The sequence below is a fragment of the Rhodococcus sp. P4_E4 genome, from assembly GCF_056401575.1.
In genome coordinates, this window is the sequence record NZ_JBFUJB010000003.1 from 1 (window position 1) to 347055 (window position 347055).

The 347055-nt window shown below is 61.8% G+C and carries 326 protein-coding genes, 1 tRNA gene, 7 pseudogenes and 2 riboswitches; of the genes and pseudogenes, 171 read left to right on the forward strand and 163 right to left on the reverse strand.

From position 1 onward, the window contains the following. On the reverse strand, positions 1–614 hold a 614-nt coding region (locus AC1DVN_RS04415), incomplete at its 3' end, for a DUF222 domain-containing protein (protein WP_477993521.1). Positions 615–814: 200 nt separating this feature from the next. On the opposite strand from AC1DVN_RS04415, the gene AC1DVN_RS04420 reads away from it, so the two are divergent. Further along, the gene (locus AC1DVN_RS04420; protein WP_223257917.1) at positions 815–1063 is read left to right on the forward strand and encodes a hypothetical protein; all 249 of its coding nucleotides are present in this window, start codon (positions 815–817) and stop codon (positions 1061–1063) included. Positions 1064–1322: 259 nt separating this feature from the next. Here the strand turns inward: AC1DVN_RS04420 and AC1DVN_RS04425 are convergent, their stop codons facing one another. The 5 genes from AC1DVN_RS04425 to AC1DVN_RS04445 are packed head-to-tail and all read right to left on the reverse strand — an operon-like array spanning position 1323 to position 6353. After that, positions 1323–1970 (reverse strand): ABC transporter ATP-binding protein, encoded by a 648-nt coding sequence (locus tag AC1DVN_RS04425; RefSeq protein WP_477993523.1) that lies wholly within the window; start codon positions 1968–1970, stop codon positions 1323–1325. A 1-nt stretch (position 1971) separates the two neighbouring features. After that, the gene (locus tag AC1DVN_RS04430) at positions 1972–2889 is read right to left on the reverse strand and encodes an oligopeptide/dipeptide ABC transporter ATP-binding protein (protein WP_283309480.1); all 918 of its coding nucleotides are present in this window, start codon (positions 2887–2889) and stop codon (positions 1972–1974) included. Then, positions 2886–3707, reverse strand: a complete 822-nt coding sequence (locus AC1DVN_RS04435) for an ABC transporter permease (protein WP_020906350.1) — start codon at positions 3705–3707, stop codon at positions 2886–2888. Before AC1DVN_RS04435 ends, AC1DVN_RS04430 begins: the two co-directional genes overlap by 4 nt. Beyond that, a complete protein-coding gene (locus AC1DVN_RS04440) occupies positions 3700–4734 on the reverse strand; it encodes an ABC transporter permease (RefSeq protein ID WP_195791582.1) in 1035 nt (344 codons plus the stop codon). Before AC1DVN_RS04440 ends, AC1DVN_RS04435 begins: the two co-directional genes overlap by 8 nt. Beyond that, positions 4731–6353 (reverse strand): ABC transporter substrate-binding protein, encoded by a 1623-nt coding sequence (locus AC1DVN_RS04445; protein WP_477993526.1) that lies wholly within the window; start codon positions 6351–6353, stop codon positions 4731–4733. The genes AC1DVN_RS04440 and AC1DVN_RS04445 overlap by 4 nt, the downstream gene beginning before the upstream one ends. 171 nt (positions 6354–6524) lie before the next feature. Here AC1DVN_RS04445 and purD point away from each other — a divergent pair, with 171 nt between their 5' ends. The 4 genes from purD (at position 6525) to AC1DVN_RS04465 (ending at position 11670) form a co-directional block, all read left to right on the forward strand. Then, the gene (gene purD, locus AC1DVN_RS04450; protein WP_021333105.1) at positions 6525–7781 is read left to right on the forward strand and encodes a phosphoribosylamine--glycine ligase; all 1257 of its coding nucleotides are present in this window, start codon (positions 6525–6527) and stop codon (positions 7779–7781) included. Positions 7782–7933: 152 nt separating this feature from the next. Beyond that, on the forward strand, positions 7934–9592 hold the full coding sequence (locus AC1DVN_RS04455; protein WP_019747046.1) for a GMC oxidoreductase: 1659 nt from the start codon (positions 7934–7936) through the stop codon (positions 9590–9592). A 111-nt stretch (positions 9593–9703) separates the two neighbouring features. Beyond that, positions 9704–10537, forward strand: a complete 834-nt coding sequence (locus AC1DVN_RS04460; protein ID WP_031332880.1) for a helix-turn-helix domain-containing protein — start codon at positions 9704–9706, stop codon at positions 10535–10537. Between the two features lie 191 nt (positions 10538–10728). Next, positions 10729–11670 (forward strand): substrate-binding domain-containing protein, encoded by a 942-nt coding sequence (locus AC1DVN_RS04465; protein ID WP_264613938.1) that lies wholly within the window; start codon positions 10729–10731, stop codon positions 11668–11670. Positions 11671–11676: 6 nt separating this feature from the next. On the opposite strand, the gene AC1DVN_RS04470 is transcribed toward AC1DVN_RS04465, so the two are convergent. Next, positions 11677–12132 carry a MarR family winged helix-turn-helix transcriptional regulator gene (locus AC1DVN_RS04470; protein ID WP_113682173.1) on the reverse strand — a complete coding sequence of 152 codons (456 nt, stop codon included), beginning with the start codon at positions 12130–12132 and terminating at the stop codon, positions 11677–11679. Between the two features lie 99 nt (positions 12133–12231). Here AC1DVN_RS04470 and AC1DVN_RS04475 point away from each other — a divergent pair, with 99 nt between their 5' ends. After that, on the forward strand, positions 12232–13311 hold the full coding sequence (locus tag AC1DVN_RS04475) for an ABC transporter substrate-binding protein (RefSeq protein WP_230091086.1): 1080 nt from the start codon (positions 12232–12234) through the stop codon (positions 13309–13311). Here the strand turns inward: AC1DVN_RS04475 and AC1DVN_RS04480 are convergent. Beyond that, positions 13247–14080 carry a phosphatase PAP2 family protein gene (locus tag AC1DVN_RS04480; protein WP_477993530.1) on the reverse strand — a complete coding sequence of 278 codons (834 nt, stop codon included), beginning with the start codon at positions 14078–14080 and terminating at the stop codon, positions 13247–13249. The two genes, AC1DVN_RS04475 and AC1DVN_RS04480, sit on opposite strands and share 65 nt — an antisense overlap. Before the next feature lie 117 nt (positions 14081–14197). On the opposite strand from AC1DVN_RS04480, the gene AC1DVN_RS04485 reads away from it, so the two are divergent. Next, positions 14198–14872 (forward strand): response regulator transcription factor, encoded by a 675-nt coding sequence (locus AC1DVN_RS04485; RefSeq protein ID WP_030534675.1) that lies wholly within the window; start codon positions 14198–14200, stop codon positions 14870–14872. Positions 14873–14875: 3 nt separating this feature from the next. Here AC1DVN_RS04485 and AC1DVN_RS04490 read toward each other — a convergent pair whose 3' ends face one another. The 4 genes from AC1DVN_RS04490 to AC1DVN_RS04505 form a co-directional block, all read right to left on the reverse strand. Further along, the gene (locus AC1DVN_RS04490; protein ID WP_030534674.1) at positions 14876–16264 is read right to left on the reverse strand and encodes a sensor histidine kinase; all 1389 of its coding nucleotides are present in this window, start codon (positions 16262–16264) and stop codon (positions 14876–14878) included. 106 nt (positions 16265–16370) lie between these two features. Then, positions 16371–17768, reverse strand: a complete 1398-nt coding sequence (locus AC1DVN_RS04495; RefSeq protein WP_019747054.1) for a serine hydrolase domain-containing protein — start codon at positions 17766–17768, stop codon at positions 16371–16373. A gap of 20 nt (positions 17769–17788) precedes the next feature. Then, positions 17789–21157, reverse strand: a complete 3369-nt coding sequence (locus AC1DVN_RS04500; RefSeq protein ID WP_477993533.1) for a serine hydrolase — start codon at positions 21155–21157, stop codon at positions 17789–17791. 54 nt (positions 21158–21211) lie between these two features. Then, positions 21212–22822, reverse strand: coding sequence for an ABC transporter substrate-binding protein (locus tag AC1DVN_RS04505; RefSeq protein WP_477993535.1), 1611 nt, complete (start codon positions 22820–22822; stop codon positions 21212–21214). A 207-nt stretch (positions 22823–23029) separates the two neighbouring features. Here AC1DVN_RS04505 and AC1DVN_RS04510 point away from each other — a divergent pair, with 207 nt between their 5' ends. The 4 genes from AC1DVN_RS04510 (at position 23030) to AC1DVN_RS04525 (ending at position 26811) form a co-directional block, all read left to right on the forward strand. After that, entirely contained in the window at positions 23030–24145 is a 1116-nt protein-coding gene (locus tag AC1DVN_RS04510; protein ID WP_181447623.1) for a pyridoxal phosphate-dependent aminotransferase, read from the forward strand. A 64-nt stretch (positions 24146–24209) separates the two neighbouring features. Next, positions 24210–24818, forward strand: a complete 609-nt coding sequence (locus tag AC1DVN_RS04515; RefSeq protein ID WP_024487531.1) for a TetR/AcrR family transcriptional regulator — start codon at positions 24210–24212, stop codon at positions 24816–24818. A gap of 91 nt (positions 24819–24909) precedes the next feature. Further along, on the forward strand, positions 24910–26331 hold the full coding sequence (purB, locus tag AC1DVN_RS04520; protein WP_019747059.1) for an adenylosuccinate lyase: 1422 nt from the start codon (positions 24910–24912) through the stop codon (positions 26329–26331). 66 nt (positions 26332–26397) lie between these two features. Next, entirely contained in the window at positions 26398–26811 is a 414-nt protein-coding gene (locus AC1DVN_RS04525) for an HIT family protein (RefSeq protein WP_070386306.1), read from the forward strand. A 15-nt stretch (positions 26812–26826) separates the two neighbouring features. On the opposite strand, the gene fes is transcribed toward AC1DVN_RS04525, so the two are convergent. Continuing rightward, positions 26827–28062 (reverse strand): enterochelin esterase, encoded by a 1236-nt coding sequence (fes, locus tag AC1DVN_RS04530; RefSeq protein WP_070386333.1) that lies wholly within the window; start codon positions 28060–28062, stop codon positions 26827–26829. 66 nt (positions 28063–28128) lie between these two features. On the opposite strand from fes, the gene fepB reads away from it, so the two are divergent. From fepB to AC1DVN_RS04545, 3 genes are all read left to right on the forward strand, one after another. Then, entirely contained in the window at positions 28129–29124 is a 996-nt protein-coding gene (gene fepB / locus AC1DVN_RS04535) for a Fe2+-enterobactin ABC transporter substrate-binding protein (RefSeq protein WP_024487532.1), read from the forward strand. A 147-nt stretch (positions 29125–29271) separates the two neighbouring features. Then, positions 29272–30549, forward strand: a complete 1278-nt coding sequence (locus AC1DVN_RS04540; RefSeq protein ID WP_477993539.1) for a sensor histidine kinase — start codon at positions 29272–29274, stop codon at positions 30547–30549. Continuing rightward, a complete protein-coding gene (locus tag AC1DVN_RS04545; protein ID WP_019747064.1) occupies positions 30546–31208 on the forward strand; it encodes a response regulator transcription factor in 663 nt (220 codons plus the stop codon). Before AC1DVN_RS04540 ends, AC1DVN_RS04545 begins: the two co-directional genes overlap by 4 nt. A gap of 96 nt (positions 31209–31304) precedes the next feature. Here AC1DVN_RS04545 and AC1DVN_RS04550 read toward each other — a convergent pair whose 3' ends face one another. Continuing rightward, positions 31305–32237: a tyrosine-protein phosphatase gene (locus AC1DVN_RS04550; protein WP_477993541.1), complete on the reverse strand. Its 933-nt coding sequence runs from the start codon at positions 32235–32237 to the stop codon at positions 31305–31307. Positions 32238–32487: 250 nt separating this feature from the next. Between AC1DVN_RS04550 and AC1DVN_RS04555 the strand changes: the two genes are divergently transcribed. The 3 genes from AC1DVN_RS04555 to AC1DVN_RS04565 all read left to right on the forward strand — a co-directional run bounded on the left by AC1DVN_RS04555 (position 32488) and on the right by AC1DVN_RS04565 (position 36682). Next, positions 32488–33522, forward strand: a complete 1035-nt coding sequence (locus AC1DVN_RS04555) for an ABC transporter substrate-binding protein (protein ID WP_020906369.1) — start codon at positions 32488–32490, stop codon at positions 33520–33522. A 155-nt stretch (positions 33523–33677) separates the two neighbouring features. Next, positions 33678–34571, forward strand: coding sequence for a phosphoribosylaminoimidazolesuccinocarboxamide synthase (locus AC1DVN_RS04560; protein WP_019747067.1), 894 nt, complete (start codon positions 33678–33680; stop codon positions 34569–34571). Beyond that, on the forward strand, positions 34568–36682 hold the full coding sequence (locus AC1DVN_RS04565) for a S9 family peptidase (protein ID WP_269577651.1): 2115 nt from the start codon (positions 34568–34570) through the stop codon (positions 36680–36682). Before AC1DVN_RS04560 ends, AC1DVN_RS04565 begins: the two co-directional genes overlap by 4 nt. Positions 36683–36694: 12 nt before the next feature. On the opposite strand, the gene AC1DVN_RS04570 is transcribed toward AC1DVN_RS04565, so the two are convergent. Then, entirely contained in the window at positions 36695–37384 is a 690-nt protein-coding gene (locus AC1DVN_RS04570) for a response regulator (protein ID WP_003945570.1), read from the reverse strand. Beyond that, positions 37381–38967, reverse strand: a complete 1587-nt coding sequence (locus AC1DVN_RS04575) for a sensor histidine kinase (RefSeq protein ID WP_019747069.1) — start codon at positions 38965–38967, stop codon at positions 37381–37383. The genes AC1DVN_RS04570 and AC1DVN_RS04575 overlap by 4 nt, the downstream gene beginning before the upstream one ends. A 119-nt stretch (positions 38968–39086) precedes the next feature. Here AC1DVN_RS04575 and AC1DVN_RS04580 point away from each other — a divergent pair, with 119 nt between their 5' ends. Beyond that, a complete protein-coding gene (locus AC1DVN_RS04580; protein WP_003945501.1) occupies positions 39087–40499 on the forward strand; it encodes a C4-dicarboxylate transporter DctA in 1413 nt (470 codons plus the stop codon). A 131-nt stretch (positions 40500–40630) separates the two neighbouring features. Here the strand turns inward: AC1DVN_RS04580 and AC1DVN_RS04585 are convergent, their stop codons facing one another. The 3 genes from AC1DVN_RS04585 to AC1DVN_RS04595 all read right to left on the reverse strand — a co-directional run bounded on the left by AC1DVN_RS04585 (position 40631) and on the right by AC1DVN_RS04595 (position 44240). Continuing rightward, complete coding sequence (locus tag AC1DVN_RS04585) at positions 40631–41854, reverse strand: acyl-CoA dehydrogenase family protein (protein WP_019747070.1); 1224 nt, start codon at positions 41852–41854, stop codon at positions 40631–40633. Then, positions 41851–43128 carry an acyl-CoA dehydrogenase family protein gene (locus tag AC1DVN_RS04590; RefSeq protein WP_477993544.1) on the reverse strand — a complete coding sequence of 426 codons (1278 nt, stop codon included), beginning with the start codon at positions 43126–43128 and terminating at the stop codon, positions 41851–41853. The genes AC1DVN_RS04585 and AC1DVN_RS04590 overlap by 4 nt, the downstream gene beginning before the upstream one ends. A 125-nt stretch (positions 43129–43253) precedes the next feature. Next, positions 43254–44240, reverse strand: coding sequence for a sucrase ferredoxin (locus AC1DVN_RS04595; RefSeq protein ID WP_019747072.1), 987 nt, complete (start codon positions 44238–44240; stop codon positions 43254–43256). Positions 44241–44362: 122 nt separating this feature from the next. Between AC1DVN_RS04595 and AC1DVN_RS04600 the strand changes: the two genes are divergently transcribed. From AC1DVN_RS04600 to AC1DVN_RS04615, 4 genes are all read left to right on the forward strand, one after another. Beyond that, complete coding sequence (locus AC1DVN_RS04600) at positions 44363–45301, forward strand: ABC transporter substrate-binding protein (protein ID WP_020906375.1); 939 nt, start codon at positions 44363–44365, stop codon at positions 45299–45301. A gap of 80 nt (positions 45302–45381) precedes the next feature. Continuing rightward, positions 45382–45879 carry a glutathione peroxidase gene (locus tag AC1DVN_RS04605; RefSeq protein WP_003945816.1) on the forward strand — a complete coding sequence of 166 codons (498 nt, stop codon included), beginning with the start codon at positions 45382–45384 and terminating at the stop codon, positions 45877–45879. A 100-nt stretch (positions 45880–45979) separates the two neighbouring features. Further along, positions 45980–46684, forward strand: coding sequence for a DUF2334 domain-containing protein (locus AC1DVN_RS04610; protein ID WP_477993547.1), 705 nt, complete (start codon positions 45980–45982; stop codon positions 46682–46684). A gap of 226 nt (positions 46685–46910) precedes the next feature. Continuing rightward, on the forward strand, positions 46911–48272 hold the full coding sequence (locus tag AC1DVN_RS04615; protein ID WP_308372000.1) for an Ig-like domain-containing protein: 1362 nt from the start codon (positions 46911–46913) through the stop codon (positions 48270–48272). Between the two features lie 8 nt (positions 48273–48280). On the opposite strand, the gene AC1DVN_RS04620 is transcribed toward AC1DVN_RS04615, so the two are convergent. After that, positions 48281–48928, reverse strand: a complete 648-nt coding sequence (locus AC1DVN_RS04620; RefSeq protein ID WP_029254557.1) for an MBL fold metallo-hydrolase — start codon at positions 48926–48928, stop codon at positions 48281–48283. 165 nt (positions 48929–49093) lie between these two features. Between AC1DVN_RS04620 and purS the strand changes: the two genes are divergently transcribed. Together purS and purQ are read left to right on the forward strand one after the other, a co-directional pair. Continuing rightward, positions 49094–49333, forward strand: a complete 240-nt coding sequence (gene purS / locus AC1DVN_RS04625) for a phosphoribosylformylglycinamidine synthase subunit PurS (protein WP_003945817.1) — start codon at positions 49094–49096, stop codon at positions 49331–49333. After that, entirely contained in the window at positions 49330–50007 is a 678-nt protein-coding gene (gene purQ, locus AC1DVN_RS04630; RefSeq protein ID WP_019747077.1) for a phosphoribosylformylglycinamidine synthase subunit PurQ, read from the forward strand. The genes purS and purQ overlap by 4 nt, the downstream gene beginning before the upstream one ends. Before the next feature lie 83 nt (positions 50008–50090). Here purQ and AC1DVN_RS04635 read toward each other — a convergent pair whose 3' ends face one another. Further along, positions 50091–51311, reverse strand: a complete 1221-nt coding sequence (locus AC1DVN_RS04635) for a pyridoxal phosphate-dependent aminotransferase (RefSeq protein ID WP_019747078.1) — start codon at positions 51309–51311, stop codon at positions 50091–50093. Positions 51312–51449: 138 nt separating this feature from the next. Between AC1DVN_RS04635 and AC1DVN_RS04640 the strand changes: the two genes are divergently transcribed. Both AC1DVN_RS04640 and AC1DVN_RS04645 read left to right on the forward strand, forming a co-directional pair. After that, a complete protein-coding gene (locus tag AC1DVN_RS04640; protein WP_166501890.1) occupies positions 51450–52856 on the forward strand; it encodes an aminotransferase-like domain-containing protein in 1407 nt (468 codons plus the stop codon). A 57-nt stretch (positions 52857–52913) separates the two neighbouring features. Beyond that, complete coding sequence (locus tag AC1DVN_RS04645) at positions 52914–53360, forward strand: hypothetical protein (RefSeq protein WP_166501891.1); 447 nt, start codon at positions 52914–52916, stop codon at positions 53358–53360. A gap of 6 nt (positions 53361–53366) precedes the next feature. Here the strand turns inward: AC1DVN_RS04645 and AC1DVN_RS04650 are convergent, their stop codons facing one another. Then, positions 53367–54575 carry a macrolide family glycosyltransferase gene (locus tag AC1DVN_RS04650; RefSeq protein ID WP_166501892.1) on the reverse strand — a complete coding sequence of 403 codons (1209 nt, stop codon included), beginning with the start codon at positions 54573–54575 and terminating at the stop codon, positions 53367–53369. Positions 54576–54755: 180 nt separating this feature from the next. Between AC1DVN_RS04650 and AC1DVN_RS04655 the strand changes: the two genes are divergently transcribed. Beyond that, on the forward strand, positions 54756–55046 hold the full coding sequence (locus AC1DVN_RS04655; protein ID WP_003945505.1) for a YiaA/YiaB family inner membrane protein: 291 nt from the start codon (positions 54756–54758) through the stop codon (positions 55044–55046). On the opposite strand, the gene AC1DVN_RS04660 is transcribed toward AC1DVN_RS04655, so the two are convergent. Together AC1DVN_RS04660 and AC1DVN_RS04665 are read right to left on the reverse strand one after the other, a co-directional pair. Next, positions 55030–56136, reverse strand: a complete 1107-nt coding sequence (locus tag AC1DVN_RS04660; RefSeq protein WP_416314900.1) for a sensor histidine kinase — start codon at positions 56134–56136, stop codon at positions 55030–55032. The genes AC1DVN_RS04655 and AC1DVN_RS04660 overlap by 17 nt on opposite strands. Further along, the gene (locus AC1DVN_RS04665) at positions 56133–56846 is read right to left on the reverse strand and encodes a response regulator transcription factor (protein WP_019747082.1); all 714 of its coding nucleotides are present in this window, start codon (positions 56844–56846) and stop codon (positions 56133–56135) included. The genes AC1DVN_RS04660 and AC1DVN_RS04665 overlap by 4 nt, the downstream gene beginning before the upstream one ends. Before the next feature lie 215 nt (positions 56847–57061). Between AC1DVN_RS04665 and AC1DVN_RS04670 the strand changes: the two genes are divergently transcribed. Then, positions 57062–57712: a DUF305 domain-containing protein gene (locus tag AC1DVN_RS04670; protein ID WP_029254561.1), complete on the forward strand. Its 651-nt coding sequence runs from the start codon at positions 57062–57064 to the stop codon at positions 57710–57712. 112 nt (positions 57713–57824) lie between these two features. Beyond that, the gene (locus AC1DVN_RS04675) at positions 57825–59903 is read left to right on the forward strand and encodes a heavy metal translocating P-type ATPase (protein ID WP_400822676.1); all 2079 of its coding nucleotides are present in this window, start codon (positions 57825–57827) and stop codon (positions 59901–59903) included. An 18-nt stretch (positions 59904–59921) separates the two neighbouring features. On the opposite strand, the gene AC1DVN_RS04680 is transcribed toward AC1DVN_RS04675, so the two are convergent. The 4 genes from AC1DVN_RS04680 to AC1DVN_RS04695 form a co-directional block, all read right to left on the reverse strand. Beyond that, the gene (locus AC1DVN_RS04680; RefSeq protein ID WP_477993620.1) at positions 59922–60692 is read right to left on the reverse strand and encodes an alpha/beta fold hydrolase; all 771 of its coding nucleotides are present in this window, start codon (positions 60690–60692) and stop codon (positions 59922–59924) included. 143 nt (positions 60693–60835) lie between these two features. Continuing rightward, positions 60836–61375 carry a hypothetical protein gene (locus AC1DVN_RS04685; protein WP_020906386.1) on the reverse strand — a complete coding sequence of 180 codons (540 nt, stop codon included), beginning with the start codon at positions 61373–61375 and terminating at the stop codon, positions 60836–60838. Between the two features lie 51 nt (positions 61376–61426). Continuing rightward, on the reverse strand, positions 61427–63028 hold the full coding sequence (locus tag AC1DVN_RS04690; RefSeq protein ID WP_020968570.1) for an ABC-F family ATP-binding cassette domain-containing protein: 1602 nt from the start codon (positions 63026–63028) through the stop codon (positions 61427–61429). A 218-nt stretch (positions 63029–63246) separates the two neighbouring features. Next, the gene (locus AC1DVN_RS04695; protein WP_020968571.1) at positions 63247–63801 is read right to left on the reverse strand and encodes a hypothetical protein; all 555 of its coding nucleotides are present in this window, start codon (positions 63799–63801) and stop codon (positions 63247–63249) included. A 96-nt stretch (positions 63802–63897) separates the two neighbouring features. Here AC1DVN_RS04695 and AC1DVN_RS04700 point away from each other — a divergent pair, with 96 nt between their 5' ends. The 3 genes from AC1DVN_RS04700 to AC1DVN_RS04710 all read left to right on the forward strand — a co-directional run bounded on the left by AC1DVN_RS04700 (position 63898) and on the right by AC1DVN_RS04710 (position 68270). After that, the gene (locus tag AC1DVN_RS04700; protein ID WP_408989154.1) at positions 63898–65715 is read left to right on the forward strand and encodes a penicillin-binding transpeptidase domain-containing protein; all 1818 of its coding nucleotides are present in this window, start codon (positions 63898–63900) and stop codon (positions 65713–65715) included. Positions 65716–65822: 107 nt separating this feature from the next. Further along, positions 65823–67502 carry an NTF2-like N-terminal transpeptidase domain-containing protein gene (locus AC1DVN_RS04705; RefSeq protein ID WP_020968573.1) on the forward strand — a complete coding sequence of 560 codons (1680 nt, stop codon included), beginning with the start codon at positions 65823–65825 and terminating at the stop codon, positions 67500–67502. A 30-nt stretch (positions 67503–67532) separates the two neighbouring features. Next, complete coding sequence (locus tag AC1DVN_RS04710) at positions 67533–68270, forward strand: sulfite exporter TauE/SafE family protein (protein WP_021333125.1); 738 nt, start codon at positions 67533–67535, stop codon at positions 68268–68270. 6 nt (positions 68271–68276) lie between these two features. On the opposite strand, the gene AC1DVN_RS04715 is transcribed toward AC1DVN_RS04710, so the two are convergent. The 4 genes from AC1DVN_RS04715 to AC1DVN_RS04730 all read right to left on the reverse strand — a co-directional run bounded on the left by AC1DVN_RS04715 (position 68277) and on the right by AC1DVN_RS04730 (position 72612). Then, entirely contained in the window at positions 68277–69749 is a 1473-nt protein-coding gene (locus AC1DVN_RS04715) for a peptide MFS transporter (RefSeq protein ID WP_019747095.1), read from the reverse strand. A 57-nt stretch (positions 69750–69806) separates the two neighbouring features. Continuing rightward, the gene (locus AC1DVN_RS04720) at positions 69807–70184 is read right to left on the reverse strand and encodes a DUF3054 domain-containing protein (RefSeq protein ID WP_029537615.1); all 378 of its coding nucleotides are present in this window, start codon (positions 70182–70184) and stop codon (positions 69807–69809) included. A gap of 64 nt (positions 70185–70248) precedes the next feature. Continuing rightward, on the reverse strand, positions 70249–70797 hold the full coding sequence (locus AC1DVN_RS04725) for a YceI family protein (protein ID WP_019747097.1): 549 nt from the start codon (positions 70795–70797) through the stop codon (positions 70249–70251). Between the two features lie 78 nt (positions 70798–70875). Further along, a complete protein-coding gene (locus tag AC1DVN_RS04730; RefSeq protein WP_030534654.1) occupies positions 70876–72612 on the reverse strand; it encodes a 2-isopropylmalate synthase in 1737 nt (578 codons plus the stop codon). Between the two features lie 163 nt (positions 72613–72775). On the opposite strand from AC1DVN_RS04730, the gene AC1DVN_RS04735 reads away from it, so the two are divergent. Beyond that, positions 72776–73456 (forward strand): FadR/GntR family transcriptional regulator, encoded by a 681-nt coding sequence (locus tag AC1DVN_RS04735; protein ID WP_021333127.1) that lies wholly within the window; start codon positions 72776–72778, stop codon positions 73454–73456. Here the strand turns inward: AC1DVN_RS04735 and AC1DVN_RS04740 are convergent. Continuing rightward, a complete protein-coding gene (locus AC1DVN_RS04740) occupies positions 73453–74529 on the reverse strand; it encodes a lysylphosphatidylglycerol synthase transmembrane domain-containing protein (RefSeq protein WP_456308179.1) in 1077 nt (358 codons plus the stop codon). The genes AC1DVN_RS04735 and AC1DVN_RS04740 overlap by 4 nt on opposite strands. Before the next feature lie 39 nt (positions 74530–74568). Next, positions 74569–76047: an adenylate/guanylate cyclase domain-containing protein gene (locus AC1DVN_RS04745; protein ID WP_003945952.1), complete on the reverse strand. Its 1479-nt coding sequence runs from the start codon at positions 76045–76047 to the stop codon at positions 74569–74571. Between the two features lie 192 nt (positions 76048–76239). Between AC1DVN_RS04745 and AC1DVN_RS04750 the strand changes: the two genes are divergently transcribed. The 4 genes from AC1DVN_RS04750 to AC1DVN_RS04765 are packed head-to-tail and all read left to right on the forward strand — an operon-like array spanning position 76240 to position 80032. Next, on the forward strand, positions 76240–77418 hold the full coding sequence (locus AC1DVN_RS04750) for an AI-2E family transporter (protein ID WP_019747101.1): 1179 nt from the start codon (positions 76240–76242) through the stop codon (positions 77416–77418). Continuing rightward, positions 77411–78634: a MacS family sensor histidine kinase gene (gene macS, locus AC1DVN_RS04755; protein ID WP_020906401.1), complete on the forward strand. Its 1224-nt coding sequence runs from the start codon at positions 77411–77413 to the stop codon at positions 78632–78634. Before AC1DVN_RS04750 ends, macS begins: the two co-directional genes overlap by 8 nt. A gap of 28 nt (positions 78635–78662) precedes the next feature. Beyond that, positions 78663–79295 carry a response regulator gene (locus AC1DVN_RS04760; protein ID WP_047269712.1) on the forward strand — a complete coding sequence of 211 codons (633 nt, stop codon included), beginning with the start codon at positions 78663–78665 and terminating at the stop codon, positions 79293–79295. Between the two features lie 17 nt (positions 79296–79312). Next, complete coding sequence (locus tag AC1DVN_RS04765) at positions 79313–80032, forward strand: DUF1707 SHOCT-like domain-containing protein (RefSeq protein ID WP_021333130.1); 720 nt, start codon at positions 79313–79315, stop codon at positions 80030–80032. Between the two features lie 4 nt (positions 80033–80036). Here the strand turns inward: AC1DVN_RS04765 and AC1DVN_RS04770 are convergent, their stop codons facing one another. Then, positions 80037–80489: a MaoC family dehydratase gene (locus tag AC1DVN_RS04770; protein WP_021333131.1), complete on the reverse strand. Its 453-nt coding sequence runs from the start codon at positions 80487–80489 to the stop codon at positions 80037–80039. Positions 80490–80524: 35 nt separating this feature from the next. Then, positions 80525–81052, reverse strand: coding sequence for a cupin domain-containing protein (locus AC1DVN_RS04775; RefSeq protein ID WP_021333132.1), 528 nt, complete (start codon positions 81050–81052; stop codon positions 80525–80527). A 150-nt stretch (positions 81053–81202) separates the two neighbouring features. Between AC1DVN_RS04775 and AC1DVN_RS04780 the strand changes: the two genes are divergently transcribed. Next, a complete protein-coding gene (locus AC1DVN_RS04780) occupies positions 81203–81775 on the forward strand; it encodes a TetR/AcrR family transcriptional regulator (protein WP_021333133.1) in 573 nt (190 codons plus the stop codon). A gap of 137 nt (positions 81776–81912) precedes the next feature. Next, positions 81913–83757 carry a DUF2339 domain-containing protein gene (locus AC1DVN_RS04785; protein WP_021333134.1) on the forward strand — a complete coding sequence of 615 codons (1845 nt, stop codon included), beginning with the start codon at positions 81913–81915 and terminating at the stop codon, positions 83755–83757. Position 83758: 1 nt separating this feature from the next. Here the strand turns inward: AC1DVN_RS04785 and AC1DVN_RS04790 are convergent, their stop codons facing one another. Genes AC1DVN_RS04790 through trmB form a run of 3 tightly spaced genes read right to left on the reverse strand, consistent with a single transcriptional unit; the run spans position 83759 to position 88153 of the window. Further along, positions 83759–86680 carry an MMPL family transporter gene (locus tag AC1DVN_RS04790; RefSeq protein WP_477993556.1) on the reverse strand — a complete coding sequence of 974 codons (2922 nt, stop codon included), beginning with the start codon at positions 86678–86680 and terminating at the stop codon, positions 83759–83761. Between the two features lie 10 nt (positions 86681–86690). Next, positions 86691–87398 (reverse strand): NYN domain-containing protein, encoded by a 708-nt coding sequence (locus tag AC1DVN_RS04795; protein ID WP_003945733.1) that lies wholly within the window; start codon positions 87396–87398, stop codon positions 86691–86693. Continuing rightward, positions 87395–88153: a tRNA (guanosine(46)-N7)-methyltransferase TrmB gene (trmB, locus tag AC1DVN_RS04800; protein ID WP_019747110.1), complete on the reverse strand. Its 759-nt coding sequence runs from the start codon at positions 88151–88153 to the stop codon at positions 87395–87397. Before trmB ends, AC1DVN_RS04795 begins: the two co-directional genes overlap by 4 nt. Before the next feature lie 163 nt (positions 88154–88316). Between trmB and AC1DVN_RS04805 the strand changes: the two genes are divergently transcribed. From AC1DVN_RS04805 to epsC, 6 genes are all read left to right on the forward strand, one after another. After that, complete coding sequence (locus AC1DVN_RS04805; protein WP_252858557.1) at positions 88317–89249, forward strand: P-loop NTPase family protein; 933 nt, start codon at positions 88317–88319, stop codon at positions 89247–89249. Between the two features lie 181 nt (positions 89250–89430). Further along, positions 89431–90582 (forward strand): hypothetical protein, encoded by a 1152-nt coding sequence (locus AC1DVN_RS04810; RefSeq protein ID WP_257207274.1) that lies wholly within the window; start codon positions 89431–89433, stop codon positions 90580–90582. Positions 90583–90715: 133 nt separating this feature from the next. Continuing rightward, positions 90716–91054: a DUF6802 family protein gene (locus AC1DVN_RS04815; RefSeq protein WP_021333139.1), complete on the forward strand. Its 339-nt coding sequence runs from the start codon at positions 90716–90718 to the stop codon at positions 91052–91054. A gap of 277 nt (positions 91055–91331) precedes the next feature. Then, positions 91332–93161 (forward strand): phosphoenolpyruvate carboxykinase (GTP), encoded by a 1830-nt coding sequence (locus tag AC1DVN_RS04820; RefSeq protein ID WP_029254577.1) that lies wholly within the window; start codon positions 91332–91334, stop codon positions 93159–93161. Between the two features lie 181 nt (positions 93162–93342). After that, entirely contained in the window at positions 93343–94278 is a 936-nt protein-coding gene (cysK, locus tag AC1DVN_RS04825; RefSeq protein ID WP_003945916.1) for a cysteine synthase A, read from the forward strand. A gap of 5 nt (positions 94279–94283) precedes the next feature. Beyond that, positions 94284–94862: a serine O-acetyltransferase EpsC gene (gene epsC, locus AC1DVN_RS04830; protein ID WP_003945907.1), complete on the forward strand. Its 579-nt coding sequence runs from the start codon at positions 94284–94286 to the stop codon at positions 94860–94862. A gap of 58 nt (positions 94863–94920) precedes the next feature. On the opposite strand, the gene AC1DVN_RS04835 is transcribed toward epsC, so the two are convergent. The 3 genes from AC1DVN_RS04835 to AC1DVN_RS04845 are packed head-to-tail and all read right to left on the reverse strand — an operon-like array spanning position 94921 to position 97163. Continuing rightward, complete coding sequence (locus AC1DVN_RS04835) at positions 94921–95226, reverse strand: hypothetical protein (RefSeq protein WP_070796311.1); 306 nt, start codon at positions 95224–95226, stop codon at positions 94921–94923. Positions 95227–95254: 28 nt separating this feature from the next. Next, the gene (locus AC1DVN_RS04840; protein ID WP_019747118.1) at positions 95255–96214 is read right to left on the reverse strand and encodes a cation diffusion facilitator family transporter; all 960 of its coding nucleotides are present in this window, start codon (positions 96212–96214) and stop codon (positions 95255–95257) included. Positions 96215–96224: 10 nt separating this feature from the next. Next, the gene (locus AC1DVN_RS04845) at positions 96225–97163 is read right to left on the reverse strand and encodes an alpha/beta hydrolase (protein ID WP_030534647.1); all 939 of its coding nucleotides are present in this window, start codon (positions 97161–97163) and stop codon (positions 96225–96227) included. Between the two features lie 148 nt (positions 97164–97311). On the opposite strand from AC1DVN_RS04845, the gene AC1DVN_RS04850 reads away from it, so the two are divergent. The 5 genes from AC1DVN_RS04850 to AC1DVN_RS04870 all read left to right on the forward strand — a co-directional run bounded on the left by AC1DVN_RS04850 (position 97312) and on the right by AC1DVN_RS04870 (position 101672). Then, entirely contained in the window at positions 97312–97824 is a 513-nt protein-coding gene (locus AC1DVN_RS04850; protein WP_477993561.1) for a TetR/AcrR family transcriptional regulator, read from the forward strand. A gap of 16 nt (positions 97825–97840) precedes the next feature. Then, a riboswitch (cobalamin riboswitch) is annotated at positions 97841–97976 on the forward strand. 117 nt (positions 97977–98093) lie between these two features. Continuing rightward, a complete protein-coding gene (locus tag AC1DVN_RS04855; RefSeq protein WP_477993621.1) occupies positions 98094–99101 on the forward strand; it encodes a FecCD family ABC transporter permease in 1008 nt (335 codons plus the stop codon). Further along, positions 99098–99916 carry an ABC transporter ATP-binding protein gene (locus tag AC1DVN_RS04860; protein WP_477993563.1) on the forward strand — a complete coding sequence of 273 codons (819 nt, stop codon included), beginning with the start codon at positions 99098–99100 and terminating at the stop codon, positions 99914–99916. Before AC1DVN_RS04855 ends, AC1DVN_RS04860 begins: the two co-directional genes overlap by 4 nt. Then, complete coding sequence (locus AC1DVN_RS04865; protein WP_477993565.1) at positions 99913–100974, forward strand: ABC transporter substrate-binding protein; 1062 nt, start codon at positions 99913–99915, stop codon at positions 100972–100974. Before AC1DVN_RS04860 ends, AC1DVN_RS04865 begins: the two co-directional genes overlap by 4 nt. Further along, complete coding sequence (locus tag AC1DVN_RS04870; protein ID WP_069147055.1) at positions 100971–101672, forward strand: (2Fe-2S) ferredoxin domain-containing protein; 702 nt, start codon at positions 100971–100973, stop codon at positions 101670–101672. The genes AC1DVN_RS04865 and AC1DVN_RS04870 overlap by 4 nt, the downstream gene beginning before the upstream one ends. A gap of 1142 nt (positions 101673–102814) precedes the next feature. On the opposite strand, the gene AC1DVN_RS04875 is transcribed toward AC1DVN_RS04870, so the two are convergent. The 5 genes from AC1DVN_RS04875 to AC1DVN_RS04895 form a co-directional block, all read right to left on the reverse strand. Beyond that, a complete protein-coding gene (locus AC1DVN_RS04875) occupies positions 102815–104260 on the reverse strand; it encodes an aldehyde dehydrogenase (protein ID WP_003945530.1) in 1446 nt (481 codons plus the stop codon). A 4-nt stretch (positions 104261–104264) separates the two neighbouring features. Further along, positions 104265–105434, reverse strand: coding sequence for an Rv3169 family protein (locus AC1DVN_RS04880; protein WP_021333147.1), 1170 nt, complete (start codon positions 105432–105434; stop codon positions 104265–104267). Between the two features lies 1 nt (position 105435). Next, positions 105436–106623, reverse strand: coding sequence for a phosphotransferase family protein (locus tag AC1DVN_RS04885; RefSeq protein ID WP_029537623.1), 1188 nt, complete (start codon positions 106621–106623; stop codon positions 105436–105438). A 139-nt stretch (positions 106624–106762) separates the two neighbouring features. Next, positions 106763–107650: an ROK family protein gene (locus tag AC1DVN_RS04890; protein WP_477993569.1), complete on the reverse strand. Its 888-nt coding sequence runs from the start codon at positions 107648–107650 to the stop codon at positions 106763–106765. Positions 107651–107654: 4 nt separating this feature from the next. Continuing rightward, complete coding sequence (locus AC1DVN_RS04895; RefSeq protein WP_003945692.1) at positions 107655–108425, reverse strand: class I SAM-dependent methyltransferase; 771 nt, start codon at positions 108423–108425, stop codon at positions 107655–107657. Between the two features lie 173 nt (positions 108426–108598). Here AC1DVN_RS04895 and AC1DVN_RS04900 point away from each other — a divergent pair, with 173 nt between their 5' ends. Beyond that, a complete protein-coding gene (locus AC1DVN_RS04900) occupies positions 108599–109813 on the forward strand; it encodes a glycosyltransferase family 4 protein (protein WP_019747129.1) in 1215 nt (404 codons plus the stop codon). Here the strand turns inward: AC1DVN_RS04900 and AC1DVN_RS04905 are convergent. Then, on the reverse strand, positions 109760–111499 hold the full coding sequence (locus tag AC1DVN_RS04905; protein WP_092765071.1) for an MmpA family trehalose lipid delivery protein: 1740 nt from the start codon (positions 111497–111499) through the stop codon (positions 109760–109762). The two genes, AC1DVN_RS04900 and AC1DVN_RS04905, sit on opposite strands and share 54 nt — an antisense overlap. A gap of 33 nt (positions 111500–111532) precedes the next feature. Between AC1DVN_RS04905 and AC1DVN_RS04910 the strand changes: the two genes are divergently transcribed. Then, positions 111533–112759 carry a lipopolysaccharide biosynthesis protein gene (locus AC1DVN_RS04910; RefSeq protein ID WP_031331334.1) on the forward strand — a complete coding sequence of 409 codons (1227 nt, stop codon included), beginning with the start codon at positions 111533–111535 and terminating at the stop codon, positions 112757–112759. Here the strand turns inward: AC1DVN_RS04910 and AC1DVN_RS04915 are convergent. Both AC1DVN_RS04915 and pgfA read right to left on the reverse strand, forming a co-directional pair. Then, the gene (locus tag AC1DVN_RS04915) at positions 112740–113696 is read right to left on the reverse strand and encodes an ABC transporter substrate-binding protein (RefSeq protein WP_020906427.1); all 957 of its coding nucleotides are present in this window, start codon (positions 113694–113696) and stop codon (positions 112740–112742) included. The two genes, AC1DVN_RS04910 and AC1DVN_RS04915, sit on opposite strands and share 20 nt — an antisense overlap. A 164-nt stretch (positions 113697–113860) precedes the next feature. After that, entirely contained in the window at positions 113861–114994 is a 1134-nt protein-coding gene (gene pgfA, locus AC1DVN_RS04920) for a cell envelope lipid trafficking protein PgfA (protein ID WP_019747133.1), read from the reverse strand. 216 nt (positions 114995–115210) lie between these two features. Here pgfA and AC1DVN_RS04925 point away from each other — a divergent pair. Beyond that, positions 115211–116260 (forward strand): annotated as a pseudogene (locus tag AC1DVN_RS04925) (acyltransferase family protein); the annotation flags it as partial. Positions 116261–116283: 23 nt separating this feature from the next. On the opposite strand, the gene AC1DVN_RS04930 reads toward AC1DVN_RS04925, so the two are convergent. The 4 genes from AC1DVN_RS04930 to AC1DVN_RS04945 all read right to left on the reverse strand — a co-directional run bounded on the left by AC1DVN_RS04930 (position 116284) and on the right by AC1DVN_RS04945 (position 122566). Further along, positions 116284–120618, reverse strand: coding sequence for an alpha-(1->3)-arabinofuranosyltransferase (locus AC1DVN_RS04930; RefSeq protein WP_477993622.1), 4335 nt, complete (start codon positions 120616–120618; stop codon positions 116284–116286). A gap of 43 nt (positions 120619–120661) precedes the next feature. Then, positions 120662–120835 carry a DUF2613 domain-containing protein gene (locus AC1DVN_RS04935; protein WP_003945488.1) on the reverse strand — a complete coding sequence of 58 codons (174 nt, stop codon included), beginning with the start codon at positions 120833–120835 and terminating at the stop codon, positions 120662–120664. 129 nt (positions 120836–120964) lie between these two features. Continuing rightward, positions 120965–122053, reverse strand: coding sequence for an isochorismate synthase (locus AC1DVN_RS04940; RefSeq protein WP_477993573.1), 1089 nt, complete (start codon positions 122051–122053; stop codon positions 120965–120967). A 45-nt stretch (positions 122054–122098) separates the two neighbouring features. Then, complete coding sequence (locus AC1DVN_RS04945) at positions 122099–122566, reverse strand: universal stress protein (RefSeq protein ID WP_003945900.1); 468 nt, start codon at positions 122564–122566, stop codon at positions 122099–122101. 101 nt (positions 122567–122667) lie between these two features. On the opposite strand from AC1DVN_RS04945, the gene AC1DVN_RS04950 reads away from it, so the two are divergent. Both AC1DVN_RS04950 and AC1DVN_RS04955 read left to right on the forward strand, forming a co-directional pair. Continuing rightward, a complete protein-coding gene (locus tag AC1DVN_RS04950; protein WP_477993575.1) occupies positions 122668–123846 on the forward strand; it encodes a glycoside hydrolase family 3 N-terminal domain-containing protein in 1179 nt (392 codons plus the stop codon). A 72-nt stretch (positions 123847–123918) separates the two neighbouring features. Beyond that, positions 123919–124518, forward strand: coding sequence for a TetR/AcrR family transcriptional regulator (locus AC1DVN_RS04955; protein WP_003945885.1), 600 nt, complete (start codon positions 123919–123921; stop codon positions 124516–124518). Positions 124519–124618: 100 nt separating this feature from the next. Here AC1DVN_RS04955 and AC1DVN_RS04960 read toward each other — a convergent pair whose 3' ends face one another. Both AC1DVN_RS04960 and AC1DVN_RS04965 read right to left on the reverse strand, forming a co-directional pair. Then, complete coding sequence (locus tag AC1DVN_RS04960; RefSeq protein ID WP_021343063.1) at positions 124619–125482, reverse strand: MaoC/PaaZ C-terminal domain-containing protein; 864 nt, start codon at positions 125480–125482, stop codon at positions 124619–124621. Beyond that, positions 125482–126828 (reverse strand): 3-oxoacyl-ACP reductase, encoded by a 1347-nt coding sequence (locus AC1DVN_RS04965; protein ID WP_003945596.1) that lies wholly within the window; start codon positions 126826–126828, stop codon positions 125482–125484. The genes AC1DVN_RS04960 and AC1DVN_RS04965 overlap by 1 nt, the downstream gene beginning before the upstream one ends. A 130-nt stretch (positions 126829–126958) precedes the next feature. Here AC1DVN_RS04965 and AC1DVN_RS04970 point away from each other — a divergent pair, with 130 nt between their 5' ends. After that, entirely contained in the window at positions 126959–128314 is a 1356-nt protein-coding gene (locus AC1DVN_RS04970) for an acetyl-CoA C-acetyltransferase (RefSeq protein ID WP_019747140.1), read from the forward strand. A 294-nt stretch (positions 128315–128608) separates the two neighbouring features. Next, positions 128609–130945 carry a VanW family protein gene (locus AC1DVN_RS04975; RefSeq protein WP_477993577.1) on the forward strand — a complete coding sequence of 779 codons (2337 nt, stop codon included), beginning with the start codon at positions 128609–128611 and terminating at the stop codon, positions 130943–130945. 4 nt (positions 130946–130949) lie between these two features. Here the strand turns inward: AC1DVN_RS04975 and AC1DVN_RS04980 are convergent, their stop codons facing one another. From AC1DVN_RS04980 to AC1DVN_RS04990, 3 genes are all read right to left on the reverse strand, one after another. Beyond that, the gene (locus tag AC1DVN_RS04980) at positions 130950–131933 is read right to left on the reverse strand and encodes an LLM class F420-dependent oxidoreductase (protein WP_024487540.1); all 984 of its coding nucleotides are present in this window, start codon (positions 131931–131933) and stop codon (positions 130950–130952) included. 85 nt (positions 131934–132018) lie between these two features. After that, on the reverse strand, positions 132019–132507 hold the full coding sequence (locus AC1DVN_RS04985) for a hypothetical protein (RefSeq protein WP_477993580.1): 489 nt from the start codon (positions 132505–132507) through the stop codon (positions 132019–132021). After that, on the reverse strand, positions 132504–132749 hold the full coding sequence (locus AC1DVN_RS04990; protein WP_019747144.1) for a helix-turn-helix transcriptional regulator: 246 nt from the start codon (positions 132747–132749) through the stop codon (positions 132504–132506). The genes AC1DVN_RS04985 and AC1DVN_RS04990 overlap by 4 nt, the downstream gene beginning before the upstream one ends. Before the next feature lie 65 nt (positions 132750–132814). On the opposite strand from AC1DVN_RS04990, the gene AC1DVN_RS04995 reads away from it, so the two are divergent. Further along, positions 132815–133393 carry a nucleotidyltransferase family protein gene (locus tag AC1DVN_RS04995; protein ID WP_477993582.1) on the forward strand — a complete coding sequence of 193 codons (579 nt, stop codon included), beginning with the start codon at positions 132815–132817 and terminating at the stop codon, positions 133391–133393. Here AC1DVN_RS04995 and AC1DVN_RS05000 read toward each other — a convergent pair. Then, positions 133390–135402 carry a YhgE/Pip family protein gene (locus AC1DVN_RS05000; RefSeq protein ID WP_477993584.1) on the reverse strand — a complete coding sequence of 671 codons (2013 nt, stop codon included), beginning with the start codon at positions 135400–135402 and terminating at the stop codon, positions 133390–133392. The genes AC1DVN_RS04995 and AC1DVN_RS05000 overlap by 4 nt on opposite strands. Before the next feature lie 5 nt (positions 135403–135407). Further along, the gene (locus AC1DVN_RS05005; RefSeq protein ID WP_019747147.1) at positions 135408–136130 is read right to left on the reverse strand and encodes an ATP-binding cassette domain-containing protein; all 723 of its coding nucleotides are present in this window, start codon (positions 136128–136130) and stop codon (positions 135408–135410) included. 179 nt (positions 136131–136309) lie between these two features. Here AC1DVN_RS05005 and AC1DVN_RS05010 point away from each other — a divergent pair, with 179 nt between their 5' ends. Next, positions 136310–136939, forward strand: coding sequence for a hypothetical protein (locus AC1DVN_RS05010; protein ID WP_223257928.1), 630 nt, complete (start codon positions 136310–136312; stop codon positions 136937–136939). A gap of 85 nt (positions 136940–137024) precedes the next feature. On the opposite strand, the gene AC1DVN_RS05015 is transcribed toward AC1DVN_RS05010, so the two are convergent. The 4 genes from AC1DVN_RS05015 to AC1DVN_RS05030 all read right to left on the reverse strand — a co-directional run bounded on the left by AC1DVN_RS05015 (position 137025) and on the right by AC1DVN_RS05030 (position 142869). Then, the gene (locus AC1DVN_RS05015) at positions 137025–138860 is read right to left on the reverse strand and encodes an acyl-CoA dehydrogenase (RefSeq protein ID WP_020906438.1); all 1836 of its coding nucleotides are present in this window, start codon (positions 138858–138860) and stop codon (positions 137025–137027) included. 89 nt (positions 138861–138949) lie between these two features. Next, positions 138950–139582: a class I SAM-dependent methyltransferase gene (locus AC1DVN_RS05020; protein WP_477993586.1), complete on the reverse strand. Its 633-nt coding sequence runs from the start codon at positions 139580–139582 to the stop codon at positions 138950–138952. 21 nt (positions 139583–139603) lie between these two features. Further along, positions 139604–142087: an FtsX-like permease family protein gene (locus AC1DVN_RS05025; protein WP_070796301.1), complete on the reverse strand. Its 2484-nt coding sequence runs from the start codon at positions 142085–142087 to the stop codon at positions 139604–139606. Further along, positions 142087–142869 (reverse strand): ABC transporter ATP-binding protein, encoded by a 783-nt coding sequence (locus AC1DVN_RS05030; RefSeq protein WP_019747152.1) that lies wholly within the window; start codon positions 142867–142869, stop codon positions 142087–142089. Before AC1DVN_RS05030 ends, AC1DVN_RS05025 begins: the two co-directional genes overlap by 1 nt. Before the next feature lie 109 nt (positions 142870–142978). On the opposite strand from AC1DVN_RS05030, the gene AC1DVN_RS05035 reads away from it, so the two are divergent. The 4 genes from AC1DVN_RS05035 (at position 142979) to murJ (ending at position 147750) form a co-directional block, all read left to right on the forward strand. Further along, positions 142979–144217, forward strand: coding sequence for a sensor histidine kinase (locus AC1DVN_RS05035; protein WP_021343074.1), 1239 nt, complete (start codon positions 142979–142981; stop codon positions 144215–144217). Beyond that, a complete protein-coding gene (locus AC1DVN_RS05040; RefSeq protein ID WP_003945784.1) occupies positions 144205–144846 on the forward strand; it encodes a response regulator transcription factor in 642 nt (213 codons plus the stop codon). Before AC1DVN_RS05035 ends, AC1DVN_RS05040 begins: the two co-directional genes overlap by 13 nt. Before the next feature lie 161 nt (positions 144847–145007). After that, a complete protein-coding gene (locus tag AC1DVN_RS05045; RefSeq protein WP_003945837.1) occupies positions 145008–146036 on the forward strand; it encodes a beta-ketoacyl-ACP synthase III in 1029 nt (342 codons plus the stop codon). Between the two features lie 97 nt (positions 146037–146133). Further along, positions 146134–147750, forward strand: coding sequence for a murein biosynthesis integral membrane protein MurJ (gene murJ / locus AC1DVN_RS05050; protein ID WP_477993589.1), 1617 nt, complete (start codon positions 146134–146136; stop codon positions 147748–147750). Here murJ and AC1DVN_RS05055 read toward each other — a convergent pair. The 3 genes from AC1DVN_RS05055 to AC1DVN_RS05065 form a co-directional block, all read right to left on the reverse strand. Beyond that, positions 147736–148890 (reverse strand): alkaline phosphatase family protein, encoded by a 1155-nt coding sequence (locus AC1DVN_RS05055; RefSeq protein WP_021333167.1) that lies wholly within the window; start codon positions 148888–148890, stop codon positions 147736–147738. The two genes, murJ and AC1DVN_RS05055, sit on opposite strands and share 15 nt — an antisense overlap. 135 nt (positions 148891–149025) lie before the next feature. After that, a complete protein-coding gene (locus AC1DVN_RS05060) occupies positions 149026–149799 on the reverse strand; it encodes a VOC family protein (RefSeq protein WP_019747156.1) in 774 nt (257 codons plus the stop codon). Between the two features lie 261 nt (positions 149800–150060). Further along, positions 150061–151017 carry an alpha/beta fold hydrolase gene (locus AC1DVN_RS05065; protein WP_477993592.1) on the reverse strand — a complete coding sequence of 319 codons (957 nt, stop codon included), beginning with the start codon at positions 151015–151017 and terminating at the stop codon, positions 150061–150063. 144 nt (positions 151018–151161) lie between these two features. Here AC1DVN_RS05065 and AC1DVN_RS05070 point away from each other — a divergent pair, with 144 nt between their 5' ends. Beyond that, complete coding sequence (locus tag AC1DVN_RS05070; RefSeq protein ID WP_228118235.1) at positions 151162–151374, forward strand: hypothetical protein; 213 nt, start codon at positions 151162–151164, stop codon at positions 151372–151374. Here AC1DVN_RS05070 and AC1DVN_RS05075 read toward each other — a convergent pair. Next, the gene (locus AC1DVN_RS05075) at positions 151356–152117 is read right to left on the reverse strand and encodes an SDR family NAD(P)-dependent oxidoreductase (protein WP_020723638.1); all 762 of its coding nucleotides are present in this window, start codon (positions 152115–152117) and stop codon (positions 151356–151358) included. The two genes, AC1DVN_RS05070 and AC1DVN_RS05075, sit on opposite strands and share 19 nt — an antisense overlap. A gap of 205 nt (positions 152118–152322) precedes the next feature. On the opposite strand from AC1DVN_RS05075, the gene AC1DVN_RS05080 reads away from it, so the two are divergent. Further along, a complete protein-coding gene (locus AC1DVN_RS05080; RefSeq protein ID WP_019747160.1) occupies positions 152323–152481 on the forward strand; it encodes a hypothetical protein in 159 nt (52 codons plus the stop codon). Between the two features lie 113 nt (positions 152482–152594). On the opposite strand, the gene AC1DVN_RS05085 is transcribed toward AC1DVN_RS05080, so the two are convergent. Beyond that, on the reverse strand, positions 152595–153440 hold the full coding sequence (locus AC1DVN_RS05085; protein ID WP_477993593.1) for a glycosyltransferase family 92 protein: 846 nt from the start codon (positions 153438–153440) through the stop codon (positions 152595–152597). Positions 153441–153546: 106 nt separating this feature from the next. Here AC1DVN_RS05085 and AC1DVN_RS05090 point away from each other — a divergent pair, with 106 nt between their 5' ends. The 3 genes from AC1DVN_RS05090 to AC1DVN_RS05100 are packed head-to-tail and all read left to right on the forward strand — an operon-like array spanning position 153547 to position 157354. Then, positions 153547–154782, forward strand: a complete 1236-nt coding sequence (locus AC1DVN_RS05090) for a cytochrome P450 (RefSeq protein WP_046378038.1) — start codon at positions 153547–153549, stop codon at positions 154780–154782. Further along, positions 154779–155342, forward strand: coding sequence for a TetR/AcrR family transcriptional regulator (locus AC1DVN_RS05095; RefSeq protein WP_046378039.1), 564 nt, complete (start codon positions 154779–154781; stop codon positions 155340–155342). Before AC1DVN_RS05090 ends, AC1DVN_RS05095 begins: the two co-directional genes overlap by 4 nt. A 44-nt stretch (positions 155343–155386) precedes the next feature. Next, entirely contained in the window at positions 155387–157354 is a 1968-nt protein-coding gene (locus AC1DVN_RS05100; RefSeq protein WP_477993594.1) for an alkyl/aryl-sulfatase, read from the forward strand. A gap of 36 nt (positions 157355–157390) precedes the next feature. Here AC1DVN_RS05100 and AC1DVN_RS05105 read toward each other — a convergent pair whose 3' ends face one another. From AC1DVN_RS05105 to AC1DVN_RS05115, 3 genes are read right to left on the reverse strand one after another with little or no spacing between them, the layout of a single operon-like run. Beyond that, positions 157391–158011, reverse strand: a complete 621-nt coding sequence (locus AC1DVN_RS05105) for an L-threonylcarbamoyladenylate synthase (protein ID WP_019747165.1) — start codon at positions 158009–158011, stop codon at positions 157391–157393. A gap of 26 nt (positions 158012–158037) precedes the next feature. After that, positions 158038–158463 (reverse strand): MerR family transcriptional regulator, encoded by a 426-nt coding sequence (locus AC1DVN_RS05110; protein ID WP_019747166.1) that lies wholly within the window; start codon positions 158461–158463, stop codon positions 158038–158040. 35 nt (positions 158464–158498) lie between these two features. Further along, a complete protein-coding gene (locus AC1DVN_RS05115) occupies positions 158499–159998 on the reverse strand; it encodes a SulP family inorganic anion transporter (RefSeq protein ID WP_172932344.1) in 1500 nt (499 codons plus the stop codon). 297 nt (positions 159999–160295) lie between these two features. Here AC1DVN_RS05115 and AC1DVN_RS05120 point away from each other — a divergent pair, with 297 nt between their 5' ends. The 4 genes from AC1DVN_RS05120 (at position 160296) to AC1DVN_RS05135 (ending at position 163866) form a co-directional block, all read left to right on the forward strand. Continuing rightward, on the forward strand, positions 160296–161510 hold the full coding sequence (locus AC1DVN_RS05120) for an Ig-like domain-containing protein (protein WP_477993595.1): 1215 nt from the start codon (positions 160296–160298) through the stop codon (positions 161508–161510). Between the two features lie 55 nt (positions 161511–161565). Further along, complete coding sequence (locus tag AC1DVN_RS05125) at positions 161566–162684, forward strand: Ig-like domain-containing protein (protein ID WP_113682210.1); 1119 nt, start codon at positions 161566–161568, stop codon at positions 162682–162684. 288 nt (positions 162685–162972) lie between these two features. After that, positions 162973–163341 (forward strand): hypothetical protein, encoded by a 369-nt coding sequence (locus AC1DVN_RS05130; protein ID WP_477993596.1) that lies wholly within the window; start codon positions 162973–162975, stop codon positions 163339–163341. A gap of 354 nt (positions 163342–163695) precedes the next feature. Beyond that, positions 163696–163866 (forward strand): hypothetical protein, encoded by a 171-nt coding sequence (locus tag AC1DVN_RS05135; protein ID WP_020906453.1) that lies wholly within the window; start codon positions 163696–163698, stop codon positions 163864–163866. Between the two features lie 72 nt (positions 163867–163938). On the opposite strand, the pseudogene AC1DVN_RS05140 reads toward AC1DVN_RS05135, so the two are convergent. From AC1DVN_RS05140 to AC1DVN_RS05150, 3 genes and pseudogenes are all read right to left on the reverse strand, one after another. After that, a pseudogene (locus tag AC1DVN_RS05140) lies at positions 163939–164682 on the reverse strand (HNH endonuclease family protein); the annotation flags it as partial. Positions 164683–164760: 78 nt separating this feature from the next. Beyond that, positions 164761–165126, reverse strand: a complete 366-nt coding sequence (locus tag AC1DVN_RS05145) for a pyridoxamine 5'-phosphate oxidase family protein (protein WP_279219660.1) — start codon at positions 165124–165126, stop codon at positions 164761–164763. A 112-nt stretch (positions 165127–165238) separates the two neighbouring features. Beyond that, positions 165239–165607: a roadblock/LC7 domain-containing protein gene (locus tag AC1DVN_RS05150; RefSeq protein ID WP_020906454.1), complete on the reverse strand. Its 369-nt coding sequence runs from the start codon at positions 165605–165607 to the stop codon at positions 165239–165241. A gap of 704 nt (positions 165608–166311) precedes the next feature. Here AC1DVN_RS05150 and AC1DVN_RS05155 point away from each other — a divergent pair. Then, a complete protein-coding gene (locus tag AC1DVN_RS05155; RefSeq protein WP_019747175.1) occupies positions 166312–166782 on the forward strand; it encodes a hypothetical protein in 471 nt (156 codons plus the stop codon). 7 nt (positions 166783–166789) lie between these two features. Here the strand turns inward: AC1DVN_RS05155 and AC1DVN_RS05160 are convergent, their stop codons facing one another. The 3 genes from AC1DVN_RS05160 to AC1DVN_RS05170 all read right to left on the reverse strand — a co-directional run bounded on the left by AC1DVN_RS05160 (position 166790) and on the right by AC1DVN_RS05170 (position 169995). After that, positions 166790–167713, reverse strand: a complete 924-nt coding sequence (locus AC1DVN_RS05160; RefSeq protein ID WP_477993597.1) for a DUF2797 domain-containing protein — start codon at positions 167711–167713, stop codon at positions 166790–166792. A gap of 63 nt (positions 167714–167776) precedes the next feature. Beyond that, positions 167777–168433: a DUF305 domain-containing protein gene (locus AC1DVN_RS05165; protein ID WP_477993598.1), complete on the reverse strand. Its 657-nt coding sequence runs from the start codon at positions 168431–168433 to the stop codon at positions 167777–167779. Continuing rightward, complete coding sequence (locus AC1DVN_RS05170; RefSeq protein WP_477993599.1) at positions 168430–169995, reverse strand: LVIVD repeat-containing protein; 1566 nt, start codon at positions 169993–169995, stop codon at positions 168430–168432. The genes AC1DVN_RS05165 and AC1DVN_RS05170 overlap by 4 nt, the downstream gene beginning before the upstream one ends. A 178-nt stretch (positions 169996–170173) precedes the next feature. On the opposite strand from AC1DVN_RS05170, the gene AC1DVN_RS05175 reads away from it, so the two are divergent. Together AC1DVN_RS05175 and AC1DVN_RS05180 are read left to right on the forward strand one after the other, a co-directional pair. After that, complete coding sequence (locus AC1DVN_RS05175; RefSeq protein WP_225320295.1) at positions 170174–170761, forward strand: TetR/AcrR family transcriptional regulator; 588 nt, start codon at positions 170174–170176, stop codon at positions 170759–170761. A 45-nt stretch (positions 170762–170806) separates the two neighbouring features. Next, entirely contained in the window at positions 170807–171943 is a 1137-nt protein-coding gene (locus AC1DVN_RS05180) for a GIY-YIG nuclease family protein (RefSeq protein WP_021343094.1), read from the forward strand. Positions 171944–172027: 84 nt separating this feature from the next. Here the strand turns inward: AC1DVN_RS05180 and AC1DVN_RS05185 are convergent, their stop codons facing one another. Genes AC1DVN_RS05185 through AC1DVN_RS05195 form a run of 3 tightly spaced genes read right to left on the reverse strand, consistent with a single transcriptional unit; the run spans position 172028 to position 175194 of the window. Further along, positions 172028–173245: a Dyp-type peroxidase gene (locus AC1DVN_RS05185; protein WP_477993600.1), complete on the reverse strand. Its 1218-nt coding sequence runs from the start codon at positions 173243–173245 to the stop codon at positions 172028–172030. After that, positions 173238–173738, reverse strand: a complete 501-nt coding sequence (locus AC1DVN_RS05190; RefSeq protein ID WP_019747182.1) for a copper chaperone PCu(A)C — start codon at positions 173736–173738, stop codon at positions 173238–173240. The genes AC1DVN_RS05185 and AC1DVN_RS05190 overlap by 8 nt, the downstream gene beginning before the upstream one ends. A gap of 25 nt (positions 173739–173763) precedes the next feature. Further along, complete coding sequence (locus AC1DVN_RS05195; RefSeq protein ID WP_477993601.1) at positions 173764–175194, reverse strand: PepSY-associated TM helix domain-containing protein; 1431 nt, start codon at positions 175192–175194, stop codon at positions 173764–173766. A gap of 701 nt (positions 175195–175895) precedes the next feature. Here AC1DVN_RS05195 and AC1DVN_RS05200 point away from each other — a divergent pair. Continuing rightward, on the forward strand, positions 175896–176240 hold the full coding sequence (locus AC1DVN_RS05200; protein ID WP_029254616.1) for a hypothetical protein: 345 nt from the start codon (positions 175896–175898) through the stop codon (positions 176238–176240). A gap of 385 nt (positions 176241–176625) precedes the next feature. Continuing rightward, positions 176626–177792, forward strand: coding sequence for a MinD/ParA family ATP-binding protein (locus AC1DVN_RS05205; RefSeq protein WP_020906466.1), 1167 nt, complete (start codon positions 176626–176628; stop codon positions 177790–177792). A gap of 37 nt (positions 177793–177829) precedes the next feature. On the opposite strand, the gene AC1DVN_RS05210 is transcribed toward AC1DVN_RS05205, so the two are convergent. From AC1DVN_RS05210 to AC1DVN_RS05220, 3 genes are all read right to left on the reverse strand, one after another. Continuing rightward, the gene (locus AC1DVN_RS05210; protein WP_477993602.1) at positions 177830–178864 is read right to left on the reverse strand and encodes a baeRF2 domain-containing protein; all 1035 of its coding nucleotides are present in this window, start codon (positions 178862–178864) and stop codon (positions 177830–177832) included. A 201-nt stretch (positions 178865–179065) separates the two neighbouring features. Further along, on the reverse strand, positions 179066–180148 hold the full coding sequence (locus AC1DVN_RS05215) for a M48 family metallopeptidase (RefSeq protein ID WP_019747189.1): 1083 nt from the start codon (positions 180146–180148) through the stop codon (positions 179066–179068). A gap of 77 nt (positions 180149–180225) precedes the next feature. After that, complete coding sequence (locus AC1DVN_RS05220; RefSeq protein ID WP_003945456.1) at positions 180226–180429, reverse strand: hypothetical protein; 204 nt, start codon at positions 180427–180429, stop codon at positions 180226–180228. Positions 180430–180574: 145 nt separating this feature from the next. On the opposite strand from AC1DVN_RS05220, the gene AC1DVN_RS05225 reads away from it, so the two are divergent. Then, a complete protein-coding gene (locus tag AC1DVN_RS05225; RefSeq protein ID WP_003945912.1) occupies positions 180575–180730 on the forward strand; it encodes a DUF6131 family protein in 156 nt (51 codons plus the stop codon). Here the strand turns inward: AC1DVN_RS05225 and AC1DVN_RS05230 are convergent, their stop codons facing one another. The 4 genes from AC1DVN_RS05230 to AC1DVN_RS05245 form a co-directional block, all read right to left on the reverse strand. Then, positions 180731–181894 (reverse strand): carboxylate-amine ligase, encoded by a 1164-nt coding sequence (locus tag AC1DVN_RS05230; protein ID WP_047889156.1) that lies wholly within the window; start codon positions 181892–181894, stop codon positions 180731–180733. A 517-nt stretch (positions 181895–182411) separates the two neighbouring features. Then, positions 182412–182798, reverse strand: coding sequence for a hypothetical protein (locus tag AC1DVN_RS05235; protein ID WP_141752498.1), 387 nt, complete (start codon positions 182796–182798; stop codon positions 182412–182414). 257 nt (positions 182799–183055) lie between these two features. Continuing rightward, on the reverse strand, positions 183056–184462 hold the full coding sequence (locus AC1DVN_RS05240) for a serine hydrolase (RefSeq protein ID WP_070387163.1): 1407 nt from the start codon (positions 184460–184462) through the stop codon (positions 183056–183058). 184 nt (positions 184463–184646) lie between these two features. Next, the gene (locus tag AC1DVN_RS05245) at positions 184647–185534 is read right to left on the reverse strand and encodes an SAM-dependent methyltransferase (protein WP_020968642.1); all 888 of its coding nucleotides are present in this window, start codon (positions 185532–185534) and stop codon (positions 184647–184649) included. A 285-nt stretch (positions 185535–185819) separates the two neighbouring features. Here AC1DVN_RS05245 and AC1DVN_RS05250 point away from each other — a divergent pair, with 285 nt between their 5' ends. Next, positions 185820–186158 carry a hypothetical protein gene (locus tag AC1DVN_RS05250; protein WP_021333190.1) on the forward strand — a complete coding sequence of 113 codons (339 nt, stop codon included), beginning with the start codon at positions 185820–185822 and terminating at the stop codon, positions 186156–186158. Positions 186159–186205: 47 nt separating this feature from the next. Further along, positions 186206–186691 carry an RNA polymerase subunit sigma gene (locus tag AC1DVN_RS05255; RefSeq protein ID WP_070387164.1) on the forward strand — a complete coding sequence of 162 codons (486 nt, stop codon included), beginning with the start codon at positions 186206–186208 and terminating at the stop codon, positions 186689–186691. A gap of 44 nt (positions 186692–186735) precedes the next feature. Here the strand turns inward: AC1DVN_RS05255 and AC1DVN_RS05260 are convergent, their stop codons facing one another. The 4 genes from AC1DVN_RS05260 to AC1DVN_RS05275 are packed head-to-tail and all read right to left on the reverse strand — an operon-like array spanning position 186736 to position 189907. Continuing rightward, positions 186736–187506 carry a glucose 1-dehydrogenase gene (locus tag AC1DVN_RS05260; protein WP_070387165.1) on the reverse strand — a complete coding sequence of 257 codons (771 nt, stop codon included), beginning with the start codon at positions 187504–187506 and terminating at the stop codon, positions 186736–186738. Positions 187507–187514: 8 nt separating this feature from the next. Continuing rightward, complete coding sequence (locus AC1DVN_RS05265; RefSeq protein WP_477993603.1) at positions 187515–188090, reverse strand: TetR/AcrR family transcriptional regulator; 576 nt, start codon at positions 188088–188090, stop codon at positions 187515–187517. Between the two features lie 51 nt (positions 188091–188141). Then, positions 188142–188669: an SRPBCC family protein gene (locus tag AC1DVN_RS05270; RefSeq protein ID WP_020906471.1), complete on the reverse strand. Its 528-nt coding sequence runs from the start codon at positions 188667–188669 to the stop codon at positions 188142–188144. A 50-nt stretch (positions 188670–188719) separates the two neighbouring features. Further along, a complete protein-coding gene (locus AC1DVN_RS05275; protein ID WP_019747201.1) occupies positions 188720–189907 on the reverse strand; it encodes a zinc-dependent alcohol dehydrogenase in 1188 nt (395 codons plus the stop codon). Positions 189908–190092: 185 nt separating this feature from the next. On the opposite strand from AC1DVN_RS05275, the gene AC1DVN_RS05280 reads away from it, so the two are divergent. Beyond that, a complete protein-coding gene (locus AC1DVN_RS05280; protein WP_019747202.1) occupies positions 190093–190239 on the forward strand; it encodes a hypothetical protein in 147 nt (48 codons plus the stop codon). A 150-nt stretch (positions 190240–190389) separates the two neighbouring features. Here AC1DVN_RS05280 and AC1DVN_RS05285 read toward each other — a convergent pair whose 3' ends face one another. Continuing rightward, a complete protein-coding gene (locus tag AC1DVN_RS05285) occupies positions 190390–191028 on the reverse strand; it encodes a PAS and ANTAR domain-containing protein (RefSeq protein ID WP_477993604.1) in 639 nt (212 codons plus the stop codon). Positions 191029–191196: 168 nt separating this feature from the next. After that, positions 191197–192072, reverse strand: coding sequence for a haloalkane dehalogenase (locus AC1DVN_RS05290; protein WP_060938310.1), 876 nt, complete (start codon positions 192070–192072; stop codon positions 191197–191199). 62 nt (positions 192073–192134) lie between these two features. Between AC1DVN_RS05290 and AC1DVN_RS05295 the strand changes: the two genes are divergently transcribed. Continuing rightward, the gene (locus tag AC1DVN_RS05295; RefSeq protein WP_020906474.1) at positions 192135–192593 is read left to right on the forward strand and encodes a MarR family winged helix-turn-helix transcriptional regulator; all 459 of its coding nucleotides are present in this window, start codon (positions 192135–192137) and stop codon (positions 192591–192593) included. Positions 192594–192605: 12 nt separating this feature from the next. Here the strand turns inward: AC1DVN_RS05295 and AC1DVN_RS05300 are convergent, their stop codons facing one another. Beyond that, entirely contained in the window at positions 192606–193478 is an 873-nt protein-coding gene (locus tag AC1DVN_RS05300; RefSeq protein WP_042950976.1) for a hypothetical protein, read from the reverse strand. A 368-nt stretch (positions 193479–193846) separates the two neighbouring features. On the opposite strand from AC1DVN_RS05300, the gene AC1DVN_RS05305 reads away from it, so the two are divergent. Beyond that, positions 193847–195223, forward strand: a complete 1377-nt coding sequence (locus AC1DVN_RS05305; protein WP_046378056.1) for a WS/DGAT/MGAT family O-acyltransferase — start codon at positions 193847–193849, stop codon at positions 195221–195223. A gap of 18 nt (positions 195224–195241) precedes the next feature. On the opposite strand, the gene AC1DVN_RS05310 is transcribed toward AC1DVN_RS05305, so the two are convergent. From AC1DVN_RS05310 to AC1DVN_RS05320, 3 genes are read right to left on the reverse strand one after another with little or no spacing between them, the layout of a single operon-like run. Then, entirely contained in the window at positions 195242–195655 is a 414-nt protein-coding gene (locus tag AC1DVN_RS05310) for a PPOX class F420-dependent oxidoreductase (protein ID WP_019747211.1), read from the reverse strand. Positions 195656–195710: 55 nt separating this feature from the next. Then, positions 195711–196577: a hypothetical protein gene (locus AC1DVN_RS05315; RefSeq protein WP_477993605.1), complete on the reverse strand. Its 867-nt coding sequence runs from the start codon at positions 196575–196577 to the stop codon at positions 195711–195713. Positions 196578–196589: 12 nt separating this feature from the next. Continuing rightward, on the reverse strand, positions 196590–197567 hold the full coding sequence (locus tag AC1DVN_RS05320) for an HAD family hydrolase (RefSeq protein WP_046379794.1): 978 nt from the start codon (positions 197565–197567) through the stop codon (positions 196590–196592). Positions 197568–197744: 177 nt separating this feature from the next. Between AC1DVN_RS05320 and AC1DVN_RS05325 the strand changes: the two genes are divergently transcribed. Next, positions 197745–200105 (forward strand): arylsulfatase, encoded by a 2361-nt coding sequence (locus AC1DVN_RS05325; RefSeq protein ID WP_153213218.1) that lies wholly within the window; start codon positions 197745–197747, stop codon positions 200103–200105. A gap of 15 nt (positions 200106–200120) precedes the next feature. On the opposite strand, the gene AC1DVN_RS05330 is transcribed toward AC1DVN_RS05325, so the two are convergent. The 5 genes from AC1DVN_RS05330 to AC1DVN_RS05350 form a co-directional block, all read right to left on the reverse strand. Beyond that, on the reverse strand, positions 200121–200894 hold the full coding sequence (locus AC1DVN_RS05330; protein ID WP_019747215.1) for an ABC transporter ATP-binding protein: 774 nt from the start codon (positions 200892–200894) through the stop codon (positions 200121–200123). Further along, a complete protein-coding gene (locus AC1DVN_RS05335) occupies positions 200891–201931 on the reverse strand; it encodes a FecCD family ABC transporter permease (protein WP_020906481.1) in 1041 nt (346 codons plus the stop codon). Before AC1DVN_RS05335 ends, AC1DVN_RS05330 begins: the two co-directional genes overlap by 4 nt. Further along, a complete protein-coding gene (locus AC1DVN_RS05340; RefSeq protein ID WP_020906482.1) occupies positions 201928–202680 on the reverse strand; it encodes a class I SAM-dependent methyltransferase in 753 nt (250 codons plus the stop codon). The genes AC1DVN_RS05335 and AC1DVN_RS05340 overlap by 4 nt, the downstream gene beginning before the upstream one ends. Then, a complete protein-coding gene (locus AC1DVN_RS05345) occupies positions 202681–203694 on the reverse strand; it encodes an ABC transporter substrate-binding protein (protein ID WP_477993606.1) in 1014 nt (337 codons plus the stop codon). Between the two features lie 58 nt (positions 203695–203752). Beyond that, a riboswitch (cobalamin riboswitch) is annotated at positions 203753–203933 on the reverse strand. A gap of 40 nt (positions 203934–203973) precedes the next feature. Then, positions 203974–204831, reverse strand: coding sequence for a siderophore-interacting protein (locus AC1DVN_RS05350; protein WP_477993607.1), 858 nt, complete (start codon positions 204829–204831; stop codon positions 203974–203976). A 482-nt stretch (positions 204832–205313) separates the two neighbouring features. Here AC1DVN_RS05350 and AC1DVN_RS05355 point away from each other — a divergent pair, with 482 nt between their 5' ends. After that, a complete protein-coding gene (locus AC1DVN_RS05355; RefSeq protein ID WP_020906486.1) occupies positions 205314–206105 on the forward strand; it encodes an SDR family NAD(P)-dependent oxidoreductase in 792 nt (263 codons plus the stop codon). Between the two features lie 52 nt (positions 206106–206157). Here the strand turns inward: AC1DVN_RS05355 and AC1DVN_RS05360 are convergent, their stop codons facing one another. After that, positions 206158–207495, reverse strand: coding sequence for a DUF1254 domain-containing protein (locus tag AC1DVN_RS05360; RefSeq protein ID WP_477993608.1), 1338 nt, complete (start codon positions 207493–207495; stop codon positions 206158–206160). 99 nt (positions 207496–207594) lie between these two features. Between AC1DVN_RS05360 and AC1DVN_RS05365 the strand changes: the two genes are divergently transcribed. From AC1DVN_RS05365 to AC1DVN_RS05380, 4 genes are all read left to right on the forward strand, one after another. Continuing rightward, positions 207595–207996, forward strand: coding sequence for a nuclear transport factor 2 family protein (locus AC1DVN_RS05365; RefSeq protein WP_029537656.1), 402 nt, complete (start codon positions 207595–207597; stop codon positions 207994–207996). 164 nt (positions 207997–208160) lie between these two features. After that, positions 208161–208316 carry a DUF6131 family protein gene (locus AC1DVN_RS05370; RefSeq protein WP_003945564.1) on the forward strand — a complete coding sequence of 52 codons (156 nt, stop codon included), beginning with the start codon at positions 208161–208163 and terminating at the stop codon, positions 208314–208316. Between the two features lie 136 nt (positions 208317–208452). Next, positions 208453–208929 (forward strand): hypothetical protein, encoded by a 477-nt coding sequence (locus AC1DVN_RS05375; RefSeq protein ID WP_019747223.1) that lies wholly within the window; start codon positions 208453–208455, stop codon positions 208927–208929. 64 nt (positions 208930–208993) lie between these two features. Further along, the gene (locus tag AC1DVN_RS05380) at positions 208994–210151 is read left to right on the forward strand and encodes an AI-2E family transporter (RefSeq protein WP_019747224.1); all 1158 of its coding nucleotides are present in this window, start codon (positions 208994–208996) and stop codon (positions 210149–210151) included. Between the two features lie 7 nt (positions 210152–210158). Here AC1DVN_RS05380 and AC1DVN_RS05385 read toward each other — a convergent pair whose 3' ends face one another. Continuing rightward, on the reverse strand, positions 210159–210374 hold the full coding sequence (locus tag AC1DVN_RS05385; RefSeq protein ID WP_019747225.1) for a hypothetical protein: 216 nt from the start codon (positions 210372–210374) through the stop codon (positions 210159–210161). 187 nt (positions 210375–210561) lie between these two features. On the opposite strand from AC1DVN_RS05385, the gene AC1DVN_RS05390 reads away from it, so the two are divergent. Continuing rightward, positions 210562–210831 (forward strand): DUF4235 domain-containing protein, encoded by a 270-nt coding sequence (locus AC1DVN_RS05390; protein ID WP_007734706.1) that lies wholly within the window; start codon positions 210562–210564, stop codon positions 210829–210831. Positions 210832–210853: 22 nt separating this feature from the next. Here AC1DVN_RS05390 and AC1DVN_RS05395 read toward each other — a convergent pair whose 3' ends face one another. Continuing rightward, positions 210854–211261 carry a RidA family protein gene (locus tag AC1DVN_RS05395; protein WP_019747226.1) on the reverse strand — a complete coding sequence of 136 codons (408 nt, stop codon included), beginning with the start codon at positions 211259–211261 and terminating at the stop codon, positions 210854–210856. Between the two features lie 111 nt (positions 211262–211372). Between AC1DVN_RS05395 and AC1DVN_RS05400 the strand changes: the two genes are divergently transcribed. Continuing rightward, positions 211373–211588, forward strand: coding sequence for a BldC family transcriptional regulator (locus tag AC1DVN_RS05400; RefSeq protein WP_021333209.1), 216 nt, complete (start codon positions 211373–211375; stop codon positions 211586–211588). 72 nt (positions 211589–211660) lie between these two features. Here the strand turns inward: AC1DVN_RS05400 and AC1DVN_RS05405 are convergent, their stop codons facing one another. The 3 genes and pseudogenes from AC1DVN_RS05405 to AC1DVN_RS05415 all read right to left on the reverse strand — a co-directional run bounded on the left by AC1DVN_RS05405 (position 211661) and on the right by AC1DVN_RS05415 (position 214201). Next, the gene (locus AC1DVN_RS05405) at positions 211661–212815 is read right to left on the reverse strand and encodes an acetyl-CoA C-acetyltransferase (RefSeq protein ID WP_477993623.1); all 1155 of its coding nucleotides are present in this window, start codon (positions 212813–212815) and stop codon (positions 211661–211663) included. 28 nt (positions 212816–212843) lie between these two features. Next, positions 212844–213437 (reverse strand): annotated as a pseudogene (locus AC1DVN_RS05410) (3-oxoacid CoA-transferase subunit B); the annotation flags it as partial. Beyond that, positions 213434–214201 (reverse strand): CoA transferase subunit A, encoded by a 768-nt coding sequence (locus tag AC1DVN_RS05415; RefSeq protein WP_153211317.1) that lies wholly within the window; start codon positions 214199–214201, stop codon positions 213434–213436. The pseudogene AC1DVN_RS05410 and the gene AC1DVN_RS05415, both read right to left, overlap by 4 nt. Before the next feature lie 167 nt (positions 214202–214368). Here AC1DVN_RS05415 and AC1DVN_RS05420 point away from each other — a divergent pair, with 167 nt between their 5' ends. Then, positions 214369–215148 carry an IclR family transcriptional regulator gene (locus tag AC1DVN_RS05420; RefSeq protein ID WP_019747538.1) on the forward strand — a complete coding sequence of 260 codons (780 nt, stop codon included), beginning with the start codon at positions 214369–214371 and terminating at the stop codon, positions 215146–215148. On the opposite strand, the gene AC1DVN_RS05425 is transcribed toward AC1DVN_RS05420, so the two are convergent. Next, on the reverse strand, positions 215145–215747 hold the full coding sequence (locus tag AC1DVN_RS05425; protein ID WP_019747537.1) for a helix-turn-helix domain-containing protein: 603 nt from the start codon (positions 215745–215747) through the stop codon (positions 215145–215147). The two genes, AC1DVN_RS05420 and AC1DVN_RS05425, sit on opposite strands and share 4 nt — an antisense overlap. Before the next feature lie 110 nt (positions 215748–215857). On the opposite strand from AC1DVN_RS05425, the gene AC1DVN_RS05430 reads away from it, so the two are divergent. The 10 genes from AC1DVN_RS05430 to AC1DVN_RS05475 all read left to right on the forward strand — a co-directional run bounded on the left by AC1DVN_RS05430 (position 215858) and on the right by AC1DVN_RS05475 (position 229473). Next, positions 215858–217264 (forward strand): MFS transporter, encoded by a 1407-nt coding sequence (locus tag AC1DVN_RS05430; RefSeq protein ID WP_477993609.1) that lies wholly within the window; start codon positions 215858–215860, stop codon positions 217262–217264. Between the two features lie 96 nt (positions 217265–217360). Continuing rightward, on the forward strand, positions 217361–219268 hold the full coding sequence (locus tag AC1DVN_RS05435; protein WP_020968666.1) for an alkyl/aryl-sulfatase: 1908 nt from the start codon (positions 217361–217363) through the stop codon (positions 219266–219268). A 17-nt stretch (positions 219269–219285) separates the two neighbouring features. Then, entirely contained in the window at positions 219286–220266 is a 981-nt protein-coding gene (locus AC1DVN_RS05440; protein WP_029254644.1) for a linear amide C-N hydrolase, read from the forward strand. Between the two features lie 105 nt (positions 220267–220371). After that, the gene (locus AC1DVN_RS05445) at positions 220372–221703 is read left to right on the forward strand and encodes an MFS transporter (RefSeq protein WP_029254645.1); all 1332 of its coding nucleotides are present in this window, start codon (positions 220372–220374) and stop codon (positions 221701–221703) included. 46 nt (positions 221704–221749) lie between these two features. Next, a complete protein-coding gene (locus tag AC1DVN_RS05450) occupies positions 221750–222943 on the forward strand; it encodes an anhydro-N-acetylmuramic acid kinase (protein WP_020906499.1) in 1194 nt (397 codons plus the stop codon). Beyond that, positions 222940–223815 carry a MurR/RpiR family transcriptional regulator gene (locus AC1DVN_RS05455; protein WP_042950990.1) on the forward strand — a complete coding sequence of 292 codons (876 nt, stop codon included), beginning with the start codon at positions 222940–222942 and terminating at the stop codon, positions 223813–223815. Before AC1DVN_RS05450 ends, AC1DVN_RS05455 begins: the two co-directional genes overlap by 4 nt. 71 nt (positions 223816–223886) lie before the next feature. Next, positions 223887–224804: an N-acetylmuramic acid 6-phosphate etherase gene (gene murQ, locus AC1DVN_RS05460; RefSeq protein WP_020968668.1), complete on the forward strand. Its 918-nt coding sequence runs from the start codon at positions 223887–223889 to the stop codon at positions 224802–224804. Beyond that, on the forward strand, positions 224805–225584 hold the full coding sequence (gene nagB / locus AC1DVN_RS05465; RefSeq protein ID WP_020968669.1) for a glucosamine-6-phosphate deaminase: 780 nt from the start codon (positions 224805–224807) through the stop codon (positions 225582–225584). A gap of 91 nt (positions 225585–225675) precedes the next feature. Then, complete coding sequence (locus AC1DVN_RS05470) at positions 225676–227091, forward strand: FAD-dependent oxidoreductase (RefSeq protein ID WP_477993610.1); 1416 nt, start codon at positions 225676–225678, stop codon at positions 227089–227091. Positions 227092–227175: 84 nt separating this feature from the next. Beyond that, positions 227176–229473 (forward strand): serine/threonine-protein kinase, encoded by a 2298-nt coding sequence (locus AC1DVN_RS05475; protein WP_153211322.1) that lies wholly within the window; start codon positions 227176–227178, stop codon positions 229471–229473. A 27-nt stretch (positions 229474–229500) separates the two neighbouring features. On the opposite strand, the gene AC1DVN_RS05480 is transcribed toward AC1DVN_RS05475, so the two are convergent. Beyond that, positions 229501–229809: an amphi-Trp domain-containing protein gene (locus AC1DVN_RS05480; RefSeq protein ID WP_024487387.1), complete on the reverse strand. Its 309-nt coding sequence runs from the start codon at positions 229807–229809 to the stop codon at positions 229501–229503. A 73-nt stretch (positions 229810–229882) separates the two neighbouring features. On the opposite strand from AC1DVN_RS05480, the gene AC1DVN_RS05485 reads away from it, so the two are divergent. From AC1DVN_RS05485 to AC1DVN_RS05500, 4 genes are all read left to right on the forward strand, one after another. Continuing rightward, positions 229883–230215, forward strand: a complete 333-nt coding sequence (locus AC1DVN_RS05485; RefSeq protein WP_037119238.1) for a hypothetical protein — start codon at positions 229883–229885, stop codon at positions 230213–230215. A 116-nt stretch (positions 230216–230331) separates the two neighbouring features. Then, positions 230332–230775 (forward strand): Fur family transcriptional regulator, encoded by a 444-nt coding sequence (locus tag AC1DVN_RS05490; RefSeq protein WP_020906505.1) that lies wholly within the window; start codon positions 230332–230334, stop codon positions 230773–230775. A 36-nt stretch (positions 230776–230811) separates the two neighbouring features. Next, positions 230812–233034, forward strand: coding sequence for a catalase/peroxidase HPI (katG, locus tag AC1DVN_RS05495; RefSeq protein WP_378666042.1), 2223 nt, complete (start codon positions 230812–230814; stop codon positions 233032–233034). Between the two features lie 79 nt (positions 233035–233113). Continuing rightward, entirely contained in the window at positions 233114–233551 is a 438-nt protein-coding gene (locus AC1DVN_RS05500) for an NUDIX domain-containing protein (RefSeq protein WP_477993624.1), read from the forward strand. A 17-nt stretch (positions 233552–233568) separates the two neighbouring features. Here the strand turns inward: AC1DVN_RS05500 and AC1DVN_RS05505 are convergent, their stop codons facing one another. Next, entirely contained in the window at positions 233569–234420 is an 852-nt protein-coding gene (locus tag AC1DVN_RS05505; protein WP_142005990.1) for a universal stress protein, read from the reverse strand. 233 nt (positions 234421–234653) lie between these two features. After that, positions 234654–236396: an aa3-type cytochrome oxidase subunit I gene (gene ctaD / locus AC1DVN_RS05510; protein ID WP_020906509.1), complete on the reverse strand. Its 1743-nt coding sequence runs from the start codon at positions 236394–236396 to the stop codon at positions 234654–234656. Between the two features lie 198 nt (positions 236397–236594). Between ctaD and AC1DVN_RS05515 the strand changes: the two genes are divergently transcribed. After that, entirely contained in the window at positions 236595–236975 is a 381-nt protein-coding gene (locus AC1DVN_RS05515) for a VOC family protein (protein WP_020906510.1), read from the forward strand. 3 nt (positions 236976–236978) lie between these two features. Here the strand turns inward: AC1DVN_RS05515 and AC1DVN_RS05520 are convergent, their stop codons facing one another. The 3 genes from AC1DVN_RS05520 to AC1DVN_RS05530 all read right to left on the reverse strand — a co-directional run bounded on the left by AC1DVN_RS05520 (position 236979) and on the right by AC1DVN_RS05530 (position 239979). Continuing rightward, positions 236979–238679 (reverse strand): sensor histidine kinase, encoded by a 1701-nt coding sequence (locus AC1DVN_RS05520; RefSeq protein WP_029254652.1) that lies wholly within the window; start codon positions 238677–238679, stop codon positions 236979–236981. After that, positions 238669–239400, reverse strand: coding sequence for a response regulator transcription factor (locus AC1DVN_RS05525; protein ID WP_037120143.1), 732 nt, complete (start codon positions 239398–239400; stop codon positions 238669–238671). The genes AC1DVN_RS05520 and AC1DVN_RS05525 overlap by 11 nt, the downstream gene beginning before the upstream one ends. A gap of 234 nt (positions 239401–239634) precedes the next feature. Beyond that, a complete protein-coding gene (locus tag AC1DVN_RS05530; RefSeq protein WP_019747516.1) occupies positions 239635–239979 on the reverse strand; it encodes a PNPOx family protein in 345 nt (114 codons plus the stop codon). Positions 239980–240217: 238 nt separating this feature from the next. Here AC1DVN_RS05530 and AC1DVN_RS05535 point away from each other — a divergent pair, with 238 nt between their 5' ends. Next, complete coding sequence (locus AC1DVN_RS05535; protein WP_019747515.1) at positions 240218–240439, forward strand: RGCVC family protein; 222 nt, start codon at positions 240218–240220, stop codon at positions 240437–240439. 108 nt (positions 240440–240547) lie between these two features. Here the strand turns inward: AC1DVN_RS05535 and AC1DVN_RS05540 are convergent, their stop codons facing one another. Together AC1DVN_RS05540 and AC1DVN_RS05545 are read right to left on the reverse strand one after the other, a co-directional pair. Further along, positions 240548–241150: a hypothetical protein gene (locus AC1DVN_RS05540; protein ID WP_020906513.1), complete on the reverse strand. Its 603-nt coding sequence runs from the start codon at positions 241148–241150 to the stop codon at positions 240548–240550. Positions 241151–241173: 23 nt separating this feature from the next. Further along, on the reverse strand, positions 241174–241623 hold the full coding sequence (locus AC1DVN_RS05545) for a winged helix-turn-helix transcriptional regulator (RefSeq protein WP_092765000.1): 450 nt from the start codon (positions 241621–241623) through the stop codon (positions 241174–241176). 127 nt (positions 241624–241750) lie between these two features. Here AC1DVN_RS05545 and AC1DVN_RS05550 point away from each other — a divergent pair. Continuing rightward, positions 241751–242734 (forward strand): annotated as a pseudogene (locus tag AC1DVN_RS05550) (MFS transporter); the annotation flags it as partial. 180 nt (positions 242735–242914) lie between these two features. Here AC1DVN_RS05550 and AC1DVN_RS05555 read toward each other — a convergent pair. From AC1DVN_RS05555 to AC1DVN_RS05575, 5 genes are all read right to left on the reverse strand, one after another. Further along, positions 242915–244165: an amidohydrolase gene (locus tag AC1DVN_RS05555; RefSeq protein WP_092764893.1), complete on the reverse strand. Its 1251-nt coding sequence runs from the start codon at positions 244163–244165 to the stop codon at positions 242915–242917. 98 nt (positions 244166–244263) lie between these two features. Continuing rightward, the gene (locus tag AC1DVN_RS05560; RefSeq protein WP_029537826.1) at positions 244264–244686 is read right to left on the reverse strand and encodes a hypothetical protein; all 423 of its coding nucleotides are present in this window, start codon (positions 244684–244686) and stop codon (positions 244264–244266) included. A gap of 164 nt (positions 244687–244850) precedes the next feature. Beyond that, complete coding sequence (locus tag AC1DVN_RS05565) at positions 244851–246245, reverse strand: FAD-binding oxidoreductase (RefSeq protein ID WP_021343156.1); 1395 nt, start codon at positions 246243–246245, stop codon at positions 244851–244853. A gap of 122 nt (positions 246246–246367) precedes the next feature. Continuing rightward, positions 246368–246916: a hypothetical protein gene (locus AC1DVN_RS05570; protein WP_092764895.1), complete on the reverse strand. Its 549-nt coding sequence runs from the start codon at positions 246914–246916 to the stop codon at positions 246368–246370. A gap of 15 nt (positions 246917–246931) precedes the next feature. Beyond that, positions 246932–247144, reverse strand: coding sequence for a hypothetical protein (locus AC1DVN_RS05575; protein WP_092764897.1), 213 nt, complete (start codon positions 247142–247144; stop codon positions 246932–246934). A gap of 233 nt (positions 247145–247377) precedes the next feature. On the opposite strand from AC1DVN_RS05575, the gene AC1DVN_RS05580 reads away from it, so the two are divergent. The 4 genes from AC1DVN_RS05580 to AC1DVN_RS05595 all read left to right on the forward strand — a co-directional run bounded on the left by AC1DVN_RS05580 (position 247378) and on the right by AC1DVN_RS05595 (position 252015). Beyond that, positions 247378–249075: a 3-ketosteroid-delta-1-dehydrogenase gene (locus AC1DVN_RS05580; protein WP_020906521.1), complete on the forward strand. Its 1698-nt coding sequence runs from the start codon at positions 247378–247380 to the stop codon at positions 249073–249075. A gap of 698 nt (positions 249076–249773) precedes the next feature. Further along, positions 249774–250580 carry a peptidoglycan DD-metalloendopeptidase family protein gene (locus tag AC1DVN_RS05585; protein WP_020906522.1) on the forward strand — a complete coding sequence of 269 codons (807 nt, stop codon included), beginning with the start codon at positions 249774–249776 and terminating at the stop codon, positions 250578–250580. Between the two features lie 243 nt (positions 250581–250823). Further along, positions 250824–251585: a pentapeptide repeat-containing protein gene (locus AC1DVN_RS05590; RefSeq protein WP_019747504.1), complete on the forward strand. Its 762-nt coding sequence runs from the start codon at positions 250824–250826 to the stop codon at positions 251583–251585. 13 nt (positions 251586–251598) lie between these two features. After that, on the forward strand, positions 251599–252015 hold the full coding sequence (locus AC1DVN_RS05595) for a hypothetical protein (RefSeq protein WP_092764900.1): 417 nt from the start codon (positions 251599–251601) through the stop codon (positions 252013–252015). Positions 252016–252390: 375 nt separating this feature from the next. On the opposite strand, the gene AC1DVN_RS05600 is transcribed toward AC1DVN_RS05595, so the two are convergent. The 4 genes from AC1DVN_RS05600 to AC1DVN_RS05615 all read right to left on the reverse strand — a co-directional run bounded on the left by AC1DVN_RS05600 (position 252391) and on the right by AC1DVN_RS05615 (position 256323). Further along, positions 252391–252534 carry a hypothetical protein gene (locus tag AC1DVN_RS05600; RefSeq protein ID WP_019747498.1) on the reverse strand — a complete coding sequence of 48 codons (144 nt, stop codon included), beginning with the start codon at positions 252532–252534 and terminating at the stop codon, positions 252391–252393. A gap of 58 nt (positions 252535–252592) precedes the next feature. Then, on the reverse strand, positions 252593–253054 hold the full coding sequence (locus AC1DVN_RS05605; protein WP_031331751.1) for an Hsp20/alpha crystallin family protein: 462 nt from the start codon (positions 253052–253054) through the stop codon (positions 252593–252595). 280 nt (positions 253055–253334) lie between these two features. After that, positions 253335–254612, reverse strand: coding sequence for a wax ester/triacylglycerol synthase domain-containing protein (locus AC1DVN_RS05610; protein WP_092764901.1), 1278 nt, complete (start codon positions 254610–254612; stop codon positions 253335–253337). A 46-nt stretch (positions 254613–254658) separates the two neighbouring features. Then, the gene (locus tag AC1DVN_RS05615) at positions 254659–256323 is read right to left on the reverse strand and encodes a hypothetical protein (RefSeq protein WP_258955588.1); all 1665 of its coding nucleotides are present in this window, start codon (positions 256321–256323) and stop codon (positions 254659–254661) included. A gap of 182 nt (positions 256324–256505) precedes the next feature. Between AC1DVN_RS05615 and AC1DVN_RS05620 the strand changes: the two genes are divergently transcribed. Beyond that, on the forward strand, positions 256506–257123 hold the full coding sequence (locus tag AC1DVN_RS05620; RefSeq protein WP_477993611.1) for a DUF1109 domain-containing protein: 618 nt from the start codon (positions 256506–256508) through the stop codon (positions 257121–257123). 225 nt (positions 257124–257348) lie between these two features. Beyond that, on the forward strand, positions 257349–257840 hold the full coding sequence (locus tag AC1DVN_RS05625; protein ID WP_020968707.1) for an FBP domain-containing protein: 492 nt from the start codon (positions 257349–257351) through the stop codon (positions 257838–257840). Between the two features lie 142 nt (positions 257841–257982). Here the strand turns inward: AC1DVN_RS05625 and AC1DVN_RS05630 are convergent, their stop codons facing one another. The 3 genes from AC1DVN_RS05630 to AC1DVN_RS05640 are packed head-to-tail and all read right to left on the reverse strand — an operon-like array spanning position 257983 to position 260014. Continuing rightward, the gene (locus tag AC1DVN_RS05630; protein ID WP_021333871.1) at positions 257983–258723 is read right to left on the reverse strand and encodes a hypothetical protein; all 741 of its coding nucleotides are present in this window, start codon (positions 258721–258723) and stop codon (positions 257983–257985) included. Continuing rightward, on the reverse strand, positions 258720–259655 hold the full coding sequence (locus tag AC1DVN_RS05635; RefSeq protein ID WP_092764903.1) for an ABC transporter ATP-binding protein: 936 nt from the start codon (positions 259653–259655) through the stop codon (positions 258720–258722). Before AC1DVN_RS05635 ends, AC1DVN_RS05630 begins: the two co-directional genes overlap by 4 nt. Then, the gene (locus AC1DVN_RS05640) at positions 259652–260014 is read right to left on the reverse strand and encodes a GntR family transcriptional regulator (protein ID WP_019747490.1); all 363 of its coding nucleotides are present in this window, start codon (positions 260012–260014) and stop codon (positions 259652–259654) included. Before AC1DVN_RS05640 ends, AC1DVN_RS05635 begins: the two co-directional genes overlap by 4 nt. A 2166-nt stretch (positions 260015–262180) precedes the next feature. Here AC1DVN_RS05640 and AC1DVN_RS05645 point away from each other — a divergent pair. Continuing rightward, positions 262181–263133: pseudogene (locus AC1DVN_RS05645) on the forward strand (IS1380 family transposase); the annotation flags it as partial. 260 nt (positions 263134–263393) lie between these two features. On the opposite strand, the gene AC1DVN_RS05650 reads toward AC1DVN_RS05645, so the two are convergent. After that, positions 263394–263467, reverse strand: a tRNA-Gly gene (locus AC1DVN_RS05650). A gap of 306 nt (positions 263468–263773) precedes the next feature. Here AC1DVN_RS05650 and dcd point away from each other — a divergent pair. From dcd to AC1DVN_RS05670, 4 genes are all read left to right on the forward strand, one after another. Continuing rightward, the gene (gene dcd / locus AC1DVN_RS05655; protein ID WP_019747488.1) at positions 263774–264343 is read left to right on the forward strand and encodes a dCTP deaminase; all 570 of its coding nucleotides are present in this window, start codon (positions 263774–263776) and stop codon (positions 264341–264343) included. Between the two features lie 25 nt (positions 264344–264368). Beyond that, entirely contained in the window at positions 264369–264653 is a 285-nt protein-coding gene (locus AC1DVN_RS05660; RefSeq protein WP_019747487.1) for a hypothetical protein, read from the forward strand. 91 nt (positions 264654–264744) lie between these two features. Then, on the forward strand, positions 264745–264951 hold the full coding sequence (locus AC1DVN_RS05665) for a hypothetical protein (RefSeq protein ID WP_019747486.1): 207 nt from the start codon (positions 264745–264747) through the stop codon (positions 264949–264951). 29 nt (positions 264952–264980) lie between these two features. Further along, complete coding sequence (locus tag AC1DVN_RS05670) at positions 264981–266504, forward strand: hypothetical protein (RefSeq protein ID WP_092764909.1); 1524 nt, start codon at positions 264981–264983, stop codon at positions 266502–266504. A gap of 3 nt (positions 266505–266507) precedes the next feature. Here AC1DVN_RS05670 and AC1DVN_RS05675 read toward each other — a convergent pair whose 3' ends face one another. Both AC1DVN_RS05675 and AC1DVN_RS05680 read right to left on the reverse strand, forming a co-directional pair. After that, complete coding sequence (locus tag AC1DVN_RS05675) at positions 266508–267260, reverse strand: IclR family transcriptional regulator (protein WP_070797277.1); 753 nt, start codon at positions 267258–267260, stop codon at positions 266508–266510. Next, positions 267260–268771 carry an APC family permease gene (locus AC1DVN_RS05680; protein WP_020968712.1) on the reverse strand — a complete coding sequence of 504 codons (1512 nt, stop codon included), beginning with the start codon at positions 268769–268771 and terminating at the stop codon, positions 267260–267262. The genes AC1DVN_RS05675 and AC1DVN_RS05680 overlap by 1 nt, the downstream gene beginning before the upstream one ends. Before the next feature lie 238 nt (positions 268772–269009). Here AC1DVN_RS05680 and AC1DVN_RS05685 point away from each other — a divergent pair, with 238 nt between their 5' ends. From AC1DVN_RS05685 to tatA, 3 genes are read left to right on the forward strand one after another with little or no spacing between them, the layout of a single operon-like run. After that, positions 269010–270590, forward strand: a complete 1581-nt coding sequence (locus tag AC1DVN_RS05685) for an FAD-dependent oxidoreductase (RefSeq protein ID WP_092764911.1) — start codon at positions 269010–269012, stop codon at positions 270588–270590. Positions 270591–270629: 39 nt separating this feature from the next. Beyond that, positions 270630–271301, forward strand: coding sequence for a Rid family hydrolase (locus tag AC1DVN_RS05690; RefSeq protein WP_020968713.1), 672 nt, complete (start codon positions 270630–270632; stop codon positions 271299–271301). Beyond that, on the forward strand, positions 271301–271477 hold the full coding sequence (gene tatA / locus AC1DVN_RS05695; RefSeq protein WP_019747480.1) for a Sec-independent protein translocase subunit TatA: 177 nt from the start codon (positions 271301–271303) through the stop codon (positions 271475–271477). Before AC1DVN_RS05690 ends, tatA begins: the two co-directional genes overlap by 1 nt. 33 nt (positions 271478–271510) lie before the next feature. Here tatA and AC1DVN_RS05700 read toward each other — a convergent pair whose 3' ends face one another. From AC1DVN_RS05700 to AC1DVN_RS05720, 5 genes are all read right to left on the reverse strand, one after another. Then, the gene (locus AC1DVN_RS05700; RefSeq protein WP_477993612.1) at positions 271511–271948 is read right to left on the reverse strand and encodes a class I SAM-dependent methyltransferase; all 438 of its coding nucleotides are present in this window, start codon (positions 271946–271948) and stop codon (positions 271511–271513) included. Beyond that, the gene (locus AC1DVN_RS05705) at positions 271945–272703 is read right to left on the reverse strand and encodes a PIG-L deacetylase family protein (RefSeq protein ID WP_092764912.1); all 759 of its coding nucleotides are present in this window, start codon (positions 272701–272703) and stop codon (positions 271945–271947) included. Before AC1DVN_RS05705 ends, AC1DVN_RS05700 begins: the two co-directional genes overlap by 4 nt. Beyond that, a complete protein-coding gene (locus AC1DVN_RS05710) occupies positions 272697–273635 on the reverse strand; it encodes an acyl-CoA dehydrogenase family protein (RefSeq protein WP_092764914.1) in 939 nt (312 codons plus the stop codon). Before AC1DVN_RS05710 ends, AC1DVN_RS05705 begins: the two co-directional genes overlap by 7 nt. Further along, positions 273632–274336: a glycosyltransferase family 2 protein gene (locus tag AC1DVN_RS05715; RefSeq protein ID WP_019747476.1), complete on the reverse strand. Its 705-nt coding sequence runs from the start codon at positions 274334–274336 to the stop codon at positions 273632–273634. Before AC1DVN_RS05715 ends, AC1DVN_RS05710 begins: the two co-directional genes overlap by 4 nt. 233 nt (positions 274337–274569) lie before the next feature. Then, positions 274570–275337, reverse strand: coding sequence for a GAF and ANTAR domain-containing protein (locus AC1DVN_RS05720; protein WP_092764916.1), 768 nt, complete (start codon positions 275335–275337; stop codon positions 274570–274572). A 110-nt stretch (positions 275338–275447) separates the two neighbouring features. Here AC1DVN_RS05720 and AC1DVN_RS05725 point away from each other — a divergent pair, with 110 nt between their 5' ends. Next, complete coding sequence (locus AC1DVN_RS05725) at positions 275448–276146, forward strand: HemK2/MTQ2 family protein methyltransferase (RefSeq protein ID WP_019747474.1); 699 nt, start codon at positions 275448–275450, stop codon at positions 276144–276146. Here the strand turns inward: AC1DVN_RS05725 and AC1DVN_RS05730 are convergent. Then, complete coding sequence (locus tag AC1DVN_RS05730; protein ID WP_029254686.1) at positions 276103–277152, reverse strand: iron-containing redox enzyme family protein; 1050 nt, start codon at positions 277150–277152, stop codon at positions 276103–276105. The two genes, AC1DVN_RS05725 and AC1DVN_RS05730, sit on opposite strands and share 44 nt — an antisense overlap. Here AC1DVN_RS05730 and AC1DVN_RS05735 point away from each other — a divergent pair, their 5' ends adjacent. After that, a complete protein-coding gene (locus AC1DVN_RS05735) occupies positions 277153–277392 on the forward strand; it encodes a CDGSH iron-sulfur domain-containing protein (protein ID WP_019747472.1) in 240 nt (79 codons plus the stop codon). A 128-nt stretch (positions 277393–277520) separates the two neighbouring features. Here AC1DVN_RS05735 and AC1DVN_RS05740 read toward each other — a convergent pair whose 3' ends face one another. The 3 genes from AC1DVN_RS05740 to AC1DVN_RS05750 all read right to left on the reverse strand — a co-directional run bounded on the left by AC1DVN_RS05740 (position 277521) and on the right by AC1DVN_RS05750 (position 279542). Continuing rightward, the gene (locus AC1DVN_RS05740) at positions 277521–277724 is read right to left on the reverse strand and encodes a cold-shock protein (protein ID WP_003943666.1); all 204 of its coding nucleotides are present in this window, start codon (positions 277722–277724) and stop codon (positions 277521–277523) included. A gap of 316 nt (positions 277725–278040) precedes the next feature. After that, the gene (locus AC1DVN_RS05745) at positions 278041–279018 is read right to left on the reverse strand and encodes a YihY/virulence factor BrkB family protein (RefSeq protein WP_003943713.1); all 978 of its coding nucleotides are present in this window, start codon (positions 279016–279018) and stop codon (positions 278041–278043) included. A gap of 86 nt (positions 279019–279104) precedes the next feature. Beyond that, positions 279105–279542: an STAS domain-containing protein gene (locus AC1DVN_RS05750; protein WP_019747471.1), complete on the reverse strand. Its 438-nt coding sequence runs from the start codon at positions 279540–279542 to the stop codon at positions 279105–279107. A gap of 317 nt (positions 279543–279859) precedes the next feature. On the opposite strand from AC1DVN_RS05750, the gene AC1DVN_RS05755 reads away from it, so the two are divergent. After that, positions 279860–280108 (forward strand): hypothetical protein, encoded by a 249-nt coding sequence (locus tag AC1DVN_RS05755; protein ID WP_020968722.1) that lies wholly within the window; start codon positions 279860–279862, stop codon positions 280106–280108. Positions 280109–280123: 15 nt separating this feature from the next. Here the strand turns inward: AC1DVN_RS05755 and AC1DVN_RS05760 are convergent, their stop codons facing one another. Together AC1DVN_RS05760 and AC1DVN_RS05765 are read right to left on the reverse strand one after the other, a co-directional pair. After that, a complete protein-coding gene (locus AC1DVN_RS05760) occupies positions 280124–280843 on the reverse strand; it encodes a SigB/SigF/SigG family RNA polymerase sigma factor (RefSeq protein WP_223258034.1) in 720 nt (239 codons plus the stop codon). A gap of 131 nt (positions 280844–280974) precedes the next feature. Continuing rightward, positions 280975–281409 (reverse strand): ATP-binding protein, encoded by a 435-nt coding sequence (locus tag AC1DVN_RS05765; protein WP_019747468.1) that lies wholly within the window; start codon positions 281407–281409, stop codon positions 280975–280977. Between the two features lie 236 nt (positions 281410–281645). Here AC1DVN_RS05765 and AC1DVN_RS05770 point away from each other — a divergent pair, with 236 nt between their 5' ends. Then, positions 281646–282083 (forward strand): hypothetical protein, encoded by a 438-nt coding sequence (locus AC1DVN_RS05770; RefSeq protein WP_029537813.1) that lies wholly within the window; start codon positions 281646–281648, stop codon positions 282081–282083. A gap of 9 nt (positions 282084–282092) precedes the next feature. Here AC1DVN_RS05770 and AC1DVN_RS05775 read toward each other — a convergent pair whose 3' ends face one another. From AC1DVN_RS05775 to AC1DVN_RS05790, 4 genes and pseudogenes are all read right to left on the reverse strand, one after another. Further along, complete coding sequence (locus AC1DVN_RS05775; RefSeq protein WP_020906545.1) at positions 282093–282410, reverse strand: WhiB family transcriptional regulator; 318 nt, start codon at positions 282408–282410, stop codon at positions 282093–282095. A 184-nt stretch (positions 282411–282594) separates the two neighbouring features. Next, entirely contained in the window at positions 282595–283266 is a 672-nt protein-coding gene (locus AC1DVN_RS05780) for an ANTAR domain-containing protein (protein WP_020968724.1), read from the reverse strand. Positions 283267–283497: 231 nt separating this feature from the next. Continuing rightward, positions 283498–284034: pseudogene (locus AC1DVN_RS05785) on the reverse strand (Dps family protein); the annotation flags it as partial. A gap of 84 nt (positions 284035–284118) precedes the next feature. Beyond that, a complete protein-coding gene (locus AC1DVN_RS05790) occupies positions 284119–284277 on the reverse strand; it encodes a hypothetical protein (RefSeq protein ID WP_003943664.1) in 159 nt (52 codons plus the stop codon). Positions 284278–284635: 358 nt separating this feature from the next. Here AC1DVN_RS05790 and AC1DVN_RS05795 point away from each other — a divergent pair, with 358 nt between their 5' ends. After that, on the forward strand, positions 284636–284938 hold the full coding sequence (locus AC1DVN_RS05795; protein WP_003943719.1) for a MerR family transcriptional regulator: 303 nt from the start codon (positions 284636–284638) through the stop codon (positions 284936–284938). A gap of 24 nt (positions 284939–284962) precedes the next feature. On the opposite strand, the gene AC1DVN_RS05800 is transcribed toward AC1DVN_RS05795, so the two are convergent. From AC1DVN_RS05800 to AC1DVN_RS05815, 4 genes are all read right to left on the reverse strand, one after another. Continuing rightward, positions 284963–285340, reverse strand: coding sequence for a hypothetical protein (locus AC1DVN_RS05800; protein ID WP_019747463.1), 378 nt, complete (start codon positions 285338–285340; stop codon positions 284963–284965). Between the two features lie 136 nt (positions 285341–285476). Continuing rightward, on the reverse strand, positions 285477–286964 hold the full coding sequence (locus AC1DVN_RS05805) for an alpha,alpha-trehalose-phosphate synthase (UDP-forming) (RefSeq protein WP_019747461.1): 1488 nt from the start codon (positions 286962–286964) through the stop codon (positions 285477–285479). Continuing rightward, positions 286961–287380, reverse strand: coding sequence for an STAS domain-containing protein (locus AC1DVN_RS05810; RefSeq protein ID WP_019747460.1), 420 nt, complete (start codon positions 287378–287380; stop codon positions 286961–286963). The genes AC1DVN_RS05805 and AC1DVN_RS05810 overlap by 4 nt, the downstream gene beginning before the upstream one ends. Before the next feature lie 259 nt (positions 287381–287639). After that, positions 287640–287828, reverse strand: a complete 189-nt coding sequence (locus AC1DVN_RS05815) for a PI-type proteinase (protein ID WP_228117918.1) — start codon at positions 287826–287828, stop codon at positions 287640–287642. A 165-nt stretch (positions 287829–287993) separates the two neighbouring features. Between AC1DVN_RS05815 and AC1DVN_RS05820 the strand changes: the two genes are divergently transcribed. Then, on the forward strand, positions 287994–288242 hold the full coding sequence (locus tag AC1DVN_RS05820; RefSeq protein ID WP_019747457.1) for a hypothetical protein: 249 nt from the start codon (positions 287994–287996) through the stop codon (positions 288240–288242). A gap of 220 nt (positions 288243–288462) precedes the next feature. Here the strand turns inward: AC1DVN_RS05820 and AC1DVN_RS05825 are convergent, their stop codons facing one another. Together AC1DVN_RS05825 and AC1DVN_RS05830 are read right to left on the reverse strand one after the other, a co-directional pair. Then, on the reverse strand, positions 288463–288954 hold the full coding sequence (locus AC1DVN_RS05825; RefSeq protein ID WP_225989303.1) for a hypothetical protein: 492 nt from the start codon (positions 288952–288954) through the stop codon (positions 288463–288465). Beyond that, a complete protein-coding gene (locus tag AC1DVN_RS05830; RefSeq protein WP_020968728.1) occupies positions 288951–289529 on the reverse strand; it encodes an RNA polymerase sigma factor in 579 nt (192 codons plus the stop codon). The genes AC1DVN_RS05825 and AC1DVN_RS05830 overlap by 4 nt, the downstream gene beginning before the upstream one ends. A gap of 186 nt (positions 289530–289715) precedes the next feature. On the opposite strand from AC1DVN_RS05830, the gene AC1DVN_RS05835 reads away from it, so the two are divergent. The 13 genes from AC1DVN_RS05835 (at position 289716) to AC1DVN_RS05895 (ending at position 300705) form a co-directional block, all read left to right on the forward strand. Next, on the forward strand, positions 289716–290180 hold the full coding sequence (locus tag AC1DVN_RS05835) for an Asp23/Gls24 family envelope stress response protein (protein WP_003943699.1): 465 nt from the start codon (positions 289716–289718) through the stop codon (positions 290178–290180). Further along, positions 290177–290461 carry an Asp23/Gls24 family envelope stress response protein gene (locus AC1DVN_RS05840; RefSeq protein ID WP_021343181.1) on the forward strand — a complete coding sequence of 95 codons (285 nt, stop codon included), beginning with the start codon at positions 290177–290179 and terminating at the stop codon, positions 290459–290461. The genes AC1DVN_RS05835 and AC1DVN_RS05840 overlap by 4 nt, the downstream gene beginning before the upstream one ends. A 70-nt stretch (positions 290462–290531) precedes the next feature. Then, complete coding sequence (locus AC1DVN_RS05845) at positions 290532–290720, forward strand: hypothetical protein (RefSeq protein ID WP_223258031.1); 189 nt, start codon at positions 290532–290534, stop codon at positions 290718–290720. Between the two features lie 38 nt (positions 290721–290758). Further along, positions 290759–290938, forward strand: a complete 180-nt coding sequence (locus AC1DVN_RS05850) for a hypothetical protein (RefSeq protein ID WP_003943629.1) — start codon at positions 290759–290761, stop codon at positions 290936–290938. Next, entirely contained in the window at positions 290931–291323 is a 393-nt protein-coding gene (locus tag AC1DVN_RS05855) for an Asp23/Gls24 family envelope stress response protein (protein ID WP_019747452.1), read from the forward strand. Before AC1DVN_RS05850 ends, AC1DVN_RS05855 begins: the two co-directional genes overlap by 8 nt. Continuing rightward, positions 291320–291889 carry a DUF6286 domain-containing protein gene (locus tag AC1DVN_RS05860; protein ID WP_020968731.1) on the forward strand — a complete coding sequence of 190 codons (570 nt, stop codon included), beginning with the start codon at positions 291320–291322 and terminating at the stop codon, positions 291887–291889. Before AC1DVN_RS05855 ends, AC1DVN_RS05860 begins: the two co-directional genes overlap by 4 nt. Next, a complete protein-coding gene (locus tag AC1DVN_RS05865; RefSeq protein WP_020968732.1) occupies positions 291886–292470 on the forward strand; it encodes a hypothetical protein in 585 nt (194 codons plus the stop codon). Before AC1DVN_RS05860 ends, AC1DVN_RS05865 begins: the two co-directional genes overlap by 4 nt. Before the next feature lie 409 nt (positions 292471–292879). Continuing rightward, positions 292880–293143 carry a GlsB/YeaQ/YmgE family stress response membrane protein gene (locus tag AC1DVN_RS05870; protein ID WP_003943661.1) on the forward strand — a complete coding sequence of 88 codons (264 nt, stop codon included), beginning with the start codon at positions 292880–292882 and terminating at the stop codon, positions 293141–293143. Between the two features lie 100 nt (positions 293144–293243). After that, positions 293244–293441 (forward strand): CsbD family protein, encoded by a 198-nt coding sequence (locus AC1DVN_RS05875; protein ID WP_019747449.1) that lies wholly within the window; start codon positions 293244–293246, stop codon positions 293439–293441. A gap of 882 nt (positions 293442–294323) precedes the next feature. After that, positions 294324–296285 (forward strand): hypothetical protein, encoded by a 1962-nt coding sequence (locus AC1DVN_RS05880; protein ID WP_477993613.1) that lies wholly within the window; start codon positions 294324–294326, stop codon positions 296283–296285. Next, a complete protein-coding gene (locus AC1DVN_RS05885; protein ID WP_021343189.1) occupies positions 296282–298015 on the forward strand; it encodes a glycosyltransferase family 39 protein in 1734 nt (577 codons plus the stop codon). The genes AC1DVN_RS05880 and AC1DVN_RS05885 overlap by 4 nt, the downstream gene beginning before the upstream one ends. A 46-nt stretch (positions 298016–298061) precedes the next feature. Then, a complete protein-coding gene (locus tag AC1DVN_RS05890; RefSeq protein ID WP_020968736.1) occupies positions 298062–299210 on the forward strand; it encodes a hypothetical protein in 1149 nt (382 codons plus the stop codon). A 571-nt stretch (positions 299211–299781) separates the two neighbouring features. Next, complete coding sequence (locus tag AC1DVN_RS05895) at positions 299782–300705, forward strand: UTP--glucose-1-phosphate uridylyltransferase (protein ID WP_020968737.1); 924 nt, start codon at positions 299782–299784, stop codon at positions 300703–300705. 99 nt (positions 300706–300804) lie between these two features. Here the strand turns inward: AC1DVN_RS05895 and AC1DVN_RS05900 are convergent, their stop codons facing one another. Further along, positions 300805–301128: a helix-turn-helix domain-containing protein gene (locus AC1DVN_RS05900; RefSeq protein ID WP_020968738.1), complete on the reverse strand. Its 324-nt coding sequence runs from the start codon at positions 301126–301128 to the stop codon at positions 300805–300807. 348 nt (positions 301129–301476) lie between these two features. Here AC1DVN_RS05900 and AC1DVN_RS05905 point away from each other — a divergent pair, with 348 nt between their 5' ends. Next, positions 301477–302652: an O-antigen ligase family protein gene (locus AC1DVN_RS05905; RefSeq protein ID WP_051636457.1), complete on the forward strand. Its 1176-nt coding sequence runs from the start codon at positions 301477–301479 to the stop codon at positions 302650–302652. Between the two features lie 2 nt (positions 302653–302654). On the opposite strand, the gene AC1DVN_RS05910 is transcribed toward AC1DVN_RS05905, so the two are convergent. Together AC1DVN_RS05910 and AC1DVN_RS05915 are read right to left on the reverse strand one after the other, a co-directional pair. Beyond that, entirely contained in the window at positions 302655–304106 is a 1452-nt protein-coding gene (locus AC1DVN_RS05910) for a glycosyltransferase (protein ID WP_477993614.1), read from the reverse strand. Beyond that, a complete protein-coding gene (locus tag AC1DVN_RS05915; protein ID WP_232816784.1) occupies positions 304100–305566 on the reverse strand; it encodes a hypothetical protein in 1467 nt (488 codons plus the stop codon). Before AC1DVN_RS05915 ends, AC1DVN_RS05910 begins: the two co-directional genes overlap by 7 nt. Before the next feature lie 850 nt (positions 305567–306416). Between AC1DVN_RS05915 and AC1DVN_RS05920 the strand changes: the two genes are divergently transcribed. From AC1DVN_RS05920 to AC1DVN_RS06030, 23 genes are all read left to right on the forward strand, one after another. After that, positions 306417–307937, forward strand: coding sequence for a sugar transferase (locus tag AC1DVN_RS05920; RefSeq protein ID WP_029254699.1), 1521 nt, complete (start codon positions 306417–306419; stop codon positions 307935–307937). A gap of 110 nt (positions 307938–308047) precedes the next feature. Continuing rightward, positions 308048–309205: a glycosyltransferase gene (locus tag AC1DVN_RS05925; protein ID WP_157920623.1), complete on the forward strand. Its 1158-nt coding sequence runs from the start codon at positions 308048–308050 to the stop codon at positions 309203–309205. A gap of 215 nt (positions 309206–309420) precedes the next feature. Beyond that, positions 309421–309759 (forward strand): DapH/DapD/GlmU-related protein, encoded by a 339-nt coding sequence (locus tag AC1DVN_RS05930; protein WP_024487404.1) that lies wholly within the window; start codon positions 309421–309423, stop codon positions 309757–309759. 26 nt (positions 309760–309785) lie between these two features. After that, positions 309786–311066, forward strand: coding sequence for a glycosyltransferase (locus AC1DVN_RS05935; RefSeq protein ID WP_232816938.1), 1281 nt, complete (start codon positions 309786–309788; stop codon positions 311064–311066). Further along, the gene (locus AC1DVN_RS05940) at positions 311063–311602 is read left to right on the forward strand and encodes a DapH/DapD/GlmU-related protein (RefSeq protein ID WP_080910161.1); all 540 of its coding nucleotides are present in this window, start codon (positions 311063–311065) and stop codon (positions 311600–311602) included. The genes AC1DVN_RS05935 and AC1DVN_RS05940 overlap by 4 nt, the downstream gene beginning before the upstream one ends. A gap of 70 nt (positions 311603–311672) precedes the next feature. After that, complete coding sequence (locus AC1DVN_RS05945; protein ID WP_158510647.1) at positions 311673–312884, forward strand: lipopolysaccharide biosynthesis protein; 1212 nt, start codon at positions 311673–311675, stop codon at positions 312882–312884. Next, positions 312877–313941, forward strand: coding sequence for a polysaccharide pyruvyl transferase family protein (locus tag AC1DVN_RS05950; protein ID WP_020968748.1), 1065 nt, complete (start codon positions 312877–312879; stop codon positions 313939–313941). The genes AC1DVN_RS05945 and AC1DVN_RS05950 overlap by 8 nt, the downstream gene beginning before the upstream one ends. Positions 313942–314041: 100 nt before the next feature. Continuing rightward, positions 314042–315073 (forward strand): GDP-mannose 4,6-dehydratase, encoded by a 1032-nt coding sequence (gene gmd, locus AC1DVN_RS05955; protein ID WP_020968749.1) that lies wholly within the window; start codon positions 314042–314044, stop codon positions 315071–315073. Then, a complete protein-coding gene (locus AC1DVN_RS05960) occupies positions 315070–316038 on the forward strand; it encodes a GDP-L-fucose synthase family protein (protein WP_019747431.1) in 969 nt (322 codons plus the stop codon). Before gmd (AC1DVN_RS05955) ends, AC1DVN_RS05960 begins: the two co-directional genes overlap by 4 nt. A gap of 52 nt (positions 316039–316090) precedes the next feature. Further along, on the forward strand, positions 316091–317416 hold the full coding sequence (locus AC1DVN_RS05965) for a UDP-glucose dehydrogenase family protein (protein ID WP_019747430.1): 1326 nt from the start codon (positions 316091–316093) through the stop codon (positions 317414–317416). 682 nt (positions 317417–318098) lie between these two features. Continuing rightward, on the forward strand, positions 318099–319544 hold the full coding sequence (locus tag AC1DVN_RS05970; protein ID WP_477993615.1) for a tyrosine-protein kinase domain-containing protein: 1446 nt from the start codon (positions 318099–318101) through the stop codon (positions 319542–319544). Positions 319545–319961: 417 nt separating this feature from the next. Then, the gene (locus AC1DVN_RS05975; RefSeq protein ID WP_338051104.1) at positions 319962–320426 is read left to right on the forward strand and encodes a GNAT family N-acetyltransferase; all 465 of its coding nucleotides are present in this window, start codon (positions 319962–319964) and stop codon (positions 320424–320426) included. Between the two features lie 740 nt (positions 320427–321166). Further along, positions 321167–322690, forward strand: coding sequence for a sugar transferase (locus AC1DVN_RS05980; RefSeq protein WP_477993616.1), 1524 nt, complete (start codon positions 321167–321169; stop codon positions 322688–322690). After that, entirely contained in the window at positions 322677–323987 is a 1311-nt protein-coding gene (locus tag AC1DVN_RS05985; protein WP_021343202.1) for an O-antigen ligase family protein, read from the forward strand. The genes AC1DVN_RS05980 and AC1DVN_RS05985 overlap by 14 nt, the downstream gene beginning before the upstream one ends. 1 nt (position 323988) lies before the next feature. Next, entirely contained in the window at positions 323989–325200 is a 1212-nt protein-coding gene (locus AC1DVN_RS05990) for a glycosyltransferase family 4 protein (protein WP_197940788.1), read from the forward strand. Next, positions 325197–326408, forward strand: a complete 1212-nt coding sequence (locus tag AC1DVN_RS05995) for an MATE family efflux transporter (protein ID WP_084325748.1) — start codon at positions 325197–325199, stop codon at positions 326406–326408. Before AC1DVN_RS05990 ends, AC1DVN_RS05995 begins: the two co-directional genes overlap by 4 nt. Further along, positions 326405–327301 carry a glycosyltransferase family 2 protein gene (locus tag AC1DVN_RS06000; RefSeq protein WP_070797264.1) on the forward strand — a complete coding sequence of 299 codons (897 nt, stop codon included), beginning with the start codon at positions 326405–326407 and terminating at the stop codon, positions 327299–327301. The genes AC1DVN_RS05995 and AC1DVN_RS06000 overlap by 4 nt, the downstream gene beginning before the upstream one ends. Then, positions 327298–328464, forward strand: coding sequence for a glycosyltransferase family 4 protein (locus AC1DVN_RS06005; protein ID WP_197940786.1), 1167 nt, complete (start codon positions 327298–327300; stop codon positions 328462–328464). Before AC1DVN_RS06000 ends, AC1DVN_RS06005 begins: the two co-directional genes overlap by 4 nt. A 5-nt stretch (positions 328465–328469) precedes the next feature. Then, entirely contained in the window at positions 328470–329267 is a 798-nt protein-coding gene (locus AC1DVN_RS06010) for a WecB/TagA/CpsF family glycosyltransferase (RefSeq protein ID WP_019747422.1), read from the forward strand. Positions 329268–329364: 97 nt separating this feature from the next. Further along, complete coding sequence (gene gmd / locus AC1DVN_RS06015) at positions 329365–330396, forward strand: GDP-mannose 4,6-dehydratase (protein WP_019747421.1); 1032 nt, start codon at positions 329365–329367, stop codon at positions 330394–330396. Then, complete coding sequence (locus AC1DVN_RS06020) at positions 330393–331361, forward strand: GDP-L-fucose synthase family protein (protein WP_477993617.1); 969 nt, start codon at positions 330393–330395, stop codon at positions 331359–331361. Before gmd (AC1DVN_RS06015) ends, AC1DVN_RS06020 begins: the two co-directional genes overlap by 4 nt. A 53-nt stretch (positions 331362–331414) precedes the next feature. Continuing rightward, a complete protein-coding gene (locus tag AC1DVN_RS06025) occupies positions 331415–332740 on the forward strand; it encodes a UDP-glucose dehydrogenase family protein (RefSeq protein ID WP_269577927.1) in 1326 nt (441 codons plus the stop codon). Between the two features lie 130 nt (positions 332741–332870). Next, positions 332871–334295, forward strand: coding sequence for a tyrosine-protein kinase domain-containing protein (locus tag AC1DVN_RS06030; RefSeq protein WP_445387314.1), 1425 nt, complete (start codon positions 332871–332873; stop codon positions 334293–334295). Here AC1DVN_RS06030 and AC1DVN_RS06035 read toward each other — a convergent pair. Further along, on the reverse strand, positions 334267–334791 hold the full coding sequence (locus tag AC1DVN_RS06035) for an arsenate reductase/protein-tyrosine-phosphatase family protein (protein WP_020906582.1): 525 nt from the start codon (positions 334789–334791) through the stop codon (positions 334267–334269). The genes AC1DVN_RS06030 and AC1DVN_RS06035 overlap by 29 nt on opposite strands. 108 nt (positions 334792–334899) lie before the next feature. On the opposite strand from AC1DVN_RS06035, the gene AC1DVN_RS06040 reads away from it, so the two are divergent. Together AC1DVN_RS06040 and AC1DVN_RS06045 are read left to right on the forward strand one after the other, a co-directional pair. Further along, positions 334900–336219: a UDP-glucose dehydrogenase family protein gene (locus AC1DVN_RS06040; RefSeq protein WP_080910172.1), complete on the forward strand. Its 1320-nt coding sequence runs from the start codon at positions 334900–334902 to the stop codon at positions 336217–336219. 149 nt (positions 336220–336368) lie between these two features. Then, positions 336369–338045, forward strand: a complete 1677-nt coding sequence (locus tag AC1DVN_RS06045; protein WP_477993618.1) for a DUF7159 family protein — start codon at positions 336369–336371, stop codon at positions 338043–338045. 9 nt (positions 338046–338054) lie between these two features. On the opposite strand, the gene AC1DVN_RS06050 is transcribed toward AC1DVN_RS06045, so the two are convergent. Together AC1DVN_RS06050 and AC1DVN_RS06055 are read right to left on the reverse strand one after the other, a co-directional pair. Further along, entirely contained in the window at positions 338055–339317 is a 1263-nt protein-coding gene (locus AC1DVN_RS06050; protein ID WP_019747414.1) for a YibE/F family protein, read from the reverse strand. Positions 339318–339805: 488 nt separating this feature from the next. Further along, entirely contained in the window at positions 339806–341059 is a 1254-nt protein-coding gene (locus tag AC1DVN_RS06055; RefSeq protein ID WP_019747413.1) for a pyridoxal phosphate-dependent aminotransferase, read from the reverse strand. Positions 341060–341135: 76 nt separating this feature from the next. Here AC1DVN_RS06055 and AC1DVN_RS06060 point away from each other — a divergent pair, with 76 nt between their 5' ends. Then, the gene (locus tag AC1DVN_RS06060; protein ID WP_477845748.1) at positions 341136–343076 is read left to right on the forward strand and encodes a S9 family peptidase; all 1941 of its coding nucleotides are present in this window, start codon (positions 341136–341138) and stop codon (positions 343074–343076) included. Here AC1DVN_RS06060 and AC1DVN_RS06065 read toward each other — a convergent pair. Then, a complete protein-coding gene (locus AC1DVN_RS06065) occupies positions 343066–343998 on the reverse strand; it encodes a hypothetical protein (RefSeq protein WP_477993619.1) in 933 nt (310 codons plus the stop codon). The genes AC1DVN_RS06060 and AC1DVN_RS06065 overlap by 11 nt on opposite strands. A gap of 245 nt (positions 343999–344243) precedes the next feature. Between AC1DVN_RS06065 and AC1DVN_RS06070 the strand changes: the two genes are divergently transcribed. Both AC1DVN_RS06070 and AC1DVN_RS06075 read left to right on the forward strand, forming a co-directional pair. Beyond that, the gene (locus AC1DVN_RS06070; RefSeq protein ID WP_477845750.1) at positions 344244–345521 is read left to right on the forward strand and encodes a DUF6745 domain-containing protein; all 1278 of its coding nucleotides are present in this window, start codon (positions 344244–344246) and stop codon (positions 345519–345521) included. Positions 345522–345596: 75 nt separating this feature from the next. Continuing rightward, positions 345597–346052, forward strand: coding sequence for a hypothetical protein (locus AC1DVN_RS06075; RefSeq protein ID WP_428691272.1), 456 nt, complete (start codon positions 345597–345599; stop codon positions 346050–346052). A 177-nt stretch (positions 346053–346229) separates the two neighbouring features. On the opposite strand, the pseudogene AC1DVN_RS06080 reads toward AC1DVN_RS06075, so the two are convergent. Continuing rightward, positions 346230–347055 (reverse strand): annotated as a pseudogene (locus AC1DVN_RS06080) (Fe-S oxidoreductase); the annotation flags it as partial.

The following is a 347055-nucleotide window of genomic DNA, read 5'->3' on the forward strand; positions in this document are numbered from 1 at the left end:
GACAGCAACATTTCCCCGGTGAGAGCATCGAAATCCCCGCGCACCACCACCCGACCATTCAACGTCGACGCGATCCGCAACTCATTCCGATCCACATCTTCGGCGGGCGGAATCTCATCCGATTCGAAGATTCGCTCCAAGGTCGCGATCACGTTACGCACCTTCGTGGTCGTGGCCTCCACTCCGGAAGCGGCAGCCAACAACAAATCGATGCACTTCGGTAGCGCTTCCTCCGGCATGCCCTTCGGCGGGGATTCGCAGAACGCCACGATCAACACCGCGTGCTCGAACGAGCAGTCCCCGTCATCGAACCGAGCTGCCACCGCGGGAAACGGGCGTAGCGCTGCACCGAGGGCGGCGATCTTCTTCCCGTCCCGAACCTGCAGCATCGTGTTTGCCGCCAACCAGCAACCCACCCCGCGGCTCGCAATCACCTGATCATCGGGACGCAACGACAACTCGTCCACCACCGCCACACGAACAGCCTCGAGACGAAGAATCTCCGCACTCGCCTCGATAGCGGCAGCACGCAACTCAGAAGCAGACAGCTGCCACAGGCGTCCGCGCAACCCCACCGCAGAACCCGAAACCACGTCCGACAGATAGACACTCATTGAATCCCCCGATCCCCACCCAAAACAATACTCGAACACGCGTTCGAGTCAAGGGTCAATTTTGTTGGGCTGGGGTGTGTTGCTCGAGGTGGCAGATGAGACTGGTATGGCCGTGCGTTCTCGGGTCGATGAGAGAATGAAGCGTGCCTGATCGACCTGAGATTGTCTGTATTTGCGGCTCTGTGCGATTCGCTGAAGAGATGCGGGAGGCGAACCGCGACCTGACGTTCGCAGGCGTGATCGTCGTCGCGCCGGGTGAAGCAGACGAGGCGATCTCTATCGAGCAGAAAACGCTGCTCGACGCGCTTCACCTGCGCAAGATCGACCTGGCTGATCGGGTGCTGGTCGTCAACCCACGCGGATACATTGGCGAGTCCACGCGCCGAGAGATCGCGTACGCGCGCGCCACCGGCAAACCAGTGTCGTTCACGGCGCCGTTTGATCAGTAAGCGCCTCGTTGGTGCAGGCGGCAAGGAAGATCCCAGGCAGAGTTGCGAGTGTTGCAGGAGAGTCGGTGGAGCGCGCTCCCGTCCGGAACCGCCACGCAGTCGGTTCGAACACCGTGCGCCGATCTACGGGCGGTTGACCGGTCGCCTTCACCTTCGGGAGCAACGGACCGATCACCTCCACCGCCTCATCCGAAATCGCATCACGCAAAACGCATAAACACTCGCCCGTGAACTACCGGATCAGGATTGGCAACACGCTCTAAGCGCGAATGCCGTCTAGGTCGTGGACCACGTCGCAGCAGGCGTCGAGTAATTCGCGATCATGGCTGATCAGTAATACGCCGACGCCGGTTTCGGAGGCGCGACTCTCGATCAACCGAATGAGCGCGGCCGTCGTGGCGGCGTCGAGCATCGCCGTCGCCTCGTCGCAGATGAGGTATTTCGGTTGTTGCGCCAGCGATCTCGCTAGACAGGCGCGCTGCAGTTGGCCGTCGCTCACCTGGTGGGGTCTACGGGACAAGAGATCGGGAGTGAGGCCCACTTCTGCTGCCAGTGCGACCACATCGATTGTCCTACCGGCAATATCGCCGGGTTGACCGATGACCGAGGCGAGCGTCTGCCGAGGGTCGGTTGATGCGCGAGGTGACTGAAACAGCATGGACACCGTCCCGCGCAGTGCCGCGGATACCGAGAATTTGGTACCCACGACGGGTGATCCGTCGATTCGCACCTCGCCTGACCACGGTGCATCCAACGAGGCGAGAATCCTTGCAAGTGTTGATTTTCCGGTGCCAGAAGGCCCGGTCAGGCCGATCAGCCTTCCCGGCGGAATTTCGAGCGAGACGTTCTCGAGCACCGGTCGGTTCCGGTGGTAACCGCTGGTAATTCCCAGAGCTTGCAAACTCATGTCAGCCCACCTTCCGCAGTGTTCGGTACGTGCGGTCACCGAGTGTGACCAGTTCGGTCGGGCCACCGGATTGTTTCGACTCCGGGCGTCGTAAGTGGTAGACGCAGTCATCGGGGAGATCGGTGAGTTGCGGTGGTGATCCGGGCATGGGAGTCAAGCCTCGGGATGGCAAGGCGTCGAGCAGGTCTCGGGTGTAGTCGTGAAGCGGATCTTGGAACACCAGAGCCGCCGGACCGGTTTCCATGATGCGTGATGCGTACATGACGGCAAGTCGATCCGCGACATCGCTGCGGGTGAGTGATGCAAGGTCATGGGTGATGAGCAGGACAGCCGCCCCGGAGTCAGCGCACTCTCGAAGTAATCCCATGACGCGGTCGGTGAGTTCGCGATCGAGGTTGGCGGTGGGTTCGTCTGCGACGATCACCGATGGATTACCGGCCAGCGCACCGGCAATGGCAACGCGTTGCGCCATGCCGCCCGACAGCTCGTGCGGGTAACAGTCCAGGGCCGACGGTTCGAGTCCGACGCGAAGTGCCAAGGCGTCGCAAGTGTGATCGCTGCCGAGTGCGTCGATCGTCTCCTGTAGCTGCGATCGCGCAGTCCGGACGGGGGTGAGATGTGTTGCGGCGGATTGTGGAACGAGAGCCACGTGCCGCCCACGGAACGCGGTGCCGGAGAAGACGTCGATCTCGAGGTCCGCTGTATCGACGGTGACCGTTCCGGTTCGAGAAGCATTCGGCGGCAACATGTTCATGACCGAGGTGGCGATGATCGACTTGCCACACCCGGATTCCCCGACAAGTGCGGTCACCGTGCCGGCTGGAACGTCGAGGTCGATGTCGCTCGCAGCGTGGACTACGGATCCTCCGGGCAAAGGGATCCTGACGGTGAGGGATTTGATGCGTAGGCCGCGTTTCACAGTCGTAGCTCCGAAGGTCGAGGGGGCGTGAGCATCGACCGCAGGGCCGAACCGGCAACTGCAACAGCGACGGTGGCGATCACGAGGACTGCGGCGGGGAATGCAAGAGTCCACCAACCGCCGAGGAGCAGAGAACTGCGTGCCTCTTCGAGAAGCGTCCCGAGACTGGGTTTGTGCGGGGGCAGACCGAAACCAAGGAAGGACAACGTCGATTCGTGCCAGACGGCGTGGGGCAGCAGGAGAACGACTGCGATCAAAGCCTGTGGCGCCGTCGCCGGCACGAGGTGGCGCATGATCACGTGACGTCGACTTGCTCCCGCGAGAATGGCGGCGTCGATGTAGGGACGCTCGCGCAGACTCAAGATCTCTGAGCGGATGATCCGGGCCACTTGGGTCCAGTGGGTCAGTGCGATCGAAAGCACGATGGCGGCAATGCTTCCACGGAACATCGCGACGATGACGATGCCGAGCAACAGGTGGGGGAGTGCGTTGACGGCATCGGTGCCGCGCATGACGAACCTGTCCACCCAGCCGCCGACCAGTCCGGCCGTAGTGCCGACGGCGACGCCGATCACCGTGGCGAGCAGCGCGCAGGCGAGTGCGATCAGAAGTGAGGTTCTGATGCCTGCAGCTATGCGCACGAATAGATCTCGGCCCGCCGAGTCAGTTCCGAACGGGTGATCGAACGACGGAGCCAGGCGAGCCGCCGAGAAGTCTGTGACTCGGTCGTCGACGTCGGCCAACCATGGGACCAACGCCGCGTACAGCGCAACGAGGATCAGCACGCCGAGGGCGATCTTGAAGCGTCGTTCAGCCATCGGTACTCACTCTCGGGTCGAGGACTGCAACGAGGACGTCGGCAAGCAGTGAGCCGAGCATGACCGTCAATGTCGTACCGACGGTGAGGAACGCGAGCAGTGCCATGTCGAGGTCACGGGCTGACGAGACGATGGCGCCGGCGATCCCCGGCCAACTGAACACCTCTTCCACCAGCACTGCCCCGACTATCAGCTCGGGCAACCGCACGCCGACGATGTTGACGAAAGGTGCCAGTGATGTGGGCAGTATGTGGCGCTTCGTGATGGTCGGCGTCGGGATACCGCGTGCTACCGCGCCGGCGACAAATCCCTCACTTTTCGAACCCACGACGGACTCTCGGACCGCAAGTAGGAGCCACGGCATTTGCGAAATGGCGAGCACCGTCACCGGTAGGACCAAGTGCCGGATCACCTGTCCCGGTGTGGGATCGGCGCCCCCGTCGGTCAGTCCGGCGACCGGGAGCCAGCCGAGAGTCAACGCGAAGAGCGCGATGGCACCCAGCGACAAGACAAACGGCGGAAGTCCTTGGACCACGACGCTCAGCCCGGACACGGTCTTGTCCAGGAATCCTCCACTGCGGATTCCGGCGAGAACACCGAGTGTCAGCGAGGCGAGAATCGCGATGAGGAGTGAGATACCGACCAGCAGCAGGGTCCATGGCAGGCGTTCGGAGATGACTTGGGAAACAGGCTGATTGAACGATCTGGAGATCCCGAGATCGCCGGTGAACACACCCTGGACCCAATTCCAGTACGTGCTGTACCAGGGGTTGTCGAAACCCATCTGATCGGCGATCAACGCTTTGTCCGCGTCGCTTGTCGTCATGTATCGCGTGCCGAGGTAGCCGACCAGTGGATCGAACGGTGAGATCGCGGCGGCTGCAAAGAGTCCCGCGGACACCACGGCGATGACCGGCACGATGAACAACACCCGCCGACCGACCATCGTGAGGATGGCCTTTCGGCGGGAGTTGTCACGGTGGCCCCGTGTCGGCCCCGCGTCTGGCCGAACGTCGACCGCTGTCATTGCCCTCGGGCCCACGTCTGCAGTGACCACCATGGACCCCAGGTCACACCGTGTGAGTGTGGTTCGAGTACCGGTCCGGACATCTGCCAGTCGGAATCCTTCGACACGTACGTATGGTCGAGGAACACGAGGATGACAAATCCGGGATCTTCGATGTACGCCTGCTGTACGTCGCGATACGCGGCATCACGCGTTGCCTGATCCAGGCTGCGGCGTCCTACTTCCAAGCCGGCGTCGACTGCTGGATTGGAGTAGTCACTGGCGTTGTCGTAGATGCTGCCGACCCCGGGCGCGATGTACTTCGAGTTCAGCGCGTCGTACGCCTGTGTGTCGGGGTCGAAAGGTTCGTCGCCGCCACCGAGAAGCGTCGAATCCTGGTTGATGCGAGGGTCTATACGGTCCCAGGAGAGTGCTTCGAGGTCCACCTCGATGCCGACAGCGAGAGCGTCGGAGGCAAATGCCTGAGCGAGATCGCGTCGAACGGTGTCGACAGAGTTGTACATGATCGTGAACTGTGCCCGCTGACCGTCTTTCGAACGGATTCCGTCGGCACCTTCGATCCAGCCCGCTTCGGTGAGTATTCGCTCGGCCTGGGTCGGGTCGTAGGCGAAGGTTGCGTTCGGGTTGTACGAATCGCCGTAGACCTCGGGGATCGGAGTGGCGGCGACGCGGCCGTGTCCGCCAAGGACGTTGTCGATCATCGACTGGCGATTGGCGGCGAGGTTGAGCGCCATCCGCACGGCTTTGTCGCCTGCCACGGGATTGTTCGTCGGGAGTGAGAGTCCGCGCCAGTCTGCTGACTGATGGGCCGTCACGGACATGTTGTCCTTGCCTGAGAACGTATTGGCAAGCAGTGGAGGGAGATTGGTTCCGTCGATCTCGCCGGACGCCATACGTTGGGCGCGGGTGTTGTCGTCAGGAACATAGAGGAGAGTGAGCTTCTTGATCTCCGGCGCACCGTCCCAGTAGTTCTTGTTCGCCTCGAAGACCGCTCGATCCGGTGAGAGGTCGACGAGTGTGTACGGACCCGTACCAACCGGTGCGGTGTTCAACGGCGATTCGGCGGCAAGCCCGGGTGTCGCGAGGGACTCCGACGGAACCATGCCGATCAGCATCTTCGTCAGCAGTGGGGCATACGAGTAGGCGAGGCGGAACTCGACTGTGCTGTCGTCGACGGCCACGACGTCGCTGATCATGTCGTACGACGACCGCGCTTCGGAGGCGGACGCTGGATCGAGGATCGCCTTGTACGTGGCAACCACGTCGGCGGCGTCGAAGGTCGATCCGTCGGAGAAGGTGACCCCGTCGCGGAGTTTGACCGTCCAGACTGTCGCGTCGGCGTTGGCAGTGGGCATCTCCGCGGCCAGAGACGGCTCGAATCCCGGCATACCGGTGCCTCCGGTGAGCCGGACGAGACCGTCGTACATCTTGGCCTCACCGGCAGCGCCGAACCCTGCGACCGGGTTGTAGCCGCCCAGTTCGTAGCCGTCGGCCAAGACCAGGCCGTCGTTGTTGCCCGAGGAGTCGGTGCCAGTCGGGCTACTGCACGACGTGATCAGAAGTGCGCCGATTGCGGCGGTTGCGGTGAGCGTCAGAACGCCTGGTTTGTGGAGTTTCACGGGTGTCCTTTCCTTGGTGGACAGGTGTCCGAAAACATCTGTTCACCTATTCAGGTATTCATATGATCTCATCTCGAAACGGATATTTCGCACAAAGGTCGAACGCTGGGACCTTGGCCCCGTCGGTGGCACTCCGAGAGCGCTGTTATCGCAGGCCGTAGTCTGTTCCCCGTGCGCGTACTAGTAATCGGCTCCGGAGCCCGTGAACATGCCCTCCTTCTCTCTCTTGCTCGCGATCCAGGTGTCACGGCCCTGATCTGCGCGCCTGGCAATGCCGGGATCGCAAAAATCGCCGAGCAGCACCCCGTCGACGTAGCTTCTGGTGACGCGGTTACCGCGCTGGCCCAGAAGGTCGAAGCCGACCTCGTCGTCATCGGACCCGAGGTTCCGCTGGTCCTCGGCGTCGCAGACGCGGTGCGCGCAGCAGGTATTGCCTGCTTCGGGCCTTCGGCCGACGCCGCCCGCATCGAGGGATCGAAGGCTTTCGCCAAGGACGTGATGGCTGTCGCCGGCGTCAAGACCGCTCACAGCGAGATCGTCGACAATCCGGCCAAGCTCGACGAAGCACTCGACCGCTTCGGTCCCAACTGGGTGGTCAAGGATGACGGGCTGGCCGCGGGCAAGGGCGTAGTCGTCACGACGGATCGTCTCGCCGCGCGCGATCATGCCGCTGAACTGCTCGAGACCGGGCACCCGGTTCTTCTCGAATCCTTCCTCGACGGTCCGGAAGTTTCGCTCTTCTGTCTCGTCGACGGTGAAACCGTGATCCCACTGCTCCCGGCTCAGGACCACAAGCGCGTCGGCGACGGAGACTCCGGACCCAACACCGGCGGCATGGGCGCGTACACCCCCTTGCCGTGGCTGCCCGACGAGATGGTCACGCAGATCGTCGACGACGTCGTCAAGCCCGTCGCTGCCGAGTTGGTCGCACGCGGTAGCAGTTTCTCCGGCCTTCTCTATGCGGGTCTCGCGATCGGTGTCGACGGCCCGGCCGTCGTCGAATTCAACTGCCGATTCGGTGACCCCGAAACTCAGGCCGTGCTTGCTCTCCTCGAAACGCCGCTGGGCGGTCTACTCAATGCGGCATCGACTGGAACACTCGATTCGGTCGGTCCGTTGCAGTGGCGCGACGGTTCCGCTGTCACGGTCGTGATTGCTGCCGAGAACTACCCGGCGACCCCCCGCACCGGCGACGTGATCACCGGAGCCGACGCCGACGGAGTCCTGCATGCCGGCACCAAAAAGCGTGAAGACGGAGCCGTCGTCTCGGCCGGCGGGCGTGTGCTGAGTGTTGTCGGAGTGGGCAAGGATCTGACCGAAGCGCGTGACGACGCCTACGCAAAGATCGCCGACGTCAAGCTTCCCGGCGGTCATTTCCGCACGGACATCGGACTCGGCGCCGTCGAAGGGCGCATCTCTCTTCCCTGACTCGTTCTTTCGGAGGGCCGGTGAACTTTCTGTTCATCGGCCCTTTTCATGGAAAATCAACGGTTCCTCGAAGTTACCCACGAGTATGGACTTCTCGTTCGGTTTCTCCCGGTATATCTCAGCGCGGGGGTCACGGAAAGAGAAGGGCACACTTGAGCATTCGCGCTGGATCCAACGAACGGCACGCACGTACCAATTCCACGCTCTCGCGTAGAAACTTCTTGGCAGCAACAGGATTAGCTGTGGGCGCCGCTGCGCTCTCGTCCTCGTGGACTACGGCCGCCGCTGCGCCCAGGCGAGCATTGAGCGACGGAGACCGTGTCCCTGCGCTCGTGATCGGCAGCGGATACGGCGGAGCCGTTGCGGCTCTTCGGCTGACGCAGGCCGGCATCGACACACACATGGTCGAGATGGGGAAGTCGTGGACCACACCGGGGTCCGACGGCAAGGTCTTCTGCCCGATGCTCTCACCGGACGGACGTTCCTTCTGGCTCAGAGACCGTACAGTTCAACCGGTTTCACACTTCTCCGGCGGCTCGGTGGACAAGAACATCAGCCGCTACGTCGGCGTTCTCGACGCCGAGGACTTCGGCGGGATCAAGGTCTACCAAGGCCGAGGGGTCGGCGGCGGGTCGCTGGTCAACGGCGGCATGGCCGTCACACCCAAGCGCAACTACTTCGAAGAGATCCTGCCCGGGGTCGATTCCAACGAGATGTACTCGACGTACTTCCCGCGGGCCAACGCTGCGCTCGGAGTCAACAACATCGACCCGGCCTGGTTCGAGTCGACCGAGTACTACAAGTTTGCACGAACCGGGCGAAAGACCGCTGAGAGATCCGGTTACACAACAACATTCGTGCCGAATGTTTACGACTTCAACTACATGAAGCAGGAAGCTGCTGGTCAGGTCACCAAATCTGCCCTGGTGAGTGAGGTCATCTACGGCAACAACGCGGGAAAGAAGTCTCTGGACAAGACGTACCTCGCTGCGGCATCCGCCACCGGCAAGCTCACGATCTCGGCGCTGCACGTCGTGACCTCGGTTGCGCCGGCCGCGACCGGTGGTGGATATCAAGTGGTGATGAACCAGATCAACGAGCAGGGCAACACCGTCGGCACCAAGACGGTGACCGCGGACAAGGTCTTCTTCGCGGCCGGCAGTATCGGTACCAGTAAGCTCCTGGTCGCGATGAAAGCACAAGGGCAGCTGGCGAATTTGCCGGGTGCGGTTGGGCAGGAATGGGGGCACAACGGCAACGTGATGGTGGGTCGCGCCAATCACATGTGGGACGCCACCGGCGCGAAGCAGTCGGCGATCCCCGTGATGGGTATCGACAACTGGGCTGACACATCCGCTCCTGTGTTCGCGGAAATCGCGCCCTTCCCAGCCGGTACCGAACTGTGGGTCAGCCTGTACTTGGCGATTGCCAAGAATCCGCAACGTGCTCAGTTCCAATTCAACTCGGCAACAGGCAAAGTCGGTTTGAATTGGCAGCGCTCGCAGAACCAGCCGTCGATCGACATGGCGAAGAAACTCTTCGACAAGATCAACAAGAAGGAAGGCACGATCTACCGGACCGACCTCTTCGGTCCGGTGCAGACGTGGGGCGACCAGTTGACGTACCACCCCCTCGGCGGTTGTGTGCTTGGCAAGGCGACCGACGGCTACGGTCGTCTGCCGGAGTACCCGGGACTGTATGTCATGGACGGATCCCTCGTTCCGGGCAATGTCGGAGTCAATCCGTTTGTCACCATCACCGCTCTGGCCGAACGGAATATCGAGAACATCATTGCGAACGACATGAACTAGAGCGGCGACTCGGGGTCAGGTGCGGTGGGATCAACTTCCTGCCGCACCTGCTCTGCGTGGGTAGCGGTTACAGTCACCTGGACAGACGACGGTCGATCCAGGGATGTAGACGTGAGGCGGACAAAATCCGAGGTTGACGGTGATTGGCTCCGGTGGGGCGTGCCGTCGAGCGACGAGCTGGTGGTATCCGAACACGAATTAGACGACGAGCCCGAAGATTTGGTTCTGTGGGGTGGTGCGTCGAGTGCTGATCAACCGGTGACATGGGAAACCCACGCGCACCGATCGAACGAGATTCTGTTCCCGCGTTCCGGCATTGTGGTTGTTCGCTCGGGCGCCCAGATGTGGACATTGTTGCCGGGACGAGGGCTGTGGATACCGGCACTGCATCGACACTCGGTGCGCGTTGCCGCGGGTGCGCAGTTCCTGACGGTGTATTGCGCTGTAGGGCAGGGGCCTTCGCTCGGTGATCGCCCGGTTGCGGTACACGGCACGCCGCTACTCTACGAGTTGTTTCTGCATCTGAGTGCTCGCGAGATGTCGGACGACGCGAGGCGCCGCGCCGAGCGAGTGTTCTTCGACCTCGTTGTTCCCGGCGACGAGCGCGGAGCGATGAAGATCCCCGATTCGGGCCCGGTCGGGCGGATTGCACGCGACCTGTTGTCCCATCCGGAGGACCCACGCAGTTTCGGAGACTGGGCGAACGAGATCGGCGTCAGCACCAGCACTTTGGCTCGTCGATTCAAGGTGGACACCGGCGTGAGTTTCGGTCAGTGGCGAGTACTGCTTCGGATGAACGTGGCGATGTCCCTACTCGGCCAAGGTGTTGCGGTCGCCGACGTGGCAGAGCAGATCGGATACTCGACGCCCAGTAGTTTCGTCGCCGCTTTCAAACAGTCCACCGGTGTCACGCCGATGGCATTTCGAAAGAACGCGGATCGTTGATCCGATTTCGACATTCTTTGACAAAACTCCGCGATTGCGTCATCCCCTGATCCGCTCTACCGTTAGCCATGTAGGCGAGGCTTACTTTACTTTCCGGGTTCGGGAGTTTCCCGAAACTCGCTCGACAGCATGGGGCAGAAGTGATCGATTTTGTTGCGCCGCGTTCGAAACGCGGTAGCAGGGCCATCTTCATGGCTGTGGCAGTGGCACTTTCGACGGCGCTGGCAGCATGTGGCACCTCGACGACCGACGCGAAGTCCGACGGTGATGCGTGGACGTATGTCGATGCGCGTGGTCAGCAGATTTCGCTCGACAAGATCCCCGAGCGCATTGTGGCGACGGCGGACACCGCGCCGGTGCTACTCGAATACGGGGTCGTTCCAGTCGGTATCATCGGCTTTTCCAGGCTCGACGAATTCACGTTGAATGCATTCGACTTCAGTGGAATTGCCCATGTCAGCGAGACCGACACAGATATCAGTGCCGAGAAACTCCTGGCAGTGGACCCGGATCTGGTCATCGACATCTGGAGTTCGTACAACGGCGGAAACTTCGGCAGCATCTGGGGCGACGATATCGCTCGCGTCGAAGAGGTTGCTCCCATTGCAGGTGTCGAGATCACCGACGGGGCGCAAGCGGCGTTGGACAGCTTCAGTTCGTTGGTTCAGGGTATCGGCGGCACCGACACCTCGCCGGTCTACGCGGCAAAACGGGAAGAGTTGAGTGCGCTCGGTGACCGGGTGCGTGAATTGGCCACATCGCGAACGAATATCTCTGTTGCATACGCGATTCCGTTGGAGTCGAGCCTTGACTACGCGGTGCCGGGATGGACTCCGCTCGGAAGTATTCTCGAAACGATGGGCGTCGAATTCGCGAAGCTGGACAGCGAGGACGGTTTCTGGGCATCAGCGAGTTGGGAAGAGCCGGGCGTCTTTCCGGCCGATCTCCTCCTGATTCCGCCGACGTGGTCTGACGCGCCGGAGCTCAATTCGCCGACGTTCACCAGGCTTCCGGCTGTGGTTTCGGGCCAGGTTGCCTCGGTAGAACTGCGTACGGGGTACAGCCTGACGGGCATCACGGAGCAGATGAGGCGTTTTGCCGACGTCTACGAGAAGAGTGGGAAAGTCACCTGAGTGGCATCATCGCGGTGCGTGAACTCGCAGTGATCGATTGACTCGGTCGAGGATGCCGATGGCAGCGGTCAATGTGTCGAGGTCACCTTCGTCGAGGGCTGTCAGTTCTTGGGCCAGGACACCGATGCGTAGTTCGGACCGACGGTCCCGGCGCGCGCTTCGCTCGTCCTTCACGAAAAGCGTGCTCACCCGGCCGTCTGTGGGATCGGGTCGCCGCTCGATCAGGTCCTTGTCGGAGAGGATGCGCACCAGCGTGCTGACGGTGTTCGGGCGTCTGGAGAGGCGATCGGCCACGGCCCCGATGCGAGTGCCGGGATGGTGCGCGACATCGTGAAGTACCTCGGATTGTGCCTCTGGCAAAGTCGCGTCGGTACCCGACGTATCCATGTATTCACGCAGCGCTCGACGCAATTCGAACGCCGCAGCGATGAGCGATCTCGATGCTTCTTCCGCAGTGGGCACGCGATCAGAGTAGCGATCGACCTCGTGTGATCCACGCCCCAAAACTGTATCTGACACAGATATAGTTTACAGTTCCTCAAAGGGTAGGGTCACCTAACCATGACGGTAGATGAAGCTGTCATGCTTCACGACGTACGGGACACGATCATGAATTTTGGACAGAAGTCACGCAGTGTAATGCTGATCGGCGCACTGACATTGGTGGCAGCTCTCAGTGGCTGCTCGAGCGACGCCTCGCCCACAGACACTGACATCAGTGCGTCGACTCCGGCGGACTCTGCGTTTGTCGCTCCGCGAGAAGTCCCGGCTGGAATGGGGAGCGGAAAGTCGGACGGCGAATTCCCTCGTACCGTTTCACACTTCAAAGGGGACACCACGATCGAATCGCAGCCCGAAAAGGTTGTCGTCATTTCTACCGGGCAAGCAGATGCGCTTTTATCTCTCGGTGTCGTTCCTGCGGCTTCGACTCGTGGTGACGGTGCGGACCTGGTGCCGCCGTACCTGTTGGCCGCATACCCCGAATTCCGCGCCCAGCTAGGTGATGTCGTCGACGCAGGTGGGCGCTTCACACCGAACTTCGAAGCGATCGTCAAGCTCGATCCTGACCTGATCTTGATGAATGTTGCAGGGAAGGATGCTGATTCGCTGTACGACCAGCTTTCGGCAATTGCGCCCACCGTGGCAACGCAGGGGACCGGCGTCAACTGGAAGCAGGACTTCCTGCTGGTTGCCGACGGGGTAGGTAAGACGCAGCAGGCGACGGCACTGCTGGATACGTTCAACGCCGACGCCGCGGCCTTGGGTTCGTCCCTTTCGTCGCCGACGACAGTGTCGTTCACCCGCCAGAACGGAAATCGCTTGCGCATCTTCGGTATTCCTTCGTTCACCGGAAGTATCGCCCAGGATGCCGGCCTGACGCGTCCGGAGTCGCAGCAATTCGACGACACCTCCCGAGACATCAGTGAGGAAGAGCTGAACGTGGCGGACGCTGATTGGATCTTCTACGGAGTGCAAGGCGGGGACCCGGCGACGTTGACCAACGCGCCGTTGTGGGCGCAGTTACGTGGAGTGATTGCCAACCATGCCGTTGCTGTCGACGACGACGTCTTCTACCTCAATACCGGGCCGACTGCGGCTCGTGAAGTGCTGAAGGTTCTGCAGAGCGCACTGCAGCAGTAGTTGATTCGGACTGGTTGTGCGTGCCGACGAACCGGAAGACAGCGCCACCCACAGTGACGGCAAGCGTTGCGAGAACAGCTCCGGCAACGACGTCGGTGAGCCAGTGAGCTCCCAAGTAGAGGCGAGTGAGCGCGACGACAACGGTGACCGTCACGGCGAGCAGCATCAGAAGGCGTTTGACGGACGGTGTTCGGTCGACGCTCACAACGAGAACCGCAATGCCGAACAGCGCTGCTGTGCCGGTGACGTGACCGGACGGGAACGAGTGGCCGGTCTCGAGAAGAACCTGGATGTTGGTCGGCGGACGTTCGCGACCGACGAGCGCTTTGATTACCGTACTGGCGACTGCCGCACCGCCAACGGTTCCGATCACGATCAAGCCCGGAACAACCGAACGCGCTCGCCACGATATGAGCACTCCGCAGGTGATCCCGAGCAGCGCGGTGGCGACCGGGCTACCGAGATCTGTGACGGCGACCGCGATCTGGTTGAGGGCGCCGCTCCGATGATCGACCATCCAGTCGGTCACCAGCCCGTCGAAGCTCGTCAACCACCCGTTTCGATATACCTGGATCGAGAGCGTCACCAGGGCGAGGGCGAGCCCGGACGCGCGGAGCGCTGTTGACCGAACGCTGGAGGCCCGGTAGATCGAACCGAATGCGAACAGCGCGGCTGCCACCACGATTGCGGCAACCGCAATTTCTGCGGTGGTGCTCTCGGTCAAGACTTCGGTGACCACGTTTCGCACGGTCGACACAGTTGCTGGCATGAATGCAGTGTGACGATCAGAAGCTGAAGAAACGCTGAACGTAACTCGGTCATGGGCCCACCGTCTGCTCTACTGGGTGCATCCGAACAACTGCGTGTCGACGAAACGGGGCCGGTGGTGCGAGTACTGGTTGTCGAAGACGAAGTACGCCTGGCCGAGACGATCCGGCGGGGATTGGTAGCCGAGGGATTCGTGACCGCCGTGGAACTCAACGGGGACGACGGATTCGCGACTGCCTGCAGCGACGAATTCGACGTGATCGTTCTCGACATCATGTTGCCGGGCAAACACGGATACGACATCGTGCGGGACCTACGCGCCCGGGAGGTGTGGACGCCGATCCTCATGCTCTCGGCGAAGGACGGCGAATACGACCTCGCTGATGCTTTCGATCTCGGTGCCGACGACTACCTGGTCAAGCCCTTCTCGTTTGTAGTATTCCTCGCGCGGCTTCGCGCACTGGTGCGGCGGGGCGCTCCCCAGCGTCCATCGATACTCACCGTGGGAGACCTGTCCCTCGACCCCGCCAAACATCAGGTGATCAGAGCGGGAATCGAATTGACGCTGACGCCACGTGAGTACAGCGTTCTCGAGTTCCTGATGCGCAACAACGGAGTTGTGGTCACGAAGACCGAGATCGTTCGCTCGGTCTGGGACACCAACTACGAAGGTGACGAGAACATCGTCGAGGTCTACATCGGTTACCTACGTAAGAAGGTCGACCTCCCGTTCGGAACCCACAGCATCGAAACCATTCGAGGCATCGGGTACCGCTTTGTCGGCACTGCCTGATCTTCAATCGGTCGGTAGCGGAATTGTCACCTCGAATCGACTTCCACCGCCTACCCTCTCGCTGACGGAAATGGTTCCGTGATGCGCCGCAACGATTTCCGACGCGATGGCGAGTCCGAGTCCGGAGCCACCTCCCTGCCTCGACCGCGGCTGGTCTAGGCGGACGAAGCGTCCGAAGATTCGTTCGCGTTCTGCTGCAGGGATTCCGGGCCCGTCGTCCTCGATCACGATATGGGCTTCGTGGCCGGCTTCGGAACACTCGAGATGCACGAGGGTCTCGGCGTGCCGTACTGCGTTGTCGACCAGGTTTCGCACCATGCGCGCCAACGCCCTCGGGTCTCCGGACACGCGAACCGGAGCAACGGTGGCGGTGACCGCGATCTCGGAGATACCGTCGATCCGCTTCTGCTCGGCGAACAGAATGTCGTCGAGGTCGACGTCGACGACGGTACCGATGGATTCGAGTTCGCTTTCGTCCGAGCGCGCGAGAATCAACAGATCCTCGATCAACTGCCGCATCCGTCGCGCCTCGGGAAGTAGCGCGTCTTCGATCAGTGCGTCGTCGAGGAGATCCGGGCGTCGGTGTGCCAGTTCGAGAGCCGTCGTGATCGTGGACAGTGGACTACGTAATTCGTGGGAGGCGTCGCTGACGAATCGTTGTTGAGCAAGTGCGCCTTCGTCGAGGCGCGCCAGCATGTCGTTCATTGTTGTTGCCAGTCGGGCTATCTCGTCGTTCCCGGACGGGACGGGCACTCGTTCACCTTGACGGCCACTCGAAATCGAGGCAACCCGAGCGCGGATGCGTTCCACGGGAGCGAGAGCCGAACCCACCAGGCGGTAAGTGGCAAACGCGGCCAGTCCAAGAACCAGGGGCCCGGCGATGGCGAGCAGAACGGCAACGGTGGTCACCACGGTTTCAACCGGTTCACGGTCGGCGCCGACGAAGACGGTGACCGGTCCGGCCGGCGTCTGAGCGCCTTGTCCGATCAGCCAGTAGTCCTCGTCGTCGGACTTCTTGACCCTTCCATAGGTGTCCGATTCGTCAGGGCCGAGAATGCGTTCGGACAGTAGGTCGCTGTCAGTTCCAGGCGATTGGGCGACTATTCGGTGATCGGCGTCGACGATCTGCACGATTCCGATCTGGCTGTCGGTGGACAGAAGCGAAGGGTCGAGATCGGCTGGGCTCTTCCCGGTGAGTTGCTGGACCAACTGTGTGGCACGGGCCTCGGAGCTGTTCAGTGCGGACAGGTGCAGGGAGTTCGCCAGTACGAAAACCAGTGCAAGCCCGGCGATCACCAAGCAGAAGGCGATCACGAGGGTCGATGCCACGGTCGTCCGGGCGCGCACGCTCCACCGGGACGGGTGCAGAATCGACTCGCCGATGACGTTCATGGCGTCCAGTCTGTACCTTCGCGGCTGTGCATATATACAAAGGCTGTGCATATACAAAGACGGGTGACGCGGCTTCGTAATCGGACCGCGTCACCCGTCTAGAGGATCAAGCCACTCGCTTGGCGGTTCGGCCGCCGAATTCGAGCATCACGGCGCGTCCGGTGTCATCGGTGACGAAGCGCCCCAGCGTCCGCGTGGTGTCGGCGCGAGCAGCGAAGTCGAGATCGTTGACGAAGGCGATCGGGATCGCCGGCGGCCAGACGATGTCCTCGTATTCGCCGAGGTCCTGCGCGCTGCCCATGCGGACGCCGATTCCCTCGTCACCGGGGGCGACGGTCATGGTCAGGTTGCCGGCCTGGTACTTGCCCAGGACGGCGTCGACGGCAGAGGGTTCGGGCTCGACCACGTCGAGAGATGCCGGCGCGGGCAACTCTGCGAGGTTGGCCATGCACCAGTCGACGATCTTCTTGCCGATTCCGCCGCCGAGTGCGTTGGTCAGCACGGTGACGGCGAAGTTCTTCTCAGGCACGGTCAAGAACTCGGAGACCTGGAGGTTGCTGACGTTTCCGCCGTGCCGCACTACCTGGGTGGTTCCGTATCGAGTCAGCAGCCAGCCGATGCCGACTTCCTCGAACATCATCGCGGCGGGACGCTGCGGCTTCTGCATCAGCAACCGGGTGGACTCGTCGAGCGGCTGTCCCTCACCCGGGTGTTCGCCCGACAGTGCGTAGCGTGCCCAGACGAGCTGATCGCGCACCGAGGACCACATTCCACCGCAGGGCGTCATACCGCGGTCCAGTCCGGTCTCGTTGGACACGAACGGCTCACCCTCGCGGATGTAGTGGCCGAGTGCAAACCGGTGGGTCATCACGTCCCAGGGCAGGAACGCCGAGTTCTTCATCTCGAGTGGGTCCAGAACGCGCTGCTTGACCAGCTCTTCGAAGGTCAGTCCACTGATCTTGGCTACGACGTATCCGGCGAGAACGAATCCGGAGTTGCTGTAGGAGAAGACCTCTCCGACGGGAAATTCCTGTCGTAGTTCTTTCAGCCGTGAAATCGATCGACCCAGGGCGTCTTCACCCCAGCCGGCCGAGAGGCTGGCGTCGCCGGTGAATCCGCCGGTGTGCGTCAGAAGATGACGCATCGTGACTGTGCGGGTGGCTTCGTCGTCGGCGAGGGTCAGTTCGGGGACGTACTCGACCAGTGGGGTGTCGAGATCGAGTAGGCCGTCCTCGACGAGTGCCATCGCGGCTGTTGCAGCAAAAACCTTTGTGGTGGAGCCGATCATGAACATCGTCTTGTCGGTGACCGGGAGCTGGGTTTCGACGCTCTCGATGCCGCTGGTGACGACGATGTCCTTGTCGCCGTGCACGATACCGACCGAGACGCCGGGGATGTTCGCCTCGACCCTCCACTGGTCGACGAGTTCCTGAAGCTGTTCTTGCATCTTTGATTCCTCGAGTTCGCTGGCGTTCTGTGTTTCGGCGTTCGGTGTTTCCGTCATCGTATGTGTATCGGTCGTCGTCACGCGTTAACCCGTGGTAGGAAGCGGAATCCGACGTACACGCCGTCGCGGTGCGGCCGTACCGTCGTCCAACCGGCGGCCCCGGGTTGACGGGTGGTCCAGGTCCCCGGGATCTGCGACGGTACGAGAGTGGCTACCGCTGCAGGCTTCTTCGGAGCTGTTTCGTCTTCCTCGGGATTCGGGATGACGTCGCCGATGACGGTGATCACAGCCTCGTCAGCGGACTCTCCACGACGGAACTCGATTGCTATTCCGCCCGAGCTGTACTTACCCAGAACCGAATCCGGAATCGACTCCACACTCGCGGGGTTCGGGGCGAGGGCTTGCGGAGGTTCGAGTCCGACCAATGCGGCTGCGGCTTCGGTGAAGAGATCACGATAGAGGCCGTCTGCTTTGCCGCCGCTGGTCAGCAGCGCGATCGCGACATTGTGGCGGGGGAAGATGCGCAGATATGCGTGCTGCCCGATGGTGCTGCCGTCGTGGCCGAAAATTTCTTCGCCCGACCAGGTTTCGTGGAACCAACCCAGACCCCAGCCCGACTTGTCCGGGAACAGTTCGCTGATGTCGATTTCGGGTGTACGCATCGCGGCGGCTGATTTTTCCGACACGATCCGCACACCGTCGACGCTCTGACCTTCGAGAAGGCCGAGTTCCGCGAACGTGAGCAGATCTCCGATGCTGGCAGTGATGCAGCCGGCCGGCCCCATCGAGCGCGTGATCGGCCAGACGGGCATCACGACGGAGTTCCCTGTATGGCCCGCTGCCACAGAGTATCTCGGAGTATCTCCGGTCAACGTGAGTGTGTGCGCGAGGCCGAGTGGATCGATGATCCGCTCCTTGAGGATGTCGTCCCAGATACCGCCGCGAAGAACCTCGACGATACGAGCTGCAAGGACGTACGCGGAATTCGAGTACGCGAAGCCGTCCTCGAGTGGATGAACCTGACGGAAGTCACGCAGGCCCTCGACGTAGCGTTCGACGACGTCGTCTCCGCGACCCTTGTCGATGAAGAGGTCACCGTCGATTCCGTTGCGATGGTTCAGAAGTGCGCGAACCGTGATGCGGGCGGCTGTTTCCTCGTCCTGCAGTGCGAAGTCGGGCAGGATCGACCGGACGGTCGCGTCCAGGTCGAGCAAGCCTTCGTCGACCAGCTGCATGACCAGCATCGCGGTCCATACCTTGGTGATGGATCCGATCTGGAACAGGGAGTCGGTGGATACCTCGACCCCGGTGTCTGCATTGATCACGCCGGAAGCCACCGTCGTACGGGTGATTTCCTTGCCGCTGGAATCGAGTGTGAGAATACCGAATTGAGCACCGGTGACGCCGTAACGCTCACACAGTACGTCCAGTGAGCGCTTCCACGCGTCGGCGCCGGCAGATGCGTTGGCCAGGCCGGTCTTGGGCAGCTTCGCGGAGGTGTATCGCTTGACCCACTCGATGAGCCGTGTGCTGTAGTCGATTCGGTGCGAGATCGAGCCGTTGACGAGGAAACCGTGGCTTGCACCGGGATACGCCACCAGTCGGGTGGGTACATGCAGCTGGCGAAGTGCGGCGAACCAGGCCTCGGCTTGACCCAGCGGGCACCGCTCGTCCGACTTTCCGTGCAGGATCAGCGTCGGAGTCACCACGTTCTTCACGGCGGCGAGCGGTGAGGCTGCCAGGAGCCCCGCGGAGTTCTCGGGAACAGTGGTGCCCGTGGCGAGCGACGCGAGGTGCGGACCGAAATCGCAGACTCCGGCCATAGCGTTGAAATCGCAGATCAGCCCACCGGCCACCGCCGCGGCAAAGCGATCGGTCTGCGAGGTGAGGTGGCAGGTGCTGTATCCGCCGTAGCTGTACCCGGTGATCGCCAGGCGGTCCCCGTCGACAAGTCCCTCGGCGACAAGCGCGTCGATCGGCTCGAGGAAGTCGGCTTGGTCCGAGGTACCCCAGGCGCCGTTGACGGCGTACATGAAGTCTGCGCCGTACCCGTCCGATCCACGTGGATTGAGGGTCAGGATGCGCCAGCCCTGCGCTGCGAGAACCTGGTGGGCGGGGTGATAAGTATCGGCAACGCCGGTCCACGCGTTGTGCGGTCCACCGTGAATGTCGAGCAGAAGGGGTGCAGCGCCATCAGTTTCGGGATCGGACAGCAACCAGCCATGCACGGTAAGGCCGTCGGAGATGGTGAATTCGCGCTCCTCGGCGGCAAACAGGGTCACCTCGGGGAGTGCTTCTGCGGTGAATTTTGTCAGCGTGGTGACAGCGCCGCTGTCGAGATCGACGAGTGCGACCTCGCCGAAGGACTGCTGTGTGGTGACGATGACGGAGGCGACGCGGGCGTCACGGGCAACGGAGAGCGCCGAGACGACCTCGTTGGGATTGGCGACGAGGGAGCGAGAGGTTCCGGTTTCGATGTCGGCTGCATACAGATGCGTCCATCCGCGATCGCGGAGGCAGAACACGATTTCGTCGCGAGTATTCGACAGTGCCGGTGTGCCACCGGGGTAACCGGGCGCGCCGGGCATCACGTTGCGATCGAGATGAGCTGTGAGGGTGACGTCGACCGGTGTCTCAGTTGGGCCGGGGACGGACAGACGGATCAGGTCGGCAGTTCCGACACGGACCTCGGGGGTGCCGATGGCGACGACCGAATCTCCTTGCGGGTGCCACAGTGTGGAGCCCTGCACCCCGGTGGCGTGACCGAGTCGCTGCGGCGGAACTGACAGATCGTCGACGAGGATTCGGTAAGCGCTGAACGTGAGGTTCAGATCGCTGTCCGGTTCGAGATTCGCGGTGAAGGCAAGAGCCGTGCCGTCGGGCGACCAGGACGGTACGTCCGCATTCCAATCACCGTCGGTGAGGCGTCGTACTGCCTTCGTCTCCAGATCGACGGTGTGCAGGTGGCGACGGAAGGTGCCGAGCCAACCGGCGCCGTCCACCTTGTATCCGAGTCGGTCGGTGACGATGGGCGCATTCGGATCGGTGGAGTCCGAACGTGAGATCACAGCGGCGAATGCAATGGCATTTCCGTCCGGGCTCCAGACCGGTGCGCCGGCACCGAGGGGGAGTGATGCTGCTGTGGTGAGGGTTTCGGCCTCGCCGCCGGCGAGCGGGATCAGGTGCAGCTGCGCGGAGTCGCCGACCTTGCGGAGGAAGGCAATCGAAGTTCCGTCCGGAGAGAACCGAGGTGCCGAATCGGCGGGCCCCGCAGTGAGGCGGCGAGCCTGGGAATCGCGGGACACTGCCCAGAGAGATGTAGTTGCCTTTCCGGCAACAATTTCCGAGCGAACGAAGACGACCACGGTGCCGTCGGGCGAGATTGCGGTTTCAGTGGGTGTGACCACGCGGTGGAGGTCGTCGAGAACAAATGGACGGTCAGTCATGTAGATCCTTCGAATCGGAGAAATAGATGCAGACGTAAAGCTTTGTCTTCCGGCTTATTTCAGAACTCGGATGCCTGGGCCCGCCAGGGTTCCACCAATCGGCGCGTACAGGGACGTCGCACCGTTGAAGAACATGAAGTTCGGCGATGTGGATACCGGAACGACGTCAGAAGAGGTGAACAGCGCCTGTTCCGCTTCCTTCCACACCGAGCAGGATTCCTGGCCGGGCAGAACAGATGCCTTCGCAGCCAGTTCGGTGTACTCGGGATTGTCGATCGATGTGAAGTTGACGCCCGCCGGCGGGATCGGGCCGGAGAAGTACGGAACGAAGATGCTGGGAGTGTCACTCTGGACGGTCAGACCGATCGAGATCGACCAGGATGTCAGGTCCTTTGCCGCGAACGTATTGGAGATGATGAAATTGTTGTCACCACCGCGAAGCTCTACCTTCGCGCCGAGTTCCTGCCACTGCTTCATCGCGTATTCTGCTGCTGCAGAAGTGGTATCGCGGTAGTTGGCAAAGATGACCGTCAATTGCAGCGATTGACCGTCCTTGGTCAGAACGCCGTCGGATCCGGGCTTCCAGCCGGCGTCGGCGAGGGTCTTCTTCGCCGCAGCCATGTCGAACTTCGGAACTACACCGGTGACACTGTCGTAGTCACATGCCCGCGGATCGACAACGGCCAATGCCGTAGCGCGCGAACCCTTGCCACCGGTGTTGATGTCCGTGTAGTCGTCGAGATCGATTGCCTGCACGAGCGCGCTGCGCACCGCTTCGTCCTTGGTGGGAAGAGCAGCATTGTGGTTGAAGATGAACTGCCCGCTCAAGGTGTTCGACGTCATCGATTCCAGGCCGGACGCTTCCACACGTTCGATATCCGCACCGGCCACCGGTGCTGCGTTCACCGTTCCGGTGAGGACCAGGTTCGCCGTCGTCGCCGCGTCGGTCACGATCTTGATCGTGACGGCCTTGGGCACTCCGAGGGTGTCCGATGTGGTTTCGCCGTTCGGTCCCCAGTTGTATCCGTCGCGGCGTTCGAGCGTCACGTGATCGTTTGCCACTACTTCGGTGATCTTGAACAGGCCGGTTCCGTTGCTGCTGCCGCGAACACTGGCGGGGTCGTCGAGTGCTGCCTGGCATGCCAGTTTGAGAGCACCGATGCGCTCGAGCAGGAAGGGCGCAGGTTCCGCCGTCTTGATCGTGAGCTCGTCGCCATCGGCGGTTGCTACTGCAGTTTCGGGTACCGACGCTCCCAGCCACGGCGAGCCGTTCGTCTTGTCGACGACCCAGTTGATGTTGTTCGCGGCTGTCTGGGCAGTGAACGTCGTGCCGTCTTCACACGTGATCCCTTTTTTGAGGGTGAAGTTCAGCGAAGTTCCGTTCTCGCTCCATTTTTCGGCCAGATACGAGCCCGCTGCACGGGTTTTGGGGTCGATGGCCAACAACGAGTCGTTGGTATAGCTGTTGATTGCCTGCGTGGCAGTCAGGTTGGTGATCAGGGGATGAAGGTTGCCGGGGTCGGTGTTCACGATCGTCGTGAAACTCCCGTCCTTGGCGTAGTCCCCGGAGGTACCGCCGCCAGGATCAGAGGTGCTTCCGCACGAGGCAACCGTGAGAACGCCGATCGTGACCAGAGCCGCGGTGGGCACTGAGCGAGCTTTCATCTGATGCACCTTTTGATCGAAGGATGTCGTTGATCAATGCTGCGCGAGGGACGTGGCCCAGGTCTCGTTGAATCGACTCATGCTGAGCACCTGAATCTGTCGGATCGTCACAATGGATGGTCGTCGTTTCTCACAGAAGTGTGGTTCGGCTACCGTCGGGGTGTGCGCTCAGAATCTCGTCGATCAGATATCCAGACCTTCCATGTCATGGATGTATGGAAGGCCGCGACCGAACGTCAGCGGACGCACGGTGACGTTCTGACGTTGGCTGCCGGTCAACCGTCGACCCCCGCGCCGGCACCGGTGCTACGTGCGACGCGCGAGATCCTCGGCACCGAACTACTCGGGTATACCGAGACTTTCGGGATCCTGCCGCTACGCGAAGCTATTGCGCGCTACCACAGCGAGCGATCGGGAATAGCCGTCGACGCCGAAGACGTGGTGGTGACGACAGGTTCGTCCGGGGCGTTCACCTTGCTTTTCCTGGCCGCGTTCGACGAGGGCGACACCGTGGTGGTCGCTCGCCCCGGATATCCCGCCTACCGCAACACCCTTGCCGCTCTCGGCTGCAACGTCGTCGAAGTCGACTGCGGGCCGGCAACCCGATACCAGCCGACGGTGGACATGCTCGAGGCCTTGCCGTCGCCGCCTGCCGGTCTGATCGTCGCCAGCCCGGCAAATCCGACGGGCACGGTGATCTCGCCCGAGGAGCTCGCTGCGTTGGCGACGTGGTGCGAGCAGCACGGCACCCTTCTGATCTCGGACGAGATCTACCACGGCATCGGATACGGCGATCAGCACACGTCGAGCGCCTGGGAGACCTCACGCGAATCCGTAGTGATCGGCTCGGTGTCCAAGTACTTCTCGATGACGGGTTGGCGGCTCGGGTGGATGTTGGTGCCGACGTACTTGCGGCGCCCGCTGCAGAGACTCGCGTCGAACATGACGGTGTGTCCACCCGCGATCTCTCAGTACGCCGCCATCGAGGCGTTCTCGGACGAGGCGAAGGTCGAGTTGGACGGGCACGTTCAGCGGTACGCCGTCAATCGTGAACTGCTGTTGACCGGGTTGCCGAAACTGGGCATCACCGAACTGGCTCCCGCCGACGGTGCGTTCTACGTCTACGCGGATATCGGCCATCTGTGTGGCGACGAGGGCGCCACCGCGTGGTGTGCCCGGTTGCTGACAGATACCGGGGTCGCGTTGGCACCCGGAATCGATTTCGACACCGTCCACGGAAACCGGATGGTCAGACTTTCGTTCGCGGGCGCGACAGCCGACATCCAGGAGGCGCTGACCCGCCTCGAGAAGTGGCTCGGGTAACAAACAGCAGGGTCTTCGAGCTGTTTCGCCATGCGGAGGTGCCCTCTGCTGGCACGATGTCGTGGTGTCTTCTGCAGCTACGCCCAAGGGTGAACGACGTCGCCAAGCTCTGGTGGCGTCCGCTGCTGAACTTTTGCTGGAGGGCGGGTTCGACGCCGTTCGTCACCGAGCGGTGGCAACCAGGGCCGACCTTCCTCTGGCTTCGACGACCTATTACTTCGACTCACTCGACGATCTGATCGCGTGTGCCGTCGAGCTCAACGGCAACGCCGACATGGAAGCGATGCGCGCCAGAGTGGCTGCGGTGACCCAACGTCGGCGGGGCGCGGAATCAACCGTCGAACTTTTGGTCGAGCTGCTGCTCGGAGACGAAGAGAAGCGGCCGGAGAGCCGCGAACGATTGATCTCGCGCTACGAACGATTTGTGGCGTGTGCCCGTCATCCCGCGCTTCGTGACGTGCAGTTGCGCCTACGCGCCCAGCTCGACGACCTGTTGACCGATGCGCTTCGACGCTCGGGCCGAACGGCTCCCGAGGGGCAATTGCGCCGTCTTGTCGCGATGGTCGACGGCGCGATGATCACGGCGCTCGGGGAGTACGACCCGGATCCACGCGGGTTGGCCAGAGGAATGCTCTTGGAATCGATCGACGTGATGGCGCCGCCGGTCGTCTAGCTCGGGGGTGACAGCTGCTCTAGCTCGGGGGTGACAGCTGCTCTAGCTCGGGGGTAACAGCACTGCTCGGCCACCGTTAGACTGAGGCCTCGTGAGCCGCATCCCGAATGTCCTTGCCAACCGATACGCCAGCCCTGAGCTTGTTGCTCTGTGGTCTCCCGAGTACAAGATCGTGCTCGAGCGTCAATTGTGGGTGGCGGTGTTGCGTGCGCAGGCAGAGCTGGGCATCGACATTCCGGCCGACGCCATCGACGACTACGAGCGCGTCATCGACAACGTCGACCTGGCGTCCATCGCGGACCGCGAGCGGGTCACCCGCCACGATGTGAAGGCACGCATCGAGGAATTCAATGCACTCGCCGGACACGAGCAGGTCCACAAGGGCATGACCAGCCGTGACCTCACCGAGAACGTCGAGCAGCTGCAGATCGTGCGTTCTCTCGAACACGTCTACAACCACGGCATCGCCGTCGCCGCCCGTCTGGGTGAGCGCGCTGCCGAGTACTCGTCCATCGTGATGGCCGGCCGCTCGCACAACGTCGCAGCTCAGGCCACCACCTTGGGCAAGCGTTTCGCTTCTGCGGCCGACGAGCTTCTCGTTGCACTGACGCGTCTGCGTCAGCTGATCGACCGCTACCCGCTGCGTGGGATCAAGGGCCCGATGGGTACCGCTCAGGACATGCTCGACCTCCTCGACGGCGATGCGGCCAAGCTCGAGCAGCTCGAAGCGAAGGTCGCGGAGCACCTCGGATTCGCTCACGTACTGACCAGCGTCGGCCAGGTGTACCCGCGTTCCCTCGACCACGACGTCATCTCCGCGCTCGTCCAGGTCGGCGCGGGCCCGTCGTCGTTTGCACACACGATCCGCCTGATGGCCGGCCATGAGCTGGTCACCGAAGGCTTCCAGCCCGGCCAGGTCGGCAGCTCGGCGATGCCGCACAAGATGAACACCCGCTCGTGCGAGCGAGTCAACGGACTTCAGGTGATCCTGCGCGGCTACGGCTCCATGGCAGCCGAGCTCGCGGGTGCACAGTGGAACGAAGGCGACGTCTTCTGCTCCGTCGTGCGCCGCGTCGCTCTCCCGGATGCGTTCTTCGCGATCGACGGCATGTTCGAGACCTTCCTGACCGTGCTGATCGAGATGGGCGCGTACCCGGCCGTCATCGAGAAGGAACTGACGCGCTACCTGCCGTTCCTCGCCACGACCCGCGTTCTCATGGCAGCGGTGCGCGCGGGCGTCGGACGCGAGACCGCGCACGAGGCGATCAAGGAGAACGCCGTCGCAGTTGCGCTGGCGATGCGTGAGGAAGGCAAGGAGCCCGACCTGCTCGATCGCCTTGCCGCCGACGACCGTTTGCCGCTCGACCGCGCCGCACTCGACGAGGCTCTGGCCGACAAGGCGGCCTTTGTCGGCGCCGCGTCTGCTCAGGTCGACGCCGTTGTCGCCGAGGTGCAGAAGCTTGTCGACGCCAACCCCGAAGCTGCGGCGTATGCGCCGTCGCCGATTCTGTAAGGGCTACGCCCCCGTGCGCCTTTTCGGTAGTCACCACCACCGAAAAGGCGCACAGGGTCGAAGAGCATGAACTGCATCTTCTGTTCCATCATCGCCGGTGAGGCCGAGGCCAGCGTCGTCTACGACGACGCGAATGTCCTTGCCTTCATGGATATTCGGCCGTTCACATCCGGCCATCTCCTGGTCGTGCCGAAGCGCCACGCCAGTGGATTGTCCACGCTCGATTCCGGCGACGGTGCCAGGATCTTTTCCGTCGCACAGAAGATCGCCGCAGCGATGCGTACCGGACCTCTCCCCATCGACGGAGTGAATCTGCATCTCTCCGACGGAGCTGTTGCGGGGCAGGAAGTCTTCCATGTTCATCTGCACGTCATTCCGCGAAATCGCGGCGACGGCTTCGGCCTGCGTGCGCTACCTCGCACGCCCAATCGGGCAATTCTCGACAGCACGGCTGCCGTCATTCGCGGTGCACTGAACTAGCGGCACCGGCCACTTTCATGGACTGCCGATCAGTTCGACAACGGAGTCCAGAAGGACACTGCGCCAGCACAGCCAGTCGTGGCCGCCGTCGAAGATCCGATACGACACTTGCGCTCCGGCAGCCTCCAACGCCTGTGCGACCGCTGCGCTGTGCCCGACCATGTCGGACTCGTGCCTACCTACTTCGAGGACAACGCGTAAACCGTCCGGCACGCCATCGCGCTCGATGCGTGCGGCGATGTCTCCACCCGGCGGACCGTCCTCGCCGCGCTTCAAGCCTGTCGGCCACCAGAATGAACCGGACCCGCTGGCGACCAGCGCGAAGTGTTCGGGGAATTCGAGTGCTGCGAACATCGAGGCCAGGCCGCCGAAACTCTGCCCTGACACCACCGTTCGCGTTCGATCAGACGAGAAGGGTGCGACGGCGCGCACCTGCGGAAGTAGTTCGTCGACGACTGCACTCCAGTAGTCGCGGTTGCACGGCAATTCCTTCGAACGACGTTGATTGTCAACGGAATCAATGGCCAGCAGAACGCAGGACTTCAGTTTGCCGGTCTGGACTGCACGATCGAAGGCGGCACCTGCTGGCATGACCTCGGCCCAGTGCCGCCCGTCGAGAAGTATCACGAGCGGCCGTTCTTCGAGCGGTGTCAATCCGTCGTCCACGGTCTCGTAGATCCACACCGGCCGCTCGACGTCCAACGTCGAACTGGCCCAGGTGAGCTGTATCGACTTCCTGAAAACTGGAGCATCCCAACCGAACTGGACCGGCGCCGAGGGCATCTCGGCGACGGAACGCCTTGTGTCCACGCCTGCGGAGAGCGGATTGAGTGGGTCGGCAATTCGGTGTTCGAGCAACCCCAACCAGCGGGTGCGGCGGGTCGTGTCTTCCTTGCCTGCTCCCGGATAGTCGAATTCGTCGACTACGGACTTCGGCGCCGGGATGATGCTGTAACTGCTGCGCCAGGTGTTCGAGACTTCGGCGGCGTAGAACCACACCGGACTCTCGCCGATCCGTTGCATCACGCTGAGTTGTTCCGCGTGATGGTCGGTCAACGAGTTTGCGTCGAGGTAGACGCGGTCGACTTCCGTCTCCTCGGGCTGTCGCCAGAGGAAAGTTACTCGAACAGTATGTGTGTCAACACTTTCGATGATCGGCGTGCCTTGTTGCACTATCCGGTTCCAGAAGGTGTCGATGTCGGGCGAGGCCGCGAGGGAAGCGGACAATTCTGTCACCGCCTGAGTTAGCATGAGCACAGCCTAACCTAATTTCATGGGCTTTTGAATTCGAGGAGTGGTCCGCCAGTGGGCGTCACAATGAAAAAATCGCGCGCCTTGAAGGTGCTCTCCGCAGTCTTGGTGGCAGGGTTCGCTCTCGCCGGATGTAGTTCTGCGGATGCCGATTCCGGTGCTGATTCGGCTGCATCGCAGGGTAATTGGCCCCGCACGGTGGAAACGCCGAAGGGGCCGGTGGAGATCACGTCGAAGCCGGAGAGGATCGTCTCGACCAGTGTGACGCTGACGGGCACGCTGTTGTCGATCGACGCTCCGGTGGTGGCTACCGCATCGACGGGACCGAACACCGACGTATCGGATGCGCAGGGGTTGTTCACACAGTGGGGCGACATCGCTCGAGAACGTGGACTCGCAGTGCTGCCGATGGGCGGAGCGAACGCAGAATCCGTTCTGGCCCAGAACCCGGACCTCATCGTCGTCTCGGCGACGGGAGGTGACTCCGTCGTCGATCTGTACGAACAGTTCACGGCCATCGCTCCGACAATCGTGGTGGACTACGGCGGAAGTAGTTGGCAGGAAGTGGCCGCCGTGCTGGGTGAAGCGACAGGTCTCGAAGACAACGCAGCGGCCACGGTCGCGAAATTCGACAGCGCAGTAGAGGCAGCGAAGGCCAAGATCACACTTCCCCCGCAGCCGACCACCGCGCTCGTCTACTACGAGGACGGCAGCGGCGCCAATATCTGGACGCACGAGTCCGGGCAGGCGAAGTTGCTCACGGCGATGGGTTTCACGGTCGCCGACATTCCCGAGTCTGCGAAGAGCAGTGAATCCATGGGTAAGCGCAAGGACATCATTCAGGTCTCGGCCGAGAACCTCTACGACGGTATCGCGGGCAACACCCTGATCTTGGTCAGCGCCGACGACGGTGCGGTGAAAGCGGTCGAGGCACTTCCCCTGTTGGCGCAGCATCCGGCAATTCGTGATCACCATGTCTATGCCGTGGGGCTCGATACCTTCCGTCTCGACTACTACAGCGCAACCAACATGGTGAACCGGTTGGTCGAGCAGTTCGGCTGATCCATAAGTACTAGTGCTTTCACCCCGAACTAGTCCTTTGGTTGTAGCCGAGAATCGAACATTCCCTTCACGTTCGTCGAATGTGGGACCAAGTGGTGCGCGCATGCCACCATGAACGTCAATCATCGGATGCGGAATGGGGAGTGGATGTTCGACTCGGCTGGTCAGAATGTCTCGGGGCAAGCCCTGGCATCGCGAGGGTGGGGACGTTTCAACCTGAACAACCCGGCCACGGCGGCCGTGATCGTCGGCCTGCTGAGTGTGCCGTGGGTGTTCGGTCTCGCCAGTCTCAAGACTGAACCCGAGACGAGCAATCGAGTGCTGAGCGATCCGGGAACCGTCGTCGGCATCATGGGTTTCCTGACGGTGTTGACCGTTGTGGCGTGTGCGCGCCGGCGGTACCCGATCGCGTACTACCTCCTGACGTTGGCAGGATCCGGCGGATTGATGCTCTTCCTCGGGAGTCGATCGCTGGGGGCCACGCCGCTTTTCTGGTTCGCGATCATGGCAGTGTCCATCCGGGTGAGCGGCATGCGCCTGGTCGGACTGCTGGTCCTCGGAATGGCGCTGGACGTGATCTTGGCGATGTATCTCACCGAGCGGGACGGGCTGACGGTCGCAGAGGTTCAGGTGGGGGAGTTGCCCCACCTGTTCCTCGAGCCGGCGGCAAACACCGTCACGAGTTTTCTGGTCGTCGCAGCCATGGGAAAGATCGTCGCGCGTCTGCGAAAGCAAGCAATGGAGAACAGTCAGGCGGTAGCGGATCTGCACCGGGACCGCGAACGGAAGATCGCGAATGCCGTTGTCGCCGAACGGCAGGACATGGCACGTGAGTTGCACGACGTCGCGGCTCACCACATGACCGGCATGATCATCCAGGCCCGTGCCGCCGACAAGTTCTTCTCGAGCAATCCCGAACAAGCGCAAGCCCTCCTGGGCGGCGTCATCGAGCAGGGGCAGCGGGCCCTCAACAGCTTGCGGCAGATCGTGGGGATCCTCCGTCTGGGTGAGGAAGACCCCGATTTCCCGACGCCTATGGTCTCCGACATCGACGAGTTGGTGGACGACTGCAGGCGCACCATCTCGTCGATCTCGCTCGAGAAGGTCGGCCGCTTCGACGACCTGGACAGCGGAGTCCAGTTGACGTGCTACCGCATCGTCCAGGAGGCGTTGTCGAACGTCCTTCGCCATGCGCCGGGTAGCGAGTCCAAGGTATGTCTGAGCCGAGAAGCCGGTGCGGTGAGAGTCCGGGTGATCAATACGCTCGGGAATGCTCGTCCGTCCTCCGACGGGCAAAACCTCGGAATTGTGGGAATGCGCGAACGCGCGACACTCATGGGTGGTCAATTGGACGCCGGACCGAATTCGGAAGGTGAGTGGGCTGTGCAGGCACTGGTGCCGGTGAACGGGAGGATCAACGCATGATCGACGTCCTTATTGCAGACGACCAGCAGGTGGTACGGCAGGGGTTCGAACTGTTTCTCTCCGGCCACCCCGAGATTCGCGTCGTCGGGCATGCCAAGACGGGAGTCGAGGCGTACGAGCAGGTGCGTGCACTGCGTCCGGACGTCGTACTGATGGATATCCGAATGCCTCACGGTGACGGGTTGACCGCGACCAGGGAGGTCCTTGCCGAGTTTCCGGCGACCCGCGTCGTCGTGATCACCACGTTCGATCTCGACGAGTACGTTTTCGAGGCGCTCGACAGTGGCGCCGCAGGGTTCCTGCTCAAAGACGCCGATCCCGAGGAGCTCTCGTCGGCAGTGCTGACCGTGGCCGAGGGTGGCTCGGTGCTCTCTCCGAGATTGACGTCGAGACTGATCGTGGAGTTCGCGAGGCGCAAGCCGGCACCGATGTCCACAGCGCGCTCCGGATCGGATCACGGTCTCAGCGCGCGTGAAATGGATGTGGTGCAGTTGCTGTCACAAGGCTTGGGAAACAACGACATCGCAGATTCTCTCAGCCTCGAGCAGAGCACGGTGAAGTCGCACATCAGCAACATCTGCAAGAAGCTGCAGGTGCGCACCCGTGTGCAGATCGTCATCTGGGCGTACCGAAACAACGTGATCGCCGTATCGCGCTGACGCACGGGACGCTGCGGCGCATCCGGCACGGCACGGGCAGAGAAAGTCCACGTGCCCGGGTTCGACCCCTCGTCGAACCCGGGGCAGCTGGATCGCTCAGCCCAGCAGTTTGGCTTTGAGCGTCATGACGGTCGCCGGACTCAGACCCAAGCCCTCGGTCAGGTAACGATCGACCGACCCGTAGGTCAGGTCCAACTGGGCGAGGCCAGCATCGAGATAGCTTGCCTCGACACCCAACAGGGGCTCCATGTTGACGGCCATCTGTTCGCCCAGGCTCGCCGCGATACCCGCACGCGTGGCCTTCATGCCTTCGGCTGTGTATTCGTTGGTCAGCAAGTAGTCATTCATGATCACTGAGCGGTCGACACCGGCGATGCTCAGCAGCAGAAAGGACGTCCAGCCGGTGCGGTCTTTACCTGCAGTGCAATGGAAGACCTGTGCGCCTTCGGTTTCCGCGAGGCCCGTGAGCAACTGTGCGAACCCGGCTCGCTCCGTCGCTCCGGTGACGAAGGCGCGGTTCATGTCCTGCATCATCGATCGTGAGTCATCGGGGGACTTGATCTTCGCGACCATCTCGGCGATGTTCCCGGACAGGATCGGAATGTTCTCGTACGCAACCCCGTTGGGCAGGACATCCGGCTTGCTGGCGATCTCGGGTTCCGTGCGCAGATCGTAAACCTTTGTCAGTCCCAGCTTTTCGAGAATGCTCATGTCATCGCCCTTGGGCGTGATCGCGTTCGCGCGGTAGAAGACTCCCTTGTTCACGGGCAGACCGAGAGTTCCCGAGTATCCGGCGCCGGTGCCTGCGACGTCGCGGAAATTGTCGATCCCGGTCAGCCGCGGAGCATCTGGGGTTTGCTCGGCACTGCCGAAGTTGCTGGATCCGAAATCCAGTGAGCCGAACTGTGGAGCCGAGGGGGCAGGTCCGGCGTGCGCGATCGAGGCGCCGAAACCGGTGATGAGAAAGCTGCTGGTCAACGCAATGGCCGCGGCAGACCGTAGCGAGCACGTGCGCGTGGATCGGGACATGTGTGAGCCCTTCGTCGAGCGGAGAGAGTGGCTGGTCGATGAGGTATCGCGAAGGCAAGGTAGCGAGTTCACGTGTCCGATTCGAGAGGAATCTTGCTTTGCTCCCTCTCAGTGGGAGGCGTGCTGCTGTGAGCGTGAGTGACTCGGGAGGCGCAGTTCATTCCTCGAGACCTGTGTTTGTGTAAAGGTCCAGTGCCCTGATATTGGTTAGCCTCACCAAATCAATTCCGGAGCAGTCCGGTGCGTTCAGATGGAGTTCAACATGCGGGTTCAAGGTCTGTCGTGGTTTCGCCGCGCAGTGGTGATCGGCGCAGCAGCTGCGCTGGCGGTCGGCGTCGCCGGCTGCAGCAACTCCGAGGAGGCGTCGTCCGAATCGTCGACGACAGCCGCGAGCTCGCAGACCCGTGTCTTCGAGGCACAGAACGGATCCATCGAGATCCCGAGCGACCCGCAGCGGATCGTGGCCTGCGGATACGCAGTTCTGCCGCTGATTCAGGCGGGAGCGAACCTGGCAGCAGTATGTGAGTGGACCCGTGAACTCGGCAACATGGACGACAAGACCAAGGCCGCTTACGAAGCTCTGCCGAAGGTCGCGCCCGACGGCAACGTCTCCCAGCTCAACTACGAGGGAATCGTCGCTGCCGAGCCCGATCTGATCATCATGGGTGTTCCCGCTCGTGTCGAAAGCCAGCTGGACATGGCGCAGCTCAAGGCGGCCGCTCCCGTCGTCTTCCTGGGACCGACGGTTCCTGCTGATTGGCGAGTGCTGGGCGAGCAGTTCGCCGATGCCGCGAATGTCTCCGACACCTACGGCGAGTTCAAGGACGACTACGACGCCAAAACCGCCGAACTGGCCGCGAAGTACAAGGACAAGCTCGGCTCGCTGACCTTCGGCGGCGTGTGCAACGTCTGCAAGCCCGAGGCCGGAACCTTCTCACGCGAGTACGCGTCTTCGTACACGACCAATCTCTTCGACGGACTCGGACTGCAGTTCCCCGGCACCCCCGCAGACCCCGCCGACATCCACGTCGAACAGGTATCCATCGAGAAGATCGGCGAAAATCTCGGAAATGTCGACGTGATCGTCTACGGCCTCAACGCCGATGGCTCGATGTCTCCGCAGTTGCAGGAGCTGGTCAATTCCGAGCTGTGGAAGGAATTGCCCGCAGTGAAGGCCGGCAACGTCGTCCAGGTCCAGCATTCGTTGGCCGCGACCTATCAGACGGCTCTTCTGACGCTGGATTCGATCGACGAGGGCCTGTCGAAGCTGCCCGCAAACCAGTAATTCATCGACTGTGACGGTGGCCTCTCGCCTGCTGGCGAGGGGCCACCTGCATATCCGGATGAGCAGGGCGGACAGCTCTCCGAACGGCGAGGACGCTTACCTGTACCGGCTACCGGGGTTCTGTACGAACTGCGAACGCCCGATAGGGTGACCGGGTGCGTCCTACACTTGATTCCTACACTCATCTGGCCGGTGGCAAGGTCCGTGACCTTTACACGATCGACGACGAGCATCTGCTGCTTGTCGCGAGTGATCGGATCTCGGCCTACGACCACGTGCTCAGCACGCCGATCCCCGACAAGGGTCGCGTGCTCACCGCGATGAGCGTGTTCTTCTTCAACGTCCTCGGTGGCACCAACCACCTGGCCGGCGAGCCCGACGACGATCGCATCCCGGAAGAGGTTCTCGGCCGCGCGCTCGTAGTGCGCTCCCTCGACATGGTTCCCGTCGAATGCGTCGTTCGTGGCTTCCTCACCGGCTCCGGCCTGGTCGACTACAACAACACCGGCGCAGTGTGCGGCGTCGCGTTGCCCGAGGGCCTCGTCGAGGCGTCGCGGCTGCCCGACCCCATCTTCACCCCGGCGTCCAAGGCAGCTCTCGGGGATCACGACGAGAACATCAGCTTCGATCAGGTAGTGGAGAAGGTCGGCCAGAAGCTGGCAGTGCAGCTTCGCGAGGACACTCTCGACGTTTATGCCCGCGCCTCCAACTTCGCGGCCGATCGCGGAATCATCCTTGCGGACACCAAGCTCGAATTCGGTCTCGACTCCGGTGGAAACCTCGTGCTCGCCGACGAGGTGCTCACCCCCGACTCGTCGCGCTACTGGCCTCTCGAAGGCTACGAAGCGGGCAAGGTGCAGCCCAGTTTCGACAAGCAGTTCGTGCGCGACTGGCTCACGAGCCCCGAATCCGGCTGGGACCGTAGCTCGGACACGACACCGCCGCCGTTGCCGCAGGAGATCGTCGACGCGACTCGGGCACGCTACATCGAGGCGTACGAGCGCATTTCCGGTCTGTCCTTCGACGATTGGGTCGGTCCCAGCGCATGAGCCTGATCCCGCCGGTCGCAAAGAAGGTCCCCGCCGAACGTACCCATCACGGACACACGTTCGTCGATGACTACGAGTGGCTGCGGGACAAGGACAACGCCGAGGTAGTCGCATACCTCGAAGCCGAAAACGCGTACACCGACGAGCAGACGGCCGCGCTCGAGCCGTTGCGCGAGAAGATCTTCCAGGAGATCAAGTCGCGGACGCAGGAAACCGACATGTCGGTGCCCACTCGCATGGGTAAGTGGTGGTACTACTCGCGCAGCGTGGAAGGCAAGTCGTACACCGTCCAGTGCCGGTGCCCCATCGCCGGTGAAGACGACTGGACTCCGCCCAACCTGACGCCCGGCGTCGAGCTGGCGGGCGAGCAGATCCTCATGGACGGCAACGTCGAAGCCGAAGGGCACGAGTTCTTTTCGCTCGGCGCGTTCTCCATCAGCGAGGACGGCACGTTGCTCGCGTACTCGGTGGACATCGTCGGCGACGAGCGGTACACCTTGCGGTTCAAGAACCTCGAGACCGATGAGATGCTCGCCGACGAGATTCCCGATACCGCGCCTGGCGCCACCTGGGCGATCGACCACAGTCACGTCTTCTACATGACGGTCGACGATTCCTGGCGTCCGGACACCGTGTGGCGTCACAAGCTGGGAACGCCGCAGAGTCAAGATGTTTCGGTGTTCCACGAGCCCGACGAACGGTACTGGGTTTCGGTGGGGTCTACCCGCAGTGAGAAGTACCTGATGATCTGGGTCGGTTCCAAGGTGACCAGCGAAGGCTGGATGCTGGAATCGGCGAACCCGGAAGGCGACTTCCGCGTCATCATCCCGCGTCGCGAGGGCGTCGAGTACGGCGCTGAACACGCAGTGATCGGGGGAGAGGACCGCTTCCTGATCCTCCACAACGACGTCGTGGACGGAGTCAAGGCGGAGAACTTCGTGTTGGTGGAAGCTCCCGTGTCGGATCCGACGAACATGACGACGCTGATCGAGCACAGCGCAGAGGTTCGTCTGGAAGAAGCCGAAGCCTTTGCCGGACACCTCGTCCTGAGCTACCGCCGCGAGGCGCTCACTCGGGTTGCCGTGTGGCCGTTGACGGATGACGGCTACGGCGAGCGTCACGAAATCGACTTCGACGAAGAACTCTTCAGCATCGGTATGGGGTCCAACCCGGAATGGGCGCAGCCCACCATCCGACTCGGCTTCACGTCGTTCATCACTCCCGGGCAGGTGTACGACTACTACGTCGCCAGTGGTGAACTGGCACTGCGTAAGTCGCAGCCTGTTCTCGGTGACTTCGATGCGAGTAATTACGAGCAGCGTCGCGACTGGGCAGTGGCCGACGACGGAACCCGCATTCCGCTCTCGATCGTGAGGCGCGTAGGTGCGCCGGAAGGTCCCGCGCCGCTGCTGTTGTACGGCTACGGTTCCTACGAGGCGAGCATCGACCCGTCGTTCTCGGTTGCCCGCTTGTCGTTGCTCGATCGCGGCGTCGTCTTCGTGGTCGCACACGTGCGCGGCGGCGGCGAGATGGGTCGTCACTGGTACGAAAACGGCAAGACGCTCACGAAGAAGAACACCTTCACCGATTTTGTCTCGTGCGCAAAGCATTTGATCGACACCGGTGTCACGGCGGCCGATCGGATGGTTGCCGACGGCGGTAGTGCGGGTGGATTGCTGATGGGGGCTGTCGCCAATCTCGCTCCGGAACTGTTTGCCGGCATTCTCGCCAATGTTCCGTTTGTCGACCCGCTGACGTCGATTCTCGATCCGTCGCTGCCGTTGACGGTCATCGAGTGGGACGAATGGGGAGATCCGCTGCACAACAAGGACGTCTACGACTACATGCGCTCGTACAGCCCGTACGAGAACGTGGAAGCCAAGGACTATCCCGCCATTCTTGCGATCACGAGCATCAACGACACCCGCGTTCTGTACGTGGAGCCGGCCAAGTGGGTCGCGAAACTGCGCGCCACGAAGACCGGTGATGCTCCGCTACTTCTCAAGACCGAGATGAGCGCCGGACACGGCGGTGTCAGCGGTCGGTACGAGAAGTGGAAAGAGGTCGCATTCGAGTTCGCCTGGGTTCTCGACACGGTCGGCGCAAACTAGCTTCTGTGTCAATCAGGTTCTGCGGTAACGAACCTGAGGGCGCCCAGCGCGCCCGTACTCGGTCTCCCGGGTGAGCATGCCGTCGTCTGCCAGCTTTTCCAGGTAGCGCCAGGCTGTCACCCGGGACACGCCGACCGATGCTGCCACCTCTGCAGCGGTCACGGGTCCCTCAGAATCCCGGACAGACGCTGCGACGAGCCCGAGTGTTTGAGACGCAAAGCCTTTCGGTGCCGCTGCTCGATCGTCGGACGTTCGTAGCGCGGACATCGCGCGGTCGATGTCGTGTTGACTGACCGCAGACTCTCCAGCGGGAAGTGCTGCACGATATTCGAGGTAGCGCTCGAGCTTGTCGCGGAATGCTGCGAAAGTGAACGGCTTGAGAAGATAGAGGACGATCCCGCGAGCCACGGCGCTTCGGACCACCTCCAGATCGCGCGCCGAGGTAACCGCGATGATGTCCGGACTGGGCCGCAACCCGCCCAGGGCGGAGGCCACGTCGAGACCGCTGGCGTCGGGCAACCCGATGTCGAGCAGGACCAGGTCGATGGGCTGGTCGGTGGCATTGGCCGCCGTAACTGCACGCACGGCGGCGTTCCCGGAATGAACCACGCCGTGGACCACGAATTCCGGCACACGCTCGACGTAGGAACGGTGTGCCTGCGCGATCAACGGTTCGTCGTCGACTATCAGTACACGGATCATCTCGGTGCTTCCGCCTCGCGCAGCGGGATACGGACAACCAGCATTGAGCCCATCGCCGGCTCGCTGGTGAGCGTGCCGCCATGCCGTTTCACGACTTGAGAGACCAGTGCGAGACCGAGTCCGCGAGAGCCGGATTTTGTGGAGTAGCCACGGCCCTTGGCCTTTTCGAGTGCTTCGGGTGTCATTCCCGGGCCGCTGTCGGCGACGGCAACAACCATCATCGAATCCTCTTCCATTACCGTCACTTCCACCCACGGAGACTCGCTCGCGCGCGATGCGTCAATAGCATTGTCCACGAGATTGCCGACCAGCGTGACCAACTCGCGTGCATTGAGCGAAGGAACCGGACCGAGCGCGGTGTCTTCCGTGATGGTCAGGTCGACCCCGCGTTCGGTCGCTTCGCTCATTTTCCCGAGCAGTAGTGCGGCCAGCGCCGGCTCGTGGACCGCATTCATCAGACGATCGATCAGCTGTTGGGACACCCGCAATTCGTTGGTGGCGAAGGCCACTGCGTCCTCGTTTCGCCCCAACTCGACCATCGTGATGATCGTGTGCAGACGATTTGCGCTCTCGTGGGCTTGCGATCGAAGCGACTCGGCAAAACTTCGTACCGAATCCAATTCCCCGAGTACGTTCTGAAGTTCGGTGTGATCGCGAATTGTCAGCACGGTGCCAATTCTGTTGCCCTCCCACTCAACCGGGTGTTGGTTGACCACCAGCACACGCTTGTCGGTGAGGTGCACTTGATCCTTCGCGGGAGAGGCGTCGTCGACCCGCATGGTCTCGGGGATGGATGAAAGTGGCACGGGCCCGTCCGGTAGATCGAGGAGGCGACGTGCTTCGTCGTTGACGATGTCCACTCTCGCGTCTTTGCTTCGGCCTTGCCCGATCACCACCAAACCCTCACCGATGCTGTGCAGTACGGCGTCGTGGTGCTCGTACATGGTGCGCAGTTCGTCCGGAGCCATTCCCAGGGTCTGTCGCCTGATGCGTCGGCTCACCAGAAGTGAACTCAGGAGGGCGGCAAGAAGACCGCCGCCGGCAACGAACAGGATGACCGGAACACTTTGGGCGAACTGCTTGCTGATCTGCTCGCGGGTGACACCGGCAGAAACCAGACCGACCAGGGTTCCGCCGGAATCGTAGACAGGAGTGACTGCGCGGATCGACGGCCCCAGCGACCCGGCGTACGTCTCCGTGAAGGTCACGCCGGCGAGTGCGCGGTCAATGTTTCCGTTGAACAGTTGACCGATCAGCTCCGGGCTCGTGTGGGTGAATCGAGTGCGATCCGGCGCCATCACCACGATGAAATCGACGCCGGTTGCCTGTCGTATTTTCTCGGTCTGTGGTTGCAGAATCGCGGTCGGGTCCGGGCTCGTCAGGGCTGCCGCCGTCGAATCCGACAGGGCGAGAGTCTGCGCTATCGAGCTCACCTGCCTGCGGATCGCGTCGTCGCTGTCTCGGCGTTCGTCGACAACTGCGAGCGCGGCCCCCACGCCGATGACCAGCGCCAACAACGCCAATTGCAGGAGCAGGATCTGCCTGGCGACGCTCATACGTCGGCCGGTCTTTCGTTCGACCATCGAGCGCCTCCTGAACGTAATGAACACAAACTTCCGGGCCCACCTGTTTGCAACAAGAATTCTCCACGACTCGAAGTGATCCCGATCACTTCACAGATATCCGATCCAAAGGACACCCCATGAGCAGCACGGCAACAGGGACAGTAGACGGTTCCCCACAGCCCGAGGGCACCAAGGCAAAGCGCGACAAGACGCATTGGCTCTACATGAGCGTCATCGTCGCGGTTATCGGCGGCATCCTCGTCGGTTGGCTCGCACCCGAGTTCGGTAAGTCCGTCGGTGTACTCGGCACGTTGTTCGTCAGCCTGATCAAGATGATGATCAGCCCGGTCATCTTCTGCACCATCGTGCTCGGCATCGGCTCGGTTCGAGCTGCGGCCAAGGTCGGCAAGGTCGGCGGCCTCGCACTCGCCTACTTCATCGGGATGTCCACCATCGCACTCGCGATCGGCCTGGGCGTCGGCAACCTGCTCAACCCGGGCAGCGGCCTGAACATCACGCCCAACGCGGCCTCCGTGGCCAAGCTTGCAGATCAGGCCCACAGCGCGGGCGGTACCTGGGACTTCATCGCGTCCATCATTCCGACGTCGATGCTGTCCTCCCTCACCGCCGGCAGCGTGCTGCAGACTCTGTTCGTCGCCCTTCTGGTCGGCTTCGCGATCCAGTCGCTCGGCAAGTCGGGTGAGCCGATTCTCAAGGCCGTCGGATACATCCAGAAGCTCGTGTTCAAGATCCTGACGATGATTCTCTGGCTCGCCCCGATCGGTGCTTTCGGCGCCATCGCCAGCGTCGTCGGCCAGACCGGTTTGAACGCCGTCGTCCAGCTCGGAACCCTGATGATCGGCTTCTACCTGACCTGCCTGATCTTCGTCTTCGGTGTTCTCGGAACGCTGCTGCGCGCCGTCACCGGATTCAACATCTTCAAGCTGGTCAAGTACTTGGCCCGTGAGTACCTGCTCATCTTCGCCACGTCGTCCTCCGAATCGGCACTGCCGCGTCTGATCGCCAAGATGGAGCACGTCGGCGTCGAGCGCACCACGGTGGGCATCGTCGTTCCCACCGGCTACTCGTTCAACCTCGACGGCACCGCGATCTACCTGACGATGGCCTCGATCTTCATCGCCGACGCCATGGGACAGCCGCTCGCCTTCGGTGAACAGCTCTCGCTGCTGGTGTTCATGATCATCGCCTCCAAGGGCGCTGCGGGAGTCAGCGGCGCCGGTCTGGCCACGCTGGCCGGTGGACTGCAGAGCCATCGCCCCGAGCTTCTCGACGGCGTCGGACTCATCGTCGGAATCGACCGCTTCATGTCGGAAGCGCGAGCGATCACCAACTTCTCGGGCAATGCGGTCGCGACTCTCCTGGTCGGCGCGTGGACCAAGACGATCGACAAGGAACGCGTCATCGAGGTGCTCGACGGGAAGATTCCGTTCAACGAAGCCACGATGCTCGACGACGAGGACGAAGAAGAGCAGCACAAACTCGAAACGGCTCCGACCGGCACCAAGCAGTCATTTGTGAGCCATCACTAGATACTTCCGCTCTGCTGAACGTTTGACCGCACAGCAGGCGCGGAACCCGATCTACGATCAGTGATCCTGGTCGTAACGATGAAAGAGACCGCCGCACTAACCGTGCGACGGTCTCTTTCTGTTCGTGGGTGCTATGTGTACCAGGTGGGTTCGGGAATCTCGCCGGTCAGAAAACGACTACCGACTTCACGGCGCTTGTACGCGAGCGGATCGTGAAGGGTATGCGTCCGGATGTTGCGCCAGTAGATATCCAGGCCGACATCGTTGGACGTGGCTCTGGCACCGGTCAGTTCGAAGATCTTGTTGCTGATCTCCAAGGAGACGTCGGCGGCGCGAAGTTTTGCGGCCGCAATGCGTACGGCGAGGTCGCCGCGAGCCTGCTCGGTGAGGTTTTCGCGAGCGTCGTGGAGCACGGCGTCGGCCTCACGGCTGACCTGATCCACGAAGGCCTCCGCCGCCCACAGCTTCGATTGCAAGTCGCCGTAGCCCTCACGGAGGTACCACTCGTCGGTTGCGATTTCGCGGTTGTCACCGCCGTACGGCCATGGACGCGTACGGGTTCGGGTGTACTCGGCCGCAGTATCCAGTGCGCCACGGGCGATCCCGAGGTAGAAGTTCGCGAACACGATCTCGATCGCGGGGAAGTTCAGGGTGTTGTAGACCAGAGGTTGGAATTCCTTGTCGACAAAGCCTGCCGCACTTGCCCAGTCGACCTCGACGTCGTTGATCTCGACACTGCCCGAATCGGTGAGGCGCTGCCCGAGGTTGTCCCAATCGCCGCGAAAGACTATGCCGTCCTGAGCAGTCGGCACGATAGCGAACACATGCGTCGCAGTTCCGTCGATGATTCCTTCGAGCACCGTGAGGTCGGTGACTCGTCCGCCGGTGGAAAACGACTTCACACCGTTGAATACCAGGGTGTCTCCGCGATCCACGACGGTGAGGTCGGTGTCTCGAGGGTTCACCGCGCCGCCGAAGAAGAATCGGTTGCTCGTGTACAGCTCCTCGACAGCGGAGATCTGCGGATCGGTTCCGACCAATCTGGCTGCCCATGCCCACAGGTAGTGATACCCGAGCAGTTGCCCGATCGAGCCGTCGGCGCGCGCGATCTCCCGAACCACCTTGTAGGCGGTCTCCCATCGCTGCCCACCGCCGCCGAACTCGATCGGACCCAGCAGTGTCACCAGACCACTGTCCTTGAGCAGCTGGACTTCTCGGAACGGTGGTTCGCCGGCTCGGTCGCGGGCGAGCGCGTCGACGGCAAGGACGTTGCTCACCTCGCGAGCGCGGTCGATCCAGCCTTCGGATGTGTCGGGAACGCCGACGAAGACTTCGGTTTCACTGGTCACGGTCATGCCTGTACATCCTTTTCGGTCGGTGCAGTCCCGATGGCCCACACGTAAATCGGTTCGGTTCCGTTGATTTCGTAGTCGCCGACAACTCTGGATTTGAAGACGACCGGATTATGACTGGCCACGGTGCGCGCGTTGCGCCAGAACCGATCGAGATCGAGGTCGCGACTCACTCCGGAAGCGCCGAGTGCGTCGAAGATCTTGGCCGTGGCTGGAACGACGAGTCCGATCGAGGCGACTTGCCCTCGCCCCGAATCGATTTCGGCTGCGATGTTGGCGGCTTTCTCTTCCTCCGGCGAGCCGGAGAATGCGGCTTCGTATGCCCATTGGGACGACTGTGCTGCGTGCAGCGCCACGGCCTCGGCTGCAAAGGCAGCCGAGGACACCTCGCCGACAACTTGCTGGATCTGCGAATCCTGCGCGTATCTCGGAGCGTTGCCGTGACTGAAGGTTCGAGTACGAGAGGCGACTCGACGAGAGATCTCGGTTGTCGCAGCCTTGGCGATGCCGGCGAGAGTGGCGAGATGGAACAGTTGGTAGAACGCGGTCTGGTATTTGAATCGCATCGAGAAATCGAAGATGTTCTCCGGCTGGACTATTGCGTTCTCGTAGACGGACGAGCCGGAGCCAGTCGTCTGCTGGCCGAACCCGTTCCAGTCGTCACTGTGTGTGACACCGGGTTGTCTCGCTTCGACTGCGGCGATCACGAATGCGCCGGTGTCGGTGCGCTGCGAGTACAGGTCGATCCAGTCGGCGAAAATGGAACCCGTGCTGTAGAACTTTGCCCCGTTCGCCAGGAAATGGTCGGCATCGGGTGCGGGCGAGACCTTGGTGTTGGCTTCGCCCAATGCAACGTCGCCGATTTCGGTCCACGCGTTGCCGACCAACTGTCCCTCCGCGAAGCGTCGGAGCCAGGTGTCACGCTCAGGCCCGGGGTCGGCGACCAGTCGGTCTTCGACAAACGCGAAATGACCGCGCAGTGCCTGGGTGATGTTGGAATCGGCGCTCGACAACTCGACTAGTAACCGGATCAATTGCGGGATGCTCGCGCCGGATCCACCGTGTGTTGTCGGCACCCGAACGGCGCCGAAGCCTGCTTTCTTGAGTGCGTCGATCTGTTGGAAGGGAAGCACGTGATCGCGTTCGCGTTCGACGACGGCTTGTGCGATGTCCGCGAAGATCGGACGGAATTTTGCTGCCAGTGTTTCGTAGTCGACCTCACTCTTGATCGGATCTGCAGACCGGGAAACGGCATTCGGCGTCAGTGCGGTGGTCATGGGAAGAATGCAAGCTGTAATCACCAGGGGCGTCGATCCTTCATCGCGACCTGATTCGAAGTGTTGTCAGTCCGCGCAAATCTCGGTTCGATGGCCTGCCGGGCAGTTCTACCGGAATCGAGTGGTCAGTGCGATTGCTCGTGAAGGTGTTCTACGATCCATCCGTTCCATTCGACAGTTCCTCCGGAACCGCAATCGTGTCGGAACGGCTGCCCTGGAGAGCCGGGTCGAACGACCACGCGAAAGTCTCTCGCCTCCAATCGAAGATCGACAGTCGTATGTTCTCCGTCGACGCTCTCGGTGACGCTCTCGAGTGCGTCCGTCCCGACGATGCCGGTAACGCGTCGGACTGCGTGTTCGGCGGCCTGAGCGGCCTGTGACAGTGCCGCTCGGCCGCGCAGGTGCAGCAGCTCCAATTCTCCGGCTTGGTATTTTTCGGCTGCATCGATCGCGGAGTTGCCGTCCAGTCGGCTGAAATAGACTGCGGCGGGCCACGCAATCATGTTGGCCGCGAATCGATCTCCGCCGATGTGACTGCATTCCCACACATCTGCGATCTGTGCCGCGTTCAGCGCCGACACGACCGGGCGACCGAGTTCCGCGCAGCACGCATCCTTCTTTCCATGTGTGCAGACTGCGAAGAGCGGTTCCGTGCGGGAGCGGCCGAAGTCGGGTTCCACACCGGTGGCCATCGATTCGAACGGCAGTACCGACAGGTCCTCGTATCGGTCGACCGACCCTTCCCGCATCCACTGACGTGTGCCGTCCGTCCAGGCGAGTACGCACATCGGGGTGAGGACTCGGCGGTTGCGGGGCCGCCGGATCACCACGAGGCGGATACGACCCTGCGCTGCGTAGATTTTTTCGGTGAGTGCGACTGGGAGAACGTCGTCAGGAGCGGACGCCGGCCAGGGGCCTGGGTGCTCGATCAACACCCACAGATGTGTCATTCCGGCGCGACCGACCATCGGTTCGCCGGCGGTCGACGACTGCCGTGTACAGGCGTGAGGGCGTCGACTGGTTTGCGGATTGGCGACAAATTCCGGAAAGCACTGCATAGATGCCTTCCCCAGGACACCGTCGCTGCAGGTGTGGCAGGGAAGGGAAGACATGATGAGGCTCCAGTCTCGTAGGTTAGGCTCACCAGACTATTGGATGGTGAATCCTTTGCTCAGCCGTGGTGAATGCGCGTGGCTGTGACGGTCGAAAGCAGTCGGTAACAGGAGTGTTGGGAATGAAACGCAGTAACTCGCGGGCGAAGTACGTGCTGGGTGGTTTTGTCCTCGCCGCCATCGTGGCAACGACAACGGCGTGTGGCAGTGACGACAAGACGGATACCGACAGTCAGTCCGCCGACACCGTGCACGCGGTCACCCATGCCCGCGGAACCACGGACGTACCGATGGATCCGCAGAGAGTTGTCGTGCTCGAGCCGGTTCAGCTCGACACATCGGTGGCACTGGGCGTGATTCCCGTGGGCACCGCGGTCCTCAGCGAGACGACCGGTGTTCCGGCGTACCTCGGTGAGAAGGCCGCGGAGATCGAGATGGTCGGCACCGTCGCGGCGCCGAACCTCGAGAAGATCGTCGCACTGAGCCCGGACCTGATCATCGGAACGGAATCGCGGCACGGTGATCTGTACGAGCAGCTCGCTGCCATCGCGCCGACCGTCTACATGGCGACCCAGACCGATCCGTGGCAGGACAACGTCCAGTTCGTCGCAGAGGCGTTGAACAAGACCGATCAGGCAGGCGAACTGCTCGGTGATTACACGGCACGCTGCGAGGAAGTGGCGAGCAAGCACAGCACCGAGGGCAAGACCGCTCAGCTCATCCGCCCACGCGACGACGTTCTGACGCTGTACGGACCAACGTCGTTTGCCGGAAGCACTCTCGAATGCGCGGGACTCACGATTCCCGCACGCGACTGGGAGAACTCGATCTCCGTCGACCTCTCCCCGGAATTCGTCTCCGGAGCCAACGCCGACCTCATCCTGGTCACCTCCGCGAAGCCGGCAGATGCCAGCACGATGCCGAAGGCCGTGGCGGACAACGCCGGATTCTTCCCGAACCCACATCTGGTCGACATGTCCTACTGGATCACGGGCGTCGGACCGCTCGGCGGCCTCACCGTTCTGGACGACCTCGATCGCATTCTCGGAGCATCGAAGTAGCAGTAGGTGAGAACAAGCAGTAGGTGAGAACAAGTAGTGGGCGAGAACTGGCAGTCGGCAAGAGTCGCTAAGTTGGACCTATGACAACTCCAGTACAGAACATCGCGATCAACACCCTCGGTGGCGTGCCCACCTCGTTGGGTGAATACGACGGCCGTGCCGTGCTCGTGGTCAACGTGGCATCCAAGTGTGGACTGACCCCGCAGTACTCGGCGCTCGAGAAGCTGGCCAGCGAGTACGCCGATCGCGGTCTGACCGTGATCGGCATCCCGTGCAACCAGTTCATGGGGCAGGAACCGGGTACCGCCGAAGAGATCGAGACGTTCTGCTCCACTACCTACGGCGTCACGTTCCCGCTCCTCGAGAAGATCGAGGTGAACGGCGAGAACCAGCATCCGCTGTACGCCGAACTCACCAAGGCTGCCGACGCCGAAGGCGCTGCGGGCGACATCCAGTGGAACTTCGAGAAGTTCTTGATCGGACCGGACGGCACCGTCGTCAACCGCTTCCGTCCGCGGACCGAACCTGACGCTCCCGAGGTTGTCGCCGCCATCGAAGCCGCGCTTCCCAAGAATTAGTAGCCGCGCTTCTCAAGAACTAGTAGCTGTGCTGAAAACTGCCGCCGGATGATCATCCGGCGGCAGTGTGCTGTTCACCCACAGCTGCCACTATCGGAGTATGTCCGCAGAACTGATCGTGTCGGTATCCGGAATCAGAGACGAGACATGTTATCTCGCTGCCGGATTCGCAGACGAGATGGACGCTCGAGGTGTCCGCCTGTCGCTCCTGGTGGCGCCGCGACTGAAGGACAAATATCGACTGGCCGACGACGCGGTGACGATGGCCTGGCTGCGTGAGCGTCGTGAGCACGGCGACGCCATCGTTCTGCACGGCTACGACCAGGCCGCGACCAAGCGTCGTCGAGCCGAGTTCGCCACTCTGTCGAAGCACGAAGCAAAACTGCGACTACTCGCTGCGGATCGGGTTCTCGAGCATGCAGGCCTTCGGACCCGGGTGTTCGCACCGCCGCGCTGGGTGGCGTCGCCTGGTGCCATGTCGGTGTTGCCGGAGACCGGCTTTCGGACGATGGCAGGCCTCGGCGCAGTACACGATCTGACCCGTGGAACCTTGCAGCGGGGAAGGGTTTTCGGTATCGGCGAGGGCTTCAAGGCCGAGCCGTGGTGGTGTCGCGCATTGGTTCTCGGAGCCGGGCGCGCCGCCAAGCGTGGGGGACTGGTCAGATTGTCGATTACTGCCAAGCAGTTGGGAAACGAGGGCCCACGTCAGGCTGTTCTCGACGCTGTGGACCTCGCGCTTTTTCATGAGGCCACCTCGCAGGTATACCGATGGAACTCCCCGTCGCAGGAACTCGGCGCTGCCTGAATTCGGTCATTGGCAACTATTCGATAGCTGCGAGATGGTGTCGTGTGTCCGGGTTGCCCGAGCAGGCAGAGTCTTCGCATTTATCCCGTTCCTTGCAGGCAGTAGGGCCGATTAGGTCAAAGTCGCATAAAGTGGACGTTGAATTCGAGTATGGCGTCGCCCAACCTTTTCGCTGCTACAGTGCGTGCAGTTAATCTGCCGCTAGTAGACGAAGTTGAGGTTCACCATGCGCGCACGAGGGTTCTCCAAGTCGGCCGAGGGTCTTGTCGCTCTGGCTGTGGGCGCAGTCGTCTGTGCTGCAATCGTCCCGGCAGTTGCGTCTGCCGCTCCGACCGGCGTGGTTCACACGCTGCCGACAGGCGGTGTCGACGGCGGTGCGAGCGAAGGCACCCGCACCGCAACTGTCGACGACGAAGGTGAGCAACTCACACTGCGGCTTCACAAGATGAATCTGCGGGGATCCGACTTCTCGATGGCCGTACAGGAAAGCGGCGGCGAGCTGACCGATGTGGTGATCCCGGCGCCCCGTTCGTACATCGGCAGTGTGGAAGGGCATCCGGACGCAATCGTCTCGGCCATCGTCGACTCCGCCGGAACACTGCGCGGGCAGGTGATTTTCGATCGTGGTGCTTCGATCGAGTTCGTGGGATCCGACGTGGTCGGTCGCAGCACGGCGCCGATCGACGCAAAACCCAAGTGGCCGACCGCCTCTATCGCGTCGGCCTCGGCCGCAAGCGTCGGCAAGACGGTGAAGCAGTTCGTGGTGGGATTGGATCTCAGTGGCGAGTGGTACTCCGCGCACGGCGCAGGCAGTCCCGCCGTCGCTCTGGATCGGGCCGAGGAATCAATGGCCCGAACCGCTGCCATCTGGATCAGAGACGTCGGAATTCGACCGAGCCTGGGTCGGGTTGTCCTTCGCGCCGATGCCGCGAGTGACCCGTATTCGAGCAGTTGTGAAAACCTCGACCAGTTGGAAGGTCTGTGGTCCGATCAGGTCGGGACGAGCGTCGACCAGGCGACTGTCGTCTGCGCTTCCGGTGGCGGAAATGCCTACTACTCGAGGTTCGAACTCGATCACAGCTATGCGCAGGTCGGTGCCGAGCCCGATGGCAACTTCAGCCGCGTCCTCCGCCACGAGTTGGGCCACAACTTCTACGCCGACGACTATCACGGCGGCGGCGCCGAGGGATCGACCATCATGAACGGCAACGACCTCTCGCGCTTCGACGGCACCGAATTTGCTGCCATCGTCGATGCCGCGGACGTGGCCTCGGATCGACTCGACGACGTCGGTCGGTACACGGCAAGCCCGATCCCGCCGTACGCCGCACTCGACACCGCGCAGGTCCGCTCAGGTGGCACAGTCACCGTCGACGCCGTCGCGAATGATCATGACAGCAACGGAGATTCGATCAAGGTAACCGGGGTCGAGGCGACGTCACTTCTCGGTGGCACCGTAAAGCTCGAAAACGGCGAAGTGGTGTTCGAGGCCGGAACGAAGACAGGCACCGACAGGATTCTCTACACACTCACCGACGCAGCCGGTGGGACGAGCACCGGCTGGATCATCGTCGATGTGAGTGCGTGAGGACTGAATCAGGCGACTTCGACGCTCGACTCCTCACCGAGAACTCGGAACTCGGTACCGTCGGCAGCCATTTCCGAGTAGCGACCGTAGAAGATGCCTGTGGCTTCGTCGCGGATGATCGCTTGATGGATGGGAACCGCGACGCGCGGCGCTACCGCGCGGAGGTAGTCGATGGCCTCCGAGATCTTGAGCCACGGTGCGGCGGCGGGAAGGGCAAGAACGTCGACCTTCTGTTCGGGGACGTAGAGGGAATCGCCGGGATGCATGAACTGCGCCGGGTTGGTGGCGTCGCCGAGGAGGAACGCGGTGTTGTCGATCATCGGTAGGTCCGGATGGATGATCGCGTGCTCTCCGCCGGTCCCGGTCACCTCGACGTCGCCGATGCTGAACCGGTCGCCCGGCCGGACTCCCGTCCAGCGGCCACCGAGCTTCTCAGCCGTCTGCGGATCGCTGTACAGCACCGCGTCGGGGTTTGCTTCGGCCAGTTCGGGCAGCCGCGCCGGGTCGGCGTGATCGGGGTGTTGATGTGTCACGAGGATGGCGTCGAGGCCGGTGATGCCTTCGAATCCGTGCGAGAAGTTGCCGGGATCGAAGAGGATTTTCGATCCGTTCAACTCCACGAGCACACAGGAATGGCCAAAATGTGTCAGTCGCATGATTTCGAGTATGCGCCGCCCTGGAGTGACTCGCAGGCGGGTTTCGCGGGTGTTGGCCGTCACGCCCCGATCACTCGATGCGAACCATCTCGGGTGCGCCCGGTAAACTGGCCATCACCCGAGCGTTTCACTCCGGGTTCGCGCACTAGTACCGAGGAGCAGCACGTGGCCCGTGTCGTCGTCGAAGTCATGCCCAAGGCCGAGATTCTCGACCCCCAGGGACAGGCAATTGTCGGGGCACTGTCTCGCCTGGGCTTTGCAGGAGTATCCGATGTCCGTCAGGGCAAGCGGTTCGAGTTGGAGATCGACGGCAGTGTCGAAGACGCCGAACTCGAGAAGATCGCCGAAGGCCTGCTGGCCAACACGGTGATCGAGGATTGGACCGTCAGGCGAGTCGAGGCATGAGCGCACGTATCGGGGTTATCACGTTCCCGGGCACGCTCGACGACATCGATGCTGCTCGGGCCATCAACCTGGCCGGCGGTGAAGCTGTCGAACTCTGGCACGGCGACGCAGACCTCAAGGGTGTCGACGCGGTTGTCGTTCCCGGCGGATTCTCCTACGGCGACTACCTTCGTTGCGGCGCGATCGCACGTTTTGCTCCCGCGATGGGCAAGGTTGTCGAAGCAGCCAAGGGCGGCATGCCGGTCCTGGGCATCTGCAACGGTTTCCAGATCCTCTGCGAAGCGGGTTTGCTCCCCGGTGCCCTGACCCGTAACCAGGGTCTGCACTTCATCTGCCGCGACGAGTGGTTGACGGTCGAAGCCAACAACACGGCTTGGTCCTCGCGTTACGAGGCCGGCGCCCAGATCCTCATCCCGCTCAAGTCGGGTGAAGGTCGCTTCCAGGCTTCCGAGAATGTTCTCGACGAACTCGAGGGTGAAGGCCGCGTCGTCTTCCGCTACTCGGAGGAGAACCCCAACGGTTCGCAGCGTCGTATCGCCGGTATCTCTTCGGCCAACGGCCGCGTCGTCGGTTTGATGCCGCACCCCGAGCACGCCACCGAGGCTCTCACCGGACCGAGCGACGACGGACTCGGCTTGTTCTACTCGGCACTCGACGCGATCGTCACTGCCTGATCGCCTGCTGATTTTCACCACTGAACGCCGACCGGAAATCCGGTCGGCGTTCAGTCGTTTGTGGGGGCGTCCCGGTTCTCGGGTTACTGGCTGTAGGAACTGAGGAAGTTGCCGAGACGCTCGAGGGCGGTCGCGAGGTCGTCGGTGTTCGGCAGAGTCACCAGTCGGAAGTGGTCGGGTTCGATCCAGTTGAACGCGCGGCCGTGACTGACCAGAATCTTTTCCGATTCCAGTAGATCGAGAACGAACCTCTCGTCGTCGACGATGCCGAACTTGTCGACGTCGAGCTTCGGGAACAGGTACAGCGCGCCGTCGGCCTGCTGACAGCTGATCCCGTCGATGCTGTTGAGCGTGCTGTGCGCGAGATCGCGCTGTGCTGTCAGTCGACCTTGCGGGAGCAGGAGGTCCTCGATGGACTGGCGTCCGCCGAGTGCGGTCTGGATCGCGTGCTGCGCCGGCACATTGGCACACATTCGCATGTTGGCCAGCAGTTTGATGCCTTCGATGAAACTCGACGCCCGCTCGAGTGGTCCGGTGATGGCCAGCCATCCGGCTCGGAACCCGCAGACGCGGTAGGCCTTGGACAGCCCCGAGTACGTCAGACACAAAACGTCTCGCCCGGTCATCGACGCAAGGTTTGTCATGGATCGGCCGTCGTAGACGATCTTCTCGTAGATCTCGTCGGCGAAGAGCATCAGGTCATGCTTGCGGGCAATGTCGACGAAGCGTTGCAGCACCTCCGTCGAGTAGACGGCGCCCGTCGGATTGTTGGGATTGATGACGACAATCCCTCGGGTGCGCGGAGAGATCCGGGCTTCCAGATCGTCGAAGTCCGGTGCCCAGCCCTGGCTTTCATCGGTGAGGTAGTGAACCGGCGTGCCGCCGGCAAGTGAAACCGAAGCCGTCCACAAGGGGTAGTCGGGAGCGGGAATCAGGATCTCGTCCTCGGGATTGCAGAGCGCCTGCATCGTCAGCGTGATCAGTTCGGAGACGCCGTTTCCGAGATAGATCTCGTCGACGGTGACGTCGGTGATACCCCGCGTCTGGTAGTACTGGACCACCGCGGTGCGCGCCGAATACAGTCCGCGAGAATCGCAATATCCCTGGGCGGTAGGGAGATTGCGGATCATGGCCATCATGATTTCGTCCGGTGCTTCGAATCCAAAGGGGGCCGGATTGCCGACGTTGAGTCGCAGGATCGTGTGTCCCTGATCCTCGAGTTCTTCGGTCTTGTCGAGAATTCGCCCTCTGATGTCGTACCTGACATTCTCGAGCTTGCGGGCCTGATCGATGGGTGTGTTCACGCGGTTACGTACCTCTCCGGTTCGGGTGGGCGAGTTGTGTTTCAGATGAGAAGGGCGCCTCAGTGTTCGGTCTGGAAACGGACATTGATTCGCGATAGCGCTAGCGGCGAGAGGGGAGTAGCGCTACTATGATTCGACATGTCCAATGATAGCAGTTCGAGGATTGTCGCAGCCTTGCGCGAATGGATCGCGACGGCACCTCCAGGCGCGAAGCTTCCGTCCACTCGGTCGCTCGTGAGCCTGCACGGGGCGAGCCCGGTCACCGTGCAGAAGGCGCTGCGAACGCTGGTATCTCAGGGGGTGGTGGAGGCTCGTCCCGGTGTGGGAACCTTCGTACGCGCCGCACGCGTCGTGCGACCCAACGATTACGGGTGGCAGACCGCGGCGCTCGGATCGCCGAACTATCGTCTGCAGCTGCCTATTGCGCTGCAGTCCACCTCCAACGACGTGATCGCACTGCATTCCGGCTATCCGGCCCGAGAGCTGTTGCCCGAAGGGCTGGTTCGTGCAGCATTCACCAGGGCGACGCGAACCGACGCCGTGTTCAATCGGCCCCTCGCTGCCGGGCTTCCGGAACTGCAGTCCTGGTTTGCCTCCGAATTGGGTTCCGCAACTCCTGCCGGCATCACTCCGCCGGGGCCGAACGACGTGGTTGTACTTCCCGGCAGTCAGGGTGGGCTTGCGACGTCCTTCCGCGCGTTGGTGGGGGAGGGGCGTCCGTTGCTCATGGAATCGCCGACCTACTGGGGTGCGATCCTGGCTGCCGCCCAGGCCGGAGTCACGGTCATTCCGATCTCCAGTGGCGCCAACGGTCCTGATCCCGAAGAGCTTTCGCGTGCATTCGAACAGACCGGTGCCCGTGCGTTCTACGCACAACCGAGCTTCGCGAGCCCGACGGGAGCGCTGTGGTCGCCGTCGTTGGCTGACAAGGTTCTCGACACCGTCCGTCGCCACGGCGCCTTCCTCATCGAGGACAGTTCGGCGCTCGACTTCGGAATCACCGCAGATCCCAGCCCCATCGCTGCACGCGACGACAGCGGACACGTCGTCTACCTTCGTGCACTGACCAAGAGCGTGTCGCCGTCGGTGCGAGTTGCCGGATTGATCGCCCGAGGCCCGGCCTACGAGCGGATTCTTGCTGATACACAGGCGGATTCGATGTATGTCAGTGGGATGCTGCAAGCGGTAGCGCTCGACGTCGTGACCCAACCGGCCTGGCGTACGCACTTGCGCCGGCTTCGTCAGCAACTCGAGGCCAGACGCGACCTCCTCGTGTCGAGTCTGCGCGAGCATGCGCCGGACGCTCACCTCGACGCTGTCCCGCAAGGCGGACTCAACCTCTGGCTTCGGCTCCCGGACACCACGAATCTCGAACGTGTCGTGCAGGACTGCCGCTCGGCCGGCGTCATCGTCGGGGCCGGTGACGATTGGTTCCCGGCAGAACCGACCGGAAAGTTTTTGCGGCTCAACTACGCCGGACCGAACCCGGGTGAGTTCCCCGACGCCGCCCGCATCATCGGCCGAGCAATCACACAACATATGTAGAACTTCACCTCGCTGGTGGTTGACCTGAACTTCCGTTGAGGTTTTATCGTCGTGTCCATGAACAAACAAGCGATGCAGCCACCGGCCAATCAGCCGATCGGATTCTGGACAGCGCGTGCCGGTGAAGCGATTCGCGCGCGCACGCGCGGAGCGCTCGAAGCAATCGGCGTGACCCAGCCGGGGTGGTGGGTCCTGCACCAACTTTCGCTGCACCCTGAAGGGGTGGAGCGAGCTGTCCTCCTGCGAACGATCGGTCCGAACGAATCAACCGACGTGATCGACGCGGCCGTCGACTCTGCTCTCGACCTGGGCTGGGCGCGTGAAGTCGAGTCTGTCCTTCTCCCTACTGATGCGGGCTCCCAGCAGTTCGATCGCGCCGCGCGGGTACAGCAGATGCTGCAGGAAGAGCGGATGAAGGGAATCAGCGAAGAAGAATTCGTCACCACCATCACGGTTCTGCAGCGAACCATCAAGAACGTGGGCGGCGACGCCTGGCACTGGTAGCCACCACTACCGCCGCCCGCTGTCTGGCAGGGCGGCCTCGATCAACTCGACGGCACGAGATACACCGCCCGCCGCTGCGAGTTCTTTTGCCAACTCTGCACTGCGTCGGCGGAACTCGTCCGAGGTCACCCGAGTCAGCGCCTCACGAAGCTCTACTGCCGTGACGGTGGCGCCGTCGACGCGTACTGCGACACCGGCGTCGACGAGCGAGTCGGCGTTGCCGAACTGATCGACGGCTTGCGGCACCGCGATCATGGGTGTGCCGGTCACGAGCCCCTCGCTGGATCCGCCCATACCCGCGTGGGTCACGAATATGTCGGCCTGCTGCAGAATCGCGAACTGCGGTACCCAGCGGTGTATTTCGACGTTGTCGGGTAGTGGTCCGAGATCCGAGATCTGCACCTGCTTTCCGATCTGGAGGACGACGTGCCAGCCGTCCATCGGGCCGAAAGCCTCGACGCAGGTGCGATAGAAATCCGGATGATCGGTGAAGGCTGAACCCAGCGAAATCAACACAAGCTTGCGTTCGGGATCCGGGTTCACCCAGGGTTGATTGCTCGGTTCGAGTGCGGGGCCGACAAACGTGTAGACGTCGCGGTTCACGCGATCGGCGTTGGGCTGCATCGATTCTGCGATCAGCACGATTGCACGGGGTGGGCGTCCGGTGAACTCACGCGGATCGACCTCGACGCCTTCGGCGCGGAAGAACCGGGCCTCGCGATCGAGTAGGTCGACGCCTCTCGGATCGGAACGAATCTCGTCGTACATCGGTGCGGCGTCGTCTTCGTAGCCGTCCCAGGCAACATACGTCGGCGACAACTGGATGATGGGAACGTTCCACTGCTGAGCCAGTATTCGCGCGGGGATCCCGGCGATGTCGTAGAGAAAGAGGTCGGGACGGTCGTCGTCGTAGATTTGGCGCAGCTGCGGCAGCATCGCCTCGTAGTCGTCCTGGAAAATCGTCAACTGATCGATCAGATCCCCATCCCAACTCTTCTCCGGTTCGGCGCCGTCAGGGGAAGGAACGAGGCTGGGCAGCGTGGAGACGTACGGTGCGAATTCGGCCCCGGTCGCCTCGATGACCTCGCGCATCGACTCGTCGTTGGCGTAGGTGACGCGGTGACCGGCGGCGACGAGACGCGCGATGATCGCCAGGCTTGGATTGACGTGGCCAGGTGCCGGAATGCTCACCATGGCGATATGTCTGCGGGTCATCGATCACTCCTGCCGTCTGACTGTTGTCGAACAACAACTGTTCTGGAACAACTCCGGATACCGGACCGAGACTATCCACCAGGATGGGTAACGGCATCTGATTTTTGCCGGGGAAGTACCGTGCGCACTCGAGTAGGACTACGCATCCGAGTGCCGGGATGGGCGAGCAGACTTCGAAGCATGAGCACACCGACAACACCTTCGAAGACCACTGCAGCCTTCTATCTGCAGGCCGGAATAGCCTTTGCCGTCAGTTTTGTCGGCACCCTCCTCGGAATTGCGTATCTTCCGATCGATGCGTGGCAACGCGGATTTCTCGGAATGTCCTTGCTGTTCTTGGTCACCAGTACGTTCACGTTGGCCAAGGTGATTCGTGATCAGCAGGAGGCGTCTACCGTCAGGGTTCGAGTGGACGAGGCTCGACTCGAGAAGTTGATCGCCGAGCACGATCCGTTCAAGGCAGCTGCCTGAGTCCCATCGGCACAGTGAGGACGAGCGTGCTGCCGAGCGGCTGCTCGTTGCGACGGGCCGTCAGGTTGCCGCCATGCGCCAGCGCGAGGCTCCTCGCAATGGTCAGTCCCAAACCGGAGCCGTCGGATCGATCACCGCGATGGAAACGGTCGAAGACGGATTCGAGTTGGTCTGCGGGAATTCCGTCACCGGTATCGGTGACGGACACCGTGAGGTGATCACCTTCCCGTGCGAGTGTCACCGTCACCGAACCTCCGGTTGGAGTGTGCCGCAACGCGTTTTCGAGCAGGTTGGCGAGGATCTGTTCGATTCGTTGGCGATCGACCTCGGCCGTGATCGGTTGCGGAGGTAGGGCGGTTGTCAATTCGACTCCACGATCGGCAAAACGTGGCCCCGCTGCTGCCGTTGCGCTGCAGACGATGTCGTCGAGATTCTCGGTCCGGCGATCGAGTACGAGAGCGTGTTCGTCGGCAGCGGAGACGTCCGCCAGATCGCACGACAGCCGACGCAGACGTTCGAGTTGATCGCGCATCACCGACCACGACGAAGGATCTGCCGGCACAACTCCGTCCTCGATGCCGTCCACGTACGCAGCCAAAGTCGATACCGGAGTGCGCAATTCGTGGGCAAGGTCGGCAAGCAGTCGTTTGCGGACCCGATCCGAATGATCAAGGCGTGCAGCCATGTCGGCGAATGCCGTTTCGAGACGCGTGAAATCGGCATCTACGTCGGACCTGCCGATAGTCACGTCGAAGTTCCCGTCGGCGACGCTTTGCGCCGCCTCTGCCAGCATGGTGATCGGTGCCGTGACGCGTCGGACGATGTAGACCGCGGCGATGCCTGCGCCCACCAGCGCGACCACGATCCCGCACAACAGTGCAATGGTCATGGTCTGAGCGAATGCTTCTTCGGTGTGGGTGCGGACATTCGAGTCTTCGATGCCGGCCATCATGAGGTGGTTGTGAAAGAGCGGGGCAGCGACGGCGATGGCAACGGCGGCGATTACGAGGCAGGCGACGAACAGGACGACAAGCTGCGCGAGCAGTAGTTTTCCGCGTAGGCCGAGTTTTTTCATGACGACCGCGTTCATGACGACCTCAGTGAGTATCCGACGCCCCTGACGGTTCTGATGAACCGCGGATCGGTCGCGTCGTCGCCGAGTTTGCGGCGTAATGCACGGACATGGACGTCGACGATGTGCTGGTCCCCGAACCAGGACGACCCCCACACCGAGGCGATGATCTCGGCCCGACTCCAGGCTGCGTCGGGTCGGGATGCGAGCGCGGACAACAGGGTGAACTCGGTGGGGGTCAGATCGACCAGGTTGTCGTCGACACGGACCGTGCGGGCCAGGACGTCGATGTCGAGTCCGGGAGGCGTTGGCAGCACTTTCGGCAGCAAACTCGACGCGCGTGGCCGTCTGAGCAGAGCTTTCACTCGCGCAACCAACTCGCGGGGGCCGAAGGGCTTGACCACGTAGTCATCCGCGCCGGCCGCCAGACCCGTCACCTTGTCCGACTCTTCACCGCGGGCGGAGAGCATCAGGATGTACGCGTCCGAGAAGGTGCGGATTCGTCGGCAGACTTCCATGCCGTCGAAGCCCGGGAGCATCAGATCGAGCACGATCAGCGCGGGCTCGAATTCGCGCACCGAACGTACTGCGCTCGGCCCGTCGTGGGCGAGGCGAACGGTGAATCCTTCGCGTGTCAGATAGTTGGCGACAACCTTCGCGAGGGCAGTCTCGTCGTCGACGACAAGAACACGCCCCGGTTCCTCACCAGGTCGTAGTTCGGCGCTCATCAAACCGAGGTTAGTCGACTGTGTGTCTGCATTGCTGTCGTGTGGTGGTTTCCGCTCGACTGTGAAGATTCGATGAAGGAAGCCTGTTTGGGCCGGTTATCGGGCTTCGAGGCGGATTTTCGCCGGTAACGTGGCAACTGTGCATGTGCAGCATTGTTGTCAAATCAATTGTGGTGCAGCGCATATCGAACAGAATCAATTCTCGGGAGTGAAACATGTCTTTGACGGTCAGGAAGAGCGCCGCACGGTTCGTACCGGTTGTGGCAGCGGCAGCACTGTTGATTGCCGGATGCTCGGACAACTCCGGGGAGAGCGTCAACCATTCTTCCGAAACAACCAGCGTCGCAGCACAGTCGGAGATTCCTGCGGGTGTCAATGCTGCCGACATCGAGTTTCTCGAAGGGATGTACCCGCATCACGCGCAGGCATTGGACATGGCCGGAATGGTCGACGGTCGAACCGACAATGCCGAACTTCTCTCTCTTGCAGCGCAGATAGAGGCAGCGCAAGGCCCGGAAATGGCTCAGATGACGGAATTGCTGACGAAGTGGGGACGCCCCGATCCTTCGTCGAGTTCGATGGAGGGCATGGATGATTCGGCGCATGCGGGACACGGCGTCGGGATGGCCGAGATGCCGGGCATGATGTCGGCCGACGACATGACCGCCCTCACCGACGCCAGTGGCGCGGAGTTCGACAAGTTGTGGCTGACGATGATGATCGAGCACCACAAGGGTGCCATCACCATGTCCCAGACCGAACTCGACAACGGGCTCGATCCATCGGCGGAAAAGATGGCAGAAGCGATCATTGCCGGTCAGCAGGCGGAAATCACTCAGATGGAAGCGATGTTGAAGGAGAAATGAACGGTTGACCTCGGCCGCGTGACCTTGCTCGGTGGCCGAGTCGGGCATACGTTCGAGGCTGATGGTTTGACCGCTGCAGTGCCGAAATCACACGCGAGGGGATGACCGCCACATGGATCACAGTCAGATGGACCATAGCGAGACGGACCATAGCGCGATGGACCATAGCCAGATGGAGCACGGTGCGCACGGTGGTCACGCGGATCATGTCGCACAGTTCCGGACGTTGTTCGCAGTCATGCTGGTAATCGCAGTTCCGGTTGTTGCGGCAGATGCGATGTTCGCTGATCTGGTCGGGTACACATTGCCGGAAAACTCTCTGGTGGAATGGATCTCACCGGTACTCGGCACCGTGATGTACTTCTGGGGAGGCAAGCCGTTCCTCACCGGCGCTGTCGCCGAAATACGTTCTCGGCAACCCGGAATGATGCTTCTGATTGCACTTGCCATCACCGTTGCCTTCTTCGCTTCTTGGGCTGCAAGTCTGCACTGGGTGGATCACACTCTTGATTTCTGGTGGGAGCTCGCGCTTCTGATCGTGATCATGTTGTTGGGTCACTGGATCGAGATGCGTTCGCTCAGTCAGACATCGAGCGCCTTGGATTCGCTTGCCGCTTTGCTGCCCGACGAGGCCGAACGGGTGGTGGGGGAGTCGGTGGAAACCGTGCCCACCGCAGCTCTGGCCACCGGCGACCTGGTGATAGTTCGTCCCGGCGCCCGCGTTCCCTCGGACGGAACGGTCGTCGAGGGCAGTGCCGACATGGACGAATCCATGATCACGGGCGAGTCGAAGACCGTCCGCCGGACTGTCGGAGATCAGGTGGTGGCCGGCACCGTAGCCACCGACTCGGCACTTCGGCTTCGAGTCACCGCTGTGGGAGAAGACACCGCGCTCGCCGGTATTCGGCGCCTGGTCGAACAGGCGCAGAACTCGTCGAGTCGTGCTCAGGTGTTGGCGGACAAGGCCGCTGCTCTGCTGTTCTGGTACGCACTGGGCGCGGCAGTGCTGACCGCGATCGCCTGGAGTATCTGGGGCACACCGGAGAGCGCAGTCACCCGGACGATCACCGTTCTGGTGATCGCCTGCCCGCACGCGCTCGGGTTGGCGATTCCGCTGGTCGTCTCCATCGCGACGGAACGAGCAGCTCGGGCTGGGATTCTGATCACCGACCGCATGGCCCTCGAGGCGATGCGCAACGTAGACACCGTTCTCTTCGACAAGACCGGCACTCTCACCAAGGGGGAGCCCGCAGTGGTCGGTGTGCGCGGCGTCGACGGGTACTCCGACGACGAAGTTCTCAGCGCAGCCGCTGCCGTCGAATTCGACAGCGAACATCCACTCGGGCGCGCCGTCGTCGCAGCGGCGCGGGAGTTGTCGCTCGAATTCACTTCGGGTTCCGACTTTCAGGCGCACAACGGGATCGGGGTTGCTGCGGACGTCGGCGGCTCACGCGTCGGTGTCGGCGGACCGGGGATGTTGAGATCGGTCGGGGCCACAGCGATCCCGGGGACCGAAGAGTGGCTCAGTGACGGGTCGACGGTCCTGCATGTAGTGCGTGACGAGAAGGTAATCGGCGCATTGGCATTGGCCGACGAGATTCGCCCGGAATCAGCATTGGCCGTCGACGCCCTCCACGCTCGCGGTGTTCGAGTGGCCATGGTCACCGGAGACGCGGAGGCCGTGGCTCATTCGGTCGCCCGCAGACTCGGAATTGACGAGGTCTTCGCCGAGGTGCTTCCTCAGGACAAGGGCGCGCAGGTATCTCGGCTTCAGGCTGCGGGCCACCGCGTGGCGATGGTCGGTGACGGGGTCAACGATGCGCCGGCACTCGCCCAGGCGGATGTGGGTATCGCGATCGGTGCCGGAACCGACGTGGCGATCGCATCGGCGGGAGTTGTTCTGGCCAGCGATGATCCGCGTTCGGTGAGCTCGGTCATCGAGCTGTCCCGCGCCACCTACCGCAAGATGGTTCAGAACCTCTGGTGGGCAGCGGGATACAACGCGATCTCGGTTCCCCTCGCTGCGGGAGTACTGGCGCCCGTCGGGTTTGTGCTGCCGATGGAGGTCGGAGCAATCCTGATGTCGGTATCCACTGTGGTCGTTGCCGCGAATGCCCAGTTGCTGCGACGCTTGGACTTGCGGCAACCACCGGTGACCGCGTTCGAGTCGAGAGTGCTCACACCGCAGTAGTGAGCGGATGAAGGCGGACTACTGTCGGCTCAGGAACGGAACGAGCGCACGCAGCACAGCTTCGGAGTCCGCGACTGCGCTCGCGTGATCAGCCCCCTCGATCACAGTCAAGGCACTGTCCGGGATCAGCGACGCGAGATGCTCGGTATCCGGCAGGCGCTCGCGATCTCTCGATCCGACGAACAACAACGCCGGTGTGGTGATCCGTTGAAGCACGGCGTCGTCGATGCCCTGCTCCTTCTCGGCCCGGCGCATGTAGGCCGCGAGTGCGAGGGCATCGTTGATTCGAAAGGCAGTCGCAGTCTGTGGATCCACCGGTTTGCCGCGCCTCTCGCCCCAACCGCTCAGAAACCCCTCGATACCGCCGCTTTCGAGTGCGTCGATGCAGCCTGGGAAGAACAATGCGTCGAACGCCCCCGTCATCGGCCGGCTACTACCGCCCCCGACGGTCAGCGATCGCACCCGTTCGGAGTGCTCGACGGTCAGCGACATCACCGAGCGCCCGCCGAACGAGTATCCGAGGACGTGAGCCGGTTCGAACGGAGACTCCGTGTCGAGGATCTCCAGGAGGTCGCCGACCACCAGATCCATTGCATACGAATCGGAGTCGTGTGGTTTGTCACTGCGTCCGTGACCCCGCATGTCGACGAGGATCAGACGATACTGTTCCTGGAGCGCCTTGACGTACCCGAAGCCACGCCAGATGGAGCGCGACAACGCTGTGCCGTGCACCATCAACAGGGGTGGGCCATCGCCCACGATCTGATAGGCGATCCGCGCACCGTCCACCGGATTTCTCACGTCGTGCAACACCCGTCCAGTATGGGTGCCAGCTACTGCGCACACGAACTCGAGTAGTCGTCCGGAGCCATTCCGACGGATGCCGTGAACTTTCACGACCAGTCGAGCAATCAACTCGGCCTCCCTCAGAGCTACCGGTCACTGCCCGGCCGGGTAGTACCCACCGTTCCAAGCAGTGCATCGGTGAAGGGGTCTGCCGTGCTGACGCCTGCGGCTATGCCCCGAAGCAGAGCCTCGAAATCAGTGGCAACTACGGTGACCTCCTCGAACTCAGGCTCTCCCCCACGGACAACCTGACCGTCCGGTGCGAGCGCCAGGTACTCGTACCCATTGCGTACCGACAGCAGAACCGGGAGGTGAGTGGACCAGAAGGCGTTGATCGCCGCGCGCTCAGCCGGCCCGGAAGCGACCGCCAGGCTCTCGTGCCGGAACGCATTCCAAGGAAACGCCTCATCACTGACGCCAACTCCACCGGCATAGTTCTCCGCCGAGAGAAACCACACCTGGTCGTCGGAACTGGCAAGTACGGAGAACGAACTCGCCCACACGATGAGTTGATCACAAACGCCGACCAGCGGTTGCGGAACTGGGGCAGAGGCCGATCGAGTAGGTTCTTCGCGAACCCAACCTGCGATCGACAGCGCGGCGGTTGCGTCGAGGTGAAGGCACATCGCCCCACAGTAAGGCCAGACCGTCTCGCACCGATAGCGTCAACCGTCGGCCTACTCGGGATCGATGTCCTGAATACCATTCTCGTCCATGCTGATCCATCGCGTTATGCCGATGTCGCGCAGGAACGGCAGATCGTGACTCACCACCACCATGGCACCGCGGAAATCGGAAAGTGCCTGCGTGAGGTGAGCGAGACTCGGTAGGTCCAGGTTGTTTGTCGGCTCGTCGAGAAGAAGCAGCTGGGGCGCGGGTTCGGCCAGAAGGATCGTCGCTAACGCCGCGCGCAATCGTTCACCGCCGGAGAGCGCAGAAGCCAACACGTCGGAATCCGTTCCCCGGAAAAGGAACCGTGCCAACTGCCCACGAATTTCCTCGGCTGTCGCGTGTGGCGCGGCCAAAGCGACGTTGTCCGCCACCGAGAGATTCTCGTCGAACACGTCGAGACGTTGGGGGAGCGCACGAGAGGCTACGAACGGAGTCGACGCAGCGAGTGCATCGAGCAATGTTGTCTTGCCGATTCCGTTGCGTCCCAGTAGCGCAATCCGCTCCGGCCCGGTGATCTGGAGCGATACCCCTTGGCCGCTCCGCAACGTAACCTCGGCGAGCCGCGCAACCTGCTGCCCCGGATGAACCTCTGTAGCAGGAAGGTCCAGGCGAATCTCGCGATCGTCTCGAAGGAGTTCCTCTGCCTCCGACAGGGCGGACTTGGCCTCGTCCACCTTCCCGATATGGTTGAGGGCCAGCTTTCCGGCCGAAACTTGGGCTTGGCGTTTTCGTTCCTGCGCGATAATCAGTGGCACCCGCTTGTTCTCGAACATCTTCTGCCCATAGCGCTTACGTCGGTCCAGTTTTGTTCGAGCGTCGATCAGCTCGCGGCTCTGCTTCGCCAGATCGGCCTTGGCGTCGCGAACAGTGGCGAGTGCGTTTTCCTGCTCAGCGGTCACGACCTCCTGGTAGTGCGAGTAGTTGCCGCCGAACACGCGTAGATCCCCCCGACGTAGTTCGACCGTGTACTCCGCGGTGTCGAGCAGTTCCCGGTCGTGGCTGACGATCAGTACGGTTCCCGGAAACTGTTGGACTGCAGCATGAACTCGTGATCGAGCGTCGCGGTCCAGGTTGTTGGTCGGCTCGTCGAGGAGTAGCACCTGCGGATTCTTCAGCAGTGTTGCGGTCAGGCCGAGTAGGACGGTCTCCCCGCCGGAGAGGGTGCCGACGGTTCGGCTCAATGCTGCGGTATCCGGAACTACCTTCTCGAGGCCGAGTCGATGCAAGGTGGAGAGAGCGCTCTCCTCGATATCCCAGTTGTTGTCGACGAGTGCAAAATCGGACTCGGATCCGTCGCCGGTTTCGATGCGGTGCAATGCGTTTCGTAGTTCGTGGATACCGAGGATGCCGTCCACCCGAACACTCGGATCGAGTGTGATGTCTTGGCGGAGGTAGCCGACCTCGCCGGAAGCGGTCACGGATCCGGATTCCGGTGAGAGCTCTCCCGCGATCAATCGCAGCAGAGTCGACTTTCCCGATCCGTTAAGTCCCACGAGACCGACACGGCCACTGGGGAATACAAAATTGGTGCGGGAAAAGACTGATTCGCCGTCCGGCCAGATGAAGGTGAGATCCGAGAGCGACAGAGAAGGATGGGATTGGGTCATGAGTACTCCAGAGGGTGCTTGGACTGTGCGCCCGGCTCAGCAATTGCTGATGGGTGCGAGTGCCTTCGCGTGATGAACCTCTAGAGGAGCAACGGCCCGTTTCCTGTTCTGTCGGGAATGATTCGTGTTCCAGGTTAGAACACTCGAGTGGTCCCCTGCAATCGAATTATTTTGTGCTGTCGGTCTCGTCAGTCTTCGGTGCTGAGATTTTCTGGTCCTCAGATTTTCGGGCCTTCGGACCGAAGATCGTCGACCTTCGACATCGCTTCGCGGAGTTCCGTGAGCCATTGTTCGCTGTGCTTGCCCGCCAACCGGACTGTCCACATGAGAGCGTCCGCTCGCGAGCGAGCAACTCCCGCGTCCACCAAGGTGTCGAGAACCTTGCGTTCGGGCTGACGTAGTCGTGTCATCACCGGAACTGCGAGATGTGTGAACAGGACGGTCTTTTCGTCCAGGCGTACACCCCAGGCGACCTTGCGTCCGTAGCGAGCCTCGGCCTCGTCGGCGATGCGCATCCGGTCGGCGCGCGTGGTTTCACGAAAGCGCGAGATCCTTCCGTCCGCGGCGGCCTCGCCACCGTCGACTGACGGGAGTTCACCGATCACGACGATTTCTTCGCGGTCGACCTGGACGTCGGCGGTCCCGGTGAACCAGTCATCTGGAAGTCGACCGGCAAACCAGTCGGACGCATCACTCGCGTCGGGAACCGATGCTTGTTGCCAACCTCCGGGACGGCCGAACCTGCGGTCGCCGGAGCTTTGTGAGTTCTTCATGGCGTTCTCCTCGGAAAGTTGGTGGAGCATGACGTGCGTTTATTGCACTGATTACATGATTACACCGATAGTCGAACCGGCGCCACAAATTCGGGCATGATCGGAGTCGTGCGCCTTTCACACGCTCGTCAGAGCTTCCGAACTTTCCGTCGTCCCGTGGCTGCCGTGGCTCTGGGGGTATTGGCCGCAGGATCGGTAGTTGCCTGCAGTTCTGGCCCTGACCAGCCGAAATCAGTGGCGGAGGAGTTCGCCTCCGCGCTCACATCGGATGACGTGCAAGCGGCGGCAGCCCTGACCACTGATCCGGCGGCGGCCTCGACTGCGATTTCGGCTCTGATCGACGGGCTGGGCAAGGACGAGGGAACATTCACCGTCTCCGACGCCACCGAGTCCGGTGATTCTGCGGGGACGTTCACACTCGATGCGGCGTGGAAGTTCGGTGAAGGTCAGGACTGGAACTACTCGACGCAGGGAAACGCGTCGAAAAGCGGGGACAACTGGCTGATCCAGTGGGATCCGGCGCTGCTGGCTCCGGACCTGACCGCCTCGACCACGCTGCGCTACACGCCCACGACCGGTGCGCCGCCGTCCGTGCTGGACGCAGCAGGCCAGCCGATCATGGAGCAGCAGGTGGTGACGCTGGTCAATCTCGATTCCGCTGCGGTTCCTCCGGTGGACACGGCAGCCGTGGCCGCCCTGCTCTCGCCCATCGCACCGACGATCACGGCGGCATCGCTCAGCGGCGACCTTGCGTCGGCGAGCGGGAAGCCGGTCACCGCAATCACTTTGCGTGCCGAGGATCTTGCACCGATCGAGGAGCGGTTGGCGGCGATTCCCGGAGTGAGCTTGGCGCCGCAAGCGCGGTTGCTCTCGGTGGACAAAACTTTGGCGTCGCCGACGTTCAGTGGGCTGTCCGATCTGTGGCAGGAGGGGCAGGACAAATCCGCAGGCTGGGCGGTGCAGCAGGTGAAGCAGAACGGAACCGTCACCACCGTCGCCGGCCAAGACGGGCCGGTTGCTCCGAACATCGCGACCACCATTGACCGACCACTGCAACTCGCGGCCGAGAACGCGCTCGCCGGGGTGACGCAACAGGCGGCGATCGTAGCGCTACAGCCGTCGACCGGAGCGGTGTTGGCGGTGGCCCAGAATGCCCCCGCCGACGCACAGGGCCCCATTGCGTTGACCGGCCTGTACCCGCCGGGGTCCACGTTCAAGACCGTGACGACCTCCGCGGCGCTGCAAGCCGGCGTCGCTACACCGGACACCGTTCTGGCGTGCCCGGGTACCGAGAACATCGAGGGCCGTCAGATCCCCAACGACGACGAGTTCGACCTCGGATCGGTTCCGCTGCACACCGCGTTCGCGAAGTCGTGCAACACCACCATGGCCAGGATGGCCGTCGGTCTGCCTGCCGATGCTCTACACAACGCGGCTCTGCAGTTCGGGCTTGGCGTCGACTACGTCACTCCGGGCCTCACGACGGTGACGGGCAACGTCCCCGATGCGAACACACCCGCCGAACGCGTCGAGTCCGCGATCGGACAGGGCACGGTGACCGCCACGCCTTTCGGGATGGCTCTCGTGGCGGCCTCGATCGCCAACGGGACGACACCCGCGCCGATGTTGGTCAAGGGACAGCCCGGCGTGGCAGATCAGACCGTGGCACCCGCGCCCACCGAGGTGACCGAACAGTTGCGGGTGATGATGCGCGAGACCGTCACAGGCGGTACGGCAACGTCGTTGCAGGACATTCCGGGGCTTCTGGGCAAGACCGGTACGGCCGAAACCGAAGGTGGTCCAGCACACGGGTGGTTTGTCGGAATCAAGGGAGATCTCGCATTTGCGGTGTTCATTGCCGGCGCGGACAGCTCTTCGCCTGCGGTGCAGGTAGCGGGCACTTTTCTGCGCTGAAACCTGTTTTCCGTTGCAGTTGGATCACGCCGTCGTAGCTCAACCGTGACACGTTCGTAGGCATCCCGTGCTTGTTACTCGTGTGACAGAAGTAAAGAGTTACATGCATGGGGCCCGGAGGACAGCACAACCGTCGTGGAAAATATGTCGTTGCTTCGATAACTGCTGTCGTTCTGACAGTGGCGCTCGCGTCATGTGTCATCGGTGGGGAGAAGAAAACCGACGCCGCTTCGGTGGTGGAAGACTTCGTCACCGCCCTCAACAACCACGACGCCGAAGCTGCTGCGGCGCTCACGTCGTACCCCAACGCAGCCCGGCCCTCGATCCAGCAGATGTTCGACGGACTGGCCGCCAAGTCCACCGACTTCGACGTCGCTCAGGTCATGGATCTGGGTAGCGACTCCGGACTCTTCACACTCGACGCGTCCTGGAACTTCGGCGAAGGCAAGGACTGGAGCTACCAGTCGCAGGGCGAGGTTCGCGATCTTTCCGTCGGTTGGCGGGTGTCCTGGGACCCGTCAGTCCTGGTTCCCGACCTCGGAAACGGGCGCACCGTCTCGTACACCCGCACCGACGCTGCGCCGCCGAAGGTCGTCGACAGCACGGGCACCCTGCTCATGAACGAGCAGACCATCAACGCGATCACTCTCGACCCGGCGACCATGCCGGACCCCGTCGACACCACTCGTCGCCTCGCCGCAGTTCTCGAACCCGTCGCACCGTTGGTGACCTCGGAGTCGATGCTGGCCGACCTCGCGGCCAACCCGGGCAAGCCCGTCACCGCCGTACTGCTCCGCGATCCCGACTACGCGTACCTGGAAAGCGATTTTGCAATCCCCGGCGTCGTCGTGGTCAAGACACCCAAGCTGATCGCCTCCGATCGTCGTATCAACTCGCCGCTCCTGGACCCGCTTCGGACCGTGTGGCAGGCCAATCGCGACGCCACCGCCGGTTGGGCGGTCAACCTGGTGGAGTCCAACGGATTCCCGATCAAACAAGCCGGCTTCCAAGGACCTCCCGGCCCCGACGTCGCCGCAACCCTCGACTCGCACGCTCAACTCGCTGCGATCGAAGCCGTCGTCAGTGCAGGTACTCCCGCCGCCATCGTCGCGATCCGCCCGTCGGACGGCGCCATTCTGGCTGCAGCACAGAACAATCAGGCCATCGAACAGGGCCCGATCGCATTCACCGGGTTGCGCCCGGCCGGCGGCGCCCTCGATTTGGTCCGCCTCGCATCGTCGATGCAGAACGGCGTCGACCCCGGATCTGTGTCACCCGAACAGTTGGCCGACACCGGGCAGCAACTCGGGCTCGGCAACGGCTTCCACATTCAGGGACTCGATCAGCAGACGGCAGTACTTGCCGCGAACCGCCCCGGCGTGGACCAGGCGATGAACAACGTCATGGCCAACAAGACGTCCAACGACGCGGACGCGCCGACAGTGACTCCGTTCGGAATGGCGATGCTCGCGGCATCGATCGCCCGCGGCAGTGCCCCGCTGCCGATGATGGTCTTCGGACAACCGGCTACCGCCGACGTCACGCCGACGGCATTGCCCGGCGACGTCAACAATCGTCTGCGCGACGCCATGCGAGGGGCCGGCGGACTGGCCGGGTACCCGGACATGATGGCGGCCGGTGCAGCGAGCGGTGACGATCGTTGGTTCTACGGATCGCGCGGAGACTTCGCGTTTGCAGTGTTCGTCGCAGACGCCGACGGCGGCGATCGAGCAATGCAGATGACGGACAAGCTCTTCCAGGAACTCGGCAAGCCTGCCGACAAGTAGTACCAGGCACCGCGGGTAGATTCCTGGTTCGTGAACCTGCTCGAGTTCCTTTTCCTCGTCGTAGCGGGATTCTTCAGCGGTCTAGTCGGTTTTGTCACCGGTCTCGCATCGATTGTTTCGTATCCGGCGCTGCTGAGCGTCGGGCTTTCGCCGGTCAGCGCGAACATGACCAATACCGTCGCGTTGGTGGCCGTCGGCGTCGGCGCATTGGCGAACTCGTCCCGTGAAGTTGCCGACACCGGTCCGAAACTTGTTCGCTGGTCTCTCTATTCGGCTGCCGGTGGCATCATCGGTGCCCTGATTCTGTGGCTGGCACCGGAAGGTTCGTTCGAATCCGTTGTGCCGGCGATGGTTGTGTTCGCCTCGCTCGCGCTGCTACTGCAACCGAAGATTCGTGAGTTGTCCGGCGGCGGTGACCGTCCCGGAATCTACTCGGCCGCACTGTTTGCCGTCGCGGTCTACGGCGGCTATTTCGGTGCCGGTGCCGGCGTCATCTTCCTGGCCGCGACGCTCATCCTCACTTCCGAAACGGTGTGGCGTGCAACGATCCTGAAGAGCTTCTTTCTCGGCATTGCCAATCTTGTGGCTGCACTCATCTTCGCCTTCTCCGGACAGGTGCATTGGGTGGCCGCGTTGGCGATGGCGCTCGGAGCGTTGGCCGGAGGTTGGTGTGGCCCGCCCGTAGTCAAGAAAATCCCGCCATCGGTACTGCGTGTGGCAGTAGCGATAGCGGGATTCGTGTTGGCTCTGTGGTTGTGGGTGAAGTGAGACCGCCTACTTCACGCCCTGCATCAGCTTCTTGATCCAGGGTGAGGCAAGAGCAAGAAGTACTCCGATTCCGATTGACGAGAAACCGATGATCAGGAAGAACGGGCGACTGTCGTCGATGTCGAAGTAACCGGCCAAGGTTCCCGCCATCGAAGAACCCAACGCAACGGACAAGAAGAACAACGCCACCATCTGGGTGTGGAAATGCTCGGGCGCGAGTTTGGTTGCAAGGGAAAGGCCGACGGGGGACAGGAAGAGTTCCGCGAAGGTGAAGAGCAGAAGCACTCCGGCAAGGCCGAGGAGCGGTGCACTGTTCGGTCCGCCACCGGTGATCGGGATGAACGCCAGGAACGCCAGACCCATCGTGCCGGTACCGAGCGCGAACTTGATCGGCGACGACGGCTGACGGTCACCGAGTTTTGTCCACATCGCTGCAAACACACCGGCAAAGATGATGATGAACACCGGATTGATCGACTGCACCCACGTCGGCGGGAAGTCCCAACCGAAGAGATTGCGGTCCAGGAGTTTGTCGGAGATCACCGGCACGGTGGTGAACTGCTGCTGAAACAGCGACCAGAAGGCCGCGCTCGCAATGAACATCGGGATGAACGCAAAGACTCGACTGCGTTCGACCTTGGTCACCTTCTTGCTGGTGAGCATGAGGAGGAAGTAACCGACCGACGCGACGATCGTGAGTCCGACAACGACGTCGGACATGTTGTCCGCGGTGATCAAACCGGTGATCGAGGCGACCGCGACGACGACGATCGCAGCAATGCCGATCCCGATGTAGAGCGCGCGCTTGTCCGCGGGCAACGGGTTGCCGGGCTCGGCTCCGATTCCGTGAAGATGCTTCCGACCCAGCGTGTACTGGATCAGGCCGAGAGCCATGCCGACGGCGGCGAGAGCAAAACCGGCATGGAATCCCCAGGCGTCCTGGACGGCTCCGGTGAGCAGTGGACCGACAAGACCGCCGATGTTGATGCCCATGTAGAAGATGGAGAATCCGGCGTCGCGGCGATTGTCCTGTTCGGAATAGAGGTCTCCGACCAGAGAGGTCGCATTGGCCTTCAAACCGCCGCTGCCGAAGGCGACCATGACCAGGCCGACGCCCACACCCCACATGCCAGGAAGAACAGACAAGGCGATGTGGCCGGCCATCACCAGCGAAGCGCTGTAGAAGAGCGTGCGCTCGGAGCCGAGAAGTCGGTCCGCCACCCACGCGCCGAGAATCGTCGACAGATAGACGGTGCCGCCGTATGCGCCGACGATGCTGGTCGCTGCCGCCTGACTGATGCCGAGGCCGCCGTCGCTGACGCTGTAGTACAGGTAGTAGATGAGGATGCCTTGCATCCCGTAGAAGGAGAATCTCTCCCACATCTCGACGCCGAACAGGTTCGCCAGCGCAAAGGGTTGGCCGAAGAACCCCCGGTCTTCTTTCTCGCTACGTTCGACGGGCTCCGTAGTGTTGCTCATTCGAAAAGTGTCCTACGTGCTCGGGCATTTCGGGTGGTTCCGAGCCGTGGAGTTTGGTTACGACTTGGTGCGGATTTTCACTACCAGCGGAGCGAGTGCGCGCCAACCGAGAAGGAACGCGCCGAGGACCAGCGTCGCGACGACGATGAAGCTGAACTGGGTGCCCTGGCCACTCAACACTCGCAGGATCATGCCGATGACGACGGCGCCGAGCCAAACGACAATGCCGGTGGGAAGAAGGAGAACGGCGTTGAACTTGTCGCGGTACAGCGCGAACGTGGCAGCCCATCCGATCACCAGGCCGGTCAGGAAGGGCCACGATGTCTTCGCCAGACCGGCGAGCGCATTGGCTTCTTCGTGGGTACGGCGCCCTATCGCGCAGAAGATTATGACAAGAATGGCGTCGATCAGCAGGAATGGTGCGTACTTCTTCACGCTCACACCATACGACTGTGCGCCTTTATTAACCGCGGGCGGTTAATAAAGGCGCACAGTGCTGTTAGGCCTGGAGGCCGGCTTCGATCTCGAGGGTGATCGTGATCTTGTCGCCGACAACTGCTCCGCCGCCTTCGAGGGGCATCTCGATGGAGATGTCGAAGTCCTTGCGGTTGATGACGGTGGTGGCTTCGAATCCGGCGACGGGGCCCTGGCCCATGCCCGGGTTGACGCCGTTGAACTCGAGGTTCAGCTCGACCTCGCGGGTGACGCCGTGGAGCGTGAAGTCGCCGGCGAGGACGAAGTCGCTGCCCTTGGAGCGCACTGCGGTGGACTTGAAGGTGGCCTTCGGGAACTTCTCGACGTCGAAGAAGTCAGCGGACTTGATGTGGCCGTCGCGCTGCTCGTTCTTGGTGTTGATGGAGTCCACGGAGATCTCGGCCTCGACGGCGGGGGTTCCGTCTTCGGCAACGGTGATCGTTCCCGAGAACTCGTCGAACGTTCCACGAACCTTGGAAACCATGAGGTGGCGAACCGAGAATCCGACAGTGGAGTGGACGGTGTCGATGACCCAGGTTCCGGCGGTCAATGTGGGCAAGGTTGCGGTGGTCATGGAAGCTCCTGAATAAGTAGTTGAATGTTCAAGTTCTTGTAGCTTCAACTATGGACCCCAGGAAATCCTTCCGCAAGATCATGTGAGCTGCATCACAGTGTTTGTGCTTGCGGCATAGACGGCGTGAAGCGCCGACGCTGTCACCGACTGATGCACCGCAATGCCCCAGCGCCCTTCGCTGTTCACCACGCATTCTGCGATGGTGACTGCCGAATTCGCACTACCGGAAGACTCCGGGTTGCGGGGCAGTGAATGCTGGGTGAGCGAGACGACCTCGACGGCCGAGCCCTGTTCCGTCAGGATCTTGCTCAATGCCTCGACCGGCCCGGACGCACTCGCGGCGGCGGTGACCTCGCGTCCGTCGCGATCAATGGCGACGAACAACTGATCACCGTCGGCGGTGTGTTCCAGTGAGTACCGACGCACTCCTCCGTTGTACCCGTACTCGCGCAGCAGCAGTTTCCACAGCTGGTCGGCGGTCATTTCGGTGCCCGAGTCGTCGGTTTCGAGCTGCACTCGCGAGGCGAAGTCGATTTGCAGGCGCCGGGGGAGTTCGACCCCGTACTCGGTCTGCAACAGATAAGCGATTCCGCCTTTGCCCGACTGGCTGTTCACACGAATCACCGCCTGGTAATCGCGGCCGACGTCGGCGGGGTCGATCGGCAGATAGGGGACTGCCCACGGCGCCGATCCCGGATCGACGCCGGCAGCCTCCGCACTCTCGTAGTGATGGGCGAAGCCCTTCTTGATCGCATCCTGGTGGGTTCCGGAAAATGCCGTGTACACGAGATCGCCGCCGTACGGGTGGCGCTCGTGGACGGGAATTCTGTTGCAGTACTCCACCGTTCGACGGATCTTGTCGATGTCGGAGAAGTCGATTTCCGGATCGACGCCCTGTGCATGCAGATTCAGCCCCAGCGTGACCAGGTCGACGTTGCCCGTGCGCTCGCCGTTGCCGAACAGGCATCCCTCGACGCGCTGCGCGCCGGCCAGTACTGCCAGTTCGGCACATGCAACCCCGGTGCCGCGGTCGTTGTGCGGGTGGACCGAGAGAATCACCGAATCGCGTCGGGCCAGGTTCTGGTGCATGTATTCGATCTGGTCGGCATAGATGTTGGGGGTGGCGATTTCGACTGTGGCAGGCAGGTTGTGGATGACCGGGCGATCGGGACTGGCGTCCCAGAGTTCGGTGAGGCTGTTGCAGACCTGCAGGATGTAATCGGGTTCGGTGAGGTTGAAGACCTCGGGGGAGAACTCGAATCGCCACCCGTCGTGGCCTTCGCCGCCACGGGCCACGTCCTGCGCCGCGCGGAAAATCATGTCGTGCAACTCTTCTCGCTCTTTGCCGAGAACCACGTTTCGCCACGTCGGCGCAGTCGCGGTGTACATGTGGACGACCGCGTTCGGCAGTCCCTCGATCGACTGGTACGTCCGTTCGATCAAATCCGTACGCGCGGCGGTGAATACGACGATGGTGACGTCGTCGGGAACGAGATCGAACCGCACCAGGTCGCGAACGAAATCGAAATCGGTCTGGCTCGCAGAGGGATAGCCGACCTCGATTTCCTTGTAGCCGATCGCCACCATCAGTTCGAACATTCGGCGCTTGCGTTCGGGGTCCATCGGTTCTGCGAGGGCTTGATTGCCGTCACGCAGATCGACGGGCACCCACAGGGGCGCCGCGGTGGTGCGATTGGACGGCCACGTTCGGTCGAAAATCGGAATGTCGACGCGATCCCACGCGGCGCGATAGCGCTCGGACGGCATGGGTGACGGCTTCTGGTTGTTCCAGCGGTTGGCGCGGGTAGTACTCATCTTCGGTTTCTCCTGCGGTCGAGTCGAGAGACCGGCATGGCGAAACCCCGCGGAGGGGTGCCGGTCTGTCAGGCCCCGCCGCGGCAGTCGAGAAGGAGTGCTCCTGTAGCCATGCGGGCTACACTAGAACGAAATCACTTATCAGACAACCTGAGGAGTTCACGTGTCACCGATCGTCGAGCGTCGGCTGCTCACCGACCAGGCTGCGGAGTTGCTGCGAGCGCGGATCGTGAGCGGTGAATGGGAAGTCGGCGCCAAACTCCCAGGTGAAACCACTTTGGCTGCGCAGTTGGGTATCGGTCGGTCCACCATCAGGGAAGCGGTGCGGACCCTCGCGGGCCTCGGCATGCTCGAATCGAGACAGGGTGCCGGCGTCTTCCTACGGAGTACGACGCCTCCGGATCAGTGGCCGCGCGTGCTCGAAGCCGAGGCGATTCTTCATGTCGTCGAGGTGCGAAACGCGGTCGAGATCGAAGCGGCTCGCCTCGCAGCGCAGCGCCGCGATGCCGTTGACGTCGCGGCTCTGCGGCAGGCGCTCGACGGTAGAACTGCTGCCGCCCATTCCGGGGACGCAGCCTTCGTCGACGCCGACATTGCGGTCCACCGGGCAGTGGTGGATGCGGCACACAATCCCGTGCTGTCGGAACTCTTCGAGACTTTTGTGCCGCGTCTGCGGGCCGCGTTGATCGAGTTGATCGCGGTTCTGGACCTGCATCCACACAGTCAGCCGGATGCGGACGAGCATCGAATGTTGGTGGACGCCATCGAAGCCGGCGACGCGGAGGCAGCGGTACGGATCAGCCGAGCCCACCTCGACGACACGGCAGCAGCGCTGCGACGCTAGACGCCGGGTTGTTCTCGACGTTCGAACTCGAGATCCATCTCGAGGTCTTCGTGGTGGGTTGCACGGAATGACACGAGGAAGACGAGCCATCCCACCAGAGCGACAAGTACGAAACTGATTATCCGATAAACGAATACCGCTGCTGCGGCTTGCGCCCAGGTAGAGCCCGCCATGGTCAGTGCTGTGATGAGCACGGGCTCGACATAGCCGAGACCGCCCGGCATGAGGGGAATACTGCCCACCGCTTTCGCCGCTGTGAACGCGATCAGCAGGCCGGCGAAGGACGGATCGGCTCCTACTGCCCAACAAGCGAAACCGAGACAGAGGACGTCGGCAACTCGGTGAACTGCCGACCATCCGAAGGCAACCGCAGTGTCGGTCCGACTGAGTTCAACCGAGTCCAGTTGCTTGAGGATTTCGGACCAACGGTGCATACCGCGCCCGGTCGGGTTTTTGCGGGAACGGTTGTACAGCGCCAGAACTCGGTGCCCGATGCGTTCGATGCTGCCGGGATTCTGGGCTACGTATCGCAACGCCAGAAACAGTGCTGCCATGCCGACGAGCGAAATCGTCAGCGTCACCGGGCTGACCTTGGTGCCGAACGCCACTGCGCCAGTGGCACCGAGTAGTGCCAGAGTCGCGGCGGCGATGACACCGCACATTGCCAACTGCCAGGACGCGACAACCGGCGTAGCCCCCCACTTTCGAGTCTGCTTGTACGTGAACGCTGTCGAGAAGACCTGGCCGGCAGGCAACGTCAACGCCATCGCCGTGCTGGCGTAGATGACCGAGAGGTTCTTGAGGTGACCGGCGACAACACCTGCCGCGTTGAGAAGGCGCTGCTGAACGGACGCGTAACCACTGAGGGACACCGCCTGGGCGGCTACACAGGCAGCCACCCAACCCCAATGGATTTCGGTGAGAGCTTGCCAGTACTCGTTGAGACGAGGCCACAGGATGATTCCCTCGACGATCAGAAGGGCGATCAGAGCCACCCCGAGCAGCCACTTCAACCACCAGAAGCGCCCTCTGGCCCGACTGGTCTCGGCCACGGGCGAGCGTGGTCGTCTCAGTCGCCGTGGGGTGTTTCCAGGCTGAGCCATCGACTCACCCTAACCAATTTGATCCGGATCGACCTCTGGATACTTTTCGGGCCACGCCAGATGCGTCAGTCGTCGGCGTCCACGCAGTTGGACTTGCTCGCCGAGTTCCCACTCGGCCTGTTCCTCTTCGTCGGCGAAATACAGCGCGCTCGTCGACGCCAGCACCCGGCTGGGCCGAAGTTTCGCGAGCTCGGTGAGCCGCGACGCTTCGTTGACCGGATCGCCGATCACGGTGTACTCGAAACGTTCGGCAGCACCGATGTTGCCGGCGACCGCGAGCCCCGCGCTCACACCGATACCGACGTCCAGGCCGGTGATGTCGTTGAGCTTGAACCGCAGCTCGCGAGCCGCCGCGAGAGCTGCCGTCGGAGCGTCGGGTCGATCGAGTGGTGCACCGAAGATGGCGAGCGCCGCATCTCCCATGAACTTGTTGACAAAACCGTGGTGGCGATCGATGACGTCGACGACCACACGGAAGAACTCGTTGAGCAGCTCGACCACTTCGCCCGGCGGGCGCTCGGCCGCGGCACCGGTTGATCCGACCATGTCGACGAACAGAACTGCCACGAATCGAGTTTCGCCGCCCAGCTCGGTACCGAACTTCAGCGCGCGCCGGGCCACGTCCTCGCCGACGTGCTGACCGAACAGCTCACGCAGCAGGCGCCGCTCGTCGGACTCTTTCATCATGCGGTTGAATCCGACCTGTAGCCGGCCGATCTCACTGCCGTCGAACACCTCGACGCGTACGTCCGTGGCGCCGCGCTGCACTCGCTCGATGGCGCGTCGCAGTTGTCGGATCGGATCGGAGATCTGAGTAGCCGTCAGCATCGACAGTGCAAAGGCCTGCACGATCGCCATGATCGAGATGAGCAGGATCGCCCACGCGAGCGAGTCGGGGGAGAACTCGAGATCGGTCGTGAGCTGCGTCGAGCACAGCAAGATGATGCCTGCGACGGGCATCAGCGTGCCGAGTCCCCAGGTCATCGCCAGCCGGGTTCCGACGCCCGGCGCCATGGTCCGATCGAATTCGCCCTCGCTCAACGCCTGGGCGGCGACCGGACGCAAGATGCGCTCGCCGAGCATGTAGGTGAACCCGAAGGTCGTGGTCGCGGCCATGCAGACCGTCACGATCACGGCGATCGCGAGTCCGGGCATCTCGGTGATGGTCAGGAACACGAAGATGATGCCGCCCAGAATCCACAGCACCAGGTGAACGATGGCCTGGCGAAGCGGCGCGTGAAGTGCCGCCATCTGCTCGGACCTCGTCGGTGGACCACCGCGCAGCCGCCAACGAATGACCGACTTCAACATCATGGCCGCCGCGGTGAGGCTGACGGCACCGGCGAATGCCAGGTAAACGCCGAAGATCGCGAAGTTGCGGACACGGTCGGCAACTATCGCGTCGGACTCCTGGATCGGAACGCCGTACCGGACGAAGGCAAAGACCAGCACCGCGCCGATCAGATTGGCTGCGAGCATGGAGAGCATATAGAGGGGCCACCGGCTGCGGATGGTCACCGCTATTGCTCTGTATGAGGCCCGCACAGGGTTCAATTTAGCTGGCAGAGCTCGAAGTGTTGGTACGCGCGTCCGATTATTGGTCCGCTCACCTGTGTCGGCCGGTCCGGTTAGGCTCGCGAGGTGAACGCAAACAGGGGGCGTGCGGAGCGAGCTTCGAGGATGAACAAACCCATCTCCGCCGACGCTCGGGCGGTGCACCCGGGCGTGCGCATCGCGGCGGAATGGTCGTGGCGCCTCATCGTGATCTTTGCCGGGCTACTGGTCCTCGGATACGTGGTTCTGCGCCTCGAGACCGTGCTCATCCCGGTGGGGCTGGCTCTACTGGCATCGGCTCTGCTGATTCCGGTTGTCGATCGGCTACAGGTATGGGGAGTTCCTCGCTCGGCAGCCGTCATCGTCGTTCTGCTTGCCTCGATCGGACTGGTCGCGGGAATCATGACGTTTGTCGTCGAGCAGTTCATCGACGGGTTGCCCCAGCTCACCGACCAGTTCACGGCCAGCGTCACGCAGATTCAGAACTGGCTCACCAGCGGACCGCTGCACTTCAGCGAGGATCAGATCCGCCAGGCTGGTGATTCGGTCGTCAAGTCGGTGCAATCCAATCGTGAGTCCCTGACCAGCGGCGCCTTGACCACGGCGACGGTCATCGGCGAGATCTTCACCGGGGCATTGCTGACGCTGTTCACTCTCATCTTCTTCCTCTACGGCGGCGACCAGATCTGGCAGTTCGTCACCCGGATCGTTCCCACCGACGCGCGTCGTCGGGTGCGGATCGCCGGTTCTGCAGGTTTTGGGTCGCTGATCGGTTACGTGCGCGCCACGGTCGCGGTTGCCGCCGCCGACGCGATCGGTATCGGTGCCGGCCTGGCGATCCTCGGGGTGCCGCTCGCCCTGCCACTGGCGTCGTTGGTGTTCATCGGCGCGTTCATCCCGATCGTCGGCGCATTTCTGACCGGTTTTCTCGCGGTGCTTGTCGCTCTGGTCACGAAGGGTTTCCTGACGGCACTGATCGTCCTCGGCATCATCATCGGCGTCATGCAGCTCGAAGCGCACGTGATGCAACCGCTGTTGTTGGGTCGCGCTGTTCGCCTGCATCCGCTGGCAGTCGTTCTCGCCATTACAACGGGCATCGTCCTCGCCGGAATCGTCGGCGGGCTCTTGGCTGTTCCGATCGTCGCGGTCCTGAATACCGCCATTCGTTCCCTCCTCGCCGACGACCCGGACATCGCGTACGCCGAACTGCACGTCGAAGATCCGGAGACCCCACTGTTCCCCGCCGAACCCGACGAGCCGCGCGCCGAGCCTCGCATCGTGAACCCCACTCCTCCCGATGACTGAGCCCACCCGCCGTCGTCGGCTGCACTATCAGCCGACCGTTCGCGAGGCGTCGGGCGTCGACACCGACCCTGATGCCCCGCTGTGGCGGGCGGCGCAGGCATTTCGCCTCGTCACGCTGGTGTACGCGATCAGCTACCAGTTCGCTTCGGCCTCCGACTACACCAACTCCCGGCTCAGCTGGTTCTTCGTCGCTCTGATGGCCGTGTGGACCGGGGTGTCGGCGCTGTTGCTCGGAACTTCCGGTGCTCTGTTCGGTAAGACGCTGCCGAGGTACCAGGTGGTGATCGCCGATCAGGTGGTCGTCATCTTGCTGATGGCGTCGACGAGGCTGGTCTCCGACCACGAGTGGTATCAGAATCACCAGACGCTCCCCACCACGCTGTGGGCCACCAACGCGGTCATCTCCGCGGCAATTCTCGGCGGGCCGTGGCTCGGTATGGCGTCCGGAGTTGTCATCTCGGCGGCCAGCGCGATCATCCGCGACCAGGTCAACCTGGACCTCTGGCGCGATGCGACGGCTCCCGTGCTCGTATCGGTCGGCCTGGCGTTGGGCTTGGCCACCACCACCGCTCGGCGCTCGCATCGACAACTCGAGCAGGCCGTACGTCTGGCGGCGGCTACCGAAGAGCGCGAACGTTTGGCACGCGAAGTGCACGACGGCGTTCTGCAGGTGCTGGCGATGGTGCGCCGGCGAGGAGCCGCACTCGGCGGCGAGGCAGCTGAGCTGGCCGCGCTGGCCGGCGAGCAGGAGGTCGCGTTGAGAATGCTGATTTCCGAGCAGGTTTCGGGTGCCGCGGCAGATGTCGGCGGACAGACAGTGGATCTGTGTCCGCTGCTGACCACGCAGGCCAGCACGTCGGTGTCGGTGTCGACGCCCGCGCACCCGGTCGTGATCGAGCGCGATCGAGCCATCGAACTGGCAGCCATCGTCGACAATGCCCTGTCCAATGTCGGGCTGCACGCCGGTCCTGCGGCGAAGGCGTACGTATTGCTCGAAGATCTGCCGGACGAGGTGATCGTCAGTGTCCGCGACGACGGCGTCGGAATCCCCGAAGGTCGCTTGGCGCAGGCCGAGGCCGAAGGCCGCATGGGAGTATCGAAGTCCATTCTCGGTCGAGTACAGGTGCTCGGCGGAACTGCAGTCCTGCAAACGGGGCCGGGGGAGGGCACCGAATGGGAGATCAACGTTCCGAAGGGGAAGAGTGAGCGTGGCTGACGAAAAGGGCGAGAATCCGGTGACGGTGATGGTCGTCGACGATCACCCGATGTGGCGCGACGGTGTCTCCCGGGACCTCGAAGCCGCGGGCTTCACCGTGAGCGCCACGGCGGAGGGTGTCGAGAGTGCGCGCCGCCGAGCCGCCGCCGTGCAACCGGCCGTGGTTCTGATGGACATGAACCTGCCGGACGGAAACGGTGCCGACGCCACCACCGCGGTGCTCGAGGTTTCGCCGAAGAGCAAGGTACTGGTGCTTTCGGCCTCCGCCGAGCGTGACGACGTCCTCGACGCGGTCAAAGCCGGAGCGTCGGGTTATCTGGTCAAGAGTGCTTCGGTGGCGGAACTACTCGAGGCCGTGCGAGCGACTTTCGACGGACAAGCCGTCTTCACACCCGGCCTCGCCGGATTGGTGCTCGGCGAGTACCGCCGGATGTCGACGGCACCGGCCGACGATCGCGCACCCGAGCTGCCTCGGCTCACCGACCGTGAGACCGAAGTGCTCCGTCTTGTCGCCAAGGGGCTGAGCGCAAAACAGATCGCCACGAGGCTCTCGCTCAGCCACCGGACCGTCGAAAACCATGTGCAGGCAACGCTTCGGAAGCTTCAGTTGGCCAATCGCGTCGAGCTCACGCGATACGCAATAGAACAAGGTCTCGAATAACGTTTATCCTGGAAATCATGGAGGCCAGGAATCTACGCGTATCCGATGCCGAACGAGAGCACGTCGGCGAGCTGCTGCAGAAAGCTGTCGGTCAAGGGATGCTCTCGCTCGGTGAGTTCACCGAGCGCATGGACACTGCCTTGGCTGCAAAGACGCGAGGTGAGCTCAACTCGGTTCTCGCCGATCTTCCGGGCATCACGCTGATCTCCGACTACGACCCACCCGCGTATCCCAATGCAGGTCAGCCGATGTACCAAGGCCAGCCGTATCCTTCGCCGACATACCAACCCCAGCCGCCGCCGGTTCACCCGAGCCCGCCTTACCGCGCTCCCGTCGGCGCTCCGGTTGTCGGTAACTACGGAACGGCAAATGCTGCCGTGATTCGTGGACGAATGGCGACGGTGACGCGAAACGGCGCATGGATCGTTCCTCCCGCTGTCGTGGTCGATACCAGAATGTCCAGTGTGACTATCGATTTCACGCGCGCTGTGATGCAGACGCAGGTCGTGAACATCTCGATCGACGACTACGCCAGTTCGATTTCACTGATCGTTCCCGAAGAGGCGACGGTGGACATGAACGGTGTCGAGGCAGTCGGGGGAAGCGCGTCGAACAAGGTTCGTTCCGGCCCGCAGATGGGCCCGCTGCATCTGGTGGTGCACGGCAAGGTGCGATTCGGCAGTGTCACCGCGAAGCATCCCTTCGGTACCACGATCCGAAAGATGTTCGGCTCCTGACCTTTCAGTGATACGCGCGGGTCAACATCTCGGCGACGCACACGGGTTTGTCACCGTGTTCTCGTTCGAATGTCTGCGTCACCGTGATCTGGACGCCGCCATTGATCGGTTCGACTTTGCTCAACGTCGCACGCATGCGGACGCGAGAGCCAACCGGAAGCGGAGCAGGCAACCTGACCTTGTCGAATCCGCAGTTGAGAGCAAACGCAAAACCCTCGAGCGAGAACATCGCATACGAGAACATGGGTCCGAGTGAGAGCGTGTAGTTGCCGTGTGCGATCGTTCCACCGAACGGTGACTCCTTCGCGCGATCCTCATCGACGTGGATCCACTGATCGTCGCCGGTGACCCGGGCGAACTCGTCGATGGACTCCTGCGTGACATCGTGCCAGTCGCTGACGCCCAACTCTTGGTTCAGGTTGGCGCTGAGGTCTTCTGCTCCGGTGAGTACAAGCATGAATCTTCCTTTGATCGGTAGGTGCTGGCAGTCGGTCAGTGACTTTCGATGCCGAATCCCACACCGTGCGTCTGTGCGATCTCGGCGGTGGCAACGAGATCGAATTCGATCCCGAAATCTGCTTCTACCCGCGCTGCAACCGATTCCGCGGCGGAACCTGCTTCGGCCAGTAGTTTCGGCATCAGTTCGAACAGGTCTTCCATCCCTCCGGGCGTGATGATTTCGAGAATCCGTGCTGGAGCGTCGTCGGGATTCCACACGGCGTGCCACTGGCCACGCGGTTTGAAGATCATGGCGCCAGTCTCCGCGTAGACGACCTCGTCTCCGACCATCGCTGCGACGCGGCCACTTTGAACCACCGTGTACTCGTCTTCGCGGCTGTGGCGATGGACCGGTGAGGTCATCGAATGCGGAGCGATGCGGTGTTGTACAAGAGAGAATCCTCCCTCGGTTTGTTTGCTTCGAACCATCATCCGGACGCCGGTGGAAGCGAGAGTCCCGGCAAGATCTACGTCCGGCCCGAGGACGGTCGTCGTGGTGTGGTTTGCGGAATTCGGTGACATCGATTTGGTCCTTTGCCGTCGTGAGCGTCGTTGGCTGCGCTCCGGTTTCGATTCTCGAATCATGTACCAATCGGTCTAGTGATGCAAGGTTTTGGCTATTTATGCACTTCAAGTGTTGTCGATATGTGTACTGATCGGTATGTTGAACTTATGTCTACGAGGGATTTGTTGGTCGATGCCGCTGCCGACTTGTTGCAGCGGAAGGGGTACGCGGGAACGGGTGTGTCGGAAGTGCTCTCGGCGAGCGCGACCACCAAGGGGTCCTTGTACTTTCACTTTCCCGGTGGCAAGGAAGAACTCGCAGGCGAGGCTCTGAGGCGACGCGGTGAGGCAATGGCCGATTTCATCCGGCATCTCCTGGAGAGCTCACCCGATGCCGCCACCGCGATCTCGGCATTTGCTGCCGCACTGGCTGCGCGTTTGTCGGATTCGGACTACGAACGTGGATGCGCCCTGGCTACGGCAACACTGGATGCCGCAACCGAATCCGAGGTCATCCGTAGTGCTTGTGCGGACGGGTACAACTCGTGGCTGGGGCTGCTGGCTCAGCGCCTCGAAGCCGACGGTTGGTCCCGCGAAGACGCAGAGTCCGAGGCAATTCTCGCTTTGTCCGCACTCGAGGGCGCGCTTGTCCTCGCTCGGGCGCGTCAGGATCCCGCTCCGCTTCACACTTCGGGTCGGTTGCTCTCCGAACGATTGCGGAATGCAGCGCCTCGGCGATAGTTCCCTGTCGGTCGATGATGCAGTCGGTCGATGGTGCCGTCAGTCGAAGGTGTCCTCAGTTGAATACGAGAACTCCCCAGGCTGATCGAGTAGTACTACTCATCTGATCGGTTCGGCCACGCAGCAAGCTCGTAGCCATGACCACACCGAGTTCTTCCGCCGTCGATCCGCGACTGGTGACCGCCCTCTCGGCCGAGTGCGACAGCATCGGCCGGCAGTTGCGTCACATGGGTCAGAACCTGTCGATCCTGCAGACTCAGCTGGCCTCGGCTACTGTTCCCCCGCCCATGCCGGTAGTTCCGGCACCCGCAGCTCCGGCGCCACAGATGCCGCCAATGCGTCCTCAGCAGAACGTGCCCACCTGGCAGCCGCCGACGTATCCGGTTGCCGCACCTCGCCAGCCCTGGTGGCAACGCGACGGTGTCATCAGTCGACTCCTGGCCGCCGCCGGTGTAGCCGTCACACTGATCGGCGTCGTGATGCTGCTGGTAATTGCAGCGCAGGCCGGATTCTTCGGGCCGCCGCTCCGGGTGCTCGGTGGCGCACTCCTTTCCGGCGCCTTGGTGTTTGCCGGAGTGCGGGTCCACGGACGACCAGGCGGCAAAGTGGGGGCAATTGCTCTGGCTGCCACCGGTTTTGCGGGAATGTACCTCGACGTCGTCGCTGCCTCTGTTCTCTACGGTTGGGTGACGACGCCGCTCGCGGTGGTGATTGCCTTCGGGATTGCCGCGGCCGGCGTTGCTTTGGGGGTGAAATGGGATTCCGAATCACTGGCGCTCATGATCGTTCTGGGCGCAGCGGTGCTGGCTCCCGTGTTGACGTCGGGAATATCGTTGACTCTCATCGGTTTCCTCTTCGCGATCCAGTCGGCGACGTTCTCCGCCCAGCTCGGTCGTGACTGGAAGTACCTGGGTATGGCGCGCACAGTACCGGTGGTTCTCGCGCTGCTCGTAGCGGTAGCGTCGAATGCAATCTTCAGCGAATCCGGTAACAGTGCAGTGCAATTGGTGATCAGTGCCGGCGTGGTTGCAATCGTGGGGGCCGGCTGCGCGATGGCCGTGCAGTGGACGGGTTCGCCCTCGCGCGGCGGAGTTGCAGGGGCGTGGTCCACCGCTACCTTTGTTGTCTCGTCCCTTCCGCTGATGAGCGTCGGGGCCGTGCTCGGGCGCACCGAATCCGCAGTGCTGTACGGAATTGCAGCGCTACTACTACTTTCCGCTGCAGCGGCGGCCAAGCCTTTGCCGACGCAACTGCGATTCGGACTGGGCGCAACCGGCGCTCTCGCATTGTTGCTGTGCTGCTTGTCCGGGGCGACGGAATCTCTGGTCGTACCGCTGGTCCTCACCGTCGGCATGATCTTCCTCAGAGTCTCGCTGTATGCGGGTTCGCGCTTCGTCTTCGCCCTCGGAACCGCCTTTGCGGCAATCGGATCGATCGGATACCTCACGACGGTTCCGCCGGAAGCGTTGACGACTGCCCGTGCCGCATCCATGCAACTCGGTGCGATCACGGCACTCTCGAGCCTGACGGCGATAGGTGCACTGGTGATGCTGGTGTGGGCGATTCACCGACTGAAGTTGATCGCCGATTCGAATGCAGCGGTTCTATGGGCGGCCGCAGGGTTTGGTGTCCTCTACGCGGTGACGTGTGCGCTCGTCTCATCCGGCGTCGAAATCTTCGACAGTGCAACCGGATTTGTTGCCGGGCACAGCGTTGCAACCATCGTCTGGATGCTTGCCGCCACGTCAGCGCTGGTGCTCGGATTGAACAACCGTCAGCATGCTCGCGTTTTGCTCGGAGCTGGTCTTGCTCTCACCAGCGCGGCAGTGGCCAAGCTGTTCCTCTTCGACCTGGCCACGCTCAGTGGGCTGGTGCGCAGCGCTGCCTTCCTGGTGGTCGGCTTGCTGCTCCTGCTGGTCGGGACTCGTTATGCACGAGCCTTCGCCAAGCAGGAGCAGGTCAGCTCCGCTTCTGGATCATGAGTCAGCTTCGCTTCTGGCGAGCGATGAGCTCGCTGACACTGATGGCGCCTGCGTCGTCAGGTCGGTGCCTGCCGGTGGCGTTGTCGTCGCCGTCAGAGGCATCCGAGACTCGGGGCTCGGTGGGACGACGCTCCGGAGCGATCGGTGGAGGCGGCGACTGGGGGGTCGCCTCCACCGAGGTCGGGGCCGAGCCGTTTGTTGCAGCGCCATTTGTTGCAGCGCTATTTGTTGCAGAACCGTTGGTAGCACCGTTTGCAGAGCCATTCCGGCTCGAGCCGTTGGTACCTGAACCGCTGCTTGCCGAACCGTTAGTACGCGAAGGCGTCCGCACCACCGGCAGCGGCCGTGAGGCCGGGGGAGTCTGTTCCCGAGCCCGCAGGTCCGACAACCAACTCTCGATGGGACGCTCGGCCGGCGCAGCGGGCGTCGGGTTTCTCCGCTTGTCGGTGGTGTTCGGTTGCGGTCGGTACGAAGGATTGGGGACCGGTGCCTCGATCAAGTTCTGGGGCGCGCTGGCTGCACTCCCGATATCGAGACGACGTCGCGGTGCCGGCTTCTCCGCGGCAGGTGTATCCGTGTTCGGTGCCTTGATCGTCATTTCGCTGAGCGGAATGGGCTCGGTGAGGGGATCAGGAACGCGAGGTCCGCTTTCCGGCTGTGCAGCCGGGGCAGGCGGCGGCATGACCCGCGAGGCCGCTTCGATCTTGCGCGGCTGACCCGGTCCGGCGATCGCACCGACGGGCGCGATCTGCGGGACGTTTGCGAGCACGAGCTCGTTGTCGAGGATCGGCTCACCCAGCCCGATCTTCTGCTGGATCCGCTTCATCCAGGCCGGGGCCCACCAGCAGTCGTCGCCGAGCAGTTTCATGGTCGCGGGGACCAGGAACATTCGGATCAGTGTGGCGTCGATGATCAGCGCGGAGATCATGCCGTACGAGATGTACTTCATCATCACCAGATCGGACAGGCCGAATGCACCGGTGACCACGATCAGAATCAGTGCGGCAGCGGTGATGATCCGGCCGGTATGTGCCGTGCCGATTCGGATGGATTCGGTAGTACTTGCGCCCTGCGCTCGCGCTTCGACCATGCGGGAGAGCAGGAACACTTCGTAGTCGGTCGACAGGCCGTAGACGATCGCGATGATCAACACCAGGACGGGAGACATGATCGGTCCCGGCGTGAAGTTCAACAGACCGGAACCGTGGCCGTCGATGAAGATCCAGGTCAAGATTCCGAGCGTCGAACCCAGGCCGAGCGCGCTCATCAACGCAGCCTTGATGGGCAGGACGAGCGAACCGAACGTCAAGAACATCAGCAGCGTCGTCAGCAGGATGACGGATACGACCATCAGCGGCAGACGGTCGAGCAACGCATCGACGCTGTCCTGCTCGATGGCCGGAGTACCGCCGACGAGCACAGTTGTGCCCTCGGGCCAATCCGCGGATCGCAGATAGTCGATGGTGGGACGTGCCTCGTTGCGCTCGGTCAGACCGGCTTTGAGGACGTTGACACCGTCCTTGGTCGCAACCTCCGGGGTGAACTTCTCGACCAGACCCGGCGCAGCGTTTGCGGTCTTGGAAATCTGACCGAGAGTGGTGTTGTCCGCTCCCTCGATGACGAGTCGAACGGGCTCGGTGCGATTGCCCGGGAAGAGTTCGTCGAACTGCGCCTGCGCGACACGCGTGGGGCTGTCCGGGGGCAGGTACGTCTCGTTGATGCCGCCGAACTTGATGCCCGTCAGCGGAATGATCATCAGCAGTAGAGCCGCGACGATCGGGACCGCGACCTTGAGCGGATGCTGCATGACCCAGCGGGTGAGCTTGCCCCAGAAACCGTTCTCGATTTCCTCGTTGGTCTTGGTCTGGCGCAGTTTCTTGAAGGTCAGCGCGTCGATCCGCTTGCCGAGAATGCCGAGAATCGCGGGAAGAATCGTGATGGACGAGATCGCGGCAAGCATGACGGCAGCAATGGCGCCGTAGGCCACCGATTTGAGGAAGCCCTGCGGGAACAACAGCAGACCGCCGAGGCTGACGGCAACCATGGTCGCCGAGAACATGACCGTTCTACCCGCCGTCATGACCGTTCGGCGTACTGCGGTCGGGGTGTCGTACCCCTCGGCTATCTCTTCTCGGAAACGGCTGACGATGAACAGTCCGTAGTCGATCGCGAGACCCAGGCCGACCAGAGAGACCACGGGCGCAACAAACGCGTTGACCTCGGTGAAGTTGGTGATCAGTCGAATGATGCCGTTGGCGCCGATGACGGTCAGACCGCCGACGATCAACGGGAGGGCTGCAGCGACGACGCCACCGAAGACGAAGAACAGCAGGACACCGACGGCGGGAATCGCGAGCATTTCCATGCGCTTGATGTCGTTGGCCATCGTGTCGTTGAGCGAATTCGCGACAGGTTGCAGGCCGGCGAGTTGCACGTCGACGCCGTCGATGTAGAACTGCGACTCGACGTCGCGGAAGTTGTTGGACACCGCGGTGTCGTTGTCGCCGGCGATCGCGATGCTGGTGACCGCGTGTTGCTTGGTCTTGTCCGCCAGGGCCGCCACCGAGAGACCGTTGTCGACCTTGAAGTACGAGCCGTTGATCTTCATGATCTGGTCGGGGTTGTCGGCGACGAGCCGCTGCAGATTGTCGATGACCTTCGCTTGGAACTCGGGGTCGTCGACGGTCTTGCCCTCCGGCGCCGTGTACAGCGCCAGAACGTCACCCGTCGTGCTGCGTCCGAACGTGCCGTCAGCGAGTTTTGCAGCCTCTACCGATTCCGACCCCGGATCGTCCCAGCCGCTCTGGCTTAGATGATCCTGCAGGCTCAGGCCGTACGCAGCGAGCCCGAGGAGCCCCGCCACCATGACAGCGATGACGGTGAAGCGGGCTCGATAGACGATGCTTCCCCAGCTGGCGAACACTGATCAACTCCTACTCGGCAACACTTTTTCGCCCGATGAGCAGGGCAGAAAGCGGTCGGAACGGCTGCAACCAGGCGCCCTCGTCGGGCAGGGTGTCCAGGCTTACCCGTGGCAGAGGCTCACGGAAGACACCTGGGATGTCCTCGAGATCGACGAAGTCCAAGATATCGGACGACACAGCCCAGCTGGCGTGTTCACGGAACCCGAGAACCTGGACCGGGATACCGGTTGCTGCGATGTCCTCGAGAGGTTCGCGGAACGCTTGGCCGTCGGCGGACGCGACCATGATTCCGGCGAGGCCCTCGCCGTACCGGAGCGCGATGTGCTCGAGCATGTCCGAATCGACATCGCTGTCTTCATCGACCTTCGGCTTGGCGAACACCGCGAAACCCACGTTACGCAAGGCTTCGACCCAAGGACGAACGACGTCGGCGCTGCCGGACGCGATGTTGGTGAAGACGGTCGCTTCAGGCTCGAGCGTGCCGCTGTTCTGTGCGGACAGTTCGGCGGTGCGAGAGAGCAGCCAACGACCCAAAGCGTCGAATCGTGGCCGGTAGGCGGCGGTAGGCCGGCCACCGAGGATGGCGCCGAGGCCCATGTCGAGGTTGGGGGCGTCCCAGACCAGAAGCACCCGCTTGGGGTGGCGGGAGTCACGACCGAAGTCGAGAGGAGATTCCGACGACGTCACGTCGTCGGATAGCTGTTCGCTGACGCTCATGCTCTGATCTTCCCCCATATAAGCTCGGTGATTGCACTACCGACCTTATGGGCTTTGTCCTCGAACTTGGTGACCGGACGCTCGTGGGTCATCGGAGACTCCCAGTCGAGTGCGGTCAGCAGTGGCTCGGCATTGCCGGCTTCTTCGATCCATTCGGCGTACTCGGCGTGATCGGTTGCCACGTGCAGGACTCCGCCGGGCTTGAGGCGGTTGGCGATCAGCGCGAACGTCGGCCCCTGCAGGAGGCGACGCTTGTGATGGCGGGCCTTGGGCCACGGGTCCGGGAAGAACACCCGGACGCCCGTCAGGGACTCGGGGGCGACCATGTTCTCGAGTACGTCCATCGCGTCACCGCGTAGTACGCGGACGTTGGGAATCTCTTCACGCTCGACCTGCTGGAGAAGCTGCGCGAGCCCCGGGCGGTACACCTCGATCGCGATCAGGTTCACGTGCGGTTCCGCCTTGGCCATAGCGGCCGTCGCGGTGCCGGTACCCGAACCGATCTCGATGATCAGGGGTGCCTCGCGTCCGAACCAGGCGTTCGCGTCGAGCGGTGTGTCCGAGACGTCGGCGCCGATGAGCGGCCACTGACGGTCCCAAGCCTGCTGCTGCGCGTCGGTCAGCGCACCCCGGCGAGAGCGAAAGCTGGTCACTCTCGGATGGAGACGGGACCCCTTGGCGTGGTCCGTCTGCCCCGTGTCAGGGGTCTGCGGTGCATGCTGATCGGCTTCGTTCACGAACCCATTGTCACGCATGACCCCCGTTTAGCGCAGACGGGTCTGAAGTTTGAGTTGAGACTTTCTGCGGAAAGTCCTGAAACAGCCGACTTCGGACAGCCAGCGAAAGAGTGGTGTCACCTGCCGTCCTTGCCGAGAACCTGACAGAATCTCACCGACACGATGGGGACGTGGGGTGGGGATGAACACAGGATTTGCATGCAGTAATTGGTCACGAATGTTGCCCGCAGAATCGATCGACGACGCCTGCGCGGAGCCGATCGACCACTTGCGCGCTCTGGCATATCGGCTGACGTCGATCGATTCGGGAGCCGCAGAGGCGGTTCACTCGGTGCTCGGATCGCTGAGCGCGCCGCTCGAATTGGTGGTCGCCGGGCGAGCCGGGGTGGGGCGGTCGTCGTTGGCGCGGATCCTGGGGCGCGACGACCGGTTCTCGCGCAGAGTCGTCGGCGCACCGGTTGTGGTGACCGAGTCGCGCGCGTTCGACGTCCCTGGAACGTCGAACCCCGATCTGGGTCGTCGTTGCGTTGTCTACGTGGTGGTCGACGCGGTCCGCGACGTCGACGGCCGAGCCATTGCCCGAGTTTCCGATCGTGTGGTCGTCGCTGCGAACAAGGCTGACTTGTTCGGGCCGCGCTGGGACGAGGCGCTGGGACGGGCCGCGGAGATCTCGGAGACCGTCGGCGTGCCCACGGTTCCGGTGGAGACGCTGACCGGGCGCGGCGTCGAAGAATTGTTCGCGGCTCTCGGCCCTGTTCTGGAGGCGCAGTGGTGGGGCCGGGTCGAGCAGATCGGCCCGGCGCTGAGGCGATCTCCCTCGCACAGCGCTGCGGGCAGGGACGAGATCGAGTTGTATCTGAGTTCGGACTCCGCGGTGTTGTTCGGCGCCGCGGCGGCGATGATGAGCCCCGAAATTCGAGCCCTGCGTCAAGGCGAGCCTCCCGATCCTCGTACCGCCGACGACGCGGGCGCATGCAGCCGGTGGTGGGGCGAGCTCGTGGACGAGTCGGAACAGGCTCCGCAACAAAGGGTCTCACTGATTCGTCGCGGGTATGTGCGTCGGTGGGCGCAGCTCGGGGGCGATCGGTCCGCTCCGGCGGTGACCGATGGATAGCGTTTCGGTACTTCCAGATTCGGTGCTGCGCGTGGTGCAGCGATGGAATCCGGCATCCGATCCGGGTCGCCAGGTCGCCGCCGAAACATCCAGTGGCACTAGAATTTACGTTGTCGGCCCACCGAGGTGTGGACGGGAAGACGTCGCCCGGATGTTCAATGCTTCGGATGACTGTTCGACAGTGACACGCGAGGTGGACGCCGACGTCGTACTTCTGGTCGTCGACGCCGCCAGCGTGATCGGACGCGAGGATCTTCTTCTTCTCGACGACGCTGCAGAGAGCGGAATCCCGGTGGTGGTCGCGCTGACCCGCATCGACGTCTACCGAGACTGGCAGGCGGTGCGCCGGCGTGATGCCGAGATTCTCGCGTCGCACTGCACCGCTTTTGCTCAGGCCCCGGTGGTCCCGATTGCGCCCGGTCAAGAGCAGTCGCTCGTTGCGGTCGTGAGCCGGGCGGCACGGGAGAGGGAAGCAGGCGGTTCGGATTCCGGTGTCATCGCGCAGACGCGCCGGATGATCGAGATAGAGATCAGGAATCTGCGTGACAGTGTTCCTGGTGCCGAACTGCGGGCCGAGCGATCACAGCTGCTCGCAGACCGTGACGGCCGGCGAGGCGAACGCCTGGTGCAGGTGCGAAGCCGACTGCAGCGAGCGCGCGGGGATCTGTCACAACAAATCGCCGAGGCAACCCGGGCTACGGTCGCGGGGGCACGTGCCTGGGTCGATGCGGCCTCGCGAGCCGAATTGGGCAGCGTGCCGACGCGACTGCAGCACGAGGTCGACCACCACACCCGGGTGTTCGATGCCGCGATGGCGGCAGCGGTGGAAGTGGCGGGCACGACCGGATGCATGCCTTCCTCACGGATTCCGGAGGGCCCGCCGCGCCGTCAGCGCGGAAACGAGGACCGGGTGACAATTCTTGTCGGCGCGTCCGCGGGTCTCGGCCTCGGCCGTATCGCGGTGACTCCGCTGGAGATGATTCCGGCCCTGGAGTTCGCGAGTATCCCCGTGACGTTGGTTCTGGGTGGCGCCGCGGCGTGGTGGTTGGCGCGAACTCGCGGGCTGACGGCGGATCGTGCCTACTCGAGGTCGTGGATCGTCGAATCGATGTCGACGGTTCGCGCACAGTGGGAGCAGCGAGTCCAGAGTGTTCTGCTCGAGGCCGAGGCGGATCTGGGAGCGGCGATCATGGCGGAGAGCCGCGAGCAGGTGGCGTCGGCGCAGGCCCGAATCGTGGAGATCGACGGTGAACTTCGTGAGCTTGCCGCGGCCAGATCAGGGCAACTGGCGTCGTGCGAGCGCGACCTCGCCGTTTTGAACGCCGCCTACTGACATTCCGCGAGTGCAGAGTTCTCCACAGCGCCGCAATTTCGGCCACGACTGATCGTCGGGGTCTGGTAATACTGAGCGGACGGTTTCGGTAGGGGTTGCCGAAGCAGTAGGTCACCATCCAGTAGGGGGAGTAATGGACGCATTTCTGATCACGGCCGGACACATCGACGGGCACGAAGCCGAAGCGCTCGATCCTGGGCGTATCGAGCCCGAGACCTTCGGGCCCTCGTCGGGACCGGTCGATGCCGGCGACCTGAACTTCGACGCCTTCGACTTGGACGGTGACGGAACGGTCGACAGCCGTGTCGTCCACTCCGACGACGACGTCGTGATCGTGTCCGATTTCGATCGCGACGGTAGCGCCGATCGCCTCACGATGATCGAGTCGGACGGCGACTACTCGGCCTGGGAATGCAGTCGAGACGACGAAGGCGCCCTCGTGTGGCAGAAAATCGATGCCGGAGCGCTCTGAAAAGGTTCCGTTTATGTGCTCTGAGCGCCGGGTAGGCACCTGAACACACCAACTGAATCGTTTCTGTGACATTTCTGACCGCACCCGATTACCTGCAGGTGAACAGCCAGCGTTAACCTCAATACATAGGACACCCGGCGTCCGTGAAATCCACGTGAGTGGATGACGCGGCTGGACCCCGTCGAGAGGGGGACACCGGGATCGACTGGTATCGGGGCGCTGCAGTTTGCATCCGGTGTCACGAGAACCCGGTTCCGGCTCACCCCAGGAGAGTTTGATGACCTCAGCGACCATTCCCGGTCTCAATGGAACTGACGGCACGCCCCCCACGCAGCACAAGGAACTGCTTGCATGGGTGCAAGAGGTTGCCGAACTCACCCAGCCTGATCGCGTCGTCTTCGCAGACGGCTCGGACGAAGAATGGGACCGACTGACAACGAAGTTGGTCGAGGCAGGAACCTTCACCCGCCTCAACGACGAGAAGAAGCCGAACTCTTTCCTCGGCAACTCCGATCCGTCCGATGTCGCGCGAGTCGAATCGCGTACGTACATCTGCTCGAAGGAAGAAATCGACGCAGGTCCCACCAACAACTGGATGGACCCGGCGGAGATGCGCACCCTCATGGGTGACCTGTACCGCGGTTGCATGCGTGGACGCACCATGTACGTCGTGCCGTTCTGCATGGGCCCCCTCGACGCCGAGGATCCGAAGCTGGGCGTCGAGCTCACCGATTCCGAGTACGTCGTCGTCTCCATGCGCGTCATGACCCGCATGGGCAGCAAGGTTCTCGACAAGCTCGGCACCGACGGATTCTTCGTCAAGGCGCTTCACTCGCTGGGCGCTCCGCTGGCCGATGGCCAGGAAGATGTCGCGTGGCCGTGCAACGACACCAAGTACATCACTCACTTCCCCGAGGATCGTGAGATCTGGAGCTTCGGTTCCGGCTACGGCGGAAACGCTCTCCTGGGCAAGAAGTGCTACTCGCTGCGTATCGCTTCGGCAATGGCGCACGACGAGGGTTGGCTGGCCGAGCACATGCTCATCCTCAAGCTCATCTCGCCCGAGGACAAGGCCTACTACATCGCGGCGGCATTCCCCTCCGCTTGTGGCAAGACCAACCTCGCGATGATCCAGCCGACCATCCCCGGATGGCGCGCCGAGACCCTCGGTGACGACATCGCCTGGATGCGTTTCGGTGAGGACGGACAGCTCTACGCCGTCAACCCGGAATTCGGTTTCTTCGGCGTGGCTCCCGGCACCAACTGGTCGTCGAACCCCAACGCCATGCGCACCATCGACCAGGGCAACACGGTCTTCACCAACGTCGCTCTGACTGACGACGGTGACGTCTGGTGGGAAGGCCTCGAAGGCGACCCGCAGCACCTGATCGACTGGAAGGGCAACGAGTGGACGCCCGAGTCGGGCACCCATGCGGCTCATCCCAACTCGCGTTACTGCACCCCGATGTCGCAGTGCCCGATCATGGCTCCCGAGTGGGACGACCCGAAGGGCGTGCCGATCTCGGCAATCCTGTTCGGTGGACGCCGCAAGACGACGGTTCCGCTGGTCACCGAGGCTCGTGACTGGCAGCACGGCGTCTTCATGGGTGCAACGGTCGGCTCCGAGCAGACCGCAGCAGCCGAAGGCCAGGTCGGTACGGTTCGCCGTGATCCGATGGCTATGCTGCCGTTCCTCGGCTACAACGTCGGTGACTACTTCCAGCACTGGATCGACCTCGGCAAGTCCGCGGACGCGTCCAAGCTCCCCAAGGTCTTCTACGTCAACTGGTTCCGCCGTGGCGACGACGGACGCTTCCTGTGGCCAGGCTTCGGCGAGAACTCTCGCGTCCTGAAGTGGATCGTCGAGCGCATCGAGCACAAGGCTGCCGGCATCGACACCCCGATCGGCGTCGTTCCCACCGGATCGGCACTCGACATCGAAGGCCTGGACGTGTCGGACGCCGACATCACCGAGGCCCTCGCGGTCAACATCGACGAGTGGAAGGCCGAGATCCCGCTCATCGAAGAGTGGTTCGACTTCGTCGGCGAGAAGCTGCCGACCGGCATTCGTGACGAGTTCGAAGCTCTGAAGCAGCGGTTGGCCTGATAAACCGCCCCCGTATGTAGTGGCCTGATGCCGCATTGGTTCAATTTGATGAACCGATGCGGCATCGGTCGTCTGTATGCCCTTGCCTGTAGCCGTTAAGCAGTTCAGCCGTTATGCAGTTCAGCCGTAAAGCAGTGATCAGCGAGCGGGTCGACACACTCGATCCTCAGGAGGACCAGATATGAGCGGGATCTACAACAACGTGACCGAATTGGTCGGGCGCACCCCGATCGTGCGGCTCAACCGTCTGACCGAGGGCCTGGACGCACAGGTCGCCGTCAAGCTCGAGTTCTACAACCCGGCCAACAGCGTCAAGGACCGGATCGGCGTGGCAATCATCGACGCCGCCGAGAAGTCCGGTGCACTCAAGCCCGGCGGAACCATCGTCGAGGGCACCAGCGGTAACACCGGTATCGCACTCGCCATGGTCGGTGCTGCTCGCGGTTACAAGGTCATCCTGACCATGCCGGAGACCATGTCCACCGAGCGTCGCGTGATGCTGCGTGCTTACGGCGCCGAGATCGTCCTTACCCCGGGCTCCGAGGGCATGGCCGGTGCAGTCGCCAAGGCCAAGGAAATCGTCGAGCAGACCGAGAACGCTGTCTCGGCCAGCCAGTTCGCCAACCCTGCCAACCCGGCCATCCACGAGGCAACGACGGGCGAAGAGGTCTGGGCCGACACCGACGGCGCCGTCGACATCTTCGTGTCCGGCATCGGCACCGGCGGCACCATCACCGGCGTCGGACGCACCCTTCGCAAGTACAAGCCCGAGGTCAAGATCGTGGGCGTCGAGCCCATCGACTCGCCGATCCTCAACGGTGGCCAGCCCGGTCCCCACAAGATCCAGGGAATCGGCGCGAACTTCGTGCCCGACGTCCTCGATCGCGAGATCTACGACGAGATCATCGACGTCTCGTTCCCCGATTCCATCGAGGTCGCTCGCGCACTCGGCACCAAGGAAGGCATCCTGGGCGGCATCTCGTCCGGCGCCATCGTCTGGGCCGCACTCGAGTTGGCGAAGCGTCCGGAAAACGCCGGCAAGCTGATCGTGGCTGTCGTGTGCGACTTCGGCGAGCGTTACATCTCCACCCCGCTGTTCGAACACATCCGGGACTGAGACTTGTGAGTATCCTCGGGACAATTCGCGAGGACCTGCAGGCTGCGCGCGGTCAGGATCCTGCCGCGCGCAGCAATGTGGAGAACGCGCTCGTTTATTCAGGGCTGCATGCCATTTGGGCGCATCGGGTTGCGCATCGTATGTGGGCCGTCCCTGCACTACGCGGCCCGGCGCGAGTGCTCTCGCAGCTGACACGCTTCGTTACCGGCATCGAGATTCACCCCGGTGCCACCATCGGTCGACGGTTCTTCATCGACCACGGCATGGGCGTCGTGATCGGGGAGACGGCCGAGGTCGGTAACGACGTGATGCTCTATCACGGCGTCACCCTGGGTGGTCGCTCGCTCGAGCAGGTCAAGCGTCACCCGACGCTGGGAGACCGGGTCACCGTCGGCGCTGGTGCCAAGATCCTCGGACCTGTCGTCATCGGTGAAGGTAGCGCTATCGGCGCCAATGCCGTTGTCACCAGAGATGTTCCGGCCGAATCCATCGCGACGGGTATCCCGGCGGTGGCGCGGCCACGGACCACCAAGGAAAAACTGGTGGACCCGAACAGTTACATCGATCCTGCGATGTACATCTGAAGCACTCCTTCTTCGATGGCCACCCTCGTGTAGACGGCGGGTGGCCATCGGCGTCTGTTCAGGCTCGCGTCAGGTGCCACCCGCGACGTCCCAGTACGACGGCCGTCGCAGCGCCCAATGCTGCTCCGATCAGGGGATAGCAGGCCAGGACGAGCCAGCGCGGTCCGTCCGATCGGGCGTCGAAAGCGATGTTCAACGACGACTCGTAGTCCCGAGCCATCTGTACGCCGCGCAGTGGTACGTAGGAACCCTGATAGACGATGGTCTTGTCTTGACTGGTCATCACATCGATCAGACTGCCCACCACAGGAATTCCCCCGACGACAAATCCCAGAACCGCAAGAATCACGATCAGTGTGCGCATCGAACGAGCCTATCGCCCGGCCGGAAGTTCAGACTGCGATCGACGGTTCTTCGGGCGTCGAGAGGGTCAGGATCGCTCGCACGACGCGTGGACTCTGCTCGAGTGAGCGTTCGAGTTCGCGCAACGTATGGGCCACTCGGGATTCCGCGTAGTCACCGACCAGATCGACGCTGGCCACCAGGTACACCTGCCGCGGCCCGAGGTATTCCATGCGTAGGAACGTGATTCGGTTGATTTCGGGTAGTTGGGTGAGAGCTTCGACGGCTGCTGCCCGCAGCGTCGGTGAGGCCTCTTCGCCGACCAGGAATCGGCGGTTGCGATCGATCAGGATGATCGCGATGACTCCGAGAAGTATGCCGACGAAGATGGAGCCGAGGGCGTCGGGGATCGGTGAACCGGTGATCTGGTGCAGTAGGACGCCGACGAATGCGATGACCAAACCGATCAGTGCTGCAGCATCTTCGGCGAACACGGCCCGGGTCGTCGGGTCGGATGTGTTGAGCGCCTGGGCCATGACGTCACGGTTGACGGCGGACGCTTCGGTTCGGAGTTGCTTGTACGCCTGCCGGAACGAGATGCCTTCGAGGATGAACGAGACGCCGAGGACTGCGTAGGCGACACCGAAGTCGGTGGCCGGTTCGGAATGGAACAGTTCCTGGATGCCGTGGGTGATCGACACACCTGCGCCGAGCGCGAAGAGTCCGAGGGCGGCGAACATCGACCAGATGTAGGCCTCCCGGCCGTACCCGAGTGGCTGGTCTCGGTCGGGAACCCTTTTCGAGCGGCGGTTCGCGATCAGCAGCAGCACTTCGTTGCCGGTATCGGCCCAGGAGTGGGTGGCCTCGGCGACCATCGATGCAGATCCGGTGACGATGGCGGCCGCCGTCTTGGCCCCGGCGATCAGCGCGTTAGCCGCAAACGCCAGTACGACTGTCGTGGTGCTCTCGTCGCCGTTTCCCGTCGGCTCGGCCTTGGGTTCGATGCTCACGAACTTCAGGCTAGGCGGGTGGCGACGGTTTCGTGCGGTGACGCTCGGCGACGGAGCGCAGCAGTGTGTCGACGGCGTCGTGGAACTGCGTCAGGCCCGGCTCTTCGACGGGAAAGTGCCCGCACCCGTCCAGCATCACGAATTCGGTGGGTGCGTTGATGCGGCGGAGGAACTGCAAGCTCAGTTCGGGTGGCGTCCATCGGTCGGCGGCCGGGTGGGTGAGCAGAACGGGCGTCGTCCGAAATGTTTCGGGTGCGGTGTGCTCGAACGAGAAGTAGCTGCTGAGGAATCCGAGTGGCACCCGAACACCGCCACCACGCGGATCGGTTGCGCACAGCGTCGCGAGTTCACGGTTGCTGCTCATGTTCGCGACGTCGGCGACCCAACGGATGGGCACGCGGATACGGCCCACCAGTCGTTCGGTGCGGCGCATCAGGGGAGCGCCGTAGACACCCATCGGGCCGAACCGCGCCGCGGCAGCTCTGGCCGACGGATTCGAGGGATCGAGCAGACAGGTGGCGACGACGGCGTCGGCCAGACCGGTCCGCGCGGCTACCTCGTAGGCCAGCAGACCGCCGATGCTGGCGCCCAACAACACCAGCGGCCGATCGTCGGCTGCCTTCTCGGCTCGGACGAGATCGCAGAGGAGATCGACCCACTGCTCGTACCGGACGCCGGCCGGATCGGCTACGACGGTGTCGCCGTACAGCGGAAGATCGGGGAAGAGGACTTCGGCTCCGAGTTTCACGCCGATCCCGGCGAACGGCCACAACGCGCCCGAGTAGCCGCCGGCGCCGTGGATGCCGAGAACACGAACCGGTGCGTCTGGAGCCACTGCCCGTGCGACGTGGACGGTGTTGCCGTTCCACTCCCACCACGTCGGGGTCGGCGCCGGCATGTGGTCGGTGTACCGGTCGGGCATAAACTTCGAGTAATCGGCGCTGGTCACCTACACAATTCTCGGTATCGGCGTCGCGGCTGACAACTCGCATCGGAGGACCGTGTCGACTCGGCGGAAAAGGCCCTCCCAGCAGCGCTCGAGGGCTACCTACGACGCGATCCTGGAGGCAGCTACTCGCGTTTTCGCTTCGGAAGCCATGGCAGCGACCACCAACCGGATCGCTGACGAAGCAGGGGTGTCGGTGGGCTCGCTCTACCAGTATTTCGGCGACAAGTACGAGATCCTCTCGGAGTTGGCGAACCGTCACGTGAGTGCTGCGCGGGAGAGTTTTGCGCTCTGCCTTTCCGACATCGTCGAGCGCGAACTCTCCCTGGACGAGGCCGTCCGGATGTTGGTGGAGTGCGCGGTCGAAGTGAACAGTAAGCCGCGAGAGTTCTTTCACCTGCTCTACGATCAGGTTCCGCGTACGCGTGAGCTCATCGAGCAGGTCGAAGGAATGAATCGGCAACTGGTACTTGGTTTTTCGGAGTACTTGCAGAGCCGCGGTTTCAGTGCGGACGATGCGTTGTTGACGTCACGGCTGACTGTGACTGCCGTGGACAGCCAGGTGCATCGGGTTGTGCTGGAATCGGATTCACCCGAGGAACTTCGAGTGCGAACGGAAGCCGTCGTGCGGCAGGCGAGATCGATGATCGCGTCGGAATCCTGATCCGGTGTGCGGAATGGTGACCACAGTCCGTTATGGTTCTGACGTCATCATCGAGGTAATGGGAAGTCGGTGCAATTCCGGCGCGGTCCCGCCACTGTGAGGTCGTCCCTGCGTCGACCGTAGCCAGATACCACCCTCGTTGACGTTGTGTCATGCCACGAGGATGGATCGGTCACACCATGAATGCTGTTGGCGGAGCTCTGTCTCCACCTACCCACCTGCCTTCGCCGAAGGCTGGTGCGCCTCGAGGACGGCTCAGTCCGGGTATCGTGCTGCCCGCTCTGCTGGTCGTCACCGTGCTCTCTGCTGTGTGCGCGTTGGCATTCGGATCCGAGATGCTCCCCGTGTCCACTGTGGTGGACGTGGTGCACTCGCGCTTTGGAGGCCCACCCGTCACGCGTTCCGAACTTGCGATCGTGTGGGGGATCAGAGCACCTCGGGTACTGCTCGGTCTGGCCGTCGGCGCTGGTCTTGCCGTCGCCGGCGTGGTGGTGCAAACCCTCGTCCGTAACGCTCTTGCCGATCCCCACCTGCTGGGAGTGTCGTCCGGCGCGAGTGTCGGTGCCACCGCCGTCATCACCACCGGACTGTTCGCCGGCGCGGGAGTATGGGCGCTCAGCCTCGGCGCGATGATCGGGGCATTGGGAGCTGCGATTCTCGTCTTCACCATCGCGACGCTGCAAGGCGGTATCACTCCACTGCGATTGGTTCTGACCGGCACCGTTACCGCATCCGCCCTGTCGGCGATCGCGAGTTTTCTGGTGCTGCGTACCAATGATTCCCAGGCCGCGCAGTCCGTATTGTTCTGGCTCCTGGGAAGTTTGGCCGGGGCATCCTGGGACAAGTTGTGGGCGCCGGTCATCGTAGTGTTCCTGCTGACGGCAGCGGTGTTCGCCCTGCACGGTTGGCTGGATGCGCTGGCGGCCGGACCGGACGTCGCGGCTTCGCTCGGTATTCCCATCCGAACCCTGCGAAACGTGCTGTTCGGCGTGCTGGCAGCGTTGGTCGGCACGATGGTTGCAGTGTCCGGCGCGATTGCCTTCGTAGGCTTGGTCATACCGCACGTCACACGCATGCTCGTCGGAGCCAGACATCGAGTGGTGTTGCCGGCGGCAGCGCTGATCGGCGCGTCGTTCCTGGTGTGGGTCGACGTCGTGGCGCGGACCTCGTTGCGGCCGACCGAGATCCCGCTGAGCGTGGTGACCGGGGTGATCGGTGCCCCGCTGTTTCTCCTGCTTCTCGGCCGTCGGCGCTACCGATTCGGTGGCAGTTCGTGAGCGCCCGCGCCCTGGCGGTGACCGCGTCCGGAGTCGTCGTCCGCATCGACCACCGAACCGTCGTCAAGGGCGTCGACATCGCGGCGGACGCCGGTGCAGTAGTCGGCGTCGTCGGTCCGAACGGATCGGGCAAGTCGACTTTGTTGCGTGCGCTTGCCGGTCTCGGACCGATCGCTGACGGTGACGTCCGCGTCGGCGGCGAGTCCGTGCACGCGATGTCCGCGCGTTCGCGGGCCAAAGCCATTTCTTTTGTGGCGCAGGAAGAGCAGAGTCCCGCCGATTTGTTGGTTCACGAGTACGTGACTCTGGGGCGCACGCCACATACAAAGCCCTGGAGTGTCGGCGGAAAGCACGAGAATGCCGTCGTTGATCGTGCTCTGGGCGAGGTCGGAATGATCGAGCACAGGCTCTCTTCGATGGACACGCTTTCCGGCGGCGAGCGTCGGCGGGTATTTCTCGCCCGAGGTCTCGCGCAGGACGCCGGCGTGCTCATCCTCGACGAGCCGACCAATCATCTCGACATCCGGCATCAACTCGAACTGCTCGATCTGGTCCGGTCGTTGGACCGGACGGTGATCATGGCACTGCACGACCTCGATTTGGCTGCGGCAGTGTGCGATCGGGTGCTCGTGCTCGCGGATGGAGTGGCCAGGGCGTTCGGACATCCATCCGACGTACTCACCACCTCGGTGGTGGCAACTGTCTTCGGCGTCGAGACTTTCGAGCTCGTGAACCCCGCGACAGGCCGTTCACACCTCGTATTCGAATCACGAAATTCTCAACTACAACAATCATTTTCGGAGAGTGCACTTTGATACATGTCAAGACTCGAGCGTCGTTCGGTGCGGTTGTAGCCGCGACAGCGTTGTTGACAGTTGCCGGCTGCTCGGCAACCGCGCCCGTCGACGAAGCTGCAGACAAGACTTCGGTGACAGTGGAGAACTGCGGGACCGAAAGCACTTTCCAGCTTCCGATCGAGAACGTCGTTGCGACAAGCAATGCGGCCAATATCGGCACCATTCTCCGAGTCGGCGGTTTGGATCGTCTCGCGGCCGTCGTGTTGAACACGAACAACGACGCGATCATGGAGTCGATGTTCGGCCCTGGAATTGCGGACGTCCCACACCTGGACGGAACGATCACGATGGAGACGATTCTGGGTAAGCAGGCGGACCTGGTGGTCGGCTCCTACAGTGGCTTGTTCAAGGGAGCCTCCGGTGTGACGCCGGAATCGCTGCAGAGCAACAACATCGATGCATATGTGATCTCCGATAGTTGTAGGCAGAGTGCCGCAGCGGATTCCGCGCTCGGCACGATGGGTCCGTGGGATGCCCTTCGTGCGGACGTGACCAATTACGGAAAGCTGTTCGGAACCGAGGACACTGCCGCCGAGGCATTGACCGAATTGGATTCACGTTTGGCACGTCTGGAGTCCGCGCCAGATGCCGCCGACAAGCCGAAGGTCTTGATCTACGACAGCGGTGAAGAAGATCTGTACACCAGCGGAGGCAACGGAGCCCCCAACGGAATCATCGACGTCGCCGGGGGAACCAACGTGTTCGCCGACGTCGACAACACCTGGTTCAAAGCGAGCTGGGAGACCGTCGCGAAGTCAGAACCCGACGTCATCGTGATCATGGACTACAAGAAGAGCGCTGACGAAGTACAGGGCAAGATCGACGCGATCAAGAGCCGAGAAGGCCTACGCGATCTCGACGCCGTCAAGCAGAACCGCTTCGTCGTACTCCCGCTCGCGATGTTCACCAGCGGATTCCCCAACGTCTACGGCGCGGAAGAACTGCGCGCGAAGATCGAAGAGTTCGGACTTGCTCCGTCGAGCGGGATCGACTGGACAACCGCGCCGTCGGCATGAGTGTCGACAGTGGTTCGCATCGGGTGATCGTCGTACTTCGGCCGACCGTCAGCGGCCTCGACGAGTCGGCCGCGCGACGGATGTTCGACGCTGTTCGGGCCGGCGCCGACGCCGACGTTCGTATTGCGTACCTCGATGTCGCGTCGCCGAGCCTTCACGAGGAACTCGATCGAGCGCATACCGATGACGTGGGCAAGGTCGTGTTGATTCCAGTTGCGGTGCCGAGGGATCGGTACCTGCTCACGTGGACCAGCAAGGCGGTTGCGAACTGGCGCGAAACCCGGATCGGTGCCGAACTGGAAGTCTCGCTCCACGAATCGGAAACGCTCGAAGGTGCTGTGGCCGCGCAGGTGATCGATGAACTCGGCGCGGCCGGAAAGCCGATCACTGCCAGTCCGGCGTCGTATCGCAGTCCGGCTTGGTCGGTGATCGAGCAGCACGATACGCATCTGTTGGTGTGCAAGGGGCCCCGCTGCATGGCGTACGGAGCAGGGCCTCTCCACCGGGCCATGAGTGCGGCGGCCAAAGGCACTTCGGCAAAGGTGACGGGAACCGGTTGTCTGAGCCCGTGCAACCTGGGCCCGTTGGTGATCGCGAACCCCGGTGGCACCTGGTTCGGTCATGTGGACGCCGGTGACGCTGAAGCATTGGTCGCAGGTCAGGAGAATCAATTGATGGATCACGTTCTGGACCGGTAGATACAGGTCGGCGAAACAGAGAACCCGCTGAGCGCGAAGTGCGCTCAGCGGGTTCTGTCCATCAGTGAGACGGTCAATTCGATTCAAGTGGTCGAATATTTCTTGCGGACCCGGTCAGCCTGAATTGATTTCTCTTGAATGCAACCAGGACCCTGTGGCGATTGTCCGTCAATCAGACGACTGCCATGAGTATCGAGATTGGGTAGAAATATTCAGACCAATGCGAATTCGAGGAGTGAACCATGGGATACGACAATAGGTGCCGGGATTGCCAGCACGGCAAATGTTCGGTCTGCAACGGGGAGGGGAAGGTGTGGGGAACCTTTGGAAATTGCACGAGGTGCCACGGGCAAGGCGGTAGCCCATGCGCGCAGCACCGATGAGTCAATGCTGCTCAGGCTAGCGCATTAGGTTCGGTGAACGTCGATGTCAACGCTATGAGAGTTGGCTGCCGAGTGCCTGAATCCGGCGAAAAATATTCGTTATCAATCGGTCGAGAGGATATTCAATGGACATGGTAGTAGTCGGATTCATTGCATTCATCTCCTATGCTGTAATCGGTCGGGCAATAGGGACGTCTTACTGGAGAAGGAAACACGGAGTGTATCGCTCCTTTTTCTCGACAGAGGCGATATTTACAGGAATGTTCGGATTTCTAGCAGTTGGTCTCACGTGGCCCGTTTCCATATTCATCCCTGCAGTTCGAGCGCCCGAGCTTTGCACGCACGGCAGTCATATCCTGGAACGGGATTCTGCGCGTCGCGAGTATGAGCAGATGGAGGATGCGCTTCGTCGGGAGCGTGGACTGGCCTGAATGGTGCCTCGATTACGTTTGAAGCCCGCCGATTGACCAATCGGCGGGCTTCAAACATTCATGTCTCAGGAACCGAAGGGAAGGGTTCCCGGCGGGATCTGGTATCCACTGCTGCCGACGGAGGCGCTGCCCCAGAGTGCGAGGAAAGCGTTGATGGCGTTGGTGAGCATATGAATGTCCTTTGTGAGATGACTGATTCGTTTTCGACGGTACCGGGTGGATCTGTGGATTCGCTGGGAGTTGGCACCCATTTCATGGGGCTGGCACCCGTTCCGGCAGGTCGGAACGGGTGCCAACTGTCAGCAAAGGGTGCCAACTCCCGGGTGGGTCAGCCCACGTAGCCGGGCGGCATGAGTACGGACTTGGTCTCGCAGAAGGCTTCGAGGCCCTCAGGTCCGTTCTCGCGCCCGATACCGGAGTTCTTGTAACCACCGAACGGTGATCCGGGATCGAAGGCGTACCAGTTGATCGCGTAGGTACCCGTGCGGATCTGCGCGGCAACTTCGAGTCCGTGATCGATGTCGGTGGTCCACACCGATCCGGCGAGGCCGTAATCCGAATCGTTGGCGATCTTGATGGCCTCGTCCTCGGAGTCGTACGGGATCACCGAGAGAACGGGTCCGAAGATCTCCTCGCGTGCGATGGTCATCGAGTTGTCCACGTCGGCGAAGATCGTCGGCTCGACGTACCAGCCCTTGTCCAGGCCGGCGGGACGTCCACCACCGAGTACGACGCGCGCGCCTTCTTCCTTGCCCTTGGCGATGTAGCCCTCGACGCGCTCGCGCTGCTTCTCGGAGATCAGCGGGCCGAGTTGTGCTGCGGGATCGGACGGATCGCCGACGGTCATGAAGCCTGCCGCGGTCTTCATTCCCTCGATGACCTCGTCGTAACGCGAACGGGGAGCGAGGATTCGGGTCTGAGCGACACAGGCCTGGCCGGTGTTCATCAGGCCGGACATGACGAGCATCGGCATTCCGGCGGCGATGTCGGCGTCCTCGAGGATGATCGCGGCGGACTTGCCACCCAGTTCGAGGGAGCAGCGCTTGAGGTTCTGCGCGGCGATGGCACCGATCTTGCGGCCGACGGCACTGGATCCGGTGAACGTGATCTTGTCGATGCCCGCATGAGAGACCAGGTATTCGCCGGTCTCGGCTCCGCCGGGGAGCACGGAGATGACGCCTTCGGGAACGCCTGCCTCGGTGAAGATCTCGGCGATCACGTGGACGGAGAGAGGGGATTCGGGTGCGGGCTTGAGCAGTACGGTGCAGCCGGCGAGCAGCGCGGGGGCCAGCTTGTTGATCGCCAGGAACAGCGGGACGTTCCAGGCCAGCACGGCGGCGACGACGCCGACGGGCTCACGGGTCACCTTGGTCTGCCCGAACGCACCGGTGCGCTTCTCTTCCCACGCGAACTTGTCGGCCAGCTCGGCGTAGTAGCCCAGCGTCGCCATCGATGGGGTCTGCTGCATCATGCCGACCATGGCGGGCGGCTGGCCCATCTCGTTGGAGATGAGCTGGTTGATTTCCGCGCTGCGCTCTTCGATCAGCTTGGCGGCCTTGGCGAGGATCGCGCCGCGCTCGGCGGGGGTGGTGCGTGACCACGGTCCCTCGAACGCCGCGCGGGCTGCGGACACAGCCGCGTCGATGTCTGCCGGTGCTGCGATGGGACAGCTGCCGACGCGCTCCTCCGTTGCGGGAGAGAACACTTCGAGTACCTGGTCGGTGGCCGGGGCCACCCATGCTCCACCGATGTAGAGCTTGTCGTAGTCAGTCATCAATTCATTCCTCGGTGTTGTCGGTCGCCGCGAGGGCATACGCGTCGTCTGCCTGTGCGGTGTCGGTGAAACTGGTGAATCCGTATTTCTCGTGCGGTCCGATGGCGGCTACCTCGAAAAGACCGGTGCCGGTGTTGGTGTTCGTGCCTTCGGTGAGCGTGAAGGACGCGAGGTTGTCGACGGGGGAGAACATGCGTTGGAACGGTTCGATCTCGTGGACCTTGTGGCGGAGCCCTTGTACGACGAGTTCGCCCTGCCACATTCCGTGACGCCAGTCCTGTTCGAGCCCGTAGCCGGTGCCGATTCCGATGTAGTTGGCCAGCAACAGTTCGCAGGTGACGGTGAGGACTTCACCGCCTGGCCGGTGGAAGGTGATGGTCGCTCCGGTGACGTCGCGGGTGTCGGGGCAGAACGTCAGCTCGTGTTCGGGTCGGCCGAGCCATTCGTTGTCCCTGGCTTCGTCCGGCCACACTCGCATGGCTTCTTCGACGATGCGCCTGCCCTGCTCGTCTTCCTGCATGATCACCGAGATCGTGAACTCGTCGAACTGCATGACCGCGTAGATCCAGAAGAAGTTCTGGATTCCGTCGACGGCGCGTCTGCCTTGCGGTTCGGCTTCACCGACCGGACGCACACCCCACGAGCGGTCGCGATTACCTCGCCACGTCTTCGGGTCGATCGCGAAGTCCTCCCCGTCGACGGTGAGCGATCCGGTCCACGTGCCGGTCTGCAGGAAGCGTGAGGTGTCGAACGTGACTCGTTCGAGTTGACGGCGAAAGTGCTTGGGCTCGAGCGCCGCGGGGATGGTGGCATCGAAGGTGATGTCGAAGGAGAGATCGTATTCGCTGCCCGGTTCGAGTACGACGCGGAGCTTCTGCAGTCCCTCGAGCACTTCGACGCGCAAAGGTCCGACGGTGGTGTCGGTACGGTCGGCACCCAGCGCCTTCGACATGCGAGCAACGATGTGGTCGTCACCGCGGCGAAGGACAGCGAATGCGTCCATGACGCCGAGGTTGGGGTACTGGCCGAGTCCGACGATGAGGAACACGTCGGGGGATTCGGTGGGGTAGCAATTGAAGTAGTAGCGGTCGTAGAAGTTTCGATCCGAGGTGGCTACGTGACGGATCGGTTCGGCGATCTGGTGAACGGGATAGTCGTCCATCGGTGAGAGCATGTCAGGCCAACCTCTCCCAGTAGGTACCGTCGAGCATCGCGGCGAGCGAAGCGCGGTGCATGATCATGTCGTCGGGGTCTTCGGGTCGCTGCGACTGGCCGAAAGCTATGGCGCGGGCCTGGATTCGCCACATGATGACCGCCTGACGCAGTGCGGCATAGGTAACGTAGAACTCCAGATCGTGTGGGGTGTGGCCGGTGATCTCGGCGTAGGTCTGCGCGAGATCCGGCAGTCGAAGGAAGTCGGGAAGACCGGGTAGGTTCGCCAGTCCGGCGATGTCCTCGAAGAACCTGTGCAGGAATGCCATCCAGCCCAGATCCATCTCTCGCGGGCCGAGAGTTGCCATTTCCCAGTCGAGTACGGCTACCGGCGCGAAGTCCTGGTACATGACGTTGCCGATGCGCGAGTCGCCCCAACAGAGCACCGCCGGAGAATCGTCCGCGGGATTGTTCTCCTCGATCCAGTCGAGGGCACGTTCGATGAGCGGTGATCTGATGCCGTCGGAGACCACCCACTCGTAGTACGCGCGCTGCTCGGCGATGTGCGCCGTGAATGCGTCTCGTGCAGTCGTTCCCGAATTCGGGAGTCGGAGGAAGTCGAAACGCTCGCACGGCTTGTCGATGGCGTGCAATTGAGCCAGGACGTCGACCGAGTTCTGTTGGAGGGTTTTTCGCTGCTCGGGGGACGCTTCGGTGACCCACGATCCGAAGTTGTACGGCATGACGTCTGGCGGCACGTCGCCGGAGATTCGTTCCATCACGAAGAACGGCGCACCCAACGCGTCCGGGTCGGATTCTGACCAGTACACCGCGGGTACGGGCACCGCCGAGTGCTCGCGCACCTGAGCCATGGTGCGGAACTGGGATTCGAGGTCGTAGGTCGGAAACACCGGCATGGTCGATTCCGTCGGTGCCACCCGAGCGACCAAGGGATGATGATCGCCGTCCCAGGTGGCGTCGAAGAGGATGGTTTCGCTGGACATGCCGTTGGCTGCGGGCAAGGTGACGTCGGCGACGGTCACAGTGGATCCGCTCGGCACCTTGCCGGCCATCCACCGTTCCAGGCGCTCACGGAGGTCTTCGGTGTCGCGGAGGGAATCGCTCGGTCGGGCGACCTGGGCGTGATGCTCGGTTTCATCGGTCGAAGAAGCAGTCGAGGCAACGTCAGATGAGGAAGCGTCTGGGCTCACGGTCACCTCCTTCCCGTAGGCGTCACGTGCAATGCCCGTAACGGTGTGAGTCAGAACACTAAAACACGTTACAGAAATTGGGAACAGGTGGCACCCGTTTAGTGGGACTCCCTGCGGATTTATCGGGGAAGAACGCGTGTCAGATAACGGCGGTGAGCGCGAGCAAGCCCGCACCGGTCAGAGTTCCGGCGCCACCCAGCTCGGCGGGAACGATCCGGAGCCCGGCGATGAACGACAAACGGGCATGTCGGGCAGCCGCGTCGAGCATCGGTTCCCACAGCGGTGCACCCGACTGGGCGAAACCGCCGCCGATCACCGCGAGGTCCACGTCCAGGAGGGCAGCCGCCGAGGTGATGGCACCACCGAGCGCCGTGCCTGCGCGGTGGAGCGCGTCCACGGCGATCGCGTCGCCGCTGCGTGCACCCTCGGCTAGTTCACGGCCGGTGTTTCCCGACCAGCTCTGGCTACGAGCCCATCGCACCGCGGACGGTCCACTGGCCACCGTCTCGAGGCAGCCGACGCCCCCGCAGCTGCACGGTTCGGAAGATCCTGGAACGACGAGGTGGCCGATGTGACCGGCGTTCCCCGTGCGACCCCGAGCAATCTCACCGCCGAGGACGATTCCTCCGCCGATTCCCGTCGAGACGACCAGGCTCAGGAGGTTCGGGGTTCCGCGTCCGGCGCCGTGGTGGAACTCCGCCAATGCCGCTGCGGCTCCGTCCATGGCGAGGGCAGTTCCGGCATCGGGAAAGACGCTGCGGACGCCCGCTACGAGCTCGAATCCCTGTGCCCACTCGGTGATGTTGATGGGGGCGACGACGCCGGCGACGGTGTCCACCGGCCCGGCGCAAGCGATGCCCACACCGTCGACGTCGCGGCCGTCTGCGACTCGTTCGAGCAGCGCCGCACACGCTCCCCACGGGTCGGTCTGCGGCGTCGGCACACTGTCGAACACGGGAACGCGGCCGTCCTCGGACACGACGCCGGCCGCCATCTTGGTGCCACCGATATCGAGTGCGAGGCGCATGTCGCTATCGCTTTTCGAGAACCACGACGAGGTTGCTCACCAGGAACTCCCGAAGACCGGGGACTCGGACCATCCACCACGCCCACGACGGGTGGTAGCGCGGGATCGCGGCGAGCAACGTGCCCTGGCTGGTTCCACGGGCCCAGCGTAGGCCGTCGGTGGCGCCGACTTTGAACAACGACACCCCGAATCTGTTCTTCGGTTCGCGTCCGGTCTTGCGGAGGTACCGCTTGGCTGCGTACTCGCCCCCCAGCGCGTGCCACGGTCCGGTTTCGTGGCCGCCGAACGGACCCCACCACAGGGTGTACGAGAGAACCATCAAGCCGCCGGGCTTGGTCACGCGCAGCATTTCCTCGGCCATCAGCCAGGGCTCGCTGACGTGTTCGGCCACGTTGGAGGAGAAGCAGATGTCCACGGACGAGTCCAGGAACGGCAGTGCCAAACCGGATCCACGCACCGCGCCGCCCACGGTCAGACCTGCTGCGTGCATCTCCGACGGATCGGGTTCGACGGGAATGTAGCGGGCACCTGCGGCCTGGAAGACCTCCGCGAAATAGCCCGGACCGCCGCCCACGTCGAGGACGGTGAGACCGTCGAGGGAGCGCCCGGTGTGACCTTCGTGCAGGTCCGAGATCAATTCGACGGAGTCGCGCGCAAGCGCGCCGTAGAAGATGTCGGGCGCGGACTGCTCGTGGCGGAAGTCGCTGAGCAGGCCGAACGAGCGTTTCAGGGTTGCCCGTCGGCCGAAAATGCGGGTCACTGCGGGCTTGGTCACGGGTAGCAACTTTAGCCACTGGGTCGCCCGGTCCACGAACACCGTCAGGAGCGCGGCAATACGGACGCTCGAACAGTTAGGGTGTTCGGCAGGGTTACCGGCCGGTCAGGCGGGGCATCCCGCAGGATCGCCCGAACCGGGGTGGCCACCGACCAACTCAGGGAGTAACGCACGTGCGCGAGGTTCTGTTGCTCTGCTGGCGCGATACCGGGCATCCCCAGGGCGGTGGAAGCGAGCGTTACCTCGAGCAGGTCGGATCCCAGTTGGCCGAGCGCGGTATCAAGGTGACGCTGCGGACGGCGTCGTATCCCGGGGCGCCCGCTTCGGAGGTTCGAGACGGCATCACCATCAGCCGGGCCGGTGGACGTTTCAGCGTGTACCCGCGCGCTCTGGCCGCCATTGCCGCCGGACGTCTGGGTTTCGGATCGCTCAAGGGCATCCGCCCCGACGCGGTGATCGACACCCAGAACGGCATCCCCTTCTTCTCGAAGACCGTGGCGGGTGCACCGGTCACGCTTCTGGTCCATCACTGCCATCGTGAACAATGGCCGGTGGCAGGCAAGCTCGTCGGCCGGATCGGCTGGTGGGTCGAATCGCGATTGTCACCGCGCACTCATCGACGTAGTCAATATCTGACGGTGTCGCTTCCCTCGGCGGAAGAATTGGTGGACCTCGGTGTCGAGCGCGAACGAATTGCCGTGGTGCGCAACGGTGCCGATCGGCTCCCCGTCGGCGTCGACGCGGGCGGATCGATCACCAGGGCCGAGCGTCCCACCATCTCGGTTCTCTCACGGCTGGTGCCGCACAAGCAGATCGAGGACGCACTCGAAGCGGTCGCAGCCCTGCGGCCGACGCTTCCGGACATCCATCTCGACGTCATCGGTGGTGGTTGGTGGGAGCAGAACCTGCGCGATCGCGCCGCCGAGTTGGGGATCGGTGACGCCGTCTCGTTCTACGGCCACGTCGACGAGGCTCGTAAACACGAACTGCTGGCGCAGTCGTGGATCCACCTCATGCCTTCGCGGAAGGAAGGGTGGGGCCTGGCGGTCATCGAGGCTGCGCAGCACGGTGTTCCGACGATCGGTTACCGCAGTTCCAAGGGCTTGACCGATTCGATCGTCGACGGAGTGACCGGGCTGTTGGTCGGCGGTGAGCACGCAGGCGACGGCGACATCGCTGATCTGACGCAGGCGGCAGGCACCCTGCTCCGCGACCACGAACTCCGCACGGTGCTCGGTGAGAAAGCTCGGGTGTGGTCGGGCGAGTTCTCCTGGGAGCAGACCGGCACCGGAGTGCTCGAGGTGCTGACCGCGCACAAGGACGGTCGGTGGGTCTCAGGACTGGCCGCGCCTCGCGAGTCGAATTCGGTTCTGGTTCAGTCCGACTGAGATCAGCGCGATCACGCCCATCAGTATCCAGGCGAGATGCGCAACGATGACGGCCGTTCGGGCGCCGGTCGACGCTTCCTGCGCGGCAACATCTCCCGGTACCCGGTAGAGCTCGAGATCGTTGTCGGCAAAGACCTGTTCCAACCCGTCGAGTGTCGCTGCCGCCTTGCCGAGCTGGCCTGGTGTCTCACGCTCGATCAGTACCCATCCGACTCCGAGATCGGCCAACTGCGTAGGACTCCCGCCGGCAAGCAGCACATCCTCGACCTGGGTGGCCCGGGTTCCTTCACCGCCGACAGCACCACCGGCAACCACCAGTTGGCCGGTCTGCAGAACGTCGAGCGGTAGGAAGCGTGGTGCTGGATCGAGTACCGGCGCATCACCGCTGTAGGGGAAGGCGCGGAACATCCCAGCGGGAAGCACTGCAACGTCACCGGTTTCGTCTCGTAGTTGCTCGGCCACCACGGCCCAGGACCCGGGATAGTGCACGGGTTTCAACGCGCCGCCGACACCCCACACCAGATCCGGTAGCGCCACGATCGTCACCACGACGGCGGCGATCGAGAATGTCGGGCGGGGAAGGGAGAACCGATTGCCCGCCCACATCACCGCGGCGGCGGCAGCGAGTGCGTAGAACGGTACGGCCAGCGCGACCCACTTCTGGGCGTCACGCAGTAGACCGGCGCCGGTGAACACCTCGACCGACCATCGGCCGACGTCGAGCCCCCACGGAGTAGCGCCCAGGGTCGGAGCGAGCACCGCGAACAGGGCCAGCGCGCCGAGTCCACTGACAACGGGGTTCCGGCGTCGGCGCCATAGAGCGGGCACACCGGCAAACACCACGACAAGCAGAAGAACTGTTCCGACCAACGCGAAGAGTGTTGTGCGCGTGGATGGTACCGCTGCCGAGTTCCAGATACCGCCGAGCCCGGCGAGGCTGCCGAGCGTCGCGAGTCCCGGTTCTGCTCGGGCGGCAAAGGCGGCGACTCCCGCCGGATCGGAACCGTCGCCTGCTGCTCCGGATACGAAGGTGGCGACCAACCACGGCGAGGCGGCGACGAGGAACAGCCCGATAGCGCCGCAGACACGCCGCATGGCCGAGGTTCGGCCTCCTGGGGTGGCAACCACCACCAGCGCGGCCGTCAGAGCGAGCAGAGCGCCGGTAGGTGTCAGGCCCGCGAATGCCAGTGACGCGGCCAACGCCCACCAGGACCCGGGCGTGGCTCGGCGAACTCCGATTCCGGCACCCACGATCCACGGCAGTGCGGCATAACCGGTCAGCAGGCTCCAATGTCCTTGCAACAGGCGCTCGGCCACGTAGGGGTTCCAGAGCATCACCGTCGACGCGACCAGTTGTGGACCGAGACCGGCCGTCGGCAGCAGGACGGCGACCATGCGCGCCGCACCCCAACCGGCGAGCCAGAGCGCCACGAGCAGGATGAACTTGACCACCAGTCCGCCGTCGATCACGGTGCTCAACGCTGCGATCAGCGCGTCCTGGGGAACGGCGCGGGCTGCGGCGTCGGTGAGTCCGAGGGCGGAGTCGGTCAGGTACGAGCGCGGCGTGCTGACGGCGTCGCGCAGCAGGAGGTAGCCGGGGCCCAGCAGCGGTCCGAGGATCAACAGTGCCAGCGCCAGGCTGTACGCCGCAGGCAGGTAACGGCGGTATCCGGCTTGCACTGTCATGACGCGCACGATACGTGGTGCATCATTACTGCCATGCCTCGCCAACCACTCGATCGCGCCGCCGCGGCCGGGGTCGGCATGGTTTTGGTGGGATCGATGACGGCCAATGTCGCGTCGTACCTGTTGGCATGGTTGGCCAGCCGATGGTTGGGTCCGGTCGGCTACGGAGAGTTCGCGAGTCTGCTTGCCGCCCAGTTGGTACTTGCGGTTCCGGCTTTGGCGTTGCAGACGGTGGTCGCCCGCGAGGCGGTGCGTGGCAAGAGCACAGATGCGTTGCGGTCGTTGGGGTATCGATGCACCGCGATCGTCGCCGTCCTCGCGGTTGCGCTCGCTCCGGCGATGGCGTGGCTGCTCGACACCGGAATCGTGGCGTCGTTCTCGGCATTGGTGACTGCGCCCATGTTGGTTCTGCTGGCCACGGAGCAGGGGTTGTTGCAGGGTCACGGTCGATTCGGCACTCTCAGCGCTGTGCTGGCCGGGGCCGGGGTGATGAAAGTCCTTCCGGCAGTAATCGTTCTGGCTTTCGGCGGCGGGGCAGGCGCGGCATTGGTCGCGGGCGCGGCCGGAACTGCGTTGCTGGTGGCGATAGTTCGAGTGGTCGACCGAACCGTCTCGGTGAGCGAGGACCGTGCGGTGCGGATCGGCGTCGTCTCCGTGCTCGCGGCGTCACAAGTCCAGCTTGCGTTGATCGCGTTGTCTTCGCTGGACCTGCTGATCGTCCGCGTCGTCCTCAGCGAGTACGACGCCGGTGTCTACGCACTCGGAGCCGTCGCGACGAAGGTGGCGTTCTGGCTGCCACAGGCAGTGGGCGTCGTGCTGTACCCGAAGATGGCGAATCCGGCGCACTCGGCGCAAGCGGTTCGCTCGGCGTTGGCGGTGCTCGTCGGTATCGGCGCCGTGTTGGTTCTGGGGGCGGCGGTTGCCGGCCCGCTGGTGCCGATGCTCGTGGGCGACGCGTACGCCGCCGTGGCTCCGATGCTGTGGGCCTTCGCCCTGCACGGTGCAGCGCTGGCGGTACTCCAGGGTGCTTTGCTGTCCGCAATCGCGTCAGAACGCACGCGAGTGGCCCTTCTGGCGTGGGCAGGACTGGTTGTGGAGGCGACGGTCATGCTGGTGTGGGCGAAGACGCCGGGAGAGTTGATCGGCGTCGCCGTGGTGGTGGCGTCGACGACGGCCTTGGCGGTGTCCGTCGCCGCAGTGCGAAGTGCCGACCGCGCCCGGCCGGCACCTCACAGCGACGTCAGTTCTCCAGACGCGTGAACAAATCGTCGAAGTAGTCGAGCGTACGCATCGCGGTGTAGACGGATCCGTAGTTGATGTTCCCACCCGTGTAGACGACGTTGTCGCCTTGTACTGCGCGGATACGGTTCCACATCGCGCGGTCGTCGGTGACGGGATCCACGCCGGGCGCGGTGGTGACGATCATTCCGTCGGCCGAGTCGAGGGAAGTCACCAGGTTTTCGGTGGAGATCTCCTTCTGTCCCTCGACGGGCCACTGGAGTTGGACGCCGAGGTCTTCGGCCACCTGCGTGGAGATGCCCTTGCGGTTGACGCCGTTGACCTTCTGATTCACGTAGTTCAGCAGCACGATCTGCTTGCTCGCCAAACTCCGGGCGTGGCGTTCCTTCAATCCGGCTGCTTTGTCCTCGTACGCTCCGATGACCTGACGGACTTCGGGGTTCTCGGTGCGATTCAGCCAACTCGCCAACTGATCGATGTTCTCGCGCCACGGACGGGTGAAGTCCATCGGAAGCACAGGCGCTGTCTGGCTCAACTGCTGCAGCGGCCACATGTCGGAGGCCTCACCGATGTCGGTGCAGATGATCAGGTCCGGTTCCAGCGCGAGAATTGCCTCGACGTTGACCGGTGCCTCGAACACCTGCGCCGTGGGATCGGCTGGAACCCACGGCTCGGCGGCGTCGAAGCTGTACGCGATGACCGGCAGGCCCATCGCAACGGCTGGTTCGAGGTCGAGTCGGGAGTCGATGGCGACGACGCGCTTCGGTGTCACCGGAATGTCGTAGGTTCCGAGCGAGGTCGTGACCGTGCGCATCCCGGACGCATCGCCCTCGGTACCGGCGGACCTTGCGCAACCGGCGGCGAACAGCCCGGAGAATGCAGCACTGCCGACAACAAATCTCCGACGTGTCAGATCGCTGACACAGATGTGCGAACCCAGAACTGTTGATGCGGGCATGTGGCTCCTCGTGTTCGGTCTGGACTTCCAGAAAACGCTAAGCCCGCGACCACGCGGAGGGAACGACCCGTTGCGCCAATCCGTACGCCGATCCGGCAACAAAGTCCCGAAATGCAGCAGAGCGCCCCTTCCGTGTGGAAGGGGCGCTCTGCTTACTGCCTGAATCAGTCCTTGCGCAGATCCGGACGCGGGATCACCTGAGTGTCGTCCGAGGTCCAGTCGTGCTCACCCGGAGCCGGCTCGGGCGAACCCTGGCCGCTGGGATTCTGGTTCGTTCCGCCGTGTGCAGCGCGGGCCGGAGTTCCGCCCTTGCCGCCGCGAAGGCCGAGGAAGATACCGGCGATCAGCGCGATGACTCCGAGGACACCTGCCACGATCGGGACGGTGCGGCCGAACAGCGAGAGCTTGTCCATGCCGTCACGCGCCTGCTGGACCTGGTACTCGATGGTCGCCTCGTCGAAGGGCAGCGTGACCTTGAGAACCTCGACGTCGACGGCATCCTTGTTGCGGCCGTAGTACTGGTGCAACTGCTCCTGGCCCTTGACGACGACACCGGTCTTGGGCTCGACCCACAGATCACGGACGTTGGTGTACCAACGCGTCATCGTGATCGGGGTTGCGCCGCCGGGAACGCCCCAGGTGTCAGCGGGAAGGCTCAGCTTGTTGGTGGGGGAGTTGACGACCTTCGACAGGTCGACGGGATCGATCGTCTGCTGGAAGTGGTACACCTTCAGACCGTTGATCTCGGTCTCTTCGACGAAGTCGATGTCCTTCGTGGCGCGAGCGTTCAGGTCGAAGTAGGGGTAGCTCTTCTGTTCCGTGTTGAACGGGAACTTGTACTGCAGACCGTCGCGGGAAACTTCTTCGGCGGGCTGGTCGCTGGACGTCTGGACGGTTCCGACCGGATCGTTGGTCGGCATCGAGCTGACGCGATCGAGCGTGACGCGGTCCAGGGTTGCGGTCAGCAGTCCGGTATCGCCCTGCTTGTCGGTACGACGGACCGTCTGGCCGGCTTCGACGGTGATGATGTCGGCGTCGGACGGGTCCTGCGTGGTGACGTAGCGCTGAGCGACGATCGGCACGTTGGTGTCGACCTGTGCCTTTCCGCCGAGGAGGGCCGCCGAGTTGAGGACGCTACCGGTGCCCGTGGCGACGGTGGTCACCTCGAGGTCGAGTGGCGTCTTCTCCAGCTTGCCTACCGTGTAGGTAGGAATGAGGATGGCGATGGCCAAAAGGAAGGCACCGAGGCCCACCAGAATGCAAGGAAGTATCCGGCTCGGCCCTGAGCGTTCCGCCATGCTGTGACTCCTAACCCGTTAAGTCTTTCGAGGTTCCCCAACCGGCACAATATGAGCTGCGCAGATCGCATGGGGCCCCCGATGGACACCATGTGTGGCAGAACACTAACAGTCCACCGGCCCGGTTTGTCGCATGAGGGCATGAATTGGCCAGGCATTTTGTTGTGAGTCCCTGGTGGTTTCCCTCAATCGGCCTGGGGTGCACACTTATCCGTGATGATCAGTTCCACGAATTCCTCTCAGACGGTCCCGCCACAGGCTCGGGGCTTCGTTCCGGCTTTGGACGGTATGCGTGGATTGGCCGCGCTCGGCGTCCTCGTCACCCATGTCGCGTTCCAGACCGGTGAAGCGCAGTCCGGTGCGATCGGGCGCGCGTTCGGTCGACTCGATCTCGCCGTAGCGGTGTTCTTTGCCTTGTCCGGATTTCTCCTGTGGCGCCCCCACGCGGCAAAGGCTCGCGGAATCGGGCAGCCGCAGTCGACCGTCCGGTACTGGATCTCCCGCGCGACGCGCATTCTGCCGGCGTACTGGGTGGCAGTGGTCCTGATCCTGCTGTTCCTGCCCGGAGCCGGCGGGGGCTACCAAGTGTGGCTGGCGAATCTCGGGTTGGCGCAGGTCTTCGTGCCGTTGACACTCACCGAGGGCCTCACGCAGATGTGGAGCCTGTCGGTCGAGGTGGCGTTCTATGTTCTGCTGCCGCTTTTCGCGTATCTGATGGTCCGACTACGAGGAAACTCGGTCCGGTTCCGGCTGCCGCTTCTGCTCGGGGTGTCGGTCTTGGCCTTGACGTGGGCATTCATTCCGATTCCGACGCCGGACGCTATCCACCACGACAACTGGTTGCCGGGCTACCTGCCGTGGTTCGGCGCCGGCATGGTGCTGGCCGAGCTGGCAGTGGGCCCGTCGACATGGGTGCATCGCCTCGCGCACCGTCGGGTACTCCTGACCCTGATTGCCTTTATCGCCTTCGTTCTCTCGTGCACTGATCTGGCCGGGCCCGAAGGTCTGGTGCGGCCTGAGCCGTGGCAGTACGCGATCAAGATTGCACTCGGTGCGATCATCAGCTTCTCGTTGATCGCGCCACTGGTTCTGCGCGATCAATCGCAGCATCGGTTCCTGGCCAGTCCATTGGCGCTGGCAATCGGACGCTGGTCCTACGGCCTGTTCATCTGGCACCTGGCCGTACTGAACGCTGTGTTCCCCGTATTCGGCATAGTTCCGTTCTCGGGCAGCTTCTTCTACGTCCTGGCCCTCACGGTCGTCCTGAGCGTCGCTGTGGCCTCGGCCAGTTACGCCTTGGTGGAGGAACCGGCGCGCGTCGCGGTCACGCGGTGGGAGAAGCGCCGCCACATCGGTGAACCGGCAAAGGGCAACGCGGCCAACCCGGTCACGACCAAGGCCACCAACATCGAGAACTGAATCGCGAACGAGTCGCCCACATAGCCGCCCGGCGCCCGCCACGGTCCGGTCGAGAGCAGCGTGATGCCGATCATCGCGGCCACGCCGGCGGTGCCGACGAGAATGCGTGCGGTCCGAGCCGGGCCGAAGATTCGCAGCGCGGCAAGTCCGAGGATCGAGCACACAACTGCGATCGCCGCTCCCACTCCGCCGCCGATGACGGTGGCCGCCGCGAGCACGCCCACCCATCCTGCCGCGACGCTGCGCCACGGTCGGGGTGGTGTGAGGGGCTTGGGCTCTCGGCGCGTGGGGACAAGAGCCGCGAACAACAGCGGGATCAGCAACACGAGCCCGCCGAAGATGCCGAGGCGGTACCAACGGTCGCTGGGGAAGTCGATGGTGACGGTTCCCGCGGTGCCTGCCGGCACGATCCAGCCCTGCTGCCAACCGTTCACGACCACCGGCGTCAGCTCGGAACCGTCCGGCGCCGTGGCGATCCAACCGATGCTGGTGCTCTCGGGATTGACGATCAGCTGATCGGCGGACGAGTTCGTGACGGTGAGTTCGCGGTGATTCGCCGTCCACGCGGTCGATTCGAGCGGTGTATTCCGTTGCGCGGCTGAAGGACCGACAGCCGTCAGATCGAGATTGTCGACCGAGAATGCGGGGCCTGGTTCGACGACCACTTCAGGCTGTCCCGCCGGCAAAGTCGCCGAAGCGTCCAGACCGCACACACGTGCCTCGACGGGTGCGCCGGTCCGAAGTTGCGTCGCCGTCGCCGTGATCGAGGTGGGGAATTGCTGTCCGGCAACCGAAATGGTCGGGCCGTCGCCACAGGTGACGGTGACGGTGCGGTTGTCGAATGATTCTGCGCCCTGCACTCCGGAACCGGCGATCGGGGTTCCGTCGGCACCGACGACGCCGACCTCGGCGAGGCCGGTGGGCTGCGCCTGGGCGAAGCCGAGCGCCGTCTGATCGAGGACCGGTTCCCAAGCGGTGATGCTCAGGACGATCTTGTCGGTGACGAAGGGGGCGAGGGTAACTCGACTGGTTCGAGGCGTGTCGTCCGAGGGTTCGGGCAGCTCTCGCACCTGCGGCCCGTTGCCGAGATTCACCGCGACACTGGTCGGCAGCGACGGCAGAGTGCCAAGTCCCCGGGTGATGTCCAGGCCGGTGACCAGGGTGGGCTCGGGAAGATTGAGAGTCAGCGTCGGTTTCGGGCCGCCCGGTTCTGTGGTGCTCTGCGGCGCCGACCACGTGGTGCGTGCGTCGCCGTCGGTGGCAGCGAAGGCAGATCCGCGTGTGTCGCCGATGTCGCTCGAACCCGAAGCCGTGATTCGGCCGGGGACGGAAAGCAGATCTTCGAGGGCGTTGCCCTGACGCGCTCGGACAGTCAGTGTCGGTGCAACGACTGTGTTTTCGGGCACCGTGAGCGTGCGCTGGAAGCGGCTCGGCTCTTCGGGTATCGCCATGAATGCATTGCTGCACCGCACGCGGTCCGTCGAGTCGGCGCAGGCGTTGCGGCCGGGGAACTCCTGGCTCAGGTTCCACGCGTTCACAGATGCGCCCGTCGGCGTACTCGGCAGGGCCGTGTCGAAACGGATCGGTACGGTCTTCGGCGCGCTGCGATCGGAGAAGTCTTCGACGGAGAGTTCGCTGATGCCGAACTGTGTTCCAGGCGATCCGTTTTCGGTGTGAGTCGCTGTGACGCGTACCCACGGAGTGTTGCCACCCGGAATCGAGACGGTGATGGGCTCACCGGGACGCTCCACCTTCACCGCCGTGCTGCCGTTCGGTGTCGAGACCTCGAGCCATTTGACGGGAGCTCCGATTGCCGCGGCACTGGTGGTCAGATGAAGCAACCCACTGGAAATCGGTGTGTCGAAGTCGATCTGCAACCACTGGCCCAGTGCGCGCTCGATGCCGTTGCTGAACCAGCCGGTGGCCGGATCGCCGTCGACCGTCGACGCGGGACTGCTCGACGGTGAGGTGCCGCCCAGCTGGGTGGCGTCGGAGGCGGCGCTGGAAACGGTGATCGAAGCTCCGCTCCAATGGCCTTCCACGAGAGGCGTGTTCGCAACCGGGTAGTCGGGCACCAGATTGTAGGTACGACGAGCGTCGTCAGGGGTGCGCAGGGCGGAACTGTGGTTGTCGACCTGACCGAAATCGGTTTCTCGATCGCGCGGTGTGTCGGTGACGGTGACAGAATCGACGGGCAGTCCCGCAGCTTCGGCGTCGGCGGCGAGAATCATCGGCCCGGTCCCCGGAACCAGCCCGCTTTCGTGAAGTCGTACAGACGATTCCGGCCCACCTTGTACACGCGGAACCTGGTTCAGGTCGACGGAGTACGGGCCACTGACCGCCGGGGTGCCGTCGGGCGGGGTGACCTCGAAGATTTCGATCGCCGGGTAACCGGGACGCAGATCGCTGTCCGCGACCAGCCCTTCGATCTGTTCGGGGCTGTCGTCTTCACCGAAGTGGGCGACTCGCTCGATCCCCGGCGAGCCTTCGACCGCCTGGTGCACGAGTATCGGCCTGGCCGATCGCGACGTTTCGCCGTCGAGGTCGTTGCGCATCACCAGGTAGTGGATGCCCTGCCCAAGCAAGGTCTGCGCGAGACCGTCCGACGGCCGTCCGTCGGCGATGAGACGTTGCACCGAATCGAGCGCTCGGATCGCGCCGGGAGGGGTCAGCGGGACCGAGTCACGCACCGCCCACGGCGTACTCGCCAAAGCCTGAAGCGGTTCGTCACGCGTCAGACCCCAGACCTGGCTGCCGAAGGGCGCTCCCGGGACGACCAGGGCACGTTCGGCTTCCGACCCGGGGGAGGTGTTGTCCTCGAGCCACTGCGCTGCTTCGTTCCAGTACGAGGGAACGTCCGGATACGCACCGCGGGGAGCGAGCTTTCCCGTCCAGGCCAAGGCGGTGGAGAGGGTGAGGGCAACGAGGATCAGGCTGGTCAGTGCGACCATCGGTTCGCGCTCGGGATGGGCGAACGCGCGGCGCCATCGGGCGAGTGGAACCGATCCCGGTAGTGGCACTTTGGCCAGCAGGTGTGCGAGTCCGAGCACCAGCGGCAGACGGACCAACGGCTCGAGCTTGTGGACGTTGCGCAGCGGCGCGCCCGCCGAGTCGAGGAACAGGCGTACCGACTCCGACACCGGCGAGCTGAGTTCACCAACGTATCCCGCGGCCAGGCCGGTGATACCGACGAACAGGATGAGCGTCAGCCGGCCGCGAGCAGGCATGGACCGCATGCAGAGCCCGGCGAGGCCGGCGGCGGCAACCAGACCGGTGGCGACAACTGCTGCGGGCTGGGTGACCAGGACGGCGCCGGCAATGCGTTCGGGGGAGACGAACGGGGTCCAACTGTCCGTGCCGCGAAGTATCTCGGCCAGCGACGCCCACTGCGTGGTGACACCGGCGGACTCGATGTAGTCGAGGAACGGTGGGCTGATCTTGCCGAGCAGAAGTAGCGGCACGATCCACCAGAGCGTGCCGAGAGCGACGAACAGCGCCCACCACGCGGTGAACGTCAGCCATGTTCGGTTGGGTTTGTGCGAGAGCCACCAGATGATCGCGACCAGGCAGGCCGCGGCAGTGGCGACGGCATTGATCGAACCCATGAGCGCGACGGCAAGCGCGGATTGTGCGGCTAACCGCCTCAACCCCCGTGAGTGGTTAGGGAGTCCAGGGACTCCTTTTCCACGCACAGGGCCGAAGGCCAAAATCACCGGCAACAACACCCACGGCGCCAGCATCATCGGCAGGGTTTCCGAGGAAATCGAACCGAGCGTGGTCAGCACGCGAGGAGAAAGAACAAAGGCAACCGCTGCGATGACGCGCGAACTACGGCTGCCGATACCGAGAGCCTCGGCAACTCGGATGATGCCCCAGAATCCTGCGATCAGAAGCAGCGCCCACCAGATGCGCTGGGTGATCCACGGCGGAACGTTCGCCAACTCGCCGAGCGCGAAGAACGGCCCGTGCGGAAAGAAATATCCGTAGGCCTGGTTCTGAACCTGGCCGAGCGGGGCCTGACTACTCCACTGATGCGACGCGCGTTCGAGAAAACCGAACGGATTCTGCGTCAGGTCGTACTTGGTGTCAGCGGTGATCAGACCCGGCGATTGCAGAAAAGTGAGAAGAAACGCTACGACGGAGGCGCCGAACAGCCACCGCTTCGACAGGGGCTCTGCCGACGGGGCGGTGTCTACCGAAGACACCGCTGCGTCGGCGGAAGAACGGGAACTCGCGAGGCCTGCGCTCTCAGCGGCTGCCGTACTCAACCTGGTTCAGCACGGAAGAATCTGCGTTTCCGCTGCGGTCGATCTCGGGACGAGTGTTGTCCGACGCGGCGGCCGTGACACCGAAGATGACGCCGGCACCCAGAACGGCACCGATGACAGCGCTGGCCACACCGGGGACAAGGAACTTCGTCATCGCGGATCTCCCAATTGGTCGTTAGTCGGTCGTTCGCGGTCGGACGGACTTACCGGCCCGTACGAACTGCTCGGGTCAAGGTATCACCCGCACTCGAGAATCCGGACGATTACCCTCGTGACGTGCTGGTCAGTCGAGGGTTTCGGCACCGAGCGCGGTCAACAGAGTGCGCAGTTTCGTAGATGTCTCGTCGAGTTCGTCCTGCGGATCCGATTCGGCGACAATTCCACCACCCGCGCTGGCCCAGGCGTTGCGGCCGTCTGCACTGATCTCGGCGCAGCGGATGGCAACCACCCAATCGCCGTCACCGGCCTCGTCGCACCATCCCACGGCGCCGCCGTAGAAACGGCGCGGCTCCTCGGTCTCGCGGATGACTTTCAGCGCCACGTCGGTGGGTGTTCCGCACAGCGCGGGCGTCGGATGCAGCGCGATGGCGAGGTCGAGCGCAGTGGTGTCGTTTCGCAGCGTGCCGCGGATCGGGCTGGCCAAGTGCCAGACCTCGTGAGTATTGGTCAGTTCGGGAGTTACCGGCACCGACAGATCGCTGCACATCGGTTGCAGGACCTCGCGGATCCACGCCGTCACGAAGGCGTGCTCGGCCAGATTCTTCGTCGAATGCAGAAGGCTTTCGCCTGCCTCGCGGTCTTGATCGGCGTCGGCGGATCGCTTGGTGGTGCCGGCCAACGGGCGACACGTCACGACGCGACCGCGTCGACTGACCAACACTTCGGGCGTCGCGCCGACCAGGCTGTGGCCCTCGAATTCGGCTCCCGCAGCAGAGAGGTCGACGGCAAAGGTGTTGGCGACGGGATTGAGCGCCGCCATGCGTGCGGCGAGCGCGGTCGGAGAGATCGGGGTCTGCGTGCGAAGTTCCACAGTGCGAGCCGCGACAACCTTGTCGATCTCTCCGCTGCGGAGGCGTCCGATCAACTTTTCCACCCGACGAAGATGCTCCGACGACGACGGGATCTCCCGGTCAACCCGGGTCGTGGGCAGGGCCTGGGGATCGCACGGTTGCCACGGCCGCGACGTGATCGTCGCCTCGGCAGGTTCGTACAACGCCGTTGCGGCAGCCGGGTCGAAGGGGAGCGCTCCGACGATCAGCTTTGTCGTACCTGCCGACAGAGCGTGGGTGGCCGCGTCGGAGCTGTCGAAGCTGCGTCGTACGCCGCGGGTGACCACGCTGTGATCGGGGCGCGAGAGAACAAAACCGTCCATGGTGGCTTCGACACTAGTCGGCCACGGATCAGGAATGCGCGAAGGTCACTTCCCTGGAGGGACGATCAACACCGGCCGATGACTGTGACGCAGAACATGATCCGCGACGCTGCTCTGCAGTAGCGACCGCAAACCCGTAGTGCCACGGGTGCCGGTCACGATGATGTCGACGTCCAATTCGTCTGCGGTTTCGCAGATTGCAGACCAGATCGCGGATCGGCACTCGGCGCTTCTGCCTTCGACGGTCAGGCCTGCGGCCTCGGCCAGTGCGACGCCCTCGGCGAGGGTGACTTTGGCGTCGGTGTACGCGATGTCCTCGACGTCGTCGTCGGGAACCCACTCCGGTTGCATCACCCCGGACAGGCCGGACATGCGAGCGGCCTGGCGAACCATCGGCTCCCAGGCAGTGACGAGAACAGCACGATTGGCGGAGAGGAAACGCCCCGCATAGTCGACTGCACGCTTGGCGTTGTCGGAACCGTCGTACGCGATGAGCATCAGACCTTGTGGCATCACGACCTCCTCGTCAGCGGGGGAATCGGTTCTCTTCCAGGCTACCGTCCCGATGTGCCCGTGAGGGAGTGTATGGGTACCGGGTCCGTTACGGTCGAGGTATGCGGATCACGTTTCTGAAGGCTGCGACGACCATTGCTTTATGCGGAGGGTTGGTTGCGGGATGCTCGGGCGAGAACGGGACCGCCGATCCGGTTTCGAGCGCCCCGACCAGCACCACCTCCGAGATCACGTCGACGCCTGCGGCATCCAGCTCCGCGCCCGTCGCCGCGTCGTGCGGTAGTGACCTTCTGGCTTCACTGTCCCTGCGTCAGAAACTTGCCCAGCTGCTCAACGTCGGCGTCACCGGGACCGATGACGCGTTGTCGATAGTGCAGAACGAGGAGATCGGCGGCATCTTCGTCGGAAGTTGGACCGATCAGTCGATGCTCACCAATCGCGAAGTGCCGCAGGTTGCTTCGGCGTCGAAGTTGCCGTTGATGGTGACGATCGACGAAGAAGGTGGACGAGTTTCCCGCGTCGCGGACATCCTCGGGCCCGATCCGTCGGCCAGAGAAACGGCGCAGACCATGACAGTGGAACAGACGTACCAGATGGCGCTCGAGCGTGGACGCGGGTTGAAGGATCTCGGGATCACCGTCAACTACGCCCCCGACGTCGACGTCAGCAGCCAACCCGACGACTCCGTGATCGGGGACCGCTCGTACTCCGACGACCCCCAGACCGTGGTTGCCTACGCCGGTGCGTACGCGCAGGGTATGCGAGATGCCGGAATCTTCCCGGTGATCAAGCACTTTCCCGGGCATGGCAGCGCGTCGGGTGACTCGCACCGGGGTGAGGTGACAACGCCGCCCTTGCAGGATCTGATCGCGTCGGACCTGATTCCCTTCCGGGAGCTGTCGGGAACCGGAGTCGGCGTCATGATGGGTCACCTCGAGGTTCCCGGTCTGACCGAGCCCGGTACCCCTGCCAGCATCAGCCCCGCCGCCGTCGCGTTGCTTCGCGACGGAGTGGGTTACGGCGCAGCGCCGTTCACCGGCCCGGTATTCACCGACGACCTCAGCGGAATGCAGGCGATCACCGACCGATACGATATTGCCGACGCGGTTCAGGCTGCGCTGGTGGCTGGAGTCGATCAGGCATTGTGGCTGACAACCGACGACGTTCCGCGGGTGCTCGACCATCTCGAGCAGGCCGTCGCGTCCGGTGAGCTTCCGCAGGCGCGGGTCGATCAGGCCGTGGTCACAGTTGCCACTGCCAAAGGTGCCGTGACCTGCTGAGTCGAAGTCAGGATTCGACGCACAATCTTACCGTAGAGTAAGATCGACATTTACCCTGTGGTTGGAGGAAGCATGGCCGGCGGTACCAAGCGACTGCCACGCGCAGTGCGTGAGCAGCAGATGCTCGACGCGGCTGTGGACGTGTTCTCCGACAGGGGGTTTCACGAAACTTCGATGGACACCATCGCAGCCAAAGCCGAGATCTCGAAGCCGATGCTGTACCTGTACTACGGCTCGAAGGAAGAGCTGTTCGCGGCGTGCATTCATCGTGAAGGGCTCCGCTTCCTCGAAGCGCTCGCCCCGGCCGGCGCGCCGAACCTGACTCCGCGTGAACAATTGCGCGCCGCTCTCGAGGGCTTCCTCGGGTTCGTGGGCGCAAACCGCAAGTCGTGGATGGTGCTCTACCGTCAGGCCGTCGGGCAGCAGGCTTTTGCGGGAACCGTGCAGTCCAGCCGCGATCGGTTGATCGAGTTGACTGCGCATCTGCTCGAGTCCAGCACCAAGGATCCTGATGCCGCGCACGATTACGGGATCATCGCCATTGCGCTCGTCGGCGCCGGTGAGGCGGTAGCCGACCGGGTCGCGGGTGGGGAAATCGAAGTGGATGCCGCAGCGGATCTACTCGAATCCCTCGCGTGGCGCGGTCTGTCGGGCAAGAAGAAGTCCGAATAGCCCCCAAACCAATCTGAGCGAACGTACCTTTCAGCGCATCCAAGGCGCCGAAAGGTACGTTCGCTCAATTGAGGTGGGTCGAAACCCGACAAAACTTAGGTCAGCGCAGCGTCGCAGTGACGTGCGGGTAACCCTTCTTCGGGTGACGCAGCGACAGATCCCAGCCGTCGTCGGTGCGATCAGCGTAGGCATTCAGCGTCGCCGGTAGCAGAATCGGCTTGCCGAAACGCACGCTGTAGGTGACCTTGTCCGCGACGGACCCCTCGACGGTCCGCAGAACTGCCGCGGCACTCCACATTCCGTGAGCAATGGTCTTCGGGAAACCGAAAGCCTTGGCGCCCAGAGACGAGACGTGAATCGGATTGCGGTCGCCGGAGACGGCGGCGTACTTGCTGATCGTGGTCTGGTCGACGCGGATGGTGCTCATCGGCATCGGCGGGACCTCGTCGGCCTTGGGCTCCGGACCTGGCTGGCCGGACAGGGAGGTCTTCTGCTGGTTCAGGAAGCTCGAGGTCTGTCGCCAGACCAGTTCCCGTCCCACCCGAATTTCGGTGATCACGTCGATCAGCAGGCCCTTGCGGTGCTCACGCAGGTTCTCGGCATGCACCGAGAGGTCAAGCGGTTCGCTGACGGAGATGGGCCGCAGCGATTCGATGACGTTCTCGGCGTGAACGGAGCCGACGGCGGCGAAGGGGAAGTCCTTCGACACCATCAGCTTCATCACGGTCGGGAAGGCCAAGGTGAAGGGATACGTGATCGGCAGAGTGTCGCCGAATCGCAGTCCGGTCACGCGGCAGTACGCCGCCAGATTGTCGGTGTCGACCGTCAGTCCGGTGAGGGTGAAGGTCTGCTGTGGCACCGAGCGCGAGTTGGACTTGTTCCACGGCAACAATCCCAGTACCGCCCGGGAGTAGATGTCGATGGTCTTCGGCTGCTCGGTGAGCGCGACGGTCTTTGTTGCCATCATGCGCCCAGGAGGCTCTGGCCGCAGACGCGAACGACCTGTCCCGTAACGGCATTGGAGGCCGGGCTGGCGAAGTATGCGACGGTCTCGGCGACGTCGACGGTCTCGCCGCCCTGCAGGAGCGAGCTCATGCGGCGGCCGGCTTCTCGGGTGGCGAAGGGGATGGCTGCGGTCATGGCGGTCTCGATGAAGCCCGGTGCGACGGCGTTGATGGTGATGTTCTTCTTCGCCAGGACGGGAGCTTCGGCGTGTACGAGGCCGATGACGCCGGCCTTGGAGGTGCCGTAGTTGGTCTGGCCGCGGTTGCCCGCGATGCCGGCGATGGAGGAGACGTCGACGACGCGGCCGCCTTCCTTGAGGGCGCCCTTCTCGACGAGGTGCTCGGTGATCTTCTGCGGTGCAAGAAGATTGACGTTCATGACCATGTTCCAGCGGCCCTCGTCCATGTTGGCGAGGGTCTTGTCGCGGGTGATGCCGGCGTTGTGGACGATGATGTCGGCTCCGCCGTGACGCTCGAGGAGGTGAGCTGCGAGGACCTCGGCTGCGTCGGCCGCCGTGACGTCGAGGGCGAGGGACGTGCCGCCGACCTTGTTTGCGGTCTCGGACAGTGCTTCGCCGGCGGCCGGGATGTCAGCGCAGACCACGTGTGCGCCGTCGCGTGCCAGGACCTCGGCGATGGTGGCGCCGATACCGCGGGCTGCGCCGGTGACGACGGCAACCTTGCCTTCGAGCGGCTTGTCCCAGCTTGCGGGCGCGACGGAATCTTCAGCGCCGACGACGATGACCTGGCCGTCGACGAAGGCGGACTTTGCCGAAAGGAGAAAGCGCAGAGTCGATTCCACGCCGGACAGTCCGGTGGACGCCTTGGGGGAGACGTAGACCAGCTGAGCGGTGGAGCCGCGCTTGATCTCCTTGCCGACGCTGCGGGTGAAGCCTTCGAGCGCGCGCTGCGCGACATGCTCGTCGACGCTCGACGTTTCTTCCGGCGTCGTGCCGAGAACGACGACGCGAGCCGACGGTGCGAGGTTGCGGATCACGGGCTGGAAGAACTCGAACAGCTGCTCGAGCTCGCTGACCTGAGTGATTCCGGTGGCGTCGAACACGAGTCCGCCGAAGCTGCTGTCGTGTGCCTGAGCGGCCGGGTAGTCGGAGAGCAGTACGCGAAGTGGTTCTGCGAGCCGACCCTTGCCGCCGATGAGGACAGGTCCGGCGAGTGCGGGTTCCCCTGCTTTGTAGCGACGCAGGTTCTCGGGCCTGGGCAGGCCGGCCTTCGACGCGATGAATGCGCCGGGGGCGGACGAGAGGAACTGTGAATAGAGGTCGGGAGCTCCCTTGCTGGCTGCCACGGTCCTACCTTCTGTTGTGTTTCGGGTTGTCTCTCACCGGGCAATCGGAAGAATGCGGCGATAGACAAGTAACTTACTACTGAGTAAGAATAGTCTTCAACAGGTAATCGCACCATCCTTGGAGACGCAAGTGACAAGCAAAGCCCGTTCAAACGCAAAGCCCGCCGCACCGCGCACCGCACCGGCCGCAGCCGCTGCGAAGTCCGCAGGTCAGCGCCGTCCGGTTGCGATCGTCGGCGGAAATCGCATTCCGTTCGCACGCTCGGACAAGGCGTACGCACAGGCGTCCAACCAGGACATGTTCACTGCGACGCTCGACGGTCTGGTGAGCCGATTCAATCTGCAGGGCGAGAAGCTCGGCATGGTCGTCGGCGGTGCGGTGCTCAAGCACAGCCGTGATTTCAATCTCATTCGCGAGTCCGTTCTCGGCAGCGCGCTGAGCCCGTACACGTCGGCGTACGACCTTCAGCAGGCGTGTGGCACGGGACTGCAGTCGATCATCGCCGTCGGCGACGCCATTTCAGCCGGCCGCATCGATTCGGGCATCGGCGGCGGCACGGACACCACGTCCGACGCCCCGATCGGCGTCAACGATCAGGCGCGCGAGTTCCTGCTTTCCCTCAACCGTGCGAAGTCCACGGGCGACCGCATCAAGCTGCTCGGCAACGTGCGTGCGGGCATGCTCGGCCTCGAAATTCCACGCAACGGCGAGCCTCGCACCGGCAAGTCGATGGGTGACCACGCTGCGATCACCGCCAAGGAATTCGGCATCAAGCGCGAGGACCAGGACGAACTTGCCGCTGCCAGCCACAAGAACATGGCGGCTGCCTACGACCGCGGTTTCTTCGACGACCTCGTCACCCCGTTCCTCGGCCTGACCCGCGACGACAACCTCCGTCCCGGTTCGACCGTCGAGAAGCTGTCGACGCTCAAGCCTGTCTTCGGTACCAAGCTCGGCGACGCGACGATGACGGCAGGCAACTCGACGCCGCTCACCGACGGCGCTTCTGCAGTCCTCCTCTCCACCGACGAGTGGGCAGCCGAGCGCAATCTTCCGGTTCTGGCGCACCTCGTCGATTCCGAAACCGCTGCCGTCGACTACGTCCACGGCAAAGACGGGTTGCTCATGGCTCCCACGTACGCGATTCCGCGTTTGCTGGCCCGCAACGGTCTGACCTTGCAGGACTTCGATTACTACGAGATCCACGAAGCCTTCGCTTCGGTGGTTCTGGCAACCCTGCAGGCCTTCGAGTCCGACGAGTACTGCAAGGAACGCCTCGGCCTCGACGGCGCGTTGGGATCGATCGACCGAAGCAAGCTCAATGTCAACGGATCGTCCTTGGCTGCAGGTCACCCGTTCGCGGCAACCGGCGGACGTATTGTGGCTTCCCTCGCAAAGATGCTCGCGGAGAAGGGTTCGGGCCGCGGTCTGATCTCGATCTGTGCGGCCGGTGGCCAGGGTGTCACGGCGATCATCGAGCGGTAACCGCTCCACAATCTCCCCACGCGACTGAAAACTGCGCTCACCTGCAGTGATCGTCGCGAGGGGATGCGTAATCGGGGATCCGGCCACGAGGGGTGGCCGGATCCCCGAACTCTTTGCAAACTTTTTCGCGCAGGCGTGTAACGCTGCAGAATAGCTACCGATATTCATGACAGCCCCGTGTTGCTGCCTGACCCCCGACCTGGCAGCAGCGCGGGGCTCTCGTATGTCCGGATATCCTGTATTGAGTTGTCGGTGAGCGCCGCAGCGACGGTTGATGCAGCGAGGAGCCAACAGGTGAGTGACGAAGAGGGTCCGTCCGTCGAGAAGACGAACAGCGAGGACTCGTCCCTCCCGGAACAGGAACTCGAGTCGGTCGAGGAACCTCAGGCGGTCGAAGAGACCGAGTCGGTCGAGGAACCTCAGGCGGTCGAAGAGACCGAGTCGGTCGAGGAACCTCAGGCGGTCGAAGAGACCGAGTCGGTCGAGGAACCCAAGACCCCTGAGGACACCGAGGCGGTTGTCGAGGCTGAATCAGTAGAACCTGAACCAGCCGAAGCACCAAGGCCTGTCGACGAAGAAGCAATCGATTCCACAGAAGCGACAGTCGACGAAGCAGTAGACGAGCCGACAATCGTCGAGCCCACAATCGTCGAACCGGCCATCGACGAATCGGCAAACGAGGTCACCACCGTCATCCCCGTCGTCCCAGCGGAGGACGCACCGCCGACGGAAGTAGTCGACTCGGCTCCGGCGACAGAAACCATCGACGAGCAGACAGAGCAGTTCGAGCCCCCGGCAGTGGTGGTTCCCCCGAAGCCGCCGCGTCCCGAGTTCGTGCAGCAGTACGACACCCAGCAATTCGAACCCATCCAGCAGCAGTACGAGCCTGTTGTCCGCGAACCAGAGGCAGTTGCAGCACCAGCACCTCAACAACAGCCAGAAGCGCCCGCTCCGGAGTCTTCCCGTAAGTGGGTCAAACCGGCGATAGCAGTCGGCGCCATCTTTGCCGTCGCAGTGATTGCCTACGGAGTGGACATCTTCACGTCGTCGGGGAAGACACCACGCGGCACCCAGGTCGCCGGGGTGGACATCGGTGATCTCACGCCTGCCGACGCAGAGGCCACGCTGCGCGCCGAACTCGGCCCAAGGCTCGTCGAACCGGTAGCGGTACATGCCGGCGGCGTCGATTCCGAGATCGTTCCCGCATCTGCGGGTGTGGACGTCGACTGGTCGGCGACGCTCTCGGGCGTGAACGCTCAGCCGATCAACCCGATCACCCGCATCACGTCGTTCTTCGGCTCCCGCGAGGTGCCCGTGGTGTCGACGGTCGACCAGGGTGCGTTGGATGCCTCGATGTCGCAACTTGCGGCGAACAGCGATCGTGCGCCCGTCGAAGGCGCAGTCGTGTTCGAGAGTGGGAAGGCGACGGGTGTTTCACCTGCCGCCGGCCAGGCTCTCGAAACGCAGCAGGCGGGCGCAACGTTCGCCGCGGAGTGGTCTGACGGTGGCGTCGTCGATCTTCCGGTCGACGAGGTGCCGGTGACGGTCACTCAGGCCGGTGTCGATCGCGCACTGCAGGAGATTGCCATTCCGGCTGCCTCGGGTGATGTCGTGGTCAACGGCCGTGACGGCAAGGTTGCGACGCTCGGCGTCGACCAGATCGGTGAGGTTCTGACCTTCACCCCTGACGGCTCGGGTGGGCTGACTCCGCAGTACAACACGGATGCTGCGATCAAGATTCTGACTCCGCAGTTGGTATCGACTGAAGTACAACCCAAGGACGCGTCGTTCACCTTCGCCGGTGGTAAGCCGTCGGTTGTGCCGGGTGTTGTCGGTGATCTGATCAACTGGCCGGACACGGTCAAGGAACTTCCGGTTCTGCTGGGCAGCACGGCTTCTCGGGCAACACCCGCCGTGTACGGACCCGTCCCGCCGGCGTTGACCACCGAAGCCGCGGATGCCCTCGGCATCAACGAGGTGATCGGCGAATTCACCACCGGTGGTTTCGAATACGCGTCTGGAGTGAATATCGGCCTGGCCGCATCGGAGATCGACGGGGCCGTGATCAAGCCAGGGGATACGTTCTCGCTCAACGAGTACACGGGCCCGCGCGGTGCGGCTCAGGGATACGTCGAGTCGGGGATCATCAACAATGGTCGCCCGGACAAGGCTGTCGGCGGCGGTATCAGCCAGCTCGCGACGACGCTCTACAACGCGACGTATTTCGCAGGCATGGACGACGTTGCGCACACCGAGCACAGTTACTACATCTCGCGGTACCCCGAAGCGCGTGAGGCGACCATCTTCGATGGAGCGATCGACTTGCAGTTCCGTAATCCGGCGAAGACCGGCGTGATGATCGAGACGATTGCGACGTCGTCGAACATCACCGTTCGGATCTGGGGAACCAAAACCGTCGATGTCGCTTCGACGACCGGCCCGCGTACGTCGCCGACGTCGCCGAACACCGTGACGTTGCCGGAGGGGCCTGGTTGTGTGGCTTCGAGCGGTGCGCCCGGATTCACGGTCAGCGACACCCGCGTGATCACCGACCACGCGAGTGGCGCCGAGATTTCCTCGAACACCCGGACCGTCAAGTACGACCCGGTGCCGATCGTGAAGTGCGAGTAGGGAACTACTTGCCGACGAGTGGGCCGAGGGTGCGGCCCGCGAGGTCGACGATGCCTGGCTCTTCGCCGTTGGTGATCAGGTTGATCACGACGCCGTCGATGCCGTGGTCGAGGATGCGCGTCTGAACCTGCTCGGCGACGTCGTCCGGGCTGCCGACGAAATGGCGTTCGGTGGCCTTGGCGACCACGTCTTCCGGCGCCGTGGTGATGTCGAGGCCACGCTCCGCGAGAAACGTTCGCTGATGCGCGCGAGCCTTGTCGCCGTCCTCGTCGATCATCATGAACGTGAGGAAGCTGGTCTCGAGGGTTGCGGGATCGCGACCGGCTTCGTCGCAGCGTGCCGCAAGTGCTTCCATCTTGCGCGGCAGTTCCGAGGGGTCGCAGATGATGTTGAGGTGATCCGCGAAGCGAGCGGCGAGGCCGAACGTCTTCTTCTCACCGCCGCCGCCGAGCAGGATCGGCAGGTCGTCGCGGACGCGAGGCTCGTTGATGGCGTCCTTGACGTGGTACCACTTGCCGTCGAAGGTGGGGCGCTCACCGCGGAGCATCGGCGCGATGATCTGCAGTGCTTCGTCGAGCTTCTGGAAGCGCTCGGTGAACGTTCCGAACTCGTATCCGAACGAATTGTGTTCGAGCTCGAACCAACCGGCGCCGATTCCCAGGATGGCCCGACCGCCGCTCACCACGTCGAGGGTGGTGACGGTCTTGGCGAGCATGGGCGGATTGCGGTAGGTGTTTCCCGTGACCAGTGCAGACAACTGGATGGTCTCGGTGGCCGTCGCCAGCGCGGAGAGCGCGGAGTAGGCCTCGAGCATCGGGGCGTCCGGCGCTCCGATTCCGGGGAGTTGGTAGAAGTGATCCATCACGAATGCAGTGTCGAAGCCTGCGGCTTCGGCTTCGCGGGCCTGCGCTATGACGGTGGGGAAGAGGTCCTTGACCGGACCGCCGTAGCTGAAGTTGGGCATCTGGTATCCGAGGCGAGTGCTCACCGTTTCGACGTTACTCGCGATCGGAGGACCCGGCACGATTTTACCAACTCTATGGATTCCGTTGTGCTGGGCAGACTTCCGGAATTCAGAGAAGTTCTTCGGCCGCTTCGCGTCGCTTGGCGCGCTGCTGGTGGCGCTTTACGCCCAGGGCGGCGGCTGTGACGCCGACGAGTGCACCGACTCCAGCGCCGGCCCAAGTCGAGATTCCGTCGCCCGGTCGAGCTACGAGTTGGGCGACGACGCCGATCAATGCGATCAGATAGACGGACCCAGCCATGAGTACTCGGGGCGGCAGACCCTTCATGCTTGTGTAGGCGTCGACGTCGTGAGCCTGCGCATACCGCAGCACCACCATCGAGCAGATAAACCATCCGATGATCAGTCCCACTGAAATCCATGCGCCGGTGCGTCCGGCAACCCACGGCAGAATTGCCGCTGCGATCAACGTGATCCAGTAGGCGAATTGGAACCCCACGGCCGAGGCTTCGTTCCAGACGTCGCGCTGACGCTCGTCCTTGTAGAAGTCGTCGTCCAGATCTCCGACGAACCGCATTGCCTTCATCATGGTGCTCATGCCGTCTCCTCTGGAATTTCTGCGGTGAGTGCCGATTCGGGTAAGGGGAAGAGCGCTTCGACGGTGGTCCCCAGTGCCAGTGCCAGGCGAAGTGCCAGGTAGACACTCGGTGCGTAGTCGCCGCGTTCGACGGAGACGATGCTCTGTCTGCTCACCTGACCTGCCGTGGCCAGTTGCGCCTGGGTGAGGCCGGCGAGGCGTCGGTGCTCCCGCACGTTGTTGTCGCCGGCCTTTCCAGTCATAGGAAAAGTAAAGAATACTTGTCACATGATGTCAAGTTTACTTGTCATATGAGAGGCTGAAGAGCATGCGTGAACGATTTCTCGAGATCGCCCTGGCCAATCCAGTGGTCGCAACGATCGTGGATCGGGCGCCGAAGCTGGGATTGCCGGAGTGGTACTTGACGGCGGGTGGGCTCTTCCAAACCGTCTGGAATCACATCGACGGCCGTGACCTCGGCGCCGGAATCAAGGACTACGACCTCTTCTATTTCGACGCCGGCGATCTGAGCTACGACGCGGAGGACGGTGTGATTCGTTCGGCGGCAGAACTGTTCGCCGATGTGGATGCCGATGTCGAAGTGCGCAACGAAGCCCGCGTGCACCTGTGGTACGAGCAGCATTTCGGGATTCCCGGCGTTCCGTTCACCAGTTGCCGCGACGCTATCGACCACTTCGCTTCCACAACTTGCTGTTTCGGGATCACCAAGTCTGCGGGCGGCACTGTGGACGTGTATGCCCCGCATGGATACGACGATCTTTTCGACATGATCGTCCGCCCCAACCCGGTGCTGGCGCCGAGAGAGGTTTACGAGGCCAAGGCGGCACGGTGGCGCAGGGAATGGCCTGCGCTGACCGTGGAGCCTTGGCCGGAGACCCTGACCTAGACTTCGATCGGCGGATGCAGCCTGTCCATGGTCCATTGCCGATTTCGGCGTGCAGCAAGTGAACTGGCCCCGAGTGAGGCGACGAGAAGGCCGCCGAGGACGGCGATCGAGACCCACAGTCTCGAGTCGATACCGCCGACGGTGAGTTGTCGTAGCCCGTTCACCGCGTAGGTCATCGGGTCGAAGGGGTGGATGATCTGGAACGGTTTCGCGGTGGTTTCGACGGGATAGATGCCGCCGGCCGAAACCAGTTGCAGCATCAGGAACGCCAGGGTGATGACGCGTCCGACGGATACTCCGAAGATGGCGTTGAATGCCTGGATCAACGCCATATACGTGGCAGTGATGAGCATCAGGAATCCGACGGTGCCGAGGGCGTGTGTGGGATGCAGGCCGACGGCGAAGTGCACGACCAGGTACATCACGATCACCTGGCAGATGCCGATGAGCAATGCCGGCCAGTACGAGGCGAGGACCACTCGCAGCGCGCCGAGTCCGTTTGCGATGGGCCGGTTCTGGAGCGGCTTGAGCAGCATCCAGGTGATGATGCCGCCCACGAACAGCGCGAGGGGCAGGAAGAACGGAGCAAAACCGGTACCGAAGGTACTTGCCCGGTTTTCGTAGGTCTCCTGTAGTTCGACCGGGCTGGAGAGGGTTTGAGCGGTTGCGGTTCGCTGCTGATCGGTCCAACTGGGAACCTGACCGGCGCCCTCGGTGAGTTTGGTCGCGAGTTCGGCAGACCCGGCACGGAGTTGCTCGGTGCCGTCGGCGAGTTTGGCTGCACCATCGGAGAGTTGGACGCTGCCGTCGGTGAGTTGAACCAGTCCACTGCTGAGGGTTTGAGCGCCGTCGTTGACTTGCTGACCGCCGTCACGCAGCTGCACCAGGCCGTTGCGGAGTTCACCGCCGCCGTTGGCCGCGGCATTCAGCCCGGCTCGGAAGGTGCTCGACGGATCGTCGAGTTGGTAAGCGAGTTGTTGTGCACCGCTCTTGAGTTCGCCTAGTTGGCCCATGGTCGCTTCACCGAAACCCTGAGTGCGCAGCATGTCCTGGGCAGGCGCGAGGGCATTGGCGATCTGTTGGCTGACAGGATCCGGGTTCAGCCGAAGGCTGGCCACTGCCTGCCCGACCAGCTGTGCGACGTCTGCTTGTGTGTTCCCGAGGACGCTCAGTTGGTCGACGACCTGAGTGACGCCACCGCTGAGTTGGCTTGCGCCGTCGCCCAGTTGGACGGCTCCGAGATCGAGTTGCCCCAAACCGTCGGTCAGTGCGAGGACACCGTCCGTGGCGGTGTTGATTCCGGTCGAGAGTTGCGCTGTACCGCCGGCAAGAGTGGCTGCACCGTCACGTGCGGTAACCATGTTGTCTGCCAGAGTTTTCGAGCCCGACGCCAATTCGCCGGCTCCGGCGTTGGCAGTGTTCACTCCGGCCGAGAGCTGGAGTGCTCCGTCGGCGGCCTGCTTCAAACCTGCACCCGCGTCGGTCAATCCGACCAGGACCGTCTCGACGGACTGCGCGCCGATCTTGTCGCTGACTTGACTGAGGACCTGCTGGGCGGCGTTTTGGCCGATGATGGTGCCGAGGTAGTTGTTGACGTCGTTGAAGGTGAACTGCAACTGAGCTTTGTGAGGGTCCTTGGTCGTCGGGGAGGCCACGGCCTCGCTGAAATTCTCAGGCAAGGTGAGAGAGAAGTAGTACGTGCCGTCCGAGACTCCCTGAGCGGCTTCCTGCTGTGAGACCAGGTGGAGATCGAGCTCACCGGAATCGAGAAGTGCTTTGCTGACTTCGTCGCCCGCCTTGAGCTCTTGACCCTGCACCATCGCACCGCGGTCGGTGTTGACCAGTGCGACGGGGACCTTGTTGACCTCACCGAACGGATTCCAGAAGGCCCACAGGTACATTGCGCCGTACAGCAGTGGCATCAAGATGATGGTGACGAGTGCGATCCTGGGCATCGCGCCGCGGGAGAACCGCTTGAGTTCGGTTCCGAGAGACATTCCAGCGAGCATCGCGGTTACCTCGCCCCTTCTTGGTCGGGATTGGTGACTTCTTGGAGCAGGGCGACGGCATCGATGGGTGATCCGTCGGGCAGCGGGTTGACGGTCGACGCGATGATGGTCTGGTAGCTCCCCATCTCGACGAGTCGCTCGACGAGGTACGCGCGTTCGGAGTCGCGCCGCACCTGTTCGAGATCGTCGACGACGAGCAGGGCCGGCTTCTTCGTGTTCGCGACGGCGATACGCAGCAGGGTCGCCTCGAGTTCCCCGAGATCGCTGACGTACCGGCCGAGCGCAGGCAGCGGATGATCGCCGAAGACGGGAGCGCACACCGCTTCGAGTTCGCGGTCTCCGGCACGTCCGATGAGCTTGTACCAGGGCGCATCCCAGCGAATTTGTTCGGTGATCAGATCTCGGACGGTGACGGACTCGGCAAGCTCGTCGATGTCCTCGAACCCGGCGACCCCGGCGATCTCGAAGATCTCTCGGGGACGCGTTCGACCGAAGACGGACAGTGATCCGGAACTGGCTTTCATTCGTCCGCTGAGTGTCAGAAGTAAGGACGTACGTCCTGAACCGGCCGAGCCTTCGAGGATGGTCACACCGCCCGCACGAATCTCGAGATTGACGGGTCCGAACACCGGCCCCCATGGGCCGTCGAGCGCCAAGTCCGTGGCGGTCAATGCCAGTTCAGGGGCGTAATCGAGTTGTGCGTGCTCTGGTGCGACCACGATGATCACCTGTCTGTTGATCTACTCGGCCTTCGAAAGAACCGAGTGCTGGTTCAGTGGACGTTCGTGCTCACCCAATCACATCGGTAGCGGGTGAGCGGTCCCACGAATGGGATGTGTCGGACACGATCGGTAACTTGGAGACCGAACGGTATGTATTCTGTTTGAAACGGACAGGGGGTGTCGAGGTGCCGGTTCGTAGACGCGGTATGTGCGCGTTACTGGTCATGGCCGCCCTGTCAGTTGTCTCCTGTGCCGGTGAGCGCGAGTCGCCCCCGTTCGTGTCGAGCGAGAGGCTTTTCGAGTTCACCGGGCGCAATGTCGGACCCGTGACCGTTCCGCCCTTGCCTTCCGATCGGCACGAGTCCGAAGCAGCGCCATACGGAGCCATCACCCTGTCCGGTGGGTGGAGCGGCGCAGCCAATGTCTCGCTGCCCGGATCCGTCACGTGTTTCGAGCACAACTGGGCGGATTCGCTGCCCGCCGGTCACCGCCAGTGGGCCTACGAGGTGCACACGAGTTCCTTCTACGAGTACGACGGCGGCGGCGAATATCCGGGGCGTGATTTCCAGTTGCAGGTCTACGTGAACGAAAACCCGGAACCAGGTCAGTCCGGGGCGACGATGATGTTCTCGGATCAGAGCGGACAGTTCGTGTCCTTCGGCGGCGGCGTCGACAATTCCATCGAAATAGTCAGTTCTCCGGACCGCAGGCGCGTGGCGCTTTCCCTGGTAGGAACGGCGGCACGGCCCGGCGAACAACCGACGACGTCCGTACTGTCCGCACAGATCAGTTGCCCGACCGTCGAGCGCAGATGACCACAGATTGCATTGACTGTCGAGCATGAAAATGCCGGTCCCGAAACATTCTCGGGACCGGCACTTTTCATAAATCAGGAACGAATCAGAATGCTGCTTCGTCGATCTCCATGATGTCGTTCTCGGTGTTCGCGATGATCTCGCGTGAAGCGGTGAGCTCGGGCAGGACGTTCTTGGTGAAGAAGGACGCGATGGCGACCTTGCCCTCGTAGAAGCCCTTGTCCTTGTCGGAAGCGCCGTTGTCGAGTGCCGCGAGAGCGATCTCGGACTGGCGGAGGAGCTGCCAGCCGATGAGCAGGTCGCCGACGGACATCAGGAAGCGGACGGAGCCGAGGCCGACCTTGTACAGCTCGGTGGGCTGCTCCTGAGCTCCCATGAGGAAGCCGGTGAGCGTGGCAGCCATGGCCTGGACGTCTTCGAGTGCGGTGGCGAGCAGTGCGCGCTCCGCCTTCAGGCGACCGTTGCCGGCTTCGCTGTCGATGAAGGTCTTGATCTGTCCGGCAACGTGAGCGAGCGCGACGCCGCGGTCACGAGCGATCTTGCGGAAGAAGAAGTCCTGAGCCTGGATGGCCGTGGTGCCTTCGTACAGCGAGTCGATCTTGGAATCGCGGATGTACTGCTCGATCGGGTAGTCCTGCAGGAAGCCGGAGCCACCGAGGGTCTGCAGGCTGTCCGTCAGGTACTGGTACGCACGCTCGGAGCCGACGCCCTTGACGATCGGGAGCAGCAGGTCGTTGACGCGGAACGCGGTGTCCTTGTCTGCGCCCGAGACGAGCTGGGCGACAACCTCGTCCTGGTGTGCTGCGGTGTAGAGGTACACCGCGCGCAGGCCTTCGGCGTATGCCTTCTGCATTGCCAGGCTGCGACGCACGTCGGGGTGGTGCGTGATGGTCACGCGCGGCGCTGCCTTGTTGGTCATCTGGGTCAGGTCAGCACCCTGAACACGCTGCTTGGCGTAATCGAGAGCGTTGAGGTAACCGGTGGAGAGGGTGGCGATTGCCTTGGTGCCGACCATCATTCGAGCGTGCTCGATGACGTCGAACATCTGGGCGATGCCGTTGTGGACCTCGCCGACCAGCCAGCCCTGTGCGGGGATGCCGTGGCCGCCGAAGGTGACCTCACATGTGGCGGAGACCTTCAGGCCCATCTTGTGTTCGACGTTGGTGACGAAGACGCCGTTACGCTCGCCGAACTCTTCGGTCTCGAAGTTGAAGTGCGTCTTCGGGACGAAGAACAGGCTCAGGCCCTTGGTGCCGGGTCCGGCGCCTTCGGGGCGAGCGAGAACGAGGTGGAAGATGTTCTCGAACAGGTCGTCCGAGTCGGCCGAGGTGATGAAGCGCTTGACGCCCTCGATGTGCCACGAGCCGTCGTCCTGCTTGATCGCCTTGGTGCGTCCGGCACCGACGTCGGAGCCGGCGTCGGGCTCGGTGAGGACCATCGTGGCGCCCCATCCGCGTTCGACGATGGTGGCTGCCCACTTCTTCTGCTCTTCGGTGCCGTTGTTGAACAGCACGTCCGCGAAAGCGGGTCCGGCCTGGTACATGTGCGCTGCAGGCTGTGCGCCCAGGATCAGCTCACCGATGGCCCACACGACGGAGCGGGGAACCGGCACGCCGCCGACCTCTTCGCTCAGTCCCATGCGGTACCACTCGGCATCCCACAGAGCCTTGAACGACTTCTTGAAGGATTCCGGAAGTGCAACGGTGTGCGTCTCGGGATCGAAGACAGGGGGGTTGCGGTCCGCGTCGGCGAAAGATTCGCCAAGCGGTCCCTCGGCCAGGCGTGCGACCTCTGCCAGCATGTTGCGGACAGTGTCGGCATCCAGGTCGCCCCAAGCGCCTTCGCTCAGTGGCTTCTCCAGTCCGAGAACCTCGAAGAGGTTGAACTCCAGGTCCCGAACGTTGCTCTTGTAATGGCCCATGTCTTCTGCTTCTCCCAGTGAGGTGGTGCGGTCCAGCACTCCTAGTACCGCCCGAAGTTTATTACTCGTCGGTAACTTAATACATGTTACTAGCCGTTCTTTGCATTGCCAACACCGGATTTGCGTCCGATGACAAGTGCGTCGACCGCGATTCCCGTTTCGGTGTGTCTGTGCGGATTTCCGGCGATCTCGAACTCGAGCCTTTCTTCGAACTCCTGCATCAATTCTTCTGGTGTGTAAAGGATTTCGGGATCTTTCGGTCCGCCGACGCCGTAGTCGATGTTGCTTCGGTCGTGACCCAAAATCATGAGGATTCCATCAGGTTTCAGAGAATTTATGGCACGGTTCACAACCAGGGTGCGTTGTGGTGCGGGCAGATGAAGGTAAAGAAGCAGGGCCAAGTCGTATCCCTGCCCGTTCCTTGAGGCGTAATCCGCGACGGTGACGTCGCCGCATCGGTAGTCGAGCCGGTCGAGAACCGATCGGGGTGAGCGGGCCGCGATCGTGCGGGCTTTCTCGATCGCGACGGCCGAGTAGTCGATGCCGGTGACCTCCCAACCGCGGGTCGCGAGCCACAACGCGTTACGGCCCTCGCCGCACGCCAGGTCGAGTGCCTGGCCGTGGGGGAGGGCCGTCGCGTATTCCACCAGCAGTTCGTTGGGAGGAGCGCCCCAGACGAGCTCGGTTTCTTCGTACTTCTTGTCCCAGGCCGCCGCATCCATAGATGACGACGGTAGTGCCACTCAGTGGTTACGCACTCCGTCCATCGGGTTCTTGCGTAGGGCGGCGCGCGTCGGGATCGCGATGGAGACAAATCCCAGAACAGCGGTCACCGCGACGATGGAACCGTAGATCGCCGGTGAAATCGCCGGGATCGGCTGCCCGGACACCGCTACGGCGATACCCATCAGAGGCGGCAGGGCGATCAGCGATCCGACCACGACGGCGATTCCCACCACCATCAACGACTCGATGCGCATCATCGCTCGGACCTGCCTCGTCCGCGAGCCCACCAGTTGAAGGAGCGCGAACTCGCGGGAACGCTCGGCAGTGGCGGCGACCAGGGTGTTCACGACGGCGACTGCGAGATAGCCGAGCAGGACGAGGACGGCGAGGATGCTGACCCAGGACTGCATACGACGCTGATCTTCGCCCGCGGCCCCGAACTGGTCCTGGTTCATCGCGGCGATCGAGGGGAACGAGCGCAACGACTGCTGGACTTCGGCCGACCGTCCGGGTTCGGCAGCAACCAGAACGGTGTCGATCAGAGCGTCGGTGGAGTGCTGACGCAAAGTCTCGATCGGCATGGTCACGTCCCCGAATCCGAGGCCGCGACCATATTTTGCGACGACCATCGGATGCACCAGTGTGCCGTCCCCTAGATAGAGGTCGACGCGCTGACCTACCTTGGCTCCGAGTGTGAAGGCGCCGTCTTCGCTCACGGCAACGGTATCGCCGGTCAGAGCGCTCAGGTCGCCCTCGGTCACCGCGAGATCGAGGGTCGCGTCGGCGCCGGCGGCGTCGATGCCCTGGGCAGCGATCGCGCTGTCGGCTGAGCCGCCTTCCTCACCGCTGGGTACCGGCAGGACTTGACTGCGGACCACCGGGTTTGCCGCACTCACTCCGGGCACCGATGCGATCGAGTCGAGGAGCGAGGGAGCGATACCGGCCGGCGCGCCGACGATCAGGTCGGCGGTGACGCCCTTGATCGACTGGTTGGTCGCCTCGGCGGCGACGGTGCTCTGGCTGAAGAACTGCACCGAGCCCAGTGCGATTGCGAGAGCCAATGGAACAACCGCCGACGAGAGCCGTCTCGAATTGGATTCGGCGTTGGCGGCAGCGAGAACTTTGGACGCCGACCCACTACGACGCAGTGGACCGCCGATCACCTTGATGATGCCGCGCACCAACAAGGGGCCGAGCAGCGCGACCGAGAAGATCAACAACAGTGCGCTCGAACCGGCTCCAGCGGCTGCCACGCTGCCGGGCAGGAAAGCGGGGAGCACGCACGCGCTGAGGCCGGCGGCGCCGAAGATCAGCCCGGTGGCGATGCGTCCGCGGCTCAGTTTCGCCGGGCCGCTTTCGGATTCGCGAAGCGCTTCGACGGGGTCGAGCTTCGCCGGTCGTCGTGCCGCGATCGCCGCTGCCGCGCGGGCAGTGAGTACGCAGATCAGGAAAGCCGCGATCGCCGGAAGCGGGCTGTAGGCCAGCGCGAAATCGGTGGGCATGACCCCGGCGTCGGCAAACTGTGCACCCAGGAATCGGGCGAGTAGGAATCCGGGCACCGCGCCGAGCGCAGCCGCAGCCGCCGCGACGAGCAGCACTTCACGCCCGATCATGACGTGGACTTGTCGCGTGGTGGCCCCGATTGCCCGCAGCAGAGCGAACTCTCGCCGTCTGGCGTTGATCGAGAGCGACAGCGTGCTGGAAACGACGAACATACTGACCATCAACGCGAGACCGGCAAACGACGCACAGAGCACGATCAACTGGGTCCGCGCAGCACCGGCGTCGAGGAATTCGATGCCTCCGCGTGCGGTGCCGGTCGAGACCTCCGCGCCGGTTCCGGCGAGTGCATCGCGGGCGAGAGCGGCAGCATCCACGCCTTCGGGAGCGATCAATCCGACTGCGGTGACAGCGTTCTGGTGCGGCCACAACCGTTCGGCCTCTGCGTCGTCGAGGAAGACGAGTGCCGGACGGTCGGGTGACGGCACCGAAGCCGAATCAGCTGTGCCGACGACGGTGTACTCGTCGGCTATCGCGCCGTGAGCCAGCGTGATTTGCTCGCCGAGAGCGGCGCCCGTGGTCGAGACCACCTCGTCTCGGCTCTGCGGAGCGCGCCCCTCGGTGAGCGAGTACGGCGCCAGTTGTGCTGTGTTCCAAGGATGTGCGTCGAGTACGACGCCCTCGGCGGTGCTGACGGGGACGGAGATGTCGGGAATCACCGTGACATCGAGGGCATCGAGCTTGCGGACGGTATCGCCGTCGAGGAGAACTCGCTCGGCAAAAGGCTGATCGGCGTCTTCCTTGACCTCGAGCGCCTGTGGTGCACTCACGACGGCGTCGGCACCGGCGTAGAGATGTGGTGAGACGCCGCCTCGCACTCCCGATTCCAGCAGCACACCCAGACCGCAGGTGAGGAGCGCTGCGCAGAATACGGAGACGAACACGGCGACGAAACCGGAGCGATGCGCTTTCAGGTGCGCAAAGGTGTGCGCTTTCATCATCACCAGTCCCCGAGGTGTGTCATGCGCTCGGCGATCTGCTGCGGCGTCGGGCGGTCGATGTGCCCGACAAGTTTTCCGTCGGCGAGGAACAGCACACGATCGGCGTACGACGCGGCCACCGGGTCGTGCGTGACCATGACGATGGTCTGATCGAACTCGGCGGCTGTCCGGCGCAACAACTCCAGAACCTGCTTGGCGCTGCGGGAGTCGAGGGCGCCGGTCGGCTCGTCGGCAAAGAGTGCGTCGGGGTGAGTGACGAGGGCGCGCGCGATGGCGACGCGTTGCTGCTGACCGCCGGACAGTTCGGAGGGTTTGCGCTTGCGGTGCGATCCGAGTCCGACGGATTCGAGGACGAAGGTCAGGTACTGCTTGTCGGCTCGTCGTCCGGCGAGGAGTAGGGGGAGCGTGACGTTCTGCTCGACGTCGAGAGCGCCGAGCAGGTTGTAGGCCTGGAAGACGAAACCGATGTGATCGCGACGGAAGATGCTGCGGGCCTTCGGCTTCAGCTGTGAGATCTCGGTGTCGCCCAGCCACACCGATCCGCTGCTCGGTCGATCGAGCCCTGCGGCGCAGTGCAGGAAAGTGCTCTTGCCCGATCCGGACGGGCCCATCACGGCGGTGAAGGTGCTGCGCGGCAAGGTGAGGCTGATGTTGTCGAGGGCGGTCACGGCGCCGCGGCCGTTGCCGTAGATCTTGCTGACGCCTTCGAGTCGCACGGCGGATGTTCGGGCGGCCGTGGCACCAGGGGCCGGCGGGGCGAGGACCGAGTGTCGATTCTTCATGGGATGAACGCTATGGAGATTCGGCATTCGTCGACATCCAGCAGGGTCCCGAATCAATGGTGTAGGCAGCTGTAGTGGATCGCGGCATCAGGTGCGGCATGCTGGGGCAGTGAAGAAGAGAACCAGGGCTGCGGTGTACGTGCTCGTCGAGGGTGCGGCAGCCGTGGTCTCCCTGTTCTTGCTGATGGTCGGTCTCATTCTGCTGTCGCTCTCGATTCTGATCGTCGGCTGGTTGCTGTTGCCGTCGTACGTGCGGGTCCTCCGGTGGTGGGCGGGTCTGGCCCGCAAGAGAACGGCTGCGTACACCGGACGCCCTGTTCTGCAGCGATACCCACCGATGCCAAGCAATCCGACCTTCGGGGATTGGCGCCGGTTCCTCACCGATCAGTCGACGAGGCGCGACGCGGCCTGGCTGTCGATTCATGGTCTGGGGGCTTTCGTCGCGGCGATGCTGACCATTGCTCTGCCACTCGGTGCACTCAATTCGATTGCCGTCCCGCTGTACTGGCAGCAGATGCCCGCCGGTGAACCCGTCAACAATCCGTACCCCGTGACGTCGTGGTTGGGCGCTGCCGGAATGCCGTTGATCGGCATCCTGTACCTCCTGATCGCGTGGTGGTTGATCCCCGCGATGGCGAAGTGGATCAGCTGGTCGACCACGACTTTGCTTGCGCCGGACACGCGTTCGGACCTCTCGAAGCGCGTCACCGCCCTGACGGCCAGCCGCGCTGCGGCGCTCGACGCACATTCGGCCGAACTCAAGCGCATCGAGCGGGATCTGCACGACGGCGCGCAGAACCGTCTGGTCGCGGTGGTGATGATGTTGGGGATGGCCGAGCGGTCGTTGCAGAACAATCCGGACCAGGCTCTGCCACAACTGCATCGGGCCCAGGATGCGGCCACCGAGGCGTTGAGCGAACTCCGGACGTTGGTGCACGACATCTACCCGCCGATCCTCGACGAGTTGGGTCTGGAGGGCGCGATCTCCGCGCTCGCCGGGCGCTCCGCCGTGCCCTGCGTACTCGAGATCGACGAACTCCGCCGAGCCCCGGCTGCCGTCGAGGCTGCTGCGTACTTCGTCGTCGCCGAGGCCTTGACCAACGTCGCAAAACACAGCGGAGCGCGCAGTGTCACCGTCACGGCACGGACGGAGGCGTCGGACGACTCGTTGGGTGAGACGATGCTCATCGACGTGATCGACGATGGTCAGGGCGGCGCGAACGAACGCCCGGGCGGCGGCGTGGCGGGTATCCGACGCCGGGTCGAGGCTTTCGAAGGAACCGCAGTATTGGAGAGCCCGGAGGGTGGACCGACAACGATGAGGGTGGAACTACCGTGCGGATTCTGATTGCCGAGGACGACGCTCTCCTGCGAGAGGGGCTGGCACTGCTGCTCCGCGGAGAGGGCTTCGAGGTGTCTGCCGTCTCCGACGCCGCACAGTTCCTCACGGTGTTCGAGGAGACCGCCCCCGACGCCGCGGTGCTCGACGTCCGGATGCCTCCTACTTTCACCAACGAGGGGCTTCGAGCGGCGATCGAGGTGCGCAAGCTTCGCCCGGGCTTTCCCGTCCTGGTCCTTTCCGCATACGTCGAGGATCGCTACGCCGGTGAATTGTTGGCAGGAGGCGCCGGCGGGGTCGGGTACCTGCTCAAGGAACGGGTCGGCAAGGTAGCCGAGTTCGTCGACGCATTGAACCGGGTCGTCGACGGCGGAACCGTGATGGATCCCGAGGTCGTATCCCAACTGATGAGCCGTCGACGCGCCGACGATCCGATCAGATCACTGACCCCACGCGAGTCCGAGGTTCTCGGACTGATGGCGGAGGGGCTGGGAAATCAGGAAATCGCCAGGAAACTGGTCGTCAGCGACACTGCTGTGAGCAAGCACATAGGAAATATCTTCGCAAAACTCGGCCTGTCGGCTTCCGAAAGCGGGCATCGTCGTGTTTTGGCAGTTCTAGCTCATTTACGCGCCTGATCGTGGATCTGGACTACATACCTGACCGAAGCGTAATGTGAGCCAGCCTCATGTTGTTGCCGTGATCGAACGGTGACCTGAGAGGCAGGGGCTTATGTCCTGTACGTAACGTGTGATGTCGAATGCGCGTCATCACCAGAAACCAACGAGGAGATCGATCAATGGGTAAGCCGATTGCCAGTGTGGCCGGAGGTCGGCAGTCCGTCCTTCTCGGGCTCGGCGTTCACCGCCCGGAGCGAGTCGTGACCAACGACGAGATCTGCGAGCTGATCGATTCCACCGACGAGTGGATCCAGACGCGATCGGGTATCAAGTCGCGCCGGTTCTCCGGCGAAGGTGAAGGCATCCTCGCGATGTCGATCAGCGCGGCCCGTAAAGCACTGGACGTCAGCGGCATTGCTCCCGAGCAGATCGGCGCCGTGATCATCGCGACGTCGACGTGGGACCTGCAGACTCCTCAGGCTGCGTCCATCGTCGCCCACGAGCTCGGCATCAAGGGTCCGGCTGCATTCGACGTCGCGGCAGGCTGCGCCGGTTTCTGTACCGCCCTTGCCGTGGCCAGCGACCTCGTTCGCGGCGGCACGGTTGATCACGTACTCGTCGTCGGCGTCGAGTTGATGAGCGAGGCCACCGAGCCCACCGATCGCAGCGTTCGCTTCATCTTCGGTGACGGCGCAGGCGCAGTTGTCGTCGGCCCGAGCGATACCGTCGGAATCGGCCCGGTCGAGTGGGGTTCGGACGGCAGCCAGTCCGACGCCATCGTTCAGGAGCCGAGCTGGCTCGACTACACCAAGAACCCGACCGGACCTCGGCCGTGGATCAAGATGGCCGGTACCGCGGTGTTCCGCTGGGCTGCCTTCGAGATGGGCAAGGTCGCCACTCGCACCCTGGAGAAGTCGGGGCTGGGTATCGAGGACATCGACGCTTTTGTGCCGCACCAGGCAAACCAGCGCATCAACGAGGTCATCGCTCGCAGCATGAAGCTGCCCGAGGGCTTCCCCGTCTCCAACGACATCGCCGAGACGGGCAACACGTCCGCGGCCTCGATCCCGCTCGCCATGGAGCAGATGCTGCGCGACGGCCAGTGCAAGCCGGGCGACAAGGCATTGCTTCTCGCCTTCGGTGCGGGTCTGTCCTTCGCCGGCCAGGTTGTCGTCATGCCGCCGTTGGCTGGAGCGGAATCAGCCTGATCTTCTCTCGTGACGAGCGCCTCGAACCCCACGGTTCGGGGCGCTCTTCCGTTTCCGTCCAGATCGTCGTACCTCTGCGATGTGGCACTCTGGCGAGATGGTCGAGAGTATGGGGGAGTCCGAACGTACGGGTGTGACGGGCGGCAGCTTGGCGAAGATGGGCGGGCAAGTGGCGCTCGCCAGCACGGTCAGTCGGATCACCGGCTTCGTCCGCACCCTTGCCCTTGCCGCGGTCCTCGGCATCGCCCTGGTCAGTGATGCGTACAACGCGGCCAACAGCTTCCCGAACATGGTCTATCAGCTCCTCCTCGGCGGAATTCTCGCCAGCGTTCTGCTTCCGTATCTGACACGGCAGCGAAGTCGTGGGCGGACGCTCGAACGAGAGCAGACGCAGCGCGTTCTCACCGTCGGAGCGCTTGCTCTTGCGCTCGTGACGGTAGTGGCGGTGGTGTGCGCGCCGCCTCTGGTCTCGGCTGTGATCGATGATCCGGCTCAACGAGAGTTGACGACGCTCTTCGCGTACTTGCTTCTGCCGGAGATCTTCTTCTACGGCGTCACGGCGATGATGACGGCAGTACTCAGTGTTCGATCAGTGTTCGGCGCGCCGGCCTGGGCGCCGGTGATCAACAACGTCGTCCTTCTGGTGACGGTCGCGGTCTTCCTGTGCATCCCGGGGCCGGTTACTCTGACTCCCGAGTCGATGACCACCGCGCAGGTTCTGGTGATCGGTATCGGCACTCTGCTCGGGATCGTGGCGCAAACCGCCGTCGTTGCTCGAGCGCTGCACCGCAACGGGTTTCGGTGGCGCCTTCGCGTGCGGGTCGTACCGCACACCTGGCGCCCGGTGCGCGTCGGGGCGCCGTTGCTCGGTTGGGTACTTGTGTACGTCGTTGCCGGTCAGATCGGTGTGTGGGTGACGATGAAGGTCACTCTCTCCCGTCACGTCTACTCGATGTACACGCACGCGGATCTGCTGTTTCAAGTGGCGTACGGCATTCTCGGTGTGTCGTTGTTGACGGTGCTGATGCCGCGGATCGCCAGGTCGGTTGCTGCGGGTGACGACGTCGGCGTCGTATCCGATCTCGGCCGGGGAGCCCGGTATTCAGTGGTGGCGCTGATTCCGGTCACGGTGGCGCTCATGGTCTTCGGCCCCTCGTTGACCACCCTGATCTTCTTCGGCCGGGTCGACGGCAGCAGTGCCTGGTTGATCGGGACGGCCGTTGCGGTCAGTGCATTCGGGCTGGTGCCCTTTGCGATGGTCATGCTTCAGCTTCGAGTGTTCTACGCCGACAACAACACCCGAACTCCCGCGGTGATCGCGCTGGTGATGGTGGTAGCCAAGACGGCGCTCGTTCTTCTTGCGTCTCTGTCGGCGAGTGACGAAACGCTGGTCCTGGCCGTCTGTGCGGCGGGCTCGTTCTCCTACGTGTGCGGAGCGGCGCTCGGCCACATCCTGCTTCGAAAGCGATACGGGCTGTTGGGATTCCGTCGCGTGCAGGCTACCGTCGGAAGGATTTCGGCGGCGGCAATTCTGGCAGGTGGTTGTGCGCTCGCTTTGGTGGTGGCGGTTCAGAACCGAGTTCCCGAGCCCAGGCTTGCTGCTGTTATTTCATTGTCGGCGGGTGCGGCCGTCGGAGCAGTCGTCCTGTTGGGCGCATGCAAGGTCGTCGGTGTTCCCGAGATTCGCCGGGCTCGGGCCCTACTGTTGTCCTGAGGACAAGAGCGGTACCAGCAGTTCGTCCGGAGTGAGGGCGCCGTGCTGTCCACGGAGGCCGGACAGTCCCGATTCGACAGATCGACGTACGACGGCCACGTCCCCGGACGCAATGGCGATGACATCACCGATCCGGCCGTGATACTCGGAATGCACTGCAGGCCCGAACAATCCTGCGACTATGCCCTCGGATCTCGTCCCGATCCACATGCGGTCACCCAGTTCGGCGCGCCAGCGGTCCGCAACATCTTGTGCAGCGCCTTCTCGGGTGTGGATGTGACGACATCTAGGTTCACCGGCAAGAGCGAGTACATCTTTGGACAGAATCGGAGTGTTGTCGAAGTCGATCTTGTTCTCGTCCAACACGTCGACCATTCCGTGGTCTGCCGTCACCAGCAATCTCACGTCCGGACCGAGAGCGGCGGCGAGTTGCTCGACCAGTCGATCGACAAGCATCAGTTGGAAAATCCACGGCTCGGACTCGGGGCCGTAGACGTGGCCGAGTGCATCGATCTCGCTGATGTAGCAGTACGTGAACGTACGGTCGGCAGATTTCGACGCGGCCACGGTGCGAGCGAGGAGGTCTCCGTATGCCTGGATTCCGGCGAATTGGGCGCCGCGCATTCCCGCCCGGGTGAGGCCGCTGCCGTCGAATTTGGACGGAACGACGGTAGTGACGGTGATGCCGGCGGCCGCGGCACGATCGAAGGTCGTGGCCTGCGGCTGCAGGGTCTCCGGGACGATGGAGTCGGTCTGAGATTCCTTCTTGCCCGCGCTGTGCCAACCCAGCCAGTTGAACACCGAATCGGCTTCTTCGACGTAAGACTGGTAACCGGTGATTCCGTGCGCCCCCGAGGGCAGCCCGGTCCCCAACGAGACGATGCTGGTGGCCGTCGTCGTGGGGAATCCTGCCCGTATGGGCGTTCCGATCAGTGAGTTCAGGAATGGTGCGTGTTCGGCGTTGCGGGCGAGCAAGTTCGCGCCCATCCCGTCTACCAGCAGAATTACAGTCTTCTGGCTGGGCTGTAGATCGAGACGGTTCGCTTCGCCGCTCACTCCGAGAGAAGCGAGTACCGACGGCGCAAGCGTCGACAGAGTCGGCTGCGAGTACACATCGAGGAGAGGGGCGGGGGCGGGCATCCCATGAGATTAGGCGTTGGACGCAGAAAACTGCATACCTTCTGGGCGAGTGTTCAAATCCGTGCGGTCAAATCGGGACTTTCCAGATGATCAGCGCGCAGAGACCGCGGGCCGGTGCGGCCTCTGCGCGGAGATTCACTCCATGATCGTGGAGATCTGGAACTTGGCACCGAGTGGATCGGCCACCGACGCGAGACGGCCGAAGGGCGTGTCCTCGGGATCGCGCAAGACGCTGCCGCCGAATTCGACGACCTTGGCGACGGCCGCATCGGTGTCGTCCGCCCCGAAGTACACCTGCCAGAACGACGGCACCTCTGCCGGGAGGAACGAGCTGGCATCCATCAAACCGGCGACGACGGTGTCGCCCTGCTTGGCCTGTGAGTACCGGAACTCGTCGCTGTCGCCGATGGACTCGTAAGTCCAGCCGAACACGTCGGTGTAGAACGGCAGGACCGCGGCGTAGTTCTTGGACAAAGTCTCGTGCCACACCGGGGCTCCGGCCTCGCCGACCAGACCGAAGCCGTGGTGCTGATCTGCCTGCCAGATACCGACGACTGCACCGGCAGGATCGCCCACGATCGCCATGCTGCCCTGGGGACCGACCTGCATCGACGGCATCATGATCATTCCGCCCGCGGCTTCGGCCTTGGACGCCGACGTTGCCGCATCAGTCGAGGAGATGTAGGTGGTCCAGACGTTGCCGTACGGGTTTCCCTCCTGCTGAGGTCCGAGCCCGGCGATGGGCTGCCCGTCTTTGCTGAAGATCGCGTAGCCGCCGTACTGCGGGTCGTCGTTTGTGTCAGTCTGCCAACCGAACACGTTGGTGTAGAAGGATTTGGCGACCTCGGTATCGGAGCTGGTGAGGTCGATCCAACAGGGTGTTCCGTCGAGCGCTGTGCGTGCGGGCATCTGAAACTCTCCTTTACCGAAACGGATACACAAGTACGGGTCGCGCAAATGCTTGGCCGAGGAAGGCGCGAATCTCACGCTACGCGCGTACCCCGACACATTCCCAGGGCTCGAGAGCTTTGGAGTATTTGACCGTTCGCGCTTACCGGTGGGCCGGACCTGCCGACGTAGTCGATCGCCGAATCGTCCTTGATACGCCGAAGTTGATGGGGCACTTGCTCGATCGGCGAGGCCGTTCCGCGGGTGTAGTGCCGGTACTTGTCAGCTCGTGATCAGCCCCGTGCGATCGAGCCACGCGAGCGCATGACGTGAAAACTCGTCCGGAATCTCCAACTGAGGGGTGTGGCCGGTATCGCCGAGAATGATGGTGGTCCAGTGTGGATGTGCGGCGGCGGGGGGGGCGGGGGCGGCCSGGGCASCCTCGACCGGGACAAGCCGATCGCGATCGCCGTGTATCAGGAGCGTCGGAGTCGCGATCTCTCGCAGTGTCTTTCGATAAGAGGCCGGACGGGCGAGGGTCATCAACAGTGACCGTGCTGCCTGCAGGAACTCGGCATCCTGAGTGGGTTCGCCGCGACGAATCGCAGTCAAGGCAGCGCCCGCGTCGAGGACCGCGGGGTCTGCTCGCGTCGGATCGGCAAAACACAATCTGGTCATCTGAGCGGCCAACTGCCGGTCGGACATCTTCCGGCGTCCGAAGCCGAGAACCTGCTCACCGACGTACGGCATCGAGTAGAGCGCGAATTGGGCGGCGACGGTCAGATCGGGAAGTTGGACGGGCAGTGGGAGCGCCGGATCCACCAGCACCAGGCCGGCAACTGATTCGGGATTGGCATGGGTCGAGATTGCCGAGACCATTCCCCCCATCGAATTGCCGAACAGGACGGCAGGTTCACCTACTACTGTCTCGAGAAAGCGATTCAGGAGTGCTGCGTTGGCGTCGACGCCGGTGTGCCGCCCACGGGCAGAGGTGAGTCCGAATCCGGCGAGGTCCAGCGCGTACACACGCGTGCGCGCCGCCAGCGTCGGTGCCACCCGCACCCAGTTCAGGTGCGAGCCGCCCAGACCGTGAACGAGCACGATCGGCGGCGCTCCGCTGGGACCGCCGAAGTCGATCCAGTGAACATCACCGCCGAGGTCGGTGATGTTGCTTGTCCCGCCCCACGGGTGTGTGAGGGTGCTTCCGTCGGCGGGTTCGGCCGAAACAGCGGATTCCATACCTGACAGGATGCACCGAGGCGCGGTTCCAGTCACGCTCTCGTCCCGGTTCGGTATCCGAAACTGTGTCCTCGATCACGGATTATCGGGAAGCTCGGGAAACGGGCAAAACGGAATTTGACTGGTGTCAAGTACTTTTCGCGGTTGTCATCGCTTTCCGACGGCCGTGGTGTGCGTCCGGCGGAGGTCGGTTCGGGCATACTGAAAACCATGTGGTGGATGGTCGGGCTCATTGTTCTGGCCGCGCTGGTTTTGGCATCCGTTCTGGTCGGTTTCGTTTTCCGCCGCCCGATCGCCGAAGCCAAGTCGGCGGTGCTTGCCTTCGACGACGCCAGCTCTCAGCCCCAGCGCGACTGACCACCGTCGAGCGGAATTGTTGCTCCAGTCAGATACGCGGCATCCGGGCCGACCAGGAAAGCCACCGCGGTGCCGATGTCCGTTTCGCAGTCCCCGATCCTCCGTAGCGGAATCCCGGCAACAAAAGCGGCAGCCTCTTCCGGACGCGCATCTGCCCAACGCTGTAGCCCGGGCGAGGATGCATGAGGAGCAACCGCGTTGACTCGGATCCCGTCGACGCCCCATTCGCACGCTGCTGCGCGACTGAGGGCTCGGACGGATTCCTTCACGGCCGCGTATCCGCCGTAGCCGGCGGCGTCCCAACGGACGGCCACGGAACTGACCATGTTGATGATCGCCCCGCCGCCGCGTTCCTTCATGAACGGGTAGCAGGCTTGCATGGTTCGCAGCGTCGCGACGGGACCGGAAGTCAATCCGTCGGCAAGGCGCTCCGGAGTGAGGTCGAGGACGTTGCCGAGCGGGTTGAGGCTGGCGTTGTTGATCAGGATGTCGACGCCGCCGAACAGTTCCACGGTTCGCGCCACGGCAGCGGTGATGGAACCCGCGTCGGCGATATCCACGAGCACCGGTTCGGCACGGCCGCCGCGTTCGGTGATCTCGTTACATGTGACTACGAGTTTCGACTCAGTGCGGCCCGCCACCGCGACGGAAGCACCTTCCTTGGCAAGCGCAAACGCAACACCCTGGCCGACGCCTTGCCCTGCGCCAGTGATCAGGGCCACTTTTCCATCCAACTTGCCCACTGCTGTTCTCCTGCTCGTCATTCAACGGTTCCCGAAGCGTTGTCCGAATCGCGCATTGTTACTCGTGGGTTCCCGCTGGATGAGATGTGAGTTACGTCCCACTCAACGGCACCGCTTCAAATTTCGGCTGTCTTACGTATATTGTGAGCGCCGTTACATACCGGGCGCGCGGACCGCGTACACATTCCATGATGAGGAGCTAGACATGGCATTCACCACTGGCAGCAGCAAGACGGACCTGGCACAGCTCGGCGACTTCCAGAAGATCATTGCAGGCCTGGGCGGCGTTCTCGTCGGCATCGGCGCAGTTGCTGGTCTTCTCGGCGCAATCGGTGGCGCAGGAAGCTCGCAGCCGAAGGCTTGATTGCTTCGCTGAACCGGATTTACGGCCCCCGGCCCGCATTCTGAAGGCATTGCCTTCGTGGATGCGGGCCGGAGGTTTATCTGTACCTGAATACCTGTGTCTTGCAGGCACATTCAATTCTGTGATAGGTCAATTGCCGCCGGAACATCCACACCTTCTTCGTGGACTTGGGGTCCGAAGTTCGGCAGCGGAGTGAAGTCGAGTGCCGCCTCCGAACCGCGGTAATGGCGGAAGTAGAAGAGGGATCGGTCGGGCCGCACCAGGCTGTCCGGTTCGCTTGTCTTCCATCCCCAGTGGACGTCCGCTCGCAGAATCTCCGACAGCCTCACGATGTTCTTGCAGCCGTGGCTCTGTAGCCCAAGGCATTTCAATTCCTCGACGTCTCGCAGTTGCCCGTCGCGCGTCCACCTGGATTCGTAAACCAGGGCGTCGAGAACAACACGGTGTGAATCCGCCTGAGTAACTCCGGCAAGTAGAACCTCCCAGTCCAATCCTGGTGCGTGTTCGAGGTATTCGTCGGCGTCGATGAATGCTGCCCACGCGACGGTGTCGCGGTACCGGCTCACGTAATCGACGTAGGCCTCTACCTGTCCGTGCACGATCCGACCGTCCGCGTCGCGCGGTTGCCAGTCGACGATCGTCACCGGAAGGTCGTGCAGTTCTTTGCGGAATGCGACCTGAACTTCACTGTCCGACATCGATCGGGTGAAGGCGCCGTAAGAGTTGCCTCTCTTGTCCTCGCTGCGGCCGTGCCAACGGTTGAGGCTGAATGCGCTTGTCTTGCGGGTGGACCCGACGGAACCGGTGTTGTCGTAGAGAACAACCTCCCAGCCCTGCTCGATGTGGTGCAGGCACCAGTCTCTGATGAAGGGGAGATGTTCGCGGGGGAGCAGGACCGCAACCACGGCGCGGGGTCCGGTGTCAGAGCTGTTCGGGTGGTTCTTCGGATCCGTGATCACCCGACACACGATAGTGCTCTGCGTGGAAGCGGGTTACTCGATATTGATCGCAGAAATATTCGTCGTCAACGTTGACACATCTACCAATTTGTCTCATAGTCGAGTCATGACAACATCTGTGTCACATTCGCCACGGTTTGTTCCTTCCACCGGGGAGTCCTGGCGTTCGCCGTGGGCCATGTACGACGCATTGCGAGAGAACGACCCGGTGCACAACGTGGTGCCGGAAGCCTCGCCGCAGGACGACTACTGGGTGCTCACCCGTCACGAAGACGTCTACAACGCCGCTCGTGATTACGAGACGTACTCGTCGGCAAAGGGATTGACCACCGTCTATGGTGAGCTCGAGCAGATCGGGATGCAGGACAATCCGCCGTTCGTGATGCAGGACCCGCCCGTGCAGTCGGAGTTCCGGCGCATGGTGTCGAAGGGATTCACTCCGCGTCAGGTATCGGCGGTCGAGCCGATGGTCCGCGAATTCGTCGTCGAGCGTATCGAAGCGTTGAAAGCGCGTGGCAGTGGCGATATCGTCGTCGAGCTCTTCAAACCGTTGCCGTCGATGGTTGTCGCACACTATCTGGGTGTGCCGGAATCGGACCGTGACCAGTTCGACGGCTGGACCGAGGCCATTGTCGCTGCCAATTCGGCAGGTGGCGTGGCCGCGGCAGCGACGACGGCGCAGGCCGCCACCGGTGAGTTGATGATGTACTTCGCTTCGCTGATCGAACGCCGCAAGGTCGAACCGGGTGACGACACGATTTCGCACCTACTCGCCGCTGGACTCGGTGAAGACGGCGACATGTCCGGCCTGCTGTCGATTCTGGGCTTCGCCTTCACCATGGTGGCCGGTGGAAACGACACCACAACAGGAATGCTGGGTGGTTCGGTGGCGATGCTGACCGAACGCCTCGACCAGCGTCAGATCCTGCTGGACGATCCCGCGTTGATCACCGACGCGGTCGACGAGTTGCTTCGACTCACCTCACCGGTCCAAGGACTGGCACGCACCACGACTCGGGATGTGGCCTTGGGCGGCAAAGTGATTCCGGCAGGACGTAAGGTTCTGCTGATGTACGGTGCGGCCAATCGTGATCCCGAAAAGTACGGACCCGACGCGGCGGAGTTGGACGTCTTGCGTCGACCGCAGAAGATTCTCACCTTCAGTCATGGCGCCCACCACTGTCTGGGGGCGTCGGCAGCTCGGATGCAGGCTCGAGTTGCGTTGGAAGAGTTGCTCTCCCGGATTCCAGATTTCCATATCGACGTCGACGCGATGCAATACGCGCCGGGCAACTACGTGCGCCGTCCACTCACAGCGCCGATGTCGGTGACCCGGCCGTGAGCAACGACTGGCTCGGCGAGGGGCGCGCCTTGGCGGCAGCCGAGAAGATCCTCGACAGTGCGGCACAACTGTTCGTCGAGAAAGGTGTCAGCGCCGTCGGTATGGCGGAGATAGCCTCTGCTGCAGGATGTTCCCGGGCCACCCTGTATCGGTACTTCGAGAATCGGCAGGCCCTTCACATTGCATTCGTTCACCGCGAAGCGCGCAGGCTGGGAACTGCGATCGCGGAATCGGTAGCGACCATCGATGATCCGAGCGAGCGTCTAGAAACGGCGATGCTCACCGCAGTGTCCGCGGTGCGCAGCACTCCGACATTGGCTGCATGGTTCACTCCGGGTGATGCGAGTCTTGCAGGTGAACTTGCCAATTCATCCGACGTCATCAACGGACTGGGCGTCGCGATGCTCGGTGAAAACGGAGCAGGCACAGCGTCACGAGCACGCTGGATCGTGCGAGTGATCCTCTCGCTGCTCATGGTGCCGGGGGCGGACGAGAACGACGAGCGAACGCTGGTGCGTGAGTTCGTTGCTGCGCTGTTGAACGCTGGACGAACCACGTGATCATCCCTTCCGGGTGATGCGCGAGGACTACGTAGGGATCGAGGATGAACCGGTATCCAGACACAGGACACCGCGAGTTCCCGAGGGGCGCAAGAGAAGATGACTACACCATCCGAACTCGACCCAAGTCAGCTACCGAAGCGACTCGCCTTGCGAATGCCCAGGTCCTCCGTGATCTTCCGTTCGATGACACATTCGACTTCGAACTGATTTCTCGCGGTCTGGTAGCGCCGCTCATCGACGGCGGGTTGGTCAAGGGTGACAAAGGACAGTTCATCTTCTCCTACGACGCCTACGGGTTCGCCGACGGCGAAGCGCCGGACACCGTCAACCCGAGTCTCTGGCGCCAAGCCACTTTGATGGGAAAGGGCGGCGGGCTCTTCAAGCTTGCCGATCGCCTCTACCAGGTGATCGGCCAGGACTTGTCGAACACGACGATCATCGAGGGCGATACCGGGTTGATCATCGGTGACACCCTGATGTCCGCGGAAACAGCCGCTCTTGCGCTGGAGTTGTACTACCAGCACCGCCCCAAGGTCCCGGTCAAGGCAATTATCTTCACACACTCCCACGGCGATCACTTCGGCGGAGTCAAAGGATTTGTCACCGACGAAGAGATCGAGTCCGGTGCCGTAAAAGTCTATGCACCAGACAGTTTCACGGAGGAAGCGATCTCCGAGAACGTGCTCGCCGGAACGGCGATGACGCGTCGCGGAATGTACATGTACGGATCATTCCTGCGTCCAGGCCCGCAGGGGCAGGTTTCCGGTGGTCTCGGACTGTCCACGTCGCACGGCACGTCGACGTTCGCGGTGCCGACCGACGTCATCACCGAACCGGTACACGAAGAAGTCATCGACGGCGTGCGAGTGACGTTCATGCTCGCGCCGGGCACCGAAGCGCCGTCCGAAATGTTGTTCTATCTACCCGATTTCAAGGCGCTCGGGTCAGCGGAGGACGTCACGCACACAATGCACAACCTGTACACGTTGCGCGGCGCCAAAACTCGCGACGCCAAGGCCTGGTCGCACTACGTTCGTCTGGCGATGGAACTTTTCCCCGACGTCGAAATCATTTTTGCGCAGCATCATTGGCCCACGTGGGGCAACGACAAGATCTTGAAGCTGATGTCGGATCAGGCAGACCTGTACAAGTATCTGCACGATCAGACGTTGCGTCTTGCCAACAAGGGACTGACACCGGTAGAGATTGCCGACCAGATCGAGGTACCCGACGCCATCGGAAAGCAGTGGTACAACCGCGGGTACTACGGCTCGCTCAGTCACAACGTCAAAGCGATCTACACCTTCTATCTCGGTTGGTTCGACGGCGTTCCGGCTCACCTCAATCCTCATCCGCCGGTGGAGAACGGCAAGCGCTACGTCGAAGCCGTCGGCGGACCGGACGCGCTTCTGACCAAGGGCAAGCAGGCGTTCGACGACGGCGACTACCGCTGGGCAGCGGAGCTGGTGAACCATCTGGTGTTCGCCGATCCGAGTAACCAGAAAGCGCGAGAGTTGTTGGCGGACACGTACGAACAACTCGGCTACCAAGCCGAGAACGGTACGTGGCGCAACTTCTACCTGGTCGGAGCGATGGAACTGCGGCATCCGCTGGCACCGATGCCGTCCAACAACCCCACCGGCCCGGCCGTTGTCGCCGTGATGCCTCTCGAGCAGATGCTGGACTTCTGGGCAGTTCGCCTCGACGGTCCCAAAGCTGCCGACGTCGACCTGTCGTTGCGATTCGTGTTGTCGGACACTGCGGACAACGTCCTGGTCACAGTGCGCAACGGCGTGCTGAATTACGACACGGACAAGGCAGATGCTTCGGCGGCGCTGACTCTGACCTTGACCCGTGCCGTGTTCAACGAGGTGTATCTGGGAACGACTTCGCTCACCGAATCCATCAAGGCCGGAACGGCAAAAGCTGTGGGAGATCAGTCTGAACTGGAGACGTTCATCTCGCTGCTGGAGGACTTCGATCTGTGGTTCGACATCGTGACGCCGTGACACGTTGCCATCCGTGATGTGGCACGGGCGGGGGGATCATTCGAAACGGGAAGGATCTCCCGCGCCGACGCGCACGATCTCGGGGGCACCGGACGAATAGTCGACCACCGTGGTGGGCTCGGTGCCGCAGTCACCCGAGTCGATGACGGCGTCGAGTTGGTGGTCGAGTTCTTCCTTGATCTGCCAGCCGTCCGTCATCGGCTCCTCGGCGCCGGGTAGGAGAAGGGTGCTGGAGAGGATCGGTTCACCCAACTCTTGCAAGAGCGCCCGCACTACCGGGTGGCTGGGGATACGCACTCCGACGGTCTTCTTCTTGGCGTGTGCCAGTCGACGCGGAACTTCCTTCGTGGCGGGAAGGATGAACGTGTACTGCCCAGGCGTAGCCGCTTTGACCGCCCGGAACGCCGAGTTGGTGACGTGGACGAAGTGCCCGAGCTGCGCGAAGTCGGCACAGACCAGCGTGAAGTGGTGATCCGACCGCAGGTGACGGATCTCGCGGATCCGATCGGTGCCCGAGTGATTGTCCATTCGGGCACCCAGGGCGTAGCAGGAGTCGGTGGGGTAGGCGATGACCGCGTCGTTGCGCAGCATTTCGACGATCTGGCTGATCGCGCGCGGCTGCGGGTTTTCCGGGTGAACGTCGAAATATCGGGCCATCAACCCAGCTTAGTTCAGCTTGCAGATCACGAATGCCGTTCACCGTTCAGACTGTGGTCGGCGAGCAATCCCGTCAGCTCTTCGGCGTAGGCGAGTTGCTTACGTAAGTGTGTGCAGCTTTCTTCCGCCCGGGTATGGCAGGCGGTGACGAATTCGGTTGCGGCGGTTCGTGTTGATGCGTCCGAAGCTTCGTCGCCGAGCACTGCCAGGGAATTGAGGAGTTGTTTCATTTCTTCGAGACTGAATCCGAGCGGCTTCATTCGTCGGATTACCAGTAGCCGTTGGACGTCCGCCTCGGTGTACAAGCGGAATCCTCCGGCGGTCCGCTCCGATGGAGTGACCAGACCGACCTCGTCGTAATGACGGATCGTCTTGATCGACAGTTCGGTGCGTTCGGCAACCTGCCCGATCTGCATGTTCTGTCCCTGGACCGCATGTTCCGGCTCAGACATCACTCCTACTTTCGTCGCGCTGGGCTTCCATACTCTCAGTGACCGTCACCCAGGCGTCCGGACAGGCGCAGATGGCGCTCGGCCGATGCGTCGTCGAGCCCCACGATCTCGACATTCTTGCCTCTGGCCGCGTACTTGGTGGTGATCGCGTCCAGTGTCGCCACGGTCGACGCATCCCAGACATGCGACTCGGACAGATCGATGACAATGTTCTTCGGGTCGTCGACATAGTCGAACTGGTAGATCAGATCGTTGCTGGATGCGAAGAACAGCTCGCCTCGAACCGCATAGACACGGGTGTCCTCGTCCGGATGAGCGACGTCGATCACTTCGGTGAGATGCGCGACGCGGCGGGCGAAGATGACCATCGCGGTGATCACTCCGACGATCACGCCGTAGGCAAGATTGTGGGTCGCGACGGTGACCGCCACGGTGACCAGCATGACCAATGTCTCGCCGATCGGCATGCGGCGCAGGGTCTTCGGATTGATGCTGTGCCAGTCGAAAGTGCCGACCGAGACCATGATCATGACGGCTACCAATGCGGCCATGGGAATCAACGCCACGACATCGCCGAGGCCGACCACGAGTATCAGCAAGAACACGCCCGCCAGGAAGGTCGAGATTCGAGTGCGAGCGCCGGAGACCTTGACGTTGATCATGGTCTGGCCGATCATCGCGCACCCTCCCATGCCTCCGAAGAAGCCGGTGACGATGTTCGCGACGCCTTGGCCCCACCCTTCTCGGGTCTTGTTCGAGTGAGTATCCGTGACGTCGTCGACGAGCTTGGCCGTCATCAACGATTCGAGGAGGCCGACGAGCGCCATGGCCAATGCATACGGAGCAATGATCGACAGTGTGTGCATGTCCAGAGGGACGTCGGGGAACAGTAGCGTCGGCAGGCTCGACGGAAGCTCGCCCTCGTCGCCGACATTGGGGACGTTGAACGCGAAAACGACTGTGGCGGTGGTCAGTAGCACGATCGCCACCAGTGGAGCCGGGACCGCGCTGGTCAGTTTCGGCAGGAATACGAGTATCAGGAGGGCGACGGCCAGAAGTGGGTAGACGAGCCACGGAACATCGATCAGGTGGGGGAGTTGGGCAATGAAGATCAAGATGGCCAGTGCATTGACGAATCCCACCATGACGCTGCGCGGGATGAAGCGCATCAGCTTGGCGACGCCGAGGAGGCTCAACACGATCTGGAGCAGACCGGCCAGAAGGACTGTCGCAATCAGGTAGTCGATTCCGTACTCGCGCGTCAGTGGAGCGACGACCAGTGCGACGGCGCCGGTAGCTGCGGAGATCATTGCGGGTCGTCCGCCGACGACGGCGATGGTCACTGCCATCGTGAACGACGCGAACAGTCCTACCCGCGGATCGACGCCGGCGATGATCGAGAACGAGATCGCCTCGGGAATCAGTGCCAACGCCACGACCAGTCCGGCCAAAACTTCCGTTTTGAGACGGCGAGGTGACCGGAGCGCGGCCCGAACCGAATTGTCGTTGGTGGATGAAGCGATGGTTACTGCCATGAGATTCCGTCCTGACGAGGTTCTCATACTCTACCCTCCCGTAAGGGTAGAGTATGAACGGAGTTCTCACTACGGCGCGGATTTCTGTCGAATTGTGTTTCCCTGCAGTGAATCTCAAATCGCGAGATTGATCGAGAGGGGCAAGGCTCGCGGTGGCGGTCAGATGTGACGACCAGTAACCCTTACCAATTATTTACCTACTGTGTGGTTTTTGTTTATTGAAAACGGGTCAACTCGGGCGCTGGCTCCGTTACAGTTCGGCGGCAAACGTCAATCAGGTTGTTCCGAGAGGACATCATGTCAAAACGCCTACTGAATGCTGCGCTCCTTACCGGCCTCCTTGCCGGTGGAACCGCTGTGGCCGTGATTCCGGCGACCGCGGCGCCCGTTGCAGAAACCACGTCGACAACGTTTCAGGTCACGTGCCGCGCAGTTCCGAGTGCGTTCTCCGGTCCTTCGTCAGACGGAAAGCCTGCTACGGTGCGAGTTTCGGCTCCTTCGGTCGTGGCGCCAGGTCAAGTCTTCGACATCGACGTGGATCCGGGTAGCGTTCAGATCCCGAACGATGTGAGCGGCGCCAGTGTCAAGAAGATCTCGCGTCTGAAGATCGATCTGCCGATTCCGACCAACGCGGAGTTCGTTTCGGCGACGGTCACCGATCCGGGCAATGTTGTTGCCGGGAAACCTGCTTCGGTGATTCGTGTCAACGAAGACGGCACTCCCGCAGCGGACGGTCCGATACTCCGGTTGTCCGGCGCAAACGAAGCGATCGGCAACAGTCCGTCATCGTCGTCGGGTGCGCACGGCGGGCTTGCGATCAACGCTCAGTCCGGAGCCGAGACCAACATCGTCTTTCCGAAGATCAGAATCACCGTAAAGGCCGGGCCGTCCGGCGCAGTCGAAACCAATGTCCGGACTTCGGGTGCTGCAGGTACTTTCGGCGGACCGGAGTCGTTTTTGACCTTCCTCCCTCAGGTAAGTCACTGGCTCGCGGGAACCATCTGGGCGCCCACATCCTGTTCTCCTCGCGACGGTGAGACGGGTCCCCTCAACGCCGGTGCCGGCGCATTGGCATCCACGAAAATCGACGGAGACCTCGGACCTGTTGATCCCGAGCCTGGAGCAGACATCGTGACGACGCTCGAAGGACCGACGACGGCCGCCACCGGTACCAAGGTGTCTTTTGCTTCTCACGTCGATCCGGAAAACGCAACGGGAACAGTACAGTTCATGGTCGACGGTAAGCCCGTCGGTGACCCGCGGCCGGTGGTTCGCGGTATTGCCCGCCTGGATCTGACCTTCGGTAAGGCGGGTACCAAGTCCGTGACTGCAGTCTTCACAGCTACCGGTGACGAGGCGAAGTACACGTCGGCGGCACACATGCTCACGGTGACCGGGGATTCAACAGGATCGGTCGATCCCGACCCGACCGATCCGGGCACTCCGGGTGGTCTCGGCAGCCTCGAGTCCGTTCTGCCGCAGCTGCCCACAGGTTCGCTCGGTGGCAAGTGATCACGGTCCTACTTCACCGAACACTCGATGACCGAGTCTTTTTGAAAGGCAACATATGAACTCCCGTTCTCTGGCTGTTTGCGCAGTCGTACCAGCTGTCGCGGCCGGACTCCTCGCTGTGTCCGCTCCGGTAGCAGCGGCTTCCGATACCGTGACGCGAACAGTTTCCTTCGAACACAAGTGCCGGGTCGACGGCGCCACCGATTGGGATTCGTCGTTCTCCGACAACCTGGAGGTCACGGCGCCCACGTCCGTGCGTCCCGGCGAACAGTTCACAGTGAAACTGCATCCGGGCACCATGCGTAGTTCGGATTCGGACACCGGTCGTATCAAGTACGACATCGCACTACCGCAAGGGGCAACCCTGGTTTCGTACTCCCTCGTCGGTGATTCGTCGTCGAACTTGACCGGCGAGACTGCGGTGCTGCTCCGGGTGGGCGCAGACGGAAACGCGAACCCGGCGGGTGAGTACCTGCGAATTACCGGTACCGGCAACAAGACAGTCAACGACGGTCCGAGCGCGAACGACAACAAGCCAAAGGAAGGGCTGCAAGTCAAGGCCAACACGGACTTTCGTTTGCCGGCAGTCGAATTGAAACTCGAAGCTCGGTCCGACGAGGGAAGCGCGACGACGCACCTGCGCGCCGGGGCGACGAGCCCGAGTATCAAGATCAAAGACACGAGCATGAGTTTCGGTGAGTCCCGGTGGGTCAATGCCGCTGGGTATTGTGTTGCTTCGGGCGAGGGACGCAGCGCCCTCTCGACTACCGAGGTATTCGCGACCAACCAGACCGAGACGACGGTCGCTGTCGCACTGGAGGCACTGACGGGCGAAGACGTCAAGATTGCGGCGAGTATCGACCCGAACCCGGGTGAGGGCACGGTCGAGTTCTTCGACGGCGAGACGAAGATCGGTAGCGCCACAGTCGATTCCAATGGCCATGCAGAACTGGTCTGGCCGTTCCGCGACCAGGGCGAGCATCGCATCACCGCAAAGTTCTTGGGTACCAAGAAGTTCAGTTCTTCGGAATCTGCGGACAAGACCGTGACCGTCACCGTGCCCGGCGTCATCGTCGTCGAGCCGGTGGATCCGACGGAACCGGAAACTCCTGGTGGAACCGGAAGCCTCGGGGACATCTTCTCGAAGCTGCCGACGGGCTCACTCGGAGGCTGAGTCACCCAAACGGCAGGGGAGCGTCGACGTTTCGGCTCGCATACGGTTGTGTGATCGAATACTGGAATGACAGGTTCGAATCATGCCGAGAGCCGCAACGCCGGCGTTCCCTATTTTTCTCAATGGGAGTCTCCGTCACGGAAATCGGGCCAGAACCACAAAAGGTAGCTCACCAAAACTCGTGCCCTTTTACTACCGTTAGTTGAAGAACTGCGCGAACCGCGGGTTCTTACGTCAACAAGCCTTCGAACTCGCCGCTGCGGTTCAGGTATGAACAAGGTAGGGAAAATGCGCAAGGTTAGTTTGCTCGYGTCCGCTGCAGCAGTAGCTGTCGGTGTGGCAATGATCGGGACGTCTGCGGCCTCAGCAGCGCCGGGAACGATTCCCGGTCATGGGCTGTTCGACGTGCCGTGGGAGGTGTTGCCGGGAACCTACACGACGTCTGGGCCCGTATCAGCTGATATGCCGTGCATATACGGTCGGGCAAAAGTCGACGGCGACGGTGAATTGAATGTCCTCGAGTTCGAAAGCACCCTCGAACCGGCGACAGTCACCATTCTCTTGACGGATTCTCGCTTCACCACCGCGTATTGCGCTGATTGGAAGAGAGTGTCGTCAGTCGGATCGTTGGATCTCGGATCGCTTTTCGGGTCCTAGACGTCTCCGCTCTATGTCGAGATGGACCTCTGGAGGTGACCACGGCCCTCTGCCATCTCGATTGAACGCTCGGCTCGCGGATGCGCTCGTTCGTCTCGAGTTTTCGACCACTCGTCGCATGAGTCCATGACCAGGGACTTTAGCCCTCAGTAATTACCTACCAATCGGTATATTCTGCGAAGGTACGGACTTCGTGAACCGATGTGAGTTGGCTCCGGGGGACGTGCCGGCCTCGCAGGACCGCCCGCAAAGTCAGCCCGGTGAGGCCACCAGAGTTCGCGCATTTCGACAGATTGCCGCTGGGTCCGTCCGCTACGAGGGGAGCGGACGGACCTGACAGCACGAGAGAGTGCCATGCCTGAACGTGGTCAAAGCAGAGTGGACGCGGGGATCATTGCCGTCGTCGCAGTCATAACCGGTGTGTTCGTCGCACTGACCGGCCACGGTCTGGTTGCAGCGCTGGCCACCGTGTTGGGCCTCGCGCTCGGGATGGCGATTGTGCGGTATCTGATCAAAGGTCGCTGATCAGAGTCCTCTGATCAAATGTCGCTGATCAGAGTCCTCTGATCAAATGTCGCTGATCACCGCAAGAGTTCAGCAGGTCGCGAGAATGTCTGCGATGGTGTCGTGTTCGGCTTGGGTAACCCACAAACCGTATGCCGCTTTCACTTCCACTTGAGCAGTCACGTACTGGCAGCGGTATGCCTTGTTGGGCGGCAGCCACGACGCCGCGTCGGAATCCGACTTCTTCTGGTTGGTGGGCCCGTCGACAGCGCGTAGGTTTCGAGGGTCGTTGGCCAGATTGGTTCGCGTTTGCGTGTCGAGCTGCTGCGCGCCCTTCTGCCAGGCGTCCGAGAGTGCGACAACATGGTCGATCTGGACTGCAGAAGACGTGTCCTGGCCGCGGGTGAAGGCGATGGTCTTGTTCGTGTACGGGTCACGGAGCGTACCGGTTTGGACCGAGCAGCTTTTGGAGCCGTCTTTGAATGTCAGGTCGGTGAGGTCACGCCGCAGGATGTCGTTTCGGGTATCGCAGCCGTTGTGGCCGAACTCGACGGTGACGTCGTCGGTCCAGGCGGTACCGAACAGTGCACGGTCGTATCCGGTCTTGGGTGCGCGTCCCTTGATGGGGATCTGTGCCAGCAGTTCAATTGCGGCGGACGAGGGAGCCGAAGTTCCGGCCGTAACCGTCGTCGTGACGCCGGATCCGATTCCCGAACCGAGAGAAGATGTTTCGGGTGCGTCGGCGTTGGAACTGGCGCAACCTCCCAGCACGATCACGGCAGCAATGCCGATGGTGACGCCGGTGATGCCGCGCCTGTGATGTGCCGTGCGTGCCATGTGTGAGAGTCCATTTCTGCGAGAGATGAACTACAAGTATGTCATTCACGACATTTCGGGCTGAACCGGCACTGTCTGTCAGTCCGGTCGAAGTAGCCATCGCGTCACCGGAACCGACACGAGAACTCGCGGACCTTCACGAGTTTCGTCTGCGGCATCCCAGCCGTCGTACTTCTCGCCGAAAAGTCTCAGGAGACCGCCGAACTCGCCGACATCGTGATGAATTGTCCCGAACCCCTGTGCGACCCATGGGTCGCGAGAGGATCCGTCGACTGCCAACGAGACCCGAGGATCGTCCAGCAGGTTCCGAACCTTCCGATTCTGCTCGGCGCTCGGTATCCAGAATGTGTTCTGACGCAGTAAGAACCAAACCGGAGTCGTGTGCGGCGAGCCGTCGCTTCGAAGGGTGGTCAACCACCCGCAAGGAGTATCCGCGATAGTCACTGTCTCAGTATCGGTGCCGGCGCGACGTTCACCAATCGACGATGCGGAACGAACAATGCCCGGTCCTCGCCGTTGGCGAGGACCGGGCATTGCCGGGAAGGGGGTGGAAGCGTCAGATCTCGATCTTGGGTGTCTGTTCGCCCAGCTTGTGGCGGGCCAGTGCCAGGTTCGCACGCGCGCGGTCCAAAACCAGGTACACGAACAGCGTTGACAGTCCGGGCGTCTCGAGGACACGAATGAGGTGGTACTGGTTACTCAGGGTGATCAGAATGTCTTCGAGAGTGTCGGTAATCCCCAAGTTACTCATCGTGCGGAGCTTTGCTCGCACAACCTCGGAGTTTCCGGCGCCGGCGTACTCGAGGCTGAATGACGGGTTGCCGCTCATGCCGAGAACCATCCCGCTGTCGGCGTCGACTACGGCTGCACCGCTGGCACCGTCGATGCGCATCAATTCGCCGAGGATCTTGTCGATGTTGCTCATTGCTTCTCCTTGGTAGGGCAGAGTCGCGCGGGGCGACTCCAGGTGATGCTTCGGTGATGAAGTCATCGGTACATTTCGAGGTGGAATCGTTGGTTGCGGTGTCGGGAGTGGGCTGGGCGGCAACTGTTCAGCTTGTGAGATTTGTGGGCTCGTTCCGTTCGGTGCAGATGAGCGGCCATTCGACGACTCGAATTCGTCGATGCGGTCTGCGGGCAGCCAGCCGTCCCCGGGGGGTGCGCTGAGCGGCCATCTCGTATCCGTCTCGAAGTCCGGCACCGGCGTCTGAAGTTGCGGATACACCGGCGCGGTAAGCGGCCTCTTGTACGGAACCGGCTGACCGCCCGCGTCGGAGACGTTCGCGAACCAGGCGGCATACCCGGGGTCGCTGCGATCGAGGTTTTGCCCGCGATCGTCGTCTTCCTCCCGGGAGCCTCGTCGACGAAAAAGTCCCACTCGTTCCAGCCCCTTAAAGACGAACTATTTCCGATCAGAGCGTTCCGGATGAACGCGGCAGACCGGACAATCCCACCCATAGTTACTTTGCAGTTAAGTCACCGTAGCATGGGTTCGCAGACGGGGCATATGGTCCAATCCTGTAGGCGGGCCGACGAGGCAGTCGGATTCGACAGGCTGCCCGGACGATTCTCGCCGGTCGACGATGCCGGTCCGTTCGAGCGCCAGACGCCCTCTGGCATCCTTGAAGGATGAAGAAAACGATCACCGGGTTCATCGGTGCCTGCTCGCTGGTGGCGCTGGTTGCCTGCGGTTCTGACGGAGACAAGCCGACCGAGGTCGGAACACTCACTTCCTCCGTTTCGGCGACCACCACTGCGTCACCAACGACGTCATCCGAGGCTCCGGCGACATCGTCGGAATCGACTACCGAGGCACCGTCGGTCGACGCGAGCGTCCCGGCTGAGGTCCCGTCGGACCCGAATGTGAGTTCGGCACTGCCACGGACCTACGCGCAGGCGTGCTCCGACGTTCTCCGGTACCTCGACGCATACCAGCCGGCAATTGACGAGTCGGGCGAGGAAATGGGCATGACGCGTGAATCATTGGCAAACGACATGCTGACCTCCATCCAGGCTTATCCCGAATGGTCGAGCTTGTCTGCCGACGAGCAGGCTGAGGTCACTCGCGGATTCGCCGCAGCGACCGCGGGAAGTTGCTGACCTACTTTCAGAACAACGATTCCTGAATCGCCACGCCAGGGGACTCGAACTCGCCGACGGTGATGGTTCGACCGACCAGTCCGGACACATCCGCGACGAAGCGTGGCGATTCAGGATCGGGGTCGATCCGCAGCGAGGCGATCGAACCGGCAAGGCCCTCCAAGTACAAGGAATGTTCCCTGGACTCGAAACTGTGCGGATACGCGATCAACGGTGCCGCATCGAAGACAACGTCGGCGCACGCCGGCGCCATCCATTCTTCGGGAGCCTCCAGGATCTCGATTCCGTCGATGTCCGATCCGATGTCATTCAGCTCGTCTTTGATCGACGATACGAAGTGGTGCAACGACTTTCGCAGTTTCTCGCGATCCAAGGGTCCTGTCAGTGCTTCGATCTTCCGAGACGTACGTATGGCCTGGCTCAAGTGGAAGTGCTCCGAAACTCGGGCTTCGAGGGAACGAATGCTGTAACCGTCCGTCGACCGCGCTACGAACAATGCGCAGACCGCTCCCTGTTCGGCGACTCGCGGATGCTTGCGGAACTCGGCCGCCGTCCCCACCTTCATCTGACCGCCGGCGAAGATGTCGATGTAGAGCCATTGTGGTTGCGTGAGATAGGTGCGCACGTTCGGATGAATGTGCGCGCCGCTGACATGTGCCTGATGAACGGTGGTGAATCCCTCACGATTTCGGCATCGATCGCACTGGCGCCCGGTAACGACCGTGGCCCCGCGGTCACACGGCGAGTGTCCCGAACCTTCGGCGGTGAGATCTCGCCACCCGAGGCAACGGCGGCCCTTCGCCTCGTCGACGGAGAATCGCAGAACCGAGTCGTGAGTGTAGAAGGTCGTAGCGGAAGTGGTGTCGTCGACGCATCGGATCCGCGGTGCTGTCGGGTTCGACCATTCGATTCCGCGAACGAGCAGGGTCATTGAAGTGTCGATTCCTTCTGTAGTTCACAGGTCGACACCCATGGTAGTCAGTGCACATGCGGGTCAGTGCAGTGGTTGCGCCCCACGTTGTCCGAGCATCAGTGTCATCAGCCCGGATTCCTGACTCTGCGTGTTGATCATGTCGCGGGCGGACTGTTTCACCGGCCCGCTCTCGAGCAGGGTATCGGCGGCCTGCGCCATAGCGATCCCGCCACGGTGGTGGCGTTCCATCAGTTGAAGGAACATAACCTCGGCGTCGAACCCGCGAGCGCTACTCAGTTTCTCGAGTTCTTCGGTCGTAGCCATACCCGGCATGGAGGCGGCCTCGGTGTCCAGCGTTGCCGGGTGATGATGAGAGTCGCCAGCGCCGCTCGGTGACGCCTCCATCCACGCCATCGGCGTTCTACTGTTCGGCGGGACACCGGCCAACCGCAGCCAGCCGAGCATGACACCGATTTCCGTTCTCTGAACATCGTCGATCTGCTGGGCCAGTCTCGTAACCGCCGGGTCCACATCGGGGCTCAGACGCGCGAGAATGAAGAGGGCCTGTTGATGGTGGGCCGCCATGTCATGCACGAATCCGATTTCGGTTTCGCTCAGAACAGCTGTCTGCGTGTGGTTCTCGGGTGCGAACAGCGGACGTAATGCTGCGCCGAGTACGAGCAGCATCAGTGCCGCAGCCACGAGTGCGACGGCTTTGACCGATCGCGGCGCCGTCATGATCCCACGGTCGTCTTCTGGTCAGCGGGTGGTGTGTAGACACCGTTTTCGAGTTGCATGGCAACAAAGCCGTTGTCGGCGCACGTCGCCCACAACGTGGTACCGCGCCATTCGGGTGGGGAGAAGCACCAATCGGTCGAGATGTCGCCGAGAGCGAGCATGCCCGATCGCGAACTCAGCGCTTGGCCGGGGTCGAACTGGCCTTGCGCGATCGACTGCGCGATTGCCGGCGTGCTGAGAATGGGTACCCCGATGAGCGAGGCGAGAGCGTGCGGCGAGTTGGCGAGTTCGAGATTGTCGCCGGTCCGAGCGGGTGGGTTGAAGTACGCAATTTCGTGGACGTCGAAGGGATCTCGAACATCGAAGACCCGAATCCCGCTCGAGATCCATCCGCATGCCAGCGCCGTCGGGTCGACCGGGCGATCGGCCGAACAGTAGTGAGATTCGTACGCGAACAGCGATCCGCCGGCAGCAGACGCCAGCGCAGCATCTTGATTCTCCGGCAGATTGATCTCGAGCTTCACCGAATTGACGACCGCAGGTTCGTCGTCATTGGAGACGTCGATCAATTTGACTCCGCCGGAACCACCTTCGTCGACGGTGAACAGGTACGGCGAACCGTCGTAGGTGACCGGAATGCTGTGTTGGGTGGCCCAACCGTCGGTCCACGAGAGCTGGGACAGTTGGCGCACCCGAGGATTCGGGACGCGGCGCTGAACCTCACTGATGTCGAGAACATGTATTCCGCCGAGATTGTTCGACAAGTACATGCGATTTCCGTCTGGAGTGATTCCGAAGCCGTGGGTCGACAACCCGATGAGGTCCTGCCAGACGACACGCGGGTTGGCGGGATCGGTGAGATCGACGGCGCTCACCACGCCGGGAGCGGTGCCGGAAGACCAGTAGGTGTTCCCGTCCGGTGAAAATCCACCCTCGTGATTGGTGATCGGCAGCAGCATCCCCAGATCGGTTCCTGGTCCGGGGTTGAGCAGTTTCGGGTGCGCGCAATCGGAGATGTCGTAGACCGACATCAGGCCGACGCCGGTCAAGAGCGGAACGCCCGTGCCCACCAGCAGCTTTCGCGCGGTGTCGACCTTGAGACTCTCCCACGTTCCGGCCAGCATCGCAGGTTCGGTCAGCGTGGCGGTGAGAGCAGGATTGGCAGGATCCGACACGTCGAGAACTTGCACGCCCTGCGCGGGGCCCAGGAGGTTCCCGGGGAAGAAGCTGCCGATGTACGAGCAGTGTTCGAAGTTGGTGGACGTGATCCCGCCGCCGCGACCCGAGTAACCGCCGATCTGAGACATGTTGCAGCTGTACCCGTCTCGGCTGCGTCCGCTGTTTCGGTCCTCGGCCGGAACATCACCCTGCAACCCGGTCTCGGGCATCGAGCCCGGGCCGCATTCGGCGCGGCTTGCAGCGTTGGAAGCGACACCCGGGTTCTCGTGGATCGAGCCCGGGGCAGTGGCGGGCTCAGCAGAAGCGACGCACACGGGAAGGACGGTGATCAAGGTGACGAGCGCGATGGCAGATCTGGTTCTGATGGTCGTGAACGATTTCATCGAGTCCAACTCCCGGTGCGGGATTGCCTTTCGTATCTCACGGGCAGACGTACCTCAAGGACAGGCAGCACGGAGGGCAGGCGCGCGTTCGAGCGCTCACGACGATCGGGTCGGGGTGTGAACCGGTGTCGGGCCGCAACCAACCGGACAATGCTGTCCGGTTGGTATCGTAGTGTGCGTGACATCGTCTGGCCGCGTCAATAGCGGATCTCTCAACAGAGGGCCGAGAGATGCGGCGCGCAATCGTGCGGCGCTCATCTCAGCAGCTCGCGAGGTGTTCGCCACCCAGGGATTTGCTGCTCCGCTCAGCCTGATCGCCCGCACGGCCGGCGTCGGCCAGGGCAGCCTCTACCGGCACTTTCCCACTCGCGAAAGCCTCGCACTCGCGGTGTTCGACGAGAACATCGTCGAGCTGCAAGATCTGGCGGCTGATCCGGATTCGACTCTCGACGATCTTTTTCGTTTGTTGGTCGACCAGATCACTACGTCCATCGTGTTCGTGGAGGTCATCAAGCCGGTCTCCTTCGGCGACTCGCGACTGAATTCGGCCGGCGCCCGTTTGACCGATCTCCTCGAAGGGCGCCTCGACGAGGCGCGTCGAACTGGGAAGATACGAGAGTCCGTGACTGCTGAGGACGTGATCCTGGCGATCGCCATGTTCGCCGCGATCATGGAACGGACTGCCGAGAGCTCGCGGAAAGAAGTTGCGCACTCGGCCTGGAACCTTCTTGTGCAGGGACTGGCCGGGCCGGCAGCGGCGGGCTGAGTCGCGTTCGCCTCGCGTCTCGAGGTGATCGCCTAGGCTCGTGGCATGGCTATTGTCTGGACAGTTCCTCGCGCTATCGGCTCCACCCTGCTCGTTGCTCCGTTGATCAAGGAGTTCCTTGTCGAGGGTGACGGCACCCTCGATGCAAAACTGACTGCGGTCGGTACGGTCTCTGCATCTCTCGAGAAGCAAGTCGGCCGCACGTTCACCTCGATCAGCGCTGCTTCGGCGGCAATCTTTTCCGGTGCTGCCGGTTCCACCAGCGTGCCCGACGCACTCCGTCTGGCCGTGATGCGCACTCTGTCCACCGAGGTGGTCGTCAGGAAGCCGGCTCCGCAGCCGTTCACCGAAAAGGTTGGGAAGAGACTGGGGCAGTACGTCTTTGCCCTGCGTGACCCGCGCAACGATCAGGTGTTCCATGTCGGGCACGGCACGGGAAATCAAGTGTTCGCGCCGGTATTCGAAGCGCTCGGTGAACTTGCGAATCTCGAAGGAGCGGACGGCCCAGCCGAGTCGAATGCTGCTGTGACAGCAGCCAAGATCGCCCGCATCCGTGAAATCTACGACGCGGGTTCGGCGGTGGAGCACTTCGTTCTTCTCCGCTCGGTCGCTGCCGCCACGGATTCGGCCGCCACTACCGACGAGGTCGTCCGCGGCATCGTGGAAGCCTTGCGAATCACCGACGCGGGCGAGGGCCTGACCAACCTCGCGGGCGATACATCGGACAAGGACGCCCGTGCGACCCGCGTCGAGGAACTCGCGTTGCGCTACTCGGCCGATCCCGCGCCGGAACTCCCGACGCCGAGCATCGTCCTCCACGTGCCGGCCTCCGCTCGTCCGGGAGCAACGCCGGAAGAGATCTACGAACTTGCGCGCGCCGAGTGGTCTGCCGGTGCAGCTGTTCGTGCCGAGATCGGAATCCCCGTTCTGGTGTTTGCCGACAGCATCATTCGTGGTGCATTCCGCGCTCAGTCATGGGAGGTGTCCACCCGCAATGCCGACGGAAGCCAACTGTGGCGGTTCAACGGAACCGTCGACGACGAGCTCGCTGCCAAGTACGTCGGAACCGAGGTCACCCCGCACAACGTCGGCCTGAAGAAGTGGCCCGTCAGCGGTTGGGTCACGAGGTTGACTACCGCTCGTCCGGGGGCGGTTATGCCGGGACCTCGTAAGTCCAAGTAACGCAACAACTTCAGATAGAAGGCATTGTGGGGGCGGGATCCGAACGGATCCCGCCCCCCCCCACAGTATCGTTACCCGGGGTTGTCAGCCGAGCAATCCGCTTCCCACATAGTCGTTCTCGGTGCATCCCGGCGGAATGAGATACACCGCAGAACCGATCGGCGTCGTCCACTCGTTGAGTGCGTCGAAGTCACTCAATCGCTGTTGGACCGGTAGATATTGCTCGGCGATGTCCCGTTGGAATGCTGCGAAGATCAATCCCGAGTTCGAGGTCTGCCCGCTCTCGGGTGCGTCGTCGTAGTTGTATGCCCGACGGAAGAACTGCTCCTTCTCATGCGTCTGGTGGGCTCGCGCGATGTGTGATCCTGGCGGGATCACCGGAATGCCGAACTTGTCCGTGAGTGTGAAATCCGCTTCGTCGAATTCGTTGGTTCCGTTGAGCGGAGCGCCATTGGACAACGTGCGCCCCATGGTGAGTTCGCGCCCCGAGCGATCGAGTTCGTCCCAGGTATCCATTTCCATGCGAATGCGTCGTAGTACCAACGAGGTTCCGCCCGCGAGCCACGGTTGACCGGCGCCGTCGTGCCAGATCAGTGAATCGAAATCCACTGTTCCCGGAGCCGGATTGACCGTCCCGTCCACTTGGCCCATGAGATTGCGCATCGTGGTTCCCTCGGGCGTGGTGCCGCGCGCGTTACGGAATCCCTTTTGTGTCCACCGGATTGTCGTCAGTGATCGGACGTTCTTGGTCAGAACTCGCACAGCATGAGCAATGGTCACCGGATCGTCGCCGCAGATCTGCAGCAACAGGTCCGATCCGCCCCATCGATCGTCAAGTCGGTCGATCTCGTAGCTCGGCAACGGCTCGAACCAGTCCGGTTGACGTGCTTGCAATCCCAGCTTGGTGAACAGGCCAGGGCCGTAGCCGACGGTAACCGTCAAGCGGGCCGGATCCACGGCCAGTTCCCGTTCGGTATCCGCCAACGCCGGGTTACCGGCGGTCAGCCGTGACGCATCCTCGGACCACATCTTCATGATCCCGACGACCACAGCTCGATCGGCTCCAGGCAAGAGGTCGAAACCGATGAACGTGCCGTGCGCTTGCGGAGTGGTGGCGATCCCAGCTTGGTGGACGCCGTAGAACGGTTCCACCAGCTTGCCTGCTTGCTGCTCGTGTTCGCTGCGCTCGACCACTGTGGTTGCGCCCCAAGTTATTCCCGCGACGCCGAGCGCGGCGGCACCTCCTCCGAGAAGGCGCCGCCGGCTGACTGCTCGGCTGGGCGGGTTCGTGTTCTCAGCCACCGTGATTCGGGTCGTAGTTCTCCTGATTACCGGAGAAGTCGCGAATCTGGGCTGTGAACGTGGTGCTGGAACCGTCGTCGTAGATCAATGTGAGGTCGGTTTCGGCGCCAGGGAGCAGCGGCGCGGACAGGTCCATGAACATCAGGTGGTCACCGCCCGGGGTGAGGCTGGCGGACCCGTTGGCAGGGACCAGGAACCCACCGTCCTTGGGGCGCATCGTCATCGTGCCGCCGTCCCCGGTCACGACCTCGTGCAGTTCCAGTCGCGATGACGCGGGACTGGTTGCCGAGACCACCCGTACGTCCTTGTCGCTGGAGTTGACGAGTTCGGCGAACGCCGCACTCATTCCCTCGGGTGCTGCCTTGACCCATTGATCCTGAACTGTGATGGATTGTGCGGCTTCGGTTTCCTTGTCGGAGTTCGAAGAACAGCCGGTCAAGGCGAGAGCTGCGGTCAGTGCAACAGCTGCGAATATCTTTGTTCGAACAGTCATGTGTGTCTCCGTGATTCGTGAGGTGTCAGGTGGTGGCGCGGCGTTTGAACGCCGCAATGCAAACGTCGATCAGCAGGAATGCGAGAAGACTGATGCCGAGTAGCGGAACGAACCAGCCCACCAGTGCGGTTACCGCAACCAGCGCAACAATGCTGAGCGGGGAGAGGTTGCGAATCCCGCCGCGGGCAGGGGCCCGGCCGACTGCCCAGTCGGAGCCACGGGTGGGGCGTCGGCGCCACCACATGATGTAGCCACGAATGACCACGCTGACCAACGCGAGTGCCAGTGCGGTGAGTGCGATCTGGTTGGCAAGGCCGAACAGCAGGCCCATGTGGAGCTGGATTCCCCAAGCCGAAAGTTTGGCTGCGAGTGGCCAATCCGAGAACCACAACTCGTCGGTGACCTTCTGCGTCGCTCCGTCGATTGCGAGGGTGTTGTTGCTGTACACCCACGGCTGACGCGTCTGGGCGACGGTGAAGGCTGTCTCGGCGTTGGCGGGTATCGATACTTCGACCGGACCGGTGATCCCGTTGTACCTGGCGATACCGAGGACGGTGTCGACACGTCCGACGTTGGTGTCTGTCAGCGTGCCGTCGGCGGCGGGGGCCATGTCGTGACCCTCGTGCCCGCCCGTTGCCGGTGGTGGAGCGTCGCCGAGAGTTTTCACGACCGAGGGTGTCGTCCAACTCAATGCGGTTCTCAGATTGCTGACGTTCTCTCCGGCGTACGTCGACCACGTGAGTCCGGTCGCCGAGAGAAACACCAACGCAACTGCTATCCAGATGCCGACGACACCGTGCCAGTTCAGGGTCCGGCTTCGTCCGGTGGGCGCTCGGTCGATCGTAAGTAGACGAGCGTTCCGAGCGGTGCGGTATCGACGGAACCACAGGTAGACGCCACCGAGTGCGACCACCCACATCCACGACGCGGCCAATTCGCTGTAGAGGCGGCCAGGTTCACCGAGATGAAGGTGGCGATGCAGCTGAGAGATCCAGGTGCGCAGTGGCAACGAACCACTGCTTCCGTATACCGCCAGCTCGCCGACCGGCTGTGCAAGCACTGGATCGACGAAGACTGCGAGCCTCTCCGATTCGCCCAACGACGGATCGGTGAACAGGACCCGCGTGGTTTCTCCGGCCGCAGGGGACGGACGTACTGCCGAGACGGTCAGGTCAGGGCGGTACTGCTGGGCGGAACGGATCTGGTCGTTCAGCGACGCGATTTGTCCGGTGGTGTCGGTCTGGAGGTAGTCGCTGTAGACGAATTTCTCGATGGTGGGCGCCATCGCGTAGAGACCACCGCTCAGCGCGGCGATGAGGATGAACGGCCCGATGAGGATTCCGGCATAGAAGTGCAGGCGCAGAATCAGCGGTCTGGCGCCGCCGACCTGCTTCTTCGGGGGAGAGCTGTCGTTGGAAGCGCGTGTCTGTGCGCGCTCCAATTCGGGTGCGGACATGCGTGTACTCGATCCCGCCGTGGGGGGGGGGGGGGGGGGGGGGGGGGAACGGCGAGGGTTCAGGTGCCCACGGGCGCAATAGGACGGCGACGATTGCCGCCACCGTCGATGCCGCCACGACGTACCCGCGTTCTGCGCCGCGGATCAGAACTGCGCACACTCCGACGGCAGCGATGTGCGCTGCGAGCATCGGAAGCGACAGGAGCAGGCCGTGTTGATGATCCGAAGCGATGGTCAATGTCGCGTGACCGATGGCCTGACCCGCAGCGAGCATAAGGGCGAGCAAGAGGGCAGGGGATCGGCGAGTGTCGATGGACGTGACCACCGCGCCGACGCTCGCGCACGCGAGGATCAACAACACCACCGCGCTCTCGGACGGGGCCATGCCGCCGCCACCGAGCGCGTGGGCTGCGACGGAAACCGCGCCGGAGGTACCGCCCACGAAAGCGCCGCGCAGCTGCGCGACATCTTTCGGACCCGGCGTCATACGCGAAAGGATACAGGCAGCTACTACGAGGGCTAGTAGTCGAGCCCGGCCGAGTCGGTTTGACGCCGTTGACGGCAGTCAGGTCGCGCCACTCACATTCTTGCAATCCCTGTATACGAATGGTGCACGGTCATCGTTCAACGCTGTCGGTCATCATCCGTACTCGTATCCGGCGCTGCCTACCGATGAACATGACTGGAACTCGTGGTCTCAGATGAGTGTCGAGTCGTTCGCGGGCGGCGGGATCGTTCGGCCGAGCCTTCGCGGAATCATGACTGCCAACGGAGATTCTGCAAAAAAGATTTGGATTACCGAGTTCGGGGCGCCTACAAGTGGGACTCCGGACAGCGTCCGCGAAGCACGTCAACTCGAGATCTATCAGGCAGCGATGGCAGACAAGCAAACCAAGTCTTGGTTGGGGCCGCTCATCTTCTACCGTCTCAACGACTACGCGCCTTACGGGGCAACGACGGATCGAGAGTCGTATTTCGGCGCAGTGAGGTCGGACGGCACCGTCAAACCGAGTGGTGCATACGTGAAGAGTGTGCTCTGCCCGTGATGGCGGTCGAATGGTACGAGTGATCCGTAGGGTTGGGGGCACTTCGTTCGAGAGCACGGAATTCTGCAGCAGCTGAACACTTGTCCATAAAGGGAGGGCGATCGCCCAGGTGATCACCCTCCCTTTTCTCGTTTGTTACCAAGGGATTTGCCCTGACATTGCGGAAGGCTGTTTTCAGCGGCAGATGAAGATATCTGTGCCGCATATCGTTACGACGTTCGTATTTGCTGAGATCGGCACAGGCGTGGGGACCAAAGTCATCGAAGTGCGGGTGTAACGGTCTGTTGTGCCGTGACGGTATTGAGCAGAGAACGGCAAGCCCGCCAGAGTGATAGCGTCCGAGAGGCTATGTCCGAAATGATTCCGAACTCGACCTAGGAAAACGGTGCGCAGCGATAACAACGGTTCGAATAACGGAGTCCTGGGGAACAACTCCGGAACGACTCAGGGCGACGGCCTTTTCGACGCGTCCGACGACGGTTACGCAACGTCGATTCGAACCGTCACCTTCACGCCGCAATTCGACGAACCTGCGGCAAAACCGTTGCCCAGTCAGCGGATGCGCCAGCAACGTCGTGAAGAGCCGACCGATTTTCGGACCTCGACGCCCAGAGCTATGACGTCCGTCGACGACCTGGACATCATCAAGCGGGCGAAGCGTCCACCCGAACGCGGTTTGGGCAGTGTGTTGTTCAAACTCACCGGGGGGCGGATCAACACCGGGCAGTCGGCCGCCGAACTCGAACATCAAGCTCTGGTGCGCCGTGCCAACCGAACAGTGCGCGGCGTGTACAAGATTGCTTTCATCTCACTCAAGGGTGGTGTGGGAAAAACCACGGCGGCAAAGACCGTCGGTTCGACGTTCGCGTCGATCCGTGGCGATCGAATCGTAGCCATCGACGCCAATCCTGACCTGGGAACTCTGGCTGATCGTGAACGACGTGAACATCACCTGACCGTTCGTGATCTGTTGGCCGACGGTGACATTCGTACGTACAGCGATGTTCGCTACTACACCTCGCAAGGCGACAGCCGACTCGAAATCCTTGCGAGTGAGGCAGATCCGGAAACTTCGGAGTCTTTCAACGAGCAGGACTACCTCGATACTCTGCGAATTCTCGAGGTGCATTACAACATCGTCATCACCGACTGTGGCACCGGAATCATGCACTCGGCCATGTACGGAATTCTCGACGAAGCAGACGCTTTGGTAGTCGTCAGCCCGACGGCGCAGGACGGTGCCCGTAGTGCTGCAGCAACGCTCAGTTGGCTGACCAAGCACGGATACGCAGATCTGGTGAGCAGGTCGGTCGTGGCGATCAATGCGACGCGGCCGGGTTCGTCTTCGCTCGACCTCGACCAACTCGAGGACGTTTTCGCTCAGCGTGGAGTGCGAGCGGTCAAGACGTTGCCCTATGACGATCACCTCGGTGAGGGCGGTCCGATCGACTTGAAATTGTTGAACAAGCGCACTGCACGGGCATATCTGGAACTCGTCGCAGCGATTGCCGATGGTTTCCCGGACTCGGTGGGCAAGCACGCTTCTCGCTGAACGTGCTCGCCCCCGAATCTGATCATCGGGCCGGTGTTCAGGGGTGCCGAAGTATCGCGCCGTATCCGTCGGCGAGAACGAGGCGTTCGTCGATCTGTACCAGCTCGGTGCCGGTCCCGATTGCGATGTAGGGGAGTACGCGATCGGCGGGCCCGATCAGCTTTCCACTGGTGACTTCCTTGTCGTCGGGATCGGTGAGCAGCAGTGTCTCGACCTTGCCCTGCTCGAGGGCGTCGAGGACGCGTGCGGTCCCGTCGATGGAGAGGCCGGAGTCCCGGCCCTGCTCTGCGACGTAGCGTTCGGTTTCCGCATCCATTCTGCGTAGTCGCTGCGTGTCGATCAGTTCACGAATCGACTTCGACACCTCGGCGGGTGTCGAACCGACTGAACGCGAACCTTTTTCGACGTCCACCACCCGTAGCGTCGACGGTAGGAGCTGTGCAAAAGCTTTGCGGGACTGTACTTCTCCGATCACGACCACCAGTGCGACCTTGTGTTCGCGGGCGAGCGCCGCCGCGCGCTCCACGGCCTGTGTCAGGTTCTTTCGGATGTTCTCCTCCACGAGGCTTTGGCTGTCGGTGTACCGCTCCTGGCCGCCCACGTGCGCCTTGTGGACCGGGAAGCCGTCGCCGTCTACCGTTTCGCCGTACACGTCACGCCCGCGAGCATCGCGCACGCACAGGTCCGCGCCAGTGTGGTCGACCTTTGCGATGAGGAACGGTTCGGTGTCGTATCCGTGTGCGATCAGTGGAATCAAGTAGGGCAGTTCGCCCAAGGTCGCGATGGTGGAGCCGGCAGGTTCGAGCAGAATATCGTCGATCAGCACTGCCTCGGATGTGGCGACGATCGCGCGTCCGGCGCGACCTGAGATGCCGTGATGGTTGTCCTTCATCTCGTCCAGTCGCGCGATCAGCGATTCCGATGCTCCCTGTTTCGTCAGTTGATTGCGCATCGAGCGCCATTCGAGTTCGAAGCGCTCGCGTGCATCTTCCCGGTTGCGGACGTCTTCGAAGTACACGGAGGCAAACGGGCCGTCACTCGAACCGACCTTCTTCAGCCGCCCAGCATGCATGTCGGCTCCCTTCTGTAGTGGTCCTATGCCGCGTACCCGACAACTGGTGATTCGACACGACCGCTTTCAGTTCGCACGTTTGTTCGACTGCTGGTACTGTCTGTGAACGTGAGGGTGGTGCAGAGGGAAGCCTGCATCACCTTCACGCCAAGAATCCGGGACCTGCCGCCGACTGCCTTCGGTGGCAGGTCCCGATTCTGCTTAATCGGCGTCGTCAGTGCCCTTCGACCTGTCGGAACTCTTGCGCCAGTGAGTGAATCGTTCCTTGATGTCCGTCGCTACGTCGCCGACGCCGTTCCCGACGGCGCCCACGGCACCGCCCAATCCGCTACCGATGTCGCGCACCATCCGGACCAAGGGGTCTTCCGACTCGTCGAAGTTCTGCTTGTAGGTCTTGGCTGCATTCTTGAACTCGTCGCTGATCTTCGCTCCGTCGTCATCGCCGCGGCGGGGGTAGTTTCCGCGCAGAATCGCGGCGTAGTCTCCGCTGTCCACCCACTTCTTGAGTTCGGCGGCGCGAAGCACCGAGAACGGGTGAGAGAGCAGTTCGATGTTGAGGAGCTTGAGTACACCGTCGCGGAGGTCGCCGCTGGCGTCGTACTCGGCGGCCTGGGCAAGAAACGCGTCGATGTCGATTTCACTGACTCGGGATCCGCCGGCCAATTTCATCTGCACGCGAATCGCTGTGTGTACGTCCTGGCCGCACAGTAGTCCTGCACGATCGCCGGACAGTTCGGACTTGCGTTGCCATTCCATCAGGGCGGCGATGATCGCGCGCAGTGCCCACCCACCGACGGGCAGCCATCCGATGGTTCCGGCCAGTCGCATCAAATGCATCAAGATAGTGCGATACACGGCATGGCCGGACAGTGCGTGGCCTAGTTCGTGGCCGATGATGAACCGTTGCTCCTCGTAGTTCATCACGTCCAGCAGACCAGTAGTGACCACCATGAACGGCTTGTCCATGCCGATGGTGAAGGCGTTGACCATCGGGGTCTGGAGTACGAACAGCTCTGGTGTCTCGTCGGCCTGCAGGATCTCGACGCAGTCACGGCGCAGATCGTTCAGGTCACTGAACTGGCGTTCGTCGACTCGCACTGACGTGGCGAGGTACATGAGGCGGTGCTGACGTTCTTGGAGCAGTCCGGACAGCGTCCGCAGAACAGTGTCGAACCCCCGAAGCGTCCGGAGCGTCACCAATGCGGCCCGATCGGCTGGGTGTTCCCACGCACGCGAGCTGATGTCCGGGAACTCGATTCGGGTGCGATCTGGTGCAGTGGTCATGGTGGCCCCTCACTTCGATGTGTGTCGACTCACCTCCAGGGTAACGACTAGTCGGTTTAGCGCGGATTTCCGGCAGCTCACTCGGTGGGCTGGGGGAGCGTGCAATCCGTGACTTTGGGGTTGACGCCGAAGTAATTCAGCGGGCCGGCGATGACCGTGAGCGCGATGGTCCCGACGCCGGCGCAGTTGGTCGGCGAACTGCTGTAGTAGCCGCGTTGGCCGGCCGCGACGGCCCCGACTATCAGCCAGATCAGAACGATCAGAGTCACAATTCTCATCATGGCGGGCTCGATTCTTCAAATATTATGGTGCCCAGCGAAATACCCGGTCAGAGTGGGTATGAAACGCTCAGCCGACGGGTATCCCTGATGTATGCGGCTCGAGGCGGGCGTATCCGCCCGAGTGAACGCACTGAAGGAGCTTGTGATGATCATCCTCGGCGTAATCCTGCTGATTATCGGTTTCGTGGTGAACATTCCGATCCTCTGGACGATCGGTGTCGTCTTGTTGGTGATCGGAATCATCCTGTACGCGCTGGGCGCGGCCGGGCACGCTATCGGTGGTCGGAGGCATTACTACTGATCAGGGGGTCGGCCCGTCATGCGTATCCGTGCCAGTCGGGACGGTGCGCTCAACGGCACGTGCGATCAGTTCCCGCAGGCAGACCTGGCGAAGCGTCCGCTGTTGCCAGTCGCTGCCGCCGCCGGTCACGCATTTGTCGCGCAGTGCTGATTCCACGCTCGTGTACTCGCCTGTCTCGTCGAGGGAGTCACGGACATGGATCAGGAGTCGGTGCAACTGTTCCGTGGCCGAAATTCTTTGTGTGGTAACCGGATCGATCGACGCTCCCAGGACGCCTTCCTTCGCGGACACCCAGGTTGCGAGGCGGAGGTTCTCGAGGGAAGTGCGCGGAGCGACGACTCCTCGTTCGACGGCGCGCAGTGCAGTGGCGACCAGCGCGCGCACAAGTGCTGCAAGCAATACGGTGTCGTCGACCGTCGGCTGAACGTCGCAGACCCGGATCTCGACGGTCGGTAGGTGGCAGGAAGGCCGGATATCCCAGTAGGCCATCCGCTTGTCGAGCATCACGCCGCAATCCACCATCTTCGCGACCGCGGTGTCGAAGTCCCCGGCGGTCTCGAAGTACGGCGGCGGCCCGGCGACGGGCCACCGGGACCATTGGATCGCCCGCCAACTCGCGAAGTCGGTGTCGACTCCTTGGTGGATACGGGAGTTGGCGCTCAGTGCCAGCAGGGCAGGCAACCAGATGCGCACGTGATTGCAGACCTGCACGGCCTCTACTTGATCAGCGACGCCCACATGGATGTGGCAACCGCAGATACTTTGTTCGGCGGCGAGGGCGCCGAAGTGTTCGCCCATCTGGCGGTAGCGAGGGGAGTCGCTGATCTCGAAACGCGAAGGCCCCGAAAGCGGTGCGCCGACGGCCAACAGCCTGCAGCCGTTCAACTCGGCCGCTTTCGCCGCGAGCCGACGCATGTCGATCAAGTGGGTTCGGAGTTCGTCGATGTTCTGGCACACGGGAGAGTTGGTCTCGACTTGGCAGCGGGACAACTCGAGCTGAAGATCCAAACCGAGTGTCGACGCGGTTTCCGCAACCGCGGCATTGTCGGTGGACGGCAGCCAGGATGTCGGGTCGACGAGGATGAATTCTTCTTCGACGCCGACGGTCGGGGTCGTCGATTCGTAGCGGCCAGCGGTGGATCCGGTCGAGCAGGTGGCGCCCATGCTCGCGTCTACCCGGTCGGTCGAAGGCGGAAACCGACCCGAGGAAGCCCCGTTCTCGTCGGGAGAACGGGGCCTGTGGTCGGTCTTGCCAACATCTCGGAAGCGTCAACGAGCCCTTGCACACCGTATGAATCTGGGGACTGGCGTGCCTGGGAAAACGTACTGTGTCGGACTCGGTAAAACGAGACCCCAAGGCATGTCTCACCCCCGATTTCACCCTCATGCGAGGGTGCCTGCACGCCCTTCGTCGAGGCGCGGATCGTGACCTGGTGGCCTGCGGCGGTCCAGTCGCGGTTTATCCGTGGGGCCGCCTTTATCGGGCAGATTTCGAGAAATACGAACCCATCTAAACTAACGTCCAGCATTCGGATGTGAAGTTCTGGCGAAGTGTGGGGACTCGGTGAGTCAACAGACATTTGATCAGCTAATCGCGTGCACAGTATCCACTGAAGATATGAAATTTTCGAACTGGTATTGCGTTTCATCTGCGAAAATATCCAGTGGTCATGGGTGAAATTCAGAAGGTGGGAGAAAGTGCCTGGGATTGTGTTGCTAACGGTTCGTTATCGCCGCCGAATGCCCACCATGTATGTGGATGGCGCCTCTTGGAAGCGGGAAAACTGCGTGTCATCCGTGTCGCAACTTCCTCTGCCTTGTGGTCTTGGATTGAGAGTTTCACCAGGAGGATCTTTCGTAATCGACGCGTCCGGAAATTTTTCTCAAGATTTACCCACTTGCGAATTAGGGAATTTAATGGGTTGTGGAAAGTGGAAATATTGCGGGTGGGAGCTGTTATTTGCGGTGATTTGCTCATATCTTGCTGAGTGAGGTATTTGCAACCGAAGTGCCACGTGGTCGAGAAATAATGCTTTTCATGCTTTACATTGGAAATTGCAAGATGCACGTTTCATCCTCCAGTTTTAAACGAAAGGACGAACGCAATGGGTAGCTTGGAAGATTTCGACATCGCGGCACTTCTTCAGAAGGTCATCGCATTCTTCGACGGATTCTCGTCGGACGAGACCGAGCCCCCCACGGGCTAAGACTTGGCGAAGCCGCTGTGCATCCGGATGACACTGGAAGCACAGCGGCTTCTCTGTATCCGGACCTCATCTGTCAACCCAGTCGGAGACTGTCGCGAAATCTCAACCTTCTATCGTTCTAGCTGGTCGCATCCTTCTGGATCAGGAGCATCGCGTCGTCGACCGGATCGAAGTACAGAGCCGGATCGGCAACCAGGGCAGCGTCGTCACCGTGAGTTTGCATGGTGACGACCCAGGCGCGATCGTCGTGTTCCACGTAGTAGGCACCCGCAAGGACCCCGATGGAGCTGCCGCCCTTGAATCCGCCGTAGGTGAACCATTTCGCGGACTCGTCACCGAGCGCCGGATCTTCGGCCAGTATGTCTCGAACCGGTGCACCGCTCTCGGTCTTCGCCATCTCTTGCAACGAGACCAACGCGGCACGCAGGTCGGCGGGCGAGGCGAACCAGTCGATGTCGAAAGGCCATGCGGGGGTGGTGAATGCTGACGCCGGGATGTCCACCAGGCCGCCAGGTAGTGCCGCCAGTATTGCTCGACGCTCGTCCGGGGTTCCGTCGCGCCAGGCGATACGTTGTGCGCCATCGTTGCCCCAGCCGAGTTGGAACAGTGCGCGGGTCGGCTTCAGTGGAATGTTGAGCGAAGGATCCGCCATGCCCATCGGGGCGAATTCGGCCTCGACCTGCTCGCGCCCGACAGCAGCGATCAGCATGTCGGTGGCGGTGTTGTCGCTGATCGAGATCATCTTGCCGGCGGTCTCCCGGACCGTGACTTCGGTTCCCGACGGCAGGTCCTGCATTGTCCCGCCGGGCATCGACTTGAGGTCGTCGGTGATGGTGAGCTTCTGATCCCACGAGAGTGTCCCGTTCTGGACAGCCGTCGCGACCGCGCCGAGAACGTACAGCTTGATCGTTGACCCTGTGGGCTGTGGTGAGGTGTCGCCGACACCGACGACTTCGGCGTTCTTTCCGCCGGTGACCTCGGTGACGGTCAAGTTCGTCGGCGCGGGAAGTGCTTTGACAGCTGCCTCGAGCTCTTTCCACGATGCGGCAGGCACATGATCGTCTTTGGTCGGTGTTATCGCCATTCCAAGGACCAACCCGCTGCCGTCGACGACGACGTTTATGTCGAACGCGCCGCCGGTGGTACTGGTGATGGAAACGGTGCCGTCGGTATCGCCTCCCTTGTAATTCACTGTTGTCCAGGGCTGTCCGGCTCGGATGGAGTCGAAGTCCGGAGGCGTCAGGACAACTGGTGCGGTGGGTCCGAAGTGCTCGGCGATTTCTTCCTGGGGCAATGGCGCGCTCGTGTTGAACGCACTGAGAAGCCAGCTGATCTGCTTGCCGACGGGGCTGTCGGGGATCGTGACTGTCGTGGGTGTCTCGGTGGCGGAGACCTTTGTGCTGTTGTCCGAGGTTTGTGCAGAACCCGGCCCGGAAGTACATGCGGCGAGGGCGAATACCGCTGCGGAGGCAAGTGCCACCAGCGTGAGCGGGCGACTCTTCCTGCGTGTGTGTTCGAGTTTCATGGACTCATTTCATCAGCGTTCTCTTCGGCGCGCGTCCGTCTGAGGTGTAGACGTACTCAGCCTGAAGTACTGAATCGGTTCATCCTCGAGTGCCGTCAACTACTTGTCGTGGTGACACGCATAGTGAAGCTGGACAAAACGGAGAAATGCTGCACCCGAGTAACTTTCGTGAGGACTGCCCGAGTTAGTTCTTGGTCGCGGCCAGGAAAGAAGGCTGCGTCGACAGTGCGGCGATCTCTTCGGGGAGATCAGGAATCCGGCGATCGTACAGATCTGCCAACCCCACCGAGCTGAAGCGTCGGACGGTCCAATTGTGTTCAGTGAGCCACCGGCCGGGATCGGATCGTTTGTCGCTGTAGAACAGTTGCGAAATGTCCAGGTCTCCGAACGGGTTCTCGGCAAAGTACTTGGATCTGATGGTCGCCAGCTTCTTCGGGTCCGTGCCGGCCGGAAAGTCGTTCACTGCCAACCGACTACCAGTGGCCGAGAGTTCGTCGATCCGCTCGAACAGGGCGTCGTGGGCCGGGCCGGGGAGATAAGCGAGCAGGCCTTCTGCGGACCATGCAGTAGGTTCCTTCGGATCGAAACCGGCCTCCGCGAGCGCAGCCGGCCAGTCGTTGCGCAGATCCGTAGGCACAGTGCGTCGATCAGTTTTCGGCTGGGCGTCGCGCGCCGCGAGCACTTCGGCTTTGAACTCCAGTACCTTTGGTTGATCTACTTCGAACACTGTGGATTCTGAGTTCCAATCCAGCCGGTACGCACGCGAATCCAACCCCGCCGCAACGATTACCGCCTGCTTTACTCCGGATTCGGTTGACGACAAGAAGAATTCGTCGAAGAACCTGGTTCGCAATCCCATGAAACCGCCGAAGGGTGTGTCGTCGAGGAGTGCCGGATCTTTCAGAAGAGCTGTGAAATGCGGCTCCGCTGCAGCTTCTACGAACCACGATGCGAACTTGTCTTCGATGATCGCGTCCGAGCGGGCGCTTTCCAATGCGCGGAAGGTCGCCACTGCAAGCGCGGTGAGTCCGACGCTGCTGACGATGTCCCACGTATCTCCATCGCTCCGCATTTTCTGGGTGTCCTTCCGCTCTGGACGACTGAGCCGAACCCTCTCGACTTTACGCCCGAGCGACCCCTTGCCGCCTGGAACGGAACGGTCGGAACTGGGGCGCGAACAACCACGAGGCAGCGTCGGAACATTATGTAGTGCAAGGCGTTCGGTTTGAAATCAGCCCTGCCAGGAATCTGCCAGGGTTGTGCCAGTGGACGGCCAGGATGCAGGACTTCACTGGTGTGTGCCCCGTTCGGGACAGCCAGAGAGAGTCTGGAGAAATCTTCGGAGAAGGGATCGATCATGACACGACTATCCGCACCGGAACAACGTAGGAAGTACTTCTGGACCAAGCTCGCGGTGACGGGTGCGGTATTGACCGTACCCATTGCCGTGCTCGCCGCACCGGCCTCGGCAGATACTGTGAATCATGATGTAACACAGGCCGATAACAGTTGGTACGGAGATCAGGGGGGCGATCACTCGCACGATTGGGACCGTGGTGGAAACGGCGGCTGGAACCAGGGTGGTAACTGGAATCAGGGCAACGACTGGGGCAATCAGAACCAATGGCAAGGCGGGCAAGATCAGGCACCCGCGCCGACAGTGAACCCCTTCGCCGGACTGTTCGGATCCAGCTGATCCCCCGGCTACACGACGAATTTCGGGTCGAGAGAGATTGTAAGCCCATGTTGCAGGAAGGCTCGCTCGAGATGTTGGCCGCCGCGGCACGGAGCGGTAGCGATGAAGCCATGACCGATTTGTACGCAGTGTTTCGCCCGATGGTTGTGCTGCGGTGCCGCGCCGAGCTTGATCGGGCCGTCTCCGACTCCGCCGCGGATGCTGCATGCATCTCTGTTCTCACGGCAGTTTGTGACGGATCGGCGGCGAATCAGCCTTTCCTGCGCCTGCTGTACGTGAGTACAAGCGTCGCGATTGCTCGGGCGGCATCCGACCGGTTCAGCAGTGGGCCGCTCCCGCCTTCAACAGCGCTCCCGGTTGTCGAACGCGATGTCCTGGTGTTGCGGTTGATCGTCGGCCTCGACAGTGAGGCGACGGCAACATCGCTCGCCCGTACGACCGGCCAGGTGTCACTCGACCTGCATCGTGCGCTGCAGCGCCTGCGAAAGTTGAGTTCTCCGAATGCAATCAGGGAGACGTTGGTATCTACCTGAGGACGTTCGGAATGCGCAGGTTCAGGCGGGAACGGATCCCTGCCTTACTGGCCGGCGATGTATTCGATCGACGGTCCGGCGGTCCAACCACCGTCGACGGCGATCTCGGAACCTGTTGTGTACGAGGCATCGTCGGAAAGTAGGTAGGTGACCGCACCGACCAACTCCTCCGGGCGACCGACACGGCGATACGGATTGTTGGGGAATGCGCCCTCTTCGAGGCTGATGCCCGTCGGCGCAGTCATGGGGGTGAGGACCATGCCGGGGTGTACGGAGTTGACCCGAATCTTGTCGCGACCGAGTTCGACGGCGGCGATCTTGCTCAGCCCACGCACGCCCCACTTGGCTGCGCCGTAACCGCTGGTCAGAGCCATGCCCATCAGGCCGGCGGCCGAGGAGATGTTCACGATGGATCCGCCGCCTGCTGCCTTCATGAACGGCACCACCGTGTGGATACCGGTGTGTACGGACACCAGGTTGATCTGGATGATGCGTTGGAACGTCTCGAGCGGTTCTTCGGCGACCGTCTGGCCGGAAGCCGAGATTCCGGCATTGTTGACCAAACCGTTGATCGCGCCGAATTCGGATACCGCGTACTCGGCGGCGGACTTCCAAGACGCCGGATCGGTGACGTCGAGGTGAACGTAACGTGCTGCGTCGCCGAGAGATTCGGCCACTGCTCGGCCGTCCTCGTCGAGTAGGTCGGCGATGACGACGCGGCCGTTACCCGCGACGATGCCGCGCGCAAACGCTTCGCCTAGGCCGCGTGCGCCGCCAGTGACGAGAACGATTTTTCCGGAGAGATCCTGAGTCATGATTGTTCCTAACCTGTTGGTGTTGCGAGATATGGCTTCGAGAACGCGCCGAGCGCGCGGGTGATGGCCTTGGGTGCGGGGGTCCGGAGGTCTGCCATCTCGCGCAGTGCGGCCACTACCGCCAGTGTTGCCTGGCCCGAAGCCGCTGTCGTGTCGAGCGAGCCTTCTGGCCGATCGATCAGACGTGCAACTTCTGGGCAGATCAGTTCCATCGTCTCGAAAGTTGCTGATTCCCACACTCTCCGGAGCGCCGCGTCGCCGAAGATGATGGGCATCAGTGACCGAGTCATCGGCTCGAAGGACTCGCCGACCGATGCGATAAAGGCCGTCTTCACTGCCGCTGAGAGTCCGAATTCGCGGGATTGCGCGCTGAGGGCGGTGGCAAGACTGCGGTTTCCCTCGTCGAGCATCGGCCAGATGCTCTCTTCCTTGGTGGCAAAGCAGCGATAGAAGGTGCGCTCGGAGATTTCTGCCCGTTCGGCGAGCTCCGCGATGGTCGTCGAAGTGTCGCCGCGTTCGACGAAAGCGGCAGCGCAACTCTGCGAGACGCGGAGAAGTAGTGCAGTGCGGCGGGCTGTTGCCATATCCGCACTGTACCAAAAGTGGCAGAAACTGCCACAAGCTGTGCCGGTCGGTCAGCCGGTGCTGCCTTCGATGCCGGATACCTCCTGCTCAACGGCGCTCTTGATATTCAGCAGCGTCTTGCGGATGTTGCCGCGCTGAAAGTCGGCGAACGTCTTTCCGCCGGTGGCAACCTTGTCGAATATGTCGGCCGCAAAATCCGGCCAGCCCCGTCTGTCGTCGATCCACGTTTCGGTAACTCGGGTTCCGCCGGGGACGGGCTGAAATCGGTACCGCCAGGTTGCAATAGCGGCAGAGATTCGTGGCGTGGCAAGGCCGATCTTGTGAACACGGAATTCGAACAGTTTCCCGGCGTCGGCAGCGGTGACGGTGCATCTTGTGGTCCACTGCGCGCGCCCACGTTTGTTGTGCCCGTCGAACTCCATACCCAGGAAAGCGCTTTCGCGGTCTCCCCGCAAGGTAGCTCCCAGGTTTTCGGGACTCCAGTCGCCCATGCGAGTGGGATCGCTGATGAGCTCATAGAGAGAAAGCGCGTCGACATTGACGACGACGCTGTCGGAGACGGTGAGTTCGCGAGCCATTTCGGTTTCAGTTTCTTTCTGTCGAACGTGGATGGAATCGGTGCTGATTATTACCCGTGCGGTTTCAGTTGGATCTTGACCGCGCCTTCCTGCTTTTTCTGAAAGATCTCGTAGGCGTGTGGCGCCTGATCGAGCGGCAGCTGATGAGTGGAAAAGGTGTCGACGCCGAGTGGGTCGTCATCAGTGAGCAAAGGCATGATGTCGTCTACCCACTTCTTGACGTTCGCCTGACCCATCCTGAGCTGAATCTGCTTGTCGAACATAGTCATCAGCGGCAGTGGATCAACCATGCCGCCGTATACACCGATCAGAGAAATCGTCCCCCCGCGCCGAACGATGTCGATGGCCGAATAGACCGCACCGAGTCGATCGATTCCTGCGTTACGCATCGCAGGCGCGGCAAGAGCATCGGGAAGGAGTCCGACGAACTGCTGCGCGAGCTTTCCGATCGGAGACCCGTGAGCTTCCATTCCGACAGCATCGATCACCGAATCGGTTCCACGGCCGTTCGTCGCATCTCTGACTGCGTCACCGATCTTGCTGCCGTAGTCGTCGAGATTGAGGGTTTCGATCCCGCGTTCGGCAAGGCGTGCAAGGCGTTCGGGTACACGGTCCACGCCGATTACTCGAAATCCCTTGTGGTGAGCGATGCGGGCCGCCATGTCACCGATCGGTCCGAGACCGAGGATGGTCACGGACCCACCCGGCGGGATGTCGGCGTATTCAACCGACTGCCAGGCTGTGGGAAGCACGTCGGAGAGGTAGACGAATCGCGAATCCGCGGGACCTTCGGGAACTTTGATGTGTGTGAAATGTGCTTGCGGTACTCGAAGGTACTCGGCCTGCCCGCCTGGCACCGAGCCGTACAGCTCGGAGAAGCCGAACAACGCTGCGCCCGTTCCCTGATCGCGGACCTGAGTCGTCTCGCACTGTGTGTAGAGGCTCGAATCACACATGAAACAGTTGCCACACGAGATCTGGAACGGGATCACGACGCGGTCGCCTATCTCGAGATTCGTGACTTCCGAGCCGACTTCTTCGACGATGCCCATCGGTTCATGACCGAGAATGTCGCCGGCATTCATGAACGCACCCAGAGTCTCGTACAGGTGCAGATCGGATCCGCAGATATTCGTCGTGGTGACCTTGATGATCGCGTCACTGGGTTCGACGATCTTCGGGTCCGGAACCGTATCGACGCTTACTTTTCGTTTGCCTTGCCAAGTCACTGCGCGCACTGGGATCGACCTCTCATCGCGGAAATGCTGTTCGCAGTCACCTGCCCGAAAGCGCTGAAATGCAAACAAAACCGGTGAGGGTTGCGGGAAGTGCTGAGAGCGTTAGATTGAGAGGGAGGCGGGCCGAGGCTCCTGAAAGGCCGCACGCCGTATGACTGACAGGACCAAATGACGGGGATGACCGCATGACCGAGAAAGACAACAACGACCAGTCGCCCAAGGGTGGGCACCCAGGGCCCGTGGACAAGGGCGGCGACGGCGGAATGGCAACTCGAGAACAGGCGCCTGAACTGGTCGAGGAGACCTCCGAGAAGAAGTCTGACGACAAGTAGTTTCCTTTTACTCCGCGTTGGGTAACAACGGGGATAGGCCGCATCGGACCGTCCCGGAATCAATGCGGGCGAGGTTCCTCGAGGTTGAGCAGCCAGCCACGGGAACCGCCTTAAGCATCTCCCAGTTCGTGGTTCAGCCGGGTTAGAAGTTCAACCCTGTAACAGCAAGTGATCGAACCGGGTCCGCAGAAGTGTCGGGACCCGGAAATCGTCCAGCGTGCGAACTATCAACTGCTCGGCAACATCCCTGAGTTTCACGTTGGTCTCCTGCGAACGCCACACGAGGATGTCGAAAGCTCGATCGGCAGAGATTCCGTAGATCACCATGAGCATGCCTTTGGCTTGCTCGATCACCCCGCGAGAAGCAGTGATTTCGTTGACCAGCACGTCGACAGATGCTTTCACCGTGCTGTCCAGGGTTTCGGTGACGTCGATGTAGAAGCCTGAGCTGCCGACCACAGCACCCGACTCGTCCACGACGCTGTCGCCGACGACGATTACCGAGTGAGTGTCCCCTGCGGTGTCGATAATGCGGTGGCGGCTGCTGAACGGGCCGCCTGAAGTGCGGATGGCATGCAGTGTCTGGGCAACGTGTCTTCGGTCGTCGGGATGCTTGTGCGCGAGCATCAATTCCGTCGTCGGAGCCACTTGGTCGGGTTCGTATCCGTGAATCCGTGCGACTTCGTCCGACCACGCCCACCGGTCGCCGTTGCGGTGATAAAGAAAGCCGCCCACCCGGTGTGGAGCCCCCGATCCCGACGTTCGCCCCAACCCGTCCTCGTTCACCACACACGCCCCCTCGTTCTCGACCTCGTCCCAACCGGCGTACTCGCCAGTTAGTTATATCGGACAAATCCGGCGGAGGTGGTGTCGGTCCCATATTTCGGAGCACCGTCTGGATCGCTACCGCATGGGTCGGGGAAACCGGCGCTCAGAGAACGTGGCGACGGTCCCACTTCAGTCGCGGCTGAAGCAGTGTTGCCGCTGTGTCCATTCGGTGATCGCCGCCGCGATGGCCGCAGGCTGATCCTCGGGGGCGAGATGTCCTGCGGGACCGCACTGTTTCACCTCGAGGTTTGCGATATTCGATCGGCTCCACGCGACTTCGTCAGGTCCGATCATGAGAAGTTCGGCGGGGCCGCTGAAGGTGAGAAGGAGTTTGGGTACCTCGCTGCTTTCTGCGAGCCAATCGCTGTACGCCGCCACTCGTGCATTCACGTCGCCGGGACTTCCTTCGACGGGGAAGGACCGTGGCCACTCGAGAAGGGGCCGGCGACTCTCCGGCGAGGGGTAAGGGGCGCGATAGGTTTCAGCATCGGTTTCGGACAGTTCTCCGAGAACTGTTCTGTGAAGCGCAATTTCGAGGAAGAAGTTTTCGTCGAGTACCTTGGTCTCGCCGATGCCGGGAGCTCTCAGGGCCTCGACCCGCGCTCGTGCGTCTCCCGGGAAGTGCTCGTCCCAGGTCATCGGACGGAGGATCGTTTCGAAGAAGGCAACACCTCGAACGCGTTCGGGATGGCGGGCAGCCCAGTCCAGTGCAAGTGCCCCGCCCCAGTCGTGTCCGACGAGTACGACGTCGTCGAGCTCCATCTGGTCGAACCATGCGTCGAGGTAACGGGCGGTGTCGAGAAAACCGTAGTCGATTGGCGGTTTGCCCGACGCGCCCATTCCGATGAGGTCAGGGGCAAGCGCTTGGCCGAGATTTCCTATCTGCGGGAGGATGTTTCGCCACAGGTAGGAGGATGTGGGGTTCCCGTGGATAAGTACGAAGGGTGTTCCGTCTCCGCACGAGCGGTAGGCCACAGTCGAGTCGAGCACGGGAATTGTGGGCATTGCGACTCCTCAAATAGTTTCCATGTACCCTAATTTAGATAGTAGCCATGTATTCTATTTGAATGCAAGATCGAGAAATATGGACGACGGGGTCGCTGGTGTGGCACCTTGGCTTGCGCTGGCGGGCGGGGGTTGACCGAGCGATCGCGCACCTCGGGTTGACCCACGCCCAGTATTCGGTGCTCGCGTCTCTCCATGGTCTGGTGAGTGCGGGGGAGAGGCCTAGTCAGCGAGAACTCGCCGCGCACACAGGGTTGCAGCGAATCTACATATCCAAGCTCGTGCGAGCGTTGGAGAAGAGCGGGTTTGTTGTCAGCGAACGAGACAGTCGCGATGCGAGAGCCGTTTGCCTCGATCTCAGTGACGAGGGGAAACGAGTCATAGAACTCGCTAAAGACATTGTCCGCCAATTGGATGCAAAGAATACGGAAGTGCTGACGAAAACCGGTGGGCGGGAACTGGCCGAGCTCCACCGCGCCCTCGGTGCGTTACTCGACGCCACCGAAGCCGGCGATGAATGAAGTCCGACCTACTTACTTGGCGCTACGTTCGGCGGCGACGGCAGCAGGTTCGGGTGAGCCGGCCGGCTGTGGCCTGAGGCTGTCGGCACCGATGTTGTAGACGTCACTCGTCGTGGTGAGGGAGTTGGACGTGGTGGACGAGGGAAGCCCGGCGCGCCAGTTGACGATTGGATTCAGAACGCCGAACGGGCCACATCCGGAAGCTGTCGGGACGGCGAAGGGCTGTCCGGTGTGCCCGGTGTTTCGAACGACGGCAGTATCCGGGAAACCTGGAACCTCTTCGAGGACGCCGTATTCGGTCACATCCAAGTTGAGTTGAACGGGGTTGCTGTCCGAGCCCAGGTAGCATTTGCCGCCGAGGAGAGGGTTCGCGATCTTCAATTTGACGGGTAGCTTCACGCCAAGCTGAAATGCATCCACGGTGGGGAGTGCAGACGTCGACTCGACGGTGGCCGAGGCCTTGTTCAGTCCGAAGAGATTGTTGAATGGTAGGTCGATTCCGAGTGCGCCCCCGGGGATGTCGATAGGTTCGGCGTAGATCCCCCGACTGTTGTCGTTCGGTGGGATGAAGACTTGGTCGAATCCGAATTCAGCCTCTGGATTTTCTCGGTAGGCAACTCCGCCTGCGATGCGCATCGCCCCGGCGGGAATGCCGACGGAAAGCTTGCCGATCTTCATGTTTCCGCCGGTAACCGTGACGTCCATACAGGTGCTGGTCTCGGGATTGTCGATCGGACATGAATCCCAACCGCCGAAGGGGATCTCCGCTGCCGGGGCGGCTCCTGCAATGCTTGCTGACAGGCTTCCCACCGCTGTGACGGTGGCGAACACAGTTGCGGTGGCGAGTGCGCCGAAAAGCCCACGCGACGTCGAACGTCGGGACATGTATTTCTCCTTTGGGTACAACCGACCAGTCGGGATTGTGATGATGAGTGACGGTAGTCACGTGTGACTTGGATGTACAGACAATTTGAAACAATTCCGACAAAAGTATTACTGCGATCGCCTTCGCTACTACTTGTGGCTGTGAGGATTGAAATTTGTTGCAGTGCTCTGTGTCTCGTCATTCACCCACGAATCGCTGTGAGGTGCTTCGACCCGAAAAGGCGTTCGTCGACGGGAATATCGGACTCCTGTCGAATCGAGGGGGCAATGTTTTGTCGGAGTCGCCAACGAGGGAAGTCAGGGCGAGTAACTTTGTCGAACAGCGGCTGATCGGTACTCCGGGCAGCTGCCCGAGAGAACGGATCGCCATGACGCTGATGCTGCCGCTCGACTCGATGTTCCTTCTGATGGAGTCGCGGGAGCATCCCATGCACGTCGGTGGCCTGTCGCTTTTCGTTCCGCCGGAAGGGGACGACGGCGAATTCGCCAGGTCGCTCTACCGTTCGCTCACCGACGTCGACTCGATTCGCCCCCTCTTCCGTCGCAAGCCGGTGCAGTTCTTGTCGAACTTCGCGCCGGTGCGTTGGACGGAGGACGCAGACGTCGATCTCGAGTATCACGTCCGGTTGCTCGCGCTGCCCAAGCCGGGTCGAGTCCGCGAGTTGCTCGAGCTGACCTCCATGCTCCACGGCACGCTGCTCGATCGGCACCGGCCGCTGTGGGAGGCGTACGTGATCGAAGGTCTCGCCGACGGCCGAGTTGCCGTGTACATGAAGACGCACCATGCACTCATGGATGGTGTGTCTGCTGTTCAGGCGTGGTACCGCAGCCTCTCGTCGGACCCGCTCGATCGAGAATCGATGCCTCCGTGGGCGCAGCGACCTTCTTCGGGGCGGGTTCGAGCCAGTCGCGGGCTGGACCTGCAGAGGCGGATGGGCTCCGTGATCGAGACCGTGCAAGATGTGGTCGGGGTGGGCCCAGCGATTGTGAACGCCGCTGCCTCGGCGGTGAAGGACCACGTCGCACCGTTACCGTTCGCTGCTCCGAAATCGATCTTCAACGTCCCGATCACCGGCGCGAGGCGTGTCGCCGCGCAGTCGTGGCCGATCGAGCGCCTGCGCAAGGTCAGTTGCGTTGCAGACGTGACGCTCAACGATGCGGTGTTGGCTATGTGCGCGGGCGCGCTGCGGCGTTACTTGATCGAACTGGACGAGTTGCCGGACAAACCGTTGATCGCGATGGTGCCGGTATCACTTCGTAAAGGCGATGAGGGTGAGGCTTCCGGCAATGCTGTTGGTGCGGTGTTGTGTGATCTGGCAACCGAATTGGCGGATCCGGCGGCCAGACTTCAGAGAGTTCACGACTCGATGAGTAGCGCCAAGTCCCTGATGTCGGGACTGACGCCCCTTCAGATCACGGCGCTCAGTGCATTGAACGTCGCGGGCCTCGGGTTGCCGCTGATCCCTGGTTCATCCCGACTGATCACTGGGCGCCCAGTCTTCAATCTGGTGATTTCCAACGTGCCCGGCCCGACGACGACGCGATACTGGAACGGCGCGAAGCTCGAGAGCTGCTATCCGGCATCGATTCCGTTGGACGGGCAGGCAATGAACATCACCGTCATCGGCTATGCGGACACCATGCAGTTCGGTCTCGTCGGTTGCCGCCGCAATGTTCCGCACCTGCAGCGGCTTCTCGGTCACCTCGAGGAATCACTGAGTGAACTAGAAGCCGCAGCAGGCTGATCAATTCGATTCGGGCATTCAGACGTCACGTCCGTTGACGACCAACTGGTGGACGTCCAGTTCTTTGTCGTCGAGGCCGAAGCTGATGATGCGTTCGGGGTGGATACGGATGATCGGTGCGTCGAGACCATGCGCACCAGCACCCGTAACATCCAAAGCCTCTGCCCGTCCACGGATTTCGACACACCTGACCCGCCATGGATCTACAGATGCGATGTCGTCCACGACAAACGCGACCCGCCCGTTCTCCGCGACATTGTGAAACTTACGGCTGCCCGTCATGTTGTAACCGCTGATGTCGATCGTGGCTGTATCCGGGTTGTAGTGGAATCCGACCGGACTGACTTGCAGCGTTCCATTCCGTTGAACCGTCGCGAGGCGTCCGAGAGTCTGTGTGGCCAGGTAGTCGAGTTCGATTCGGGTGAATGTCATGAAATCACGCTAGAACCTGAACTGCTGTAGAGGTCAAGATCTCCGAACGTGCAACTCATTCCGTCTCGTCAAGGCCCTCTTCTGCTTCGTCGACCCGGCGCTCGGCTTCGCGAAGCTCATCCTCGGACTCTCGAACCGCGACGCCGGCAGCCTTCTCGGTGTTCTTGGCGAACTGTCGTTCCTGTTCTGCGTGTTCGAGATCGGCGCGGAGTTCTTCGATGCGGCGGTCGAGGTCGGACAGCTTTGACCTGGCATCCTCGAACTGGGCGGTCTCGGCCTTGACCCGTCGTCGGATTTTCTCGAGGTCTGCCCTGGCTTCCGTCAATTCTGCTTTCGCCTTGGCTTGTTCGGCCCTGTGATCCGGAGCAGTGGATTTGGCCGGAGCGCTGTCTTCGGTGTGGATCGCAGGGGCATCGTGTACGGAATCCTCCTCCACTACAGCAAGTCCCGCCGGCCCGAAACCGCTGTAACTGGCAGCGGTCACAACTCGTCCGAGTCGGACCTGCGCGGCAGTCTCCTCGTCGGACAGGGCGGCATTGAGGGTCTGCGCGACATCACGTAACGCATCCTCGCCGGCATTCTTTCCACGCGAAGCCGCGATCTCACCGGATTTGTGGGCGAGACTTCGCACCACCTGCTGCCTCTGTGTCGTCAGCCGTCGCAAGTCCTGACCTGAGAGATGGCGTTGGGCGTCGCGTAGCGATTCGCCAAGCGCGAGAAGTGCATCCAGATCTTCGGATAGATTGCGCGAAATGAGATTGACCAACCATCCCACGGTGGTTGGCTTCCGAAGTTTTCCGATCTCCGCGGCCAGTGTGCGGTCGTTGTCCTCCCGGGCAGCCTTCACATGCTTTGTACGCGCCTCGACGAACTCGCCGGGGTCGAGGCCGTAGAGTTCGTCGGCGACATCATCGAGGGTCACACGTCCATACTGTCATTCGGCGAGTGGTTCGAAGACTGTCTTCCAGTCGTTTTTGATGCTCACCACTGTCCACCCGTTTGCGCGCGAGGCGTCGAGTGCGTGCTCGGCTCCGTCCACGTAGTCGAACTCGCGTTCCGGATCGTCATGGAGCACCAGAAGACGAAGTGCCGGAATGTTCGGGTGTTCGGCGAACTGCAACATAGGTAGGTCACCGTTGCTGTTTCCGGCCGCGATGACAGGTCGTCGGCCGATTCGGTTCCATATCTGTACGGGCTTGGCCGGCCCGTCGTCGACGACATCGGTTTGGGGCTGACGAAGTATCGTGCCGCTGTGACCGTCGTCCTTCCACGTCAATGCCACGCCGCTGCCGATGACGCGATCTCGGGGGATGCCGTAGACCTCCTGACTGATCGGCCGCATGAAATCACGTCCGCCGCCAGAGACTATGTAGTTGGAGAAGCCTTTGGCCGCAAGGTAATCGAGCAACTCCACCATGGGTGAATAGCTGCAGTGCAAATATTTGCGATCGAGAGTGGGATGCGAAGCAGTGCGCAGGTAGGTATCGGCGTGGGTTTCGAATTCGTCGACTGTGACTTCGGCGAATGCCGCCAGGACACCGGCCGCGAGCACCTTCAGTGCGCTGTCGTCGCCGCGATAGTGCTTCGAGATCACATCGTTCAACCAGGCGTAGTCCTGCTCGAAGGCCGCCTGCCACGGTTGACGGTTGCGAAGAGTCGGATCCTGGTTGGTCATCTCGACGAGGCGGCGCAAGATGAAGTCGAGTTGGATCGGCATCGGCTTCTCACACCACAGAGTTCCGTCGTTGTCGAAGACTGCGATCCGGTCTTCCGGTGCGATTTCGTCCGGACTTCCCTCAGTCGTCGCGCGTTCGACGAATTGCCTGATGGCCTGTTTCGGCGTGCCGTCCTGCCAGCTCGGAAGCGGGTCAGGGTTATCGGAGGTGGAGGCTTCAACGAATTGACTGCTCATGTGGTCCCTGGCTTCCAGTGAGGCGATGACAGACCCAGCACTTTCATACTCGGACCTCCTGCCGAAGATGGCATCGCCCATTTCGGGCGACAGCGCTTCGGTGAGCACAATCGGGGTATGCGATTGACCATGCAGCCGTAGAGGCTGGCATTCAGATCACCTACAAGGAGCCAGGTCATGGCCAACGCATTCAAAGGCGTCGTCAACCTCGATATTCGCGATTCGATTCCCGACTGGAGCCCGTACGAGCAGCCGAAGGCTGCCGCCGGCACGCCTAACATTCTCTACATCGTTCTCGACGACGTCGGATTCGGCGCCTTGGGTTGCTACGGGGGACCGATCGAGACGCCGAACATCGACCGCATCGCGGGCAACGGATTGCGGTACGGGCAGTGGCACACCACAGCGCTGTGCTCACCGACGCGATCGTGTCTGCTCACCGGCCGGAACCACACGACCAACGGAATGGCTTGCATCAGTGAGTGCGCGGTCGGGTTTCCCGGCGGGAACGGTCACATCCCTCCCGAATGTGCCACGCTCGCCGAGGTTCTGGTCGAGCAGGGGTTCAGTACCGCGATGGTCGGGAAATGGCACCTCTGCGCCGAAGACGAGATGAATCTTGCTTCCACGAAACGGAATTGGCCGGTCGGTCGCGGATTCGAGCGGTTCTACGGCTTTCTCGGTGCCGAGACCAATCAGTGGTATCCCGACCTCGTCCACGACAACCACCCCGTCGAACAGCCGTCGACGCCGGAAGAGGGGTATCACTTCAGCGTCGACATCACCGACAGAGCGCTCGAATACATCGGCGACGTGAAGTCGATAGCTCCGGACCGGCCTGTATTTCTCTACTACGCACCCGGGTGCGCACACGCTCCACATCACGCGCCCCGCGAATGGGCCGATCGCTACGCAGGCAGGTTCGACGCAGGGTACGAAGCCATGCGGGATGAGATTCTGGCGAGGCAGAAGGACATGGGACTTGTCCCGAACGACACGACTCTGCCCTCACTCAACCCGATAGGCACTCCTGACACCCGCACCGGACCTGACGGCGAACCGTTCCCGCCGCTGGATTTCACCCGCCCCTGGGGCACCCTGTCCGCTGACGAGCAACGACTGTTCTCACGGATGGCGGAGGTGTACGCGGGCTTCCTCTCGCACTGCGACGATCAGATCGGACGCCTGCTCGAATACCTCGAAGAAATCGAGCAGCTGGACAACACGATCATCGTGGTGGTTTCCGACAACGGTGCCAGTGGTGAGGGCGGACCCGACGGTTCAGTCAACGAGAACAAAATCGCGAACGGGGTACCCGACGACCTCGCCGAGAACCTGGCAAAGCTGGACGAGTTGGGCAGCACCGAGACGTACAACCACTATCCCAACGGGTGGGCGATGGCGTTCAACACCCCATTCAAGATGTGGAAGCGGTACTCGTTCAACGGCGGAACCTGCGACCCCTGCATCATCTCGTGGCCGGAGGGCATCGACGCCCGAGGCGAGATTCGAGATCAGTACCACCATGCCATCGACGTCGTCCCGACTCTGCTCGACTGCGTCGGTGTCGACTTGCCCGACACGGTGAAGGGATACACCCAGCACCCGATCCAAGGCGTGAGCATGCGGTACAGCTTCGACGCAGGCAACATCCCCACCGCCAAGCACACCCAGTTCTATTCGATGCTCGGAGGACGAGGGATTTGGCATGACGGGTGGAAGGCCGTCACCACGCACCCGACTCTGAGCGGGTGGGGTCATTTCTCCGAAGACACCTGGGAGCTCTACCACACGGAGGTGGACCGAGCCGAGCTCCGGAACCTTGCCGGCGAAGAACCCGGCAGGCTCGCCGAGCTCGTGGGGTTGTGGTTCCACGAGGCCGGCGCCAATCAAGCTCTGCCACTGGATGATCGGTCCGGTGTCGAACTCCTCACCACACCTCGCCCCCAGCTGGCTCCGCCGCGCAACCGGTACGTCTACCGTCCAGGGGGAGCCGAGGTACCGGAAGCCGTCGCTGTCAACCTTCGTAATCGTTCATACTCGATCGGGGCAGTTGTCGACTTGGCCGAACCGGGTGCGGCCGGTGTGCTGTTCTCGCATGGCGGCAGGTTCGGTGGTCACTCGCTGTACGTCAAGGACAACCGACTGCATTACGTGTACAACTTCCTCGGCAGTGAACAGCAGAAGATCGATGCCACCGAAGACCTTCCCATCGGCGAAAATGTAATCTTGGCAGCAACTTTCGACAAGGAAGGTGAGGATCCGTCGGGCACTGCGCACGGGGTGCTCGGCCTCTACTACGGCGATCGGAAAGTCGGTGAGGGCAGAATCCGCACTCAGCCAGGCAAGTTCAGCATCGGCGGTGGCGAAGGGCTCAATGCAGGCCGTGACAGCGGGGAGCCTGTGACCGACGACTACCCGGGTACCTCACCATGGGCGTTTACCGGTGGAACGCTCAGCCGGGTGGCGATCGACGTCAGTGGGGAACCGTACGTCGACCTCGAACGCGAAGCAGTGGCGATGCTCTCGCGTGAATGACAGATCCGCGTGCGTCTAATCCGAGCTGGGTGGAAGGTATCTCACGGTGGGTACTCCGCCGGGACCGTCCAGGCGGACTTCGGCATCGACCTGGTAGACCTCGGCTATCAGGTCGGCGGTGAGGACCTCGGTCGGGCTTCCGTGGGCAACGATGGAGCCACGGTTCAGCATCACTATCGAATCGCAGAACATGGCGGCCAGATTCAGATCGTGCAATGCCATGATCGTGGTGGTGGGCAGGCGACGCACGAGCGCGAGCAATTCGAGTTGATGGTTGATGTCCAGGTGATTGGTCGGTTCGTCGAGCAGCAACTCGTGAGGTTCCTGAGCGAGGGCGCGCGCGATCTGCACGCGTTGGCGCTCCCCGCCGGACAGGGTGTGCCACGACCGGTCGAGCATCCCGGAGAGGTTGGTGTGTTCGATCGCCGCGCGGACGGCGTCGCGGTCGGAACCTGAATGCCCGCCCCACAATCCGCGGTGCGGGGTGCGTCCCAATTCGACGACCTCGGCTACCGTCAGGTCGATCTCCGTGTTGCTGTGCTGATCGACGGTGGCAATCCGACGCGCGACATCTCGGCGTTTCCAGTCAGGCAACGGAGTTCGGTCCAGAGTCACCTCCCCGATTGTCGGACGGTTCTGCCCGGCAAGCAGTTTCAGCAGTGTCGATTTTCCCGAACCGTTGGGGCCGAGAAGCCCCACCGTACTTCCGACGGTGGGGGACACGTCGAGGGCGTCGACTATGAGCGCCCCGCCGACCCGCCAGCTGACGCCGGCCGCTTCGAGTGTCATGGCCTGGCCTTTCGTCTCCAGAGGATGACGGCAAACGCAGGCACGCCGACCAACGCGGTTACCACACCGGCCGGGAGTTCCTGCGGCGCAATGGCTGTACGTGCCACAGCGTCGACCCAGACCAGGAAGATCGAGCCGATCAGTGCGGACGCGGGCAGCAGTCGCCGATGGCTCGGACCGACGAGAGCCCGTGCCGCATGCGGGAGGACGAGGCCCACAAAGCCAATGGCGCCTGCGACGCTCACGATCACCGCCGTCATCAAAGCTGTTGCCAACAACAGGGTCACGCGCACTCGCCACACGTTCACCCCCAGCGACGACGCCGCGTCCTCGCCGAAGGCAAAGGCGTCGAGTGCGCGGGAGTGAGTCAGACAGACCACGAGGCCGACGGCGACCACCGCAGCGCAGAGCGCGACGTCGAGCCAGTCGGCGCCGCCGAGTGAGCCCAGGAGCCAGAACATCACGCCGCGAGTCTGCTCGGGATCGGCCGAGGTGATCACGATGAACGAGGTGAGCGCCGAGAACAGTTGGGTCGCGGCGACTCCGGCCAGGATCACCCGATCCGGCGTGCCGCCGGCCGCATGGGCGAGCAGCAACACAAGGGCGAAGGAGATCACCGCGCCGATGAAAGCGCCGCTCGACAAGCCGATCACCCCCGACCCGACTCCGAGGATCACGATCAGTACGGCACCGGTCGAGGCGCCGGACGAGATACCGAGGACAAATGGATCAGCCAGTGGATTGCGAAGCAGAGACTGCATGATCGCCCCGCATAGCCCGAGGCCCGCACCGCAGAGCGCGGCGAGCAGAGTACGTGGCAGACGAAGATCCCACACGATGCCGTCGCGGATAGGGGTGACGTCCGCCGCGGTACCGCCGAGATGGCCGACGACGATCGAGGCCACCTCACCGACCGACAGACCGGCCGGCCCCAACGTGATCGCCACGGCGGCCGACCCGGCCAGCGTGACAACACCGATCACCCACAGCAGGGTGACGGTCGTCGGGTTGTCACGCAGGCGAACTCTTGTCGTCATCTCACGCCGTAGACCACGTAGTCGTCGAACAGTTGCCAGACCGTTCCCGACTCTCGAAAACCTGCTTGCGCGAGCGCCGCCAACTGGAAGTCGACGGCAGTGGGCGCGGTAGCGTCGCGTCCGGCGAATCTGCGCTCACGCTCGTCGGTCAGTGGTCCGATGCCGGGAGTTGCCCGCAACTCCTCCCACCAGCTGTCCCACTCGGGAGCGCCGGCAGCAAAGGCGGAGCGTTGCGTCTGCTCGTCGTGAGCCTTCGCCCATCGACCGATGACGGGGGAGCGGCTGTCGAAGCGGAAGTGATCACCGTTGAGCAGGACTCCGTCAGGGCTCAGCAGTTCGCGGCACTGCCGGTACACCTCGACGAGCTGTTGCGGTTGTAACCAGTGCAGCGCAGTTGTCGACACTATCGCCTGCACCGGCGCAGTCACCGAAGTCGGCCAATCGGTGCTCAGCAGGTCTGCGTCGACCAGCTGCAGTCGGTCACCGAAACGAGTCGACGACTGACGGGCGACTTCCAGCAGCATCGGGTCGTAATCGATCCCCACAACGCTCGCGTGCTTGAACTTCTCGAGGATCCGGGCGCTCAGTGAGCCCGGTCCGCAGGCCAGGTCGACAACCGTGAACGGGGTGTGCGCGTACTGCAATTCGAGAACGTCGAGAATCGCGTCGAATCGCTTTTCGCGGTCGGCGATGTATGCCGCCTGCTGGTCGTCCCACTGACGCACCAGTTCACTGATCTCCGCGGACATCTAGACCACACCCAACTGGCGCAGCCCGTCGGAGAGCTGTTCGATGCCACCGACATTGCGGATCGAGGGATCCATCGTCGTTCCCTCGAGGATGATGTAACGCTTGTTCTTCACTGCGGTGAGCTTGCTGGCGACCGGGTCCGATTCGAGGAACGCGATCTTGTCTGCGGCACTGTCGCCGTCTCCGCCGCGGTCGAGATCTGCGAGCACCAGCACGGTCGGGTCTCGATCGAGCACACTCTCCCAACCGATTTCGGGCCAGTACTGTTTGTTGTCGTCGAAGGCGTTCTTCGCGCCCACCGCGTCGGTCATGATTCCCGGTGCACCGCAGCACCCGGCGAAGTACGGAGTCTTCGTGGCTGCGTACCACCACGCCAGCGTCACGTCTTCGGCTCCCAGCGACGCCGTGGCGGTGGCCGCGCGATCCTTCAAACTCTCGGTCAGCTCGACACCTTTGTCCTTGACGTCGAACAGTGTTGCCACGTCGCCGATTTCGGCGTACAAGTCGTCGAGTGTGAGGGCCTTGCTCTGCTCGGCATCCTGACCGGTGCACTCGCTGGGCGACTGGTACGTCGCGACCCCGAGGTCGGTGAACTTGGTCCGGTCGGCGATGCCTTCCGAGGTGAACGTGTAATTGAAGGTCGTGTAGACCATGTCCGGTTCGCGTTCGAGGACACTCTCGAAGGACGGGAACTCGGTGTCGAAAGCTTGAACCTGACTGCGTGCCTCACGTAATTCGGGGAGTACGTCGTCGTCGCTCATGGCGTAGCCGGCCATCCGGTCCTGCACTCCCAGTGCGAACAGCATTTCGGCCGCAGGCTGATTTACCGCGATCGCCCGTTCGATCGGTCGCTCCACCGTGACGTCTCGGCCACAGTTCTGGACTGTCACGCGCGATTGTTCGGAAGAGTTGGATTGTCGGGCAGCACTGTCGTCGGAGGAGCAGGCAACCAACGACGCGCTCAACAAGGCCGCGACGGCAGCGGCGGGTAGGCGAAGTCTGGACAGACGCATGGAATCTCGTTCTCGCAGGGGCTCGTTCGCGGAGCCCGTTACCGTGTGAACAGGCGCCTGTTGACCCCTGCTGCCAGCCGGTATTCGGACTCGAGATCGCCCCACCCGAGCGCCTTCCCAGATTTTCATCCAGTGGCGTAAGCCCGGGCGGTCACCCTCACCGCTGCGCGTCAGTTCCGGATTCACACCGGATTCCCTGACCCCCTGTGTGGAGGTCCGCTGGCACAGAGGAACTTATCACCGCAGTGCACGGCCGGTCAGGTCGGCCGGTGTACGCGATCAGATCTCGATGGCCAGGTCGTCGATGTCGGTCAGGGTTCCACCGCCGGCGAGGATTCGCTCGTAGTTCTCGCGCCGACGGAGGTCGATTTCGGTGTTGCTGATGCCGCGCTTCCAGTAACCGAATATCGCGACGTCGTCTTTGTCGAGTCCGACGGTCGACCGAAAGTGCTTACGGATTGCGCGCATCTCGTTGCGTTCACCGGCTCCCCACACGACGTAGCTCGCGGGATCGGCGAGCTCGCGTGCTCGTACCGCCAGTGGGCCGTCGGGCTCGGCGAGATCTGCGCTCACGCGGTGAAGCTCCAGGCCGGGGAGGGCGGGCAGTTCGGCGAAAGCGACCTCGTCATCTGTTGTGACCCAGCCGATTCCGACCACGTCGGTAGGTAGCTGCTCGATGATCGAGTACAGCGCAGGTATTGCGGTGCCATCCAGAAAAAGTGCGATCCGTCGACCTGGAACGTCGGGGACCAAGAAGTGTGGTCGCGGACCGGTGAGACCGAAGGTGTCACCGATGGCCAACGCCGCTGCCCACCTCATCATCGGGCTGGTCTGTCCGTGCAGGACCACGTCGATGACGATCGATCCGGTGGCGGAATCGTAGGAACGCACCGTGTACACACGCGAAGCGTCGTCGAAATTGGGCCCGAGATTCATTCGTACGGTGACGTTCGGGCGTGACCAGGTCGGATCGTCGGTCGACTCCGTCAAACGAGCCGTGATCCGCAGCAGGTGGTCGCTCGGTCGCTCCATTGCTTCGACGACGGCGAGAACGTCGTTGAGTCCGCGATTGTGGTCAGCGGTTCGTAGGACGCTCGCCCGGGGAGTTGTTGTGCTCGTGGCGTCTGCATGTGTCATCGACTGTGCTCCTGGATCGGGTTTTCGAGATGCCATCAGGTTAGTGCTGCCTAAGTCGGCACAGTTGTCCAGAAGTGACATCTGATTACCTGAATCAAACCTGCGTCGCGAACAACGCGTTTGAGCGACTTGTACTCGCGCTGCTACGGTGCCTGTGATGTCCATACGCCGCTGTACTCTCGATTCCGGCCGTGCACTGCGCACGGCCCGATTCGGCGTAGCGACATTCCGCCGGGGGCGTAAGGCGATCGACCGCCGCCCCTCTGGTCTTGTCTGGATCGAAAGAGCCTTGGCCGCACCGGCCGGATCCGTCTGACATTCGCCACTTCGGCGAGCATTACCTCGCTGAGATTTCGCAGTGCCACACCTGTTGCAGTGCTGCGTATTTCCCGTACCTGAAGTTTCTCGCGGGTGAGTTGTGAGTGTCGGCGCCGCCGAGCCTGGATTACCAGCCAACTCGTTTTCGTGAAAGGTACACAGCAATGAATCGTTTCGAAGGTCGTCGTATTCTCGTCACCGGCGCAGGATCGGGAATCGGGCAGGCCACCGCGCTGCGGTTGCTCGCCGAAGGTGGCCGCGTGGTCGCTGCCGACATCTCCGAGAAGGGTCTGGCAGACACCCGGAGGTCGGCTGAACATGCCTCGACGGAGGGTCGTCTCGACACCGTCGTCGTCGATATCGGTGACGAGAGTTCCGTCATCACGGTTGTGGGTCAGGCAATTTCGGCTCTCGGGGGATTGGACGTACTGGTCAACGCCGCCGGGATATTGCGAGGCGGGCACACCCACGAGACCTCACTGGACTTGTGGAATCAGGTGATCTCCGTGAACTTGACCGGCACCTTCCTCGTCACTCGTCAGGCACTGCCAGCTCTCCTGGCCACCGGCAACGCAGTGGTGGTGAATTTCAGCTCCACCTCCGCAGCCTTCGCGCACCCGTACATGGCCGCATATGCGGCGAGTAAGGGAGGAATCCAGTCCTTCACTCACGCACTGGCTCTCGAATACGGCAAGCAGGGTCTGCGCGCCGTCGCGGTAGCTCCGGGCAGTGTGAAGAGCGGGATCACCGACACCACGGCGTCGTACCTGCCGGAAGACACCGACTGGTCGCTCTTCGGCAAGCTGTCGCCAATTCTGAGCACTGATCTGGAGTCCGGTGGTGCTCCCATGGCCGGGCCGGAAAGTGTTGCGGGAGTTATCGCGATGCTGGCATCCGACGATGGTGCCTTCATCACCGGCACGGAGATCCGTGTGGACGGCGGCACTCACGCCTGATTCTGTGTCCGTCTGACGGCCTGGCCTGGGGCAGGCCGTCGGACGTGAGCCGTCATTCTCGCGAGCGAGTGATAGCGGGGACGACGTAGAACTGATCGAGTACGGCGGGCGAAGGTTCGTACATTCTCAGGACCGGTCGGAAGTCTCCGCGCGGGCAGGGGAGCCAGTTCGCCTTCGCCGTGGCATCTTTCGGCTCCTCGTGACTGATTGTGATCGTCAACGCACCGTCGGCGTCGTGGACGATGCCGGGAGTGCGGTCGCCGATCGAGTATCGGTCGATGGGGTTCGCCACGAGGAAGAAGTCCGGCACCGAATACATCGTCAGCGACCAGAAGGCGCTCACCGGCGGAGTGGGGTCGAGTCTGATCGTGTAGGTGCGGTTTCCGTTCAATTGCGTTCCCTGATCGTCGACGTAGGTCATGATGTACGCCGCTTCGTAGGGGTGGTTGCCCCACAGCCCGCCCTTGGCCGCCGCCGCTCGTTCGATGATTCGCAACCTGGGATCGGCGATCTTGAATTGTGGATCGTCGATTGCACCGACCTCGAAGTAGTCGAGGTTGTAGTCGAAGGCGTGGAAAGTCAGCTTCCAACCGTTGGCCTCGGGGCTGGAGCCGTGCGTGAGTGCTTCGTGCAGATTCTTCTCTCCGGCGGTCAACCCGTCCGCGAGCGCCGCAGCGTCGTCGGCAGACAGCGATACATAGGGAGAGGTCCCGTGCTCGGTGACTCCGATCGGTGAGAACGAATCCTGGAGTTCTCGATCGCGCGGGGCCGGCGGAAAGGCCTGCGACCAGATGCGGAGTTTCTCGAGGAAGAGGAGGTCCTGGCTGACCTCGGAGTCGGGGACCGGTAGACCGGCCGGAGCCCCGGCGGAGTCGACGACGGTCAGGGTGGTGGCGTCCTGCAAGGCGTGCACGGCGGGGAGGTCGTCGTCGCCGCACGCCCACCGACCGACGATCGATGCAACGGTCGTGGGAAATCTGATCACTGTGGTCTGGGCGGTCGGGGTTCCGGTCCAGGTGGGTGGGACGAGAAGGAAGTCTCCGCTCTTGGTGCCGGTGGCACGGTGCCCGACGTAAGCGAAATTGTTTGTCCAGGCGTCGACGAACTGGAGGACGTAGTAACGGCCATCGGTATCGGGGACGTGCAGCGCAACGGGGCCGACAGAAAGGTCGATCTGCGCCATGGAATACACGGTGTCGTTGTTGATCGTGACAAAAGTATCTGCCGGGCCGGCGAGTGTGCGGGCGTGACTGAAGGTGTTGAAAGGTGCGGCGGGGTTCGCTCCGACACCGTCGTGAACGTACCGATGGACCTGGTCGAGATTGAAAACGAGGGGAAATCCGTAGATGTACGCCTGAGCTGCAAGCTCGGTGCGACTGGTGTCTGTCATCTCTGCCCTCTCGTAGTTCGTCGGTTCGACGTCCACCTTGCGGGAACCCTGCCGTCGAGGCATCACCCGCCGAGGGTGACGACGGTAGAGGGAGAGGCCATGTCGGATCAGGAAACAGCGGTGCTGACTGCAACTGCAGACGAGTGGAACGTCGCGATGTGCTCGAACGACGCCGAACGGATCGGCGACTTCATGGCCGACGACTGGGTGATCGTCTCGGAATCCGGGGTATCCACCAAGGCGGAGTTTCTGGGTTTCGTGGCCTCTGGCGACCTGACTCATTCGGCGATGGATCGCGTCGGGCGCGCTCGCGTGCGTTTCTTCGGTGACGTTGCGCTTTTCACCACGCGGATCACCAATACTGCGCACTACGACGGAAGGCAGTACGACGCCGAGGAGTGGACCACCGACGTGTTCGCCCGGCGAGACGGTCGTTGGCGCTGCGTGTTGAGCCACATCACGCCGGCCGTCGAGGCCAAGATCGAAGGCATCGAACCGTGAGGGATAAGAAAAGGAAAGGCCAATGTTTTAACGCCGACATTATTGGGTAGTAATACGAGTTTCGTATTGATGATGTCGATTATCGGATTTCTTGATTGTGAAGTTTTTGTAGTAGCGTCAGTTGAGTAGATCATTTCTATACGCATACCGGATGAGGTTCTCACATGATTGTTCTCGGCATTATTCTGGCGTTGATCGGCTTTTTCACGGGGTTGAGCATTCTGACCACCGTCGGCATCATTTTGGTCGTCGTAGGTGCAGTTTTGTCCATCCTCGGTGCTACCGGGCGTGCAGTGGGCGGACGAAAAGTCTGGTATTGATCGATACTGCGCGAGTAGCTGAGAAGGCGGTACCTGATCTCTTCGGAGATCGAGTACCGCTTTTTCGTTCTCCAATTGATTTTCGGTGTCTCTGCCCGAAAGTATCGCTCTGAGCTGCGTCGGGTAAACATGAAGGATGCTTTCTCGAGATCATGCGGAAGAGAAACCTGTGGAGAGATTCAGGTTTCCTCGCAGATGGAATCAAGTTGACGAGTCACGCCGCGGTTTGGTGTTGGCGTGGGTGGCCTTCACACTGACGTTCGGTGGAGCACGTCTGGTGACCTGGTTGATCCAGATCGACACCAGGGACGTCGGCGACATCAGTGCCGGTGGGACGCACCTTCACCATTACCTGTGGGGAATTCTCCTGTTGGCCGGGGTGGCGATCTTCGGCCTCGTAGACCGAAGCCCTCGCGCACGAACATGGATGGGCATCGCGTTGGGTATTGCACTCGGGCTCATCGTCGACGAGGCCGCGTTGCTGATCACTCTCGACGACGTCTACTGGCAGAGCGACGGTTGGCCCAGTATCGCCATCGCAGTGTCGATCATCGGAGTTGTGGGAACCGGGCTGGCACTGACCCGAAGCGGAGCGGAGAGGCCTCGAGGTTGATCCGACTACGGCACGGGTACTCACTCCCGTGCCGGGAAGTCGCGCGGATCGTGAGGTGGCTTGAATGGATCCCAGTTCCGCAGACCGTTCACCGGACTCCGAAAGTGAAGTCCAAGCCGTAGATCCGATGGTGGAAGCGGAACGCGAAGCCGCAGCATTGGCGACGCCTGTCCGGCCGCTGGGTGAGCCCGGACCGAGATTCGACCGTCGGTCACCGTTCTTCATCGGTCTGAGCGCCGCGGCCGGAGTTGCCGTGACTTATGCGGTGATCGAAGTGCTGCTTGCGGCGCGAGGCATGCTGATCCTGATCGTGGTCGCGCTGTTTCTCGCGGTGGGCATCGAACCGATGATCGTCTGGCTGGAGCGGAGACATTTCCGGCGCTGGATCGCAGTCACCGTGGTACTCCTCGGAATTGCAGTGATGTTGGCGCTGTTTCTCGTTGCTGCGATCACCCCGCTGGTCGAGCAGGGACGTCAGTTTGCATCGCACGCTCCCGAACTCCTGACACACATTCGTGACCGGTACCCGATCGTCAACGACCTCGACGAGAAGTATCACCTCGAGCAGCACCTCACCACGCAACTGGATGGTTCGGGTTCTGCGCTCGCGACGGGTTTGCTCGGTGCGGGGCGGGCGGTGTTCAGCGCAGTCGCCGACGCCGGAATCGTTGCTGTACTGACGACGTACTTCTTGATCGACTATCCACGAATCCGCACGAATCTGTATCGGCTGGTGCCACATTCGCGGCGGCCCCGAGCAATCGCCATCGGTGATCAGATACTGGCAGGTGTGGGTGGGTACGTCCTCGGCAATGTTCTGATCTCCGTGATCACCGCAGTGTGCACCTTCGCGTGGTTGTTGATCTTCGACGTGCCGTACCCGTTGATCCTGGCGCTGCTGGTCGCTCTGCTCGATCTGATCCCGATAGTCGGTTCCACGATTGCAGGGGTTATCGTCGCCCTGGTCTCCCTGACAGTCTCTGTCCCAACGGCATTGGCGACAGTTGCATTCTTCATCGCGTTACGTCTGCTCGAGGACTACCTGCTCGTTCCGAAGATCATCGGGAAGACGGTAGCGGTCCCGGCGTTGGTGACTGTGGTCGCGGTCCTGTTGGGCGGAGCGTTGCTCGGTATTGTCGGTGCGTTGCTGGCGATTCCGGTCGCTGCGGCCTTGCTGTTGCTCGCAAGAGAAACGCTCTTCCCCCGCCTCGACGCTTCTTGACGGATTTCTATCGGACGCTTCGCGCGCGACGCCGCGAACCAGGATTCGGCTTGGGGCACATCCGAGTCGGGATGGTTTCCCCTTCGTCGGTGATACGGAATACCGATACTTTCTCGCTACACCCGTGATTCAGATCGACCGCGTATGCGATGGCGGCGCGATCCGAGACGAAATCTTCCATCACCGTCGTACCGTCCGGTAGTTCGATTCTGTAGTTTTCCATGACTTACACAACCTTCTTTCGCTAAGACGATCCTACCCGGCCTGCGAAATGGCAAACCGTGGAACATAACGTGCGACAGTCAACTTCGCGCCGCGCCGGTGCAATGTTTCGACAGTTCGCCTGTGGGGTAGTGAGAGTCGGTCAGCCCGCTCAGGCGGTACGAATCGAACCATGGAGGATCCGCGCAATGAGCGCAGTATCGAAAGCGATGTACAAGCCACTCTCACTGGCGACGAGCGTCCTCGGCGGCATTCTGGCCGGCGCCGTCTTCCAACAGGTGTGGAAGCGCATCGGTGACGACAAGAATGCGCCCGAGCCAAAAGATTTGAGCAGGTCGAGTAAGGAAGTCCTGATCGCCGCCGCCCTGCAGGGAGCCATCTTCGCTGTTGTGCGAGCCGCTGTGGATCGTGCGGGGGCAAAGGGCTACCAGGCCCTTGCTCACGAAGATCCCCGGTAGGAACGCCCGGTTCGGTTCGAGTTCAGTCGACGACGGCCGCGATTGCCTCGATCTCGACCAGTTGATCGTCGTAACCGAGAACGGTCACACCCATCAGAGTGCTTGGGGCGTCGTGATCACCGAACGCGTCGCGGACTACCTCCCACGCAGCAACGAGGTCGGCTTGATTGCTCGACGCCACCAGGACGCGGGTGTTGATCACGTCGGTGATGGACGCGCCCGCGTCCGAGAGAGCTGTTCTCAGGTTGTCGACGGCCTTGGCTGCCTGTCCTGCGTAGTCGCCGATGGCGGCAGTGGAGCCGTCCTCGTTCAACGGGCAGGATCCGGCCAGGAAGATCAGTCGAGCCTCGGCGGGAGCCGTTGCTGCATAGGCGTATTCAGCGACCGATGAGAGTGATGTGGAACGGATCAGAGTTACCGACTTCGACATATTTTCCCCAAGGAATAGTAAAGTTTTGCAGCGAGTCTTTCACAGCGCGCCAGGGGTTGCCAATTCATTGTCGGACCCATCCATCCACGCTACGGCTACGAATCACTGTCAATGAGCCGAGAAGAAGAGCACGCAGCATCTGTCGACGAATGGCTGACAACCAAACAGGTTGCCGCACTGTTCCATGTCGACAGGACCACGGTGTCCAGGTGGGCGAGGGAGGGCAAGGTCGGCACTCTGAGAACGCTTGGCGGACATCGGAGATACCGACGTTCGGAGATCGAGAAGTTGTTGCGTAACCGTTTGACGACGCTTGATCCGAACTAGCCTCCGACATGAAACAGACAGGTCGCCGAGCACGATGAGGGCTCGGCGACCTGTCTGGTCAGGATGAAGTAATTACGCCTTGGGGACGCGGATGATGAGTGCGTCGCCTTGTCCGCCGCCGCCGCAGAGTGCGGCTGCGCCGATGCCGCCGCCGCGGCGTTGCAGTTCGAGGGCGAGGTGCAGGGCGATGCGGGCGCCGGACATGCCGAGGGGGTGTCCGACGGCGATGGCGCCGCCGTTGACGTTGACCTTGGCGGGGTCGAGGCCGAGTTCGCGGGTGGAGGCGATCCCGACGGCGGCGAACGCTTCGTTGATTTCGACGAGGTCGAGGTCGGTGGGGTCGATGCCTTCCTTGGCGCAGGCCTTGGCGATGGCGCGGGCGGGTTGGGACTGGAGGGTGGAGTCGGGTCCGGCGACGACGCCGTGGGCGCCGATTTCCGCGATCCAGGTCAGGCCGAGTTCTTCGGCTTTGGTTTTGCTCATCACGATCACGGCGGCGGCGCCGTCGGAGATCGGGGAGGCGGAGCCGGCGGTGATGGTGCCGTCCTTGCTGAACGCGGGACGCAGTTTGCCGAGGGATTCGGTGGTGGTGTCGGCGCGGATGCCTTCGTCCTGSGCGAAGACGATCGGSTCGCCCTTGCGTTGGGGGATGGAGACGGGGACTACTTCGTTGTCGAAGTAGCCGTCTTTCCAGGCGCGGGCCGCGTTCTGGTGTGAGGCGGCGGCGAAGGCGTCCTGCTCGGCGCGGGTGATGTGGGYGGTTTCTTGTTGGTTGACTTGTTCGGTGAGCAGGCCCATGGCCTGGTCGGTGAAGATGTCGTGGAGGCCGTCGTAGGCCATGTGGTCGCGGAGGGTGACGTCGCCGTATTTGAAGCCTTCGCGGCTTTTTTCGAGCATGTGGGGTGCGCGGGACATCGATTCCTGCCCGCCGGCGACGACGATGTCGAATTCKCCGGCGCGGATGAGTTGGTCGGCGAGGGCGATGGCGTCGATGCCGGAGAGGCACACTTTGTTGATGCTCAGGGCGGGGACGTTCATGGGGATGCCGGCGGCGACGGCGGCTTGGCGGGCGGGCATCTGGCCGGCGCCGGCGGTGAGGACCTGTCCCATGATGACGTAGTCGACTTGTTCGGGGGCGACTCCGGACTTGTCGAGGGCGCCTTTGATGGCGATGCCGCCGAGGTCGGACCCGGAGAGGTCTTTCAACGATCCGAGGAGTCGACCCATCGGGGTACGAGCTCCCGCAACAATCACAGAGTTCACGCAGGACGAGTGGGCCTTCGTCGCTCACATCGATGACGGCTAGGTTGGTGATGATCCGATTCACCACGCCCTGGCCGGTCAGGGGCAGGGTGCATGCGTCGACGATCTTGGGGTTGCCGTCGCGGTCGTTGTGCTCCATGACGACGATGACACGCCGGGCACCGTGGACGAGGTCCATTGCGCCGCCCATTCCCTTGACCATCTTGCCGGGGACCATCCAGTTTGCGAGGTCACCCGTCTTCGACACCTGCATGCCGCCGAGAACGGCGGTGTCGATGTGGCCGCCGCGGATCATCCCGAACGAGAGGGCCGAATCAAAATATGCCGCACCGGGATTGACGGTCACGGTCTCCTTGCCGGCGTTGATGAGGTCAGGATCGACGTTGTCCTCGGTGGGATACGGTCCGGTACCGAGAATTCCGTTCTCCGAGTGCAGGACCACACGAACGTCCGAGCCCAGGTATCCGGGAATCAGTGTGGGAAGACCGATTCCGAGATTGACGTACTCGCCGTCGATCATCTCTGCAGCCGCCCGCGCTGCCATCTGCTGGCGCGTCCAACCCGTCACTGTCACTGGTGCGGTCATCGTGAGGTTCCTTCCGAAGCGCTGACGGTTCGCTTTTCGATTCGCTTGTTCTGAGGGCCGGTGTGCACAATTCTCTGCACGAAGACTCCGGGCAGGTGTACCGATGCCGGGTCGATTTCACCGGGCTCGACCAGACGTTCCACCTGAGCAATGGTGACCCGTCCCGCCATCGCGGCGAGCGGGTTGAAGTTCATCGCGGTCTTGTCGAACACGAGGTTGCCGTCGGTGTCACCGAGAACAGCGTGCACGAGTGCGTAGTCGGCGTTGATCGCCTCTTCCATCACGTAACGCTTGGTTCCGAAGACGCGAGTCTCCTTCGGAGGCGATGCAATAGCGATCGAGCCGTCGGCGTCGTAGCGCCAGGGCATTCCGCCGTCGGAGATGGGGCTACCCACTCCGGCCGGTGTGAAGAATGCGGGGATTCCGGTTCCGCCGGCGCGCAGACGCTCGGCGAGCGTGCCTTGCGGCGTCAGTTCCACTTCGAGTTCGCCGGCCAGGTACTGCCGGGCGAACTCCTTGTTCTCACCGACGTACGACGCGGTCACCCGTCGGATACGTCCGGCGCTCAGCAAGATTCCGAGACCGTGATCGTCGACGCCGCAGTTGTTGGAGAACACCTCGAGGTCGGTTGCACTCGTTGCTGCGATCGCGTCGATCAATACGTCGGGGATGCCGCACAAACCGAATCCGCCGACGGCCAGCGTTGCTCCGTCGACGATGTCGGCGACCGCGTCCGCCGCGGACTCGTACACCTTTGCTGTCATGTTTTCTCCCTGCCAAGCGTTCATTGAGTAGACACTCACTCACTTCGCTATCCAGTGAACTATCTCCAGTTCACAGGTTCAAGGGATCTTGAATATCAAGACAGAACTGATCGACTGCTGACCATCTGAAGAAAATTCGTTCACTGAATGGACGCTAGGATGAACTCATGCCTACTCACGAGCAATCACCGGCCATGGTCGCGCGGGTGGCGGCACTTCTGCGAGCCCTCGGCGCCTCTGAGCCAACGGGCATTTCCACCACGGAATTGGGCAAGGTCACCGGCCTCGCTCGGCCCACCGCGCACCGACTGCTCACGTCTTTGGCTGCCGAAGGACTGGTCGACCGTGACGCACGAACCGGTCGGTGGTCTCTCGGCCCGGAGTTGTACCTCCTGGGCGCCGCGGCCGGAAATCGGTACGACATCACCGACCGCGCTCGCGACATCGTCGACGACCTCGCCCGGGTCACGGGGGAGAGTGCATTCCTCTCGGCACGTCGCGGCGACGAGACCGTCTGCATCTTGAGTCAGGAAGGCAGTTTTCCGCTGCGATCTCACGTGCTGCACGAGGGGAAGCGATTCCCGTTGGGGGTCGCGTCGGCGGGGCTTGCCATCTTGAGTCACCTACCGACGCGGGACGTCGACGACTATTTCGCCCGAGTGAATCTGGAGTCGGAATGGGGTGAGATCCACAGTGAGGCATCAATCCGCGAGCGAATCGAGTCGACGCGTGTCACCGGCTATGCCGTCAATCCAGCCCTCATCGTCGAGGGAAGCTGGGGGATGGGTGCCGCGGTGTTCGACCGCAACGGGCGCCCGGACTGGGCGCTGAGTCTGACCGGAGTGGAAACCCGTTTTCGGCCCGCGCGTCATGCCGAGTTGGGAACGCTACTTCTCGAGTATGCTCATACGCTGTCGAACCGACTGAAAACGCATGCAGTGATCTAACTTTCGGGTACCGGTTCGTGCGCAGTAGTAGTTTTTGCCTTCGTGCGTACGTGCGCCTTTTCGCCCTGCGGGCCGAACAGATGCAAGATCTCCACGACCTGTTCATCGGCGGGCCCGAACCAATGGGGCTCGGCGGTGTCGAACTCCGCGACTTCACCGGGGTGCAGGACAACCTCGTTCGTACCCAGAATGAGACGCAGATCCCCGGCGAGCACGTAGAGCCATTCGTAGCCGGCGTGGGTGACGAGCTTCGGTGGACGTGGACCGATCACCTGTTTGAACACCTGCACCCGGCCCGGATAGCGCGTCAACGGAACGACGGCACTGCCGTTCTTGCGTCGGCTCGGGGTGAGATGGACCCGAGGATCGCCCGTGGCGGGAGCGCCGACGAGTTGGTCCAGCGCGACCCGGTGAGCACGCGCGAGCGGTAACAGCAGATCGAGGGTGGGACGACGCTTACCCGATTCGAGTCGCGACAGTGCGCTGACGGAGATGCCGGTGGCGTCGGACAGGGCCTCGAGGGTCAAATCGCGATCCCGACGAAGTGTGCGCAGTCTCGGCCCGATATCGGTAAGCAACTGCTCGAGTTCGGCGTCCATGCGCTCATCTTTGCAGTTTCTGCAAATTTCTTACCGGCTTTGCAGGCCGGGTTGCGACGATCCTTTCGACTGGCGAGCACGGCAGAACACTTCGAGAGATGGAGTCCGAGATGAAACCTTCGAGCGGGATCGACGAACCGCAAGTGATCGGACTTGACGCACGCCGCCGGTGGGGCATTCTGGCCATCTGCTGCACGAGCTTGTTCGTCGTCGGGTTGGACACGACCATCGTCAACGTCGCTCTCCCCGCGATCGGGGAGGGATTCGGCGTCGGAACCGTTGGTCTCGAATGGATCGTCAACGCGTACACACTCGTCTTGGCGAGCTTGCTGATCTCGTCCGGCGCCCTGGCCGACAGGTTTGGTAGAAGGCGGATCTTCCAGATCGGACTGGTCGTTTTCGGGGTGGCGTCGATCGTCTGCGCGCTGGCCCCGTCGGTGGGAGTTCTGATTGCGGCGAGGATCGCGCAGGGAGTCGGTGGGTCGATGCTCAGTCCGGTGGCCCTGGCGATCGTCGTCAACGTGATGACAGACCCGAAGGAGCGAGCCAAGGCGATCGGCGTGTGGGCTGCGGTCTTCGGTCTGAGCATGGCAGCAGGACCGATAGTCGGCGGAGTCCTCATCGAGAGCTTCGGCTGGAGATCCGTTTTCTGGATCAATGTGCCCGTCATCGCAGTCGTTCTCGTGCTGACCGCGGTGTTCGTACCGCAGTCCCGGGCTGAACAACCTCGACGTCTCGACTTACCGGGGCAGGTGCTTCTGATGGTCGTCGTGGGCGGATCCGTGGCTCTGCTCATCGAAGGCCCACGAATCGGGTGGCTGGCCTCCGGTGCAATCGCGGGTTACGTCGCCGTCGCTGCCGCGCTGGCAGCGTTCGTCCGCGTCGAATCGAGAAAGAGCGAGCCGCTCATGGACCCCTCGCTGTTTCGGCACCGGCCGTTCACCGCGGCAGTCCTCGGCGCGATCGTGGTGTTCGTGGCTCTCAACGCGACGCTGCTTCTGGGCACCTTCTACCTTCAACAGGCGCGTGAAATGACTCCCGCCGCCGCGGGCGCGATGACACTACCGATGGCAGTCGCGGCAACCATCTGTGCGCCGTTGTCGGGGATTCTCGTCGGGCGCTTCGGTGCACGATTGCCGTTGCTGATCGCCGGAAGCTTCACCGCGCTCGGCGGACTGTGCCTGGTCTCTCTCGAGAACAGCACAGGCACTTCGACGTTGCTCGTCGCGTACCTGTTCCTCGGTATCGGCTTCGGTTTCTCGAATGCTCCGATCACCAACACCGCCGTCAACGGACTACCGAGATCGCAGGCAGGCCTTGCCGGCGGGATCACCTCCAGTGCAAGGCAGTTCGGCGCTGCTCTCGGTGTGGCGCTGGCCGGCGGCATGATCGCAGGCAGCGCACAATCAGACATCGCCGAGGCATCGAGAGCGGGTTGGATCCTTGTTGTCGCCTGTGGGCTCGTGGTTCTTGTCATCGCCCTGGCGTCGGGAGGTTCCGAGAAGACGAAGGGGTGAGGAGCGTGAGTTCACCCTGCGCGGGTGATTCCAACGCCGCTGCCGCCGGATAGAGATTATGGGGTATCTGATCGTCGTATCCGAGCGGGGAGAGCCATGTGCCAGACACCTAAGGACGCAACACCGGCCACCGTGGCGGTGAACCGCGAAGCGGTCACGCGGTACGCCATGGATGACCGGCAAGATTTTGTCGACGCGGATCGTGGCTTGATCGCACCGTTGCCTGGCAATGTTCTCGGCGACGACGGGCATGTGGTCTTCGACCCCGAGGCATTGGCGTACATCGGTGACGACGTTCCGGCGCCGGACACCGTCAATCCCAGTTTGTGGCGCCAGAGTCAGGTAATTCGCCGGGGTGGGCTCTACCAGGTGACGGATCGCCTCTACCAGGTGAGAAACAACGACATCGCAAACCTGACGGTCGTCGAGGGTGACGAAGGCCTGATCATCATCGACTGCATGGCGGGAGTCGAATCAGCGCGCCAGGGCATGAAGATGATTCGCGAGCACATCAGCGACAAGCCGGTTGCAGCGATCATCTACACGCACACCCATATCGACCACTACGGCGGAGTCAAAGGCATTATCGACGTCGAGGACGTTGCATCGGGAAAGGTGCCGATCATCGCGCCGGGCACGATCGCATCGTTCGACAAGTTCGCAATCGGCGAGAATGTTGTCGCCGGCAATGCCATGGCGAGGCGGTCGTTCTATGCCTTCGGCGGATTGCTCGACCTCGGTCCGAAAGGGGCGGTCTCGTGCGGGATCGGCGTGCTCAGCACCAAAGGCCCTCAGATCTCGTATATTTCCCCCACCGACGGCATCACCGAAACCGGAACGAAGCGAGAAATTGCGGGTCTGGAGTTCGAATTCCTCTATGCACCCGATACCGAGGCTCCGGAGGAGATGCACATCTGGATCCCCGAACTCGCCGCACTGACGTGTGCGGAGAACGCAAATCATTCACTCCACAACATCCAGACCCTGCGCGGTGCGCGTACCCGCGATGCCCGTAATTTCGCGCGATACCTGGACGAGACTTTGGAACGGTGGGGCGACGACGCGGCGGTTCACTACGGACCGCACACATGGCCGGTGTGGGGCAACGAGAACCTCGTTGGCTTCATCGAATCACAAAGGGATACCTACAAATACATTCACGACCAGGCGCTCCGGCTGGCGAACAAGGGATACACGCCGCTCGAAGCTGCCGAGGTGATCGAGCTACCCGAGGAACTCGGCCGCAAGTGGCACAACCGCGGTTACCACGGAACTTTGCATCATGACGTGCGTGCCGTGTACACCAAGGAATTGGGAATGTGGGACGGCGATCCGGTGACGCTTCATCCACATCCACCGGTCGAGTCGGCGAAGAGGTTCGTCGATCTCCTTGGGGCGCAGAAGATCCTGGATGAGGGTAAGCGAGCATTCGACGCCGCAGACTACCGGTGGGCGGCAGAGATCCTGCACAAGTTGGTGTTCGCTCAACCGGAGAACACCGAGGCGAAGAACCTTCAGGCTGACGTCTACGAGCAGATGGGGTATCAAGCCGAGGGACCTCAGTGGCGAGGTATCTACCTTTCGGCAGCGTTGGAATTGCGTGAGGGCTCGCAACCCCCGCCGTACATCACTGCGAGCGAAGACAGCGTCCTCGCGATGCCCATCGATATCTTGTTCGACTTCGTAGCAGTGCATCTCATCGGAGACAAGGCAACTGACGTCGACCTCCACATCGATTTCGTGTTCACCGATCACGACGACGAGACCTGGACGGCCTGGGTCAGGCGCGGCGTCCTCAATGCCCGCCGGGGAGCGGCGTCGAACACGCAACTGACGGTGTCCGGGCCGAAAGCTGCACTGATCGGCGCACTTCTGCAACCGGGCGCGGCTGCGGAACTTGCCAAAGCCGGGAAGATTTCGCTCACCGGAGACGAATCGGCGCTGGAGACATTGGGAGGGCTGCTGGATACCTTCGATCCCAGTTTCAATATCGTCACGCCGTGAGGAAGGGATAGTTTTCGATGTGTACACGCTTGGTCTACTTGGGGCCCAACGACACTGTGATCACTGCTCGATCGATGGATTGGAAGGTCGATCTCGGAACCAATCTCTGGGCATTTCCGCGGGGCATGACGCGCGAGGGTTGCGCGGGTCCGAACTCGATTCAGTGGACGTCGAAATACGGAAGTGTTGTCGCAACGGCCTACGACATGTGCACAACCGATGGGGTCAACGAGGCAGGACTGTCTGCAAATCTCTTGTGGTTGGTCGAGTCCGAGTACCCGGCATACGACGGCTCGACTCCGGGTCTGTCCATCGCAGCGTGGGCGCAGTATGTTCTGGATTGTTTTGCGACAGTTCAGGAAGCAGTCGAGGTCTTGGCAGCGGAACCGTTCACCGTCGTGACTGCTGCTGTTCCCGGTGAAGACCGTCTCGCTACCCTTCACATGTCACTCTCGGACGCCAGGGGAGACAGTGCGATCATCGAATACGTCGGTGGACGCGCGACTATTCATCACAGCCGTGAGTACCAGGTGATGACAAATTCTCCGATCTTCGATCAGCAACTCGCGGTCAACGAGTACTGGAAGCAGATCAACGGGACTGTGATGCTGCCCGGAACGAACCGTGCCGCTGACAGATTCGCCCGCGCGTCGTTCTACGTGGATGCGATACCCCAGACGGACGATCCGCGGTCCGCGTTGGCGTCGACGTTCAGTGTTATTCGCAATGTCTCGGTGCCGCTGGGTATTTCGACTCCAGACGAGCCCAACATCTCGTCGACCCGCTGGCGTACGGTGGTCGATCACAAACGCACGCTCTATTTCTTCGAGTCCGCGATGACCCCGAATACGTTCTGGGTGGATGTGGCGTCGATGGATCTCGGGGAGGGGACGCCCGTCCGCAAGCTCGGGCTGGGCCCGAACGAGAGCACGGTCTACTCCGGAGACTCCACCGACCAGTTCGAACGGGCGGAGGCATTCACGTTCGCAGGAGCGTAGGGATTCGGGGGACCCACGAAAACCCAATTGTGAAACTTCTTGACATTTCTACTCCGTTCAGATGAAACTTTGTTGCATATTCGGGTTTCGTCAACGGAGGACGGCATGGGCATCACAGTGCAGACACGGAACGATGGTGCGCAGCTCAAACGGCGCAGGGCGCTCGTCGCCGGCTCCGTCGGAAATTTCATCGAGTGGTACGAGTTCGGTGTGTACGGGTTCTTCGCGACGATCATCGCGTCGAACTTCTTCAGCGCCGACGGCTCCGGCGACCTCGAAAGCCTGATCAAGACCTACGCGTCGTTTGCGCTGGCCTTCTTCTTCCGCCCAGTGGGGGCCGCGCTGTTCGGCCGACTCGGTGACCGCATCGGCCGACGCCCCACCTTGGTGATCGTTCTTCTGCTGATGTCGGGTGCGACGACCCTGATCGGTGTGCTCCCCACCTACGAGAGCGTCGGAATTCTGGCACCGCTGCTCTTGACGGTTCTTCGGATCCTCCAGGGACTGTCGGCCGGAGGCGAGTTCGGCGGCGCGGTGTCGGTGATGACCGAGTTTGCGCCCCCGGGACGACGCGGACTGTACGGGTCGTGGCAGTCGTTCACGGTCGCGCTCGGATTGCTCGCCGGTGCCGGAATCGCGGCGCTCCTCGCGACAGTTCTCGACTCCGGTCAGCTCAACGACTGGGGCTGGCGCATCCCGTTCCTCCTTGCACTTCCGATGGGCCTGGTTGCCCTGTGGCTCAGGCTCCGACTCGAAGAAACGCCGTCGTTCGAGCGTGCCCGCGCAGTCCAGTCCGAACCGACAGTTGATGCGGCGACGCCGGTAGCGCAGCCGACCGTCGGCGAGACCGCCAGGGCGATCCTGCTCGGCATCGGTCGGTTGATGGGCTGGTCTGCGGCGGGTTACACGTTCCTCGTCGTGATGCCGACTTATCTTCAGAGTTCACTCAACGCGACATTCCATCAGGCACTGGTTGCTTCGGTACTTGCCAATGCCGGCTTCGCGGTGACGATTCCGCTCGCGGGCGGGCTCAGTGATCGCATCGGGAGACGCGCGGTCATGCTCACCGGCACCGTTTTGATCTTGGTCCTTGCGTTGCCGCTGCTCAACGTCCTGCAGAATGAGCAGACGTCTCTGACCGCCAAGGGATTTGCAGTGTTTGCCGCCGGCGCCGCAGTGGGACTTGTCGCCGGACCCGGACCCGCCATGCTCTCCGAGATGTTCCCCACCTCGGTCCGGTACACCGGATTAGGACTCGCATACTCCCTGTCCAACGCGGTCTTTTCGGGCTGCGCCGGTCTGATAATCACATGGCTGATCAAGGAAACTTCCAATCTCGATATTCCGGCCTACTTCGTGATGGCAACGTGCGCCGTCAGCGCGATCGCTTTGAGTACCTTGCGAGGAAATGCCCACAAGCGGGCACTCGTCGACTGACCGCAGCTTGCCCGAATGCCGAAACGATCCGAGTAAGGGAAATTTCATGAGAGTCATCGGCCTGATGTCCGGTACTTCGTACGACGCTATCGATGCTGCCGCAGCAGATATCCGGATCGACGGGGACACTCTTGTGCTGACCCCACTGGGAATGGTCAGCGAACCATATTCCGGTGAGTTGCGGGCAGCGGTGGCCGCTGCGGTACCGCCTGCGTCCACCACTGTCGGTCAGATCTGCCAACTCGACACCGAGATCGGGCAGGCATTCGCGGCCGTGGCTGCGCGGGCGAACGCGGAACTGTGTGGCGGCAGTGCGGAATTGATCTCCTCACATGGGCAGACGATGTTCCACTGGGTCGAAGGAGCGCAAGTAAAGGGCACTCTCCAACTCGGGCAGCCGGCCTGGATAGCCGAGAAGACCGGATGCACCGTCGTGTCGGACCTGCGCTCTCGCGACGTGGCGACGGGTGGACAGGGTGCACCATTGGTCAGCGCGTTCGACGTATTGTGGCTCAACGGAAGAACTTCGGGTTCCGTCGCGCTCAATCTCGGTGGCATCGCGAACGTCACTGCTCCGGGTGGCGGCGGTACGACGGCAGATGGTCCCGCAGTACCGATTGCCTTCGACACCGGCCCGGCAAATGCGCTGATCGACGCGGCGGTAAGCGAATTCACTGCGGGGGAGCAGTGGTTCGACCTCGGTGGCGCTCTGGGTGCAGCCGGCACGCCGAACGTCGATCTGCTCGCACATCTACTGAGCGAACCGTATTACACGCAGCCCGCTCCCAAGAGCACGGGCAAAGAATTGTTTCATCGGGACTATCTGCTCGCCGCTCTGCGGGGCTACGAGTCGTTGTCTCTGGCAGACATCGTCGCGACTCTGACTGCACTTACGGCCCGGACCGTCGCCGATTCCGTCAAAGCACTCGCGGCCACCGAAGTGGTGGTGTCAGGTGGTGGCACCAAGAATCCGACGTTGATGGCGATGCTCCGTGACGAACTGGGCGACATCGCGCTTGTCTCTTCGGACGAACTCGGAGTCACCTCCGACATCAAGGAAGCATTGGCTTTCGCGGTTCTCGGCTTCCTCACCGCACACGGATTGCCCGGCAGTATTGCGTCGTGCACCGGTGCGCGTCACGCCAGTGTGCTCGGATCTTTGACGCCAGGAAGCCGTGGGCTGCCTAGAATCACATCGGTGCCGTCAGCTCCGAAAACGATGCGAATCGAGGCGTTATGACTTTGGACCGGAGTGCTCCGGCGTCCGTCGACCTGCTTGCTCGTATTCGCGCATCACTGAGCAGCCTCTCACCTGCCGAGCTGCGGATCGCCGAAATCATCGAAGCCGACCCCAGCCTGGCGTCCACACTGACGGTCAACGATCTTGCCGAACGAGCGTCGACAAGCACGGCGACAGTGGTCCGCACAGCCAAAAGGCTCGGTTTCGAGGGGTATCCCCAGCTTCGTCTGGCATTGGCGGCCATCAGCGGTTCCGCGTCAAGTGATTCGATTCCACTCGGTGTGGACATCGTTGCCGCCGACTCTGCCAGTGAAGTCATGGCCAAACTCGCAGAGTTCGAATCCGAACAACTTAAGGGCACAGCACAATTGACTGACCCTGTTGCACTCGAAGAAGTGGTGTCGCGGATCCGATCCGCCCGCCGGGTCGAGGTGTACGGCATCGGCGCGTCAGGCATCGTCGCGCAAGACCTCACGTTGAAGCTCTCGCGGATCGACGTCAACTGCCGGGTTCATCTCGACCGAGACGCGGCGATGGTCAGCGCCAGTTTGCTCGGGCCGGACGACATAGCAGTGGGAATCTCGCATTCCGGCGAGACTTCTGATGTGGTCGAACCGCTTGCCCTTGCCCGTCGTACCGGGGCGTCGACGGCCGCGATCACCGGCGGGGCGCGGTCGACGCTCGCTGTGCAGTCACACCACGTTCTACTCACTGCCGGTAGAGAATTCGGTTTCCGGTCGGCAGCAATGGCAAGCCGCACCGGCCAGCTGTTGGTAGTCGACACAATTTTTGCGATGGTCGCGCACTCGCTGCCGAGCGCCCTGTCTGCGCTGCAACGAAGTCATGATGCCATTGCTTCGAAGCGTCACTGACGAGGAGTCGTCGCTGTGATTACTGACGAGGAGTCGTCGTAGTGAAATTTGATCGAGGAGGACTCGCCACAATGCAATTGGACATGCTGTCTACCGAGAGACCGAACCCTCTCACCCGCGATCTCGACGTCATGTCGGTGTCGGATCTGCTGACGGTGATGAACCAGCAGGACGCAATCGTGGCCGACGCGGTCGCGGCGGTGTTACCGGCCATCGAAGCCGCAGTCGATTCGATCGTCACCGCTCGGGCACAAGGTGGTCGGCTGATCTACCTGGGAGCTGGGACCAGTGGGCGTCTGGGAGTGCTCGACGCGGTGGAATGCCCTCCGACTTTCGGGACCGATCCAGGCGAGGTGATCGGAATCATCGCCGGTGGCCCGGGAGCGTTTCTGAACGCCGTCGAGGGAGCAGAGGACGATCCGCGAGCGGCTGGGGCCGACCTCGACGCAATCTCGTTGAACGCCACGGACGTCGTGGTGGGTCTGGCGGCGAGTGGTCGTACTCCCTATGTCATCGGGGGACTCGACCATGCCCGCGCACTCGGCGCCGCAACAGTGGCAGTCTCGTGCAACCGAAATGCGGCAATGAGTTCGCACGCCGGAGTGGCCATCGAAGTGGAGACCGGCCCCGAGATCCTCACCGGATCGACGAGGCTCAAGGCCGGGACTGCACAGAAGATGGTGTGCAACATGCTTTCGACGGCAAGCATGGTCCGTTCCGGCAAGGCGTTTCACAACCTGATGGTCGACCTTCGGCCTACCAACGCCAAACTGGTCGATCGTGCAAACCGGATCGTCGCGGCAGCCACCGGAGTGGATACCGAGATCGCTTCGGAGACCATCGAGAATGCCGACGGTCATGTGAAGGCAGCGGTCGTCATGTTGTTGGCCGAATGCGACTTCGCCGAAGCAACCGAATTGTTGGATCGCGCTTCGGGTTCCGTACGCGAGGCCATCGTCGGAGCCGGCAAGAGCAGAGAGGAAGCCTGAATGGAAATCGTCATAGTTCCCAGTCCGGAAGACGGCGGGCGAATCGCTGCCGACATCGTTTGCGGCGCAATCGAAAACGGAGCGCGGACGCTCGGCCTCGCGACGGGATCGTCACCGCTGCACACGTATCGGGAGCTGATCAAGCGGCATCGAGAATCGGGAGTGTCGTTCGCGGCGATGAGCGCGTATCTTCTCGACGAGTACGTAGGTCTCACGCCCGATCAGCCGCAGTCCTACGCGCACACCATCCGCACGGAACTCGTCGATCACCTCGACATCGACAATGCGCGAGTGTTCAGCCCCGACGGGGGAGCCGCGGATCCCAGTGAAGCTGCACGGCGTTACGACGCTGCCATCGTCGACAACGGTCCCATCGACGTGCAGATTCTCGGCATCGGTCTCAACGGGCACATCGGCTTCAACGAGCCGTCCTCCTCACTCACATCGCGTACCCGAGTGAAGACCTTGACCGAAAGGACCCGCGCCGACAACGCGCGGTTCTTCGCAGACCCAGCCGATGTGCCGCATCACGTGATCACGCAGGGTCTCGGAACCATCAGTGATGCAAAGCATCTTGTGCTGATTGCGGAGGGGGCGCGCAAAGCCCCCGCGGTCCGGGCTGCGATTGAAGGTCCGGTGTCGGCGTTCTGCCCGGCATCGGTACTTCAGTTGCATCCGCACGTGACAGTCGTCGTCGACGAGGCAGCGGCCGGTGAACTCCAACTGGCGGACTTCTACCGCTACACAACCGAGCACAAGCCGGCCGAGCAGGGTTACTGAAAAGCGGGTTACTGAAAAGCGGGTTACTGAAAAGCGGGTTACTGAAAAGCGGACTTGATCTCCAGCGCAGTTGAGGTCCTAGCCTCGGGGCATGATCAACGCTAGAGGTTCAGCGGTATCCCCGCCGGCGGCGCCCCGGATTTTCTCACCACCGCTCAGGGTCGCGATCGTCGGAGCAGGGCCGGCGGGAATCCACGCTGCCGGCGCTCTCGCTGAACTGGCTCCTGGCACCAAGATAGACATGTTCGAGCGTCTACCGACGCCGTACGGACTCGTGCGCTACGGTCTCGCCCCAGGGCACGCCGAGTCCGAAAAGTTCGTCGATTCTCTACACACCGTGCTGGTCGCCAGTGACTTCCGGCTGTTCTGCAACGTAGAGATCGGAAAGGACCTTTCCGTCGAGGACCTACGTTCTTCCTACGACGCGGTGATCATTGCAACCGGTGCGCCGCGGGATGCACTACTCGACATTCCAGGCGTCGAGCTTCCCGGTTCATTCGGGGCCGCCGATTTTGTCGGTTGGTACAACGATCACCCCGACGCCCCCCAACATTGGCCCCTGCACGCCGAGTCGGTGGCAGTGATCGGCGGCGGCAATGTCGCGCTCGATGTCACGCGGATGCTCCTCGCCGAGGCGCAATCGCTGCAGGCCACGGACGTCTCCGACGAAGTTCGGGAAGGGATCGCCGGCAGTCGCGTTCGTGAAGTACACATCTTTGTCCGGCGCGGACCCGCCGACGCTCGATTCTCCCCGAACGAGTTGCGCGCTCTCGGTGAACTACCCGGCGTAGATGTTGTCGTCGATGCTGCCGATGTCGCGCCGGACCGGCATATCGAGCGGATGACAAAACAGTTGGTGCACACCCGACTGGCAGTCGAGACACTCCGTAGTTTCGCGGACACTGCACCTGCCGACCGAACTGCCCAGCGTCGAGTTCACCTGCACTTCTACCGACAGCCCGTGGAGATTCTCGGTAACGGGAAAGTCGAGGCACTCCGCGTCGAGCGGACTGACCCCGACGGCTACGGTCACGTCACCGCTTCGGGTGTCTGTACCGACTATCCGGTTCAAGCTGTGTACCGGGCAATCGGATTCCTCGGCACGCCACTTGCCGGGGTGCCCTTCGATCACGGGCGCGGCATAGTTTCGCACCGGAGCGGCGCGGTGGTCGACGAGAGCGGTCTACCGATCGCGGGCTTGTTCGTGACCGGTTGGATGAAGCGCGGTGCCGCGAGGCTGATCGGTGCGGCGCGGCCAGACGCCCGCCAAACAGTCGAAACGATGCTGCGCCAACTTGATTCGTTCGGCGGGCGCCGAGCAGATCGCAGCCGGATCGAGGAGGTCCTCGCGGCCGGCGATCTGTTTCCCGTCGATTGGGAAGGATGGCTTCGTATCGATGCCGCCGAAAAGGACCTCGGTGTCGAGCACGGACGTCCACGCGTCAAGATCGGTGACCGCGAAGAACTCGTTCGTATCGGCACGAAGTCGGCAGTTCACGCCGAATAGATTCGCTGGGGTCAGAGGTACCGCCGGGGTTACGCTGAAATGAGTCGCCTCGATTCATCGTGCTCGAGGTGCGGAGCAGAACTCATGAATGAACGTGGTGCGCAGGCCAGTGACGCGACAGTCGCGAGCGGGCCCCTGACCGAACGGGGCACCGTCACCGAGTTGCGCCTGTCCGCACTGCCGGTAGTGCGCGGCGAATCGAACGATGCCGACGGTCTCGGGCGCCTGGTCGGGGACTGGGAGGCGGGACGAACCCCGTCCGATCTGAGCGAATATCTGCCCGATCCAGCCAAGATTCGTCGGGGCGCGCTGATCGAACTGGTCGGAATCGACATGGAGTACCGCTGGCTGAAGAATGACGGTCCGAAACGACTCACGGAGTATTGCGCCGAGTACCCGGAATTGCTCGAAGAGCCACTACCGGCCGAGCTTCTGTACGAGGAGTTCCGGCTGCGGAAGCAGGGCGGGGAGGATGTCGTAGCGGCCGAGTACCTCAGCGAGTTCCCTTTGCAGGCAGAGGGTTTCGAGCGGTTGTTCGACCGTGATTCGATGGCCGGCCGCGAAGACGTGATGATGTTGGGGCTCTCGGGTTTCGACGAGTTCGAGATCGGGCAGCGCCTCGATGATTTCGAACTGGTGTTGGAACTCGGGCACGGTGCATTCGCCCGAGTGTTCCTGGCACGGCAACTGTCGATGCAGCGGTGGGTTGCGTTGAAAATCTCGCGCAACGTCGGGGTCGAGCCGCAGACTCTCGCCCAACTCGACCATCCCAACATCGTTCGTGTCTTCGATCAACGGCTGCTCGAGGAACGCGCACTGCGAGTTCTGTTCATGGAATACGTGCCAGGCGGGACCTTGCTCGACGTGGTCAAACTTGTCCGCGTGACACCGCAGGCTCAGCGGTCCGGACAACTACTTCTCGACGCCATCGATCAGACCCTGGCGAAGAAGGGGGAGATGAAACCGAGCGAGACGAGTTTACGTAACGAGATCGCAGCGATGTCGTGGCCGGAGACCGTGGCCTGGATGGGAATGAGACTGGCCGACGCCCTCGAGTACGCGCGTGAGCACGGCGTACTACATCGGGACATCAAGCCGGCGAACGTACTTCTCAGTGTCGAAGGCATTCCCAAACTCGCCGATTTCAACGTCAGTTCGAGCGAGGAGGTTTCGACCGAGGATGCTGCCTGCTTTGTCGGAGGCTCGCTTGCCTACATGTCTCCAGAGCAGTTGGAGGCCTGTGCCGTGGGGTCTCCCGGCAAACTCGACACCCGTAGCGACATCTATGCACTCGGCGTGATGCTGTGGGAACTCCTCACCGGGAGTAGGCCTTTCACGGACGACGGCACGGGGCAGAACCCACCGTCGCCCAAGAAGGCGCTCGAGGCACGCCGGCGTGGAGTGGATCCCGCGGCCGAGGCCCGGTTACCGGACGACTGCCCGCCGGCGCTGCGCCGAGTACTGGTGAAGTCTCTTTCGCCCGAGAGAGACGGAAGGTGGTCTGGCGGACGAAAGCTTGCCCGTCAGTTCGCACTGTGTCTGGACCGGTCTGCCCGGAACCTGGTGGACCCACCGGAAGGGAGCCCGCGTTCGACGTTGTGGAAGTGGGCACTGCCGATTCTTCTGGCCGCGATCGGAATTCCGAATCTCCTGGCGGCGGGCTACAACTACTACTACAACAAGATGCTGATCATCTCGGGACTCTCGCCGCAGGCTCAGCAGCACCTCGAGCAGGTTCATCTGGTCATCGGGGTGGCCGCGTTCTCGCTCGGTGCCGCGGCGATCCTGTATTGGTGCCGGCTTGCGCTCACTGTGCCTCACGGACTGCGTCACGGTCAGACGTACAACGCGGAGGTCTTGAACAAAGCGCGTACCGCGACGCTGAACGTCGGACACCGCGCGGTGGTGATCGCATTCGGTCTGTGGGTCCTGGCCGGTATCGCATATCCAGTTGCGTTGCAGATTGCCGCCGGAGGTATTCCGCAACGAGCATACGTGCACCTGATGTCGTCGCTGGCAGTGTGCGGCGCCGTCGCAGTCGCGTATCCGTTCTTCATCCTGACGTACTACTCGGTTCGATGTCTGTATCCGATCTTGTTGTCACACGGCGAGTTACGAAGCGACGACGGACGCGATATTCGCTCGTTGGGTCGGAGCAGCACGCGTTACCTCGCAGTCGCGGCGTCGGTTCCACTGGTGGGAATCGCGGGACTCAGTTTTGTCGGTTCCGGGGCAGGGGAGGAACTCAACGCAACCGTCCGTGCGCTGTGTCTGGGCGGGATCGCGGGCTTCATCGTTGTGTATCAACTGTTTCGACGGATCGAAAGTGATCTCCGAGCACTGCTGCGCGTTGTGTCTCTCGAGGTGTCGGCGTCTCCGTAATTGCCTGACAACCGCACCCGGGTTGGCCTATTTGGCAGTGCTCTTGCGCGGTCGGCTGCGACGAACTGCTTTGGTGGGCGGCGGAGACTTCTCTTCTGATTCTTCCTGAGGGTCGTCGCGCCAGTGAATCTCGATTTCTATCTCGACCTCGTTGCCGTCGACTTCGATCTCGAGTTCCCACCGAACCTGTTCCGGAACACTGATTTCGATCGAGTCCCCACCCGACCCCAGTTCCACTTCCGATCCACTGGCGAGGGCCTGGCCGAGGGCGATGAGTCGGTCGGCGACTTCCTGCCGTGAGAGTTGTGACTTCCTCTTGATCTCCAATTTGGGCACGATCACTCCTGACCTCGGCGGATTCTCCCCTTCACCGTAGTTGGAACAAACGGAAGATTGTTACCTTTGGACGATGTCGACCCGCTACCACGTCACCTCCGCCTTGAACCGTGCGTCGATCCAGCGGTATGGATTGGACTGGCGCCGAATGGGCTCAGCTCGCGGAATCGCAGGAAGTCTACGAGCAGAGCAGGAGGGATGCTTCCTCGCCAGCGACGAGGGCGAACGGGACTGGTTTGTCAGAATGAACAACACCGGCGGCGCGGTTGACGTATGGGAAGTCGACGGTATCGACGCTGCATCTCTTGTTCAGTCGCCGGAGGGGCACTACTACTTCCCCGGCGTCATCGCCGCCGCTGAACTGCGACTGGCGCAACAAGACCTACCCCCAGTTCATCTCCCATGATTCCCGGGCCCGTTCGTCCTGTTCGGAGCGCTGACGAATCGGTCGGCAAATCCGCGTAGGCGAGGATTTTCGCGAAAGTCTGGGTTCAGTCCAGAAGATTGCGCAATAGTGGAAAGGTGCCTTCGACGCCGGATTATGCAGCCCAACTGCGTAACGCTGAGCTTCGCGTGACTCGTCCCAGAGTCACGGTGCTCGAGGTTGTGCATGCACGCCCACACGCAGCCACCGAGACTGTCTTCGATGCTGTGCGGGCTGTTCTGCCAGGGGTGTCGCGGCAGGCGGTCTACGACGTGTTGCACGCTCTCACCGACGCCGGGCTGATCAGGCGGATCCAACCGTCCGGATCGGTGGCGCTGTACGAGTCTCGCGTCGGTGACAACCACCATCACGTCGTCTGCCGGTCCTGCGGGGTCGTTGCAGATGTCGACTGTGCAGTCGGAGAGGCACCGTGCTTGACGCCGTCGGCGCACAACGGCTTCGTCCTCGATGAAGCCGAGGTCATCTACTGGGGCCTGTGTGCCGACTGTTCGACAACTCAGAGTTTGCGATCACACCCGTGATCGAAGTCCGTTCTACTCGCTCATGGAGGGATTACCGTGTCCGATAGTTGCCCGGTTGCTCACGATGGAAACACCGCGAGCACCAGCGAAAGTGAAAACCCCGCGATCCCGTCTCCGACACCGACCGGGAATCGTCCGAGAACCAACCGGGACTGGTGGCCGAATCAGCCGGATCTCTCTGTCTTGCATGCGCATTCGTCCAAGTCGAATCCGATGGGAGCCGACTTCGATTATGCGCAGGAATTTGCCAAGCTCGACGTCGAGGCGCTCAAGCGCGACGTCATTGCCTTGATGACGGCGTCGCAGGATTGGTGGCCGGCCGACTACGGACACTACGGCGGACTCTTCGTGCGTATGAGCTGGCATGCTGCCGGCACCTATCGCATCGCAGACGGCCGCGGCGGTGGCGGTCAAGGCGCTCAGCGTTTCGCCCCGCTCAACAGTTGGCCGGACAACGCCAGCCTCGACAAGGCACGTCGCCTGCTCTGGCCGGTCAAGCAGAAGTATGGAAAGCAGGTTTCCTGGGCCGACCTGCTGGTGTTCGCAGGCAACTGCGCTCTGGAGTCGATGGGGTTCAAGACCTTCGGCTTCGGCTTCGGCCGAGAAGACATCTGGGAGCCCGAGGAGATCTACTGGGGTCCTGAGGACACCTGGCTCGGCGACGAGCGCTACAGCGGAGACCGTGAGCTGTCCGGACCGCTCGGCGCAGTTCAGATGGGCCTGATCTACGTCAATCCCGAAGGACCCAACGGACAACCGGACCCGGTAGCGGCCGCCCGCGACATCCGAGAAACCTTCGCTCGCATGGCGATGAACGACGTGGAAACGGCCGCGCTGATCGCCGGCGGCCACACCTTCGGCAAGACACACGGTGCCGGTCCGGCCGACCTCGTCGGACCCGAACCGGAAGGCGCACCCGTCGAGCAACAGGGACTGGGCTGGAAGAGCGCCTTCGGTACGGGCGTGGGTAAGGACGCGATCACCAGTGGTCTCGAGGTCGTGTGGACTCCCACTCCGACGAAGTGGGACAACACTTTCCTGGAGATTCTGTACGGATACGACTGGGAGCTGACCAAGAGCCCGGCGGGTGCGTGGCAGTGGATCCCGAAGGATGGCGCGGGGGCCGGCACGATCCCGGATCCGTTCGATTCGACGGCCGGACGTACTCCGACGATGCTGACCACCGACCTCTCCCTACGCCTGGATCCGACGTACGAGAAAATCACACGGCGTTGGCTCGATCATCCCGAAGAATTCGCTGAAGAGTTCGCCAAGGCTTGGTACAAGCTCCTGCATCGCGACATGGGACCGGTCACGCGCTACCTTGGACCGTGGGTTCCCGAACCGCAGTTGTGGCAGGACCCGGTTCCCTCGGCCGATGATCAACTGATCGGGGACGCGGACATCGCGATCCTCAAGAGTCGACTTCTCGATTCCGGGCTGTCCGTCTCACAGTTGGTATCGACCGCGTGGGCGTCGGCCGCGAGCTTCCGCAGCACTGACATGCGCGGCGGCGCCAACGGTGCTCGAATTCGCCTGGAGCCGCAGAAGAACTGGGAAGTCAACGAGCCCGCAGCCCTCTCCGCGGTGCTTCAGACCATCGAGCGAGTTCAGCAGGAATTCAACCAGGCTGGTGGAGCCAAGGTTTCACTTGCCGACCTGATCGTTCTGGGTGGTACAGCGGCAGTCGAGCAGGCTGCGAAGAACGCCGGACAAGACATCACGGTCTCGTTCACGCCGGGACGTACGGATGCGACTCAGGAGCAGACAGACGTCGACTCGTTCGAGGTACTCGAACCCCGGGCCGACGGATTCCGGAACTACCTCAAGGGAGGGGAGAAGATTCCGGCAGAGATTCTGTTGGTCGACCGCGCGTACATGCTGTCGCTGACCCCGCCCGAGGTGACAGTTCTGGTCGGCGGACTTCGCGCACTGAACGCGAACTTCGGCAAGACCGGCCACGGGGTGTTCACCGACCGTCCCGAGACGTTGACCAACGATTTCTTCGTCAACCTTCTCGACATGGGTACCGAGTGGAAGCCGTCGAAGACGGATGAGAACGTCTACGACGGGGTTGATCGGGCGACTGGAGATCCGAAGTATACGGCAACTGCGGTCGACCTTGTTTTCGGATCGAATTCGCAACTGCGCGCACTCTCCGAGGTGTACGCCAGCGGAGACGCGAAGCAGAAGTTCGCCGAGGACTTCGCTGCCGCCTGGACCAAGGTGATGGACCTCGACAGGTTCGACGTCAACTGATTCAGCAGATTAGCCGACGGCGCCCCGCGAGCTTTGTTCTCGCGGGGCGGATCAATTTGCGCTGGTACCAGCGGTGTACGTGATGTTTCGTCGAAGCAACCCGGCGCAACGGCCGGAGGTGCTGTTGCAGTTGCGTGAGGGCACCGGTTTCATGGACGGATACTGGGCTCACGCTGCTGCGGGACACGTCGAACTGGGGGAGTCGGCACTCGATGCGGCTGTCAGGGAGGCCGCGGAAGAACTTGGCGTGGAGCTGCTTTCCTCGGAACTGAAGCCACTCACCGTATTGCATCGCCGACATGCGGAAGGGTTCGACCCGGTGGATCATCGAGTGGACTTCTTCTACGAATGCCGCACGTGGTCGGGTGAACCACGCCGGATGGAGCCGTTGAAATCTGCAGATCTGCGGTGGTGGCCGGTTGACGAACTCCCGGAGAAGTTGGTCGACCACGAGCGTTTCGTGATCGAAGCCCACCACGCCGGTCAGCTCGCACCCATCCACAGTTACGGCTTCTGACCGAGCGAGGATCCAATTCAGGCTTCGCTCGCAACGATGACCGGGCAGTGAGCTTTTCGAATCATTGCACTGCTCGTGGTGCCGAGAGCGGTGTCGTCGAACGAACCTCGGCCGCGCCGGCCCACGACGAGAAGCCTTGCTTCGGTGGAGAGTTGTTCCAGAATGGCAACCGAGGGGCCGTCGAACTCGATCTGTCGGATGGTGACGCCGGGGTAGAGCGTGGCCCAACCTGACAGTTGCCACGTCAGCGGCGTCGAATGCTGGGGCGCGTGCCCGGCTTCGAAGTTTCGACTCAGCTCGGCCTCGGGCGGGGCGGCGTGCACGACGACCAGTTCGGTGTTCGCCGCCTCGGCTTCCTTGAATGCAATGGCCAGAGCACTTTCGCTGTAGGCGCTTCCGTCCAAACCGACGACAACGGGAAGATCAGCCGTAGCCTGGCTTTCACACGAAGTTCCGACTGTTGCGAATGAACATGCCGGGGCGGGTGCAGTGAGATCGTCCTGTTGAGTGACGATCAAGGGGTTGACGATCAAGGCGGCCTCGGACGTCAACGCGGTGAGGATTGCGGTGTTCTCCCCGGAGATCAGATCGGTCCGGATCCGAAGATCTGGCGACACCGACTCTGCGATCTGAATGGCTTCCATGAACAGGCCGGTCGGTGATGCCGAGGTATTTGGATCGCCGGTGTTCGGATCTGCGGTGTTCGGAGCTACGAAAACTATTCGCATCCAGAGACTGTGGCGATGCGCGAACTCGGCCGCCCACGTGATCACGTCGGTGCGCAGCGGGGATCCATCGATGCACACGACGACCGCTCCGTCTGCGGACCACTCCGAGGTGAAGACGTCAGTCGAAAGTTGGGAGGTCATTCCGAGCTCCTCGCGTTATGTCTGTCGAAGGTTCTGCTGAATGCGAACTGGCTTGCAGGACAATGCCGAACAGCAATCCTGCAACTACTATCGAGCAAGCGGCAGTTGTCAGGGGCAACCACACGAGCGTCGTGACTGCGAACATGAGGACGAGCAACGGCATCAGGAGATGGCCGGGTTTCGCTCGGCGTTCAACCTGCTGACTTTCTGCCCAAGCTCGATACTTCGTGCCGTCATTCATGTCGTTTCACCTCTGTGCTTACCGTGGAAACCGGCTTGTGACCAAGCAGTCCGACGTGCGCCTCGTCGCGCATCCTCTCGACCATGTGGGGGTAGTGCAGTTCGAATGCAGGCCGCTCACTGCGGATTCGGGGGAGTTCGGTGAAGTTGTGTCGTGGTGGAGGGCAGGACGTCGCCCATTCGAGTGAGTTTCCGAATCCCCAGGGATCGTCGACCGTCACGATCCTGCCGTACCGATAGCTCTTGAAAACGTTCCAGATGAACGGAATCGTCGAGGCTCCGAGCACAAACGCGCCGACGGTCGAGATCGTGTTGAGAAGAGTGAAATTGTCAGACGGCAGGTAATCCGCGTACCGCCGAGGCATACCCTGAGCGCCGAGCCAATGCTGGACGAGAAATGTCGCGTGAAAGCCGATCAGAGTCAACCAGAAATGGATCTTGGCGAGCTTCTCGTCCAACATCCGGCCGGTCATTTTCGGGAACCAGAAATAGATTCCGGCGTATGTCGCGAACGCGATTGTTCCGAAGAGGACGTAGTGGAAATGCGCGACAACAAAGTACGAGTCGGTGACATGAAAGTCCAGGGGCGGGCTTGCGAGAATTACGCCGGAGAGTCCGCCGAACAGGAATGTGACCAGGAAGCCGACGGAGAACAGCATCGGCGATTCGAAAGTCAACTGCCCCTTCCACATCGTGCCGATCCAGTTGAAGAACTTGACTCCGGTGGGAACTGCGATCAAGAAGGTCATGAACGAGAAGTAGGGGAGGAGAACGGCGCCGGTTGCGTACATGTGGTGCGCCCACACAGCGATCGACAGAGCTGCAATTCCCAGTGTTGCGTAGACCAATCCGGTGTATCCGAAGATCGGCTTGCGGCTGAAGACAGGGAAGATCTCGGAGACTATGCCAAAGAACGGAAGCGCCAGAATGTAGACCTCGGGATGGCCGAAGAACCAGAACAGGTGCTGCCACAACATGACTCCACCTGTCGCGGGGTCGAACAAATGCGCTCCCAGGTGCCGGTCCACCCACAGCCCGATCAAGGCAGCAGCGAGCAGCGGAAAAACGAGGAGGATCAGCATGCTGGCGACCAGCGCATTCCACGTGAAGATCGGCATGCGGAACATCGTCATCCCGGGGGCCCGTAGGCAGACGATCGTCGAAACGATGTTGACTGCGCCGAGGATGGTGCCGACGCCGCCGAGAGTAAGCCCGATGATCCACAGGTCGGCACCCATACCGGGGGAGTGGAGTTCGCTGGTGAGTGGCACGTAAGCGGTCCAGCCGAAATCTGCTGCACCACCGGGTGTTACGAACCCGGCGGAGGCGATCAGGCCGCCGAAGAGATACAACCAGTAGCTGAACGCATTGAGCCGCGGGAAACACACGTCCGGCGAGCCGATCTGCAGCGGCATGAGGTAGTTGGCGAATCCGAAGAAGACCGGGGTCGCGTACAGCAAGAGCATGATCGTGCCGTGCATGGTGAACAACTGGTTGTACTGCTCGTTTGACAGGAATTGCATTCCCGGGACAGTCAATTCCATGCGCATGAGCAGCGCCATCAGTCCGCCGATCAGGAAGAAGGCAAACGATGTCACGATGTACATCAGCCCGATCATCTTGTGATCGGTGGTCCTCAGGATCTCGACCAGTTTCGAACCCTTCGGAGCGGTCCGGGGAGTTGCGCCGACGTGGATATCGACCTCGTCGACCGGCCGGGGCGCGAGATCAACCACGACGGCCGCCTGTGCGCATCGACGTGACGAAATACCGAGAATTCTTGGGACTGTGGAACATAAACGCAATGATCGCGGCGGCCACGATCTCGGACGAGGGGAAAAGGTCCCGAGGATCGGACAGGGCGGCATGGCGTAGATCACGTGGTCCGGTACGGTCGAAAGACAATTGTCCTTGCGGATGGAAAGCGAGTTGTCATGGCATGTCGTATCAGTGAATTGGTGCTCGGTTGCCGGGATCCTGAGGTTCTGGGGCGGTTCTGGTGCGAGGTCCTGGACTTCGTCGTGCTCGATCGAATGCACGACGGTTCTCTGGAGATCGGCCCGCGCGAAGGGTTCGGCGGTCCGCAGCCGACGATCATCCTCAGTCGCAGAGACGAACCGGAGAAGGGTAAGCCCCGCCTGCATATCGACGTCAACGCCACCGACCGCGATCAGGAAGCCGAACTGGAACGCCTATTGGGTCTTGGTGCGCGGCCGGCCGACATCGGCCAGACGGGGCAGGAACAATGGCATGTCCTGGCCGATCCAGAAGGTAACGAGTTCTGCCTGCTCAAGGCCCAACTGGATCCGCTCTGACGCTCAACCGTGCTGGATTGACAACGGACTTCGCCTGGGGCTCAGCGGAACTCGCCACACCAATTCGGTGACGCCGTTCTCGCTGGTGATGTTGCTCGAGCCGCCGCACTGACGAGCGCGGGTCGCCAGGTTGTCGAGACCGTGGATTCTGGTTGCCTGGTCGATTCCCACACCGTCGTCGACGATGCTGATGACAAGATCTTCCGTTGCCCGGATGGTGACGTCGATGGCGTTGGCATGGGCGTGCCGCAGAGCATTGCTCAACCCTTCTCGCACAACGGCTTCGGCGTGCGGGGCGAGTCGAGCCGGGACGGAACTGTCGATGGTCCCCTCGAAAGTGACGCTGGGAGTGATCGACGAGTGACCGGACAGACCGTTGACGGCGTCGAGTAATCGGCGTCGCAGGCTTGTGGGAGTCGACATCTCGCTCGTGTGGAGGTCGAAGACTGCGGTGCGGATTTCGCGGACCGTTCGATCGAGTTGATCAACGGAGTTGTCCAACACCGTGCGAATGGTTTCCTCGTCGCCGGGACGTTGCAATGCCCCCTGCAAACTCAATCCGGTGGCGAACAACTGCTGAATGACGTGGTCGTGAAGATCACGCGCGATTCGGTCTCGATCTTCGAGGACGTCGACCAGTCGCTCTTTTCGTTGCTGTTCGGCGAATTCGACAGTGACAGCGGCGATGTCGGCCATTGCCGTCAGCTGCTCGATCTCATCGACGCCCCACGGACGATCGCTGCGGCGTGATGCGAAGAGGACGCCGCCGCCGAACGAGGTTCCCGACAATGGGAGTGCGACGACGGATTCCTCGCTGGAAACATGCAGTGCCGGAACAGCGCTGGCACTGGGGGCGGAAATCGTTCGCCGGCTGCGGGCAGCTTCGTCGATCACGGTGCCGGAAAGATCGAGAGCTGTGCCGTCCGAGACGGTCATCCCGCGAGTCCGGGATTCTGCGACGTGAACACCCGGCCCTTCGCCGAGGTCGTAGCGAACTATGCACACCAGATTGCCGTCGGTGAGACGGCGAGTCGTGCGAACCAGTTCGGCCAGTGTCTCGTCGCGAGATCCTCCACTGAGCAGGCGTGCGTTTACGGCGGCGACGGCCTTGAGCCACGCTTCCCGCGTTTGGGATTCCTCGAACAGACGCGCATTGTCGATGGCGATGCTCGCAGCGTTTGCCAGAATCTGGAGTACGGCCTCGTCGCGGTCGTCGAATGCAGTCCGTTCCGAGCTGTCCGCGAGGTAGATGCTGCCGAACACCTCGCCCCTGACGAAGATCGGAACACCGAGAAACGTGTCCATCGGTGGGTGATTGGTTGGAAACCCCGCCGAGGACGGGTGTGAGGCGATTCGGTCGGTTCGAACCGGACAAGGTTCTTGAACGACCAGGCCCAGCAGTCCGTGACCTTCGGGAAGGTGCCCGATCTTGGCAACCTGCCCCTGATTCAAACCGGAATGGATGAAGCGGGACAAGCGGCCGTCGGGAGACTTCACGCCGAGCGCACCGTAGTCCGCTTCGAGCACATGTCTTGCGACGTCGACAATCTGTTGCAGCGTTTCGTCGAGTTGGAGGGTGGACCCGACAGTCAATACGGCACTGAGCAGTTTGGGAATTGCAGTCGGGTTGAGGGCAGTCAGCTCTGCGCTTCCGGCGATGTCGCCGAAAAGGCTGAGCATGAGCGCGTCGCGGCTACCTGGCATGGTGTGTGCCTGTAGTGGCGGAGAATGGTGAACCGGACGGCGTCAGCAGGTGAGTGGTCGCCTGGCCCGAAGGATCCGGGTGAGCAGTGCCCGCACGAAGCTTTGTCGCCAGAACCGCAGCCTGAGTTCGACGTTCGAGACCCAGTTTTTCGAGGATGCGTGAGACGTAGTTCTTGACTGTTTTCTCCGAGAGTTCCGCGTGCGTGCTGATCTCTCGATTGCTCAGCCCCTTGCCGATCAACTCGAAGATCAACAGTTCCTGATCGGTCAACAGTGCTGCCGCAGTACCCGACTCCTGCTCGGATCGGATGCGCCGGACCAAACCGACCACCGCCTGAGTGTTCAACAGCGATTTGCCGGTGGCGACCGTACGGATCGCGGATACCAGGTCGTGGCCGCGGATGTTTTTGAGGACGAATCCGCGTGCGCCGGCGATCAGGGCGTCGAGTAGGGCGTCGTCGTCGGAGTACGACGTGAGCATCAACGTGGCCGCTTCCGGACAGGTCGACGCCAGTTCCCGGCACAGTTCCACACCGTTGCCGTCGGGAAGTCTGACGTCCATGACGACCACGTCGGGTCGGCATTCGGGTATTCCATCCGAAGCTTCGCGAACACACGACGCCTCGCCCACAACGTTGAATCCCGATACCTGATTCAACAGGTCTGCCAATCCACGACGGACGATCTCGTGGTCGTCGACCAGATAGATGCCGATCGTCACGGTGGTCACCTCTTCCAGCTCGCGCCTGCCATCGATGTTACCGGACGGTAATGTACTGGCAAGGACGGGTTGTTCGTCAAACGGTCGACAAAAAACCCGCGTCGAACGGTGCGAGACCGAGTGTCGATTGCACAGAGTCAAAGGTCCCGATCGCGACGAGATATGGATCACCGAGGTACGGCTAGGCGATCAGTGTGAAGTGAATGTGATTGCGCCGGTGCCGTTTCGATCGTTTCAGTCCGTAGGCGCGAGTTCGACCGAAACGTAAACTCCCTTGCCTTTTCGATGTGCGAGGGCTTCGCCAGGACGATCGATACCGTCCAGTTGGAGAACGATGGGGCCTTGTTCCGGATAGAAATTGCGCCACCAGCTTTTCTTGTCCGGCATGGCAACTCCGATCGTCACATGGTCGCCTTTTCTTTTGTAGGACACGGGCGCGCTGAAGGTACGTCCCGATTTGCGGCCGACGTAGGTGATGACGGTCATTGAACGGCCGAGTAATTTGCCCACGATCGGAGCGCCGATCAGTGGTTGGACCACTACGTTGACGGCGGCGGATACACGTTGGAAAGTGTTCACAAGAAGCCCTTTCGCTTCGGATGCTGCACGGATTCGAACGCTGCACGGAAATGGTGCGTGCTGTAGTTCTATCCTGCTCGACGGTGATTGTCGCGTGGCAGAAATTGGTACAAACCGGTGCGCCGAAGCGAGTAGCGTGGGGGTACGTCGAGGGTCATTCGTATATGCGCGGTCAAGCCATGTCGTCCTCGACGCCAACCCGGTCTGTGGTCGAACGGCCGAGAACTGGAGCGCCTGTATGGCGTCGAACCCGTCCGATGTGTCGAATGCACCAGGGCAAGCCGAGTCGACAGACGCGGATCAGAAAACGCCGTCCATCTGCCCTGCGTGTCAGCACAGTATGGAATCCCACGATCCGCTCGGCGTTCGGTTCTGCGCAGTGACAGCCGACCGCGGTCTCGATCGAAAGTGCATCTGCGCTGCCGATCGTGAGGAGATGCAGCACTATTCGCGATACTGATCCGCCTGGGCATCACGTCAATTCCTCCGTCAAGATTCGACTGCCACCTCGACGACACTGCCCGCGCCACTGAAACGCGCCGCGGGTGAACCGCACTGAGCAATAGATTCATCCTCGTCGCGACCACTTGCCGCGCAGAAGCATCAGTGCGGTAAGGGTGAGGCCCCATCCGATCGTGGACAGTGCGACGCCCACGCCTGCCTGTCCGGTGACATCAGTACTGGCGTCGATACTGAATGCTGTGGTGAATCCCGCAGCCGTGCCGGCAGCTGCAGTCAGGCCGCCTGCCTTCATCCATCGCGACCGATGTGCGGAAACGAAACACGCGAGGATCACCGTTAATCCGCAGGCAAACACCTGCCAGGGAGGAAACTGCGTCGGGGCAGGCAGGCCGGGGCCGCGGAATCCGCCTTTGTAGTCGGCTGACCAGCTGAGCCAGCCCACACAAGACAGAAGGCCCAGCGCAAAGGCCAACAGGCCGGTGCGCCACAGTCCGAGTGGGCCCGATCCCGTGCGCCCGGCGTCGAGGGCGGTCGTGGAGTGCTCCACGCCAGTTCGTTCCGAACGCCAGATTGTCCAGATGATGCTCGCGCCGATAGTTGTGGGCACGCCGACGAAGATGAATGCAATCCAGAGAAACTGCGGCCAGGAAAACTCGAGATCGACAGTCATGATCGGAGTATGCGCGAACTTCGAATCCTGTGCGCCCATCTACCGATCTGGCGAGTTGCGGGTCAACCTTCCTCGATCTTCTCCACATGTGTACTTGCCGGGTCCAGGTCGATATTCCGTGCGTTGATCAGTCGAAGCCTGGGCACCGGATCGCCCGTGGTGTCGTCGATCAAGATCGAGTGTGGCTCATCGTCATCGAAGGCGTGGCGCTCTCCCCATTGCCGCAGGCTCGTGATCACGATGAACAGATCCATACCGCGTCCGGTCAGGATGTACTCGTTGCGGGTACCTTGCTCGTTCGGCCGGACTTCGAAAATTCCTTGCTCGACAAGGGTTTTCAGCCTGTACGTCAAGATATTCTTTGCGATGCCCAGGTTTCGCTGAAACTGACTGAATCTCGACGATCCGTCGAAGGCGTCTCGCACGATCAACAGCGACCATCTGTCGCCGATGATGTCGGCCGCTCGGGCCGTCGGGCAGTGCGGGTCCGTCCATTGCGTGCGATCAGGCATCGGGTTCCTCATTGGTTGCGTTTTGAAACTGTATTGACATAGTCTTCAAATGGTATCAAAACGCAACCAAATTGAGGTGGAAGTGACTGCACGTCATGCTGTCGAGAACACACGGGACAAGTTCAAAATGCCTCGTGGACTTCGCCTGTTGCTCGCGGTGCTCTGCGGTGTCTCGGTAGCCAATATCTACTACGCACAGCCGCTCCTCGGGCAAATCGGTTCAGATCTTTCCATCCCTCCGGCCGGCCTCGGCTTCGTAGTCGCACTCGCCCAAATGGGTTACGTGGTGGGGTTGATCGTGTTGGTGCCACTGAGCGATCTCGTGAATCGCAAAAAATTGATCGCAATCCAGATCGTCTCTGCTGCAACAGGAACGATGCTTGTTGCTCTTGCCACCACGAATCTGCAACTGCTGATCGGGATGGCTGTCGCAGGCACGTTCTCGGTCGTCGTTCAAGTCGTAGTCGCCTACGCTGCGGCAATCAGCGACCCAGATGAGCGCGGCGCAAACATCGGTGTGATCACCAGCGGCGTTGTTGTCGGCATCATCCTCGCTCGAACTGTCGCCGGCGCAGTTGCGGATCTGGCAGGCTGGCGGGCGGTCTACGCCGGATCCACCTTGATTTCGGTCCTCATCGCGGCGCTCGCGTTGGCGATGCTGCCGAAAGACCTTCGTTCGCACTCGGATCGGGGTTCGTATGCGCGTGCCATGGGATCGGTCGTGACATTGACTCTTACGAACCGACTATTTCGCACGAGGGCTCTGATCACCCTGTTCCTGTTCGCGTCCTTCGGTGCGCTCTGGAGCGGTATGGCATTACCACTGAGCGAGGAGCCATGGCGATTGTCGACCACACAGATCGGGCTCTTCGGAATCGCCGGATGCGTCGGAGCATTGGGCGCGATCGGTGCCGGACGTTGGGCCGATCAAGGCAAAGCCCAACGCGTCACCGGGGCGTCGTTGGTCGTTCTCTTGCTGTCTTGGGTTTTCAACGCGCAGGCGACGCACTCGCTGGTGTTAGTCGTAGTCGGTGTTGTTGCGTTGGACTTCGCCGTGCAGGCTGTTCATGTCTCGAGCCAGAACCTGATCGTCGCGGATGAACCGGAATCGGCCGGGCGGACCATCGGTAGTTACATGGTGTTCTATTCGTTGGGCAGCGCGGCTGGGGCGGTTTCCACCACTATGGTTTTCGACGCGGCAGGGTGGGGCGCTGCAAGTATTCTCGGCGGCGCCTACGCGTTTGCAGCCTTGATCGTGTGGACGGTCGATCGATTGCGGACCCGCAACACCCTAGGGAGTTGGGAGCCACGTCCTGGCCGCGACGACCAAGGCGTTCACACCGATGGTCAGGGTCGGCTCGATCACGGGAGCGTAGTGCGGGGAGTGGTTCGACGGCACGGTTCGCAAAGCCGGATCGGTCATGTCACCTGTCGTGAACAGTGAAGGGTCGGTACCGCCCAACAACCAGTACGACAGTGGCGCACCGGCACTGGTCGCGAGAATGCCGACGTCTTCACTACCTGCTCCTGCGCCGGGATCGAGAATCTTGTTCGTCCCCAACCATTCGGCAAACGCATCAAGTGTCTTGTCCAGCGCCGCCGGGTCATTGACGACGATCGGAAAGTGCTCCGTCTCGGTGATGATCGGTGGGGTGGGAGCGCCGGCGGTGGCCGCTTCGCCCTGGACGATGCGGTCGACGCTATCCAGGATGCGCTGACGCACAACTGCGTCGTAGCTGCGGATGTTGAGTTGCAGTTCTGCTTCGCCGGGAATGACGTTGGCGGCATCTCCAGCATGGATGGAGCCGACGGTGAGGACAGCTGTTGCAGTACTCGGGACCTCGCGTGAGATGACAGTTTGCAAACGCAACACGGTTTCGGCCGCCATGACCACGGGATCGACCGAGTTCTCCGGCATAGATCCGTGGGCGCCCTTTCCGACCAGTCTCACACGAAGTGAGTCCGATCCCGCATACGAGGGGCCGGCGTGCCCGGCGATCGTGCCTGCCGGTAGCGGCGATACGTGTTGGCCGAGAACGATGTCGGGCTTCGGGAATCGCTCGAACAGTCCGTCGTCGACCATGGCTTGCGCACCCGCGCCAAGTTCCTCCGCCGGTTGGAAGACGAGGACAAGAGTGCCGGACCAGGTCGTCGTGTCCTGCGAGAGGATCCGGGCTGCACCGAGTAAGCAGGTCGTATGCAGGTCATGGCCGCACGCGTGGCTGACCGAGACGGTCTTCCCCTGATCGTCGGTCGTTGTCACGGTGCTGGCGTAGTCCAATCCGGTTTCTTCCCGAACCGGGAGGGCGTCCATGTCCGCACGCAGCAGCGCTGTGGGGCCCGCTCCGTTCTTCAGGACTCCGACGACTCCGGTTGTCCCGACGCCGGTAGTCGTGTCGAATCCCAGTGCTGTCAAATGTCCTTCCACCAGACTGGACGTTCGATGCTCGTGAAATCCAAGTTCCGGGTTGCCGTGGAGGTCTTTGTACAGGTCGATCAAATCCAGATCCACTGCGATCGTTTCGTGCACTGACGAGGTCATGAGAGTCCTCTCGGTAGCGTCTTTTCAGGCTAACCGGGATGACGGGTCGGTAAACAGGACCTTAGGCCCCACCGCGTCCGCGATGCGGAGTTCTGGTGCTACGGCACGTAGAACGATGCGACACCTGGGGTGATGATGGATCCGGCCACAGACGTCACGGCGACAGCGACTTGACCGGTCCCGGTCTGCACGATCGCCCCTGCCGGGACTCCGTTCAGACCGTCCGAGAGACGAGCGGAGCCGGAGACCCCGGTCGAAAGGTTCAGCCAGCGCACTTCGGACGAGAGCAGGCATCCCCAGCGGTCTTCCTTGCCCCCAGTGATCGTCACTGTGCCGGGTAGTTCGCCGACTACAGCTACGCAGCGGACCGCCGGCGCGTCGAAGCTGCCGTTCGGGTTGCCGTACGGCGCAGGGTTGATCTGGAATGGAATGGTCACCGCAGCGGATGCGAGCGCTACCGACGTCAGAGCCGACGTGATCACGACGGATGTGCAGACGCTCAGTCGGCGAACGAGATTCATCACGGAGGCCTCCAGCCATATCCAGGCGATTTGCTTATTCCCCGACATAACGTCTTGGTCGTAACTTCCCTTCTTGCACCGCCGCATTGAAGACGGCAGCCTCACCATATCCGATTGCACAGGAGAATTCAGGTACTCGTCGCTATTCGATACCTGTAGCGGCCTCAGATGCCGTCCGTCGAACCGCTCGAGGGGATCAGAACGCGCGGATTCAAGATGTTGTTGGGGTCGACAGCGTTCTTGATGGTCCTGTTCAGTTTGCTGACGACGGGATCGAGCGAGTTCGACACGCGATCTCGTTTGTCTTGTCCTACACCATATTCTGTTGCTGCGAATCCGCCCAGAGTGCTCACGAGTTGATAGATTTCTTGTCGTGCCGCGGAGGCGGATTCAGCGGCGGCCACGTCTCCGATGGGGTAGTTGAGGACTGGGTGCGTGAGCTCGTCGGCTGCGTGGGTGTAGCTGACGATGGTGGTGCTGTAGCGCTTCGCGATGTCGGCTATACCGTCGGTGAGCTCGGGCAGTCTGTCGATGGGTACCGCGACGTCGTCGCCGATGACCACCCCTTTCTGCTCGAAGGCTTCGTAAACGGCATAGCGGGGGCGGATGAACAGTTCGCCTTCGTGAGGGTCGTCGGTAGCGTATGTAGCTGTGGCTCGATGCTTTTCGCAGAGAGTGCTCATCAAATTCATCTCTGTCTCTGCGCCGTTACCGGCGTCGGATCGCCCGATCAGGAGTGCTCCGGCATCGGTGTCCAGTTCCATGTTGAGGAATTCTTCCGCCACCTTGATGGCTGCGTTGTCGAGGATTTCGAGTTCTGAAGGGCGTATAGAACTTGTGATATCTCGGGCAGCGGCAACTGCGTCGGCCATGAGTGGAAAGAAGGCCACCAATGTGTGGGGAGTCGGAGGCTGAGGGATGAGTCGCAGCGACAGTTCGGTTATCACACCGAGCGTTCCTTCACTGCCGACGAATAGCTTGGTCAACGCAAGCCCTGGGGTGTCTTTGATCCGTTTTCCGCCCAGTTCGGCGACGGATCCATCAGGCAGCACAACCGTCATACCCAGGATGTAATCACTGGTGACGCCGTATTTTATGCAGCACGGTCCGCCTGCGTTGGTGGCGGCATTACCGCCGATGGAACAGATTTCATAAGACGACGGGTCTGGTGGATAGTACAAACCTTCGCGCGCGGCAACAGCCTTGACGTCATTGGTGATTGCCCCTGATTCGACGATCGCGGTTCGTGACGAGACGTCCACTCGAATAGATTTCATTCGCTCGAGGCTGAGGGTGATAGCGCCGTCGACGGCGGTGGATCCGCCGACGACGCTCGTGCCGGCGCCCCGTGGAATGACCGGGACATTGTGACTGTTGGCGAAGCGCAAGGTCTCCTGGACATCTGCCGTCGTCGAAGCACGTACGACGGCGATCGGAGTGCCGGCTGCGGGATCGAAACTCCAGTCCTGACGATAGGACTGGAGTAGATCTGGATCTGTGATCATCGCACCCGGCGACAATCGTCGGGCGAGCGTGTTCAAAGCGTCGACATTGACCATGATCTGGCTTCAGCCTTCCGATCCGAGATGTGAAACTCATTGTGTCCAAGGCATGTCCGTGGACCTAAGAGTTGAAAGTTAGTATCTCGAGTGCGGTTGAGATCCACCGAATGTGTCGCACGTCATATGTTGCTGAGGTCGGTCAGTACCTGATCGAAGGCGCCGGTACGTCCAGGTGTCACTACCTTCTGAAACAGTGTCAGGACACATTCGTCAAGGGTGTCCGTTGCCGTGAGGGTTCTTCTGGTGACGATACTTCTACCGGACCATCGCCCACGTTCCATGTGAGCCAATGCGATTCCGTCACGCCGGGCTGTTGCCTTTCGGCCCGATGAATGAACGAAGAGGTATCTTCTGCCCGCGATATCGACTTCGCACAGCTTGTTCTTGCGGCGCATGGCCTTGGGTCTCTGGTCGATCAGAGTCCCGATCGTTCCGTCGGACAATCGAAGTGATGCAGGTCGGCCCTTGCGGAATGTGAGCCTTGGTCGATCCTGCTCGGCTGTTGACGATTTCCTCTTCCGCCCGCCGGAAACGGTCTCCAATTCGTCGTCGGGTGCGGGAATCAGTTCGCCTTGGACGCTCCCCGACGGATCGAATATCGATACGGCCGAACCACCTTCGGCAAGGTTCACGAACCAGCCGGTCTCTGTAGGGGTGTTCCATTTCATGTAGATGATTATTCTTCATCGGTGCCGAGGAACGTCAGCAGATAGTCCGAGACGAGGATCGCAGTTGTCGGGAAAGACCTCGACGGACTCGAGCACCAAATCGCGCAGTGCATCGATCACTTCGCCTCGTGACGGAGCTTCTTCGCTGAATTCGTTGACAATCGCTTCGACAGCCAGACGATGAAGAGCCTCGTGCTGGTCGAAGACGTGGCGTAGGCGGGGCAGCATGCCGCGTACGGTGTCAGGCTCGAACGATGCCGGAGTCTGTCGTCACGAGAGCAGCCTAAAGGTCGACGAGGTCAAGGCGTGATTCTGCTGAGACGGCCACTAGGCCCGAACCGTGGCAAGAGCTGTTTTTCGCCAATCCACTCGCAATGTCCCGCTGACTGGGCATCCGGAACCTTCTGCGCCGCGACTGCCTTAGCGTTCTACGTCGATAACCACGTGAAGGGATTTGTTCAATGGCTAAGAATCAGGCACCCCCCGCGACACAAGCCAAGGACATCGTTGTCGATCTACTGGTGATCGGGTCCGGTACCGGCATGGCTGCCGCCCTCACCGCGAACGAACTCGGCTTGTCCACGCTGATCGTGGAGAAGACGCAGTACGTCGGCGGTTCGACGGCGCGGTCCGGTGGTGCGTTCTGGATGCCTGCCAACCCGATCTTGGCGAAAGCCGGTGCGGGCGACACCGTTGAGCGAGCGAAGACATACGTGCGTTCGGTGGTCGGTGATACTGCCCCTGCCCAACGAGGAGAAGCCTTCGTCGACAACGGTGCGGCCACTGTCGACATGCTCTACCGCACGACGCCCATGAAGTTCTTCTGGGCCAAGGAATACTCCGATTACCACCCCGAACTGCCGGGCGGTAGCGCCGCCGGACGTACCTGCGAGTGCCTGCCGTTCGACGCGTCGGTACTGGGAGCGGAACGCGGTCGCCTGCGCCCCGGTTTGATGGAAGCCGGACTGCCGATGCCGGTGACGGGTGCGGATTACAAGTGGATGAATCTGATGGTGAAGAAGCCGAGCAAGGCTTTTCCCCGCATCATCCGCCGCCTGGCGCAAGGCGTTTACGGCAAGTACGTCCTCAAGCGTGAATACATCGCGGGCGGTCAGGCGCTCGCCGCCGGACTGTTCGCCGGTGTGGTCCAGGCCGGTATCCCGGTGTGGACGGAAACGTCGTTGGTTCGGCTCATCACCGAAGACGGCCGCGTAACGGGTGCAGTTGTGGTGCAAGACGGACGTGAAGTGACGGTGACCGCTCGGCGCGGTGTCGTCCTGGCAGCCGGCGGGTTCGACCACAACATGGAGTGGCGCCACAAGTACCAGTCGGAGAGCCTCGGTGAGCATGAGAGCCTGGGCGCAGAGGGCAACACCGGCGAAGCGATCGAGGCAGCACAAGAGCTCGGTGCAGGTATCGGATCGATGGATCAGTCCTGGTGGTTCCCCGCGGTGGCAAGCATCAAGGGCCGCCCGCCGATGGTGATGCTCGCAGAGCGTGCGCTGCCCGGCTCTTTCATCGTCGACCAGACCGGTCGTCGATTCGTGAACGAGGCGACGGACTACATGTCGTTCGGCCAGCGCGTGCTCGAACGGGAAAAGGCTGGCGATCCGGCCGAGTCGATGTGGTTTGTTTTCGACCAGGAGTACCGCAACAGCTACGTGTTCGCAGGCGGTATCTTCCCCCGTCAGCCGCTTCCGCAGGCGTTCTTCGAGTCGGGCATCGCGCACCAGGCGAGCAGTCCGGCCGAACTCGCCCGCAAGGTCGGTCTCCCCGAGGATGCGTTTGCCGAGTCCTTCCAGAAGTTCAACGAGGCCGCTGCTGCAGGTAGCGATGCGGAGTTCGGTCGCGGCGGCAGTGCATACGATCGGTACTACGGCGACCCGACAGTGTCTCCGAACCCGAATCTGCGCCAGCTCGACAAGAGCGCCCTCTACGCGGTGAAGATGACGCTCAGCGACCTGGGCACCTGCGGCGGTGTGCAGGCGGACGAGCATGCACGCGTGCTTCGTGAGGACGGCAGCGTCATCGACGGCCTGTACGCGATCGGCAATACCGCGGCCAACGCATTCGGTCACACCTACCCAGGCGCCGGCGCGACGATCGGCCAGGGGCTGGTTTACGGATACATCGCGGCCCATCACGCAGCAGAGAAGTAGCTCAAACCGTAGATGCACTAGCTAGTAGATCGACCTGACGGGAGATCAGCGCGCGTTTCCGATGCCGGAACGTGCACTGGTCTCCCGTTCGGCGTGTAGCAGCAATGCCAGCTGTATGTCCCATCTCGGTAACGCTGACGTGCCGGGTGACCGAGGCGCGGTATCGTCTCCAGAAGTGATGTGAGGCACTGATTTTTTCACCAGATGCCGTGGAATGAAGTGGCGCCTGATATCGACCGGTCGGGTCGAAAGCGCAAAAACAGGTACTTACCCAGGTAATTCAACCGTGGCGTGGAGCGTCGTGAAGCGACAGCGTATGAGGTGATTCCTCATCCGCAACGCAAGGATCTCCATGTTCCACCCCATTTCCGACCATCCGGGTAGACACCCACCCTGTCGATCTTCGAACGAAATGCCCTCAGTTCGGTCCGGCATTCGTAGCCCTCGATCAACGATCGATTCAGGCACTGCCTCGATGTAAAACCCGTATCTCCTGTGCTGTCACCAGGAGATACAGACCTGCGGGTCTATGCGCGCGATCGCGTTCGAGAGTGGTCACCGTACTTCTCTCCATGGCGCAATCCGAAAATTTCACTCCAACGGAGTCTCGGTGCGATGCACCGCGTAGCTCAGCACGTACTGAGTGCTGTCTGGCGGTAGAGCCTGCGCCGGCTCCGAGCACATCAGTCAAGGAAAATATGAGTAAGCACAGAAAACACAAGCCTTCCAGCACAAAACGATTCATCGCCGTAACTGCAGGACTGGGCGCCCTTGTGGGGGCCGGAGCAGTTGTCAATGCAGGTACCGCCGGTGCGCAGGGCTGGTCGGCGAGTTGCAGTTGGGAGTGGCCGGTAAGCGGATCACTTTCGCAGGGTTACCACGCGGGACATGACGGAGTCGACTTCGCTGTCAACGTCGGCACCGCGCTTCACGCGCCGACATCGGGCACGATTTCTGTTGCCGGACCCAATGATCCGGGTGGATACGGAACGTACATCCAGTTGGAAGCGGACAGTGGCGAGCAGATTCAGATGGGCCACCTCTCCGAAACCTGGGTCGGTGTGGGGCAGCACGTCGAGGTAGGCGACCAGATCGGGGCAACGGGTAACACCGGTAGCTCCACCGGTCCACATCTGCACCTCCGCATTCACAGTGGTGGCGCCGTCGATCCCATGTCCTTCCTGAGTTCGATCGGGGCGTGCGATACCGGGTCGAGCATCGTGCCCGCACCCGCGCCCGTGCCGGCACCGGAAGTAGCACCCGAATCCGCACCGGAACCGGCGCCAGTTCCCGTCGTCTACTCTGAGGCAGCCGAATCTGCACCGGTAGAGAGCATTCCGGAGTCGAAGGCTCCAGCGTCTGGCGAAGAGGTAGTCGTTGCGGCCGGTGATACATTGTTCGGCCTCGCTGCAGAACGAGGTCTCACCTGGCAGCAGCTGTGGGACATCAATCCACAGATCGCCGATCCCGACCAGATCTTTGTGGGCGACGTAGTCAATCTGTGAGAGTGGATAATTCGATACTGATCCTGGGGTGAGTCAAAGATTCGTATACGACCGGTTCCAGTACCCGAGTTAACTCCGAGTTCCAGTTGGTGCGTGTGAGCGCTGCAGCCGGGCCGTGTATTTCACGGTCCGGCTGTTTGCGCGCTCCGAGAAGTGATTCCTACCGAAGTGCTGATGCGTGGCGGTTCGCTTCTTGGGCAGCCACGGCCAATCGCGGGGGATCTTGCCGATACTATTGAGCCCGTGAACCGGTCCGCGATCACCTCCCTACGTCGACGTTGGTCAGATGAGGGCGTCGACAATTTACGGGCGCAGCTGCTCGATCAGTCGCGGATCGTCAAGCCGCCCCACACTCTCGTCTCCCCCTGGGCGGAGACCGATGACGGGCTGATCGACGTGCGTGGCCTGACAGCGGGTAGCGGTGGATTGGACATCCGGTATCTCACGTTGGAACGGATTGATCTGAGTTTCGCTCGGGGTGCGATCTCCGTCTTCGAATCCGAATTATTCGACTGTCGTTTCGATTTCGTGGCACTGACCGGACAGACCCGTTTCAATCGCCGATTCGAACGGTGCAGTTTCCGGGGTGCCACGCTCTCGCGTCTGGCGCTCGGACCGAGGGTCGTCGATTGCGATTTCACTGGAGCCAAAGCACGCGGGCTCCGCTCCGTGCCCAATACTGTGTTCGAACGATGTGCATTCGACGACACAGACCTGCCTGGTGCGCAGTTCGCCGATACCTCTTTCGTGGAGTGCACTTTCGGCGGCGCACGATTCTCGGCGGCCACGAGTTTTGTGCGCTGTTCCTTCACCCGGACCGCTGTCGAGTTCTCCGAGGCGCGAGTGTCGCGAACAACATGTGACGGCACCGCGATTCCGGATCAATGGGCAGGTGAGGCTGATTCAGCAGTCGCACTGGAGCGGTATGCCGGTCGATATGCCCGAGCACTCGGCGTGGGGGACACAGAGGGTATGGCCCTCGATCCTGAAATGGATGATTCGTAAAGGGGGCAGATCGATGACTCGCGGGGTCACGTTCAGAACAGTATTCGGTGGACCGTCGGTGCCGCTCGACTTCATTGAGGAGTTGAGTCGGCTCAGACACCGGCTGAGGGGCATCGCGATGCAGTACGACTTCGATCTGTTTGTTGTCGTTGGTGGCGACATCACCGTGGTGACCGATCCGACCGGGATCCGGCTTCCGCGTGTGTTTCTGGGCAGGCGTACCGCTACGGCGCAGGTTCAGATGAACACTGACGACGTGATGGGGGTGTCCGACCCGCGTGCATTTCTGTACACGACGATCCATGCGGCACTGACGGAACTGATCGCGCGTGTCTCAGACCGCGACAACGTCTTCGATGCGGACGGGGAGCGGGCGAAGATCGAGTTCTTGATCCTCGATGACAGTGGCGAGCGCGAATCAAAGCTGTGATGGCAATGACAAATGCTGCGCTCCCAAATTCGTCAGGCTGTTGTCACTTTCTGGCATCAAACACTGCGGTGGGCCCAATGAATCCGGACATTCCGGCTATACGATGTGTGTATGCGTTGTAACCGTACGTGTCACGGGTGGCCGGTGTCGGCGCGCTTCGTCTCTGTTGTGTGAGTGTTTCGTCCCGCTCCGCCCATTTCGGGCGATTCTTCATCTAGCTGAGGTTGGTGAATCTTCGGCTTGCGTCGTGGAACGATCCTCAGGCTTCGCCCGGGCTTGACGACTGAATACGGCCTTCCGTCCGCCCGAATAGGCGGACGGAAGACCTCAATTCAGTTGCGGGTGAACGCACTCGGCGATCGCGGTCGGGTCTTGTCAGGGTTGAAATTCGTCGTTGGATGAATTCTCCGGCGAGCCGGCCGCGAGTATGCGCGTCCACCACCTTTGTCGCTGCGGATCTTCGTTCCAGACGACCGGTTCAGCCAGAGCTGCGGCGGGGGCCATGATTGGCGCGGGCATAGTGGACCTCCTGGATGAAAGGTTCTTGTACAGTCGATTTCGTGCCAAGCCGTTCAGGTCAGGCTTCGATCTGTCCCTGAGTTTCTGCCTCGGAGTTGGCAGTGCTGGACGGCGGCCCCGACGCGATTTCGATCCGCCGCGGTTTCGCCTTCTCTGCGATCGGCAAGCTCACGGTCAACACGCCGTTGTCGTACGAGGCGACGATCCGCTCGGAGTCGATGTCCTCACTGATGGACAGCTGCCTTCTATACGTTCCCGTGAAACGCTCACTGGCCAGCCACGTCACTCCATCTTCGGAGAGAGCACTGCGGTGCGCGGTCAAGGTCAGGGTCGAGCCATCTACCTGTACGTCCACCGATCCCGGGTCGACGCCGGGAAGATCGGCGTGAAGGACGTAGTGATCATCGATCTTGTAGAGGTCCATCGGCATGAAACGTGGACTTCGGTTGCTGCCGGTTTCGGTAGCAAGCAAGGACTTGGTGATCGCGTCGATGTCGGTGAAGGGATCGAAACGAAGCACAGCAACACACCTCCCGTATCGTCTAAGAAAGGCCACCGTCACCTCGACGGCGACCGAACTCACTGTGCGAGAACATGATAACCAACCGATCTGGCACTCTGCAACCTTGAGTGCCAGATTCTTCGACTGAACTTCGGCTAGATTTTCGGGAGCATCTGGGGGGCGTGGCTGTTCGGTGATCACGCGATCACTCGAGTCCTGCTGGATCAGGACACCTGGGTTCAAGAATCCGCAGATGCCTCGGTTCGATCCGCCTCGAACGAGTGTGATGAAGTACCAGTCAGCTTGTGGTGCTGGCTATTTCGTCGAGAGCTCGTTCTACGGTTTGCGCGATCTTGCTTGCCGGAGGGAGATGCTCGGCATCGGTCTGGATTCCGATCCAGAATTTGTCGTTGTAGGACGCTGCTGTGAAGCCGATTCGAACATTGCCCGCCAACGGGCCGAGCGGCCAGAGTTGGACGAGCGCTGCCCCGTCGAGCGTGAGCGGACCGCGTGGTCCGTGAACATTGGACACCACTGCACCGATCATGTGCTGTCGCTTCGCGAATTTGTCGAAGATGCCGGCTACACGCGGCGACCGAAATGTTGTTCCTGCCGCACGTGCGGACGGTTTTGCGGCCGCAGTTTGCTTCGCGACGATTGCGACGGCACGTTCCAGGTCTGTTTCTTGAAGTGGGAGGTCGATGATCATGAATCCGACGGCGTTGCGTGCGTCTCCGATCGCTGTGACTGCGACGGGGACCGATACGGCGATCGTTTTCGGAATGGACTCGCCACGATCTTCGAGGATGAATCGCAGTCCGGTGCCCGCTGCAACGAGGTAGGCATCGTTCAATGTGCCTCCCACACTTTGCGCACCGCGCACGACCGGAGCGGTCCGGGTGCTGACGGAAGCGATGGATCTCGTGGTGCCGATTGTGCCGAGCAGTACCCGTGATCGGATCGGCCGATGTAGGAACGTCCCGATTCGAAATCGGAGGAGGTCCAGGGAACTGGCCTTCTGGGGGATGTGTGGCTCGGGGGAGTGGCCGGTTTTCGCCGTTGGTGGCGCCCCTGGGTCGGGTTTTTTCGAATCAGGCGAGGCGAACAAGCGCTCGAAAAGGTCGCTGGCACCGGCGCCGTCGAGAACCGCATGATGCACTCGAATGACGATGCCGCACTGACCAGTTCGAGCTACAGGAATCAATGCGATGTGCCACAACGGTCGGGTGGTGTCAAGGGGTTGCATCACAAGTCGACCACAAACCGCTTCGAAGTCGGGTTCGGTGGGACCGCGTTCCTCCAGTGAGACATGGAGGTCGACCTCTATGTTGCTTTCCGTCCACCACCATGACCCATGCCGCACAATCGGTCGTTGCCGCAACAACGGTTCCTGCGCGATCTGCGCGGCGAGTGTTCGGTGAAGATGCGCTAGATCCGGTCGACCGTCGCTGTCGACAAAGCCGCCCGGAGAGAGCAGACCGGCAATAGTGACCAGGTACGGCTGGACATCCACACCGAGCTGGAAGCTCGCAGCGTCGACGGGTGATATCGGCACGTCGGGTGTGGTGTCGACCATCTGCTGAGCCTAATCGAGGCGACACGGTGGACGGCGCTGGTTTCGGCTAGCGGATCACCAAGTCGTGGTCGGTGGCGCTGAGCGTGATCGCGGCAATGGGGTTTCCGCGCATCCAGTCCTGCACGAACGCGTTCAGAGCGGGGTTCGATGCCCGATCCGCGTACGCGTCCGACGGGATCTCGATTGCCCCGACGAGGTGGCGCGGATCGGCATCGAGGCCGGATGCGCGGGGAGTCATCCGTAGTCCGTCGGCGGTGTGCAGGACGACCGGAAGAACCGTGCCATCCGGTGCAGTCACGGTCGCGGTCCGGGTGGTGGCGACCGGGTCGAAATGGTCCACGTCCAGTCGGTATCCGGACGGTTGTGCGTACTGGCCGATCGCGTCCAGCATGCGCGGATCCACCACAGAGTACGGAAACCCGATGTCGATCAGAGTCTGACCGTCGATGGCGCCGTCGCGGGCGGGCAAGGTCGTGGACAAGTGCCAGGGGGCAGCGGGGGACAGGGTATCCGTCGACCGGTCTGTCGGCGCGTTTTCGATCAGTGTGCCGAGAAGGGACGCGCCAGTCGGCGTGAACTCCCAAGCATCCCCGACGAGATCCTTGTGCCAGAAACCGGATTCGGCGCCGCGGCGGCCCTCGACACGCAACTCCCGCCGGTTCGGGCCAGGGCCGAGTGAGTGCACACTGATCGCGGATGTGACTTCACCGGGAATCTTGGGCTGGTGCACCCAGTCCGGTGCCGGAAGTTGGATCGCGGCGGTGCTGCGGTCCAGCGTTTCGGCCACGAGGTTGGGTGCCGACGGCTTGTCCGACTGATCTTCCCAGCTGTAGCGGAAGAAGATCGAGTCCGATCCCGAAGAATCGAAATCAAATGTGCGGGTGTACATGTCGCCGTACTTGTTCATCACGAAAGTGGTTGATCCGGCCGCCGACAGCGAGTCCGCCTGGAATCGCCCGCCGAGCGGGCCGCCGATCTCGTAGCTGTCGTCGTTGGGCAGCCACGGGTCTGCGTAAGTTATTCGGCTGCCGTCCGCGGTCAGCGTGGGGATCATCGTCATCTTGGCGAGTCCGACGAAGTGAATCCGTCCTGCGATGTCGGTGAAAGTTTGATTGTCCCAGGGCGACGAGACGCTCAGCGCCCACCCGTTCGGCCGGTCTCCCGGAAGTTGTCGGCCTGGACCACTCCAGAGGGGCGCGCCCCACGCGGAAGTCCAGTTCCACACGAGCGGGTCCTGGGAGGCGTTGTCCATCGTGTAAACCCAGCCGTTGTCGTTGACTGCGACGAGTTCGTCGTCGTCCAGTGATATCCCGACCAGTCGTCCACGTAGGCATTCGGGCATCGGCACGAAACGCCATGGCTCGGTCGTTGGTTCGCCGGGTGCCCGCGGACGAGCGAGTAAGTCGTGGTCGACCAGTGCAAAGTCCCAGAATCGATTGAATTGGGTTGTTGGCGTGCGCATCTCGATGGAAGACGGGGTGGCCGTGCCGTTGAACAACGGAAGGTTTTCCAACCCGACTCGTCCGCCTCCCGAGGGTGCGCCGGGTGGCAGTTGGGCGGTTCCGAATGGTACGCAACTGGCCGGCCCGGTTTCGGTGGGCGTGGCTGCGGAGAGGGGAGTGGACCACAGCAGGCCGGCGGCGAAGAGGATGCCGACGGTCGACAGTCGCGATCGGTACGGGTGCGAAACTCCACTCGCGGTCTCGTTCACCGTCCGATTGTCGCATGATCGGCACGTTGAATCTGCGGATTGTGAGGTTTGTCCATCTGTGTCGGTTGCGCCGAGAGTGCCGATCGCTGCGTTGGTTGTTGTGAGTGGAACGAGAGTGCTTGTACTGCAAAGGTATTCGCCGTGTAGCTGAGTTTGCCATGACCTGCAGATACGGTGGGGTGATGAGAAGGCCGAAGTCGCTGGGTGAATGGTTGGTAGCTGCCCCTCCGGAGTCGTCCAAGCCACCGGGGCCGATTCTTTTGGCATTCACCGTTGTTCCGCTTATTGCGTTGGTCTGCCGGCATTACGGGTGGTGGCCTTCGCCATTCGGTGACTTCAGGTGGTTCGATCCTCTCCTCGTCAGCGCTGCGGCTCTGCTCACCTTGATCGTTGTTGGTCTGGTGTGGGCGGTTCGTACGCTCTACGTTCTCGGCCAGGACCGACGGTGGTCGTGGTGGATCCTGCCCTCTCCGGTTGCCGTTATCGCCGCGGTCGCTGCGGTGTTGTTGATGCCGCCGGCAACTTTCCTCGACAAGAGCGGAGAGTTCGAGACCATCGCGATTGCTCTCCTAGAGCAGCCTGGATCGACTGTGGAAGAGCTCGAGATCGGCCAGTTCGAGATCAGCAGTGCCCATGTCGTACGTCCCGATGAGGTCTACTTCATCGACAACGACAGCATGTTCACCACCACGAGTGGATGGGTGTACTCGCCCAGCGGCGCACCTACGGGGTTCGACGATTTCTCCGCAAAGCACCTCGGCGGACCTTGGTACGAGTTCACGGCGGTCTGGCGTGACTGATTCGCGCCATTTCACGCATGAAGTGCGTCGATAAATCGAGTGGCCCGTGTCGAGGACCTGTGGCTACCATCGGGGTGTGGACATCGTGATGCCCCATGGGCGTGAGGAGGTTGTCGGCGTCGTATTCGCCGGCAGCAGATAGCGCATTTCGGACCCGACAGCACTAGGTGCTGGTCGGGCCATGAGCTGTACCCACCTTCACCGATCCACGATTGGCATACACCCATGATCATTTTGACCGATACATCTGTTCGTTCCAGCCTCGTCAACGCAAGTCGTAAGGAGAAGTCCGACCTCACCCTGCCGGATGGCTTCGACGCCATCGACTTCGACGCTCTCGACTATCTGGGCTGGCGAGATCCCAAAATGGGCCGACGCGCCTACGCGATCGTCCCGACACTCGACGGGGAGATCATCGGAGTCTTGCTCGTTCAAGCGCAAGCCACTCCACGGTCGCGTGCCCAGTGTTCCTGGTGCCGTGACACGCGCCTTCCCAACGAGGTCGTCTTCTACGGCGCCAAGTTGGCCGGGCCCGCTGGTCGACGTGGCAGCACAGTCGGAACACTGATCTGCCGAGACTTCCAGTGCTCGGCCAATGTTCGTAACGACCCCCCGCTCCCGTATGCCGGCTACGATGCCGCCGCTGCGCGCCAGGACCGGAAAGATGAACTGGTGCTGCGTGCTTCGAGTTTTGTCGAGCGAGTGGCTCGGCAGTAGAGGGGACCCCGGGGACGCGATATCCCTGTTGTGAAGTTCGGCCCCTCCCTGGGCTGAGGAAGGGGCCGAACTGCCTGGACGGTGTCGATCCGAGGGGCACTCGGACACGGTGCGACATCTGGCGTCGCACATGATTACTCGGTCAGGGCGTTGCTCGACGTAAAATGACCCAGGCTCCGGCTATGCAGGCGATGGCCAGGGCCAATGGAAGTAGTGCCATCGGCACCACTCGGGAAGTATCGGCAAACCACGAACCGATCGCCGGCCACCAGCTGGCCCAGGTGATTACGATCGCTGACAGGCCGAGCACACCGAAGAGACCGGTGAGAGAGGCGAGCAGACCGGTGGTCCTCCATCGCTGGTAGATCGCACCTGTCAGCATTGCGATCGAACTGGTCAGCAGCAGCGTCGCGAACAGCGCGAGCAACTGAACGGCTGCGCTGTCGGTGAAATAGCGTGCGATGCCGAACATGCGCATGTGCACACCCCAGCCGTTGGTGGCGGACTCCACCACTGACAGCAGTTGTAGCGCGATTGCGAAGATTGCGGACTGTGCCAACGCCATTATCGTGGTGGCAGTGAAGAACTCGCGGCGAGTCACGCTCAGCCCGAGCGCGAACGGGAACGTCTGGGTCATCGACTGGAGGTAGAACGCCAGCACGAAACCGTAAACGGAGAACACACTGCCGGTGAATCCCTCACCCTGCTCGTTTCCGACGATCGCGTAGATGGTGAAGCTGATGAGGAAAGAGATCAAAAGGATGCCCACCGGCCAGGCGATCAGCAACGGCCACGCGACCGTGTGCAGTTGGAGGACGGAACCGATCCTGGACCGGGTGGGCGCCTTCGGGACCGTCCGGGGCGCTGTCGTTGCGATGCTCATGCGGTGATCTCCTTGCGCTGCGTCGAAGTCGCGATGACAAGTTCCTGCAAAGATGCCGGTTCCACTTGGACTCCCGCCTCCCGCAGTCGGATTCGCTCGGTCTCGGTCACATCGGCCTGCAACATGATTCGGCTGTGGGAGCCTAGTGTCTCCCGGCGCAGGACCCTGCCGGACGCGGCAACAGCATCCACCGCATCAAGGGGGCCGGATACCACTACGGCGCGACCTCGCAGTGCGTCTGCGTCCTCGTCGACGACAATCCGGCCGCTGTCTACGACGATCACGTGCTCGAGCAGATTGGCTACCTCGTCGATAAGGTGAGTCGAAAGCACTACAGTGCGAGGATGTTCGGCATAATCGGCAAGCAGACGATCGTAGAAGAGTTGGCGTGCAACGGCATCGAGGCCGAGATACGGCTCGTCGAAGAGCGTGAGCGGTGCACGGGAGGCAAGTCCGATGATCACTCCCAACGCTGACCGCATGCCGCGCGAGAGCTTCTTCACCTTGCGGCACAGTGGAAGTTGGAAATCGTCGAGCAGTGTCTCGGCGAACGCGTGGTCCCAATTCGGGAGCAGATGGCCGGCGGCGACGAGTACATGCTTGACCTTGAGGTCCTCGGGGTACGTCTGGCTTTCCTTGACGAAGCACACGTTCGCCAAGACGTCGGCATTTTCGAAAGGGGCAGCGCCGAATACCTCGACGTGGCCGCTGGTGTGCAGGTCCTGTCCGGTCAGTATCTGCATGATCGTGGTCTTGCCTGCGCCGTTACGTCCGAGCAGGCCGTAGATTTTGTTCTGGCCGATCTCGAACGAGACGTCCGAGAGCGCATCGACGTCCCCGTAGCTTCTGTTCACTGCTCGCATCGAGGCGACGAGTTCAGTTTCGTCGAAACGCCTGACGTGCGACTTGGTCGTTGTCGTGCTTGAGTTCATCGGTCCGCCTTCCTGTCGTCCAGCATGGATTTGAGTTCGTCGAGGGAAATCTGAAGGCGGTCGGCCTCCATGACCAACGGCTCGATGTATTGGCGCGCGAACGCTTCTCGTCGCCTGAACCTGAGTGCGTCGCGGGCGCCGACGGTGACGAACATTCCGATTCCCCGTTTCTTGTAGAGGAGCCCCTCGCCTACGAGTTGATTGAGGCCCTTGGCTGCCGTCGCCGGATTGATTCGGTGGAACGCCGCCAGTTCGTTGGTTGAGGGCACCTGCCCGTCTTCCGGCAGTGAGCCGTCGATGATCGAGCCTTCGATCTGCTCGGCGATCTGCTGGAACAGTGGTCGTCCGTCGTCGATCACGATGATCGACGCCCGGTGTTCACTGGTTCATTACTCATGTAATGAACCATAGAACGTCGTGGGGCATGTTGGCAATGAGATCGCGGAATCTGGCACCGATGCCTTGGGTCTCCGAGCGCTACCCATCGGGATATTCATCGCAGAGGCTGATGGAACAGCTTGGATGCAGACCAGCTACGACTTCCAGATCCCCGGGGCGCTGCGCACAGGCATTGAGCTTCTGGGGAACCGTGGAACCGCCGATCTAGGTGGTCGACCACGGGACGGGGCACCTTCGGGTGGCCGGTAGTTATCGCCTCAATGAATTCGGCCACCTCTTCGATGACGGCAACTATGTCGCGGGGGTCATTCTGCATGGGCGTTGTAGCTTGGGGAGTTTGCTATGCGTTGACGCAAACACCCGTCAGCATCGGCAGTTCGCCACCCAACGTGAAGCAGGCCAAACCGCAGCCTCGGCTTCGGGGCGTAACCCGGAGTCGTAGAACAGAAGCCGGACCGCACGCCGCGGTCGGGCCCCTTTCGTCAACCCAAAGACGGAATCGCATCCACCGCAAGTAGGGACTTAGCGCCCCGTTTTGGTGTTTCTGTACTGATTCGCAATCCCGATACGTACGCTTCCGACCAGGGAATCGGACACTCGACCAACAGGGGTATTTATGCCGAATGTGACAGTGAAGTTCGGGGGTTCAGACCCGGAAACAGCAGACCTCGCACGCCGGGCACTGCAACCAGTACTCGACAGCATCTACCGCACATACCGCAGGAAACCGCTCGCATTCGTCGAAGCCGCACTGAAACGCGCAGGCCGAGGGAGCTTCTCACAAGCAGGAATTGAACGATTCGCCAATTACATTTCAAGAGGCGACCGACCGATCCTCACCAAATAGTGCGGCCGCCCGTAATCAGGCCGAAGACCGAAGCGTTTCCACCGGCTACCTGGTCGACGACTAAATTTATCGGTGCCAACTAGGTACAGGTCCATCGTGGTCAACATCGGAGACAGCTCCCGCTCGCGTCCGAGATCGGTAGCTGCCTCAACGTGGCAAGGGCACTCGCGCCAGCAGACGTATTCGATCACCTGGAGCTGAGAATGCTGTTTGAGCAGATGCACATTAAATCGACCTCTGTGTGAATTCTGCTCACGGTGCATACTCGCGTGATCAAACCGGCGTCGCTGTGACATTTGGTTGCTGATCCTATTCGGGGCGGCCTCCACCGACTATTTGGGACCTGTCAAACACAATCTCCCCTTCCTGGACAGTTAGGGGAGATTGTGTTTGTGACCACCGCACGATCCACGCATCTGCTGATATGCAAGTTTCAGGCAGAGCTGAAACTGTCATCCACATGCGGTCGGCCGATCTTTTCTACAAGTCGGGTGCGGTTAGTGGCCCTGCGCCTTCTACTGAGAAGGGGATCGTGGAACCGTTCGCCATCGCCACGATCACGTTGACGATAGCAAAGAGGACGTTATTCATTTCAAATTCACCTCCTCTCTCCGTCTAGGGCCCGGCAGCATTCGCTACTGCATACAGGGCAGAGGTCCTGCTATCGAAATTGGGACCTGCAATGTAAGCGGGCGAGCCTGGACCGAATGAGGTGACTGTCCTGATATATCCGAGGCCATTCGAGGAGTTGTAGTCCACCAACCAAGGTCCACCAGAATCGCCTCCGCCAAAGTTGCCCGGTTTGGGAGTTGCGTGAGAAGCCGTAGCTCCGAACGTCATAACCAAGGAAGACGCTGCAGTGCTTGCGAGGAATAAGGTTTCGACTCTGGGCACCTACGGCCTTCTATCGAATTGGGGCCAACCTGCCGGTTTTTAAGATCTTCGGGAGGTAGCGCGGCGCTAATGTGACAGTCCTCCAAACTGGGGTATTTCTTCGAGCTTTATCCGGCTCTTTCGGATCCGGAGTGTATGAGTCGAACCACGGATGATCCGAGCAGGCACAAGATGTAGGTCGGTGAGGGTTTTTAATGTGCAGGCCGATGGTCGTGCATTGGGACTTACGGTTAGGGCTGTCCGATACTGAGGAAGAATACGTACTTGATGCTTTTCGAAGGTGATTTTTGACGGACTTGGGTATTTTCACAGTTGTGATTGTGAGAAGACCTGCATTCTTGCGTGAGTTGTGGTTCCCGGCGTCCGGGTGCGCTACGGCAGATCGATCATCGACCTCGATGCCACCCTCGTGACCTCCCATTCGGAGAAAGAGAAAACTGCGCCGAATTTCAAGCGGGGCTACGGTCTCCATCCTCTTTTGGCGTTCGTCGACCACGGTGAACACGGCACAGGTGAACCCTTGAGTTTCCTGCTGCGGCCAGGCAACGCCGGTTCCAATACCGCTGCCGACCACATTCAAGTGACCCGACAAGCATTGGCGCAGTTGCCGTTCCGAACCAGCGGCGGCGTCGGGAAGAAAGTGCTGATCCGCACCGACGGTGCAGGCGGCACCCATGCCTTCCTCGAATATTTGACCGCCCGGCGATTGTCGTATTCGGTCGGGTTCACCTTGACCGACGCGATGGCAGAGGCGGTTGATGACATTCCCGAAGATCTGTGGATACCGGCACTCGATTCGGGTAGCGGCATCCGAGACGGAGCCGGGTCGCAGAACTGATCGGGCTCGTCCACTTGCCGGGCTGGCCTGCAGGAATGCGGCTCATCGTGCGTAAAGAACGACCCCATCCCGGCGCTCAACTGCTGACCGACCGTAACGGTCTGCGGTTGACCGCGTTCGTGACCAATACAGTCGTCGGGAGCCTGCAAACCTTGGAGCTGCGGCACCGTCGTCGGGCTCGCTGGGAAGACCGAATCCGCACAGCCAAGGACACGGGTTCGACGAACTTGCCGTTGCACGGTTTCGCGCAGAATGCGATCTGGTTGGCGATCGTCACGCTCGCTTCCGAGTTGACAGCATGTATGCAGATATTGGCGTTGGCCAGCAGTGATGCACGGCGGTGGGAACCGAAACGACTCCGCTTGCGACTGTTTTCGATTGCCGGGCGCCTCGCCCGCCATGCTCGGAAAACGCGCCTGCGCCTATCGGAGCGGGCGCCGTGGTCCGGACTGATCACGGCAGCGTTGGCAAGGCTGGAGGCGTTGCCGGCACCGACCTAAATCACGGTGAATCTTGTTGGCACGAGCGGAAAGAACACGACTCCGGAGAAGTGGAATCTGGCAGCATCCCGACTGCACACGGGTCGACCAGGGGCCTCTCATGAAAGATTGAGGCTAGCACCCCGATTTGCGTTGGATGCATGTTGACTGATCACTGAATGGAGGAGGTTGTGTACCTGCCGTGTAGCTGTCACAGGATTTGGGGCCCAAACAAGCGAAGTTCGCCTGCCCCAAAAGGGCTCTGAACTGCGGAGAATCGGTGGAGCCGATGACGGGAATCGAACCCGCGTATTCAGCTTGGGAAGCTGATGTTCTACCATTGAACTACATCGGCGTCGCAGCCGACCGGACGTGTTTTCACCGCCGATCAACGTGCTTTCCGAACATTATCAGACGAGCTTTCAAGCAGCGGTGTCCCCGGCCGTCATTGATCAACACAGGCGTGTGGAAGTCGGCGCCATCGGTGAATGATTTGCCCACAAGTTCTGCGCGGGAAAGCCTTTCGGCATGGAGAACTTGAGACAGGTGGGTCTGGGCTCTGCCGTGGGAGTCCAGAACCCGCGCATCGTGTTCGGTAGCCACAGTGTGATCGCACCCATCGATGGGTCGGCACTGCCCGCAGAACCGGTAACCTCTACCTGTGCTGCTCTCCGATCGTGACATCCGTGCCGAAATCTCCGTTGGACGTCTGGGTATCGACCCTTTCGACGATTCCATGGTGCAACCGTCGAGCGTCGACGTGCGCCTGGACGGTCTTTTTCGGGTTTTCAACAACACGCGGTACACGCACATCGACCCGGCACTGCGCCAGGACGAGCTGACCAGCCTGGTCGAACCGGCAGAGGGCGAGCCGTTTGTACTGCATCCCGGCGAGTTCGTTCTCGGCTCGACTCTCGAAGTGTGCTCACTGCCGAACGACCTGGCCGGCCGCCTCGAAGGTAAGTCGAGCCTCGGGCGCCTGGGCCTTTTGACGCACTCCACTGCCGGCTTCATCGACCCGGGTTTCAGCGGCCACATCACACTGGAGCTGTCCAACGTCGCAAACCTGCCGATCACGCTGTGGCCGGGAATGAAGATCGGGCAGCTCTGCCTGCTCAAGCTGTCGAGCGCTGCAGAGTTCCCCTACGGAAGCTCCGAGGCCGGATCCAAGTACCAGGGCCAGCGCGGCCCGACTCCGTCGAAGGCGTACCTGAACTTCAACCGCAGCTGAACGAACCAACTTCGGGGGGAGTGGCATGATCGGAATTTTCTACGGTCTGGTGTTCATGAACTTGTTGTTCGTGACCAGCACCGTGTGCTTGATGAAGCCGTCGAAGGCCAGTGTTGTTGCGACCGTCTGCGCAGGAGTGGCGTGGCTCTTCTTCAACGGCCCGCTGGAAGGTCAGGTCTTGTGGTCGTTGAATCGAGAACACGGTCTGACGGTCTCGGATCTGATGTCGCTTGTTGCCTTCGGCATCGCCGCTCGTGGTTGGAATCAGGTCCGTAAGGTCCGCGAAACCGTCGACGCCGATCGTTACTGACCTGCGAGCTCACCTCAATTGAACGCCACGATTCGGACAGAAGTTTCGACCTGGAGCACAACGGTCGGCGAATCGGGCACAATTACTGAGTATGTGGTGGATTGTCGGAGGCGTACTACTCGTATGGGTCGTGTGTTCCATTCCGATTGCCATCCTGGTCGGACGCGGTATCGCGCGCCGGGACCGCGCAGAATTCGACGGCCGAAATCAACAGTGGGCCGACGAGGTTGTCAGGTCGATAGAGAAGCAATCGGATCAGGACAATGCCGATCGGCGTAAGCCACCACTGATCAGCTGACCAGCTGGACTTTCCGGAGGTGAGTGGGCGTGGAACTTCCATCCGATACTCCCGACGACGTCGTGGCCGCAGCCGCCGGAGGACCCAGGATTCCGCAGTTCGATCCCACAGTCGGGATTCCGGTAGTTCCGCCTGCGGGAGATGCTCCACACCGGTTGGTGGTCATCGGCGACTCGCTGTCGCAGGGATTTCAGAGCGGGGCGGTCTTCAATGCCGAGCTGTCGTATCCGTCGATCATTGCTCACCAGTTGGGCTGGCTCGATCGGTTCCGCTTTCCCCGATACGGCGGTCCGGGCGGGCTCCCACTCAACATCGAACTGCTGCTCCGCACCCTCGAAGAGCGCTTCGGCCCACGGCTCGACCTCTGGGAGGTTCCGCTCGCACTCTTTGCTGCACGCGGGTTCATGGATCAGGTGGAGGACTACTGGGAGCGTGGGCCGGGCAGCGTGGCGCCGACGTTCTCGGCGATCAATCACAACCTTTCGGTCTACGGGTGGGATCTTCGTGACGCTCTGACCAAGACCGCGCATGGGTGTGAGGCAGCCCTGCACGAACCGCACGACGACCTGATCAGCCAGATCGTCGAGAACAACGGCGAACGCGCCGCACTGAGAGTTCTGCCGCGAGGCTCCGAGGCAGAGAAGCGCATGACGGCGTTCGACGCGGCAGCGGAACTGGGCAAGGAAGGCATCGAAACTCTGATCGTCTTTCTCGGGGCCAACAATGCGCTCCGCACCGTCACCGAACTCCGAGTCGAGTGGAGCGGCAACAACTTCCGTGACCCGGACGGCAAGCGCGAATACACGGTGTGGCAGCCCGAGCACTTCGCGTCGGAGTACGCCGAGGTGCTGGCCGCGATCCGCAAGATCAACGCCCAGCACGTCATCCTCTGCACCGTCCCACACGTGACCATCGCACCGATCGCCCACGGGCTCGGCGGCAAGATCGAAATCGGATCCCGCTATTTCCCGTACTACGCGCGACCGTGGGTGCGCGACACAGACTTCGACCCACAGCGCGATCAACACATCACCGGCGCGCAGGCGTGGGCCGTCGATACCGCAATCGACATGTACAACGACGGAATCGAGCAAGCCGTCGCGAATGCCCGTCGGGTGGGGAAGGACTGGTACCTCTGCGATATTGCCGGGTTGCTCGAGCGCGTGGCCTCACGGCGCTACGTCACCGACGTCAATGCGCGGCCGTCATGGTGGACGCCCTACCCCCTCCCCAAAGCACTGACCGACTTGCAACCCGTGCCGGACTCGCTGTTCCTCTCCGCCGACGGTCGCGGCGGCCGCGCTTCGGGCGGCCTCTTCTCGCTCGACGGCGTTCATCCCACGACAGTCGCGTACGGGGTGATGGCGCAAGAACTGGCGAACATCATGGTCACGGCCGGGGTCCAGTTTGACCGCGCTCAGGTCGATTTCGACCGACTCGTCCGACGCGACACCTTGGTGCGCACTCCGCCGCAGAATCTCGATTCCACGCTCGGCGTCATCGGCTGGGCCGACGAGCACCTCGGCTTTGCCAAACGCGTGTTCGGTCTCTGATTTTCAGCTTGCCTTCGACATCGTCGGTGCGACGATGCGTTCCGCGTACTCCCGCAACAGTGCCACCAGGTCTACGTCGTCGACGGAAAGTCTGCCGGTCGGACCTATCGCAGCCAAGGCACCGACGACACACCTTTCCGCGTCGTGGATCGGGACGGCGACGGCGGAGCGTCCGACACGAATCTCGTCGACCTCACAGGCGGGCTCGCCGCGCCGGATCCGAGAGAGTTCGAGTTCCAACTGGTCGCCGTCGGTGATGGTGTGTGCGGTGACCTTTCGCAATGGGGCCTCGGCCAATTCGGGTCGGCTGGCGAGGAGCAGCTTCCCGATAGCCGACGCGTGAACGGCTGTGACCAGCGTCCGTTCGCCGCTGAGCTCGTGGTCTGGATCGCGATCGACCAGTCGAATTCTGTTCTCTGCAAACGACGCGAGGTAGACGCCGAACCGTAGCTGTTCGCGGAGTTCTTCGAGGAGCACCGAATTGTCGACGGGGGTGGGTTCGGCGGCAGCCCCGGCCAATTCACGGGTGCGTCGACCCAGCGCGAAGCCGGAGAGGTCGGCGATCCGAACCAGGTAACCGTCGGCGACAAGGATGTTGAGCAACCGATACGCAGTGGCAGGTGGGATGTCGGCAAGGGCGGCAATGTCCTTGGCGGTGGCTCCCGATCCGAGCCTGGCCGCCGACTCGAGGAGGGCAAGGGCGCGCTGAACCGCTCGGGGTTCGTGCCCACCGAGGTCGCGTGGTCGGCCCACCATCAGCGGGCGCCGGCAGTCGGCTCGCCCACCAGCACGATGTTTCCGGCTGCGTCGGTGGCGAACACCCCAGCTCCTGGTAGTACGTCCTCGGTTTCGGGACTGTCGAACGCGCCGACGTGCAGCAGGCTCTTGGGGCTTCGGCGTCGCAGGTAGAACTGCCAGAGCGTGCCCGAGGTCAGGATCACGAGCACAGCGATCGGTGCAACGTACGCATGGTCGATCGTGTTGGCGTAAACGAGGTAACCGAGAACTATCGCACCGGCACCACTTCCACACGACGCGGCTGCGAGAACGCCGGGAGTGTGCTCTCCGATACGCGTCAGGAAGACAACCGATGCGATCGCCACCAGTGCATAGGCAACGATGACGGCACCGCGAACCGTCAGTCGAACGTCGTCGAAAATCTCTCCGCGTCCAAGGATGGCAAAGGCTCCGCCGCCCACCAGAACTGTGCAGACGACGACGGTCAGCGCGAAGTAGGGCGTGCGAAATGCGCTGTGAACCGAGGCGAACCGGCGGGGGAGTAGGCGTTCGACGCCGAACGAGTAGACCAGTCGCGACGCAGCATTGGACGACGCCATCGACGACGCCAGCCACGAGCACCCCAGACCGACGTTGAGCGCGATGACGACACCTGGACTCACACCCGTCGCTGTTCCGTGGAGATAGGCGTTGACGAGGGTGTCGCTACGTCCCGACCAAGCGGCCCAGCCCGCAAAGATGAAGAGCGATCCACAGATGATCGGGGTGAGAAGGACTGTGCGGGTGACGGTTACCAGCGGACGACGAGCTTCGGGGCCGAAGAAGGCCGCGCTCTCGAATCCGGCGAGAGCGAACACGGCAGCCAGGGCGGTGAGTAACAGCCCGTGGCCGGAGGTAGGCGGAACGATCTGTGCTTGTTGACTTCCGGAACCGCCCACAATCATGAGCCCGACGATGAACAGAAGTGAACAGCTTTCGACGACGAGGATCGCGAGAGCAGCAAATCTGACACTTCGAACGAGGGCACCGAGAATCAGCAGGGCTATCCCCAGATAGAGCGCGATGACGTGAAAAGTCTTGTCCACGTGCACACCCGCGAAGCCGAGCAAAGCGATTGCGGCCTGTCCTCCGTGATAGAGCGTCATCACCGCGCTGCCGACGTACTTGACCAGCATGGCGATGCCGGTGGTCAATGCTGCCCGGGTGCCCAGGCCACGAAAGACGAAGCTGTGCAGCCCGCCCGATGCTGCCATTCGGCGCGTGAACTGCGAAACGCAGAAAGCGATGAGCGTCACCAGCACGGTGGCCGCGATGATGGTGATCATCCCGCTCAACAATCGGCCGTGTGTCAGCATGGTGACGGGCAGAACGACCATCGACACAGCAGGGGCGGTGGTTGCCACCGACTGGGCCAGCACTTCGGCGCCCGAGAGTTGCCGACGGCCCAACGCGCGCAGCGGTGATCGCGCCGGGGGCTGCTTCTCGCGCGTGGTGAAGGACCGCGCGATAGCTTCGGTGAGAGCGGACATGTCGCGTCACGCTAGTCCGGTTCTGTAACGCGGATATTGCGGACATGCTTCCGCTGATCGCACTCGGGTGAGAGAGCCCGATGCTGATGCTCGCAGGTTTCTCACTCGGTCCCCACTGACTGTTTCCTGCGCGTCAAGTTCCGGACCCAACGCTCCTGAAGTCTGTGTTCAACACCAACCACCCGGGTCACCGGGAGCACACTGGGGAGCTCGAATGCCATACACACGTAGATCTTTCATGCGCAGTCTGGGAATCACCGGCGGCGCTGGCCTGGCACTCGGTGCTATGTCGTCCATCGGCCTGGCGCCGGCGGTGGCGTCGACGCCGAGGCGATTTCAGGCACCTGTCGCGGGTGACCTGATCGGAAAGGTCAAGGGAAATCACTCCGTCGTGATCCTCGGCGGTGGACCGTCCGGTCTGTGCTCCGCCTACGAACTGCAGAAGGCCGGATACAAGGTCACTGTCCTCGAAGCGCGCAACCGGCCGGGTGGTCGGGTGTGGTCGATCCGCAACGGCACCGAAGAAACCGACCTGAACGGTGAGACACAGACCTGTACGTTCTCCGAGGGGCACTTCTACAACCTCGGTGCGACGCGTATTCCGCAAAATCACAACACCATCGACTACTGCCGCGAACTGGGCGTCGAACTGCAGATGTTCGGAAACCAGAATGCGAACACCTTCGTCAACTACACCGGCAACAAGCCGCTGGCGAATCAGTCGATCACCTACCGAGCAGCCAAAGCCGACACCTACGGATACATGTCCGAGCTGCTGCAGAAGGCCACCAATCAGGGCGCTCTCGACCAGGTCTTGAGCAAGGAAGACAAAGAAGCACTCTCGTCCTTCCTCACCGACTTCGGTGATCTCTCCAGCGACGGCCGCTACGTCGGATCCTCGCGTCGAGGACACTCCGCCGAGCCGGGCGCCGGCCTCAACTTCGGAACCGAGATCGAACCATTCGGGATGAGCGATGTCATCCAGGGCGGCATCGGACGTGCATTCTCCTTCGAGTTCGGTTACGACCAGGCCATGACGATGATGACCCCCGTCGGCGGCATGGACCGGATCTACTACAAGTTCCAGGACGCGATCGGGATGGACAACATCGAGTTCGGCGCCGAGGTCAGCGGCATGAAGAACGTGCCGGAAGGCGTCACCGTCGACTACGTCGTCGATGGCAAAACCAAGTCGATCACCGCCGACTACGCAATCTGCACGATCCCACCGCACCTGATCAAGCGGCTGAACAACAACCTGCCCTCCGACATCCTGCTCGCGTTGGATGCAGCCAAGCCGTCGTCGTCGGGCAAGCTCGGTATCGAATACTCGCGTCGGTGGTGGGAGACGGAGGACCGCATCTACGGAGGCGCGTCGAACACCGACCGCGACATCTCCCAGATCATGTTCCCCTACGACCACTACAACTCCGACCGCGGCGTCGTGGTCGCGTACTACAGCTCGGGTAAGCGTCAACAGGCTTTCGAATCGCTCACCCACCGTCAGCGGCTGGCAAAGGCCATCGCCGAAGGCGCAGAAATCCACGGCGACAAATACACTCGCGACATCTCGTCGTCCTTCTCCGGAAGCTGGCGTCGCACCAAGTATTCGGAATCCGCCTGGGCATCATGGGCCGGCGCGGGAGATTCCCACGGCGGCATGGCAACTCCCGAGTACACCAAGCTGCTCGAACCCGTCGACCGGATCTACTTCGCCGGCGATCACCTCTCCAACGCCATCGCCTGGCAGCACGGGGCCTTCACGTCCGCGCAGGACGTCGTCACCCATCTGCATCAGCGTGTTGCGCAAACTGCCTGACGTGCTTCGTTTTCCATCACTTTCTCTGGAGGTCACATCATGAAATCTCGCAGCACCAAGGTCCTTGCAGCGGCATTCGCCGCCACCGCGCTACTGGGCTTCGCCACGGCCTGCTCGTCTGATGAGGCGGACGCCGAGACCACATCGAGTTCGTTCGTCTCCAAATCGATTCTCGAAGCGGGGCAGGCAAACCCGATGATCGCTCAGGGTGTCGCGATCGGCGGCGACACCGCGATCTACAAGACCAGCGGCATCGGCCCGTCGGCAGGAAACAAGGCGGCGCCGGAAGGTTCGCCGGAGTCGTACATCGACGGCCAGTTCTCCGGCGGAGTTCTGCCTGCCGGGGTCACCGTCACCGAGGCGCAGGGCATCAACGTACTCAAGAAGATCCGCGACAACCTCGAAGCCCAGGGATTGAGTCTCGAAGACGTCGTGACGATGCGCGTCTTCCTGGACAACGCGCCGGGGTCGGACAAGGCCGACTACACAGGATGGAATCGCGCGTACCGTCAGTTCTTCGCCAATACCAATCTCGACACCGGTGATACGGAGCTGGTGCCGATGGGCACTGCCGAGCCGATCGCTCCGATCGAGCGCAACAGCGCTCGGCCCACCCGCTTCGCCCTCGAGGTTGCCGGACTGCCCGTTGCCGGTTGGCTCGTCGAGGTAGAGGTCGACGCGGTGTACCCCGATGGCAAGGAACCCGCCTGATGGGCGCGCTCAGCCCGACCCACTGGGCAATCGTCGCAGTAGTGCTCGTGGTGCTGTTCGGTTCGAAGAAGCTGCCCGACGCGGCCCGCGGCCTTGGCAGGTCGATGCGGATCCTCAAGACCGAAGTCGGTGAACTGCACTCGGATACGGACCTCGCGTTGGAGAAGCGAGACTGACCCCTGTGCGCGGTTGAGGAGTCCCCACACTCCTCAACCGCACAGCAGTGTTCCACCAGGCTCGAGATGCTCGACGACGTGCAGCATTGCCTCGATCAGCTTTTCGAAGGTCAGGTAATAGCCGACTTCGCTGATGACGACGAGGTCGAAGGTCTCGTCGGGCCAGTCGTCACCCAACGCCCACAGACGAAATTCGGCATCACGCCCGGTAAGCCGCGCACGGGCGCTCTCGAGTGCGGCCGGGACGATGTCGGTGGCGAGAACGCTGTCGCAGCGCTCTGCCAACTTCTCGGTGAGAACCCCGATCGAGCATCCCGGTTCGAATGCGCGACGGTATCGAGGTTTGGGGAGCATCGCGGCGCTGAGCGCGTACTTTCGCTGCTCGTACCACCGGGATTCGAAGTCCCACGGATCGGATTGCGCCGCATACATCTTGGCGAAGTAGTCCGCGGGAAGCTCACGATCGGTCATACGAACACCGTTTCGTACGGTCGCAGTAGTCGTTCCATCGCATGTCGGGGGAGGATGGGGGCATCCGCGGGATGGTCGGAAAGCGGGGCGATCTGTGAAGTGAACTCATTGGCAGCAGCGGATTTTGCAGCCTGAACGTCGGAGGGCAAGGCCACTCTTCTGGCCCTTTCCCACGGGACTGCTGCATGATCCGGCTCAGCCCAATGCCACGCCCAGATGGGGTACTCGATCAATCGTGATCCAGTGTCCGCGCAGGCCTTCGCCGCTGCCTCCCCGGTGGCTTCATGGTCGGGGTGGCCGTCCCCGCGCCACGTCGAGGCGCACCAGGTACCCGTCGAGGAATTACCGAGAATCGAGCTGAGACGGTCGGTCAACTCCTGTCGGTTCTCGCTGATCTTCCCGTCTGGAAGGCTCAATCGAACCGGTGCGGGAATTCCGAGTACACGCGCTGCTCGATCCGACTCGGACCGCCTGAGATGTTCCATCTCAGGCTGAGTCACTGTTGGTGAATCGGGATGTGAGGCTCCACCGTCGGTGACAGACACCACGTGAACGTCGATGCCGGAAAGCGTTGCGAGAAGAGCAGTTCCACCCAGTCCGAGTATTTCGTCGTCCGGATGGGGAGCGACGACGATCAATCGCGAGCACCCGGTGAGATCCAGTTCCGGAAAGCTGCGTCCCCACTTCTGCCAAGTCGATTCGGCAGTGCCGCCATCGTCGACAGGCTTCTGCGCGAACAGTTTCGAGTTCACCACGGCCGTTTCCCCTTGGCCGCAATCCGGCCCAGTTCGGCGAGATCCTTCTCGGCGTGGCTCTGCCGCAAGTAGACGGTGAGGTCGGCTACCCGCGCGGCATGCTCGGCGTCCATGCAGAGCGGTGCGGCGCCGAGAGCGCGTCCCACCCGATCCAGGGTCTCGGTGGCGGCGCGCTCGACAATTGCCCGCACACGGAGTGCCCGCTGCATGGCCTCGGCATTTTCGTCGAAAGGACCGGCGTCGATCTCCGCCGCCGCGACTGCGAGCGCGTTGCGCGCTGCGGCCAGCGCCGCATCGACCGCGCCGAGGTGGGCGAGTAGGTAGGGATCGTCGCTGCTTGCAGCCTTGTCGTACAACGGATCTGCAACGCCGCAGGCACCGCCGTACCAACATGCAGCCACGCCTATCGCGCCGTGCCAGAACCCCGGCCTGCTCAGGTAGTCGCCTGCCGTCCCGACCGGTATCGCCGGAACCATGTCGAAGTCGACCGCGCTGGAGTCGCTTTCGGCCATACCGACGGCCTTCCACGAATCGGGAACGGGATGCACCCCAGGTAGTCCGAGCTCAACTGCGAAGAGTGAGGGTACTCCGTCGACCAAGGCGGTGATCAGTGCATGCGTGCAGGTGTTGGCACCGGAACACCACAATTTGCGGCCGGTGAGCGTCCAGATCCCTACGTGCTCAGACGCATTCACCACAGGTTCGGGTGGCTCGGCCGCCCACACTCCCCACAGCTGCCCGGGTTCGGGATCCGGCCCGTCGAGTTCGGTGAGTATCGCGACGGCATCGGTGTGAGCCTCAGCCATCCGCCCGAGAACCACATTCTCGCGCGTGAGCTCTGCCAGGGAGGTCCACCGCGCGGCTGTCGCGCCGCCGCCGGGAAGCGGCAAGTACAGTCCACCTGCGTCCAGGAGTGTGTGTAGTCGTTTCATCGTGCCAGCTCCGCTTCTTCGTTATCGGCGGTCGTACAACCCAGGTTACGGATATGTCCGGCAAAGCCGCCCGGAGTTCGGCCGTCGAGACGCGCAGACGTGGTGACCGCAATGTCTTCTGCCCACGCGATACAGGCACCAGCCTCGCTCAACCGCCGGACGAGATCGACGTCCTCGTCTTCTTCGAGATCGGAGAATCCTCCGACGCTCCAGTACATATCCGCGCGGACACCGAGGTTGGCCCCGTGGACGTGACCGTGTCGGCCATATGGATGTGCGTGGTACATACGTTCGTATCGTTCACGAACGGAGTGTGGATGGCCTTCCCAATCCGCGATGCGTACGGTTCCCGCGACGACGTCCGCAGTACGCGCATACTCCAATTGGCGCGCAATCCAGGTGGGGCCGACCACCGAATCTGCATCGGTGGTGGTGAACCACGCCGAAGCTCCCAACTCTCGGCCGAACTCGGAAAAGCCCGTCGCTCGCGAACGTCCGACGTTCTGGTGCTCGACGCGAAGTACTTCGACCCCGTCGGGGATGACCCCGGCGGTCCCGTCCGAACAGTTGTCGAGGACGGCAACCAGTCGGACGGGAACAACGCAAGCCGACGCCGCTGTTGCGAGTGCGCGAAGGCAACTGGGGAGGTCTTCGGCTTCGTTGTGGGCGGGAACTACGACAAGAACCTGGTCGATTGGCACAGTGACGATCCTTTCCTCACCCTGGTACGGTCGGGTCTTCTTTCGTCCCGGTTCTCAACAGATAACCACATTTCGGACGAGTGCCGCCGCTCGACCGCCAGCAGTCACGCAGGTCGAAAACTGTTTCGGTGAAACATCTCTGGATGCGTTTGGGAACTGTGACTTCGGGGTACAAGACGGGGTTTTGCGACTGTGCTTTAAGGTGCAAAACGGGGTTTTGCACCGAAGAATCTTCAGAGCCGGCGGTGGCGCACCGAATCGATGAGCATCCGGGCAACCTCGTGCAGTTTCACGTTGGTGTTCTGCGATTGCTGCACAAGACGGCTGAATGCTTCCTCGGCGTCGATGCCGTGGACGGCGATCAGGACACCTTTGGCTTGTTCGATCTCGGCCCGAGATTCCATGGCGCAGTGCAACTGTTCGATGTGCTCGTGTGCTTGACGCCAGCGTCGTGAATCTGCGATCGCCGCGCCCGCACCGGCGGTGAACAATTTCATCAACTCTTCGTCGAAGGCCTTGAACTCTGTCGAGGCGAATCCGTAGACGTTGAAAGCGCCGAGCAGTTCGGCGTTCCCTTCGCCCATGGTGATCGGCACGGACAAGTAGGACCGGACGCCTTGTTTGCGGGCTTCGTCGGTGAATTCCGGCCATTCGTCGACGTGATCACCCACCTTTGCCCGAACCGAGGACACCGTGCGCGCGGCGTCAACGCACGGACCACGATCAGCGGAGTGCTGGGCGTCATCTATCTCTGAAAGGTAGTCCGCGGTGGACGCAGCAGTTCGTGGGCCATCGGTGGACAACACCGTCACGCTGACAGCATCGGCGTCAGGCAGTGCTTTGACCGCGGTCTCGGCCAGACGTTGGAGCATGGAGTCGAGATGCTCGTCCGTGTTCAGATTGGACCGGAGTCCGGCAATCGCTTCGGCGAGTGTGTCGAGCGAATCTGCTGCGGAAGCAAACGCCGCGGCTACCTGAGGAGCGTCCGCATTGCCTGTCATGACTCAGGTCTACTCCGCAAACTGCGACGATGTAACCGTTCCGGGCAGTCGATGCTGCGATGTTCGCATGAAATCCGAGGTTCCTGGGTAGCCGCACGCAGCGATGTGCGATGTCGCCTGAAAAAGAGGAGCCGATGATGATCCTGCGTCTACCTGGTGTGTATCGACCGCAACACGACACGTCGTTACTGGCGGATGCGCTGCTGTTCGAGCACCTCACCGCTCGCAGCCGGGTCCTGGATCTGTGCACGGGGACCGGCGCCCTCGCCGTCGCGGCATCGGCGGCTGGTGCAGGCCACGTCGTCGCGGTCGACATATCTCGCCGAGCGTGCGCCAATGCTCGTCTCAACGGAATCCTCAACGGAACCTTGATCGATTCCCGTCGCGGCGACCTCACCGAGGCGGTACACGGCGAACTCTTCGATCTGGTGATCTCCAACCCGCCGTACGTCCCTGCACTGGCAGACGATCTACCTACCGCTGGAATCGAACGGGCTTGGGACGCAGGCAAGGACGGACGCGCCCTCATCGACAGGATCGCGGCCACCGTTCACGAAGTACTCGTCCCCGGCGGCACACTACTTCTTCTGCAGTCGGTACTGTGTGGGGTCGACAAGACCGAGGCGATACTCGAGGAACACGGTATGGCCGTGGAGATCTCGGCCCGGAAGTACATTCCCTTCGGGCCCGTGATGCGCGAGAGGCGCACCATGCTCGAGGCACGAGGGTTGATCACCACCGGTCAGGAAATCGAACAACTCGTGATCATTCGCGCAACGAAGTCTCGCCCTTCTCCCAACTCGATGTGAGGTGATCGCCGAGAAGGTCGTCGAACGCGAGGCACGTTGCAGCGCCGAACAAGATGTCATCAGTGCGGTGCGGGTGCGAAGAAGCAAGACCGCCGGCAAGTTCCCGAACGGCGATCTGTTCGTGAACGGAATCCGCTTCCACGTGCTCGTCGTAGAACAGTGTCGCGTCCGAACCGAATCCGAGTCGGCGCAAGCCGGCACTGTACCGTTTGCTCGGCAGCGCCGACGTGGTCTCGACGGCGCACAGGTGCCCGACCAGCGCTCCGAGATGTCGGCGATGAAAGCCGAAGAGCGAGAGAGCATTCAACGACGCCAAGGTTACCGCGGGAACAGCATCGATGTAGTGGCCGTAGCGGTCCGAAAGGCCGACAGCCCGCATGGTGTCGGCAAAAAGACGCGAATGCATTCGCTCTGCGCTGCCCCCTCCGTACTCGTCGCTCTGCACTTCGACGAGGGCTGCTTTGACGGCACCGGAGAGGCGCGAAATTCCAAGGGTGTGCACATCCGCTTCACGCAGCTGATTGAGCGAACGGTGAATCAGCACCTCCGCGAACTGATCGATTGTGGCGTCCTTCGCCATAAAGGACGCCAGACCGGGGCCTGCACTGGGAGCCGTCATCGCCCACAAATCGGCTACGACGTCACCGGACGACGGAACCTTTCCCACGAGTTCCACGATGGCGGCCTCGAAATGCGTCTCGAGACGCGACCTCGCCGCGAGCAGGTCCAGATTCCACTCCCACGCGTCCGAGACGTTCTCGATTCCCTGCAAATGAAGCTCGTAGAGGAGCGTCAGAGTCAACTGAGCGTCGTCGTCTCGAAGAATGTCGTAGGTGGGGTCGATGGACCGTGCAACCTCGTACGCGTCAGCGGCAGCCGTAAGCTCCCTCGGATCGGCCGAGGAGCGCAGAATGGAAACGAGAGTGGCGCTCAATGGGCCGCGAGCCTGTGGAACAGGCATGGAAGTGGGCACGCCAGTGGCCGAATCGAGAAGTGAAGAGGACATATGACCGCGTTTCCCGAATCGTCATCTGCCGAAACACCGAGTGTTGCCGGTAACAACACCACCATAACCGCCTGCTCGGACGGCCCGCTGCTGGTGCGTGGTGACTTCGAGTTGCTCCGTGACGACGGCACTCCGATAGAGAACAAGCGCTCTACGGTTGCTTTGTGTCGATGCGGGCGGACCGGCATCGCGCCGTTCTGCGACAGCTCCCACAAGAAGAAGCGGGCGCGAGCGACGTAACCGGGGCCAACTCGGAACGAGCCGGACCCGTAAACCAAGACGGCCCTGAAACCAAGAAAAGGCTGGATGCCGGCACCGTGCGGTGCAGCGTCCAGCCTTTTCAGTCTGAAGTCAGACTGGGATCGAACTCAGATGGCGCGAACGTTCTGAGCCTGGGGGCCCTTCTGGCCCTGTCCGATCTCGAACTCGACCTTCTGGCCCTCGTCGAGGGACTTGTAGCCGCTGCCCTGGATCTCCGAGTAGTGAACGAACACATCCGGTCCGCCACCTTCCTGCTCGATGAATCCGAAGCCCTTTTCACCGTTGAACCACTTGACACTGCCCTGAGCCATAACCAAATTCTCCTGGATCCATCGAGCCGAGCCCTCCCATCGAGAGTCCGGTCTCACACCTGATCCTGCCATGCTCTTCTTTTTCTGTCTCCAATTACATGCATGGCGAGTTGCAGTATTTGACGGGTTTGTCCCGTTCCTGGACCCCGTCGGAAGCAGGTGATTGTTCAACTATGCACGTTTACCTGCTGTGATGTATTCGTCGCTTCGATGTAGCGCGAAATGACAACACCTGTGTTAAATCTGGATTCGCGGCGCAGAATGCCACCCTGATACCCAGGAGGGGACCAAATACCCAACTCGATCGGGGGCGAGATCAGTCCGAATCGTCGGGTTTGGTGTGCCCGTCGAACGTCACATGGATGTTCTCGTGGGGAACCGCGCGTTGGGCTTTTGCTTGATCGGCGAAGGTACGCCGATCGCCTTCGATGAGTTCGGTGTTGTCGGTGAACGGAGCCAACAACGCCCGCGGATGGAGTTTGTCGACTCGCACGACGTTGATTTCCGCGCACATGACGATCGAGGCGGCAGCGAGGAACAAGAAGGCCAACAAACCCAGAACGATGGCAAAGACGCCATTGGTGGTGGAGGCACCCCGCACCACGGAGGTCACGTAGAGGGCACCGAAGGACTGAAGTGCTTGCCAGAGAACAGCAGCGGCGATCGCTCCAGGCGCCACATCGGCTACCGAGAGCGGGCGGGCGCAGGTGAGCCGGAAAGCGACGATGAAGATGCCTGCATTCAAGACGACTACCGCAAGGGTCAACAGGAAGCTGAACGAACCGCCCAGATGAAGCGCACCGCCGATGTTGGAGACAGCGGTGGTCCCCAAGATCGCGAGACCGATGGTGCCCAGGAGCAGTAACCCTTGAAGACGCCCGCGGATGGGATCCGGTCGCATGTTTCGGGGCACCGACCACACCGTGTTCATCGCATTCTGGCAAGCCAGAGCGACACCGAGGCCACCGTAGAGACCACCGACGATTCCGATCACCAGCCCTGTGACACCGCCGCCGATCTGTTGCGCATTGCCCAGATCGTCACCGATCACCGGAAACTGATGCAGAGCGGAGTCCAAGATTTGTTGCTGAAGCTCGGGGTTGCCAGAGAGCACGAAGCCGAGAATGGTCGAGAGCAACAGAAGAAGAGGGAAGAGTGAGACGAAGCCGTAGTACGCGATCAGCGCGGCGAGATAAACACCTTGATCGTCGAGGAACTTGTAGAGGACCGCTATCGGGAACCCCAGGGCCGGATGCTTCTGTTGCAAGGCATCGAGGCGCTTGGCGATTGTCATTCTCGGTCTCTCTCAGCTCGTCGGACAGCCCGACGAACCTTAGTCGCTGCGAGCGCGCGGCGCTCGACGCCGGTGCAGGCTTGGCGTCAGGAGGCTTCGAGTGACTTTTCTGCTTCGGCGAGCGCGCGCATTGCTCCCTCGACAGAGTTGGTGACCGGAAATTCCTCTTCCGCCCGTGCGGCCCGAAGCAAGCGTCGAAGCGGGTGTGACCCGATGACGGACCACTGGAAGTCGTGCGCTCGTGAACGGGAGTTCAGTTCGGCGAACAGTTCGAGGCAGACCGCACCGACGAACAGTGAGTTGGACAGGTCGAGAATGACGCGGGACCACTCCGCAGCGTACGAGTTGAGAAGTTCTCTCAGTTCTGGGGCGGACAGTTTATCGAGGTCGACGTCGACCTGAATCAGGACTGTCGAGGGCGTTATCCGCCAGGCTGCGAAGCCTTGTGTGTCCACGATCGGACCCAATTGTGTTGAGGGATCGACGAAATCGATCGCTGTGTGGTCGAGTTCATTCAGATTCATGGCAGATCCGGTCTGTGTGCTTTTCGTCGAAAGGCTGACGACCGACCTGGCGGCACGGAAAGTGGAAGAGTCCAGGTGTGGAAAGCATTGAGCCCAATGGATGTACGCAGGAAGTTGTGACCTGAATCCAGAGTCCTGATGCGAACCGAGCGCCAGCGGCTTCAGCCCCGGCTGTATTCTCAACCTCGGTATCGCTCAGTGTAGCTCGAGGGCTTGGATCGGTCCAGGCTTGTAGTCGAACATTAAGCGGTGCAATGTTTTTGGCTCGACACTTCGGTATGGTTGGGGATCAGCGCCACCTGACGAAGGGATTTCAGATGAACGACCGCGATGCACTCACGGCCATCTCGACCAAGCTCGACACACTGATCGGCGCGGAGACCAACGGTCTGCAGGACGAGGTTCCGCCCGGTTCCAGTGTTCAGCGCACCGAGCAGGACGGCGAGCACGGCCGGTGGGGGCACGATTACCGTCTCGCCAACAAGTATCTCGAGGCTCTCGACATCGGCCAGCCCGGGCTCATTGACCGAGACGAGATGGAACGTCTTGCGCAGGAATACATCTGATCCTGGGGACCTACTTCAGAAGATTTCACCCATCTCGGTGCGCAGCTGCTTCAGTGTCTGAGTGAGGATTCTGGATACATGCATCTGAGAGATGCCGATCTTTTCGGCAATCTGGGACTGGGTGAGATGACCGAAGAATCTGAGAACCACGATCGTGCGCTCGCGCTCCGGTAGTGCAAGGAGCGCGGGTCGCAGGGTTTCGTGATTGTCGATCCGACTGATCGCTTCGTCGTACTGTCCCAAAGTATCGATCAGAGTCAGTCCGCTCCCGTCGCCGGCTGACGCGGTGTCGAGCGGTGTGGTTCGATACGAATTTCCGGCGGTCAACCCCTGTTCGACCTCGTCCGGCTCGATGTCGAGCTCCGTCGCAAGTTCCGCTACCGTCGGTGCACGGCCGAGCGTCTGCGACAACGACGTGAGCGCCCGGTTGAGGGCAAGATGTCGTTCCTGAAGGCTGCGAGGTACGCGTACGGACCAGCCGTGATCGCGAAAATGCTTGCGTACCTCACCCATTACGGTGGGGACTGCGAACGACAGGAAATCCGATCCTTTGTCTACGTCGAATCGCTGCACAGCCTGTACCAACCCCACGCGCGCAACTTGTTCCAAGTCCTCGAAAGGCTGGCCGCGCCCCTGGTAGCGACGTGCAACGTGGGTGGCGAGCGGTAGGCACAGTTCGATGATCGAGTTGGTGATCTTTTCTCGGGTCGGATCATCCGGCGGAAGCGACGCCATCGAGACGAACAATTCGACAGCTAGTTCGTACTGGTCCTTCTTGTCCGGTGGTACAGCCTTGCCCGGTGGGACAGTATCGTCCGGTGGTACAGCCTTGCCCGGTGGGACAGTATCGTCCGGTGGGACAGCGGTCACGCACGCTCCTGGAGCAAGCCCTTTTCAAGCGTCATCGTCAGGGTGATGTGACCGTCCGCGTCGATTTCCGATTGCTCCAAACGGACCGAGTCGACCAGTGCTTCGAGAACGAACCATCCGAAGCTGTGGGACTTGTCGGGTATTTCGGAGTGCGCGATCACCGAGACGACGATCCGAAGAGTGCGACCGTAGGTCTCGAATCGGCAGGTCAAGTCGCTGGACGGTATCGCATGGCCGATGAGGATGCTCGCGACTTCGTCCATCGCCAGAGCAAGGTCGGCTGTCCCGTCGACGTCCAATCCGGTGTTGTTGGCAACCGTGCGGGTGATTCCGCGCAGAGTCGGCAGTTGGGAGTACGACGCTCGGACGCGGAGCGAGGCAATGGAGTCGTGAGTAAGTTCGGCTTCGGTCGGACTCGACAGAGGAATCAAGGGGCTTCCTGTAGGTAGATGTGGCGTAATTCCGGCGGACCGAGGCAAGGAACGGTACCGGCCATGCGTGCCAGCCATCTCTACCCCGGAAGTATTCATGGCCTTCGATTACCCTTCGCCCGGCGAAGTAATCCTCTTTACCCGAACTAGAGGATGAATTGTGAGACACATCACCTGTGGTGCGCTCGTACCGAATCCCATCTTTCATTTGTGACCCGTTCGGGTACGTCCGCTTCATGGGCACTCAGGCGGACAGGCAGATCCCCGTACACACACGACCGGAAGGTGTCACGGACGACGAGGTCAAGGCAGCGGGGGTGTTGTCGAACGCCCTCGAAACGGTGGAGCGGGCGCGCGGCGCTCTGTACGACTTCCATCAGCTGATCGGACATGCAGATCTGATGCTCGACGAGGTCGTAGAGCTACTTCGAACCAGCGGTAACGACGAGCTGGCCGATCAGGTCGAGAAAGAGTTGATGGGCCGGAACGTGGTCGAAGGGCGCTGGACCTTCCAGCTGGTCGAGGAGTTCGACGAAAACTACTGGTCCTTCTTTCGCGAATGCGAACAGGTGGTGCGTGACAAGCTGGCCGGCGGAGTGCCGCACCTCTTCGAAGCCGAGATGAAGGAGCGACGCCGCACGCACGGTTTACGGCATCACGAGGCCAGGCCTTGAGGTTGCCACCTACTCCGGTGAGTTCGCAGCGGCACTGATCAGTGGTTCAGTTCGACCTTTACGCAACGATTCTCGTTCGGTCGCGGTCATGCCGCCCCAGATACCGTGGGGTTCCCCGGTCTGGATGGCGTGCACGAGGCATCTCTGCACGACAGGACACCTGGCGCACACCAGCTTCGCCGAACTCTCGCGTTTCGCTCGCCTGGAGCCGCGCTCGTTCGTGTCGTCGTAGAACAGGGCGGGGTCGGTGTCGCGGCAGGTGCCGGACAGCTGCCAATCCCACTCGTCGGCAAGGGGCCTGGGAGATGTGTAGGAGCGCATGAACATGGACGTTCCCTTCGCTGCGTGACGAACTCGACTCGGATCGGGGATCCGGGTCGGGTGTTAAGGCAAAGCTCGGTCCCGCCGGCCTGAACCGGCGGGACCTTCGAGGCTCCTCCCTCGAGGGGAAGATTTCGGGGGTACCTCTGGTCGGTCATTACCCAGCCGTACAACCTTTGAATCCCGGTCGTCAGGAATTCTTTTGATCGACGGCACGTCTCTCTGCTGCGGCGACAAGACCACCGGCGATGTCGCGCACCTTGACGTTCCATTCCTGCGACATCTCGACCAGAAGGTCGAAGGCTTGGTCGGCCGAGCACTCGCGCTCGGCCATCAGTAATCCCTTGGCCTGCTCGATCACGGGCCGAGAATCCAAAGCTCTTCTCAGTTCGTCGTTTTCCGCGCGAAGGCGGGTGAGGACGTCTGACGCTGAACTGGACTGCTGAGCCTGGGGTCGTTGAACCTCGTACACACGATGAAGCACTCCGATCACCCTGCCGTCATCATCGGTGACGGCGGAATTGACCGTATTCCAATAGCGCGTGACAAACAGCCCACTACCTCGCTCATCGCGCACGTCGTAACGCTGAGTCGGCAGTGCGTCCCGAGTTCTGGAGTGCATCGTGCGCTCGAATGACGCTGTCAACGAGAAGATTCCGTCGGCAAACGAGTCGTCGGGATTGTCGGGGAAGGCTTCGAACACTTCCACTCCGTGCAACTGATCGAGGCTGCGGCCGGACACGGCAAGGTATTCGTCGTTTGCGCCCTGGATACGGAAATCGCTGTCCACGAGCAGAAGAGAAGAAGTGCTTGCCGCAAATCGATCGCTTCGAACGATCGAGCGGAGAGTGCTCGAACTCATGATTGTGTCGTTTCTGTCCTGTCTTCGACGGCTGCGGCCCCTGATATTTCAGAAGTAATTGATCGCGAGAACTCCAAGGGCGGTGCCTGCCACGATCGATCCGAACAACAAACGCTGTTGCAACACGAACATCTGATACTCGCGACGCGTTTGTGCCGACGTGCCGCGCGAGTCCGCAGACATGCTCTTGCCCTTTCCTGTTGTGGGGATCGCGATTTCGGCCCAGTTCTGACGCGCCTCGTTTGCGGCATCCTGCTCGGTGGACGCGCCTTCGTGTACGAGGCTGCCGCCGGAGTTCTCGAGGTGCGCACGAACGAACCACTGGAACTTCTCCAACTGTGCCGTTTGGCCGATCAGCATGTCTTCTGTGATCGGATCGATCTTGCCGACGTTGTCGATTGCAGTGCGGCTGTCGGTGATGACCCCGGTGTAGACGAGGTCGAGCGCAGCCAGATGGGCGCGAGCGTCGTCGCGGCCGACGGAGTAGTCGTCCCAAGTCCGATCGCGCTCGATCGCTCCCGCTGTGCCCTTGGGGGAGTTGCCCAGTGCCGCGATACGTTCCGCCACATCATCGGCGTAGCCGCGAACCAGCTCCACCTGTGGGTCGATCATCTCGTGCACGCCAATGAAGTTGGGTCCGACGACGTTCCAGTGGACGTGCTTGAGCGTCAGATGAAGGTCGTTGTAGGCGCTGAGGCGTTCCTGCAGAATATCGGCGACGGACGAACCGTCTGCGCTGCTCAGTCCCGGTACGGTGAACTCGGACATATGTTTTCCTCTCGTCTTGATGGGGATCGCCCGCGAACGGGGCGGTCTCGCGCCATCGTCAATCGGATCGCGTGTCGGTCAGGTTCAGTGCGCGAGTGCTACTGGCTCCTCTGTCACCGGGTCGCCGTACATCATCGCGATTCGGCGCTTGACCTCTTCGGTTGTCAAAGTCGCGCTTGCAACAGTGATTCCGATGCCGGTGGTGCTCTCGCCCTGTGTGGGCGGGATGTCGATCGTCGTCATCTTGCTCCCGGTGAAGAGTGTGCCGTGAGGGAGTCGGCTGAACCACCGACTCCGACGTCTGGGTGTTCTACACCTTCGAGTGCCGGTTATGGCGCTTTCAAGTGCTACAAAATCTATATCAGCCGATGTAGATAATTGGCAAGGCTACTTCGATTCGACGGCTAAGGGAAGCTCCCTGTGCGATCTTGCCGAAATCGGCTTTGATCTGCCATTACATGCCTTCTCGGCTCGACGATTTTTGTCATGAGTGGCCCTGGACACGCTTGAATCTATGTCCTGGGCGTCAGATTCACTGCGTGATGATGCTAAGGTCGGATGACGCCGATTGAGACAGCCGACACCGAACTAGGAGGTTCCAGTGACGTCGGAATCCCAGACCCGGGCGCTGCGCGGCGTATACGGGATCTCAGTGATGTCAGAACTGTCCGGGGTAGGACCTCAGACGCTGCGCCTTTACGAGCGAAGGGGCCTGCTCACACCAACCCGCACGGATGGCGGTACACGCCGTTACAGCGAGGCCGACCTGGATACGCTCGGACGAATCACCGCGCTGATCGACGACGGAGTCAATCTGGTCGGTATCCGTCTGATTCTGTCCCTGGAGGCCGAAAATGCAGTCTTAGCGGCTCGAATCAGCCAGTTGACCGCCGAGGGTGACTAGTAGCGTTGCTCCATACGATGCCGTTCAGGATGGAGTTTCGGTGCGGGTAGGGTCGCCGAAGTCCGCGTCGGCGGAGATCTTGTTGCCTGCCGCTTCGATCTGTTCGAGCGCGGCGTCCAAAGCATCGACCAACCATTGATGCGACGCTTCCGCGAGGAGGCGATCCGGTGTGTCGGTGTTTTCGGATTGGAAGAACCGCACCAGCCACGATTCTCCGTTGTCGGGTCGATCGGAGAGTCCGGCCGCGGTATTGGTCGCCAGAAGATAACGGTTGTATTCGAGATCGACACGAATGGCGTACTCGCCGAACAGGTTCACCACATTGGCCGGCCGATGAGTAGCAGCAGCGAGCGCGATGAGAGCGTCGTTGTAGGTTTCGGAGTACTTCACCGTGAGGGGCATGGTCGGCCTGTCTTTCTGGGCCGATGCAGCATTGCACGGCTATGTTGAGGAGATCAGTTCGCAGCCGCTGCTTGACGATGAACTGAAACCAATCCTAGCTCGAGTCTCCGCTCACCCTTGACGCAAGCCCACGGGGTCAGTTGTTGCGTGCAAAGTCAGACTCGCGCTCCGTGACGAACTGATTGTCCGGGCGCGGTTCGGGCGGCGAAAGTGCAGTCAGGAACGACTCGGCCCACTGATGCACATCATGCGTCATGACCTGGCGATGCAGCGCAGCCATACGGCGACGGCCCTCCTTCGGATCCTGATGAACTGCGGTCAGGATTGTATTCTTCACGCCGTCCAAATCGTGCGGGTTGACCAGGTATGACTGTCGTAATTCCATTGCAGCACCGGTGAATTCGCTGAGAACGAGAGCGCCTCCGAGGTCGCCTCGGCAGGCCACGTACTCCTTGGCCACCAGATTCATCCCGTCACGCATCGGCGTCACGAGCATGACGTCGGCAGCGACGAACAGTGCGATCAGTTCTTCGCGGTCGACCGGCTGATACAGGTAGTGAACTACGGGGCGGCCGATCTGACTGTGGTCGCCGTTGATGCGGCCCACCTGTTCCTCGATGACACTGCGAAGGTCGATATAGTGTTGCACGCGTTCGCGACTGGGCGTGGCGAGCTGCACCATCGTGTACTTCTCCGGATCCAAGCGGCCCTCGTCGAGGAGTTCCTTGAGGGCTTGCAGTCGCAGGTCGATGCCCTTGGTGTAGTCCAGGCGGTCGACTCCCAGCAGGATTTTTTCGGGATTTCCGAGCTCTTCCTTCAATTCGCGTGCGCGGCGCAGGACCGATTCGCTCTTCGACTGGCGCTCCAGCTCGGCCGAATCGACGGAGATGGGAAATGCCCCCACCTTGACGACGCGAGAGTCGAAATCCACATGCCCGAGCGCACTTCGAACACCGACGCCTGCGGTCGTTGTCTTGAGTCCGAGTAGTTTTCGGGCCAAAAACAGGAAATTGTTTGCGCCACCAGGCAAGTGGAAGCCGATCAGATCGGCGCCCAGCATTCCCTTGACGATCTCCTTGCGCCACGGAAGCTGCATGAAGAGCTCGACCGGAGGAAACGGAATGTGAAGGAAGAACCCGATCGTCAGGTCCGGGCGCAGTTCGCGCAGCATTGCCGGCACGAGTTGCAATTGATAGTCCTGCACCCAGACGGTGGCTCCGTCCGCGGCGCAACGGGCGGTTTCCTCGGCGAACCGCTGGTTGACCGCGACGTACGTGTGCCACCACGACCGTTCGAACGTCGGTGCCACCAGGACGTCGTGGTAGAGCGGCCACAGCGTGTCGTTGGAGAACCCCTCGTAGTACTCGGCGAGGTCCTGAGAGGTCAGCTCGACGGGAAACAGACGAAGGCCGTCAACCACTATGGGATCTACCTTCTCGTCCGCGACGCCCGGCCAGCCGACCCAAGCGCCGTCTCGCTGTCGCAGGATGGGTTCGAGAGCAGTGACGAGTCCACCCGGACTTCGCTTCCAGTTCTTGCCACCGTCCTCGTCGGTTTCGAGATCGACGGGTAGTCGGTTTGCGACGACGACGAATTCGGAGAGCTTTTCGAGATCGGTACTCACGCCGACATCGGCTCCGCCAGGGTCTCGTCCAGCACGGTGGTCGAGGACAGGTATGTGACCGCCTCGGCTGTCGAGTCGGTGAACACGATGTCTGCGTCCATCTTCAGAAGAGACAGCGGGCGCCTGACGGGGTGCGCTGCGACGAGCGTCCAAGGAACGCCGAGCCTTCGTGCCTTGGCCGACAGAGTCTCGATGATGGAAAGACCTCCGACGGAGATGAACTGGACGTCCGAGCAGTCGAGTACGAACGGGTGACGCTCACCGATCAGGTCGTCGACGCAGGCAGCGAAATCAGCTCGGGACCGGACGTCGATCTCGCCGCTGACCACGAGTGATTGAATGTTTTCCGCACACGTCGTGGTGAATGTGGGGGGACTGTCCGTACGCTCATCTGTAGTTCTCGAAAACTCGTTCATCGAAACTCCTGACGGATTGCTCGAAACGGTTCGTTCGAACGGTCTGGTTCGAAACGGTTTCGTTCGAAACCGGGAAACGGCACGGGAAGCAACGCACGAACCGTGCTCGTCTTCAACGGCTGGGTACTCAACCGTGCTGAGTGCCTACCTTACCGCATCGCGAAAACCCAGGTGAAAAGCGTTAGATCCGTAAGGATTTCAAGGACCCGTGAGCGTCGGTCCACGGGACCTTGGTCCCGATGACTGAGCTCTTGCGCGATCAGTCGGTGTCGGTTGCCGGGCCGGTACTCGAGGCTCCACCCTCGTCGGCCCACGTACGCTCGCCCGACGGATCGGTCTGAACGTCCTTGTGTGCGGCATCGGCCCCGGTTCCGGGACCGTGGTCGGTGCCGGTGGTCTGCGGCTCGTCCGTCTGATCAGTGCGGTCGGTGGAATTTCGTTCACTCATGGTGGCTGCGTCTCTCTGAAGGTTGGTGTTCATGTACTTGTCGTTTCTTGCTCACCCGCGAGGGGTACTCAATAGGGGTAGTACGTCACGTCGAGTCAGTACGTCACGTCGAGCCATACCGGCAAAGTCAGCTGTCACCGAAGCAGGAGATTTCACGTGAACCATATGACCGTGACGACCGAACACCTGCGTGCACTGCTGGGCAGCGGGCCCCATTCGGAATTGGTAGCGGTTGGGGGTGAGATCGAGATCTACGTCCCCGATGAAGAAGGGTTCGGCCTCGATGGTATCTCGCTTGTCACTCGCGAGCAGTTGGCCGAGCGCCTACCGTCCTCGCCCGACAACCCCGACGAAGGTGAACTACGTATCGCCGCAGAATCGTTGAGCGAGATGATCGCCGAACTCGGCGGCTGAAGTCTGAAGTTCGGGGCAGCTGACTTCAGATCTGCGGGATCGGATCCGGGGGATACGGGTTCGGTGGCGTCGGAGTCGGTGGCACGGGCGGGGGATTCAGCGGATCGGGTGGTGCCGGCGCGGGTGGTGTCGGCGACCCCGGATCGGGGACGGGGCCCGGATCCGGTGGTGGGGGCGTGGTCATGAGTGCCGGGTTCCCAAACACTTGCCGAACAAACACCTAGTGCTCGGAGTGGCTTTTGGTGTTCTCCTCGGCAGGTAGATCATCCACGATGTCGACTACGGCGATGTGGACGCTCTCTGCAGAGACGGGTGGGTCCATGTCACCGAGGATCAGGTGAACGACATCGACGACGGTGAATCGAACCCGGTCCGACAGTTCGGCCAGATCCACTCCGTATGGCGCTGCCAGTTCGATACGTAGTGAACGTATTTCGTGGCCGTCGACGAAGAACTCGATACTGCTCGGCGAGCAGTGGTGTCGAGAACGTATCTCGGCGGCCAAATGGGTGCGGAGTACGTGATCGCTCACCGACACCGTGCCTAGACGTGGACCTTCGGACGCGTGTGCGTCGAGCGGCCAACCGGACGCCGAGGTCGACCGTAGCGCCCGGATCACCTTGTCGCTGATTCGATCCCAGCCTGGCTCGGGAGCGTTCCGCAGGACGTCGGATGCGTGCGCCATCAATGCGTCGGTTCGTGATTCAGTCATCGCCACCTCGTCATTCGTTCACTCAGGTTAGCCCGTGCACGATGGTGATGCCCTCGCACTGCATCCGGAGTGAGTCTCAGAATCTTGCCGATTTGAACGAACGTGAGCATCTCCACCTCTCGCAGCGTCCAGGCCGCACGCTGGCGATAAGGCAATTCACCCAACGCTTCTTCCAGTGCCTCCAGGAACGCGGCGTTCGAGGTCGTGTCGAACGGGCCGGCCTCGGGAGACGGCACGAGAGGATCCAGCAGCTTGTCGTCGATCGGTTGCGCTCTCTTGATTCGATAGCTGTCCACGATCTTTCGGGAACAGATCGCGAAAAGCCATGTTCGCATCGACGATTCGCCACGAAATGAATCGAGTCGGCGCCACGCGGCCACGAAGGTGTCCTGGACTACCTCGAGAATGTCGCCTTCATCTGCGAGCATTCGACGCGCATAGCGGTGAAGTGCAGGTCCGTAGTAGTGCACCAGTGACTCGAATGCTTCTCGGTCGCCGAGTATCGCAGCGTCCACCGTTGCGGTGTCCAAGCCGTCAGGTGCTTCGGTGAGCCCCTGTGTGTGCGGTAACGCCACAGTCGCTCCTCTCGCGGAAATGCGGAAAACTCGGCTGCGTTCGAAGATTGTTCGCCCGGCCGGGGCGTTGAATGTTACGGACAGTAACTAACAAGTGTCAGTGATGCACGTCACCTGACTGGGGCATTCGGTTTTGCCTTCGAGTGACGACTACACAGGTAGATCGATCAACAGGAGGAGATGACAATGGTCAGCACACAGGTTGCGACAGCATCTACGAAGGATGTTGCATCATCGAACGACTCGGCTCTCGTGAGCTCTCAAGGAAAGACGTCGATCGCCGACACCGTTGTCTCGAAGATTGCCGGCATCGCCACGCGAGAGGTGAGCGGTGTGTACGACGTCGGCGGCGGAGCGTCCCGGGTTGTCGGGGCACTGCGCGAGCGGATCCCCGGCGCGAGTGTCAACCACTCCCAGGGAGTATCGGTCGAGGTCGGCGAAAAGCAGGCAGCGGTCGACATCGACATCGTGGCCGAGTACGGCGTATCGCTCGCCGATCTGGCCACCGGCATTCGCCGCAACGTCATTGCGGCGCTCGAACGGATGACGGGTCTCGAAGTGACCGAGGTGAACATCACAGTTCACGACGTCCACCTCGACGAGGGCAGCGACGACGAAACCGGCGAGCCCAAGACTGCACGGGTGCAGTGAGTTCCGAAATCGCTGACACCATCGCGGCGGCTGTGACGGGGGTACCTGGGGTCGCCTCGCTTCATGCCGGAATGTTCGGCGAGGTTGGCACGTACCTCCCCGGTCGCCGCGTCGTCGGCGTGCGGGTGACGGAGTCGTCGACAGACATCCATGTGTGCATCTTCGCCGACGCCGCCGTTCGAGACACGGCTTTACGTATCCGCCAAGCGGTTTCAGGACTCGTTACAGGCCCCGTGAACGTGACAGTGGAAGACGTAGTCGGTCGTGGACGCGATGCCTGAGCACTCTCGGGGTTCAGTTCCCGATCGACGATCCGCACGCCGAGAGGCGATCAGGAACTACCACCCCGACGTGGGCGGATCTGCCGACGCGCTCAATCGAGCACTCGAACGCGTCGACCGGGACTTCGCATCCCCGATCGGTGTGGTTGTGCGCACGTCGCTGCGCGGCACGATGCGACAGATAGCCAAACCCGTTCGGGCCCAGTACACGCGGGTGCGCGCTCGGTTTCCGGGTGCAAAGACCTACACCGAGATCTGACAGGCACCATCGAACATCATCCACAACGGAGGATTCACATGACCACCTCGACTGTCGGCCTACTGGCAGGACTACTTCTCGGAGTCGCAGCTGCTGCAGGCGGTTTCACCGGATTCCTCATCGCTCTGGTTCTCGGTGTGATTGGATACCTCGTCGGTGGTCAGCGTGACGGCGAGTTCGATCTCGGTGTGATGCTGAAGGGTCGCGGACGTGGCTGAGACAGCTCGACCGGAGTCGTCTGTGCTTGGTGAGCCGGGCGATCGCGGAACGCTGACGATTCGAGACAGAGTCGCGCAGAAGTTGGTTCTCGAGGCGACGCGCGGAACCCCGGGGGTGCGCCATCACGCCGCCGGCATGGACAAACTGACCGGGCGCGAATTGCCGAGGGCGCGAGTGCTGGTATCCGGCAAGCGGGTACGGGCCAAGGTGGACATCGCGATCGAGTGGCCCGGATCCTTGTCGGTCATCGGTACCGCGGTGCGAGAGAACGTGACAACCCAGTTGCAGTCTGTATCGGGCCTGGACGTAGACGGCGTGGACGTGGCGATCGTGAGCGTTCTCCCGGCATCGACCAAGCGTGACGCGGGAAGGAAAGTGCGATGACCGCCGACAAGGTCGCACCACCCACTGCCTCGAGGGCTGCTGCTCCTGTTCCCCTTGCAGCGCCCGGATCGGCCGTCACGGGATTCCTCATCGCCGCGGCGCTACTTGCGCTCGGCGTGGTCGGCGTCCGCGACGCGCTGGTGGATACCGGCGTGATCACCGGGTCGCAGTGGATACCAAGTGCTGCCGCATATGTGGACGGGCTCGCGTACCAGGGTTGGATGTTGCCGGCGGGGATCGCAGCCGTCGTTCTCGGCCTGTGGTTCGTCATCCTCGGACTCAAACCGCGACGAAAGACTGCCAATGCCTTGGTCGGAGTCGCGAATACATGGATCGATCCCGCCGATGTAGCGGCGATAGCGTCTGTTCGCGTCGAGTCACTGGCCCAGGTTCGATCCGCTTCGTCACACGCGACCCGGCGCAAGCTGGAAGTGAAGGCCTCGGTCACGCCCGATGGAGCCGCGACCGCTGAATCGGAGATCCGTGCGGTGCTGGGGGACTTGGCCGGGTCGCTGTCACCATCGCCGCGAATCAAGGTTCGTATCCAGACGGGATCGATGTCATGACTCGGACGGCGACGGCGATGGATCGCGTGGCGACATGCGTGGTGGGGATGCTCGCGGTAGCGCTGGGAGTTGCAGCGATCCTGTGGAATCTCGACGCGATCAAGGATTTCCCGGCGCGTATCGAGATCCCGTGGGCTGAAGATCTTGTCGATCACTCGTGGTGGCCATGGGCTGTCGGAGCTGGGGGAGTATTGCTAGTCCTCCTCGCGTTGCGGTGGTTGATCGCGCATGTGCCGCTGCGTCGGGTGAAGGAGATCACGGTCCCTGGGTCGAACTCACACAATTCCATCACCGCGGATCTGGGTGCGGTGGCGGAAGGGGCGAGCGCATCACTGGAGGACTTCGACGAAGTGTCGCGTGTCCGAGGAAAAGCGTTGCTCGATCGTGGAGTTCGCACGATCGATTTGCGAGTGACATTGAGACGTAGCGTCGTATCCGGATCGGAAACGTTGTCCGAGTTGATTTCTCGCGTCACTGACACGGGGGATCAAGTCGAGTCGATGGTCGGTGATCCATCCGTCGCGACCAGAACTCACATCGCCGTGGAAAGCGCGAAACGCGATGAGCCGAGAACTCTCTGATCAATCGAGGTTTGAGCCTCCCGGTGACCGGGTATTGGTAGACCTCCCGATCGTGCACAGAGTCATGGATGTTGCTGTGGCACTGTGTGTCACGGTGCTCCTTGCGACCGTCACTTCGATGGCGATCGCGATCGTAGTGACGCTGATCATGTGCGCGTCGGTGAGTGTCGTTTCTCGTATGTGGTGAATCGCCAGTCATTTTGGTTCTGTCGTGAACACCTGATAGAAAGGTAAGCAGACAATGTGGCTGCTACTGAGTGCACGATCCCCCGCGTCGTGCGGCGGAGAGTCCGGTTGTGTGCAAACACAACCCGCGATCACGGTCTAGTTGCGCGGGCCGATCGCTCGGAACTCTCCCTTCACCGGCAGTCACTCATTGCGCCGTCCCTCTTTACTCTAAGGAGTTCAAATGCTTCCTCTCGGTATCATCGCCTGGATCATCATCGGTGGGCTGGCGGGTTGGATCGGCAGTAAGATCATGAAAACCGATGCGCAGCAGGGGATCTTCCTCAACATCGTTGTCGGTGTGATCGGCGGCCTGATCGGTGGTTTCCTGCTTCGAGTCTTCGGCGTCGATGTCGAGGGTGCAGGCTGGATCTTCAGCTTCCTCACTTGCCTTCTCGGTGCAGTCATCTTGCTGTTCCTGGTCAAGGCAGTCACCGGAAAGCGCTGACACATTTGTCCACGCAGTTCGAGTTCGACTGAATCCCACGGCCGAATCCCACGGCCGAACGCACGACCGAATCCACACCGAATTCAAGAAGGAGAAACACATGTCTGACTTCATCGACAAGGCAAAGCACCGCGCTGAGGATCTCATCGGCGAAGCCAAGGAAAAGATCGGAAATGCCACGGGCAATGACGATCTGGCTGCCGAAGGTGTTGCCGATCAGGGCGAGGCAAAGGTCAAGAAGGCCGGCGACACTGTCAGTGACAAGGTCTCGGATATCAAGGACAAGTTCACAAGCTGAATGAGTTTCGGGGGGGGGGGGGGGGGGGCCGATCGGTATCAACTGAAGTTGAATTCTCGCGAGGTACACGGAGAAGTGCAGCGGGGAATGATCGACCGCAGCTTTTAATGCAGACAAAGAAGTGCCGGCCGGGTGGACGCCGCGCGGTGTCACGATCAGCCACGCCGCGGCCCCGCCCGCGCGTGAGTAAGGAACCAGTGTGCTGTATCTCGCGCCGTTCCACGAGAAAGCCGGAGCTGGAAACATTTTCGAGAAGGTAGAAAGTCCTGATGTTGCGAGAAGAATGTCCCACGGGTTTTCATTTGCGCCGACATCGTGCAACCGAAGCGCCAGGCCAAGTATGTCGGGTAGGTCTCCCGGAATTCCGAGTGCTTTCGACATTCGAGCGGTGACGGTAATCGTCGACGACTCCGTTACCGGCCACCACGGGGTGGCCGGCTTCAATGTTCCCTTCAGTTCGATCCCGTGCGGGTGAAAAACCCTGGCCATGCGCAGCGATGATGCGAAGTGGAACGGTGCGCCGACCAGCTTTCCGATCGCGCTCTTGCCGGCGGGGATGATCGAATTGAGCGTCACAGCTTCCTTGTCTGAGAATTCTCCGCCCCCCGAAGCGCCCAGACTGGACGGACGTTCAGGCGTGTTGACGGGCTTGCGGACGGTTTCTTTCGGCTTCCCAGCGGCAGCGATTGCTAATCATGTGACGCGCCGTAACAAAAGTCTCGCCGGTCGGGATAATTAGCCAAACGCACAAATTGGTCGTTATGGTTCGTTTGTCCGTAACGGTGCGATCGGACCTGCGACCGTCGCGAACTGGCGAGATTGCTACTCGTGATTTGTGTTTGGTGATTGCGCGGAAACAAGAAATGTCGAGGAGACACGCTGATGGGCCACTCTCGAACCTGGCTGACGCGCGCGCTGGCAATGCCGGTGGCTGTCGCGGTGACTTTGTTGCTTCCTCTCGGCAGTGTCGCCTCGGCCCAGGATTTCGAGGACGACGCAGATACTTCGGTGGTCGCCGCAGCCACAACTCCGATCTCCTTCACCGAACTCGGCCGAGGAACGGACATCGTGTTCTCTTCCGATGACGCACCAGTGTTGGTGACCGTGCCGGTGCCGGACGGACTCACCGCAACAGCCGTGACCGGAATCCTGACCGCCCCGACCGACTTCAGTAGGGGCTGGCTCGAAGTGACTTCGGACGGCAGATTGGTGAGCCGCGTCGACTTCGACGCCGGGCAGGCCGGGGCCGGGTTACCGATTTCGGTTCCCTTGCAAGGTCTCGAAGTGGTCGACCGTAGTGTGACCGTGTCGATGATCGCTCACCTAGTTCCCGTCGACGACCGCTGCTACGACCGAACGAGATACCAGCCCCTCGCGCTCCGGGATGCCTTTGTCGCCTACGACGGTGCAGAGCGACAGCCCACAACTGTTGCAACCTTCTTCCCACCGATTTTGAGGAAGGCAACCATCTACGTCACGGATGGTTCGTCAGGGGCGCAGCAGAGTGCGGCTTTGCAACTGAGTGCAGCGATTGTCAACAAGTACGGAAGTCAGCCTGGTGCCGTGGTGGTGGAGCAGCTGCCGAACGGCCAGAGTCTGCCCTCCGCTGAGCCGGGACTGTTCGAGAGAGCTGTAGTGCTCGGTAACAGTGGGGACGCCGGCATCGATCTCGCGACGGCGCCGAATGGTTCACCCGTGCTGCGGATTTCAGGGGACGACAAGATGCTCGTTCCTCAGGTCAGTCTCTTGGCGGCGAACTTCGACGGCTACTGGGCGGCGAGCAGAGCGCTGGCGTCACCGGACAACGCGGTTGCCCAGATTTCCCAGGACGCCATCACCGTCGGTGAGCTGAAGCTCGGAACGCTGACGGCTTCCGGTCTCAATCACATCGAGGTCGGCGTCCCGTTCAGTCAGTCGCAACTGGGGCGTCCGATGAAGGATGTCTCGGTGCGAATGATTGGTTCCTATGTCCCGCTACCGAATTCGCGTAACGGAGAACTGTCGATCTCACTCGGGGATAGACGACTCGCCTCGCAGACGGTTAACGAGACAGGGCGCTTCGACATCGGCGTCGATGTTCCGAACGAACTCCTGCGTCGCGACTTGACGTTCGAGGTCTCGATGGATGTGACCGGCGACTTCCAGTGCGGCACCAGTAGCCCTTCTTCGCTCACTGTGGATCCGGCCAGCACCATCACGTCCACTACCGGATTCCCGCCGACGCCTGGAGGATTCCAGTCCTTGCCTCAGTCGATGCTGCCCACACTCGATGTCGGTTTGAGTCACGGTGATTTCGCAGATCTCGTTCGAGCCCAGCGCCTCGTTGTCGCGATGCAGCGGTTGAGCTATCTGCCGCTGCAACCGCGCGTGCTCCCGTTCGGCGACGCGGCGACCAGTTCGCTGCCGGCGTTGTTGATCGCGGCGGACGGGACGCTGCCCACTCCGGTGGCTCTACCCATGGACACGGCAGATCAAGGTCTCCTGCGCTTGCAGGGTCTGGAATTCGGTGGACAATACGGTGCCTTGCAGGTGGCTTCGGGTTCGCACAACGAAGTAGTGGCGCTGACGTCTGAGGGTGATGCGGCCGATGCCGACGGTCTGCTCAACTGGTTGGAAGGTGGGAAAGACCGGTTCGCAGAACTGACCGGCGATCTACTGGTCGCACCTCGCGGAGGTGAGCCGTTCGACGTCGGAGTCGACGTCGCCCCGTTGGGCACTGCGACCTCGGCCGAAGAAGAGACCGGACTGAGCGCGGTCACGATCGGCTGGATCGGATTCGGGACCGTGGTTCTGATCGCTGTTGCCGTCGGTGGTGTGCTCGTGGCTCGGCGTCGCGGACAGTGACCGTCACCGATCGCCCGGCCCTGTCCGTCGCGGTCCACGATCTACCGGGCCGGAAGCCATGGCGGATGTTCGTCGTGCTCTTCGCGATCTACACCGCGTTGGGCGTATGGATGAACGCGGGTATCGGGTTCATCTTCACCGATTCGCTCAGTCGTGTCGCCGCGGTGTCGGCGATGCTGCTCAGCCGTGATCCGCACTTCGCGGCGATCGGATTCGTGTTCACCCCGTTGACGGCGGCAGTCCAGATTCCGATGGGCCTGATGGGTCATTGGTGGCCGGATCTGCTGCGGTGGAACATCACTGCGGTCGTGATGTCCGCGGCCTTCATGGCTGGCGCGGTGATTCAGATACGCGGGATCAGCCGCGACCGTGGGTGTCCGCGATGGGTCACCGTCGTCCTTACCGTGCTGTTCGCTGTCAATCCGATGATCGTCATGTACGCGGCGAGCGGAATGAGCGAAGCTCCGTTCCTTTTCTTCGTTCTGTGGGCGACACGTCGACTGATTCGGTGGATGCGCAGCGACGACGTACACGACCTCATCGGTGCGGGCCTCGCGTTCGCTCTGGCGTACCTCACTCGATACGACGCATTGGCACCCCTGTTTGTCGCGGTGGTGCTGGTGACCGTGGTGAGTTGGCTTCGTTTTCAACCGACAGCGGAGGAGCGGGGCGAGGGCGCAGGACCTGGCTTGCGGCTCTGGGCAGCAGCGCTCGACGGTGCCGTCGTGCTGATGCCGGGATTCCTGGCCTTCGCCTTGTGGTCGTTTGCCAGTTGGCTCATCACGGGTCAAGCGTTCCAACAGTTCTCGTCGGTGTACGGGAACAGTTCCATCCTGGAACAGGCTGGTGCCGGAACCGACTCACCGGTTGCCCGCCTTGCGTTCTCGATTACCGAAATGGCCGTACTCGGGCCGGCGCTCCCGGTGTTCGTGGTTCTGGCAGTCATCTGCGCACTTCGGCGGCGCGACACCGAAGTGGTGGTGCCTCTTGTGCTGTTCGGCGCCATCCTTGGAGCGCAGACGTTGCTCTACCTGATGGGATCGACGTTTCCTCTTCTGCGCTTCTACATTTCGATCATTCCGCTGTGTTTCGTATTGGTCGTCCTGATCGCTCCTCGCGGAGCGCCGGTCATCACGCGTCGACCAGGGGCTGCTGCGTCGCGCTCGGTGTCGACGTACCCCGAGCAGGCGGGACCGTCTCTACCTCTTGTGATCTCCCTGTGCTTGCTGGTCGGTTCGACGCTGGTCACGTTTGTCGCGATGGGTAGTGCGCGGATCGCAGTGCTCGAGCATTCCATTGCCAGCGCGATCATTCCGGGCCGCCAGAACCTGGAGGAGCAGACGAATCTACGCACGTTTGCGGCCGAGCGTCGCATCGCCAGGTACCTGGACGACTTGGCTCTGCCGGAGGGGTCGGTTCTGCTCGACACCGTACAGAGCTATGCCGTCGTGGCGTCGTCGAACAACCCTCGGCAATTCGTCGTGCCTTCCGATGCGGACTTCGTGCGCGTACTGAACAACCCGGCCGAACATCACGTCGAGTACATCCTGTCGGTTCCGAACACCGGTCGCGGTGTGTCGGACGCGGTCAATCGGCGTTATCCGACGATGTACGACACCGGTGCCGGCGGTGTGGGAGCACTGGTGCTCGAGGTGCCCAACGACGGCGGCATGGACCCTTCGGCCTGGCGTTTGTATCGCGTGACCGGTGAACGTCAAACGGGTCGATGAGGGAATTCGTGTGGGAGGATTGTCCGTATGACGTGGATGGTTGTAGATGTCTTCTGAAGAAGCGCGTCCGCGTGTGCGTGGCACAGTGCGTCGCCGTATCGCTGCCGCTGTAGTCAGCTTTGCAACCGTCGCGGTCGTGACAGGAATGTTCACGACGCCGGTGGTTGCCGATTCGCCCAAGACGGTTCGGGTCGGAGCGTCGTCGAGCGGACTGACACTCGACGGACAGCCGTGGTGGCCCACCGGGCTCAATGCTTATCAACTGGCCACTGATTGGTCGGTGAACTTCGGCTGTGGCGCGATGGTCGATCTCGATGCCTACTTCGGTTCTCTGCCACCGAATTCCGTCACGCGTTTCAACGCCTTCCAAGCGCTCGCGGTGAACAAGGTGTCCGGGGAGATGGATTTCGGACCGATGGACGCGGTGTTCGACGCTGCGGCGCGACACAACCAGTTCACGATTCCGGTGCTCTCACCACAGGACAGCGGGTGTGATGACGGGCTGTTCAAATCCAGGGACTGGTACACCGACGACTGGAAGGTTGCGAACCTGATCCCAGGTCGAGCCACCATGAGCTTTCAGGACTGGATGCACACCGCCGTCGACCGTTGGAAGAACGAGCCTTCCGTCGCGGCGTGGGAATTGGTGGGGGAGCCGGAACCGAGCCTGTGTACCGACGCCGCCTGCAATTGGTGGACAAGAACGTGCCCGTCTGATTCCGCGCAGGTGTTGCGGGAGTTCTTCGACACGGCAGGCGCCGAACTTCGGGCGATCGATCCGAACACCCTGATCACGGCGGGATACGTCGGGGGCGGTCAGTGCGGCACTGCTGGTGACGACTACCAATACGTGAGCGAGTCCGACTTCGTCGACATTCTGCAGTATCACGACTACGGAGCAGACGGGGTTCCGCTTCCGGGCGACCAGTGGAACGGACTGGCGCGTCGCATCGAACAGGCCACGAACGTCTCGAAGCCGTTGTTGGTCGCTGAGACAGGCGAATTGGCGGGCAGTTGTGAATCATTGGCAACCCGAGCCACGAATATCGAGACGAAGCTGACGGGGCAGAAGGCGGCCGGCACGGCCGGAGCTCTCCTGTGGGCCTTCGTACCGGATCCGCGGCCGAACGAGTGCACAATGGACATCGGGCCCGACGATCCACTCTTCGACGTGATCGCTTCACTGGCAAGTTAGGACACTGCTGGTAGTCCACTAGGAGTTCCGCCCAGTGGGAGTATGGTCACGATCTGATAACAACCTGAACCTGGCGTTGTGACGTGATGACCGTATTTCGTTTGCATCCAATGGTATTCAGTGGCATTCACCTGCGGATAACCGAACTTGAAGGCCCGCGGGACCAAGCAGGACTATCGACGTGGCACCCGCAGGACCTACGTCCGGTTGTGCGAGGACGGTCCAATCGAGACGCCGGCAACGGAAGTTGCGCTGTACCTGCCCCTTTGGTTGACAGAGCAGTCCCTTTCCGATTGACGTCGAAATGCGGGCACGACCGTTCGCCACGGTAACGGGTAGTGAGCGGAGTTCGGTGCGGCCCTCGCGGAAGTGACAATGTGGGGTGGTGTGTAGCTCTCGCGCGCAACGAATTCCGAGTTCGAGTCGACTTGCGACGGCATCGGCTGCCCGGTAGACCTTGTGCGCAGGCTGTACATGCGATGTGAGCTTTCGGTCGTCGAAATGAGGGGACGACCGCTGCATGCGCGTAACGGTAAGTGTGTGGAGCATCGCGTGAGCGGAGAGGTGAACGATGACTGGATACTCTGAACGGCCTTTCAGGACTGCGGTGGTACCGGCTGCCGGGATGGGGACCCGCTTCCTTCCGGCCACCAAGACGATCCCGAAAGAGCTACTCCCCGTCGTGGATACGCCCGGGATAGAACTGGTTGCCAGCGAAGCGGCTCAGGCCGGTGCAGAACGCTTGGTGATCGTCACCGCGCCAGGCAAGGCATCGGTGATCGGTCACTTCGTCGAGGACCTGGTGCTCGAGGGCAAGCTCGCCGCGAGTGGAAAGCACCATCTGCTCGAGCGTGTGCGTCGAGCACCTGGCCTCATATCGGTGAAGCCTGTCGTCCAAGAAACCCCGCTCGGCTTGGGTCATGCCGTCGGTCTTGTCGAGTCGGTGTTGGATGCCGACGAGGACTCGTTCGCGGTGCTGCTTCCCGACGACCTGGTTCACCCCTGCGGCGTTCTCGATGCTATGGCGAAGGTCCGTGCCGAGCGTGGTGGTTCTGTGCTGTGCGCGTTCGACGTCGCGCCCGATCGTGTGGGTGCGTACGGAGTATTCGACGTCCAAGCGCCTGAGGAAGGCGATGACCCCGATGTGCTCGCGGTCGTCGGCATGGTGGAGAAGCCGGACCCGGCGGATGCTCCGTCCACCCTCGCCGCAGCCGGACGCTATCTGCTCGATCGCGCCGTGTTCGATGCGCTCCGGCGAATCTTGCCTGGGCAAGGTGGTGAGCTGCAGCTGACGGATGCGATAGCGCTGTTGATCGCGGAGGGGCATCCGGTTCACGTCGTCGTCCATCACGGAACCCGCCACGATCTGGGTAACCCGGGAGGCTTTCTGCGAGCATCTCTCGACCATGCGCTCAGTCGCACCGAGTACGGTCCGGAGTTGCGAGTCTGGCTCAAGGAACGATTGGATCAGCCGGATCCGCAGTTGACGTACTGAAGAATGCCGTCCTTGACAGCTGAGATCGGAATATGTTTTGGTGCAAGAGAATCCGCACCATTTTCGGTTAGTGCGTATGTGAATGTCGGTAGCCCGGATTCATTCGCTGCGTTTGTCGATACCGCGTCGGGTGAGTTCGTCCACCAGGGACTGTGTCGCAATCGTCGCGACGACCGACGGTGGAGTCGTTCCAGGCTCCGCCTCCTCAGAGGTCAGATAACCGGCGGCTACGAGGACCTCCATGATCGGAGCGTCGAAGACCTGACATGCCGTCCGCATCGTGTCCTGCGTGGGAGGGCGCTTGGCCGACAGCCATCGACTCAGCTCGGAAGGTCGAATCTTCAGCGCACGCGCAGCTTCCTGGATGTCGCCGAACGAGCGAAGTTCCAGTTGATTCTCGACCCATGCGGAGAAACCACTCATAGCGGTCATATTGCCTGAGCCGAGAGGTATATGCCACTTCCTTTCGGCCACGAGTCGAGGACAATTGGATATCTGCCATGTCGTGGCAAAGTTTTACGTCGACGATTCGCTTATTTGCAGTTACGCGACGTCGCCGACTGAGGCTGACTTCTGCGCTGAGCGGGGATTATTCAGCCCGGCGTTGGCGAAGGGTGAAATTGAGGGTGAAATGCATAAAATTCGATTGTCGGAAGCAGGAACTCAATGACAACGCCGAGTCAAATCAGACCTGAAGGCCTTCGGGATGATGCCGCTCCGACGGCAGGGCGAACAGGCAGAATTCCTTTGTCGCCGACTACCGCCGTCTGGATGGCGATCGCGGTCGTAGTTCCGATATACCGCTCGTTGCCCGGCGCCGTCACGCAGTTGTGGGCGATGGCAGTGCTTGCGGTCATCGTGGCGTCAGTAGCACTGGGACGAGTTGCTCGGCCGCAGTTTGTCGGCGTCTGGTTGATCGCCGGCTACGCCGCTCTTGTCGCCACGGTAACAGCAACGCGTGGCAGTGACGTCACCGGAAATCTCTACGTTGGAATCCAACTCTTCATTGTTCTCGGGCTCGGAATATTTGTGATGGTCGCCAATGTCCGGCGCGATCCGGAATTTGTCAGGCGTGTATGTATTGCGTTCATAGCAAGCCAATCGGTTTCTGCTCTGGTCGCCGCTATCCAATTGGCAGGTTCATCCGTCTTCGGTTTCGGTGTTGTGAACGGTCGTGCTCCAGGTCTGGCAGGTCACCCGAACGTTCTGGGCATCATGTCCTCACTTGCGCTGATTCTGTGCCTGGGGGCTGCAGTGCAAAAGGTCGGAAATCGGGTCGTTCTGGTGCTGATCTCGATTGTGAACGCGGTGGGACTGCTGGCAACCGGTAGCTTGAGTTCGTTGTCGGCGTGCGCGATCGGATTGATCGTGGTGGCGATTTCTTCGCGAGTGAAGATCGCCACCATCGTCAAGAGTTTTGTCGGTGCCTCCGTCCTCTTCTGGATCGCAATCACCTACACCGAGTTCGGAAAGCACCTGGAGACGCCGGCCGATCGATACCTTCAGGTCACAGGGCAGACCAAGGCCGTCAGCACTCTAGAGATCCGTAACGATACTTACGGATTCGCTTGGGACGCTATTCGTGCGCATCCGCTGTCCGGGGTGGGTTTGAACGCGGCCAATGCGGCCTCGTTCGACAACGTCACAGTCGTCCACAATGTGTTTCTACGATCCTGGTACCAAGGCGGGGTGGTGCTTGCCCTGGCTGTGGCACTGATCATCTGCGCGTCGGCATTGGTTGCGTTCAGATCGATGAAGTCCGGCAAGAACGCCGCCGCGGCCGGCGTTCTGGTCTCGATGATGACGTTCGCTCTGACATCGGCATTTTTCGAGCAGGCATACTACTGGCTACCGGTCGTACTCGCGTTTGCGTGTCTTTCGACCGACAGCGATCGGACCGCGAGCTCCAAAGCTCAACCGGCGCAACAATCTCCGATCGGGAACTGAGGCTACGTGTTCAGTCCGTGGAAGGTTTTCTCCCAGTACGACGGATTGCGTATCAACTGATAGGTGCCTTTTATGGCTGCGATGCTCATCAGTACCCAGTAGAGCGGAGCGGTGAAGCAGGCAATCAGCAGCATGGGATTCCGCGTCTCGCGGCACGCCACCAAGTTCATGTAAAGGACTGCAGCGTTACCGAAGACGAGTGACACGAGTGCCGGAAAGTAGACGTAGTTGGGAAATACGTCGTGGATGACCTCAGGCTGGCCGAGGATCCATCCGAGACTGATCAGCCAGAATGCCATGTTCAGCGTCGCCACGACGGGTGTACCCGCCATCAAGATCGTGAAGCGTAGAAATCCGACCGTGCCGAGTCCGCGCCACAGTTTCACGGGTTGACGCATGTGAACCAGCCAAGTCTGCAGGTAGCCCTTGTACCAGCGTGAGCGTTGTCGGATCCAGTTGATCGTGTCGCTGTTGGCCTCCTCCAGCGTCGTCGAGTTCAGAACAGCGGTCCGGTAGCCGCTCTCGGCGATGCGAACTCCGAGATCTGCGTCCTCCGTGACGTTGAAGGGATCCCAGGCGCCGATCTCGTCGAGCACACTTCGTCGAAGGTGATTGGACGTGCCCCCCAAAGGAATCGGTGACTGACTGCGCATCAGCCCAGGGAGGATGAAATTGAACCAGAGGGCGTAGTCGGCCGTGAACCATGCGGTCAACAAATTCTGAGTTCCGTTGTGAAATGCGAGTTTCGCCTGAACGCACGCAGTATTCGATGGAAGTTTTGCGAAAGTTGCTACCACACGACGTAACTGGAGCGGATCCGGAGAGTCCTCGGCGTCGTAGATGGTGATTATCTCGCCCGTAGAGAAGTGCAATCCGTAGTTACAGGCTTTGGGTTTGGTGCGCGGATCTGCAGCAGGGACCTTCAAGATACTCACCACAGCATCGACTCCGGCGGCAGTCGCAGCTTCGATAGTGACAGTGTCATCCTCTTCGAGGAGCAAGAGCACCTGCAATTTGTCCGAGGGGTAGTCGATCGCGCGCATAGCGGAAATCAGGTCTCCGACTACTTCCGGCTCGTTGTATGCCGGAACAAGGATTGTGTAGTGCGGGAGTTCTTCGTCCGAAAGCGAGCTTGCCTCTTGATCGCTGATCGTCATGATCGAGGAAGCATCCAAACCTCTTGTGAACAGCACGAGTCGATCAACCATCGCCCACACGTAACCGAGAGTGCACGCCAATGTGAGAACGATCAGCGTGGGAGTAAGGAAGAAGACCAGACACACCATGGTGATCACGAGAATCAGGAGCAGGATGTTGCGCTGCCACGGATAGAACGCAACTGATGCCGATGAAATCGGTTTGCGTTCACGCAGTCCGTTCACAGCGTCGTGGAGTGCGGCTCGTTTGAATTCTTCGGAGCTTTCGCCCTCAACCGAGAGATCGGGATCTACCACTTCTGTGCCTCCACGACGAGCCTTCCGAGTGACTGGAGCATACCTAGATCCTTGTACTGAGATTCGCTGTCCACAGTCGATATCCGGCCTCTGAGTAGAACGGCCAAGGTGTTGCTTCCATTCGAAGCCATTGATGGTTTCGGTTCGGGGAACAAGGCATTCGGTTCATGATTGTCCACTGTCAAGAGTGTGACGCGTTGTGCGGCACCGTCGCCGCGTGTCCACACGAAATTGAGGTTGCTCCAGGTGAGTAGGAGGGAGTCGTCGACAACTGTGTACATTTCCGCGACGACTCCACGACTCAACTCGACTCGTACGGTGGGGCTGACACGTGCGTTCTGGAGATCATAAGTTGTATTGCTCGGATAGACAGACAGAGTAGACGGGCGACGCACTTGAACAACGTCCATTTGGACAGTGCGTGGGCGCATCTGGGTGTCCCAGGCAGGATTGGGCGTATCAGCACGAATCGTCTGGCGAGTGAGTGCCGAAGTGGAACCGAAGTATTTTCTCGGCCAATCGTATTCGTTGGTCGAGATTTCACGCCAACCAGCGGGGACGATGAGGCGTGGATCAGCAGTCGCCGGCGGGCCTACCGAGACCGGAACGCCCTGAGCGGTGGGCACCGGCGTAAAGAACATCACGATCGCCGCGGCGAACACCACCAGGATCGTCCAGTTGCTGGTCGACGTCGAAGGATTCCGGAGCGGACGCTCGAACGGCTTCCATGACCTTCCACGTCGCTCGTACAGGTAGAAGAACCCGCCTACCAGTAAAGCGCTACCTAGTGCTGGTAGCAGCTGGATGCTGAACAAGGGTGCAGTCGGGTACTGACGGGAGAGATAGTAGACCAAGGCGGCACCCAGGACGGACGAGCCGACGAACCCGGCGAATCCTCGTCTCCAGGTCCTACTGACGGCGATCGTCGTTGCGGCCGAAGCGACCAGCACCATGATGATGCTGTAGTCGAATCGAGTGCCGCCGAGTTCAGTCGCCAGCGTGCGGTAGATGAGCGGCGCCAGGACGATCGGAACAACCCAGATTGCCCAGTAGCGGTTCACCGGACGCAGCCCGAACATGAGAACCGCTGCGCTCCAGACGAATACCCAAGCCGCGATTACATCGATATGCATCAGTTCATAGTTCTCGGCAAAACGTGGCATGAGGAGTGCCTGTAAACCCAGAGAGACAAGTAAGCCGATACCGCCGACAATCTTGTCCGTCTCGCGGTCGTGGATCGGAAGGTCCGGGCCTCGCCGCAAATCTGTTCCGACGGCGGCTATCAGGCAGAGCAAGGGGAGGACAAAAACGTATCCGATGGCGGTACCGCTCGCGGTGCTCCTCCACAAATTGGTCCAGGTAGGCCAGAAAGCAAAGATTGTCGCGGCTGCAATCATCAGCCAACGTACTGTGAGGCGGGGGATAATTCCCGACTGCGTGCGTAGGTCGCGAATCTTCAAGATATGTAGTCCTATTCGAACTGGTCGTCTACTCCGGCCGTGTCGGCTGCAGCGAGGTTGTGTAAGCGAACCCGACTTTTGTCGACCTTACGTGATCGATCGCAAGGTGCGAATCCGCACACCGGCCGATGCGGAATGGCCGAAGCCGGGTAAGAATCTCACATATTGAGACGAAGGAAAAATTTCTTTTCGGGGCCGGTTAGTTGCGAACTGGACGAGCGACCTGTTCTTGTTCTGATGTTGATGCCTGTATCAGCAAGGGCTGTAGTGCTATTCGCCTTCGAATTGCACATCGAAACGGCAATAGGGACCAAGATCCCTGTCGGGGACGTAGGTCCCCAACGGCGCAGGCACCTTCTGTCGGCGAAAGTCATAGCGTTGGTTACCAATGGAAATGATCCTCTGTTCAGGCGGTATCGGTAATGCGGTGCCCTTTGGCAACCGCCTACTGGCGAGTAAGGTCCTCCCGTTTGCCGCACTTTCGTTGAAGTAACGCGATAGTTGCTTCTGAATCGATCTCTCGTCCAGTTGTTCCAGTCGATCCGCCGCCGAAGGGCGAGAGGCAAAGCGCTTGCGCTGCGGCCATATTGGAATAGGTGGGGGTGTGGGCGGCTACAGGCCTGAACTGGGATGACTTTGCGTTTGATCCTGCGCTCGGACAGTGCTGCAATGTAATCCAATCGGAGCGTGAGAGCGTTCCGATTCTCGAACAATTGCACTCTTCGGATCGAAGCGAGCAATTTGCTGTTCCAGTGGATTGCTCAAATCTGGTGAATCACGCTCAACACCTGTCAACGACACACGGATTCAACGACACACGGATTCCACGAATAAGGAAGGGACTGATCACGTGACGGCGCTCGACGTGTCCACACTGGGCAAGACCAAGCACACGCTTCCCCGCGCAGTGCCCGACCTCCGCCGCGGATCGACTTCTCGGAGGGAATGGGAAACGGCATACCGCAGAAGGCTGTTCCTGGGCGATTCGGTGATCATCGTGGCGACGGTTTTTCTGGCTCAATGGCTACGATTCGGCGGAGACGGCCGTGCGGTAAGCCCCGGAATCCTCGGGCAACTCAGCTACACCGGTGTGTCAATTGCATTGGCGGCGATGTGGTTATCGTCTTTGGGGATCTTCCGCACTCGCTCGATTCGTGTGATCGGCAGCGGCCCCGAGGAGTACAGACGAATCTTCGTCGCGACAGTTCGCCTCTTCGGTCTCATTGCGATTGTCAGCTTGCTGTTGCAGTTGGACATCGCACGGCTCTATCTGGCCTTCGCATTTCCGGTCGGTCTGACCGCACTGATGGCGAGCCGCTGGATCTGGCGAAAGGTGATCGCGCGGAAGCGGTCTCGCGGCGATTTTCAGACGTCCGTCTTGGTCGTGGGAAGCCCGGTTGCAGTCAAGAAAATGGCCCAGACCTTCGAACGAGCTCCCGGTGACGGGTACCGGGTAGTGGGCGTCTGCCAACCCAGTCAACTAGGACGTCGCGACAGAGTCATAGTGGTCGACGGCAACGAAATACCGGTCCTAGGCGACGAGCACGACGTGACCGACGCACTCGATTTGGTCGGTGCCGATGCGGTGGCGGTTACGGCGACGGAACACCTCGGCTACGACGGTATGCGGAAACTGGCCTGGGATCTGGAGTGTAAGGACGTCGATCTTGTTGTGGCACCGGGAATCCTGGATGTTTCCGGTCCGCGACTGTCGATGCGGCCGGTGGCGGGCCTTCCACTGATTCACGTCGAACGTCCGCGATACCATGGTGCTCAACGGTTCGCCAAGACAGCCTTCGACGTCGTTTTCGCATCTGTCATTCTCATTTTGATCAGTCCCGTTTTGATCGTGACGGCCTTGGCAGTCAAGTTCACCAGTCGGGGTCCTGTGCTCTATCGGTCGGAGCGAATGGGATTGGACGGGGTTCCCTTTCCGATGCTGAAGTTCCGATCGATGGTTCAGAACGCAGATACGCAGGTCGACAGCCTGCTGTCGGATAACGAGGGCGCCGGCGTCCTGTTCAAGATGCGTGACGATCCTCGGGTTACCAAGGTGGGGCGCGTCATTCGAAAGTTTTCGATTGACGAGTTGCCTCAGTTCGTCAATGTGCTCCGTCGCGAGATGAGCGTAGTTGGCCCGAGACCGCCGTTGAGGCGTGAGGTAGAGGCATACGACGGGGCCGTCAAAAGGCGACTGCTGGTCAAACCGGGTATCACCGGTTTGTGGCAGGTGAGCGGGCGCTCGGATCTTTCGTGGGAAGAAACCGTTCGGCTGGATCTGTCCTATGTCGACAACTGGTCGATGGTCGGGGACGTGATGATCGTCGTGAAGACGCTCAAAGCCGTAATGGCTAGTGACGGCGCATACTGATCCGTTCAGTCAGTCTTTCGTATTCGTATCGCGAATCCGATTCGCCATTCCCGGCGAACTCTGCCTGGGATCCGAAGTAAGGGAACTGCGCAATGCACACTGGCCAATCGGTGGTGCTCGATGAGAACTTTGGGGGAGCAGGCTCGATGTCATCAACAAAATACTCGATGTATTTGGCGGTGATTCCAACCTATCGGAATCCGTGCATCGAGGTGTTGCGTGAGATGGAAGAAGGAAATCTCGATATTCTCGCTTCGGACTACGGGCTGGATTCCACGGTGCGAACTGGCATCGACAAGGATTTCTACGACCGCGTTCGACGGATCGGAATCTTCGGTGACAAGGTTCTTCTTCAGGTGGGTTCTTGGAAAAATCCGCTTTCCGCGTCCGTGACTATCCTGGATTTGAATCCCCGTAGTCTCACATCGTGGAGTATTTTGGTCCTTCGACGAATAGCGCGTCGCCGTACTCTTCTTTGGGGCCATTTGCATCCCAGGCAAGGTTCTTCGTCGAAGACGGCTTTCCTTCGGCGAACGATGCGCCGCTTGTCTCAGGGGACCATTCTTTACGGGTACGCCAGTGTGGTCCCAGCCAAGCTCGAGGTTCCAGGCCAACCAGTTTGGGTTGCACCCAATTCTTTGTACAAACGCGCTGACATCAACGCTGGTAACATCGGCGAATCGCGTAGATCAATTGTCTATGTCGGCCGATTGGTTGCCGAGAAGAACGTCGATCAATTGGTTCCAGCTTTCCACCGATCGGGCCTCGTAGACGAGGGTGCCGTGTTGGAAATCGTGGGTTTCGGCAATGCGGTGGAAACGATAGAACGGCAAATTCTCGATTTAGGTCTGGAAGAGTCCGTTGTGGTACACGGTCGCATTGAAAGTCCGATCGAACTTGCTGAAATCTACGCACGCTCAATCATGTCGATCTCTCCCGGATACGTCGGGTTGAGTGTCACTCAGAGTTTGGGATTCGGAGTCCCGATGCTGTACCCCGAGGACGCCCCGCACGCCCCCGAGATCGAACTTGCTGCTGTCGGTCCTATGCAGAGTTACTCACCGACGACCGAGGAGTCGCTGGCTGCGGCGCTGCGAGACTACTTCCTGCATCTTGTCTCCAATCCCGTTCCAGCGGAGGAAGTTTCAGCGAAGGTCGGGGATCTCTATTCCGCCGAAACCATGGCATCGGGGATCTCTGCTGCGTTGCGAGGTCAGGTCGTCGAATTCGACAATGAGGGATGGCCCAAGGAGATGGTCGTACGATGAGCAACCGATCACGCCTACCGTCAGGTGTCAGGCGAGCCCTTCGCGGAATTATGAATGGACTCGCAATATCGAACGGGAATGTTTCAGTAGGGCGCGACTTCAACGCCGGCCGTGGAGCTATCATCAGTGCGCCTCACCGACTGAATATCGGCGATAATGTCAGTGTCGGACCCCGAACCGTTATTCAGGTAGACGGCTCCATCGGATCCCACGTCATGATCGGAATGAACGTCTACATCGTGGGGCGCGAAGACCACGCGATCGACGAGGTGGGTATTCCGATGCTCGCGTCGACGTGGGTGGGGGACCGTCAGCCTGGTGCCCGCGATTCTGTCGAAATTGGAACAGACGTATGGATAGGCGCCTGTTCGGTGATATTGAGCGGTGTGAAGATCGGTGACGGTGCGGTTATCGGAGCCGGTTCGGTCGTGACGAACGACGTCGAGAGTTTCTCGGTGAATGTCGGAGTTCCGGCACGGAAAGTCGCCGAACGATTCGAGAGTGACACGCAGAGAAGTGCACACCTGCAAGCTGTGCACGGACTGCCGTCCTGAGTTAGCTGAAAAGGGAAATGAGCACGATGGATAATCAGGGAAATAAAATCCTGATCGTGGGAATCAACTATTCTCCTGAGCCAACCGGTATCGCTCCGTACACGGAGGGTTTGGCAAATGCGATAGCGGATGCCGGTGCTGACGTCAGGGTAGTGACAGGGTATCCGCACTATCCATTCTGGCGAAAGATGGATGGCTTCTCAGGTCTGTCCTCCGTAGAGCAGTCGGAAAATCTGACGGTTCAAAGACTTCGTCATTACATCCCTCGGAATCCCAGCTTCCTGCGAAGAATTCTGATGGAGGCAAGTTTCGCTTTGAGAGCGACCTGGGCGACTCTTTTCCATCGAGCAGACCTCATACTGTGTTTAAGTCCTACACTTTTGTCCTCGGCGGCATTTGTCATCAGGACCAGGCTCCTTCGGTCGCGCACACCCGTGGTGCTGTGGGTGCAGGACTTCTACGGACTGGGCGCGTCCGAGACCGGTCAGCTGAGCGGAGGCCTGTCGTCTCTCGTTGATCGAGCCGAATCCTGGATCTTGCGAAAGTCCGATCACGTCGTCGTGATCCATCCGCGGTTCGCGAAGCATGCTCAGGACAACCTCGGAGTCGACTCGAGCAGCGTCACAGTCATCAGGAACTGGACCCACCTGGATCTCTCCCAGTCTGCCTGCACCCGAGAAGATTCGCGAAAGCGATTGGGCTGGGGGCCGGAACAGAAGATAGTTCTGCATGCCGGCAATATGGGTGCCAAGCAAGGGCTCGAGAACGTAGTGGACGCCGCGCGTTTACTTGGGCCGCGGCAGTCCGACATCAAATTCGTGCTGATGGGTGATGGGAATCAGCGGGCCCATCTCGAAGAGCTGTCCGAGGGATGCACCGGGATCGAATTCATGGATCCTGTTGGCGGCGAGGACTTCACCGATGTGCTGCGAGCAGCGGACGCACTACTTCTCAACGAGTTGGCCGATCTTCGCAGTATGGCCGTTCCGAGCAAACTCACATCGTATTTCGCTTCAGGGGTACCCGTCGTCGCGGCTACGTCTTCGGACAGTGCCTCCGGCGAGGAGATCGCCCTGTCCGGGGCGGGAGTACGTGTTGACGCCGGAAATCCGGAAGCATTGGTACGTGAAATAGAGATGCTGGTATCCGACCCCGTCCGTGCCACTCAACTCGCGCGAAACGGGGGGGAGTACGTGCACGAAACCTTGTCTCCCGGCTCTGCCACCACGGCGTTCGGTGACCTCTTCGACGGACTCATCAATCGAGACAGTTTGCCGACTCGACCGACGCAAGCCCGAGCGCGATGACACACCCGCAGCTCTCCCTCGGTGAATTCACCGGGGCAGGATACGACAAGGGACGTCCGGCATCAGTGCAGGTCGCCTGGCTCGCGGTGGCACCACTGTTCCGGGCCTGGTTCGTGCCGGCGCGCATACGAGTTGCCATTCTCAGACTGTTCGGCGCTCAGATCGGTGATGCAGTCCTGATTCGGCACGGCGTGAAGATCCATTGGCCGTGGAAACTGTCGATCGGTGATAACACTTGGGTGGGTGAGGGAGCATGGATCCTCAATCTCGAACCGGTGAGTATCGGGTCGAACAGTTGTGTCTCGCAGGACGTCTTTCTGTGCGCGGGCAGTCACAGCAGAAAGTCACGGACTTTCGAGTTCGACAACGGACCGATCGTCATCGGCGACGGAGTGTGGATTGCGGCCAGGTCCACAATTCTCCGTGGCACGTCGGTCGGTGACCACTCGGTTATCGGCGCAAATTGCCTTGTTACATCTGATGTTCCGGCGAGTTCGATCGTCCGCGCCCCGGCTTCGTCGATCGGACGACCATGAAGGGCGCACGACCGCGCTGCGCCGGGGTTCCGCACTCGTTCGAGTGCCCGGGTGGTGGAACATGAAGGTGATGACGAACCCCCTGGTGGTTCAGTTCACGGGAATCGCCGGCGGACGTCTTGTCGGTGCGTTGATTCAGGCACTGAGTATGGTCCTACTCGCGCGTATCTCCGGTCCGTCCGGCTTTGGAATCTTCGCTGCGGCTTATGGTGTCGGACTGGTGCTTCAGACCATTCTGAACTTCGGGTTCACCCCATTTCTGGTTCGGATCCGTGCGTTGGGTGACCAGGACCCCCTCATCGCGTCGACCTTGGAGTTCTCGCGCCGCGCCAACCTGGCCGTTGGTGCATTGCTGGCATTTACCGCGGCGGTAGCCGCGGTCTTCGAGCCGAAGCTTTGGTTCGTAGTGCCGTTGACAGCTTGGGTTGTTCTGGACAATTACGTCGAGACGCTGCTCTCGCTACCACTCGCTGACGGGAATACCTGGCAGAACGCGGTGTCGTTGCTCCTCCGGCGAGCACTTGCTCTCGTTTTTGTTGCGGCGGCTTGGCTCGCAGGAGTCGACGCAGTGTTCTGGTATTCCGTGGGCCTCGCGTTCTCTTCGATGATCGCTGTCTTCGTGGCCATTCGGCTCGGACCGGCGATCACTCGTGTGAGATCGAGACGCTCGTACAAGTCGATCATCGGCAAGTCTTCGCACTTCTGGTTGAATTCCGTTGCTACTCAGACGCGCAACTTCGACGTACTGCTGGTTGGACTTGTCACGTCGCCGGCCGTCTCCGGAATCTACGGCGTGACGAGTCGTATCACCACGCCGTTGCGGCTGATTCCCACATCATTTGCGGCAGTTCTCATGCCGGCGGCGGCGCGCTCGACGACCGGGCGAATCACCCAGGGCATTCTGCGACCCGCGATGTACGTATGCATCGCAAGCGCGGTGATCTTCGGTGTGATCGCAGCTGCCATACCTGTGCTCGTTCCACCGATTTTGGGCGATGCGTACGTAGACGCGGTACCGGTAATGCAGGTCGTCTGCTTCAGTTTGATCTTCGCAGCGATCTCGTCCCAATTGAATGCGATTCTGCAAGGTACGGGCAGAGTTGAAATTGTCTCCTACATAACGGTTGTGAGCACCTTGATCTGCCTCGTCGGAATCGTGCTTGCTGCCCCCCGTTACGGGGCGCTCGGAGCGGGGTGGTCGCTCTCGCTCAGCTATGTACTTCAAACCGCATTGCTGACCTGTGTCGTTGTCGTTGCAATGAGGAGGGATCCCCATGCGTAGGTTCTTCATGAGTATCGCAGCAGCTCAGGGCAATCTGGGTGACATCGAGATACGGCGAACAGCAGTCGACTACATGCGTGAACTGGGGTTCAAACCCGTTGTCTTTTCCGGCAGTATGAGCGCGGAGTACGTCGATGCCTTCGATTGGGAACCAACCGACGAGGTCATGGATTCGGGTATCAGCTTCTGGCGAGCGATTTTGTCCGATACGGTGCGCCGAAAGCGGGCAGTGATCGTGATGGCACCTGGGCCGGCGGTTCTGGGGGCTTCAGCAGCAAGCGTCGTCAAGCACTCGTTGTTGGTGACAGTCTTTGCGGTGCTGCGCATTTTCGGTACACGAGTCCTCGTTTTGGGACGGTCGATCGAGGTGCGAAGCTCGATGGCGGCAGTACCCGAGAAGATCCTCGTCGGCGTAGCCGACGTCTACGCGGCACGTGACAAAAGGACGTGTGAGTACCTGCGAGGCAAGAGTCGGTTCTATCCCGATCTCGCGTTCCGGGCCGGCGTATCCGACGGAGCGAAGTCTGCAGGCCGAGAATCTGCGAGCCGAGAAATAGCCTTGCTTTCACTTCGGCATGACCGACCGGTGAACTACGCGGTTCTTCGGTCGATCCACAGTCAGGTCGAGGCAATCGGCTTGAATCTGGTGGCCTGCTGCCAAGTTGCCGAGGACGACAACCACAATCGTGAAGTTGCTGCAACGCTGGGTATTCAGTACGTGGGATGGGACGATGACGTGACCCATCGGCAACAGGAGTCCGCTGTCCGCGCCCTGTACGAGCGCGCTGCCGTAACCATCAGTGACCGCCTCCATGTTTTGATCCTGAGCGCTCGAGGCGGATCGATACCGGTGATGGCGGGCAGCAGTTCGGTACCGAAGCTGAGGGATTCGCTGGAACCGGTACTCGCGCCGCAGGCCTCCTGGATGGACGATGCGACGGGTGGCAGCTTGAATCTCGGGCATGACGAATCTACCCGTATCTCTCGCGGAATGGATTCCGCTGCCGCGGAACTGGAGGATTTGAGATCGCGGATCAAGGGGGCAGTAATGCCGTGAGGGTTTCTCAGTTCTGGTTGTGGGTTCGTTACTCCCACACAACACAATTCGGCCGATGACTACTCGCAGACAAGTATCTGCTTCGAGGACGGAGTTTCAAGTGAAACGTGCACTGATTACCGGAATTACAGGCCAAGACGGTTCATACCTGGCCGAGCTGTTGTTGAGCAAGGGATACGAGGTCCACGGACTTATTCGTAGGTCGTCCACGTTCAATACAGCTCGAATCGATCACATGTATGTGGATCCCCACACGCCGGATGCAAAACTGTTCCTTCACTACGGAGATCTCAGCGACGGGGCGCGTTTGGTCACTCTTCTCGCACAGATACGCCCGGACGAGGTCTACAACCTCGCAGCGCAGTCCCACGTGCGGGTGAGCTTCGACGAGCCAGAACATACCGGTGACACCACGGGAATCGGGTCGATCAGGTTGCTCGAAGCAGTCCGGATGGCTGGTCTCGAATGCAGGTTCTACCAGGCGTCCAGTTCCGAGATGTTCGGTGCGACACCGCCTCCGCAAGACGAGCAGACTCCCTTCTACCCGCGATCGCCGTACGGTGCGGCGAAGGTGTACTCGTACTGGATCACCAAGAACTACCGCGAGGCGTACGGGATCTTTGCCGTGAACGGAATTCTGTTCAACCACGAATCTCCCCGGCGAGGCGAAACATTCGTCACTCGCAAGATCACGCGAGCGGTGGCGCGGATCAAGGCCGGTCTGGAAAGCCATTTGTATATGGGCAATCTCGATGCAATCCGCGACTGGGGCTATGCGCCGGAGTACGTGGAGGGAATGTGGAGAATGCTTCAGGCCGACGAACCGGACGATTACGTGCTCGCGACAGGCGGTAACTACTCGGTCAAGGATTTCCTGACGGTGGCCTTCGAGCACGCCGGCCTGAACTGGGAAGATCACGTGCGCTTCGACGAGCGCTATCTGCGGCCGACGGAAGTAGATGCGTTGATCGGAGATGCCGGTAAGGCGGAGCAGAAGCTCGGTTGGAAGGCGACTGTGCATACCCCGGAGCTGGCTCGAATCATGGTCGATGCGGACATCGAGGCTCTGACGTGTGAGGGCAAGCCCTGGATCGACCGTCCGAACCTGGTGGATTGGGAGCACGCTCGATGACGGGGGAGTACACGCAGAAGTCCCTCGATCGGAGCGACGCGGTATACGTTGCGGGCCATCGTGGACTCGTTGGTTCAGCGATTTGGCGTCGTTTGGAAGCCGACGGCTTCAATCGCCTTGTCGGTCGCACGTCCGCCGAACTCGATCTTCGCGACCGCGGTGCCGTGTTCGAATTCTTCGCCGCTGAGAGGCCGAAGAACGTGGTCCTCGCGGCGGCCAGAGTGGGCGGGATACTGGCGAACAGCACACTGCCGGTGGACTTCATCTCCGACAACCTTCGCATCCAGGTGAACGTGATGGACGCGGCGGCCGAATTCGACGTAGATCGCCTTCTATTCCTCGGATCATCCTGCATCTACCCGAAATTCGCGCCTCAACCGATTCGCGAAGAGTATCTACTGACCGGTCATCTGGAACCGACGAACGATGCATATGCCATCGCAAAGATCGCGGGAATCCTGCAGGTACAGGCTGTTCGCAAGCAGTTCGGGCGACCGTGGATCTCCGCGATGCCGACGAACCTCTACGGCCCGGGTGACAACTTCTCTGCCAAGGGCTCTCATGTGCTGCCGGCCCTCATCAGGCGCTTCGACGACGCGCGCCGTGATGGAGCTGCGTCAGTCGTGAACTGGGGCAGCGGGACGCCGAGGCGCGAGTTTCTCCACGTCGACGACATGGCGGATGCCTGCCTTCATTTGCTCGACCACTATGACGGAGCAGAACACGTCAATGTTGGTACGGGCGAGGACCAGAGTATCGCGGAGATTTCCGCGATCGTGGCGGACGAGATCGGGTTCGACGGCGAGATCGAATGGGATCACTCGAAACCTGACGGGACGCCGCGGAAGTTGCTTGACATCGGGAAGCTTCGAGATTTGGGGTGGCAGCCCAGGATCGATCTTCGTGCGGGGATCGCATCGACCGTGGAGTGGTATCGACAGAATGTCGATTCGATCAGGACATGAAGTACTACAGCATTATTCGACGTAAACCCGACTTCGACAGGCAGACATCGTTATGACTTCTCGTATTGCGGTATTCGGCACCGGCTACCTCGGGGCGACACATGCAGCTTGCATGGCCGAGTTGGGTCACGAGGTTCTCGGGGTGGATGTTGATCCGAACAAGCTCGCTATGCTCGAAGCTGGGGAGGTTCCCTTCTACGAACCGGGCCTCGAGGAAGTGCTGCGCCGCAACATAGCCGCGGGACGTCTTCGATTCACGGCTTCCTACGAGGAGGCCGCAGAGTTCGCCGATATCCATTTCCTCGGCGTCGGTACGCCGCAGAAGAAGGGGGAGTTCGCGGCCGACATGCGTTTTGTCGATTCGGTGATCGAGACGCTTGCACCCCTCTTGACCAGGCCGACCGTCATTTTCGGGAAATCAACTGTGCCAGTGGGTACAGCAGAGCGATTGGGTTCGCGGGCAAGGGAACTGGCCCCTGCCGGACAAGACGTCGAGGTGGCGTGGAACCCGGAATTTCTCCGGGAAGGCTACGCGGTGAAAGACACGCTTCACCCGGACCGGCTTGTGCTCGGGGTCGACCGTAATCGACCCGGACGTGCGGAATCGGTTGCGCGTGAAGTGTACGAGCAGCTCTTGAACGAAGGTATTCCCTTCGTTGTGACCGACCTTGCGACTTCGGAGTTGGTCAAAGCGTCAGCCAATGCATTTCTGGCGACGAAGATCTCGTTCATCAATGCGATCTCGGAGGTGTGCGAGGCATCGGGCGCGGATGTGACCGTTCTTGCCGATGCCATCGGCCACGACGAGAGAATTGGTAGGCGATTCCTCAACGCCGGAATCGGTTTCGGTGGTGGCTGCCTACCTAAGGACATCCGTGCTTTCATGGCACGTGCGGGTGAGCTGGGAGCAGACCAAGCACTCACTTTCCTACGCGAAGTCGACAATATCAACATGCGTCGTCGTACTCGGATGGTCGAACTGGCTCGAGAAGCGTGTGGTTCTCTACTCGGAGCCAATGTGGCGGTTCTCGGTGCAGCCTTCAAGCCTGACTCCGACGACGTGCGCGACTCACCTGCGCTGAACGTTGCCGGCCAGATTCAGCTCCAAGGCGCTGCCGTCAATGTCTATGACCCGAAGGCCATGGGAAACTCGAAGGCGTTGTTCCCCACCCTCACTTACACTTCGAGTGCACTTGACGCGTGTGCAGGGGCTGATGTCGTCTTGGTTCTGACCGAGTGGACCGAGTTTCGAAAGTTGTTGCCGTCGGATCTCGAAGCGGTCGTCCGCAAGAAGGTCATCATCGACGGACGTAACTGCCTGGAACCGACCACCTGGCGCGACGCAGGGTGGACCTATCGAGGTCTTGGAAGGCCGTAGATCGGTGAAACCCTCAGTGAGGGATGGTTATTGCACGGCGTCGAGGGGAGTGCCCGCGTGTCTGGGACGAAGGTCCGTCAGTAGATGAACTATTCCGGTGTGGAAACTTCGATCGCCGCCCGTCGATTTCGGGGCGAGTGGTGTTTGCCCTGTTCGATTGGTGTGCACCGGCTTCCGGTGGCGGCGGGCGTTGTTGGATGTTCGCGGACTTTGGTCCTACGGCCGGCTGAGGGTGTGTGATCTTCGCGTGGTCAGCACATTCGGCTGGCGAAATCGAGGGGTTTCGATGCTGCGTTGCGGTGGTGAAAAGAACCACGACACAGTAGAGTTCAGCCTGGCTGCACGTTACGTCCGCTCTCTTCGATGTGCAGTGAACTCCAGGTGGCGGTGTCGGCCGATGAGGCTGACGAAGAGAACTGGACCCGATGTCCGTGTCGCAGGTTCGCCGCTGCGTCAACATGTAGTCGTGCCGTCAAGTGTGGACCACGAACTGAGATGCGTGAGATGCCACGAAGGTTTCTTGTCCCTGCCTGTTTCGGGATCGACCTCTCTGTGACGCAGGGACGCGCGATAAAAAGATTGGCTGCCTCGTTCAGCCTGGATTGAGTGCAGCGGCTCGACAAGCGGCTGTCGATTACTACTCGAATACGTACTACGTGCTCGAGCCGAAGGAGATTCGACGATGGATGTACGGGACTACCTGAAGATCTTGCAGGCACGGTGGAAAATAGTCGTTGTCGTCACCGTGGTTGTGATCTTGGGCGCTTTGGGTGCCTCGTTGATTGCGACACCGGTCTACCAGGCTTCCACGCGCCTGTTCGTGTCGACTTCCACTGGAACGACTGTGAACGAGGCTTACCAAGGCAACCAGCTTTCACAGCAGTTGGTCACCTCCTACGCCAGGCTCCTCACTGGGGAGACGCTCGCGCAGCGAACAATCGATGCAGTGGGGTCAGATCGATTGGGTGGGCTGTCCGCGGCGGAGATTTCGTCGAAGGTGACCGCCACATCGGCGCCGGATACAGTACTTCTCGATTTGAGCGTGCAAGATGCGTCGCCTGAACTGGCACGCGAAATCGCAAATGCGCTGTCGGACGAGTTTGTCGTGATGGTCAAAGATCTGGGTACGCCCGCGAATGGTGGCACAGCGCCGGCGCGCGTCGTTGTCGAGCAGCGAGCACAAACTCCCGCGGAACCGGTGTCGCCGAAGACTTCGCGGAACGTGGCGCTCGGTGCCGCGATCGGGCTTCTGCTGGGGATCGGATTGGCTGTCGTGCGTGATCGCCTGGACAACACCGTCAAAGAGCGCAAGGTGGTCGAAGACATCGCCGGCGCGGCGATGGTGGGAACAATTCCGTTCGACAAGGAACGCGAAGTTCATCAAGCGATCAACTTCCACGAGGGCAACTCCGCAAGTGCCGAGGCGTACCGAGAACTGCGAACCAATCTGCAGTTCCTGGCCGTGGATCGTCCACCGAGTGTCATCGTCGTCACGAGTTCTCTTCCCTCCGAGGGAAAGACCACAACTGCGGTGAACATCGCACTCGTGCTGGCCGAGGCAGGCAAGAAGGTGTGTCTCGTCGAAGGTGACCTCCGTAAGCCTCGCGTTTCGAAGTACCTTGGACTTATCGGAAGCGTCGGTCTGAGCTCGGTCTTGGCTGGGCAAGCGGATCTCGACGACGTACTTCAAGTCACGAGCAACGCTGACCTGACGGTTCTTGCTTCAGGTCCGATTCCCCCGAACCCGAGCGAACTGCTGGGGACTGACACTGCCCATGCAGTCTTTACCGATCTCCGCAGAAGGTTCGACTACGTCATCATCGACGCCTCGCCGTTGCTTCCGGTTACGGATGCTGCAGTGCTTTCAGCGCTGGCGGACGGTGCGCTCGTGATTGCTCGTCACGGCTCGACGAAGAGGGATCAGCTGAGCAGGGCGGTCGGCAATCTCCACAGTGTGGGCGCGACAATTCTCGGCACTGTCATCACGATGACCCCGCTGAACGGTCGTGGTGTCTACGAGTACAAGTACTACTACGATTCCGATCCGGTTGTCGCAGACGTGGCCGTGGGAGGTTCCGTGGACAGCAATCCAGTCGGCGAACGAAGGGTAACGTCGACAGTAAACTGATCTGGTCGTACGTTAAATCCCGACGCCTCACAGGGCCCTCGAGCAATGCTCGAGGGCCCTTCTCTATGTGGTGAATCGGACGCAATTCACTAGTCGGGTCCTCTGAGTCTGCGACGCTGCGGTCTGACCTGTCCTACTTGACCGGTGCCGCTGTGGCTTTCATCTGGTTGCGCCTGACGAGCCGTTGTGGGCTTCCTGTTGGAGTCGTGTGACGAGTATGGCGGACCGCAGGCGGACCAGCACGGTTCGGCGATTGGAGTTGCGCAACGTCTAGATCTCGGTTTGGCATCCCGTGCTGGATTCAGGCAGTGGGTGCAGTAGCTGTTGGCGCAGCCAGAGTCGTGGACGGGGCCCGACATTGTCCCGGCAACCAACTGGTGGATCGCTCGCGGCGGCCGGTATCTCGGTGCTATCCAGATGCCGCACAGCATGAACGAGATCTTGGCCGATTTCGGTGGTCATATCGGCTATGGAGTCCGGCCGCCGGAACGCCGGCAAGGTATCGCGTCGACGGCTCTGCAGGAGATGCTCACGTATGCCACACAACCGGTGGGCCTCGGTCGAGTCCTGATTGCCCGCAACGAGATGAACGTGGGTTCACGCAAGGCCATCGAGGTTTGCGGGGGTCTACTCGCGAGCGTGCGCCCAGCTGATCAGTCGACCGCAACCTCGGCTGTTCGAGAGACACGCTCCGCTACTGGGCGCCAACGAGCATGTCGAGCGTCAGTTGACCTATACGCGGCCGCGCACACTTGCCATGGCCGCGCACGCTTGCCATGGACACAGCCGTCGGTAGCGGTCGCCCCGCTTTGTAGTCGAACGGCTGCACAATTCCCCCCTTCTCGAATTGGATTGTGCTGCAAATCTTTCTGCACCGCATAGACGGTCAGTGGCGGTCCAGGCTCCTCCTTTCGCATGTCTAAATTCTCGGTGTCGCCCGATCGTAGGTTCGCGCATTGCCGGCCAGTCGAAAGTCAAGCGCGCAGAGGCCAAGTGCCGGACAATCGTCCAGGTCTGAGGCGACGCCGAACGCATCAAAGTATGGTTTGCAGAGCGATTACCAACTGCGTGCTGGTTTCCGTCCAAACGTGGAGTCCAATTGATCAAGGCGATGAAAACTATAGGTACGCAATGGTAATGGTGAGGAATGTTCGCACCCTCCTGCTTAGAGGGTGAATAACTGACCTCAATGCTGGCGTTCGGAAGAAGTTCGGAAAGCGCTATTGCCACACTGTCCGGAATGCGGCAAACTCCTCACTGGTACTGACCAGCTAGCCGAAAAATTGCCAAGACGTGAGTCCTGACAATATCGAGGCTGGCGACGTCAGCGGGCGAGGAGAAATCGCCGATCGTCCTGTGTTTGGGTCGTTAATGGACTCTGCTTCAATCATGGGGTGTGAGCTGCGGCAATGCCGCAATAATCGACAGTTGGGCCGAGGCCTGACAACAGTCGCCGGGTTAACTGCAAGGCGCACGTAATGCGACCATTCGCACTGAACGCAGCAATGCGGAGCAGTTGCTTCGCTGTCGAAGTTTCGGGATTCGGCAAGGCGGTCCGATGGACCTCGGCCGGTGAACAGCTTCAGGCCGAATTTTGTGCATGGGGAAAGGTTTCTGAACACATGACGGTTCTCGAGATGGCCGCGCCCACGAAAGAACGGCCACAACAACACCGACGAGTAGCGCCGGAGAGGGCTGGTGGAGTTTCCGCACGCAGGAAATGGCAATCTGCGTATCTTCGTCGTCTGGCGATCACCGACACGATCATCGTTGCGGCAGTTGTGTTTCTGGCTCAATGGTGGCGATTCGGTAGCGACGCGGATGTCGTCGACGGTGAAGCATTCGGCCATTTCAGCTACACCGCACTGTCTTTCGCCCTGATTATCGGCTGGTTCGCCGTGTTGAGAATATTTCGCACCAGATCTCCTCGCGTGATCGGAAGCGGCCCTGAAGAGTACCGATTGATCGCTGTCGGAACGCTCCGCCTGTTCGGACTGATTGCGATTGCCAGCCTTCTCCTTCACCTGGAGATCGCGCGCCTGTACCTCGCCGTGGCGTTTCCGATGGGATTGACCGCCTTGATCGCGAGTCGTTGGATCTGGCGACGGGTGATTGCTCGTGAGCGAGCCCGAGGTGAATTTCGAACTGCCGTACTTGTGGTCGGTGTGCGAGGGGCGGTTGTCGATCTTGCACGCAACCTCGAGCGCGACGATGCCCATGGATACCGAGTCGTCGGAGTCTGCGTACCTGGCTACGGAGGAGACGTGGGCGAAGTTGTCACAGTGAACGGTCGGGACATTCCGGTGCTCGGAGATGAGCACAGTGTCACGGACGCAATCGAACAGGTCGGTGCCGACACGGTGGCAGTGACGGCGTCGGAGCGATTCGGACCGGAAAGGCTGCGCACGTTGGCCTGGGATCTCGAGCGCGATCATGTGGACCTTGTTGTTGCACCAGGGATTCTGGATGTGTCCGGACCGAGGCTGTCGATGCGCCCGGTCGCTGGATTTCCGCTGATCCATGTCGAGCGTCCGCGCTATCACGGCGCGCAGAAGTTCACGAAGACGACCTTCGACATCGTCTTCTCGACCGTGGTACTCGCCGTGATCAGTCCGGTGCTTCTGGCGGCTGCGATCGCAGTCAAGCTCACGAGCAAGTGGCCGGTTCTGTACAAGTCCGAGCGGATGGGGTTGGACGGGCAGCCGTTCCCCATGCTCAAGTTCCGCTCGATGGTCCAGAATGCGGATTCTCAAGTCACGGCGCTGATGAAGGAGAACGAAGGCGCCGGAGTGCTTTTCAAGATGCGAGATGATCCGCGTGTGACGACGGTCGGTCGCTTCATGCGTCGGTACTCGATCGACGAGTTGCCCCAGTTCGTCAATGTTCTTCGGCGCGAGATGAGCGTCGTCGGACCTCGGCCACCGCTTCGGCGCGAGGTCGAGATGTACGACGATGCGGTCAGTCGCCGGCTACTGGTCAAGCCCGGTGTCACCGGCCTGTGGCAAGTCAGCGGACGTTCTGATCTTTCGTGGGAAGACACTGTCCGCCTTGATCTTTCCTACGTCGACAACTGGTCGATGATGGGTGACGTCATGATCGTCGCGAAGACGCTCAAGGCGGTGGTGGGAAGTGATGGCGCCTACTGACAAGAATGCGGCACCGGCGCCTTGCGAAAATGAGGCACCGAACAATCCGCTGATCTTGCGAACGGCATTGGTGATCGCGGTCATCGGCGCGAGCGGAGCCTTTCAGGCCTACACGCAGAAGACAGCGCTCGGATCGTTGCTCGTACACGGTTCGGCCGTTCTCTCGGCGACACTCGCGTTGGTCTACTTCCTCGACCGGCGATACTCACGCAACGCGTCCTGGCCTGTCTTCACGCTTCTGATCGCGGCCGGCGTTCCGGCAACCAGCTGGTACTGGTCGACGTTGCCCCGGAACTCCGCCGTCGCCGGCATCGTCATCGTGTGCCTGGCGATCACGGGAATCATGGTCGCCCGCGAGTTGACCTTCCCGGTGCGAGTGCGGACTGTGGCCGTCACCTTGCTGGTACTTCTCGTGCTGTCGCTGATGGTCGTGGTCCTCGATCCCTCGACCGGCATCGATGTGGATACCCGCGCTGTTGCCTACCGCGGAATCTTCACGCACAAGAATACTTTGGGCCGAATGGCTGCGATCGAAGTTGTCCTTGTTGCTGTCATGCTCATGCTTCCCGACGTCAAGCGTATTCCATGGGTGGCGGCGCTGGCTGTCGCCGGCATCGTGTTGTTCGAAGCCCGGAGCCAGACCAGTCTCGTCGCTGCAGGGATTGCGCTGGCGACAGTGCTTGCTCTGAAGTGCCTTCGACGGACACCTAACGCTCGCCTCGCCTCGACGGTGATCATCGGGCTGTACATCGGGGTATCCGGCGCGATGAAAGTGCTCGGACCCGATGTCGCAGCGCTACTCTCGCGAGATGTCACGTTGACCGGCCGGCTACATCTCTGGACGGTGTCCGAGTACTACGCCGAACAGCGGCCCCTGCTCGGTTGGGGCTTCGGCTCGGTCTGGGCACCTGACAGCGTTGTCGGACAGATGATCCGGTCCAAGCTGTCCTTTCCGGCGACCAGCGCGCACAACGGAATGCTCGACATTCGTCTCCAGATCGGTTGGATCGGATTCCTGCTGCTGTTGGCCGGCTATTACCTGCTTCTGAACACGGCGCTCGGGCGAGCTCGCAGCAGAACGGAGTACATCGCCGTCGTCGCGATCATGGTTCTCGTCTTCTCGATGGACTTGACGGAGTCGACGCTCTTCTTCGGCGCCATGTGGCTGATCGCATGGGTCTTCCTGGCGCCGTACGGACCCTCGACGCACCGCTCTCACAGTGCAGGCAATGCCGAATTGTCGATCCGTAGGGGTCGTGCGTACGGGTTCGCTCCGGAGCGAAGAGGAGGTCAGTGAGATGTACAAGTCGTTCGATGTAGCGCGTTCGAAGCCTGAAGTGAACCCGACGTCCGCCGGTGAATCCACGCCGCCGAAAGCCTTGATGTTCCATGCGATCTATCGGAATCCGGGTGGTGAGGAGCAGAGCTTCGCGAACGAATCCAAGCTCCTGAAATCGATCGGATACGAGACGGTTCAGTGCACCACCGAGAATTCCAAGATCTCCCGGGGACCGTGGGCGGCAGTCACCGCAGTGTTCAGTCCTCGAGTACTCGTCGATGCATTGCGCATCATTCGTTCGGAGCGACCGGACATCGTCTACGTGAACAATCTCTGGCCGGCGTTCTCGGCTTCGTTGCTCGTGGCCGCACGAGCCGCCGCAATTCCTACGTTGCAGGCGGTTCGGAACTATCGCCTCGCCACACCGTCAGCAAAGTTGCGCGCAGATGGCACGTGCACCGAATGCGGTTCCACCAACTACTTCACGAGTTGTGTCCGCAACGGATGCTACGGAAACAGCCGACTGCAGAGCCTTGTCTGCTACCTGAGCGCTGCGGCGGTCAAGATCAGCGTCTTGGGGTGGAAGCAGCACAGGTTTGTCGCAACGAGCGCGATGACAGCACGTCTGGTCGAGGGACGACTGATCGATTCTGGCCGCGTCGTGGTTCGTCCGAACTTCGGATTCGAAGAAAATGAACCCGAGTTCCGGAGCGCTGATACGGTCGTGTGCGTCAGCCGACTGACACCGGAGAAGGGCGTCCTGGACTTGGTGCGCAACTGGCCGCAGGGCGCTGGAAGTCCCTCGCTCACAGTTCTCGGTGACGGACCACAGTACGGCGAGATCTCCAGCATAAGCGCAGCTCTCGACAACGTCACGCTGGCCGGATTCACTTCACACGAAGATGTGATCGAGATACTCCGCGACAGTGCGGCGTCCGTGGTGCCGTCTCAGTGGGCAGAACCGTTCGGACGCGTTGCGATCGAGTCGATGTCGGTTGGCACCCCGGTCATCTACGCAACCAGCGGTGCACTCGCGGACATCGTCGGACCGGGCGGAACGCCTCTCCATACCTTGGAAGAGTCGTCGATACGCGAGGCCCTCGACCGAATCTTCGGAGCGGACGACCGATCGGCGATACGCAGATCCGCTTATCGTCACTACTCGAATCGCTTCACATCGCGCAAGGCGGCGACGTCGATGCGTGAGCTCATCAACGAGGTGAGATCGTGAACGATCGCACTCGGTATGTGACATTCATGGCCGATCAAGGGCTTTCGAGCGTCCTCACTTTTGTCGTTCTCACCTCGGTGGCACGACTCGGTGGTCCGATCGAAGTCGGCCAGGTTGCCGTGATTCAATCGGCGGGTCTGTTGGCACTGGCACTGGGGAGAGCGATCGGCGTCGACGTCTGGCTGTCGCGAGGGGCGGGGTCCGACGAGCGTGGACCGGCGTTGGCACCCACGATCGTGCTGGCGGCGGTATCGGTGACATCGGTATGGGCACTGTTCGTGATCGCCGGCTCGGACTCGATGAATCTCACGGTATACGCCTTGGCTGCAGCTGGTTTCGTGGTGTTGGACGTGATACGCACGATGCTGATGCACGACGGTGCGAGTTGGATCTCTGCGTCGATACAGATCGTGACACTCTCGTTCGTCCTTATTGCAGCTTTCCTGGTCGAGAATCTGACACTTGCACTCGTGACCTATACGGTCGGTGTCTTCGTGGCGCTCGCTCTCGGTCACGCATCCATGCGTCTGGTACCGCCGGTGCCGTCGATCAGGTACTCGCGCACTCACCGATACAGATCCGTGCCGTTTGCGATCGAGATATTGATGGGATCAGCTGCGCAGCAGGCGATGTTCTTGATACTCACCGTGGTGGCGTCGATCTCGATGATCGGTGAGATCAGAACTGCCCAGACACTGCTCGGTCCACTGTCCTTGATGTTCGCGGGCATCTCGCCAATTCTGATGCGTAAGTTCGGCAGTGGTGTCGAAGCGATGAGCCCGAGCGAGTGCATGGCACTCGGCCGGCGAGTGGGCTTGCAGATCTTCTGGGTTTCGATCATCTGCGTTTCGCTGATCTGTCTCACGCTCGAGATTCGATTCTCGGGAGTGCGATTGATGGATCATCTGGTCGGGCCGCACTTTCCGAACTTGATACCGGTCATTCTGCTGTGCGGGTTGGCGGTGGCGTTCAACGGGATTCTGCTGGGAGTCGGCACGTCGATCCGCGTCGTGGACAAGACGGGAAACCTCAACAGATTTCGCGCCTTGCTGTTGCCTCTGCAGTTTCTGATCGTTCTCGGGGCGGGACTGACCGACAGCGCCGTACACGTCGCAGGAGCATTGGCCGCGTCGGCGTGCGTCAGCGCGAGCGTCGCACTCCTGGTCTCGATGAACCGTGGCGCCCGACCGAAAGTTGACCTCTCATGAAGAATCCCAGCGGCGTCATAGTGGCGATTCTGACCTTCCGTCGCGAATCGGAACTGGCTGTATGCATCGACAGCGTCCGGGCATCGATCCAGGCTTCCGGTGTCTCCGCCCAGGTCGTAGTAGGCGACAATGATCCGGAATCCACCACGCCGACGTATGTTGCCGACGGGATCGAACGACTGCATCTCGGATTTGGTGGGGTATCTCCGGCGCGACGTGCGCTGGTCGATCTCGCCCGTGCACGAGATCGTCGTTACATCGTCTTCGTCGACGACGACGAGTACGTCGATGTCGACTGGCTGTCGAATCTCCTCACCTGCGCCGCAGATTTCGACGCAGGTGCTGTGGCCGGTCCTGTGATTCCGGTGGGTCTGCCTGCCTCAGAACTTCCATTGCACACTCGCGTTCGCCATTCGACCGGCACCCCGGTTGCGTCTGCAGGCGCTGGAAATCTGTTGTTGGACCTGAAGACTTTGAACGGCTTGAACTTCAGTGACGACTGGGATCTACCTGGCGGCGAGGACACCGAGTTCACGCTCAGGATGAGCGCCGGCGGTGTCCGGTTGTTGTGGTGCGACGAGGCGCTTGCGTACGAACCCGTCGACGAGGATCGGCGTCGGGACTCCTGGCTCTTCGCCCGGTATGTCAACAACGGACGAATCCTCGCGGTCTGTCAGGGACAGCTCGACCTGCCACTGTTGACGGCTCAGAGTGCCAAACGCGCTCTGCTCGTACTCGCGTCGGCGACGTTGATCCCCGTTGCCCTGATCAGTCCACGGATCAAACGCGTGGTTCTCGACCACGGTGCACGCAACATCGGTTGGTTCTCAGAGCGATTCAGCCGCCGCGATTCTCGGAAGTCGCGCGCACAGAGGCTGGTGGTAGCGCGATGACACGGTTGTTGATGACGGCATACGCCTGCGATCCGAATCAAGGGAGTGAATCCGGTGCGGGTTGGGCGCTTCTCTCGGCGGCTTCCGAACTGTGTGAGTCGATCACGGTGGTGACTCGCTCCGGTGAGGCTCCTGCTTTGGAAGCGGAGTGTGAAAAGCTCGGTGGCGAAGTTCGTGTCGTGCGAATAGCGACTTTGACGGCGGAAGAAGCCGGATCGTACGGTCGATACCTCCGATGGCTCTGGCACACTTCACTGTTCGTTCGGCGTGAAGCGGCAAACTTCGACGTCCTGCACCATGCAACTTTCGCCTCCGACTGGCTGCCACCACCGGTGCTGTTCGGTGGAGCCGGCGGCGCACGACTCGTATGGGGGCCTGCCGGGGGCAACACCTACCCGCCGATGCCGCTCGCCAAGCGCATCGGTATGCGGTATCTGGCAACCACGGCAGTTCGAACCTGCTCGACGAAAGCCGTTCGGTCACTGACACATGTCTTCATGGCCGGACGAGTCGACACTTTCATCGCGATGAACTCCGACAGCGGGCGTGGCGCACCGCGGGCACGCAACGTCGTCATCCAACCCAATTGTGTTCTGGACTACGACGGAATCGAGAAGCAAGCGGTACCCAGGCCGAAACGAAGGCTCTTGTTCGTAGGAAGACTGTTGCAGTACAAAGGAATCGACCTGATTCTGGACGCGCTCGAGCATTTGGGCGCCGAGTGGTCCATGACCTTTGTCGGGGAGGGACCCGCCCGCGGGCGGATTGAGAAGTCGCTTCCGTATCGGCGCGGTCAGGTCACGCTTCGCGGGTGGCTCGACAGATCGGAAGTGGTGGGCGAGATGGGGGCCTCCTCCGTTCTGCTCTTCCCGAGCATGCACGATTCGGGCGGCTGGGTGGCGGCCGAAGCGGCTGCGGTGGGCCTCCCGGTGGTCTGTTTGGATCTCGGCGGTGTGCCGACACTGGCCGGTAGTAACGCCGTGGCGATCCCGGTTGCTCCGGCCTCGACTCTCGCCTCTCGTATCGCTCGATCGGTTGTCGAGACAGAACTTTCTTTCTTTGAACCGCAGCGTGATTGGACTCGATCTCGGTTGACATCGGTCTTGTCGCGCAGTTACGGCCAGTGCAATGAACGTCAACAAACGAACTCGAAGAAGTGGTGAGACAGATGAGCAGTCCGTTCGAGGTCATCGAGGTGGGTGGCATTCCGTTTGCCGCGACCAATCTCGAGGGAGCTACCGATTGGGTAGTCAACGACAGACGAGAGGGAGCGGGAACCGGAGTCTCCGTGAGGTTGTCGAATTCCTACTGCGTGTCGGCGGCGCACAGCGATCGCGACTACTCCGCGGTTTTGAAGGGTCCCGGTGTGAACTTCGCAGACGGAACCCCGGTCAACTGGGTGATGCGCCTGATCGGCGGCACCGCTTCCGATCACGTCGGTGTTCGACCAGTCCGGGGTCCGTCGTTCTTCGAGGCCACCCTGGACAAGGGGCGCCGCTACGGCCTTCGTCACCACTTTGTCGGCACGACAGAAGAGACGTTGAGCCTCTTGACGGATCGAGTCGAGGAGTTATACCCGGGCATCGAGGTGGCTGGCACTTATGCCCCGCCGTTTGCCGCGTTCAGCAAGGAGTTCGTCGATGACATCATCACGAAGGTCGGTCCGTCGGCCCCGGACATCGTGTGGGTCGGCCTGGGAGCTCCGAAGCAGGATTTTGTCACGAAGGCGATAGCGGATCGAACCGACTACGTGGCCGTCGGTGTCGGCGCGGCCTTCGACTTCTTGGCCGGAACTGTCTCGGAGGCACCATCTTTCGTTCAGAACTCGGGTTTCGAGTGGCTGTATCGACTTGCATCGGAACCCAAACGTCTGTGGCGGCGCTACCTGTTCGGTAACTCGACATTCGTTCGGTTGGCATCGCGTGACATTCGAAAGTTCCTCGGCCGTTCGGGGGGACGCACATGAGCGAGATCAAGACTGCCGGGCGATTCGGAGGAATACGGACCACAACCGTGGTTTCGCAACTATCAGGCGGGCTGTCCCGCAACGGAAGGAACGCAGGATGAAACGCGCACTGATTACCGGAATCACGGGACAGGACGGCTCTTACCTCGCCGAGTTGCTGCTCTCCAAAGGCTACGAAGTTCACGGACTGATCCGTCGATCGTCGACGTTCAATACTTCGAGGATCAACCACATCTATGTGGACCCCCACCATGCGGATGCACGGCTTTTCCTTCACTACGGTGACCTCAGTGACGGAGCGCGCCTGGTGACGCTGCTCGCGCAGATCAAACCGGACGAGGTCTACAACCTCGCTGCGCAGTCTCACGTCAGAGTCAGCTTCGACGAACCCGAACACACGGGGAACACGACAGGTGTCGGGTCGATCCGACTACTGGAGGCGGTTCGGATGGCCGGACTCGACTGCCGGTTCTACCAGGCGTCGAGCTCTGAGATGTTCGGTGCCACACCACCGCCGCAGAACGAGGAGACACCGTTCTATCCACGCTCGCCCTACGGTGCGGCGAAGGTGTACTCGTACTGGATCACCAAGAACTACCGTGAGGCGTACGGAATCTTCGCGGTGAACGGAATTCTGTTCAATCACGAGTCCCCCAGGCGCGGTGAGACGTTCGTGACGCGCAAGATCACGCGGGCAGTCGCACGTATCAAGGCCGGGATCGAGGATCATCTGTACATGGGTAATCTCGATGCGATACGCGATTGGGGGTACGCGCCGGAGTATGTCGAGGGAATGTGGCGCATGCTGCAGGTCGACGAGCCTGAGGATTTTGTGCTGGCCACCGGTGGCAACTACTCGGTTCGCGACTTCCTCACAGTCGCTTTCGAACATGCAGGTCTGAACTGGGAGAACCACGTTCGATTCGACGAACGGTATCTTCGGCCGACCGAGGTGGACGCACTGATCGGGGATCCGAGCCATGCCGAGCGCAAACTCGGTTGGAAGGCCGGCGTGCACACACCCGAACTGGCCCGGATCATGGTCGAGGCAGACATCGAAGCGCTCGAACATGAAGGGCGCCCGTGGATCGACACTCCGGCACTTCCCGACTGGTTGGCGACGCGATGAGTGATTCATTCGCAGCGCGACCACTCGATCGAGGCGCACCGTTCTACGTGGCTGGACACCGAGGTTTGGTCGGCTCTTCGGTGTGGCGAAAACTGGAATCTGCCGGCTTCTCCCGGTTGCTCGGACAGACCTCCGCCGAACTCGATCTGCGTGACCGGGAAGCTGTTTTCGATTTTTTCGCCCGCGAAAAGCCGACCAACGTGATCCTTGCAGCAGCAAAAGTTGGTGGGATTGCGGCGAACAGCACGTTCCTCGTCGACTTCCTGTCGGAGAATCTCCGTATCCAGGTGAACGTGCTCGACGCTGCCCTTGCACACGGCGTCGAGCGTCTCCTGTTCCTCGGATCATCGTGCATCTACCCGAAATTGGCGCCGCAGCCGATCAAGGAGGAATACCTGCTCACCGGGCATCTCGAGCCGACCAACGACGCCTATGCAATAGCAAAGATTGCGGGAATACTCCATGTTCAAGCTGCCAGGCGGCAGCATGGTCGATCCTGGATCTCGGCGATGCCCACCAACCTGTACGGCCCGGGAGACAATTTCTCGCCGCGTGGATCGCATGTACTTCCCGCCCTCGTTCGGCGTTACGACGAGGCGCAGTCATCCGCAGTGCCGTTGGTTGTCAACTGGGGGAGTGGCAATCCTCGACGTGAATTTCTGCATGTCGACGATCTGGCGTCGGCGTGTCTGCATCTGCTCGACAACTACGACGGTGCATCGCACGTCAACGTGGGAACCGGCGAGGACCGCACAATTCGTGAGATCGCTTCGATGGTCGCCGACGAGGTCGGATACACCGGCGAGACGCGGTGGGACACCTCGAAGCCTGACGGAACAATGCAGAAACTTCTGGACGTGAGCATGATTCGTGAACTCGGATGGCAGCCGACAATCGGATTGCGCGAGGGAATCGCGTCGACGGTCTCGTGGTACCGAGACAACATCGGTGCCGTGCGCACCTGAATTACCCATCCCATCAACACTTCACACACTGTCGAGAAAGCAGATCGAGCAACATGAGCACTCGCATAGCAGTTTTCGGCACGGGATACCTGGGCGCGACACACGCGGCGTGTATGGCCGAACTCGGTCACGAGGTCCTCGGAGTGGATGTCGACGCGGCAAAGCTGGAGAAACTGGCAGCAGGGGAAGTTCCTTTCTACGAGCCAGGTTTGGGCGAGGTCCTACGACGAAACATCGATCGAGGAAGGCTGAAGTTCACGTCGTCTTACGAGGAAGCCGCTGAATTTGCGGACGTGTTCTTCCTCGGGGTCGGTACGCCGCAGAAGAAGGGTGAGTTCGCCGCTGACATGGTCTACGTGGATGCCGTGATCGAAACTCTGGCACCGCTGCTCACCAAACCCGCGGTCATCTTCGGGAAGTCCACGGTGCCGGTGGGAACCGCGGAACGGCTCGGTAAGCGCGCGCGGGAACTGGCACCGGTTGGTGACGGCGTCGAAGTCGCATGGAATCCCGAGTTTCTGCGCGAGGGGTTTGCCGTCCAGGACACATTGCATCCAGATCGTCTGGTGCTCGGGGTCGACCGCGGTCGACACGGTCGCGCGGAATCTGCTGCGCGCGAGGTTTATGCAGACCTCCTCGATGAGGGAATTCCCTTTCTCGTCACGGACCTCGCTACGGCCGAGTTGGTCAAAGCGTCAGCGAATGCATTCCTGGCCACGAAAATCTCGTTCATCAACGCGATTTCCGAAGTGTGCGAGGCTGCTGGCGCCGACGTCACAGTGCTCGCCGACGCGATCGGGTACGACGTTCGGATCGGACGTCGTTTCCTCAACGCGGGAATTGGTTTCGGCGGCGGTTGCCTACCCAAGGACATCCGTGCCTTCATGGCTCGCGCCGGTGAACTCGGTGCCGACCAAGCACTGACGTTCCTACGCGAAGTCGACAACATCAACATGCGCAGACGGACACGCATGGTCGAACTGGCGCGGGAGGCATGCGGATCGCTTCTCGGTGCGAGAGTCGCAGTTCTGGGTGCCGCGTTCAAACCGGACTCGGACGACGTTCGTGATTCGCCGGCGCTCAACGTCGCGGGTCAGATTCAGCTTCAAGGCGCAGCAGTGAACGTGTACGACCCGAAGGCCATGGACAATTCGCGTGCGCTGTTCCCGACGTTGACCTATTCGGCAAATGCGTTGGAGGCGTGCGAAGGCGCCGATGTCGTCCTGGTGTTGACCGAGTGGCCCGAATTTTTGAAGTTGCAGCCGTCCGATCTCGATGCAGTCGTTCGCAAGAAGGTGATCGTCGACGGGCGCAATTGCTTTTCCCCCGACGAGTGGCGAGGCGCAGGTTGGAACTACCGCGGACTGGGACGCCCGTGAGCACAGGACGTTTCGTCCGTCGCAGCTGATCGATATCGAAATTGAGAAAACCCGGTTCGCCCTCGCGGTCTGACCGGCAAAGACCGCTCAGACCCGCAGTGGACATGCGTGAGCCGAAGGAGACATCAAGATGGAAATTGTCGACTACCTGAAGATATTGCAAGCCAGATGGCGAATAGTCGCTGCTGTAACCGTGCTCGGAATCCTGGGAGCCCTTTGCGCTTCTCTTCTTTCGACGCCCGTTTACCAGGCCTCGACGAGGCTGTTCGTTTCGACGTCGGCGGGTACCTCGGTCAACGAGGCACTGCAGGGCAGTCAACTTTCACAGCAGCGAGTTCTGTCCTATACAAAACTCCTGACCGGCCGGACACTTGCGCAGCGGACGATCGACGAACTGGGACCGAGGGTGGTCGGCGGGATGTCGGCTGAAGAGTTGGCCTCCAAGGTCACTGCGACGTCGGCGCCCGACACTGTGTTGATCGACCTCGGAGTCAAGGATCCTTCACCGGAGCTCGCGCGAGAGATCGCAAATACTCTGTCGTCCGAATTCGTCGCACTGGCAAAGGAACTGGAGACACCCGAGAACGGCGGAACGCCGCCTGCACGTGTGGTCGTCGAGCAACAGGCCCAAGAGCCGTCTGTTCCCGTTTCGCCCAAGACTTCGCGCAATCTCGCTCTCGGAGCAGTGGCGGGACTGGTGTCGGGAATCGCGCTTGCGTTGATTCGCGATCGACTCGACAACACGGTGAAGGATCGTCGAACGGTGGAAGAGATTGCGGGTTCGGCGATGGTGGGCACGATCCCGTTCGACAAAGTCGTCGAAGTCAACCATGCGATCACTTTCAGTGACGGAAATTCCGTGAGTGCCGAAGCCTTCCGTGAATTGCGCACCAACCTTCAGTTCCTCGAGGTGGATCATCCACCGCGTGTCATTGTCGTCACGAGTTCGCTTCCCTCCGAGGGTAAGACGACGACCGCCGTGAACATCGCTCTTGTCTTGGCGGAGGCCGGTAAGTCAGTGTGCCTGATGGAAGGCGACCTCCGGAAGCCGCGAGTGTCGAAGTATCTGGGGTTGATCGGAAGCGTCGGCGTCAGTTCGGTGCTCTCCGGTCAAGCGACGCTGGACGATGTGCTTCAGCCGACCGAATTCGACGGGCTGACAGTGCTCGCCTCCGGACCGATCCCGCCGAACCCGAGCGAACTACTCGGCACGGATACGGCCAAACATGTTCTCGATGAACTGCGGGCGCGATACGACTACGTCATCATCGACGCCTCGCCGTTGCTACCCGTCACGGATGCCGCGGTCCTGGCCGCGATGTCGGACGGTGCCCTGGTGATCGCCCGACACGGCTCCACGAAGCGCGATCAACTGGCGCGCGCGGTCGGAAACCTACAGAGTGTGGGTGCACACGTCCTGGGCACTGTCATCACGATGACGCCGTCTCGCGGACGCAATGCGTACGAGTACAGCTGCTACTACGAGTCGGACAAGTCGCTACCGCAGTTGACCGCGGTGCCCGCTCTCAGCGCTCACCGAAGCGAAGTCGGCTGAGCAGCGGGCCGAGGAGATCGGCGATCTCAAGTCCGATTTCGTGAAACACGTTCTCTTCCTTACCCATCGGATCCATGACGTCCTCGGGTTCGGCGGCACGAAATCGGGGTCTGGCGGCGGCGAGGTCCTCGACAGTTGCTGCATCTGCGAGCGAGCCCAACCGTGCGGCTTCTCGAAGTGTGAACGTGCGCTTGAGCCGCGCCGGAGCCATCGCCAGGACTTTGTCTCGCTGACTTTCGGTCATCGTGAGAATGAGGTCGGCGTCCGAGGCCAGCGCTGTTGTCATACGTCGGGCTTGAAACTCCGTGGGGTCGCCGCCGAGCCCCGCGAGAACCCTCGCAGCAGTCGGCTCGATCGGGTGTCCGACCATCGCCCGGGTTCCGGCACTCGACGCGGTGAATCCGGAAACTCCGGCTTCGGCGGCATAAGCACGTGCAAGGCGTTCGCCAGTGGGTGATCGGCAGATGTTTCCCGTACAAACGAAGAGAACGTGCATGGCAGAAGCATAGGTTGCACGCGCGACGCACTCGTCGTACGCCCGATGTTGGTTTCGCGCCCACCTGGCGTACGCGTTTCGGAAAGTTCGGACGCATACCAACTACACATGAAGATGACCGTGTTCGGAACGGGATACCTGGGGGCGACCCACGCAGTGTGTATGGCCGAACTTGGTCACGACGTGCTGGGAGTCGACATCGACCAGTCCAAGGTCGACAAGTTGTCTCGTGGGGAGGTCCCGTTCTTCGAGCCGGGTCTGACCGACATGCTCGAGAAGAATCTGGCGTCGGGTCGGCTGCAGTTCACGACTTCCTACGCCGATGCCGCGGATTTTGCCGACATCCATTTTGTCGGTGTGGGGACGCCCCAGAAGAAGGGGGAGTACGCCGCAGATCTCAGTCATGTTCATTCGGTGATCGACATGTTGGCGCCGTTGTTGCGAAAGCCTTCGCTGATAGTCGGGAAGTCGACGGTGCCGGTAGGCACGGCAGCGGCGCTCGGCGAGCGACTCCGAGCGAATTCGCCGGCGGGTGGCTCGGTAGAGGTGGCCTGGAATCCGGAGTTCCTGCGTGAAGGACACGCGATCGCGGATACCTTGAGCCCTGACCGGTTGGTTCTGGGGATCGATCGTGACCGGCCGGGAAACGCCGAAGGCGTTCTTCGCGAGGTGTATGCCGAGATACTGGGCGCGGGGGTGCCGTTCCTCGTGACCGATCTGGCGACGTCCGAGTTGGTCAAGGGATCTGCGAACGCGTTTCTCGCGACCAAGGTGTCCTTCATCAATGCGATTGCGGAGGTGTGCGAGGCGACCGGCGCCGACGTCACGATGTTGGCCGACGCTCTCGGGTACGACGCTCGGATCGGTAGACGGTTCCTCAATGCGGGCTTGGGGTTCGGCGGTGGGTGCCTGCCGAAGGACATTCGGGCGTTCATGGCACGCGCCGGGGAATTGGGTGTCGACCAGGCCCTGTACTTCCTCCGCGAGGTAGACAGCATCAACATGCGACGACGCACAAAAGCTGTGGAACTGGTGACGGCAGCCTGCGATGGCAGTTTGCTGGGAGCTAACGTCTCGGTTCTGGGGGCCGCGTTCAAGCCCGAATCCGATGATGTGCGCGATTCGCCTGCGCTCAACGTTGCCGGAATGATGCAGTTGCACGGGGCAGCGGTCACCGTTTTCGATCCGAAGGCCATGGACAATTCTCGCCGACTGTTTCCCACCCTTCACTATGCAACCTCCACGTCAGAAGCTTGCAGAAATGCTGATGTGGTCTTGATCGCCACGGAATGGGACGAGTTCGCCTCACTCGTGCCCGGCGATTTGGAACCACTCGTTCGGCGGCGGGTGATCGTTGACGCCAGAAATTGCCTCGATCCGGACCTGTGGCGCGGCGCCGGTTGGAACTACCGCGGATTGGGGCGGTAGGTCGACCGTCCAGGTTGCGAAAAAATAGCTGCGAGAAGGCCTTAGGTGAGATGCGCGAACCTCGCAGACCATGCCCAGTGGGTAGACTTCCGGCCGGGGAATGACGGGGTCTGCTGACGGAACCCGTCGCCGGTCGACGAAGGTGGATCATGAACTTGGTTTTGGGTGTGACGGTGGGAGCCAGCGCTGTGCGTTTGGCGCGCCCGGGGACGCCCGACCACAGTGGTCCGGTGTTCCGATCCAGAGCGGTCGATCGCGGTCGTGAGATTCCGGAGGAAGTCGCAGCGGAGGCAACCGGCGTGGCCTTGACCGAGAATGCCGATCTCGGCAGCAATACGGTCGTCGCCTACCGGGATCAAGCGCAGGCCGGAGCACTCCAAACAGCGTTCGAACAGAAAGGCATCGACAACTTCGAGCTGGTTCCCGAAGTAGTCGCGACGCTTCGAATGCTCGAGGTGTCCGGTGCGCTGACCGACCAGAGCACACTCGTCGTCGTCGACATCGGTAGTTCTGGATCGACGATCAGCATTGTGGACAGGCAGATGCGGTCTACCGTCGTCACCGCCCGGTCGACGCGGGTCAGCGGAGATCACTTCGACGAGCTCGTCTACTCGGATCAGACCGTGCGTCGCCGTATAGCTACGCCGGCCGACCCGGGTGGCGATGCCGAACTGCAGGCGCGATGCCGACTCGCGAAGGAACAGCTGTCCTCACGAAGTGCGGTGTGCCTGCCCGGGCCCGGCGGGCTTCTCCTGCTGTCGCGGGAAGTTTTCGATTCGTTGGTCGTCACGTCGGTGGAGGCCTTCGCACGCGAGATACGAGAGGTCATCGCAACGTCCGGCCGTAACCCCGACGCGATTCTCCTGATCGGTGGCGGTGCACGCATTCCGATCGTACGGGCGACCCTCGCCGCGTGGCTGGAGTGCCCCCTCATCGCGCCCGAGCAGCCGGAACTCGTGACTGCGCAAGGCGCTGCGCTGATCGCGGAGTCGTCGATGACGCCATCGGCGCGCGCGGTATCTGCCCCGGTTCAGGTTCCGGCTGTAGCGCCGATCTTTGCGCCGTATCCGATCCACACCCCGGCGGAGGTACCCGTTCCGGTTCAGGCGTTCAGCCACGGAGGGGTCGCAACGCTCGCGGAATCGGAGCGGCCGAATGCCTTGTCCGAAGCCGCTTCCGGCACGAAGTCCGTTCCGCAGGAACAGGTGCCGAGCCCTTACGCGGCGGAACTGCCTCAGCCGCGACCGAACCGACACGAGCAACGATTCGATCCGGCCGCAGATCTCGCGGTCGCCGACAGCGACCAGGCCACGGACGGATTCGGCACAGAACATGACGTCGACACCGAGGCTGTGATGGTTGACGCCCAGGCGTACTCGGCGATGTACGAAGGCGAGGCACCCGGGGCAGGAACCGCACACCCGTCCTGGCTCGCCGGGACACAACCCGTCGAATCGACATCCAAAGAGCCGAGAAACCCGCTACGGTTCGCGGGCCTCGGCGCCGGTGTGATCGCGGCGATCGTGATCGTGGGGTTGGGATTGGGCTACGGAGGAAAGGTCTTCGATTCCGAGGATGCCGGACCTGTGGCAACCGAGGTGACTACGCCGCCGCCGACGACCACGACTACCCCGCCGCCTACGACCACAACGACCCCGCCCCCGACGACGACGGAGGAAGCCCCTCCGGTCGTCGAGGCTCCGCCAGTCGTGCAGGACACTTACGTGCCGCCCGCGCCCGCTCCCGCGCCGCCACCGCCCGCGATCTACATTCCGGGGCTTCCGCCGATTCTGTTACCGGTTCTCCCACCGATTCCCGGACTCTGAGGCTCGCTTTCAGCGTTTGGAGTGTCGGCCGCCTGACGTGGGGCCGGCCTTGACCGCACTACCGGGTGGGCGAGCCAGAATCACGGCGATAGCAGTAGTGAGCGGAACAGATAGCGCCAGAGCAATCCCGCCGACCGCGGACCGTACGATTTCGATCGCTACAGCGTCACCGACCAGGACGTCCTGAAGAGGGCGACCGCTGACGCTGAAAAGCAGAAGCAGTGGCAACGCCCCGCCGGCGTACGCGAGAACCAAGGTGTAGACCGTGCTGGCGATGTGATCGCGTCCGACCCGCATCGCCCCGCTGAACACCTTTCGGCGGGGTGCGTGCTTGTCGAGTTCGGCCAACTCGAATGCCGAAGATGCCTGGGTGATGGTGACGTCGTTGAGAACACCGAGCGATCCGATGATGAAGCCCGCCAGCAGCAGGCCCGTGATGTCGATGTGCTCGATGTAGGTCTGCACATTGGTGTTCTGCTCTTCGGACAGTCCGGTGAGGTGCGTCAGTTCGATACAGAGGTAGGAGAGAACGGCAGCGAGCACCATCGCGGCAAGGGTGCCGAGCAAAGCCGAACTGGTCTTGAGTGAGACACCGTGCGCCAGATAGAGAACCGCGTACAAGATCACCGCGCCGGCGACCAGTGCAACCGGTATCGCAGGCTTACCGTCGAGCAATGCGGGCAGGAGAAACCCGACGACGACGCCGAAGGCGATCACCAGACCGACGAGTGCGCGCAGTCCGCGCCACCGCGCAACGGCGATGATGACGACGGCAAACGCGATGACGATCAACGCCAGCGGGAGTCCACGCGAATAGTCTTCGAAGGAGTACTGCGTGTTTCCGTTCGGGTCGGTCTGACGCACCAGGCGAATGTGGTCACCGACCCGTAGATCCGGTTGTCCGGCACCCGGGATGATCTCGAGGAGTGTCTTCGTTCCGGCATTCGGCCCGGACTCGATATCGACGATACTGCGCTGGCACTGATAGGCGGAGGTGGGTGGCGGTTGCGGTGCACCGACGAATACCCTTCCTGCGGAGGAACTTCCGCAGTCGCCGAGATCCTGCATCGTGACGGTGCCCGCCTCGGTCTCCACCGAACTGCCGTCGGCGTTCTGAAAGGGGAGCGGGACGGGAATGGTGTTCTTGTCCGGCCACAGTGCGATAGCTGCCGCGACGACAACCATGCCGATGACGACGAGCAAGCCGATGACGACGCGTGATGCGGTGGGGCCGATCTGGATGGGGCCACCGTGGCCGTGGCCGTGACTCATCGGAAACTGAGTGTCGGACTGGGGATTTGCACCGGTGCAATGTTATCGGCTCCGAAGCGAATGGTCAGCTTCTGTGGATAGTGTCGATCGACGACAGCGTCGGCACAGATGATTTCCGGGAAAGAGGCGAAACTGGGATTGGTCGAGCTGGGTGGCGGGGAACAGGGGGGGTTGTCCCCGCCACCAACCTGGTATCCACAGGGGGGGGAGGGATACCAGGTGCTCGCGGCACCGAAGTGCTGATAACCAATGTACCCAATTTCAATCGGGTTTGGCGCGTTGTCCAACTACCAATTTCACGACGAATCACGTACCGGTTGGACCGTTTTCGCATCAGGGCAGGTCACTAAATAGTTAAAGTGTCAATCAAACCGCCTGGTATGCGAATGTTGTGACGAAGGTCTCACAAATACCCCGCACTTTTACGTTTACGGGGTATTTGTACAACGAATTGTTTACCTGATTTTGCCCGATTCGACGGGCCGAAATCACTGCTTGTAACTGGTGAGGAAGTTGCCGAATCGCTCGATGGCCACGGCGAGATCCCGGGCCCACGGAAGGGTGACGATCCGAAGGTGATCGTGGTTCGGCCAGTTGAACCCGGTGCCTTGAACCATCAGGATCTTCTCCTGGAGAAGCAGGTCCTGAACCAACTTCTCGTCGTCGTGGATCTCGTAGACGTTCGGATCCAGACGAGGGAACGCGTAGAGCGCACCGCGGGGTTTCACACACGAAACACCCGGAATCATGTTCAATCGCTCCCACGCGACGTCGCGCTGCTCGAGCAGGCGACCGCCGGGCAGGATCAGGTCTTCGATGCTCTGGTGTCCGCCGAGGGCGACCTGAATGGCGTGCTGTCCGGGGACGTTGGGGCACAGGCGGGTCGACGCCAAGAGGTCGAGTCCCTCGAGGAAGCCGGCGGCGTGATCCTTCGGGCCCGTGATCGCCACCCAGCCGGAGCGGTAGCCGGCGACGCGGTAGGCCTTCGAGAGGCCGTTGAACGTCAGGCACAGCAGATCAGGGGCAAGCGTTGCCAGCGAGATGTGCTTTGCGTCGTCGTAGAGGATCTTGTCGTAGATCTCGTCGGCGAGCAGCAGAAGCTGATGCTTGCGTGCCAGATCGACCAACTGCTGCAGAACCTCCATGGAGTACACCGCACCCGTGGGGTTGTTCGGGTTGATGACGAGGAGAGCCTTGGTCTTGTCGGTGATCTTGGATTCGATATCGGCGATATCGGGATTCCAGTCGTTGGCCTCGTCGCAGAGATAATGGACGGGCGTGCCTCCGGACAAGCTCGTCATCGCAGTCCACAGCGGGTAGTCCGGCGCTGGGATCAGAACCTCGTCCCCGTTGTTGAGGAGGGCCTGCATGGTCATCGTGATCAGCTCGGAAACACCGTTACCGAGGTAGATGTTGTCGACGTCGAGCTCGGGGAAGCCGGGAACCAGCTCGTAACGCGTCACGATTGCGCGCCGCGCCGACAGAATGCCCTTCGACTCCGAATAGCCCTGCGCATAGGGCAGGGCGGCGATCATGTCGCGCATGATCACATCGGGAGCATCGAATCCGAACGGTGCCGGGTTGCCGATGTTGAGCTTGAGGATCCGGTGTCCTTCCGCCTCCAACCGGGCGGCATGCGCGTGCACCGGCCCACGGATTTCGTACAGGACGTTCTGGAGCTTCGACGACTGCTCCAGCTCGCGCTGCGGCTGACGATGGCGGACGGGTTCTGGTGTGCTCACGAGTTACATGATTCCACCACTGTGCAAGTGCATTGTCGGGGACCGTGTCGCGCGACCAGTTGGCTATTGTCGAGCGATGACCCCCAGCGAGCAGATTGCAGCCCCGTACGGATCGTGGACTTCTCCGATCGGAGCAGCGGATCTGGCTGCAGGTGGCCACCCTGTCGAGGGTGGACGATACGTCGGTGACGAGATCTGGTGGGCTGAACTTCGTCCGACCGAGGGTGGTCGGACATCGATCCGTCGATCCGGTCTCGACAACCAACCCGTCGACATCCTCCCTGCGCCGTGGAACGCGCGGACCAGGGTTCACGAGTACGGCGGTGGCGCCTGGACCGTCACCGAGTCCGGAAAACTGGTCTTCAGTGAATTCTCTGATCAACGGGTGTACATCCTCGAAGGAGTCACTCCGCGGGCTCTGACGCCTGAACCCGCGTCGCCGGCCGCGTTGCGATACGCAGACCTGCAGATCGTGAACGGTGAGGTGTGGGCGGTTCGGGAAGCGCACGCGGAGGGCGGGGCGATCACTCGCGATATCTGCGCGATTCCGCTGGACGGTTCCGGCAAGGCTCGCTCGATCGTCGGCGGCTCGGACTTCCTCTCGTCACCGAGGCTTTCGCCGAGTGGAACCAAAATAGCCTGGATCGCGTGGAACCATCCGCAAATGCCCTGGGACGGTACCGAACTGCGGGTAGCTCCACTCGTCGACGGCGTCGCTCAGAAGTACTCCGTGCTGATCGGCGGACTTGAAGAGTCCGTCCTGCAACCGGAGTGGATCACCGACGACGAACTCTACGCAATCAGTGATCGCAGCGGCTGGTGGAACATCTATCGAGTCGGCGGCAAGATCACCCCGATCTGCCCGGTGAATGCGGATTTCGGTGGCCCACAGTGGCGCTTCGGTGCGCGCTGGTTCGTCGAACTCGACAACGGGCACCTTCTCACCGCACGCACGGTGGGAACCGACACGCTGGCGGTACTCGATCCGGCGTCGGGGGAACTGCGCGACATCGCGATCCCGGGTGTCACCAGCATCGGCCTCATGCAGGTTCGCGGCGATCGGTTGCTGCTCACCTCGGGAGGCGCGAAACTGGCGGGCGCGCTACGCGAGTTCGACCTCGGTACCGGCGAACTCACCGAAATCCGTTCGTCGGTCGAAGAATTGCCCGAGTCTGCATACCTTCCGGAAGCGCGAGCTGTCGTGGCTCACGGACACGGGCGAGAAGTTCACGCCGTTGCGTATCCGCCGCGCAGTCCGCGATACAAAGGACTCGACGGCGAACTGCCGCCATACGTTGCGTTTGTTCACGGTGGGCCGACGGCGCACGTCGCCCCGGCCCTCAACCTCGTCTACGCCTTCTTCACCAGCCGCGGAATCGGCGTCGTCGATGTGAATTACGGCGGGTCGACCGGCTACGGACGTGAGTACCGCAACCGGCTGCGCGGACAGTGGGGTGTCGTCGACGTGCAGGACGTCGTCACCGCCGTCACCGGGTTGGCTGAGCAAGGGCTTGCCGATCCGGCCCGCCTTGCCATCGAAGGCGGATCTGCCGGTGGATGGACCGTTCTGGCCGCACTGACGACGTCCGACGTGTTCGCTTGTGGTGCTTCCTATTTCGGCGTGGCCGAACTGGACCTGTTCGTGCAGGAAACTCACGATTTCGAATCGCGCTATGTCGACGGTTTGATCGGCCCGCTGCCGGAATCTGCCGACCTGTACGCGGAACGTGCTCCGCTCAACAACGTCGACGGGTTGAACTGCCCGGTGTTGCTGCTCCAGGGTCTCGACGATCCGATCGTGCCACCTTCGCAGGCGGAGCGATTCCGGGATGCTCTGGTGACCAAGGGTATTCCGCATGCCTACCTGGCCTACGAGGGTGAATCTCACGGATTCCGCAAGCAGTCGACCATCATCAGCTCACGCAACGCCGAGCTGTCCTTCTACGGGCAGGTGCTCGGATTCACCCCACCCGGCATTGCGACGCTCGAGCTGTGGAAGCCTGCGATCAGTAGCTGACGGCCCCGCGGCTGCGCGCAAAGGCCGCGAGGATCCGGCCTACCACCAGTGACGGGGTCGACAGGTCGGCCCACGTCCACCTCGCGACTTCCCACCCCGCGTCACGGAGTCGGTCTTCGCGGAGCTTCTCGTTCCAGAGCACGTCCTCGGCGCTGCGACCGGCGGGCACCAGTCGGCCGTATTTGATGCGGCCGTCGAACTCTCCGATGGTGCGCTGCTCACGCCACAGGAAGTCGACGCGGCCGGCCAACCCTCGGGCGTCGTGGATTTCGACCTGGGGTTCGGGGAGTGGTAAGTGCTCCTGCAGGAACAATGCGAGGCTCCGTGATTCACCGACGCTTTCGATGCGCGAGTCCATCGCGGTGAGCGCGTGGAGCGCATGTCGATGGCGCGGATGGTTCGGGCTGAGTGCAAGCGAGGCCGCAACTGCATCTTTGGTCAACGCTGAACGGTGCAATGCTGAATTGCCCACCACGAGAGCCGGTTCGAAAGGGAGCGTCCTCGCGAGATCCGCAACAGTTCGTGCCGGAGTCGTGACGCGCAGGCCGTCGACGTGGGTGACCTCGTCGTCGGTGAACGATACCGAGTGCACGTGTCGTCGAGCGGATTTACGGCCACCGCCTCGTCGGTCCCGAGAGAGGTGCACAACTTCGAGCGGAGTGTTCCAGAGTTCGAAGCCGTGCACCACCGCTGCCGAGATGTGGCTGACCGCTGCATGTGCCGAAGCGGTACCGGCCACAGCCTCGACGCGCAATCGATGTAGCCCGTAGGCGTCGAGGCGGGACAGGTGGTCGCTGGGTACGTAGGCACCGCGATGGATTCTGGACCAGTTTCCACTCGCGCAGGCCTGCCGGATCTCGGAATCGGTACGACCTGTCGACAGTTGCTCTGGCCGACGGATGATGCGTATTTGTTCCCCCATACCGATCGATCTTGCTGCGCCCGGCACTGGAAAGGAAGCCGTGAACCCTGGGCTGTGGATAGCCGTGAGTGAACACCACTTGTCCACAGTTCGAACCGGTTTCGCGTCGCTGGAGAGGGTGTTGGGTGTGGGGAAACGGTGGCAGGTTCTCGGTGTCGCACTCTAGGTGACCCTTGCGTCCGGAGCGTTTGCGTGCCAGGCTGTTGAACTATGACTACAGGAAAGGCGGACACCGCCACCGTCGCGTGAGCGCCGCACCGTTTCGCTCGTCGACGTCACGTCGAGCGACATCGACCGAGAACATCGATATCTTCGATGAAGACAATCAGGCCTTGGAAACAGTCCGCGACGTATGGCTCGAACGCGGTCTGTGTACACGTCCGGCCGATCGATCGACGGCAGAATCTGCTGTCGCGCAACTATACCGACGATCCGGGCTCCCGAAACCGGAGTTCGTCTGGGTTCAGTCGCCCTCTGCTGGATCGGATCTGATCGCCGCCGAAGGTCTGTCGAACAAGATGTCCTTCGACGGCACTGGACTCGACTGCGCTTGCGGGCACATCGCGAGCATGTTTTCGGCGTCGCGCCGACGTATGAACGCGCGTATCGAACGTCGGAGCATTGACTGGCAGATAGAACGCTGGAAGATGGAACGTCGCGCGTTCGGGGGCGTTGGTGCCAGCGTGTCCGAGGGGTCGGATCAGCGGGGGTCGACTCAGCGGGGTTCGACTCAGCGCCGCGTCAATCCAGCGCGGATCATCAGATCCGCAATCTGGGAATCGTTGCACACCACACTGTTCGACGGCGTCGCAGCTGCGATACGAACGATGTCGACCCCGGTGGCGGGCGAAGTGACCTGGTACGGGCAGCAGGACGCCCATCGAATCGCGTACTACGACACATGCCATCGATACGGTCTTGCGACCTTCCGCTCGGAAGACCGTGAACTTCTCGATGTGCAGACCGCACTGGCTGACTCGACCGGGTGGTGGTGGGCGTTCGACGACGTGTGCATCATGGCGGAACGACCCAGGGTCTTGCACTCGGAGCGGATACCGGGCAGTGCGCGGGGAGAACGCCGACTCCACCACTCTGATTCCCCGGCACTCGAATTCGCAGACGGAACAAAGGCGTTCGTTCTGCACGGAGCGATCGTTCCCGACTGGGTAGTGCTCGACCCGACCGCCGAACGCATCGCACACGAGCGCAATGTAGAGATCCGTCGATGTGCAATCGAGCGGATCGGTTGGGATTCCTACATCGAGCTGGCCGGCCTGACACTGGTCGACCAAGCCGACGATCCCGGTAATGCCGGTTGCCTGCTGCAGCTCTACGCGTCCCCGGAGGGCTGGGGCCGAAGTGGACGCATTCTCCTCGCGGTCAACGGTTCTTTCGAACGCGACGGGCATCGGCGTCGATACGGCCTTCACGTACCCGGATGGTTTACCTCCGCGTTGGATGCCGCCGGTTGGACTTACGGCATCACCGGCGCCGATTACTCCCGTCTCGTTCGTCGAACCTGAATCTCGACCCCTCAAGCCCCAATCCTCAAACCCTCAATCCTCAAACCCTCAATCCTCAAACCCTTGGTGATACTTATGAACTCGAACATGACCTTGTCCGCTCTCACCACCCTCACCGGCCTCGATGTCTTCGACTACCTGGACCAGGAAGTGTCCATTCCTGTGATCGACGGACTTCAGGCGCAGGGCGATCTCATCGTGATCCCGTTTTCGCTGCTCGCAAATATCGTGGCGCCTCTGCCGTGGACACGCTCTGTGAGAGTGCCGCTCTCGGGAGTGGAGTTGCTGCGAAGCGCCGCGGGCGGTAACCCCCACAGTCTGGTTGCAGACAAAGGGGAGTGCACGTGGTCGACGCCGGTGAAAGATGCTCGGGGCCTTGCGCTCGGCATGCTCGACACCCGAGTGACCGCGTACCTGATCCATCCGGAGCACGGCGCGACCGGAATCGCTCCGGGGCGATACGTCATCGGACGGCAGCAGGAAAGGGGCGTCGGGCGTGCGCGCGGTGCGGTGATGCTTGTCGCAGATTGACAGGGCGACCTCGATTTGGCAGCGGGGGAGTGAGCACCACTTGTCCACGGCGAGCACCGCTTTCCGCGTAGAGCAAGGTGTGTTGAGTCGAGGGAAAGGGTGCTCGGTCGGGATTGGCTCCCCACACAAACACGAATGCCCTCACCATGACGGTGAGGGCATTCGCGTGTGGAGCGGTTACTTCTTGCGGCCGGGAGCCTTTGCGCCGGCCTTGAATCCGAGCCCACCTGCCTTGGGGGCGGGCGGCGCGGCAGCAGGCGTCGGAGCTTCCGCGGGTGCGGACGCTTCAGCAGGTGCTTCGGCGGCGGGTTCTGCCTTCACAGGTTCGGCCTCGGGAGCCGGTGCCGCAGCTGGCGCCGGGGCTGCAGCAGGAGCAGCCTTCCGAGCGCCGGGAGCCTTTGCGCCCGACTTGAATCCGAGTCCGCCGGCCTTGGCGACCGGTGGAGCCTTCGGGGCTTCCGCCTCGGCGGCCGGAGCCTCTGCGGGTGCCTCGGCGGGTGCAGCCGGAGCAGCGGCAGGTGCTTCAGCAGCAGGCGCAGCCTTTGCGCCAGGAGCCTTGGCCCCGCCCTTCATCTGCAGTCCCTTGCCTCCGGGAGCCTTGGCGCCGGACGCCAGGCCCAGACCCTTCGGCTTGGCGACGGGCGCAGCAGCTTCGGGTGCAGCAGCCTCAGCTGCCGGTGCTTCCGCTGCCGGTGCGGCAGCGGCCTTTGCTCCGGGTGCCTTGGCGGCGCCCTTCATCTGCAGTCCCTTGCCGCCGGGAGCCTTGGCTCCGCCCGCAAGACCGAGCCCCTTGGGCTTTGCCGCAGGTGTGGCCGGTGCAGCAGCTTCGGCGGCGGGAGCTTCCGCGCTTGCGGCGGGAGCCGCCTTCTTGGCGCCGGGAGCCTTTGCCCCGCCGGCCATTCCGAGGCCCTTGCCTGGTGCCTTGGCGCCGGGAGCTTTTGCGCCTGGTGCTTTGGCGAGGCCCTTCATGGCCAGACCCTTGCCTGCCGGTGCAGCCTTGGCT

Bases quoted from the DNA above. Each gene is read 5' to 3' on its own strand.
- AC1DVN_RS04875 (WP_003945530.1), bottom strand. From the start codon at position 104,260: ATGACTGACTACGACAAGCTCTACATCGGTGGAGCATGGGTGGCCCCG.
- AC1DVN_RS04610 (WP_477993547.1), top strand. From the start codon at position 45,980: ATGTCCGCAGAACTGATCGTGTCGGTATCCGGAATCAGAGACGAGACA.
- AC1DVN_RS05415 (WP_153211317.1), bottom strand. From the start codon at position 214,201: ATGACAGCAAAGGTGTACGAGTCCGCGGCGGACGCGGTCGCCGACATC.
- AC1DVN_RS04780 (WP_021333133.1), top strand. From the start codon at position 81,203: ATGTCTACGAGGGATTTGTTGGTCGATGCCGCTGCCGACTTGTTGCAG.
- AC1DVN_RS05420 (WP_019747538.1), top strand. From the start codon at position 214,369: ATGCCTACTCACGAGCAATCACCGGCCATGGTCGCGCGGGTGGCGGCA.
- AC1DVN_RS05790 (WP_003943664.1), bottom strand. From the start codon at position 284,277: ATGACGACGATCGACATCCCGCCCACACAGGGCGAGAGCACCACCGGC.
- AC1DVN_RS05365 (WP_029537656.1), top strand. From the start codon at position 207,595: ATGTCGGATCAGGAAACAGCGGTGCTGACTGCAACTGCAGACGAGTGG.
- AC1DVN_RS04935 (WP_003945488.1), bottom strand. From the start codon at position 120,835: ATGACGAAGTTCCTTGTCCCCGGTGTGGCCAGCGCTGTCATCGGTGCC.
- AC1DVN_RS05025 (WP_070796301.1), bottom strand. From the start codon at position 142,087: ATGATGAAAGCGCACACCTTTGCGCACCTGAAAGCGCATCGCTCCGGT.
- AC1DVN_RS04915 (WP_020906427.1), bottom strand. From the start codon at position 113,696: ATGCCCGCATCAACAGTTCTGGGTTCGCACATCTGTGTCAGCGATCTG.
- AC1DVN_RS04750 (WP_019747101.1), top strand. From the start codon at position 76,240: ATGAACAAACCCATCTCCGCCGACGCTCGGGCGGTGCACCCGGGCGTG.
- AC1DVN_RS05155 (WP_019747175.1), top strand. From the start codon at position 166,312: ATGAAGAAAACGATCACCGGGTTCATCGGTGCCTGCTCGCTGGTGGCG.
- AC1DVN_RS05835 (WP_003943699.1), top strand. From the start codon at position 289,716: ATGGTCAGCACACAGGTTGCGACAGCATCTACGAAGGATGTTGCATCA.
- AC1DVN_RS04940 (WP_477993573.1), bottom strand. From the start codon at position 122,053: ATGGACGGTTTTGTTCTCTCGCGCCCCGATCACAGCGTGGTCACCCGC.
- AC1DVN_RS04795 (WP_003945733.1), bottom strand. From the start codon at position 87,398: ATGAGCGTCAGCGAACAGCTATCCGACGACGTGACGTCGTCGGAATCT.
- AC1DVN_RS05975 (WP_338051104.1), top strand. From the start codon at position 319,962: ATGCCGCACAGCATGAACGAGATCTTGGCCGATTTCGGTGGTCATATC.
- AC1DVN_RS05535 (WP_019747515.1), top strand. From the start codon at position 240,218: ATGGCGTCGAACCCGTCCGATGTGTCGAATGCACCAGGGCAAGCCGAG.
- AC1DVN_RS05880 (WP_477993613.1), top strand. From the start codon at position 294,324: ATGGGCCACTCTCGAACCTGGCTGACGCGCGCGCTGGCAATGCCGGTG.
- AC1DVN_RS04525 (WP_070386306.1), top strand. From the start codon at position 26,398: ATGAACTGCATCTTCTGTTCCATCATCGCCGGTGAGGCCGAGGCCAGC.
- AC1DVN_RS05390 (WP_007734706.1), top strand. From the start codon at position 210,562: ATGAGCGCAGTATCGAAAGCGATGTACAAGCCACTCTCACTGGCGACG.
- AC1DVN_RS04705 (WP_020968573.1), top strand. From the start codon at position 65,823: ATGGGGCCCGGAGGACAGCACAACCGTCGTGGAAAATATGTCGTTGCT.
- AC1DVN_RS05015 (WP_020906438.1), bottom strand. From the start codon at position 138,860: ATGGGCCATTACAAGAGCAACGTTCGGGACCTGGAGTTCAACCTCTTC.
- AC1DVN_RS04745 (WP_003945952.1), bottom strand. From the start codon at position 76,047: ATGCTCTCCATGCTCGCAGCCAATCTGATCGGCGCGGTGCTGGTCTTT.
- AC1DVN_RS04480 (WP_477993530.1), bottom strand. From the start codon at position 14,080: ATGCCAGCAACTGTGTCGACCGTGCGAAACGTGGTCACCGAAGTCTTG.
- AC1DVN_RS05325 (WP_153213218.1), top strand. From the start codon at position 197,745: ATGGCCAACGCATTCAAAGGCGTCGTCAACCTCGATATTCGCGATTCG.
- AC1DVN_RS05215 (WP_019747189.1), bottom strand. From the start codon at position 180,148: ATGACCACTGCACCAGATCGCACCCGAATCGAGTTCCCGGACATCAGC.
- AC1DVN_RS05350 (WP_477993607.1), bottom strand. From the start codon at position 204,831: ATGACACATGCAGACGCCACGAGCACAACAACTCCCCGGGCGAGCGTC.
- AC1DVN_RS05720 (WP_092764916.1), bottom strand. From the start codon at position 275,337: ATGACAGGCAATGCGGACGCTCCTCAGGTAGCCGCGGCGTTTGCTTCC.
- AC1DVN_RS05340 (WP_020906482.1), bottom strand. From the start codon at position 202,680: ATGTCCGCGGAGATCAGTGAACTGGTGCGTCAGTGGGACGACCAGCAG.
- AC1DVN_RS05380 (WP_019747224.1), top strand. From the start codon at position 208,994: ATGGATCCCAGTTCCGCAGACCGTTCACCGGACTCCGAAAGTGAAGTC.
- AC1DVN_RS05540 (WP_020906513.1), bottom strand. From the start codon at position 241,150: ATGGGCGCACAGGATTCGAAGTTCGCGCATACTCCGATCATGACTGTC.
- AC1DVN_RS05335 (WP_020906481.1), bottom strand. From the start codon at position 201,931: ATGACGACAAGAGTTCGCCTGCGTGACAACCCGACGACCGTCACCCTG.
- AC1DVN_RS05255 (WP_070387164.1), top strand. From the start codon at position 186,206: ATGTTGCAGGAAGGCTCGCTCGAGATGTTGGCCGCCGCGGCACGGAGC.
- AC1DVN_RS05905 (WP_051636457.1), top strand. From the start codon at position 301,477: ATGGCGATCGCGGTCGTAGTTCCGATATACCGCTCGTTGCCCGGCGCC.
- AC1DVN_RS05940 (WP_080910161.1), top strand. From the start codon at position 311,063: ATGACACACCCGCAGCTCTCCCTCGGTGAATTCACCGGGGCAGGATAC.
- AC1DVN_RS05935 (WP_232816938.1), top strand. From the start codon at position 309,786: ATGGATAATCAGGGAAATAAAATCCTGATCGTGGGAATCAACTATTCT.
- AC1DVN_RS05730 (WP_029254686.1), bottom strand. From the start codon at position 277,152: ATGTCCTCTTCACTTCTCGATTCGGCCACTGGCGTGCCCACTTCCATG.
- AC1DVN_RS06020 (WP_477993617.1), top strand. From the start codon at position 330,393: ATGAGTGATTCATTCGCAGCGCGACCACTCGATCGAGGCGCACCGTTC.
- AC1DVN_RS04905 (WP_092765071.1), bottom strand. From the start codon at position 111,499: ATGACAGTGCAAGCCGGATACCGCCGTTACCTGCCTGCGGCGTACAGC.
- AC1DVN_RS04435 (WP_020906350.1), bottom strand. From the start codon at position 3,707: ATGGCTGAACGACGCTTCAAGATCGCCCTCGGCGTGCTGATCCTCGTT.
- purQ (WP_019747077.1), top strand. From the start codon at position 49,330: ATGAGCGCACGTATCGGGGTTATCACGTTCCCGGGCACGCTCGACGAC.
- AC1DVN_RS04540 (WP_477993539.1), top strand. From the start codon at position 29,272: ATGTTCGACTCGGCTGGTCAGAATGTCTCGGGGCAAGCCCTGGCATCG.
- AC1DVN_RS04670 (WP_029254561.1), top strand. From the start codon at position 57,062: ATGTCTTTGACGGTCAGGAAGAGCGCCGCACGGTTCGTACCGGTTGTG.
- fepB (WP_024487532.1), top strand. From the start codon at position 28,129: ATGAAAAAATCGCGCGCCTTGAAGGTGCTCTCCGCAGTCTTGGTGGCA.
- AC1DVN_RS05945 (WP_158510647.1), top strand. From the start codon at position 311,673: ATGACGAACCCCCTGGTGGTTCAGTTCACGGGAATCGCCGGCGGACGT.
- AC1DVN_RS05690 (WP_020968713.1), top strand. From the start codon at position 270,630: ATGAAATCTCGCAGCACCAAGGTCCTTGCAGCGGCATTCGCCGCCACC.
- AC1DVN_RS05425 (WP_019747537.1), bottom strand. From the start codon at position 215,747: ATGGACGCCGAACTCGAGCAGTTGCTTACCGATATCGGGCCGAGACTG.
- AC1DVN_RS05740 (WP_003943666.1), bottom strand. From the start codon at position 277,724: ATGGCTCAGGGCAGTGTCAAGTGGTTCAACGGTGAAAAGGGCTTCGGA.
- AC1DVN_RS06010 (WP_019747422.1), top strand. From the start codon at position 328,470: ATGAGCAGTCCGTTCGAGGTCATCGAGGTGGGTGGCATTCCGTTTGCC.
- AC1DVN_RS05870 (WP_003943661.1), top strand. From the start codon at position 292,880: ATGCTTCCTCTCGGTATCATCGCCTGGATCATCATCGGTGGGCTGGCG.
- AC1DVN_RS05800 (WP_019747463.1), bottom strand. From the start codon at position 285,340: ATGCCCCTCACGGTGAAGTACTCCGAAACCTACAACGACGCTCTCATC.
- AC1DVN_RS05265 (WP_477993603.1), bottom strand. From the start codon at position 188,090: ATGGCAACAGCCCGCCGCACTGCACTACTTCTCCGCGTCTCGCAGAGT.
- AC1DVN_RS05455 (WP_042950990.1), top strand. From the start codon at position 222,940: ATGACTTTGGACCGGAGTGCTCCGGCGTCCGTCGACCTGCTTGCTCGT.
- AC1DVN_RS04550 (WP_477993541.1), bottom strand. From the start codon at position 32,237: ATGTCCCGATCCACGCGCACGTGCTCGCTACGGTCTGCCGCGGCCATT.
- AC1DVN_RS04760 (WP_047269712.1), top strand. From the start codon at position 78,663: ATGGTCGTCGACGATCACCCGATGTGGCGCGACGGTGTCTCCCGGGAC.
- AC1DVN_RS05810 (WP_019747460.1), bottom strand. From the start codon at position 287,380: ATGAACGAGTTTTCGAGAACTACAGATGAGCGTACGGACAGTCCCCCC.
- AC1DVN_RS05820 (WP_019747457.1), top strand. From the start codon at position 287,994: ATGACCGTGACGACCGAACACCTGCGTGCACTGCTGGGCAGCGGGCCC.
- AC1DVN_RS06060 (WP_477845748.1), top strand. From the start codon at position 341,136: ATGACCCCCAGCGAGCAGATTGCAGCCCCGTACGGATCGTGGACTTCT.
- AC1DVN_RS04605 (WP_003945816.1), top strand. From the start codon at position 45,382: ATGACAACTCCAGTACAGAACATCGCGATCAACACCCTCGGTGGCGTG.
- AC1DVN_RS05210 (WP_477993602.1), bottom strand. From the start codon at position 178,864: ATGCATGCTGGGCGGCTGAAGAAGGTCGGTTCGAGTGACGGCCCGTTT.
- AC1DVN_RS05980 (WP_477993616.1), top strand. From the start codon at position 321,167: ATGACGGTTCTCGAGATGGCCGCGCCCACGAAAGAACGGCCACAACAA.
- AC1DVN_RS04510 (WP_181447623.1), top strand. From the start codon at position 23,030: ATGGATGTATGGAAGGCCGCGACCGAACGTCAGCGGACGCACGGTGAC.
- AC1DVN_RS05220 (WP_003945456.1), bottom strand. From the start codon at position 180,429: ATGATGAGAATTGTGACTCTGATCGTTCTGATCTGGCTGATAGTCGGG.
- AC1DVN_RS05780 (WP_020968724.1), bottom strand. From the start codon at position 283,266: ATGAGTTCGAGCACTCTCCGCTCGATCGTTCGAAGCGATCGATTTGCG.
- AC1DVN_RS04785 (WP_021333134.1), top strand. From the start codon at position 81,913: ATGACCACACCGAGTTCTTCCGCCGTCGATCCGCGACTGGTGACCGCC.
- AC1DVN_RS06000 (WP_070797264.1), top strand. From the start codon at position 326,405: ATGAAGAATCCCAGCGGCGTCATAGTGGCGATTCTGACCTTCCGTCGC.
- AC1DVN_RS05685 (WP_092764911.1), top strand. From the start codon at position 269,010: ATGCGCAGTCTGGGAATCACCGGCGGCGCTGGCCTGGCACTCGGTGCT.
- AC1DVN_RS05700 (WP_477993612.1), bottom strand. From the start codon at position 271,948: ATGACCGATCGTGAGCTTCCCGCGGACTACTTCGCCAAGATGTATGCG.
- AC1DVN_RS05965 (WP_019747430.1), top strand. From the start codon at position 316,091: ATGACTTCTCGTATTGCGGTATTCGGCACCGGCTACCTCGGGGCGACA.
- AC1DVN_RS05250 (WP_021333190.1), top strand. From the start codon at position 185,820: ATGACACGACTATCCGCACCGGAACAACGTAGGAAGTACTTCTGGACC.
- AC1DVN_RS05825 (WP_225989303.1), bottom strand. From the start codon at position 288,954: ATGACTGAATCACGAACCGACGCATTGATGGCGCACGCATCCGACGTC.
- AC1DVN_RS04805 (WP_252858557.1), top strand. From the start codon at position 88,317: ATGAACACAGGATTTGCATGCAGTAATTGGTCACGAATGTTGCCCGCA.
- AC1DVN_RS05260 (WP_070387165.1), bottom strand. From the start codon at position 187,506: ATGACTCAGGATCTCTCCGGAAAAATCGTTCTCGTCACTGGCGGCGCA.
- AC1DVN_RS05245 (WP_020968642.1), bottom strand. From the start codon at position 185,534: ATGCGGAGCGATGGAGATACGTGGGACATCGTCAGCAGCGTCGGACTC.
- AC1DVN_RS06065 (WP_477993619.1), bottom strand. From the start codon at position 343,998: ATGGGGGAACAAATACGCATCATCCGTCGGCCAGAGCAACTGTCGACA.
- AC1DVN_RS04475 (WP_230091086.1), top strand. From the start codon at position 12,232: ATGACGGTAGATGAAGCTGTCATGCTTCACGACGTACGGGACACGATC.
- AC1DVN_RS04425 (WP_477993523.1), bottom strand. From the start codon at position 1,970: ATGAGTTTGCAAGCTCTGGGAATTACCAGCGGTTACCACCGGAACCGA.
- AC1DVN_RS04620 (WP_029254557.1), bottom strand. From the start codon at position 48,928: ATGCGACTGACACATTTTGGCCATTCCTGTGTGCTCGTGGAGTTGAAC.
- AC1DVN_RS06075 (WP_428691272.1), top strand. From the start codon at position 345,597: ATGAACTCGAACATGACCTTGTCCGCTCTCACCACCCTCACCGGCCTC.
- AC1DVN_RS05320 (WP_046379794.1), bottom strand. From the start codon at position 197,567: ATGAGCAGTCAATTCGTTGAAGCCTCCACCTCCGATAACCCTGACCCG.
- AC1DVN_RS05270 (WP_020906471.1), bottom strand. From the start codon at position 188,669: ATGGCTCGCGAACTCACCGTCTCCGACAGCGTCGTCGTCAATGTCGAC.
- AC1DVN_RS05195 (WP_477993601.1), bottom strand. From the start codon at position 175,194: ATGTCCGCACCCGAATTGGAGCGCGCACAGACACGCGCTTCCAACGAC.
- AC1DVN_RS05330 (WP_019747215.1), bottom strand. From the start codon at position 200,894: ATGACACTCGAAGCGGCCGGCGTCAGCTGGCGGGTCGGCGGGGCGCTC.
- AC1DVN_RS06040 (WP_080910172.1), top strand. From the start codon at position 334,900: ATGAAGATGACCGTGTTCGGAACGGGATACCTGGGGGCGACCCACGCA.
- AC1DVN_RS05660 (WP_019747487.1), top strand. From the start codon at position 264,369: ATGATCGGAATTTTCTACGGTCTGGTGTTCATGAACTTGTTGTTCGTG.
- AC1DVN_RS05665 (WP_019747486.1), top strand. From the start codon at position 264,745: ATGTGGTGGATTGTCGGAGGCGTACTACTCGTATGGGTCGTGTGTTCC.
- AC1DVN_RS04505 (WP_477993535.1), bottom strand. From the start codon at position 22,822: ATGAAAGCTCGCTCAGTGCCCACCGCGGCTCTGGTCACGATCGGCGTT.
- AC1DVN_RS04420 (WP_223257917.1), top strand. From the start codon at position 815: ATGCGGGAGGCGAACCGCGACCTGACGTTCGCAGGCGTGATCGTCGTC.
- AC1DVN_RS05775 (WP_020906545.1), bottom strand. From the start codon at position 282,410: ATGTTCATGCGCTCCTACACATCTCCCAGGCCCCTTGCCGACGAGTGG.
- AC1DVN_RS04685 (WP_020906386.1), bottom strand. From the start codon at position 61,375: ATGTGCCTTCACCTCGACGCAACCGCCGCGCTGTCGATCGCAGGTTGG.
- murQ (WP_020968668.1), top strand. From the start codon at position 223,887: ATGCAATTGGACATGCTGTCTACCGAGAGACCGAACCCTCTCACCCGC.
- AC1DVN_RS04695 (WP_020968571.1), bottom strand. From the start codon at position 63,801: ATGAAGAACTCACAAAGCTCCGGCGACCGCAGGTTCGGCCGTCCCGGA.
- AC1DVN_RS04665 (WP_019747082.1), bottom strand. From the start codon at position 56,846: ATGAGCGCCGAACTACGACCTGGTGAGGAACCGGGGCGTGTTCTTGTC.
- AC1DVN_RS04835 (WP_070796311.1), bottom strand. From the start codon at position 95,226: ATGCGCACACTGATCGTGATTCTTGCGGTTCTGGGATTTGTCGTCGGG.
- AC1DVN_RS06005 (WP_197940786.1), top strand. From the start codon at position 327,298: ATGACACGGTTGTTGATGACGGCATACGCCTGCGATCCGAATCAAGGG.
- AC1DVN_RS05355 (WP_020906486.1), top strand. From the start codon at position 205,314: ATGAATCGTTTCGAAGGTCGTCGTATTCTCGTCACCGGCGCAGGATCG.
- AC1DVN_RS04555 (WP_020906369.1), top strand. From the start codon at position 32,488: ATGGAGTTCAACATGCGGGTTCAAGGTCTGTCGTGGTTTCGCCGCGCA.
- AC1DVN_RS05815 (WP_228117918.1), bottom strand. From the start codon at position 287,828: ATGAGTGAACGAAATTCCACCGACCGCACTGATCAGACGGACGAGCCG.
- AC1DVN_RS04465 (WP_264613938.1), top strand. From the start codon at position 10,729: ATGGCTGTGGCAGTGGCACTTTCGACGGCGCTGGCAGCATGTGGCACC.
- AC1DVN_RS05345 (WP_477993606.1), bottom strand. From the start codon at position 203,694: ATGCGTCTGTCCAGACTTCGCCTACCCGCCGCTGCCGTCGCGGCCTTG.
- AC1DVN_RS05770 (WP_029537813.1), top strand. From the start codon at position 281,646: ATGGGCACTCAGGCGGACAGGCAGATCCCCGTACACACACGACCGGAA.
- AC1DVN_RS05675 (WP_070797277.1), bottom strand. From the start codon at position 267,260: ATGGTGGGCCGACCACGCGACCTCGGTGGGCACGAACCCCGAGCGGTT.
- AC1DVN_RS05090 (WP_046378038.1), top strand. From the start codon at position 153,547: ATGACAACATCTGTGTCACATTCGCCACGGTTTGTTCCTTCCACCGGG.
- AC1DVN_RS04945 (WP_003945900.1), bottom strand. From the start codon at position 122,566: ATGCCACAAGGTCTGATGCTCATCGCGTACGACGGTTCCGACAACGCC.
- AC1DVN_RS05900 (WP_020968738.1), bottom strand. From the start codon at position 301,128: ATGAGTGGTTTCTCCGCATGGGTCGAGAATCAACTGGAACTTCGCTCG.
- AC1DVN_RS05370 (WP_003945564.1), top strand. From the start codon at position 208,161: ATGATTGTTCTCGGCATTATTCTGGCGTTGATCGGCTTTTTCACGGGG.
- AC1DVN_RS04595 (WP_019747072.1), bottom strand. From the start codon at position 44,240: ATGTCTTCCCTTCCCTGCCACACCTGCAGCGACGGTGTCCTGGGGAAG.
- AC1DVN_RS04880 (WP_021333147.1), bottom strand. From the start codon at position 105,434: ATGCTCTCACCGATGGACGACTATCCCGTTCACCAGATCGCCGAACCG.
- AC1DVN_RS05000 (WP_477993584.1), bottom strand. From the start codon at position 135,402: ATGCTCGCTGGAATGTCTCTCGGAACCGAACTCAAGCGGTTCTCCCGC.
- AC1DVN_RS04650 (WP_166501892.1), bottom strand. From the start codon at position 54,575: ATGACCCGCAGACATATCGCCATGGTGAGCATTCCGGCACCTGGCCAC.
- AC1DVN_RS05300 (WP_042950976.1), bottom strand. From the start codon at position 193,478: ATGTCCCGACGTTCGACGTCGCGTGGGCTTTTCGGCGCACTCGCCACC.
- AC1DVN_RS05400 (WP_021333209.1), top strand. From the start codon at position 211,373: ATGAGCCGAGAAGAAGAGCACGCAGCATCTGTCGACGAATGGCTGACA.
- AC1DVN_RS05950 (WP_020968748.1), top strand. From the start codon at position 312,877: ATGCGTAGGTTCTTCATGAGTATCGCAGCAGCTCAGGGCAATCTGGGT.
- AC1DVN_RS04440 (WP_195791582.1), bottom strand. From the start codon at position 4,734: ATGACAGCGGTCGACGTTCGGCCAGACGCGGGGCCGACACGGGGCCAC.
- AC1DVN_RS05680 (WP_020968712.1), bottom strand. From the start codon at position 268,771: ATGTCCGCTCTCACCGAAGCTATCGCGCGGTCCTTCACCACGCGCGAG.
- AC1DVN_RS05450 (WP_020906499.1), top strand. From the start codon at position 221,750: ATGAGAGTCATCGGCCTGATGTCCGGTACTTCGTACGACGCTATCGAT.
- AC1DVN_RS05100 (WP_477993594.1), top strand. From the start codon at position 155,387: ATGAACCGGTATCCAGACACAGGACACCGCGAGTTCCCGAGGGGCGCA.
- AC1DVN_RS04570 (WP_003945570.1), bottom strand. From the start codon at position 37,384: ATGATCCGTGTACTGATAGTCGACGACGAACCGTTGATCGCGCAGGCA.
- AC1DVN_RS05570 (WP_092764895.1), bottom strand. From the start codon at position 246,916: ATGAAATGGAACACCCCTACAGAGACCGGCTGGTTCGTGAACCTTGCC.
- AC1DVN_RS05750 (WP_019747471.1), bottom strand. From the start codon at position 279,542: ATGAATCTGAATGAACTCGACCACACAGCGATCGATTTCGTCGATCCC.
- AC1DVN_RS05170 (WP_477993599.1), bottom strand. From the start codon at position 169,995: ATGAAATCGTTCACGACCATCAGAACCAGATCTGCCATCGCGCTCGTC.
- AC1DVN_RS05930 (WP_024487404.1), top strand. From the start codon at position 309,421: ATGATCGGAATGAACGTCTACATCGTGGGGCGCGAAGACCACGCGATC.
- AC1DVN_RS04890 (WP_477993569.1), bottom strand. From the start codon at position 107,650: ATGCGCCTCGCACTCGATATCGGTGGCACCAAGATGGCGGCCGGCGTC.
- AC1DVN_RS05600 (WP_019747498.1), bottom strand. From the start codon at position 252,534: ATGCCCGCGCCAATCATGGCCCCCGCCGCAGCTCTGGCTGAACCGGTC.
- AC1DVN_RS04660 (WP_416314900.1), bottom strand. From the start codon at position 56,136: ATGAACGCGGTCGTCATGAAAAAACTCGGCCTACGCGGAAAACTACTG.
- AC1DVN_RS05595 (WP_092764900.1), top strand. From the start codon at position 251,599: ATGACTCGCGGGGTCACGTTCAGAACAGTATTCGGTGGACCGTCGGTG.
- AC1DVN_RS05385 (WP_019747225.1), bottom strand. From the start codon at position 210,374: ATGGAAAACTACAGAATCGAACTACCGGACGGTACGACGGTGATGGAA.
- AC1DVN_RS05745 (WP_003943713.1), bottom strand. From the start codon at position 279,018: ATGACAATCGCCAAGCGCCTCGATGCCTTGCAACAGAAGCATCCGGCC.
- AC1DVN_RS05125 (WP_113682210.1), top strand. From the start codon at position 161,566: ATGAACTCCCGTTCTCTGGCTGTTTGCGCAGTCGTACCAGCTGTCGCG.
- AC1DVN_RS05580 (WP_020906521.1), top strand. From the start codon at position 247,378: ATGGCTAAGAATCAGGCACCCCCCGCGACACAAGCCAAGGACATCGTT.
- nagB (WP_020968669.1), top strand. From the start codon at position 224,805: ATGGAAATCGTCATAGTTCCCAGTCCGGAAGACGGCGGGCGAATCGCT.
- AC1DVN_RS04985 (WP_477993580.1), bottom strand. From the start codon at position 132,507: ATGAGCACCATGATGAAGGCAATGCGGTTCGTCGGAGATCTGGACGAC.
- AC1DVN_RS04495 (WP_019747054.1), bottom strand. From the start codon at position 17,768: ATGACGGAAACACCGAACGCCGAAACACAGAACGCCAGCGAACTCGAG.
- AC1DVN_RS04850 (WP_477993561.1), top strand. From the start codon at position 97,312: ATGGCAGCGACCACCAACCGGATCGCTGACGAAGCAGGGGTGTCGGTG.
- AC1DVN_RS05295 (WP_020906474.1), top strand. From the start codon at position 192,135: ATGCAAGATCGAGAAATATGGACGACGGGGTCGCTGGTGTGGCACCTT.
- AC1DVN_RS05200 (WP_029254616.1), top strand. From the start codon at position 175,896: ATGAGTGTCGAGTCGTTCGCGGGCGGCGGGATCGTTCGGCCGAGCCTT.
- AC1DVN_RS05485 (WP_037119238.1), top strand. From the start codon at position 229,883: ATGTCGACCCGCTACCACGTCACCTCCGCCTTGAACCGTGCGTCGATC.
- AC1DVN_RS05735 (WP_019747472.1), top strand. From the start codon at position 277,153: ATGACCGCGTTTCCCGAATCGTCATCTGCCGAAACACCGAGTGTTGCC.
- AC1DVN_RS04820 (WP_029254577.1), top strand. From the start codon at position 91,332: ATGACCTCAGCGACCATTCCCGGTCTCAATGGAACTGACGGCACGCCC.
- AC1DVN_RS04990 (WP_019747144.1), bottom strand. From the start codon at position 132,749: ATGACTGGAAAGGCCGGCGACAACAACGTGCGGGAGCACCGACGCCTC.
- AC1DVN_RS05985 (WP_021343202.1), top strand. From the start codon at position 322,677: ATGGCGCCTACTGACAAGAATGCGGCACCGGCGCCTTGCGAAAATGAG.
- AC1DVN_RS05470 (WP_477993610.1), top strand. From the start codon at position 225,676: ATGATCAACGCTAGAGGTTCAGCGGTATCCCCGCCGGCGGCGCCCCGG.
- gmd (WP_019747421.1), top strand. From the start codon at position 329,365: ATGAAACGCGCACTGATTACCGGAATCACGGGACAGGACGGCTCTTAC.
- macS (WP_020906401.1), top strand. From the start codon at position 77,411: ATGACTGAGCCCACCCGCCGTCGTCGGCTGCACTATCAGCCGACCGTT.
- AC1DVN_RS04565 (WP_269577651.1), top strand. From the start codon at position 34,568: ATGAGCCTGATCCCGCCGGTCGCAAAGAAGGTCCCCGCCGAACGTACC.
- AC1DVN_RS04585 (WP_019747070.1), bottom strand. From the start codon at position 41,854: ATGACCGTGACCAGTGAAACCGAAGTCTTCGTCGGCGTTCCCGACACA.
- AC1DVN_RS04500 (WP_477993533.1), bottom strand. From the start codon at position 21,157: ATGACTGACCGTCCATTTGTTCTCGACGACCTCCACCGCGTGGTCACA.
- AC1DVN_RS04730 (WP_030534654.1), bottom strand. From the start codon at position 72,612: ATGAGTACTACCCGCGCCAACCGCTGGAACAACCAGAAGCCGTCACCC.
- AC1DVN_RS05020 (WP_477993586.1), bottom strand. From the start codon at position 139,582: ATGGATGCGGCGGCCTGGGACAAGAAGTACGAAGAAACCGAGCTCGTC.
- AC1DVN_RS05030 (WP_019747152.1), bottom strand. From the start codon at position 142,869: ATGAAGAATCGACACTCGGTCCTCGCCCCGCCGGCCCCTGGTGCCACG.
- AC1DVN_RS05505 (WP_142005990.1), bottom strand. From the start codon at position 234,420: ATGACCTCCCAACTTTCGACTGACGTCTTCACCTCGGAGTGGTCCGCA.
- AC1DVN_RS05585 (WP_020906522.1), top strand. From the start codon at position 249,774: ATGAGTAAGCACAGAAAACACAAGCCTTCCAGCACAAAACGATTCATC.
- AC1DVN_RS05620 (WP_477993611.1), top strand. From the start codon at position 256,506: ATGAGAAGGCCGAAGTCGCTGGGTGAATGGTTGGTAGCTGCCCCTCCG.
- AC1DVN_RS04690 (WP_020968570.1), bottom strand. From the start codon at position 63,028: ATGACCCAATCCCATCCTTCTCTGTCGCTCTCGGATCTCACCTTCATC.
- AC1DVN_RS04910 (WP_031331334.1), top strand. From the start codon at position 111,533: ATGCCTCGCCAACCACTCGATCGCGCCGCCGCGGCCGGGGTCGGCATG.
- AC1DVN_RS05560 (WP_029537826.1), bottom strand. From the start codon at position 244,686: ATGAATCTCGTTCGCCGACTGAGCGTCTGCACATCCGTCGTGATCACG.
- AC1DVN_RS05895 (WP_020968737.1), top strand. From the start codon at position 299,782: ATGACTGGATACTCTGAACGGCCTTTCAGGACTGCGGTGGTACCGGCT.
- AC1DVN_RS05635 (WP_092764903.1), bottom strand. From the start codon at position 259,655: ATGAACTCAAGCACGACAACGACCAAGTCGCACGTCAGGCGTTTCGAC.
- AC1DVN_RS04950 (WP_477993575.1), top strand. From the start codon at position 122,668: ATGCGGATCACGTTTCTGAAGGCTGCGACGACCATTGCTTTATGCGGA.
- AC1DVN_RS04955 (WP_003945885.1), top strand. From the start codon at position 123,919: ATGGCCGGCGGTACCAAGCGACTGCCACGCGCAGTGCGTGAGCAGCAG.
- AC1DVN_RS06025 (WP_269577927.1), top strand. From the start codon at position 331,415: ATGAGCACTCGCATAGCAGTTTTCGGCACGGGATACCTGGGCGCGACA.
- AC1DVN_RS05165 (WP_477993598.1), bottom strand. From the start codon at position 168,433: ATGACGGCGCCGCGATCGGTCAAAGCCGTCGCACTCGTGGCTGCGGCA.
- AC1DVN_RS04490 (WP_030534674.1), bottom strand. From the start codon at position 16,264: ATGAACGTCATCGGCGAGTCGATTCTGCACCCGTCCCGGTGGAGCGTG.
- AC1DVN_RS05395 (WP_019747226.1), bottom strand. From the start codon at position 211,261: ATGTCGAAGTCGGTAACTCTGATCCGTTCCACATCACTCTCATCGGTC.
- AC1DVN_RS05435 (WP_020968666.1), top strand. From the start codon at position 217,361: ATGTGCCAGACACCTAAGGACGCAACACCGGCCACCGTGGCGGTGAAC.
- AC1DVN_RS04590 (WP_477993544.1), bottom strand. From the start codon at position 43,128: ATGACCACCGCACTGACGCCGAATGCCGTTTCCCGGTCTGCAGATCCG.
- AC1DVN_RS05545 (WP_092765000.1), bottom strand. From the start codon at position 241,623: ATGCCTGATCGCACGCAATGGACGGACCCGCACTGCCCGACGGCCCGA.
- AC1DVN_RS05180 (WP_021343094.1), top strand. From the start codon at position 170,807: ATGGCTATTGTCTGGACAGTTCCTCGCGCTATCGGCTCCACCCTGCTC.
- AC1DVN_RS05630 (WP_021333871.1), bottom strand. From the start codon at position 258,723: ATGAGCATCGCAACGACAGCGCCCCGGACGGTCCCGAAGGCGCCCACC.
- AC1DVN_RS05710 (WP_092764914.1), bottom strand. From the start codon at position 273,635: ATGAAACGACTACACACACTCCTGGACGCAGGTGGACTGTACTTGCCG.
- AC1DVN_RS04640 (WP_166501890.1), top strand. From the start codon at position 51,450: ATGTCCAATGATAGCAGTTCGAGGATTGTCGCAGCCTTGCGCGAATGG.
- AC1DVN_RS04765 (WP_021333130.1), top strand. From the start codon at position 79,313: ATGGAGGCCAGGAATCTACGCGTATCCGATGCCGAACGAGAGCACGTC.
- AC1DVN_RS05575 (WP_092764897.1), bottom strand. From the start codon at position 247,144: ATGCTGCCCCGCCTACGCCACGTCTTCGACCAGCACGAGGCTCTTCAT.
- AC1DVN_RS05890 (WP_020968736.1), top strand. From the start codon at position 298,062: ATGTCTTCTGAAGAAGCGCGTCCGCGTGTGCGTGGCACAGTGCGTCGC.
- AC1DVN_RS05060 (WP_019747156.1), bottom strand. From the start codon at position 149,799: ATGCCCGCACGCACAGCGCTCGACGGAACACCCTGTTGGATCGACCTC.
- AC1DVN_RS05565 (WP_021343156.1), bottom strand. From the start codon at position 246,245: ATGGTCAATGTCGACGCTTTGAACACGCTCGCCCGACGATTGTCGCCG.
- AC1DVN_RS05190 (WP_019747182.1), bottom strand. From the start codon at position 173,738: ATGACTGTTCGAACAAAGATATTCGCAGCTGTTGCACTGACCGCAGCT.
- AC1DVN_RS05755 (WP_020968722.1), top strand. From the start codon at position 279,860: ATGAACGACCGCGATGCACTCACGGCCATCTCGACCAAGCTCGACACA.
- AC1DVN_RS05625 (WP_020968707.1), top strand. From the start codon at position 257,349: ATGATCATTTTGACCGATACATCTGTTCGTTCCAGCCTCGTCAACGCA.
- AC1DVN_RS04645 (WP_166501891.1), top strand. From the start codon at position 52,914: ATGAACAAACAAGCGATGCAGCCACCGGCCAATCAGCCGATCGGATTC.
- AC1DVN_RS05290 (WP_060938310.1), bottom strand. From the start codon at position 192,072: ATGCCCACAATTCCCGTGCTCGACTCGACTGTGGCCTACCGCTCGTGC.
- AC1DVN_RS05760 (WP_223258034.1), bottom strand. From the start codon at position 280,843: ATGGCGTCGCTTCCGCCGGATGATCCGACCCGAGAAAAGATCACCAAC.
- AC1DVN_RS05970 (WP_477993615.1), top strand. From the start codon at position 318,099: ATGGATGTACGGGACTACCTGAAGATCTTGCAGGCACGGTGGAAAATA.
- AC1DVN_RS05555 (WP_092764893.1), bottom strand. From the start codon at position 244,165: ATGACCTCGTCAGTGCACGAAACGATCGCAGTGGATCTGGATTTGATC.
- fes (WP_070386333.1), bottom strand. From the start codon at position 28,062: ATGCTAACTCAGGCGGTGACAGAATTGTCCGCTTCCCTCGCGGCCTCG.
- AC1DVN_RS06045 (WP_477993618.1), top strand. From the start codon at position 336,369: ATGAACTTGGTTTTGGGTGTGACGGTGGGAGCCAGCGCTGTGCGTTTG.
- AC1DVN_RS05725 (WP_019747474.1), top strand. From the start codon at position 275,448: ATGTCGCCTGAAAAAGAGGAGCCGATGATGATCCTGCGTCTACCTGGT.
- AC1DVN_RS04725 (WP_019747097.1), bottom strand. From the start codon at position 70,797: ATGACCACCGCAACCTTGCCCACATTGACCGCCGGAACCTGGGTCATC.
- AC1DVN_RS06035 (WP_020906582.1), bottom strand. From the start codon at position 334,791: ATGCACGTTCTCTTCGTTTGTACGGGAAACATCTGCCGATCACCCACT.
- cysK (WP_003945916.1), top strand. From the start codon at position 93,343: ATGAGCGGGATCTACAACAACGTGACCGAATTGGTCGGGCGCACCCCG.
- murJ (WP_477993589.1), top strand. From the start codon at position 146,134: ATGGTCGAGAGTATGGGGGAGTCCGAACGTACGGGTGTGACGGGCGGC.
- AC1DVN_RS05375 (WP_019747223.1), top strand. From the start codon at position 208,453: ATGCTTTCTCGAGATCATGCGGAAGAGAAACCTGTGGAGAGATTCAGG.
- AC1DVN_RS05230 (WP_047889156.1), bottom strand. From the start codon at position 181,894: ATGGGCGCCACCTGCTCGACCGGATCCACCGCTGGCCGCTACGAATCG.
- AC1DVN_RS05120 (WP_477993595.1), top strand. From the start codon at position 160,296: ATGTCAAAACGCCTACTGAATGCTGCGCTCCTTACCGGCCTCCTTGCC.
- tatA (WP_019747480.1), top strand. From the start codon at position 271,301: ATGGGCGCGCTCAGCCCGACCCACTGGGCAATCGTCGCAGTAGTGCTC.
- AC1DVN_RS05160 (WP_477993597.1), bottom strand. From the start codon at position 167,713: ATGACCCTGCTCGTTCGCGGAATCGAATGGTCGAACCCGACAGCACCG.
- AC1DVN_RS04545 (WP_019747064.1), top strand. From the start codon at position 30,546: ATGATCGACGTCCTTATTGCAGACGACCAGCAGGTGGTACGGCAGGGG.
- AC1DVN_RS05860 (WP_020968731.1), top strand. From the start codon at position 291,320: ATGACCGCCGACAAGGTCGCACCACCCACTGCCTCGAGGGCTGCTGCT.
- AC1DVN_RS04675 (WP_400822676.1), top strand. From the start codon at position 57,825: ATGGATCACAGTCAGATGGACCATAGCGAGACGGACCATAGCGCGATG.
- AC1DVN_RS05225 (WP_003945912.1), top strand. From the start codon at position 180,575: ATGATCATCCTCGGCGTAATCCTGCTGATTATCGGTTTCGTGGTGAAC.
- AC1DVN_RS05280 (WP_019747202.1), top strand. From the start codon at position 190,093: ATGACCGAGAAAGACAACAACGACCAGTCGCCCAAGGGTGGGCACCCA.
- AC1DVN_RS06050 (WP_019747414.1), bottom strand. From the start codon at position 339,317: ATGAGTCACGGCCACGGCCACGGTGGCCCCATCCAGATCGGCCCCACC.
- AC1DVN_RS05520 (WP_029254652.1), bottom strand. From the start codon at position 238,679: ATGCCAGGTAGCCGCGACGCGCTCATGCTCAGCCTTTTCGGCGACATC.
- AC1DVN_RS05610 (WP_092764901.1), bottom strand. From the start codon at position 254,612: ATGGTCGACACCACACCCGACGTGCCGATATCACCCGTCGACGCTGCG.
- AC1DVN_RS04575 (WP_019747069.1), bottom strand. From the start codon at position 38,967: ATGGTCGAACGAAAGACCGGCCGACGTATGAGCGTCGCCAGGCAGATC.
- AC1DVN_RS05110 (WP_019747166.1), bottom strand. From the start codon at position 158,463: ATGTCTGAGCCGGAACATGCGGTCCAGGGACAGAACATGCAGATCGGG.
- AC1DVN_RS05475 (WP_153211322.1), top strand. From the start codon at position 227,176: ATGAATGAACGTGGTGCGCAGGCCAGTGACGCGACAGTCGCGAGCGGG.
- AC1DVN_RS05990 (WP_197940788.1), top strand. From the start codon at position 323,989: ATGTACAAGTCGTTCGATGTAGCGCGTTCGAAGCCTGAAGTGAACCCG.
- AC1DVN_RS04870 (WP_069147055.1), top strand. From the start codon at position 100,971: ATGAGTGTCGACAGTGGTTCGCATCGGGTGATCGTCGTACTTCGGCCG.
- AC1DVN_RS04700 (WP_408989154.1), top strand. From the start codon at position 63,898: ATGATCGGAGTCGTGCGCCTTTCACACGCTCGTCAGAGCTTCCGAACT.
- AC1DVN_RS05960 (WP_019747431.1), top strand. From the start codon at position 315,070: ATGACGGGGGAGTACACGCAGAAGTCCCTCGATCGGAGCGACGCGGTA.
- AC1DVN_RS04655 (WP_003945505.1), top strand. From the start codon at position 54,756: ATGAGCACACCGACAACACCTTCGAAGACCACTGCAGCCTTCTATCTG.
- AC1DVN_RS05310 (WP_019747211.1), bottom strand. From the start codon at position 195,655: ATGACATTCACCCGAATCGAACTCGACTACCTGGCCACACAGACTCTC.
- AC1DVN_RS05080 (WP_019747160.1), top strand. From the start codon at position 152,323: ATGGCATTCACCACTGGCAGCAGCAAGACGGACCTGGCACAGCTCGGC.
- AC1DVN_RS05150 (WP_020906454.1), bottom strand. From the start codon at position 165,607: ATGAGCAACATCGACAAGATCCTCGGCGAATTGATGCGCATCGACGGT.
- AC1DVN_RS05115 (WP_172932344.1), bottom strand. From the start codon at position 159,998: ATGGCAGTAACCATCGCTTCATCCACCAACGACAATTCGGTTCGGGCC.
- AC1DVN_RS05440 (WP_029254644.1), top strand. From the start codon at position 219,286: ATGTGTACACGCTTGGTCTACTTGGGGCCCAACGACACTGTGATCACT.
- trmB (WP_019747110.1), bottom strand. From the start codon at position 88,153: ATGCGTGACAATGGGTTCGTGAACGAAGCCGATCAGCATGCACCGCAG.
- AC1DVN_RS06030 (WP_445387314.1), top strand. From the start codon at position 332,871: ATGGAAATTGTCGACTACCTGAAGATATTGCAAGCCAGATGGCGAATA.
- AC1DVN_RS04580 (WP_003945501.1), top strand. From the start codon at position 39,087: ATGAGCAGCACGGCAACAGGGACAGTAGACGGTTCCCCACAGCCCGAG.
- AC1DVN_RS04995 (WP_477993582.1), top strand. From the start codon at position 132,815: ATGCGTGAACGATTTCTCGAGATCGCCCTGGCCAATCCAGTGGTCGCA.
- AC1DVN_RS05305 (WP_046378056.1), top strand. From the start codon at position 193,847: ATGACGCTGATGCTGCCGCTCGACTCGATGTTCCTTCTGATGGAGTCG.
- pgfA (WP_019747133.1), bottom strand. From the start codon at position 114,994: ATGGCGGAACGCTCAGGGCCGAGCCGGATACTTCCTTGCATTCTGGTG.
- AC1DVN_RS05865 (WP_020968732.1), top strand. From the start codon at position 291,886: ATGACTCGGACGGCGACGGCGATGGATCGCGTGGCGACATGCGTGGTG.
- AC1DVN_RS05055 (WP_021333167.1), bottom strand. From the start codon at position 148,890: ATGCCCGCCCCCGCCCCTCTCCTCGATGTGTACTCGCAGCCGACTCTG.
- AC1DVN_RS04775 (WP_021333132.1), bottom strand. From the start codon at position 81,052: ATGTCACCGAATTCCGCAAACCACACCACGACGACCGTCCTCGGGCCG.
- AC1DVN_RS05850 (WP_003943629.1), top strand. From the start codon at position 290,759: ATGACCACCTCGACTGTCGGCCTACTGGCAGGACTACTTCTCGGAGTC.
- AC1DVN_RS04600 (WP_020906375.1), top strand. From the start codon at position 44,363: ATGAAACGCAGTAACTCGCGGGCGAAGTACGTGCTGGGTGGTTTTGTC.
- AC1DVN_RS04815 (WP_021333139.1), top strand. From the start codon at position 90,716: ATGGACGCATTTCTGATCACGGCCGGACACATCGACGGGCACGAAGCC.
- AC1DVN_RS05875 (WP_019747449.1), top strand. From the start codon at position 293,244: ATGTCTGACTTCATCGACAAGGCAAAGCACCGCGCTGAGGATCTCATC.
- AC1DVN_RS05445 (WP_029254645.1), top strand. From the start codon at position 220,372: ATGGGCATCACAGTGCAGACACGGAACGATGGTGCGCAGCTCAAACGG.
- AC1DVN_RS05135 (WP_020906453.1), top strand. From the start codon at position 163,696: ATGCCTGAACGTGGTCAAAGCAGAGTGGACGCGGGGATCATTGCCGTC.
- AC1DVN_RS05360 (WP_477993608.1), bottom strand. From the start codon at position 207,495: ATGACAGACACCAGTCGCACCGAGCTTGCAGCTCAGGCGTACATCTAC.
- AC1DVN_RS05430 (WP_477993609.1), top strand. From the start codon at position 215,858: ATGAAACCTTCGAGCGGGATCGACGAACCGCAAGTGATCGGACTTGAC.
- AC1DVN_RS05105 (WP_019747165.1), bottom strand. From the start codon at position 158,011: ATGGCCCGATATTTCGACGTTCACCCGGAAAACCCGCAGCCGCGCGCG.
- AC1DVN_RS05240 (WP_070387163.1), bottom strand. From the start codon at position 184,462: ATGAAACTCGAACACACACGCAGGAAGAGTCGCCCGCTCACGCTGGTG.
- AC1DVN_RS05515 (WP_020906510.1), top strand. From the start codon at position 236,595: ATGGCATGTCGTATCAGTGAATTGGTGCTCGGTTGCCGGGATCCTGAG.
- AC1DVN_RS04960 (WP_021343063.1), bottom strand. From the start codon at position 125,482: ATGGCAACAAAGACCGTCGCGCTCACCGAGCAGCCGAAGACCATCGAC.
- AC1DVN_RS04715 (WP_019747095.1), bottom strand. From the start codon at position 69,749: ATGAGCAACACTACGGAGCCCGTCGAACGTAGCGAGAAAGAAGACCGG.
- AC1DVN_RS04615 (WP_308372000.1), top strand. From the start codon at position 46,911: ATGCGCGCACGAGGGTTCTCCAAGTCGGCCGAGGGTCTTGTCGCTCTG.
- AC1DVN_RS05045 (WP_003945837.1), top strand. From the start codon at position 145,008: ATGGGTAAGCCGATTGCCAGTGTGGCCGGAGGTCGGCAGTCCGTCCTT.
- AC1DVN_RS04770 (WP_021333131.1), bottom strand. From the start codon at position 80,489: ATGCTTGTACTCACCGGAGCAGAAGACCTCAGCGCCAACCTGAACCAA.